The organism is Amycolatopsis sp. NBC_01480, from assembly GCF_036227205.1.
Lineage (GTDB): Bacteria > Actinomycetota > Actinomycetes > Mycobacteriales > Pseudonocardiaceae > Amycolatopsis.
Map to the genome: position 1 here is coordinate 3,054,876 of NZ_CP109442.1, position 460,400 is coordinate 3,515,275.

At 70.3% G+C, this 460,400-nt stretch carries 426 protein-coding genes, 5 tRNA genes and 2 pseudogenes (1 of these 433 only partly in view); 257 read left to right on the forward strand and 176 right to left on the reverse strand.

The window, feature by feature from the left end; genetic code table 11:
• Both OG371_RS14520 and OG371_RS14525 read right to left on the reverse strand, forming a co-directional pair.
• A protein-coding gene (locus tag OG371_RS14520) for a DUF7507 domain-containing protein (RefSeq protein WP_329069452.1) crosses the window boundary here: on the reverse strand, positions 1–4,665 show its 5' portion. It extends 942 nt beyond the left edge of the window; 4,665 of the gene's 5,607 nt are visible here — the first part of the coding sequence; it begins with the start codon at positions 4,663–4,665; its stop codon lies beyond the left edge, outside the window.
• 63 nt (positions 4,666–4,728) lie between these two features.
• On the reverse strand, positions 4,729–5,193 hold the full coding sequence (locus tag OG371_RS14525; RefSeq protein WP_329069454.1) for a MarR family winged helix-turn-helix transcriptional regulator: 465 nt from the start codon (positions 5,191–5,193) through the stop codon (positions 4,729–4,731).
• 73 nt (positions 5,194–5,266) lie between these two features.
• Between OG371_RS14525 and OG371_RS14530 the strand changes: the two genes are divergently transcribed.
• Positions 5,267–6,457: an FAD-dependent oxidoreductase gene (locus OG371_RS14530; protein WP_329069456.1), complete on the forward strand. Its 1,191-nt coding sequence runs from the start codon at positions 5,267–5,269 to the stop codon at positions 6,455–6,457.
• Here OG371_RS14530 and dcd read toward each other — a convergent pair.
• Positions 6,454–7,035 (reverse strand): dCTP deaminase, encoded by a 582-nt coding sequence (gene dcd, locus OG371_RS14535; RefSeq protein ID WP_091624924.1) that lies wholly within the window; start codon positions 7,033–7,035, stop codon positions 6,454–6,456. The two genes, OG371_RS14530 and dcd, sit on opposite strands and share 4 nt — an antisense overlap.
• Positions 7,036–7,059: 24 nt before the next feature.
• Complete coding sequence (locus OG371_RS14540; protein ID WP_329069459.1) at positions 7,060–8,310, reverse strand: oxygenase MpaB family protein; 1,251 nt, start codon at positions 8,308–8,310, stop codon at positions 7,060–7,062.
• A 106-nt stretch (positions 8,311–8,416) separates the two neighbouring features.
• On the opposite strand from OG371_RS14540, the gene OG371_RS14545 reads away from it, so the two are divergent.
• Positions 8,417–8,487, forward strand: a tRNA-Gly gene (locus OG371_RS14545).
• Between the two features lie 67 nt (positions 8,488–8,554).
• Here OG371_RS14545 and OG371_RS14550 read toward each other — a convergent pair.
• Entirely contained in the window at positions 8,555–8,734 is a 180-nt protein-coding gene (locus OG371_RS14550; protein ID WP_329069461.1) for a YegP family protein, read from the reverse strand.
• 196 nt (positions 8,735–8,930) lie between these two features.
• The gene (locus OG371_RS14555) at positions 8,931–9,581 is read right to left on the reverse strand and encodes a hypothetical protein (RefSeq protein ID WP_329069462.1); all 651 of its coding nucleotides are present in this window, start codon (positions 9,579–9,581) and stop codon (positions 8,931–8,933) included.
• A 147-nt stretch (positions 9,582–9,728) separates the two neighbouring features.
• On the opposite strand from OG371_RS14555, the gene OG371_RS14560 reads away from it, so the two are divergent.
• Complete coding sequence (locus OG371_RS14560; RefSeq protein WP_329069464.1) at positions 9,729–10,106, forward strand: nitroreductase family deazaflavin-dependent oxidoreductase; 378 nt, start codon at positions 9,729–9,731, stop codon at positions 10,104–10,106.
• Between the two features lie 10 nt (positions 10,107–10,116).
• Positions 10,117–10,644 (forward strand): GNAT family N-acetyltransferase, encoded by a 528-nt coding sequence (locus tag OG371_RS14565; RefSeq protein WP_329069466.1) that lies wholly within the window; start codon positions 10,117–10,119, stop codon positions 10,642–10,644.
• A gap of 33 nt (positions 10,645–10,677) precedes the next feature.
• On the opposite strand, the gene OG371_RS14570 is transcribed toward OG371_RS14565, so the two are convergent.
• The 3 genes from OG371_RS14570 to OG371_RS14580 all read right to left on the reverse strand — a co-directional run bounded on the left by OG371_RS14570 (position 10,678) and on the right by OG371_RS14580 (position 13,686).
• On the reverse strand, positions 10,678–11,004 hold the full coding sequence (locus tag OG371_RS14570) for an MmcQ/YjbR family DNA-binding protein (RefSeq protein ID WP_329069468.1): 327 nt from the start codon (positions 11,002–11,004) through the stop codon (positions 10,678–10,680).
• Between the two features lie 92 nt (positions 11,005–11,096).
• A complete protein-coding gene (locus OG371_RS14575) occupies positions 11,097–12,785 on the reverse strand; it encodes a bifunctional metallophosphatase/5'-nucleotidase (protein WP_329069469.1) in 1,689 nt (562 codons plus the stop codon).
• 109 nt (positions 12,786–12,894) lie between these two features.
• Positions 12,895–13,686 (reverse strand): alpha/beta fold hydrolase, encoded by a 792-nt coding sequence (locus tag OG371_RS14580; RefSeq protein WP_329069471.1) that lies wholly within the window; start codon positions 13,684–13,686, stop codon positions 12,895–12,897.
• A gap of 189 nt (positions 13,687–13,875) precedes the next feature.
• Between OG371_RS14580 and OG371_RS14585 the strand changes: the two genes are divergently transcribed.
• The gene (locus OG371_RS14585; protein WP_329069473.1) at positions 13,876–14,019 is read left to right on the forward strand and encodes a hypothetical protein; all 144 of its coding nucleotides are present in this window, start codon (positions 13,876–13,878) and stop codon (positions 14,017–14,019) included.
• A gap of 90 nt (positions 14,020–14,109) precedes the next feature.
• On the forward strand, positions 14,110–14,751 hold the full coding sequence (locus OG371_RS14590) for a VanZ family protein (protein WP_329069475.1): 642 nt from the start codon (positions 14,110–14,112) through the stop codon (positions 14,749–14,751).
• On the opposite strand, the gene OG371_RS14595 is transcribed toward OG371_RS14590, so the two are convergent.
• Positions 14,692–14,868 (reverse strand): hypothetical protein, encoded by a 177-nt coding sequence (locus tag OG371_RS14595; RefSeq protein ID WP_329069477.1) that lies wholly within the window; start codon positions 14,866–14,868, stop codon positions 14,692–14,694. The genes OG371_RS14590 and OG371_RS14595 overlap by 60 nt on opposite strands.
• A 46-nt stretch (positions 14,869–14,914) precedes the next feature.
• Positions 14,915–15,580, reverse strand: coding sequence for a class I SAM-dependent methyltransferase (locus OG371_RS14600; RefSeq protein WP_329069481.1), 666 nt, complete (start codon positions 15,578–15,580; stop codon positions 14,915–14,917).
• 29 nt (positions 15,581–15,609) lie between these two features.
• Between OG371_RS14600 and mug the strand changes: the two genes are divergently transcribed.
• The 4 genes from mug (at position 15,610) to OG371_RS14620 (ending at position 19,720) form a co-directional block, all read left to right on the forward strand.
• Entirely contained in the window at positions 15,610–16,188 is a 579-nt protein-coding gene (gene mug, locus OG371_RS14605) for a G/U mismatch-specific DNA glycosylase (protein WP_329069483.1), read from the forward strand.
• A 264-nt stretch (positions 16,189–16,452) separates the two neighbouring features.
• Positions 16,453–17,241 carry a response regulator transcription factor gene (locus OG371_RS14610; RefSeq protein ID WP_329069485.1) on the forward strand — a complete coding sequence of 263 codons (789 nt, stop codon included), beginning with the start codon at positions 16,453–16,455 and terminating at the stop codon, positions 17,239–17,241.
• A gap of 158 nt (positions 17,242–17,399) precedes the next feature.
• Entirely contained in the window at positions 17,400–19,244 is a 1,845-nt protein-coding gene (locus OG371_RS14615) for an acyl-CoA dehydrogenase (protein ID WP_329069487.1), read from the forward strand.
• A 200-nt stretch (positions 19,245–19,444) separates the two neighbouring features.
• Positions 19,445–19,720, forward strand: a complete 276-nt coding sequence (locus OG371_RS14620; protein ID WP_329069489.1) for a GlsB/YeaQ/YmgE family stress response membrane protein — start codon at positions 19,445–19,447, stop codon at positions 19,718–19,720.
• Between the two features lie 123 nt (positions 19,721–19,843).
• Here OG371_RS14620 and OG371_RS14625 read toward each other — a convergent pair whose 3' ends face one another.
• Genes OG371_RS14625 through OG371_RS14635 form a run of 3 tightly spaced genes read right to left on the reverse strand, consistent with a single transcriptional unit; the run spans position 19,844 to position 23,896 of the window.
• A complete protein-coding gene (locus OG371_RS14625) occupies positions 19,844–21,715 on the reverse strand; it encodes a VanW family protein (RefSeq protein WP_329069491.1) in 1,872 nt (623 codons plus the stop codon).
• A gap of 23 nt (positions 21,716–21,738) precedes the next feature.
• A complete protein-coding gene (locus OG371_RS14630; RefSeq protein ID WP_329069493.1) occupies positions 21,739–22,071 on the reverse strand; it encodes a GroES family chaperonin in 333 nt (110 codons plus the stop codon).
• 1 nt (position 22,072) lies between these two features.
• Positions 22,073–23,896 carry an NHL domain-containing thioredoxin family protein gene (locus OG371_RS14635; protein WP_329073059.1) on the reverse strand — a complete coding sequence of 608 codons (1,824 nt, stop codon included), beginning with the start codon at positions 23,894–23,896 and terminating at the stop codon, positions 22,073–22,075.
• Between the two features lie 178 nt (positions 23,897–24,074).
• Between OG371_RS14635 and OG371_RS14640 the strand changes: the two genes are divergently transcribed.
• Complete coding sequence (locus tag OG371_RS14640; RefSeq protein ID WP_329069495.1) at positions 24,075–24,650, forward strand: hypothetical protein; 576 nt, start codon at positions 24,075–24,077, stop codon at positions 24,648–24,650.
• A gap of 9 nt (positions 24,651–24,659) precedes the next feature.
• Here OG371_RS14640 and OG371_RS14645 read toward each other — a convergent pair whose 3' ends face one another.
• Both OG371_RS14645 and OG371_RS14650 read right to left on the reverse strand, forming a co-directional pair.
• A complete protein-coding gene (locus OG371_RS14645; protein WP_329069497.1) occupies positions 24,660–25,121 on the reverse strand; it encodes an SRPBCC family protein in 462 nt (153 codons plus the stop codon).
• A 17-nt stretch (positions 25,122–25,138) separates the two neighbouring features.
• Complete coding sequence (locus tag OG371_RS14650; protein ID WP_329069498.1) at positions 25,139–27,466, reverse strand: oxidoreductase; 2,328 nt, start codon at positions 27,464–27,466, stop codon at positions 25,139–25,141.
• Positions 27,467–27,827: 361 nt separating this feature from the next.
• On the opposite strand from OG371_RS14650, the gene OG371_RS14655 reads away from it, so the two are divergent.
• Genes OG371_RS14655 through OG371_RS14670 form a run of 4 tightly spaced genes read left to right on the forward strand, consistent with a single transcriptional unit; the run spans position 27,828 to position 30,883 of the window.
• Positions 27,828–28,250, forward strand: a complete 423-nt coding sequence (locus OG371_RS14655; RefSeq protein ID WP_329069500.1) for a PE domain-containing protein — start codon at positions 27,828–27,830, stop codon at positions 28,248–28,250.
• Positions 28,251–28,862 carry a DUF3558 domain-containing protein gene (locus OG371_RS14660; RefSeq protein ID WP_329069503.1) on the forward strand — a complete coding sequence of 204 codons (612 nt, stop codon included), beginning with the start codon at positions 28,251–28,253 and terminating at the stop codon, positions 28,860–28,862.
• 1 nt (position 28,863) lies between these two features.
• Complete coding sequence (locus OG371_RS14665; protein WP_329069505.1) at positions 28,864–30,114, forward strand: hypothetical protein; 1,251 nt, start codon at positions 28,864–28,866, stop codon at positions 30,112–30,114.
• 22 nt (positions 30,115–30,136) lie between these two features.
• Positions 30,137–30,883, forward strand: coding sequence for an ESX secretion-associated protein EspG (locus OG371_RS14670; protein ID WP_329069507.1), 747 nt, complete (start codon positions 30,137–30,139; stop codon positions 30,881–30,883).
• A gap of 63 nt (positions 30,884–30,946) precedes the next feature.
• Here the strand turns inward: OG371_RS14670 and OG371_RS14675 are convergent, their stop codons facing one another.
• The 3 genes from OG371_RS14675 to OG371_RS14685 are packed head-to-tail and all read right to left on the reverse strand — an operon-like array spanning position 30,947 to position 33,628.
• The gene (locus OG371_RS14675; RefSeq protein WP_329069509.1) at positions 30,947–31,720 is read right to left on the reverse strand and encodes an amino acid ABC transporter ATP-binding protein; all 774 of its coding nucleotides are present in this window, start codon (positions 31,718–31,720) and stop codon (positions 30,947–30,949) included.
• Positions 31,717–32,679: an amino acid ABC transporter permease gene (locus tag OG371_RS14680; protein ID WP_329069511.1), complete on the reverse strand. Its 963-nt coding sequence runs from the start codon at positions 32,677–32,679 to the stop codon at positions 31,717–31,719. Before OG371_RS14680 ends, OG371_RS14675 begins: the two co-directional genes overlap by 4 nt.
• Before the next feature lie 28 nt (positions 32,680–32,707).
• Positions 32,708–33,628 (reverse strand): ABC transporter substrate-binding protein, encoded by a 921-nt coding sequence (locus tag OG371_RS14685; RefSeq protein WP_329069513.1) that lies wholly within the window; start codon positions 33,626–33,628, stop codon positions 32,708–32,710.
• 166 nt (positions 33,629–33,794) lie between these two features.
• On the opposite strand from OG371_RS14685, the gene OG371_RS14690 reads away from it, so the two are divergent.
• From OG371_RS14690 to OG371_RS14700, 3 genes are read left to right on the forward strand one after another with little or no spacing between them, the layout of a single operon-like run.
• Positions 33,795–35,456 carry a circularly permuted type 2 ATP-grasp protein gene (locus OG371_RS14690; protein ID WP_329069515.1) on the forward strand — a complete coding sequence of 554 codons (1,662 nt, stop codon included), beginning with the start codon at positions 33,795–33,797 and terminating at the stop codon, positions 35,454–35,456.
• Between the two features lie 13 nt (positions 35,457–35,469).
• Complete coding sequence (locus tag OG371_RS14695) at positions 35,470–36,417, forward strand: alpha-E domain-containing protein (RefSeq protein WP_091624777.1); 948 nt, start codon at positions 35,470–35,472, stop codon at positions 36,415–36,417.
• The gene (locus tag OG371_RS14700) at positions 36,414–37,256 is read left to right on the forward strand and encodes a transglutaminase family protein (RefSeq protein ID WP_329069519.1); all 843 of its coding nucleotides are present in this window, start codon (positions 36,414–36,416) and stop codon (positions 37,254–37,256) included. Before OG371_RS14695 ends, OG371_RS14700 begins: the two co-directional genes overlap by 4 nt.
• A gap of 89 nt (positions 37,257–37,345) precedes the next feature.
• On the opposite strand, the gene OG371_RS14705 is transcribed toward OG371_RS14700, so the two are convergent.
• The gene (locus tag OG371_RS14705) at positions 37,346–38,482 is read right to left on the reverse strand and encodes an IS110 family transposase (protein ID WP_329069521.1); all 1,137 of its coding nucleotides are present in this window, start codon (positions 38,480–38,482) and stop codon (positions 37,346–37,348) included.
• A 312-nt stretch (positions 38,483–38,794) separates the two neighbouring features.
• Positions 38,795–40,216, reverse strand: a complete 1,422-nt coding sequence (locus OG371_RS14710) for a M20/M25/M40 family metallo-hydrolase (RefSeq protein ID WP_329073061.1) — start codon at positions 40,214–40,216, stop codon at positions 38,795–38,797.
• Between the two features lie 359 nt (positions 40,217–40,575).
• Here OG371_RS14710 and pdhA point away from each other — a divergent pair, with 359 nt between their 5' ends.
• From pdhA to OG371_RS14765, 11 genes are all read left to right on the forward strand, one after another.
• Positions 40,576–41,781 (forward strand): pyruvate dehydrogenase (acetyl-transferring) E1 component subunit alpha, encoded by a 1,206-nt coding sequence (gene pdhA / locus OG371_RS14715; RefSeq protein WP_329069523.1) that lies wholly within the window; start codon positions 40,576–40,578, stop codon positions 41,779–41,781.
• Entirely contained in the window at positions 41,778–42,770 is a 993-nt protein-coding gene (locus tag OG371_RS14720) for an alpha-ketoacid dehydrogenase subunit beta (RefSeq protein ID WP_329073063.1), read from the forward strand. Before pdhA ends, OG371_RS14720 begins: the two co-directional genes overlap by 4 nt.
• Positions 42,771–42,779: 9 nt before the next feature.
• Complete coding sequence (locus OG371_RS14725) at positions 42,780–44,141, forward strand: dihydrolipoamide acetyltransferase family protein (protein ID WP_329069526.1); 1,362 nt, start codon at positions 42,780–42,782, stop codon at positions 44,139–44,141.
• A gap of 190 nt (positions 44,142–44,331) precedes the next feature.
• Positions 44,332–48,138 carry a Pls/PosA family non-ribosomal peptide synthetase gene (locus OG371_RS14730; protein ID WP_329069529.1) on the forward strand — a complete coding sequence of 1,269 codons (3,807 nt, stop codon included), beginning with the start codon at positions 44,332–44,334 and terminating at the stop codon, positions 48,136–48,138.
• Positions 48,139–48,218: 80 nt separating this feature from the next.
• Complete coding sequence (locus OG371_RS14735; RefSeq protein WP_329073064.1) at positions 48,219–48,785, forward strand: TetR/AcrR family transcriptional regulator; 567 nt, start codon at positions 48,219–48,221, stop codon at positions 48,783–48,785.
• Positions 48,786–48,841: 56 nt separating this feature from the next.
• Entirely contained in the window at positions 48,842–50,740 is a 1,899-nt protein-coding gene (locus OG371_RS14740) for an ABC transporter ATP-binding protein (RefSeq protein WP_329073067.1), read from the forward strand.
• Positions 50,741–50,748: 8 nt separating this feature from the next.
• Positions 50,749–51,333 carry an ABC transporter ATP-binding protein gene (locus OG371_RS14745; RefSeq protein ID WP_329069532.1) on the forward strand — a complete coding sequence of 195 codons (585 nt, stop codon included), beginning with the start codon at positions 50,749–50,751 and terminating at the stop codon, positions 51,331–51,333.
• Between the two features lie 362 nt (positions 51,334–51,695).
• Positions 51,696–52,886, forward strand: a complete 1,191-nt coding sequence (locus OG371_RS14750; RefSeq protein WP_329069534.1) for a hypothetical protein — start codon at positions 51,696–51,698, stop codon at positions 52,884–52,886.
• A gap of 161 nt (positions 52,887–53,047) precedes the next feature.
• Complete coding sequence (locus tag OG371_RS14755) at positions 53,048–53,545, forward strand: DNA topology modulation protein FlaR (protein ID WP_329073069.1); 498 nt, start codon at positions 53,048–53,050, stop codon at positions 53,543–53,545.
• A 121-nt stretch (positions 53,546–53,666) separates the two neighbouring features.
• Positions 53,667–54,149 (forward strand): FxsA family protein, encoded by a 483-nt coding sequence (locus tag OG371_RS14760; RefSeq protein ID WP_329069536.1) that lies wholly within the window; start codon positions 53,667–53,669, stop codon positions 54,147–54,149.
• A gap of 13 nt (positions 54,150–54,162) precedes the next feature.
• A complete protein-coding gene (locus tag OG371_RS14765) occupies positions 54,163–54,585 on the forward strand; it encodes a very short patch repair endonuclease (RefSeq protein WP_329069538.1) in 423 nt (140 codons plus the stop codon).
• Positions 54,586–54,587: 2 nt separating this feature from the next.
• On the opposite strand, the gene OG371_RS14770 is transcribed toward OG371_RS14765, so the two are convergent.
• Positions 54,588–55,706 carry a DNA cytosine methyltransferase gene (locus OG371_RS14770; protein WP_329069540.1) on the reverse strand — a complete coding sequence of 373 codons (1,119 nt, stop codon included), beginning with the start codon at positions 55,704–55,706 and terminating at the stop codon, positions 54,588–54,590.
• Positions 55,707–56,001: 295 nt separating this feature from the next.
• Here OG371_RS14770 and OG371_RS14775 point away from each other — a divergent pair, with 295 nt between their 5' ends.
• Genes OG371_RS14775 through OG371_RS14795 form a run of 5 tightly spaced genes read left to right on the forward strand, consistent with a single transcriptional unit; the run spans position 56,002 to position 63,200 of the window.
• The gene (locus OG371_RS14775) at positions 56,002–58,584 is read left to right on the forward strand and encodes a Z1 domain-containing protein (RefSeq protein ID WP_329069542.1); all 2,583 of its coding nucleotides are present in this window, start codon (positions 56,002–56,004) and stop codon (positions 58,582–58,584) included.
• Complete coding sequence (locus OG371_RS14780) at positions 58,584–59,585, forward strand: PD-(D/E)XK motif protein (protein ID WP_329069544.1); 1,002 nt, start codon at positions 58,584–58,586, stop codon at positions 59,583–59,585. The genes OG371_RS14775 and OG371_RS14780 overlap by 1 nt, the downstream gene beginning before the upstream one ends.
• Positions 59,582–61,519: a hypothetical protein gene (locus OG371_RS14785; protein ID WP_329069546.1), complete on the forward strand. Its 1,938-nt coding sequence runs from the start codon at positions 59,582–59,584 to the stop codon at positions 61,517–61,519. The genes OG371_RS14780 and OG371_RS14785 overlap by 4 nt, the downstream gene beginning before the upstream one ends.
• Positions 61,516–62,415 (forward strand): hypothetical protein, encoded by a 900-nt coding sequence (locus tag OG371_RS14790; protein ID WP_329069548.1) that lies wholly within the window; start codon positions 61,516–61,518, stop codon positions 62,413–62,415. Before OG371_RS14785 ends, OG371_RS14790 begins: the two co-directional genes overlap by 4 nt.
• The gene (locus OG371_RS14795) at positions 62,412–63,200 is read left to right on the forward strand and encodes a DUF6339 family protein (RefSeq protein ID WP_329069550.1); all 789 of its coding nucleotides are present in this window, start codon (positions 62,412–62,414) and stop codon (positions 63,198–63,200) included. The genes OG371_RS14790 and OG371_RS14795 overlap by 4 nt, the downstream gene beginning before the upstream one ends.
• On the opposite strand, the pseudogene OG371_RS14800 reads toward OG371_RS14795, so the two are convergent.
• Positions 63,191–63,391 (reverse strand): annotated as a pseudogene (locus OG371_RS14800) (hypothetical protein); the annotation flags it as partial. The gene OG371_RS14795 and the pseudogene OG371_RS14800 sit on opposite strands and share 10 nt — an antisense overlap.
• A 115-nt stretch (positions 63,392–63,506) precedes the next feature.
• On the opposite strand from OG371_RS14800, the gene OG371_RS14805 reads away from it, so the two are divergent.
• The 4 genes from OG371_RS14805 to OG371_RS14820 are packed head-to-tail and all read left to right on the forward strand — an operon-like array spanning position 63,507 to position 71,690.
• The gene (locus OG371_RS14805; RefSeq protein WP_329069552.1) at positions 63,507–65,054 is read left to right on the forward strand and encodes a TIGR02677 family protein; all 1,548 of its coding nucleotides are present in this window, start codon (positions 63,507–63,509) and stop codon (positions 65,052–65,054) included.
• Positions 65,051–66,244: a TIGR02678 family protein gene (locus OG371_RS14810; protein WP_329069554.1), complete on the forward strand. Its 1,194-nt coding sequence runs from the start codon at positions 65,051–65,053 to the stop codon at positions 66,242–66,244. Before OG371_RS14805 ends, OG371_RS14810 begins: the two co-directional genes overlap by 4 nt.
• Positions 66,241–70,431, forward strand: coding sequence for a TIGR02680 family protein (locus OG371_RS14815; RefSeq protein WP_329069556.1), 4,191 nt, complete (start codon positions 66,241–66,243; stop codon positions 70,429–70,431). Before OG371_RS14810 ends, OG371_RS14815 begins: the two co-directional genes overlap by 4 nt.
• Positions 70,395–71,690 carry a TIGR02679 family protein gene (locus OG371_RS14820; RefSeq protein ID WP_329069557.1) on the forward strand — a complete coding sequence of 432 codons (1,296 nt, stop codon included), beginning with the start codon at positions 70,395–70,397 and terminating at the stop codon, positions 71,688–71,690. The genes OG371_RS14815 and OG371_RS14820 overlap by 37 nt, the downstream gene beginning before the upstream one ends.
• On the opposite strand, the gene OG371_RS14825 is transcribed toward OG371_RS14820, so the two are convergent.
• Together OG371_RS14825 and OG371_RS14830 are read right to left on the reverse strand one after the other, a co-directional pair.
• A complete protein-coding gene (locus OG371_RS14825) occupies positions 71,674–72,276 on the reverse strand; it encodes an SCP2 sterol-binding domain-containing protein (protein WP_329073071.1) in 603 nt (200 codons plus the stop codon). The genes OG371_RS14820 and OG371_RS14825 overlap by 17 nt on opposite strands.
• 28 nt (positions 72,277–72,304) lie before the next feature.
• On the reverse strand, positions 72,305–72,949 hold the full coding sequence (locus OG371_RS14830; protein WP_329069559.1) for an SCP2 sterol-binding domain-containing protein: 645 nt from the start codon (positions 72,947–72,949) through the stop codon (positions 72,305–72,307).
• Positions 72,950–73,065: 116 nt separating this feature from the next.
• Between OG371_RS14830 and OG371_RS14835 the strand changes: the two genes are divergently transcribed.
• Positions 73,066–73,743, forward strand: a complete 678-nt coding sequence (locus tag OG371_RS14835) for a TetR/AcrR family transcriptional regulator (RefSeq protein WP_329069561.1) — start codon at positions 73,066–73,068, stop codon at positions 73,741–73,743.
• Here the strand turns inward: OG371_RS14835 and OG371_RS14840 are convergent.
• A complete protein-coding gene (locus tag OG371_RS14840) occupies positions 73,732–74,568 on the reverse strand; it encodes a MaoC family dehydratase (RefSeq protein ID WP_329069563.1) in 837 nt (278 codons plus the stop codon). The two genes, OG371_RS14835 and OG371_RS14840, sit on opposite strands and share 12 nt — an antisense overlap.
• Positions 74,569–74,571: 3 nt before the next feature.
• The gene (locus OG371_RS14845; protein WP_329069565.1) at positions 74,572–75,906 is read right to left on the reverse strand and encodes a 3-oxoacyl-ACP reductase; all 1,335 of its coding nucleotides are present in this window, start codon (positions 75,904–75,906) and stop codon (positions 74,572–74,574) included.
• 95 nt (positions 75,907–76,001) lie between these two features.
• Between OG371_RS14845 and OG371_RS14850 the strand changes: the two genes are divergently transcribed.
• Entirely contained in the window at positions 76,002–77,291 is a 1,290-nt protein-coding gene (locus tag OG371_RS14850; protein WP_329069567.1) for an acetyl-CoA C-acetyltransferase, read from the forward strand.
• Positions 77,292–77,347: 56 nt separating this feature from the next.
• Here OG371_RS14850 and OG371_RS14855 read toward each other — a convergent pair whose 3' ends face one another.
• On the reverse strand, positions 77,348–77,887 hold the full coding sequence (locus OG371_RS14855) for a DoxX family membrane protein (RefSeq protein WP_329069569.1): 540 nt from the start codon (positions 77,885–77,887) through the stop codon (positions 77,348–77,350).
• A gap of 341 nt (positions 77,888–78,228) precedes the next feature.
• On the opposite strand from OG371_RS14855, the gene OG371_RS14860 reads away from it, so the two are divergent.
• The 4 genes from OG371_RS14860 (at position 78,229) to OG371_RS14875 (ending at position 81,327) form a co-directional block, all read left to right on the forward strand.
• Positions 78,229–79,419: an ATP-binding protein gene (locus OG371_RS14860; protein ID WP_329069571.1), complete on the forward strand. Its 1,191-nt coding sequence runs from the start codon at positions 78,229–78,231 to the stop codon at positions 79,417–79,419.
• A gap of 295 nt (positions 79,420–79,714) precedes the next feature.
• Positions 79,715–79,864: a hypothetical protein gene (locus tag OG371_RS14865; RefSeq protein WP_177231655.1), complete on the forward strand. Its 150-nt coding sequence runs from the start codon at positions 79,715–79,717 to the stop codon at positions 79,862–79,864.
• A gap of 245 nt (positions 79,865–80,109) precedes the next feature.
• Entirely contained in the window at positions 80,110–81,039 is a 930-nt protein-coding gene (locus OG371_RS14870) for a bifunctional helix-turn-helix transcriptional regulator/GNAT family N-acetyltransferase (protein WP_329069573.1), read from the forward strand.
• The gene (locus OG371_RS14875) at positions 81,040–81,327 is read left to right on the forward strand and encodes a hypothetical protein (protein ID WP_329069575.1); all 288 of its coding nucleotides are present in this window, start codon (positions 81,040–81,042) and stop codon (positions 81,325–81,327) included. It begins immediately after the preceding gene.
• A gap of 16 nt (positions 81,328–81,343) precedes the next feature.
• On the opposite strand, the gene OG371_RS14880 is transcribed toward OG371_RS14875, so the two are convergent.
• On the reverse strand, positions 81,344–81,919 hold the full coding sequence (locus OG371_RS14880; protein WP_329069577.1) for a peroxidase-related enzyme: 576 nt from the start codon (positions 81,917–81,919) through the stop codon (positions 81,344–81,346).
• 61 nt (positions 81,920–81,980) lie between these two features.
• On the opposite strand from OG371_RS14880, the gene OG371_RS14885 reads away from it, so the two are divergent.
• A complete protein-coding gene (locus OG371_RS14885) occupies positions 81,981–83,288 on the forward strand; it encodes a pentapeptide repeat-containing protein (protein WP_329069581.1) in 1,308 nt (435 codons plus the stop codon).
• 16 nt (positions 83,289–83,304) lie between these two features.
• On the forward strand, positions 83,305–83,931 hold the full coding sequence (locus OG371_RS14890; protein WP_329069583.1) for a hypothetical protein: 627 nt from the start codon (positions 83,305–83,307) through the stop codon (positions 83,929–83,931).
• A 23-nt stretch (positions 83,932–83,954) separates the two neighbouring features.
• Here the strand turns inward: OG371_RS14890 and mctP are convergent, their stop codons facing one another.
• Positions 83,955–85,607, reverse strand: coding sequence for a monocarboxylate uptake permease MctP (mctP, locus tag OG371_RS14895; RefSeq protein WP_329069585.1), 1,653 nt, complete (start codon positions 85,605–85,607; stop codon positions 83,955–83,957).
• Positions 85,604–85,885, reverse strand: a complete 282-nt coding sequence (locus OG371_RS14900; protein ID WP_329069587.1) for a DUF3311 domain-containing protein — start codon at positions 85,883–85,885, stop codon at positions 85,604–85,606. The genes mctP and OG371_RS14900 overlap by 4 nt, the downstream gene beginning before the upstream one ends.
• A 374-nt stretch (positions 85,886–86,259) precedes the next feature.
• Between OG371_RS14900 and OG371_RS14905 the strand changes: the two genes are divergently transcribed.
• On the forward strand, positions 86,260–86,535 hold the full coding sequence (locus OG371_RS14905) for a helix-turn-helix domain-containing protein (protein ID WP_329069589.1): 276 nt from the start codon (positions 86,260–86,262) through the stop codon (positions 86,533–86,535).
• A gap of 6 nt (positions 86,536–86,541) precedes the next feature.
• Here the strand turns inward: OG371_RS14905 and OG371_RS14910 are convergent, their stop codons facing one another.
• The 12 genes from OG371_RS14910 to OG371_RS14965 form a co-directional block, all read right to left on the reverse strand.
• Complete coding sequence (locus tag OG371_RS14910; protein WP_329069591.1) at positions 86,542–87,117, reverse strand: EndoU domain-containing protein; 576 nt, start codon at positions 87,115–87,117, stop codon at positions 86,542–86,544.
• A gap of 45 nt (positions 87,118–87,162) precedes the next feature.
• Positions 87,163–88,440, reverse strand: a complete 1,278-nt coding sequence (locus OG371_RS14915) for a DUF6297 family protein (protein ID WP_329069594.1) — start codon at positions 88,438–88,440, stop codon at positions 87,163–87,165.
• Complete coding sequence (locus OG371_RS14920; RefSeq protein ID WP_329069597.1) at positions 88,434–89,039, reverse strand: ABC transporter ATP-binding protein; 606 nt, start codon at positions 89,037–89,039, stop codon at positions 88,434–88,436. Before OG371_RS14920 ends, OG371_RS14915 begins: the two co-directional genes overlap by 7 nt.
• A complete protein-coding gene (locus tag OG371_RS14925) occupies positions 89,036–89,929 on the reverse strand; it encodes an LLM class F420-dependent oxidoreductase (RefSeq protein ID WP_329069599.1) in 894 nt (297 codons plus the stop codon). Before OG371_RS14925 ends, OG371_RS14920 begins: the two co-directional genes overlap by 4 nt.
• Positions 89,930–90,042: 113 nt before the next feature.
• On the reverse strand, positions 90,043–91,863 hold the full coding sequence (locus OG371_RS14930) for a phosphoenolpyruvate carboxykinase (GTP) (protein ID WP_329069600.1): 1,821 nt from the start codon (positions 91,861–91,863) through the stop codon (positions 90,043–90,045).
• 357 nt (positions 91,864–92,220) lie between these two features.
• The gene (locus tag OG371_RS14935) at positions 92,221–92,913 is read right to left on the reverse strand and encodes a hypothetical protein (protein WP_329069601.1); all 693 of its coding nucleotides are present in this window, start codon (positions 92,911–92,913) and stop codon (positions 92,221–92,223) included.
• Between the two features lie 100 nt (positions 92,914–93,013).
• A complete protein-coding gene (locus tag OG371_RS14940) occupies positions 93,014–94,852 on the reverse strand; it encodes a dynamin family protein (RefSeq protein ID WP_329069602.1) in 1,839 nt (612 codons plus the stop codon).
• On the reverse strand, positions 94,849–95,271 hold the full coding sequence (grpE, locus tag OG371_RS14945) for a nucleotide exchange factor GrpE (protein ID WP_442876112.1): 423 nt from the start codon (positions 95,269–95,271) through the stop codon (positions 94,849–94,851). Before grpE ends, OG371_RS14940 begins: the two co-directional genes overlap by 4 nt.
• Before the next feature lie 5 nt (positions 95,272–95,276).
• Complete coding sequence (locus tag OG371_RS14950; RefSeq protein WP_329069604.1) at positions 95,277–95,945, reverse strand: TetR/AcrR family transcriptional regulator; 669 nt, start codon at positions 95,943–95,945, stop codon at positions 95,277–95,279.
• On the reverse strand, positions 95,942–96,421 hold the full coding sequence (locus OG371_RS14955) for a YqeB family protein (protein ID WP_329069605.1): 480 nt from the start codon (positions 96,419–96,421) through the stop codon (positions 95,942–95,944). Before OG371_RS14955 ends, OG371_RS14950 begins: the two co-directional genes overlap by 4 nt.
• 79 nt (positions 96,422–96,500) lie before the next feature.
• A complete protein-coding gene (locus OG371_RS14960) occupies positions 96,501–97,142 on the reverse strand; it encodes a hypothetical protein (RefSeq protein WP_329069607.1) in 642 nt (213 codons plus the stop codon).
• Between the two features lie 45 nt (positions 97,143–97,187).
• Complete coding sequence (locus OG371_RS14965; RefSeq protein WP_329073075.1) at positions 97,188–98,693, reverse strand: dynamin family protein; 1,506 nt, start codon at positions 98,691–98,693, stop codon at positions 97,188–97,190.
• Between the two features lie 199 nt (positions 98,694–98,892).
• Between OG371_RS14965 and OG371_RS14970 the strand changes: the two genes are divergently transcribed.
• From OG371_RS14970 to trmB, 9 genes are all read left to right on the forward strand, one after another.
• Positions 98,893–100,095, forward strand: a complete 1,203-nt coding sequence (locus tag OG371_RS14970) for a sensor histidine kinase (protein WP_442876159.1) — start codon at positions 98,893–98,895, stop codon at positions 100,093–100,095.
• Complete coding sequence (locus tag OG371_RS14975) at positions 100,092–100,748, forward strand: response regulator transcription factor (protein ID WP_329069609.1); 657 nt, start codon at positions 100,092–100,094, stop codon at positions 100,746–100,748. The genes OG371_RS14970 and OG371_RS14975 overlap by 4 nt, the downstream gene beginning before the upstream one ends.
• A gap of 132 nt (positions 100,749–100,880) precedes the next feature.
• Positions 100,881–102,131, forward strand: a complete 1,251-nt coding sequence (locus OG371_RS14980) for an IS4 family transposase (protein ID WP_329069611.1) — start codon at positions 100,881–100,883, stop codon at positions 102,129–102,131.
• A 442-nt stretch (positions 102,132–102,573) separates the two neighbouring features.
• Positions 102,574–103,515 carry an ABC transporter ATP-binding protein gene (locus tag OG371_RS14985; protein WP_329069613.1) on the forward strand — a complete coding sequence of 314 codons (942 nt, stop codon included), beginning with the start codon at positions 102,574–102,576 and terminating at the stop codon, positions 103,513–103,515.
• A gap of 27 nt (positions 103,516–103,542) precedes the next feature.
• Positions 103,543–104,289: an ABC transporter permease gene (locus OG371_RS14990; RefSeq protein ID WP_329069617.1), complete on the forward strand. Its 747-nt coding sequence runs from the start codon at positions 103,543–103,545 to the stop codon at positions 104,287–104,289.
• Between the two features lie 139 nt (positions 104,290–104,428).
• Positions 104,429–105,376: an ABC transporter ATP-binding protein gene (locus tag OG371_RS14995; protein WP_442876113.1), complete on the forward strand. Its 948-nt coding sequence runs from the start codon at positions 104,429–104,431 to the stop codon at positions 105,374–105,376.
• Positions 105,373–106,116, forward strand: coding sequence for a hypothetical protein (locus OG371_RS15000; RefSeq protein WP_091624672.1), 744 nt, complete (start codon positions 105,373–105,375; stop codon positions 106,114–106,116). Before OG371_RS14995 ends, OG371_RS15000 begins: the two co-directional genes overlap by 4 nt.
• A 244-nt stretch (positions 106,117–106,360) precedes the next feature.
• Positions 106,361–106,855 carry a hypothetical protein gene (locus tag OG371_RS15005; RefSeq protein WP_329069621.1) on the forward strand — a complete coding sequence of 165 codons (495 nt, stop codon included), beginning with the start codon at positions 106,361–106,363 and terminating at the stop codon, positions 106,853–106,855.
• A gap of 20 nt (positions 106,856–106,875) precedes the next feature.
• Positions 106,876–107,583, forward strand: a complete 708-nt coding sequence (gene trmB / locus OG371_RS15010) for a tRNA (guanosine(46)-N7)-methyltransferase TrmB (protein WP_329069623.1) — start codon at positions 106,876–106,878, stop codon at positions 107,581–107,583.
• Positions 107,584–107,961: 378 nt separating this feature from the next.
• Here the strand turns inward: trmB and OG371_RS15015 are convergent, their stop codons facing one another.
• Positions 107,962–110,205 (reverse strand): ABC transporter permease, encoded by a 2,244-nt coding sequence (locus OG371_RS15015; RefSeq protein ID WP_329069624.1) that lies wholly within the window; start codon positions 110,203–110,205, stop codon positions 107,962–107,964.
• Positions 110,202–110,897, reverse strand: coding sequence for an ABC transporter ATP-binding protein (locus tag OG371_RS15020; protein ID WP_329069626.1), 696 nt, complete (start codon positions 110,895–110,897; stop codon positions 110,202–110,204). The genes OG371_RS15015 and OG371_RS15020 overlap by 4 nt, the downstream gene beginning before the upstream one ends.
• A gap of 186 nt (positions 110,898–111,083) precedes the next feature.
• On the opposite strand from OG371_RS15020, the gene OG371_RS15025 reads away from it, so the two are divergent.
• The 3 genes from OG371_RS15025 to OG371_RS15035 all read left to right on the forward strand — a co-directional run bounded on the left by OG371_RS15025 (position 111,084) and on the right by OG371_RS15035 (position 114,926).
• The gene (locus OG371_RS15025; protein ID WP_329069628.1) at positions 111,084–112,880 is read left to right on the forward strand and encodes a sensor histidine kinase; all 1,797 of its coding nucleotides are present in this window, start codon (positions 111,084–111,086) and stop codon (positions 112,878–112,880) included.
• Positions 112,877–113,527, forward strand: coding sequence for a response regulator transcription factor (locus OG371_RS15030; RefSeq protein WP_329069630.1), 651 nt, complete (start codon positions 112,877–112,879; stop codon positions 113,525–113,527). Before OG371_RS15025 ends, OG371_RS15030 begins: the two co-directional genes overlap by 4 nt.
• Before the next feature lie 91 nt (positions 113,528–113,618).
• Positions 113,619–114,926 (forward strand): amidohydrolase family protein, encoded by a 1,308-nt coding sequence (locus OG371_RS15035; RefSeq protein WP_329069632.1) that lies wholly within the window; start codon positions 113,619–113,621, stop codon positions 114,924–114,926.
• A 73-nt stretch (positions 114,927–114,999) separates the two neighbouring features.
• On the opposite strand, the gene OG371_RS15040 is transcribed toward OG371_RS15035, so the two are convergent.
• The 6 genes from OG371_RS15040 to OG371_RS15065 all read right to left on the reverse strand — a co-directional run bounded on the left by OG371_RS15040 (position 115,000) and on the right by OG371_RS15065 (position 122,944).
• A complete protein-coding gene (locus OG371_RS15040) occupies positions 115,000–115,683 on the reverse strand; it encodes an SDR family oxidoreductase (RefSeq protein WP_329069634.1) in 684 nt (227 codons plus the stop codon).
• Between the two features lie 106 nt (positions 115,684–115,789).
• Positions 115,790–117,463 carry a hypothetical protein gene (locus OG371_RS15045; protein ID WP_329069636.1) on the reverse strand — a complete coding sequence of 558 codons (1,674 nt, stop codon included), beginning with the start codon at positions 117,461–117,463 and terminating at the stop codon, positions 115,790–115,792.
• 64 nt (positions 117,464–117,527) lie between these two features.
• Positions 117,528–118,958 (reverse strand): DUF7850 domain-containing protein, encoded by a 1,431-nt coding sequence (locus OG371_RS15050; RefSeq protein WP_329069639.1) that lies wholly within the window; start codon positions 118,956–118,958, stop codon positions 117,528–117,530.
• A 65-nt stretch (positions 118,959–119,023) separates the two neighbouring features.
• Positions 119,024–121,111 (reverse strand): PhoX family protein, encoded by a 2,088-nt coding sequence (locus OG371_RS15055; protein ID WP_329069641.1) that lies wholly within the window; start codon positions 121,109–121,111, stop codon positions 119,024–119,026.
• A 155-nt stretch (positions 121,112–121,266) separates the two neighbouring features.
• Entirely contained in the window at positions 121,267–122,487 is a 1,221-nt protein-coding gene (locus tag OG371_RS15060) for an MFS transporter (protein ID WP_329069643.1), read from the reverse strand.
• The gene (locus OG371_RS15065; protein WP_329069645.1) at positions 122,477–122,944 is read right to left on the reverse strand and encodes a MarR family winged helix-turn-helix transcriptional regulator; all 468 of its coding nucleotides are present in this window, start codon (positions 122,942–122,944) and stop codon (positions 122,477–122,479) included. The genes OG371_RS15060 and OG371_RS15065 overlap by 11 nt, the downstream gene beginning before the upstream one ends.
• A 66-nt stretch (positions 122,945–123,010) precedes the next feature.
• On the opposite strand from OG371_RS15065, the gene OG371_RS15070 reads away from it, so the two are divergent.
• Positions 123,011–123,664, forward strand: a complete 654-nt coding sequence (locus OG371_RS15070) for an HAD family hydrolase (protein ID WP_329069647.1) — start codon at positions 123,011–123,013, stop codon at positions 123,662–123,664.
• Positions 123,665–123,673: 9 nt separating this feature from the next.
• Here OG371_RS15070 and OG371_RS15075 read toward each other — a convergent pair whose 3' ends face one another.
• The 3 genes from OG371_RS15075 to OG371_RS15085 all read right to left on the reverse strand — a co-directional run bounded on the left by OG371_RS15075 (position 123,674) and on the right by OG371_RS15085 (position 126,035).
• Positions 123,674–124,267: an LppA family lipoprotein gene (locus tag OG371_RS15075; RefSeq protein ID WP_329069649.1), complete on the reverse strand. Its 594-nt coding sequence runs from the start codon at positions 124,265–124,267 to the stop codon at positions 123,674–123,676.
• Positions 124,268–124,330: 63 nt separating this feature from the next.
• Positions 124,331–125,419, reverse strand: a complete 1,089-nt coding sequence (locus OG371_RS15080; RefSeq protein WP_329069651.1) for an inositol-3-phosphate synthase — start codon at positions 125,417–125,419, stop codon at positions 124,331–124,333.
• Between the two features lie 70 nt (positions 125,420–125,489).
• On the reverse strand, positions 125,490–126,035 hold the full coding sequence (locus OG371_RS15085) for a PadR family transcriptional regulator (protein WP_091624637.1): 546 nt from the start codon (positions 126,033–126,035) through the stop codon (positions 125,490–125,492).
• Positions 126,036–126,284: 249 nt separating this feature from the next.
• On the opposite strand from OG371_RS15085, the gene OG371_RS15090 reads away from it, so the two are divergent.
• The 3 genes from OG371_RS15090 to OG371_RS15100 all read left to right on the forward strand — a co-directional run bounded on the left by OG371_RS15090 (position 126,285) and on the right by OG371_RS15100 (position 132,428).
• A complete protein-coding gene (locus OG371_RS15090) occupies positions 126,285–126,686 on the forward strand; it encodes a DUF5318 domain-containing protein (protein WP_091624634.1) in 402 nt (133 codons plus the stop codon).
• 67 nt (positions 126,687–126,753) lie between these two features.
• Entirely contained in the window at positions 126,754–129,663 is a 2,910-nt protein-coding gene (locus OG371_RS15095) for a transglycosylase domain-containing protein (protein ID WP_329069655.1), read from the forward strand.
• Positions 129,664–129,872: 209 nt separating this feature from the next.
• Positions 129,873–132,428, forward strand: coding sequence for a transglycosylase domain-containing protein (locus OG371_RS15100; protein ID WP_329069657.1), 2,556 nt, complete (start codon positions 129,873–129,875; stop codon positions 132,426–132,428).
• A 106-nt stretch (positions 132,429–132,534) separates the two neighbouring features.
• Here the strand turns inward: OG371_RS15100 and OG371_RS15105 are convergent, their stop codons facing one another.
• The gene (locus OG371_RS15105; RefSeq protein ID WP_329069660.1) at positions 132,535–133,596 is read right to left on the reverse strand and encodes a Gfo/Idh/MocA family oxidoreductase; all 1,062 of its coding nucleotides are present in this window, start codon (positions 133,594–133,596) and stop codon (positions 132,535–132,537) included.
• A 55-nt stretch (positions 133,597–133,651) separates the two neighbouring features.
• Between OG371_RS15105 and OG371_RS15110 the strand changes: the two genes are divergently transcribed.
• Entirely contained in the window at positions 133,652–134,719 is a 1,068-nt protein-coding gene (locus tag OG371_RS15110) for an ROK family transcriptional regulator (RefSeq protein ID WP_329069662.1), read from the forward strand.
• Positions 134,720–134,755: 36 nt separating this feature from the next.
• Positions 134,756–136,336 carry a glycosyltransferase family 87 protein gene (locus OG371_RS15115; RefSeq protein ID WP_329069664.1) on the forward strand — a complete coding sequence of 527 codons (1,581 nt, stop codon included), beginning with the start codon at positions 134,756–134,758 and terminating at the stop codon, positions 136,334–136,336.
• Between the two features lie 53 nt (positions 136,337–136,389).
• On the opposite strand, the gene OG371_RS15120 is transcribed toward OG371_RS15115, so the two are convergent.
• Positions 136,390–137,163, reverse strand: coding sequence for a deoxyribonuclease IV (locus OG371_RS15120; RefSeq protein ID WP_329069666.1), 774 nt, complete (start codon positions 137,161–137,163; stop codon positions 136,390–136,392).
• A gap of 110 nt (positions 137,164–137,273) precedes the next feature.
• Between OG371_RS15120 and OG371_RS15125 the strand changes: the two genes are divergently transcribed.
• The 15 genes from OG371_RS15125 to dnaB all read left to right on the forward strand — a co-directional run bounded on the left by OG371_RS15125 (position 137,274) and on the right by dnaB (position 149,637).
• Positions 137,274–138,101, forward strand: coding sequence for a hypothetical protein (locus OG371_RS15125; protein ID WP_329069669.1), 828 nt, complete (start codon positions 137,274–137,276; stop codon positions 138,099–138,101).
• A 146-nt stretch (positions 138,102–138,247) separates the two neighbouring features.
• Positions 138,248–139,141, forward strand: a complete 894-nt coding sequence (locus OG371_RS15130; RefSeq protein WP_329069671.1) for a hypothetical protein — start codon at positions 138,248–138,250, stop codon at positions 139,139–139,141.
• 104 nt (positions 139,142–139,245) lie between these two features.
• Entirely contained in the window at positions 139,246–140,145 is a 900-nt protein-coding gene (locus tag OG371_RS15135) for a hypothetical protein (protein WP_329073079.1), read from the forward strand.
• 115 nt (positions 140,146–140,260) lie between these two features.
• On the forward strand, positions 140,261–140,608 hold the full coding sequence (rpsF, locus tag OG371_RS15140) for a 30S ribosomal protein S6 (RefSeq protein WP_329069673.1): 348 nt from the start codon (positions 140,261–140,263) through the stop codon (positions 140,606–140,608).
• An 18-nt stretch (positions 140,609–140,626) separates the two neighbouring features.
• The gene (locus OG371_RS15145; RefSeq protein ID WP_091624603.1) at positions 140,627–141,166 is read left to right on the forward strand and encodes a single-stranded DNA-binding protein; all 540 of its coding nucleotides are present in this window, start codon (positions 140,627–140,629) and stop codon (positions 141,164–141,166) included.
• Positions 141,167–141,209: 43 nt separating this feature from the next.
• Positions 141,210–141,458 (forward strand): 30S ribosomal protein S18, encoded by a 249-nt coding sequence (gene rpsR, locus OG371_RS15150; RefSeq protein WP_003098744.1) that lies wholly within the window; start codon positions 141,210–141,212, stop codon positions 141,456–141,458.
• A gap of 11 nt (positions 141,459–141,469) precedes the next feature.
• Positions 141,470–141,931: a 50S ribosomal protein L9 gene (rplI, locus tag OG371_RS15155; protein ID WP_091624600.1), complete on the forward strand. Its 462-nt coding sequence runs from the start codon at positions 141,470–141,472 to the stop codon at positions 141,929–141,931.
• A 173-nt stretch (positions 141,932–142,104) separates the two neighbouring features.
• The gene (locus OG371_RS15160; protein ID WP_329069676.1) at positions 142,105–142,686 is read left to right on the forward strand and encodes a DUF3558 domain-containing protein; all 582 of its coding nucleotides are present in this window, start codon (positions 142,105–142,107) and stop codon (positions 142,684–142,686) included.
• On the forward strand, positions 142,683–143,324 hold the full coding sequence (locus tag OG371_RS15165) for a DUF3558 domain-containing protein (protein ID WP_329069678.1): 642 nt from the start codon (positions 142,683–142,685) through the stop codon (positions 143,322–143,324). Before OG371_RS15160 ends, OG371_RS15165 begins: the two co-directional genes overlap by 4 nt.
• Positions 143,325–143,557: 233 nt before the next feature.
• The gene (locus OG371_RS15170) at positions 143,558–144,145 is read left to right on the forward strand and encodes a DUF3558 domain-containing protein (protein ID WP_329069680.1); all 588 of its coding nucleotides are present in this window, start codon (positions 143,558–143,560) and stop codon (positions 144,143–144,145) included.
• Between the two features lie 184 nt (positions 144,146–144,329).
• Positions 144,330–144,698 carry a hypothetical protein gene (locus OG371_RS15175; protein ID WP_329069682.1) on the forward strand — a complete coding sequence of 123 codons (369 nt, stop codon included), beginning with the start codon at positions 144,330–144,332 and terminating at the stop codon, positions 144,696–144,698.
• An 8-nt stretch (positions 144,699–144,706) separates the two neighbouring features.
• Positions 144,707–145,297, forward strand: a complete 591-nt coding sequence (locus OG371_RS15180) for a DUF3558 domain-containing protein (protein ID WP_329069684.1) — start codon at positions 144,707–144,709, stop codon at positions 145,295–145,297.
• 39 nt (positions 145,298–145,336) lie between these two features.
• Positions 145,337–146,695, forward strand: a complete 1,359-nt coding sequence (locus tag OG371_RS15185; RefSeq protein ID WP_329069686.1) for a hypothetical protein — start codon at positions 145,337–145,339, stop codon at positions 146,693–146,695.
• A gap of 11 nt (positions 146,696–146,706) precedes the next feature.
• Positions 146,707–147,510: an ESX secretion-associated protein EspG gene (locus OG371_RS15190; protein ID WP_329069688.1), complete on the forward strand. Its 804-nt coding sequence runs from the start codon at positions 146,707–146,709 to the stop codon at positions 147,508–147,510.
• Between the two features lie 723 nt (positions 147,511–148,233).
• Entirely contained in the window at positions 148,234–149,637 is a 1,404-nt protein-coding gene (dnaB, locus tag OG371_RS15195) for a replicative DNA helicase (RefSeq protein WP_091624876.1), read from the forward strand.
• Positions 149,638–149,663: 26 nt separating this feature from the next.
• Here dnaB and OG371_RS15200 read toward each other — a convergent pair whose 3' ends face one another.
• The gene (locus OG371_RS15200) at positions 149,664–150,116 is read right to left on the reverse strand and encodes an SRPBCC family protein (protein WP_329069690.1); all 453 of its coding nucleotides are present in this window, start codon (positions 150,114–150,116) and stop codon (positions 149,664–149,666) included.
• 154 nt (positions 150,117–150,270) lie between these two features.
• Between OG371_RS15200 and OG371_RS15205 the strand changes: the two genes are divergently transcribed.
• Complete coding sequence (locus tag OG371_RS15205) at positions 150,271–151,047, forward strand: dioxygenase family protein (protein WP_329069692.1); 777 nt, start codon at positions 150,271–150,273, stop codon at positions 151,045–151,047.
• 65 nt (positions 151,048–151,112) lie between these two features.
• On the opposite strand, the gene OG371_RS15210 is transcribed toward OG371_RS15205, so the two are convergent.
• Positions 151,113–154,349, reverse strand: coding sequence for a beta strand repeat-containing protein (locus OG371_RS15210; protein WP_329069694.1), 3,237 nt, complete (start codon positions 154,347–154,349; stop codon positions 151,113–151,115).
• Positions 154,350–154,566: 217 nt separating this feature from the next.
• Positions 154,567–155,628, reverse strand: a complete 1,062-nt coding sequence (locus tag OG371_RS15215; RefSeq protein ID WP_329069698.1) for a hypothetical protein — start codon at positions 155,626–155,628, stop codon at positions 154,567–154,569.
• Positions 155,629–155,904: 276 nt separating this feature from the next.
• Between OG371_RS15215 and OG371_RS15220 the strand changes: the two genes are divergently transcribed.
• The 3 genes from OG371_RS15220 to OG371_RS15230 are packed head-to-tail and all read left to right on the forward strand — an operon-like array spanning position 155,905 to position 158,923.
• Positions 155,905–157,128: an AI-2E family transporter gene (locus OG371_RS15220; RefSeq protein WP_329069699.1), complete on the forward strand. Its 1,224-nt coding sequence runs from the start codon at positions 155,905–155,907 to the stop codon at positions 157,126–157,128.
• Positions 157,125–158,270 carry a MacS family sensor histidine kinase gene (gene macS / locus OG371_RS15225; RefSeq protein WP_329069701.1) on the forward strand — a complete coding sequence of 382 codons (1,146 nt, stop codon included), beginning with the start codon at positions 157,125–157,127 and terminating at the stop codon, positions 158,268–158,270. The genes OG371_RS15220 and macS overlap by 4 nt, the downstream gene beginning before the upstream one ends.
• Positions 158,267–158,923, forward strand: coding sequence for a response regulator transcription factor (locus OG371_RS15230; RefSeq protein ID WP_329069702.1), 657 nt, complete (start codon positions 158,267–158,269; stop codon positions 158,921–158,923). Before macS ends, OG371_RS15230 begins: the two co-directional genes overlap by 4 nt.
• 4 nt (positions 158,924–158,927) lie before the next feature.
• On the opposite strand, the gene OG371_RS15235 is transcribed toward OG371_RS15230, so the two are convergent.
• The gene (locus OG371_RS15235; RefSeq protein WP_329069704.1) at positions 158,928–159,899 is read right to left on the reverse strand and encodes a hypothetical protein; all 972 of its coding nucleotides are present in this window, start codon (positions 159,897–159,899) and stop codon (positions 158,928–158,930) included.
• A 159-nt stretch (positions 159,900–160,058) separates the two neighbouring features.
• On the opposite strand from OG371_RS15235, the gene OG371_RS15240 reads away from it, so the two are divergent.
• Positions 160,059–160,721 carry a DUF1707 SHOCT-like domain-containing protein gene (locus OG371_RS15240; protein ID WP_329069707.1) on the forward strand — a complete coding sequence of 221 codons (663 nt, stop codon included), beginning with the start codon at positions 160,059–160,061 and terminating at the stop codon, positions 160,719–160,721.
• A gap of 58 nt (positions 160,722–160,779) precedes the next feature.
• On the opposite strand, the gene ptsP is transcribed toward OG371_RS15240, so the two are convergent.
• Genes ptsP through OG371_RS15255 form a run of 3 tightly spaced genes read right to left on the reverse strand, consistent with a single transcriptional unit; the run spans position 160,780 to position 164,135 of the window.
• A complete protein-coding gene (ptsP, locus tag OG371_RS15245) occupies positions 160,780–162,504 on the reverse strand; it encodes a phosphoenolpyruvate--protein phosphotransferase (RefSeq protein WP_329069709.1) in 1,725 nt (574 codons plus the stop codon).
• Entirely contained in the window at positions 162,497–163,234 is a 738-nt protein-coding gene (locus OG371_RS15250) for a hypothetical protein (protein WP_329069711.1), read from the reverse strand. Before OG371_RS15250 ends, ptsP begins: the two co-directional genes overlap by 8 nt.
• 28 nt (positions 163,235–163,262) lie before the next feature.
• Entirely contained in the window at positions 163,263–164,135 is an 873-nt protein-coding gene (locus OG371_RS15255) for a ribokinase (protein WP_329069713.1), read from the reverse strand.
• Positions 164,136–164,526: 391 nt separating this feature from the next.
• Between OG371_RS15255 and OG371_RS15260 the strand changes: the two genes are divergently transcribed.
• Both OG371_RS15260 and OG371_RS15265 read left to right on the forward strand, forming a co-directional pair.
• On the forward strand, positions 164,527–164,937 hold the full coding sequence (locus OG371_RS15260; RefSeq protein ID WP_329069715.1) for a hypothetical protein: 411 nt from the start codon (positions 164,527–164,529) through the stop codon (positions 164,935–164,937).
• Positions 164,938–164,946: 9 nt separating this feature from the next.
• On the forward strand, positions 164,947–165,684 hold the full coding sequence (locus tag OG371_RS15265) for a TetR/AcrR family transcriptional regulator (protein ID WP_329069717.1): 738 nt from the start codon (positions 164,947–164,949) through the stop codon (positions 165,682–165,684).
• On the opposite strand, the gene OG371_RS15270 is transcribed toward OG371_RS15265, so the two are convergent.
• The 3 genes from OG371_RS15270 to OG371_RS15280 all read right to left on the reverse strand — a co-directional run bounded on the left by OG371_RS15270 (position 165,681) and on the right by OG371_RS15280 (position 170,815).
• Positions 165,681–166,418 (reverse strand): SDR family oxidoreductase, encoded by a 738-nt coding sequence (locus tag OG371_RS15270; protein ID WP_329069719.1) that lies wholly within the window; start codon positions 166,416–166,418, stop codon positions 165,681–165,683. The two genes, OG371_RS15265 and OG371_RS15270, sit on opposite strands and share 4 nt — an antisense overlap.
• A gap of 151 nt (positions 166,419–166,569) precedes the next feature.
• Positions 166,570–169,470: a leucine--tRNA ligase gene (gene leuS / locus OG371_RS15275; protein WP_329069722.1), complete on the reverse strand. Its 2,901-nt coding sequence runs from the start codon at positions 169,468–169,470 to the stop codon at positions 166,570–166,572.
• A gap of 160 nt (positions 169,471–169,630) precedes the next feature.
• Positions 169,631–170,815, reverse strand: a complete 1,185-nt coding sequence (locus tag OG371_RS15280) for an esterase-like activity of phytase family protein (RefSeq protein ID WP_329069724.1) — start codon at positions 170,813–170,815, stop codon at positions 169,631–169,633.
• 65 nt (positions 170,816–170,880) lie between these two features.
• Between OG371_RS15280 and OG371_RS15285 the strand changes: the two genes are divergently transcribed.
• Positions 170,881–171,303 (forward strand): SdpI family protein, encoded by a 423-nt coding sequence (locus tag OG371_RS15285; RefSeq protein WP_091624545.1) that lies wholly within the window; start codon positions 170,881–170,883, stop codon positions 171,301–171,303.
• On the opposite strand, the gene OG371_RS15290 is transcribed toward OG371_RS15285, so the two are convergent.
• A complete protein-coding gene (locus OG371_RS15290) occupies positions 171,300–171,881 on the reverse strand; it encodes a YqgE/AlgH family protein (protein WP_329073082.1) in 582 nt (193 codons plus the stop codon). The genes OG371_RS15285 and OG371_RS15290 overlap by 4 nt on opposite strands.
• 377 nt (positions 171,882–172,258) lie before the next feature.
• On the opposite strand from OG371_RS15290, the gene OG371_RS15295 reads away from it, so the two are divergent.
• The 6 genes from OG371_RS15295 to OG371_RS15320 all read left to right on the forward strand — a co-directional run bounded on the left by OG371_RS15295 (position 172,259) and on the right by OG371_RS15320 (position 180,658).
• A complete protein-coding gene (locus OG371_RS15295; RefSeq protein WP_329073084.1) occupies positions 172,259–173,521 on the forward strand; it encodes an MFS transporter in 1,263 nt (420 codons plus the stop codon).
• 115 nt (positions 173,522–173,636) lie between these two features.
• Entirely contained in the window at positions 173,637–173,942 is a 306-nt protein-coding gene (locus OG371_RS15300; protein WP_329069727.1) for a hypothetical protein, read from the forward strand.
• 29 nt (positions 173,943–173,971) lie between these two features.
• Positions 173,972–175,351 carry a TNT domain-containing protein gene (locus OG371_RS15305; protein WP_329069729.1) on the forward strand — a complete coding sequence of 460 codons (1,380 nt, stop codon included), beginning with the start codon at positions 173,972–173,974 and terminating at the stop codon, positions 175,349–175,351.
• A complete protein-coding gene (locus tag OG371_RS15310; RefSeq protein WP_329069731.1) occupies positions 175,352–177,598 on the forward strand; it encodes an ADP-ribosylglycohydrolase family protein in 2,247 nt (748 codons plus the stop codon).
• Positions 177,599–177,647: 49 nt separating this feature from the next.
• Positions 177,648–178,721, forward strand: a complete 1,074-nt coding sequence (locus OG371_RS15315) for an ADP-ribosylglycohydrolase family protein (RefSeq protein WP_329069734.1) — start codon at positions 177,648–177,650, stop codon at positions 178,719–178,721.
• A 38-nt stretch (positions 178,722–178,759) separates the two neighbouring features.
• Positions 178,760–180,658 (forward strand): TNT domain-containing protein, encoded by a 1,899-nt coding sequence (locus OG371_RS15320; protein ID WP_329069736.1) that lies wholly within the window; start codon positions 178,760–178,762, stop codon positions 180,656–180,658.
• Here the strand turns inward: OG371_RS15320 and OG371_RS15325 are convergent.
• The 3 genes from OG371_RS15325 to OG371_RS15335 form a co-directional block, all read right to left on the reverse strand.
• On the reverse strand, positions 180,644–181,489 hold the full coding sequence (locus OG371_RS15325) for a class I SAM-dependent methyltransferase (RefSeq protein WP_329069738.1): 846 nt from the start codon (positions 181,487–181,489) through the stop codon (positions 180,644–180,646). The genes OG371_RS15320 and OG371_RS15325 overlap by 15 nt on opposite strands.
• 40 nt (positions 181,490–181,529) lie before the next feature.
• Positions 181,530–182,861: a sensor histidine kinase gene (locus OG371_RS15330; protein ID WP_329069740.1), complete on the reverse strand. Its 1,332-nt coding sequence runs from the start codon at positions 182,859–182,861 to the stop codon at positions 181,530–181,532.
• A 186-nt stretch (positions 182,862–183,047) separates the two neighbouring features.
• Complete coding sequence (locus tag OG371_RS15335; RefSeq protein WP_329069742.1) at positions 183,048–184,493, reverse strand: CCA tRNA nucleotidyltransferase; 1,446 nt, start codon at positions 184,491–184,493, stop codon at positions 183,048–183,050.
• A gap of 101 nt (positions 184,494–184,594) precedes the next feature.
• Here OG371_RS15335 and OG371_RS15340 point away from each other — a divergent pair, with 101 nt between their 5' ends.
• From OG371_RS15340 to OG371_RS15385, 10 genes are all read left to right on the forward strand, one after another.
• Complete coding sequence (locus OG371_RS15340) at positions 184,595–185,101, forward strand: NUDIX hydrolase (RefSeq protein ID WP_329069744.1); 507 nt, start codon at positions 184,595–184,597, stop codon at positions 185,099–185,101.
• A gap of 14 nt (positions 185,102–185,115) precedes the next feature.
• Positions 185,116–187,260 (forward strand): DUF6049 family protein, encoded by a 2,145-nt coding sequence (locus OG371_RS15345; RefSeq protein ID WP_329069746.1) that lies wholly within the window; start codon positions 185,116–185,118, stop codon positions 187,258–187,260.
• 516 nt (positions 187,261–187,776) lie between these two features.
• Positions 187,777–189,705 carry a murein biosynthesis integral membrane protein MurJ gene (gene murJ / locus OG371_RS15350; RefSeq protein ID WP_442876160.1) on the forward strand — a complete coding sequence of 643 codons (1,929 nt, stop codon included), beginning with the start codon at positions 187,777–187,779 and terminating at the stop codon, positions 189,703–189,705.
• Positions 189,706–189,787: 82 nt separating this feature from the next.
• Positions 189,788–191,386, forward strand: coding sequence for a protein kinase family protein (locus tag OG371_RS15355; RefSeq protein ID WP_329069747.1), 1,599 nt, complete (start codon positions 189,788–189,790; stop codon positions 191,384–191,386).
• Positions 191,387–191,417: 31 nt separating this feature from the next.
• Entirely contained in the window at positions 191,418–192,080 is a 663-nt protein-coding gene (gene sigM, locus OG371_RS15360; protein ID WP_329069749.1) for an RNA polymerase sigma factor SigM, read from the forward strand.
• Positions 192,077–192,883: a hypothetical protein gene (locus OG371_RS15365; RefSeq protein WP_329069751.1), complete on the forward strand. Its 807-nt coding sequence runs from the start codon at positions 192,077–192,079 to the stop codon at positions 192,881–192,883. Before sigM ends, OG371_RS15365 begins: the two co-directional genes overlap by 4 nt.
• Positions 192,884–192,998: 115 nt before the next feature.
• Positions 192,999–193,991: a thioredoxin-disulfide reductase gene (trxB, locus tag OG371_RS15370; protein ID WP_329069753.1), complete on the forward strand. Its 993-nt coding sequence runs from the start codon at positions 192,999–193,001 to the stop codon at positions 193,989–193,991.
• A gap of 29 nt (positions 193,992–194,020) precedes the next feature.
• Positions 194,021–194,344: a thioredoxin gene (trxA, locus tag OG371_RS15375; protein ID WP_091624505.1), complete on the forward strand. Its 324-nt coding sequence runs from the start codon at positions 194,021–194,023 to the stop codon at positions 194,342–194,344.
• Between the two features lie 279 nt (positions 194,345–194,623).
• Positions 194,624–195,772, forward strand: coding sequence for an N-acetylmuramoyl-L-alanine amidase (locus OG371_RS15380; protein WP_329069756.1), 1,149 nt, complete (start codon positions 194,624–194,626; stop codon positions 195,770–195,772).
• A gap of 1,192 nt (positions 195,773–196,964) precedes the next feature.
• Entirely contained in the window at positions 196,965–197,510 is a 546-nt protein-coding gene (locus tag OG371_RS15385) for an SRPBCC domain-containing protein (protein WP_329069759.1), read from the forward strand.
• A 3-nt stretch (positions 197,511–197,513) separates the two neighbouring features.
• Here OG371_RS15385 and OG371_RS15390 read toward each other — a convergent pair whose 3' ends face one another.
• Positions 197,514–198,158, reverse strand: a complete 645-nt coding sequence (locus OG371_RS15390; protein WP_329069761.1) for a GNAT family N-acetyltransferase — start codon at positions 198,156–198,158, stop codon at positions 197,514–197,516.
• A 196-nt stretch (positions 198,159–198,354) separates the two neighbouring features.
• On the opposite strand from OG371_RS15390, the gene OG371_RS15395 reads away from it, so the two are divergent.
• Both OG371_RS15395 and OG371_RS15400 read left to right on the forward strand, forming a co-directional pair.
• Entirely contained in the window at positions 198,355–199,674 is a 1,320-nt protein-coding gene (locus OG371_RS15395) for an aminotransferase-like domain-containing protein (RefSeq protein WP_329069763.1), read from the forward strand.
• 39 nt (positions 199,675–199,713) lie between these two features.
• Positions 199,714–200,664, forward strand: a complete 951-nt coding sequence (locus OG371_RS15400) for a D-alanine--D-alanine ligase family protein (RefSeq protein WP_329069765.1) — start codon at positions 199,714–199,716, stop codon at positions 200,662–200,664.
• Positions 200,665–200,778: 114 nt separating this feature from the next.
• On the opposite strand, the gene OG371_RS15405 is transcribed toward OG371_RS15400, so the two are convergent.
• From OG371_RS15405 to rpmH, 9 genes and pseudogenes are all read right to left on the reverse strand, one after another.
• Positions 200,779–201,798 (reverse strand): ParB/RepB/Spo0J family partition protein, encoded by a 1,020-nt coding sequence (locus tag OG371_RS15405; RefSeq protein WP_329069767.1) that lies wholly within the window; start codon positions 201,796–201,798, stop codon positions 200,779–200,781.
• Positions 201,795–202,721, reverse strand: a complete 927-nt coding sequence (locus OG371_RS15410) for a ParA family protein (RefSeq protein ID WP_091624484.1) — start codon at positions 202,719–202,721, stop codon at positions 201,795–201,797. The genes OG371_RS15405 and OG371_RS15410 overlap by 4 nt, the downstream gene beginning before the upstream one ends.
• An 88-nt stretch (positions 202,722–202,809) precedes the next feature.
• On the reverse strand, positions 202,810–203,490 hold the full coding sequence (gene rsmG, locus OG371_RS15415; protein WP_329069769.1) for a 16S rRNA (guanine(527)-N(7))-methyltransferase RsmG: 681 nt from the start codon (positions 203,488–203,490) through the stop codon (positions 202,810–202,812).
• 253 nt (positions 203,491–203,743) lie between these two features.
• Positions 203,744–204,156, reverse strand: a pseudogene (locus tag OG371_RS47410) (DUF6886 family protein).
• Between the two features lie 249 nt (positions 204,157–204,405).
• A complete protein-coding gene (locus OG371_RS15430) occupies positions 204,406–204,963 on the reverse strand; it encodes a Jag family protein (RefSeq protein WP_329073089.1) in 558 nt (185 codons plus the stop codon).
• A gap of 30 nt (positions 204,964–204,993) precedes the next feature.
• Entirely contained in the window at positions 204,994–206,142 is a 1,149-nt protein-coding gene (gene yidC, locus OG371_RS15435; protein WP_329069773.1) for a membrane protein insertase YidC, read from the reverse strand.
• 4 nt (positions 206,143–206,146) lie between these two features.
• Positions 206,147–206,479, reverse strand: coding sequence for a membrane protein insertion efficiency factor YidD (gene yidD, locus OG371_RS15440; protein WP_329069775.1), 333 nt, complete (start codon positions 206,477–206,479; stop codon positions 206,147–206,149).
• 6 nt (positions 206,480–206,485) lie between these two features.
• Positions 206,486–206,917 carry a ribonuclease P protein component gene (gene rnpA, locus OG371_RS15445; RefSeq protein WP_329069777.1) on the reverse strand — a complete coding sequence of 144 codons (432 nt, stop codon included), beginning with the start codon at positions 206,915–206,917 and terminating at the stop codon, positions 206,486–206,488.
• Positions 206,918–206,938: 21 nt separating this feature from the next.
• Positions 206,939–207,082 (reverse strand): 50S ribosomal protein L34, encoded by a 144-nt coding sequence (gene rpmH / locus OG371_RS15450; RefSeq protein ID WP_005154511.1) that lies wholly within the window; start codon positions 207,080–207,082, stop codon positions 206,939–206,941.
• A gap of 593 nt (positions 207,083–207,675) precedes the next feature.
• On the opposite strand from rpmH, the gene dnaA reads away from it, so the two are divergent.
• The 9 genes from dnaA to OG371_RS15495 all read left to right on the forward strand — a co-directional run bounded on the left by dnaA (position 207,676) and on the right by OG371_RS15495 (position 220,277).
• Positions 207,676–209,346: a chromosomal replication initiator protein DnaA gene (gene dnaA / locus OG371_RS15455; RefSeq protein WP_329069779.1), complete on the forward strand. Its 1,671-nt coding sequence runs from the start codon at positions 207,676–207,678 to the stop codon at positions 209,344–209,346.
• A gap of 1,006 nt (positions 209,347–210,352) precedes the next feature.
• Positions 210,353–211,486 (forward strand): DNA polymerase III subunit beta, encoded by a 1,134-nt coding sequence (gene dnaN, locus OG371_RS15460; RefSeq protein ID WP_091624464.1) that lies wholly within the window; start codon positions 210,353–210,355, stop codon positions 211,484–211,486.
• 46 nt (positions 211,487–211,532) lie between these two features.
• Positions 211,533–212,423 carry a phosphogluconate dehydrogenase (NAD(+)-dependent, decarboxylating) gene (gene gnd / locus OG371_RS15465; RefSeq protein ID WP_329069782.1) on the forward strand — a complete coding sequence of 297 codons (891 nt, stop codon included), beginning with the start codon at positions 211,533–211,535 and terminating at the stop codon, positions 212,421–212,423.
• 21 nt (positions 212,424–212,444) lie between these two features.
• On the forward strand, positions 212,445–213,599 hold the full coding sequence (gene recF, locus OG371_RS15470; RefSeq protein ID WP_329069784.1) for a DNA replication/repair protein RecF: 1,155 nt from the start codon (positions 212,445–212,447) through the stop codon (positions 213,597–213,599).
• 613 nt (positions 213,600–214,212) lie between these two features.
• Positions 214,213–214,644: a DciA family protein gene (locus OG371_RS15475; protein ID WP_329073091.1), complete on the forward strand. Its 432-nt coding sequence runs from the start codon at positions 214,213–214,215 to the stop codon at positions 214,642–214,644.
• A 197-nt stretch (positions 214,645–214,841) separates the two neighbouring features.
• Complete coding sequence (gene gyrB / locus OG371_RS15480) at positions 214,842–216,809, forward strand: DNA topoisomerase (ATP-hydrolyzing) subunit B (protein ID WP_329069786.1); 1,968 nt, start codon at positions 214,842–214,844, stop codon at positions 216,807–216,809.
• Positions 216,810–216,857: 48 nt separating this feature from the next.
• Positions 216,858–219,443: a DNA gyrase subunit A gene (gene gyrA / locus OG371_RS15485; RefSeq protein ID WP_329069788.1), complete on the forward strand. Its 2,586-nt coding sequence runs from the start codon at positions 216,858–216,860 to the stop codon at positions 219,441–219,443.
• 35 nt (positions 219,444–219,478) lie between these two features.
• Entirely contained in the window at positions 219,479–220,153 is a 675-nt protein-coding gene (locus tag OG371_RS15490; RefSeq protein ID WP_329069791.1) for a DUF3566 domain-containing protein, read from the forward strand.
• Positions 220,154–220,203: 50 nt separating this feature from the next.
• Positions 220,204–220,277 (forward strand) — tRNA-Ile (locus OG371_RS15495).
• Positions 220,278–220,354: 77 nt separating this feature from the next.
• Here OG371_RS15495 and OG371_RS15500 read toward each other — a convergent pair.
• The 3 genes from OG371_RS15500 to OG371_RS15510 all read right to left on the reverse strand — a co-directional run bounded on the left by OG371_RS15500 (position 220,355) and on the right by OG371_RS15510 (position 222,474).
• Positions 220,355–220,663: an EthD family reductase gene (locus tag OG371_RS15500; protein WP_329069793.1), complete on the reverse strand. Its 309-nt coding sequence runs from the start codon at positions 220,661–220,663 to the stop codon at positions 220,355–220,357.
• Between the two features lie 55 nt (positions 220,664–220,718).
• Positions 220,719–221,591 (reverse strand): MmyB family transcriptional regulator, encoded by an 873-nt coding sequence (locus OG371_RS15505; protein WP_329069795.1) that lies wholly within the window; start codon positions 221,589–221,591, stop codon positions 220,719–220,721.
• A gap of 79 nt (positions 221,592–221,670) precedes the next feature.
• Complete coding sequence (locus OG371_RS15510) at positions 221,671–222,474, reverse strand: SDR family oxidoreductase (RefSeq protein ID WP_329069797.1); 804 nt, start codon at positions 222,472–222,474, stop codon at positions 221,671–221,673.
• 455 nt (positions 222,475–222,929) lie between these two features.
• Between OG371_RS15510 and OG371_RS15515 the strand changes: the two genes are divergently transcribed.
• Both OG371_RS15515 and OG371_RS15520 read left to right on the forward strand, forming a co-directional pair.
• Positions 222,930–223,103 carry a DLW-39 family protein gene (locus tag OG371_RS15515; protein ID WP_329069799.1) on the forward strand — a complete coding sequence of 58 codons (174 nt, stop codon included), beginning with the start codon at positions 222,930–222,932 and terminating at the stop codon, positions 223,101–223,103.
• A gap of 37 nt (positions 223,104–223,140) precedes the next feature.
• Positions 223,141–223,213 (forward strand) — tRNA-Ala (locus OG371_RS15520).
• A gap of 97 nt (positions 223,214–223,310) precedes the next feature.
• On the opposite strand, the gene OG371_RS15525 is transcribed toward OG371_RS15520, so the two are convergent.
• Both OG371_RS15525 and OG371_RS15530 read right to left on the reverse strand, forming a co-directional pair.
• The gene (locus tag OG371_RS15525; protein ID WP_329069801.1) at positions 223,311–223,805 is read right to left on the reverse strand and encodes an SRPBCC family protein; all 495 of its coding nucleotides are present in this window, start codon (positions 223,803–223,805) and stop codon (positions 223,311–223,313) included.
• Positions 223,802–224,149 carry an ArsR/SmtB family transcription factor gene (locus tag OG371_RS15530; RefSeq protein ID WP_329069803.1) on the reverse strand — a complete coding sequence of 116 codons (348 nt, stop codon included), beginning with the start codon at positions 224,147–224,149 and terminating at the stop codon, positions 223,802–223,804. Before OG371_RS15530 ends, OG371_RS15525 begins: the two co-directional genes overlap by 4 nt.
• 146 nt (positions 224,150–224,295) lie before the next feature.
• Between OG371_RS15530 and OG371_RS15535 the strand changes: the two genes are divergently transcribed.
• From OG371_RS15535 to OG371_RS15545, 3 genes are read left to right on the forward strand one after another with little or no spacing between them, the layout of a single operon-like run.
• The gene (locus OG371_RS15535; protein ID WP_329069805.1) at positions 224,296–225,183 is read left to right on the forward strand and encodes a hypothetical protein; all 888 of its coding nucleotides are present in this window, start codon (positions 224,296–224,298) and stop codon (positions 225,181–225,183) included.
• Between the two features lie 20 nt (positions 225,184–225,203).
• The gene (lipB, locus tag OG371_RS15540; protein WP_329069807.1) at positions 225,204–225,839 is read left to right on the forward strand and encodes a lipoyl(octanoyl) transferase LipB; all 636 of its coding nucleotides are present in this window, start codon (positions 225,204–225,206) and stop codon (positions 225,837–225,839) included.
• Positions 225,833–226,681 (forward strand): PHP domain-containing protein, encoded by an 849-nt coding sequence (locus OG371_RS15545; protein WP_329069809.1) that lies wholly within the window; start codon positions 225,833–225,835, stop codon positions 226,679–226,681. Before lipB ends, OG371_RS15545 begins: the two co-directional genes overlap by 7 nt.
• A 4-nt stretch (positions 226,682–226,685) precedes the next feature.
• On the opposite strand, the gene OG371_RS15550 is transcribed toward OG371_RS15545, so the two are convergent.
• A complete protein-coding gene (locus OG371_RS15550; protein WP_329069811.1) occupies positions 226,686–227,324 on the reverse strand; it encodes a pyridoxine/pyridoxamine 5'-phosphate oxidase in 639 nt (212 codons plus the stop codon).
• 1 nt (position 227,325) lies between these two features.
• Entirely contained in the window at positions 227,326–228,117 is a 792-nt protein-coding gene (locus OG371_RS15555; protein WP_329069814.1) for a hypothetical protein, read from the reverse strand.
• 121 nt (positions 228,118–228,238) lie between these two features.
• Here OG371_RS15555 and OG371_RS15560 point away from each other — a divergent pair, with 121 nt between their 5' ends.
• Both OG371_RS15560 and OG371_RS15565 read left to right on the forward strand, forming a co-directional pair.
• Complete coding sequence (locus tag OG371_RS15560) at positions 228,239–228,769, forward strand: DUF2020 domain-containing protein (RefSeq protein ID WP_329069816.1); 531 nt, start codon at positions 228,239–228,241, stop codon at positions 228,767–228,769.
• 137 nt (positions 228,770–228,906) lie between these two features.
• Positions 228,907–229,359, forward strand: a complete 453-nt coding sequence (locus tag OG371_RS15565) for a DUF6918 family protein (protein WP_329069818.1) — start codon at positions 228,907–228,909, stop codon at positions 229,357–229,359.
• Between the two features lie 61 nt (positions 229,360–229,420).
• Here OG371_RS15565 and OG371_RS15570 read toward each other — a convergent pair whose 3' ends face one another.
• On the reverse strand, positions 229,421–230,041 hold the full coding sequence (locus OG371_RS15570; RefSeq protein WP_329069820.1) for a hypothetical protein: 621 nt from the start codon (positions 230,039–230,041) through the stop codon (positions 229,421–229,423).
• Positions 230,042–230,246: 205 nt separating this feature from the next.
• On the opposite strand from OG371_RS15570, the gene OG371_RS15575 reads away from it, so the two are divergent.
• Positions 230,247–230,771, forward strand: coding sequence for a peptidylprolyl isomerase (locus tag OG371_RS15575; protein WP_091624434.1), 525 nt, complete (start codon positions 230,247–230,249; stop codon positions 230,769–230,771).
• Between the two features lie 37 nt (positions 230,772–230,808).
• Positions 230,809–231,765, forward strand: a complete 957-nt coding sequence (locus tag OG371_RS15580) for a rhomboid family intramembrane serine protease (protein WP_329069822.1) — start codon at positions 230,809–230,811, stop codon at positions 231,763–231,765.
• Here the strand turns inward: OG371_RS15580 and OG371_RS15585 are convergent.
• Positions 231,762–232,181: a PH domain-containing protein gene (locus OG371_RS15585; protein ID WP_329069824.1), complete on the reverse strand. Its 420-nt coding sequence runs from the start codon at positions 232,179–232,181 to the stop codon at positions 231,762–231,764. The two genes, OG371_RS15580 and OG371_RS15585, sit on opposite strands and share 4 nt — an antisense overlap.
• A gap of 70 nt (positions 232,182–232,251) precedes the next feature.
• A complete protein-coding gene (gene crgA, locus OG371_RS15590; RefSeq protein ID WP_091624426.1) occupies positions 232,252–232,518 on the reverse strand; it encodes a cell division protein CrgA in 267 nt (88 codons plus the stop codon).
• A 625-nt stretch (positions 232,519–233,143) separates the two neighbouring features.
• On the opposite strand from crgA, the gene OG371_RS15595 reads away from it, so the two are divergent.
• Genes OG371_RS15595 through OG371_RS15605 form a run of 3 tightly spaced genes read left to right on the forward strand, consistent with a single transcriptional unit; the run spans position 233,144 to position 235,184 of the window.
• Entirely contained in the window at positions 233,144–234,034 is an 891-nt protein-coding gene (locus OG371_RS15595) for a class E sortase (RefSeq protein ID WP_442876161.1), read from the forward strand.
• The gene (locus tag OG371_RS15600; protein ID WP_091624423.1) at positions 234,034–234,192 is read left to right on the forward strand and encodes a hypothetical protein; all 159 of its coding nucleotides are present in this window, start codon (positions 234,034–234,036) and stop codon (positions 234,190–234,192) included. The genes OG371_RS15595 and OG371_RS15600 overlap by 1 nt, the downstream gene beginning before the upstream one ends.
• Positions 234,162–235,184: an LLM class flavin-dependent oxidoreductase gene (locus tag OG371_RS15605; RefSeq protein ID WP_329069827.1), complete on the forward strand. Its 1,023-nt coding sequence runs from the start codon at positions 234,162–234,164 to the stop codon at positions 235,182–235,184. The genes OG371_RS15600 and OG371_RS15605 overlap by 31 nt, the downstream gene beginning before the upstream one ends.
• On the opposite strand, the gene OG371_RS15610 is transcribed toward OG371_RS15605, so the two are convergent.
• The 3 genes from OG371_RS15610 to OG371_RS15620 all read right to left on the reverse strand — a co-directional run bounded on the left by OG371_RS15610 (position 235,157) and on the right by OG371_RS15620 (position 237,103).
• The gene (locus OG371_RS15610) at positions 235,157–235,549 is read right to left on the reverse strand and encodes an SCO5389 family protein (protein WP_329069829.1); all 393 of its coding nucleotides are present in this window, start codon (positions 235,547–235,549) and stop codon (positions 235,157–235,159) included. The two genes, OG371_RS15605 and OG371_RS15610, sit on opposite strands and share 28 nt — an antisense overlap.
• Before the next feature lie 92 nt (positions 235,550–235,641).
• Positions 235,642–236,376 carry an ABC transporter permease gene (locus tag OG371_RS15615; RefSeq protein WP_329069831.1) on the reverse strand — a complete coding sequence of 245 codons (735 nt, stop codon included), beginning with the start codon at positions 236,374–236,376 and terminating at the stop codon, positions 235,642–235,644.
• Positions 236,377–236,392: 16 nt separating this feature from the next.
• Positions 236,393–237,103 carry an ABC transporter ATP-binding protein gene (locus OG371_RS15620; protein WP_329069833.1) on the reverse strand — a complete coding sequence of 237 codons (711 nt, stop codon included), beginning with the start codon at positions 237,101–237,103 and terminating at the stop codon, positions 236,393–236,395.
• A 173-nt stretch (positions 237,104–237,276) separates the two neighbouring features.
• Between OG371_RS15620 and OG371_RS15625 the strand changes: the two genes are divergently transcribed.
• Together OG371_RS15625 and OG371_RS15630 are read left to right on the forward strand one after the other, a co-directional pair.
• Positions 237,277–239,112 (forward strand): sensor histidine kinase, encoded by a 1,836-nt coding sequence (locus OG371_RS15625; protein ID WP_329069835.1) that lies wholly within the window; start codon positions 237,277–237,279, stop codon positions 239,110–239,112.
• A complete protein-coding gene (locus tag OG371_RS15630; RefSeq protein WP_329069837.1) occupies positions 239,052–239,708 on the forward strand; it encodes a response regulator transcription factor in 657 nt (218 codons plus the stop codon). Before OG371_RS15625 ends, OG371_RS15630 begins: the two co-directional genes overlap by 61 nt.
• 52 nt (positions 239,709–239,760) lie before the next feature.
• On the opposite strand, the gene OG371_RS15635 is transcribed toward OG371_RS15630, so the two are convergent.
• Positions 239,761–241,080: an FAD-dependent oxidoreductase gene (locus OG371_RS15635; protein WP_329073095.1), complete on the reverse strand. Its 1,320-nt coding sequence runs from the start codon at positions 241,078–241,080 to the stop codon at positions 239,761–239,763.
• Between the two features lie 112 nt (positions 241,081–241,192).
• On the opposite strand from OG371_RS15635, the gene OG371_RS15640 reads away from it, so the two are divergent.
• From OG371_RS15640 to OG371_RS15655, 4 genes are all read left to right on the forward strand, one after another.
• Complete coding sequence (locus OG371_RS15640) at positions 241,193–241,837, forward strand: aminodeoxychorismate/anthranilate synthase component II (protein ID WP_329069839.1); 645 nt, start codon at positions 241,193–241,195, stop codon at positions 241,835–241,837.
• Entirely contained in the window at positions 241,837–242,646 is an 810-nt protein-coding gene (locus tag OG371_RS15645) for an ATP-binding cassette domain-containing protein (protein WP_329069841.1), read from the forward strand. The genes OG371_RS15640 and OG371_RS15645 overlap by 1 nt, the downstream gene beginning before the upstream one ends.
• On the forward strand, positions 242,634–243,278 hold the full coding sequence (locus OG371_RS15650) for a hypothetical protein (protein ID WP_329069843.1): 645 nt from the start codon (positions 242,634–242,636) through the stop codon (positions 243,276–243,278). The genes OG371_RS15645 and OG371_RS15650 overlap by 13 nt, the downstream gene beginning before the upstream one ends.
• A gap of 294 nt (positions 243,279–243,572) precedes the next feature.
• Positions 243,573–243,917: an effector-associated constant component EACC1 gene (locus OG371_RS15655; RefSeq protein ID WP_329069845.1), complete on the forward strand. Its 345-nt coding sequence runs from the start codon at positions 243,573–243,575 to the stop codon at positions 243,915–243,917.
• 93 nt (positions 243,918–244,010) lie between these two features.
• On the opposite strand, the gene pknB is transcribed toward OG371_RS15655, so the two are convergent.
• From pknB to OG371_RS15690, 7 genes are all read right to left on the reverse strand, one after another.
• The gene (gene pknB / locus OG371_RS15660; RefSeq protein WP_329069847.1) at positions 244,011–245,987 is read right to left on the reverse strand and encodes a Stk1 family PASTA domain-containing Ser/Thr kinase; all 1,977 of its coding nucleotides are present in this window, start codon (positions 245,985–245,987) and stop codon (positions 244,011–244,013) included.
• Positions 245,984–247,231 carry a serine/threonine-protein kinase gene (locus tag OG371_RS15665; protein ID WP_329069849.1) on the reverse strand — a complete coding sequence of 416 codons (1,248 nt, stop codon included), beginning with the start codon at positions 247,229–247,231 and terminating at the stop codon, positions 245,984–245,986. Before OG371_RS15665 ends, pknB begins: the two co-directional genes overlap by 4 nt.
• A 3-nt stretch (positions 247,232–247,234) precedes the next feature.
• Positions 247,235–248,698: a peptidoglycan D,D-transpeptidase FtsI family protein gene (locus tag OG371_RS15670; protein WP_329069851.1), complete on the reverse strand. Its 1,464-nt coding sequence runs from the start codon at positions 248,696–248,698 to the stop codon at positions 247,235–247,237.
• Positions 248,695–250,194, reverse strand: coding sequence for an FtsW/RodA/SpoVE family cell cycle protein (locus tag OG371_RS15675; protein WP_329069854.1), 1,500 nt, complete (start codon positions 250,192–250,194; stop codon positions 248,695–248,697). Before OG371_RS15675 ends, OG371_RS15670 begins: the two co-directional genes overlap by 4 nt.
• A complete protein-coding gene (locus OG371_RS15680; protein ID WP_329069855.1) occupies positions 250,194–251,597 on the reverse strand; it encodes a PP2C family protein-serine/threonine phosphatase in 1,404 nt (467 codons plus the stop codon). Before OG371_RS15680 ends, OG371_RS15675 begins: the two co-directional genes overlap by 1 nt.
• Positions 251,594–252,055 carry an FHA domain-containing protein FhaB/FipA gene (locus tag OG371_RS15685; RefSeq protein WP_329069857.1) on the reverse strand — a complete coding sequence of 154 codons (462 nt, stop codon included), beginning with the start codon at positions 252,053–252,055 and terminating at the stop codon, positions 251,594–251,596. Before OG371_RS15685 ends, OG371_RS15680 begins: the two co-directional genes overlap by 4 nt.
• Positions 252,056–252,156: 101 nt before the next feature.
• Entirely contained in the window at positions 252,157–253,422 is a 1,266-nt protein-coding gene (locus OG371_RS15690) for a DUF3662 and FHA domain-containing protein (RefSeq protein WP_329069859.1), read from the reverse strand.
• Between the two features lie 130 nt (positions 253,423–253,552).
• Between OG371_RS15690 and OG371_RS15695 the strand changes: the two genes are divergently transcribed.
• Positions 253,553–253,635 (forward strand) — tRNA-Leu (locus OG371_RS15695).
• A 363-nt stretch (positions 253,636–253,998) separates the two neighbouring features.
• The gene (locus OG371_RS15700) at positions 253,999–256,062 is read left to right on the forward strand and encodes a hypothetical protein (RefSeq protein WP_329069861.1); all 2,064 of its coding nucleotides are present in this window, start codon (positions 253,999–254,001) and stop codon (positions 256,060–256,062) included.
• Here OG371_RS15700 and OG371_RS15705 read toward each other — a convergent pair.
• Complete coding sequence (locus OG371_RS15705; protein ID WP_329069863.1) at positions 256,018–257,547, reverse strand: hypothetical protein; 1,530 nt, start codon at positions 257,545–257,547, stop codon at positions 256,018–256,020. The genes OG371_RS15700 and OG371_RS15705 overlap by 45 nt on opposite strands.
• Positions 257,548–257,799: 252 nt before the next feature.
• On the opposite strand from OG371_RS15705, the gene OG371_RS15710 reads away from it, so the two are divergent.
• Positions 257,800–259,827, forward strand: a complete 2,028-nt coding sequence (locus tag OG371_RS15710; protein ID WP_329069865.1) for a hypothetical protein — start codon at positions 257,800–257,802, stop codon at positions 259,825–259,827.
• Here the strand turns inward: OG371_RS15710 and OG371_RS15715 are convergent.
• The 5 genes from OG371_RS15715 to OG371_RS15735 form a co-directional block, all read right to left on the reverse strand.
• The gene (locus OG371_RS15715) at positions 259,796–261,421 is read right to left on the reverse strand and encodes a hypothetical protein (RefSeq protein WP_329069867.1); all 1,626 of its coding nucleotides are present in this window, start codon (positions 261,419–261,421) and stop codon (positions 259,796–259,798) included. The two genes, OG371_RS15710 and OG371_RS15715, sit on opposite strands and share 32 nt — an antisense overlap.
• 34 nt (positions 261,422–261,455) lie before the next feature.
• Positions 261,456–261,791: a hypothetical protein gene (locus tag OG371_RS15720; RefSeq protein ID WP_329069868.1), complete on the reverse strand. Its 336-nt coding sequence runs from the start codon at positions 261,789–261,791 to the stop codon at positions 261,456–261,458.
• A 46-nt stretch (positions 261,792–261,837) separates the two neighbouring features.
• Positions 261,838–262,584: a S1 family peptidase gene (locus OG371_RS15725; protein ID WP_329069870.1), complete on the reverse strand. Its 747-nt coding sequence runs from the start codon at positions 262,582–262,584 to the stop codon at positions 261,838–261,840.
• A gap of 144 nt (positions 262,585–262,728) precedes the next feature.
• Entirely contained in the window at positions 262,729–263,493 is a 765-nt protein-coding gene (locus OG371_RS15730; protein ID WP_329069872.1) for a S1 family peptidase, read from the reverse strand.
• A gap of 121 nt (positions 263,494–263,614) precedes the next feature.
• Positions 263,615–263,989, reverse strand: a complete 375-nt coding sequence (locus tag OG371_RS15735) for an FKBP-type peptidyl-prolyl cis-trans isomerase (protein ID WP_329069874.1) — start codon at positions 263,987–263,989, stop codon at positions 263,615–263,617.
• Positions 263,990–264,138: 149 nt separating this feature from the next.
• Between OG371_RS15735 and OG371_RS15740 the strand changes: the two genes are divergently transcribed.
• The gene (locus OG371_RS15740) at positions 264,139–267,360 is read left to right on the forward strand and encodes a penicillin acylase family protein (RefSeq protein ID WP_329069876.1); all 3,222 of its coding nucleotides are present in this window, start codon (positions 264,139–264,141) and stop codon (positions 267,358–267,360) included.
• Between the two features lie 68 nt (positions 267,361–267,428).
• On the opposite strand, the gene OG371_RS15745 is transcribed toward OG371_RS15740, so the two are convergent.
• The 3 genes from OG371_RS15745 to OG371_RS15755 are packed head-to-tail and all read right to left on the reverse strand — an operon-like array spanning position 267,429 to position 268,798.
• On the reverse strand, positions 267,429–268,001 hold the full coding sequence (locus OG371_RS15745) for a TIGR03086 family metal-binding protein (protein ID WP_329069878.1): 573 nt from the start codon (positions 267,999–268,001) through the stop codon (positions 267,429–267,431).
• Positions 267,988–268,470, reverse strand: a complete 483-nt coding sequence (locus OG371_RS15750) for an SRPBCC family protein (RefSeq protein WP_329069880.1) — start codon at positions 268,468–268,470, stop codon at positions 267,988–267,990. Before OG371_RS15750 ends, OG371_RS15745 begins: the two co-directional genes overlap by 14 nt.
• A complete protein-coding gene (locus OG371_RS15755) occupies positions 268,403–268,798 on the reverse strand; it encodes an ArsR/SmtB family transcription factor (protein ID WP_329069882.1) in 396 nt (131 codons plus the stop codon). Before OG371_RS15755 ends, OG371_RS15750 begins: the two co-directional genes overlap by 68 nt.
• A 90-nt stretch (positions 268,799–268,888) precedes the next feature.
• On the opposite strand from OG371_RS15755, the gene OG371_RS15760 reads away from it, so the two are divergent.
• The 3 genes from OG371_RS15760 (at position 268,889) to OG371_RS15770 (ending at position 271,449) form a co-directional block, all read left to right on the forward strand.
• Positions 268,889–269,920 (forward strand): trans-sulfuration enzyme family protein, encoded by a 1,032-nt coding sequence (locus OG371_RS15760; RefSeq protein ID WP_329069885.1) that lies wholly within the window; start codon positions 268,889–268,891, stop codon positions 269,918–269,920.
• Positions 269,921–270,154: 234 nt separating this feature from the next.
• Positions 270,155–270,862 (forward strand): hypothetical protein, encoded by a 708-nt coding sequence (locus OG371_RS15765; protein WP_329069888.1) that lies wholly within the window; start codon positions 270,155–270,157, stop codon positions 270,860–270,862.
• Positions 270,862–271,449 (forward strand): class F sortase, encoded by a 588-nt coding sequence (locus OG371_RS15770; RefSeq protein ID WP_329069890.1) that lies wholly within the window; start codon positions 270,862–270,864, stop codon positions 271,447–271,449. Before OG371_RS15765 ends, OG371_RS15770 begins: the two co-directional genes overlap by 1 nt.
• Positions 271,450–271,498: 49 nt before the next feature.
• Here the strand turns inward: OG371_RS15770 and OG371_RS15775 are convergent, their stop codons facing one another.
• Complete coding sequence (locus tag OG371_RS15775; RefSeq protein WP_329069892.1) at positions 271,499–272,233, reverse strand: FadR/GntR family transcriptional regulator; 735 nt, start codon at positions 272,231–272,233, stop codon at positions 271,499–271,501.
• A gap of 73 nt (positions 272,234–272,306) precedes the next feature.
• Between OG371_RS15775 and OG371_RS15780 the strand changes: the two genes are divergently transcribed.
• From OG371_RS15780 to OG371_RS15815, 8 genes are read left to right on the forward strand one after another with little or no spacing between them, the layout of a single operon-like run.
• Positions 272,307–273,797 (forward strand): ABC transporter substrate-binding protein, encoded by a 1,491-nt coding sequence (locus OG371_RS15780; protein ID WP_329069894.1) that lies wholly within the window; start codon positions 272,307–272,309, stop codon positions 273,795–273,797.
• A complete protein-coding gene (locus OG371_RS15785; RefSeq protein WP_329069896.1) occupies positions 273,794–274,738 on the forward strand; it encodes an ABC transporter permease in 945 nt (314 codons plus the stop codon). Before OG371_RS15780 ends, OG371_RS15785 begins: the two co-directional genes overlap by 4 nt.
• A complete protein-coding gene (locus OG371_RS15790) occupies positions 274,738–275,556 on the forward strand; it encodes an ABC transporter permease (protein WP_329069898.1) in 819 nt (272 codons plus the stop codon). The genes OG371_RS15785 and OG371_RS15790 overlap by 1 nt, the downstream gene beginning before the upstream one ends.
• Complete coding sequence (locus tag OG371_RS15795) at positions 275,553–276,353, forward strand: ABC transporter ATP-binding protein (protein WP_329069900.1); 801 nt, start codon at positions 275,553–275,555, stop codon at positions 276,351–276,353. Before OG371_RS15790 ends, OG371_RS15795 begins: the two co-directional genes overlap by 4 nt.
• On the forward strand, positions 276,350–277,189 hold the full coding sequence (locus OG371_RS15800; protein WP_329069902.1) for an ABC transporter ATP-binding protein: 840 nt from the start codon (positions 276,350–276,352) through the stop codon (positions 277,187–277,189). The genes OG371_RS15795 and OG371_RS15800 overlap by 4 nt, the downstream gene beginning before the upstream one ends.
• Positions 277,182–278,606 (forward strand): aldehyde dehydrogenase family protein, encoded by a 1,425-nt coding sequence (locus tag OG371_RS15805; protein WP_329069905.1) that lies wholly within the window; start codon positions 277,182–277,184, stop codon positions 278,604–278,606. Before OG371_RS15800 ends, OG371_RS15805 begins: the two co-directional genes overlap by 8 nt.
• Positions 278,603–279,364 carry an SDR family NAD(P)-dependent oxidoreductase gene (locus OG371_RS15810; protein ID WP_329069907.1) on the forward strand — a complete coding sequence of 254 codons (762 nt, stop codon included), beginning with the start codon at positions 278,603–278,605 and terminating at the stop codon, positions 279,362–279,364. The genes OG371_RS15805 and OG371_RS15810 overlap by 4 nt, the downstream gene beginning before the upstream one ends.
• 16 nt (positions 279,365–279,380) lie before the next feature.
• A complete protein-coding gene (locus tag OG371_RS15815; RefSeq protein ID WP_329069909.1) occupies positions 279,381–280,766 on the forward strand; it encodes an amidase in 1,386 nt (461 codons plus the stop codon).
• On the opposite strand, the gene OG371_RS15820 is transcribed toward OG371_RS15815, so the two are convergent.
• Genes OG371_RS15820 through OG371_RS15840 form a run of 5 tightly spaced genes read right to left on the reverse strand, consistent with a single transcriptional unit; the run spans position 280,759 to position 284,537 of the window.
• Positions 280,759–281,214 carry a DUF4276 family protein gene (locus OG371_RS15820; protein ID WP_329069911.1) on the reverse strand — a complete coding sequence of 152 codons (456 nt, stop codon included), beginning with the start codon at positions 281,212–281,214 and terminating at the stop codon, positions 280,759–280,761. The genes OG371_RS15815 and OG371_RS15820 overlap by 8 nt on opposite strands.
• Positions 281,208–281,441, reverse strand: a complete 234-nt coding sequence (locus OG371_RS15825) for a DUF4276 family protein (protein ID WP_329069913.1) — start codon at positions 281,439–281,441, stop codon at positions 281,208–281,210. The genes OG371_RS15820 and OG371_RS15825 overlap by 7 nt, the downstream gene beginning before the upstream one ends.
• A complete protein-coding gene (locus OG371_RS15830; protein ID WP_329069915.1) occupies positions 281,438–282,559 on the reverse strand; it encodes an AAA family ATPase in 1,122 nt (373 codons plus the stop codon). The genes OG371_RS15825 and OG371_RS15830 overlap by 4 nt, the downstream gene beginning before the upstream one ends.
• 44 nt (positions 282,560–282,603) lie before the next feature.
• On the reverse strand, positions 282,604–283,470 hold the full coding sequence (locus OG371_RS15835) for an HpcH/HpaI aldolase/citrate lyase family protein (protein ID WP_329069917.1): 867 nt from the start codon (positions 283,468–283,470) through the stop codon (positions 282,604–282,606).
• Entirely contained in the window at positions 283,467–284,537 is a 1,071-nt protein-coding gene (locus OG371_RS15840; protein ID WP_329069919.1) for an HpcH/HpaI aldolase/citrate lyase family protein, read from the reverse strand. The genes OG371_RS15835 and OG371_RS15840 overlap by 4 nt, the downstream gene beginning before the upstream one ends.
• 425 nt (positions 284,538–284,962) lie before the next feature.
• Between OG371_RS15840 and OG371_RS15845 the strand changes: the two genes are divergently transcribed.
• The 3 genes from OG371_RS15845 to OG371_RS15855 are packed head-to-tail and all read left to right on the forward strand — an operon-like array spanning position 284,963 to position 287,303.
• Positions 284,963–285,616: a hypothetical protein gene (locus OG371_RS15845; protein WP_329069921.1), complete on the forward strand. Its 654-nt coding sequence runs from the start codon at positions 284,963–284,965 to the stop codon at positions 285,614–285,616.
• A gap of 34 nt (positions 285,617–285,650) precedes the next feature.
• The gene (locus OG371_RS15850; protein ID WP_329069923.1) at positions 285,651–286,301 is read left to right on the forward strand and encodes an NAD(P)H-binding protein; all 651 of its coding nucleotides are present in this window, start codon (positions 285,651–285,653) and stop codon (positions 286,299–286,301) included.
• A gap of 15 nt (positions 286,302–286,316) precedes the next feature.
• Positions 286,317–287,303 (forward strand): ribose-phosphate diphosphokinase, encoded by a 987-nt coding sequence (locus OG371_RS15855; protein ID WP_329069925.1) that lies wholly within the window; start codon positions 286,317–286,319, stop codon positions 287,301–287,303.
• Here the strand turns inward: OG371_RS15855 and OG371_RS15860 are convergent, their stop codons facing one another.
• Positions 287,304–288,605 (reverse strand): D-arabinono-1,4-lactone oxidase, encoded by a 1,302-nt coding sequence (locus tag OG371_RS15860; RefSeq protein ID WP_329069927.1) that lies wholly within the window; start codon positions 288,603–288,605, stop codon positions 287,304–287,306. It abuts the gene before it with no gap.
• A gap of 104 nt (positions 288,606–288,709) precedes the next feature.
• Between OG371_RS15860 and OG371_RS15865 the strand changes: the two genes are divergently transcribed.
• Entirely contained in the window at positions 288,710–289,897 is a 1,188-nt protein-coding gene (locus OG371_RS15865; protein ID WP_329069929.1) for an amino acid deaminase/aldolase, read from the forward strand.
• Positions 289,898–290,011: 114 nt separating this feature from the next.
• The gene (locus OG371_RS15870) at positions 290,012–290,353 is read left to right on the forward strand and encodes a hypothetical protein (RefSeq protein ID WP_329069931.1); all 342 of its coding nucleotides are present in this window, start codon (positions 290,012–290,014) and stop codon (positions 290,351–290,353) included.
• 53 nt (positions 290,354–290,406) lie between these two features.
• Here OG371_RS15870 and OG371_RS15875 read toward each other — a convergent pair whose 3' ends face one another.
• Entirely contained in the window at positions 290,407–291,033 is a 627-nt protein-coding gene (locus OG371_RS15875; RefSeq protein ID WP_329069933.1) for a TetR/AcrR family transcriptional regulator, read from the reverse strand.
• Between the two features lie 182 nt (positions 291,034–291,215).
• Here OG371_RS15875 and OG371_RS15880 point away from each other — a divergent pair, with 182 nt between their 5' ends.
• On the forward strand, positions 291,216–292,547 hold the full coding sequence (locus OG371_RS15880) for a GH1 family beta-glucosidase (protein ID WP_329069935.1): 1,332 nt from the start codon (positions 291,216–291,218) through the stop codon (positions 292,545–292,547).
• The gene (locus tag OG371_RS15885) at positions 292,540–293,805 is read left to right on the forward strand and encodes an MFS transporter (RefSeq protein ID WP_329069937.1); all 1,266 of its coding nucleotides are present in this window, start codon (positions 292,540–292,542) and stop codon (positions 293,803–293,805) included. Before OG371_RS15880 ends, OG371_RS15885 begins: the two co-directional genes overlap by 8 nt.
• A 325-nt stretch (positions 293,806–294,130) precedes the next feature.
• Here the strand turns inward: OG371_RS15885 and OG371_RS15890 are convergent, their stop codons facing one another.
• Entirely contained in the window at positions 294,131–294,556 is a 426-nt protein-coding gene (locus tag OG371_RS15890) for a hypothetical protein (protein WP_329069940.1), read from the reverse strand.
• 13 nt (positions 294,557–294,569) lie between these two features.
• Entirely contained in the window at positions 294,570–294,917 is a 348-nt protein-coding gene (locus tag OG371_RS15895) for a hypothetical protein (protein WP_329069942.1), read from the reverse strand.
• A gap of 316 nt (positions 294,918–295,233) precedes the next feature.
• Between OG371_RS15895 and OG371_RS15900 the strand changes: the two genes are divergently transcribed.
• Together OG371_RS15900 and OG371_RS15905 are read left to right on the forward strand one after the other, a co-directional pair.
• On the forward strand, positions 295,234–296,616 hold the full coding sequence (locus tag OG371_RS15900) for a helix-turn-helix transcriptional regulator (RefSeq protein ID WP_329069944.1): 1,383 nt from the start codon (positions 295,234–295,236) through the stop codon (positions 296,614–296,616).
• Between the two features lie 26 nt (positions 296,617–296,642).
• Complete coding sequence (locus OG371_RS15905) at positions 296,643–297,530, forward strand: phosphotransferase family protein (RefSeq protein ID WP_329069947.1); 888 nt, start codon at positions 296,643–296,645, stop codon at positions 297,528–297,530.
• A gap of 271 nt (positions 297,531–297,801) precedes the next feature.
• Here OG371_RS15905 and OG371_RS15910 read toward each other — a convergent pair whose 3' ends face one another.
• The 4 genes from OG371_RS15910 to OG371_RS15925 all read right to left on the reverse strand — a co-directional run bounded on the left by OG371_RS15910 (position 297,802) and on the right by OG371_RS15925 (position 300,739).
• Entirely contained in the window at positions 297,802–298,830 is a 1,029-nt protein-coding gene (locus OG371_RS15910; RefSeq protein ID WP_329069949.1) for a copper resistance D family protein, read from the reverse strand.
• On the reverse strand, positions 298,827–299,390 hold the full coding sequence (locus OG371_RS15915) for a copper resistance CopC family protein (RefSeq protein ID WP_329069952.1): 564 nt from the start codon (positions 299,388–299,390) through the stop codon (positions 298,827–298,829). Before OG371_RS15915 ends, OG371_RS15910 begins: the two co-directional genes overlap by 4 nt.
• Positions 299,390–300,157 (reverse strand): YcnI family copper-binding membrane protein, encoded by a 768-nt coding sequence (locus tag OG371_RS15920; protein ID WP_329069954.1) that lies wholly within the window; start codon positions 300,155–300,157, stop codon positions 299,390–299,392. Before OG371_RS15920 ends, OG371_RS15915 begins: the two co-directional genes overlap by 1 nt.
• An 87-nt stretch (positions 300,158–300,244) precedes the next feature.
• On the reverse strand, positions 300,245–300,739 hold the full coding sequence (locus tag OG371_RS15925) for a hypothetical protein (protein WP_442876162.1): 495 nt from the start codon (positions 300,737–300,739) through the stop codon (positions 300,245–300,247).
• 489 nt (positions 300,740–301,228) lie between these two features.
• Between OG371_RS15925 and OG371_RS15930 the strand changes: the two genes are divergently transcribed.
• From OG371_RS15930 to OG371_RS15950, 5 genes are all read left to right on the forward strand, one after another.
• Complete coding sequence (locus OG371_RS15930; protein ID WP_329069958.1) at positions 301,229–301,876, forward strand: ABC transporter permease; 648 nt, start codon at positions 301,229–301,231, stop codon at positions 301,874–301,876.
• Positions 301,869–303,041 (forward strand): ABC transporter ATP-binding protein, encoded by a 1,173-nt coding sequence (locus tag OG371_RS15935; RefSeq protein ID WP_329069960.1) that lies wholly within the window; start codon positions 301,869–301,871, stop codon positions 303,039–303,041. The genes OG371_RS15930 and OG371_RS15935 overlap by 8 nt, the downstream gene beginning before the upstream one ends.
• Positions 303,038–303,817, forward strand: a complete 780-nt coding sequence (locus tag OG371_RS15940; protein ID WP_329069962.1) for an ABC transporter permease — start codon at positions 303,038–303,040, stop codon at positions 303,815–303,817. Before OG371_RS15935 ends, OG371_RS15940 begins: the two co-directional genes overlap by 4 nt.
• The gene (locus tag OG371_RS15945) at positions 303,817–304,788 is read left to right on the forward strand and encodes a glycine betaine ABC transporter substrate-binding protein (RefSeq protein WP_329069965.1); all 972 of its coding nucleotides are present in this window, start codon (positions 303,817–303,819) and stop codon (positions 304,786–304,788) included. The genes OG371_RS15940 and OG371_RS15945 overlap by 1 nt, the downstream gene beginning before the upstream one ends.
• 94 nt (positions 304,789–304,882) lie before the next feature.
• The gene (locus tag OG371_RS15950; protein WP_329069967.1) at positions 304,883–305,452 is read left to right on the forward strand and encodes an NADPH-dependent FMN reductase; all 570 of its coding nucleotides are present in this window, start codon (positions 304,883–304,885) and stop codon (positions 305,450–305,452) included.
• Positions 305,453–305,518: 66 nt separating this feature from the next.
• Here the strand turns inward: OG371_RS15950 and OG371_RS15955 are convergent, their stop codons facing one another.
• Positions 305,519–305,983: a DUF6474 family protein gene (locus tag OG371_RS15955; RefSeq protein WP_329069969.1), complete on the reverse strand. Its 465-nt coding sequence runs from the start codon at positions 305,981–305,983 to the stop codon at positions 305,519–305,521.
• A 96-nt stretch (positions 305,984–306,079) separates the two neighbouring features.
• On the opposite strand from OG371_RS15955, the gene OG371_RS15960 reads away from it, so the two are divergent.
• From OG371_RS15960 to OG371_RS15970, 3 genes are all read left to right on the forward strand, one after another.
• Positions 306,080–307,726 (forward strand): TM0106 family RecB-like putative nuclease, encoded by a 1,647-nt coding sequence (locus OG371_RS15960; RefSeq protein WP_329069971.1) that lies wholly within the window; start codon positions 306,080–306,082, stop codon positions 307,724–307,726.
• A 66-nt stretch (positions 307,727–307,792) separates the two neighbouring features.
• Positions 307,793–308,434, forward strand: coding sequence for a PadR family transcriptional regulator (locus OG371_RS15965; RefSeq protein WP_329069973.1), 642 nt, complete (start codon positions 307,793–307,795; stop codon positions 308,432–308,434).
• Positions 308,435–308,592: 158 nt separating this feature from the next.
• Entirely contained in the window at positions 308,593–309,273 is a 681-nt protein-coding gene (locus OG371_RS15970) for a class I SAM-dependent methyltransferase (protein ID WP_329069974.1), read from the forward strand.
• 46 nt (positions 309,274–309,319) lie between these two features.
• Here OG371_RS15970 and OG371_RS15975 read toward each other — a convergent pair whose 3' ends face one another.
• A complete protein-coding gene (locus OG371_RS15975) occupies positions 309,320–310,084 on the reverse strand; it encodes an SDR family NAD(P)-dependent oxidoreductase (protein ID WP_329069976.1) in 765 nt (254 codons plus the stop codon).
• Between the two features lie 185 nt (positions 310,085–310,269).
• Between OG371_RS15975 and OG371_RS15980 the strand changes: the two genes are divergently transcribed.
• The 3 genes from OG371_RS15980 (at position 310,270) to OG371_RS15990 (ending at position 312,709) form a co-directional block, all read left to right on the forward strand.
• Positions 310,270–311,589 carry a UDP-glucose dehydrogenase family protein gene (locus tag OG371_RS15980; protein WP_329069978.1) on the forward strand — a complete coding sequence of 440 codons (1,320 nt, stop codon included), beginning with the start codon at positions 310,270–310,272 and terminating at the stop codon, positions 311,587–311,589.
• Positions 311,590–311,637: 48 nt separating this feature from the next.
• Positions 311,638–312,084: a VOC family protein gene (locus OG371_RS15985; protein WP_329069980.1), complete on the forward strand. Its 447-nt coding sequence runs from the start codon at positions 311,638–311,640 to the stop codon at positions 312,082–312,084.
• Between the two features lie 238 nt (positions 312,085–312,322).
• Entirely contained in the window at positions 312,323–312,709 is a 387-nt protein-coding gene (locus OG371_RS15990) for a hypothetical protein (protein WP_329069982.1), read from the forward strand.
• 127 nt (positions 312,710–312,836) lie between these two features.
• On the opposite strand, the gene OG371_RS15995 is transcribed toward OG371_RS15990, so the two are convergent.
• Genes OG371_RS15995 through OG371_RS16010 form a run of 4 tightly spaced genes read right to left on the reverse strand, consistent with a single transcriptional unit; the run spans position 312,837 to position 316,181 of the window.
• Entirely contained in the window at positions 312,837–313,235 is a 399-nt protein-coding gene (locus OG371_RS15995; RefSeq protein ID WP_329069984.1) for a hypothetical protein, read from the reverse strand.
• A 53-nt stretch (positions 313,236–313,288) separates the two neighbouring features.
• Positions 313,289–314,176, reverse strand: a complete 888-nt coding sequence (locus tag OG371_RS16000) for a VOC family protein (protein ID WP_329069985.1) — start codon at positions 314,174–314,176, stop codon at positions 313,289–313,291.
• Positions 314,169–314,693 carry an RNA polymerase sigma factor gene (locus tag OG371_RS16005; RefSeq protein WP_329069987.1) on the reverse strand — a complete coding sequence of 175 codons (525 nt, stop codon included), beginning with the start codon at positions 314,691–314,693 and terminating at the stop codon, positions 314,169–314,171. Before OG371_RS16005 ends, OG371_RS16000 begins: the two co-directional genes overlap by 8 nt.
• 45 nt (positions 314,694–314,738) lie before the next feature.
• Positions 314,739–316,181, reverse strand: a complete 1,443-nt coding sequence (locus tag OG371_RS16010; RefSeq protein ID WP_329069989.1) for an MFS transporter — start codon at positions 316,179–316,181, stop codon at positions 314,739–314,741.
• 102 nt (positions 316,182–316,283) lie between these two features.
• On the opposite strand from OG371_RS16010, the gene OG371_RS16015 reads away from it, so the two are divergent.
• From OG371_RS16015 to OG371_RS16025, 3 genes are all read left to right on the forward strand, one after another.
• Positions 316,284–317,117, forward strand: a complete 834-nt coding sequence (locus OG371_RS16015) for a helix-turn-helix transcriptional regulator (RefSeq protein WP_329069991.1) — start codon at positions 316,284–316,286, stop codon at positions 317,115–317,117.
• Positions 317,118–317,196: 79 nt separating this feature from the next.
• The gene (locus tag OG371_RS16020) at positions 317,197–318,321 is read left to right on the forward strand and encodes a sensor histidine kinase (RefSeq protein WP_329069993.1); all 1,125 of its coding nucleotides are present in this window, start codon (positions 317,197–317,199) and stop codon (positions 318,319–318,321) included.
• Positions 318,318–318,986, forward strand: a complete 669-nt coding sequence (locus OG371_RS16025) for a response regulator transcription factor (protein ID WP_329069995.1) — start codon at positions 318,318–318,320, stop codon at positions 318,984–318,986. Before OG371_RS16020 ends, OG371_RS16025 begins: the two co-directional genes overlap by 4 nt.
• Before the next feature lie 76 nt (positions 318,987–319,062).
• Here OG371_RS16025 and OG371_RS16030 read toward each other — a convergent pair whose 3' ends face one another.
• Positions 319,063–320,613: an acyltransferase family protein gene (locus OG371_RS16030; RefSeq protein ID WP_329069997.1), complete on the reverse strand. Its 1,551-nt coding sequence runs from the start codon at positions 320,611–320,613 to the stop codon at positions 319,063–319,065.
• Between the two features lie 190 nt (positions 320,614–320,803).
• On the opposite strand from OG371_RS16030, the gene OG371_RS16035 reads away from it, so the two are divergent.
• A complete protein-coding gene (locus OG371_RS16035; protein WP_329069998.1) occupies positions 320,804–321,952 on the forward strand; it encodes a hypothetical protein in 1,149 nt (382 codons plus the stop codon).
• Between the two features lie 3 nt (positions 321,953–321,955).
• Here the strand turns inward: OG371_RS16035 and OG371_RS16040 are convergent, their stop codons facing one another.
• The 3 genes from OG371_RS16040 to OG371_RS16050 form a co-directional block, all read right to left on the reverse strand.
• Positions 321,956–325,648 carry an FkbM family methyltransferase gene (locus OG371_RS16040; RefSeq protein ID WP_329070000.1) on the reverse strand — a complete coding sequence of 1,231 codons (3,693 nt, stop codon included), beginning with the start codon at positions 325,646–325,648 and terminating at the stop codon, positions 321,956–321,958.
• The gene (locus OG371_RS16045; RefSeq protein WP_329070002.1) at positions 325,641–326,837 is read right to left on the reverse strand and encodes a hypothetical protein; all 1,197 of its coding nucleotides are present in this window, start codon (positions 326,835–326,837) and stop codon (positions 325,641–325,643) included. The genes OG371_RS16040 and OG371_RS16045 overlap by 8 nt, the downstream gene beginning before the upstream one ends.
• Positions 326,838–326,979: 142 nt before the next feature.
• Positions 326,980–328,872, reverse strand: coding sequence for a hypothetical protein (locus OG371_RS16050; protein ID WP_329070004.1), 1,893 nt, complete (start codon positions 328,870–328,872; stop codon positions 326,980–326,982).
• A 146-nt stretch (positions 328,873–329,018) separates the two neighbouring features.
• Between OG371_RS16050 and OG371_RS16055 the strand changes: the two genes are divergently transcribed.
• The 4 genes from OG371_RS16055 (at position 329,019) to OG371_RS16070 (ending at position 331,528) form a co-directional block, all read left to right on the forward strand.
• Positions 329,019–329,507, forward strand: coding sequence for a hypothetical protein (locus OG371_RS16055; RefSeq protein WP_329070006.1), 489 nt, complete (start codon positions 329,019–329,021; stop codon positions 329,505–329,507).
• Positions 329,508–329,607: 100 nt separating this feature from the next.
• A complete protein-coding gene (locus tag OG371_RS16060) occupies positions 329,608–330,228 on the forward strand; it encodes a hypothetical protein (RefSeq protein ID WP_329070008.1) in 621 nt (206 codons plus the stop codon).
• Positions 330,229–330,487: 259 nt separating this feature from the next.
• The gene (locus tag OG371_RS16065; RefSeq protein ID WP_329070010.1) at positions 330,488–331,030 is read left to right on the forward strand and encodes a DUF2716 domain-containing protein; all 543 of its coding nucleotides are present in this window, start codon (positions 330,488–330,490) and stop codon (positions 331,028–331,030) included.
• Between the two features lie 96 nt (positions 331,031–331,126).
• Complete coding sequence (locus OG371_RS16070) at positions 331,127–331,528, forward strand: immunity 7 family protein (protein ID WP_329070012.1); 402 nt, start codon at positions 331,127–331,129, stop codon at positions 331,526–331,528.
• Positions 331,529–331,622: 94 nt separating this feature from the next.
• Here OG371_RS16070 and OG371_RS16075 read toward each other — a convergent pair whose 3' ends face one another.
• The 3 genes from OG371_RS16075 to OG371_RS16085 all read right to left on the reverse strand — a co-directional run bounded on the left by OG371_RS16075 (position 331,623) and on the right by OG371_RS16085 (position 334,117).
• Positions 331,623–333,092 carry a phosphocholine-specific phospholipase C gene (locus tag OG371_RS16075; RefSeq protein ID WP_329070014.1) on the reverse strand — a complete coding sequence of 490 codons (1,470 nt, stop codon included), beginning with the start codon at positions 333,090–333,092 and terminating at the stop codon, positions 331,623–331,625.
• 123 nt (positions 333,093–333,215) lie between these two features.
• Complete coding sequence (locus OG371_RS16080; protein WP_329070016.1) at positions 333,216–333,803, reverse strand: lytic polysaccharide monooxygenase auxiliary activity family 9 protein; 588 nt, start codon at positions 333,801–333,803, stop codon at positions 333,216–333,218.
• A 241-nt stretch (positions 333,804–334,044) separates the two neighbouring features.
• Positions 334,045–334,117: transfer RNA gene (locus OG371_RS16085), tRNA-Gly, on the reverse strand.
• Between the two features lie 208 nt (positions 334,118–334,325).
• Here OG371_RS16085 and OG371_RS16090 point away from each other — a divergent pair.
• The 18 genes from OG371_RS16090 (at position 334,326) to OG371_RS16175 (ending at position 351,850) form a co-directional block, all read left to right on the forward strand.
• Positions 334,326–335,996 (forward strand): sigma-70 family RNA polymerase sigma factor, encoded by a 1,671-nt coding sequence (locus tag OG371_RS16090; protein ID WP_329070018.1) that lies wholly within the window; start codon positions 334,326–334,328, stop codon positions 335,994–335,996.
• 109 nt (positions 335,997–336,105) lie between these two features.
• Positions 336,106–336,546, forward strand: a complete 441-nt coding sequence (locus tag OG371_RS16095) for a DUF983 domain-containing protein (RefSeq protein WP_329070020.1) — start codon at positions 336,106–336,108, stop codon at positions 336,544–336,546.
• Positions 336,547–336,598: 52 nt separating this feature from the next.
• Entirely contained in the window at positions 336,599–337,459 is an 861-nt protein-coding gene (locus tag OG371_RS16100) for an Fpg/Nei family DNA glycosylase (RefSeq protein WP_329070022.1), read from the forward strand.
• Positions 337,460–337,517: 58 nt separating this feature from the next.
• Positions 337,518–338,033 carry a hypothetical protein gene (locus OG371_RS16105; protein WP_329070024.1) on the forward strand — a complete coding sequence of 172 codons (516 nt, stop codon included), beginning with the start codon at positions 337,518–337,520 and terminating at the stop codon, positions 338,031–338,033.
• A 134-nt stretch (positions 338,034–338,167) separates the two neighbouring features.
• Positions 338,168–339,472: a sensor histidine kinase gene (locus tag OG371_RS16110; protein WP_329070026.1), complete on the forward strand. Its 1,305-nt coding sequence runs from the start codon at positions 338,168–338,170 to the stop codon at positions 339,470–339,472.
• A 49-nt stretch (positions 339,473–339,521) separates the two neighbouring features.
• A complete protein-coding gene (locus OG371_RS16115) occupies positions 339,522–340,367 on the forward strand; it encodes a S49 family peptidase (RefSeq protein ID WP_329070028.1) in 846 nt (281 codons plus the stop codon).
• Between the two features lie 105 nt (positions 340,368–340,472).
• Entirely contained in the window at positions 340,473–341,663 is a 1,191-nt protein-coding gene (locus tag OG371_RS16120; protein WP_329070030.1) for a lipid-transfer protein, read from the forward strand.
• The gene (locus OG371_RS16125; protein ID WP_329070032.1) at positions 341,660–342,055 is read left to right on the forward strand and encodes an FAS1-like dehydratase domain-containing protein; all 396 of its coding nucleotides are present in this window, start codon (positions 341,660–341,662) and stop codon (positions 342,053–342,055) included. The genes OG371_RS16120 and OG371_RS16125 overlap by 4 nt, the downstream gene beginning before the upstream one ends.
• Positions 342,052–342,441 carry a MaoC/PaaZ C-terminal domain-containing protein gene (locus tag OG371_RS16130; protein ID WP_329070034.1) on the forward strand — a complete coding sequence of 130 codons (390 nt, stop codon included), beginning with the start codon at positions 342,052–342,054 and terminating at the stop codon, positions 342,439–342,441. Before OG371_RS16125 ends, OG371_RS16130 begins: the two co-directional genes overlap by 4 nt.
• Positions 342,441–343,265 carry an SDR family NAD(P)-dependent oxidoreductase gene (locus OG371_RS16135; RefSeq protein WP_329070036.1) on the forward strand — a complete coding sequence of 275 codons (825 nt, stop codon included), beginning with the start codon at positions 342,441–342,443 and terminating at the stop codon, positions 343,263–343,265. Before OG371_RS16130 ends, OG371_RS16135 begins: the two co-directional genes overlap by 1 nt.
• Positions 343,266–343,282: 17 nt before the next feature.
• The gene (locus OG371_RS16140; protein ID WP_329070037.1) at positions 343,283–344,827 is read left to right on the forward strand and encodes a long-chain-fatty-acid--CoA ligase; all 1,545 of its coding nucleotides are present in this window, start codon (positions 343,283–343,285) and stop codon (positions 344,825–344,827) included.
• Between the two features lie 79 nt (positions 344,828–344,906).
• Positions 344,907–346,058 carry a TetR/AcrR family transcriptional regulator gene (locus tag OG371_RS16145; protein WP_329070039.1) on the forward strand — a complete coding sequence of 384 codons (1,152 nt, stop codon included), beginning with the start codon at positions 344,907–344,909 and terminating at the stop codon, positions 346,056–346,058.
• Positions 346,059–346,163: 105 nt separating this feature from the next.
• On the forward strand, positions 346,164–346,997 hold the full coding sequence (locus tag OG371_RS16150) for a LytR/AlgR family response regulator transcription factor (protein WP_329070041.1): 834 nt from the start codon (positions 346,164–346,166) through the stop codon (positions 346,995–346,997).
• Between the two features lie 9 nt (positions 346,998–347,006).
• Entirely contained in the window at positions 347,007–347,513 is a 507-nt protein-coding gene (locus OG371_RS16155) for a hypothetical protein (RefSeq protein ID WP_329070043.1), read from the forward strand.
• Between the two features lie 67 nt (positions 347,514–347,580).
• On the forward strand, positions 347,581–349,368 hold the full coding sequence (locus tag OG371_RS16160) for a sodium/solute symporter (protein WP_329070045.1): 1,788 nt from the start codon (positions 347,581–347,583) through the stop codon (positions 349,366–349,368).
• Positions 349,369–349,427: 59 nt separating this feature from the next.
• On the forward strand, positions 349,428–349,748 hold the full coding sequence (locus tag OG371_RS16165; protein WP_329070048.1) for a DUF485 domain-containing protein: 321 nt from the start codon (positions 349,428–349,430) through the stop codon (positions 349,746–349,748).
• A gap of 50 nt (positions 349,749–349,798) precedes the next feature.
• Positions 349,799–350,149, forward strand: coding sequence for a rhodanese-like domain-containing protein (locus tag OG371_RS16170; protein WP_329070050.1), 351 nt, complete (start codon positions 349,799–349,801; stop codon positions 350,147–350,149).
• 792 nt (positions 350,150–350,941) lie between these two features.
• Positions 350,942–351,850 carry a DUF4328 domain-containing protein gene (locus OG371_RS16175; protein ID WP_329073097.1) on the forward strand — a complete coding sequence of 303 codons (909 nt, stop codon included), beginning with the start codon at positions 350,942–350,944 and terminating at the stop codon, positions 351,848–351,850.
• A 1-nt stretch (position 351,851) separates the two neighbouring features.
• On the opposite strand, the gene OG371_RS16180 is transcribed toward OG371_RS16175, so the two are convergent.
• On the reverse strand, positions 351,852–352,454 hold the full coding sequence (locus OG371_RS16180; protein ID WP_329070052.1) for a TetR/AcrR family transcriptional regulator: 603 nt from the start codon (positions 352,452–352,454) through the stop codon (positions 351,852–351,854).
• Positions 352,455–352,544: 90 nt separating this feature from the next.
• Here OG371_RS16180 and OG371_RS16185 point away from each other — a divergent pair, with 90 nt between their 5' ends.
• Both OG371_RS16185 and mca read left to right on the forward strand, forming a co-directional pair.
• On the forward strand, positions 352,545–354,119 hold the full coding sequence (locus OG371_RS16185; RefSeq protein WP_442876114.1) for an MFS transporter: 1,575 nt from the start codon (positions 352,545–352,547) through the stop codon (positions 354,117–354,119).
• Entirely contained in the window at positions 354,116–354,925 is an 810-nt protein-coding gene (mca, locus tag OG371_RS16190) for a mycothiol conjugate amidase Mca (RefSeq protein WP_329070056.1), read from the forward strand. Before OG371_RS16185 ends, mca begins: the two co-directional genes overlap by 4 nt.
• 82 nt (positions 354,926–355,007) lie before the next feature.
• Here the strand turns inward: mca and OG371_RS16195 are convergent, their stop codons facing one another.
• A complete protein-coding gene (locus tag OG371_RS16195; RefSeq protein ID WP_329070058.1) occupies positions 355,008–356,162 on the reverse strand; it encodes a cytochrome P450 in 1,155 nt (384 codons plus the stop codon).
• A gap of 76 nt (positions 356,163–356,238) precedes the next feature.
• Between OG371_RS16195 and OG371_RS16200 the strand changes: the two genes are divergently transcribed.
• The 4 genes from OG371_RS16200 to OG371_RS16215 all read left to right on the forward strand — a co-directional run bounded on the left by OG371_RS16200 (position 356,239) and on the right by OG371_RS16215 (position 359,343).
• On the forward strand, positions 356,239–357,114 hold the full coding sequence (locus tag OG371_RS16200; RefSeq protein ID WP_329070060.1) for a DUF5926 family protein: 876 nt from the start codon (positions 356,239–356,241) through the stop codon (positions 357,112–357,114).
• 356 nt (positions 357,115–357,470) lie between these two features.
• On the forward strand, positions 357,471–357,824 hold the full coding sequence (locus OG371_RS16205; RefSeq protein WP_329070062.1) for a DUF952 domain-containing protein: 354 nt from the start codon (positions 357,471–357,473) through the stop codon (positions 357,822–357,824).
• Between the two features lie 194 nt (positions 357,825–358,018).
• Positions 358,019–358,519 carry a SigE family RNA polymerase sigma factor gene (locus OG371_RS16210; protein ID WP_329073098.1) on the forward strand — a complete coding sequence of 167 codons (501 nt, stop codon included), beginning with the start codon at positions 358,019–358,021 and terminating at the stop codon, positions 358,517–358,519.
• The gene (locus OG371_RS16215; RefSeq protein WP_329070063.1) at positions 358,516–359,343 is read left to right on the forward strand and encodes a hypothetical protein; all 828 of its coding nucleotides are present in this window, start codon (positions 358,516–358,518) and stop codon (positions 359,341–359,343) included. Before OG371_RS16210 ends, OG371_RS16215 begins: the two co-directional genes overlap by 4 nt.
• 136 nt (positions 359,344–359,479) lie before the next feature.
• Here OG371_RS16215 and OG371_RS16220 read toward each other — a convergent pair whose 3' ends face one another.
• The 3 genes from OG371_RS16220 to OG371_RS16230 all read right to left on the reverse strand — a co-directional run bounded on the left by OG371_RS16220 (position 359,480) and on the right by OG371_RS16230 (position 362,242).
• On the reverse strand, positions 359,480–360,031 hold the full coding sequence (locus tag OG371_RS16220) for a ferritin (RefSeq protein ID WP_329070064.1): 552 nt from the start codon (positions 360,029–360,031) through the stop codon (positions 359,480–359,482).
• A 151-nt stretch (positions 360,032–360,182) separates the two neighbouring features.
• Positions 360,183–361,367 (reverse strand): arginine deiminase, encoded by a 1,185-nt coding sequence (locus OG371_RS16225; RefSeq protein WP_329073100.1) that lies wholly within the window; start codon positions 361,365–361,367, stop codon positions 360,183–360,185.
• A gap of 50 nt (positions 361,368–361,417) precedes the next feature.
• Complete coding sequence (locus tag OG371_RS16230; protein ID WP_329070066.1) at positions 361,418–362,242, reverse strand: CPBP family intramembrane glutamic endopeptidase; 825 nt, start codon at positions 362,240–362,242, stop codon at positions 361,418–361,420.
• A 99-nt stretch (positions 362,243–362,341) separates the two neighbouring features.
• Here OG371_RS16230 and OG371_RS16235 point away from each other — a divergent pair, with 99 nt between their 5' ends.
• Positions 362,342–362,809 carry a PPOX class F420-dependent oxidoreductase gene (locus OG371_RS16235; protein ID WP_329070068.1) on the forward strand — a complete coding sequence of 156 codons (468 nt, stop codon included), beginning with the start codon at positions 362,342–362,344 and terminating at the stop codon, positions 362,807–362,809.
• A gap of 90 nt (positions 362,810–362,899) precedes the next feature.
• Here OG371_RS16235 and OG371_RS16240 read toward each other — a convergent pair whose 3' ends face one another.
• Positions 362,900–363,700 (reverse strand): DUF2470 domain-containing protein, encoded by an 801-nt coding sequence (locus tag OG371_RS16240; protein ID WP_329070070.1) that lies wholly within the window; start codon positions 363,698–363,700, stop codon positions 362,900–362,902.
• A gap of 122 nt (positions 363,701–363,822) precedes the next feature.
• On the opposite strand from OG371_RS16240, the gene OG371_RS16245 reads away from it, so the two are divergent.
• The 3 genes from OG371_RS16245 to OG371_RS16255 all read left to right on the forward strand — a co-directional run bounded on the left by OG371_RS16245 (position 363,823) and on the right by OG371_RS16255 (position 366,652).
• A complete protein-coding gene (locus OG371_RS16245; RefSeq protein WP_329070072.1) occupies positions 363,823–364,896 on the forward strand; it encodes a hypothetical protein in 1,074 nt (357 codons plus the stop codon).
• A 248-nt stretch (positions 364,897–365,144) separates the two neighbouring features.
• Positions 365,145–365,999, forward strand: coding sequence for a hypothetical protein (locus OG371_RS16250; RefSeq protein WP_329073102.1), 855 nt, complete (start codon positions 365,145–365,147; stop codon positions 365,997–365,999).
• Positions 365,996–366,652, forward strand: a complete 657-nt coding sequence (locus OG371_RS16255; RefSeq protein ID WP_329070074.1) for an IclR family transcriptional regulator — start codon at positions 365,996–365,998, stop codon at positions 366,650–366,652. Before OG371_RS16250 ends, OG371_RS16255 begins: the two co-directional genes overlap by 4 nt.
• 37 nt (positions 366,653–366,689) lie before the next feature.
• On the opposite strand, the gene OG371_RS16260 is transcribed toward OG371_RS16255, so the two are convergent.
• Together OG371_RS16260 and OG371_RS16265 are read right to left on the reverse strand one after the other, a co-directional pair.
• Complete coding sequence (locus OG371_RS16260; protein WP_329070076.1) at positions 366,690–367,376, reverse strand: DUF998 domain-containing protein; 687 nt, start codon at positions 367,374–367,376, stop codon at positions 366,690–366,692.
• Between the two features lie 156 nt (positions 367,377–367,532).
• Positions 367,533–368,129, reverse strand: a complete 597-nt coding sequence (locus tag OG371_RS16265; protein ID WP_329070078.1) for a TMEM165/GDT1 family protein — start codon at positions 368,127–368,129, stop codon at positions 367,533–367,535.
• Positions 368,130–368,301: 172 nt separating this feature from the next.
• Between OG371_RS16265 and cutA the strand changes: the two genes are divergently transcribed.
• From cutA to OG371_RS16295, 6 genes are all read left to right on the forward strand, one after another.
• A complete protein-coding gene (cutA, locus tag OG371_RS16270) occupies positions 368,302–368,622 on the forward strand; it encodes a divalent-cation tolerance protein CutA (RefSeq protein ID WP_329070081.1) in 321 nt (106 codons plus the stop codon).
• Between the two features lie 201 nt (positions 368,623–368,823).
• Positions 368,824–370,320: a cytochrome ubiquinol oxidase subunit I gene (locus tag OG371_RS16275; protein WP_329070083.1), complete on the forward strand. Its 1,497-nt coding sequence runs from the start codon at positions 368,824–368,826 to the stop codon at positions 370,318–370,320.
• Positions 370,321–370,515: 195 nt separating this feature from the next.
• Positions 370,516–371,523 carry a cytochrome d ubiquinol oxidase subunit II gene (gene cydB, locus OG371_RS16280; protein WP_329070084.1) on the forward strand — a complete coding sequence of 336 codons (1,008 nt, stop codon included), beginning with the start codon at positions 370,516–370,518 and terminating at the stop codon, positions 371,521–371,523.
• A complete protein-coding gene (cydD, locus tag OG371_RS16285; RefSeq protein WP_442876115.1) occupies positions 371,520–375,278 on the forward strand; it encodes a thiol reductant ABC exporter subunit CydD in 3,759 nt (1,252 codons plus the stop codon). Before cydB ends, cydD begins: the two co-directional genes overlap by 4 nt.
• 53 nt (positions 375,279–375,331) lie before the next feature.
• Positions 375,332–376,474 carry a GAF domain-containing sensor histidine kinase gene (locus OG371_RS16290; protein ID WP_329070086.1) on the forward strand — a complete coding sequence of 381 codons (1,143 nt, stop codon included), beginning with the start codon at positions 375,332–375,334 and terminating at the stop codon, positions 376,472–376,474.
• A 350-nt stretch (positions 376,475–376,824) separates the two neighbouring features.
• Positions 376,825–378,993: a hypothetical protein gene (locus OG371_RS16295; RefSeq protein ID WP_329070088.1), complete on the forward strand. Its 2,169-nt coding sequence runs from the start codon at positions 376,825–376,827 to the stop codon at positions 378,991–378,993.
• 357 nt (positions 378,994–379,350) lie between these two features.
• Here OG371_RS16295 and OG371_RS16300 read toward each other — a convergent pair whose 3' ends face one another.
• Both OG371_RS16300 and OG371_RS16305 read right to left on the reverse strand, forming a co-directional pair.
• Positions 379,351–380,877 carry a hypothetical protein gene (locus OG371_RS16300; protein ID WP_329070090.1) on the reverse strand — a complete coding sequence of 509 codons (1,527 nt, stop codon included), beginning with the start codon at positions 380,875–380,877 and terminating at the stop codon, positions 379,351–379,353.
• 71 nt (positions 380,878–380,948) lie between these two features.
• On the reverse strand, positions 380,949–381,575 hold the full coding sequence (locus OG371_RS16305) for a response regulator transcription factor (RefSeq protein WP_329070092.1): 627 nt from the start codon (positions 381,573–381,575) through the stop codon (positions 380,949–380,951).
• A 240-nt stretch (positions 381,576–381,815) separates the two neighbouring features.
• Here OG371_RS16305 and OG371_RS16310 point away from each other — a divergent pair, with 240 nt between their 5' ends.
• Together OG371_RS16310 and OG371_RS16315 are read left to right on the forward strand one after the other, a co-directional pair.
• Positions 381,816–382,310, forward strand: coding sequence for an excalibur calcium-binding domain-containing protein (locus tag OG371_RS16310; protein WP_329070094.1), 495 nt, complete (start codon positions 381,816–381,818; stop codon positions 382,308–382,310).
• Positions 382,310–382,969: a class F sortase gene (locus OG371_RS16315; protein WP_329070096.1), complete on the forward strand. Its 660-nt coding sequence runs from the start codon at positions 382,310–382,312 to the stop codon at positions 382,967–382,969. The genes OG371_RS16310 and OG371_RS16315 overlap by 1 nt, the downstream gene beginning before the upstream one ends.
• A 26-nt stretch (positions 382,970–382,995) precedes the next feature.
• Here the strand turns inward: OG371_RS16315 and OG371_RS16320 are convergent, their stop codons facing one another.
• The gene (locus OG371_RS16320; RefSeq protein ID WP_329070098.1) at positions 382,996–383,808 is read right to left on the reverse strand and encodes a thermonuclease family protein; all 813 of its coding nucleotides are present in this window, start codon (positions 383,806–383,808) and stop codon (positions 382,996–382,998) included.
• 235 nt (positions 383,809–384,043) lie between these two features.
• On the opposite strand from OG371_RS16320, the gene OG371_RS16325 reads away from it, so the two are divergent.
• Entirely contained in the window at positions 384,044–385,888 is a 1,845-nt protein-coding gene (locus OG371_RS16325; protein ID WP_329070100.1) for an exonuclease domain-containing protein, read from the forward strand.
• Between the two features lie 7 nt (positions 385,889–385,895).
• Here OG371_RS16325 and OG371_RS16330 read toward each other — a convergent pair whose 3' ends face one another.
• Positions 385,896–386,216, reverse strand: coding sequence for a nucleotide pyrophosphohydrolase (locus OG371_RS16330; RefSeq protein ID WP_329070102.1), 321 nt, complete (start codon positions 386,214–386,216; stop codon positions 385,896–385,898).
• Positions 386,217–386,363: 147 nt separating this feature from the next.
• On the opposite strand from OG371_RS16330, the gene OG371_RS16335 reads away from it, so the two are divergent.
• Positions 386,364–387,701 (forward strand): DUF6880 family protein, encoded by a 1,338-nt coding sequence (locus tag OG371_RS16335; RefSeq protein WP_442876116.1) that lies wholly within the window; start codon positions 386,364–386,366, stop codon positions 387,699–387,701.
• Between the two features lie 104 nt (positions 387,702–387,805).
• Positions 387,806–389,350: a hypothetical protein gene (locus OG371_RS16340; protein WP_329070104.1), complete on the forward strand. Its 1,545-nt coding sequence runs from the start codon at positions 387,806–387,808 to the stop codon at positions 389,348–389,350.
• Positions 389,351–389,603: 253 nt separating this feature from the next.
• Here OG371_RS16340 and OG371_RS16345 read toward each other — a convergent pair whose 3' ends face one another.
• The 3 genes from OG371_RS16345 to OG371_RS16355 form a co-directional block, all read right to left on the reverse strand.
• Positions 389,604–389,765: a hypothetical protein gene (locus tag OG371_RS16345; RefSeq protein ID WP_329070106.1), complete on the reverse strand. Its 162-nt coding sequence runs from the start codon at positions 389,763–389,765 to the stop codon at positions 389,604–389,606.
• 163 nt (positions 389,766–389,928) lie between these two features.
• Positions 389,929–390,861, reverse strand: coding sequence for a type I pantothenate kinase (gene coaA / locus OG371_RS16350; protein ID WP_329070108.1), 933 nt, complete (start codon positions 390,859–390,861; stop codon positions 389,929–389,931).
• 135 nt (positions 390,862–390,996) lie between these two features.
• Positions 390,997–391,629, reverse strand: a complete 633-nt coding sequence (locus OG371_RS16355; protein WP_329070109.1) for a macro domain-containing protein — start codon at positions 391,627–391,629, stop codon at positions 390,997–390,999.
• A gap of 97 nt (positions 391,630–391,726) precedes the next feature.
• Here OG371_RS16355 and pheA point away from each other — a divergent pair, with 97 nt between their 5' ends.
• From pheA to OG371_RS16370, 3 genes are all read left to right on the forward strand, one after another.
• Complete coding sequence (pheA, locus tag OG371_RS16360) at positions 391,727–392,632, forward strand: prephenate dehydratase (protein WP_329070110.1); 906 nt, start codon at positions 391,727–391,729, stop codon at positions 392,630–392,632.
• Positions 392,629–393,243, forward strand: coding sequence for a histidine phosphatase family protein (locus tag OG371_RS16365; RefSeq protein WP_329070111.1), 615 nt, complete (start codon positions 392,629–392,631; stop codon positions 393,241–393,243). The genes pheA and OG371_RS16365 overlap by 4 nt, the downstream gene beginning before the upstream one ends.
• A 171-nt stretch (positions 393,244–393,414) precedes the next feature.
• Positions 393,415–394,071 (forward strand): DUF4232 domain-containing protein, encoded by a 657-nt coding sequence (locus OG371_RS16370; RefSeq protein WP_329070112.1) that lies wholly within the window; start codon positions 393,415–393,417, stop codon positions 394,069–394,071.
• A 3-nt stretch (positions 394,072–394,074) separates the two neighbouring features.
• On the opposite strand, the gene OG371_RS16375 is transcribed toward OG371_RS16370, so the two are convergent.
• From OG371_RS16375 to OG371_RS16390, 4 genes are all read right to left on the reverse strand, one after another.
• Positions 394,075–394,566, reverse strand: a complete 492-nt coding sequence (locus OG371_RS16375; protein WP_329070113.1) for a hypothetical protein — start codon at positions 394,564–394,566, stop codon at positions 394,075–394,077.
• A gap of 57 nt (positions 394,567–394,623) precedes the next feature.
• Entirely contained in the window at positions 394,624–395,865 is a 1,242-nt protein-coding gene (locus tag OG371_RS16380; RefSeq protein ID WP_329070114.1) for an MFS transporter, read from the reverse strand.
• A gap of 158 nt (positions 395,866–396,023) precedes the next feature.
• Positions 396,024–396,374: a metallopeptidase family protein gene (locus tag OG371_RS16385; RefSeq protein WP_329070116.1), complete on the reverse strand. Its 351-nt coding sequence runs from the start codon at positions 396,372–396,374 to the stop codon at positions 396,024–396,026.
• 3 nt (positions 396,375–396,377) lie between these two features.
• A complete protein-coding gene (locus OG371_RS16390; protein WP_329070118.1) occupies positions 396,378–397,346 on the reverse strand; it encodes a septum formation family protein in 969 nt (322 codons plus the stop codon).
• Between the two features lie 93 nt (positions 397,347–397,439).
• On the opposite strand from OG371_RS16390, the gene OG371_RS16395 reads away from it, so the two are divergent.
• The 4 genes from OG371_RS16395 (at position 397,440) to OG371_RS16410 (ending at position 400,691) form a co-directional block, all read left to right on the forward strand.
• Positions 397,440–398,060: a hypothetical protein gene (locus OG371_RS16395; RefSeq protein ID WP_329070119.1), complete on the forward strand. Its 621-nt coding sequence runs from the start codon at positions 397,440–397,442 to the stop codon at positions 398,058–398,060.
• A complete protein-coding gene (locus tag OG371_RS16400; RefSeq protein WP_329070121.1) occupies positions 398,061–399,227 on the forward strand; it encodes a glutathionylspermidine synthase family protein in 1,167 nt (388 codons plus the stop codon).
• Positions 399,228–399,294: 67 nt separating this feature from the next.
• Positions 399,295–399,747, forward strand: coding sequence for a DUF350 domain-containing protein (locus OG371_RS16405; RefSeq protein WP_329070123.1), 453 nt, complete (start codon positions 399,295–399,297; stop codon positions 399,745–399,747).
• A gap of 38 nt (positions 399,748–399,785) precedes the next feature.
• On the forward strand, positions 399,786–400,691 hold the full coding sequence (locus tag OG371_RS16410) for a haloalkane dehalogenase (RefSeq protein ID WP_329070126.1): 906 nt from the start codon (positions 399,786–399,788) through the stop codon (positions 400,689–400,691).
• 3 nt (positions 400,692–400,694) lie between these two features.
• On the opposite strand, the gene OG371_RS16415 is transcribed toward OG371_RS16410, so the two are convergent.
• Together OG371_RS16415 and OG371_RS16420 are read right to left on the reverse strand one after the other, a co-directional pair.
• Positions 400,695–401,189 carry a polyketide cyclase gene (locus tag OG371_RS16415; RefSeq protein WP_329070128.1) on the reverse strand — a complete coding sequence of 165 codons (495 nt, stop codon included), beginning with the start codon at positions 401,187–401,189 and terminating at the stop codon, positions 400,695–400,697.
• 196 nt (positions 401,190–401,385) lie between these two features.
• Positions 401,386–402,678, reverse strand: a complete 1,293-nt coding sequence (locus OG371_RS16420) for an aspartate aminotransferase family protein (protein WP_329070130.1) — start codon at positions 402,676–402,678, stop codon at positions 401,386–401,388.
• A gap of 153 nt (positions 402,679–402,831) precedes the next feature.
• Between OG371_RS16420 and serS the strand changes: the two genes are divergently transcribed.
• Positions 402,832–404,103: a serine--tRNA ligase gene (gene serS, locus OG371_RS16425; RefSeq protein ID WP_329070132.1), complete on the forward strand. Its 1,272-nt coding sequence runs from the start codon at positions 402,832–402,834 to the stop codon at positions 404,101–404,103.
• 24 nt (positions 404,104–404,127) lie between these two features.
• Here the strand turns inward: serS and OG371_RS16430 are convergent, their stop codons facing one another.
• Positions 404,128–404,928, reverse strand: coding sequence for a nucleotidyltransferase domain-containing protein (locus tag OG371_RS16430; protein WP_329070134.1), 801 nt, complete (start codon positions 404,926–404,928; stop codon positions 404,128–404,130).
• Between the two features lie 74 nt (positions 404,929–405,002).
• Here OG371_RS16430 and OG371_RS16435 point away from each other — a divergent pair, with 74 nt between their 5' ends.
• Positions 405,003–406,016 carry a DUF3558 family protein gene (locus OG371_RS16435; protein ID WP_329070135.1) on the forward strand — a complete coding sequence of 338 codons (1,014 nt, stop codon included), beginning with the start codon at positions 405,003–405,005 and terminating at the stop codon, positions 406,014–406,016.
• 16 nt (positions 406,017–406,032) lie between these two features.
• On the opposite strand, the gene OG371_RS16440 is transcribed toward OG371_RS16435, so the two are convergent.
• Entirely contained in the window at positions 406,033–407,880 is a 1,848-nt protein-coding gene (locus OG371_RS16440) for a hypothetical protein (RefSeq protein ID WP_329070137.1), read from the reverse strand.
• A gap of 116 nt (positions 407,881–407,996) precedes the next feature.
• On the reverse strand, positions 407,997–409,181 hold the full coding sequence (gene lhgO / locus OG371_RS16445; protein WP_329070139.1) for an L-2-hydroxyglutarate oxidase: 1,185 nt from the start codon (positions 409,179–409,181) through the stop codon (positions 407,997–407,999).
• Positions 409,182–409,260: 79 nt separating this feature from the next.
• Between lhgO and OG371_RS16450 the strand changes: the two genes are divergently transcribed.
• Positions 409,261–409,872, forward strand: coding sequence for a TetR/AcrR family transcriptional regulator (locus tag OG371_RS16450; RefSeq protein ID WP_329070140.1), 612 nt, complete (start codon positions 409,261–409,263; stop codon positions 409,870–409,872).
• Positions 409,869–410,351 carry a nuclear transport factor 2 family protein gene (locus OG371_RS16455; protein WP_329070143.1) on the forward strand — a complete coding sequence of 161 codons (483 nt, stop codon included), beginning with the start codon at positions 409,869–409,871 and terminating at the stop codon, positions 410,349–410,351. The genes OG371_RS16450 and OG371_RS16455 overlap by 4 nt, the downstream gene beginning before the upstream one ends.
• Here the strand turns inward: OG371_RS16455 and OG371_RS16460 are convergent.
• Both OG371_RS16460 and OG371_RS16465 read right to left on the reverse strand, forming a co-directional pair.
• A complete protein-coding gene (locus tag OG371_RS16460) occupies positions 410,348–411,427 on the reverse strand; it encodes an MFS transporter (RefSeq protein WP_329073109.1) in 1,080 nt (359 codons plus the stop codon). The two genes, OG371_RS16455 and OG371_RS16460, sit on opposite strands and share 4 nt — an antisense overlap.
• Positions 411,428–411,489: 62 nt before the next feature.
• Positions 411,490–414,609, reverse strand: a complete 3,120-nt coding sequence (locus OG371_RS16465; protein ID WP_329070144.1) for an ATP-binding protein — start codon at positions 414,607–414,609, stop codon at positions 411,490–411,492.
• Positions 414,610–414,926: 317 nt separating this feature from the next.
• Here OG371_RS16465 and OG371_RS16470 point away from each other — a divergent pair, with 317 nt between their 5' ends.
• The 8 genes from OG371_RS16470 (at position 414,927) to OG371_RS16505 (ending at position 422,800) form a co-directional block, all read left to right on the forward strand.
• A complete protein-coding gene (locus OG371_RS16470) occupies positions 414,927–416,063 on the forward strand; it encodes an IS110 family transposase (protein WP_329069521.1) in 1,137 nt (378 codons plus the stop codon).
• Positions 416,064–416,213: 150 nt separating this feature from the next.
• A complete protein-coding gene (locus OG371_RS16475) occupies positions 416,214–417,086 on the forward strand; it encodes a transposase family protein (protein WP_329070146.1) in 873 nt (290 codons plus the stop codon).
• A gap of 207 nt (positions 417,087–417,293) precedes the next feature.
• Entirely contained in the window at positions 417,294–418,433 is a 1,140-nt protein-coding gene (locus OG371_RS16480) for a DegT/DnrJ/EryC1/StrS family aminotransferase (protein ID WP_329070148.1), read from the forward strand.
• Positions 418,434–418,480: 47 nt separating this feature from the next.
• Positions 418,481–419,410, forward strand: a complete 930-nt coding sequence (locus OG371_RS16485) for an NAD-dependent epimerase/dehydratase family protein (protein ID WP_329070151.1) — start codon at positions 418,481–418,483, stop codon at positions 419,408–419,410.
• A 32-nt stretch (positions 419,411–419,442) separates the two neighbouring features.
• On the forward strand, positions 419,443–420,639 hold the full coding sequence (locus OG371_RS16490; protein ID WP_329070153.1) for a glycosyltransferase family 4 protein: 1,197 nt from the start codon (positions 419,443–419,445) through the stop codon (positions 420,637–420,639).
• Positions 420,626–421,240: an acyltransferase gene (locus OG371_RS16495; RefSeq protein WP_329070155.1), complete on the forward strand. Its 615-nt coding sequence runs from the start codon at positions 420,626–420,628 to the stop codon at positions 421,238–421,240. The genes OG371_RS16490 and OG371_RS16495 overlap by 14 nt, the downstream gene beginning before the upstream one ends.
• 313 nt (positions 421,241–421,553) lie before the next feature.
• Positions 421,554–422,063: a SigE family RNA polymerase sigma factor gene (locus OG371_RS16500; protein WP_329070157.1), complete on the forward strand. Its 510-nt coding sequence runs from the start codon at positions 421,554–421,556 to the stop codon at positions 422,061–422,063.
• On the forward strand, positions 422,060–422,800 hold the full coding sequence (locus OG371_RS16505) for a hypothetical protein (protein ID WP_329070159.1): 741 nt from the start codon (positions 422,060–422,062) through the stop codon (positions 422,798–422,800). The genes OG371_RS16500 and OG371_RS16505 overlap by 4 nt, the downstream gene beginning before the upstream one ends.
• Before the next feature lie 4 nt (positions 422,801–422,804).
• Here OG371_RS16505 and OG371_RS16510 read toward each other — a convergent pair whose 3' ends face one another.
• Positions 422,805–423,761: a Gfo/Idh/MocA family protein gene (locus tag OG371_RS16510; RefSeq protein ID WP_329070161.1), complete on the reverse strand. Its 957-nt coding sequence runs from the start codon at positions 423,759–423,761 to the stop codon at positions 422,805–422,807.
• Entirely contained in the window at positions 423,758–424,864 is a 1,107-nt protein-coding gene (locus tag OG371_RS16515; protein ID WP_329070163.1) for a DegT/DnrJ/EryC1/StrS family aminotransferase, read from the reverse strand. The genes OG371_RS16510 and OG371_RS16515 overlap by 4 nt, the downstream gene beginning before the upstream one ends.
• 151 nt (positions 424,865–425,015) lie before the next feature.
• Here OG371_RS16515 and OG371_RS16520 point away from each other — a divergent pair, with 151 nt between their 5' ends.
• From OG371_RS16520 to OG371_RS16550, 7 genes are all read left to right on the forward strand, one after another.
• Positions 425,016–425,747: a UDP-N-acetylglucosamine acyltransferase gene (locus OG371_RS16520; protein WP_329070165.1), complete on the forward strand. Its 732-nt coding sequence runs from the start codon at positions 425,016–425,018 to the stop codon at positions 425,745–425,747.
• Positions 425,748–425,755: 8 nt separating this feature from the next.
• Positions 425,756–426,001, forward strand: coding sequence for an acyl carrier protein (locus OG371_RS16525; RefSeq protein ID WP_329070167.1), 246 nt, complete (start codon positions 425,756–425,758; stop codon positions 425,999–426,001).
• Positions 425,994–426,725, forward strand: a complete 732-nt coding sequence (locus tag OG371_RS16530; RefSeq protein WP_329070169.1) for an SDR family NAD(P)-dependent oxidoreductase — start codon at positions 425,994–425,996, stop codon at positions 426,723–426,725. Before OG371_RS16525 ends, OG371_RS16530 begins: the two co-directional genes overlap by 8 nt.
• Positions 426,726–426,797: 72 nt before the next feature.
• On the forward strand, positions 426,798–428,207 hold the full coding sequence (locus OG371_RS16535; protein WP_329070171.1) for an AMP-binding protein: 1,410 nt from the start codon (positions 426,798–426,800) through the stop codon (positions 428,205–428,207).
• On the forward strand, positions 428,204–429,256 hold the full coding sequence (locus OG371_RS16540; RefSeq protein ID WP_329070173.1) for a LuxE/PaaK family acyltransferase: 1,053 nt from the start codon (positions 428,204–428,206) through the stop codon (positions 429,254–429,256). The genes OG371_RS16535 and OG371_RS16540 overlap by 4 nt, the downstream gene beginning before the upstream one ends.
• Positions 429,253–430,497 carry an acyl-CoA reductase gene (locus tag OG371_RS16545; protein ID WP_329070175.1) on the forward strand — a complete coding sequence of 415 codons (1,245 nt, stop codon included), beginning with the start codon at positions 429,253–429,255 and terminating at the stop codon, positions 430,495–430,497. The genes OG371_RS16540 and OG371_RS16545 overlap by 4 nt, the downstream gene beginning before the upstream one ends.
• A 28-nt stretch (positions 430,498–430,525) precedes the next feature.
• Positions 430,526–431,512, forward strand: a complete 987-nt coding sequence (locus OG371_RS16550) for a lysylphosphatidylglycerol synthase transmembrane domain-containing protein (protein ID WP_329070177.1) — start codon at positions 430,526–430,528, stop codon at positions 431,510–431,512.
• Between the two features lie 61 nt (positions 431,513–431,573).
• Here the strand turns inward: OG371_RS16550 and OG371_RS16555 are convergent, their stop codons facing one another.
• Complete coding sequence (locus OG371_RS16555) at positions 431,574–433,505, reverse strand: DUF6541 family protein (RefSeq protein WP_329070179.1); 1,932 nt, start codon at positions 433,503–433,505, stop codon at positions 431,574–431,576.
• Between the two features lie 261 nt (positions 433,506–433,766).
• On the opposite strand from OG371_RS16555, the gene OG371_RS16560 reads away from it, so the two are divergent.
• The 3 genes from OG371_RS16560 to OG371_RS16570 are packed head-to-tail and all read left to right on the forward strand — an operon-like array spanning position 433,767 to position 437,491.
• Positions 433,767–435,299 (forward strand): hypothetical protein, encoded by a 1,533-nt coding sequence (locus OG371_RS16560; RefSeq protein ID WP_329070181.1) that lies wholly within the window; start codon positions 433,767–433,769, stop codon positions 435,297–435,299.
• Complete coding sequence (gene wsfD / locus OG371_RS16565; protein WP_329070183.1) at positions 435,296–436,714, forward strand: glycan biosynthesis hexose transferase WsfD; 1,419 nt, start codon at positions 435,296–435,298, stop codon at positions 436,712–436,714. Before OG371_RS16560 ends, wsfD begins: the two co-directional genes overlap by 4 nt.
• Before the next feature lie 33 nt (positions 436,715–436,747).
• Positions 436,748–437,491 (forward strand): lysophospholipid acyltransferase family protein, encoded by a 744-nt coding sequence (locus tag OG371_RS16570; RefSeq protein ID WP_329070185.1) that lies wholly within the window; start codon positions 436,748–436,750, stop codon positions 437,489–437,491.
• An 8-nt stretch (positions 437,492–437,499) separates the two neighbouring features.
• On the opposite strand, the gene OG371_RS16575 is transcribed toward OG371_RS16570, so the two are convergent.
• Complete coding sequence (locus OG371_RS16575; protein ID WP_329073111.1) at positions 437,500–438,300, reverse strand: HAD family hydrolase; 801 nt, start codon at positions 438,298–438,300, stop codon at positions 437,500–437,502.
• Positions 438,301–438,392: 92 nt separating this feature from the next.
• On the opposite strand from OG371_RS16575, the gene OG371_RS16580 reads away from it, so the two are divergent.
• Complete coding sequence (locus tag OG371_RS16580) at positions 438,393–439,280, forward strand: LLM class flavin-dependent oxidoreductase (protein WP_329070187.1); 888 nt, start codon at positions 438,393–438,395, stop codon at positions 439,278–439,280.
• Between the two features lie 227 nt (positions 439,281–439,507).
• Here the strand turns inward: OG371_RS16580 and OG371_RS16585 are convergent, their stop codons facing one another.
• On the reverse strand, positions 439,508–441,520 hold the full coding sequence (locus tag OG371_RS16585; RefSeq protein WP_329070189.1) for a DUF6541 family protein: 2,013 nt from the start codon (positions 441,518–441,520) through the stop codon (positions 439,508–439,510).
• A gap of 87 nt (positions 441,521–441,607) precedes the next feature.
• On the opposite strand from OG371_RS16585, the gene glf reads away from it, so the two are divergent.
• The 4 genes from glf to OG371_RS16605 all read left to right on the forward strand — a co-directional run bounded on the left by glf (position 441,608) and on the right by OG371_RS16605 (position 445,350).
• Complete coding sequence (gene glf / locus OG371_RS16590) at positions 441,608–442,831, forward strand: UDP-galactopyranose mutase (RefSeq protein ID WP_329070191.1); 1,224 nt, start codon at positions 441,608–441,610, stop codon at positions 442,829–442,831.
• Complete coding sequence (locus tag OG371_RS16595) at positions 442,824–443,387, forward strand: phosphatase PAP2 family protein (protein WP_329070193.1); 564 nt, start codon at positions 442,824–442,826, stop codon at positions 443,385–443,387. The genes glf and OG371_RS16595 overlap by 8 nt, the downstream gene beginning before the upstream one ends.
• Complete coding sequence (locus OG371_RS16600; protein ID WP_329070195.1) at positions 443,384–444,424, forward strand: decaprenyl-phosphate phosphoribosyltransferase; 1,041 nt, start codon at positions 443,384–443,386, stop codon at positions 444,422–444,424. The genes OG371_RS16595 and OG371_RS16600 overlap by 4 nt, the downstream gene beginning before the upstream one ends.
• A 587-nt stretch (positions 444,425–445,011) precedes the next feature.
• Complete coding sequence (locus tag OG371_RS16605) at positions 445,012–445,350, forward strand: hypothetical protein (RefSeq protein WP_329070197.1); 339 nt, start codon at positions 445,012–445,014, stop codon at positions 445,348–445,350.
• Positions 445,351–445,629: 279 nt separating this feature from the next.
• Here the strand turns inward: OG371_RS16605 and OG371_RS16610 are convergent, their stop codons facing one another.
• Genes OG371_RS16610 through OG371_RS16625 form a run of 4 tightly spaced genes read right to left on the reverse strand, consistent with a single transcriptional unit; the run spans position 445,630 to position 448,728 of the window.
• A complete protein-coding gene (locus OG371_RS16610; protein WP_329070199.1) occupies positions 445,630–446,370 on the reverse strand; it encodes an ESX secretion-associated protein EspG in 741 nt (246 codons plus the stop codon).
• Positions 446,367–447,695, reverse strand: a complete 1,329-nt coding sequence (locus OG371_RS16615; RefSeq protein WP_329070202.1) for a hypothetical protein — start codon at positions 447,693–447,695, stop codon at positions 446,367–446,369. Before OG371_RS16615 ends, OG371_RS16610 begins: the two co-directional genes overlap by 4 nt.
• Positions 447,692–448,306: a DUF3558 domain-containing protein gene (locus tag OG371_RS16620; RefSeq protein WP_329070204.1), complete on the reverse strand. Its 615-nt coding sequence runs from the start codon at positions 448,304–448,306 to the stop codon at positions 447,692–447,694. Before OG371_RS16620 ends, OG371_RS16615 begins: the two co-directional genes overlap by 4 nt.
• A 20-nt stretch (positions 448,307–448,326) precedes the next feature.
• Positions 448,327–448,728: a hypothetical protein gene (locus tag OG371_RS16625; RefSeq protein ID WP_329070206.1), complete on the reverse strand. Its 402-nt coding sequence runs from the start codon at positions 448,726–448,728 to the stop codon at positions 448,327–448,329.
• A 181-nt stretch (positions 448,729–448,909) separates the two neighbouring features.
• Between OG371_RS16625 and OG371_RS16630 the strand changes: the two genes are divergently transcribed.
• Both OG371_RS16630 and OG371_RS16635 read left to right on the forward strand, forming a co-directional pair.
• Positions 448,910–449,164: a helix-turn-helix domain-containing protein gene (locus OG371_RS16630; protein WP_329070208.1), complete on the forward strand. Its 255-nt coding sequence runs from the start codon at positions 448,910–448,912 to the stop codon at positions 449,162–449,164.
• 141 nt (positions 449,165–449,305) lie between these two features.
• Positions 449,306–450,820, forward strand: a complete 1,515-nt coding sequence (locus tag OG371_RS16635) for a hypothetical protein (RefSeq protein WP_329070210.1) — start codon at positions 449,306–449,308, stop codon at positions 450,818–450,820.
• Here OG371_RS16635 and OG371_RS16640 read toward each other — a convergent pair.
• From OG371_RS16640 to OG371_RS16650, 3 genes are all read right to left on the reverse strand, one after another.
• The gene (locus OG371_RS16640; RefSeq protein WP_329070212.1) at positions 450,806–451,441 is read right to left on the reverse strand and encodes a VC0807 family protein; all 636 of its coding nucleotides are present in this window, start codon (positions 451,439–451,441) and stop codon (positions 450,806–450,808) included. The genes OG371_RS16635 and OG371_RS16640 overlap by 15 nt on opposite strands.
• A gap of 150 nt (positions 451,442–451,591) precedes the next feature.
• Complete coding sequence (locus OG371_RS16645; protein ID WP_329070214.1) at positions 451,592–452,347, reverse strand: decaprenylphospho-beta-D-erythro-pentofuranosid-2-ulose 2-reductase; 756 nt, start codon at positions 452,345–452,347, stop codon at positions 451,592–451,594.
• A complete protein-coding gene (locus OG371_RS16650; RefSeq protein WP_329070216.1) occupies positions 452,344–453,717 on the reverse strand; it encodes an FAD-binding oxidoreductase in 1,374 nt (457 codons plus the stop codon). The genes OG371_RS16645 and OG371_RS16650 overlap by 4 nt, the downstream gene beginning before the upstream one ends.
• Before the next feature lie 156 nt (positions 453,718–453,873).
• Here OG371_RS16650 and OG371_RS16655 point away from each other — a divergent pair, with 156 nt between their 5' ends.
• The 3 genes from OG371_RS16655 to OG371_RS16665 all read left to right on the forward strand — a co-directional run bounded on the left by OG371_RS16655 (position 453,874) and on the right by OG371_RS16665 (position 457,359).
• Complete coding sequence (locus tag OG371_RS16655) at positions 453,874–454,341, forward strand: GtrA family protein (RefSeq protein WP_328605730.1); 468 nt, start codon at positions 453,874–453,876, stop codon at positions 454,339–454,341.
• Between the two features lie 5 nt (positions 454,342–454,346).
• Positions 454,347–456,257 carry a glycosyltransferase gene (locus OG371_RS16660; protein WP_329070220.1) on the forward strand — a complete coding sequence of 637 codons (1,911 nt, stop codon included), beginning with the start codon at positions 454,347–454,349 and terminating at the stop codon, positions 456,255–456,257.
• 91 nt (positions 456,258–456,348) lie between these two features.
• Positions 456,349–457,359: an acyl-CoA dehydrogenase family protein gene (locus tag OG371_RS16665; protein ID WP_329070222.1), complete on the forward strand. Its 1,011-nt coding sequence runs from the start codon at positions 456,349–456,351 to the stop codon at positions 457,357–457,359.
• A 7-nt stretch (positions 457,360–457,366) separates the two neighbouring features.
• Here the strand turns inward: OG371_RS16665 and OG371_RS16670 are convergent, their stop codons facing one another.
• A complete protein-coding gene (locus OG371_RS16670) occupies positions 457,367–457,609 on the reverse strand; it encodes a hypothetical protein (RefSeq protein ID WP_091621542.1) in 243 nt (80 codons plus the stop codon).
• Between the two features lie 137 nt (positions 457,610–457,746).
• Between OG371_RS16670 and OG371_RS16675 the strand changes: the two genes are divergently transcribed.
• The 3 genes from OG371_RS16675 to OG371_RS16685 are packed head-to-tail and all read left to right on the forward strand — an operon-like array spanning position 457,747 to position 460,291.
• On the forward strand, positions 457,747–458,508 hold the full coding sequence (locus OG371_RS16675) for an ESX secretion-associated protein EspG (protein WP_329073113.1): 762 nt from the start codon (positions 457,747–457,749) through the stop codon (positions 458,506–458,508).
• 41 nt (positions 458,509–458,549) lie between these two features.
• Positions 458,550–458,984, forward strand: a complete 435-nt coding sequence (locus tag OG371_RS16680; protein WP_329070225.1) for a hypothetical protein — start codon at positions 458,550–458,552, stop codon at positions 458,982–458,984.
• Between the two features lie 44 nt (positions 458,985–459,028).
• Positions 459,029–460,291, forward strand: a complete 1,263-nt coding sequence (locus OG371_RS16685; protein WP_329070227.1) for a hypothetical protein — start codon at positions 459,029–459,031, stop codon at positions 460,289–460,291.
• Positions 460,292–460,400: the final 109 nt, after the last annotated feature.

Here is a 460,400-nt window from a genome sequence, read left to right on the forward strand (position 1 = left end):
AATCGGCTGCCGCAAGTAGTCCCGCTCAACCCGGACGGCCGGGTGGACGACGTCGATCGGAGTCTCCGCCGACGCTCTGACCGGTTGGGACGCCGAGCTACGCGGGCTCACGACTGGTACGGCCGTGCCCGTCACGGCGTCGGCCACCCCAGCCGCGGGAGCCGGGACCGTGCAGGGGAACCGCTGAATCCCGTTGACCGGCAGGTTCGCGAACGTCCGGGCGCACTCCGGTGCGCCCGGGTCGGTCACCACGACGTCACGCAACGCCGAATCGCCGGTGTTCATGACCGTCACCTCGAACGGAACCGAGTCGCCGGCACGGAACGGTCCGCCGTCAATGCGTCGGCTGATCGTGAAACCGGGCTGCTTCACCACAAACGACGCTTGCGTCGAGGCGTCCACCGGCCGCTCGGTCGGGTCGGTCCCGGTCACCTTCACCGTGTTCGTCAGCCCCGTGGCGCCCGCGACAGTGGTGCAGCTGTACGTCTCCTCCGCGTCCGGCGCCAGCAAAGGCACCTGGTGCGCACACGACGGCACCTGACCGTCCACAACGGACACCGACTTGAGCGGCACGTCACCGACGTTCTTCACCAGCACGGAGAACGTCACCGTGTCGCCCTGGCGCACCTCGTACGGCTCAGCGTCCGCCATGATCGCGAGCTCCGGGTGGATCACGTCGACCGCGGCGCTGCCCGAGGCCGTCACCACGCGGTTGGTCGGGTCAGTGCCGGTGACCGAAGCAGTGTTCGTGAAATCGTCCGGCGTCGCCTTGATCTTGCACTGGTAGGTCTCCGCGGCGCTGACATCTAACATGTCAATCGACTTGGCGCAGCCGGGATCCGTGACCGAAAGCTTCGTCAGCGGGACGTCGCCGGTGTTGGTGACGACCACGGTGAACGTGACGTCGTCGCCCGCGCGCACCACCGTCGGCCCGGCGTCCGGCTTGACTGTGACGGCCGGGTGGATCACGTCGATCTTCGCGTCGGCCGTCGCAGTGAGCGGCGGGCCGCTCGCGGCGGTGCCGGTGGCCGTCGCGGTGGTGATCGTGTCGTCCGCCGGCGCGGGCGCGGTGCAGTCGTACGTCTGCTTCGCGCCCGCCGCGAGCGTGTCGAACGTCTTCGTGCACGCCGGATCGGCGACCTTGACCGCGGTGACGGGTGAGTCGCCCGTGTTGGTGACGGTCAGGGTGAAGGTGACCGGGTCGCCGGCGCGAAAGGGACCACCGTGCACGGTCTTGGTGAGCGAGAGTCCCGGATGCACCACGGTGAACGTCGCGTCGGCGGAGGCTGTCACGGTGCCGCCGAGCGGATCGGCCGCGGTCACCACGGCGGTGTTCGTGTACCCGTCCGTGCCCGCTTTGGTGTCACAGCTGTACTTCTCCACCGCGCGCGGCGCCAACGCCGCGAAATCACGTCCACACGACGGCGTTCGAGAGTCCACAACGGACACATGAGTCAGCGGCACGTCGCCGGGGTTGCTCACCGTGATCGTAAAGGTAACGGAGTCCCCTTCGCGGACCGCAGCAGGAGCAACCACCGAAGCCACCGCTATCGCCGGGTGCACGACGTCCACGTGCGCATCAGCCGCCGCCGTGACCGGGCGGTTCGTCGCGTCCATGCCGGTGACCCGGGTGTTGCTGGTGAAGTCGTCCCCGGCGGCATGCGTGCACGAGTACGTCTGCTTCGCTTGTGCGGCAACAACTCCAAGCCGTTTGACGCACTCGGGCGCGGCCGGATCGTCCACGCTCACATCGTGCAGGTCACTGTCGCCGGTGTTGGTGACCACCACCGTGAACGTCACCGGCTGCCCCGCGCGGACGACCGCTGGCGCCGCGCTCTGCGTGATCGTGACGGCCGAGTGGATCACGTCCACCGCCGCCTCGTCACCCGCCGTGACCGGAGCGCCGACCGGTGGTGTGCCGGTGACCGTGGCCGAGTTCGTGAAATCGTCGGCGGGCGCGGTGCCGGCGCACGCGAAAGTCCAGGTCGCGCCGGCTGCGAGCGCGCCGTTGTTCGGCCGTGCGCAATCCGCGACCAGAGCGTCGGCCACGTGGACATCGGTGAGCGGCACGTCGCCGGTGTTCTTCACCGTGAGCTGGAACGGCACGCTGTCGTGCTCGCGGAACGGGCCGCCCTGCACGTCCGCGGCGAGCGTCAGCGCGGGATGCACCACAGAAAACGCCGCGCCAGCCGATCCCGTCACCGGCCGCGCCGTCGGGTCGGTCCCGGTCACCGCCACGGTGGTCGTGAGCCCACCCGACCCGGCGACCGTCGTGCAGCTGTAGACCTGCTCCCCTTGCGGTGCAATGGTTCCCAGTGAACGTACGCAATCCGGCAGCTGAGCGTCCGCGGTGGAAACGTCGTGCAACGGCACATCCCCGGTATTGCTCACCGTGACCGTGAAGGTCACCGAGTCCCCTTCGCGGACGACCGACGGCGCGGCCGCCACCGCAACGGCCACCGCGGGGTGGATGACGTCCACCGGCGCGTCCGCGGTCACCTTCAGTACCCGGCCGAGCTGATCCTTGCCGGTCGCGGCGGCGGTGTTGGTGAAGTCGTCCGCCGGCGCGAGCATCATGCAGCCGTACGTCTGCTTCCCTTGTGGCGCAAGGGTTCCGAATGTCCGCACACAGCCCGGCGTGCGATCGTCCGTCACGCCGACGTCGTCAAGCGGTACGTCGCCGACGTTCGCCACGGTGATCGTGAAGGTCACCTGGTCCCCGGCGCGGACGGCCGCAGGCGCGGCCGTTTTCGTGATCGTCAGCTGCGGGTGGATCACCGTCACGGTGGTCGTGGCCGTGCTGGTGACCGTCTGGCCGGACAGGTCGGTGCCGCTCGCGGTGACGGTGTTCGTGCTGGTCAACGACGGATTTGCGGTACACGTATAACGCTGTGAAGCGCCGGCGCCGAGCGCGCCGAACGTCCGTGAGCACGACGTGGTGGTGTCGTCGGCCACCGTCACCGGGTCCAGCGGGCTGTCGCCGGTGTTGGTGACCTCCACGGTGAACGTCACCGGCTCACCCGCGTGAACCACGGCCTGGTCCACGGTTTTCGTCACCTTGATGGCGGGCGCGATGACAGGGACTTTCGCGTCGGCCGTCGCGGTGACAACCTGGCCGAGCGGGTCGGTTCCGGCGACGTTTGCGGTGGTCACGCTGTCCGGCACCGGCGCCTTCGTCACGCAAGTGCCCGTGGTGGATTGACCCGGCGCGAGAGTCCCCACCGTCCTCGCGCACGCGCCGGTCACGGCGACGTCATGCAGCGCGACGTCACCGGTATTCGTCGCGGTGACCGTGGACGTCACCTGGTCGCCGGCGCGATAAGCCGCTTTGTCGACTACGTGCGTCAGGCCGATCGCGGGGTGGACGACGTCAACGCGACTGGTGCTGGAACCGTCCAGTACGTCACCGAGCGTGCTGGTTCCGGTCACGACCGCCGTGCTCGTGAAATCGTCGCCCGGCGCGGTCACGGTGCACTGGTAACCGGTGGTAGCGCCCGCGGCCAGGGTGCCGATCTTCTTGGCACAGGCCGGAAACCGGTCGTCGGCGACCGAAACATTGTCAGCGGGAGTGTCGTTCGGATTGGTGACGCCGACGGTGAACGTCACCTGGTCGCCCGCGTGCACCCGAGCGGACGAGGCATGGTTCACCACCCGCAAGTCGGGCACCGGCACCGAAAACACCAGCCCCTGCGCCAGGAATCCGCTGCCGCTGAAGCCGAGTTTCACACTCGTCGCGCCGCTGGGCACGGCGTCGCTGTTGAACGCCTTGGCATCCACGCCGAAGTTGTTCTTCGCGTTGGGGCGGGTGGAGTTGTCGGCCGCGGAGATGAAGAAGTTGTCCGTCGCGCCCGTGGCCGGCTCCGCGACGGGCTTGCCGTTGATCAGAAACCGGTCGCCCACCGTGCCCCAGTCGCCGCCGAACGCGGTCACGCCGATGTGCGCGTCGGCGGACGCGGCACGAAACCCGCTGATGGTGGCGGTGGTGTTCACAGTGCCGCGCGCGTGGCCGTCGTAGACGAACACCGCGCGCTTGTCCGGCGCGTACTGCGGATCGCGGTCCGGATAGGCGAACACCACCGCCACCGACCAGCCGCCACTGCACCCGCGTCCGACAGCGGTCCAGACATTTCCCGCGGTCAGCTCCACCGGCGCACCCGTGCGCGCCGACGCGAACTGCCCGGTGACGTCGGCGTACGCGGAGTAGGACTGCGGATCGTCGCTGTACGAACCGGGCCGGACGTCAGTGGCTTTCCCGCCGCCGACGGTGAATCGCACCGCCTGAGCGTTCGCGGTCCCCGGCGGCCGCGCGCAATCCGACCCCAGCGAGCCGCCCCAGCTCAGCCGCGCGAAGGTGACCTTCGCGCCGGGCGGAATGGTCACCGACGCGGCGGACGAGTCGAACGTCGCAGGGTCTTTGTCCACATCGGACCATCGCAGCGCGAACCCGGCGGCGGGCTTTTTATCCGTACGCGCGGCGGTTTTCGCACAAGCAGCGTCGTCCGGGGCGCATTCCACCACGCTGTTGCCGGCATAGAGGAAATCGCCGTACACCACTTGGTGGGAATTCTGGCGGAAATCCTTGACGTCGTCCGCGTGCGCGATCGGCACCAGCGTCGTGGCCATCAGGCCGAGCACCACGAGCAGACGTTTGCCGGCCGAGAACATGCCCGCGAGCTTTCCAGGAACCGGTGCGCGAAGGGCCCTTTCCTACCCGGCCGTGGCCGCAAGTCACTCCGCTGAGCGATCTCCCACGCGCACAGTTGACTCGTGGGTGATCGCCGCGGCCTCGCGCACAAACCCGACTACCGTACGAAGCTCCTCATCCGTGTACTGCTCGGTGAGCGCCTTGACCGCGCCGACGATGTAGTCCCACACCGAGGACCGGACCTTGCTCTGGTCCAGCTCGATCAGCACCCGGCGCCGGTCACCGGGGTGCGGGGTGCGGTTGACCATCCCCTTGCGCTCGAGCCGGTCGACCAGCGCGGTGATCGACGCGGGCGCCAGGCCGGAGTACTTGACCAGGTCCTTCGGGGTGAGCGGGCCGAGCCGCGCGAGGTAGTCCAGCATCTTGCTCTCGACCGCCGACAGCCCCCCTTGCTCGGCGAGCGCGGCATGGAACATCACCGTCTCCGTGGACAGCACCCGGGACTGCAGCAGCAGCTCGTCGACCAGCTTCTCGCGCTCGCTTGACACAACCCCAGTCTACCCGGAGTATTTAGTTCGACAGAACGAATTAGTTACAGAGATACTTTGCAGGGGAGTAGACATGGCACGGGTACTGATCGCCGGCGGGGGCATCGCGGGCACGATCACGGCGATCGCGCTGCACGAGGTGGGGCACGAGCCCGCGCTGTACGAGGCGTACGACAGGACCGCGGACGGCGTCGGGGCGTTCCTCACGCTCGCCGTGAACGGGCTCGACGCGCTGGCGCCGTTCGGGCTGAAACCGCTGGTCAAAGGCCTCGGTTTCAACACCCCGCGGATGTCGATGGGGCTCGGCAACGGCAAGCGGCTGGCGGAGTTCCCGCTCGGCGGAGCACTGCCGGACGGGACCGTGGGCCAGACCGTCTGGCGCGCCGACCTGTACGCAGCCCTTCGCGACGAAGCAGCCAGACGCGGCGTGCCGACCGCGTACAACAAGCGGCTGGTCGACGCGACTCAGACGTCTTCGCAGGTCACCGCGCAGTTCGAGGACGGCACCACGGCGTCCGGCGACCTGCTGATCGGCGCCGACGGCCTGCGCTCACGCGTGCGCCGGATCATCGACCCGTCGGCGCCGAAGCCGCGCTATGTGCCGCTGCTGAACACCGGCGGCCGCGTCACCTGCGTCGATCTCGGTGACGAGCCGGGCGTGATGCACATGGCGTTCGGCCGGAAGGCGTTCTTCGCGCACGTCGTGCACCCGGACGGCTCAGTGTGGTGGTTCGCGAACGTGCCGCACGCCGACGAGCCCGACCGCGCCGAGCTGGCCGCGCTCTCGGGCCCGGCCTGGCGGGCGGAGCTGCTGCGCCTGTTCGCGCGCGACCGGATCCCGGCCGCGCGGATCATCGAGGCGACCGAGGAGATCTACCAGCCGTGGGCGACGTACGACTTCCCGTCGGTCCCGGTCTGGCACCGCGGCCGGATCGGCATCATCGGCGACGCGGCGCACGCGACGTCACCGGCCGCCGGCCAAGGCGCGTCGATGGCGATCGAGGACGCCGCCACGCTGGCGCGGTGCCTGCGCGACGTGCCGGAAACCGCGCTGGCGACGTTCGAATCGCTACGCCGCGCCCGCGTCGAAGCGGTGGTCGCGCAGGGCAAGCGCAACGGTGACGCGAAGGGCGCGCCCGGGCTCGTCGGCCGCCTGGTGCGCGATTTCTTCATCACGCGCGCGATGAGCAAGCCGTCCGCCGATGACCCGAACGAATTCATGTGGAGCCACCGGATCGATTGGGCGGAGCCGGTTTCGGCCTAACGCCAGGTGTCGACGCGGTGGAAGTTCTTGTACGCGCGGCTGGGCGTCGGCCCGCGCTGGCCCTGGTAACGGGAGCCGGCCTGGGTCGAGCCGTACGGGAATTCCGCCGCGCTGGACAGCCGGAAAATGCACAGCTGGCCGATTTTCATGCCCGGCCAGAGCGTGATCGGCAGGTTCGCCACGTTCGACAGCTCCAGCGTGATGTGGCCGGAGAAACCGGGGTCGATGAAGCCCGCGGTCGAGTGCGTGAGCAGCCCGAGGCGGCCGAGCGAGGATTTGCCCTCGAGCCGGCCCGCGAGGTCGTCGGCCAGCGTGACCAGCTCGAACGTGGAGCCGAGCACGAACTCGCCGGGGTGCAGCACAAACGGCTCGTCACCCTCTTTTTCGACCAGCGACGTCAGCTCGTCCTGCTGCAGCTGGGGGTCGATGTGGGTGTACTTGCTGTTGTCGAACACGCGGAAGAACCGGTCCAGCCGGACGTCGATGCTGGACGGCTGGACCATGGCGGGGTCGAAGGGGTCGATGCCGAGCCGGCCGGCATCGAGCTCTTTGCGGAGGTCACGGTCACTGAGCAACACGGGGCGAAGCCTATCCGGGCCGGTTCAGGCCGCGCGCATGTGCCGCTGGTACGACGTGTCCAGCTTGAACGCTTCGCGCAGCCGCTTGAGGTAGCGGCGGCGCCCGGCCTCGCCGAGCAGCTCCTGCAACGCGGTCGCGCCCGGCACGCACAGCCGTACCGTCTCGGCCGCGAAGTTCAGCCCCGCCACCGCGAACACGGCCGCCTGCGCGACCGGATCGTTCGGCAGCTCCAGGAAGTCGGCGTTGTCCTTCCCGAGCACCAGCCGGCTGATCGCGGAGTGGACGCCGACGTTCACGTGCGCCAGCACCTTCCCGGCCGCACCCCGCCCGGCCCCGATCGACGCGTGGCTTTCGACCAGGGCTTTGGCCAGCCGTTTCGAGTCCTCGTCCGGGATGAACTCGGTCGCGGCGAGCACCCAGAGCAGCCGCCACGCGTCGTCCTCGTCGGCGGGCAGCAGCCCCTCGTCGACGCCCATCAGCCAGCCGATGTAGCGCCAGAGGTGCAGGATGTCGGCGCGCTCGCGGGCGGAGTAGCGCAGGCCCAGCAGCTGCGTGCCGAAGACGTAAACGAGGGAGAAGAGCAGGAGGGTGCCGGCGGTCTGGACCTGGTTGACGGGCCGGTCCCAGGCCTCGTAATCCCAGTCCTCCCGCTCGTTCATGGCCCGGCGGACATGCGCGTGCACCAGCCGGATCCGCACCGCGGCGGTGTAGCCGGTCTGGTGCTTGGCCATGGCGCCGGGCGTGGTGACGTCGATCCACCACGTCGCGGTCTCGACCAGCCGGCGCGTGGCCCGATACTCGATCTCCCTGGTCCCGACCAGCGATTTCGTCGCGCGTGAGGCCAGGTAGCCGCCCATCAGGGACATGTCGCCCAGCGGGAAGAGGCCGAGCAGGCCGGCGCGGGTGATCGCTTTGGCGCCGCGGTGGAGTCGTTCGGTGTCGACCCAGTACGGGGTGGCTTCGACTTGGCGGAAGAACGTTTCCAGTTGTGGGGCGGGGTTCGGTACGGCGTCGATGCCTTGAGTGAGGGCCAGCTCCAGCTGCTCCTGGTTGTCACGGCTCGCCTGGCTTCCCCTGCTGCCTCGGGTTCCCTGGTCTTCCTGGTTCTCGTCGGCCCCCCGGATCCACGCCACGAGTTCGTCCGCAGCCTGATCCTCCCGCTGCGCGAACTCCCGCAACCGCCTGACCTGGGCCTCATCCGCGCTGGCCCCGGCGCCGCGCACGCGGGCCGCCAGCCGGAACCCACCCTGCCGGAACAACACCGGGTCGTCCATCACCGCCACCTCCGCAGGAGTCGACAACAAGTGTTGTCACTTCCCCGACGCGCCGTCAACCCACTGGACAGCCGCTCCTCGGCCCCGTGTATGCTGGCGAGGCACTGCGGATGTAGTTCAATGGTAGAACATCAGCTTCCCAAGCTGAATACGCGGGTTCGATTCCCGTCATCCGCTCTGATAACGCCTTCGGCAAGAGAACCTCTCGCCGAAGGCGCTTTTCATTGCCAGAATCTCGACCAGCTCAGGTCAGGTCCACGATCTCCGCGTCCGCGGCGTTCCGCTTGACGGACTCGACACCCTTCTGGGCGGAGGCCTTCGCCGGGTACGATTCGCCCGTTGCGATGATCTCGCCGTTTCCGGCCTTGAGACGGAAACGGAACTCGCCCGACTTGTCCTTGTACAGCTCGAACTTCCCAGCCATGATCTTCTCCTCTTCGATTTATTACGGAACTTCACGTCGCGCCCGGCCGATTGATTGTTACGGAATACGGTCGAAGAGATTTCAGAAAGCGCTTTCCCGATTATCAGAGAAGAATATTACCAACCAACTATTTACACGGTAAAGGAAAACCGGCGCACGGGGCAACCGTGCGCCGGCTCTTCACCGGAGAGCGGCCTCAGCCCTCGACCAGCTCCCACTCCGCACCCGGAGCCTCGCGGTCGAAAACCTGACCCGGCGCCGCCTGCAGCACGTTCACGACGTCCGGGTAAAGCCGCACGACGTGTTCCAACTCCATGCCCTCGACCTCGAAATCCTCGGCTTCCGGGACCTCGAAGCCGACGAACAGCCAGGTGCCGTCGGTTTCCCGGACTACCTGGCGGACGGCGCGGGCCGGGGCGTCCGGGCCTGTTCCGACCTCGGCGAGGCCGGTGCTGAGCTGCACTTCCTCGACCGGGGAGCCGGGGTGTTGCCAGGCGGCGACGCGCGTTTCGCGGATCGCGACGTCCTCGGCCTCGTCGTCGGAGTCCGCGACGGAGCTGAGGAGCCAGGTGGCGCGGTCCGGGTCCCAGTCCGCGGCCATCCCCGGCGGCAGGTCGGCCAGCGCCTTGAGTTGCGGGATCCGCTCGACCGCCTCGCGCAGGCGCAGGGCGCCGAACTGCTCGCGGTTGACGTCCATGTCCTCGTCGAACTCGGCGCCATCGCTGATGAACCAGTCGTCGTCATCGTCGAGGACGACAAAAGCCAGCTGGTCGGGGTCCTCGATCAGCGCGTGCGCGAAGATCACCGGAGACTCCGGATCCTGTCGCAGCGGCCATTCGGTCGACATGCTCACTCCCCGCGTAGTTCCGGTGTGTGCGCACATCCCACCAGACCGGCGGCCCGGCCGCGCGCACCGCCTCACCGAACGGCGCGCGGCCCCGGATCACCGCACGTCAGGCAGTAATTCCACGCCAGTTGGATTATCGTCATGGGCATGGTGCTGCCAGAACGTCTCGCCCGCTTCAACCGCGTGGTGACAAACCGGATCTCGGGGCCGTTTGTCGGGTGGCTGCCCGGCTTCGGCCTGCTCGTGCACAAAGGGCGCCGCTCCGGCAAGGAGTTCCGGACGCCGCTGAACGTGTTCCGCACCGAAGACGGCTTCGCCGTGGCGCTGACCTACGGCCCCGGCGCCGACTGGGTCAAGAACGTGCTGGCCGCGGGTGGCGCGGAGATCATCACGCGGCACCGAAAATACCGCGTCACCGATCCGGAACTCGTGCATGATGAGTCCCGCCGGGCGATGCCGACACCGGTTCGGCAGTTCCTCGGCCTGCTCGACGTTCAGGATTTCCTGCTGGTCAAACGGGAGTGAGGGGGAGCGGATGCTCACCGGGGAACTGGTCCGGCTGCGGGCGCTGGAGTCGTCGGACGCCGAGTCGTTGTACCGCTGGGTCAACGACTGGGAGCTCGGCCAGTGGCTGACCAGCGGCCACCCGCGCTCACTCGACCAGATCCGCAAACGCTGCGAGGACCGCAAGGTCAACACGTACGAACTCGTGGTGCTGGGCATCGAGAAGATCGCCGACGGCAAGCTGCTCGGCGTCGTCGACCTGCGTGACGCCGAGCCCGAGCAGGGCCGCGCCGAGGTCGACATCTACATCGGCGACAAGGACCACTGGGACGGCGGCTACGGCACCGAAGCGCTGCGGCTGATGTGCAATTACGGCTTCACGATGATGCGCCTGCACCTGATCGCGCTGTGGGTGGTCGCGGAGAACGAGCGCGCCCGCCACGTCTACCGCAAGCTGGGCTTCGTCGAGGACGGCCGGCACCGCGAGTGTTTCCGCGGCCAGGACGGCAAGTACCACGACATGTACCTGATGAGCCTGCTCGAGGGGGAACTCAAGTGAGGGCCCGCTTTTCCGGTCCCGCCGCTCGACCGCTCAGCTGACCAGCCGGCGCGGGGCCTTCCGTCGCCAGGACTCCGTCAGCAGCTCCCGCAGCTGCTGCCCGTCCACCCGGTCCAGGTCGACCAGGATCGAGCCGTGCCCGTCGTAGTGCGGGGTGGTGAAAAACGCCGGATCGCCCGTGGCGAGCAGCGCCGCCTTCTCGTCGAGGCCGCAGAACAGGACGAGCCCGCCCTCGGCCTCGGTCCGCAGCCGCGCGAATCCCTTGCCCGCCACCTTCAACGCGGGGGTGCGGTACCAGGTGGACTCCTCGGTCTCCGGCAGCTCCGCCCCGAGCGCCACCACTTCTTCCCAGGTCGTCATGGCCCCATCGTCGCCGACCGCGCCGCGGTTGTCTTGGAGAAAACGGAACCCCGCCTCGAAGGTGCCGAGGCGGGGTTCCGTGAATCGGGAAACTACGGCGTGACCGTGATCCGGTCCGCCGGCGGCGGCGCGACGCCCGGGTGCGCGCCGAGGTAGGCGATCAGCGCGTCCAGGTCGACCGGCCCGCCCGCCAGGTCGGTGCCCTTCGTGAACTCGGTGAACCCGTCCCCGCCCGCGGCGAGGAAGTTGTTCACCGACACGCGGAACGTCGCGGCCGGGTCCACCGGCGTGCCGTTCACGGTGATGTTCGAGATGCGCGAGCCGACCGGCGCCGACGCCGAGTACGTGTAGTGCAGCGTGCTCGAGATCTGCAGGATCTTGGTGCCGCCCGACTGACCCCACTGCTGCTCCAGCACGTTCTTCAGGTTCGCGCCGGTGAGCGTGATCGTCTGCATGATGTTGGCGAACGGCTGCACGGTGAACGCTTCGCCGTACGTGACCACGCCGTCGCCCTCGCCGTTCGGCGACGAGGCGTAGTTCAGGTCGCCGCGGATGCCGCCGGGGTTGGTGATGGCGATCTGCGCGTTGTTGGCCTTGGTGCCTTCGAGCTGCGCGTCGGCGAGGACGTCGCCGAGCGTCGACTCGCCCGAAGCCGCGCCGGCCGCCTTGAGGTCCGCGGTGATGGTGCCGACCTGCTTGTTCGCGATCGGGGCGGACTTGGTCTTGGCCTCATCGACGAGCTTGGCCACGGCCGGGTCCGGCGTGACGTCGCGGGTGACGATCTCGTTGTGCGCCTTGGTCTGAGACCGCACGACGTCGCGCGTGCGCAGGTCGATCTTCAGGTCCAGGACGGAAAGCAGCCGCCCGAACGAAGCGCCCTGCATCACCGCGCGCGGCTGGCCGGCGGGGTCGTTGATCACGCAGTTGTACTGCTGGTGGCTGTGCCCGGTGAAGATGGCGTCGACCTTGGGGCTGACGTTCTTCGCGATGGTCGCCGCCGGGCCGTCCGCCTGCAGCTTGCAGTCGTTGGGGCCGGAGTTGACCTCGGTGCTGTCGCCCTGGTGCAGCAGCACGACCTGGGCCTTGATGCCGAGCGCGTCGAGCAGGTTCGCGGTGCGGTTGATGGCCTGCACCTCGTCGCCGAACTTCAGGCCCTTGATGGCTTCCGGCGTGACGACGGTGGGCAGGTCCTTCAGCGTGGCACCGATGACGCCGATCGGCACGCCGCCGGAGAACTGGACGGTGAACGGCAGCAGCGCGGGCAGGCCGTTGGTGAAGTACACATTGGACCCGAGGAACGGGAACTTCGCGCCGTCGAAGGAACTGCGGAACTGGCAGCCGTCGGTCTTGTTGCAGCCGCCGAACTGCATGCGCAGCAGTTCCTGGTAGCCCTCGTCGAATTCGTGGTTACCCACCACGGACGCCTTGACGCCGAGCATGTTGAGGAAGTCGATGGTCGGCTCGTCGTGGAAGAGCGCGGAGACCACCGGCGACGCGCCGATGTTGTCACCCGCGGACAGCACCATCGAGTTGCGGACCTGCGACTGCAGCTGCTTCACGTGCGTCGCCAGGTAAGCGGCGCCGCCCGCGTCCACAGTGGAGCCGTCCGACTGCGTCACGCGCCCGCTCGAACCGGCGGGCGGCTCGAGGTTCCCGTGCAGGTCGTTGAACGTGATGATCCGGACGTCCGTGGTCTGGGCCGCCGACGCGGGTGCGCTCGTGACGGCCACCGTCGCCAGTGCGGCCGCGGCGGTGACCGCGAGCCGGGTGAAGAGCCTCATGTTTCCTCCGGTTTCGCGCCCGATGTCCCCTAAACGGGCGCACGGCGTCGCAGTCTGCCCAAAGAGGAGGGTTCGTCACCAGAGGAAAAGGGAGGGCGATAGGGAAATGTCACCCGGCGTTGGCGCTGCCGTCGAGCAGCACGCGCGCGACGACGTCCGGCGCGTCGCTCATGGGCACGTGCCCGCAACCGCGCAGCGTGATCAGGCGAGCCTGCGGAGCGACGGCCTTGAGCGCTTCCGCCTTGGGGCGCGCGAGCACCCGGTCGCGCTCGGCCCACGCGATGGTGACCGGGACGTCGGCGCGGACCGGCCCGGTGAAGTGGAAACCGCCCTTGGCCTGGGCGAGTGTCGGGAGGAACCCTTCGGCGCGGCCGAGCGCGCGAACATCGTCGACGACCACTTGCGGGGTGAGCACCGAGGGGTTGGCGTAGATCAACCCGGTCAGCGCCTTCCGGCCGGCGGCCGTGGTGGCGAGTTGCCGGACGCGCCGCTCGGGCGTGTGCCGGGCGAGCGTGTGGAGGGTGCGCAGGACGGTCAGCGCGTACTGCTGCTGCCACGGCGTCCACAGCCCGGCGGGCGACAGCGCGGTGACGCTGCGGACCAGCCCGGCCTCCCCGAGCGCGAGGGACAGCAGTCCGCCAAGCGAGTTCCCCGCGACGTGCGGCTTTTCGATCCCGAGCCGCCGGAACAACCGCGCGAACGTCTCGAGCGCCGGCTCGATCCCGTAGGCCCCATCCCGATGCGGCGACTCCCCGAACCCGGGCAGGTCAACCGCGATCACGTCCCGGTGCGGCGCCAGCAACGGCACCACGGGATCCCACGCCTGCCGCCGATGCCCGACCCCGTGGATCAACACCAGCGGCGCGCCTTCCCCCACGCGTGTGTAGACGACGTCGTCCATGATCGAGAGCGTAAGCGCTGGTGGCGGGGATTTCTAGTACTTCGAGTAACAGTTACTCTCGCGTCCGCCTTTTGCTGGGGTGGCTGGCGGACAACTCGGGCCAACCCCCACGACGAGCACAGCCGTAACACCCGCCCCGGCCGCACCGATGACCCGGACGCCGCATTGCGACACGCACCCGGGGAGCGCATGGAACTGCAGATCGTCCTGACCGTGATCGTGGTCGTCGGGGTTTTGGTGGGCGGGACGATCTTCAGCGCCTGGCGGGCCGAGCGCGCCGAAGACCGGGAGCGGGAGCGCGACGCCGAGCAAGAGCCTGGCCAATCGGCTTGACACCACCTCGGCCAGATGGCCGACCCCCGGCCGGAGCACCTGGCTCTTCGACCGAAGTGGCCGGGGCCCAAGATCCATAACGTTCAAGCCATGACGAACGCACAGGTCACGGCCCTGCAGTACGGCCTCATCGGGTTCCTCGCGGTGTGGGCGACGATCCTCGTCCCCCAGCTGGTGCTGCAGTTCGCCCGCTATGGGCGGCCATGGGTGCGCGGGCTGGTGACCACGGCCGCCGTCGTGTTCTACGCGTGCATGACGCTTGCCGTTGTGTTTCTGCCGTTGCCCGGGCCGCACAGTCGGCGGCTCGAGCAGACCGTGCAGTTGCGGCCGTTCCAGTGGATCAGCGACATCCACACCGAACTGCTGAAGCACGGCCTGTCGACCTCGCACTGGTTCACCACTCAGACCTTCCAGCAGGTCGCGCTGAACGTGCTGCTGTTCGTGCCGCTGGGGGTGTTCGCCCGGATCCTGTGGCGCCGCGGGCTGGTCGGGACGCTGGCGATCGGCGCCGCCGCTTCACTGGCCATCGAGATCACGCAGCTCACCGCGAACTTCGGCACCGCGCCGTTCGTCTACCGCATCTTCGACGTCGACGACATCATGACCAACACGGTCGGCGCCGGCGTCGGCTGGCTCTTCGCGGCTTTGCTGCTCGCTCTGCGCGCCGTTCCTTCAGCGGTCCACGCGCAGACGTCCCGGCGCGAGCGGGTCGACCTCGCCCATACGCGCTAACCGGGCCTTGCGCCGCAGCGCCGCCCGCTTGGCGGCGCGCCGGTCCTCCAGGACCACGATCAGCGCGGCGACGGCGATGACCAGGGCCACCAGCCCGAGAACGAGCGAAACCGGCACGTGGCCTCCTCTCCGACGTCGTTGTGCGAGAGATCACACAGGCTACCTAGCCCGGTGGCGGCTTCGCTACCCCGTGTGCGGAGAACCAGTCCCGGTCAGCGGTCACCCAGCGGTCGAAAGCCAGATCGGCCGAGGTCAGGGCCTTGCTGAGGGCTTCGGGAGACAGCCGGCGGCAGGTGAATTCCTGCCGCCAAGCCTCGCCGCCGACGCTGTATCGGACGGCCGCGGACAGCAGGTCGCCATCGCGGGCGACGTCCTCCAGCGCGACGGCCACGTCGCCCAGCTGCCCGCCCGAACCGCTCGCCACGCGGTCGAACCACTCCGGCTGATGCCATTCGACCAGCACCACCCCGCCGGGAACGAGATGTCGCCGGGCTGCCGCCAGCAGCGCCCGCGCTTCCACCGGGTCAGGCGTGTTGAGCAGGTGGCTGCCGAGCAGCACGACGTCGAAGCACCGCCCCAGCCTCAGGTCGCCGATCCGCGAGCAGACCGTCTCGGCCTCGCGGACGTGCGCGAGCATCTCCGGCGAGTCATCCACCGCGACGACTCGGTGGCCGAGCGCCACGAGCGGATGCGTCACGCGGCCACACCCGCTGCCCAGCTCCAGGATCGAAGCGCCGGCAGGCACCGCGCCGTGCACGATCTCGGGTTCCCCCGACGTCGGCAGCCGGAGGTAGACGTCCACCGGGCAACCGACGGCCGTGACACCCATGGCGCCCAGCGTGCCGGAGACTGGGCGGCATGAGCACCCGGCCGACGAAGGAACAGCTCGCCGCCGCGTATGGCACCACCGTTCCGGACGTGGTGGCGCCCGGCCTCGATGTGCTGTTCTGCGGCATCAATCCGAGCCTCTACTCCGCCGTGCTCGGCGTGCATTTCGCGCGGCCCGGCAACCGGTTCTGGCCGGCCCTGCATCGCAGCGGTTTCACGCCGCGGCAGTTCGACCCGAGTGAGCAGCACGAGCTCCTCGCGTTGAAGCTCGGCGTCACCAACGTCGTGGACCGGGCCACCGCGCGGGCGGACGAGCTGGACGACGAAGAGCTGCGCGCGGGCGGCCAGGCGCTGGTCGCGAAGGTCGAGCAGGCGAAACCGCGCTGGCTGGCCGTACTGGGCATCACGGCTTATCGCCTCGCGTTCGGCGAGTCGAAGGCGCGTGTCGGGCGTCAAGCAGGCATGATCGGGGCCACGAACGTGTGGGCACTGCCCAACCCGAGCGGCCTCAACGCCCATTGGACGCCTGTCGGACTGGCTGAGGAGTTCGCCGCGCTCCGCACACAGCTTGTTACCGAGCGTCCATCTAACGGGTTACACCCTCAGTAGCAGACCGACGTACGAACTCGGCTGAAGCCCGTCGAATAGGCCCTGATCACAGCCACTTTTCTACGGAGAGTTTGCTGCGACCAACCGATACGGCCATGAGGGGGAAACTGCGTCACGAGGGGCCTCCCAGGGACTCGAATCAGAGACAAGGTGTCGTTCCCGTCCGGTCCCAGCAGGGGGGATCGGGTGGCGCCGGACGGCACGCCGGGGGGCGTGCCGAGTAGTCCGGAAGCCCGGGAACGACCTGGAGTACGGAGGCCCGAGATGCGCGGCATCGAGCCCCACCGACCGACCGTCACGCCGGGGCAGCCCGGCGCGAGCCGCAGCCTCGGGGTCGCAGTGGTCGATCCCATTCCGATCTTCCGCGAGGGCCTGGCCGCGATGGTGCACCGCAGCCCCGGCCTGCACTGGGCGGGCCAGGCGGCGAGCCACCACTCCGCGCTCCAGCTGTGCGAACAGGTGCGCCCCGACGTCGTCATCCTCGACTCGGCGCTGGACCCCAATGGCCACCTCACCAAGCTGCTGGCCTCGGGCGATCCGGCATTGCTGCTGGTCGTGCTGGTCCGCGACGCGAACCGGACGCAGCAGTACCTGGCCACCGCCATCGGCGCGGGCGCGCACGCGATCGTGCCGCGCTCGGTGGACCCGCGCCGGCTCGCGGAGGCCATCCGGCGCGCGCACTCCGACCGTCGTTACATCGACCCGGCGCTGGCCGCGCTCACCGCCAGACCAAAACGGCAGCCGTCCCCCAGAGCGGCGCCGGACGCGGACCACCTGGCGCAGCCGAAGGGCGCGATGCCGCTTTCGCGCCGTGAGTACCAGGTGTTGCAACTCGTGGCCGAAGGCTTGGAGAACTCGGCGATCGCGAAGCTGCTGTTCCTGTCCGTGGAAACGGTCCGGACGCACGTGAAGAGCATCCTGCGCAAGCTTTCCGCACGCGACCGGACACATGCCGTGACCATCGCGTTCCGCACCGGCATCCTGATCCCGCGCGCGGACGACGGCCACAACCCCGCGCCCGCCCAGCCCGCCGTGGCGCGCGGCACCCCCTGACCTCGTCGTCCAGGTGGATGTGGGTTTTTCGGCTGAATTCCACCCCTGGAAGCAGGGTTTCACTTGCTCGGAGTTACTCGTAGGTAATATCCTGAAGTTACCGGCGAGTAAGGGAACTGCGCCCGGCCGGAAAGCCGAACACAAAACGGAGTGACGACATGGGCCACTACAAGAGCAACGTCCGAGACCTGGAGTTCAACCTCTTCGAGGTGCTCGGCGTACAGGAACGCCTGGGCAAGGGCGTGCTCGCCGAATCGGACGAGGAGACCGCGCGCGGGGTGCTGACCGAGCTGAACAAGCTCGCCACCGGCCCGCTGGCCGAGTCCTACGCCGATGCGGACCGGAACCCGCCGGTGTACGACCCCAAGACGTTCAGCGTCAAGATCCCCGAGTCGTTCAAGAAGAGCTACCAGCAGCTGATGGACGGCGAGTGGTGGCGCCTCGGGCTGACCAACGACCTCGGCGGCTTCGGCCTGCCCCCGACGGTGCAGTGGGCCGCGGCCGAGCTGATCCTCGGCGCGAACGCCCCGCTGTTCATGTACATGGCGGGCCCGAACTTCGCGATGATCGTGAACAAGAACGGCACCGAAGAGCAGCAGCACTGGGCGCAGATCATGATCGACCGCGCCTGGGGCGCGACGATGGTGCTGACCGAGCCGGACGCCGGCTCCGACGTCGGCGCGGGCCGCACCAAGGCCGTCAAGCAGGAAGACGGCTCCTGGCACATCGACGGCGTGAAGCGGTTCATCACCTCCGCCGAGCACGACATGAGCGAAAACATCATGCACCTCGTGCTGGCGCGTCCCGAGGGCCCCGGCATCGAGACCAAGCCCGGCACGAAGGGCCTTTCGCTCTTCCTGGTGCCGAAGTACCACTTCGACTCGAAGACCGGCGAGCTGGGCGAGCGCAACGGCGCCTACGTCACCAACGTCGAGCACAAGATGGGCATCAAGGCGTCCACCACCTGCGAGCTGACCTTCGGCCAGCACGGCACCCCGGCCAAGGGCTGGCTGCTCGGCGAGGTGCACAACGGCATCGCGCAGATGTTCCAGGTCATCGAGTACGCCCGGATGATGGTCGGCACCAAGGCCATCGCCACGCTGTCCACCGGCTACCTGAACGCGCGCGACTACGCCAAGGAGCGCGTGCAGGGCGCCGACCTGCCGAACATGCTGAACAAGGCCGCGCCGCGCGTCACGATCACGCACCACCCGGACGTCCGCCGTTCGCTGATGCTGCAGAAGGCGTACGCGGAGGGCCTGCGCGCGGTGTACCTGTACACGGCTTCGTTCCAGGACCAGCTGTGGACCGGCGAAGGCGACGAGGCTTCGCTGAAGCTGGCGCACGGCGTCAACGACCTGCTGCTGCCGATCGTCAAGGGCGTCGGCTCCGAGCGCGCGACCGAGCAGCTCGTGCAGTCGCTGCAGACCCTTGGCGGGTCCGGCTTCCTGCAGGACTACCCCATCGAGCAGTACATCCGCGACGCGAAGATCGACTCGCTGTACGAGGGCACCACGGCGATCCAGTCGCTGGACTTCTTCTTCCGCAAGATCGTCCGCGACAAGGGCCAGTCGCTCGCGTACGTGGCCGGCGAGATCACGAAGTTCCTCGAAGCCGAGGCGGGCAACGGCCGGCTCAAGAACGAGCGCGCGCTGCTGAAGCAGGCCCTCGAGGACACGCAGGGCATGCTCGGCTCGCTGATCGGCTACCTGACCGCTTCGCAGGAGGACTCGCAGAGCATCAACAAGGTCGGCCAGCACACGGTGCGGCTGCTGATGTCGGTGGGCGACCTGCTGGTCGGCTGGCAGCTGCTCAAGGGCGCCGAGGTGGCCATCGCCAAGCTGGACGCCGGCGCATCGGCCAAGGACGTGCCGTTCTACGAGGGCAAGGTCGCCGTGGCCTCGTTCTTCGCCAAGTCCGTGCTGCCGGAGCTGACCGCGCGCCGCGCGATCGTCGAGACGGCCGACAACACGCTGATGGACCTGGACGAGGCGGCCTTCTGAGCCACTGAGCGAGAAAAACCCCCGGTGCCCGCGCACCGGGGGTTTTTCTTTCGGGTGACTTCGCCGGTTGTGACTGGCGGGGCGGTGGTGCCCGGTGGGTGTAATGCCCTGGAACCGAGGTTTCGACCGCCCCGGCGAGGGGAATTCCGACAGCGTCCGCGGCCGGTACCGCGGACTCCGTTTCAGGCAGAGGAGTTTCGATGACCGTCTCAGGCATCATCAGCGCCATCGTGATCGGCTTGATCCTCGGCCTGCTCGGCCGGTTGTTCGCGCCCGGCAAGCAGTCCATCCCGATCTGGCTGACGATCGTGGTCGGCATCGTGGCGGCCTTCGTCGGCACCTGGATCGCCCGCGGGATCGGCTACGCCGACACGAAGGGCATCGACTGGCTCGAGATCATCACGCAGGTGGTGATCGCCGCGATCGGCGTCAGCCTGGTGGCCGGGATCTACGGCAGGCGCAGCGTCAACAGGTAGCACCTTCGGTTCTCGTTCGCTCCCGATCCGGCCCGCTTTGCTTGACAGCGGGCCGGATCGGCCTTTTCCGGGCCGTTATTTTGTCCACATCGGACACTCAGACAACGGCAGCTCGATCTTCAGCTAGCACAACACGATCGGCTGCGGCGCATAAGTCGTGTTGCGGGTTTCCTCGCGGATTTCGTTGCCGGTAGCCAAATCGTAGAAGACCCGGGTGTCCGAAACGCTGAACCCGGTGGCACCGACCGAGGCCTGGCAGGTGCCGTCCGGGCCGGGGCCGAACTGGATGGGCGGCGAGACCTGGTTCGTCTCAGCGCCCGTGCGGCCTTCCACCCGGTACTGCTTGGTGCCCCAGATCCGCACCGTCACCGAGCCGCCGCCGGCGTAGGCCTGGATGGCGAAGCCGGTCGGCATGGTGTCCGCGATCTTCAGCTCCACCGGGTTTCCCGACGCGTCGACGGCCGCCGCGTCGCGGCCCGCCGGGTAGCGGTCCAGGTAGTGGTCGTGCGCGGCGTGGCCGCCGTCGCCGAGGCCGGCCAGGTACGCCGCGTTGTACAAAGTGGACGCGAGCTGCGAAACTCCGCCGCCCACCACCGAAGGGCCCGTGCCGTCCTCGTCGACGGGTGCGCTGACGTAGCCGTTCGCCGTGGTCCGGGCGCCCGAGCGCGCGCCGAGGCTGAACGTCTCGCCCGGCTTCACGATGGCGCCCGAGACGCGGTCGGCGAGCGTCTGGATGTTCGTGGCCGCCGGGCCGCTGAAGCCGCTGGTGGTGAACTCGCCGATCACCTCCTTGATGCCCAGCGCCGACGCCGCTTCCGTGGTCATGCTCGGCTTCGTCGCGTCGTACGCCACGCTCAGGTCCCGGCCGTCCGGCTTCGCCAGCACCTGCGTGATCGGCTTGAAAGTGTTGGCCCAGTTGATCTTCCGCGCGTCCTCGGACGGCTGCACGGCCGGCACGCCCGCGGTGAACACGATCTGCGCGTCGCGCCCGTCGGTCTCGGTCGACGCCAGGTCCGCCTGCACGGCCTGCTGCAGCTTGCCCTGGTCGATCCGCAGCTCCAGGCTGCCGCCGTCGCGCGGCGCGAACTGGAACGACGCCGCGATGGCGGCCGGCGTCAGCGTCGCGTCCTTGTCCTGGCCGTGCACCACGACGGGCTTCGCCACCGCGGGCGTCACCACCTGCTCCAGCAGCGCGTGCACTCCGGCCGACGTCGATTTCGGCGGCGTCACGTCCATCCGCAGCGGCACGCCGCCCGGCGCGAGCCAGTCCGCGATCACCGCCTGCACCGCCGCGGGAATGTCGGTCAGCGACTGGCCCTGTCGCGGCTCGACGGGGTACGGCGTCACGTCCGTCCCGGCCTTCGGCAGGAACCCGATGCTGCCCTCGACCAGCGGGTGGTTCAGCCGCACGTCGGCCAGCGACTGCACCGCCTGGCGGACCTCCTGCTGGTCCGAGCGCGTGACCACCCCGACCTCGCGGGTGCTGAAGAACGACATGATCCGCGTGATCGGGCTCAACGGCTGGTGCCCGGCCTGCGCGAGGGTCGCCGGCCAGTCCAGGCCGAGGCCGGACTCGGCGGGTAGCAACGTCGTCGTGACGTCGCCGCCGTGCACCTGCACCGGCTGCGTCAGCCGCGGCTGGAGCTCGGCGCGCAGCTTGGCCTCGGCGTCGGCGTGCGAGAGGCCGCCGACGTCGATGCCCGCCACGACCACCCCACGCGGCACGTCGCCCGCGCTGACGATCAGGTCGAGGCCGTACAGCAGCACGAACAACCCCATCAGACCGCCGACGACCATGAACGTGCGGCCGATCTTGCGGCGGACCCGCCGCGCCGGCGTATCGGGCGGCGGGGGCGAGCCGACGACGGCGAAGATCTCCGTGGCCAGGTCGTCCGGGAGAAGGTCTTCGGAGAGCGAGCCGGCGGCCCGGTCTTCCTCGGAACCGTGCAGCAGGTCGTCGAAGAAGAGGTCTTGCGAGGTCTCGTCTTCGCGCACGCCTGCCCTCCCCCTGTCCCGAGCTACAGGTACAGCCCCGTGCCGTGTTCGGTCCGCTCGGTGGCGACGGCGTGGATGTCCCGCTCGCGCATCACCAGGTGCCCCTCGCCCTTGATCTCGACCTCGAACTGGTCTTCAGGGTTGAAAAGCACCCGGTCGCCCGGCTTGACGTTGCGCACGCTGTTGCCCACGCCCAGTACATCACCCCAGGCGAGCCTGCGCGCCACTTGCGCGGTCGCCGGGATGACGATGCCGCCGCTGCTGCGTCGCTCGCCCTCCTCGGGGGACAGCCGCACGAGCACCCGGTCGTGCAGCATCTGGATCTCGAGCTGGGGGCCGTCGGACACGTCGCTCATGCTACTGACCGGGCGGGGTCCCCTTCGGCTCGCCCGCCATGACCAGGCTGAGCTGTCGCTGGCCGCCGGCCTCGAACCGCACCGGCACGCCCCAGTCCTGTCGCGTGATGCGGCACGCGGGGTGCTCGCCGCCCTCGTCGCAGCTCGCGGCCTGCGCGACAACCTGAAGCACGCCTTCGGTTACGCCCTCGGCGAACCGGACCCGGCGCACCAGGTCCGTGCCGACCCCGGCGCCGTCGGCGAGCAGTTCCGGAGGCGACGCGCTGATCTCCAGCCGCGTCGACGGCCCGTAGCGCTCGTCCAGCTTTTCGCCCGGCGGCGGGGCGAAAACGACGGAGAACTCGACGTTTCCGGGCGCCAGCACGGTCGGCGGCCGGCGCACGGCGTGCGCGGTGCCCGCGACGGTGGTCGCCTCGACGCCGACCGGCGCGACGCGGTTGCCCGCCGACTCGACGACCAGCAGCACGCCGTCGTGCAGAAGCAGGCCTTGCGGCTCCGCGAGCCCGTTGGCGAGCGTCGTGACTTCGCGCGTGAAGGGGTCGTAGCGGCGTACAGCGCCGTTGTACGTGTCGGCGATGGCGATGCGGTCGCCCGGCAGCACGGCGAGGCCCAGCGGGTGCTGCAACAGGGCCTGGTCGGCCGGGCCGTCGGAGTGGCCGAAGGAGAACAGGTCGACGCCGATCGCGGTGTGCACGGTGAACGACTCGCCCTCGGGCTCGATCCAGCGCAGCGCGGACGTTTCGGCGTCGGCGAGCCAGAGCTTGTCGCCGTCGGGCGCGAGGCCGGAGGTCTGCGCGAAGAACGCTTCGTGCACGTCGCCGTCTCGCAGGCCTTCGACGGTGGTGCCCGCGAAGCGCCGGATGTCGCCGGAAGCCGGGTCGAAGACGCTCAGCGTGTGGTTGCCCGCCATGGCGACCACCACGCCGCCCGCGGGGGCCCACCACGCGACGTCCCACGGGCTGGTGAGGTCGACGTCCACGGCCTTGCCGGTGTCGGAGCCGTCGCGCCACTGCCGGCCCGTGCCCGCGATGGTGCTGACCTCGCCGGTGTTGAGGTCGAGGCCGCGCAGCCGGTGGCCGGCTGTGTCGGCGACGACGGCGTGGTACCCGACGCGCTGGGCAACGTCGTTGGGCAGCAGCGCGATGCCGGACGGCTCGGTGAAGGTGGCGAGGTCGAACGGGCCGTCCTGCGCGCCGCGCTCGCCGCTGCCGAAGCGGCGGATCACGGTCTCGCCGTCGGAAGCGAATTCGACGACGGAGTGGTGGCCGGTGTCGGCGACCAGGATCCGGCCCTCTGCGGTGGCGACGGCCTTGCTCGGGAAGCGCAGCTCGCCGTCCTGCTCCTCGACCGGCACGTACGGGTTGCCGCCGCGGCGAAGCGTGCCTTTGGCCGCGTGTTTCACCACGAGGTCGGCGACGACGCGGCGAAGCGCCTCGCCATGGCCCTCACCCGCGGCGACGTGCACGACGTAGCCCTCGGGGTCGACGACCACCAGCGTCGGCCACGCGCGCACGGCGTACTGCGACCACAGCGCCATTTGCGGATCGTTGACGACGGGGTGGTGCACCTCGTAACGCCGGACGGCGGCCTCGATCGACGCGCGTTCGCCCTCGTGCAGGAACTTCGGCGAGTGCACACCCACGGTGACCATGACGTCGGAAAACTCCTCCTCGAGCGGCCGGAGCTCGTCGAGGACGTGCAGGCAGTTGACGCAGCCGCTGGTCCAGAAATCGAGCAGCACGATGCGTCCGCGCAGCTCGGCGAGGGTGAGCCGGTGGCCACCGGTGTTGAGCCAGACGTCGCCGGCGAGTTCGGGCGCGCGCACCCGCGCCTGCGGCTTTGCGGGCTGCGGTGAGGTAGTCACGGAACGAGTGAACTACATCCGCTCACGCTGTGTTCCCATATTCGCGGTCTGAGAGAAGAACCTCACCCCGCCGAGGGAGGCGTCAACGGAGCGGAAAAGGACGCGCGGCGCGATGCTTCCGCTACGTACGCTTCTTCGCATGTCGACAGTCCACCCGGCCGGCGCACTCAGCGTGGAGGAGGCCCGGAGCCTTCAGGAGAACCTCCGCGAACCCTTGCGGCCCGGCCTCACGGACGCCGAACTCGACGACGTCCAGCAGCAATTCGGCTTCCGCTTCGCCGAAGACCACCGCGTGTTCCTGCGCGCGGGCGTCCCGGTCGGCGACCGCTGGCCGGACTGGCGCTGCGGCAACCCGGACCAGCTGCGCAAACGCCTGGACTGGCCCGTCGACGGCGTCCTCTACGACGTCGAGCACAGCGCGCTGTGGTTACCCGATTGGGGGCCGCGCCCGCGTGTCCTGTCGAACGCGCTGGCGGCCGCGCGGCGGCACCTCGCCTCGGTGCCGCAGCTCGTGCCGGTGTGCGGGCACCGCTACCTGCCGGCCACGCCCGGCGAGTCGGGTTATCCGGTGTTGTCGGTTTATCAGACGGACATCGTGCCGTACGGCTGGAATCTGCGCGGTTACCTTCGCCACGAGTTCGGCGGGGAGCCGCTGGGGGAGCCGCCGTCCGAGGGCGTGCGGGAAGTGCCGTTCTGGTCGCGTTTCGTGGACTGAGGCTGGTTTTCAAGCTTCCACGGTGGCTTTGAGGCGGATGAGCGTCTCGGCGATGTTCAGCTCGTTGGCGGACTTGCGGTCCCGGACACCGGTGCCCAGCACGGAAAGCCGGCGAAACCACGCCGGGCGACGATCGTAGGTGCGCTCCGTGACCGTGCAGCCCGTCGGCGTCGGTTCGATCGCGTATTCCCAGCGGGCGACCGGAACCGGGCCGAACGCCACGTCGAAGGCGAAGCGGCGGGCCTCGTCCGCAGCGGTGACCGTGGACGTGGTGTTCCAGCGGAACAGGCCGTTTCGGTTGGTGCCGCGCCAGCGCGCGCCGACGGCCGACGCGCGGGCGCCGTCCAGCCAGCGGTGCCCCTGGTATTCCGCCGCGATGCCCGCGAGCTGCGCCGGGTCGCTGACCAGGGCGTACACCTGCGCGGGCGAAACGGCGACGTCGATGTGGCCGGTGGCGTCAGAGGAGTTCACATACCGAGGGTATGGGATCAGTTGTCGCGGCGCAGCATCCGGCTGACACCGGCCGCGACGGTCGTCGCCAGGATCCAGCCGGACGCCGTGATGCCCGCGGCCACCCAGTTGTCCGCGCCGTGCATATACCAGCGCGACTTGTTGCCGAAGTCCACGATCGGCACGAGCAGGTCGGCCGTGTAGATCACCGGATTCCACTGCAGGCCGGTGTCCTGCTGGTTGACCAGGCAGCGCTTGCCGTCGCTGATCGCGTACAGGCCGGGGTGCGTGACGCAGTCGTCGGTGCCGAGGCCGAACCACAGGCTGCCGACCACGAGCAACATCAGCAGCCAGCCCAGCGCGCGCACCGGCCGGTAGCCGTAGCCGACCATCGACCGCTGCAGCCAGCTCCACAACAGCACGCCGGGGCCGAAGATCTTGAAGCCCTTGGCCAGCGCTTCGTAGCGGAACTGCTGCTTGCGCAACCCCACCGTCGACGCGTGCTCTTCGTTTCCCGCCGCGCGCAGAGTGGAAGCGAGCTGGTCGTACGGGCCGGGCCGGTAACCGCGCATCGCCTTGCGCAGCAGGACGATCCGGTGGTCGAGGGACCGGTCGTCGTCGAGCGCGATGCCGACTTTCAGGGCGTCGTAACGGAAGTCGTCAAGCTCGATGCCGTCGGCGGAGGCCCAGAAGTGCTCGTTGTCGCCGAGGGTGCCGCAGTGCGCGCGGCGCAGGATGACCCGGCCGGCGGGCGGTTCGGCGGGCGTGAGCAGGAACTCGTCGGCGGCGACGTCGCTGGCGTCGAGGGCGATCCCGTGCGGGGCAAGGGATCCGAGCCGCGCGCCCCGCAGTTCGAGGCGCCGTGCGATCTGCGCGCCGTCGAGGTTGACGCCGCCCTCCGCGAGGAACGGGCGGTCCTTGTCCTCGGTGAGCACGACGTCACGGCCGATCCGCGCGGTGCGCACGTCGAGCGAGAAGCTGCTGGAGGTGCGCCGGCCGGGGTCGGTGATCTTGGTGCCGCACAGGTTCAGGCTGCCGCCGACCTCCACGCCCTGCAGGCGCAGCGTGCCCTGCACTGTGGCGTCCGTGAGCTGGAGATTTCCGGAGATCTTGGCGCGGCGCGCGGAAAACGCGTCGCGGCCGGGGTGCAGGAACATCGAGTTCCAGGCGAGGAAGTTGCCGCCGACGGTGACGTCCGCCAGCCGCAGCTGGCCGACCGGCACGCGCAGGCTGGTGGCCTCGACGTCGCCGCCGATGGTGGAGCCGTCGAGGTGCAGGGCGCGGTCGTAGAACGGCGCCTGGCGGCCGCGGGCCATCTTGATCTCGGCGCCGGCGAGCCGCAGGGAGCCGCCGATGCGCGCGTTGACCATGCGCAGCGTGCCGAACGCCTGGAGCCCGTCGGACAGCTCGAGGTTCCCGTCGACCTTCAGCCGATCGGCGACGAGCGCGGGCCGCGGGTCGAGGTACGGGTCGTTGGACTTCCACGCGTCCACGACGATGGGCCCGTTCTGGTCCACGGTCAGCTTGGCCTCGCGCAGCACGATGTCACTGTCCACAGTGGCGCTGGGTAGGTAGAGGATCCCGTTGGCGGAGAAGCGTTTGCGCTCACTGGCAGGCCCGTAGTTGTCCACCTCGCAGAGCAGGCTGCCGCCGATGTGGAGGCCGTTGCCGTTGAGCGCGAAGCCGTCCGGGTTGTCGAACGTGGCGCCGGAGAAGTTGACGTTGCCACCCGTGCGCATGCCGGGCAGGCGGACCTCGCCGTTCGCGACCATGCGGTACGCGAGCAGCGCGCCGGTGATCACGAGCCGGTCGCCCTGGATGGCTTTGCCGTGCCGGTGGCTGATGGTGGTGCGGGTGAGCACGACGGACCCGTCGATGACCGCGTCGGTGAGGTTGACGGCGGCGTTGGGCACGCCGCGCTCCCGATCGTCCCCACGCTGGACGGTCGTCTCCTCGATCTCGCGTTCCTCCGGCCCGACCTCCACCATGCTCCGGATCAACCGCAAGTCGTTGCGGCTGCGGAGGTTGCGCGCCTTGAGCCCCGGCAGCCAGCACTTGCGGAAGACCAGCCCCAGCAACGTCGCCTCACGCACGTCCGGCGGATGCTCGAACCGGCACCGCTCGAACCGGAACAGGTAGTTGAGGTCCGCGGCCCGCAGGTCGAGCGTCCCGGTGATGTAGGCGTCCTCGACCTGCACGATGGGCGCGTTGGTGGCCTGCCTGCGCCACCGCAGGATCCCGCCGCTCCCGGGCTTCAGCAGGTCCGCGGCCTTCACCTCGTACCGCTTGTCGGGCACCCCGTCGAACGGATCCAGCGGCGGCAACGTCGTGTCGGTCGGCACGTGCTCCCTTACTCCCCCGGGCATCGGCCCCCAGCGAATCGGATGAGCGACGGGGACGCAAGCGGCCTAATGGAGTAGCCCGGTCAGCGTGTCCAATGCCGGTAACTTGCCGCTCCGCGATGACTACTCATCGTGATATTCGGAGGTAACGCCCGAGCCGGGTGATCTTGCCTGAACCGGACTTGTGCGTGTTCCGTGCCTGCTAAGGTCACTAGCCGGAGCTGGAACAGAACAGAGGGTAGGCCGCACCCCAGGACCCGAGCGGCCCGTGCGGGGAGGCACGACCATGGGAGATCAAGGGACCGGCGGACAGCCGTTCGTGAATCAGTACCTGCAGTCGACCACGTCCGGCAGTTCGACGCAGCCACCTCGGGGGAGCCCGTCAATGCCGCTGCCCGTGGTCGGGCAGGTGGCAACCACGGGTGAGCCGCCGAACTACAAGACGCTCGGTGCCGGCCAGGCGCAAGCGGACTTCGCGTCCGCCGCCGCGAATGGTGGATGGAAATTCGAGCCTGCGGCCATGGCCAAGGTCATCAAAGAGATCGATCAGACCCTCCACACCGACCTCCGCACCGCCCGGAACGAAGCCGCCAACCTCGTGCAGGTCCGAGCGCCCGGCAGCGAAGTCGGCAGCCAGGGCTACGCGGCTACGGCCAAGAACTCCGGCGTCGCCTATCAGCAGTTCCTGGATAGCGCGGTCAACTACCTGACCGCCTACCGTGACAAACTGCAAGAGATCAGCGATGCGTACCAGCGGCAGGACCAAGCCGCGCTCGATGCACTTCGAGGAACCGGAAAGGCCGACTGAATGCACAACCGCCGGATCGCCGCGTCTGCACTCGCGCTTGCCGTTGTCACCATTACCTCCGGCTGTGACGGCACATCGTCGGGTACTGCCACGACGCCGCCTCCTTCGACCACTTCCGGCGGAGGACTTCCGTCCGACGGAGCGCCGAACGTCGCCGAACCTTTGACGAACGCCTCCGCTCTCGAGTCCGACCCTTGCAGCGCAGCAACCTCAGCTCAGATCGAATCACTCGGCGGAAAAGTCGAGAGTGCAACTCCTGAGGACTTGTCCACAGGGCGCCAGTGCGTTTGGACCTACACAGGCGAGTACGGCACGATCAGCGCCGGGCTCGTGGTGGCCAACAAACAGGGCCTGAGTAGCCTCTACGCCAGCAGCAAAGACGGCTCGCTGACAACTTTCAAACCCCAACCGCCGATCAACGGCTACCCGGCCGTTGTCTACGCGCAAGGCGGCGAGGGCGACGGGCGGTGCACACTGGCCGTAGGTATGCGCAACGATCTCACCTATACAATAGACGCTCTCCTCGACACTTCCAATCCGAACCGATCCGACCCATGTAGTATCGCAACAAAGGTAGCTCAATTCGCGATCCAACATTTGAAGGGTGCGTGAAATGACCTACAGCGGCTGGGAGATCTACCAGAAGATACACGAACCTGGCGACACATCCACGCTTACTGCCGCCCAAAATTCCTCCGGGAAACTCAAGGGTATTCACGAGCAGTTGGCGCAGACGATTACCGACACTCAAAGCTCGCTCAACTCCTTTTGGAAAGGCGAAGCCGCGGACGGCGCTGCCGCAGGATTGCGACCACTGATCCAGTCTTCGCAGATCGCAGCTGAGAATCTGGACCGGGCGCAGCGCTCGATGCAGGAACAGGTCACAGCCTTCGCTCACGTACGCGACACGGCACGGCCTGTAGACAAGGATCGGCCGGACGACAATTCGTTCGGAGACTGGATCTCGATCGGCGCGAGCGACGACGAAAAGAAGGCCGCACAGTTCGACTCGGATACCAGATTCAATGTCGATCTGTACGAGCCTTACTACCAGAGCACCCAGCCGCGCTCCTCAACGCTGGCACCCGATTATCCCGCTGCACATGATCCGAACGTGTCGGCCGGTGGGATCACGCCCGATCCGGTTGCCCCCGGGACCACCTCAGGCGGGCATCACAGTTCCGGCAGTGGCGGGCATTCCTCCAGCCATTCCGGTGGTTACAGCGGCGGTCCCAGCTCCTACAGCGCGCCGCCGGGGGCGGCTGGGTATCAGGCGCCTCCGCCGCCCGGGAGTCATGGGGGTGGGCCTGGCGGTGGGGTGAACGTGCCGTCGCCGGGGAGTCCTGGGGACGACCACACCAGTGCGGCCTGGGCGAATCCCTCACCGCCGCCTGCGCAGAGCGGGCCGGTGACCGGTGTGATCGGCAACGGGTTCGGGCCGGGAAGTGGCGGGCCCGGCGGAGGTTCCGGCGGGGGCGGGTTTTCCGGTGGGTTCGGGCCCGTTGGCGGGTTCGGCGGGAGCGGAAGCAGCGGCGGCGGGTTCGGGCCAGGCGCCGGAGCCAAGGCAGGCGGCTTCGGCAGCGGCGGGGCGTCCGGCGGTCGTGCCGGGATCGGGGGCGGGGCAGGCAGCGGAGCCGGCGCCGGCGGCGAAAGTGCCGGGGCCGCGCGGACCGGGATGGGGGCCGGCGCCGCCGGGGCCAAGGGGCAGCCCGGAATGGGCGGCATGGGCCAGGGGGCCAAGGGCGGCAAAGGTGCGGAAGACGAAGAGCACCAACGCAAAGTCCTACTGTCCGAAGAGGACCCGGACTCCATCTTCGGCGGTTACGACGGGGACAAGCCGACGCCACCGGTGATCGGGGCCTAGGCGTGCCGAAGGGGGGAATACTGTGCTGCGCAAGCCCGTGGAGCTGAGCCTGCAGACCTACGAGGTGCTGCTCGAACGCCAGAACCTCGGCGACATCCACCCGACACTCGTTCGCGGGGCGTTGTGGTATTCGCCGGACGAGCGGCGGCAGCTGGCGGCCGACACGGATGCCGAGTTGGCTCAGCGGGGTCTGGTGCGGGGTGGGCGGCTTGACGACGACTTCGTCGAGACACTCAATGTCCTGCAGCGGCCCGGCGTCGAGTACTACTCGTGGGTTAAGTCGGACCGGGGGGAGCGGACCGTTCGGGTCGCGGCGAGTGGGCGGGATGCGGTGTCGGTGGTCACGGTGAACCAGACGCTCTATTTGGCGCCGTGCACGCCGGACGCGCTGGCGCGCGAGTTCACCGCGATGCTGCCGGAAGCGCCCGCCGCGCACATCGCTTCTCTGAATTGCTCCGACACCGACCTGAACCTGATCAAGAGCGGCGAAATCCCCAGCACGAGCAACCCGAGCATCCGCGACGCCAAAAAGGTGCTGCAGTGGCTGAAAGCCCCGCACACCTACTTCGGACGGCTGTACGTCGCCGTGCGCGACAGCCGCGGAAAACGGCTGCGCAACGAGAATCCGCCCGGCTGGGTCGACACCGAGCAGGGCCGCATCCTGTTCGGCGTCGACAAGTCCGGCTGGGTCAGCCTGGCCGGCGCCGGGCCGCAGGACATCGCGAAGAAAGTCCAGCAGCTGGAAGGCGAACTGCGCAGCGGACGCTGAAAGACGCTGAAACCGGTGTGGCCGCCCCCAAATCAGGAGGCGGCCACACCGGTCAGGCAAAACTCAGGCGTTCGGGTTCAACACCCGGGCCAGGAATTCCTTCGTACGCTCGTGCTGAGGATTGCCGATCACCTGCGCCGGCGGACCTTCCTCGACCACGACGCCGCCGTCCATGAAGAGGACCTTGTCGGCCACCTCGCGGGCGAACTGCATTTCGTGGGTGACCACGACCATCGTCATGCCGTCCTTCGCCAGTTGGCGCATGACGCCGAGGACGTCGCCGACCAGTTCCGGGTCCAGGGCTGACGTGGGCTCGTCGAAGAGCATCAGCTTGGGCTGCATGGCCAACGCGCGCGCGATGGCCACGCGTTGCTGCTGCCCGCCCGAGAGCTGCGCCGGATAATTCGGCGCCTTGTCCCCGAGGCCGACGCGCTCCAACAACTCCAGCGCTCGCTCGCGGACTTGCGCCTTCGGCTCGCGGCGGACCTGGATCGGCGCCTCCATGACGTTCTCCAGCGCCGTCATGTGCGGGAAGAGGTTGAAGCGCTGGAACACCATGCCGATGTCCTTGCGCTGGAACGCGACCTCCTTCTCCCGCAGCTCGTGCAGCTTGTCGCCGCGCTGGCGGTAGCCCACCAGGACACCGTCGACGTACAGCCGGCCGGCGTCGATCTTCTCCAGGTGGTTGATGCAGCGCAGCAAGGTCGACTTGCCCGAGCCGGACGGGCCGATCAGGCAGAGCACCTCGCGATCGTGCACCTCCAGGTCGATGCCCTTCAGCACTTCGAGGTTGCCGAAGCTCTTACAGATCTTCTGCGCGGAAACGACCGGGGTCACGGCTGGCCACCGCCGCCCTGGCCACCGCCGCCGTTGCCGAACCGGAAGCCGAGCATTCGTGAACCCCACTTGTTCTTCTCGGCGACTGTCCGCGAACTACCACGCGCGAACCGCTTTTCGATCTGCACCTGGATGATCGTCAGGATCGACGTCATGAACAGGTACCAGATCACGGCCGTCAGCAGCAGGGGGATGGTCTTGAAGTTCTGCGCGTAAATGGTCTGGACCGCGACCATCAGCTCGAAGTACCCGATGGACACCACCAGCGACGTGGTCTTCAGCATCGCGATCGTCTCGTTGCCGGTCGGCGGGACGATCACGCGCATGGCCTGCGGCAGGATGATCCGGCGCAACGTGGTGGTGCGCTTCATGCCCAGCGCGGACGCAGCCTCCAGTTGGCCGCCGTCGATCGACTGGATGCCGCCGCGGACGATCTCGGCCATGTACGCCGCTTCGTTGAGCCCGAGGCCCAGCAGCGAGGCGGTGAACTGGTTGATCAGCGTGTTCGTGTCCCACGAGACGAACTCCGGGCCGAACGGGATGCCCAGGCCGAGCCGCGGGTACGCGAACGCCAGGAAGTTCCAGAACACCAGCTGGGTGAGCAGCGGGGTGCCGCGGAACAGCCAGATGTAGATGCCCGCCGCGCCCTTCATCAGCGGGTTCGGCGAAAGCCGCATGACGGCCAGCAGCACGCCGCCGACCACGCCGATGACCATGGAGATCACGGTCAGGATCAGGGTGTTCTGCAGGCCGCGCAGCACCCGGTCGTTGAACAGGTACTCCCAGACGACCGGCCAGCCCAGGTTGTCGTTCGTGATCAGGCTGCGGACGATGATGAACGCGAGGAAGAGGATGACCACCCCGGCCACCCAGCGCCCGTAGTGGCGCACCGGGACGGCCTTGATGGGTTCGGTGTCGACGGAGGCCTCGGGCGGAGGCGCGTCGAGTGAACTGGACACGGAAAACTACGTCCTATCTCCTACGACCTCAGGAAGCCGGGTTGATCTCGGACGTGGCGACCGCGCCGGCACTCGAAAGACCCCACTTCTCCAGGATCTTCTTGTACGTGCCGTCGGTGATCAGGGCCTGGACCGCGCCCTGCACCGCCTTGCCGTAGTCGCCGCTGCCCTTCTTCAGCACGATGCCGTAGGGCGCGGTGTCGTACGGCGCGCCGACGACCTCGAGCTGCCCGCCGGTCTGCTTGACCGCGTAGTCGACGACCGGGGAGTCGGCCAGCTCGCCCTGCACGCGCTTGGCCGTGAGGGCCAGGTTGACGTCGGTCTGGGCCTGCAGCTGGGTGACGTCGATGGCCGGCTTGCCCGCGGCTGTACAGGTGTCGGAGCGCTTCTGCAGGTCGTCGACCTGCGTGGTGCCCTTCTGGACGCCCATCTTCTTGCCGCAGAGGTCGTCGACGCTCAGCTTGTCGGGGTTGCCCTTGAGCACGGCCATCGAGGTGCCGGCCTTGTAGTAGCTGATCATGTCGACGGTCTGGAGCCGTTCGGCGTTGATGCTGAACGACGACATCGCCATCTCGTACTTGGCGGACTGGATGCCGGGGATGATGCCGTCGAAGGCGGCGTTCTGGAACTCCATCTTGAGGCCGAGCTTCTGCCCGACCGCGGTGCCCAGGTCGACGTCGAAGCCGCTGACCTTGCCGCTCTCGTCCTGGAACTCGTTCGGCGGGTAGCTCTGGTCCTGGCCGACCAGGATCTTGCCGTCGGCCGAGATCGCCGCCGGGACCATCGCCGCGAGCTTGTCGTCCTTGGCCGCCGCCGGGATGTCCGCCGAGCCGCCCGGGGCCGCCGCGGAGGAATTGCCCCCGGCGTCACCCGCGCCGCTTCCGCCCGCGCCGCAGGCCATGGTCAGGCCGACCAACGCGAAAGCAGGGAGAAGGGCGAGCGCCTTCATCTGGTGTCCTCGGGCCACTTCGTCACTCCTCGTAGTTCTCAACTGTCGAGAGCACGCATATTGCCACTCGTAAGCGGGTATGCCCAGCACCCGTACGTTACGGGGCCGTTTCGCACTGGACAGGTATCACAGTGAGTGTCGCGCCGAGGCCTCGCTGTAGGTCAGGATGTCGACCATGAACAGTTACCCGGGTCCCCGCCTGCCGCCTGCCGGGCGACGTGCGCGAACGGTGAAGGGGCGGCGCGCCGCGAAACCCGGAGCGCAGTTCGACGGGTACCTCGCGCCGGAGCGGCCGCACGCCGGCGCGTACGACGAGATGTTCGACGGCGACGGCACCGTTCGCGGGCCGTACCGCGCGCTGTACGAGTCCATCGCCTCGCTCGACGCGGCCGACCTCACCAACCGCTCCCAGGCGCTCGACCGCGCGATGGTCGACCAGGGCATCACGTTCTCGCTGTCCGGCCAGGAGCGGCCCTTCCCGCTGGACCTGGTGCCCCGCGTGATCCAGGCCGCCGAATGGGCCAAGCTGGAACGCGGGGTGGCGCAGCGGGTGCGCGCGCTCGAGGCGTTCCTGGCGGACATCTACGGCGACCGGCAAATCCTGCGCGACGGCGTGCTGCCGCGCCGGCTGATCACCTCGTGCGAGCACTTCCAGCGCGAGGCGTACGGCATCAACCCGCCCAACGGCGTCCGCATCCACGTGTCCGGTGTGGACCTGGTCCGTGACGAGGAGGGCACCTTCCGGGTGCTCGAGGACAACCTCCGGAACCCGTCCGGGGTCTCCTACGTGATGGAGAACCGCCGGACCATGGCGCGGGTGTTCCCGGACCTGTTCGCCCAGCACCGGGTACGGCCGGTCGGTGATTACGCGTCGCACCTGCTGCGGGCCCTGCGCGCGGCGGCCGCGCCGAACGTCGCCGACCCGACGGTCGTGGTGCTCACCCCCGGCGTCTACAACTCCGCCTACTTCGAGCATTCGCTGCTCGCCCGCCAGATGGGCGTCGAGCTGGTCGAGGGCCGCGACATGTTCTGCCGCGACAACGTCGTCTACCTGCGCACCACCGAGGGCGAGCGGCCGGTGGACGTGATCTACCGGCGGATCGACGACGAGTTCCTCGACCCCGTGCACTACCGGCCGGACTCCGTGCTCGGCATCGCCGGGGTGCTCAACGCGGCCCGCGCGGGCAACGTGGTGGTCGCGAACGCCATCGGCAACGGCGTCGGCGACGACAAGCTGATGTACACCTACGTGCCCGAGATGGTCCGCTACTACCTGGGCGAGAAGCCGCTGCTGCCCAATGTGGACACCTTCCGGTGCTGGCTGCCGGACGAGTTCGACCACGTCATGCAGCACACCGACGAGCTGGTGGTCAAGCCCGTGGAGGGCTCCGGTGGCTACGGCATCGTGTTCGGCCCGGAGGCGGACAAGAAGGAGCTGGACGCGCTGCGCCGCAAGGTGCGCGCGAACCGGCGCGGCTGGATCGCGCAGCCGGTGGTGCAGCTGTCCACCGTGCCGTCCAAGGTGGACGATCGGCTCGCTCCGCGGCACGTGGACCTGCGCCCGTTCGCGGTGAACGACGGCAAGGACATCTTCGTGCTGCCCGGCGGGCTGACCCGGGTGGCGCTGCCCGAGGGCAGCCTGGTGGTCAACTCATCGCAGGGCGGCGGCTCGAAGGACACCTGGGTGCTCGCCTCGCGCTCGTCCACAGTGGAACGCGAGCTGGACCGCCCGGCGCTCGGCGAAGTGTCCGCAGTGGACGGTCTGGCCGCCGAGCAGGGGCCGGAGCTGTCCGCGGCCCAGCAGCAACAGCAGCAGCAACAGAGCTGAGGGAGGTTCGCAAATGCTGGCACGCAACGCGGAGTCGCTGTACTGGATCGGCCGGTACGTCGAACGCGCCGATGACACCTCCCGCATCCTCAACGTCTCGGTCCACCAGCTGCTGGAGGACGCGAGCGTCGACCCGGACCACGCGAGCCGGCAGCTGCTCGCCGTCCTCGGCATCAAGACGGACGGGGCGGACTCGCTGGACGTCTGGAAGCTCACCGAGCTGGTGGCGTACGCGAAGGACAACCCGGCGTCCATCGTCGGCTCCATCAACTCCGCCCGGGAGAACACCCGCGGCGCGCGCGAGGTGGTGTCCACCGAGCTGTGGGAGTGCCTCAACGCGACCTGGAACGCGGTCCCGGACCGCCAGCGGTACGCGCGGCGCGCCGGGCCGCACGCGTTCCTGTCCTTTGTGGAGGAACGCGCGGCCATGTTCGCCGGGCTCGCCGACTCCACCATGAGCCGCGACGACGGCTGGCTGTTCATGGTGCTCGGCCGCTCGGTGGAGCGCGCGGACATGGTCGTGCGGCTGCTGCTCTCGCGGGTCTCGGACCGCGCTTCGTCGCCGGGCTGGATGACGGTGCTCAGCTCGGCCGGCGCGCAGGACACCTACCTGCGCACCAACCGCGGCGCGCTCGACGCCGGCCGGGTGGTGCAGTTCCTGTTGCGGGACACGCTGTTCCCGCGTTCGGTCTTCCACGCGCTGCGCCAGGCGGAGGACTGCCTGCGCCAGCTCGACCCGGGTGTGAACGCGCGTGGCAACGAGAAGTCCGAGGCGCTGCGGCTGGTCGGCCGGGCGCGCAGCGAGCTGGAGTTCCTGCACCCGTCGGCGCTGCTGGACGACCTGCCCCGCCGGCTCGGCGGGCTGCAGACCACGATCAAGGACCTCGGTGAGGCGGTTTCGGTGCAGTACTTCCACACGTCGCCGTGGGTGGCCTGGAGCGGGGCGGAGGTTTCGCTGTGACCTGGCAGCTCCGGGTGACGCACCGGACCGGATACCGGTACGCGACGCCGGCCACGCAGTCGTACAACGAGGCGCGCCTGACCCCGCGGTCCGACCGCCGGCAGACCGCGCTGGCGACGCGCATCGAGACCACCCCCGCCACGCGCGCCTACCGGTACACGGATTACTGGGGCACCGTCGTGACGTCCTTCGACCTGCACGCGCCGCACACCGAGTTCACCGTGCTGGCGACGTCGGTGGTCGAGACCGCGGACGAGGCCGAGCCGCTGCGTTCGGCGTCGTGGAAGGAATTGCACGGCGAGACCGTCATCGACCACCGCACCGAGTACCTGACGCCGACGGACTACACGCCGCGGGACCAGGAGCTGTCCAAACAGGCCCGTGAGCTGCGCAAGGGCCTCGACCCGGCGGACGCGGTGCTGGCGGTGTGCGAGTGGGTGAACCAACAGCTCAAGTACCAGCCGGGCACCACCGGCGTGCACAGCACGGCGACCGATTCGTGGCGGGCGCGCGAGGGCGTCTGCCAGGACTTCGCGCACGTCACGCTGGTGATGCTGCGCGCCATCGGCGTCCCGGCGCGGTACGTCTCGGGTTACCTGCACACGAAGTCCGACGCCAAGCTCGGCGAGACGGTGGAGGGCGAAAGCCACGCCTGGGTCGACGTATGGACCGGCGGCTGGTGGGCCTACGACCCGACGAACGGCATCCCGGTCGGCCCGCGGCACGTGTGGGTCGCGACCGGGCGGGACTACGCGGACGTGGCGCCGTTGAAGGGGATCTTCACCGGCGGTGGCCAGTCCACTTTGGACGTCTCGGTGCAGCTGACCCGGCTGGCCTGACTCAGGCGACGCGCTGAACCGCTTCGCCCGAAACGCCCCAATGTGGCGTTGGTTGCGTCCAACGCACCCAATGATGCTCCTATGGTTGGTCAAGGGGTGAGGTGTTGGAGGGCGGCGAGGTCTGCTGTGAGGTGTGGGTAGATGTTGCGGGCGATGTAGCGTTTGAGTTTGCGGATGATGTGTTTTCCGTTGCTGCGGTTGGGTGTTCGGTGTGTGGTGACGTAGTCGCGGGTGGGTTGGTGGGTGGCCATGCGGGTGATGGTGATGCGGTAGAGGGCGGCGTTGGCGTGGCGGTCGCCGCCGCGGTTGAGTCGGTGCCGGTCGGTGAGGCCTGAGCTGGCTTGGTGGGGTGCGGTGCCGGTGAGCATGGCGAAGGCGGGTTCGCTGCGGAGGCGGTCGGGGTTGTTGCCGGCGGTGATGAGCAGTTGGCCGGTGGTGTCGGGGCCGAGGCCGTGCTGGGCGAGGGTGCGGGGCGCGATGAGGGTGATCAGGGCGGTGAGCTGGGTGTTGAGCCGGGTGACGGCCTGGTCGTAGTGGCTGATCATGGTGGCGAGATCGTGCAGCGCGATGCGGGTGGCGGTGCCGGCGTCGAGCAGGGCGTGGGCGAGGCCGGTGCCGGTGTTGTCGGTGCCGGGCAGGGCCAGGCAGGCTGCCAGCAGCCGTGCCGGGGTGAGTCCGGTGAGCTGTTCGCGCAGATCGTCGGGTGCGGTGACGAGCAGGGCGCGCAGGGTGTTCCAGGCGGCGGTGCGGGCTTTGATCCAGGTGTCGCGGGTGCCGCGCAGCACCCGCACCGACTCGATCGGGCCGGTGCGGAGTTTAGGGGCGGCGGTGGCGTCGCCGGACTGCGTCGCCGCGGCGGCGCTGATCGCGTCCAGCGGGTCTGTCTTGCCTTGCCGGCGTCGTTTCTGCCGGTTCGGCCGGTTGACCTCCACCACCCGGACGTGCTCACCGGTCAGGTAGCGGGTCAGCCCGGCCCCGTAGGAGCCGGTGCCCTCCACCCCGACCGCGGTGACCGTGCCGAAGCCACGCAACCAGGCCAGCAGTGCCTGGTAGCCGGCACCGGTCGCGGCGAACCGGCGGGTGCCCAGCACCTGCCCGAGCGCGTTCTTCACCGCGGCCCAGTGGAAGTCACGATGGGTGTCCACCCCCGCCGTGATCACCTGCCCGGTGGCCGCGGCATCGGCGGTGACAGGGGCGGGCTGGGTTTTACCGGGGAGTTTTGCCATGCTGGTCGTGTCGTTCCTTCTCGGATGGTTCTGGGCGGGCAACGGCACCCCACCGAACCGCGGTGAGCGGACAACACTGTGATCAGCGGCCTGCGGCTACAGGCTCCTATCAGGTCACACACCCCGCACCCGGTGAGGCAAGCGGGACCACCGGGCCGGCCGACAGATCATTGGACAGACACCAACGGTCAGTGGCATACAGAGTCACACCGGCCCGGTGACCCCACCCCCACATCCTCACAGTGGCGTTCGGTGCGTCCAACGCACCGAACGCCACATTGGGGCGCAAGCCGGGAAGCCGGGACCGGCGGTTCAGCCCCGCGCGTGGGCGTCCAGGATGTGCGCCACTGCCTCGGTGACCTGGTGCGCGTAGTCCAGGTTCAGCCATTCGTCCGGGACGTGGATGTTCGAGTCGGCCCCGCAGGCGCCGGTGACCAGGAACTGCGCGTCCGGGTACTTCTCGCCGAGCAGGCCCATGAACGGGATGGACCCGCCCATGCCGGCGGCGCGGTGCGGGCGGCCGAAGACCTCGTCGCTGACGCGGCGCAGCGCGGCGGTCAGCCACGGCGCCTCCTCGGGGGCGTTCCAGCCGTCCTCGGCCTGGGCGTCGTCCGCGATGGTCACCTTCGCGCCGTACGGGACGTCCGTGGTCAGCGCCGTGCGGACGGCCGCGAGGGCCGCGTCCGAGTCAGCCGTCGGCGGGAGGCGGAAGGACAGCGTGAGCGTGGTGCTCTCGCGCAGCACGTTGCCGGCGTCGGCGGGCAGCGGGAAGCCGTCGGCGCCGATGATCGACAGCGTGGGCCGCCAGTAGTTGTTGAGCAGCAGCTCCAGCGCGTCCTCGCTGACCGTCTTGCCGCCGCTGACCAGCGGGAACACCGTGCGCAGGCCATCCGGGGCGACCTCGGCGACGGCCTCGATCTCGGCCAGCCGGCTGGCCGGGACCTCGACGTTCAGCTCGGCGAGCTTGATCTCGCCGGTCTCAGCGTCTTCCAGCCGCTCCAGCAGCTGGCGCAGGACGCGGAACGAGCTGGCGACCACGCCGCTGGCCAGGCCGGAGTGCTGCGCGGCGGCGAGCAGCTGCACGTTCACGGTCAGGTGCAGCATGCCGCGAAGGCTGGTGGTGAGCCAAAGCCGCTCGTAGTCCATGCCGCCCGCGTCGAGGCAGACGACCAGCGACACCTCGCCGAGCCGCTCGGCCAGGTGCGCCACGTACGCGGGCAGGTCCGGGCTGCCGGACTCCTCGCCCGTCTCGAGCAGCAGCACGGCGCGCGCGTGCTCACCGCCGGCGGCGTGCACGGCCTCGAGCGCCGACACCGCGGCGTACCCGGAATAACCGTCGTCCACCGAGCCGCGGCCGTAGAGCCGGCCGTCGCGGACCACCGGGGTCCACGGGTCGAGGCCCTCGGACCAGCCGCCGACCGGGGGCTGTTTGTCGAGGTGGCCGTACATCAGCACGGTGCCCTGGTCGACGGCGCCGGCGGTGGCGGGCACGTCGACGTAGAGCAGCGGGGTCCGGCCGTCGAGCTGGACGACCTCGATCTTCGCGCCCGGCAGCGACCGGCCTTCGATCCACGTCTTCACGTGCTCGACGGCGGCGGCCAGGTGCCCCGAGTTCACCCAGTCCGCGTCGAACGCCGGGGACAGCGCCGGGATCGCGACCAGACCGGACAAGCTCGCCACGACGTCGCTGATCCACGTCGAGACCACGGTTTCACGTACGGATTTCTGTTCCACACCAGCCATCCTGCCACGGTGACCGACGTCACGGACGGGCTCGAGCCGGTGAGGCGCGACACCCGTGCGCGCCCGGCGGCCACCCGGTGACGCCTGGTGAACGCCGGTCGGGAAGACCGACCATCGTCGGTCCCATACTCGGGCGTCCGAGCGTTTTCGCTGTTCAGGACCGGTTTCTCAGCAACAAATCAGCAACCACGGCTCACCATCGGCCTAATCTTCGTGCCAGGATGTCGGCGAGAACCGTCAACGCCGACGGTGGCCTGACGCCTCGGACCCGAGGCGCCGGTCCCGCCGGTGCAGTCGCTGTGGCCGCCACAAGCGGCCGCCAGAGGCACCGACACCGAGGAGAACAGCGCATGCCGTCCGAACAGTGGACGCACCCGGAACCTGGAGACGGACCGGCCGCGGTATCGGCCCAGCCATCCCCCGAACAGGTGATCGCCGGTTTGCGAGCAACAAGTGAAGGTGGCGCTGAGCTGACTCAGCTGCTCACCCCCGAGGGCGAGCGGATCCCGTCGCCGCAGTTCGACAAGTACATCGCCGACGTCGACGAAGAGATGCTCAAGAATCTCTACCGCGACATGGTGCTGGTGCGCCGCGCCGACCGCGAGGCCAACGCGATGCAGCGCCAGGGCCAGCTCGGCATCTGGGTCCCGCTGCTGGGCCAGGAGGCCGCGCAGATCGGCTCCGGCCGCGCGCTGGAACAGCGGGACATGGCCTTCCCGAGCTATCGCGAGCACGGCGTCGCGTACGCGCGCGGCGTGGACATGCGCGAGCTGCTGGGCATCTTCCGGTGCACGGACCACAGTGGCTGGGACTACAAGGCCCACGGCTTCCACCCGTACACGATCGTCATCGGCAACCAGGTCCTGAACGCGGCCGGTTATGCGATGGGCCAGAAGTTCGAGGGCAAGGTCGGTGACGACGACGGCGAAGCCACGATCTGCTACTTCGGTGACGGCGCGACTTCGCAGGGCGACGTGCACGAGGGCTTCGTCTGGGCCGCGGTCTACGACGCGCCGCTCGTGTTCTTCTGCCAGAACAACCAGTGGGCCATCTCGGAGCCGACCGAGCGCCAGTCGCGCCTGCCGCTGTACCAGCGCGCCCGCGGCTACGGCTTCCCCGGCATCCGGGTGGACGGCAACGACGTGCTCGCCTGCCTCGCCGTGACCCGGTGGGCGCTGGAGGAGTGCCGGCACGGCAACGGCCCGGTGCTGATCGAGGCCTTCACCTACCGCATGGACGCCCACACCACCACCGACGACCCCTCCCGCTACCGGCTCTCGGACGAGCTGGAGGAGTGGAAGCTGAAGGACCCGATCGAGCGCGTCCGGGCCTACCTGGCCCGCGGCGGCGGCGCCGACCACGGCTTCTTCGACCAGGTCCAGGCCGAGGCCGACCAGTTCGCGGCCGAGCTGCGCGAGTACACGTTCAACATGCCGGAGCCGCCGCCGGAGCGGATCTTCGAGAACGTCTACGCCGAGCCCTCCCCGGTGCTGGACGCCCAGCGCGAAGAGTTCCTGTCCTATTTGGACGGTTTTGCCACGGCGGGTGAGCACTGATGGACCTCCAGAAGCTGACCATCGGCAAGGCGCTCAACCTCGGCCTTCGCCGGGCGATGGAAGAGGACCCGAAGGTCCTGATGATGGGCGAGGACGTCGGCAAGCTCGGCGGCGTCTTCCGGATCACCGACGGGCTGCAGAAGGACTTCGGCGAGCAGCGCGTGCTGGACACGCCGCTGGCCGAGTCCGGCATTATCGGCACCGCGGTCGGCCTGGCCGTGCGCGGATTCCGGCCGGTGTGCGAGATCCAGTTCGAGGGCTTCATCTTCCCCGGGTTCGACCAGATCTCCTCGCAGCTGGCGAAGCTGCACTACCGCACGCAGGGCAAGATCAAGATGCCCGTGGTCATCCGGGTGCCGTTCGGCGGCGGGATCGGCGCGGTGGAGCACCACTCCGAGTCGCCGGAATCGCTGTTCTCGCACATCGCCGGGCTCAAGGTGGTCTCGATCTCCAACGCGGTGGACGCGTACTGGGGCATCCAGGAGGCCATCAAGTCCGACGACCCGGTGCTGTTCTTCGAGCCGAAGAAGCTGTACCACTCGGGCGCGCTGAAGATGGAGGTGGACACCGGCACGTCGCCGGGCCGCGTCTTCCGCTCGCAGGTGGTGCGCGAGGGGACCACGGCCACGGTCGTCGCGTACGGCCCGTCCGTGAAGGTGGCGCTCGACGCCGCCGCGGCCGCCGCCGACGAGGGCAAGTCGCTCGAGGTCATCGACCTGCGCACGCTCTCGCCGCTCGACCTCGGCCCGGTGTTCGAGTCGGTGCGCAAGACCGGACGGCTGATCGCGGTCAGCGAGGCGCCGTCGGAATCGTCGCTGACCTCGGAGATCGCCGCCCGCGTCCAGCAGGAGTGCTTCTACTCGCTGGAGGCCCCCGTGCTGCGCGTGGCCGGGTTCGACACGCCGTACCCGCCGGCCAAGCTCGAGGAGTACTACCTCCCCGACCTGGACCGGGTGCTGCACACCGTCGACCGATCACTGGCCTGGTGAGGGGGGTTCATGCCCGAGTACAAACAGTTCCCCCTGTCCGACACGGCCGAGGGGCTGACCGAGGCCGACATCCTCGCCTGGCACGTGAAGCCGGGCGACACGGTCACGGTCAACCAGATCGTGGTGGAGATCGAGACCGCGAAGGCGGCCGTCGAGCTGCCCATCCCGTGGGCCGGCGTGGTCACCGAGCTGCACGTGGAGCCGGGGCAGACGGTTGAGGTCGGCACGCCGATCCTGACCATGGACGTCGACCCCGGTGGCGCGGCTGCCCCGGTCGCCGCCCCCGTCACGGCTGCCGCTCCGGAGGCACCGGCCGAGGAGGAGATGAAGCCGCTGGTCGGCTACGGCTCCAAGGCCGTGGTCACGAAACGGCGGGAGCGCAAGGGTTCGGCGCCCGCTCCGGCGGCGGCCGTTGCCGCGCCGCCCCCTCCGTCGGTTCCGGCAGCTCCGGTGGCTCCGGTACCGGCTGTGGCGGAAAAGCCGCGCGGCGGTTACGTCCCGCTGGCCAAGCCGCCGGTCCGCAAGCTGGCCAAGGACCTGGGCGTCGACCTGCACGCCCTGTCCGGTACGGCCGGCGGCGTCATCACGCGTGAAGACGTCGAGCGCGCGGCCAACGGATCGACGCCGGCCGTTACTCAGCCGTCCACTGTGGACGCCGGATACGACCCGGCCACGCGTGAGCGCCGGGTGCCGATCAAGGGCGTCCGCAAGGCGACCGCGAACGCGATGGTGCAGAGCGCCTTCACGGCCCCGCACGTCACGGAGTTCCTGACCGTGGACGTCACGCCGATGATGGAGCTGCGCGAGAAGCTGAAGAAGTCGCGCGAGTTCGCCGGCACCAAGCTGACCCCGCTGGCGTTCGCGGCCAAGGCCGTGTGCCTGGCGGCGAGGCGCACGCCGGACGTCAACGCGGTGTGGGACGAGGCGGCGCAGGAGATCGTCTACAAGGACTACGTGCACCTCGGCATCGCGGCGGCGACCCCGCGCGGTCTGGTCGTGCCGAAGATCCGCGACGCCGATTCCCTGTCACTCAAGGAACTCGCGCTCGCGCTGACGGACCTGACCGACGTCGCGCGCGAGGGCAAGACCACCCCCGCGGCGATGGCGAACGGCACCATCACGATCACCAACGTCGGCGTCTTCGGCGTCGACACCGGCACACCCATCATCAACCCGGGCGAGTCGGCGATCCTGGCGGTCGGCGCCATCCGCGACACCCCGTGGGTGGTGGACGGCGAGATCGTGGTCCGCAAGGTGATGCAGCTGTCGCTGAGCTTCGACCATCGCGTGATCGACGGCCAGCAGGGCTCGGAGTTCCTGGCCGACGTCGGCGCGCTGCTCGCCGACCCGGCGGTGGCGATCACGTACTGACCGAGTAGCCGAAAAGGGGCCTTCCGTACCTGGGAGGCCCCTTTTTCGTGTGTTCGATTCCGGTGAAGTCCTTACCCTGCAACAGGTTCCTCCGCACAGCGCCAGCACAGCCAACTGACAGTACCGGCCCAGAAAACGATCTTACTGTGGGTTTGTAAGCAGTTACTCAAGCTGTGCAGGAGTTTCCGACATGAGCCGTTCCCTCTACTCCGCACCCGCGTCACCGGCAGTCCACATTCCCGAACCACCACCGCCACCTCGCACACTCGTAGACATCTTCGCCCGGACTGTGGACCGATATCCGCACGCGACCGCACTCGACGACGGCGCCACACGGTTCAGCTACCGCGCGCTCGCCGACCGCGTCGAACGGGCCGCCCGCAAACTGCGTGCCCACGGCATCGGCCCCGGCGACCGGGTGGGGATCGCGATCCCGTCCGGCACCGCCGATCTGTACGCGGGCATCCTGGCCGTGCTGGCCGCGGGCGCGGCGTACGTGCCGGCCGACTTCGACGAGCCCGCCGAACGCGCCGAGCTGGTCTTCTCCGAGGCGCGTGTCTGCGCCGTGCTCCGCCCGGACCTGCGGATGCGCCCGGACCTCGCGCTCGCCGAGGGCGCCCGTCGTCGGCTCGGCCCGTCCGACGACGCGTGGGTGATCTTCACGTCCGGCTCCAGCGGCACACCGAAGGGCGTCGCGGTGACCCACCGGTCGGCCGCGGCGTTTGTGGACGCGGAGGCGACGCTGTTCCTGCAGGAGCGCCCGATCAGCCCGGCCGACCGCGTGCTGGCCGGGCTCTCGGTCGGCTTCGACGCATCCTGCGAGGAGATGTGGCTGGCCTGGCGGCACGGCGCTTGCCTGGTGCCCGCGCCGAGGTCGGTGGTACGCGCGGGTCCGGACCTCGGGCCGTGGCTGGCGCGGCGCCGGATCACAGTGGTCTCGACCGTCCCGTCGCTGGCCATGCTCTGGCCGCCCGAGCTGCTGGACGGCGTGCGGCTGCTGGTCTTCGGCGGTGAGGGCTGCCCGGCGGAGCTGGTGGACCGGCTCGACGACGGCCGTCGCGAAGTGTGGAACACCTACGGCCCGACCGAGGCCACAGTCGTCTCCACGGCGACGCGCCTGCGCGCCGGGGAGCCGGTACGGATCGGGGTGCCGTTGCCGGGCTGGCGGGTCGCCGTGGTCGACCCCGAAGGCGCGCCGGTCCCGCAGGGGGCGACCGGCGAGCTGATGATCGGCGGCGTCGGCCTGGCGCGGTACCTCGATCCGGAGAAGGACGCCCGCGCGTACCCGCCGATGCCCCGGCTGGGCTGGGACCGCGGTTACCGCAGCGGTGACCTGGTCCGGGCCGATCCGGCGGGCCTGGTGTTCCTCGGCCGCGCGGACGACCAGGTGAAGATCGGCGGCCGTCGGATCGAGCTGGGCGAGGTGGAGGCGGCGCTGCTGGCGCTGCCTCGGGTGACCGCGGCCGCGGCGGCGGTCCGGGGCGGAATGGTGCTGGTCGGATACCTGCTGGTGGACGGCCCGTTCGACGCCGAAGCCGCGCGCGCCCAGCTGGCGAAACGGCTGCCCCACGGGCTGGTGCCGACGCTGGCCGTGCTCCCGGATTTCCCGCTCAGCGCGGCCGGCAAGGTGGACCGCAAGGCGCTGCCGTGGCCGTTGCCCGCCGAGCCCAAGCCGTCCGATGTCGCCGAGACGGCCGAAGTGCCGCAACGGCTGCGCGCGGACCTGGCGTGGATCGCGCAGCGCTGGGCCGAGTTGTTCGGCGTCACTCCCGCGCCGAGTTCGGACTTCTTCGGTGACGGCGGCACGAGCCTCGCCGCCGCCCGGCTGATCTCCGCGCTGCGCCCGCGTTTCCCGGACGCGTCGATCACCGACCTCTACCAGCACCCGGGCCTGCTGGACCTGACCGAGCACCTGGTCGGCGCGGGCAGTGCGGCGGTCGAGGTGCTCGAGCCGGTACGGCCGCTGTCCCGGCGCTCCGGTGCCCTGCAAACCCTGCTTTACGTGCTGCTGCAATGGATTCCCGGCATGCGGTGGACCCTTGCGGTGCTCGCCGGTGCCGCCGTTTTCGACTCGCTGACCGGCGACGCGACCGTCCCGCTCGCCGGCTGGATCGCCATCGCGGCCGGCCTCCTGCTGGCGTTCTCCTCGCCTGGCCGGGTGCTCGTCGCCGGACTCGGCGCCCGGCTGCTGCTCCACCGGCTGCGCCCCGGCGCGTATCGCAAGGGCGGGTCCGTCCACATGCGACTGTGGACGGCCGAGCGGCTCGCCGCCGTGGTCGATGTCGCCGGACTGCCGGGCACCACCTGGAACCTGCGTTACGCGCGGCTGCTGGGCAACCGCGTCGGCCGCGAGGTCGACCTGCACACGCTGCCGCCGGTCACCGGGCTCGGGCGTTTCGGCGACCGATGCGCGGTCGAGCCCGAGGCCGACGTCGCGGGCTGGTGGCTGGACGGGAACACGCTGCACGTCGGCACCGTCGAGGTCGGCGCGGACGCCTCCGTGGGCAGCCGCGCGACGCTGATGCCGGGCAGCGTGGTCGGCGACGGCGCCGTGGTACCGCCGGGCACTTTCGTCCGCGACACCGTGCCCAGTGCCTCCGTTTCGGACGAACGCCCGCCGGTCAAACGCCGCTGGCGACTCGCGTACGCGCTGACCCCGGTGCTGTCCGGCCTGATCATGCTGATCGCCGTGCTGCCCGCGGCCGCCGTGTACACCTGGCTCGGCCTCACTACCGGCGACACGCTGTCCAGCCTGGTCTGGCTGGTCCCGCCGCTCGGCGTGGTGACCTTGCTGCTCAACGCGGGCCTCACCGCGGTGCTGGTCCGGCTGGCCGGACGCGGGCTGCGGCCCGGCTCGCACCCGGTGCACAGCCGCGCCGGCTGGGCCGCCTGGCTGGTGCAGCGGCTGGTGACCAGCGCCCGGAACAGCGCTTTTCCGCTGTACGCGAGCCTCGTGACGGGCCTGTGGCTGCGGCTGCTGGGCGCGTCGATCGGACGCCGCACCGAAGCGTCCACTGTGGTCGGTCTGCCGCAGATGATGTCGGTGGGCGCCGGGAGTTTCCTCGCCGACGACTCGGTGCTCGCGCCGTACCGGCTACGCGGCGGCCGCGTCGAGATCGGCCGGGCCACGGTGGACGACCAGGCCTTCATCGGCAACTCCGCCGAGGTCGCGCCCGGGCGCACGGTCCACTCCGGCTCGCTGATCGGCGTCCTCTCGCACGCCCCGGCGACCGCCGAGCCCGGCACGTCGTGGCTGGGCCGTCCGGCGATGGCGATCCCGCGCCGCGCCACCGTGACCGACTCGGCCCGGACGTACGCGCCGTCTTGGCAGCTGGTGATGCGACGCGCACTCGTCGAGCTGACCCGACTGGTGCCGACCGCCCTCGGCGCGATGCTCGGTTACGCGGTGTTCGTGCTGATCGAAGCCGTCTCGACCGGGCTCGGGATCCCGCTGGCGTTCGCGCTTTCCGGCCCGATCCTGCTCGGCGCCGGGGTGGTCGCGACGCTGCTGGCGCTGGCCGCGAAATGGCTGTTCAACCGGCGGGTCCGCGCGTCCGAGCACCCACTGTGGAGCGGTTTCGTGTGGCGCAACGAGCTGGTGGCCGTCTACCACGAGGAGCTGGTGATGCGCTGGCTCGGCCCGGCGGTGCTCGGCACGCCGGTGTTCAGCGCGGTGCTGCGGGCGCACGGCGCGAAGATCGGCCGCGGCGTCAGCATCGAGACCAAGTGGCTGCCGGAGCCGGACCTGGTCAGCGCCGGCGACGGGGTGGTGGTCAACCGCGGCTGCGTGGTGCAGACCCACCTGTTCCAAGACCGGATCCTGCGGCTCGGCCCGGTGCGGCTGGACGCGGGCGCCACCCTCGGGCCGCACACCGTGGCCCTGTTCGACACCCACCTCGGGCACGACTGCTCGATCGGGGCTAACTCCCTGGTCATGCGCGGTGAGACGGTGCCGGCCCAGCGCCGGTTCGAGGGCAACCCGGTCGCGCCCGCCTAAAATCCAGTTGACGGAGTGAGCACTCACTCCGTACCTTGGACCGCATGACACCGACTGAAACGAGACGCCGCGCGCCCGGCATGGCGCCGCAGGACCGGCGGCAGATGATCGTGCGCGCGGTGCTGCCGCTGGTCGTCGAGCACGGGGCCGCCGTGACCACCAGCCAGATCGCGCGGGCGGCCGGGATCGGCGAGGGCACGATCTTCCGGGCCTTCAAGGACAAGGACGAGCTGATCGACGCGTGTGTGGTCGCCGCGCTCGACCCCGGGGAATCGCTGGAGATCATCGGCGAGATCCCCGGGGAGCTGCCGCTGGAGAAGCGGCTGCTGGAGGCCGTCGAGGCGCTCACCGCGCACCTGCAGCGGGTCGGCGCCGTGATGGCGTCAGTCCACAAGGGACGCGCACGGCCCGAGCACCTGCGCAACGAGGCGGCCAAGAGCGGGGACAGCCGGCGCGAGTCGGTGGACGCCATGCGGGTGGCCATCGAGGGCCTGTTCGAGCCCGACGCCGCGAAACTGCGGCTGCCGCTGAACAAGACCGCGTCGCTGTTCCTCTCCATGCTGTTCTCGATGTCCCGGCCGATGCCGGGCGGGCCGGCACCGGCCGAGACGATCGACCTCTTCCTGCACGGCGCGGTGTCCGAGTGATCCCAGGAGGGGGCGTGTTCGTCGGCCGCCGGGGCCGCGGGCGCCAGCCGTCAACGGTGCCCGACAGCGGCCTGACCGGCCCGGTCGACATCCCGGAGCCGAAACAGCCGGAGCAGCCGAAAGACCTGAAGTCGCGCTTGGCCCGGATGAAGACTTCGGTGGCCGGCACCGTGCGCGGGCTGCCGAAGGTTGCGCGGCTGACCTGGCAGGCCAGCCCGCCGTTGACGATCGTGCTGACGCTGGTCACGGTCGTCTCCGGCCTGCTGCCGACGGCCACCGCGTACATCGCGAAACTGCTGCTGGACTCGGTGGTCGCGGCGATCCAGCATCGCGGCGGCACCGGCGACATCGTGCGGATCACGCTGTTCCAGTTCGGCGTGCTGGCCGCGACGGCGATCAGCAGCGCGTTCACCACCATCGCGCAGTCGCTGCTGCAGGAGCGGATGGCGCTGACCATCCGCCACCGGGTGATGGCGCACTCCAGCGAACTGCACCTGGCGTATTTCGAGGGCTCGACGTCGTACGACATGCTGCGCCAGGCCACCCAGGAGGCGCCGACGCGGCCGTTGTCGATGATGAACTCCGCGCTGGGCCTGGGCCGCACGGCGATCACGTTCGGCAGCATGATCGCGCTGCTGGTCTCGATCAGCCCGCTGCTCGCGCTCGTCGCGCTGCTGGCGCCGGTGCCGGCGTTCATCTCGCAGTCGAAGTACGGCTCACGCGCGTTCTGGCTGACGTTCCTGATGTCGCCGATCAAACGCCGGATGGACTACCTGTCCTCGCTGGTCACCACGGACACCTACGCCAAGGAGACCAAGCTCTTCGGGCTGGGGCCGTATTTCGTGGACCGGTTCCGGCGGCTCGGGCTGGTGTCCTACGCGCGGCAGCGGAAGCTGACGATCAACCGCAACATCAGCTCCACGTCTTGGGGCCTGCTGAGCACCCTGGTGGGGTCGGCGATCGCGCTGTACATCGCACTGGAGGCCGTCGGCGGGCAGCTGACGCTCGGCGACCTGGCGCTGTACACGGCGGCCGCGACGTCCGTGCAGGCCTCGGTTTCCGGGCTGTTCACGGCGTTCTCCGGGATGTACGAGAACAACCTGTACCTGGACACGCTGTACCGGTTCCTGGACACCAAGCCGGAGATCGTGGCCCCGCCCTCGCCCCGGCCGATGCCGTCCACTGTGGAGGGACACATCCGGTTCGAGTCGGTGAGCTTCAGTTATCCGGGCGCCGACGAGGCCGCGCTGACCGGCGTGACGTTCGAGATCCGGCCGGGCGAGACGATCGCCGTGGTGGGCCGCAACGGCGCGGGCAAGTCCACCCTGTTCAAGCTGCTGTGCCGGCTCTACGACCCGACCGGCGGCCGCATCCTGCTCGACGGCGTCGACATCCGCGAGTACGACCCGGACGAGCTGCGCACCCGGATCAGCGCGATGTTCCAGGACTACGTGACGTATCAGGGCACCGCCGCGGAGAACATCGGCCTCGGCGACCTGACCCGGCTGGAGGACCGCCCGCACATCGAGGACTCCGCGCGCCGCGCCGGCGCCGACGAGCGCATCGAACGCCTGCCGTCCGGCTACGACAGCCCGCTCGGCCGCTGGTTCGACCAGGGCGTCTCACTCTCGGGCGGGGAGTGGCAGAAGATCGCGCTGGCCCGCGCGTTCCAGCGGGAGGCCCCGATCCTGATCCTGGACGAGCCGACCTCGGCACTGGACGCCCAGGCCGAGCACGACCTGTTCGCGCGCCTGCGTTCGCTGGCCGAGGGCCGCACCACGCTGTACATCTCGCACCGCTTCAGCACGGTCCGCCAGGCCGAGCGGATTCTGTTGCTGGACCACGGAAAGGTGGCCGAGTACGGCACGCACGAGGAGCTGATGGCCGCGGGCGCCGGCTACGCGGAGCTGTTCACCTTGCAGGCGCAGGCCTACCTCGACGAATTGCCGGGTTAGCATCGCTTGTGCTGATCGAAACGAGGGGGCTCGGCGTCAGCGTCGGGGAGACCGAGCTGTTCAGCGGCCTGGACCTGGCGGTGGATGCGGGCGAATGCGTGGTCGTCACGGGGGCGAACGGGGTCGGCAAGTCGACGTTGCTGCGGTGCCTTTATGGCACGCAACAGCCGACGTCGGGCACGGTGCTGGTGTGCGGGGCTCCGCCGGACGAGCGAACGGCGTCCTTTCGTCGCAGGGTCTCGGTCCTGCTGGACGACTCGGCGCTGTTCGACGAGCTGACCCCGCGCCAGCACCTGGACCTGCTGGCGCGCTCGTTCGGTGTCCCGCCGGTGCCTGGCCTGGACGACCGGGCGGACGTCCCGGCCGCCGACCTGTCCGCCGGTCAGCGCCGTCGGCTGCTGCTGCTCGCGGCTACGGCGCGGCCGTTCGAGGTCCTGCTCCTGGACGAACCGGAGCGTGCGCTGGACACCGAGGGGCGCGCTTGGCTGACCGAGCTGGTGGAGAAGGCCAAGGCGGCTGGGGCGGCGGTTGTTGCGGCCAGCCACCACGCTGCGCTGGTGGATGAGGTTGCGGATTACTTGGTGGAGTTGTGAAACGGGATGCGCTGGTCGTGCCTGGGTCGCTGTTCTGCAGCGTCGTGCTGGTCCACGACGTCGCGACCGACGAGGCGCAGCAGTGAGACGCGCACCTGATCGTCGCCCTGGCTGGGCCCGGATCGCCGCTCTACGACACCACGCTCGTCCACGACGTCGCGGACCACGAGGTGCGCCTGTGAAACGGGCTGGGCTGGTCGCGCTTGGGTCGCTGTTCTGCAGTGTCGTGCTGGTGGACGAGGCCGCGAACCACGAGGCGCGGCAATGAAACGAGCCGACCTGATCGTCACGCTTGCCGTCCTCGGATCGCCGCTCTACGGCACCGCGCCGGTCCACTACGTCGCGAAACACGAGGTGCGGCAGTGAAGCGGGCCGACCTGATCCTCGCGCTGGTCGTGCTCGGCGGGGTGCTCGGGTCGCCGTTCTACAACACCGCGCTAGTCCGCTCGCAGCTGATCGGCGAGGCTCCGGTCGGCGTGCAGGGCGGCGTCGCCGTGTTGTGCGTCGGGCTCGCGATGGCCTGGCGGGCGACCACGCGCCGTGGCCACCTGTGGGCCGATCCCGCCGCCCTGACCTGGTCGGACTTCGACGGCTCACGCCCGCGCACCCTCACCCGGCGGCTGCTGGCCGACTGGGCCGCCCGGTTCGCCGCGGCCGGTTATGCGTTCGCGATGGCCGGTGTGCTGATCGGTTTCCCGGCGGATCTCGGTGGTGCGCTGGGCTTGTTCGTCGGTGTCGCCGGGCTGGCCCTGGTCTTGGCGCGCCGTGCGCGGGTGTGGGGCGAGGCCGTGTGGCCGTTGCTGCCGGTGCTCGGCGTACTGCCGTTTGTTCCTTTGTGGACACTCGCTTTGGCGGCCGCCTTGGCCGCTGTCGCACTGGGGTTCTCGGCGCCACTGGCACGCACCGTCGGCCGCCGTTCGCTCGTGCACCACTTCGCCGAACGCATGGTGCGTCGCACGTCGGCAGCGTTTCTGGACGTCTGGGCCCTCCTGCCGGCCGGACGCCCAGTGCGCTGGCGAACCGCGCTCGACGGCCGGTTCGTCGTCACGCGTTACCTGGTCACGGGGGTGCTCGCGCGTCGGCACCAGCTCGGTCTGCCGTTGTTCCTGGCGCTGGGCGTGGCTGCCGCACACGTCACTTTCCCCGCGGTGACGTCGGTGTGGCTGGTCGGAATGGGCGGCTACCTGGCGCTGCTGCCGTTCGCCGCGCCGGTCGCGCAGGTCTACCGTGTGCCGGGCCTGCGCCGTTGGTTCGACGCGTCCGACCTGCGGCTGAAGGCCACCACCGTGCTAGTGCTGGCCGTGATCGCCGCGGTGTGGACGGCTTTCGTCGCCCTCCTCCACGTGCCGATGACCGTCGGAGCGGTGGTAGCCGCACTACTGGCGGCGGTGGCAATCGTCCGGACGGTCACGCGCGGCGCCCTGGACTTCGGCTCACTCGGTCTGGTGCTGTACGAGGGCGTGCTGGTCCCGATGGGCTTGGCGCGCCAACTGGTGCGCGGCCCGGACCTGCTGCTCATAGGCCTGATCGCGGCGAGTTTCCTGCCCGGCTGACTTGGTTCCCTCCCGGCCCTGCTCTCGACGCTTTCCTTCCCTGGCTGACCTCTCTTGCCTTTCCCCGCCCGACCGACACCCGGGCCTTCCAGCCGGTTGGCGCTGGCTGGCGACATCTCCCGATCCAGCTGACGCCGTTCGCCGACTACGCTCGGTCCGTGATGCGGCGGGTCCTGATCTTCGGCTGTTCGGGCAGCGGCAAGTCGACCCTCGCCCGGCGGCTGGCCGCGCGACTGAACGTCCCCGTCACCCACCTCGATCACCTTTACTGGCGTCCAGGCTGGGTGGAGGCGCCGCTGGCGGACTTCCGCGCAGCCCAAGCGGCGGCCGTGCAGACGGACGGCTGGGTAATCGACGGGAACTACAGCAAAACCCTCGACATCCGCTTCCCGCTGGCCGACACGGTGGTGTTCCTGGACGTCTCCCGGTGGACGAGCCTGCGCCGCGCACTGCTCCGCACCCTGCGAGAACGCGGCCGCGACACCCAGGCGCCGGGCTGCGTGTCGAAGGTGGACCTCGAGTTCGTCCGGTGGATCTGGGGCTGGCGGGCCTCGCACCGTTCACGGCTGCTCGGCCGCATCGCGGCGGAGGCGCCGACCACTCGGCAGGTGTTGCTGAGTTCGCCGCGCGAGGTGGAAGCGTTCCTGCGGTCGGTGTGACCTGGTGACGGTGGGTGTGACCTGGTCGTCTTTGCTGCCCGGTCCTGCGAGTTCGTGGGCCCCGAGACTGAGGCACCCCGGGCCCCGGGAGCAAATCGGGCACCTCGTTCGTTCACCAAATATGGCTGTCGTGTTCCTGCTCTACGTCATCGCCGAGTTCGCCGCGATCTGGGCGGTGGGCTCGGCCGTCGGTGTGCTCGGCACGATCGCCTTGCTGCTGGCGGGCGCCTTCGTGGGCTCCTGGCTCGCCCGCCGCGAGGGTGGCAAGGCGATGCGCGCGTTCGTCTCCACGGCCCAATCCGGCCGCAACCCGGAGAAAGAACTGACCGACGGCATGCTCGTCGCCCTGGGCGGCGTGTTGATCATGATCCCAGGCTTCGTCAGCGACGTGGTGGGTCTGCTCCTGATGCTGCCTCCGTCTCGCGCCGTGGCGCGCAAACTGTGGCTGCGCCGCGCCGAGAAGCGCGCCGTCCGCTACGCCAACCGCACCCGCGGCCCCGTCATGGTCGTGGACAGCGAGATCGTGGAGCCGGACCCGCGGCCTTCGTCATCCCCGTCGGAGAAGCCGCACCCGGTGATCGAGGGGCGAATCGTCGAAGGTTGAGTTAACCGCCACAATGACCAACGTGGAGCGTTTGACGACGACCGTTGCGGTTCGCACCCGCATGAGCAGGCAGAAGTCCCATGACACGGGGATCGAGGTCGCGTTGCGAAGGCTGCTACATGCGGCCGGCCTGCGGTACCGCATACACCGACGCCCGCTCAAAGGCGTGCGTCGAGAAGCAGATCTCGTCTTCGGCCCGTCGCGGGTCGCCGTCTTCGTCGACGGCTGTTTCTGGCACGGCTGTGCCGATCACGCGACCTGGCCCAAGAACAACGCCGGCTTCTGGCGGGCCAAGATCGAAACCAATCGCCGCCGAGACGCCGATACTGACGCACGTCTCGCGGAGGCGGGCTGGCTCAGCATCCGAGTGTGGGAACACGAGACCGTCGAAACCGCCGCCGAACGAGTGAGCGCAGCGGTTCGCGAACGGCGCTGATCTCACGCACCCACCGGGGCTTTGAACAAGTTCGCGACGCCATCCTTCGTCGTCGCCCATGGCCGCTTGACGCACCGATCAAGCACCCGCACGTCGACCTCGCCGCCCAACGCCGCTGCAAGCACATGGACTGCCAGTCGAGGCGGGATTGCGTTGCCGATCTGCTGCCCGATGTCCTTGCCGGACCAGGGGTACTTGGGCGGGAAGGTCTGCAGCCGCCCCGCCTCGTCGTCGGTGAACCGACCAAGAGATCGCATCGAGTCACCGGCTTGCAAACGGTTCCGCGACACCTTGCCGGTCACGGTGAATGACGGCTGGCCCGAGCCTCGCACTCCACGTGCCTTCGGGTCGCCGCCGGTTCCGTAGTTGGACACGACCCTGAACTCGTCCGACCGCCCCAGCGCCTGTCCCATCGACACCCACGGCCGCAGGCGAGAGTCACCCTGGTCTTGTGGCACGTCCCTGCGATAGCGGCGGTGCGTCGGCTCCGGAAGCCTCACGTCAACCGTACGGCTGGCGATGAGGATGGCTCGACGACGGGTCTGCGGGACACCGAACTCCTCGGTGTGCAGGATTCCGCAGGCGACCTTGTAACCGTACTTGCCATCACGCAGAACCTGGGCGTAAGCCTCCCACACAGGCAGCACGGAAGGCACCTGCTCGAGAACGATGGTGTCGTACGGTGCGCCATGGCAGGCGGCGCCGAGGATCCATTGCAGCGGCTGCAAGACGAGTCCGGTGCGCTCATCTCCGGTCAGCTCGTCGAGGTCGTGCGCGAGATCCGGGTCGCCACCTATCAGCTCGACGAACCGCAGGACTCGGTCAAGTGCCTGCCTCCCGGCACCCCTGCCCGCGACCGTGTAGGTCTGGCATGGGGGTCCGCCGGTGAGGATGCGGGCGTTCGGGTAGTTGGCAGGCTTGCTCTTGGTCACGTCGCCTTGTTCGGTGAGGAGCCCAGCTGCTCGCCGCGTCTTGCACGCTTGCTCGTCCCACTCGACGCCTGCCACGGAAATGCCCATCCACCGAGCCGCGACGTCCAGACCTCCCGGGCCGGCGAACAAGTCCACCATCTTCGCCTCCATGGGCGAATGTGGAGATGCCACCGGATGTCCTTCGGTCATGGAACGCAAGTCTATATATGAGCCGGCTGTCGCTCGGACCCCGAGCCACGACACGCCGGTAACCGATGTTCACCTGCCCCGTTGTCGAGCGTGACCGACTTGTGACCACAAGGAGTAACAGCCTGGGCCGTCCGAGCGACGTGATCGATTACGGAGGGTTCAAGAACCCGGGCGCGCAGCGTCCGGTTCGGGATCATCACAGTGAAGCCCTGACGAAGCGATGAGCAAGTCATACCGTGGACGTCGTCGACCGACCCAGCTCGTCGACGATCTTCGACCGGCGATGGGAGATTCGGTGACCGACAAGTTCGACCAGCAGTACGAGGTTTTCCTCAATCTGGTGGATTCGGGCACTCCCGAAGCCGCCATGAAGGAACTCGGACTCTTCGCCTCGGAGGAGACCCTCCAACGGATCGCCGAACGACACGAGCGGGAAACCATTCGGATCAGGGAACGCGAAGAGCCGCGCTCGGTGGTCCTCGGCAACCGCTTCACCTGGTACACCGGCCCACGCCCTAAAGACCGCTGCTGGCCGGCACTCGAGCAGATTCTCATGAAATCGGGCTGGTCGGAAAAAGGAATCTCGGACCTCGATGGAGCCTCGACCAAGGTCGTCTCGCTCTTGAGTCATCCACGAGAGCGGGCGTTCTCCACCAAAGGCCTCGTCGTGGGTTACGTCCAGTCAGGCAAGACGACCAACTTCACGGCCGTCACGGCAAAAGCGGCCGACCGCGGCTACAAGCTGTTCATCGTCCTCGCAGGCATCCACAACGGGCTGCGCAGGCAGACCCAGCATCGTCTCATCCAGCAGCTCGTCGAGCCCAACCCTTCCCGGTGGCTGCAGCTGACGGACCCGGACAAGGACTTCACCCCTCCGGCCAATGCGGCGGCATACTTCGCCAAGAACAACAAGCAGCACGTGTTGTGCGTGATCAAGAAGAACCCCCGCGTACTCGAGAAGTTCTCCGCGTGGCTCGCTTCGGCCGCGGACTACCTGGCGGACTGTCCCGCTCTCGTCATCGACGACGAAGCCGACCAGGCGACCGTGGCCACGGACACGATCAACCCGCTGATCTGCACGATCCTCGACAGACTGCCGAAATCCGCCTATGTCGGGTACACTGCAACCCCGTTTGCCAACTTGCTGATAGACCCATCGGCCAAGGATCTCTATCCCGAACACTTTATCGTGAATCTGCCCAAGCCCGAAGGCCACTTCGGCACCGAGGTGCTGTTCGGTCGAGACGTGATCGACGGCGAGGACCCCGAGGACGTGCTCGACGGCTACGACATGATCCGCGAGGTGCCGGAATCCGAAATCGACCTGGTCCGGCCCGCATCACGCGCCGACGCAGACGGGTTCCAACCGGTGATCGCCGCAAGTCTCGGCCGCGCGATTCGGTACTTCTGGATGTGCACGGCAGCACGCCGATTGCGGAACACCGGGAATCCCCACTCGACCATGCTGGTCCACACGAGCGTCAAAACCTTGGTGCACAACAGCTTCCGGCAACCACTCGAGGCCCTTCTGGACAAGTGCGGCGAACTCCTACAGTCGGCTGACTCAAGGTTCATGGCCGACCTTCGCGAGATCTGGGACCGCGAGACTTCACTGGTCCCTGCCGAGGACCTCAACGAACACAAGGTCCTCTTCGATGACCTGCTGCCGTTGCTGCCCGAGGTGCTGCGCGATTGCAGAATCATCATGGACAACTCAAGCAGCAAGGATCGCCTTGACTACGAGAACGGCCCAGTGGTCGCCATCGCGGTCGGCGGCAACACGCTCTCCCGGGGGCTGACGCTGGAGGGCTTGACAGTCAGCTACTTCGTGCGCTCGGTATCCGCCTACGACACGCTGCTCCAGATGGGCCGATGGTTCGGCTTCCGCAATGGTTACGCTGATCTGCCCAGGATTTGGATGACTGCGGAGCTTCGCAGGTGGTTCCGTCACGTCGCCACCGTCGAGAGCGAGATGCGGCGAGACATCGACATCTACATGGTCGAGGACAAGACGCCGATGACGTTCGCGGTCCGACTACGCACACATCCGTCCTTGCGCGTGACCGCGGCAGCCAAGATGACGAACGCCGTTCCTGCTGCTTCGGCGTACGGCGGAAAACGAGTGCAGACCCGGTACTTCCACGCGGACAAGGCATGGTTGTCGTCCAATGTGAAAGCAGCGAGGACTCTGGTAGGCGATGCCTCGCGGGCAGGCAAGCTCGACGACAAGGTCAAGACCGAGCAGAAACTCATCCGGGACGTCCCGTACGAACTCGTGACAGAGTTCCTACAGTCGTATCAATTCCACGAGAACTCTCAGGAATGTAACTCCGAACTACTCATTCGGTACATCGAAAAACGCGTAGCCAAGTCAGGATCACTACGTAGGTGGAACGTGGCAATCGTCGGCGGATCGGCCAGCAGCGGGAACGAGCCGAAGCGTTTCTCGTTCTCGGATGGGTTCGATGTCAGGATGGTTTCACGGTCGGCGGTGCCCGACTCCGACGGCCCGGACATCGTGGACATCAAAACGTTGATGAGCCGCCGAGACGCCGCGATCGACCTTCCAATACCCTCCTCGAAACAGGAGTTGACAGAGGAGCAGATCAAAAACTTGAGGACGACGGAGTGCCCCGAATGCGCGCTCCTCGTCCTCTACCCGATCGACAAGGATTCGAAGCCGAAACCCGGTCGGGAGAAGCAACGAAAGCCACTCGCCACCCCCGAAGACGTGATCGGTGTCGGGCTCGTTTTTCCGGAACCTTCGGCGGACGACTCTGCGGTCGAATGGCAGTACGTGAGCACCGACCTCGCAAACGTGGCCTCGGAGGAAATCGAGGAGGAAGACCTCAGCGACCTCGTCACGGAGGATCTCTGATGTCGGAGTCGCACCGGCCGACGCTGCAAGAACACTGGGCGCAGCTCGGCAAAGAACCTACCTCGGGGCCGGACCACATTCGCACCTCGGAACTGCCGATCGAGACGTCGCAGGGCAAGCTGCTCGCGGCCGTCGACCACGACGGCTGCCGGCACCTGCTGGTTCCGCTGAACGCCAACCAACATGTGCGGCGTGATCGCGGGAGCACCGCTCTGGAGATGCGCGAACGACCGCTCGAGACAGACGATCTCTACGAGCGTTACGCGGATCTGGGCTGTCTGCGCAAGGACCTCGATCCGGTATTCACCGGACTCTGCGCCGACGTGCTGGAGGCCGCGGAAAGCGACCCGGGTCGCCCGCTGAAGGCGCTGTACACCGTCGTGGACCGGTGGCGAGCACTATTCCTGCCCTCTCCGACTCGACTCCGGGACGATCAGCTGACCGGCCTCTTCGGTGAGATGGTGGTGCTGAACCAGCTGTTGCTTGAGGAGAGCACTGCAGTCGACTTCTGGACCGGGCCGTCCGGGCATCGTCACGACTTCACCGTTGGCAGGCACGACATCGAGGTAAAGGCGTCCATCACGGCCAAGGATCGGCGAATCCGCATCCACGGTGCCGAACAACTTCAGCCACCGGTACACGGAACGCTTGATCTGGTCTGGCTCCGCCTGGAGCAGGTATCGGCGGGCGGGCGCTCGTTGCCCGAACTCGTGAACTCGGCGACGCAGCACGGCGACGACGACAACGGCTTGCTGTTCAAGCTCGCGCAAGCAGGTTACAGCCCTGCGGACGCCCACTCCTATCGGAACACTCGATTCGCAGTGCTGGAGCACCGCTGGTACGAGGTGGACGACACCTTCCCGCGAATCGACCCCGCAGCGGCGCCATCCGGCGTGTCCGACGTCCATTACACGGTGGACCTGGACAAACAAAGCCCCGCCGCCACTGAGACATCCGGTGTCGCCACCCGGATCCGCCAGATCACGCAGGAGCGAGAGTGACCGACGCCGCTTGGCATTCGCAGGCATTCCCACCGGAGGGCGCGAGTGCCGCCGAGGGAATCCGCAACCAGCTCGGGCGCCCTGAGTTGGACCTGTTGACCATTCTCGTCCGCGAGTCGGCTCAGAACAGCTGGGACGCGCGGCTGGGTGACCGCCCGGTCGACTATCACCTCGACCTGAAAGGTGTCAGCCCCGCGCACGCCCCGGCATGGCGTGAACTGCTGTCCCGCGACATCCCCGATCGGAGTCAGCTGCCGCTCCGCAGCTCCCTGTCGGCTGCTGCGATTCGCATCCTGACCGTTTCCGATCGAGGAACCACGGGCCTGGGCGGGCCGACCCGGGCTGACAATGCGGTCGTGGCAAATCACGATTTCGTTTCGTTCATCAGAAACATCGGGGAGCCCAGGGACACGGATCTCGGCGGCGGCACCTACGGTTTCGGCAAAGGGATCTTCTACCTCCTCAGCCGTCCGGGAACCGTGCTCGTACACACGCGTTGCCGCGTCGAAGGAGGTTTCGAGACCCGCCTCATGGGCTGCGCGTTGTGGCGGAGCTACGCAGTAGGCAATGGCCTTTCCGGACGTCGCTTCACCGGACGGCATTGGTGGGGCACGCTCTCCTCCGACAACGTGGTGGAGCCGTTGGTGGGAGCCGAAGCGGATGCCGTCGCGGAACGACTTGGCCTTCGCCCTTACCTCGACGACGAGACCGGCACGACAGTGGTCGTCATCGATCCGGAGCTCGACGAACGAAGCGTGGTGGAAGCAGGCACCTACCTGGCGGATTCCATCGCGTGGAATCTCTGGCCGAAGATGCTGTCACGCACCCCCGGCGAGCCGCAGCCAATGCGATTTTCGGTCCACTGTGACGGTGTCGTCGTGCCGGTGCCTGATCCTCGGGAAACAAGCCCGCTGGACATGTTCGTCACAGCCTACGAGGAGCTGGGCTCCGAAACGGGCGGACGGGAACTCAGCTGCGGCAAGCCGGTCGCGAAGCTTGGCAACCTCGGGCTCGAAAGCAGCTACCTCGTGCCGTTCGAGAAGACCGCCGCAGGCTCCGCTGCCGGCATCGAGACCACAGTGCACCATGTGTGTCTGATGCGGACTGCCGAGTTGGTCGTGACCTACCACGAAGGCCTGAAGCCGCCAATCGAGAACTTCTCGTATGCCGGCGTATTCCGAGCCACTGCGGAATTGGACTCCACGTTCGCTTCGTCGGAACCTCCGACTCATGACGCCTGGAACTGGCATTCTCTCGACGGCCGTGACAAGACTTTTGTGAAAATGACGTTTGCGAGAATCAAAGATGCGATCGACACACTGCTCGACCGAGACGGGCAAGCGAGGAGCGGTTCGGCGGTCCCGCTCGGAGCCGCTAGTCGGGTTTTCTCGAATCTGGTGTCGGGCTCCTGGGGGACGGGAGGTGCTTCGGACTACCGGAGCGCACTGAAGCCGACAGCCCCGACCCACGAGAGCCCACCGAACCGGCTCAGCGGGGATCTGTTCGCGCCGAGTGACGACGCGGGCGCCGGCGCTCCAGATGCATCTGGAGCATCCGCCGCATCGCCGCGCCCAGGGCAGGATTCGTCGACTCGTCGACCGCGGGTGGAATATGTCGACGCACCGTATTACGACGTACGGGCGGGCCAGTTGGTGCTGATCCAGGCCTTCCAGCTGACGACCAGCGGAAATCACCGATGTGCCGCCGATCTCGGCGTCACCCTCGCCGGCACGAGTTCGCGCGAAACGGATCCACCGCGTAATGCCGCGAAACCTCATTTCTTCGGCTGGGAGTCCCCGGACGGGACGTTCCACACCGACGAATCACCGCTCATCGAAGGCGGCGACGGGGTATGGCGACTCCTCGTCCTCCCGGCTCCCGACACTATGACCGAGATCTCGGTCTCCGCGATGCGTGAGGTGCAACCGCGATGATCAGGCAAGCACCACCGTACCGCCTCGCCACGGCAGGCTCGGTCGTGGTCGAGCCTTGGCAGCTACTGCTCGACGACACGCCGGTGATGCTCGGTCCGTCCCTCGACGACTGGGACTACCGAACCGACCTCACGCTTCGGCAATCGGTCACCGTCGATGTGGATCTCGTGCGGCAGGGCACCGGGCTCCCCGAATCGGCGAAACTCACGTTGGCAATGGTGTGGACGGCTTCTGGCTCGGGCCTCAAGGCCGCCGGTTCACGGATCACCTTGCCGAAGTCGGGTACGACCCAGGTCGATCTCGGAGCTGTGCTGCCCGGCAGTCAGCTGGGGGGCTTGCTGGTGCTCGAGACCACGCTGGCCCTCGCCGAATACTGCGATACCGGCGCACTGGCTTCACCCCGCAGAGCGGGTTCCGTACTTTGGACAGATCGGTCTTCCACCAGGCTGCAGGGCGATGCACAACAGTTCCCCATCTCCGTGGTGGACTTCGCGAAGACCGAGTTCCCGGACGATGCCGGATGGCACGTCGAGATCGGCGGCGACCTGGACACAGCGACGATGGGCGCGCTGATCCTGCTGGTCAACGAACGCAAGAAGGTTCTCGTCGGCGCGATGCGCAATGCGGCGAGGCCCAGACCCGCGGACCGCATCGTCTTGTCGACAGTCTATGCGGACGTCACCCGGACTCTGGTCGAGCACGCGCTGCGTGACCGTGACTTCGATCTGGACACCACTTACCCGGACGACAGCATGGGGGTCACGCTGCAGGTATTGGTCGACCGGCTCTTTCCCGGCCGCAGCATCGATCACCTGCGCAGGCGTTACGAGCAAGCGCCCGCGGCGTTCGCAACCGAACTGCAGAGCGCCGTCCGCATTTTCGAGGAGACGACATGAGCGTGCTTTTCCCGCGTCTGCTGCCTGCACAGGCACAAGTGCTCTACTCGAGTCATCGCCTGCTGCCGGTCGAATCCCTGAAGGAGCAAGCGGCGCTGCATTACGACTCTGCGGTATACGTTGCGACCGGCGGGGATCGCGTTCGAGAGAGAGATCTGGACGACCTGCGCAAGGCTGTCGTGACGGCAGCTCGACAGCACGGGTTTCCCGGCGCGGCGACGCCGAAGAACCGGAACGACTTCGATCGTGAGGTCGCCGAGCTTCTGCACCGCACGATGGGAGTTGCGCCGGCGGAAGCGGCATCCCGGGACATCTGGGTCTTTCTCGCACTCGTGGTACTGCCCGACGTTGCCTTCTGGCGGTTCGATGGCAAGACCGACGAACGCTTCCTGGCGAAGGACCTCACTCGCCACGTGTTCGGCAGGCTGTGGTGGCGAGCCCATCTGGTGCACGACCCGGCAAGCGCCGAGCCTTACGCCGCCTTGTACATCCTCGGTGAAGGAGCGTTCGATCAGATCTATGCGCGCAGGCGAGCGCTCGGCGGTAGTCCTCAGCTCGTTCGCGCGATTTTGCACGTGTGGAACGGCATCGATACCACCGGGCTCAACGAGAGCGAATTACTGAAAGACTTTTTGAAGCGACTGCTCCGGCTCGGCGCGTTCATGTCGTTCGAGACGCTGCAGGACGAACAACTCCGCGCCGAACTCCAGCGCGCTGCCCACGATTCGGTGAGCGCCTTTGCGGAGGAGCGACACGCCAAGCACGCACTGACGGCTCATGACTGAGCCAGCTTCGGCTGGGCGTCCGTCGGCTTGGGGATGTCGAAGTAGCCGGACAACCGCACCTCTGGCGGATACTCACCCTTTACCTTCACGCGTCCGGTCACGAACATCGTCGCGGCGGTGACCGGGCGGATGAAGTCGTCAGAGAGGGTGATCGAGGTGTCCAGGGTACGAGCCAGGTCGACGCTGGAAACGGTCATAGCCGTCTTCTGAGATAGCACCGGAGACACAGCAGCGTCGGCAGCCATCCATCGAAGAATACTGTCGGTGCTCGCCTGTACCCTCGGTGGCGACCTGAGAGGAGGAGGGGTGACCGAAAACTTCCAGCCGTTTGCGCATCTGACCGCGCCGAACAGCGTGCTCTACCGGCAGGTAATGAGCACGTTCGTCGATGCCAAGCGCCGTTTCACGGTGCACCTCCGCCCGGAAGACGTGCATGAGACGCTGGCCGACATCGAGCCGAATTCGGTTGCCGACGCGCTCACGAGGCTCGTGGAGTGGGGCAACCTGCACGCCGACCCGGACACCAGCCGGGTCACCACAGTTGAAGACTTCCACCGCGCTCGCTTTCTCTATCAGCTCACTGAACGTGGCGAGGCGGTCGAGCTGGCGCTGGCCGCGTACGACGAGGCGCTCGGCAGGCGCGGCGCGTTGCAAGCCGTCGCGCTGTCGGACATCGCCACTCAGTTACAAGCTTTGCTCGAACTTGCCCGGCAGTCCGCGCCCGATCCGGCGAAGGTGCACCTGCTGCTGCGTGCGCTGGTCGATCGGTTCACCGATCTGGCGAGCAACGCACAGGCGTTCATGGGGTCTCTGCAACGCACGATCGACCTGCACGACGCCGATGCTGATGCCTTCCGCGCGTACAAGGATCGGCTGATCGACTACCTGGAGCGGTTTATCCGGGATCTGGTCGGCACCGGCGGGAAAATCGCCACTCTGATCGACGAGATCGAGCTGCTGGGTGTGGGGCCGCTGCTCGACATCACCGCCTGGCGGGAAGCCGAGGATGCCGCACCAGGACAAGCCGAAGGCTCGGACGACCCCCGGCGGCCTGAATTCGAACGCATTCGACCGCTGTGGCAAGACCGCTGGCAGGGCGTGCGCAGCTGGTTCGTCAGCGAACAGCACCACCCCAGCCAGGCGAAGCTGCTCCGTTCGCAAGCCAGGGCGGCGATTCCGCAGCTCCTGCAAATCGTCGCCGCGCTCAACGAGCGCCGGGCCGGCCGGTCCGATCGATCCGCGGACTTCCGCAGCCTGGCCAGATGGTTCGCCCAAGCACCGGACGACGACGCGGCGCACCGGCTCTGGCGCTCGGCATTCGGATTGTCCGCGGCCCGGCACCTGACAGTGGACGCGGACACGCTCCAGGCCCGCGAAGAGAACCCTGTCCCGGCGCATACGCCGTGGGCGCAGGCACCACCGTTGGAGATCAGCCCTCGCCTCCGCAAGACCGGTAGTTACGAGCGGCGCGGCAAGCCGAACCGGGTGCTCGACCGCACCACCCAACGTCGTCATCTCGCCGAACTCGCGGCCAGGGAAACCGCCGAGACCGTGGCCGCGCGAGCCGCGCTGGTGACCAGCAGGCCGACCCGGCTCACCGATCTCGGCCAGCTCGACCCGGCCGCGTTCCGGCTGTTCCTCACCCTGCTCGGCGACGCGCTGTCAGCCCGGACACCGGGGAAACGCGCGGTGGAAACCACCACGTCGGACGGCAGCATGCTCATTCGGCTGACCGCGCTGGACGGTGCCGGACGAGCCGCGATCCAGACTCCGAACGGGGTTTTCCGCGGCCCGGACCACCTCGTGGAGATCGTCGACCTCACGCCGGCCGAGATGGTGGAAGCGACCGCATGAGTGCGCTGGCCGATGCGCTGGCCGCATCCCGTGACGACGAGTTCCGCCGCGCCGCGCGGGCCTTGCTGCGTCGTCCGATCGTGCGTGCGGCCGGCCCGGGATCCGACGACTTCACGGTGATTCGACGGCACGCGAGCGAGCTGCGGACCTGGTTCGACCGCAACACCGGCTGGCGCCTGTTCGTCGACAGCGAAGTCGCCCGACTGGCCAAGACCGTGGCGACGACCACCGACCACAGCCACCCGGCCAGAGACGTCCGCTCGAAGCAGCCGTTCGGCCGCCGCCGCTACGTGCTGCTCTGTCTCGCCCTTGCGACGCTGGAACGCGCCGATGCGCAGATCACGCTCGGCCGTCTCGCCGAACAGGTGGTGCTGGGCGCGAGCGATCCGAACCTCGTCGGCGCCGGGATCGTGTTCACCCTGCAGGGCCGGGAGGAACGCGGCGATCTGGTCTCAGTGGTCCGGTTCCTGCTCGACATCGGTGTGCTCAGCCGCGTCGCCGGCGACGAGGACGCTTTTGTCAAGGACACCGGGGACGTGCTCTACGACGTCGAGCGCCGGGTGCTCGCGGCACTGCTCGCCACACCGCGTGGCCCTTCCACGATCCGGGCCGACAGCTTCGAGGAACGGCTCACCGCACTGGTCGCCGAGGTGCCACCCACCACCGATGACCTGCGCAACCAGCACATCCGGCACCAGCTGACCCGGCGGCTCCTCGATGAGCCCGTGCTCTACTTCGACGAGCTGACCGAAGCGGAACTCGCCTACCTGACCAGCCAGCGCGCCGCGATCACCTCGCGGATCACCGAGCTGACCGGTCTGATCGCGGAGGTTCGCGCCGAGGGCATCGCGATGGTCGATCCGGCCGACGACCTCACCGACGTCCGGATGCCGGAAAGCGGTACCGAAGGACACGTGACCCTGCTGCTCGCGGAGTACCTTGCCGGTACCGCGGGCCGTTGGGTGCCGCTGTCCGAACTGCACGGCAAGGTCCGCGAATTCGCCGCCGGGAACCGCTCCTACTGGCGCCGCAATTCCGCCGAGCCAGGCGCGGAGGTCGAGCTGACCTCGGTCGCGCTGACCCGGCTGGAAGCGTTACGGCTGACCACTTTGACCGCCGACGCAGTCACCGCTCGTCCCGCGCTGTCCCGATATTCGCTGGCCGAACCGACCATCCAGGAACGCCGATGACCCGCGAGCTGCCCGAACCGCTGCTCGAACGCTGGCAGCCGCTGCGCGCGGGGCTGGTCGACCTCTTTTACTACGACACCGAAGAATTCTGGTTCCGCGACGGGCGCCTGTTGCTGCGGGGCAACAACGGGACCGGCAAGTCCAAGGTGCTCGCGCTGATGCTGCCGTTTCTGCTCGACGGTGACCTCTCGCCGCACCGGGTCGAGCCGGACGCGGATCCGAAGAAGAAGATGGAGTGGAACCTCCTGCTCGGCGGCGCCCACCCGTATCCGGAACGCCTCGGTTACACCTGGCTCGAGTTCGGCCGGGTCGACGAGGCCGGCGTAGCCCATTTCCGCACTCTCGGTTGCGGTCTGAAAGCAGTGTCCGGCAAGGGCATTGCCCGACACTGGTACTTCGTCACCGAACAGCGGGTCGGCGCCGGGCCCGAACTCGGCGGACTCGAACTCGTCGATGCGACCGGCACGGCCTTGAGCAAGGACCGGTTGAACGACGCGCTGGGCGAACACGGCACGCTCTACGAACGGGCGCGGAACTACCGGCGGGCCGTCGACGAGGCCCTGTTCGGCTTCGGCGAGCAGCGTTACGGAGCACTGGTCGACCTGCTCGTCCAGCTGCGGCAACCGCAGTTGTCCAAGCGCCCCAGCGAAAAGGCGCTGTCCGCCGCGCTCACCGAGTCGCTGCCACCGCTGGACCAGGCAGTGGTCGCGGACGTCGCCGACGCGTTCCGCAGCCTCGAAGAGGACCGCAATTCCCTCGCCGCGATGACCGAAGCCCGCAACGCGGCGAAGTCGTTCCTCGGCCACTACCGCCGCTACGCGCGGATCGCCTCCCGGCGACGGGCGGCCCGTCCGCGTGAAGCCCAGGCCGTGTACCGGCGGGTCAGCGAGGAACTGAGCGCAGCCGAAACCGCCTATCAGCAGGCCGAAACCGCGCTGACCGCCGCGAAGACCAGGCTCGACGAGCTCGCCATCGCCCGCAAACGCTTGCAGGCCCGCGACAAAGCCCTCCGAGCCGGCCCCGAGATGCGCAGCGCAATCGAGCTGGAACGCGCCGCCACCGATGCCCGAAAGCTCGGCGAAGAGGCGCTTCGGCTCGGCGAGGTGCGCGACCGGGCCGCCAAGAAGCTCGGCACCCGCCGGCAGCAGCACAGCCTCGCCGCCGCCCGACTTGCCGAGGCCGGCACCAATCTTGACGCAGCCCGCCAGAGCGCGACAGCGGCCTCGGCGCTGGCGCGGATCGCCATTCCCCACGCCGAGCGCATCGACGCGGCACTCACCGCTGACCCGGAAGTGGCGCGCCTGCGCGAGAGCGCCGATCAGCTGGCCGTCCGGCAGGAGCGCGCGGTCGACCAGATGACCGCGCTGATCAAGGCCGCCGAAGAGGCCGGGAACAAGCTGGCCGAAGCCCGCCGCAAAGCCTCCGAGCTGGACACCGCGGTGGACGACCTGGCCGAACGCAGGGTCCAGGCCGAGGCGCGGATCGGCGAGCGCGGCCACGAACTGACGGCGGCGATCCGCGGCCACCTTGACGTGGCCACCGAGTTGCACCTCGACGACCCGGCCACCACCTTCGCCGAGTTGGAACTCTGGACCGAGACGTTGGACGGGCCGAACCCGGCAGCGGCCGCGGTGAGTGTCGCGGGACAGACAGCGATCGCGGGGCTGGCCCGTGCCGACGCCGCGCTCGAAGCCGAGGAGCACACGGCGCGCCAACGGGTCTCGGAGCTGGCTGTCGAGATCGAACGCCTTGAACGCGGCGAAGACAGCATCCCGCCCGTGCCGCACACCCGGCAGAACACCGAGCGCGCCGGCCGTCTCGGCGCTCCGCTCTGGCAGCTCGTCGACTTCGCCGCCGACGTGTCGCCGACCGAGCGCGCAGGCCTCGAGGCTGCATTGGAAGGGGCCGGCGTCCTCGACGCCTGGGTCACGCCGACCGGTGAGCTGCTCGCGCCGGACACCGAGGACGTCGTGCTCAGCCCGCGCGGCACAGTCGCGGGACCGAGCCTGGCCACCGCGCTGGTTCCCGCGGTGGACCGGGAAGATCCACTCGCCGACGCCATTTCCGACGAGGCGGTCGCCGGTCTGCTCGCCTCGATCGGCTTGGGTTCGATCGAGCAGGGCGACGGAAGCGAGACCTGGGTCAGCACGGCCGGCGAGTACCGGATCGGGGTACTGCGAGGCGCCTGGCACAAACCGGCCGCGGAGTACCTCGGTCGCGGTGCCCGTGAAGCCGCGCGGCGCTCCCGCCTGGTCACTTTGCGCACCGAACTAACTGGCCTGGAAGCGAAACTGGACGACCTGGTGCGGGCCCGCGGCGAGCTGAGCACCCGCCAGGTCACACTCACCGACGAAGTGTCCGGGCTGCCGTCCGACACGGCGCTACGCGACGCCCACTCCGAGGCCAAACGCCTGGCTGAAGACCTGCGTCAGCTGATGGTGAAGCAGTCGGACGCCCACGGGGCCGTGGGCACCGCGACCGAGTCCGCCGAGCTGGCAGGGGCCACGCTCGATGAGGCGGCCTCGGACACCGGCCTGCCCGCGGCCGCGGTCGAACTGGCTGAAGTAGCCCGAGGGCTGGCCGCGTACCGGATCGCGTTGGCCGGCCTCTGGCCGGTCGTCGCCGCGGTCATGGACGCCCGCCACACAGTCGAGCAGGCTGTTGATGAGCTGGCCGAGGCTGAAACAGACCTGACCGAAGCCGCGGAGCGTGCGGAAACAGCGGAACAAACCGCGGCCGCCGCGGCCGAGCATCACCAGACGCTGCGAGAAACAGTCGGCGCGGCCGTCGCCGAACTCGAAGCACACCTTGCTGAGGTCGCGGACGCCTTACGTACCAACGAAAACGATGCGACCACCGTCGGGCGTGAGCGGGACGCGGCGATCAATGCGCGAGGCAAAGCGGAAGGCCGCCGGGAAACGCTCGAAGACGAGTTACAGGTCGCGACCAACGAACGAACCGCGGCCGCCGAGTCGCTGCGACGATTCACGCTGACCGGCTTGCTCGCCGTGGCACTGCCCGAGCTGGTCGTTCCGGGTCCGGCCGAATCCTGGGCGCCCGATCCGACCGTGCGGCTCGCCCGGCGGATGAACGAGGAACTCGCCGACACCCAGGACGACGACGCCGCGTGGGATCGCGCGCAGAAACGGGTCAACGACGAACTCAAGAACCTCACCGACACCCTCTCGCGCCAGGGCAGCCGAGCGTCCGGTGATCTGCTCGAAGACGGTCTGGTGGTCGAAGTCGAGTTCCAGGGCAAGCCGTCGACGGTCCCGGAATTGACCACGGCGCTGGCCACCGAAGTCGAAGACCGGGAACGCCTGCTGAGCGAGCGCGAACGGGAGATCCTGGAGAACCACCTGGTCAACGAGGTGGCGAGCACTCTGCAGGAGCTGATCTCGGCCGCCGAGGCGCAGGTCGCGCGGATGAACGTCGAGCTGGACGAGCGCCCGACCAGCACCGGCATGCGGCTGCGGCTGGTCTGGCGGCCGCGGGAAGACGGCCCGACCGGACTGGCGGCGGCCCGCGAACGATTGCTGCGGCAGACGGCCGACGCCTGGTCCGAGGAAGACCGTGCGGCCGTCGGTGGGTTCTTGCAGGACAGGATCGCGGAAGTACGTTCTCGCGACGCGTCGGGCACCTGGCTTGAGCACTTGACCGAAGCACTGGATTACCGGAACTGGAACCGCTTCGTCATTCAACGGCACCAGAACGGCCAATGGAAACCGGCGACCGGACCAGCCTCAGGCGGCGAGCGAGTCCTGGCGGCGAGTGTGCCGCTGTTCGCTGCCGCATCGTCGCACTACGCCTCGGCCGGCAGCCCGTACGCCCCACGGCTGGTGACACTCGATGAAGCCTTCGCCGGGGTCGACGACAACGCGCGCGCGAAGTACCTCGGCCTGCTGGCGGCGTTCGATCTGGACGTGGTGATGACCAGCGAACGGGAATGGGGCTGCTACCCGGAGGTTCCCGGCTTGGCGATCTCCCAGCTGTCCCGGACCGATGACATCGCGGCAGTGCTGGTCACAAACTGGGAATGGGATGGGCACCGGCGGACCAGAGCCGAACGCGCCGAGCCTCGGCTCCTCGAAGCCGCATCCGCCATCGCCCCGGGCAGCCGCGTCCAAAGCAGCCCCGCGCAGAACGGTCTTTGGGAAGGATTCCAGGAGATCGGCTCAGTAGACTGACCCTGGTGGACCACCAGCCTTCGAGCGGGAAACCAGCTGACCTCGCCCGGCTTTCGCGGCTGCTCGGCGACGAGCTGACCTGGCTGGTCGATCGGGTCCGGCGGCGGCTCGAACGGGGAGAAACCCTGGACGCGTCCGTCACGCTCGCCGGAGCCACACCCGCTCAACGCGACGCGGCGCACCGGCTGCTCGGCCGTCGCCCGCGAGCCGGCAGCACCTTGACCGTGTCACTGCCGGCTGTCGACGACATCCTGCGTCATTCCGGCGCCAGCCCCGACGGGCTCGCTGCCGCAGTGATCGCGCTGGGCGGGCCGATCACCGACCTCGGCGCGCGCGGCGCCGCTGAAGAAGCCGCGTGGCGGAAAGCCTTCGCGCCGCTCGCCGCGGTCATCGAAATCCAGCCTGCGCTGGAAAACTGGTACGAACGCCTGCACGCGACCGGCCTGGTCCGCAGGCTGGCCGGCACGCCGGAGGTCGCGGCCCCGCTGCTGGCCGACCTCGCCAGGGTCGTCACCGAACTGCCCGCATCCGGCGAGCCATTGGGACAGCTGGCCGCGCGGACGACCCGCGATGCCCACGGACTCGATAGCGGCCGGCCCCTGACCACGCTCGCCCTCGGTGCCGCGCGCGTCCTGGCGGACGTGCCGGAGACTGCGTCGAACCGCGAAGCGTGGGCCGCCGTCGGCGTGCTGCGCGACGAAGTGTCCAGCACGGTCCTGACTCTCGGTCTTCCAGGCGATCCGGACACCGCCACCGGCCGGGCCCTTGCCGCGTTCCATTCGGCAGGCCAGCCCGTCGTGCTGACTCTTCGACAGTTGGTCCGCGACGCGCCCCGCTTGACCGACCGCATCGTGTCGATCTGCGAAAACCCAGTGGTCGTCACGACCGCGGCCGACCGCCTCGGCCAAGCCTGCCCACCGCTGGTCTGCACCTACGGTCAGCCCGGCGCGGCGGTGCTGCTCCTTCTTCGGGCGCTGGCCGACGCCGGTGCCGAGCTTCGTCACCACGGGGACTTCGACTGGGGCGGAATTCGCATCGCCAACGTCCTGTTCGACCGTCTGCCTGTCCGGCCTTGGCGGTTCGATGCCGCTGCCTACCGGGCCGCCGCCGCTGCGCACCCCGGCGCCACCCTGACTGGCACCCCCGTCGCCGCGAACTGGGATCGTGAGTTGACGACCACGATGATCGAACTGGGCCGGAAAGTGGAAGAAGAACTCGTCCTCGACCAGCTCGTCGAAGATCTCACTCGGTCGGCTTAGGGATGTCGAAGTAGCTGGACAACCGCACAGCCGGGGCGTACTCACCCTTCACCTTCACGCGGCCGGTCACGAACATCGTTGCGACAGCGGCGTTGCCCGTGGCCATGCGGATGAAGTCGTCGACAGACAGGGTGATTGTCGTGTCCGGTGTACGAGATAGGTCGGTGCTGGAAACGCACAGGCCGTCTTCGATCACTGTCTGGAAACGGTCGTAGCCGTCTTCTGATTCGGCGCCGGAAAAGCGCCAGGAAACGACAACGTTGACGTAGCGGGCGCGGGCCGGGAGGAAATGCTCGGACATTCTGCGGAAAATCTCGTCCAGGAACACCGAGCGTAGCTCCGCGTGGTCCGCGATCGCCTTCAATTGCTCTCGGGAGGAGTGGGCCACAATGTCGACCAAGACCTGGGTGGAGAGGGCGCTCAGTTCGATGCCGGCGCCCGCGTTTCCCAGCATGTGCAAGGTTTCCAGGACCTGCACGAACTGGTCCGGGGTCAGCTTCGACAGCTCCAGCTTCCGCGCGAAACCGTTGACCGCGTGGCCTGAGGCCGACGAAGCGGACGGGCGGGAGAATCGACGCCACCGGATACGGGACACGGAAAAGGAGTGTAACGGCTCAAGCCGGTTTGGGAAGGTCGAAATAGCCGACCAGGCCCGCCGCGAATGCGAGATCGCCTTTCACCTTGATCTTCCCGGTCACGAACAACACCGCGGGCGTGGCCTGGTGGGTGATGATGCGGAAGAAGTCCGTCGGGGCGACCGTGATCGTCACGCGCGGCTTCTCCTTCATCTCACGCGAAACCGTGCAGGCGCCCCGCGAGATCACCGTCTCGTAGCGGTCGTAACCGCCGTCGCCCGCTCCGCCGGACAGGCGCCAGTGCACCACCGCGTGCAACGACCGCGCACGGTCCACCCGGATGTGCGCCCCCATGCGCGCGAAGATCTCGTCCAGCACCCGCTCGCACAGCACGCGCTCGGCGACGACGGCCTCCAGCTGCGCACGCGACGCGCGCGCCACGAGGTTCGCGAAGCGCGTCGGGTCCACCTTCGTCAGGGAGAACGCCGGCGCCGTTTCCGCCAGGCGGATCAGCGTCGCCAGCAGCCGGCGGAAGTCGTCTTTGCCCAGTTCACGGGGGTCGACGGCGTCGGCCAGCTCGTTGACGTCCAGTGCGCCGACCTCCGGGCCCAGCCCGTCGACGCGGTCCAGCGCGTCGAGCAGCGCCGTACCACGCAGGTTCGCCAGATCGGTGTCCTCGGCCATGCGCCACCCCGTTCCCCTCGGCTACAGCGTAAGGCTACCCGCGAGTAGGTAAGCGGGCAAGAACGCGCCGACCACGGCGGCAGGTAGCGTCTCGTGCTGGCGAAAGGGAGGTCGGAGTGCCCGACGAAGAGCAGCGCCCGCCCGAGCGGGCCCGGCGGCTACCGCGCGCCGTGCGCGAGCGGCAGATCCTGGACGCCGCGGTGCAGGTGTTCTCGCGCCACGGCTACCACTCGGCGTCGATGGACGAGATCTCCGAGGTCGCCGGCGTCTCCAAGCCGATGATCTACACCTACCTCGGCTCCAAGGAAGACCTGTTCGGCAAGAGCATCCAGCGCGAGGCGACGCGGCTGCTCGAGGCCATCCAAGCCGGCGTCCAGCCCGACCTGCCACCGGACATGCAGCTCTGGCACGGGCTGCGGTCGTTCTACCGCTTCGTCGCCGAATACCGCGAATCGTGGACGGTGCTGCACCGGCAGGCGCTGACGGTCGGCGGCGCGTTCGCCGCCGAGATCACCGCCATGCGCACCCGCGCGATCGAGCTGGTCGCCGCGCTGGTCGTCTCCGCCGGCACCCGCAAGGGCCTGGCCCAGCAGGCCGAGTTCTCCGGCGCCGGGCTGTCCGCCGCGCTGGTCGGCGCCGCGGAATCACTCGCAGACTGGGCGCTCGACCACCCCGAGATCTCCGACGGCGTGCTCGCGTCCTGGCTGATGAACCTGGTCTGGCTCGGCTTCAACGACCTCGTCGAGGGCAAGGTCTGGAAGCCGCTGCCCGGCGAAACCGCGTCAGAGGGCTGAAATCGTCCCGTCCAGGTGCGGCTTGGGCTTGCGCGCATTCCACAGCTCGAACGCCCAGCCGTCGTCCGTCGGCCAAGTAGTGAAAGCCGCCTTCGCGGGCAGCAGCACGGGCTGCTTGAACCGCACGTCGATGGTGAACGCCGACGGCAGCCGCCCCTCGAACGCCGCCAGCGCGTGCGCCTTCGTCCACATGCCGTGGGCGATCGCCGCGGGGAAGCCGAACAGGCGCGCGCTCAGCGGGTGCAGGTGGATCGGGTTGCGGTCGCCGGAGACCTCGGCGTAACGACGGCCGATGTCACCCGGGATCGCCCAGATCGCGTTGGGCGTCGGCGGCGCGAGCTGCTCACGCGGCCCCGACGGGCCCGAGCCGCCGCCCCGGCGCAGATAAGTCGACACGTCCGTCCACACCGTCTCGGCGCCGACGGAAACCTCGCTGATCACGTCGAACTGGCGCCCCTTCTCGTGCGGACGCAGGTTTTCCGCGCGCACGCGCACGGCGAACACCTCGCCGAGCCGCAACGGCCGGCGCTGCGTGATCCGGTTGGCCACGTGCACCATGCCGAGCAACGGGAACGGGAACCCCGGCTCGGTCATCAGCGCCATCTGCAACGGGAACGCGAGCAGGTGCGGGTACGTCGCCGGCAGCTCGTCGCCGAAGCGGAAGCCGCAGACCTGGTTGTACGCGGCCACGTGCGCCGGGTCGACGACCACGCCGGAGCGCACCAGCTCGAGGTCCGGCAGCGTCGAGCCGCCGCCGCGGCGCAGCAGCGCCTTCGGGTACAGCGTCGCCAGGCTGGGCGAGCTGCTGAGTTCACGCACGGCCACGGTTCACGCCCCCAGCAGGGCCTGGCCGCAGACGCGGACCACGTTGCCGTTGACCGCCGCCGACGCCGGATTCGCATACCAGGCAATGGTTTCCGCGACGTCCACCGGCAGCCCGCCCTGGCCGAGGCTGGACAGCCGCCGCCCGGCCTCGCGGATGAACAGCGGCACGGCGGCCGTCATCTTGGTCTCGATGAACCCCGGCGCGACGGCGTTGATCGTGCCGCCGTACTCCGCGAGCTGCGGCGCGCCGACGTTCACCATGCCGATCACACCCGCCTTCGACGTCGCGTAGTTCGTCTGGCCGACGTTGCCGGCGATGCCCGCGATGGACGAGACGCCGATGATCCGGCCGTTGGCCTTCAACACCTTGTCCGCGAGCAGCTTGTCGTTGACCGCGAGCTGCGCGGCGAGGTTCACGGTGAGCACGGCGTCCCAGCCGGATTCGGCCATGTTGCCGAGCGTCTTGTCCCGCGTGATGCCCGCGTTGTGCACGACGACGTCGACGCCGTCGTGTCGGCTGGAGAGGTACTCGGCGAGCTTGGCCGGCGCGTCGGCCGCGGTGATGTCGAGCTGCAGGGCCGAGCCGCCGATCCGGTTGGCCACCTTGGACAGGTCCGCGCCCTGCGCCGGGATGTCGAGGGCGACGACGTGCGCGCCGTCGCGGGCCAGCGTCTCGGCGATCGCCTCGCCGATGCCGCGGGAGGCGCCCGTGACCAGCGCGACCTTGCCTTCGAGCGGCTTCTCCCAGTTCGACGGCGCCTCGGCGGCCACCGCGTGCGTGCCGACCCGGATTACCTGCGCGTCCACGAAGGCGGACTTCGCGGATAGCAGGAAGCGAAGCGTCGACTCGCTCGCTTCTTCGGCGCCTTCGGCGACGTACACGAGCTGCGCGGTCGCGCCGCGCTTCAGCTCCTTGCCGACCGAGCGCACGAAACCTTCCAACGCCCGCTGCGCGATCCGCTCCCGGCCCTCGGCCAGCTCCGGCGGCGTGCCGAGCACGACCACACGCCCGGACGCGCCGACCTTGCGGATCACCGGGTGGAAGAAGCGGTAGACCTCACGCAGCTCGGCCGGGTCCTTGACGCCGGTGGCATCGAAGACCAGCGCCGCGTGCCGCTCGACGGGCGCGGTGACCACCTCGATGCCGGCGCCGGCGAGTTGGCTCTTAAGGGTTTTCTCCAGCCGTCCGCCGGGCGCCGCGCCGACGAGTGCGGGACCCTCGAGGGCGAGCTGACCAGGCCAGTACCGGCGGAGGGTGGCCGGGCTGGGCAGGCCGAGCTTCGGCACCACGAACTTCCCCAGCGGGGTTTTCGTGAACTGCTGGTACCTGTCAGCCATCGAATGCCTCCCGTGCCGTCTGCGTCACGTCGCAGTCTAACCTACTGGCTAGTAGGTTACAGTGTGAGAGGGACGACTTGAGAGAGGTGGACGTCATGGCGACCAGAAAAACCGCCGCGGTGCGCAGGGTCGCGATCGTCGGCGGGAACCGGATTCCCTTCGCGAGGTCGAACGGCCCGTACGCGAAGGCGTCGAACCAGGACATGTTCACCGCCGCGCTCGACGGCCTGGTCAGCCGCTTCTCCCTGCAGGGCGAGCAGATCGGCGAGGTCGCCGCCGGCGCCGTGCTCAAGCACTCGAAGGATTTCAACCTGGCCCGCGAAAGCGTGCTGGGCAGCCGCCTCTCGCCCGCGACGCCCGCGTCCGACGTGCAGATGGCGTGCGGCACCGGGCTGCAGGCCGTGATCACCGTGGCGCACAAGATCGCGCTCGGCGAGATCGACTCGGCGATCGCGGGCGGCGTCGACACCACCAGCGACGCGCCGCTGGCCGTGAACGACGACCTGCGCAAGGTCCTCGTGCAGTTCAACGCCGCGAAGACGCTGGGCGACCGGCTCAAGCTCGTCGCGAAACTGCGGCCGGGCCACATCGTGCCGGAGATCCCGCGCAACGCCGAGCCGCGCACCGGCCTTTCGATGGGCGAGCACGCGGCGCTGACCGCGAAGGTCTGGGAGGTCACGCGCGAGGCGCAGGACGAGCTCGCGGCGGCCAGCCACCAGCACCTCGCGGCGGCTTACGACCGGGGCTTCTTCGACGACCTGGTCACGCCGTTCCTCAAGCTCTCGCGTGACCAGAACCTGCGGCCGGAGTCCAGCGTCGAGAAGCTGGCGAAGCTCAAGCCGGTGTACGGCGGCCCGGACGGCACCATGACGGCGGGCAACTCGACGCCGCTCACCGACGGCGCGTCGACCGTCCTGCTCGCGACCGACGAGTGGGCGAAGGCGCACAAGCTGCCGGTGCTGGCGTACCTGACGTTCACGCAGACCGCGGCCGTCGACTACGTGCACGGTGACGAGGGGCTGCTGATGGCGCCCGCGTACGCCGTGCCCCGAATGCTCGCGCGAGCGGGACTTTCGTTGCAGGACTTCGACTTCTACGAGATCCACGAGGCGTTCGCCTCACAGGTGCTCGCCACGCTCAAGGCGTGGGAGGACCCGGCGTTCGCCAAGGAGAAGCTCGGCCTGGACGAGCCGCTCGGCTCGATCGACCGGAGCAAGCTGAACGTCAACGGCTCGTCGCTGGCCGCGGGGCACCCGTTCGCCGCGACCGGCGGCCGGATCGTCGCCACACTGGCGAAGCTGCTGGACGAGAAGGGCTCGGGCCGCGGCCTGATCTCGATCTGCGCGGCCGGCGGCCAGGGCGTCACCGCGATCCTGGAAAAGTAAGCCACCGCACGAAAAACGGGCCGCACTCACGCTGGGGTGCGGCCCGTTTTCGCGGGTCAGTGGGTGAGCGCCTTCTCGGCCTTCTTGCTCAGCTTGTCGGCGCGCTTGCTCGCCTTCTTGCCCAGCTTGTCCGCGCCCTGGCCGGCCTTCTTGGCGGCCCGGCGGGCGCGCCAGCCCAGCGACGGCTTGCCCGCGGTGTCGCCGGCGGCGAGCAGCAGCCCGCCGGCCAGGCTCGCGTTCTTGAGGAACTGCACCTGCTGCGCCTGCTTCTCGGCGGGCTCCTTGCTCTCCCAGAACCGGTGCGCGGCCAGCGTGGTCGGCAGCAGCGTGCCCAGCAGCGCCAGCGACGCGAGCCGCGGCGCCTTGCCCGAAGCCAGCGCGAGGCCCGCGCCGATCTTCACCACCGCGTCGATGCGGACGAGCGTCGCCGGGTCGCGCGGCACCTGCTCCGGCACCAGGCCCTCGACCTTGTCGAACACGTCAGTGAGGAAGGGTTCAACCGCCTTCGCGTGCCCCTGCGTGTCACGGAGCATGCCGATACCGCCGTAGATGAAGATCGACGCGAGCAGTGGACGGGCCACCCGACGCAGTATCACGGTCGTCGCCTTTCCTGGGATGTCGGCTGTGTGCTGGTCAAACTTACGCCTGGGTTTCCCCGTGGGCCCGCCGCCGAACCGCGCTAGCGGCGCATACGTGAATATCGCGTTTTTCCTAGATTCCCTCAGATGACGGTAGGCGGGAACCCGGGCGGCCGCGCCTTCGTCGGAGAGGTCGCTGGGGGTAGGGATGGACGGGGCTGCAGACCCGGCCATCCCTCGTGACCAGCCACGGGAGCACCCTGCCCGGCGGAAGCCCTCGACCGGGTGGCCGGCGACACGCCCTAGCGATGTATGGCCGAATATCGGCCCCGTCCTAGATACGTCGATACGGTGGCAGAGTGGACCCCATCCGCAATCCCTTCGCCCCCGGCGCCGGACAGCGGCCGCCGGAGCTGGCGGGGCGGGAGCGCGAGCTCAAGGCCTTCGAGGTGGTGCTCGAGCGGGTGGCCCGCGGCCGTCCCGAGCGCAGCCTGGTGCTGACCGGGCTGCGGGGCGTCGGCAAGACGGTGCTGCTGGGGGAGCTGCGGTCGATGGCCGTCCGGCACGGGTGGGGCGCCGGGAAGATCGAGGCGCGGCCGGACGCCGAGCTGCGGCGGCCGCTGTCCGCCGCGCTGCACCGCGCCATCCGGGACCTCGCCGTGCGGCACCGCGCGCCGGACCGGGTCGAAGAGGTGCTGGGCGTGCTCAAGGCGTTCGCGCTGCGGGCCAACAAGTCGGACGCCAAGCTGCGCGACCGCTGGCAGCCCGGCATCGACGTGCCCGCCGCGCAGGGCCGCGCGGACTCCGGCGACATCGAGATCGACCTGGTCGAGCTGTTCACCGACGTCGCGGACCTGGCCGCGGACGTCGGGACCGGAGTGGCGCTGCTGATCGACGAGATCCAGGACCTGCAGCCGGACGACGTCTCGGCGCTGTGCGCGGCGTGCCACGAGCTGTCGCAGTCCGGGGCGCCGCTGGTGGTCGTCGGGGCGGGGCTGCCGCACGTGCCGGCGGTGCTGTCCGCGTCCAAGTCGTACTCCGAGCGGCTCTTCCGCTACGCCCGGATCGACCGGCTCGAGCGCGAGGACGCCGACCTCGCCGTGATGGCGCCGATCGAACGCGAAGACGCCGGGATCGAGCCGGAAGCCCTCGACGCGCTGTTCGACGCGTCGGGCGGTTACCCCTACTTCATCCAGGCCTACGGCAAGGCCGCCTGGGACGCCGCGCCCGCGGACCCGATCACGGTCAAGGACGTGCAGGTCGCCGCGCCGGAAGCGGAGGCCGAGCTGGCCGTGGGGTTCTTCGGCTCGCGGTACGAGCGCGCGACCCCGGCCGAACGCGAGTACCTGATCGCGATGGCCGAGCTGACCCAGGGCCGCGACGAGCCCGCCGGCACCGCCGACGTGGCCGTTTACCTGGGGCGCAAGCCTTCCTCGCTGTCGCCGGCTCGCGACAACCTGATGAAGAAGGGTCTGGTCTTCTCCGCGGAGCGCGGCCAGATCGCCTTCACCGTGCCGCACTTCGGCCACTACCTGCTCGGGCGCGACTGAGCGCTCCGCCGCCCCTCGATAGCACTCGCTACCGCGCACTGCCCTCTAGAACTCACTACCGTTCTATGACGCCGCCTAGATGTTTATAGCGATTTTGCTAGATAGCCCTAGGCAGTGCTAGCGCGTTAGCCGCGAGTGATCGGCGACACGGAATCTGTCCGGCCGTCACCCATTCGCCACCGTTGATTCATCGGCGAGTGCGCCGCATCACCGATGATTCGTTGGCGATCTTGTGAAAAAAGGTGCATACTTAAGGCACAACAACCGAAGACCTCCTAAGGGGATGCAGAAACCAATGAGCAACATCGCCGCCAAGCTCCGTGCCCGCCGCGCCGAGGTTCGTACTCGCCGGGCGCTGAACCGGGCGATCGACACCGCGGCCACCTCTACGGTGCGCCAGGAGCTCATCGCCCTCGCCCAGGCTCGTCAGCCGTTCATGCGCTGACCGAGCACACCCAGTTGGTGTGTCACCCACGTAGGTGACCTACACCACAGAGTGCTGTGGGTGTAACGCCGCGCTGAGTAGCGCCGATACCCACTACGACCCCGTGATGCTGGCGGACCCCCGACCTGGCAGCATCACGGGGTTTCCACATGTCCGGGCCCTGTTGCCCACTCCCCGAAAACCCTTGCGGCAAACGGCCTATCGCGCGATGCTTGACCGAGTCAACGAATCCGTTGAGGTGGTCAATGAACAACTCGCGCCTGACCGACCGCGTCGACACGGTGCGCGCGTTCAACCGGCTGTACACCGGCGTGATCGGCATCCTCGACGAGGGGCCGGCCGACGCCGAGTACTCGCTGAGTGAAGCCCGGGTGCTGTTCGAACTGGCCCAACAGGACCAGCTTCACGTCAGCGACCTGCGCAAACGCCTTGATCTCGACGCCGGTTACGCCAGCCGCCTGCTCGCCCGGCTCGAGGGCCGCGGCCTGCTCGTGCGCGAGCGGAGCGGCACCGACGCCCGTCGCCAGCTCGTTTTCCTCACCGACGAGGGCCGGACCGCGTTCGCCGATCTCAACGACCGGTCGACGCGGCAGATCGGCGGCCTGCTCGAGCGGTTCCCGGACGAGGACCAGCGCCGGCTGCTCGGCGCGATGAAGACCATCACGGCCCTGGTCGACGAGCGGGAGCCAGATCACACGATCGTGTTACGCGCCCTACGTCCGGGTGACCTTGGCTGGGTCGTGCACCGGCACGGCACCCTGTACGCGCGCGAGTACGGCTGGGACGAGCGCTTCGAGACCATCGTCGCCCGCGTCGTCGCCGATTTCGCCGAGGGCCGCGGCAATCCGCGGCAGGCCGGCTGGATCGCCGAGCTGGACGGCGAACGCGTCGGCAGCATCTTCTGCATGCCGGGCCCCGACGAGCGAACGGCCAAGCTGCGGCTCCTCCTGCTGGAGCCGGCCGCGCGCGGCCGCGGCGTCGGCAAGCGGCTGGTGCGCGAGTGCATCGAGTTCGCCCGCGCGCACGGTTACGCGGCCATGGAGCTGTGGACGGTGTCCGTGCTCGACGCCGCCCGCGGCATCTACCAGCGCGCGGGGTTCGAGCTGGTCGGCGAGGAGCCGACGGACGACTTCGGGCCGACCGTGACGAGTCAGACCTGGCGGCTGGAGTTGTAGATGTTCGTTGTGTACTGCGCCGTCTGCGAGCGCCGCACGCTGCTGGGCGTCGACGAGGTCGACTGGGTCGAGAACCTGACCCGCGGCATGATCTCCGTGTCCGGCCGGTGCCCGCGGGGCCACGACGTGGTCGTGCTGACCGGCGACGCGTTCACCCCGCACGAGGACCCGCGGTACTTCGGCCCGGCGCCGCGGGTGTGGACGAAACCGGTGGCCCGGCTGCGCGGCTGGCTGCGCGGCCGGTTCGAGCTGAGCCGCGACCTGCCCGGGCCGTTCTACCGCTTCTGAGCTACCGCGTGCTGGCCTACCGCTTCTGCCGGCCCATCAGGTAGAACTCGGCGTTCGGCTTGAGCGCGGTCAGGTGCGCGAGCCGGTTGGACATCGCGAACAGCGCGGTGATGGCGCCGACGTCCCAAATCTCCTCCTCGGTCAGCCCGGCGTCCCGCGCCGCCTCGAGGTCGGGCTCGCCGAACAGCGCGGAGTCCTGCGCGAGCGCCAGCGCGAGGTCGACGATCGCGCGGCCGCGCTCGTCCAGCTCGACCTGCCACGGGTTGCTCGACACCCGGTCGGCCAGCTCGGGGTCCTTCGCGCGGATCCGCAGGATCGCCCCGTGCGCCACCACGCAGTACGTGCAGTGGTTGGCCCCGGACGTCGCGACGACCACCAGCTCGCGCTCGGCCTTGGTGAGTCCGCCCTCGCGTTCCATCAGCGCGTCGTGGTAGTCGAGGAACGCCCTCAGCTCGGCCGGCCGGTGGCCCAGGGCGCGGAAGATGTTGGGCGTGAACCCGGACTTCTCCGCGACGGCGCCCACTCGCTCGCGCAGGTCTGCTGGCAGGTCTTCGAGTTCCGTCACCGGGAACCGGCTCACCGCGTCGCTCATGGCTCCACGCTAACCCGTGCGTTCCGGCCCCGAGCCCGCCCCGATGCGCCAAAGTGGGTTGGTGACCGCCGACGAGCCGCGCCCGACCCTGCGCCCCATCCCGCGCTGGGTGATCTCGGCCGGGCTGCCGGTGATGGTGCTGGTCGCGGTGGCGGTGACCTGGCTGCTGCTCGCGTTCGCCCTCGGCGGCGACCAGCTGGACGCCATCCGCACCGGCGGCACGCTCGGCGTCGGCCTCGGCGGCGCGGTCGCGTTGTGGCTGGCGGTGCGCAAACAGCGGTCGACGGAGCTGGACCTGCTGCAGAAGTACGAGGCGCACCAGCTCGCGGAGCGCGCCGCGGCCCACACGGAGAAGGTGGCCGCGGAGAACCACGCGCACCAGCTGCGCCTCGCCGCCGACGCCCACGAGGACGCGACGGCCCGGCGGATCACCGAGCTGTACGGCAAGGGCGTGGACCAGCTCGGTTCGGACAAGGCGCCGGTGCGGCTCGGCGGGCTGTATGCGTTGGAACGGCTTGGCCAGGACAGCGAGGATCCGCGGCTGCGGCAGACGATCGTGAACGTGATCTGCGCGTACCTGCGGATGCCGCCGGCGGGGGAGCCGCGGCAGGAGAGCGAGGTTCGCCTTACCGCGCAACGACTTCTCGAGCACCACACGCGCCCCGGCTCGGTCAGCACCTTCTGGCCGGACATCGACCTGGACCTCACCGGCGCGGAGCTGGCCGACGTCGATCTCAGCCAGTGCCGGCTCCGGACGATCCGGCTGCGCTCGGCGGACCTCAACGGCCCGGCCTCCTTCCAGAGCGCGCAGTTCACCGGCAAGGCGGACTTCACCGCCGCCGAGTTCGACCGGCCCGCCCGCTTCGACGGCGCGCGGTTCGAAGGACCGGCGACGTTCGGTTATGCGAGCTTCGCGGACGACGCCGAGTTCGAAGATGCCGTCTTCGCCGGCGAAACCTCGTTCTCGGCCGCCGAATTCGAACGGGGAGCGATCTTCCGGCGCGCCGAGTTCGGCGGCATCGGCAGCTTCGTGAGCACGAGGTTCGGGGACTACACGACGTTCAACCGCGTGGCCTTCGCGCAGCTCGCCGAGTTCGAGGCGGCTTCCTTCGCGGGGTACGCGGGGTTCCGCCGTACCCACTTCGCGGTCCACGCCAACTTCACGCGCGCCGAGTTCGGCGGAGACGTCGTCTTCGACGAAGCGACCTTCGCCGGACCGCCGGACCTCGGCCGGGCGAAGGTGCGAGCCGATCGGGAGGGTCCCGTGTCCTGCTCCTGGCCGCTGAGCTGGGCCGCGCCCGGGCTCGACGCCGCGGGACCGTGGGCCCGGTTGATCCAGGAGACCCCGGCGCCGGACGCGCACCCGTGAGGAGTTAGGTGTCCTCGTGGACTGGACCGCATACGTGGACGGTTACTGCGAGCGCCTCGCGCCCGGCCTGTGGGGCGAGCCGCTGAACGACGTCACCAACCTGGCGTTCCTGGTCGCGGCGGCCGCGGTCTGGTGGCGGGCCCGCGGCGCGCGGACGGGCCGCACGCTCGCGGTCCTGATCGGGCTGGTGTTCCTGGCCAGCACGGTGTTCCACCTGACGGCGACGCGCTGGGGCGGGGCCGCCGATTCCGGGTTCATCCTCGTGTTCGTCCTGTACTACGCGGCGATGTTCCCGCACGTCTTCCTACGGGTGCGGCTGAAGCTGTCCTGGCTCGCGGCGCCCGCGTTCGTGGCGCTCACCGTCGCCATGGCGGCCCTCGGCGGCGGGCTGTACCTGCCGGCGCTCGTCGGGCTGGCGGTGTTCGCCGGCGTGCTGCTGTACGCGCGAGACCCGTACTGGACGCACTTCGCGATCGCCGGCGCGCTTTTCGCGCTGTCGCTGGCGTTCCGCAGCATCGACGGCGTGGTCTGCGGCGACTTCCCGAGCGGCACGCATTTTCTGTGGCACCTGCTCAACGCGGTGGTGCTGTACGTGGTGTCGAACGCGATGATCAGCAAGGAAAAAGCCCCCTCGCCGACGTAGGCGAGGGGGCTCCTTGACTGTCCTCAGTGGACGCCGATGGGCCGCAGGTCCTTGTCGTGCTCGTCGGCGTGGTAGTCCGTCGGCTCGGTCTCGTCCGTGCCGGACTGCCACTTCAGCCGGCGCGCGATGACCGTGACGATCGCGGCGACCACGATGTTCGCGACCAGGGCCACGAAGCCCGGGTAGATCTGCACCGTCGAGCCGGCGAACGGGTGCCAGCCGAAGATCGACAGGTTGCCCATGGCCAGCGCCGAGCCGCCGAAGTGCTGCTTCCCGTTGGCCGGGTTGGGGATGCCGTACAGCATGATCAGGCCCCAGCCCATGCCCACGATCCAGCCGGCGATCAGGCCGGCCTTGTGGAACCAGCGCGTGTACAGCGCGATCGCGACCGCCGGCAGCGTCTGCAGGATCAGCACGCCGCCGATGAGCTGCAGGTCGATGGAGAACTGCGGGTCGATCAGGATGATCACCAGCACCGCGCCGAGCTTGACGACCAGCGAAGCGAGCTTGGCCTGCTTCGCCTCCTGCTTCGGCGTGGCGTCCTTGCGGATGTACTCCTTGTAGATGTTGCGCGTCCACAGGTTCGCCGCGGCGATCGACATGATCGCGGCCGGCACCAGCGCGCCGATGCCGATCGCGGCGAACGCGATGCCCGCGAACCAGTGCGCGAACTGCGAGTCGAACAGCAGCGGGACGATGGTGTTGCCGTCGGGCTTGCCGGTGGCGTTGTTCGTCAGCGGCTTGACGCCGGCGCTGATCGCCACGTAGCCGAGCAGCGCGAGCAGGCCCAGGACAAACGAGTAGGCCGGCAGCGCGACCATGTTGCGCTTGATCACGTTGCGGCCGCGCGAGGCGAGCACGCTGGTCAGCGAGTGCGGGTACAGGAACAGCGCCAGCGCCGACCCGAGCGCGAGGGTGGCGTACTGCAGCTGGTTGTTCGCGTTCAGCAGCAGCGAGCCCGCGGGCTTGCCGGTCGCCTTGCTCGGCTTGGCCAGCTGAGTCTGCGCCTGGTCGAAGATGTGCGACCAGCCGCCGAGCTTCGCGGGCAGGTAGATGATCGCCACGATGATCACGATGTAGATCAGGATGTCCTTGACGAACGCGATCAGCGCGGGCGCGCGCAGGCCCGACTGGTACGTGTACAGCGCCAGGATCAGGAACGCGACCAGCAGCGGCAGGTGCCCGACGATGCCGGAGCCGTTGATGCCCATCGTGCGCAGCACGGCCTCGAGGCCCACCAGCTGCAGCGCGATGTACGGCATGGTCGCGACGATGCCGGTGATCGCGATCAGCAGCGCGAGCGTCGGCGAGCCGAAGCGGCCGCGGACGAAGTCGGCCGGCGTCACGTAGCCACGAGACCGGCTGACCGACCACATGCGCAGCGCGGGCAGCAGGACGATCGGGTAGACGACGATCGTGTAAGGCAGCGCGTACATGCCCAGCGCGCCGGCGCTGAACACGAGCGCGGGCACGGCGACGAAGGTGTACGCCGTGTAGAGGTCACCGCCGAGCAGGAACCACGTGATCCACGAGCCGAACTTGCGGCCGCCGAGGCCCCATTCGTCGAGGTGGTCCAGGTTCGCCCCGGCCTTCCAGCGCGAGGCCACGAAGCCGAGCACGGTGACGATCAGGAAGAGGACGATGAAAACCGTCAGCTCGAGCCACTGGATGGTCATCGGGCCTCACCCTCGTCGAGGTCGTCCACGCGCAGCTCGTCCTTGCCGCCGGTGTTGCCCGGCTTCTGGCGCGTCGCCCAGTAGACGATGCCGGTGCAGAGCACACCGATCACGACGAACGCGAGCTGGAACCAGTAGAAGAACGGCATCCCGAACAAGCGCGGGCCGTCGAAGTTGAACAGCGGGGTGACCAGGATCAGCAGCGGGATGATCAACAGCAGGTTCCACGGGCTGAACTGGAACCCGCGCACCCGCCCATCCTGTTTGGCAGTGGACATCGAACCTCACCTAACACTCACGTAACACGCGACCGGGCTGACCCTAGAACTTCGGCCTCCCGGGCGTCACGCGTGTCCGATATCGATTTGATCAGCGCAGGTCACGGGCCTGACGAAGGTGGCTTTCACCGGCTTGCCGGGAAGCTGCGGGTTTCGGCGGGAGCTGTGGACAAGATCGTGGAGGACTGCCTTGTGGACGTCCTCGGGTCGGCTGGCGCGGACCTCACCGGTGCCCCACTGCCGGTAGCGGCCGGCGGGTGCGGCCCCAAGGTGTTGTGGCCCCGCCGGGTTTTCCCCAGCCGGGACCACTTTCCCACAGCTTGTGCACAGAGTTATCCACAGGCGGTGGACAACTTTCGGCTAGACTGCCGGGCATGGTTCGGGTGCCGCTGACGGAAGAGGAACGCTCACGGGGTGAGCGGCTCGGCGTGGCGCTGCGCGCGGCCCGCGGCGCACGCAGCATGGTCGACGTCGCCGCCGAGGCGGGGATCTCGGTGGAAACCCTGCGGAAGATCGAAACCGGCCGGATTCCGACCCCGGCGTTCTTCACGGTCGCCGCGATCGCGGACGCGGTGGCCATGCCGCTGGACGTCCTGCGCGAGGCCTGCTCCGAGGATGCCGGGACCGGGGAATTCTCCCAAGCCAGTTGAACGTCCTCAGCCGCGCAGGCGGTTCAGGATGTGGTCCCGATCGTTGATGTACAAGCAATCCTTCACCGGCAGGTCGAACGAATTCAGCAGCTTTTCGAAGTCCGAAAGCTCGTCCGGGGTCAGGGGCAGTTCGGCGACGGTGATGTGGGCGGCCATCGCGTCGGCCAGTTCTTCCCACTCGCCCGACCACTGGAGGCTTCGGTAGTGGGTCAGCTCGGCCGGGGTGAAGCGGTCGGCCAGCAGGCCCAGCAGGCTGTCGAGGAAGTAGCTGATGCGGTTCTCGGCCGCGTCGGCGACGGTGGGGTTCGCCGGGTCGCGCGCGGCGTCCGGGTTGCGGACCACGCCCAGACCGGTGACCGGGTATCCCGTGTGGACAAAGCCCTCGGCGTCGACCAGCACCACGACATGCACGCCGTAGCGCTCGCCGGCGCAGCGCCAGCGGCCGTTGTACTGGCGGGCCCGCGGCTCGCCCGGGTCGTTCGCGACGTCCTTGACGACCGCGATGATCTGCTCGTCGCTCCAGGCAGGCGGGAACTCGGTGGTCGCCCTGCGCCCGGTGCCCGGTGCGTGTCCGCCGCCCACCAGAACTCCTCTCGTCCGGGTGGAGCCTAACGCGCCGCGCCCGGCTCAGCCGATCAGCGAGAGCACCACGATCCCGGCCACCAGCAGGTCCGGGCCCCGGAACAGCTGCCGCGCGAGGTTCGCGGGCAGGGGACCGGCCGGGGTGTCCACAAAACCCGCGCTGCTGTAATCCACCGGTTTGCGCGTCACCGTCCGCAGCACCGCGAGCACGGCCACCGGCAACATCGTCCAGGCCAGGCCCGACACGGACGTGCCCAGCGCCAGCAGCCCCGCGCCGAGCAACACGGACCAAACGGCGGCGACCACCACCAGCGCGACGCCGTGCGTCAGCACCAGCTCGAAGTCCGACGAGCCCAGCCACCGCCGACGGCCCGGGTTGCGCCACAGCACGCCCAGCCCGGCGCCGAACGGCGTCAGCGCGACGTACGCGCCCAGCCCCACCAGCACCGCGCCCGGCAACGTCGGCACGGCGACATGCCCGACCGCCACGGCCAGCGCCACCAGCAGCAACGCGCCCAGATACCGCGACCGCCCGACGACGCCCGCCCAGGCCAGCCGCAGCGCCGACGGGTGACGCAGCGACCACGAGCCGGCCGGCGCCGACTCCGGCAGCATCATCATCGGGTCGAGGAAGGTGACCGCGACCGAGCGCAGCACCCGCGCGTTCCAGCCGTCGAGCAGCACCGCGCGGCCCGCCCGCGTCACCGCCCCGCCGCCGAACGCCAGCGCCACCGCGCACAACAGCACCGCGCCGCCGACGTACTGCACCGGCGACGGCCCGAGGCGCGCCGCCGCGATCGCGACCCCCGCGACCGCCAGCACCAGCGGCCCCGCCGGGTCGACGCGTAACGCGGTGCGCCGCGCCGTCGCGAAGGCCAGCACGGCGCTCCCCACGATCAACGCGAACCCCGCGCGCCACAGGTCCGGCCCACCGCCGCCGACGGCCAGCATCAGCGCGGCCACGTACGCGACCACCGCGACGAACCCGGTCAGCGCGCCCGCGAACCGCGCCGCCACCACGCGACGACGGTCGACGCGCGCGAAGTCCATCCACGTCAGCTCGGCCGGCTCGGCCCACACGAAGCCGCGGCGAAGGAGGCTGCGCCAGCCCACGGCACAGCACAGCAGCACCAGGCCCAGCACCGCCGGGAAGTCCACAGGGGACTGTCCGAACAGGACCCGATGCCAGGAGTCCGTGCGGAAGAACGCGGTGAACAGGAAGCCGCCGCCGAAGATCAGCACAAACGTGGCGCTGTCGCCGCTGAACACCCCGCCGAACCGTTTACGGCCGGGCACGCGCAGGCGGACGCCGAGGCTCACCACAGTTCGAGCACGCTGTCGGCCGCGTCCAGCAACGGCTGGTGGTGCGTGGCCACCACCACGGCCGCGCCCGCCGCCGTCGACCGGCCGATCAGGTCCACCAGCCACTCCTTGCCCGCCGTGTCCAGCGCGCGCTCCGGCTCGTCGAGCAGCAGCACCCGGTGCGGGCGCGCGGTGACGCCGAGCAGGAGCAGCCGCCGCCGCTGGCCCGCGGAGAAGTGCCCGGCCGTGACGCGGGCGCGCTCGGCCAGGCCCGCGTCGGCCAGCAGCGCGTCGAAGTCGCCGAGGTCCTCGCCGAACGAGCCGGCCAGCAGCTCGAGGTGCTGTACCGGGGTCAGCTCGGCGAAGAAGTCCGAGTCGTCGAACAGCACGGACACCTTGCGGCGGAAGTCGAGGCTGCGCTCGTCCGGCTTCCGGCCGTCGATCAGCACCCGTCCGCGCTGCGGCTGCTGCATGCCGTACAGGCACCTCATCAACGTCGACTTGCCGACGCCGTTCGGCCCGACCAGCACCGCGCACTCACCGGGGTCGACCGAGAAGTCGAGGCCGTCGAGCAGCCAGAGATCGCCCGCCTTCACCCCGATCCCGCGCGCGTCGATCATCGGCCGTGCAGCAGCTCGACGACGGGCGCGAACGCCTCCGAGTTGGGCTCCAGCACCGTGAAGTACGAGATCCCGAACCGCTCGCGGTGCGCCACGAGCTGCTCCGCGATCTCCTCGGGGGTGCCGATCAACGCAGTCGGCGCGGCGGCCAGCTCGTCGAGCGTGAGCGCGCCCCTGACCTGCTCGTGCAGCTGAGCCATGGCCCGCTGCCGGTCGTCGGTCACGATCACGAAGTGGGCGAGCAGGTTGAACTCGGCGGTGCGATCACCCAGCCGCTCGCTGACGAAACTGACGCGCTCGGAGATCCCGTCCGGCGCCGCGGGCACGAGCCCGGACCCGTCCGGCACCTTCGCGGTGCCGGTGAACGCGATGATGTCGGCATGCTCGGCGGCGAGGGTGAGCACCCGGTCGCCGCGGCCGCCGATCATCAGCGGCGGGCCGCCCGGACGCACCGGCGCGGGCTGGTGCTCGGGGTCGGCGTAGAGCCGCTTCAGCTCCTTGATCGTGTGCTCGAGGTGGTCGACGCGCTGCCCGGCGCGGGGGAAGTCCAGCCCGGCCGCCTCGAACTCCGCCTTGACGTATCCGGCGCCGAGCCCCAGCTCCATCCGCCCGCCGACGAACTGGTCGGTGCCGGTGACCTCGCGCGCCAGCACCGCCGGCCGGTGGAAGCCGACGTTGAGCACGAACGTGCCCAGCCGGACCCGCTCGGTCACCTCGCCGGCGAGCACCAGGCCCGGGAACGGCGGCGCCATGCCCAGGTGATCGGCCACCGTCAGCACGTCGTAGCCGATTTCCTCGACGCGGCGGCACTTCGCCACCCAAGCTTCGCGCGAGTCCGGAAGGATCAGGTTCACGCCGAACCGGAACGGTTTCACCCCAGAAGCGGTCATGGCCCCACGCTACCGACCGGTCCGCGCGGTTTCCCGCCCGGCGCAGCACAAAGGGGACGCTCGCCACCGGTTTGGCAGCGAACGTCCCCTTTGGACATTCAGGACGTGCGAGCTCAGCCCAGGCGCTGGGCCAGCGCGTCGAGCTCGTCCCGCAGCGAGGTCGGCACCTCGCCGATCTTCGCGAACCACTCCTCGATCAGCGGCAGCTCCTCGCGCCACTCGGCCGGGTCCACCTTCAGCGCGGCCTGGATGTCCTCGGCCGGCTCGGTCAGGCCCTCGGTGTCGAGGTCGGCGGCGCTCGGCACGAAGCCGATCGGCGTCTCGGTCGCGTTGCCGCGGCCCTCGACCCGCTCGATGACCCACTTGAGCACGCGCGAGTTCTCGCCGAAGCCCGGCCACAGGAAGCGGCCGTCGTCGCCGCGGCGGAACCAGTTGACGTAGAAGATCTTCGGCAGCTTGTCCGCGTCGGCGTTCTTGCCCAGCGTCAGCCAGTGCTTGAAGTAGTCACCGGCGTGGTAGCCGAGGAACGGCAGCATGGCCATCGGGTCGCGGCGCACGTTGCCGACGGCGCCGGCCGCGGCCGCGGTGGTCTCCGACGACATGGTGGCGCCCATGAACACGCCGTGCTGCCAGTCGCGGGCCTCGTTCACCAGCGGCACGGTGGTCTTGCGGCGGCCGCCGAACAGGATCGCCGAGATCGGCACGCCCTTGGGGTCGTCCCACTCCGGCGCCAGGATCGGGCACTGCGACATCGGCGTGCAGTAGCGCGAGTTCGGGTGCGCCGCCTTCTCGGTGGAGTCCGGCGTCCAGTCCTGGTGCTTCCACGAGATGGCGTGCTCGGGCTTGTTCTCCATACCCTCCCACCAGATGTCCCCGTCGTCGGTCAGGGCGACGTTGGTGAACACGGTGTTGCCCTGCTCGATGGTGCGCATGGCGTTCGGGTTGGTGTGCCAGTCGGTGCCCGGCGCGACGCCGAAGAAGCCGAACTCGGGGTTGACCGCGTACAGCCGGCCGTCCTCGCCGAAGCGCATCCACGCGATGTCGTCACCGAGGGTTTCGGCGCGCCAGCCGGGAATGGTCGGCTGCAGCATCGCGAGGTTGGTCTTGCCGCAGGCGCTCGGGAACGCCGCCGCGACGTAGTGGACCTTGTCCTCGGGCGAGATCAGCTTGAGGATCAGCATGTGCTCGGCGAGCCAGCCCTCGTCGCGCGCCATCACCGAGGCGATGCGCAGCGAGTAGCACTTCTTGCCCAGCAACGAGTTTCCGCCGTAACCCGAGCCGTAGCTCCAGATCGCGCGCTCTTCCGGGAAGTGCGAAATGTACTTCGTCTCGTTGCACGGCCAGGCGACGTCCTTCTCGCCCGGCTCGAGCGGCGCGCCGACCGAATGCAGCGCGGGCACGAAATCGCGCTCGCTGCCGTCCGGGTTGATGAACTTGTCGAGGGCCGCCTGGCCGGCGCGCGTCATCACGCGCATCGACGCCACGACGTACGCGAAGTCGGTGATTTCCAGACCCAGCTTCGGATTCTCATCGCTGAGCGGGCCCATGCAGAACGGGATCACGTACATCGTGCGGCCCCGCATCGAGCCGCGGTACAGCTCGGTCATGGTGGCCTTCATCTCGGCCGGGTCGGTCCAGTGGTTCGTCGGGCCGGCGTCCTCCGGCCGTGCCGAACAGATGAAGGTGCGGTCCTCGACCCGGGCGACGTCGCCGGGGTCGGAAGTGGCCCAGTAGGAGTTCGGCTTGGCCTTCAGCTGCACGAAGGTGCCGGCCTCGACCAGTTCGGCGTTGATCCGGGCGGCCTCTTCGTCGGACCCGTCGACCCACACCACACGGTCCGGGGTGGTCAGCTCGGCGACCTCCCGGACCCAGGACAGCACGCCACTGTGCGTCGTCGGCGCGGTGTCCAGTCCGGGGATGGCGACTGCGGTCATCTCTACTCCTGACTTCCGACGACAAAAGAGCCCACACCTCGAACGACTGTGTTCAGGTGCGGGCCTCATTGCCGGCGACCGAATGGCTTCGCACACCGGCGGCGGACCGGTGTGCGGGTTTTTGGGATTCCTCGACTGTAGCTGGATGACCGGCAGGTAACCGAGAGCTGACCTGTTGGTTCTCTCACAAGAACGATAAGGGAATCGATTCAGTTGTCACTGAATCGGACCATGACCGGAAATCTTTTCGAGTGGCCTGAGTCGCATTCGTGACCAAAGGGCGCCGCGCCGGAAACGCGAACGGGCCCGGCGACGCCTAAACGTGGCCGGGCCCGATGTGACGGGAGTTACAGGGGGTCAGTTCGGGCTGATCCACTGCCCGGTGCCGGAGTCGATCTTCGCGACGCCGTTGAGCAGCTGGGTGCCGTCGCCGCCCCAGAGGTGGTCGCCCGCGGGGTCGGCGGGCGCCGCCGCGCCGTTGCCGCTGCCCTCTTCGGTCCACTGGCCGGCGCCGGTGTGGTCGAACGTGGTGGTGGTGCCGTCGGCGTCGATCTGCACCGCGATGTCGGCCTCGCCGTCGCCGTTGGTGTCGGTGAACGCGATCGTGCCGCCGGACTTGGTGTCGACGATCGCGGTGTCGTTGTGCCCGTCGTGGTTGGTGTCGATGGTGGCGACGCCGGCGTCGACCTCGCCGTCGGGCAGGTCGGCGTGGATGTGCCCGGTGGTCGAGTCGTCCTGGCCGGGGGAGCCGGTGCCGCCGGGGTGCCCGTCGCCGGACTCGACCCAGGAGCCGCTCGCCTCGTCGTACACGGCCTGGTCCACGACGTGGCCGGACGAGTCGAGCACCGCGTAGTGATCCGCGGTGCCGTCGTGGTCAGTGTCGATGAACGCCTGCGCGCTGCCGTCGTCGTGCTCGACGATCGCGGTGTCGGACACCCCGTCGTGGTCGCTGTCGAAGTTGACCTCGGCCTGGTACTCCTGGCCGTCGACGTGGACCGTCATCGCGTCGGTGCCGCTGGTGTCGGTGCCGCCACTCTCGTCGACCCACATGGGAAAAGCCCCCTTTTACGACCGGGTCTCACCGGCTGTTTTCGGCTGTCGAACTCCTACGACTCACGTTAGGCCGGTTCGGTTCCCGACCACAACCTGATCACGCCGTGGCCGGGGCCGCGTCACGCAGCGCGCGGATGCGGGTGAGCAGGGATTCGGCCCGGTCACGGCCCTCGGTGGCGTCGCGGAGCCGCTTGGCGACGACAGCGATCTTCTTCGCCCGCTCCTGCGCGCCCATCTTGATCGTCTTGTCGACCTCTTTCAGCTCGGCCTCGATCGACTCGATGCGCCGGGTGAGCGCCTCGTCGAGTGCCATGGACAGCTGCTGCTCCGCCTCGATGAGCTGTTCGGCGACGAGCTGGTCGAGCGTCGAGCGGGCGTCCGCGATGGCTTCGACCAGCCATTGCTTCATGTGCTGCTTGTCCGACGCGTGCTTGCGGGTGCGGGCCATCCACCAGCCCGCGCCGAGCCCGATGATGATCGTCGCGGGCAGCACCACCGGGTTGAGGATGGCGACGCCGGCCAGCGGGAGCGCGGCGATCTTGGCCCCGCCGACGCCGCCGGAGATGCCCATGAAAACGAGCAGTTTGTCCTCGGCCGTCGGCGGTTTCTTGTCCGGCGGGCGCAGCACCACGGGCGGACCGCCGGCCCGCGCGAACTGCGCGCGGATCACGTCCAGCTCCTCGGCGGAGAACAGCTCCGACAGCGCCACGTTCGTGACGTGGTTGAGGCGCTGGGAAAGCAGCATCGAGATCCGTTGCGAAGTCGTCTGCAACGCGATGTCCACCTGCTGCGGCAACGCGGCCAGCTCGTCGCGTTTCGCGCCCTCGATGCGCTGGCGGAAGTGCGTCTGCGCGTCCCGCATCTCGCGGCTGCTCTCGTGGCCGACCTCGACGCGGGTGCGCTGGACCTCGCCGCGCAGCTTGAGCTGCCAGCCCCGGGTCGACGTGCGACGCTCGGCCTGCAGCTGGTCACGGCGTTCGCGCAGCTGCTCCGCCTCGGCCTCGCCCGCGGACAGCGCGCGGCTCTCCGCCTGCAATTTCGCCTTGATCTCGCCGAGCGCGCTGGACAGCGCCCGCAGCGTGTTGGCCTCGGCGAGCATGGCCGAACGGCCGACCAGCAGCTCCTGCAACGCGACCTGCACCGTCGCGACGCCGGACTTCTCCCGCAGCATCGCGGCCACCTGCTCGTTCGGCGCCTTCGCGGCCGTCTCGAACACGCGCGCCGAAACGGGGTGGAAGACGGCGTCGGCGAACCGCGGCGCGTGCTGGGCCAGCAGCTGCTTGTCGGCCTCCAGGATCTCCCGCCAGCCGCGGAACATGTCCACCTTGGCCAGCACGAACAGCACGGTCTCGACGCGCTCGCCGACGTCGCGGAGGAACTGCAGCTCGGTGGAGGTGAACGGCGCCGACGCGTCGACCACGAACACCAGCGCGGTCGCGCCCGCCGCGGCCTCCTTGGCCAGCTCGCCGTGCAGCGAGTCCAGCCCGCCGACGCCCGGCGTGTCCACGACCGTCACGCGTTCCAGCAGCGGCACCGGGCCGCTGACCTCGACGTACCGCGGCGGGAGCTGGCCGGCCGGCAGCTCGTGCGTCGCCGAAACCCAGTTCACCAGCTCACGCAGGTCGATCGGCACGGACGCGAACTGGCCGGGGTAACAGGCCTGCGCGCCCCACGCCTCGGCGTGCTCGAACACCAGGTACGTGGCGGTGGCCACGTCAGCGTCCACAGGGGACAGTCCGGGGCTCGCGAGCAGGGCGTTGACCAGTGAGCTCTTGCCCCGGTTGGTCTCGCCGACCACCACGACGGACGGCTTCTTCGGCCGCGCCCTGCGGACCTCTTCGACCCACTTGGCAGCCTGCGGGTCGGCCTCGCGGACGACGGTGGTCAGCTGCTCACGCGCGGCCTGGACCTGCGCGGGCAAGGCGGGCGCGGTCATGGGACCCGCTTCGCGTACACGGTGACGATCGGCGCGCGCAGCAGACGCTCGTGATCGGCGAACCCGGTCACCTCGGTCTCGGCGACCACGCCGTCGAGCGCCGGGTCGTCGGTCGTGACCGCGCCGCCCGCCTCGTGCCGGGCCGGGTCGAAGCGCTCGCCGTCCGGGCGCAGCGCGTGCACGCCGATGCCGGCCAGTCCGTGCTCCAGCCGCTCGACCACCCCGCCGCTGCGGGCGCGGTCCAGCGCGTACAGGCACAGCTGGATGAGGGCCTGGCGGTCGGCCAGCGCTCGCTCGAGTTCGTCACTGGGGGCAGCTACGACGTCCACACCGGTGTTCGACGCGGCCTCCCCGGCCGGGGTTCCCTCGGCGACGGGGTCACCGTCGGGATCAACGCCTTTACTGCGAAACCAAGCCAAAACCCTCACCCCTGGTCGTCGGCCGAGCCGCCCGGACGGATTCCACCAGTCTGGGGCAGCGGGCCGCCACCCGGGGGCGGAACGGGGCAAAGGACCCGTTCCAGCAGCAGCCGCAACACCGCCTGCTCGTGCTCGGCGTCGAGGCCGGGGTCGAGGCTGGCCCGCGAGAGCAACGCGTCGACGAGCGCGAAGACCCAGTTGCCCGCGTCCTCGGGCGCCAGTACCGGTTCGAGCCGGCCGGCCTCGACCCCGCGGGCCACGAGCCCGGCGAGCCCGACGCGCATCCGTTCGTCGTTGGCCCGGATGAGCGCGGCGAACTCGGGATCCCGCGCGGCTTGGGCCGCTGCCTCGAGCACCAGCCGGACGATGCCGGGCACGACCAGCGGCTCGGCCAGCCGGTCGACCACCGACAGCACGGCCGCCCACGCGTCGTCCAGCTCGGCCGCGGCGGCGAGCAGCTCCTCGTTGTCCCGCGTGTCCTCGGTGAAGATGCCGACGAACACCGCGCGTTTGCTGGGGAAGTAGTGGAACAGGCTGCCCGAGCTGATCCCGGCCGCGCGGCAGATGGCCGCGGTGGAGGTCTTCTCGAAGCCTTCGAGCGCGAAGCAGCCCGCCGCCGCGTCGAGGATCGCGCGGCGCTTCGCGGCGTGCTTCGCCGGGTCGACCGTCCTCATCGCTCGGGTGGGGGCTCGTCGAGCCACGGGTGGCCGTGGCCGAGGAACGCCGCCGCCAGCTCGCCGCGGTCGAGGTCGGTGCTCTCGCGGGCGATCTCGTGCTCGCCGGCGCCGAGCAGCACGAGCTTCTTGCCGTCGAGGAAAACGGCCGTCAGCTCCGCGTCGATCCGGCGGCGCCGCCCGGCGCGCTCCAGCGTGACGCGGGTGGGCGAGACCGTGACGACCAGCCGGTCGCGTGCCCAGACCACAGCGAACGCCGTGCCCAGCACCAGGCCGACGGCGAGCGCGCCGAGCAGTTTCCACGGCTGGTCCGCGGTCGCGAGCAGCCGGAACGGCCCCTGCACCGGGAACCAGGCGAGCGAGGCCACCCAGCCGGACAGCGCCTGCACCAGCCAGCCGAGCAGCGCGCCGACGGCGGGGCAGACGATCCAGGACCCGCGGCGCACCCAGGTCGGCTCGTCGAGCACGGTCTCCATGGCCACCATTATTAGACCGCGTACTCGGTTTATCAAAACGCGCCCAGGAAGTCCCCAGGTGCAAGCGTTTGCGGGAAGCTCAGGCGAGTTCGCGGATCACGGCGCGCATGGCCGCTTCCAGGGCCGGCGGGTCCTCGGCGAAGCGGGACGAAACGAGGATCTGGTCCTCGGCCGTGCGGGTCCAGATCCGGCCCGCGACGGAGATCTCGATGACCGACAGCCGGAACGGGTGGGCGCGGCGGCCGAGGTGCACCTCGGTCTCGCGGACGAGCTGGCCCAGCCGGTCGCCGGCCAGAATGTGGCGGCGGTAGAAGCCGGGGGCGGACAGCGGCGCGCCGTTCCGGCCGTCTCGCAGCCCGGAGCCGCGCGCGGCGGCGAAGTGCCGCGATGCCGCTGTCGCGAAGTGCTGCACGGCGAGGTCGATCGCCGAGCCGTCGCCCGGCACGGGACGGCGCAAGCGGGTTCGCGGCACGCGGGGGCCGGTCTCGCCCCGTCCGCGCAACGCCGTCAGGAGGTCGGTCCACCAGCCGGACCACTGCGCCTGCACCTCGGCACGGTTGATCGCGGGCGGGATGTGCACCGGCACCGCCGGCTCCACCGGAGGCAGCACCTGGTCGTCGTCGACCGAGAGGGCGAGGACATCACGGAGGTAGAGCGCGAGGTCGATCTGGTGCTCGCTCCCCCAGGACGCCCGCCACGAAGTGGTGTTCTCCAGTTGCACGAAATCCACCCTACGCCGAAAACTGCGGGCGCTTCGGCGCCTGCGTTACTCGCGGATCTGTTGCCAGATCAGGAAATACGCCCGGTGGACGACGTGCGCGACCCGGCTCTGCGCGGGCGTCGCGCCGAACGAGGCGAAGGACCGCCACCAGCCCGCGCGCTCCAGCGCGTGCGCGGCGAGCTGCTGCCGCGGCGCGCCCGGAAGGCCGAGCTGGGCGCCGATGTCGGCGTTGCTGCCAACGCGCAGCACCTCCTCCGACAGGTCCTCGGGCATGTCGACAGCGCCGGAAGCGACCAGCGTCAACGCCTCCAGCAGCCGTAGCGCGTGCGCCTCCGGCTTGGCGAGCAGGACCTCGATCGCGTCGTGCACCCGTTGCCGCTCGCCCGCGTCGCCGGACGCGTGGGCCAGCGCGGTCACGGACGCGAGCGCGGCCGCGGCCTTGATCCCGTCGGCGCGCGCGGCAAAGACAATGGAGAGCCGTTGGCGCACGGCATCAAGACCGGACGCGTCGAGCAGCGTCCGCCGCAGCGCGCCCGCGGTGATGGCCGGCTCGGCGCGGATCGCTTCGACCGCGCGCCGGACGCCGAACAGGTCCAGCTTCTCCAGCAGCCGCAGCCGGACGCCGGAGGGGACGTCGCACTCCCAGCTGGTGAAGATGTCGGCCGAGATCAGCATCGTTTCGAGGATGTCGTCGTCCAGCGCGGAAAGCCGGCGCAGCGCCTCGGCGTCGGCGGAGGTGAAGCCGCCGGACTCCGCGGATTCGGCCATCAGGCCGATCACCGGCAGCACGTCGGCCACGCGCGGCTTCAGCGTGCTCGCCTGCTTTTCCGCGAGCATCGTCGCGGCCTTCCAGACGTCGCCGTCCGAACCCGCCACGGACTCGGCGACGATCGTGTCCGCCTTGTTCAGCACGGCGATCGCGTTGACCGGGCCCGCTTCGCGGCTCGCGGTGGCGGCGGTGAACGCGGCGAGCGCCTGCTGATCGTCCGCGCGCACGCCCTGCGTGACGACGTACAGCACGGCTTCCGCGCCCGCGACCGCGTTTCGCGAGGTGTCGTCCAGCTCGTTGGAATCCTCGTCGGCGCCGCTCTGCTTGGCCGCGCCCAGCAACAGCTCGGTGCGCGAGACGGACGCGGCGTCGAGCGAGCCGAGGCCCGGGGTGTCGATCACCGTCATGCCCTGCAGCACGGCGTTGGTCAGGTACGCCTCGAGGTGCGAGACCTCGGTGATGTCCACGCCCAGCTCGGCCGGGATCGACCCGTCGGCGGCGAACGGCAGCACCTGCTTGCGGCCGTCGGTGAACACCACCTCGACGCGGTCCACCGTGCCGTACTGGAACCGGGTGACCAGCCGGGTGCACTCGCCGACGTCGGTGGGCGCGACCCGGCGCCCGATCAGCGCGTTGACCAGCGTCGACTTGCCCGACTTGATCCGCCCGGCGACCGCCACCTGCAACGGTGCGCCGAGCCGGCGCAGCACCTCGGCGAACCCCGCGGCCGTGCGCGGGGAGACCTGCGACTGGAGCCGGTGGCACAGATTGGCCACCGACATCGACAGCGGGCCCGCGAGGCGCCCCTGCTCCGCCGCTGCCGTCACGGCCCCGGCCCCCTCCCGACTCGTCTGCTCAGCCCGCCGACGAAATCGTGCCATGCCGGTCATCCTCGGGTCGCACCGAAGGTGCTACCGGCGGCCGACGCGCCGGGGCCCCGCGCCGACTTAGGGTTGAAGCGTGCGAAGGCTGAGCTTGTGGATGCGTGCCCACCCGATGGCGGGGGACACGCTGCTCGCCGTGATCTTGGGCCTGCTCGACATCCTGCTCTTCCTGAGCGGTGCCGTGTCCCAGGAGGGCACCCGGACGCATCCGTGGTTCGTCGCGATCCCGATCGACGTGCTGATGGTGGCGCCGCTGGCGTTCCGCCGGAAGAGCCCGCTGTGGTCGGCCTACGCCGTCTTGCTGATCAGCATCGTGCACACCTCGCTCCTGCTCGGCGTCTCGAGCGTCGTGGCGCTGGCGATGAGCCTGTACTCGATCGTGGTGTACGTCGGGCGCAAGCAGGGGCTGCTCTACCTCGGCGCGCTCGTCGCGCTGAACACCGTGCAGACGCTCACCGACCAGAGCACCTCGTGGTTCGGCGAGACGTTGTTCACGCTCTTCGGCCTTGCGCTGTGCTGGACGCTCGGCGAGTTCGTCGGCGCTCGGCGGGCGTACGACGAAGAGGTGGAGGCGCGCCTGCACCTGCTCGAGACCGAGCGCGACCAGGCCACGCGGATCGCCGTCGCCGAGGAGCGGAGCCGGATCGCGCGCGAGCTGCACGACGTCGTCGCGCACTCGGTGAGCGTGATGGTGGTGCAGGCCGACGGCGCCTCGCTCGCCCTGCCCACGAATCCCGACCTGGCCGGACGGGCGCTGCAGACGATCTCCGAGACCGGCCGCGGCGCGCTGGGCGAGCTGAGACGGCTGCTCGACGTGCTGCGCAACGACGACGGGGACAGCGAGCCCCGCGTCCCGCAGCCGGACGCGAGCGCGCTGGCCGACCTGACCGAGCGGATGCGCGCGGCCGGCGTGCCGGTGGACCTGGAAGTGGACGACGACCTGGCCGACCTGCCCGCCGGCGTCTCGCTCGGGCTGTACCGGATCGTGCAGGAATCGCTGACGAACACACTCAAGCACGCGGGCACGGGCGCGCGCGCCGAGGTGCGCGTGCGCCGCGACGGCGAGACGGTGGAGGTGCTCGTGCGCGACGACGGCGCCGGGCGGGCAAGACAACTGGAAGGCGCCTCGGTGAACACCGGGCCGTCGAAGAAGACCCCGCGGCTGTCCGTCGCGGGCGGGAACGGTCTGATCGGGATGCGGGAGCGCGCACACGTGTACGGCGGAACGCTGGAGGTGGGCCCCGCGCCCGCCGGTGGGTGGCAGGTGCGGGCGGTACTGCCGGTCAGGTTGACGCCGTGATCCGGGTAGTGGTCGTCGACGACCAGGAGCTGATGCGCGTCGGGTTCCGGATGGTGCTCGGCGCGCAGGCCGACATCGACGTGGTGGGCGAGGCCGGCGACGGCGCGCAGGCCATCCGGCTGGCCGCCGAGCTGCGCCCGGACGTGGTGCTGATGGACGTGCGCATGCCCGTGCTCGACGGGGTGGAGGCGACGAAGCAGATCGTCGCGGCCGGCACCGCGCGGGTGCTGGTGATGACCACCTTCGACCTGGACGAGTACGTGTACGCGGCGCTGCAGGGCGGGGCGTCCGGGTTCCTGCTCAAGGACACGCAGCCGGACCACCTGGTCTCGGCCCTGCGCTCGGTGGCGTCGGGCGAAGCCGTGGTCTCGCCTTCGGTCACGCGCCGTCTGCTGGACCGCTTCGTCGGCACCGGTGGCTCGCCGGTCCGCGACGTCCGCGAGCTGGACGTGCTGACCGACCGCGAGCGCGAGGTCCTCGTGTTGATCGCGAAGGGCTTGTCGAATCTGGAAATCGCCGAGTCCCTGTTCCTTTCGGAAGCCACGGTGAAAACGCACGTCGGCCGTATTCTGGCGAAGCTCGACCTGCGCGACCGGGTGCAGGCCGTGGTGCTGGCCTACGAGACCGGGCTGGCCCGGCCGGGGCTCGGCTGAGCACATCTGCTCGTGAGTGTTCCGGACGGTTCTAACCCAATGCCGCGTAGCTTAGGTTGATCTTGCTTGTGGTGTTGGGTTTTCGGCGTGGCGGCGTGGCTTGTCCGGGTCGGGCTGTTCTGATCGTCGGTTATGAGTGCAGGTGGGACGGCCAGCCCGGATCAGGTGTCGGTGGGTGTGTTGGTGTCGGCGGTGCGTCGGGATGTGATCGATGCCGCCGTCGCGGGTTGCGGGGTCGGGGCGAAGCGTTCGGATGGGAAGCTTCCGCCGCATGTGGTGGCGTATTTGACGATGGCGCTGTGCTTGTTCACCGATGATGACTATGAAGAGGTCGCGACGAAGGTCACGGGGTCGTTGTCGCGGTTCGGGTGCTGGGACGCGTCGTGGACGGTCCCGACGGCCAGCGGCATCACCCAGGCCCGTAAACGGCTGGGGCCGAAGGTGATGGTCGAGGTGTTCGAGGGTGTCGCCGCAGCGGTGGCGACGTCGGATACGCGTGGCGCGTGGCTGCGAGGGTGGCGGTTGCTGGCGATCGACGGGTTCGAGGTCGATCTTCCTGACACTCCCGGCAACGCCGCCGAGTTCGGGTATGCCGGATCAGGTAAACATCGGTCGGCATACCCGAAAGCGCGGGTGGTGGCGCTGGCCGAGTGCGGCACGCACGCGTTCCTCGCCGCGGAGGTCGGCTCCTATGAGACCGGGGAGAAGACGCTGGCCCAGAGGCTCTACCCACGCCTGCGTGACGATGAACTGCTCACCGCCGACCGCAATTTCTATAGCTGGGAAGCGTGGGACACCGCCGCCGCGACCGGTGCGGCCTTGTTGTGGCGGGCACCGACCCAGCTCACCCTGCCGGTGGTCGCGGTCCTGCCCGACGGGAGTTATCTGACGGTCCTGATCAACCCGAAAGTGAGGGGAGCCGGCCGCCGCCGGCAGATCCTCGCCGCCGCCGAAGCCGGCACCGAGGCTCACCCCGATGAGGCGCATCTGGTCCGGGCCGTGGAATACGACGTGCCCGATCGCGAGGGCAACGGCACCGGAGAGTTGATCGTGCTGCTGTCGAGCATCACCGACCCCGCCGACGCGGCCGCCGGCGACCTCGCCGACGCCTATCACGAGCGGTGGGAGCAGGAAACCGCCAACGACCAGCTCAAAACTCACCTCCGCGGACCAGGGCGGATCCTGCGATCGAGGCTGCCTGAGCTGGTGCACCAGGAAATCTGGGCTTGGCTGACCGTGCACTACGCGCTCAGCGTGCTCATCGCCCGCGCGGCCGAAGCCGCGGACCTTGACCCCGACGGGATCAGCTACAGCCACGTCCTGCGCACCACCCGCCGCACCGCCACCGGCACGGCGGGCTTTTCCCCCTCAGGACTGGACTGACGCACTACCCGACATCCTGACCGAGATCACCCGACGACCCCTCCCACCACGACGGCACCGAACCTGCCCACGCGCGGTGAAACGGCTACGCCACAACGCCTACCGCGCCAAGACACACACCGAACCCGCCAGCACCCACCACCCCGGCCCGCCCACGATCAGACTACGCGGACTCACCCGCGCAGCCTGACCGAAACTAAGCTACGTGGCATTGGGTTCTAACCGTCATAAGCACTCACGAGCCCTTGGGGCTCAGGGGGATTTCAGGGTCGCCTCAGGGGTTTCACCGATCGTATGTCCACCGTAGACCCGATTGGGTACTACTCAAGTCGGGTGACTGGTTAGACCCACAGGATGACGCCAAGACCGGCCGCGCTGCGTCACGATAGTCGAGGCAAAAGCACCAGGTGAACGGCAATCGGCCGTTACAGAGGGAGCAGGGATGATCGAGGCATCAGGTCTCACCAAGCGCTACGGCAACACGGTCGCGGTGAACAACCTGTCGTTCGCAGTGGCCGCGGGGAAGGTCACCGGCTTCCTGGGTCCGAACGGCGCCGGCAAGTCCACCACCATGCGCATGATCCTGGGCCTGGACAACCCGACCTCGGGCCAGGTCCGGATCGGCGGCAAGCGCTACCACGAGCTGAAGGACCCGTTGCGGACCGTCGGCGCGCTGCTGGACGCGAAGTGGGTGCACCCGAACCGCTCCGCCCGCGCGCACCTGGCCTGGATGGCGAAGTCCAACCGGATCCCGACCACGCGGGTGGAAGAAGTACTCGACATCGTCGGCCTCACCACGGTCGCGGACAAGCGCGCCGGCGGGTTCTCGCTCGGCATGTCGCAGCGCCTGGGCATCGCCGCCGCGCTGCTGGGCGACCCCGAGGTGCTGCTGTTCGACGAGCCGGTGAACGGCCTGGACCCCGAGGGCATCCTCTGGATCCGCAAGTTCATGCACCGCTTGGCCGAAGAAGGCCGCACAGTTTTCGTCTCCAGCCACCTGCTTTCGGAGATGGCGCTGACCGCGAGCGACCTGATCGTGATCGGCAAGGGGCAGCTGATCGCGCAGTCCACCACGGAGGAATTCGTGGCGCGGGCCGCGGAAAACACCGTGAAGGTGCGTTCGCCGCAGCTTCCGGCGCTGCGCGAGCAGCTCGTCCGCGCCAGCGCCCAGGTGGCCGACTCCGGCAACGCGCTCATCGTGTCCGGAATGGACAGTGACAAGATCGGCGAGATCGCGGCGTCCGCGAACCTCGTGCTCCACGAGCTGAGCCCGCAGACGGGCTCGCTGGAGCAGGCCTTCATGCAGATCACCGGCGACTCCGTCGAGTACCACACCGGGCTCGAGGCCGAAGCGCAGCAAGCCGTCCAGCCCGCCGCCCGCTGACCCCTCATTCTCTTTAGGAATCGGACCATGACTCTGCTCGCGGTTGAACGCATCAAGCTCTTCACCACCCGCTCGCCGTGGTGGTGCGCCGCCATCGCCATCGTCCTGACCGCCGGCTTCTCCGCGCTCATCGCGAGCGCCTCGCCGGCCGGCGAGGACATCCTCGTGTCCACCACTCAGGCCGGCTCCCAGTTCGGCACCGCCGTGATCATGGTGCTGGCCGCGCTGTCGGTGACCACGGAGTACCGCTTCGGCACCATCCGCACCACCTTCCAGGCCGTGCCGCACCGCGGTTCGGTGCTCACCGCCAAGGCCACCGTCGTCGGGCTGCTCGCACTGGTGATCGGCGAGGTCGGCGCGTTCGGCGCCTGGGCACTGGGCTACGCCATCCGCCCGTCGGCCACGCTCGTGCTCGACAGCTCGGCCAAGTGGATCAACGTGGCCGGGGTCGGCGTGCTGTTCGCGCTGGCCGCGGTGATCGCGGTGGCCGTCGGCATCCTGATCCGGCACAGCGCCGGCGCCATCGCCCTGCTGCTGATCTACGTGCTGGCGGTGGAGAACCTGATCCAGCTGATCCCGACCGTCGGCCCGAAGATCCACGAGTGGCTGCCGTTCAACGTCGCCGACAAGTTCCTCCACGGCGCGGCCTCGGGACAGCAGGACCGCGCCTCGGACGTGGTGCTCTCGCAGGGCTGGTCGCTCGCCTACTTCGCCGCCTTCGCGGTGGTGCTGATGGCGATCGCCGTCGGAGTCGCGAAGAAGCGCGACGCATAGGACCCACCACTCAGTAGACCCACACAGGGAGGTTCGCACCCGCGCCAAGGCGGGGGCCGGGTACCGGTGCGAACAGGGGAAAAAGGGGATAAAGGAAAATCCGGGTCGCCACATTCGGGGGGCGACCCGGATTTCCTTCATGCCGGTAGAGTTCGCGCGAAGCGGGAGGGGAGCGCGCGTGCTCGAAACGAGAGGGCTCACGAAGTCCTACGGCGACACCATGGCGGTGAACGATCTGACGTTCACCGCCGAGACCGGCCGGGTGACCGGGTTCCTCGGCCCGAACGGCGCCGGCAAGTCCACCACGATGCGGCTGCTGCTCGGCCTGGACACCCCGACGGCGGGCACCGCGCACATCGACGGCCGCCCGTACCGGGAGCTGCGTGATCCACTCCGGACGGTCGGCGCGCTGCTCGACGCGACCTGGCGCCACCCCGGCCGCAGCGCGCGCTCGCACCTGCGCTGGCTCGCGGCCACCAACGGCCTGCCCGAGCGCCGCGCGGACGAGGTGCTGCAGCTGGTCGGGCTCGACTCGGTGGCCAAGAAGCGCGCGGGGGAGTTCTCCCTCGGCATGCTCCAGCGGCTCGGCATCGCGACCACGCTGCTCGGCGACCCGAAGGTGCTGCTGTTCGACGAGCCGGTGAACGGCCTCGACCCCGAGGGCGTGCACTGGATCCGGCAGCTGATGCACGCGCTCGCCGCCGAGGGCCGCACCGTGTTCGTGTCCAGCCACCTGCTGCCCGAGATGGAGCAGACGGCGCAGGACCTCGTGGTGATCGGCCGCGGCCGGTTGATCTACCAGGGCACGATGAAGGACTTCGTGGAGCGCGCCGGCTCCCGCGGCGTGCGCGTGCGCACCCCGCACGCCGAGGCCATGCGGACCGCGCTGCGCGAGCGCGGCGCGGAGTTCACCGAGGAGGGCAACGCGTTCGTTGTGTCCACCTTGGACAGTGACGCGCTGGGCGAGCTGGCCTTCACCGCCGGCGCCACCCTGCACGAGCTGAGCCCGCTCCTCGGCTCGCTGGAGCAGGCGTACCTGGAGCTGACCGGCGAGGCCACCGAGTTCACCACCGGGGGAGCACGATGAACGTCCTGCGCGCCGAGCGCATCAAGCTCTTCAGCACCCGCGCGCCGTGGTGGTGCAGCCTGCTCGCGGTGGCCGCACCGCTGGGCTTCACCCTGCTGTTCTTCCTGCTGACCGGCGCGGAGATCAGCGCGAACGTCGGCAACACCCAGCTCGCCACCGGCGTCGGGCGCACAGTCGCGCTGGTGCTGGCGGTGCTCGCGGCGACCTCGGACGCCAGCTGGGGCACACTGCGGCTGACCTTCCAGGCCGTGCCGAAGCGCGTGCCGGCGCTGCTGGCCAAGGGCACGGTGGTCTTCCTGCTGTGCGCGCTGCTCGGGCTGCTGGCCGGCGTCGGCTCGTGGGGCCTGGCCTCGCTGGCGCGCCCGGACGCGAACCTCGGGCTGCACTCGGCGGAGGACTGGCGGCTGGTGCTCGGCCAGACCGTGACCTTCGCGCTCACCGGCCTGCTCGGCGTCGGCGTCGGGCTGCTGTTGCGCAGCACCGCGCTCGCGCTGACGCTCGTGCTCGTCTGGACCCAGCTCGTGGAAGGGCTGGTGCTGCTGATCCCGAAGGTCGGCGACGACATCTACCAGTGGCTGCCGTTCTACGCGGCTTCGCAGTTCGCCGGTGGGGATTTCACGAGATCCGCACTCAATCTGTCCCCGCCCCTCGGACCGTGGGGTTATCTCGCGTATTTCGCCGCGATCTGCGTGGTGTTCTTCGCGGCCGGGGTGATCACCACGGATCGTCGGGACGCCTGAACACGCGGCCTGCACGTGCAATCTGCTTGTACAGCGGGCAAACGGATTAAGACCACGTTAAGAGGCTGTGGCTTCTCTCACAGGAAGCAGACATAATGTCAAAGTCCCCAGGATATTCGAAGTAGAGCGCGCATCCGTCTCAGCTCCCCGGAGGTGAACCTTGACGGTGGACGCTGGTCAGGGATTGAAGAGTCCCATCCCGTCGGCCCGCAACGAAGCGGCACCCCAACCGCGGCTCGAGCCCATGCTGGACCTTGAGTGGTCGCAGGCCATCGAGCTGCCGCGATTCGCCCTGCCGGCCGACCGGCCCGGTGATCTTCGCCAGGCGTGGGTGCACCGTGCGGCCGAAGACGTCGTACTGGCGCTGTACCGCAGAGCGAGCGGCCTCGAAGGCCCGCTGCCCGCCCCGTGGTGGCTGCGCGCCGTCGCGAGCGGCCGGCTCGAATCGCGGGAGCTGGGCTTCCGCATCGAGGACCGCATCGCCCAGCTGCTGACCCGGCGGCCGGGCTGGGAGTTCGTCCCGTGGGCCGCCGACGGCGAGTCCGGGTACTGGGAGTTCATGCCGTCCGAACGCGGCAAGTCGGGCCATTCCATCCCGACCACGGTGGTGAACACCGACCGCCACGACGGCTGGATCGACGTGCTGCCCGCGCATTCCGGCACCACGCCGGAGCCGATCCCGGTGGCCGGCCTGGCCGGTCTGCGCTCGCGGCTCGGGGAGTTCGAAGCGGTCCGTTAGCCCGCCCGTATCTTGGGCGGGTGGAGAACCAAGACCAGCCACGACTGCGCAGCGTGGTCAGTTACGTCAAACGCGGCGGCCGGATGACCGTCGGCCAGCAGCGCGCCTGGGACGAGCTCTGGCCGCGGCTGGGCCGGACGGTCACCGACCTGCCGCCGGGGCCGGTGGACTTCGGCACGTGGTTCGGCCGCGAAGCGCCGGTGCTGCTGGAGATCGGCTCGGGCATGGGCGAGACCACGTCGCAGCTCGCCGCCGCCGCGCCGGAGCTGAACTACGTGGCCGCCGAGGTGTACGAGCCGGGCCTCGGCCAGCTGATGCTGCGCGCGGAAAAGCTCGGGCTGGAAAACCTGCGGCTGATGCACGGCGACGCGGTGATCCTGCTGACCGAGCACGTCGAGCCGGGCACGCTCGAGGGCGTCCGGCTGTTCTTCCCCGATCCGTGGCCGAAGAAGAAGCACCACAAACGACGGATCGCGCAGCCCTCGTTCGTCGCGCTCGTCGCGTCGCGGCTCAAGCCCGGCGGCACCTTCCACCTGGCGACGGACTGGGAGAACTACGCCGAGCAGATGCTCGAGGTGTGCTCCGCCGAGCCCGCGCTGCGCAACCGGTACGCCGACGAGCCGGGTGGCTGGGCCCCGCGCCCGGATTGGCGGCCGGTGACCAAATTCGAGCAGCGCGCCGACGTCGAGGGCCGCGAGTCCCACGACCTGATCTTCGAGAAGCGCTGAGGGTTCTTGCCGAACGCCCCAATGTGGCGTTCGGTGCGCTCAACGCACCCAATGGCGCGTTCGGTGCGTGGAATCGGGGCTGGGCGCGGAGCGCCTCCGTTGAGAGTGGTGGTGGGGCAGGGCTGGAGCAACCAACGCCACATTGGGGCGCAAGCGCACCTCGCCACCACCGGTCTTCCGGAACGAGAGGAGGGCCGTCGCCGGGTTCCCCAACCCGGCGACGGCCCTCTCCCCTTTACCCCGCCTGCCCTCGGCCCCGAACCGTGACAGACCCCTTCCCCCGTATCCGCCCCGGCCCCGAACCGGCGACGGCCCCTTTACCCCCGCGCCCGTTCCGGCCCCCGAGCCGGACGGACGACGTCACCTACTCGTCGTCTCCTACTCGTCGGCCAGCGGCTCCGCCTGCACCCGCTTGAGCGCGGGGGTGCAGACCGAGGCCCCGAGCAGGGCCACCCCGACCCCGAGCACCACTGGGGCGAGGATCCACGGGCTGATCACCACGCTGCCCGGGCTGGCCATGCTGAACAGGCCCACCCCGACGAGGATGCCGACCACCCCGGCGCCGATCGTGGCGACCAGCGCGGGCAGCGCGGCCTCCATCCGCAGCGCCCGCGACAGCACCCGCACCGGCGTGCCCGCGGCGATCAGCGCGCCGAACGTCCGGCGCCGGTCCATCACCGAGCCCGCCGTGGCGACCGCGGCACTGCAGCCCGCGAGCACGCCCGCGGCGATCAGGCCGATCACGGTGACCCGGCGCAGATCGTCCAGCTGGGTCTGCTGGCCGGACAGGTGCTGGTCCAGGCTGCCGATGTCCACCCCGACCGCGGCGGCCGTCAGCGCGGTGCGCACGATCTCGCGGTTCGCGTCCGTGGTCGGCGCGATCACCGAGGTGTAGCTGGGCGTCACGCCGGCCGGCACCGAAGACGGGTCCAGCACGTACGAGCCGTCGGACTTGCTGTTCTGGTTGTACGCCTTCATCGGCACGTCGCCGAGCGGCTTGCCGGGGTCGGACCCGCCCGGCTCGCCGACCACGGAATAGCCGGCCGTGCTCATCTGGTACGGCGCGTACAGGCCGGTGCCCTCGGCGCAGTCGGCCGCGGTGATCCCGAGCCGGGTGAGCCGCGCGGCGTCCGCGCACGACATGACCAGTGCCCGTTCGAAATTCTGGTACCGGCCCGAGCCCTGCGTGAGGTAAACGCTGTCGACGGCGAGCGCGCGCTCCTGCTGGCCGTACCGGGCCAGCGCGGCGTTTGCCTTGTCCACCACCGTTTTCGCCTGGTTCGAGTTGACGTCGGCGTACAGCACGGAGTCGTTGTACTGCCGCCCGCCGCCGGCCAGGGAGTCGAACGAGGGCAGCAGCGTGAGCGCCATCGAGCCGGTGAACACCGCGAGCACGATCCCGGCCGAGGCGCGGTAGGCGCCCTTCGGGTCGTTGCGCAGCCGTCGTCCGGCCAGCAGCGACGAGGGGCGGCGCCAGACCCGGACGAACGTGCCGCCGACCGCCGACGTCACCCACGGGCCGACCACCATCGCCGAGGCCACCAGCAGGAACAGCCCGAACAGCACCATGCTGGGGCCGCTGCTGTTGTCCTTCGCGGTCACCACCGCGTACAGGAAGAACGCGCCCGCGACGGGCAGGGCGAGCAGCCGCCACCACCGCAGCGGCTTGACGCTGTGGCCGCCGGTGGCGAACAGCGGGTTGCGCAGCACGCGGCGCAGGCCCATCACCCCGGCCAGCACCACCAGCGCGGGAATCGCGACGACGATCAGCACCAGCAGCCCGACCGGCAGGCTGAAGTCCGAGGCCAGCCAGGTGCCGCCGGCCCACGGGACGAAGGTCGCCAAACCGTGCAGCGCCGGGCTGATCCCCAGCCCGAGCAGCGAGCCGATGCCGGCCGAGAGCACGGTCTCGGCCGCGACCATCGACGTCACCTGCCCCGGCGTCGCCCCGGCCAGCCGGATCGCGGCGAGCCGTCGTTCGCGCCGGGCCGCGGTGAGCCGCGCCGAGGACGCGACGAGCACCAGGCTCGGCACGAGCAGCACGATGATGCCGACCCAGGACAGCAGCGTCAGCAGACCGTCCGGCTGCGCCTTTTTCGTGGGGAAGCCGCTGGCCGGCCGCAGGTGCTGCCCGGCCAGCTCGTCCGGGGTGTGCCCGACGTACGCGACGAGCTGCTCCGGGTACCGCAGGGCCTGGTCGCCGAGCGCGGCGACCGGATGGCCGAACCGGTCGCCGAGCTGGTCGGCCGGCGTGGTGTTCAGCATCCGGCCCAGCGCGGGCGAAACGATCGCCTCGCCCGGCGCCGGCAGCTTCGGGATCCCGGGCGGCAGCTGCAGGCCCGCCGTGTTCCCGGTGACCGCCACGTCGACGCGGTCGATCTCCTGGCCGTTGAAGTAGTCCTTGGCGTCGCCGACCAGCATGACCGGCTGGCCGTCGGCGTTGTAGCGGTAGCCGGTCTGCCACTCGGCGCGCTGCTCACGCGCCTGCGTCGCGAACGGCAGCGAGGCGAGCAGGAGCACAAGCCCCGTCGCGACCGCGACGCCGACCGCGGTGAGGATCGCCGAGGTGCGGGTCCGCCGGTCGACACGGAGCACGCGCAGGGCGAGCTGGAGCGAATTCATGCCGCCAGCCTCGAGGCGATCAGGCCGTCGCGGATGGCCACGGTCTTGGGCATCGACTCGGCCAGCTCACGGTCGTGGGTCACGACCAGCACGGCCGCGCCGGACTCACGGGCGGCGCCGAGCAGCGCGTCCATGGTCTCGCGGCCGGTGCGGGTGTCGAGGGCGCCGGTCGGCTCGTCGGCGAAGATCACCTTCGGCCGGTGCGTGAGCGCCCGGGCGATCGCGACGCGCTGGGCCTCGCCGCCGGACAGTTCGCCGGGACGGCGGGCCTCCTTGCCGGCCAGGCCGAGGCGGGCCAGCCACTCGCGGCCGGCCTGGACCGACTCGCGCCGGCCCTTGCCCGCGAGCAGCGACGGCAGCGCGACGTTCTCCTCCGCCGTCAGCTCCGAGACGAGCATGCCGGACTGGAACACGAAGCCGAACTCGGTGCGCCGCAGCTCGCTGCGCTTCTTCTCGCCGAGCTGGTCGACGCGCTGGCCGGCCAGGTGGATCTCGCCGCCGTCGGCGCGCAGGATGCCGGCCAGCACGTGCAGCAGCGAGGTCTTGCCGGAGCCGGACGGGCCCACGATGGCGACCGCGTCGCCGGCCTGGATGTCGATGTCGACCCCGGCCAGTGCGTACTGCCCGCCGTACCGCTTCACCAGGCCCCGCCCCGAAAGCACCGGGCCGTTCGTCCACTGTGGATTGCTCATCCGGGAGTATCTCCTCGTAGCTGAGTAGCTGACGCGACTTCGTTGCGAAGAGCTTCACGGATCGGCCCGGGTGTCCACTTCGGGCAGACGGCCAGTCCGGCGGGCACCGGCATCGGCCGATCGGCCGATGCGGCTCGAACCACCTGGCCAAGGTGCGGGCGGCCCCGGATCCTCTACCGTTTCGCTGTGCCCGAAGCTCCGCCCCGCAGCCAAGCCCTCTACGCGCGCGCCACCGACCTGGTGCGCCGGCTCGGCATGCCCACGGTCGTACTGCTCTGCGCACTGGTTTTCGACCTGCTGTTCCTGACCAACGCGGCGCTCGACAACTCCGGCCCGCGGTTCGTGGACTTCGAGCTGCTGCCGGGCATTTTCGCGATGGTGGCCTGCGCGATGTGGGCCCGGCGGCGCGCGGCCGTCGCGGCGGCGGTCGGCGCGGCCGTGCTGATCTTCTTCACCTTCTTCATCCACTACCTGCGCACGCCGGCGTACTCGAGCGTGCTGCCGAACCTGGCCGTCACCGAGGTGGTGGCCGGGGTCGAGATGGTCTACTACGCCGCCCGCCGCGCCCGCCCCGGCGTCGCGTTCGCCGTGATCGCCGCCCTGGTGGTGGGCGCGCTGACCGCCGTCTTCGGCCGCTACCCGTACGGCGAGATGTCCAGCTCGACGACCATCCAGGGACTGCTGTTCGGGTTGCTGCTGCTCGTCGCGGCCGTGGTCATCGGCACCGCTGGGCGCACCCGCACCGGCCCCCGCGAGCAGCGGCTGCGCCGGATCCGCCGGCTCAACGAGCTGGTCCGGGGCCAGTGGCCGCTGATGGCGCTGCTCTCGTTCACGCTGCTGGTCGAGTTCGCCTTCACCTACAGCAGCGCGGTCCGGGGCTTCCCGATCCTGCTCTGCTCGATCGCGGCCGCGGTGATCGCCGTGCTCTCGCCGCGCCGTCCGGCCGACGCGATCCTCGGCGTGGCCGGCGTGCTGATGCTCTCCACCATGGTCACGCCGTTCCTCCGGGTGGGCTCGAGCTACGAGCTGCTGGGCGGGGTGGCCCCGGCCCAGGTGGTGGCCGGCATCGGCGTGGTGATCAACCTGGTCCGCGCGGTCCCGCTGGCGCGGGCGTGGCCGCGGATCGCGACGCTGTCCGCGGTGGTCGCCGTCGCGACGGTGGTGAACTCCGTCCGCACCACCCGCTACCGGCTGATGACCGACCCGCAGGTGCTGCTCTCGTTCGCCATCGCCGCGGCGCTGCTGCTGGGCATCGCGATCGCGATCGGCCTGTTCCTGCGCTCGCGCGACTCCGAGCGCAAGCAGGTCATGAAGTCCGCCGTCACCGACGCGCAGACGGCCGAGCGGATGGCTCTCGCGCGCGAGTTGCACGACGTGGTCGCCCACCACGTGACCGGCATCGTGGTGCAGGCGCAGGCCGCGCGGATGGTCGGGGAGAAGAGCCCGCAGCTCGCGGTCGACGCGATGGGCCGGATCGAGGACGCCGGGGTCGAGGCGCTCGCGGCGATGCGGCGGCTGGTCCGCAGCATGCGCGGGGACTCCCCGTCCGGCTCGTCCGAGTTCAGCGAGCAGGCCACCACCGACCTGGCCGCCGACCTGCAGCGCCTGGTCGAGAGCGGGAGCCACGGCGTGCCGACGTCGCTGCGCCTCGACCTGCCGCCGGACCTGCCGCACGAGGTCGGCCGCTCGGCGCTGCGGCTGATCCAGGAATCGCTGACGAACGTGGGCAAACACGCCGCCGGCGTCACCGAAGCACTGGTACTGGCCGAGGTCGTCGGCAAGGAACTGCACATCCGGGTGCTGGACGACGGACGCGAGCAGGTGGACCGGCCGGCCGGGGGATCGGGCGGCTACGGTCTGGTCGGCATGCGCGAGCGCGTCGCCCTGTTGCACGGGCGGCTCACCACGGGACGCGGGCCGGACGGCGGCTGGCGCGTCGAAGCGTGGCTGCCACTCGAGGCGAACGGGGATGAGGACGAGTGATCCGGGTACTGATCGCGGACGACCAGGAGATGGTGCGGATGGGCTTCCGCATGATCCTGGACGCCCAGGAGGACATCGAGGTGGTGGCGGACGTCGCCGACGGGGTGTCGGCGGTGTCCCGGGCCCGCGAGCTCCGGCCCGACGTCTGCCTGCTCGACATCCGCATGCCCGGCCTCGACGGGCTGGAGGTGACGCGCCAGCTCGCCGGCCCGGACGTGACCGACCCGCTGAAGGTCGTGGTCGTCACGACGTTCGACCTCGACGAGTACGTGCACACCGCGCTGCGCAACGGCGCGAGCGGCTTCCTGCTCAAGGACGCGGGCCCGGCGCTGCTGATCGAGGCGATCCGCGCGGCCGAGCGCGGTGACGCGCTGGTGTCGCCGCAGATCACCGTCCGGCTGCTGAAGCACTTCGACGGCGGGACCAAACGACGTGACATCGCGCCGCCGTCGGAACCGCTGACCGCCCGGGAGCTGGACGTGGTCAAGGCCGCGGCGCGGGGCCTGACCAACACCGAGATCGGCGCCGAGCTGTACCTCTCGCTCTCGACGGTGAAAACCCACCTGGCCTCGGTGCAGGGCAAGGTCGGCGCGCGCAACCGGGTGGAGATCGCCGCCTGGGCCTGGCGCAGCGGTGTGGTCGACTGAAGGCTCGTGAGTGTTTATGACGGTTCTAACCGTCATAAACACTCACGAGCCTTCTTGCCGAGGGTGAGTAGCCCGTCCGTAGTATCTCCGCATGTCCAGTCGTTTCCTCGCCCCCGTGGTCCTGCCCGCCGACCCCGCCTGCTCCCTGCTGCGCGACGCCGTCGTGGACGTCGACGACACCGGCCGGATCACGCACGTAGGACCGGAGTCCTCGGCGCCGGAATTCACCGGCGAGGTGATCCGGCTGAGCGGGATCCTGTTGCCGGGCTTGGTGAACACCCACGCGCACAGCCCGATGACGCTGCTGCGCGGGATGGGCGGCGACCTGCCGCTGCTGCGCTGGCTGAACGAGATCATCTGGCCGGCCGAGGCCAAGCTGCGCCCGGAGAACGTGCGCACCGGGATGCTGCTCGGCTCGGTGGAGATGCTGCGCCACGGCGTCACGACCAGCGCGGAGATGTACTTCGAGGGCGAGCAGCTGGTCGACGCGGTGCTCACCACCGGCGGCCGGGTGCTCGTCGCGCCGCCGGTGATGGAGCTGCCGGGCATGGACTGGCGCACGTCGCTGGCGGCGATCGACCGCTGGATCGACGCCGACGGCCTGCGGTTCGGCCCGGGCGAGCGGATCGAGCTGGGCTACGGCCCGCACTCGGCCTACATGCTGAACCCCGAGGGGCTGCGCGCCACCGCGGAATCGGCTGCCGCCCGCGGCGCGCTCGTGCAGATCCACGTGGCCGAGGCCGCGGCGGAGGATTTGGCGCAGCGCAAGGAATACGGCTCGGTGCCGAAGCTGCTCGACTCGCTGGGCCTGCTGAACGGGCGGACGCTCGCCGCGCACGCCATCCACCTGTCCGACGAGGACATCGCGCTGTTCGCCGCCCGTGGCACCGGCATGGCGCACTGCCCCGGCTCGAACGCGAAGCTGGCGTCCGGCATCGCGCGGATCAAGGAGCTGCGCGATGCGGGCGTCGCCGTCGGCCTCGGCACCGACGGCCCGGCCTCCAACGACGACATCGACCTGTGGGAGGAGCTGCAGCTCAGCGCGATGCTCGCGCGCCTGGCCACCGGCGACTCCACCGTGCTGACCGCCGCCGACGCCTTCCTGCTGGCCACCCGCGGCGGCGCGGAAGCGTTGGGCCGCAACGACATCGGCGTGCTGGAGCCGGGCCGCTGGGCCGACCTGGTGCACGTCGACCTGGACGACCCGGCCTTCGCCGCCGGCCTCGACGTGCCGGACGAGCAGCTGCTGTCCAACCTGGTCTGGGCCGCGGGCTCACGCCGGGTCCGCGACGTCTGGGTCGGGGGCGAGCAGGTGGTCGCCGACGCCGAGCCGACTCGCGTCGACCGCGCCAAGGTCCAGGCCGACGTCGCCGAGACCGCCGCTCGCCTGCGCGTCTGAGCCGCACCTCCCGCCGGTTCCGTCAAGGACTCCTTACCCGCGTCCGACGCTGGTAAGGAGTCCTTGACGGCTTTCAGCGGGGGCGGAGGACCAGCTCGGTCAGGTGGGCGTCCGGGCTGGCCGAAACGGCAGTCAGCACGGCGGTCGCGACGGAGTCCGGGCGGAGGTACTTCGCCGGGTCGTACTCGCCGCCCAGGTGCGCGACGACGCTCTGCTGCATCTCCGTGTCGGTGCGCCCCGGGTAGATCGAGGTGACCCGCAGGCCGCTGGGACCCTCCTCCTCGCGCAAGGTGTCGGCGAAGGCGCGCGCGGCGAATTTGCTTGCGGAGTAAGGACCCCAGCCCGCGCGGGCGTTGCGGCCGGCGCCGGAGTTGAGCACCACGACGTGCCCGCGGGCGGCCCGCAGCGCCGGCAGCAGCAGCCGGGTCAGCTCGGCCACCGCGACGACGTTGACCTCGAAGTTGGCGCGCCAGACGTCGGCGGGCGAGTCCGCGACCGAGCCCAGCTGCGCGGCGCCGGCGGAGTGGACGAGCACGTCCAGCTCGACGATCCGGCTGGTCGCCTCGGCCAGCGCGGCGGGGTCGGTGAGGTCGACGGGCCACGGCCGTGCGCCCGGCAGCTCGTCGGCCACCTTCGCGAGCGCCGCCTCGTCACGGCCGCCGAGCAGCAGCCGGTGGGTGGGCGCGAGCTGGTGGGCGATGGCGGCGCCGATGCCACGGGAAGCACCCGTGACCAGGGCGAGCGGAAGATCGGTCATACCGCCACCGTACTGTGCCAGTAGATACCAAACCGGCCGGAAGTAAGCAGTTCACGGAGCCCGTCGCCGCTCCTGGTCGGCTTACTTCCGGCCTTTTTGGTATGTGTCAGCAGGCAGCGGCCGCATGAGGGTCACGGTCGAAGCGGATCTGCGTGCGCCCAGCCGCTCCAGTGAAATTGTCGACAAACCGACTGAACGTCAGCGGAGTGCGGGTCGAGGCAAGCACGTCCTGGATGCCCGGACAGCGCAAGGCCTGCCGCGCGGCATCGATGTCGGCCGGGGCGAACACGTGCGACAGCCCGTCGGTCGCGTAGTCGCCCTGGCCCGCGTCAGCGATCTCCCAGGCCGCGATCAGCCACTTCGAGTGCCCCGGCCGGCCGCCGGGAATGGAGACGGTGTGCGCGGCGAGGTCGCTGGCCAGGCCGTACCCGTCGTGGACGCGCACGTCGAGCGACACCAGATTGCTGATCGCGCCCATGCTGTCGGTCGCCATGGTCACGTACGGGCGGTCGGTCGGGAAGGTGTACCAGCGCTTTTCGTCGTAGCTGTACACGAGCACGGCCGGCTTGTGCGTGTTGTCGACGGCCTCCACTGCCGCGCGCGCGATCGGCTGGCCGAGGAAGTCCGACGCGAGCACGGGGTGCGCCTTGCCGGTGTCCCAGGACCAGTACGCGCGCTCGTCGGTGACGCCGGTGGAGAGGTGCTCGTTCGCGTAAGGCACCCGCAGCCAGCCCGCCGCGGCCACGGACCAGACGGCGACCGCGGCCAGCAGCGCCACCGTCCGCCGCGTGAACGGGACCGCCATTACCGGCAGCAGCAAGGAAAACAGGGCGGGCAGCAGCATGCGGGCGTGCATGAAGTCCCCGCCGACGCGCACGACGTAAACGGTCAGCAGCACCGCCGCGAGCACGGGCGCGAGCGTGAGAATCCGCGACCGGCGCGTCAGCGCGACCACCACAGCCAGCAGCAAGAGCGGCACCCACAGGTAGTACGGCCCGACGAGGTCGAGCAGGTAGGCGAACCCGCGCGCCCAGTTGGCGTCGCCGGCTTCCTTGGCGAGCGCGGTGTTCGGGACGAGCAGGCCGTAGAAGCCCATCCGGAAGACCTGGTACGCGAGCGGCAGCGCCACTCCGGCGCCGAACCAGGCCGCGCCGCGACGCACGCCCGGCCGCCGCAGCCACACCAGCGCGGCGAACGCGACGATGCCGAACAACGCCAGGTCCGGCCGCACCAGCGGGCCGAGCCCGAGCACCACCGCCGTCGCGAAGGGCGCCTTGCCCCGCACCAGCAGCCACCAGGACAGCCCGATCCACAGCAGCGCCAGCCCGGTTTCCAGGCCCGAAGTGGCGAAATCCCGGAACGGCGGCAGCGCGCAGACCACCAGGGCGCCGGCCGGCACCACGGTCGCACCGCCGTACAGCCGGCGCGCGCTGTCCAGCCCGAAGAACAATCCGCCGACCGCGCAGACCAGCCCGAGGACCACGGCCAGCCATTCGAGGGTGGCGCCGGTGATCCCGCCCGCCCCGGCCAGCAGCCATGTCCACAGTGGACTGGTACTGGCCTCGACCCGCTCGCCGACGTTGAACACCGGCCCGTGGCCGGCCAGGATCTGCCGCACGGTCCGCAGCACCAGCAGCCCGTCGTCGCTCATCCAGCGACGGCGCCAGGCCAGCACCGCGTATAGCGCGAGGGTGGCCGCGAGCGCGGCCCAGACCCAGGTCGACGGGCGGCGGTACCAGGCGACGGGCGGCTCCGCGACGGCCGGTGCAACCGCGGTCATCGCGTCCGCCGGCCCCTTCCTTCGCCCGTCCCGCCGCAGGTGGGCGGGGAGATCCAGGCTCAGTCTAGGGCGACGGCGCCGGTGACGGCACCGCCGTCGGCGAAGGCGGGGGCGGCGGCGCGGCGCTGGACGAAGAAGGCGGCGCCGGTGCCGGGGGCTCCGGCGGGGCCAGTCCCAGGTCGACGTCCGGGTTCTCGCGGTGGTCGCCGCCCAGGGTGAACGCCGTGGTGCAGCCGGTGGCCGGGTCGGCGTCGGAGTCCTTCGCCGGGTCGCCCGCGGCGCGAGTGGTGACCGTGAGCCCGTCCGGCAGCGCACTGACGTCGAAGCAGACCTGGTACGTGCCGTCCTTGAGCTTGTCGAACAGGTAACTGCCGTCGTCGGCGCTCTTGGCGGTGGCCACCGTGCCGCCGGCGCCGTCCTTGAGCGTGACCGGGATGCCGCCGACGCCCGGCTCGCCGTCGTCCTGCAGGCCGTTGCGGTTCAGGTCCCGCCAGACCCGGTCGCCGATCTTGTCGATCAGCGGCAGCGGGGTGACGGTGATGGTCGACGTGGCCTTCTGGTTGCCCAGCTGGCCGCTCGCCGACGTGACGCCCGAGACCGTGGCGGTGCTGACGTGGCCGTTGTCGTTCTCCGCCAGGTTCGGGTGATCGCAGGTCAGCGCCTTGGACGCGCCGGCGTCGAGGTCGAACGCGGCGGGCAGCCCGGTGCACCACGGGTCCTTCACCAGCAGGCCGGTGAGCGGCACGCTGCCGGTGTTCGCCACCGTGACGCGGTAGTGCGCGGTGGACCCGGCGGGCAAGGTCGCGGACGGGCCCCACTCGCCGGTCGCCGGGTTCTGCACCTCTTCCTTCACCGAGTAGGCCGCGAGCTGCACGTTCACGCAGTCCCACATCACCCAGTTGCGGTTCGTGGTGGCGAAGAAGGTGACCGAAGACGTGCCGTCCGGCGCCGCGGTGGCCGGGAAGTCCTGGCGCGCCAGCTTGTTGTCGGAAGCGACGTCGTGCGTGACGTCCTGCGCCTTCTCCAGCAGCGTGCGCCCGGCCGCGTCGCTGAAGCGCAGCCCGGTCGACTGCGCGTTGCCGCGCTCGGCCAGCGCGGTGGCGACGGTGCCGGTCCAGGCGGACAGCGAGTACAGCCCGCCCGGCGCGTACGGCACCGTCTGGCTGGCCGAGCTGACGCGTCCGTCCGGAGTCTGGATCTGCGCCTTCAGGTGCCCGTCGACCGCGAGTGCGGTGTCCGTGACGAGCTTCGGCAGCTTGTCCGGCGGCGTGCTGCGCGGGACCGGCGCGGCAGGGGTGAACAGGTAGCCCTGCGGGGCGCCGCCGGGCGCGGAAACCTGCTCCACGCTGGGGTTCGGCGCGATCCCGCCGCAGGCCGGGGCGTCGGCGGCCGGCGCCGAGCCGGGCAGGAACACGACGAGCGCCCCGGCCAGCACCACCGTGCCCGCCGAAGCGCCCGCCGACCGTCCGATCGAGATCTTCCGTGCCCGCCTCATGCCGCGAAGCTATTACCCGGCGCCGACCCCGGCCGAGCCGCGGCGCCGGGCTTCACTCCAAAGAGTCAGCGCACGCCGATCCGCCCGACCAGCCCGAAGTGCCCCTTCTTCCACACCGAGACGATCGCGGGCCGCGGCTGCGCGGTCCCGCCGTCGGGCCAGTGCGAGGTCGGGTTCGCCGAGTTGGCCGCGTTCTCACCCGGGTGCTGCACGGCGACCAGCACCAGGTGGTCGGTCACCACCGGGCCGCAGGTCTCCGCGCCGACCGGCACGGACAGGAACTGCTTGACGTGGCCGCGTTCCGGGCCCGAGACGGGCACCGAGAACAGCCCGTCGTTCGCGCCGAGGGTGTTGCCGTCGGTGGCGATCCACAGGTTGCCGTGCCGGTCGAACGCGACGTTGTCCGGGCACGAGATCGGGCTGACCTGGTCCTTCGGGAAGCCGCCGAAGTAGGTGTCGGCGGTCGCCGGGTCGCCGCAGACCAGCAGCAGCCGCCAGGAGAACCGGGTGGACGCCGCGTCGCCGCGCGCCTCCTCCCACTCCAGCACGTGGCCGTTTTTGTTGGCGTTGCGGGGATTCGGCTCGTCGGCGGCCGCCTTGCCCGCCGCGCCGCGGTCGGTGTTGTTGGTCAGCGCGGCGTAGATCCGGCCGTTGACCGGGTTGGGCTCGATGTCCTCGGGGCGGTCCATCTTCGTCGCGCCCGCCTTGTCCGCGGCCTGGCGGGTGAAGACGTACACCTCCTCGGCGGTGAATCCGTCCACAAAGGACTTGTCGCCCGCGGCGAGCGGGATCCACTCGCCGGTGCCGTCGAACTCGTCGTCGTCCGGGAGCTTGCCGCTGCCGTCGATCTGGCCCGGGCTGTCGCCGGTGAACTTGGCGACGTACAGCGTGCCGTCGTCCAGCAGCGCCGAGTTGTGCCGGCGGGCGAGCGCGCTCGAGCCCTTTTTGTACTTGCCCTTGGAGACGAACTTGTAGATGTACTCGAACCGCTCGTCGTCGCCCGAGTAGACGGCGACGCGGCCGTCGGCGGTGATCTTGACGTTCGCGGCCTCGTGCTTGAACCGCCCGAGCGCGGTGTGCTTGACCGGCGTCGAATGCGGGTCGTGCGGGTCGATTTCGACGACCCAGCCGAAGCGGTTGGGCTCGTTCGGCTCACGCGGGACGTCCCAGCGCTGGTCGAACCGCTCCCACTTGCGCGTGCTCTCGCCGGTGCCGATCAGGTAGCGCTTGAGCCGCGGGGCCTGCTCCGGATCGGTCACCTTGTCCGCGTTCGCGAAGTACTGGTGGAAGTTCTCCTCGCCGGAAAGCACGGTGCCCCAAGGAGTCACGCCGCCGGAGCAGTTGTTCTGCGTGCCGCGCACCTTCCGCCCCGACGGGTCCGCGGACGTCTTCAGGTACTTCGACCCGGCCGCCGGGCCGCGGACCTCGAACACGGTGTCGAGCGTGATGCGCCGGTTCAGCGGGCTCGGCGTGGTGCGCAGCGCGCCGCCGATCGGGTCGCGCTGGGTCTGCACCACCGAAAGCCCGTGCGCCGCCCAGGCGATCTTCACCTGCTCCTCGGTCGGGTTCGCCGGGTCGTACTGATCGGCCGGGAACAGGTGCACCTCGGTGGTGTACTCGTGGTTGACCACCAGCAGGTTCTGCAGGCCCAGCGGGTCCTGCGGGATCAGGCCGACGAAGTCGTTGTTGTAGCCGAACTGCTTCGCCTGCGCGGCCGCGGTCTGCTTGCGGAAGTCGAACTTCGGCGCGCCCGGCACGACGGCGTCGCCCCAGCGGATCACCACGTGCTGGTCGTAACCCTCGGGCACGCTCACCCGGTCCAGCTTGTTCGGCGGCACCGGGGTGAAGTCGGTGCCGGGCACCGTCCGCCCACCGCGTGCAGGCGAGAGCGGGGCCGGGGCCGAGGGCGCGGCGGCGGCCGTCCCGGACAGCGCGGCGAACCCGCCGGCCGCGGCCGCCATCACCGCGCCCGCCTTGAACACGCCGCGGCGCGAGACCACGTTCTTCGCGACGTCGCCGAAGTACTCGTTGCCCGTGGGGTTCGGCGCTTCGTGGGCGCAGGCGTTGCCACAGCGGTACTCGCAGGTGATGGGGGAACGGCCGCTGTCGTGCGCGGCGAAGAGGGGCAGCAGCCGCCCGGGCTCCAGGGACACAGGGCCTCCAGATCAGTGTGGTGGGAACGAAGCGACCGTAAACGCCAAAACCCGACCAAACCGGACCATAAAGTGAACAGGAGGTGTATTAACCGCAATTGAGACGAACAAGAAGAACGCCCCCGGACGGACAGTCCGGGGGCGATCGCCGAGCGTCAGAATTCCTCGTCGCCGACGAGCGCGGCCTCCTTCGGCACCACGTGCGGGTCGGCCTTCTTCTCCCGCAGCGAAAGCAGCACCGCGGCGATCACGCACAGCACCGCCGCGACGACAAACGGGCCCTGCTGCCAGCCGAGCCAGTCGGCGACGTGCCCGACGAGCGTGGCCGCGACCGCGCCGCCGAGCCAGCGGCAGAAGTTGTAGCCCGCGCTGGCGACCGGGCGCGGTGCGTCGCTGATGGACATCGCGGTGCCGGTGAACAGCGTGTTCAGCAGGCCGGAGACCAGCCCGGACAGGATGATGCCGATCACGGCCACGGTTTTGTTCGGGACGGCCAGCACCAGCATCAGCACGGTGTAGCCGGCCACCGCGAGCGCGGCCCCGTGCCGTTCTCCGAACCGAGCGGCGAGCTTCGGCGCCAGCGCGACCCCGGCGACCGCGACGCACAGGCCCCAGCCGCAGAAGATCAGCCCGACCGCGATCGCGCTCCAGCCCAGCACGAACGGCGACCAGGCCAGCACCGTGAAGAAAGCGGCGGTGTACAGCGCCGAAGCCAGCGACGTCCGGAGCAGGCCGGGGTGCTTCAGCGCGCGGATCGGGTCGAGGAGCTTGATCGGCGGCCGCTTCTCGTGCGAGTCGCTCTTCAGGAAGATCGAGCACAGCACCAGCGCGCCGGCCATCAGCACCGCGGTGCCGATGAACGGGCCGCGCCACGAGATCGTGCCGAGCAGCGCGCCCAGCAGCGGTCCGACGGAGAGGCCGACACCGAGCGCCGCCTCGTACAACAGGATCGCGCCGCCCTGGCCACCGGTCGCCGCGCCGACGATCACCGAAAGCGCGGTGGCGATGAAGAAAGCGTTGCCCAGCCCCCAAAACGCGCGCAGCCCGACGAGTTGCTCGATCGAGCCCGCGGCCGCGCACAGGGCGGTCGCCGCGACGATCAGCGTCAGCCCGACCAGCACGGTCCGCTTGGCGCCGAAGCGCGCGGACATCGAGCCGGTGAACAGCATGGCGATCACCTGCACGCCCAGATAGGACGTGAACAGCAGCGTGACCTGGGACGGCGTCGCGTCCAGCCCCTTGGCGATGGACAGCAGGATCGGGTCGACCAGGCCGATGCCCATGAACGCGATGACCGCGGCGAACGCGGTGATCCACACCTGCTTGGGCTGGCCTTTGACCGCGTCCAGCAGGCTCGAGTGGTGCTCAGCGCTCATCGCGGATCAGTTCCTCCTTCGGGTTTTCACGGTGGAAGTCGCGGATCAGCTTCGTGAGGGCGGGCAGGGCGGCGTCGATCGCGGCGCGGTCCGCGTCGTCCAGGCCGAGCAGGCGTTCCCGCAACTGCTCCTCACGAGCGGCGACCATCTCGGCGTAGAACCGCCGTCCCTCGCCGGTGGCTTCCACGAGCACGGCCCGCCCGTCGTCCGGGTCCGGCCGGCGGCTCACCATGCCGAGCCGCTCGAGCCGTCCGACGACGTCGGTCATCGACGGCATCCGCACGCCTTCGAGCTGCGCCAGGCGGCTCATCCGGCTGGATCCGCCGCCGACCAGCTCGGCCAGCACCGAGCCCTGGGTCAGGGTCAGCGCATGCGGCGTCTCGCGGCGGACCAGGTAGTACAGCCGCGAGACGACCGGCCGCAGCCGGCGCGCGAGGTCGGTGATCGAGGAAGTCACTTAGCCAGGCTAACAAATTTACTTAGCTATGCGAAGTAATTCCACTCACAGGCTAGGCTGCCGCCCATGGACGCGGTGATCTTCGACCTCGACGGCGTACTGGTGGACTCCGAGCGGACCTGGGACGAGGTGCGCCGCGCCGTCGTCGCCGAGCACGGCGGCACCTGGCTCCCCGAGGCGACGCGGGCGCAGCAGGGCATGAGCACGCCGGAATGGGCTTCGTACCTGGTGAACACACTCGGCGCGCGGCTGGCACCCAACGAGATCGCGCGCGTGGTGATCGACGAGATGGCCAAGCGCTACGCCTCGGGCCCGCCGGTCATCAACGGCGCGGCGGAAACCGTCCGAGCGGTCGCCGCCCACCGTCCGGTCGCGATCGCCAGCTCGTCGCCACCGGTGCTGATCCGGGCCTTCGTGACGGCTTGCGACCTCACGGAACTGGTCCCGGTCGCGGTTTCGAGCGAGGAAGTCGGCGCCGGCAAGCCCGCGCCGGACGTCTACCTGCGGGCCGCGTCGCTACTGGGCGTCGCCCCGGAAACCTGCGCCGCGGTGGAAGACACGACAAACGGCCTGCGCTCGGCCCTCGCGGCGGGCATGACCGTGTACGCGGTACCGAACCTACACTTCCCGCCAGACCCGGCAGTGCTCGCGAAAGCGACCGCGGTGCTGTCGAGCATCACCGAGCTTCCAGCGGCGCTGGACTCGCAGCCCGACGCCTGACGGGGCTTCTTACTTCCTGATGAGGTGACATCCCGTTGTCAAGGACATCACGGTGTTCTTTCCCGAGCCGACGGAAATCTGCGCGCCGAGCTGGTCTGAGAGATTGAGTTCGGCGTCACCGGCCTGGCTCGTGTCCCGAGTCACGGTGGTGAACCCGTACCCGCCGGCGACGTCGCGCACCACCTGCTTCGCTTGCCTCCATGGGGATAGCAGCGAAGTCGGCGCATACCACCGCGACAAGAACTTCTTGCCGGCCTCCTGCTCGGTCAGGTCCGGAAACTGCGGAGCGCACCCGCTGTATTCGGCCGAATTCGGCTCTTCCGTCCATTGCGCAACCCCGAACTGAGCGGTGAGGCGCTCGCGGAGCGCGGTGCGCAGTCTCTCGTAGCCGACGACCGCATCATTCAGCGTCGGCCGGGTCGCCAATTGCGCCTGCTGCTGTTGCTTCGACATCGAGGGTCCGGTGGATTGAGGATCAAGATACTCATGACCTCCGCTACATCCGCACAGCAGCAACGCACCGGTCAACGCCGCGACGATCGGCCGTGCTGGTGAAGCCAAGTGATCGACTTTCTCTTGGGCGGGAACCCTCGACTGCGGCAAAGGCCTCCTTACCCGCGTGCAACGCAGGTAAGGAGGCCTTCACGGACTTCGAAAAACGGAGGACTAGCGCTCCAGCTCGCCGCGGATGAACTTGTCCACGGCGTCACGCGCGGTGGAGTCGTCGTACTGCTCCGGCGGCGACTTCATGAAGTACGAGGACGCCGAGAGGATCGGGCCGCCGATGCCGCGGTCCAGGGCGATCTTCGCGGCGCGCACGGCGTCGATGATGATGCCCGCGGAGTTCGGCGAGTCCCAGACCTCGAGCTTGTACTCCAGATTGAGCGGCACGTCGCCGAAGGCGCGGCCCTCGAGGCGGACGTAGGCCCACTTGCGGTCGTCGAGCCACTGGACGTAGTCCGACGGTCCGATGTGGACGTTGCCCTTGCCGAGCTCGCGGTCGACCTGGGAGGTGACGGACTGGGTCTTCGAGATCTTCTTCGACTCGAGCCGCTCCAGCTCCTTCATGTTCAGGAAGTCCATGTTCCCGCCCACGTTGAGCTGCATCGTGCGGTCGAGCTGCACGCCGCGGTCCTCGAACAGCTTCGCCAGCACGCGGTGCGTGATCGTGGCGCCGACCTGGGACTTGATGTCGTCGCCGACGATCGGGACGCCCGCGTCGGTGAACTTCTTCGCCCACTCCGGGTCGGACGCGATGAACACCGGCAGCGCGTTCACGAACGCCACGCCGGCGTCGATCGCGGCCTGGGCGTAGAACTTGTCGGCCACTTCGGAGCCGACGGGCAGGTAGGAGACGAGGACGTCGGCCCGCGCCTCGCGCAGGGCCGCGACGAAGTCGACCGGTGACTCGTCGGACTCCTCGATCGTCTCGCGGTAGAAGCGGCCGAGGCCGTCGTGCGTGTGCCCGCGCTGCACGGTGACGCCCAGCGGCGGCACGTCGGCGATCTTGATCGTGTTGTTCTCGCTGGCGAAGATCGCCTCCGAGAGGTCCCGCCCGACCTTCTTGGCGTCCACGTCGAACGCGGCGACGAACTCGATGTCGCGCACGTGGTACTCGCCGAACTGGACGTGCATCAAACCGGGCACGCGCGTGCCGGGATCCGCTTCGCGGTAGTACTGGACACCCTGGACCAGCGAAGAGGCGCAGTTGCCGACGCCCACGATGGCCACCCGAACGCGGCGGTTCTCGCCCATGCCGGTTTCTCCTTAATCCGTTCCTTCAAATGCAGGTCTGCCGCCACGCTGCGGCCCGATCGGCGCGCCCCTACTCTTGTGGGCCGCGCTGCTCGGCTTGTTCGTGCGCGATCAGCTCGTTGAGCCAGCGCACCTCCCGCTCGCTGGTCTCCAGCCCCAGCCGGTGCAGCTCGCGGGTGTAGCGGTCGATCTTCTCCTCGGCCCGTCCCAGCGCGTCGCGCAAACCCTCGCGACGCTCCTCCACGCGGCGGCGCCGACCTTCCAGGATGCGCATCCTGACGTCAGCCGGTGTCCGCGAGAAGAACGCCAGGTGGACGCCGAACCCCTCGTCGTCCCAGGTCGTCGGACCCGCGTCGCCGAGCAGCTCCGCGAACCGCTCCTTGCCCTCGGCGGTGAGCTTGTAGACGCGGCGGCCGCGCCGGGACCAGGCCCGGTCGTCCGCCTCGTCCAGCTCCTCGACGAGGTAGCCGGCCCGCAGCAACCGACGCAGGGTCGGGTACAGCGAGCCGTACGAGAACGTCCGGAGTGTCCCGAGCGTCTCGTGCAAACGCTTGCGCAGCACGTACCCGTGCATGGGCGCCTCGTGCAGCAACCCGAGGATCGCGAGCTCGAGCACTCCGCACCCCCTCACGGGAACAAACCACGGCCGCCGACGTTGGCCACAACGTCGATCGGCTCGGTCAACCTACTGGCCGACTATATCGCGCCGATACATCGAAGTGGCGGAACTAACCCCCGTTCGAGGTCAGAGCGGGGCGAAAGTCATCAGACAGTTATGGAATCACCGGCGTGTCCGTCCGGTCGCCCACCGTGGCCCCGTGCAGGGGGCACCACGCACACAGCAAGAGCCCGTACTCTGTCCTTCGTGCGAAACCAGCGGCAGGTCGTGGACTACGCCTTACAGCGCAGAGCGCTGTTGGCCGGCGTCCGCTCCGGGCGCGTCGGCGACCATGAGGTGTGCGACGCGACCCCGTACCTGCTCCGGGCGGCGAAGTTCCACGGCAGACCGGAAGAGCGGGCCTGCCCGATGTGCCGCCGGACGCCGCTGACCCTCGTGTCCTGGGTCTACGGCGACGAACTCAAGCACGTCTCGGGATCGGCGAGGACACCCGACGAGCTGACCCGCATGGCGGGGATGTTCGGCGAGTTCACCGTCTACGACGTGGAAGTGTGCCGGACGTGCCACTGGAATCACCTGGTCCTGTCCTACGTCCTCGGCACGGGTGAGCCGCAGCCCACCCGGCCGCGAAGGACCGCGGGCCAGTGACGAGTACCACAACCGCTGCAGAGCGCAGGGCGGCGTGTCCCCGGACGCCGGCCTGGGAGGCCCATTCGTGACCGACGATCGCAACCGCTCCTGGCCCGGCCAGGAGCCAGATGCACCTCGCCGTGCCCAATGGCCGGGAGAAGACCCCGGTCCGGCCTGGCCGGGCGAAGAGGCCCCCCGCCGTCCCCAGCGCCCGAACCCGCCCCGCGGCAACGGCGCCCCCCGCCGTCCGGCGGCGAACGGCGCCGGTCCCGACTGGCCGAGCGGCGATGAGCCGCAGTGGCCCTCGTCGGACGAGGCCCCGCGCCGGCCGCCGCAGCGTCCCCAGGCCCCGGTGGACGGGCGGACGCAGTCCGGCATGCCGCCGCGCCGCCAGCCGCCGCCACCGCCTCCCGGCAACCGCCCGCCGGCCCCGAACGGCGCGACGCAGGGCTTCCGCCAGCCGCCACCGCCGGGTCAGGGCCCGAACGGCCAAGGCCCCAACGGCCAGGGCCCGGGCGGACCGTCCGGCCCGCACCGCCGCCCGCCGCAGGGCCGGCCCGTGCCGCCACCGCCCCCGCCGCCACACGCGGATCCGTCCTATCCGGACCGTGAGCCGGAGCTGATCACGCACGCGGTGCACAACGGCACCGACGACGGCTTCGGCTACGACCCGTACGACGATCGCTACGACGACCGGTTCGACGAGGACCACCAGTACGCGCAGTACGCCGACGACGAGGACTTCGAGGACGAGCCGGAGCTCGACGAAGACGGCAAACCGATCAAGCCGCCGCTGACGCCGAAGCAGCGCAAGAAACGCCGCTGGAAGATCATCCGGCGCGTCCTCTACGCGATGTTCGGCCTGTTCGTGGTGGTGCCGGCGATCGCGTTTGTCATCACGTACTTCGTGGTGAAGGTTCCTTCCCCGCAGGACGTCAAGGCGCTGCAGAGCCAGCCGATCACGTTCCTGTATTCCAACAACACGGTGATGGGCCGCAACATCCCCGAGGGCGGCGACCGCGAGCTGCTGCAGCCGAACCAGGTGCCGGACGTGGTGAAGCACGCCGTCTACTCGGCGGAGGACGCCACCTTCGAGACCAACTCCGGCTTCAACATCATGGCCATCGCGCGGTCGGCGTTCAACCAGGTCACCGGCGGCACCGGTGGTGGCTCGACGATCTCGCAGCAGTACATCAAGCAGGCCACGGCGAACGACGCGCCCACACTGACCCGTAAGTGGACCGAGCTGGCGAAATCGTTCAAGCTCAACAACACGACGTCCAAGTCGGACATCATCACCGGCTACCTCAACATCGTCTACTTCGGACGCGGCGCGAACGGCGTCGCCGCGGCGGCGAAGGCGTACTACGGCAAGGACGTCGCCCAGCTCAACCCGTCGGAGGCCGCGCTGCTGGCCGGCCTGATCCAGGGGCCGAGCCGCTCCGAGGACCAGACCTACGCCAAGAAGCGCTGGACCTACGTGCTCGACCAGATGGTGCAGAACCACTGGCTCTCGCAGGCCGACCGCGCCGCCGCGACCTTCCCGACGCTGATCCCGAAGGGCTCGCAGAAGCAGAAGGACAACGCCACGCTGGACTACCACATCCAGCAGCGGATCCTGTCCGAGCTGGCCGCCAAGGGCTACGACGAGGACAAGCTGTACGCCACCGGCGCGAAGATCTACACCACGATCGACCCGGCCGCGCAGAACATGGCGGTCCAGGCCGTGCAGGACAACATGCAGGGGCAAACCGACCCCGACATCCTGGGAGCTCTGGTCGCCGTCGACCCGAGAACGGGCGGGGTGATCGCCTACTACGGTGGCCCGTCCACGGTGAAGGACAGCAACGGCAAGGACCAGGTGGCCACGGACTGGGCGAACACGCCACAGAACCCGGGCTCGTCGATGAAGCCGTACGACCTCACCGCGTTCCTCAAGATGGGCAAGGGCCTCGGCGAGACGTTCGACGGGACGAACAACCGGCAGCTCGGCGGCCGCGTCGTCCGCAACGCGGGCGAGAGTTCCAGCTGCGGGCCGACGTGCACCGTCAAGAAGGCCATGGAGGTCTCGGCCAACACCGTGTTCTACGACATGGTGCTGAACGTGACCAAGCCCGCGCCGGTCGCGGAAGCCGCGAAGGAGGCCGGCGTCCAGGCGGCCCCGAACGGCAAGGCCCGGCTGGGCATCAACGACGCCAACATCGCGCTCGGCGGTGGCGAGACGGCGCTGACCCCGGAGGACCAGGCCGCGGGTTACTCGAGCTTCGCCTCCGGCGGCGTCCGGCACCAGCAGCACTTCGTCGCGAAGCTGACGAACTCCCAGGACGAGGTGGAGTTCGACAACACCACCGACCAGGGCAAGCCGGCGTTCGACCCCGACGCGCAGAAGAGCCAGCAGATCGCGGGCAACGTCACCGACGCGCTCGGCCCGGTGATCAAGGAAGCCAAGCTGAAGTGCCCGGCGAACCACGAGTGCGCGGGCAAGACCGGTACGCAGCAGTTCGACCCGACCGGGAAGAACGTGCCGAAGTCGTACCAGGACCGCAACGCCCAGACCTGGATGGTGGGGTACACACCGTCCATCTCGGTCGCGGTCTGGGTCGGCGGTGACGGCAACAAGCCGTTGCACGACAAGAACAACAAGCCGATCTTCGGTGCCACGATCGCCGGTCCGACGTGGCAGGACTTCATGACCACGTACCTCAAGGACAAGCCGGCGGAGAAGTTCGACAAGGTCCAGCCGATCGGCAAGGACGCCGACACGGTGGTCACGTCGACCTCGCAGAGCAGCCGGGTGGCGACGACCACCGACAGCCCGCCGCCGAGCCAGCCCTCGACGTCCAGCTCGGCGCCCCCGACGTCCGAGACGAAGAGCGTCTCCGAGTCCCCGACCCGGCCGACGCTGTTCGGCGGCGGCGGCAATCCGAGCCCACCAGGTGGCGGCGGCAACGGACTCGGGGCCGGCGGCAAGCCACCGAGAGGCCCGACCGGGTAGCGCCCGGGCCTGACCTGCGAAGGCTCCCCCTCATCTCGTCGAGGAGGAGCCTTCGTCTGTCCGGAGCCGGTGACGCCACAGTGTGTCCGGCCGGGCACACTTCAGAAGAGTCACGCGTGTGAGTGAACCTGCCCCCGGGCACGCGCGTCCTCTCCAGGAGAGGGGCACTGCGCCCGCAGCACGCCCGAATCCCGACGGAGGATCCGCACGTGAACGACGACCGCACCCGATCGTGGCCCGACCGGGATCCGGACCCGCGGCGTCAGCCCCCCGCCGGAGGCCAGGGAACACCGCCGTGGGCCCGTAATCCGGGCGGGCTGCCGCAGAGCCCCGGCCCCCGGCCGCCGCAGAATCCGGGCCCCCGCCCGCCGCGGGCCCAGCCCAACCGGCCCGGCACCCCGCCGCCCGGCTTCCGGCAGCCGCCGCAGGGCGGCCGCCGTCCCGGGCCGCCGCCGCAGGGGCCGTACCAAGAGCCCGAGCTGATGACCCACCACGTGCACAACGGCACGGTGAACGGGCAGCAGGACCCGCTCGGCCCCGACGACGTCTTCCCCGAGGAGCCGGAACTCGACGCCAAGGGCAGACCGGTCCTCACCGCCGCGCAGCGCAAGAAGCGCCGGTGGAAGATCATCCGACGTTCGCTGTACGCGTTTGTCGGCGTGTTCATCGTGATCCCGGCGATCGCGTTCGTGATCACCTACTTCAGCGTCGACGTGCCCTCCCCGCAGAGCGTCGCCTCGACGCAGAACCAGGCCGTCACCTACCTCTATGCCGACGGCAGCGCGATGGGCAAGGACGTGCCCTCGGGCGGAAACCGGCAGATCCTTACCTCGCAACAGATCCCCGACATCGTCAAGCACGCGGTGATCGCGACGGAGGACGCGTCGTTCGAGACCAACTCCGGCTTCGACGTCACGGGCATCCTGCGCGCGGTCTACAACCAGGTGACCGGCGGCAGCGGCGGTGGCTCCACGATCTCGCAGCAGTACATCAAGAAGGCCACCGACAACGACGCGCCCACGCTCACCCGCAAGTGGACCGAGCTGGCCAAGTCCTTCAAGATGAACCAGACCTACGAGAAGCAGGACATCATCACCGCGTACCTGAACATCATCTACTTCGGGCGCGGGGCGTACGGGATCGGCGCGGCCTCACAGGCCTTCTTCCACAAGGACGTCAGCCAGCTCGACTACTCCCAGGCGGCGCTGCTCGCGGGCCTGATCCAGCAGCCGGGCCGGTCGGAGAACACGAAGGTGGCCACCGGCCGCTGGAACACCGCGCTCGACCGCATGCTGCAGAACCACTACATCACCCAGCAGCAGCGGGCGAGCGCCCAGTTCCCGGCGCCGATCCCGCTGTCGGACTCGAAGAGCGACTCGGGTGCGCCGTACAGCTTCATCTCCGACCAGGTGAGGTTGGAGATGACTCAGCACGGCATCCCGGACGACAAGTACTACTCCGGCGGCTACACCGTGCAGACCACGATCGACAAGAAGGCGCAGGACGCGGCCCAGCAGGCGGCGACCGACGTGCTGAAGGACCAGGTGGACGACCGCCTGCTCGACGCGCTGGTGGCCATCGACCCGAAGACCGGCGGCGTGCTGGCCTACTACGGCGGCCCGGTGACCGTCGACGTGAACGGCCAGAAGCAGGCCGCGCGCGACTGGGCGGACACCCCGCAGAACCCGGGCTCGTCGATGAAGGCGTACGACCTCACCGCGTTCCTCAAGATGGGCAACGGGATCAACAAGACCTTCGACGGCACCAACAACCGGGTGTTCGACGGGCGCAAGGTCCGCAACGCCGGCCCGAGCAGCAGCTGCTCGACGCAGTGCACCGTCGCCGAGGCGATGATGCGCTCGGCGAACACGGTGTTCTACGACATGGTCCTGAACGTCACGCACCAGGTGCCGGTGGAGCAGGCCGCGCAGGAGGCGGGCGTGCGCACCACCAGTGACGGCGGCAAGTCCGAGATCTCCACCAAGGACAACAACATCTCCCTCGGCGGCGGTGACACCCGGATCACCCCGGCCGACATGGCGGCGGGCTATTCGACGTTCGCGGCGAACGGCGTCCAGCGCGACCGGCACTTCGTGCTGAAGGTGACGAACGCGCAGAACGAGATCGCGTACGAAGCCACGCCCAGCGCGGGCAAGCCGGCGTTCGCCCCCGACTCCGATCTGAGCAAGCAGATCGCGGGCAACGTGACCAAGGCGTTGAAGCCGGTCATCGACTTCTCGCACCTGAAGTGCCCGTCGGGTCACGAGTGCGCCGGCAAGACCGGCACGCAGCAGCACACCAAGCGGGCGAACGAGCCGGCCTGGTCCGCCGACGCGAACGCCCAGACCTGGATGGTCGGCTACACCCCGTCGGTCTCGGTCGCGGCCTGGGTCGGCGCGGACGGCGACCAGAACCTGCACGGCAAGAACAACTCGCCGATCTTCGGGTCCACCATCGCGGGCCCGTTGTGGCAGAAGTTCATGACCACCTACCTGGCGGGCAAGCCGAGCGAGAAGTTCGACGACGTGCCCCTCATCGGCGACGCCGCGCCGCCGTCCGACGGGCCGTCCGACACCAACACCCCGCCGCCGGACAACACGGGCGACCAGGGCGGGCTGCAGACCAACACGGGCGACCAGCCCACCGGGCACCCGGGCAACGGCAACGACCCGACCCAGGCCTCGCGCACCCCGAAGCCGCCGAAGCACAGCCAGACCAACAGCCCGACCGACACGGGCGGACCACCGAACCCCGGCAACCAATGACGTGAAAAGGGGCGCCCCCACCGAATTCCGGTGGGGGCGCCCTTTTTTCAGGGGAAGCCGTGGTCTCGACGCTGGGGGTCGCCAAGACCACGGCCGGTACTGGGGGTCAGCCTTCGGACAGGCTGACCACGCGGGCCTGCGCGCCCGATCGGTGCGCGGCCTCGATCACGCGCAGGGTCTCGACTGAGCTGGCCGGGTCGACCGGGAACGCCGCCTCGCCGCGCAGCGCGTCCCGGACCTGGGCGTAGAAGTCCTGGTAGCGGCCGACCTCGGTGGGCACGGTCTCGGTGGCGTCGTCGACGCCCAGCGTGCCCGCGTCGGCAGCCGGCTCGACGCCCCAGCCCTCGTCACCGGGGCGCAGGCCGTCCTTGATCTGGGGCTCCTGCACGTCGAGGCCGTACTTGGTGAACGTCGCGTGGTCGCCCAGCACGCGGAAGCGCGGGTTGCGCGTCGCGGCCAGCGCGGAGGCCCACAGGTGCGAGCGGACGCCGTTGGTGTGGTGCAGCGCGACGAACACGTCGTCGTCCACCGCCACACCGGGGCGACGGCGGTCGACCTCCGCGTACACCTCGGCGACCGGACCGAACAGCTGCAGCGCCTGGTCGACGATGTGCGCGCCCAGGTCGTAGAGCAGGCCGCCGGCCTCGGCGGGGTCGCCGAACTCGCGCCAGTTGTCCTTGACCTTCGGCACCCAGCGGTCGTACCGCGACTCGAAGCGGAAGACCTCGCCGAGCCGGCCGGACTCCAGCACCTTGCGCACGGTCAGGAAGTCCGAGTCCCAGCGGCGGTTCTGGAACACCGTCAGCCCGACGTCCTTGGCCTTGGCCGCGGCGACGACCCGCGACGCCTCGGCGGCGGTCGGCGCGAACGGCTTGTCCACGACCAGCGGCAGGCCCAGCTCGATCGCGCGGAGGGCGAGCGGCACGTGCGTCCGGTTCGGGGTGCTGACCACGACCAGGTCCAGCTCGCCCGCGCGGGCGAAGAACTCGTCCGGGCCGGGAATCACGTCGGCGTCCGGGTACTCGGCGCCGGCCTGCGCGGCCCGCTCGGGGTTCGAGGTGACGATCGCCGCGGGCGCCAGGCCCGGGGTCGCCGCCACCAGCGGCGCGTGGAAGACGCGGCCGCCGATCCCGTAGCCGAGGATCCCCACTCGCAAGTCATCAGCCATACGGCCTATTAAACAACACTGTTGCGAAACTAGCCAGCTCTGCGAAGATCACCGCATGACGGAATCCGGGGTCAACCTGCGCGGGCTGCGGCGGCACAACCGGGCGATGCTGCTCGGCCACATCCTGCGCTCCGGCGGCCTCAGCCGCGTCGAGCTCGCCGAGCGTAGCGGGCTGACCCAGCAAGCGGTGTCGAAAATCGTCACCGAGTTGCTGGAGACGGAGCTGCTGGACGTCGAACGCCAGCCGTCCACCCGCGTCGGCAAGCCGCGCACGCTGCTGCGCATCCGGCCCTCGGCGCGGTGCGCCCTCGGCGCCCAGCTGGACCGCGACGAGTTCCGCGTGCTGCGCACCGACCTGATCGGCGGCGCCGAGGACGTGGTGGAAGGCCCGCTGCCCGTCGGCTTCACCCCCGAGCAGGCCGTCACCGCGCTCGCCGACGCGTCGCGCAAGCTGCTCGCCGACGTCGACCCGGCGCGGGTGCTGGGCCTCGGCGTCGGCGCGGTGGGCCCCCTCGACCACCTCGAGGGCCGCGTCCGCGACGCGACGAACATGCCCGGCTGGCACGACGTTCCCCTGCGCGACCTGCTGGCCGAGCGCACCGGCCTGCCCGTCACGCTCGACAAGAACACCAACTCCGCGGCGTTCGCGCACGCCTGGCCGCAGGAGACCGAGCCGTCCGCGGCCGTGGTGCTCGTGGGCACCGGCATCGGCGTCGGGCTGCTGGTCGACGGGCGGGTCTACCGCGGGCCGCGCACGAACGCCGGTGAGTTCGGCCACACCACGATCGCGTACGAAGGCCCGCGCTGCGCGTGCGGCCGGCGCGGCTGCGTCGAGGTCATGCACAACTCCGCGGCCACCACGGAGGAGGCCGCGCGGCTGCTCGGCATCGGGCTCGCCGACCTGGTGCAGGTGCTCGACCTGGAGCGGATCGTGCTGTTCGGCCGGGCCGTGCGCGCCGCCCCGGAGGTCTACCGCGACACCGTCGCCGGTGAGCTGCGCGAGCTGCTGCCGGTGCCGCACTGGCAGCGGATCGACGTCGAGCTCAGCACCTTGAGCGAGGACGCGGTGGCCTTGGGCGGGGCATTCGAGGTGCTTGCCGGGTTCTACGAAACGCCGAAATGACAGGCTCCTGACCTGCATACCGATAACATCCGCGGCGTGCCCGACCAAGCCACCGACGAAGAGCCGGACGCGGCTCCCCGCACGCTGACCCCAGCCGAGCGGATAGTGCCCAGCTGGACCGACCCGCTGGCGGCCGCGGCGACGAGACCGCTGGGCGGCCCGCTGGGCGAGCACGCGGCGGTCGGCAGGCACTGGTTCTGGTCACCACAGCGCGTCGGCCTCGCGGTCGCGATGCTGGCACTGGTCGTGTGCTGGTTCGGCAAGGCCTCGTGCATCCAGCAGTACACCGACTCCAGCGGCGCCAACCAGCTGGACTGGCGGGCCGGGCGCCCGTTCGTCGCGATGTGCTATTCCGACATCGTCCCGCTCTACAGCTCCGAACGGCTGAACGACCCGCACACCTTCCCGTACGTCTCCTCGTGGAAAGAGGACACGCAGACCGCGGAGAACCAGACGCGGTACATGGAGTACCCGGTGGTCAGCGGGCTCTTCCAGTGGGTCAACGCGAAACTGGCGGCGGGCTGGCTCTCGCTCGCCGACGCCGGCTGGCTGCCCGGCGCGCTGCCGGTGGCGATCTACTTCGACATCTCCGCGTTCTGGCTCGCGCTCGCCTGGCTGGTCACGGTCTGGGCGACCGGGCGCACCATGAAACGCCGGCCGTGGGACGCGCTGCTGGTGGCGGCCTCGCCGCTGGTGCTGGTGCACGCGTTCACGAACTTCGACGCCATCGCCACGGCGTTCACCGCCGCCGCGCTGCTCGCCTGGTCACGCCGCCGGCCGGAGGTGGCGGGCGTGCTGCTCGGCCTCGGCGCGGCCACGAAGCTGTACCCGCTGTTCTTGCTCGGTGTGCTGTTCGTGCTCTGCCTGCGCGCGGGGAAACTGCGCGCGTGGGGGAGAACAGCGCTGTTCACCGCGCTCGCCTGGCTGGTCGTGAACGTCCCGTTCATCCTCGTCGCGACCCGCGGATGGTGGGAGTTCTTCCGGCTCAACACCCTGCGGCCGATGGACCCGGACTCGCTCTACAACGCCTTCTCCTACGCCACCGGCTGGACCGGCTTCGACGGCGTGCTCCAAAAAGGACAGACGCCGACCTGGCTCAACATCGTGGTCGCGGTGCTGTTCCTGTCCTGCTGCGCGGGGATCGCGTACATCGGGCTGACCGCCCCGCGGCGGCCGCGGCTCGGGCAGCTCGCCTTCCTGGTGGTGGCGGCGTTCCTGCTGACGAACAAGGTGTGGAGCCCGCAGTACTCGCTCTGGCTGGTGCCGCTGGCGGTGCTCGCGATCCCGCGCTGGCGGCTGCTGCTCGGCTGGATGGTGATCGACGCGCTGGTCTGGGCGCCGCGGATGTTCTACTACCTCGGCACCGACCACAAAGGACTGCCGGAGGGCTGGTTCCTCGGCACGGTGGTGGTGCGCGACCTGGCCGTGATCGGGCTGTGCGTGCTGGTGATCCGCGAGATCTACCGCCCCCGCACCGACCTCGTCCGGCTGTCCGGCGACGACGACCCAGCCGGCGGCGTCCTCGAGCGAACCCGCGATCGCGTACGGCTGCAAGGGTTTCGCAGCCGGCCGTCGAGGGCCGCGCACGCGGCGGCCCGGCATGCCGAAAGTCCGTGAAGGACTCCTTACCCGCGTCCCACGCCGGTAAGGAGTCCTTGACGGCTTTTGCCTCAGCCGACCTGCTTGCGCAGGTAGGCGATGTCCGCGGCCTGCCCGTCGCCCGGCGTCTCGACCACCACGGGGGCGCCGGCCTGGCGCACGACCTCGGCGAGCACCTCGGGGTCGATCGTGCCGTCGCCGTCCACCACGTTGGCGTGGCGGTCGCGGTTGGAGCCGAACTCGTCGCGGGAGTTGTTGAGGTGCACCAGGTCGATCCGGCCGGTGATGGCCTTGACCTTCTCGACGGCGTCGGCCAAGTCCCAGCCCGCGGCGTAAGCGTGGCAGGTGTCGAAGCAGAAGCCCGCGCCGAACTCGCCGACCTTGTCCCAGAGCCGCGCGATCACGTCCAGCTCGCGGGTCATCGCGTTCTCGCCGCCAGCGGTGTTCTCGATCAGGATCGGCACGGCGAAGCCGCCCTTTTCGGCCTCGCGCTCGAAGAGCTTGCGCCAGTTGGCCAAACCGTCCTCGACGTCGTCGCCGGCGGTGACGTGGCCGCCGTGCACGATGAGCCCCTTCGCGCCGATCTCGGCCGCGCCGGCCGCGTGCTGCGTGACGTTCTTACGGGATGGGATGCGAATGCGATTGTTCAGCGACGCCACGTTGATCAGATAAGGCGCGTGGATGAACACCTCGACCGGTGCCGCCTTGATCGCCTCGCCGTGCGGATGCGGCTTCGGCGCCTTCCATCCTTGCGGGTCAGACAGGAAAAACTGGACGACCTCGGCTTCTCGCTCGGCGACGGCGGCGAGCGGATCGTCGTCTCGGACATGGGCGCCAATCTTCATGCGAGCACGCTACCCCCGAGTGAATCCGCACCGGAGAGCCCAGTTCGTCACGCTCGTGGAGTACCGTGAGCGCGTTCCGTGATCCAGTCTGGGGCCGACGGAGGGCTTGTATGGGGAAGAACGCCGCCCGGATCACCGCGCTGGGGATCGCCGCCGCGGTACCGGTGCTGTCCGCCGCGATCGCGCTCCCGGCGACCGCCGCCGCGGATACCAGCCCCACCCTCAGCGGCAGCTGCCCGGCCACCCTCCAGAACGGCAAGGACGGCCAGGGCCTGACCGTCGACGCGGGCGCCCCGCTCAACGCGCCGAACCGGCTCACCGTCGGCCTCGACTCGAAGTCGAAGCAGGCCGACGGCCAGAACAACCTGCTGAACCTCCCGGTCGGCGACGTCGTGCGCACACTGGGCGTCGGCGAGGTGCCGGTGGTCGGCGACGCGGCGAGCAACACCGTCTGCCCGGTGGTGCAGGGCGCGGCCAACGGCGTCGGCAACACGACGCAGGCGCTGATCGGCGGCGTCCAAGGCGCGCTGCCCCAGCCTCCGGGCGGCCCCGGCGGCACACCCCCTGGTTCGCCTCCGGGTGGCACCCCGCCGCCGGGCGGTTCACCGGGCAGCCCGAACCCCGGCGGTGGCAGCAGTCTCGACCCGGTGGCCACCGGCCCCGGCGACGTGCTGGCCGGCCTCGACTCCATCTCGGGGGTGTTCACCAACGCCGCGATGCTGCCCGCCAGCTTCGTCCAGGCGCCGGTGATCACCCAGGTCATCCCGGGCAAGGTGCCGGAACAGCCGCCGACGGTCGACGAGAAGAAGTCCGGCAGCGCGCAGGCCCTGCCCGCCGTGGCGCCGCCGGCGAAGCTGCCGATGCTGATCGCGGTGCTGGCACTGGCGATCGTCGCCGCGGCGCTGGTGCGCGCGTGGCTGCGCCGCAGGCCCGCCTGACCCGTCTTTCCTTTACTCACCACGAGTGACGCCCGCTTCCACCCGAATGCCGGACATCGGTGGCTGAGCGGGCGTCACTCGTTTTCGTTACCGTCGTTGTCCTGGGGAGAGAAGCTCGACGGGATGCGGCGAAGGGGTCGGCGACCATGCAGCATCGGACACGGAGGGCCACCGCGGTGGGGGCCGCCGCCTTCGTTCTGGCGGGTTCGGCCGTTTTCGCCGCGCCCGGCACTGCCTCGGCGGACACCGTCACGGCGAAATGCGGGGACACCGTCACGGTCAAACCTGGTGACGTCATTTCCACGCCCTTCGGTTTGAAGACCGTGACGGACGGACTGACCAGCCTGGTCGGCGGGCTGCTCGGCGGGCTGTGCCAGGTCACCGTGAAGGTGGTCGACACCGTCGTCGCGCCGGTCCCGGTGCTCGGCGCCCCGGCCGCGAGCGCGGTCAACCAGGCGGTCCAGGGCACCACCAACGGGCTCAGCAAGACGACCGGCGACCTCGGCAATGCGCTCAGCGGCGGCAAGCCCGCGCCGCAGAACCCCGGCCCCGGCGGCAGTCCGCAGCAGCCGCCGAACAACGGTGCCCCGCAAGGTGGCACGCCCGCTGGTCAGAACCCGATTCCCGGGGCGAACAGCCCGCTGCTGCCGTCGTCCGGCGGTGGCGCCGGCCCGCTCTCGACGCTGTTCCCGAACTTCACCAGCCTGCCCTTCGGCTACAGCACCGGTTACGCGCCGATGCGCGACTACAGCGGCATCCCGATGGCGATGGCCGGCCTGTTCACCCCGTCGCCCGCGTTGCGGTACGGCAGCCAGATCCCGGGTTACCAGCCGCAGTACGGCCTCTCGAACCCGGCCGGACCGGCGTCGGGCAGCGCGGGCGTGCAGAACGCCGGGCAGGCCGAGGCGTTACCGACCGACGGCAGCTCTCACACGAACGGGTTGGACTGGCCCATGCTGGTTGCCGTTCTGGCACTCTCCGGAGTCAGCGCGGGCCTGGTGCGCACCTGGGTACTCCGCCGAATGGCCGCTTCTGCTTAGGCCGACTCGCCAGTATCTTTTGCAGGTCCCGGTCGTTATTCCTGTGACAATGGCCAGCGATAACACTGCCCCGGACCTTTTGGAGGACCAAGCTCGTGAGAACACTGCTCGTGCGGAAGACCCCCACCTGGCAGAGAACCCGTCGAGCACTCACTGTCACCGCACTGGCCGCCCTGGTGACGGGCGGCGCGTTCCTCGGCTCCGGCACCGCCTCGGCGGCGACCACGCTGGCCGGCACCTGCAAGGGCTCGGTGAGCGGCAGCATGGGCGACAGCGTCGCGCTGCCGGGCTCCTCGGTCAAGGACGTCGTCCGCCAGGCCGCACAGGAGCAGGTCGGCCTGTTCAACTTCCTCACCGTGTGGCCGGACGCGCTGGCGAACACCATTGCCGGCAAGGGAAACCTCGAGGTCGGCCAGATCCCGCAGTCCGCGGGCGGCACCATCGCCGGCGACGCGATCGGCACCGTCGTGTCCACCGCGCTGAAGGGCTCGAGCGGCCTCGGGCTCACCGCCGGCACCCAGAACCAGGTGCTGACCGCGATCAAGAACAAGGTCGCGTCGGCCTGCGCGCTGACCACGCTCGCCACGAACTACACCGCACCGTCGTCCTCGGCGCCGAGCAACGACCCGTCGAACGGCTCGTCCTCGAACCCGGGCACCGGCGGCTCGCCGCTCGCCAACCTGGTCCCGGGCAACAGCAACGGCGGCACCGCGCCGCAGCGCGACTACAACGGCATCCCCACCGCGACGCCGGGCACGGCGATCGCCCCCGGCATCCGCTACCCGGCCAACGGCGCCCTGCCGGGTGACGCCTCGGCCCCGCAGGTCGGCGGCCAGAACAGCGAGGGCCAGGGCCCGGACATCCGCAACGCCGGCAACGCCGAGTCGCTCGCGGCGCCGGGCAGCGCGAACGACGTCCAGCTGCCGATGCTGCTCGCGGTGATCGTGCTGGCCGGCGTGACCGCGGGGCTGGTCCGCACCTGGGTGCTGCGCCGGGCCTCCTGACCCGTCCTGCGCGACCCGCCGCGCGGGACTGTCGGTGCCCCCGAGTACGCTTACCTGGACAAACCCTCCTGCCACGGACAGTCCGTGGCCGCGAGCCCATAGGAGGTGAGTGGTTATGTCACGCCATTACGAGGTAATGGTCATCCTGGACCCCACGCTCGACGAGCGCACGGTGGCCCCGACACTGGACAACTTCCTCAACGTGATCCGCACTTCGGGCGGAAGCGTCGAGAAGGTTGACGTCTGGGGACGTCGTCGCCTTTCGTACGAGATCAAGAAGCACGCCGAGGGCATCTACGCGCTGCTGGACCTGAACTCCGACGCGGACGCCGTCAAGGAGCTCGACCGCCAGCTTTCGCTGCAGGAGACCGTGCTGCGCACGAAGGTCATGCGCCGCGAGGTCAAGCGCGCCGCGGCCAAGCCCGCTGCTGCCGCGGCTGCGCCCGCTGCCGCCAAGGCCTGATCCGAAGGGACGCCACCCGTGGCTGGAGACACCGTCATCACGGTGATCGGGAACCTGACTTCCGACCCGGAGCTGCGCTTCACCCCGTCCGGTGCGGCGGTCGCGAACTTCACCGTCGCGTCCACCCCGCGCACCCTCGACCGCCAGTCGGGCGAGTGGAAGGACGGCGAGGCGCTGTTCCTGCGCTGCAACATCTGGCGCCAGGCGGCGGAGAACGTCGCCGAGTCGCTGACCCGCGGTGCCCGCGTGGTCGTGCAGGGCCGGCTCAAGCAGCGGTCCTTCGAGACCAAGGAAGGCGAGAAGCGCACCGTCGTCGAGCTCGAAGTCGACGAAATCGGGCCCTCGCTGCGCTACGCCACGGCGAAGGTCAACAAGGTCAGCCGCGGTGGCGGTGGCGGCGGTGACTTCGGCGGCGGCGGTGGCGGCGGCTTCAACGGCGGTGGCGGCGGTGGCGGCAACCGCGGTGGCGGAGGCGGCGCGCCCGCCGACGACCCGTGGGGCTCCGCGCCCCCCGCAGGTGGCGGCGGCGGCGGTTTCGCCGACGAGCCCCCGTTCTGATCTCGTACTTTCATCACCCAAGATTTGATTCCAGGAGTAGACAGTGGCCAAGCCACCCATCCGTAAGCCCAAGAAGAAGGTCTGCGTTTTCTGCAAGGCCGAGAAGAAGGGCCGCCCGGAGCTGATCGACTACAAGGACACCAACCTGCTGCGGAAGTACATCTCCGACCGCGGCAAGATCCGTGCCCGTCGCGTCACCGGCAACTGCAGCCAGCACCAGCGGGACATCGCCATCGCGGTGAAGAACTCGCGCGAGATGGCCCTGCTTCCCTACACCTCGACTGCCCGCTGAGGAGGCTCGTCATGGCGAAGATCATTCTCACCACGGACGTGGCGAACCTCGGCGGCCCCGGCGACATCGTCGAGGTCAAGGACGGCTACGCCCGCAACTACCTGCTGCCCCGCGGTTACGCGATCGCGTCCAGCAAGGGTGCCGAGAAGAACGTGCGCACCATCAAGCGCGCACAGGAGTCCCGGCGCATCCGCGACCTCGACCACGCCAAGGAAATCAAGGCGACCCTCGAGGGCCTCGGCGCCATCCCGCTGACCGGCAAGGCGGCGGAGGGCTCGAAGAAGCTCTTCGGCTCCATCACGGCCGGCGAAATCGTCGACGCGATCAAGGCCGCTGGCGGCCCCCTGCTCGACAAGCGCGTCCTCGAGCTGCGCGACCACATCAAGACGGTCGGCAAGCACTCCGTCGGCGCCCGCCTCCACCCGGACGTCAAGGTCGACGTCCGCCTCGAGGTCAAGGCCGTCGCGAACTGACGCCCTGCTCCACCTGTTTCGCGAAAGCGGGGCGCTCCCATTTCCTGGGGGGGCGCCCCGCTTTTGTTGTTCTCGGGAGCGCGCCGCCTTTGTTGTTCTCCAGTACCTTCAACGGACCGGGCCACGCTGAGTTAGCATCCGAGTCGCTTCCGTACCGAAGAGGGGGACTCTCCGTGCGCCTTTCCCGCAACGCCCAGCTAGTCGGCGCCACCCTCGGCGCCCTGTGTCTGCTCACCGCCTGCGGCGGCGGCTCGTCGAGCGCTCCGCCATCCCCGAGCCCCACTTCGTCGGGCAACGGACCGAAGGTACCGGCCCCGCTGCCCACCCAAGCCCTGCTCACCGACCCGTGCAGCACCCTGACCGCCACGGAAGCGGACGGCGTCGGCTTGGCTTCGCCGGGCCGGAAGCGCACCTCGGGCCTGCAGGGCTGCGTCTGGAAGTCTTCGGCGACGGAACAGAACCAGATCGGGCTGACACCACTACCGCAGAACACCGGCGGCATCAGCGACATCTATGACAACAAACCGCATTCCGTGTATTTCGAACCCGTCGACATCAACGGCTACCCGGGTGTCTACACCGATATCCAGGACGCCCGCGCCGACGGCAGCTGCACCCTCTGGGTCGGCGTCACCGACCAACTCGCGGTCTCGGTCATCCCGCAAATCGGAGTCGGCGCGAACAAGAACGACCCGTGCGCCCTCGCGAAGAAGTTCGCAATCGCGATGGTGACGCACCTGAAGGCATCGTCATGAGCCCGACGCCGCGGACGGAGCGGCATCGTCCCCAAAGCGAGTTGAGGAGTTTGAGGTATCCCAGGCTGCCCCGCACCGTCCGGGCTGCCGCCGTCGCTGCCCTCGGGTTGCTCACCGCCTGCAGCGGCGGCTCTTCGAGCCCTCCGCCATCCCCGAGCCCCACTTCGTCGAGCGATGGACCGAAGGTACCGGCGCCGCTGCCCACCCAAGCCTTGCTCACCGACCCGTGCAGCATCCTGACCGCCGCGGAAGCGACCCAGGTCGGCCTGAACTCGCCCGGCAAAAACGACAGCACGAGCACATTGCCTGGCTGCATGTGGAAGTCCTCGGCAACGGAAGTGAGCCAAATCGGGCTGACGGCACTGCCACAGAACACCGGCGGCATCAGCGACATTTACACCAAGAAGCCGGGCTCTGCGTACTTCGAACCCGTCGACATCAACGGCTACCCGGGCGTCTACACCGACATCCAAGACGCCCGCGCCGACGGCAGCTGCACCCTCTGGGTCGGCGTCACAGACCAACTCGCCGTCTCCGTCATCCCGAACATCCAGAGCGGCCCGAACAAGAACGACCCATGCGGCATCGCGAAGAAGTTCGCGACCGCGATGATCGCGCACCTGAAGTCCTCGTCCTGAGCCCAAGAGCCTCGGGAGAGGCGAACGAGGCCAACACCATCCGGCGTCGCCGCCCGTCTCGATGCCCAGGTCGTTGCGAACCGGCTCCACCGTTGAAAGCGGGGCGCTCCCGACTCCAGGGAGCGCCCCGCTTTTGCCGTTCTCCGGAACCTTCAACGGGTCGGGCCACGCTGAGTTAGCATCCGAGTCGCTTCCGTACCGAAGAGGGGATTCCCGTGCGCATGTCCCGCACCGTGCAGCTCACCGGCGCCGCACTCGGCGCCCTCTGCCTGCTCACCGCCTGCGGCACCAAGACCGACAACACGCCGCCCACCGCGCCCGCCCCATCGAGCGCCGACGTGGCCGCGAACCTCAAGGTCCCAGCCCCACTACCCACCGGCGACCTGCTCTCGAACCCCTGCGCCGTCATCGCGCCCAGCCAGTTCGACGCCCTCAATTTCGCCGGCGCGGGGACGAAGTCGGACACCGCCGGCGACCCGAGCGTCGGACCGGACTGCCGTTGGGTGTCCAAGAAGGACGACGGCAACGTCATCTTCATCGGCTCGCTGCCGGGAAACAAAAACGGCATCAGCGACATCTACGCCGGCAAACCGCAAGCTGCGTACTTCGACCCCGTGACTGTCGACGGTTACCCAGGCGTCCTCAGCGATGTCCACGACGGCCGCCCTTCCGGGAACTGCACCGTCTGGGTCGGCGTCACCGACCAGCTCGCCGCATCGGTCAACGCCCAGATCTCCTCGGACGACTCCAAATCGAACACCTGCGCCATCGCGCAGAACGTCGCGGAAGCGATGATCCAACATCTGAAGGGCGCAGCCTGACCATGGCCCCGGGGGGAGCTGCCCCTGCTTCAACGTTCACCCATTCGGGCGCTTAAACCATGCGGCCGACCTTGCCTTTCCGTAGTTTCCGAACCGGCAGCGGGAACCAACCGCGTTGAGTTACCATCCAAGTTGCTGATCTCGCCAATTGGGGAGCGGGAAGTAGCTAAGGGGGTCTTGGACCATGGCCGAAGTGCCACCACCAGCACCGATCCAAGTCGGCGGTTACGGCCCGGCCGGTGGGTACAAGTTCAGCGCGGACGAGGTCGACTCCGTCATCACGAAGTGGCAGGCCCTCTCCGACGACCTGAGCAAAGACCTCGCGCACGCCCGGACGATCGCCGGAGTCAAACGACCGGCCGACGAGCCCGCCAGCAATGACTTCATCGACAAGGGTGCCAACCCGTCCGGGCAGACCCTGCTCGAACAGCACCAGCGGATGTCTGAGTACGTGAACAACTTCATCACGGCGCTCAAGGCGGCCAAGAACAAGATCACCGTGGCCGAACAAGAGGCCCGCGATTCCGCCAGCAAAACAGGTCAAGGAGTCTGAGCTACCCCATGCTGCCCCGTACCGTCCGGCTCGCCGCCGCGACCGTCGCCGCCCTCGGCCTTCTTACCGCCTGCAGCGGCGGCAATGGCGGCTCCGAGGACCCTTCGCCGTCTCAGAGCCCGAGCAGCAGCTCATCCGGCGACGGACCGAAGGTACCCGCCCCGTTGGCCACTCAGGCCCTGCTCAGCGACCCGTGCAGCGTCCTGACCGAGGCGGAAGCAACCCAGGTCGGCCTTCGCTCACCCGGCAAGAAAGACAGCACGAGCAACCTGGTCAGCTGCACCTGGAAGGCTACTCAGACGGAGCAGAACCAAGTCGCGCTGACACCGCTGCCGCAGAACACCGGTGGCATCAGCGACATCTACACCAAGAAGACCGGCGCTGCGTACTTCGAGCCCGTCGACATCAACGGCTACCCGGGTGTCTACACCGACATCCAGGACGCGCGTGCGGACGGCAGCTGCACGCTCTGGGTCGGCGTCACCGACCAACTGGCAGTCTCAGTGATCCCGAACATCGGTGTCGGCGCGAACAAAACTGACCCGTGCGGCGTCGCGAAAAGGTTCGCGACCGCGATGATCACGCACCTGAATTCGTGATCACCATGAGCCCAAGAGCCTCGGAAGGAGTGGCACATCATGGGGAATGATGCCAACACCGTCGGCAAGGAACTGAAGTACGCCGCGGCTGGCGCAGGGGTTGGTGCCGCCGTGGGGTCGGTCGTTCCGGTCCTCGGCACGGCGGTTGGCGCGGGCGTCGGTGCCCTCGCCGGCAGCCTGGTCGGTCTGTTCAGCGGCGGTCCGGAGGCGCAGAACGCCGAAGCGAACGTCGGCGGGCGGTCCATCGACGCCCGGACGATCTGGGAGAAGATCAACCCGGGCAACTCAGAGTCTCTCAACAACGGTGTGACCGCGGCCGGTGCGCTGCAGCAGGTCCATGCCGACCGTGTCACGCAGATCGACACGCTCAACAAGAGCATGGACGCCGCCTGGCAGGGCGGTGGCGCAACCGCCGCGCAGGCCGGCGCGCACCCGCTCGGTCTCTGGCTGCAGGACTCGGCCAGCAACCTCCAGAAGAGCCACACGTACCTGAACACTCAGGTCGAGAGCTTCGGCACCGTGCACAAGAGCGTGCAGGAGATCGCCAAGGACCCGCCGTCCGCGGGGTTCCTCGACGGGGTCAACCCGTTCAGTGACAAAGACGATCAGATCAACAAGTACAACGAGGTCGGCAAGGCCAACGTCCAGGCCTACACGAACTATTACAACGCCAGCAGCAGCAACGCCGGCGGGCTGCCGCAGTACAGCGCGTGGCAGGGGAACAACCTGTCGAACCCCCCGGGTGGCGGCGGGAAGTTCCCCGGCGGCCCCGGCAGCGGTGGCGGTGGCGGATTCAACGGAGCCGGCGGCGGCGGTGGCGGCGGGAGCTTCACTCCGCCCAACACCGGGAACATGCCGAAGTTCGACACCAAGGTGCCGACCGGAAGCCTGCCCCACGGGCCGGGCAACATCGGGGACCCGACCGCGAACCTGCCCGGCGGCAGTCATATCCCGGGGTCGGACACGACTTCGGCGTCGAGTTATGTGCCTCCGTCGCTTGATCCGAGCAGCTTCGGGCCCGGTGGTAGCGCGAGCTTCGGGCTGGGCGGCGGTGGCGGTGGCTTCGGTCCCGGTGGCGGCGGGGCCGGTTCGGGCTCGGGCGTCGGCGGAGTGGCCGGCTTCGGGCCGGGCGGCTTCGGCGGCGGTGGCGCGATGTCCGGGGCCGGCGGCGCCGGAGCTGGAGCTGGTGCGGGCGGAATCGGCGGCATGCGCGGCGGCGCCGCGGGTGGCGCGGCCGGCCGGGCCGGTGCGTCCGGCATGGGCGGCATGGGTGGCGCGGGCAAGGGCGGCAAGGGGCCCGGCGACGAGGAGCACGAGACCAAGTACCTCGTTGAGGAAGACCCCAACGAGCTGTTCGGCTCCGACGAGCTGACTGCTCCTCCTGTCATCGGTGAATGAGGCCTGGAAACGTGATCACTCTGGACCGTCCCACCAAGTTCACCATCCCGACGCTGCTCAACCTGATCAAGCGCCGGGGCGGTGAAGCGCACCAGACGTTCTCCGAGGTGCCGACCTTCTACGACGAGACCGCCGAGCGCACGCTCGACCAGCAGGTCAACGCCGTCCTCACCGAAAACGGCCTGATGGGCGCGCGCGGGATGGACCGGGACCTGCTGAGCCTCGTCGAGTCGATCTCGCACCCGCAGCTGGAGTACTACGGCTGGTTCGACGGGGAGTTCGAGGACGGCAGCCCGGCGAACTACTCCGTACTCGTCGGCAGTGGCAGCGGTGGTGGGTTCGGCCTGATCCGGGTCGCGGGCGAGGACACCGTGACGGTCCAGCGGCAGCGTTCCGACCTGCTGCTGCAGACCTTCCTCGACATGATCCCGCAGAGCCGAGGCGCCAACGGGCAGCCGCTGGTGACCAGCAAGAGCGAGTTCGAGAGCGGCCGGTCCGCGTCCGCGGAGGACGAGACCCAGCGCTCGATCATGCGGTCGGCGCCGGGGCGGAGCGAACAGCTCTCGCCGCTCAAGGAGATGCAGCGCATCCTCAAGGCGCCGCGGACCGGGGCCGGCAGCCTGTACGTCGCGGCGCGGCCGAACGGGGGCCGGCGGCGCCGGAGCCCGCGGCCGCTCAACTTCATCGACGTGAGCGAAGGCCGCTGGCTGATGGAGGAACGCCCGGGGCGGGACGACTCGCTCGTGGTGTTCACCCCGGGCACCCCGCAGGTGATCGGGGAGCGGATCCGGAACGCACAGAGCGCCTTGGGCTGACCTGACGCACTACGCCGGGTGGGGTTTCCGCCGTGCCAAGCCAACATGGCCGGACGGTGAACCTCACCCGGTTTTCGTGTCCGGCGCACCCCGCGGGGGTCCTACCTGCGGCTTCTCGCTCAGCGGTTACACAGCGCAGCGGGCGGGTCGGCAATGCCGCTCCTCGTCGTCCGTTCAGCCCACCGTGTCATGGCTCTACGCTCCGTAGCATTCATCCACAGGCGGCTGAACCGGGTCGGCCGCGACACGCCGAACGACGCGCCGGGCGCGACACGCCGGACGAGTTTCGACAAAGTTCTCCACAGTCTCTGCGCAGGGCTTGACCTGGGGGTTTATCCAAGCCGATCAGCCTTGTCCCCAACTTGTCCACAGCGTTACGGCTGCCTGTGACTGGTTGCCCCCAGTCATCCACAAGTTGTCCACAGGACGGTCAACACCCGGAATTGCATTGCTCCTAACGAGGGATCTAGCGTGCGCTGTCGCCCAGTACTCACGGTGGCGCTCGGCGCGTCGATCCACGGGCGAGAGGGACGCCGTACATCATCAGGAGGGGTTCGGCGGGCGACTGGGAAAGCCGGGGAGGATCCGGCATAATCGAACTGGTGTTCGCATGACTCGGGTTACGTGAAACGGGCCGGTGCCGGGCAGTTCGACACATGACCTGTTCGAGAAGTGAAGCGTGAGCCGGCCGGGGTGCGGTCGGCCGAGGAGGTGTCCGGGGCGGTGGCGCTGACCGACGACCGCGGTCCGACGTACGCGGAGTCCGACCCGGGTCCGAGCGACCCCGGGTCCGGCGGCTTCGACCGCCAGCCGCCGCAGGACCTCGCGGCCGAGCAGTCGGTGCTGGGCGGCATGCTGCTGTCGAAGGACGCGATCGCCGACGTCATCGAGGCGCTCGGCCCCGGCGACTTCTACCGGCCTGCGCACCAGGCGGTGTACGACTGCATCCTCGACCTCTACGGCCGCGGCGAGCCCGCCGACCCGATCACGGTCTCGGCCGAGCTGGAGCGGCGGGGCGAGCTCGGCCGCGTCGGCGGTGCGCCGTACCTGCACACGCTGATCGCGACCGTGCCCACCGCGGCCAACGCCGGCTACTACGCCGAGATCGTCTCCGAGAAGGCGGTGCTGCGCCGGCTCGTCGAGGCGGGCACGCGGATCGTGCAGTACGGCTACGGCGCGGCGGCCGCCGACGGCGCCAACATCGACGAGGTCGTCGACCGCGCGCAGGCCGCGATCTACGACGTCACCGAGCGGCGCACGAGCGAGGACTACGTCGCGCTCGAAGACCTGCTGCAGCCGACCATGGACGAGATCGACGCGATCGCCTCGCGCGGCGGCCAGTCGCAGGGCATCCCGACCGGGTTCGCCGACTTCGACGAGCTGACGAACGGCCTGCACCCCGGCCAGATGATCATCGTCGCGGCCCGCCCCGGTGTCGGCAAGTCGACCCTCGGCCTGGACTTCGTCCGCTCGGCGTCCATCAAGCACGGCCTGACCAGCGTCATCTTCTCGCTGGAAATGAGCCGCACCGAGATCGTCATGCGCATGCTCTCGGCCGAAGCCAAGATCCGGCTCGCCGACATGCGCGGTGGCAAGATGTCCGACGACGACTGGACCCGGCTGGCCCGGCGGATGAGCGAGGTCTCCGAGGCGCCGCTGTTCGTCGACGACTCGCCGAACATGACGATGATGGAGATCCGCGCGAAGGCCCGGCGGCTCAAGCAGCGGCACGACCTCAAGCTCGTGATCGTCGACTACCTGCAGCTGATGACGTCGGGCAAGCGCGTCGAGTCGCGGCAGCAGGAGGTCTCGGAGTTCTCGCGGCAGCTCAAGCTGCTGGCGAAGGAGATCGAGGTACCGGTGATCGCGATCTCCCAGCTGAACCGTGGCCCGGAACAGCGCACCGACAAGAAGCCGATGCTGTCCGACCTGCGTGAGTCCGGCTCGCTGGAGCAGGACGCGGACATCGTCATCCTGATCAACCGACCGGACGCCTGGGAGCGCGACGACCCCCGCGCCGGCGAGGCGGACCTGATCCTGGCGAAGCACCGTGCCGGCCCGACCAGCACGATCGTCGTCGCGCACCAGCTGCACTACAGCCGTTTCGTCGACCTCGCGCACGACTGACGCGGAAGGTCTCCATCCACTCGCCGCTACGCGACGGGGGAACCGTCGTCGAGGGTGTCCAGGACGGCGGGTAAGCCGGCTCGCAGCATCTTCCGGCGGACGGTGCCGAGCAGCCGGGCCATGAGAAATCCGCCGACCCCGGTGAAACCCGTGTGGTCGTAGGTGAAACGCGTGCCGCCGGCGTGGGGCTCGAGCCGGTACACGACCTCCGTCACGTCGCCGCCCGCGCTGTCGGTCCACGAGTAGCGAAACAGCGACGGCTCAATCACTTCGAGCACCTCGCAGTCCACTACCCCGTTCCAGCCGGGCTTGGGTTTCGCGTGGAACTGGAACTTCGCGCCCGGCACCAGGACCAGGCCCTCCGGACGGCCGCCCGCGCCGGTCGAGGTCCACCGCGGGATCAGCGCCGGGTCGGTGACGGCTCGCCAGACCTTCGCGGGGGAGTGCGGGTAGTCGCGGACGATGTGGATGGCGCTCATGGTGGCTTCCTCACTCAGTCGGACCGGGTCGAGCTTAGTTTACAGTCACAGAAAACTTTCTGTCGATGAAACTTCCGCTGATCCAGGAAATATCCCGGAACTCGCCGACGTCGCGTACTCTGGTAGTTGAAGTTTCAAATATTGGAGGCAAACGATGGCGCCAACACCGGTCCTGTACCTCAGCCACGGTGCGCCGCCGCTCGCCGACGACGCGACGTGGACCCGGCAGCTGGCGGGCTGGTCCGCGAACCTGCCGCGGCCGAAGGCGATCCTGATCGTCTCGGCGCACTGGGAAGAGGCGCCCTTGACGCTCGGGGCGACCACCACCGTCCCGCTGGTCTACGACTTCTGGGGCTTCGCCGACCGCTACTACCAGGTCGAGTACGCCGCGCCCGGCGCGCCCGAGCTGGCCCGCCAGGTCCGAAAACTGTTGCACTCCACCACGACGCCGGTGCACGACGCGCCGGAGCGCGGGCTGGACCACGGCGCGTACGTGCCACTCGTCGAGATGTACCCCGGCGCCGACATCCCGGTGCTGCAGATCTCGATGCCGTCCCTCGACCCGCAGGCGCTTTTCGACGTCGGCCGCAAGCTCGCACCGCTGCGCAACGAGGGCGTGCTGATCATCGGAAGCGGCTTCTTCACGCACAACCTGAGCGCCATGCGCCAGGTCGACGGCACGGCCGGCACGCCACCGCAGTGGTCCGCCGAGTTCGACCAGTGGGGCGACGAGGTGCTGCGCGCCGGCGACGTCGACGCGCTGCTCGACTTCCGGCGCAAGGCCCCGGCCGCCGCCCTCGCGCACCCGCGGATCGAGCACTTCGCGCCGCTGTTCGTGTCGCTCGGCGCCAGCTCCGCCGAGGGCTCGGGCCGCACCGTCATCGACGGGTTCTGGTACGGCCTCGCCAAGCGCTCACTCGAGTTTTCCTGAGCGGACAAGAAAACGGGCCCGGAAGCTGGCTGCTTCCGGGCCCGTTTCGTTTACTGGCTAGCTGTTCACTTCTTGAAGAAGCCGGTCACCTTGGCGGCCAGCTTCTGGATCGCACCCAGCGGGGACGAGTCCATCCCGGCCAGCGCCGGAACCTGCGCGGCCGGCAGCCCCGCGGTGGGCAGGCCGGCGGTCGGCAGGGCAGGCAGGCCCGCGACCGGCAGCGCCGAGACGACGGGCAGCGTCGGCAGACCGGCGGTCGGCAGCTGGGCCGGCATCGTGGTCGGCACACCCGGCAGGGCGGGCACGCCCGGCAGGGCCGGGAGCGCCGTCACGGCGGGCAGCTGGCTCAGCGTCGGCAGCGAAGCCTTCACCGGCAGCTGGGTCGGCAGCGCCGGCAGGGCCGAAGCGTCGGACCGGCCGGCGGTGCCGGGCAGCGCCGGAACGCCGGGCAGAGCCGGGACCGCGGGCAGGGCCGGAACCCCGGCCAGGCCCGGCAGCGCCGGCGCGTGCACGCCGCTGCCCAGACCGCTCAGCGACGGGAGCGCACCCGCGCCCTTGAGCTGCTGCAGCTGCCCCAGCGCCGACAGGCCGCTGACCTGCGGCAGGTCGGCACGCTCGGCACCCGGGACGGGCAGCATGGACATCGCCGGCAGCTGCGGCAGGGCCGGCAGCCCGGCACCGGTCGGCAGCGCCGGGAGGCCCTGCGACAGGTCCGGCAGCGCCGGCAGCTGGTCAGCGGCCATCTCGTTGCCGAGCGGCGCGTCGAGCGACGGCTCGGTCAGCTCGGTGGAGTCGGTCCCCTCCGAGGTCGCGGTGCCCAGCAGCGCCAGCGGCACGCCGAAGACCGGCACGTCGACCGGCAGGGCGTGGTAGAAGTCGTAGCCGGACAGCGCACTGCCGTCACCATCGGTGGTGGGGGTGCCCCCGTTGGTGGCGGTGATCATGTTGTCGCCGACCGAGTGCGACACGCCGGCCGCGCTGATCGCGTCGTCCGTCACGTACGGCACCGCGGTCACCGGCAGGTCGAGGATGTCGCCCGAAACCGAGCCCTCGACGCCCGACGTGGTGTCGTCACCGGCGTTGGTCACGGCAGTGCTGTTGGTGGCGTCGCCGGAGGCCACACCCGCGGCCGAGACCGAGTCACCGATGACCTGCGCCACCGGCTCCGCGTCCGCGCCGACGATGTCGCCGGCAACCGCGCCCGCGTCACCGTTGGTCAGGGAGCTGCCGCCCGCGGTCGAGGTGATGTCGTTGCTGCCGCCACCGTGGCCCAGGGCCGCGCCCGCGACACCGGTGCCCGAGGGAGTGAGCGCGCCGGCGATCGGCGCCTTCACGATGTTGCCGGCGATGCCGCCGCCCTTGCCGTCGGTGCTGGCGTCGCCGCCGGCCTTCGAGTCGGTCAGGTTGTCGGCCCAGCCGGTGCCGATGCCGCCGACCGCGCCGCCGATGCCGTGGCCCTGCACGGGAAGCGAGACCGGGGCCTCGACGATGTTGCCCGCGCCGGCGCCGTTCGGGCCGCTCGCGTGCACGTCGGAGCCGGCGCCCGAGGTGGTGTCGGTGGTGGCCTTGCCGTGGCCCTGGCCCACGAACGCGCCGCCGATGCCGAACAGCTGCACCGGGGTCGACACCGGGACGGTGCCCAGGTTCGAGCTCAGGAAGCCGTTGTCATCAGCGGTGTTGCCGCCGCCGCCGCCCTGGACGACCTTGGTCTCGTGCGCCTCGGCCGAGCCCTGGCCGATGAACGAGCCACCGACGCCGAACACCTCGGCGGGCACGCCGACCGGCACCTGGACGATGTTGCCCGACCCGGAGGAGTCGGTGCCCTGGCTGCCGTCGTAGCCACCTGCCGTGACGGTCTTGTCCTCGTTGGCGGTGCCCGACGCGTTGCCGATGTGGCTGGCGCCGATGCCGTAGACCTCGGGCGCGCCCGCGGCCTGGGTGTTCACGACGTTGGCGCCGAGCACGGAGCCGTTGCCGCGGGTGTAGCTGCCGTTGCCGGCGTTCGCGTCGACGGTGTTGTCGCACGCGGCGTGGGAGTTGCCGATGTAGGTCGCGCCGACGCCGCAGACGTCGACCGGGAGGGCGACGGCGGGGTCGACCACGTTGGCCGAGCCGGCCGCGTTGTCACCGGAGGTCTTGACGAAGCCGCCCGAGTCCACCGTGCTGGAGGTCGAGCCGGCCGTGCTGTCGCGGTCGACGGCGTGTCCGGTGGTGGCGTTGCCGATCCAGGTGGCGGCCACGTTGGCCACGTTGGCCACCGGGCTGAGCTGCGCCGCGGCGGCGGTGCCGGCCAGGAACGAGTTGTCCCCGTCGGTCTCGATGTAGGTCGGCGTGCCGGCCAGGCTGCCCGGGCGCTTGTCGCCGGCCTTCGCGTCGGCCGAGGAGTTCGACGCCGTGTCGGCGTCCGAGCCCCACACGCCACCGGCGTTGCCGTTGAACTTCACCGGCAGCGCGATGGGAGCGCCCACCACGTTGCCCGTGCCGGCGCCGCCCTTGCCGCTGCTGAGCATGGACCCGCCGGAGGTGGCGGAGGTGTCGGCGGCGTACGAGCTGTACGCGTTGCCGAGCAGGTACGAGATCGCGTTGCCGGTCACCTGGACCGGGGTGGCGAACTGGCCCGCGACGACGTTGCCGGACAGGCCGGAGCCCTTGCCGGAGGTGTCGATGTTGCCGGTCTCGGACGCGCTCTGGTAGGCCGAGCCGCCGTGCACCGCGCCGCTGCCGCCGGCCACGCCGACGCCGTTGCCGGCGAGCTGCACCGGCAGCGCCCAGTCGAGGGCCACGACGTTGCCCGCGAGCCCGGAGTCCTTGCCGGAGGTCGCGATGTCCTGGTTGTGCGAGTAGGTCTGCTCCTGCGAGCTGCCGTCGACCTTCGCGTCGCCGATGACGCCGACCGCGTTGTCCACGATCTGGATCGGGACGACCACGTCGCCCGAGACCTTGTTGCCCTTGAACGCGTCGTGGGTCGGCGTGAGGTCACGCGGCCCGTCGGCCTTCGGCAGGCTGTCCGTCAGGTCGCCCGCGCCCGCCGGCGACTTCGCCGAAGCGAGCACGCCCTTCGCGGCTTCGGTGACCGGCTTGGTGCTCAGCTCAGTCTTGAACGCCGGGACGTCGTACTGGCCGAGCGGCGTGCCGATGGCGTTGTTCGACGTGTCGATCGGGACGGTGACGTTCAGGTCGAGCGGGGAGGCCGGGGTGTCAGGGTTGACGTTTTCGTCGGCCGAGGCGATGCCGGTGCCCAGCATCAGCAACCCACCCGTGACCAACGCGGTCTGGAGTCCGCGCTTTGCCCAGGTCTGCATGGGGTTTTTCTCCTTCATTTCGGGTTCCCTTGCGGGCTTGTGGGGGTGCGCTCGTGCGAGCTCGCACAGTGAGGAGCGCACCGGAGGGGGTGGTGCGGCGGCGGGCGCGGAGAAGTGCGCACGCGAGAAACCCGCGGGTTCGGTCGGTGACGCCGAGCCGGTACGCGAAAAGGCGCTTGGCTTCAGGGCGCGTCAACGACCCCGCGGGTGAGGTGAATCAGTCGGGAGTGACGCCGGGCTGCTCGCCCGGGCTGAGCGGCGTGTGCCGCACGCCGGCGCGGGTCGAACCCGCCACGGCGTTGTCGACGGCCGCGGAGACCCACGAGGGGACCCCGAAGTTCAGCACGTCGAGGTGGCCACCGGGAGCGGTGGAGCCGCCGCCGGGGGCAGTCGGGATGCTCGGGGGAGCCATCGGGAGCTGACCCGGGCTGAACGGGGCCGGCGGCAGGTTGTGGTGGTCCTTGTGGTGCGAGGAGTCACCTAGGCCGTCGGCCGGGGCGCCGGTGTGCGCGAGGCCCGCGAGCGGGAACATCGCGCGCAGGGCGCCGGGGGTGGAAACCGCGGCTGCGCCGAGGTTCTGCGCCGGGTCACCGGTGGTCCCGGTGGCGGCGGAGTCAGGGGTGGGCTCGACCGGCGAGGCCGGGAGCGCGGGCAGGTCGATCAGCTTGCCGTGCCGGTTCGGGTCGAGCAGGCCCCAGACCTTGCTGCCGAGGTCCGGCGTCTCCGGCGACGGGGTGACGGTCTGCTCGATGACCTGGCGGGTGTCCTCCGGCTTGCGCGCGATGTGCTCGGCCGCGCCGAGGGTGCGCCGCACCGGCTGGAGGACGGCTTCCTGGCCGAGGTCGGCGACGGCGTCGCTGACCCGGCCGGACACCTCGTGGTCGGTGGTCCGGACCTGGTCGGTGTGCGGGCCGCCGATGTGGTCGCGCGGGTCGAGCGGGCAGATCGGCCGCGAGGTGCCGGGCTCGGACCACGTGGTGGCGTCCTGCTCGCAGGCGGTCACGCCGTTGACCGCGCCGACCGCGGCACCGGCGACGTCGCCGGTGAAGCTCGAAACGCCGTGGGTGACGTCGCCGAGGTTCGCGACCGTGGTGTCGGTGACCGGCGTGACGCTGACCCCGCCGGCTTCGACGGTGCCGGTGTCGGCGGAGGCGGTCGCGGAGGAGACGGCCCACGCGGCGGCGGTCGCTGCCACCGCGCCGCCGAGCACGAGGAGCGCACGCGAAGCGAGACGGCCGGCGCGCATCGCGCCCCGTCCCTCGTTCGCCGCGTCCTTCACTCGTGCTTCTCCTCAACTGGGTCCCGCCGGGTGGTTGCGGAACCGAGACAACCAGCCGCGACCGCCGCCGCGCACCCTTGACACGGCTTGATGCCACCATCGTGTGAACAACACAGTGTGTGTTCGATTCTCACGAAAAGTGATCGGAACTGGCGGGGCCCGGTTACTCCTGAGTCGGTCTGTCAAGCGGCCTATCAGGCGAAGCGTGGAACGCGCCGATGCCCGGACGACTCCGTTTCGCCCGGAATTGTCGGTGGGACCGATACGGTTGATCGTGTGAGCCAGTCTGGGCGCGAACAGCGCGAACAACCGTTTCTCACCGCCGAGTCCGACGTCACCGGCCTGATCCCGCGCGGCCTGCGCGTGGGGGCCGCGCTGGCCTGGCGGTTCATCGTGGTGATCGCCGCGCTGTACGCGGTCGTCTGGCTGATGGGCTACCTGTCCGCGGTGGTCATCCCGGTCTCGATCGCGCTGCTGCTCTCGGCGCTGATGGCGCCGGCCGTGGCGAAGCTGGTGGCCTGGCGGTTCCCGCGCGGGCTGGCGACGGGGATCGTGCTGATCGCCGGGCTGGCCGTGCTGGGCGGGCTGCTCACCTTTGTCATCACGCAGTTCTCCAGCGGCCTCCCGCAGCTGCAGCAACAGCTCAACAACAGCCTGAACCAGATCAAGGACTGGCTGATCAACGGGCCGCTGCACCTGCGCCAGGAGCAGATCCAGGACTTCATCAACCAGGCCATCGGCTTCATCCAGAACAACCAGTCGTCGCTCACCACCACGGCGCTGACCACGGCGGGCACGATCGGCGAGATCCTCACCGGGTTCGTGCTCACGCTGTTCGTCACGATCTTCTTCCTGGCTGGCGGCGACAACATCTACTCGTTCCTGGTGCGCGGCGTGCCGGCGCGGGTGCGGCGGCGGGTCGATGTCGCCGGGCGGCGCGGGTTCGCGTCGCTGGTCAGCTACATCCGCGCGACGGCCGCGGTGGCGGTGGTCGACGCGGTGGGCATCGGCATCGGCCTGTGGATCGTCGGCGTGCCGCTGGTGATCCCGCTGGCGACGCTGGTGTTCCTCGGCGCGTTCATCCCGATCATCGGCGCCGTGCTGGCCGGCGGGGTCGCGGTGCTGATCGCGCTGGTCACCAAGAGCTTCATCGGCGCGGTCATCGTGCTGGCCATCGTGATCGGCGTGATGCAGCTGGAGAGCCACATCCTGCAGCCGCTGCTGCTCGGGCGCGCCGTGCGGCTGCACCCGCTGGCCGTGGTGCTGGCGATCGCCGCCGGGCTGGTGGCCGCGGGGATCGCGGGCGCGCTGCTGGCCGTGCCGCTGCTCGCCGTGCTCAACGCCGGCATCCGCTCGCTGCTGCACGAGCACAACCCCGATCCGGCGACCGTCGACGCGCTGCACTCCCAAGCCACCCGGCCCAACGACGCCAACTCGGGCTCGGACAAGGACGAGTCGGACGACGGCGAGAAAAACAAGAAGGACAACGAGAAGAAGTGACCTCGCCGGCCACCCGCGACCCGGCGACCCCGCTGTGGCGCGGGGTCGTGCTGCTGCGTGTGCTCACCTGGTTCTTCGCGCTGGCCGTGGTCATCGGGCACCGCGCCGAGTTCGCCCGGCCGTGGCTCGCGTGGACGGTGGTCGGCGCGATGGGCGTGTGGTCGCTGGCCACGAGCGACGCGTACTCGCGCGCGTCGAGCCGGTGGAGCTGGCTGGTGGTGCTGGACGTCGTGGTCACCACGGCGCTGATGCTCACGTCGCCGCTGATCCTGTCCCCTGAGCAGTACGCGGCGGCGACCCCGCTGATCACCACGGTCTGGGCGGCCGCCGGACCGCTGGCGGCGGCGACGCGGTTCGGGGCTGGCGGCGGCGTGCTGGCCGGGCTCGTGGTCGCCGTCGGCACCGGCTTCGCGCGGGAGAAGCTTGACCTCGACGTCGCCCGCGACGGGGTGCTGCTGTGCGCGAGCGGGCTGCTGATCGGCATGGCGGCCACGACAGCGCGGCGTTCGGCGGAGGCGCTCGCGCGCGCGTTGCGCACCGAAGCCGCGACGGCGGAGCGAGAACGGCTCGCGCGCTCGATCCACGACAGCGTGCTTCAGGTCCTCGCGCGCGTACGGCATCGCGGTCTCGAGGTCGGCGGCGAAGCGGCGGAGCTGGCAAAGCTGGCCGGGGAGCAAGAGATCGCGTTGCGCGCGCTCGTCACGACGGAGCCGACGTGGGCGAGCGCGGGCGGCGACGGCTTCGCGGACCTGCGCTCGGCGTTGCAGCTGCTGGCCACGCCGTCGGTGCAGGTGTCGACGCCCGCGGGCACCGTCGACCTGGCGACGCACGTCACCGAAGAGCTGGTGGCCGTCACGCGCGAGGCACTGTCCAATGTAGAAAAACACGCGGGGCCGGACGCGCACGCGTGGGTCCTGCTGGAGGACCTCGGCACGGAGGTGGTCGTGAGCATCCGCGACGACGGCCCCGGAATCCCCGCCGGGCGATTGGAACGCGCGGCGCGGCTGGGGCATCTGGGTGTGGTGGAGTCCATCAGGGGGAGGGTGCGCGATCTCGGCGGGACCGCGACCCTGGAGACCGGTCCGGGCACCGGCACGGAGTGGGAAGTGCGGGTGCCGAGCGCGACGAGGGGCGAGAGATGACGGACGGCACGATCTCGGTGATGGTCGTCGACGACCATCCGATCTGGCGCGACGGCGTGGCGCGCGACCTGGCCGAAAACGGCTTCGACGTGCAGGCCACGGCGGCCGACGCGCCCGCGGCCGTCCGGATCGCGCGCACCGTGCGGCCCTCGGTGGTGCTGATGGACCTCAACCTCGGCGGGACGTCCGGGGTGGAGGCGACACGCGAGATCACCGCGGCGCTGCCGGAGACGAAGGTGCTGGTGCTCTCGGCCAGCGGTGAGCACAGCGACGTGCTGGAGGCGGTGAAGGCGGGCGCGTCCGGTTACCTGGTGAAGTCGGCGTCGGTGGCGGAGCTGGTGGACGCCGTCCATCGCACGGCCGCCGGCGACCCGGTGTTCACGGCCGGGCTGGCCGGCCTGGTGCTGGGCGAGTACCGGCGGATGGCAGACGCGCCGGACGGCGGAGCCGAGCCGCCGCGCCTGACCGAACGTGAGACGGACGTGCTGCGGCTTGTCGCGAAGGGCCTCACCGCGCGGCAGATCGCGGAGCGGCTGGTCCTCTCGCACCGGACCGTGGAGAACCACGTGCAGTCGACGCTGCGGAAGCTCCAGCTGCACAACCGCGTCGAGCTGGCGCGGTACGCGATCGAGCACGGGCTCGACGAGGACTGAGGTTTCAGGAGATCGAGACGCCCGGGAACTGCTGCGCGTCCGGGATCTTCGCCGAACCCAGCCGCCACGCGGGCTCGCCGGGATGCCAGGCCGCGACGACGCCGTCGTCCAGCAGGAGGTCGCCGTCCGGGGACCAGTCGAGGCCGGACTGCTTGAGGTGCTCGGTGGTGTAAGGCATCGATGGCGCCTCCTGCCAGGTGAGGTCATGGAGGTCGAGCAGCCACAGGTCGCGGGTCTGGATGTCGGTGCTGTGCCAGGCGGGCGTGCCGAAGTCGACGGCGGCGAGGCTGCCGTCGCGGTTCGGCAGCACGTACGGCGTCGAATCCACCACCGGCGGCGCGACCTTGGTGCGGGCGCCGCCCGGCAGGTCGACGACGGTGAGATCGGTCAGGCCGCCGAGGATGAGCCGGTCGCCGGTGGCCGCGAGGATCCGCGGGGCCTGCTGCACGGAACGGCCGGTGGCGGGGTCGATCAGCACGTCGACCGTCTCGGCGGTGCCGTTGTCCACGGTGATCAGCAGCCCGTGTGAAGTCTCCTGCCGGACGATCGTGCGGCAGCTGGCCACGGTGCCGGGGTCGAGCGCGGCGCCGGCCAGCGAAACGTGCTGGAGCCGGCAGTTGCCGGGGCTGTCCTGGCGGATCGCCCACACGCTGTCGCCGTCCGCGCCGGGGGCGATGCTGAACGCCTGGCCGAGCGGAACCGGCGCGGTGTCCGGGCCGGTGTAGGTGTAGACGTCGTCCGGCGCGCAGGTGGCGGACTGGCACTCGGGCGAGGTCAGGATGACGGGTGTGTGGCCGACGCGCTGGACGCTGACCAGCCTCTTCCCGCCGGGGAGGCCGGGCACACTGCCCTTCGCGCCGGTGTCCGCGTCGAACACGGTGGGCGGGGACGTGGCGAGCAGCAGCCGCACGCTGAGCTGGTTCGCAAGCCCGCCGTCGAGGCCCGTGCGCGGTGGTCCGACGGGCTGGTTCTGCACGGTCGACGGGCTCGGGGTGGTGACCGGTGCGGGGGTCCCGTTCGTGCAAGCGGCCAGCAGGAGGCTCGCCGCGGCGAGGGCGGCGCCGGCACGAAATACGGGTCTGTTCAGGGTTTTTCCCCGATCTGGCTGGCGGAATCGAGTTCTACCATCAACACCATGGGCGAGGAAGAGACAACGACCGCGGAGACCGCGACCGAGACCAAGCCGTTGACCGCGCGCGACATCCGGGTCTCCGACGACGAGCGCGAGCACGTCGTCGGCGTGCTCCAGAAGGCGATCGGGCTCGGCATGCTCAACCTCGACGAGTTCACCGAGCGCACCGACCGCGCGCTGGCGTCCCGGACCCGCGGCGAGCTGAACGCCGTGCTCGCGGACCTGCCGGGCCTCACGCACCCGGAGGCCGCGCCGGCTCCGTACGCGGCGCCGGACGCGCCTTCGTACACCCGCTCTTGGGCGCCGGGCCAGCGGATGGAGCTGAACGCGAAGTACTCGTCGCTGCACCGCAGCGGCCCGTGGCAGGTCCCGCCCGCGATGGTCGTGCGCAACAAGTACGGCAGCACGAAGCTGGACTTCACCGAGGCCCGCACGTCGACGCCGGTGATCGAGATCGAGCTGGACTCGAAGTGGGGCTCGGTCGAGATCGTCATCCCGCCGCAGGCCGCCGTCGACTACAACTCGATCACCGAGATCAAGTTCGGCTCCCTCGACGACAAAACCGGCAGCAACGGCCGGGCCGGCACACCGCGGTACGTCCTCACCGGCCGGGTCCACGGAGGCTCGCTGGTCATCCGGCACCCCAGGCGGGGCTTCTTCGGCTGACCAGCGTGAGTGCCGGGCCCGCTTCCATCCGTCGGGCGGGTCCGGCGCTTCTTTACGTTTACTTCAGCGCGGCGGCGACCACAGTCCGGGCGTCGGCGGGGGTGGCGGCGGCCAGCGCCGCGGCAGCCAGCGACCGGGCGTCGTCCAGGGTGACGGACGCCAGGCTCGCGCCCACGGACCGGATCGCCGGGGCGTTCATCGAAACGCTGGTCAGGCCGAGTCCGGCCAGCACCAGGGCCAGGCGCGGATCGCCGGCCGCCTCACCGCAGACGCCGGCCGGCTTGCCCGTCACCATCGCCGCGTCGCCGATCAGTTTCAGCAGGCGCAGCAGCGCCGGCTGCCAGGGGTCGTTCAGCTGGGCCACGGCGCCGAGCTGGCGGTCGGCCGCGAAGGTGTACTGGGCCAGGTCGTTGGTGCCGACCGAGACGAAGTCCACCGCGTCCAGGATCTCCCGCGCCGACAGGGCCGCGGCCGGGATCTCGATCATCACGCCCGCGCGGGCGAGGCCGGCGGCGCGGGCGCGCTCGGCGAACCAGGCCGCCTCGTCCGCCGTCGCGACCATCGGGGCCATCACGGAAACGACCGCGCCCGAGTCCTCGGCCGCGCCGGCGATGGCCGCCAGCTGGCGGTCCAGCACCTCCGGCCGGTCGAACGCCACGCGCAGGCCGCGGACGCCCAGCGCCGGGTTCGGCTCGGCCTCCGGCGAAAGGAAGGCGAGCGGCTTGTCGGCGCCAGCGTCCAGCGTGCGGACGATGACCGGCTTGCCGCGGAACGGCGAAAGCACCGCGGTGTAGGCCTGGCGCTGCTCGTCGACGGTCGGCTCGGCCGAGGCGTCGAGGTAACAGAATTCCGTGCGGAACAGGCCGACGCCCTCGGCTCCGGCGTCCGCGGCGGCCTGCGCGTCGGCCGGGGAGCCGACGTTGCCGTAGACCTTGACGACGTGGCCGTCGGCGGTCGCGCCCGTGCCGTTCCACTCCGCGGGGCCCGCGGCGACGGCGGTGACCACCGGCGCCTCCGGGTCGGCGACCTCGACGACGCCGGTGTCCCCGTCGACGGCGAGCGCCGGCGCGTCCAGCGCGAGCAGCCCACGGACCGCGACCACGGCCGGGATGCCGAGCGCGCGGGCCAGGATCGCGGTGTGGCTCGTCGGGCCGCCCTCTTCGGTGACCAGCGCGAGCACCTTCGCCGGGTTGAGGCCCGCGGTGTCGGCGGGCGCCAGGTCGCGGGCGACGAGCACGCTCGGCGACGTCAGCTCCGGCACGCCCGGCGGGGCGATGCCGAGCAGCTCGGCGACCAGGCGGTCACGCACGTCGCGGACGTCGCGCACCCGCTCGGCCATGTAGCCGCCCGCCGCGGCGAGTGCTTCGGCGAACCCTTCGGCGGCCTGGTAGACGGCGCGGGCCGCGGGCAGGTTCTGCGCCGTCACCAGCTGCTGGGCCTGCGTGGCGAGCGCCGGGTCGGCGGCCATCGCGGCGGTGGTGATGAGGATCGTGGCGGCTTCGCCCTCGGCGGTCTCGGCCTGCGCCTCCAGCCGGGCGGCGACGGCGGCGGCGGCGGGCTCGATCCGCGCGGCCTCCGCGGCCGGGTCGGCCGGCGCGGGGGTGCTCGCGGGCTCGCCGAGCGGCTCGGCGACGCGCACGACGGGACCACTCGCGCGCCCCGGGCTCACAGCGACCCCGGTCAACGACGAAACGGCGGGGTTGTTGGTCACGGTGACTCCGGCTGACTCGGTGGTCGCGGCGGGCTGGCCCGAGGCGGCTGTGCCCGTGAGGGTCTCAGACATGGTCTAGACCATAGCTCAGATACGTCTCGATATCTCGCGGTGCCGCCCACAATCCGCGGGACCGCACCCGCTCGAGCACCGGCCGCACCTCCTCGTGCCACCACGCCTCGGCCAGCTGTTCGCGGCTGGCCAGCGGGCGGCCGTGCAGAGTCTGCCGGAAACCCCAGGCCTCCGCCGAGTCCGCGAGCCGGAACCAGTCGGCCGGATCGTCGAGCCAGAGGTCGAGGCGGACGTCGTCGGCGAGCGGCACGCGCTCGAGGAACAGCCGCTCGGCGGTCTTCGACGGCAGGTCCGCCACCGTGAGACAGCGCAACGCCCAGGCCACGGTGCAGATCCGGCGCACCTGGGCGCGCACCGCCGACGACCCGCGGGCGCGAGCCAGCGCGACGCGATGGTGGCCATCCTCCACGAAGTACATGTCGCCCAGCCGCACGAGCCGCACCGGTGGCAGGTCCGCGGACGTGCGCGCCAGCGCCTCCCAGCGGTCCCGCAACGCGCGGTTGCGCGGCCGGAATTGACGGTCGAAGTCGCCGCCACGGGCGACGGTGCCGACCACGCCCTCGAGCGGGACGTCGCACACGCCCTCGTCGGACTCGGACTGCCGGCCCAGCGCCGCCAGCGTCTCCGACAAGGACATGATCGCCAGCGCGTCGGGACGCCGTGCGTCCGCGATCGCTTTCAGTTGGGCGGCGTACCCCCGCCACCAGGCCGAACCGAACGAATCGCCCACGTGAACGACAACACGGGGCCGCCGCCGGTCATTCCAGCTCGTCGGGAGTCGGGTACGACGGCTGCGCGCCGTGTCGCGTCACGCTCACAGCCGCGACCTTCACGGCCCGCTTCGCCGCGTCGACGAGCGTCGCGCCTTCGGCCAGCGAAGCAGCCAGCGCACCCGCGAAGGCGTCTCCGGCACCCGTGGTGTCGACGGCCTCGACCTTCGGCGACGCGACCTCCGTCGAGCCGTCCGCCTCGACGACCACCGCGCCCTTCGCGCCGAGGGTCACGACGGCCGCGCGCGGGCCCAGCTCAAGCAGCTTGCGCGGGTCGGCGTCCTCGGTACCGAGCAGGTACGCGGCCTCGTGCTCGTTGACGAGCAAAACGTCGAGCGCGCCCAGTGTTTCGCGTGAAACCTCAGCGGCGGGCGACAGGTTGAGCAGCACGCGGACGCCCTTCGCGCTCGCGCGCGCGACGGCGTGCTCGACCGTTGGCAACGGCACCTCGAGCGAGGTGACCAGGACGCGCACGCCGTCGAGGACGTCGTCGGTGAGGTCGCCGGGCTCCAGCGCGGAGTTGGCGCCGGGGGAGACGAGGATGGAGTTCTCGCCGTCCGGGGTCACGGTGATGTAGGCGATGCCGGTCGGCCGTCCGACGGTGCGGACGTGGCCGGTCGCGACGCCCGCGTCGGCGAGCGAATCGCGCAGCAGCCGGCCGTACGAGTCGTCGCCGACGGCGCCCAGCAGCGCGACGTCCGCGCCCAGGCGACCGGCCGCCGCGGCCGTGTTCGCGCCCTTGCCGCCGGGCGACAGCGTGGTGTCGCCGCCCAGCACCGTCTCGCCGCCTCCGGGGCGGCGCTCGACCGGCACGACCAGGTCGGCGTTGGCGGATCCCACGACCAGAACGGCAGCACTCATGGCGGTCACTCTGCCACGAGCGCCTGGTCACGCGGGTCAAGGACAGTACGGGCACAAAAGTGAAGGTTTTTGTAACTTATCTAGCGCCGGGTGCGACAATCAGGCGAGCAGCGGACAACCCGTCACTCGATCGGGGGATAGAACTCCCCCAGGCGTCACTTCTGACACGGGCTCCGCTCTTGTGGTGCGTCACTGTCCTCGAGACCAGTGGCGTTGCCCCGACCGGAAGCGCACCGGAGAGGGCATCGGGTCGCCGGCGCCGATCACGTAGCCCCCCGAGTGATCGGCGTCGGCGGCGCCCCGTCACCCGCGGGGCCGCCCCGGGTTTCCCCTACCCAGGACGGCGGCTTACCGCCTGTTCTGGCAGGTCAGAGCTTCCTACCGTCGAGGCATGACGATCTCCGACTGGAAGCGCTCGATCTACGCGCTGCTGGCGTTGCCCGCATTCGCCGCCGGCCCTCGGGCCCGGCGGCAGCTCGCCGCGCGGCTGGTGGGCACCACCGTGCGCGAAGGTCCCCCTCGCCGCCTCGCCTCGGCCGGTCTGGCCCTGCTGGCGTGGCCGTTCGCGGTGCTGATCTGGTTCCTGGTGTGGCGGATCGCGACTTACGGGCTGTTCTGGGACGAGGCCACGGCCGGCGCTTCGTGGGGCGGGCCGTCGCTGACCGGGGCGTGGATCGTGCACTTCTTCTGCGCGCTGGGCATGGTTGTCCCCGCGATGTGGCTGCTCCGGCCGCTGACCGCGGCGCAAGCCGGACTGCTCTCCGGCCGCGTTGGTACCGAAATGGGTGTCCCGAGCACCTAGAATGTCCGGATGAGCAGCCCCACGCGAAGGGGCCGCGCGCGAGCGGCTACCGAGCAGGACATCCGCCGCACCGCCCGTAAACTCCTGGTGGACGACGGTCCGGATGCGGTCACCCTGCGCGCGATCGCCCGCGAGCTGGGCATCACCGCGCCGGCTCTCTACCGCTACTACGAGTCCCGCGACGACCTGGTGGAGAACCTCCGCCTCGACGTCTGCGCCGATCTGGCGGCCGAGCTGGCCGTGGACATCGCCGAGCTGCCCGACGACGGCATGCTCCAGCTGTTCGCCATCTGCAAGGGCTTCCGGCGCTGGGCGCTGACGCACACCAAGGAGTTCACGCTGGTGTTCGCCTCGCCCACGGGCGGGGTCGGCACCACCGCGGGCAGCGCGCTGCACCGCCTCGACGAGCCGTTCGGCCGGATCTTCCTCGCCGCCGCCGGCCAGGTGCTGGCGATCCACGACCTGGTGATGCCGCCGAACGACGTGGTCCCGCCCGAGCTCCGCGACGACCTCACCGCGTTCCAGGGGGAGCTGCTCGCGGTGCTGGCGGAGTCCGGGCGGGCCATCGCGCCGGAGAAGCTGGACCTGGGCCTGACCTACCTGATGATCCAGTTCTGGGCCCGGCTCTACGGGCACGTCACGCTTGAGGTGTTCGGCAACTACCCGATCCCCGTGTCCAAGCCGGACGTGCTGTTCGAGGCCATGCTGGCCGACCTCGCCCGCGACGTCGGCCTCGACGCGCGTTAGGCCGCGTGCCCGCCGTCGACCGAAAGGATCGCGCCGGTGACGTACGCGCTGGCCGGGTCCGCGAGGTACGAAACGGCCGCGGCGACCTCCTCGGCTGAGCCATAACGGCCGACTGCGGTGGAGAACGCCTGATCAGCCGCGTACGGACCGTCGGCCGGGTTCATGTCGGTGTCGATCGGCCCGGGGTGCACGAGGTTGACCGTGACGCCGCGGGGCGACAGCTCGCGCGCGAGCGCCTTGGTCAGCCCGACCAGCGCCGACTTGCTCACCGCGTACAGGACCATCCCCGGCCCGAGCACGCGATCGGTGACGCAGCTGCCGATCGTGATCACTCGCCCGCCCTCACCGAGACGAGCGGCAGCGGCCTTCGACGCGGCGAACACCCCACGAACGTTCACCGCCAGCACCCGGTCGACGTCGTCCTGCGCGGTTTCCTCAAGGGGCGCGACGAAGCCCACCCCGGCGTTGTTGACCAGCACGTCCAGCCGCCCGAACTCGGCGACGGTGGCCGCCACCGCCGCCTCCACGGCCGCCGCGTCGGCGTTGTCCGCCTGCACGGCGAGCGCCCTCCGGCCCCGGCTCTTGATCCGGTCGACCACGTCGGCCGCGAGCCGCTCGTTGCTGGCGTACGTGAGCACCACATCGGCCCCGTCCTCAGCGAGCCGCACCGCCGTGGCCGCCCCGATGCCCCGGCTGCCGCCCGTCACCAGAGCCACCTTGCCGTCGAGGATCATCTGCCATTCTCCTTCGCTGAAGCCGTTTTCCTGATGGCTCCATCGAATCGGGCCGGGCTTGGTGACGCTGGCGCCTTTCCGTCTTGGCGTTGGCCGGAGACGACGAAGGCCGCCCCGGAACTTCCCGGGGCGGCCTTCGCCAGAAATCGGGTTACAGCACGATGTTCACCAGACGACCGGGCACGACGATCACCTTGCGCGGCGTCTTGTCGCCGACCAGGGCGGCGACTTTTTCGTCGGCCAGGGCGGCGGATTGGACGGCCTCGTTGGTGGCGTCGGCGGGGACGGTGATGCGGGAGCGGACCTTGCCGTTGACCTGGATCGGGTATTCGACCGAGTCTTCGACCAGGTACTTCTCGTCCACCACCGGGAACGGGCCGTGCACCAAGGAATCGACGTGGCCCAGGCGGTGCCACAGCTCCTCGGCGATGTGCGGGGCCATAGGGGCCAGCAGCAGCACCAGCGGCTCCGCCATCTCGATCGGGGTCGCCGCCGAGCCGTACACCTTGGTCAGGTGGTTGTTCAGCTCGATCAGCTTGGCGCCCGCGGTGTTGAAGCGCAGCTCCGCGTAGTCCTCGCGGACGCCGGCGATGGTGCGGTGCAACAGTTTCCGGTCGGCCTCCGACGGTTCGTCCGCGGTGACCCGCAGCTCGCCGGTCTGCTCGTCGACGACCAGGCGCCACAGCCGCTGCAGGAACCGCTGCGCGCCGACCACGTCCTTGGTCGCCCAGGGGCGGGACATGTCCATCGGGCCCATGGACATCTCGTACAGCCGGAAGGTGTCCGCGCCGTAGTTGTCCGAGATCTCGTCGGGCGTCACGGCGTTCTTCAGGCTCTTGCCCATTTTCCCGTATTCCTGCTTGACCTCTTCGTCGCCCAGGAAGAACTTGCCGTCGCGCTCCACGACCTCTTCGGCCGGCACGTACACACCGCGCGCGTCGGTGTAGGCGTACGCCTCGATGTAGCCCTGGTTGTACAGGCGGCGGTACGGCTCCTTCGACGAGACGTGGCCCAGGTCGTACAGCACCTTGTGCCAGAAGCGGGAGTACAGCAGGTGCAGCACCGCGTGCTCGACGCCGCCGATGTACAGATCGACGCCGCCCGGGTCGTCGACGCCGTGCTCGGCCGGGCGCGGGCCCATCCAGTAGGCCTCGTTCTCCGGCGCGCAGAACACGTCCTTGCTGTCCGGGTCGACGTAGCGCAGCTGGTACCAGCACGAGCCCGCCCACTGCGGCATCACGTTGGTGTCGCGGCGGTACTTCTTCGGGCCGTCGCCCAGGTCCAGCGTGACCTCGACCCAGTCGGTGGCGCGCGACAGCGGCGGCGACGGCTCGGAGTCGGCGTCGTCCGGGTCGAAGGTCTTCGGCGCGTAGTCGTCGACCTCCGGCAGCACCACGGGCAGCTGGTCCTCGGGCAGCGCGATCGGCAGGCCGGACTCGTCGTAGACGATCGGGAACGGCTCGCCCCAGTAGCGCTGGCGGGCGAACAGCCAGTCGCGCAGCTTGTACTGCACGGTGCCCTCGCCGTGGCCGTGCTCCTCCAGCCAGGCGATGATCGTCTTCTTGGCGTCGGCCACGCCCATGCCGTCCAGGCTGACCGAGTCGTTCGCCGAGTTGATCGCGGGGCCGTCGCCGGTGAAGGCCTCGCCCTCGAAGCCGGGGCCGGGGTCGACGGTGCGGACGATCTCCAGCTCGAACTTCTTCGCGAAGTCGTAGTCGCGCTGGTCCTGCGCGGGCACGGCCATGATCGCGCCGGTGCCGTAGCCCATCAGCACGTAGTCGCCGATGAAAACCGGGATTTCCTTGCCGTTGACCGGGTTCACCGCGTACGTGCCGGTGAACACGCCCGTCTTTTCCTTGTTCTCCTGACGGTCCAGGTCGGACTTGCGGGCGGTCGCGGCGCGGTATTCGGCGATCGCCGCCGCGGGGGTTTCGGCGCCGCCGGTCCAGCTCTCCGGGTGCTCGCCCGGCCACTCGGCGGCGGTCAGCTTCGGCACCAGCGGGTGCTCGGGCGCGATCACCATGTAGGTGGCGCCGAACAGCGTGTCCGGCCGCGTGGTGAAGACCTCGATCTTCTCCTCACCGGCAGCGAACGCGACGCGGGCGCCCTGCGAGCGGCCGACCCAGTTGCGCTGCATGGACTTGACCTTGTCCGGCCAGTCCAGCAGGTCCAGGTCGTCGACCAGGCGGTCGGCGTACGCGGTGATCCGCATCATCCACTGGCGCAGGCTCTTGCGGAACACCGGGAAGTTGCCGCGGTCGCTGCGGCCGTCCGCGGTCACCTCCTCGTTCGCGACGACGGTGCCCAGGCCGGGCGCCCAGTTCACCGGGGCCTCGGAGATGTAGACCAGCCGGTGCTCGTCGATCGCCTTGCGCCGCTCGACGTCGCTCAGTTCGGCCCACGGGCGGCCGTCCGGCGTCGGGCGCTCGCCGGCCGCGAACGCCTTCTCCAGCTCCTCGATCGGCCGCGCCTTGTGGGCCTCGGTGTCGTAGTAGGAGTTGAAGATCTGCAGGAAGATCCACTGGGTCCACTTGTAGTAGTCCGGGTCGATCGTCTCGATCGACCGGCGCTCGTCGTGGCCCAGCCCCAGCCGCTTCAGCTGGCGGCGCATCGTGACGATGTTCGCCTCGGTGGTGGTGCGCGGGTGCGTGCCGGTCTGCACCGCGTACTGCTCCGCGGGCAGGCCGAACGCGTCGTAGCCCAGCGTGTGCAGGACGTTGCGCCCGATCATCCGGTGGTAGCGCGCGTAGACGTCGGTGCCGATGTAGCCCAGCGGGTGCCCGACGTGCAGGCCCGAGCCGGACGGGTACGGGAACATGTCCTGCACGAACAGCTTGTCCGACGGCACCGGCTCGCCCTCGACCGCGAGCGGGCCGGTGGGGTTGGGCGCGTGGTAGGTGCCGTGGTCGGACCAGTAGTCCTGCCAGCGCTGCTCGATCTGCCCGGCCAGCTCCGCGGTGTAGCGGTGCGGCGGGGCCGCCTCAGCGCCAGGCGGCGTCGGTGTTTCCGCCGCGCCGGACGCCGGGACCGGAGCTTCCGTGGACCCTGTCATCGCCGTTTTCCTCCGTGTCGAGCCACTCCAGAAACAACTCGACCCCCCATGCCCGAAGGCGTGAGGGGTCGCCGCGCCGGCCGTGACCATGGTGGCCTGGTCAGCGCGGCAGGCTAAGGAGCAGCCGAGCCGTGTTCATACCGCTATCTTAACGTCCTGGTCAAAGCCGTTCTGACGGGACCGCCAAAGCGATCACCTGCGTCACCTGCGTGGCGGCGAAGTTGTTGTCGCTGACCAGCACCAGGCTCCGCTCGCCGCCGGGCAGCGCCGGGCCCCAGGTCATGCCCTCCACGTTGTCCACAGTGGACAACGGGTAGCCGGCCAGGTCGAGCAGCAGCTTCTTCTTCACCGGCCGGACGTCCTTGGACGAGGCCAGCGACTTGACGTTCAGGATGTTCGTCGCGCCCCGGGTGTCGATCTCGTAGATCCGGATCTTGTTGCCGACGCCGGTGACGAAGGATCGCTCCATCATCAGGTACTTCGTCGGGTCGGCCTGGTTCACCGCGAGCATCGAGGAGACGTCGGTGGTGGCGAACGCGGTGGGCGGCACCGGGCCGGCGAACAGCTTCTCCTGCGGGTACGCGTACTGCGCGAGCACCGGGCCGGCGCGGCCCTGCAGCGTGATCCGCGAAAGCGAGCCGGACGTGGTGGTCGCCTCCGGCCCGTCCTGCAGCAGCGGGCCCTCGACCTCGCTGGCGACGAGCGTGCCGAACGCGGCGTACGTGAGGCCCTCGAGCACCAGGTTCTGCCGCGGCCCGGCGCCCGGGGTCATCTTCTCGTTCGCGGGGATCGGCAGGTCGCGGACGTACGACCCGTCCCGGCGCGCCTGGCGGATCGACGGGTCGATCAGCGTCGGCGGGGTGGTCGCGGTGCGCTCGCCCTCCTGCGACCAGGTGTAGTCGCCGGTCCACGGGTCGACGCGCAGCTCTTCGGGGTCGATCGTCTGCTCGTTCTGCGGCGCCGCCGGGTCGTTCTGCGCGAGCGGCGGATACGGCGTGCCGTCCGGGCGCAGCAGCGGGCGGGTGCCGGTGAAGGTGACGGGCCCGAGGTGGTGGGCGTCGACGTCGAACTTCGCCGTGTAGAACCGCGCCGGGTCGATGGCCGAGCGGTCGTCGCAGATCAGGGCGTAGCCGCCGGTCCTCGGGTCGTAGTCGATCGAGGACAGGCCGCCGACCGTGGTGCCCTGGAAGGACAGCGCGTTCGGCACGATCTGCTCGCCGATCAGCCGGATCGGCCGGGCGTGACTCTCCGTGGCGCCGGCCGGTGGGGCGGCGGCCAGCAGGGAGAGCGGGAGTAGCCCGGTCAGAGCAAGGCCGAGTACCCGGTGTCGCGTAGGTGAAGACATGGGCTGTAGCACAGCGGACGAGGGTATCCGGCAGGTTGCCAGGACGTCACGCTTATCCTCGTGGGGTGTTCGCTATCGCGCTCGTCCCGATCGTGCTGGGTGTTGTCGTCGGCTGGGGTGGCTTCCTCGGCTTCCGCGAGCGGCTGACCCGGGAAAGCGGTACCGGGGTCCGCACCGCGGCCTCGCTGCGCAGTGAAGCCGCGTTCAAGCTGGCCAACCGCATCGCGGGCCTCCCGACGCTCGCCGGTGGCGCGGTGGCGGTGGTCGCCGGGCTCGCGGCGCTGGCCATGCCGACCACGGCCGGGCTGATCGCCGCCGCGTTCGTCGGCGTGCTGGGCCTGCTCGCGATGGTCGTCGGCGGCGGGGTGCTCGGCGCCCGCGCCGCGCTGACCGTGCCGGCCCCGGCGCCGGCCGCGCCCGCCGGATGCAGCGGCTGTGCCTGCGGCGCGGGCGGCTGCGGCGTGTTCCAGAAGGCCGACGGCAGCTAGTTCCGCTGCAGGTCGCCCGGGTGGGTGGCCAGCAACGCGATCGGCACGCCCTGGCGGCGCAGCACCTGGCCCCACAGGTCACGGCTCGGCGAGGCCAGGATGTCGCTCGGCAGCGCGGGCACGATCACCCAGTCCTCGCGCTCGATCTCGCCCGCGAGCTGCCCCGAGTCCCAGCCGGCGTAACCGGCGAAGACCCGCACCCCGCGCACCTTCGGCACCAGCACCTCGGGATCGGTGTCGAGGTCGACCAGCGCCACCGGGCCGCGCACGGCGATCACGCCGGGCACGCTCGCCGCCGTCTCGCCCGTGCGCAGCGCCGCCAGGCACAGCGCGGTCTTCTTCTCCACCGGCCCGCCGACGAACACCGACTGCGGCTCCGCGACGTGCCCGCCCCAGGTGGGCAGGACGTCGTGCACGGGCACGTCGCTCGGGCGGTTCAGCACCACCCCGAGCGTGCCTTCGTCGCGGTGGTCGATGACGAACACCACGGTCCGCTTGAAGTTCGGGTCGAACATCGTGGGGGCGGCGACCAGGAGCGTTCCCGGTTCAACCTCGGCGTCCGCTGGCACGCCCGTAATGATCCCACCTCCGGCTCGAAGAAAACCCGGCGGCCGGGGAACACCAGTCCCATCCGCCCCGTTGAACACGGTGGCCGGCGCACTCCGTGTCCCCCGGGCTCACTGAAGAACCGCCTTTGTGGAATACCAGTTCGGCTGGAGCCACACTGCGCCAAGCCGCCGAGAGGCGACCAAGTGCGCCGGCCGCCAACTTGTTCGCGGAGCACCGCTTCCCCGCAGTCGCGCCTGGTGTGTCAACCGGGGGCCGGGCCCCCGGACCCCACCGGTGCGCCGGCCGCTTACTTCTTTGCAGAATGCCCAAAAGCACCTTCTGACCAGCCACCTCCGATGGCTACGCTGACCGCGTGACGGTCAGCAGCGGGGCGGCAACAGTGCGGATGGGGCCGAGGCTCCTGCTCCGCGACCCCGAATTCCGCCGTCTGCTCTACACGCGCTTCGCCGCCCAGTGGGGCGACGGCGTCTACCGCGCCGGGCTGGCCGGGGCCGTCTTGTTCAACCCCGAGCGCGCCGCCGACCCGCTGGCCATCGCCGGGGGATTCGCGGCGCTGCTGCTGCCGTACTCGATCGTCGGGCCGTTCGCCGGCGCGCTGCTCGACCGCTGGGACCGGCGGAAAGTGCTGGTGTTCGCGAACGTCCTGCGCGCGGTCGCGATCGTGGCTTCGGCGGCCGCGGTCGGGACGGGCCTCGGTGGCACCGGGCTGTTTTCACTCGCTCTGCTGGCCGAAGGCACGTCCCGCTTCATCGGCTCCGGGCTGTCGGCCTCGCTGCCGCACGTCGTGCCCGCTTCCAGCGTGGTGACGGCGAACGCCTTCGCGACGACGCTGGGCTCCGGGCTGGCCGTGGTCGGCGGCGGCTGCGCCATCCTCTTGCGCGCCGTGTTCGGCGCGGGCGACGTCGGCTCGGCCGAGACGACGGCGTTCGCGGCGCTGGGCGCACTGGCGTCGGCGCTGGTCGCCTGGCGGTTCCGTCGCGGCGTGCTCGGGCCGACGGTGGTCGACGAGCCGCCGAACCCGTTCCTCGCCGTCGCGCGCGGCCTCGCCGACGGTGCCCGGCACGCCTGGCACGCACCGAGCGTGACGGCGGGCTTCATCGCGCTTTTCGCCCACCGCGCGGCGTACGGCATCTCGCTGCTGGTCACCGTTCTGTTGATGCGCAACTACTTCGTGGACGACGGGCTGTTCCGGGCCGGCCTGCCCGGGCTCGGCCAGATGGTGGCGCTGGCCGGGGTGGGCATCCTCGTCGCCGGGCTGTGCACGGCGCGGCTGATCCGCGGGTTCGGCCGGCTCCGCGCGATCCTCGGGGCTCTGGTGGTGGCGGCGCTCGCGCAGTCCGCGCTCGGCCTGCCGATGCTGCTGCCGCTCGCGCTCATCGCGTCGTTCCTGATCACGGGCGCGGGCCAGGTGCTCAAGCTCGGGGTCGACTCGTCGATCCAGCTCGACGTCGCCGACGAAGCCCGCGGCCGCGTCTTCGCCCTCTACGACACGCTTTTCAACATCACGCAGGTGGCGGCCGTGGCCGTCGGCGCGCTGTTTGTGCCGGAAAACGGGCACTCGCCGGGCCTGATGGTCGCGGCCACGGTTTGTTACGTGCTGGGCGGCGCCGGTTACGTGCTCGCGCGGCGGCGCGCCACGCCGAGCTGATTCGCTGCCGCAAACGTTGGGCCGAACGGCGACTGTGATCAGGCCATTGGCATTAGAGTGACGGATGACCCGGCCGGGTGAACCCCGGCGAGTTCAACCACCACGGGGGGCCACCGTGAGCACCACCGGCGACGATCGCGCGCGCCTTGAGGTCGGTCCTGCCGTGCTGACGTCGCCGGACGGGCTGGTCCAGGCCACCGTCGGCGCGGGCGGCACGCTCGGGAAGCTCGAGTTCGCCCCCGACACGTTCGAGCGCACCTCGCCGGCGCAGCTCGCGCACACCGTCCAGGCCTTGGTGCAGCAGCTCGCCGAGGCCCCGCTGACCGACGGGCTGGCGTTGCCGGCCACGGCCCCGCGCCCCACACCGCGGCGGGTGCGCCCGCGCGGCGCCGTGCCCCAGAACCGCCGCCGCGGCTTCTGAGCCCGCATGTCCCGGATGCGTTGATTCACGTGGAACAAATCCTCGCCGCGGACGAGCAGCGGGCCCTGCTCGTCGAGATCGGCAAACTCGTCCGCGCGCACCAGCCCGACCCCGCCAGTCCGGCCGGAGTCGGATTCGCCCAGGTCGGCGCCCACACCGAGACCCGCCTGCGCAACACGACCGCCGGGCCGGAGCTGACCGAACGGTTCAGCGTGCTGCGTGCCGGGATGTACCAGCAGGGCCGCGGCACCTGGTTGCAGTCGCGTTTTGTCCTCGCGCCCGATTCGACCTTCGATTTCGACTTCTTCGCTGACGAAGACCCGCAGTGGACGACCCCGCCCGACGCCGAGGCGTACGCCGACGAGCTGGCCACGTTCCCCCGCGACGACGCGCACATCCCCGACTGGTGGCGGCTGCGCACGGGACTCCCGCTCGGTGTCGTCTTCCGCCACGCTCGCCCTGCCGAAACGGGGGAGGAGCGCGAGCCGCTGCCGGACGACGAGCTGCCGCTGGTGTTGCAGTACCTCGAACGCGAGCCGCTGGTCGGCGAAGGGCACCGCACGGACGGCACGTGGCTCTGGCCCGAGACCGTCTCCCAGCAGCTTCGCGCCGGCGTCGCGCCCGAGCCCGCGCTGGTCGCGCACATCCGGTCGCTGGGCTTCCAGCCGCCGTACGTGGAGCACCTGGTCCGCCGTACCGCCGAGGCCGACCTGCTCGGCAAGGCGCGGCCCCGCCCCGGGCCGGCCGACGTCGAACGGACCGGTGGCGACGAAGCGGCCGAGCTGGAGACCGCCGCGGACCCCGAGCTGACCGACGACCAGCTGCTCGCCGTGCTGGAGCAGCGGCTCGAGTCGTCCGGCGTGTGGCCGCAGGCCTACCGGATCGGCTTCCGCGAGCCGGGGAAGTGGTGCCTCGAACCGGCCGGCCACGGCTGGACGGTGACGTCCACGACCGGCGGCGAACAGCGTTTCGCGCACCTGGCCAGCGCCGCCCAGCAGCTGCTCGGAGCCCTCTTGCTGCACCCCGCCCGCATGACCGCCGGGCGGGAGACGCCGCTCGAGACCGCCCGCGTGCTCGACGACTGGCCCATCCAGGCGGCCCCGGGTGACCCTCCCCTCACCCTGCTCCGCAACAAGAGACTCACCCGGTTGGCGGAGGGTACCGTCGTCCTGCGTTTCGGCGAGGAACCCGGCAACCTGGTACATCACGGCGAGGTACGGTTCGTTACGACGTCACTGCCACTCGAACGAGAGCGAGTGGCCCGCACTTATCGGCTCCGGCGATCACTACACGTGATCACCGGGGTCACTGTGCCCTGGGCGAACCTGCCGGGCGGGGCCGTGGCGTACGTGCTGCCGAAGCCGATCTCGGAGCACGAGTCCGACGGAAGCCTGGAGAGGATCGAGTAGGTGGAAGCGGCGGAAGCGATGGAGAAGGTCGGGAACTGGCTGCGCGCTGTGCACGGTCCCGAAGTCGTCGGCCCCGGCGGCCTCCGCGTGGACCACGACCAGGTCCTGCGTATCCCCGAAGGCTGGTCGATCCCCTACAACACCGTCGCGTTCCTCGACGACGGCCGCCCGGAGAAGGAGCTTTTCCCGCCGCCGTCGGTGGTCGTGCGCGAGCCGGACGGCGAGCTGCGCCAGGCGCACCCGCACCCGGGCGGGCTGAGCATCCCCGTCGCGTTCCCCGGCCAGGAGAGCTGGCGCGAGGTCGTCGACCCGGAGTACGTGAAGGCCGGGCTCGGTGAGCTGGGCGTGCCGCTGCAGGCCGTCGCGGGCTGGGTGAAGGTCGACAACGAGGGCCACCAGACCGGCGACGAGCGCGAGAACCCCGAGTACAAGGCCGGCCCGATCCGCCGTGGTTACCCGAAGCCGGAGAACACGCTGGAGACGCTGCTGGCGTTCGCGAGCGTCGGCTGGCTGACCCGTGAGCAGCTGCTGATCGGGCTGCTGCGCTGCGAGGTCTTCGTGCCGCTGGACCCCGAAAGCGGCTCCACTGACCGGTTCTACTTCTCCGAGGACCGCAACGAGCTCAAGGTGTTCAGCGCGACCCGGCACTTCCCGCCGCGCGAGCACGCCTGGTGGCGGGTGGACCTGGCCACGCTGGCCGAGTTCGAGCACCCGCCGAACCTGGTGATCAACGGCGGCCCGGCGACCTTCGAGGACGTCACCGGTGACGAGCTGGCCGCGATCGCGAAGCGGTTCCCCCGGCACGAGCCGCGGATCGACCGCAACGGCCGCTGCCCGGAGGCCGAGGAGGACCTGGAGCGGCTGGCCCGCGACACGGCGGCGCGGATGGGCCTCGAAGAGCCCGTGCCACCGCCGTTGGGCGCCGCGGAGCGGGCCCGGAGACACGGCTTCGAGCTGACCGCCGAAGAGTGCCAGAAAACCGTGCTCGGCCAGTCGTGGCTGCGGCGGCTGGCCCAGCCGGAAGGGCCCCGCAGCAAGCCGAACGACCTGCGCGCCAACGGCCTCGCGCCGTCCTGGGACAACGCCGGGCAGATGGTGCCGCGGCTCGACACGTTCGGCAAATACCACGAGCAGGAGCTGGAAAACTTCCGCTTCGGCTGGCAGCGCGTCACGGGCGCGTACGTCGGCTTCGCGCTCGGCGAGGCGCTGGGCATGGCCGTCGACCGGCTGCGGCTCGACGAGATCGTCACCCAGTTCGGCCCCGACGGCATCGACGACCTGCCGGTCGCCTTCGACAAGCCGGGCCGCGTCGGCTCGCTGACGCAGCGGCTGCTGTTCTACACCGAGGCCGTGATCCGCAGCCCGCACCGCGAGCAGCCGGAATCGCGTGACGTCGAGAAGCTCTTCCCCGGCGTGGTGCGCGGCGCGCTGATGCGCTGGCTGCACACGCAGGGCGCGCCCCACGAGGAAACCGACGGCTGGCTGGTGAAGGTGCCGGACCTGCACGTCCGCCGCACCGCCGAGGACAGCGAGCTGAACGCGTACCACGCGCTGGCCACCGGATCGCCGTCCGCGGTGCCGATGTCGGGCCCGGCGGCGCTGATCGCCGCGCTGCCCGCGGTGCTCACGGTGGCCGGCCCGGGAACCGGCTTCAGCGGCGGCGTCCGGCAGGCCGTGCGCGACCTCGCCGGCGTCACGCACCCGCACGAGGACGACCTCACCGTCGCGACGTATCTGGCCTGGCTGTTCGAGTCGGCGCTGACGAAAGAGGCGTTCAGCTACCCCGTCTGGAACCTCTCGCGCGAGATCCTGACCGACCACAACACCACGTTCGTCAACGGCCCGGAGTGGGCGCCGGTGAAGGCGATGGTCGCGGAATCGGTCCCGTTCTTCGGCGAGCACGGCCTCCCGGACCTGCGCATGCCCGAGCTGATCGGCGACGGCCAGGGCACGCTTTCGGTGCTCGGCCGCGCCTTCGCCGCGCTGTCCGGCTTCGAGAACTACCCGGAGCAGGCGCTGCTGCGCGCGGTCAACCACTCCGGCCGCAGCGCGCTGACCGGCGCGATCGCCGGCGCCCTGCTCGGCGCGCGCGCCGGTGTGCCCGGGCTGCCGCAGAAGTGGGTCGACCAGCTGGAGCTGCGGCACCTGATCGAGCAGATCTCGTCCGACGCGCTGTGGCACTTCGACCGCAATTCGGCGCTGAGCCGGCTCGGCGACCAATGGGTGCAGCGGTATCCGCGCCACTGATTCCCTGGTCCCCGAGACGTCGGCGGCGGCACTGAGCAAGATGGGCGGCATGGAGGCACACCGGCTGCGCGGCAGCCTGCTCGCCGGGGCGATCGGCGACGCACTCGGCGCGCGTACGGAATTCGACTCGATGGACCGGATCCGGGAGCTCGCCGGGCCGGCCGGGATCACCGGCTACCTCTCCGCGTACGGCGGCGAAGGTCGTTTCACCGACGACACGCAGATGACGCTGTTCACGCTCGAAGCCCTGATCCGCGCCCACTCGCAGCGTCGCCGGACCGGGTCCGCCGACGTCGTGCACTCGCTGCAGATGGCGTATCAGCGCTGGCTGCACACGCAGGGCGTGCCGTGGGAACGGGCGCGCGGACCGCACTCGGAGACCGCCGCGCCGGACGGCCGGCTGATCACGCACGGCGAGCTGTTCAGCCGGCGCGCGCCCGGGCTGACCTGCTTCGGCGAACTGGAGGCGTACGGCCGGTCCGGCATCCGCGGCAGCGTCGAGCGGCCGGTGAACAACTCCAAGGGCTGCGGCGGCGTCATGCGCGTCGCGCCCGTCGCGCTGTGGTCCGACGACCCGGCGGAGGTGTTCGGGCTCGCCGCCGAAGCCGCGGCGCTGACCCACGGTCACCCGAGCGGGTATTTGTCGGCCGGTGCTTTCGCGGTGGTGATGCGCGAGCTGCTGATCGGCAAGCCCTTGCCCGACGCCGTTTCTACGGCTCGCGCCGAGCTGGTGCGCCACCCCGGGCACGAGGAGACCGACGCCGCGCTGGAGCAGGCACTGGCGGCGCCCGGGCCGCCGACGCCCGAACGACTCGAGGCGCTCGGGGAGGGCAACGTCGGGGAGACGGCGCTCTCGACGTCCGTGTACGTGGCCCTGACCACCGAAGACGCCGAATCCGCGTTGCTGGCGGCGGTGAACCACGGCGGCGACAGCGATTCCACCGGCTCGATCTGCGGCAACCTCGTCGGCGCGATGTACGGCGAGGACGCGCTCCCGGCCCGCTGGCTGAACCGGCTGGAGCTGCGCGACGTGATCACAGAGCTGGCCGAGGACGCCGTGGCCGAGTTCGGGCCGGACGCGCCGTCCGGCGACCGATGGTCCAGGCTTTACCCGGTCGACTAAATTCTTCCGGGTCATCAAGGGGATGGGGAGGAACCGAGGTGCGCTACCGGGTCGAAGCGGCGGAACGCCCGGACGGGCTGTACGCGACGCTGGAGGGGCGGACGTTCGCGGCCGAGCGGTCGACCACTGACGGCACGCTGCTGCTTTCGCTGCTGCCGGACGACAACGACACACCCGAGGGCTTCGACCGGGAGCATGAAGGCCGTCCGGCCCGGGTGGTGCTGGCGAACGAGGTCCCGGCGACGTTCACGCTCAAGACCTACTGCGAGTACGACAACGAGCTGTTCGAGGTCGCCCCCGGTGATCAGCCCGACCTGACCCTGCGGTGGACGCAGCACGATCCGGTGCGCGCCGCGCAGCTCGGCCTCACCGACTTCTCGGTGACAGTGCCCGCGAAGCAGCTCACGGGGCTCTGGCAGACCCGCCGCGACTACGCCGCCGAGGCGCACCACGAGACCGATGGCGACCAGAGCAAGCTGTTGCGCGCAATCGGCCGCACGCTGCGCGCCGTGCCTGGCGGCTGGACGCGCGTCGGCGCCCAGTTCCGGCAGGTCGGGGACTACTCGGAGCTGGAAGTCCGCGCGATCGGCGACGAGAACGGGCCGGTGTCCGTGTCGCTGCCCGCGCCGCCGCAGCTGACCACGCTGTTCGCCCAGCTGCGCGCCGCGATGTACCAGCCGGAGACCGGCACCTGGTTCCAGGGCACGTTCACGCTGGACACCGAGGCGCAGTTCGACTTCGACTTCGACGCGGACGCCGAGCCCGTGTGGCGCCTCCCGCCGCACGACAACGGCCGTCCGACGTCGCTGCCGTACGCCATGGAGCTGGCGAATTTCGCGCGCTCGCCGAAGCAGCTTCCCGAGTGGCTGGCCGCGAAGGCCGAGACGCCGCTCGACGTCACCTTCCGCCAGGCCCGGGTGGTCGACGGCCACAACGAGGGCGAACGGCCCGTGGTCAACCGCCCGCCGGTGCCGCCGGACCAGGTCCGCGGGGTGCTCGACTACCTGTTCCGCGCGCCCGTCGCGATGCATCGCCCGACGCCGCAGCCGGACATCTTCGCGCCCGGCGGGCCGCCGGACGTGCCGCAGGCCTTCCACACCGACGGCGCCTGGATCTGGCCCGCCGCCGTGCCGCACTACCTGCGGAAGTACGGCGTGCCACCGGAGCCGGAGCTGGTGGAGCACATCCGCGCGGCCGGCTTCCGGCCGCCGATCGTGCGTGAGCTGGTGCGCGCCACGGCGGAGGCCGACGTGCTCGGCCAGCCGCGGCCGAAGCGCTCCGAAGCCGATCTGCCCGACGACACGGCGCTGGCCCACGTCGCGCGCGAAGGCGACCCGGGCCGTCCGCTGCGGGCCTCCGAGACGCTGACTCTGTTGCAGCAACGGCTGGTGGAGCAGGGCGTGCCCGCATCCGCGTATCGCATCGGCGCGAACGAGGTGCCCGTCGACGACGTCTGGACGCTGCGCCGCGCCGACAACGGCTGGGAGGTCTCGCGCCCGCCGTCCACGGAGCCGGTGGCCTTCCCGAACCTGGCCGACGCCGCGCGGTACCTGCTCGGCACGCTGCTGATGCTGCCGCCGCGCGCGCCCGACGAGTCCGACCAGCCGGCGGACTGGCCGATCCTCCCGCTGCGCGGCGAGCCGCCGTTGAGCTTCTACCGCGGCAAGCGGCTGATCGTGCTCCCGGCGGGCGTCACCGTGCACCGCTACGGCAACGAGACGGGCAACCTCGTGCACTCGGCGTCCACGCGGTTCGAGGAGACCTCGCTGACCCCGACGCGGGAGCGGGAGCACCAGCAGTACCGGGTGCAGCGGGCGCTGCGCGTGCTCACCGGCGTGACCGCGCCGTGGGGCCCGATGCCCGGCGGCGCCGTCGCGTACCTGCTGCCGCGCCCGATCGCGCAGCACGTGGAGGCCGGGGCGCTATCCCGCGTGTGAACCGCGCGCGGTGACCAGGACCGCGGGCGACCACCAGTAGTCGGCGAGCGGTTCGACGGTGACGTCGGTGAAGCCGGCCTCGGCGAGCTGCGCCGACCAGCTCGCGGCCGGCTGCTCCCAGTTCGTGCGCTGCGCACCGGCGGCGACACCGAGCAGTACGGGCATGAGAAAGCCTTGTGCGACAAGGGAAGCGTCCTCACCGTATTCCGCGACGCCGCGTTCGTACCGCGCGGCCAGCGACCGGAGGTGCTCTGGCGAGCCCTCGGCCAGCTCCGGGACGTCGAACTCCGCCAGCAACAGCGTCCCGGTGCGGGGGCGCAGCGTACGGAGGACTTCGGTGCGCTCGGCCGGCGGAATGGACTGCAACGCGAACGTCGACTGCACAAGGTTCCACGTGGAACCGTGCGCGGCCAGGAAGTCCTGCGCCGTCGCCTCGAACCGGTTGCCGCCGGGAACGTCCACAGCGGACAGCAGCCCGGCCGACGGCTCCACCAGGTCGACCCGCGACGGCCGGAACGACGCCTGCGCCAGCGCCGGAACCACGGCCAGCCCGTCGCCACAACCCAAGTCCAGCAAGGATTCCGGGCGCAGTTGGTCGTACCGCGCGGCCAGCTCGGCGCTCAGCCGTTGGTACAGCCCGACGTTGCCGCCGCCGCGGATGAACGTGGTGAAGGCGCGCGGCTGGTCGTACACCGGGCCGGAGCCGTCGGTGGCGAGATAGGCGGAAAGCTCGGCGCCCAGCGGGGAATCGGCGCGGGCGGCCAAGGTGGCAGCCTGGGCGGTGTCCCCGGCGCGGTAGGCGGACAGGGCGTCGGCTAGGAAGTCGGTCACCCTGCCGTGTTTACCAGGCCAGACTTGAGAACAGCCAGGTTCAGAACGGCACCCACAATGTCACTCGCGTGCCGTTGCCGGGGGTCGACTCCACCAGCGAGGTGCCGCCGACCTCGGCCAGCCGCGCGGTGATCGACTCGCTGATGCCGAACCCCGCGGGCCGCGTCTCGGTGCTGAAACCGGTGCCGTGGTCGCGCGTGATCACGGCGATGCCGCCGTCGCGCTCCTCGACCCGGACCACGACCTTGTCGGTCTCGGCGTGTTTCATCGTGTTGCGCAGTGCCTCGCGCACCGCGTCGCGGATCGCGATCTGCCGGACCTCCGACAGGGTGTCGTCGTCCAGCTCGGAGATCACCAGCTGGGCGCGCAGGCCGTCGCGCGCCATCTCGGCGGCCAGCGCGGCGAGCTTCTCGCCCAGCGGCCGCGAACCCTCCTCGGCGCGTTGTGCGGCAGCGGTTTCGATGGTCTGCCGCAGCTCCATCGCCTGCGCGCGGGCCAGCCGCTGCACCTCGACCAGCCGCTCCCGGGAATCCCCGGCGCCGCCGAGCGAGATCGCCTCCAGCGTCTGCAGCACGGTGTCGTGCAGCATCCGGTGCTGCTGCGCGCGCTCGGCCAGCCGCCCGTTGCGGATGCCGTACGCCAGCGCGAGCCGCGTGCCGAGGCCGACCAGGATCAGCCCGCCGATCCCTGTGAACAGCACGCCGAACATCGTCGGGTAAAGCGACCAGGCCTGCGCGAACTCGGCCGAGCCGCTGTTCAGCCAGTCCGACAGCAGCCGCACGGGCAGGCTCAGCACGGCCAGGCCGAGTCCCGCCGGGATGCCGACGGCGAGCGTCAGCAACGCGATCTCCCCGAGCAGGTGCTTCTCGGCGACCCCCAGCGCGTCGTGGAACACCGCCGACGGCACGCTCAGGCCGATGACCAGCTGGAACGCCACCGTGATGACCAGGTCGGCGATCAGCAGCCGCGCCGCCTGGCCGCTGCGGAACGGGGCCCGGCGCAGCATCCAGAACATGCCGAACGCGCTCATCGCCACCGAGCAGAGCGCCACCAGCCCCACCGGCAGCGCGCCCTGCGATCCGTGCGCCACCACGAACGCGCCGAACGCACCGGGCACCGCGACGATCCGGTAGGCCAGCGGCACCAGCACCACATACCGCGCCGACCGCAGCAGCAGGCCGTCGTTGTACCTCGCGTCGACCGGGCCGGCCATGCGCGAGATCCGCTTCAGCGCGCGGACCGGGGTGGGGTCGGCGATCTCGTCGGTGAGCCCGGTGGTCGCCGTCGCCAGCGCGGGCGTGCCGCGGCGCAGCAGGGTCACCAGGAAGCTCGCGGTGCGTTCCGACCGGCCTTCGGACGTCTGCGCCGCCATCGATCTCCCCGGATCGGGGCGCGCCCCCGACGGCACACCCGGGGCAGCGAGTATTCCCGCTCGCCGGGTATCCATCCAGGGGCTGAATGGGGAAACGGCCGAATTCGCGATCACGAATTCGACTCGTGTTCGCCGGGCGCCGGCTCCGGCCACCCCAGGGTGATCAACCGTGTCCGGAGCGCGAGGTCAGTCCCCGGCGGTGAGCCCCTCGGCGGCGGCCCAGCGCTTCAGCTCGGCCACGGCCTCGTCGTGGTCCAGGGGGCCGCGGTCGAGGCGCAGCTCCTTGAGGAACTTCCACGCGCGGCCGACGTCCGGGCCTGGCTTGAGGCCGAGCAGCCGCATGATCTCGTTGCCGTCGAGGTCGGGGCGGACCCGGTCCAGGTCCTCCTGCTCCTTCAGCCGCGCGATGCGCACCTCGAGGTCGTCGTACGTCGCCTGCAGCGCGGCCGCCTTCTTGCGGTTGCGCGTGGTCGAGTCGGCGCGCACGAGCTTGTGCAGCCGGGTCAGCAGCTCGCCCGCGTCGGTGACGTAGCGGCGCACGGCCGAATCGGTCCACTCGCCGTTCGCGTAGCCGTGGAACCGCAGGTGCAGGAACACGAGCTGGGAAACCGCCTCGACGATCTCCTTGGAGTACTTCAGCGCGCGCAAACGCTTGCGGGCCATCCGCGCGCCGACCACCTCGTGGTGGTGGAAGCTCACGCCGCCGCCCGGCTGGAACTCGCGGGTCTCCGGCTTGCCGGCGTCGTGCAGCAGCGCCGCGAGCCGCAAGACCAGGTCCGGCTCCGACTTCGGCTCGTGCGTCTGCTCGAGCTCGATCGCCTGCGCGAGCACGGTCAGGGAGTGCTGGTAGACGTCCTTGTGCTGATGGTGCTCGTCGATGGTCAGCCGCATGCCGGGCAGCTCGGGCAGCACGTGGTCGGCCAGCCCGGTGTCCACCAGCAGCTCCAGGCCGGGGCGCGGGTCGGGCGCGAGCATCAGCTTCGACAGCTCGGTCTGCACGCGCTCGGCCGTGATCCGGGTGATCTCGTCCGCCATCGACGTCATCGCGTCGACCACGCGCGGCGCGGGCACGAAGCCGAGCTGCGCGGCGAAGCGGGCCGCGCGCAGCATCCGCAGCGGGTCGTCGGCGAAGGACTCCTGCGGCGTCGCGGGGGTGTCCAGCACCTTCAGCCGCAACGCGTCGAGCCCGCCGTGCGGGTCGATGAACGTCTTGGCGGCCAGGTCGATCGCCATCGCGTTCACGGTGAAGTCGCGCCGGAGCAGGTCTCCTTCGATGCTGTCGCCGAAGGTGACCTGGGGATTGCGGCCAACCCGGTCGTAGCTGTCGGCGCGGAAGGTGGTGATCTCGAGCGTCATGCCCTTTTTCGTCACCCCGACAGTGCCGAAGGCGATGCCGACGTCCCACACCGCGTCGCCCCACTCGCTGACGATCTGCAGCACGCGGTCGGGCCGCGCGTCGGTGGTGAAGTCGAGGTCGGCCGAGAGCCGGCCGAGCATCGCGTCACGCACGCTGCCGCCGACCAGGTACAGCCGGTGGCCGGCGCGGGCGAACCGCTCCGCCAGCTCATCGGCCAAGGGGGACACACGCATCAGTTCCGTCACCGCGTTCTGCTGGGCGACCAGGTTGTTCACTTCGATCCCACCACGGACGTGGCGCCACTACTACGGGCACCGTCGGACACGGACACGGAGAGCCAGCGTACCTGGGCAACCGTTTGCTCTAGCATCGCAGCATGCCTGGATCAGCCGGCCGCGCCGGAGCGCCCAAGCCGCGACGGCGGCGCCGGCGCCAGCGCGGCAGGCGGCTGACCACCGTGGACGAGACCTCGGCCGGCGGGCTGGTGGTCGACCCGGACCGTCAGCATGCCGCGCTGATCGGGCGGCTCGACCGGCACGGCAAACTGCTCTGGTCGTTGCCGAAGGGCCACATCGAGGACGGTGAGACGGTGGAGCAGACCGCGATGCGCGAGGTGAAGGAAGAAACGGGCATCTCGGCGCGGGTGCTGCGGCCGCTGGGCACCATCGACTACTGGTTCGTGGCCGAACGACGACGGGTGCACAAGACCGTGCACCACTTCCTGCTCGAGTCGACGGGTGGCGAGCTCTCCGACGAGGACGTCGAAGTCACCGAGGTCGCCTGGGTCCCGCTGGCCGAGCTGGAGCACACTCTCGCCTATTCGGATGAGCGCAAGCTGGTCCGCAAGGCCAAAGAACTTTTCGCGCACGACGACCGCGCCTGAGAGGGAGCACCCGAGTGAAGCGGCCGGCCGCCTTCTTCCTGTCCCTGCTGTTCTTCGCAGTGGCCGCCCTGATCGGCGCGCCCGCGCAGGCCCAGGACGAGCCGAGCCCGGAGCCCCCGCGGCTGCGGATCGACCTCGCCCAGCTGAACCCCCGCGTCATCACCGGCGCTTCGACGACGCTTTCGGTGTCCGGCACCGTGACCAACATCGGCGACCGCCGGATCGCCCGCCCGCAGGCGCGGCTGCAGGTCGGCGAGCGGCTGACCAGCGACCGCGCGATGTCCGGCGTGCTGGCGGGCGAGCCGATCCAGGACACCCCGTTGACGGACTTCACCACGCTCACCGATTCGCTCGAGCCGGGTCGGAGCGCCCGCTTCGACATCCAGGTGCCGCTGACCGGCAGGAGCGCGCTGGGCAAGCCCGGGGTGTACCCGATGCTGGTGAACGTCAACGGCACGCCGGAGTTCGGCGGCACCGCGCGGCTGGCCGCGGTCAGCGTGCTGATGCCGGTGCTCTCGGCGCCGGGCGGGAAGTCGACGCCGCCGCCGTCCAAGCACGCGAACGTCAGCGTCCTCTGGCCGATCACCGACAGCTCGCCGCACGTGCTCTCCTCGCCCTACGGCGGCCGGCTGGCGCTGTCGGACGACACGCTGGAGAACGAGCTGAAGCCGAACGGGCGGCTGTACTCCCTCGTCTCCGCCGCGCGGGCGGCCGAGGAGAACAACCCCCACGTCCGCGATTCGCTGTGCTTCGCGCTCGACCCCGACCTGCTGCGGACCGTCGACGCGATGACCCGCGGCTACCTCGTCGGCGGCGCGCAGGGCCAGAACGCCGCCGCGGCGAGCGACTGGCTGGCCTCGCTGCGCGCGCTGGTCAAGGACCGCTGCGTGGTCACCATGCCGTTCGCCGACGCCGACCTCACCACGCTGGGCCAGGTGCACTCCGCCACCGGGACCGACCCGAACCTGCTGCAGTCCGCGCTCGGCGGCGCCGCGACGATCCGGCAGCTGCTCGGCGTCCAGCCGCAGGAGGGCGTGCTGTGGCCGGACGGGACGCCGGACGGGCAGGCGCTCACCGCGATCGCCGGCGCCGGCTTCGGCACGGTGCTCACGGACGGCTCGAAGCTCCAGTCCAAGACCCCGGTCACCGGCGCCGTCACGCTGTCCCCGGGCGGGCTGCGCGCCCAGCCGATCGACGGGCTGATCGCGAGCGCGATGACCGGCGCCCCGCCGAACCCGCAGGCCCCGACCACCGTCGGCGCGGCTTCCCAGCCCGCGATCTCCGGGCAGAACGGCCTGGCCGCCATCGCGTATGAAGCGGGTCTGGGCCGGGCGGACGCCAAGCAGAACGCGCGTCTGCTGGTCGCGCCGCCGCGCCGGTGGTCCGCGCCGATGTCCGAGCTGACCGCTTTCCTGGACCAGCTCGGCACCTTCTTCGGCGACGGGATGGCCTCCAGCCTGCCGCTGACCTCGCAGCTGCAGGTCGATCCGACGGGCACCGCCGCGCTGTCGGCCGGCAACCGGGACCAGCCCGCCGGGACCGGCGACCCGGACACGCTGTCGACCCTCGACACGCAGGCCTCCGGGCTGCTGTCGGCCATGCGGATGGACACCACCCGGCGGGTGCAGCCCGACGCCATCGTCGCGCCGGTGCGTGACGCGATCGTGCGCGGCGCGTCGACGGCGTGGCAGTCGGCCGCGCCCGGCGCCGCGGTGGCGAACGCCAACGCCGAGCTCGGCGCGATCCGCAACCAGGTGACCGTGGAGCAGCCGAAGCAGACGATCGCGCTGGCCTCGGGCTCGTCGCCGCTGCCGGTGTTCGTGAGCAACGACCTGCCGGTGGGCATCGACGCGCAGATCGCGCTGCAGAACAGCGTCGGCATCCGGCCGCTGGCCGCGCAGAACCTGTTCTTCCCGGCCGGCGGCAGCAAGAACGAGTACCTGCAGATCGAGGCCCTGCGCGCCGGCCTGCTCAGCGTCGATGTGTCGTTGACCACGCCCAGCGGCACCTCGCTCGGCACGCCCGCGCGGTTCGAGCTGACCTCGACCGAGTACGGCCCGATCACGATCATCTTCACCGTCGTCGCCGGCTGCGCGCTGCTCCTGCTGGCCTCGCGCCGCATCTACCGGCGGATCAAGGAGAGCCGCCAGGCGCGCTGAGTTTTCCGGCCTTGTCCTCGGGGGACCGAGTGTTCCAGCCCGTTCACGATTACCCTGGGTCGACCGCTGCCACAATGGCAGGGACCCCGAGTACCGAGGATTGGGCACGCGTTGGACAAAGAGCCGGGCTTACCACCCGAGCGTGCGGGCCGTCCTCGGCGCGAAGGGGCGCCACCGCGGCGCGACGAGCGGGGTGAACCGCCGCGCCGCCGTCGCCAGCCGCCGCCACAGGGCCAGCCGCCGCCGGAGCGCAGGCAGCCGCCACCCCCGAACGGCCGGACGCGGCGGATGCCCGTGCCCGAAGAGCGCCCGCAACGCCGGGTCCCGCCGCCGCCTCCGCCGCAGGGCCGCCAGGGCGCGCCGCCGCGCAAGCCGGCCGGACCGCCGCCCACCCGTCGTCAGCAAGTACCGCCGCCGCCCCCGCCTCCGCAGGGGCGGCCGCCGTTGCCGCAACCGTCCGGCCCGATGCCCTCGGGGCCGACGCCCTCGGGTCCGCTGCCGCAGCCGTCCGGGCCGATGTCCTCGGGCGCGATGCCGCAGCAGCCGCCGTCGTCGGGGCCGCCGTCCGGACCGCAGCAGATCCCGCCCGGCCCGCCGCACCGCGGCCGCGGCCCTCGCCCGGGCGCGCCGATCCGGCCGTGGCAGGAGGAGGCCCGGCGCGACCCGGAGGCCACGCGGTTCATCCCGCGCACCGCCGGCGTCCCGATGGCCGCCTCGCGCTGGCCGACCGCCGACCCGGACGTCCTGCGCCCGTACGACGCGCTGGCCACGCAGGTCATGCCGCGGATCCGGGACGCGCCGCTGGTGCGCCCGGCCGGGCCGACGTCGACCGGCGAACAACCGGTCACTCCGGCGAAGGCGCCTTCGCTCGCGAAGGCGAGCGGGCGGATGGCGATCGCTTCGCTGATCAGCCGCATCACCGGCTTCCTGTGGAAGCTGCTGCTGGTGGCGGCGATCGGCGCGGGCATCTCGAACGACTCGTTCAACGTCGCGAACACGATGCCGAACATCATCTTCGAGCTGCTGATGGGCGGCGTGCTCGCCAGCGTGGTGGTGCCGCTCCTGGTGCGCTCGCAGGACGACGAGGACGGCGGCCAGGCGTACACCCAGCGGCTGCTCACGGTCGCGATCACGCTGCTGCTGATCGGCACGGTGATCGCGGTGATCGCCGCGCCGGCGTTCACCTCGCTGTACGTCGACTCCTCCGGCCGGGCCAGCCCGCAGCTGACCACGGCGTTCGCGTACCTGCTGCTGCCCGAGATCTTCTTCTACGGGGTGTTCGCGCTGCTTTCGGCGATCCTGAACGCGAAGCAGATCTTCGGCCCCACCGCGTGGGCGCCGGTGGTCAACAACATGGTCGTCATCTTCACGATCCTGGTCGTGTGGATCATGCCGGGCTCGATCGACGAGGCGCACCCGTCGATCACCGACCCGAAGGTGCTCACGCTGGGCCTCGGCGTGACCGCCGGCATCGTCGCGCAGGCGTTCATGCTGATCCCGCCGCTGCTGCGGTCCGGCTTCCGGCCGAAGTGGCTGTGGGGCATCGACCGGCGGATGAAGGAGTTCGGCGGGCTGGCGCTGTGGATCGTCGGCTACGTCGCGGTGAGCCAGGTCGGCTACACCGTCACCACACGGGTGCTGACCAAGGGCACGCCCGGCGGTGTCACCGCGTACAGCAACGCGTGGCTGCTGTTCCAGCTGCCGTACGGCGTCATCGGCGTCTCGCTGCTCACGGCGATCATGCCGCGGATGAGCCGCGCGGCCGCGGACGGCGACACCAAGAAGCTGATCGGCGACCTGTCGTACGCGTCGAGGATCTCCACGGTGATGCTCGTGCCGATCTCGGCGGTGATGACCATCGTCGGCTCGTCGATCGGCGTCGCGCTGTTCACCTTCGGCAAGGGCTCGCTGGAGAGCGCGGAGCGGCTCGGCGAGGCGCTGGCCATTTCGGCGTTCGCGCTGCTGCCGTACGCGCTGGTGATGCTGCAGATGCGCGTGTTCTACGCGATGAAGGACGCCCGGACGCCGACGCTGATCATGATCGTGATGACGCTGGTCAAGGTGCCGCTGCTGTACCTGTGCCCGGTCGTGCTGTCGCCGGACAACATCGTGCTGGGCGTGATGATGGTGAACGCGCTGACGTTCGTCGTCGGCGCGGTCCTCGGCCAGGTGTGGCTGTGGGTGACGCTGGGCAACCTGCGGAGCAAGCGGGTGATCGGGGTGATCCTGTTCACGGTCGTCGCGAGTGTGCTCGGCGTGGCCGCGGCGTGGCTCGTGGGGCACATCGTGCCGGACTCGCTGGGCGTGACTTTGCACGCCTGGGTCAAGTTGCTGCTGCAGGGGATCGTCGGCATCGGCGTCTCGTTCGGCGTGCTCATGGCGCTGAAGGTCGAGGAGCTGGTGCCCGCCTCGTCCAGAATCACCCGTTTGATCAAGCGCGGGTAACGATTGATTCACGACTCACGACGCTTCCCCCGGAGCTGATCCGGGTACCCTCGACCCGGGAGCGCGACGCGGGAGAGAAGCGGTGGACACGAGACGGAGCGAACAGGCAGGGGAGGCCAGCCGTTCGGGCATACGTGCCCAGGGCGGCTCGCTGGCCCCGGGCCGGGTCGTCGGCGACGGCCGGTACCGCCTGCTCGCGCAGTTCGGGGTGGACGAACGGGCCGCCGCGCACCTGTGGCGGGCACGCGATGGGCAGCTCAAGCGCGACGTCGCGCTGACCCTGCTGGTCGGTGATCCGGCGGACCCGGAGGCCGCGAGGCTGGCCCGGCGGACACTGGAGCGCGCGGCGCACGCGTCGAAGTTCGGCCACGGCGGTGTCGCCAGGGTCCTCGACGTGCTGAGCCTCGGCAGCGGCGTGACCTCGAGCGAGGGGCTGCTCGGCGTCGTCGTCGCGGAGTGGACCAAGGGCAGTGACCTGGTCGACCTCGTCGCGCAGCGGCCGGTGGCGCCCGCGGCGGCCGCGCGGATGGTGCAGGCGCTCGCCGAAGCGGTGGAGCACGCGCACCAGAACGGCCTGGTCCTCGGCCTCGACCACCCCCAGCGCCTGCGGCTCACGCCGAACGGCGCGTTGAAGCTCGCGTTTCCCGGCCCGCTGCCGGAGGCGACGCTGCGTGACGACGTGAAAGCGCTCGGCGCGGTCCTTTACCTGCTGCTCACCGGCCGTTGGGCGTTGCCGGGCGGGCCGCCCGCGATCCCCGCGGCGCCGCTGACCCCGCAGGGCCTGGTCGTGCCGCCGCGCACGCTGGTGCCCGCGGTGCCGCCGGAGCTGTCCTCGCTGGCCGTCCGCACGATCGAGGACGGCGGCAACGGCGGCATCCGGACCAGCTCGGCGATCCTGCGCGTGCTCGGCCAGGTGGCCGACGAGGAGGAGCGCACCCAGCTGATCAAGGCGGTCGGCGACAGCGACGAGGCCCCGGCCGACGGCACGCTGTGGACCACCAAGAAGCCGGTGAAAGACGTGGCGCGGCGGCGGAAGCTGGCGTTCGGCGTCACCGTGCTGGTGGTCGCCACCGTGGTGATCCTGGCCTGGGGCGGGCTGATGCTGATCAACCTGTTCCAGGGCGATTCGAAGGCCAGCGGCCCGACGATCAACGTCGCGGCGCCGAGCAGCCAGAACGCGCCGCCGCCGGCGAACTCGGCCACGCCCCCGCCGTCCTCGCCGGCCCAGCCGAAGATCGGCGCGGCGGTCACCCCGACGTCGGCGAGCGTCTACAACCCGGAAGGCTCGGGCGACAACTCGGGACGCGCGAAGAACACCATCGACGGCGATCCCGGCACGACCTGGCGCACCGACCAGTACCAGCAGCAGCTGCCGGTGCTGAAGTCCGGCGTCGGCATCGTGGTCTCGTTCGACAACCCGGTGAACCTGGCCCAGGTGAAGATCACCGCCGACAGCCCGGGCACGAAGGTCGAAATCCGGTCCGCGGACAGCAAGAACCCGAAGCTGGCCGACACCAAGGTGGTCGGCTCCGGCGATCTGAACGCGGCCGACACCACCATCACCCTCCAGCAGCCGACGCAGAGCCAGTACTTCATCGTCTGGATCACCCAGCTGGGTGACGACGGCAACGGCGGCTTCATCAGCCAGATCGGCGAACTGAGCTTCCTGCCTGCGGGGTGACGCTCCTTACCCACTCAGTAGGCTCTCCCGGGTGACGGCTGCAGCTCCCACGGATGCTGATCTCATAGCGGCGCACGCCGCCGGGGATCCGCATGCGTTCAGTGAACTGGTCCGGCGACATCGGGACCGCCTCTGGGCGGTCGCGCTGCGGACCCTGCGGGATCCGGAGGAGGCCGCGGACGCGCTGCAGGAGGCGTTCATCTCGGCCTTCCGCGCGGCGGGCAACTTCCGCGCCGAGTCCCAGGTGACCACCTGGCTGCACCGGATCGTCGTCAACGCCTGCCTCGACCGGATCCGCCGCCGCCAGGCCCGGCCCACCGTCCCGCTGCCCGAAACCGGCTTCAACGAGCCGGCGTCGCCGCGCGACTCGATGGCGGAGAAGGAAACCAGCCTGCTCGTCCGCGCCGCCCTGGAGCAGCTGCCCGAGGACCAGCGCGCACCGATCCTGCTCGTCGACGTCGAGGGTTATTCGGTGGCCGAGACGGCGAAGATGCTCGGCATCGCCGAGGGCACCGTGAAGAGCCGATGTGCCAGGGGACGCGGGAAACTCGCGAAGGTTCTCGGGCATCTGCGGAACCCCGATGCGCACGGAGGCGTCCCAACTAACGAAAGCAAACGCAAGCGCGCCACTTCGGAGGGGTCCCGGAGTGCCGGGCGGGCCGACGGCTCGCCGGGGAACGGGGAGGGACGATGACGGACGAAAGTCGGGGGGTCGGCGGAGCCGCCGAGCCGCCCTGGTCTGTCGACCTGCTCGCCGACCTCCACGCGGGCGTCCTGGACGAACACGAGGCCGCCGAGCTGTGGCCCCGGGTCAACGACGACCCCGAAGCGCTCGCCGTGATCGAGGCGCTGGAGGCCACCACGGCCGACCTGGCGTCGCTCGCGCTGGAGCCCGCGCCGATGCCCGCCGAGTACGCGGCGCGGCTGGACGCGGCGCTGGCGGCGGAGGCCTCCACCCGGCAGGCCGCCTCGTTTCCCGGTCCCGCGCCGATCCCGGCCGCGGCACCGGCAGCTCCGGCGGCCGGCCGCGCGCCCGTGGTGGATCTCGCGGCCGCACGGCGGAAACGCAACCGGCGGCTCGGCTGGGGCGCCGGGGCGCTGACCGCGGCCGCCGCGGCGATCGTCGTCGTGGCCGTCGCGGTGCCCGGCACGTCGCAGGAGACCGGGACGCCCGGGGTGGCGGCACCCGCGCCGCCCGGACCGTCGGTCGGCGGCGACGGCAGCGGCGCTGAAGCCCTGCTGGGCGGCGCCATGGGCGTCCGCGATTTCGGCCCGCTGCAGGACGAGCAACGGCTCGACGAGTGCGTCACCGCGGCCGGGCTGGACGCGAACGTGCGCCCGGCGGGCATCCGGCCGGTGAACGTCGGCGGCAAGGCCGGCGTGCTCGTCATCTACACCACGGGAAAGCTCGCGCAGTACCGGATCGTGGCCTTCGGCGCCGACTGCGGCCCCGGTTACCCCGACAAGCTGTTCGACAAGGTCGTCGGGAAGAAATAGCCGCTGGTCGGGGCCGGTAATGCTTCGGTAAGTAGTGGGCGTCACCGTCGGGAACACCGCCACCTACGATCGTGTTGAGCCTGATGCACAGGTCACTACGAGCGGAGGTTCACGGGTGGCTGCCGAGGAAATCAGGAACCTGATCGTGGTCGGGTCTGGTCCTGCCGGTTACACCGCCGCGGTCTACGCGGCACGCGCACAGCTTGAGCCGCTGGTGTTCGAGGGCACCCAGTTCGGCGGTGCGCTGATGACCACCACGGAGGTCGAGAACTTCCCCGGCTTCCGCGACGGCATCCAAGGGCCGGACCTGATGGAGGAGATGCGCAAGCAGGCCGAGCGCTTCGGCGCCGAGCTGCGCGCGGAGGACGTCGAATCGCTGGAGCTGACGGGCGACGTGAAGTACGTCGTCGCGAACGGCAAGCGCTACGCGGCCCGCGCGGTCATCCTCGCCATGGGCGCGGCCGCGCGCTACCTGAACGTGCCGGGTGAGCAGGACCTGCTCGGCCGCGGTGTGTCGGCCTGTGCGACGTGTGACGGCTTCTTCTTCCGGGACCACGACATCGTCGTGGCCGGCGGCGGCGACTCCGCGATGGAGGAGGCGACCTTCCTGACCAAGTTCGCCAAGTCCGTCACGATCGTGCACCGCCGGGACGAGTTCCGGGCGTCGAAGATCATGCTCGAGCGCGCCCGCGCGAACGAGAAGATCAAGTGGCAGCTGAACTCCCAGATCACCGGCGTCGAGGGTGACGGGAAGGTCCAGGGCGTCAAGGTCAAGGACACCCGGACCGGCGACGAGCAGACGCTGGACGTCACCGGCTTCTTCGTCGCGATCGGCCACGACCCGCGCAGCGCGCTGGTCAAGGGCCAGGTCGACGTCGACGAGGACGGCTACGTCGTCACGCAGGGGCGCACGTCTTACACGAACGTGCCCGGCGTGTTCGCGGCCGGCGACCTGGTGGACCGCACCTACCGGCAGGCCATCACGGCGGCCGGCTCCGGCTGCAGCGCCGCGATCGACGCGGAACGATGGCTGGCGGAGCACGGCGACGCCGACGCCCACGAGGCCCCTGAACTGGTCGGCGGCGGCTACGGCCCCGGCGTCCACTGACTTTCCCACCCACTCGAAGGAGAAACCCGATGACCAACACCGTGAAGGTGACGGACAAGTCGTTCGTCGACGACGTGCTGACCAGCGACAAGCCCGTGCTGGTCGACTTCTGGGCCACCTGGTGCGGCCCGTGCAAGATGGTCGCCCCGGTGCTCGAGGAGATCGCGGCCGAGAACGGCGAGAAGATCACCGTCGCGAAGCTCGACATCGACGAGAACCCGAACACGGCGCGTGACTACCAGGTGATGTCGATCCCGACGCTGATCCTGTTCCAGGGCGGCAAACCGGTGAAGCAGATCGTCGGCGCCAAGCCGAAGGCCGCGCTGCTTTCGGACCTCTCGGACGTCCTCTGACGCAGCGCGCGCTGTCCAGTAGCTGAGAACCCGGGCCTGCGGTGATTCACCCGCGGGCCCGGGTTCTCGCACGTTCGGGCAAGCTCCTCGTGGCCATGATCACGCAGGTGCACGGCGTGTCCCCGGAGGTGGACCACGTTCGGCGGCTTGCCGCACAGACTGGGCCTGCGCGCTCACCGAGAGTTCACAGGGCACAATAGGTGCCTGGGCTTACCACCCACACAGGTTTCTGTTTCGCATCGAGCTGGTTTCGGTGCCCTAGTGAAGAGCGAGGAGTGCATGCGGGTACTCCGCCGCGGTGACACCGGTCCGGACGTCGCCGAGATCAGGGCGATCTTCGCCGGGATGGATCTGCTCCCTGCGGTCACCGAGACCGAGCAGTACGAGACCTTCGACGTGGCGGTCGAACAGGCGGTGCGGGCCTTCCAGCAGCGACGTGGGCTGATCACCGACGGCGTGGTGGGTCCCGCGACGTTCCAGGCGCTCAAGGGCGCCAGCTACCACTTGGGCAGCCGTCCGCTGGCGCACATGATCTCCTCGCCCGTGCAGGGTGACGACGTGTTCGCGCTGCAGGAGCGCCTCACCGAGCTGGGCTTCGACGCCGGCCGCCCGGACGGGCACTTCGGCCCGCAGACGGAGCGCGCGCTGAAGACCTTCCAGCGCGACATGCGCCTGAACGCCGACGGAATCTGCGGCCCGGCCACGATCCGCGAGCTGCACCGCCTCTCGTCCCCGCGCGCCCGCGGCGGCCGCCCGGTCTTCCTGCGCGAGCAGGAGCAGGTCCGCCGCGCCGGCCCGCGGCTGCGCGGCAAGCGCATCGTGATCGACCCCGGCCACGGCGGCGAGGACCTCGGCGTGGTCGCCGGCGGCCTGCGTGAAGCGGACATCGCCTGGGACCTCGCGCGCAGGCTTGAAGGACGCATGCAGGCGACGGGCATGGAGGCCCTGATCTCCCGCGGCCCGAACCACAGCCCGACGGACTTCGAGCGCGCCCGCTTCGCCAACGACGCCGGCGCGGACCTGTTCCTGTCCCTGCACAGCGACGGCAACCCGTCCCCCCGCGCCCAGGGCGTGGCCAGCTTCCACTTCGGCACGGGCAACGGCACCACCTCCACGGTGGGCGAACTGCTGGCCGGCTTCATCCAGCGCGAGGTCGCGGCCCGCACCGGCCTGCGCGACTGCCGCACGCACTACAAGACGTGGGAGATCTTCACCCGCACCCGCTGCCCGGCCGTCCGCGTGGAAATCGGCTACCTCACCAACCCGGACGACGCCCGCAACCTGGGCGACCCCGCCTTCCGCGACATCGTCGCCGAGGGCATCCTGATCGCGGTGAAACGCCTGTACCTCCTAGGCGAAGGCGACCAGCCCACGGGCACCTTCACCTTCGCCGACGTCCTGGCCCACGAACTCGCGAAGGCCGAGTAGGAACCTGCCGCTGCTCGGCTGGGTTGCGCTGGGTTGTCTTGCGCTGGCTCGGCTTCCGCTAGGCTGACTTGTGCCGGGTTGGCCTGGTTTCCACTCAGCTGATTTGCTCTGGCCTGGCTCGGGCCCGGCTGTCTTCTGCGCGATTGGCTCCCGGTCGGTTGGCTGAGGCGACCACTCCGCCCCGCAACCGTTCCGCTGTGCCGACCACCTCGCCACACAATCGCTTCGCCGTGCGACCCCACCTAGCCGCGCGCCCACTCCACCGCACGATCCGCTCCAACGTGCGATCCGCTCCGGCTCGCTCAAGTTCTTCCGTGCCACCCAGTTCTTCCGTGGCACCCGGGAATCTCCCGTCGCGCTCCATCAGCCCCGTGAACGTCCCGCGCACTCCCGAACTTCTCGCCACCCCGAGCTGCCCATCGCGCAGTTCCCCAACTCCCGCTGCCACCCCAGCTCCACTCCCCACCACCCGCACCACACTCACCTCACACCGCCACTCACCTCACACCGCCACTCGCCCCATACCGCCACTCGCCCGACATCACCAGTCACCAACCAGCACCAGCCGCTGGCCTCACCAAGTCACCAGCCACCGCGAGCCACCAACCATCACCAGTCACCCAGCGTCGCGAACCGTCGGCCTTTGCTGGTCACCCAGCGTCGCCACCCCAGCGGCCTCTCACCCCTCGATCCGCCACTGCCCGACCCGCCCGCCCACCATCCCCAGCCGTCCACAACGCCCCGCCAGTACCCCGCCGCCCGGCCCCCTAGCCCCTCACCAACATCCACGGCCGCGCCCCACCACTCAGCAATCCACTCACCCAAGCCCCACCAGTCACACCCACCACACAAAAACCGGAGTCCCCAACCCGCTTCCGCCGCCCCCCAGCGCCGCCACAACCCGTTGCGATCACTCCCCGCCGGACCCACCACACCTTGGGGCAGCCCCCGCCCTCCTCGGGGGGGCGTCCCCAGGTCCAGCCTAGTCATCCACAGGTTTTCCACGGCCTCTATCTGCAATCTGTGGATAACTCGGCGCTTCTTCCACAGTTGTGCACAGCGTCCGGAATCGGATCTTTCCGGCGTGGGGTGGAGGTGCTAGAGGTGCTGGTCGGGGAAGGTGGAGCGGCGGGTGTCGAAATGGGGGAGGGGTGTCGACGTCCTTGGTGTGCGGGAGACGGGAGGAAGCGTGATGGGTGAGACGAAGCTGACCTCGGGCGAAGCCGTGCGGAAGGCGGCCGGGCTGAGCTGGGACGAGTGGGGGCAGGAACTCGACGCCTGGGGCGCCCTCGAGCGGAGCCACGGCGAGATCGTGAAATGGCTCATGGCCGAGCGCGGTGTCGGGAGCTGGTGGGCGCAGACAGTGACCGTCGAGTACGAGCGGGCGCAAGGGCTGCGGACGGCCGGCAGTGGGCGCAACGGGCTCTACACCGTGAGCGCGAGCAAGACGATCGACGCGTCCGTGGAGGAGCTGTTCCGCGCCGTCACTGATCCCGGGCAACGCGAGCGTTGGCTGCCGGACGGGCTGCTCACCGAGCGGACCGCACAACCGCACCGTTCAGCCCGGTTCGATTGGGCCCACGGCACCACCAGGGTCAACTTCGGATTTGTCGATAAAGGGACACGGGCTCAGGTTGCGCTCGCGCACGAGCGCCTCCCCGATCAGGAGACGGCCGACAAGACCAAGCAGTACTGGCGGGACAGCCTCACCCGGCTCAAGCAGCTGCTCGAAGGCTGAGGCTCAAGCGCGCCCGAGGCTCGGCTCGGCGGTGGTGATCGTCACCTGGCCGAGCAGCCGCTCCAGCGCCGCTTCGACATCTTCCTTCCAGCTGATCGCCGAGCGCAGCTCGAGGCGCAGCCGCGGCCACTTCGAGTGGGGGCGGACCGTCTTGAAGCCCACGCTCTGCAGGAACGCCGCCGGCAGCACGCACGTGTGCTGCCCCATCGGGTCGCCTTCGTCCGGGTTCGCGTCGCCGAAGGCCTCGATGGCGCGGACGCCGCGCTTGGTCAGGTCCTTCGCGACCGCCTGGACCAGCATCCGGCCGAGGCCGCCGCCGCGGAATTCGGGGAGCACCTGGAACGCCGTGAGCAGCACGGCGTCGGCGCTCGGCGGCGACGTGGGGAAGGCCAGCGAGCGCGGGACGGCGTTCGGCGGCGCGTACAGCACGAACCCGACCGGCAGAGTGTCGCTGTAGACGATGCGGCCGCAGGAGCCCCACTCCAGCAGCACGCTGGAGACCCAGGCCTCCTTCTCGACCTCCGTGGAGCCGAACTCCTCGGCCTGCGCCTTCAGATGCGGCGCCAGCTCCCAGTACACGCACCGGCGGCAGCTCTTGGGCAGGTGCTCCAAGTTGTCCAGGGTGACGCCCACGACGCGACGCGACACCTGAAACCTCCTGAAAGCCTCACCCGACAACTCACCACCGGCCTCTTCGCCCGCGCGAGCGCAGGCAGTACCGGAAGAGCCTCCCCGAGGATAAGCCGATGTGACGAGCGCCGGAAGGGCGGGGACCGCGAAGAGGCCGCGGTTACACTCGATGGATCTACCAGCAGGTACCACCGAGCCCTCCAGGTTGCCGTCGATGACCGAGAACCGCCCCGTCAAGCCGCAAGCCGGCCGCCACAACCTCGACCCGCACCTCGACCGGTACGCCGCGCGCACCGCCGGGATGACCGCTTCGGAGATCCGAGCGCTCTTCGCGGTGGCCAGCCGTCCCGAGGTGGTCTCCCTGGCCGGCGGGATGCCGAACCTCGCGGCGCTTCCGCTGGACACGCTGTCGGCGCAGGTCGGCGAGATCATCGCCGAAGAGGGGCTCGTCGCGCTCCAGTACGGTTCCGCGCACGGCGTGCCGGCGCTGCGGGATCAGATCTGCGAAGTGATGGCGCTCGAGGGCATCAAGGCGCACCCGGACGACGTCGTCGTCACGGTCGGCTCCCAGATGGGCCTGGACATGGTGACGCGCCTGTTCTGCGATCCGGGTGACATCGTGATCGCGGAAGGCCCGTCGTACGTCGGCGCGCTCGGCTCGTTCTCCGCCTACCAGGCGAAGGTCGTGCACGTCGCGATGGACGACCAGGGGCTCGTGCCCGAGGGCCTGAGAGAGGCGCTGAAGCAGGCCGAGAAGGCCGGCCAGCGCGTCAAATTCCTTTACACCATCCCGAATTTCCACAATCCCGCCGGCGTCACGCTCGCGGTGGAGCGGCGCGCGGAGATCGTCGAAATCTGCCGCGAGTACGGCGTGCTGATCGTCGAGGACAACCCGTACGGCCTGCTCGGCTTCGACGGCCAGACCTACCCGGCGCTGCGCTCGATCGACCCCGACAACGTTGTTTACCTCGGCTCGTTCTCGAAGACGTTCGCCTCCGGCCTGCGCGTCGGCTGGGTGCTCGCGCCGCACGCGGTGCGCGAAAAGCTCGTGCTGGCAGCGGAATCCGCGACGCTGTGCCCGCCGACGTTCAACCAGATGATCGTCTCGCGCTACCTCGCGACGCACGATTGGAAGGGCCAGATCAAGAAGTTCCGGGAGAACTACCGCGATCGGCGCGACGCGATGCTGTCCGCGCTGCACCAGTACCTGCCGCCCGGCTGCTCCTGGACGAACCCCGACGGCGGCTTCTACGTGTGGGTCACCGTCCCGGAAGGCGTTGACACCAAAGCAATGTTGCCCCGCGCGGTCACCGCGCGCGTGGCGTACGCGTCGGGCACCGGCTTCTACGCGGACGGCTTCGGCTCGCGCCAGATGCGACTGTCCTACTGCTACCCGACGCCGGAGCGCATCCGCGAGGGCGTGCGGCGACTCGCCGCCGTGCTGGAGTCCGAAATGGACCTCGGCCGCACTTTCGGTAGCGTGAGGGCCCGCACCATCCCGGGGTCAGAAACCCCGTCTCCGGACACGGTCTGACCGACCGCTGGTCCACCCCACAGCTAAGGAGTTCCCACGGTGGTCGACCGTACCGTTGCCGTGCTCGCCGGCGGGCTTTCCCACGAACGCGACGTCTCCCTTCGCTCCGGCCGTCGGCTTTCGGCCGCGCTGCGCAGCGAGGGACTGACGGTCGAGGAGTGGGACACCGACGCCGGGCTGCTGGAGCGGCTGCGGACGCAGCGGCCCGACGCCGTGGTCGTCGCGCTGCACGGCGGCGAGGGGGAGAACGGCTCGGTGCAGACCGTGCTGGAGATGCTGGACGTGCCGTTCGTCGGCACCAGCTCCCAGGGCTGCCGCCGCGCGTGGGACAAGCCCACCGCCAAGGCGTTCGTGCAGCAGGCCGGTTTCTCGACGCCGGACTGGATCGTCCTGCCGCACAGCACTTTCCGCGAACTCGGGGCCCAGTCGGTGCTCGATGCGATGGTGGACCGGCTCGGCCTGCCCCTGATCCTCAAGCCGGACCAGGGCGGGTCGGCACTCGGCACCCAGGTGGTCCGCGAGGCGGCGGAACTGCCCGCGGCGATGGTCGGCTGCTTCGCGTACGGCGACACCGTGCTCGCCGAACGGTTGGTGGACGGCGTCGAGGTGGCCGTGACGGTCATCGAGGGGGAGAACGGGGCCGAGGCCCTGCCCGCGGTCGAGATCGTGCCGGAGAGCGGCGTCTACGACTACACCGCGCGCTACACGGCGGGGCTGACGGATTTCTTCACGCCGGCGCGGATCTCCGACGAGGCGTCGAAGGCGGTCAGCGAACTCGCGGTCGCCGCGCACCAGTGGCTCGGCCTCCGGGACATCTCGCGCACCGACGCCGTCGTCATGTCCGACGGCACGGTGCAGTTCCTCGAAGTGAACCTGTCGCCCGGGCTCACCGAGACCTCGACCGTGCCGATGGCCGTGGAGGCCGCGGGGAAATCGCTCGGCTCGGTGTTCGCCGAACTCATCACCCGCGCCGTCACCCGCGCCAGCTGACTCCGCCCGCCCCGAAAACGGCGGCGGGCCGACCGGATCTCGATGATCACCCAGGGTGCCGTCGGGTGTCCCGGTGCGCAATCATCACCGTGACGAAACGACCCTGGGTGATCCCTAGTCGGTTTCCTCTGTCCGATTCGCCGTTTTTTCGCCCGCTTCCGCATCGATCAGCGCAACGATGCGTTCGAGGTCGTCCACCGAGCCGAACTCGAGCACGATGCGCCCCTTGCGCCGGCCGAGGTCGACTTTCACGCGGGTGTCGAACCGGTCGGACAGCCGGTTGGCGAGTTCCTGCAACCCCGGCGCCTGGATCGGCTTGCGGGGAGCGGGCTTGGGCTTGGCCGGCTTCTCGCTCTTCTTCAGCGTGACGGCTTCCTCGGTCGCGCGGACCGACATGCCCTCCGCGATGATCCGCGCGGCCAGCTCTTCCTGGCTTTCGGGATCCTCGAGAGACAGCAGTGCCCGCGCGTGCCCGGCCGACAGCACGCCCGCGGCGACGCGACGCTGGACGGGCAGCGGCAGCTTGAGGAGCCGGATCGTGTTGGTGATGACGGGACGGCTCCGGCCGATGCGGCCGGCCAGCTCCTCGTGGGTCACCGCGAACTCGTCGAGCAGCTGCTGGTACGCGGCCGCCTCCTCGAGCGGGTTCAGCTGGACGCGGTGGATGTTCTCCAGCAACGCGTCGCGCAGCATGGACTCGTCGGCGGTCTGCCTGACGATCGCCGGGATCGCCTCCAGCTCGGCCTGCTGCGACGCGCGCAGGCGCCGCTCGCCCATGACGAGCTCGTACTCGTTCTCCCCGAGCTCGCGCACGACGATCGGCTGCATGAGCCCGAACTCGCGGATGGAGTGCTCGAGTTCGCTGAGCGCTTCTTCGTCGAAGACCTGACGGGGCTGCTTCGGGTTCGGCCTGACCGAGCCCACGGGGATCTCGCGGTACACCGCACCGGCGACCTCGCCGCCGACGGGCGTCACCGCTTCGTTCGCCGGGAACCAGCCCTTGTCCTCGCGCCCCGCCTTCTCGGCCGGGACGCCGTCTTCCCTGCCGGAAGGCGCCGGGCCGGCCGTGGTGGCCGGCCCGGTCGGGATCAGGGCCGCGAGCCCGCGCCCCAGCCCTCCTCTGCGCTCAGTCATGCGCTATTGCTCCTTCCTTCGCTCGCACCACGTTCCGCGATCTCCTTCGCCGCGTCGAGGTAGCTCATCGCGCCGCGTGAACCGGGGTCGTAGGAGAGCACGGTCTGGCCGTACCCGGGCGCCTCCGACACCTTCACGCTGCGGGGGATGACGGTCTTCAGCACAGTGTCGCCGAAGTGGTTCCGGACCTCGTTGGTCACCTGGTCGGCCAGCTTGGTGCGGCCGTCGTACATGGTGAGCAGGATCGTGGAGACCTGGAGCTCGCGGTTGAGGTGCTGCTGCACGAGCTCGATGTTGCTCAGCAGCTGCCCCAGACCTTCCAGCGCGTAGTACTCGCACTGGATCGGGATGAGCACCTCCTGCGCGGCGACCATCGCGTTGACGGTGAGGAGACCGAGCGACGGCGGGCAGTCGATGAACACGTAGTCGACGCCGATCTGGTCGAGCACCTCGCTCGAGAGCGCCTCCTTCAGCCGCGTCTCGCGGCTCGCCATGGAGACGAGCTCGATCTCCGCGCCGGCGAGGTCGATGGTCGCGGGGACGCAGAAGAGGTTGGGCGACTGCTCGCTGGTGGCCGCCGCCTCCGCGAGCGACACCTCGCCGATGAGCACCTCGTAGATCGACGGCGTGCCGGAACGGTGCTCGATGTCGAGCGCCGTGCTGGCGTTGCCCTGGGGGTCGAGGTCGATCACCAACGTCTTGAGTCCGTGCACGGCGAGCGCGGCGGCGAGGTTGACCGTGCTCGTGGTCTTGCCGACGCCGCCCTTCTGATTGGCGACCGTCAGCACGCGTCGCCGGGTGGGTCGGGGGAGAGCGCCTTCCTTCGGGTGCAGGACGCTGGCAGCTCGGACGGCTTCTTCGGCGATCGGCGTCCAGCCCAACTCGTGGCCGGTGCTCGCAGGGTCGGACGGTGGGGGATTCACCGGTCTCGACACCTCCTCTGTGTAGACGATTCGATGGCGTTCGAATCCGCGTTGTTTCACGTGGAACGCCGCGGCTGATTCTCGTGCGCTAGCTCCGCCTGCCTCGTGGCCGGGACGGCTTCGATGGCAGACGGCGGATCATCACGACCGTGCTGGGGACCTCGAGTACTGCTTTGCCGCACTCAGCGAGTTCCGGATCGGCACCGCCCGCCCTACGCACGGCGTCGCGGTCCCGTTCGATCTCCTCTCCCGCACTGGCGCCCTTGAGCGCGACCAGACGGCCCTCGGGGCGAACCAGCGGAAGACACCAGCCCGCAAGGCGAGCGAGAGGAGCAACAGCGCGAGCGGTGACAATGTCGGCGCCACCCAGCTGTTCGTGCACTGACCGCTCCTCCGCCCGTCCACGGACGATGGTGATCGGGAGTTCCAGCTTCTCGGCGACCTCGGCCAGCCAGTCAACCCGGCGGGCCATCGGTTCAAGGAGAACGATAGCGAGGTCCGGTCGGGCGATCGCCAGCGGCACGCCCGGAAGCCCGGCACCCGATCCGACGTCGACCACGCGGGCGCCCTGGGGGATCTGCTCGCCGATGACGGCCGAGTTCAGCACGTGCCGATCCCACAGTCGCTCGACCTCACGCGGTCCGATCAGTCCGCGCTCGACCCCATGGGTCGCCAGCAGCTCGACGTAGCCGGCGGCTTGGTCGACGCGATCTCCGAACACTGCCGCCGCCGCAGTCCGCACCGTCCCGGTGGCGCCGTCCAAGCTCACTACACCCACTCCTCGATCCGCGCGTTTCACGTGAAACGCGCTCGTTTGATTGTCCCCGATGCCGGGCCCAAATCGAGCCGACAGACCGCAACTGTGGACAACTCCACTCAGGTGCTCAGCCCTGTGGGCAACCAGGCGCCGGTTTCACGTGAAACGCGGCGGGCGCCAGTGAGCGTGAACGGCGCGCGTTTCACGTGAAACGCCACGCATGTAATTCACTCGGCGACGCCGACGCCGCGAACCGGGCGGGCAGCTACGCCCGGGGGACGGCATTGCGGAGACGGATCCCGCTGAAGCCGAGCGAGCAGGCAGTGGTCGCGTCCCAGAGCGGCCACAGGCTCGTCAGTGTGAACGCGTCGGCGGGCAGGCGGTAGGCGAACAGGTCGACCGTGCGCATCCGGTCGAGCCAGGCGTACTCGATCGCGTGCATCCGGGTCGCGCCACTCGGGCCGAGGATGCGAGCGCGGTCCTCGGGTGTAGTCGACGGGGTCGCCCACGCCATCGCGCGCGGGCAGGCGCGGGGAACCAGTAGCCCGGCGCTTGCTCGCCATCAACGGCCCAGACGAACGCATCCAGCTGACGAGCCGTCGCGGCGACGTGGGGAGCGAAACGAGTGATGGTCGGGTCCTCAGAGAACTGGAGGATCTCGCCGGGAGCCGGGCGCATGCCTCAGTTCTGGTCGCGCCTCTCCGGCCGGGTGGGATAGCCAGGGAACAACCGGTCCTCCGCATCGACCGCGACAGCGGGCACCGCAACATCGGGCACCCGGGCACCGGGCACTCGGGCGCACCCAGCCTGGACATCACAGCCGGGCCGACGGATCGACGTTCCGGCCCCGGGTACAAAACAAAGCGGCCCGCCGGACGGATGTCCAGCGGGCCGCTTCGGCTCAGTGCTCAGTGAAGCAGGAAGGCGTCAGCCCTCCGGGAAGATCACCACACGACGCTTCGGGTCTTCACCCTCGCTCTCGCTCGTGACGCCGTCCACGGTCGCGACCGCGTCGTGCACCACCTTGCGCTCGAACGGGCTCATGGGCTGCAACCGCACGCGCTCGCCGCTCGAGAGCACCGACTCGGCCGTGGAGCGGCCGAGCTCGCGGAGCTCCTCGCGACGGTCCGCGCGCCAGCCCGCGATGTCCAGCATGAGCCGGCTGCGCGAGCCGGTCTCCTGCTGGACGGCGAGGCGGGTCAGCTCCTGCAGCGACTCGAGCACGGTGCCGCGCGGACCGACCAGCTTCTCCAGGTCCTCACCGCCGTCGATGCTCACGATCGCGCGCCCGGCCTCAACGTCGAGGTCGATGTCGCCGTCGTAGTCGAGCAGGTCCAGCAGGCGCTCCAGGTAGTCGCCGGCGATGTCGCCCTCTTGCACGAGGGTGTCGTCGGCACCTCCCTGCTTCTCCGCGGGAGCGGCGGCGGTCTCGGCCACCTCCGCGTCTTCCTGATCGGCTTCGATCGTGTCGACCGTCTCCGACATCATTCGTCTCCTCTCCGAACCGGATCGGCGTCAGCGACGCTTCCGGCCCGACTTCCTGTTCGAGTCCTTGAGGAGCCCAGGCACCCCGGTGCCGTTCTCCTTCGATCCGTTCTGGGCCGGCTGCTTCGCCGGCTCGGACGGGGTGGTCTTGTTCTCCGCCGTGGCGGACGGCTTGCTCTCGACACCGCTGGAGGGCGAGGCCGTCTGCGCGAAACCGTGGGCAGAGCCCGCCTTGGTCACCTTGCCCTGCTGCCCGCTGCCGGACGACTGGTTCTTCTTCTGCTGGACCGGCTTCTGCCCGACCTTCGGCGCCGTCGGCTTCTGGCCCGGCTTCGGGCCGAGCGACGCGCGCTTCTCCGCGGCCTCCTCCTTGCGAGCCTTCTCTTCCTTGTCGATCTTCGTGTAGACGAGGCGCTGCTGCATCAGGGTCCAGCCGTTGTTCGCCAGCCAGTAGAAGAGCAGGCCGAGCGGGAACAGCGCACCGAACACGAGCACACCGAGCGGGAAGACGTACATGGTCAGCTTGTTCATGATCGCGGTCTGCGAGGTGGCCGACGCGGCGTTCTGCCGGGCCACCGAGTGTCGCGCGGTGAGGTGCGTGGCGATCGACGCGATGATCATCAGCGGCAGGGCGACCGGCAGCACGTTCCAGTGCCAGCCGCTGCCGCCGGCGCCGCCGCTCACCATGCCGACGCCGTTGTTCACGGCCTCGCCGAGGTTGACCCCGAACAGCTTCGCGCTGACGTACGAGTGGACGTCCGCCTGCTTGAAGAAGTAGTTCTCCGTCTTGGCGCCGCCGCCGGCGGGCAGGATGGTGAACGCGCGGAGCACGTGGTTCAGGCCGATGAACACCGGGATCTGCAGGAGCATCGGAAGGCAGCTGCCGAGCGGGTTGACGCCGTGCTCGCGCTGGAGCTTCTGCATCTCCTGCGCCTGGCGCTGCCGGTCGTTCGCGTACTTCTTCTGGACCTTCTTCATCTCCGGCGCGAAGTCCTGCATCTTCTTCATCGACCGGACCTGGTTCACGAACGGCTTGAACATGATGCCGCGGACGGTGAACGTCAGGAAGATGATGCCGAGGATCCAGGAGATGGCCGAGGCGTCGCCGAACGCGAAGCCGAAGACCTTGTGCCAACACCACAAGATGAAGGACACGGGGTAGTAGATGAAATCGAGCACTGAGCTACTCCTCGATCGGTGTTTCAGGCATGCGGTGTCGCCACGAGAACTTCTCGGGGACCGGGTCGCGGCCGGGTGGCGTCCACGGGCCGCAGCGGAGCAGCCGGCGCAGCGCGAGGTAGGAGCCGCGGCCGGCACCGTGCCGGGTCAGGGCTTCGACTGCGTACGCGCTGCAGCTCGGGTAGAAGCGGCAAGCCGGCGGCAAGAAGGGGGAGATCGCCTTGCGATAGAACTTGACGGGGAGGAGCAGCACCCAGGCGACCGGGCCGGGGCGGAGGGCCGCCGGGGCCTGTTCCTCGGGAGCCTCGCCGGTGCTGTGCTGGGGGCTGGCTTGCATAAGGCGTTACACCGCTGATCCGTGGTCGGGGGCCGTGTCCTGCTGACGCGGCTGCCGGGGAGCACCGTCCCCGGCCGGACGGCGGTGCGGCGCGAGACCGAGCCGTCGCAACGCCGCGTCGAGGTCGGCGCCGAGCTCCGCACTGGAAGCGGACGCCGCCGGAGGTAATGCCCTTACCACCAACGAGCTGCCGGCTGGCAGGGTTCCGAGCCGCGCGGAAACGAGATGCCGCAGCCGCCGGGAGACGCGGTGGCGGACCACCGAGTTCCCGACGGCCTTGCTCACCACAAAACCCGCCCTGGCCGCATCGGGTGCGGCCTCGGACGGGTCCGTGGTCAACGCGTGGACGACGAGATGACGCCTGCCTGCCCGGGACCCCCGGCGAAGGACGACCCTGAAGTCCTCACTCCGCCGCAGACGTGCGGCAACGGGCAGCACGGCGCGCCTCGACGAGCCGGATCAGGCGGACAGCGCGCCGCGGCCCTTGCGACGGCGAGCCGCCAGGATGGCCCGGCCCGCACGAGTCCGCATGCGGAGGCGGAAACCGTGGACCCGGGCGCGTCGTCGGTTGTTCGGCTGGAAGGTGCGCTTACCCTTGCTCACTGCTTCTCCTGTGTGTCGGCCGTCGGGCGACGGCTTTTCGGCCGTCTACCGGCATGTCGTGCGGTCGCACGGCAGTCTCTGGTGTCTCCTACCAACGTGTGGCCTCGTCACGACGAGCGACGACATACGTGGGCACGCGAAACGCGCCCGTCGCTTACGGGAGACCTTACGAGGGTACGCACCCCGGTCGGGAGCCGTGAAGGCACCCCTCCACCACGCACCGCGACCAGGCCCGGACCGGCGGGCCCCGGCACGCCGCGGCACCGAATGGCAACACGCCGTACAGCGTGAAATGCTTGCGCGCGACGACGCCTTGTGGCAATGAGCAGGGCTTGTTAGCGTGCCTCTCTCGGGTCACCGGACGAGGTGGCGGCGGGATCACTGCCAGGGTGTGGAGGCACCCGGGGCGAACGTCGAACCCGCACGTGGCGTGGCTGCGGGCCGCCGTACATTAGTGCACAGCTGTGGACAACTATGTGGATATTCGCTGTGCCCGCGCGCAGGTCGGTCCAAGATGACGTCCGAGGGAGAGTACCGGGCGTGTTGGGGGTGACTTCGCCGTCCACGCCGCCGAGGGGAGGGGAGCCAGACAGGTGTCCGAGCACCAGCACAATCTAGGTGTCATCTGGGAGCAGGTGGTGCGGGAGCTGTCCAACGGCACCCTGTCGCCGCAGCAGCGCGCCTGGATGCGCGTGACCCGGCCGATCGGCCTGCTCGACGGCACCGCGCTGCTGGCCGCCCCCAGCGATTTCGCGAAGGAAGCGATCGAGCGCGGCCTGCGCGGCGCGATCACCGACGCGTTGTCCCGCCGGCTCGGGCGCACCGTCTCGCTCGCGGTGAAGGTCGACAGCACCGAGGCCGTCGCGCCGGCGCCCGCGCCCCGGTACGCGCCGTCACCCGCGCGGGTGGAAAACGGGCGGCCCGAAAACGGCAACGGCCACCTCGAGAACGGACGGCACGACAACCGCGCCGGGCAGCTGGCCGAACCGTCGCGCCCGGCCTTCGACGGCAACAGCCTGATGCCCGCGGGCGGTCCCGCGCGGCCCGCGCCGCCGCAGCAGATGCCCGTCGGCCAGCAGCAGATGTCCGCCGAGGACTCCGACGACACGGAAGAAGAAGTCGACGAAGAGGGCGACGCGCTCGCCGCCGTGCACGAGATCTGGCCGTCCTTCTCCGGGCAGCCGACCGCCGGGCAGCCGTACACCGCGCCCGCGCAGCCGCAGACCTCGAAGACGAAGCTGAACGAGAAGTACACCTTCGACACCTTTGTCATCGGCGCCTCGAACCGCTTCGCGCACGCGGCCGCGTTCGCCGTCGCCGAAGCGCCGGCCCGCGCGTACAACCCGCTGTTCATCTGGGGCGAGTCCGGGCTCGGCAAGACGCACCTGCTGCACGCCGTCGGGCACTACGCGCAACGGCTGTTCCCGGGCATGCGCGTGCGGTACGTGTCGACTGAAGAGTTCACGAACGACTTCATCAACTCACTGCGAGACGACCGCAAGGTCGCCTTCCAGCGCCGCTACCGCGACATCGACATCCTGCTCGTGGACGACATCCAGTTCCTGGAGGGCAAGGAAGGCACCCAGGAGGAGTTCTTCCACACCTTCAACACGCTGCACAACGCGAACAAGCAGATCGTCGTCTCCTCCGACCGGCCGCCCAAGCGGCTCGAGACGCTGGAAGACCGGCTGCGGACGCGGTTCGAGTGGGGCCTGATCACCGACATCCAGCCGCCGGAGCTCGAGACCCGCATCGCCATCCTGCGCAAGAAGGCCGCGCAGGACCGGCTCGCGGTGCCGGGCGAGGTGCTGGAGTTCATCGCGTCACGGGTCGAGGCGAACATCCGCGAGCTGGAGGGCGCGCTGATCCGCGTCACGGCGTTCGCTTCGCTGAACCAGCAGGCGGTCGACGTCAGCCTGGCCGAGATCGTGCTGCGCGACCTGATCCCCGACTCCCACGCCCCGGAGATCACGGCGCCGACGATCATGGGCGTCACGTCCGAGTTCTTCGACGTCACGCTCGACGACCTCTGCGGCCCGGGCAAGACGAAGGCCCTCGCGACGGCCCGCCAGATCGCGATGTACCTCTGCCGCGAGCTGACCGACATGTCGCTGCCGAAGATCGGCCAGACCTTCGGCGGCCGCGACCACACCACCGTGATGCACGCGGACAAGAAGATCCGCAAGGAGATGGCCGAACGTCGGCGCATCTACGACCAGGTGCAGGAGCTGACGTCGCGCATCAAGCAGCGCGCCCGCCAGTAGCCGCTTTTCCGAATACCCGCTGAGCCGCGCGCGAGGCGTCACTGCCCACAGGGGCAGGTGACACCGGCGCGCGGCTTTGTCGTTTCGCCCCGGCCCCAGCTCGGCCCGCCCGCAGCCCGGCCCGGCCCGGCCCGGAGCACTGTCCAATCGCGTCGCGAAGCGCTTTCCCTTACCACGCAACGCTTCGCCGCGTACCCGGGTCCCACGTGGACGAAGCGACCCGAAGCAGCGAAGCGAGACGCTGTGCCTTCGGCCACGTGCGCCCGCGTACGCAGGAGTCCTCAAACTCATTGATACACAAGGGCTTTTCCCCACCCTGTGTGCAGTTTACCCACAGCCCCAACAAGTTCTCAGCCTGCGACGACGCTGAAACCACCCACACCCCGCCCACACGGAATCCACAGAGTGTCCACAGGGTTGTCCACGCTGATTCCACAGGTTGCCCACATCTGATCCACATGCGCCGCCCGTCACTCACCAGGGCGAACCGGAGGCCCGCCGAGACCCACAGAGCCTGGGTACAACTGGGCTCACAACTGGGGATAACCATGGGGACAACTGGGCCCGATTGTGGACAGATCGGCCATGGCCCGAAACCATCCACGGGTGGCCCGAGCTGTCCACGGATCCGCCACCAGGGCTCTCCACACCCCCGCGCCCGCTCCGACCTGCGCGAACGAGCTCTATCCACACAACCCACAGCCCCTATTACTGTTACTGCCCTTAGATCTTTTTTAGAAGAGAACAGAACAAAAACAGGCGATGGACGAAGTTGGGGACAACCGGCAAACGCTGTCGTCTTGTCGACAAACTCAAGGGGAGGCCGAGGTGACGGCGACCCCGGCGACGGCCTAACGTGGATGTCTGCACCTGGTCCGAACCCCGAGCCGACCCCGGTCCGGGATCCGGGCCAGCACGGTGGGGACCCGGTCGCGCGGTACTCATGGGCCGGTAACCCGTCGACCCTTCACGAGCCGAGGGGCTCGGCTGTCGAAAGGATGCGCGCATGAAGATCCGCGTCGAGCGCGACGGGCTCGCCGACGCCGTCGCCTGGGTGGCCAGAAGCCTCCCGTCCCGGCCTCCGGTGCCGGTACTGGGCGGTGTGCTGCTCGACGCAGGCGCGGACGGCGAAAGCGACGCGCTCACGGTGTCCGGCTTCGACTACGAGGTGTCCGCCACCGTGGGCGTCCCGGCGACGATCGCCGACGGCGGTCGCCTGCTGGTGTCCGGCCGGCTGCTGGCCGACATCACCAAGGCGCTGCCCGCGCAGCCGGTGGAGATCTCCGTCGACGGCGCCCGCGCGACGATCACCTGTGGCAGCGCCCGGTTCAGCCTGCCGACCATGCCGGTCGAGGACTACCCGCAGCTGCCGGCCCAGCCCGCGTTCGCCGGAGAGCTGACCGGCGACGTCTTCGGCCAGGCCGTGACGCAGGTCGTCACTGCGGCGGGCAAGGACGACACGCTCCCGATGCTGACCGGCATGCGGCTGGAGATCTCCGGCAGCACGCTGACGCTGGTGGCCACCGACCGCTTCCGGCTGGCCATGCGCGAGTTCACCTGGAAGCCCACCGAGGGCCTGGCCGACGCCGCGGTGCTCGTCCCGGCGCGCACGCTGGCCGAAGCCGCGAAGACGCTCGGTGGCGCCGGCAGCACGGTCAAGCTCGCGCTGGCCAGTGGCGAGGGCCTGCTCGGCCTGTCCGGCAACGGCCGGTACACCACCACCCGCCTGCTCGACGCGGAGTTCCCGCCGTACCGGCAGCTGCTGCCGGCCAGCCACACCTCCCGCGCCGTCATCGACGTCTCCGCGCTCGCCGAGTCGATCAAGCGCGTGTCGCTGGTCGCCGAGCGCGGCACGCAGGTGCGCCTCGAATTCGCCGACGGCTCGCTGCGGCTTTCCGCCGGCGGCGACGACGAGGGCAGCGCCGAAGAGGAGCTGCAGGTCGACTACGAGGGCGAGCCGGTGACGATCGCCTTCAACCCGGGTTACCTCGTCGACGGCCTCGGTGCGCTGCACACCGACCGCGCCGAGCTGACCTTCACCACCCCGAACCGGCCGGCGCTGATCAAGCCCGCCGACGCCGAGGGCAACGTCGTCCCCGGTTACCTGTACCTGCTGATGCCGGTCCGGCTGCCCGGCTGACGCGTCGTTCACACCGCGGATTTTCGTTACTAGCTAAGGGGATCTCATGGTTCAGCTCGGTCTCGTCGGCCTGGGCAAGATGGGCTTCAACATGCGCGAGCGGCTGCGTGCCGCCGGGCACGAAGTGGTCGGCTACGACCGCAACCCGGACGTCAGCGACTCCGACTCACTCGCCGATCTGGTGTCCAAACTGGACGGACCGCGGATCGTCTGGATCATGGTCCCCGCGGGCGACCCGACCCGGCAGACCATTGTCGAGCTCGGCTCGCTGCTGGCCGAGGGCGACATGGTGATCGACGGTGGCAACTCGAAGTTCACCGACGACAAGCTGAACGCCGACCTGCTGGCGGCCAAGAACATCGGCTACCTCGACTGCGGCGTCTCCGGCGGCGTCTGGGGCAAGGACAACGGGTACGGCCTGATGGTCGGCGGCGCGGCGACCGAGGTCACCCGCGCGATGCCGATCTTCGACGCCCTGCGCCCGGAGGGCCCGCGCGAGGAAGGCTTCTCGCACGCCGGCTCCGTCGGCGCCGGCCACTACGCGAAGATGATCCACAACGGCATCGAGTACGGCATCATGCAGGCCTACGCCGAGGGCTTCGAGCTGCTCGAGGCCTCGAACGTCGTCGAGGACGTGCCGGCCGTGATCAAGGGCTGGCAGCGCGGCACCGTGGTCCGCTCCTGGCTGCTCGACCTGCTGGTCCGCGCGCTGGACGAGGACCCGGACCTGGACGACCTCGAGGGTTACGTCGAGGACTCCGGCGAGGGCCGGTGGACGCTGGAGGAGGCCGTGAACCACGCGGTGCCGGCGCCGGTGCTCTCGGCCGCGCTGTTCGCCCGGTTCTCCTCGCGGCAGAAGGACTCCGCGGCCATGCGCGCGGTGGCCGCGCTGCGCAACCAGTTCGGCGGCCACGCCGTGAAGAAGGCCGGGAGCTAGCTCCCGCCCCGGTCCCCGCCCGTGTATCTGCGACATCTCCAGGTCACCGACTTCCGGTCCTGGCCGCAGGCCGACCTCGCCCTCGAACCGGGGCCGGTTGTGCTCGTCGGCCAGAACGGCCGGGGGAAGACGAACCTGCTCGAGGCGATCGGCTACGTCGCGACCCTGGGCTCGCACCGGGTCGCGACGGACGCGCCGCTGATCCGGCACGGCTGTGAGCGCGCGCTCGTCCGGGTGGCCGTGGTCAACGAAGACCGCGAGCTGACGGTCGAGCTCGAGATCACGGCGGGCCGGGCCAACCGCGCGCGCGTGAATCGCGGTGCCGTCGGCAGGCCGCGTGACGTGCTCGGGATCCTGCGCACGGTGCTGTTCTCCCCGGAGGACCTGGCGCTCGTGCGCGGCGACCCGAGCGAGCGGCGGCGGTTCATGGACGAGCTGCTGGTGCTTCGCGCGCCGCGGTACGCCGGCGTCCGCGCCGACTACGAGAAGGTGCTGAAGCAGCGCAACGCCCTGCTCAAGACCGCTGGCAAACGCCGGACCGGTCGCGAGGACCCGTACGCGCTGTCGACGCTCGACGTCTGGGACGACCACCTCTCGGTGGCCGGAGCGGCGCTGCTCGCGGCGCGGCTGAACCTGATCGCCGACCTCGGGCCGTACGCGGCCGAGGCGTACATGGGCGTGGCGCCGGACTCTCGGCCCGCGAAGATCGCGTACAAGTCTTCGCTCGGCGAAGCGCTGCCGCCGTCGTACGGCGTCGCCGGCGGCGAGCGGGCCGACGCGGAGGTGCTGCGCGAGCTGCTGCTCAAGGCGCTGTCCGACGTGCGGAAGAACGAGCTGGAACGCGGGATCAGCCTGGTCGGGCCGCACCGCGACGAGCTGGACCTGATCCTCGGCGACCTGCCGGCGAAGGGCTACGCGAGCCACGGCGAGTCCTGGTCGTTCGCGCTGGCGCTGCGGCTCGGGAGCTACGAACTCCTGCGTGGCGAAGCCGGCGAACCGGTGCTTCTGCTGGATGATGTGTTCGCGGAGCTGGACCGCAAGCGGCGGGCCCGGCTCGCGGAGGTCGCGGCGGGTGCCGAGCAGGTGCTCATCACCGCGGCGGTCGACGAGGACGTGCCCACTGAACTGGCCGGATGCCGGTTCCTCGTGGCTGATGGCGAGGTCACCCGTGCCTGAAGAACCGTCGGCAAGATCAAACTGGCGACGCGGAGTGACCGCGGCCACAGCAGTTACCCACCAATCTGGGGACAAACCTGTGGACAGTGTGGATAAACCCGTGAACGGGTTATCGCCGCGCGTGACCAACCGGCCGGATGGGGGCCTTGACATCCCCCACGCGGGCAATCACCCACGTGAGGAGCCGTCGTCCGCCACTCAGCGTGACAACGAGGCTGGGCCGAACGGGCGGGGGCTCGCGAGCGGGCCGTCGGCGACGGGGGAACAGTCCACTGACCCGGCGGCCGGTGCCGCCGCGTGGCCGCGTTCGATCGGCCGCGCCCGCGGTGGTTCGGCCCAGGGCGAGCGGGGTCAGGCCGAGCGCGGCCAGAAGTGGAACGGCCGGTCCTCCGGCACCCGGTCACGGGCCGGCGGCCAGTCCTCCAACGGCCGGTCGAGTTACGGCCGGGCCGCGGCCAACCGCGGTGCGGCCGACCAGCCCACCAGCCAACGCCAGCCCACCGACCAGCCTGCCGAGCAACCGCCCACCGGCCCGACTTCCGGCCGGGACCTCGCGCACGCCGCGCTCGAGGCGGCCAAGGCGAAGGCCAAGGAACGGGGCGCCCCGCCGAACCTGCGTCGCGGGCGGATCACCGGCGGCGGTGGCCAGAACCCGCGCCGTCGCCGCTGGTCCGGCTCCGGCGCGGACGCGCGCGACCCGCAGCCGCTCGGCCGGCTCGTCTCCCGGCTGATCTCCGACAGCGGCTGGCAGGACACCATGACGAACGCGCGCGTGTTCGGCCAGTGGGCCCGGCTGGTCGGGGAGGACGTCGCGGAACACGCCGAGCCGGTGGCGCTGAAGGACGGCGAGCTGACCGTCCGTGCGAGCTCCACGGCGTGGGCCACGCAGCTGCGTTTGCTGCAGGGGAAGCTGCTGGCGAAGATCGCCGCGGGCGTCGGACACGGTGTCGTCAAGCGCATGCGGATCCAGGGCCCGACCGCCCCGAGCTGGCGGAAAGGGCCCCGCCACGTGCCGGGGCGCGGGCCGCGTGACACGTACGGCTGACCCGGGTTGCGAGTCGGCGGGTGAGTTCCCCGAGAACCGCGTCAAGCTGGTCCGGATACGAGATGACTCGCCTTCGGGCAATTTCGCGCCTCTGTGACGCACTGAGGGGTGTCCTTGCCGCATGTCAGCGTACGCGGGCAAGTACACTGGACGGGTAGCGAGCGTCCGCTCGGGCGAGACGAGGAGAAACAACGCCGGTGACCGAGAACAAGAGCGAGTACAACGCGTCGTCCATCACCGTGCTCGAAGGCCTCGAAGCGGTCCGCAAACGCCCTGGCATGTACATCGGTTCCACCGGTGAACGCGGTCTCCACCACCTGGTCCAGGAGGTGGTGGACAACTCCGTGGACGAGGCGATGGCGGGTTACGCCACCAAGGTCGAGGTTACCCTCCTGGCCGACGGCGGGGTGCGGGTAGTCGACGACGGCCGCGGCATCCCGGTGGACATGCACCCCAAGGAGAAGAAGCCGACCCTCGAGGTCGTGCTCACCATCCTGCACGCGGGCGGCAAGTTCGACAGCGACTCCTACGCGGTGTCCGGCGGCCTGCACGGCGTCGGCGTCTCGGTGGTGAACGCGCTGTCGACGAGGCTGCTCGCGGAGATCAAGGTCGGCGGCCGCAGCTGGCGCCAGCTCTACACCAACCAGATCGCCGGCGAGCTGGAGGACCTCGGCCCCGCCGAGGACACCGGCACCACGATCACCTTCTGGGCCGACTCGGGCATCTTCGAGACGACCACGTACAACTTCGAGACGATCTCGCGCCGGCTGCAGGAGATGGCGTTCCTGAACAAGGGCCTCACCCTGTCGCTGCGCGACGAGCGCGTCGCCGACGAGGAGACCGAGCAGGACGCCCAGGGCAAGCAGGCCCGCGTCAAGGAGAAGGTCTACTGCTACCCCGGCGGGCTCGAGGACTTCGTCCGGCACATCAACGCCAGCAAGGACCCGATCCACGAGAGCGTGATCTCCTTCGACGCCAAGGGTCCCGGCCTCGAGGTCGAGGTCGCGATGCAGTGGAACAACGGCTTCACGCCGTCGGTGTACACGTTCGCCAACACGATCAACACGATCGAGGGCGGCACCCACGAGGAGGGTTTCCGCGCGGCGCTCACGCGCGTGGTGAACTCGTACGCGCGCGAGAAGAAGCTGCTCAAGGAGAAGGACGCGAACCTCACCGGTGACGACGTCCGCGAGGGCCTCGCCGCCATCGTCTCCATCAAGCTGGCCGAGCCGCAGTTCGAGGGCCAGACCAAGACGAAGCTGGGCAACAGCGAGGCCAAGACGTTCGTGCAGCAGCAGTCGAACGAGTGGCTCGCCGACTGGTTCGAGCGCAACCCGTCCGAGGCCAAGACGATCATCACCAAGTCGATCTCCTCGGCTCAGGCGCGGATGGCCGCGCGCAAGGCCCGTGACCTGGTCCGCCGCAAGGGCGCGCTGGAGATCGGCGGCCTGCCCGGCAAGCTGAAGGACTGCCGCTCCACCAACCCGGGCGAGTGCGAGCTCTACATCGTGGAGGGCGACTCGGCCGGCGGCTCCGCCAAGGAGGGCCGCGACTCGATGTACCAGGCGATCCTGCCGATCCGCGGCAAGATCATCAACGTCGAGAAGGCCCGCATCGACCGCGTCCTGAAGAACACCGAGGTCCAGTCGCTGATCACCGCGCTGGGCACCGGCATCCACGACGACTTCGACCTCGAGAAGCTGCGGTACCACAAGATCGTGCTGATGGCCGACGCCGACGTCGACGGCCAGCACATCACCACGCTGCTGCTCACCCTGCTGTTCCGCTTCATGACGCCGCTGATCGAGCACGGCCACGTGTTCCTTTCGCGGCCGCCGCTGTACAAGATCAAATGGCCGCGGCAGGACCCGGAGTACGCCTACTCCGACAAGGAGCGCGACGCCGTCATCCAGGCCGGGGTCGAGGCCGGCCGCCGGCTGCCGAAGGACGACGCGATCCAGCGGTACAAGGGTCTCGGCGAAATGAACGCCGAGGAGCTGTGGGAGACCACGATGGATCCGGCCAACCGGCTGCTGGGCCAGGTCACCCTCGACGACGCCGCCCAGGCCGACGAGCTGTTCTCCGTGCTGATGGGCGAGGACGTCGAGGCCCGCCGCTCGTTCATCACCCGCAACGCCAAGGACGTCCGCTTCCTGGACGTGTAGCCGTCCGCCTGATCTGCCACCCCAGGACTTTCCACCGAGAAGGAACCCATGACGGAAACCTTGCCGCCGGCGCCGGACCACGACCGGATCGAGCCGGTCGACATCCAGCACGAGATGCAGCGGTCCTACATCGACTACGCGATGAGCGTGATCGTGTCGCGGGCCCTGCCGGACGTGCGAGACGGCCTCAAGCCGGTGCACCGCCGGGTGCTCTACTCCATGTTCGACTCCGGCTTCCGCCCGGACCGCGGGTACAACAAGTGCTCGCGCGTGGTCGGCGACGTCATGGGCAACTACCACCCGCACGGCGACTCGGCGATCTACGACGCGCTGGTTCGCCTGGCCCAGCCGTGGTCGATGCGTTACCCGCTGATCGACGGGCAGGGCAACTTCGGTTCGCCGGGCAACGACCCCGCCGCCGCCATGCGGTACACGGAGTCGCGCCTCGCGCCGCTGGCGATGCAGATGCTGGCGGACATCGAAGAGGACACCGTCGACTTCTCCGACAACTACGACGGCCGCACGCAGGAGCCGGACGTGCTGCCGGCGCGGTTCCCGAACCTGCTGGTCAACGGCGGTTCCGGGATCGCGGTCGGGATGGCGACCAACATCCCGCCGCACAACCTGCGCGAGGTCGCGTCCGGCGTCGTGTGGGCGCTGGAGAACTACGAGTCGACCGACGACGAGCTGCTGGCCGCGCTGCTGGTGCGGATCAAGGGCCCGGACTTCCCGACCAAGGCGATGATCCTGGGCACCTCCGGCATCGAGGACGCCTACCGCACCGGCCGCGGCTCCGTGCGCATGCGCGCCGTGGTCGAGGTCGAGGAGGACGCGAAGGGCCGCACCACGCTCGTCGTGTCCGAGCTGCCGTACCAGGTGAACCCGGACAACCTCGTCGAGAACATCGCGCACCTGGTGCGCGACGGCAAGCTCACCGGCATCGCCGACATCGCGGACGAGTCCAACAGCCGGTCCGGCATGCGGATCGTGGTCACGCTCAAGCGCGACGCGGTGGCGAAGGTGGTGCTGAACAACCTGTTCAAGCACACCCAGCTGCAGCAGAACTTCGGCGTGAACATGCTGGCGCTGGTCGACGGCGTGCCGCGCACGCTGCGGCTGGACCAGATGATCCGGCACTACGTGAAGCACCAGGTCGAGGTCATCGTCCGGCGGACCCGGTTCCGCCTGCGCAAGGCCGAGGAACGGGCCCACATCCTGCGCGGCCTGGTCAAGGCGCTGGACCTGCTCGACGAGGTGATCGCCCTGATCCGGCGCTCGCCCTCGGCCGACGAGGCCCGGCCGGCCCTGATGGAGCTGCTGGACGTCGACGAGATCCAGGCCACCGCGATCCTCGACATGCAGCTGCGCCGCCTGGCCGCCCTCGAGCGCCAGCGCATCATCGACCAGCTGGCCGAGATCGAGCTGGAGATCGCGGACCTCAAGGACATCCTGGAGAAGCCGGAGCGCCAGCGCTCGATCATCCGCGACGAGCTGATGGAGATCGTCGACAAGTACGGCGACGACCGGCGCACGAAGATCATCCCGTTCGACGGCGAGGTTTCGGTCGAGGACCTGATCGCGGTCGAGGACGTGGTGGTCACCATCACCCGCACCGGCTACGCCAAGCGCACCAAGACCGACCTCTACCGCTCGCAGAAGCGCGGCGGCAAGGGCGTGCAGGGCGCCACGCTGAAGCAGGACGACATCGTCCAGCACTTCTTCGTCTGCTCGACGCACGACTGGATCCTGTTCTTCACCAACAAGGGCCGGGTCTACCGCACCAAGGCGTACGACCTGCCCGAGGCGAACCGGAACGCGCGCGGCCAGCACGTGGCCAACCTCATGGCGTTCCAGCCGGACGAGCAGATCGCCCAGGTCATCGAGATCCCGAACTACGAGGTGGCGCCGTACCTGGTGCTCGCCACGAAGCGCGGACTGGTGAAGAAGACCAAGCTCACCGACTTCGACTCCAACCGCGCCGGCGGCCTCATCGCCGTCAACCTGCGCGAGGGCGACGAGCTGATGGGCGCGGTGCTGGCGGCGGCGGAGGACGACCTGCTGCTGGTCTCGGCCGAGGGCCAGTCGATCCGCTTCCACGCCACCGACGAGGCGCTGCGGCCGATGGGCCGGGCGACGTCCGGTGTGCTCGGCATGCGCTTCAACGACGGTGACGAGCTGCTCGGCATCAGCGTCGTCAAGCCGGACAAGTTCCTGCTCGTCGCGACCGACGGCGGGTACGCCAAGCGCACGCCGATCGAGGACTACCCGGTGCAGGGCCGCGGCGGCAAGGGTGTGCTCACCATTCAGCACGACCGCAAACGTGGCAGGCTGGTGGGGGCACTCATCGTCGACTTCGACGACGAGCTGTTCGCCATCACCTCGAGCGGTGGGGTCATCCGCACCCCGGCGCGCGACGTTCGCAAGGCCGGTCGGCAGACCAAGGGAGTGCGCCTGATGAATCTGGGCGACGGAACCACTCTTCTCGCGGTCGCACGCAACGCCGACGAGGGTTCGGACGTCGCCAGTGATGGCGAGGAATCCGCGGAAGTGGAAACCCCCGACGTCATCGACGGCGAGGTGGCCACCGCGCCCGAGGAGACCGAGGCAGAAGACGGCACGGCGCCGGAGCAGTGAGCGGCGCCCCACGCACGGGTAAGGACTGACTCTTCGTGACACCATCCGAGAAGGCCGACGGCGCGTCGGCAACCCCTCCATGGCAGCGGACCGCCAAGGACGGCGGCGGTGACTCCGAGGCCACGGTCTCGACCGGAATCGCCACCGAGGGTGTGGTCTACTCGGATCATGAGCAGGACGGACCGCGCGTGAGCGAGAGCGAATACCCCGTGGTGACCGGCACGGCGGCGCCCCGCCTGTTCGGCGGCGCTTCGGGTCCGGTGCAGCCCGAGCCGGCGGAGGACATCCCGTCGGCCGGGCGCACCCGCCCCACCCCCAGCGCCCTGCGCCGCCCGGGCCGCGGCCCCCGGCGCGCGAGCCTGCAGATCAAGCGCTTCGACCCGTGGTCGGTGCTGAAGCTGGCCCTGGTGCTCGGCGTCGCGATGTTCTTCGTGTGGCTGGTCGCCGTCGGCGTGCTCTACACGGTCCTCGACGGCATGGGCGTGTGGGACAAGCTGAACGGCACGTACTCGTCCCTGGTCGGCGGCGAGGGCGCGAACGCTTCGTCGGAACCGCTGATCAGCGCGGGCCGCGTGTTCGGCATCGCGGCCATCCTCGGCGCGATCAACATCGTGCTGGTGTCCGCGCTGGCCACCGTGAGCGCCTTCATCTACAACGTGTCGGCGGACCTCGCGGGCGGCCTCGAGGTCACCCTGTCGGAACGGGAGTAACCCGGTTACCGGCCCCGAAAACGGGTCCGGTAAAGTTCTCTCCGTTCGACGGGCCCATAGCTCAGGTGGTTAGAGCGCTTCGCTGATAACGAAGAGGTCCCAGGTTCAAGTCCTGGTGGGCCCACCGATACGAACAACCCCCGCTACCAGCAGGTAGGCGGGGGTTGTGTCGTCTCAGGGCAGTTTGGCCGCCGGCCGGGCTCAGACGGCGCCTTCCTGCACCGGGTAGTCGATGACGATCGCACCGCCGGTGGCGTAGTTGGCGACGTCGGCGGCTACTTCCCGGCCTTGCGGAGACGCCCTCGACGCGGTCAGCGCCGTGGCGTCAGCGAACTCGGCTTCGAAGATCGCGAAGTACGGCTGTCCCTGCGCCGTTGTCACGTCGAAGCTGTAGCGCCACGCGAGCAGGCCGGGCATGCGCGCGACCAGCGGGAGGTGGGTGGTCATGTAGTAGTCGCGGAAATGGTCGGGATCGGCGGGCTGGGGATACAGGACCACCATCTTGTGCATGAGAACCTCCGTTCAGCGGTGAGCGACCGTAACACCGTTGTCGGCCATGCTCGCTTCATCGCACCAGCTTGTCCTGGCTGGCCGCCCACGACGTCAACAGGGCCAGGCCGTCCGCGGTCGCCGTGCCGGTGGGGGCGGTGTAGACGGTCAGGTGCAAGCCGGAGTCGGCAGGCAGCTCCATCGATTCGACGTCCAGGTCGAGCCGGCCCACTACCGGATGGTGCAGGCGCTTGCGCCCGGACCGGTGGAGCCGGACGTCCTGAGACGCCCACCGCTGCCGGAACAGCTCACTGCGTGTCGACAGCTCACCGACCAGGGCGATCAGCTGCTCGTCGTGCGGATAACGGCCGGCTTCCATGCGCAGCTTCGCGGCCACATCGCCGGCGATTCGGTCGTAGTCCACGAAGAACGTGCTCGCCGCTTCGGGATCCAGATAGACGAAACGCGCGGTGTTCGCCGGCCGTCGCGGGTCGGCCAGCACCGGGGAAAACAGCGCGTCGGCCAGGTGATTCATGGCCAGCACGTCGTAACGGCCGTTGCAGATCCACGCCGGCGCGTCGGTGATGGCGGCGAGCACCTGCTGGAGCGCCGGACGCACCGTCACGGCGGGTCGCCGGCGGCGTGGACCGCCGGGCGACCTGGACTGCCGCGCGAGGTGGAACAGGTGATCGCGCTCGGCCTCGTCAAGCTGCAAGGCCGCGGCCAACGCGTCGAGCACCCCGTCGGAGGCGCCGGCGAGGCTGCCGCGCTCCATCCGCACGTAGTAGTCGACCGACACCCCGGCCAGGAGCGCGACCTCTTCGCGGCGCAGGCCTTTGACCCGGCGGTTGCCGCCGTACGCAGGCAGTCCGGCCCGCTCGGGCGTGATCCGCGCGCGACGGGAGCTCAGGAATTCCTTGATCTCAGTGCGCGGATCGATCATGGCCACCTCACCACCGTAGGCCAGGTCCGCAGGCGAAGGGAGGTTCTGCCGGTGCCCCCGAACGCCTGCGTTGTGACCTCGCGGCCTAGGTGCCTGTTGCGGTCGTGGCGATGCCGCCGTCGCTCGGGATGACGGTGCCCGTGAGGTAGGACCCGGCCCGGCTGGCGAGGAACACGGCGATACCGGCCATGTCGTCGTCGCGGCCGAGCCGGCGCAGCGGGGCCTTCGCCGTGATCTTGTCGCCGATGACTTCGAGCGTGGCCGTCATCATCTCCGACGGGAACGGCCCTGGGGCCACCGCGTTCACCGTGACGTGCTGTGGGCCCAGTTCCCTGGCCAGCACCCGGGTGAGTTGATGGAGTCCCGCTTTGCTGCTGGCGTACGAGTAATTGGGCGATTCGGCGACGTGGATGGCGGCGATGCTGCCGATGTTGATGACCCGCGCGGGATCATCGGCGGTGCCCGCCCGGCGAAGCGCGGGGAGCAGCGCCTGCACCAGCCAGAACGGCGCCTTGAGGTTGAGGTCGAGCACGGTGTCCCAGGCCTCGTCCGGGAACGTCCCCAGCGGCTCGCGCCACATCGCGCCCGCGTTGTTGACGAGGATGTCCAGGCGCTCCGAGCCGCCGGTGACCAGATCAGCGAGGCGCCGGCACTCGTCGTGCGTGGACAGGTCGGCGGGGATTGCTTGAACGTCGCCGAATTCCGACAGCTGCTGCTGGGCCTCCGCGCACGCGTCCGCCTTGCGTGAGCTGACAATGACGCGGGCGCCCGCCTGCAGCAGGCCGCGCGCGATCATCATTCCGATGCCCCTGGTGCCGCCAGTGACAAGTGCGTATTTCCCACTCAGATCAAAAAGGTCTGGGTGAGCGGTGAACTGATTGTCCGCCATGGGTTTGTGTTCCTTTGGTCATGGGAGCCGACCCAGCCAGGTAAACAGGCGTCCTGAACGTCGGGGAGACCCTGATGACGCAGGTACCGCGAGAGCCCCCTTGCCCGGTGGGGTTCGGGGTGCGGAAATGGGTCAGCCCTGCCGGGAAGAGAAGTGCCGGCAGGGCTGAGTTGTGCGATGGTCGGCGCGCGCACGGTCGCCTCTCGGCGGTGGGCGCGACGCGGTTCCAGCCGGACGGAATTCCGCGAAGGCAAGGGGGTGAGCCCGGGGGACACGGTGGGCGCACCGACCAGTGACTTCAACTGTGTGACTGGGGTAGGTATTCCGGTGCGGGAGTGACGTGGGTCGCCCGTGTTCCACGTGGAACCACGAGGGCTGGGAACCGGCGGGCTCGGTGCTCGGCGGGTGCAGTAGCATCGTGGGGTAACTAGGCAAGTCGAAGAAGGGGGCTTCAGGTGAAGAAGCTGTTGGCACTCGCGGTCGTCGCGGGCGGCGTTCTGTTCGTCGTCAAGCGCAACAAGGCGGCCAAGGCCGAGGCTGACCTGTGGCGTGAAGCCACGGCTCCCACGGGCCCGGTCTCGACGAACGGCACCACGCCGGCCAAGGCCTCGGACGCCTCGCGCAACTGATCTTCGGACGGGCGGCGGTTGCTCGCCGCCCGTACCCGGGGCTGTAGCTCAATTGGTAGAGCACCGCCTTTGCAAGGCGGGGGTCAGGGGTTCGATTCCCCTCAGCTCCACTCGCTCATGGGCGAGGAAGGTCCGCAGAAAATGCGGATCTTCCTCGCCCGTAGTGCTTTCTAGGGTTCAATCCGGATCGTGAGTCCTATGTGGACGCTAGCTGCCCGAGGCCGGTCGTTGCGTAGCCGCGCGGAACCGTTCCAGGTAGAGGGGCCAGCCCTCGCCGGTGTCGAGGGTAAGGAAGCCCTGCCAGCCCTCGCCGTGCCGATCGAGGTGCCGGTGCTCGATCACCACCCGGGTGCGTTCGGGAGCCTCGGCCGCGAATCGGATCTCCACCTCGCTGGTGTGGTCCGGGTCGGTCTCCAGCTGCCATCGCGGGCTGATGTCCCAGCTGATGACCAGCCGGTGCGGTGGCTCGTACGCGAGGACGCGGGCCCAGGTGCACCGGCTGCCGTCCGTGCCGAGGTCGTACACGGTGCCGCCGAGCCGGGGCTCCAGCACGGTGCGTTCGACCGGCGCCGCGAGCAGGCTGTGGTCACGGGGCTTGACCTCGTCGAACCGTTCGGTGAACACGCGGAAGGCGTGCTCCACGGGCACGTCGACGACGATGTCGACCTGCAAGGCGGTCTGGTCCTGTGGAGTGGTGCTCATTGCGGTGGAGTCCCTTCCGCTGTGGTCGCGGCCGGCTGGTAGGTCCGCTCGGCCACGTCCTTGAACCTGGTCAAAGTCTTGCGCCAGTAGGAGTCGAGTTCTCGACGCAGCTGGTCCAGGCCGTCCGCTCGCATCTCGTACATGCGCAAGCGGCCCTGCTGGTGCACGTCGACCAGCCGCGCTTCCAGCAGCACTCGCAAGTGCTGCGACACCGCCGGGCGGCTGACCGGCAGGTCCCGTGCGATCTCGGTGACCGAGCACGCCCCGTCGGCGACCCGGGCGAACACGCGGCGCCGGGTGGGGTCGGCGAGGGCCTGCCACGGATCAGCGGTCGAGATCGCCATGATGCGTAAGCTACTACTTACGCGTCAGGTTGTCGAACACCGGCTCCGAGGTGGGTCATTCGGAATCCGCGCTCGCGCGGGTGAAGCTCCCCGGATGACCGAACTGTTCAAGACACCCGCCGCGCCTGCGTGTCACCGTGAACAACGTGACTGTGAACCTGAACGCCGCCGCTTCCTTCCTCGCCACGCACGCCCGGGTGCTCGACCGGCGGCGGTTCGAAATGCTCACCGGGAAGACCGAACCGCAGGCCGTGCTCGCGGCCGTCGAGGGGTACCGGAATGCCGATGGCGGGTACGGCTGGGGGCTTGAGCCCGATCTGCGCGCGCCGGAGAGCCAGCCGGGTGGGGCGCTGCACGCCTTTGAGGTCTTCGAAGAGGTCGCGCCGACGGCCACGCCGCTGGCGGCCGAGCTGTGTGACTGGCTGGAGTCCGTTTCGCTGCCGGGCGGCGGGCTGCCGTTCGCGTTCCCGGTGGCCGACCCGGCTGGGTGTGCTCCGTTCTGGACCCAGTCGGCGCCGACCTTCTCCTTGCAGAGCACGGCTTTTGTCGCCGGCACGGCGCTGCGGGTCGCCGCGCACGATGAGGCCGTCGCGAAACACCCGTGGCTGACGGCGGCGACCGACACCTGCGTCGAAGCCATCCGGCGGGTCGAAAGCGCGCCGCACGCCATCGAGCTTTCGTTCGCGATCCGGTTCCTCGACGCGGCGCACGCCACCCGCCCGGAAGCGGACGAGCTGCTCGACCACCTCGGGAAGTTCCTGCCCGGCAACGGAATCCTCCACGTCGCGGGCGGGGCGGACGACGAGTTCATGCGCCCGCTCGACTTCTCCCCGGCCCCCGGGCCGGCACGGAAACTCTTCGACCGCAAGTCCGTCGAAACCGAGTTGGACGACCTCGAAGCCAAGCAGCAGGACGACGGCGGCTGGCCCGTCGTGTTCGCCAGCTACTCACCCGCGGCCACGCTCGAATGGCGCGGTTACGCCACCGTCGCCGCGATTTCGGTGCTGAAGGCCAACTCCCGCGTCAGCTGGTGAGCCTGGCCTAGGGTGGTGGCATGGGCTGGCCGATAAAGCGGGTCGACCTGGGCGTCGTCGAGTACGAGCGGGCCGCCCGGGACATGCGGGAGTGGGTTGTGCAGCGGCAGGAGGGCCGGGTGGACGACCGGCTGTTCCTGCTCAGCCATCCGTCGGTGGTGACGTACGGGCCGCAGACCCGGCCCGACGAGCTGCCGCCGGAGACCGCCGGGCTGCCGGCCATTCCCGTCGACCGCGGCGGGTACGCCACCTACCACGGACCCGGCCAGCTCGTCGGCTACCTGGTGCTCGACGTGCGCGAGCGCGGGCCCGTCGACATCGTGCGCTGGCTGGAGAACGGCCTCGTCGAGGCGCTCGCGGACCTCGGGTTCGCGACCGTCCGCCGGGACACGCCGAAGGGCGGAGCGAGCCTCGTCGGCGTGTGGACGCCGGACGGGCGCAAGCTCGTGTCCATCGGCATGCGCATCCGCGGCGGCGTGACGAGCCACGGGTTCGCGCTGAACGTGGACCCGGACATGGCGGCGTTCCACGCGTTCACCGCCTGCCGGCTCGCCGACGTCACCATGGTGTCGCTGCGGGAAATCGCGCTGGAGCAAGGAAAAGCGGTGCCCAGCGACGCCGAGGTGCGTGACGCCGTGGCGGCCGCGCTGTGCTGAGGCCGCTGCCGCCGGACGGGCACGTGCACACGGAGTGGTCCTGGGACACCGTCACCGGCTCGATGGTCCGCTCGTGCGAGCGGGCGCTGGAACTCGGGCTGCCGTCGCTGGCCTTCACCGAGCACGCCGACCTCACGCCGTGGTTGATCCCCGAGCCGATCCGGCCGCACCTGCCCGAGCACTTCCGCGTGCGGCTGCGGCCCGACGGCGTGCTGGAGCCACCCGACCTCGACGTCGACGGGTACCTGGCGGGTGTGCAGGAATGCCGCGAACGATTCCCTGATCTGCGAATCCTGTCCGGCGTCGAGCTGAGCGAGCCGCATTGGCACCGCGATCGCGCCGACGCGCTCCTGGCGGCGCACGACTTCGAGCGGGTGCTCGGCTCCGTGCATTCGCTGCCGGACGGCGAGCACCACCACGAGCTGAGCGTGATCTCCCAGCGCCCGGCCGCCGACGTGATGCGCGCGTACCTCGCCGAGGCGCTGGAGCTCGTCGAGTCCACAGCGGACTTCGCCGTGCTGGCGCACATCGACTACGGCGTGCGGTCGTGGCCCGCCGAGCAGCCGCCGTTCGCCGCCGGGGACTTCGAGGAGGAGTTCCGCACGGTGCTGCGCGCCCTCGCCGACAGCGGGCGGGTGCTCGAGGTCAACACCAAAGTCCCGCTGGCCAGGGAAATCGTGCGCTGGTGGTTCGAAGTCGGCGGCGAGGCGGTGGCGTTCGGCAGCGACGCGCACGAGCCGGGCCTGGTGGGCCACGCCTTCGCGGACGCGGCCGCCCTCGTCGAGTCGTGCGGATTTCATCCGGGACGCACGCCGCACGACTTCTGGAGCCGGCGCGGCTGAGGCGTCACGGCCAGAGGCGTTCGCGCGTCCAGCCTTCGTCCTCGCGCCGGTAGCGGAGACGGACGTGGCGGCGGTCGTGGCTCGCCTGCCAGAACTCGACGACCGTGGGCACGATGAGGTAGCGCGTCCACGTTTCCGGTGCGGCGTCAGGGTTTTCCTCGACCCAGCGCTCGGCCGCGGCGGACGCCTCGGTGAGCTTCTCCGGGTCGGTGAGGACCTCCGACTGGTGGCCGATGAAAGCCTCGACGCGCGAAGCGGGCGGGCGCGCGAGGAAGTCTTCGTCGGAGGCTTCGCGCGGAGCCGGGGTGACGGTGCCGCGCACCCGGACCTGACGGCCGCGCCCCGGCCAGAAGAACGTCAACGCGGCGCGGGGGTTTTCCGTGAGCTGCCGGCCCTTCGGGCTTTCCGCGCTGGTCGCGACGGCCCAGCCGGCCGGGCCGACGTCCTTGAGGATCACCACCCGCGCATCGGGGGCGCCGTCTTCATCCACTGTGGACAGTGTGACGGCGTGCGGGGCGAGCACGTGCTCGCCGGCCTCGGTGAGCCAGGTCAGGAAGAGGTCTTCCGGGGCGTCCGAGGCCAGATCGGGGTCGAAGCCGGGGAGTTCGGCCGGGAAGGACGCCCAGCCGCGCAGCGAAACCATGTCACTGACCGTACGGGGGACGGCCCGGCGGCGGGTAGTGCGGAGGCTGCGGCCCCGGTGGCCCGGCCGCGGGCGGCGGCGCGGTCGGCGGCTGCTCGCCGGGCGGGATCTGCTGACCGGGGAAACCACCGGGGCCGGGGCCTCCGGGCTGCTCGGGCGGAACCTGTTGCTGCTGCGGGTAACCGGGCTGTCCCGGGTAACCGCCTTGCCCACCGGGCGGAACCTGCGGCTGTCCCGGATAACCCCCAGGCGCACCAGCCTGTTGCGGATACCCACCGGGCATCTGCCCCGCCTGCCACTGCAACTGCTGGTAAGCCTCCATCGGCTCCGGGAAGCAGAACTGCAGCTTCGCGTTCACCGCGCCGTGCATGGCGGCGCCCCACATTTTGCCGCCGATCCAGGCGTAGCGGGGGCCGGTGGGGTCGACCGCGACCATGCGGGTCTCGCCGCCGAACTGGTTGGTCGTCTTGGCCGCGGCGAGCTGGGCGGCGTCCGGGTACACGCGGCCGACGAGGCCGGCGATGACCACCGAGGCGGCCGTCCAGCCGACGGTGCCCTGCACGTTCGCCCGGGCGTGCTGGGTGGCCAGCCCGGTGAACTGGGACAGCGTCTGCGCGGTGATGTCCGGGTACGCGGCGGCCACCACGCAGTAGTTCATCGTGGACAACATGATCGACTCGGCGAAGAGCCCGACCACGGCCGTTGCCGGGCCGATCTGGACGCTGCTGAGCCAGCCGCCGCTGCGCTGCACGCGCTCGGCCACCACCTGCAGGTACTGCTCCGGTGTGAGCAACTCTCCCGACCTCCCAGAAATGGCGTCGCCGCCTGGATATCGTCGCACGCCGGGTCGTGACGCCCCGGTCAGCTTCGGCCTTCACCCCCGTGTGAGGCGGACATGATTGACTGTGCCCGCCATGCGACGAATCCTCGTTCTCGCGCCCGCCCTGGTGCTCCTCGCCGGCTGCGGAGCGTCGACCCAGATTTCGGGCACGCCCGCGCCCGCCCCCACCACGGCGGCCGGCTCCGCGGCGGCGGGCCTGCCGCCCGACCCGAAGCCCGCGAAGACGGCCGACTGCCCGTACCTGGACAGCCTGGCGGTGGAGGACGCGAACGGCCAGCACGTGTCGAAGGTGCAGGTGTCGGACGACCAGCCGCACCCCGCCTGCTTCTTCTACCGGCCCGACGGGAACTTGCAGCTCACCGTGCAGGTGTACGTCGGCAAGCCGGATGTCGCGACGGCACTGGTCAACAAGGTCGCGCCGATCGAGACGTCCAACCCGGCTTCGGATCCGCCGGGGTGGAAGGGCGGCTACCAGCCCTCCGGTGACGGTGTGGTGTACGCCGTCTCGAAAGGGGAGGCTGCCGTCATCGTGACGAGTAACCAGAAGCAGAGCATCAAGGCACGCAAAGTGGCGAAAAATGCTATCGCTGCCCTGAAGCTCTGAGTAGTGGCCTCCACACGGGTGAGTGAAGTTGATCTTGTATTACCCTGTGCGTCACGCGCAGGCCTGGAGCACTCGCGCGGGCGGGTGCCCGTCCGGCACCACATGCACTTCGCCATTCGACGACAAGGACAAGATTCGTGGCTGACACCCTCAAGGAAATCCTGCTCGACTCCAGCCGTCGCCCGACGGTCGTGACCGACCTCGAAGGCCTCGTGGACGCCGAGGTGTCCGACAAGGGCGGGGTCTCCGGCGCCGTTGTGAAGACCGGCTTCGCCGCGGTCAAGAAGATCAAGCCGGGCATCATCCCGTCCGCGGTCGACACGCTGCTGGACGACTTCGCCGGTGCGCTCGAGCCCTTCTACGGCGACTACAAGGCCAAGGGCGGCAACGACTTCGGTGCCTACCTGACCAGCCGCTCGGACGAGGCCTCCGACGCGCTGCTGACCGTCACGGACAGCCGCGCGGACCGCAGCAGCCGCGACAGCATCAAGAAGGTCTACTCGAAGCTGCGCCCGAACGGCAAGAAGAACGTCGAGGAGGCGCTGCCCCGCCTCGGCCAGCTGATCGACAAGCACGCCGCCACGGCCTGATCGGTCTGAGCGAACGCAAGAGGGCCCCGGGAGCGATCCCGGGGCCCTCTTCGCGTGCGGGTCAGTTCTTCTTCTCGGCCGGCGTGCTCGGCGCCTTGCCGTTCGCCGTCGGGGACGGCTTGGCCTCGGCAGCCGGCTTGGCGGCCGGCTTGGCCGGGGGAGCCGGCGGCGTCGCCTTCGGCGGGGCCGGGGCGACCGGCGGCTCCTGCTGACGCGACTTCAGCACCACCGCCGTGCCGACGGCGACCGCGCCGAGGCCCAGCAGCCACGGCCAGCGACGACGCTTGCGGGTGCCCTTGGCCGCGGACTTCGCCTCGACCAACGCGGCCCGGAAGTCCTTCTTCGCGCTCTTGAAGTCCTTCTTGCCGCGGCGCTTCGACTCACCGGCGGACTTGGCCGCCTTGATGGCCGCCTTCTTCGCCTTGCGACCGGGCTTCTTCAGCTCGGCGACGCGGGCCAGCGCCTCCTTGCGTGCCGCGGCCGAGCTCTTCTTGAGCTCCTTGCGGGTCAGCTCGGTCTTCTTCGCCAGCTTCTTGCGCGCCCGGCGGCTCTGCTTCGCGAACTCCTCGGCGCCGGCTTCCGCAGCCTTCGCGGCTGCCTCAGCCCCCGCCCTGCCCGCTTCGGTGGCTCGCTTGCGCAGGCCGAGCGTGCCGGACTCCACCGAATCTGCGGCCCGGGTCATGGCCTTCACCTCATCAATCGTTGTGGTACTGCTCTGTTGCCTGCAACCTATCGTGCCCTTTTTCCCGCCGTAACGCTGTGGCTTCCCCGTTCGGGAATCGCCGAAACCTCGGAAATGGGCCTCTTCCTGCAGTCTGACGGGTCACATCCGCCGGGCGCGGCCCCCTGAACCCCCCAAATGTGCGAAGGGATGGCACGATGGCGGCGTGACTGAAAGCGCCCGTAAGGCCACCCTGCACACCAATCAGGGTGACATCCACGTGAACCTGTTCCCCGACCACGCGCCGAAGACGGTCGCGAACTTCGTGGGGCTGGCCGACGGCTCCAAGGAGTACACGCAGCCGAACGCGCAGGGGACGAACTCCGGCCCCTTCTACGACGGCTCGATCTTCCACCGGGTGATCGACGGCTTCATGCTCCAGGGCGGCGACCCGACCGGCACCGGCCGCGGCGGCCCCGGCTACAAGTTCGGCGACGAGTTCCACCCCGAGCTGCAGTTCAACAAGCCGTACCTGCTGGCGATGGCGAACGCCGGGCCCGGCACCAACGGCTCGCAGTTCTTCATCACCGTCGCGCCGACGACGCACCTGAACTTCAAGCACACGATCTTCGGCGAGGTGGCGGACCAGGAGTCCCGCACCGTCGTCGACGCGATCGGGCGTGCGGCGACCGGCCCGGCCGACCGTCCGCTGTCCGACATCGTCATCGAGAAGGTCACCGTCGAGGCCTGAGGCCGGTCCGGAGGGATTTCGGTAGGTTGGTGGCATCGTGAACCAACCGCCGAATCCCTCCGCCTACCCCCAGGCCCCGCAGCCCGGTTGCTGGTGGCACCCGAACCGCCCGACCGGCCTGAGCTGCGCGCGCTGCGGGCGTCCGGCCTGCCCGGACTGCCTGCGCGAAGCCGCCGTCGGCTTCCAGTGCACCGACTGCGTGCACGCTGGCACCCAGCAACAGCGTCAGCAGCACCGCTCGTACCAGGACTCCGGCATGGGCGCCCGCACGATCGCGGGCGCGCGCCCGTCGAACTCCGTGGTGGTCACCACCACGCTGCTCGCGGTGAACGTGCTGATCTTCCTGATCACCGTGCTCCAGGCGAAAAGCCTGTTCGACAACGGCAATTCACAGTTGTCCCAGCTGGGTGAGCTGTGGACGTACCCCACGCTCGGCGGCGGCGAATGGTGGCGGATCTTCACCAACGGCTTCCTGCACTACGGGCCCATCCACATCGCGGCGAACATGTTCTCGCTGTGGATGATGGGCCGGGCGCTGGAGCAGGTCTTCGGCCGCACGCGTTATATCGCGCTGTACTTCATTTCGATGCTCGGCGCGTCCACGTCGGTGCTGCTGTTCGACGCGCCCAACCGGCCGTCCGCGGGCGCTTCGGGCGCGTTGTTCGGGCTGATGGGCTGCTACGCGGTCATCGTGCTGAAGCTCAAGCTGAACCCGTCCGGCCTGCTGATCACGCTGGCGATCAACGCCTACATCACGTTCTCGATCCCGAACATCTCGATCCTCGCGCACGTGGGAGGGCTGGTCACGGGCGCGCTGGTCGCTGTGGCGTTCCTGTACGCGCCGGACCGCAACCGCGTGCGGTGGCAGACGGCCGGGGCGGTAATCCTGGTGGTCGCGTTCATCGGCTTGCTGGTCTACCGCGGCGCGCAGATCCCGTCGCTCGACTGCCAGCTTTCGCTGGTCCGCGGGACCGAGTCGTACGTCTGCGGTTAGCGCGTGCCACGCAGGGCGCTGAGGACGTCCATCACGTCACGGGGGTCCTCGCCGAGCTCAAGGCGCCCGAAGACGTAGAGCTGGTCGCCGTGCTCCAGTTCCAGCGTCACGCCGTCGCGGCCCATCCGGCGGGTGGTGCGCAGCTTGGTCGAGGTCTCGGCCCAGGGCAGCCGGTGCGTGCCGCTGAGCGTGCGGGCCACCAGGCCCTCGGCGTCGACCGCCAGGCGCGGCCGCACGAGGCTCCAGTGGACGGCGAACCCGCCGACGGCCAGCATCGCGACGCCCAGGAGCACCGCGCCCTTGCCGTCGCCGAAGACCAGGTCGGTCACCGCGCCGACCAGCAGGAGTGCGGCGACGGCCCAGGCCAGTACCACAAGCGACCGGCGCGGTGCCCACGAGGTGGGGTAGTTATCCACAGAGGTTATCCACAGTGGGGATGACTCACACCGGTGTAATTCGGTGTCAAGCCGCCGTCCGGAGTAATGGTCAGCGCCAGCGCATCGTCATCAGCAGGCCGACGATCATCGCGGCGAAGCCGATCGCGAAGTTCCAGTTGCCCAGGTCGTTGAGAAACGGAATCTTGGGACCGGCGATGTAGTTCACGATGAGCCAGAGCAGCCCGATCACCATGAGACCGAACATGACGATCTTGTAGAACAGGTTCGACGGGCCCGCGGCCTTGACCTTCACCGGCGTACGGCGATCGGCAGGCGGGGTGTACGCGGTCTTCTTGCGGACCTTGGACTTCGGCATCGTGTTCCTCGCGTGCTGTTCGGGCTCTCCTGGTGGCGGTGCCTGATCCGCGGGGTTCCCCGCTGTCGGGTTGCGCAACCAGCGCCACGTGGACACGTTAACGTAAACGACGGCTCCAGAGCACTGGGCGGGAGCGGTCGGATTTCCGGACTGTGACAACAGCGCCACCTAGCGTTCCTCACGGGGTGCGACGCCGGGCGCGAGAGGAGCTTGCGTGGGAACGCAGGATTGGCCGGGCGAAGACCGCCCGCGGCGCTCCGGGCCTGGGCCGGACGGCCAGGGACGACGTCGCCCGCCCGGCCCCGACGGAGCCGGCAGACCCCGCAGGCAGCCCCCCGGTGAACCACCGCCGAGAACCCCGCCGTCCGGCTCGCCGCAGCCGAGGGCCCAGCGCCCCGGCGTGCCCGGCGAGCCCCCGCGACGGCAGCCCGATCCGCGGAGATCACCCGAACAGAGCAGGGGCGGACGGCCCGTGGACCCGAACCGGGCCCAGCCGAGCCGGCCGCGGCGTGCCGATGACCCGAACCAGGCGCGGTCCGAAGACCCGGCCCGGGCGCGGCCGACCGAGCAGCTGCGCCGTCCCGGCACCGGCCCGGACCCGCGGCGCCGTCCGCCGCGGCCCGGCCTGGCGAACCAGGAGACCGAGGTCTTCGAGGCGGTCAAGGCCGGCGGCGGCACGGCGCTGAAGGAGAAGCCGGAGCCCGCGCCGCTCGGCAAGGGCGGCGTCGCGATCCGGACCGCCGGCGAGGTGCTGATCACCCTCGGCCTGATCGTCCTGTTGTTCATGGTTTACGAGGTCTACGTGACCGACCTGTTCTCGGCCGAGAAGCAGTCCGTGGCCAGCGACCAGCTGCAGGGCGACTGGGCCAAGGACCGCACGCTGCACCCCGAGCTGGTGGACGGCAAGGCGTTCGCCCGGATCCACATCCCCAGCTTCGGCGCGGACTTCAACTTCACCATCCAGGAGGGCACCGGCGAGGACTCGCTCGCCGTCGGCCCCGGCCACTACAAGGGCACGGCGCTGCCCGGCGAGCCCGGCAACTTCGGCATCGCGGGCCACCGCGTCGGCAAGGGCGCGCCGTTCAACGACCTGGACAACCTGAGCTCCTGCGACCAGATCGTGATCGAGACGGCGACCGACTTCTTCATCTACAAGGTGCTGCCCTACGACGACGAGATGAGCGGCTGGGCCAGCGGCAAGGGCGCGCAGCCCGCGTGCAAGGGCGTGCCGACGCTGCGCGACCCGAGCATCGCGGGCGGCGGCGCCTACGACCAGACGTTCGGCCGCAAGGTGGTGCTGCCCAGCCAGGGCGACGCCGTGAACCCGGTGCCGTACAAGCCGTCCGACGTGCTGCCCAAGGCTCAGGAGGCCTCGCTGCTCACGCTCACCACCTGCCACCCGCAGTTCTCCGCGAAGCAGCGGCTGATCATCACCTCCGTGCTCACGCAGCAGGTGCCGAAGTCGCAGGTCTCCGACTACACGAAGCTGCTCCAACAGATCGGCGGTGCCGCCTGATGTACGGCTGGATCTGGCGGCACCTGCCCGGCCCGTTCGCGGCGAAGCTGACCCTCGCCGTAGTGCTGGTGCTGGGCGTGGTCGCGTTGCTGATGTTCGTGATCTTCCCGTGGATCGACCCGCTGCTGTGGTTCAACGACGTCGCGGTCAACAACTGAGGTTCGGCGTTTTCCTCGTCTCCGGGCGGTTTCCGGGGCAGGCGGACGCCGACGTACTGCGCCGGACCGTCCGCGCCGCGGAGGCCGCCGAGGCGGCGGGGTTCGACGACGTGTGGCTCGCGGAGCACCACTTCATGCCGTACGGCGTCTGCCCCTCGGCCGTCACGCTCGCCGGGCACGTGCTGGGCCGGACCTCGCGCGTTGACGTCGGCACGGCGGTGAGCGTTCTGTCCACGGCGCACCCGGTGGCGCTGGCGGAGCAGTGGTCGATGCTCGACGCCGTGTCCGGCGGGCGGCTGCGGGTCGGCGTCGGGCGCGGTGGGCCGTGGCGGGATCTGGAGGTGTTCGGCACCGGGCTGGCACGGTACGAGAACGGTTTCGCCGAGTCGCTGGACCTGCTGCTGTCGGCGATGGCCGGCGGTGGCGTGCGTGCGGACGGCGAGCATTTCGCGTTCCGGGAGGTGCCGTTCGTGCCCCGGCCGGAGCGTCGGCCGCGGCTGGTGGTCGCCTGCGGCGGACCGGATTCCGGCGCCGTGCGGCTGGCTGCCGAGCGCGGATTGCCGATGCTGCTGGGCCTACACGCGGACGACGCGGAGAAGGCCGCCACAGTCGAGGCTTACGGCGCGCCCGCGGAGCACGTTTCGACGGTGCTGTGCCAGGTCGGTGCGGACGCGGCCGGCGTGGTGCGGCGAGCGCTGCCCGGCTGGCTGGCCGACGGCCTCGGCGCGCACGTGACGGTGGACGGCAGGCCCGGCCCGTCGCGCGATCCGGTCGAGTACACCGAGCGGCTGTGCGCGATCCACCCCGTCGGCGACCCGGCCCACTGCGTGGCGACGCTGGAAACGAGCCTCCGGCGTACCGGCGTCGCCCACGTGGGGATGTTCGTGGAGGCGTCCGGCACGCCGGAGGGCACGTGCGAAAACATCGCGCGGATCGGCGCCGAGGTGCTGCCCGCGCTACGGGGTCAGCAGTCCCTGAGTTCCGGGCTCTGATTCAGCAGCTGGCCGCGCGGCGAGACGAACGCGCGGTAGCGGTCGCCGTCCAGCTCGGACGAGCGGAAAACGGCCACCCGGTGGCAGTTCTGGAAGGCCAGCTTCACGCCGAAGTGCCGCTCCAGGCCGCCGCGGATGGCGTCGGAGGCAAGTGCCCGCAGCAGCTGCCCGCGGGCGGTCTCGTCCGGGGGCGGGGTCTCGTTGTCGGCGAACCCGTCCGTGGCGCCGTCGGCCTCGGCGATCACGCCGGTGATCACCTCCCACGCGTAGGGCAGGGACTCCCGCACGCAGGCCACGAACTCCGCGTCGGAGACCTCCCCGCGCTCGGCCTTTTCCAGCAGCGCGGGCGATACGTCCAGAGACAAGAGAACCTCCATGGTCAGTGGGTCCTTTCCTGGCTACCGTCCGGGCCGTCCGCGCCACAAGAGAAAACGATGTTCATCACCACTTCGGTGGACTACTCCCACCGGAACAGCCGTACCGCCAGCGCCGTTCCGCCGAGCGCGAACAGGGCCAGCACGACGAACTGCAGCGGCTGAACGCCGTTGCCCACCCAGGCGTCCTGCAGCGGTTGTGTGCCCGGCGGGATGTACGCGCCGATCCGCTGGACCACGGCGGGCAGCAGCGGCCGCGGCAGGTAGACGCCGCCGAGGAACATGATCGGGAAATACGCGACCATCGCGAGCCCGCCCGCGCCTTTGCCGGTCCGCGCGAGGGACGCGGCGATCAGGCCGATCGCGAACACCGAAACCAGCCCGAGCGCCAGCGTGAGCAGGAACGTCAGCGGGTGGCGCGGCATCGGCACATCGAACGCGACGTGGCCGACCACCAGCAGGACCGCGATGCCCGCGAGCGCCACCACGGCGTGGATCACGAGCTGGGCCAGCAGCAGGTACGAGGGCGGCACGGGTGTGGTGGCGAGGCGGCGGAGCACGCCCTGCTCGCGGTACGTGGCGATGGCGCCGGGGGCGACCTGGAGGCCGAGCATCGCGATCGCGATGACCACCAGCGAGGGCACGAACAGGTCGACGAAGCGGTAGCCGCCGGTGATGTCGCTCGGCTTGGTGAAGCCTGGGATCAGGCCGACGGCGAGCAGCACCGTGGCGGGCAGCAGGATGCCGAGCACCGCCCACATCGGCGTGCGGAGGAACAGTTTCGTCTCGGTGGCGACGAGCTTGGTGAACGTGGGCACGGGTTTCTCCTGGTTCTCAGTCGCGGCCGGTGAGGGTGACGAACGCGTCGTCCAAAGTGGACTTTCCAGTGGTGCCGAGCAGCTCGGCGGGCGCGCCGGTGGCGACCACCCGGCCGGCGTCGAAGACCGCGACGCGGTCGCAGAGCCGCTCGGCCTCGTCCATGAAGTGGGTGACGAGCAGGACGGTCACACCGCTTTCGCGCACGCCTTCGACGAGCTTCCAGGTGTCACGGCGGGCGTGCGGGTCGAGGCCCGTGGTGAGCTCGTCGAGGATGGCGACCTCGGGCCGGCCGATCAGCGCGAGCGCGATGGACACGCGCTGCTTCAGCCCGCCGGACAGCCGGCCGAAGTACGTGCGCTGGTGCTCCTCGAGCGAGAGCCGCCGCAGCAAGCTGTCGACGTCCGCGGGATCCCGGTAGAACGACGCGAACAGCTCGAGCGCCTCGCGCACCCGCAGCTTTTCCGGCAGCCGGCTTTCCTGCAGCTGGACGCCGACGCGCCGGCGCAGCTCGTCGCGATCGCGCACCGGGTCGAGGCCCAGCACGGAAATCGTGCCGGCGTCGGCGGTGCGCAGACCCTGGAGGCATTCGACGGTGGTGGTCTTCCCAGCGCCGTTGGTGCCGAGGATCCCGAAGATCTCGCCGCGCTCGACGGTGAACGAAACCCCGTCGACCGCGACCCGGTTCCCGTACCGCTTGGTCAGCTCGGTGACTTCGATGAGTGGCATGCGGAAAACGCTAGAAGCCCGCGGCGCCCGGCAGAATGATGGTAAAACACCAGCTCGGGTGGGGTTTTGCTGACGCGGGGGTGGGTCCAGCACCACCCTCGTCGGGAGGCTCGGGCCACTGCGCTTCGCCGCCTCGAACGGTCAGACTGAGCACGGTGGGAGGAGGGATCTTGATGGCGTATCCGACGGCGGTGCGGCGGGCGTTCGCCTTGGCCGGGCTCGCGTTGCTGAGCTGGCTCGACGTGCTGGTGGAGCTGGTCACGTTCGTGCTGCTGTGCGTCGGGCTGGTCTTCTTCCTGCCGTCGGCCATCCTCTGGGCGCGCGGGCGGTCCCGGCGGACCCGGGCGCTGGCCGGATCGTGGTGCGGCGTCGAGGTCCCGAGCCCGTACCGGCCGGAGCCGCCGGCGCCGGAACGGGAGCGCGACGGCTGGTACCGCGACGGGAACCAGCTGTTCCGGCGGTCGTGGTGGATCCGGGTCAACCGGCGGATCAACTGGGTGCTGGAGGATCCCGCGGTCGGGCGGGAACTGGTGTGGCAGCTGGTCAATCCGCTCGCCGGGCTGGTGCTCGTGCCGGCCGCGGTGCTGTGCGGCCCCCGCGCGCTGCGGGCTTACGGCCGGTGGACGCGACGGTGGCTGGGATCCCGGACGGCGCGGCCGCGGGGACGGTGGCTCCACCGGCACTCCGAGTCGCTCGGCCACCAGATCGGGATCCTCGTGCTGGGCCTGATCCACCTCGTGCTGGCGTTCGCGCAGCTGGTGGCCCTGCCGTTCTTCCCGTCGGTGGTGGTGGCGGGCCGGGCGGTGCCCGACACCGCCCGCCGCGAGATCCACAACTGGACGGGCATCCGGATCCCCCGGCCGTACCTGCCGCCCCCGCCGCTGCCCGTCCCGCGGGCCGACGGGCTGTTCCAGGTGGGCAAGCAGCTGTACGAGGAGCCGTGGTGGCCGGTGCGGCGGGCGCGGTTCCGCTGGATCCTGCGCGACCCCGCGACCTGGCGCGACCTCCTCGCCGCGGTGCTCGTGCCGTTCGTTTCGGCGGTGCTGCTGATTCCCACGGTGGTGCTGACGTTCTGGGGGATCGGCGGGTTGGCGGCGTTGTGGGCGGGCCGGTTCATCAGCGGCTGGCCGGCCGCGCAGCAGGCCTCGACGCGCTACTTCGAGGTGATCGGCCTTCCCACGATCACGAGTACGGGGACGGCGCTCGCGATCACGCCGGTGGCGCTCGCGGCGTTGGTGCTCGGCCTGGCGCCGACGACTTGGCTCGCGCGGCAGCAGGCGAGGTTCGCCCGGCTGGTGCTCGGCCCGACCGAGGCGATCCGGCTGGCGCAGCGGGTACGCCGGCTGGACCAGACCCGCTCCGACGTCACCGTGGCGCAGGCCGCCGAGCTGCGGCGGATCGAGCGCGACCTGCACGACGGGATCCAATCGCGGCTCGTGGCGATGGGCATGAAGCTGGGCGCGGTGGAAGCGCTGATCGACAGCGATCCGGCGGCGGCGAAGAAGCTGGCGGCCGACCTGCGGACCGCGTCGGCGGAGGCGTTGACGGAGCTGCGGGTGCTGGTGCGCGGGATTCACCCGCCGGTGCTTTCGGAGCGGGGCCTGCTGGACGCCGTGCGCGCGGTGGCGCTGGACAGCCCGTTGAAAACCGAGGTCACGGGCTCGCTGGCCGGCCGCGTCGAGGAGCCGGTGGAGGCGTGCGCGTACTTCGCGGTGTGCGAACTCCTTGGCAACGCGGCAAAACACGGGGCGGCCCGGCGGGTCACGATCTCGCTGGAGCACAGCGACGGGCTGCTGCGCGTGGAGGTCGCCGACGACGGCAAGGGCGGCGCGGACGCGGCGCGCGGCTCGGGACTGCGGGGAATCGAGCGCCGGCTGGGCGGCTTCGACGGTAGGTTGACGCTCACCAGCCCGCTGGGCGGCCCGACCGTGGCGATCGTGGAGGTTCCGTGTCAGCTCGACCCCGAACCGTCGTCGCCGAAGACCAGTACCTCCTCCGAGACGGCCTGACGCACCTGCTCACCGCGCACGGCTTCGACGTCGTCGCCGCGGTCGGCTCGGGCCCCGAGCTGGCGGCCGCGCTCCGGGAGCACCGGCCGGACGTGTCCATTGTGGACGTCCGAATGCCGCCGACGAACACCGACGAGGGCCTCCAGGTGGCGCTGGCGGCCCGGCGCGAGAGCCCTGGCCTGCCGATCCTGGTGCTGTCGCAGCACGTCGAGCAGCTGTACGCGCGCGAACTGCTGGCCGACGGCACCGGCGCCGTCGGCTACCTGCTGAAAGACCGCGTGTTCAACGCCGCCGACTTCATCGACGCGGTCCGCCGCGTCGCCTCCGGGGGCACCGCCATGGACCCCGAGGTGATCGCGAAACTGGTGGCGGGCAACGCTTCCGACCCGTTGGCCGCGCTGACCCCGCGTGAACGCGAGGTGCTCGCGCTGATGGCGGAGGGCTGCTCCAACGCCGCCGTCGCCGCGCGCCTGCACTTCAGCGAGGGCGCGGTCGGCAAGCACACGGCCAACATCTTCGCGAAGCTCGGCATCGCCGCCTCGGACGACACCAACCGCCGGGTGCTGGCCGTGCTCGCGTACCTCTCGGCCGGCTGAGGCTCGTGAGTGTTCATGCCGGTTAGAACCGTCATGAACACTCACGAGCAGGTCAGCCGCGCGAGACCCGGATCATCTCCTCGCGCTCCACGACCTTGACGCGCTCGCGCCCGTGCGGCTCGCCGAGCGACTTCTCGTGCGCGTCCAGCTTCGCCCAGCCGTCCCAGGTGGTGAACGGGATGCCGCGGGCGGCGAGGAAGTCGAGGATCGCGTCGGGGGAGCTGTACTTCGGGGCGGCCAGGGTGTCGGCGTCGGCCAGCAGGCTGGCGACGGTCTCGGCGGCGTCGCCCTTCGTGTGGCCGATCAGGCCGATCGGGCCGCGCTTGATCCAGCCGGTCACGTAAACGCCCGGCAGCTGGTTCTCGTCCAGGTCCAGCACCCGGCCGGCCTGGTTCGGCACCACGCCGGCGACGTGGTCGAACGGGACTTCCGGCAGGTGCGTCGAGAGGTAGCCGACCGCGCGGTACACAGCCTGCACGTCCCAGTCGTGGAATTCGCCGGTGCCGCGGACGCTGCCGTCGCCGGTGTACTCCGTGCGCTCGGTGCGCAGGCCGCTCACGCGGCCGTCCTCGCCGAGCACCTCGGCCGGCGAGTGGAAGAAGTGCAGGTGCAGCCGCTTCGGCCGGCTGCCCTCGTCGCGGATTGCCCACTCCTGCAAGGTTTTCACGACCATGTCGACCTGCTTCGACGCCCGCAGTGCCGCGACGCTGCCCTCGTCGAACTCGATGTCCTCGGGGTGGACGATCACCTCGACGTTCGGCGAGTGGTCCAGCTCGCGCAGCTCCAGCGGGGTGAACTTCGCCTGCGCCGGGCCGCGGCGGCCGAACACGTGCACGTCGGTGACCGGGCTGGCCTTGAGTCCCTCGTAGACGTTCGCCGGGATGTCGGTGGTCAGCAGCTCGTCGGCGGTCTTCGCGAGGATGCGGGCGACGTCCAGCGCCACGTTGCCGACGCCGAGCACCGCGACCGAAGTCGCCTCCAGCGGCCAGGTGCGCGGCACGTCCGGATGGCCGTCGTACCAGGAGACGAAGTCGGCGGCGCCGTGGCTGCCGTCGAGGTCGACGCCGGGGATGTCCAGCGGCCGGTCGGCCATCGCGCCGGTGGAGAAGACCACCGCGTCGTAGAACTCGCGCAGCTCGTCGAGCTTGATGTCGGTGCCGTAGTCGATGTTGCCGAGCAGGCGGATGTTCGGGCGGTCCAGCACCTTGTGCAGCGCGGTCACGATGCCCTTGATCTGCGGGTGGTCGGGGGCGACGCCGTAGCGGATCAGGCCGAACGGCGCTGGCATCCGTTCGAACAGGTCGATCGTCACGTCGGTGTCGGACTTGTCCAGGATGTCGGCGGCGTAGATGCCGGCGGGGCCAGCGCCCACCACGGCCACGCGAAGAGATCGGCTCACGGTAGCCACGGTAAGTTAGGTTGTCCTAACTTTCACTGTGATCTGGCGTACGGTCCAGCAGGTGGGAGCCGCTAAGCTGGGGCGCATGCGTGTACTCGTCGTCGACAACTACGACAGCTTCGTCTACAACCTCGTCCAGTACCTGGCGCAGCTCGGCGCCGACTGCACGGTGTGGCGCAACGACGTGGTCGACCTCGAGCGCGTCCCCGAGTTCGACGCGGTGCTCGTCTCGCCCGGCCCCGGCACACCCGAGCGCGCCGGCCAGAGCATCGACGTGATCGCGAAGTGCGCCGAGACGCGCACGCCCATGCTCGGGGTTTGCCTTGGCCACCAAGCACTCGGCGTGCACTTCGGCGCCACTGTGGACCGGGCGCCGGAGCTGCTGCACGGCAAGACCAGCCAGGTCCGCCACACCGGCGCCGGCGTGCTCGCCGGGCTGCCGGACGACTTCACCGCCACCCGCTACCACTCGCTCACCGTGCTGCCGGAGACGATCCCCGAGGACGTCTTCGAGATCACCGGCCGCACCGAGTCCGGCGTGGTGATGGGCATGCGCCACCGCTCGCTGCCGCTGGAGGGGGTGCAGTTCCACCCCGAGTCCGTGCTGACCGAGGGCGGGCACCGGCTGCTCGCCACCTGGCTGGCTTCGGCCGGGCACCCGGTCGATCCCCAGCTGGTCGACGAGCTGGAGCGTGCCACCCAGGTGTTGCAGAAGGCCGCCGCTGCGTGATGACGGCCCCGCTGCTCCGGCTCGCAGGAGTCGGCAAGCGGTACGGCGGCGGCGAGCTGGTGCTCGACGGCGTCGACCTGGCCGTGCCCGCGGGCCGGGTGATCGGGATCCTCGGCGCGAACGGCTCGGGCAAGTCCACCCTGCTGCGGATCATGGCGGGGATCTCGCGCGCGAGCGTCGGCGTCGTCGAGGGCAGCCCGTCCATCGGCTACCTGCCGGACCGGTTCCCGGGCGGCCAGCGGCTCGGCGCGCGGGCGTACCTGCGGCATATGGCGCGGATTCGCGGTCTGGTCGATTTATCGACAATCGACCCGCTGCTGGAACGGTTGTCGCTGGTCGGCGGCTCGGACGCGCAGCTGCGCACGCTGTCGAAAGGCAACGCGCAGAAGGTCGGCCTCGCGCAGGCGGTGCTGCCACGGCCGGACCTGCTGATCCTCGACGAGCCGTGGTCCGGGCTCGACGTCAGCACCCACGCGGTGCTGGGCGAGCTGGTGGGCCAGGCGCGGGCGCGCGGCGCGAGCGTGGTGTTCACCGATCACCGGCCGGACGTGGTGCGCGAGTACGCCGACGACGTGCACCGGATCGAGCGCGGCCGGCTCACCCCGGTGGCGCTGACTGCCTCGCCGGCGACGCGGATCGTGCTGTCCGGGCCGAGCGGTGACTGGGCCGTCGAGCCCGGGGTGCGCCACGTCGTCGCGGACGGGGCGCAGGTCGTGCTGACCGTGGACGCGACCAGCGCCGACGCCCTGCTGCTGCGGGCGTTGTCGGGCGGCTGGTCGGTGCGGGAGGTGGCGCCGTGCTCGCCGTGAGCCGGTACTACTTGGCTCTGCTGGGCCATTCGCAGCGGTACCTGCCGGCCCTGCTCATGTACCTCGCGCTGTGCGTGATCCTCTACTCCGACCCGAGTTCGCCGCCGTTGCCGCTGTACGGCGTGAGCGGCGGCGCGCTGATGGTGGTGGCCTGCTGGCTGACGATCGCGCTGCTCGACATCGAGGATCCGGTCCAGGTTCTCGTCACGCTGAGCAACGCCGGCAGCCGTCGGAGGACCATTGGTGGTGCCGTGCTGACGGTGTCCGGCTGCTCGACGGTGCTCACGCTGGTCACCCTCGGCTGGTCGGCGGTCAAGCCGTGGCAGCTGCACTGGGGCGCGCTGGGCGCCGGCCTGCTGACCCACCTGGCCTGCGCGTTGCTGGGCATCGCGATCGGGCTGCCGTGCTCGCGGCTGCTGGTTTCGCGGATCGGCTGGACGGTGCTCGCGGCCGTGCTCGTGCTCGGGCTGGTGCTGCTCGGCAAGTGGGTTCCGCTGGCCCACCCCCTGATCCAGGCGCTCACCAACGGTGACGCCTACGGTGGCCCGCTCGTGCTGGCCGTGGTCACGTCGGTGGTCGCGGTGCTGGTCAGCGCTGCGGCGGTCGGGCGGATCGCGGCCCGCCGGTCCTGAGCCGGGCGCCCCTCGTTCTAGTGAATCTGCAAATTGCATCTCGCAATGTCCAGTTTGAATCTTTCCTTTGAGTGGAGGCTCGGGTTACTCTCTCTGGCCTCATGCCCCCGCCGCCCCCCGAACCACCAGCCCCCACCATCTCCGTGACGCGCCCACGGTCCGGTGGGGGCTGGTGCCTGGTCCGTTGTGGGTAATCTGCAATTTGCATCCAGCAAACGGGTGGTCAAGTCTTCCTCGCAGGCGGGCGGGTCGGTTACCCTCGCGCCGTCTGTTCGGGCCCGTGAGGGGAGAGCCGTGACGGCTGGGATCGCCGCGATCACCGTGGGCGGAACAGGGGACGAGCTGCAACAGCTGGCGTCCTGGCTGCGGACCGAGGACGAGCTGAAGGATCGCGTGAGGCTGTCCGAACGGTCCGTCGCGGCCGACGGTGACGTCGTGGTGGTGCTGCTGAGCAGCCGTTCCGTGTCGACGCTCTGCCGGTCCCTGTTCGGTTGGGTGCGCCGGCGGCGCGGAGACCAGCGGGTCTGGCTCAAGGTGAAACGCTCCGGCGCCGTCGAGGAGCTCGACCTCGACTGCGGCACCGGCAGCGACGCCGACGCGGTGCTCGCCAGCGTCCGCGGATTCCTCGATCAGCCTTAGCCGCCGACAACAGCGCTGACAAAGAAGGGGCCCGCACGGCGAACCGTGCGGGCCCCTTCAGGTCCTGACCTTCCCGGCGGGAATCCCGGGCCTTCAGTTACCGGCAGGCGGGAAGATCCCGCCGCCGCCGGTACTCGGGCCGGTGCTCGGGCTGCCGCTGTCCTCCTGGACGAACAGCACGATCGTCTGGTCGGCGGCGATCGTCGTCCCGGTCGTCGGGGTCGTCTTGACCACCGTGTTCGGGTCGGCGGTGCCGGAGTGGACCGACTGGGTCTGGATGCTGCCGTGCCAGCCCAGGTTCTGCAGCGTCTGCGTGGCCTGGTCCTCGGTCTGGCCCTTCAGGTTCGGCATCTGGATCTGCTGCACGCCCTTCGACACCATCAGGGTGACCGTGGCGCCCGGCGGCAGGTTGCCGCCGTTGGGCTGCTGGTTGACGACCTGGTCCTTCGGCGCGGTCGAGTCCTGGTCCTGCCGCGTGACCTTGAAGCCGGCGTTCTGCAGCGTGGCCTTCGCAGAGTCGAAGGACTGGCCGACCACGTTCGGCACCGCCTTCTGCGGCTGTTGCGTGCCGATCGTGATCGAGACCGCGGTGCCGATCGCGGTCGACGAGTTCGCGGTCGGCGTCTGCAGCACCACCTTGTCGACGTCGTTCGGGTCGGTGACGGCCTGCGTGTTGGTGCTCCCCAGCGTCAGCTGGGCCTTCTCGAGCGCCGCCTTGGCCTGGTCCGCGGTCAGGCCCTTCAGATCCGGCACCTGCGTGTTCCCGGGCTTGACGCCGATCGTCAGCTTGATCTCCGTGCTGGTCGCCACGTTGGCGCCGGCCGTCGGGTCGATCGCGAGGACGTGGTCGACCTGTTCGTCGGTGCAGCTGAGCTGGCCGGGCTGCGCCGCGACCCCGCACTGGACCTGGACCGCCGCCGCGTACGTCGTGAAGCCCAGGTCGCTGAGCTGGGCCTTCGCCGCGCTCACCGTCTGGCCCACCACCGGCGGGATGGTGGCCGTTTTGGCGGTGCTCTTGAACAGGTCGGTGGACAGCCAGAGGATCAGCAGGATCACGCCCACCACGAGCAGCGTCGCGACCACCGCGAAGATCGTGCGGCGACGGCGCTTGGCGCGCGGGTCCTCGTCCGGCTCCTCGGCGTACTCGTCGTAGCGCTGGGGCTGGCGCCGGTCGGTGTTCATCACCTGGGTGCGCTCGTCCTCGGACATCACCATCGGCGCGGACGGGCGCTGGCCCGAGAGCGTGCGCACGAGGTCGGAGCGCATCTCGGCGGCCGACTGGTACCGGTTGGCCGGGCCCTTGGCCAGCGCCTTCAGCACCACGGCGTCCAGCTCGGGCGTCACCGCCGGGTTGACCGACGACGGCGGCTTCGGGTCTTCCCGCACGTGCTGGTACGCCACCGCGACCGGGGAGTCGCCGGTGAACGGCGGCTCGCCGGTGATCAGCTCGTACAGCACGCAGCCGGCCGCGTACACGTCCGAACGCGCGTCCACCGCTTCGCCGCGCGCCTGCTCCGGGGAGAGGTACTGCGCGGTGCCGATCACGGCCGCCGTCTGCGTCATGGCCGACTGGCCGTCGTGCATGGCGCGCGCGATGCCGAAGTCCATCACCTTGACGGCGCCGTTCTTCGTGATCATCACGTTCGCCGGCTTGACGTCGCGGTGGACGATGCCGTGGCGGTGGGAGAAGTCCAGCGCGGCGCAGACGTCGGCCATGACCTCCATCGCCCGCTTCTGCGACATCGGGCCCTCGGTCTTGACGATGTCGCGCAGCGTCCGGCCCTCGACGTACTCCATCACGATGTAGGGCAGGGCCCCGACATCGGTGCTGGCCTCGCCGGTGTCGTACACGGCGACGATCGCCGGGTGGTTCAGCGCGGCCGCGTTCTGCGCCTCGCGGCGGAACCGTTCCTGGAACTGCGGGTCGCGAGCCAGGTCCGCGCGCAGGACCTTGATCGCCACTTCCCGGCCCAGACGCACGTCGTGTCCGTGATGGACCTCGGACATACCTCCGTAGCCGAGCGTGTCGCCCAGCTCGTACCTATTGGAGAGCAGTCTGGGTGTGCTCATCTCTGTGTGCCGTTCCATTCCGTCCAAGGTGTGGTCATGATGCCTTGTTGGCCTTGCTTCCCGCTCGCTGCGAGCGAGGCCGGCGCCGGTCTGCCTGGCGGTTCACCTGTGTCCACGCTTCCCGCTGATGGACCGTTGCCCCGGCTCACCACTCTCGCGATGAAGAACGCCCCGGCCACCAGCACCGCGATGAGCAGCACCGCGAGCAGGACCCACCAGCCCCACTGGCTTCGCCGTCGCGGCGCGGGCCTCGGTGGCGCGGCGGCGGAGCCGGTGGGGAGTGCGGGATGGGAACCAGGACCGATGGGGTTCATGGGCGCCGCCAGGTGGACCGGGTTCGGCCCGGACCCTGCGGTACCCGGCACCTGGCCGGCCGCGTACGCCGCGTTCACCAGCCCCAGCGGCGTCGGCAGCGGGTGCCCGGCGCGGATCGCGGCGACGGCGTTCGCGAACTCGCCGCCGCTGGCGTACCGCTGCCTCGGGTCCTTCACCAGGGTCGCCTCGATGACCGCCCGCGCGCCCGGCGGGACGTCCGGCGGCAGCGGCGGCGCGAGGTCGCGGATGTGCATCATCGCGACGGTCACCGCGTTCTCGGACAGGAACGGCCGGTGCCCGGAAAGGCATTCGTACCCGCAGACGGCGAGGGAGTAGACGTCGCTGGCCGGCTCGGCGTCGTGGCCGAGCGCCTGCTCCGGGGCGATGTAGTGGGCGGTGCCCATCACCATGCCGGACCGCGTGACCGGGGCCGCGTCGGCCGCCTTGGCCACGCCGAAGTCGGTGATCTTCACCTGCCCGGCCGGGGTGACCAGGATGTTGCCCGGCTTGACGTCGCGGTGCACCAAGCCCTGTTCGTGCGCGGCCTGCAACGCGTTGCCGGCCTGCTCGAGCAGGTCGAGGGTGTAGTCGGCGGAGAGCCGGCCGTGCTTGGCCAGGATGCCCGCGAGCGGGTCGCCCTCCACGAACTCCATCACCAGGTACGCGATGGAGAGGTCTTCGTCGACCGTCTCGCCGTAGTCGTGCACCGCCGCGATGCCGGAGTGGTTGAGCGAAGCCGTCATCCGCGCTTCGGTGCGGAAACGGTGCAGGAATTCGGCGTCTCCGGAGAGCTCGGCCTTCAGCACCTTCACCGCGACGACCCGGTCGAGCCGGGTGTCGCTGGCCTGCCAGACCTCGCCCATCCCGCCGACGGCGATCCGGTTCGTCAGCTTGTAGCGCTCGGCCAGCAGCTGACCCGAGGACAGCATCCGCTATCCACCCCCGAGGTGCGCGGCGATCGCGGCCCGGCCGATTTCGGCGGCCACGGAGCCACCGGTGGCGGCGAGGCCGCGGTTGCCGCCGCTCTCGACGATGACGGAGACGGCGATCTGCGGGTTGTCCGAGGGCGCGAACGCGGTGTACCAGGCGTGCGGCGGGGTGTTCTTCGAGTCGGTGCCGTGCTCGGCGGTGCCGGTCTTCGACGCGATCTTCAGCGCCGGGTTCTTGCCGCCGCCCGCGGTGAAGCTCTCCGACGCGATCATCATGTCGGTCATGATCGCCGCGTTCGCCGAGGTCAGGGCCGGCGTGCCGGTCAGCTGCTCGGGCTCGGTGTCCTCGATCGTCGACAGGTCCGGCGCCAGGATGGACTGGACCAGCTGCGGCTTCATCGCCATGCCGCCGTTGGCCACGGTGGCGGAGAGGATGCAGTCCTGCAGCGGGGTGATCCGGACGTCGCGCTGGCCGATGCCGCTCTGGTACAGCGCGCCCTGCGAGTCGAGCGCGCCGACGGTGGAGGTCGCCACCTTCATCGGCACGGTCAGGTTGTTCTGGCCGATGCCGAAGTTGGCCGCGGTCGCCTTCATCTTGTCCGCGCCCAGCTGGCCGGCGAACGTCGCGAACGGCACGTTGCACGAGTGCGCCAGCGCCTCCTTGAACGTGTTGCCGGGGCAGGTCTCGCCGGCGTAGTTCTCCAGCGTGGTGTTGGTGCCGGGCAGCGTCACGTTCGGCGCGTTGGACACCGGGGTGTCCGGGCCGATCCCGGCGGCCAGCGCGGCCGAGCCGGTGACCAGCTTGAACGTCGACCCCGGCGGGTAGGTCTCCGAGATCGCCCGGTTCAGCATCGGGTTCTTCGGGTCCTTGGAGTACTGCGTGTACGCCGTGGTCTGGTCCTGCGTGTGCACCGCGAGCTTGTTCGGGTCGTACGAGGGCGTGGACACCATGGCCAGGATGCGGCCGGTCTTGGGCTCCATCGCGACGACGGCACCGGTGTAGTTGTGCTGCGTCATCAGGTCGTACGCGGCCTTCTGCACCTTCGGGTCGATCGTCAGCTTCACGTTGCCGCCACGCGGGTCGCGGCCGGTGATCATGTCCGACAGCCGGCGCACGAACAGCCGCGGGTCGGAGCCGTTGAGCACGTCGTCCTCGGTGCGCTCCAGGCCGCCCGCGCCGTAGTTGATCGAGTAGAAACCGGTGACCGGCGCGTACATCGGGCCGTCGGTGTAGGTGCGGGTGAACTTGAACTTGTCGTTCGAGGCCTGCACGCCGGCGAGCACGGTGCCGTCCGGGGCCACGATCTGGCCGCGCTGGCGCGAGTACTCGTCGTAGAGCACCCGCTGGTTGCGGGAGTCGGTGCGGTAGGCGTCCGCCTTGACCACCTGGATGTAGGTGTCGTTGGCCAGCAGCAGGACGATCATCACGAGCATCGCCATCCCGACCTTGCGCAGCGGGGTGTTCACGACGTGCTCCCGTCACCGTTGTTGGGGCCGCCGGCCGGCGGGCGCTGCACCAGCACGGTGTGCGCCTCCGCGAGCGGGGCCTGGGGCTGCGGTTGCGGCTTCGGGCGCGCGGCAGGCCGGCGCGCCGCGTCCGATATTCGCAGCAGCAGTGCGACGAGGATGTAGTTCGCCAGCAGCGAAGAACCGCCCTGGGACAGGAAGGGCGCGGTGATGCCGGTCTCCGGGATCAGCGCGGTGACGCCGCCGACGACCACGAAGATCTGCATGACCATGGTGAAGGCGAGGCCGCCGCCGAGCAGCTTGCCGAACGTGTCGCGCACGGCCAGCGCGCTGCGCATGCCCCGCATCGCGAGCAGCAAGTACAGCATCAGCACGGCGGCGAGGCCGATGAAGCCCAGCTCCTCGCCGATCGACGCGGTGATGAAGTCGCTGCTCGCCTCCGGCACGATGTCCGGCCGGCCGGCGCCGAGGCCGGTGCCGCCGACCCCGCCGGTGCCGAGGCCGAACAGGCCCTGCGCGAGCTGGTACGAGCCGCCCTTGGCGTCGTACCGCGGGCCTAGCGGGTCCAGGAAGTTCTCCACCCGCTGCTGCACGTGGGTGAAGAGGTTGTAGGCGATCACGCAGCCCGCGGCGAAGAAGCTCAGGCCGACCACGACCCAGATCACGCGCTCGGTCGCGACGTAGAGCATGACCAGGATGACGCAGAAGTACAGCAGCGAGGTGCCGAGGTCCTTTTCGAACACCAGGATGCCGACGCTGGCCACCGCGGCGATCAGGATCGGGCCGAGGTCACGCGCGCGCGGCAGCTCCACCCCGAGGAACTTCTTGCCCGCCACCATGAACAGGTCGCGCTTCGACACCAGGAACGAGGCGAAGAAGATCATCAGCAGGATCTTCGCGAACTCGCCGGGCTGGATCGAGAACAGCCCCGGGAGCAGGATCCACACCTTCGCGCCGTTGACCTCGGAGAGGCTGGAGGGCAGCAGCGCGGGCAGGGCCAGCGCGACGATGCCGAGCAGGCCCGCGGTGTAGCCGTACCGGGTCAGCGTGCGGTGGTCCCGGACCACGATCAGCACGACCACGAACAGCACCAGCGAGATGACCGTGTACAGCACCTGGTTGCTGACCGCCGGGTTGAAGGGCTTGCCCGCCTGCAGCGCCTTCTCGGCCTGGGCCAGGTCGATGCGGTGGATCATCACCAGCCCGATGCCGTTCAGCAGCGCGACGCACGGCAACAGCACCGGGTCGGCGTACGGCGCCCAGCGGCGCACAGCGAGGTGCGCGACGGTCAGGATGGCCAGGTAGGACAGGCCGAGCCACAGGATCGAGAGCGTCAGCTCCTGCTCCTGATTGGCCTCCACGATCACCAGCGCGAGGGTGACGATGAAGGCCGCGAAGGCCAGCAGCAGCAACTCGGTGCCCCGCCGCGTGGGAAGTTCGCGCGGCGGATTCGTCGCGAACTGGGCGGACACCGGGTCGGCCAACGGCTGGCCCATCAGTTACCGCCTCCTGTCGGCGCCGTACTCGACGTCGAGCAGTCCCTCCCCGCAGGCTGGTTCGCCGACGCCGACACACTGCCGGCCGGGGCCGACGGGGAAGTACTCGGCGAGGGCGGGCCGCCGGGCGCCGTCGGCACCCCCGAAGCGCTGCCCGGAGGCGCGACCGGCTTGCAGTCGCTCAGCTGTTTGTTCAGGCGCAGGAAGTCGTCGATGTACTTCCGCGCGTCGTCCAGGCTGTCGCGCTTGACGCCGTTGCGCACCGCGATGCGCGCGTCCTCCTGCAGGGCCGGGACGCGCAGCTTGTCCGTGCACAGCTGGCCCGGCGGGCACGAGCCCTGCTCGAAGCTGTGCAGCTGGATGCCGAGGATGCTGCCGGGGACGCCGCGGTAGATCACGACCTCCTCGTCCGGCCCCTCGCCGACGTAATACTGGCTGAGCACGAAATACCGGGTCGCGATCGCGGCCGCGGCCAGCACGACCAGCACCACCACGATGCCGACCAGCCAGCGGAACCGCTTGCGGCGCTTGGCCTTCGGGTCCTCTTCGAGCTGCTGCGGCTCGGTCCGCTGCGGAGGCGGCGGCTGGGTCAGCGCCCGGGCGCGCGCGGCGGGCGAATCACCCTGGTGCCGCTCGTCGCTGCCGTCCCCCGCGGCGCCGCCCACGATCGGGGCGTCCTCGCCGAAGTCGACGTCGACCACGTCGGCGATGATCACGGTGACGTTGTCCGTGCCACCGCCCTTGAGCGCCAGCTCGATCATCCGGTCCGCGCAGTCCTGCGGGTCCTTGATCAGCACGGCCTCGGCCATGGTCTCGTCGGAGACCATGCCGGACAGGCCGTCGGAGCAGATGAGGTACCGGTCGCCGGCGCGCGCCTCGCGCACGGTCAGGCTCGGCTCGACCTCGTGGCCGGTCAGCGCCTTGAGCAGCAGCGACCGCTGGGGGTGCACCGCCGCCTCCTCGGGCGTGATGCGGCCCTGCTCCAGCAGCTCGTTCACAAAGCTGTCGTCACGGGTTATCTGCGCGAATTGCCCCCCGCGCAGCAGATACGCCCGGGAGTCGCCGACGTGCACCAGCCCGAGGCGGGTGCCGGCGAACAGGACGGCGGTGAGCGTGGTGCCCATGCCGTCCAGGTCCGGGTCCTGGGAGACGAGTTCGGCGATCGCGCCGTTGCCGTTAGACACCGCCTCCCGGAGCTGGGCGAGCAGGTCGTCGCCCGGCTCGTCGTCGTCGAGGGGGGCGAGCGAGGCGATGACGACCTTGCTGGCCACCTCACCGGCCGCGTGGCCGCCCATTCCATCGGCGAGCGCGAGCAGGCGGGGGCCGGCGTACACGGAGTCCTGGTTGTTCGAACGAACCAGGCCACGGTCGCTGCGGGCTGCGTAGCGGAGGACGAGAGTCATGGGCGAAGCTCGATCACCGTCTTGCCGATCCGGATGGGGACTCCGAGCGGGACCCGGAGGGGTGCAGTGACCTTAGCCCGGTCGAGGTAGGTCCCGTTCGTCGAGCCCAGATCTTCCACGTACCAATCCTCACCGCGCAGGGCGATCCGGGCATGCCGGGTCGACGCGTAGTCGTCGTCGAGCACCAGCGTCGAGTCGTCCGCGCGGCCGATCAGGATCGGCCGCCCGTCGAGCGCGATGCGGGTGCCCGTCAGCGCCCCGTGGGTCACGAGCAGCTGTTGCGGGGACTTGCTGCCCCGCGGCTTCTTCTCTTTGTTACGACGGAAAGTCGGCACCTGGACCCGCAGGCCCGAAGCGGCGTACAGGTCCGAGCGCACCACCCGCAGTGCGGCGAACACGAAGAGCCAGAGCAGCACGAGAAAGCCCACTCTGGTGAGTTGAACGACCAGCTCTGGCACTTGTTGTGTCCGCTCCCGACTCTGCCTGCAAGCCGCGGTGCGCGCGCACCGCGGTTCCCCCCGCAAGACAATTCTGCGGGAACCCCGTCACCGTCGGTCGGTCAGCCCTGGGTTCGGAAGACCAGTGAGGAATGCCCCACCCGGATCACGTCGCCGTCGGCGAGCTGCCAGGTCTGTACCGGAGTGCCGTTCACCGTGGTCCCGTTGGTGGAACCGATGTCGGCGAGCGTCGCGCTCTGGCCGTCCCAGGTGATCTCCAGGTGCCGGCGCGAGACGCCGGTGTCGGGCAGCCGGAAGTCGGCGTCCTGGCCCCGGCCCACCACGTTCCCGCCCTGCTTGAGCGAGTAGGTGCGGTTGGAGCCGTCGTCGAGCTGAAGGCTCGCCGCCAGCGCGCGCCCCGCCGCGGGAGCACCCGGCTGGCCGTAGCCGCCCTGGGCGTACGGGTCCGCCGCCGGCTGGCCGTACGCCGCCTGCTGGCCGTACTGGTCGTAGCCGCCGCCCTGCTGGGGCTGGCCGTACTGGTCGTAACCGGGCTGCTGCTGGCCGTAACCCTGCTGGTCGTAGCCGCCCTGCTGGGGCTGGCCGTAACCCTGGTCATAGCCGCCGCCCTGGGGCTGCTGGCCGTAACCCTGGTCGTAACCGCCGCCTTGCGGCTGCTGGCCATAGCCCTGGTCGTAACCGCCGCCCTGGGGCTGCTGGCCGTAACCCTGGTCGTAGCCGGGCTGCTGCTGACCGCCCGTCTGAGGCTGGCCGTACTGGTCGTAGCCGGGTTGCTGCTGGCCGTAACCCTGCTGGTCATAGCCGCCCTGCTGGCCGTAACCCTGGTCGTACCCGGGCTGCTGGCCACCCTGCTGTCCGTAGCCGTACTGGCCCTGCTGGCCGTACGGGTCACCCTGGTCGTATTGGCCGTAGCCGGGGGGCTGGCTCATTGCTGGGTCTCCTGCGTTGCTGGGTCGTGCCGACCGTGACGAGCCACCGGCCCCACTCGCGCGGGCGTCGGGATCGACGGACGAACGGGTCTTGAACTGTCCAGTATGCAGCGCCTCGTTGCGCTCGAGTGATACGACGACGTCACCATAGGTGTCCCAGCCGTGCTCGGCGAGGTGTTCCGCCACGGCTTTCGCGAGAACCCCGGTGACCCGCTGCTCGTCGCCGGCCATGCGTTCGTGGTCAGCTTGCCCCAAGGACACGATGTAGTGATTCGGGGCGAGCTGCCGGCCGCCTGCCAGCTCACGAACGTTCTCCTCGCCTTCCCTCTCGAGCGCCACCGCCACTTCCTGCGTGACGACGTTGCCACCGAACATGCGCGCGAAGGTATTCCCCACGAGGTTCTCGAGTCGCCTGTCGAAGCGCTCTACGCGACCCACCGGGGACTACCTCCTCACACGTGTGCTTCCGCCCCGATCCTATCCGGGGGAGGAAGCCTCGACACGGCCCCCGCTGAAACCCGTGAAAACCGGCTGCTAAGCTTTGCTGGCTGTCAGAGAGAAGCAACTCGGGCGAGTGGCGGAATGGCAGACGCGCACGGTTCAGGTCCGTGTGTCCGAAAGGACGTGAGGGTTCAACTCCCTCCTCGCCCACCGGTGTTCAGAGGCCCCTCCCGCTAGAGCGGAAGGGGCCTCTTCCCGTTGGGGAGGGAGTTCCTCGCCCCGGGGGCCGAGCCCCCGGACCCCCACGGTGCGGCAGGTGGCGGAACCAGCGTGGCCGGCGTAGGGCGCGGAGCGCCCGTGCGTGAGGTGAGGGCATGAGGCGCGGAGCGCCTGCGCCCGAGGTGAAGCAGGTGAGCGGGGCTGGGTCCGGCATTGGGCGCGGGGCGCCCTTGCCTGGTGAGGGCATGAGGCGCGGAGCGCCTGCGCCCGAGGGGGTTTGTGGGGTTCTTGCTGGGTGTTTTTGTGACGGGGGTCTCGGTAGAGTGGTGGTCACTTAGTGTGAGGGGTGGCTGCGTGGAGGGGCGCAACGAGATCGGTCAGGTGTCTGGCGGGTCGGTGGTGCAGGCCGGGAGCATCGGGTCGGTGACGGTGAATGCCGGGCCGGTGGCGGTGGTTCCGCGGGAGTTGCCTCGGGCGGTGGGGCGGCTGGTGGGGCGGGATCGGGAGATTCGGGCTTGCGTGGAGGGGTCGGCGCCGCTGGTTGTGCTTGACGGGTTGAGTGGGGTCGGGCGGCGGGCGGTGGCTCGGTATGTGGGCCGGGAGCTGGCGCCTGGGTTTGCTGGTGGGCAGTTATATGTGGATTTGTCGACTGGGCTGGGTGACGGGGAGCAGGTGGTTTCGTCCGCCTTGCGGGGGTTGCTGCGGTCGGTAGGGGTCGACGAGCAGGTCATGCCGCCGGATTCGGAGCTGCCGGCGTGGTGGCGTAGCCGGTCGGCGGAGCGGGATTGTCTTCTGCTGATAGAGAACGTGACTGAGGCGGAGCAGGTTCTGGCGCTGTTGCCTGGCGGCGAGGGCAGTGTGGTGCTGGCCGCCGGACGGGTGGAGGCGCAGGTACGGGTTCGGGCCGTCGGCGGCGAGACGATCAAGCTGGAGCCACTCATCACCCCGGAGCAGGCTGCCGAGTTGTTCGGGTGGTTCAGCGGCGTGGAAATCGACGCCGGCGACGAGGTGCTCGCGCACTGCGGCGGGTTGCCGCAGGCGCTGGAGCAGGCGGCGAACCTCCTTCTGGCCAGGCACAGCCCGACGCTGGAGTCGTTGCGCGAGCGGCTCCGGAAATCGCGGGACGAGCTGACCCGGGTGTGGCAGGGCAGTAAGAAGGGGGAGTCGGTGTTCGAAGCCACCTACCAGGCGGCCGGCCCCGAGGCGCAGCGGATGTACCGGCTCCTCGGCGCGTACCCGGCGGTCGGGATTTCGGTCGAGACGGCCGGGGTGCTGGCCGCGCGCGATTCGGTTGAAGTCTCCGATGCGCTGGCCGAGCTGGTTTCTCTCCGGATCCTCGACGAACAGGACGGCCAGTACGTCCTGCATCCGCTGGTGCGCGATCACGCTCGAGCGTGCGCGGCGCGGGCCGACGTCGAGGAACAGCAGGAAGCCTTGCGACGGGTGGTCCGGGATTTCCGTGACGTGGCCTACCACGCGGATGTCGCGGTGATGGGGGAGCGGTTCCGGGTGGCGGCGGCGCCGCCGGAGACCGTGGACCCGTTCACCGGGACGAAGAAAGAACGGAACGCCCAGGGGCTGGCCTGGTTCGAGCTACACCGGCGGACGCTGCACGAGATGCAGGCGATCGCGATGGAGATCGGGCTGCCGGACCCGGCCTGGCAGCTCGCGGAATCGCTCACGGCGTACTACTTCAACCGCAAGCGGCACGCCGATTCGCTGCAGGTCGCCCTCCACGGGGCCGAGGCGGCGCGCGCGGCGGGCAACGTCGCGGCCGAGGCGAGGCTTTCGAGTGTCGCGTCCGGGCCGTTGTCGGACCTGGAGCGGTTCGCGGAGGCCGAAGAGCTGGTGAACCGGTCGATCGAGCTGGCCGATCGCGAGGGACCGTTGGTGCTGCGGGCTTCCGTGCGTGAGTTCCAGGGTCGTTACCTGGACAAGTCCGGGCACCCGGAAGCGGCGCAGGCGGCGTACCGGCGCTCGGTCGAGCTGAACGAGCAGGCCGGTGAGCTGCGAGGAGTCGCGCTGGCCCGGATGTTCCTCGGCGATTCGCTCGCCGACGAGGCCGGGCTGGCCGAACTCGAGACGGCGCACGAATGGTTCGCCGCCAACGGCGATCCGCGGATGGCGGCGCGCGCGTTGCTGGCCATCGGGAAGCTGCGGCTGAAGCTTTCGCGGCCGCAGGGGCTCGAAGCGGTGGAGGAAGCCGCGAAGTTCCTGGGCGACAGCGAGCTGTATTCCTATGAAGCCGAGGCTCGGGAGCTGTTGTACCGGGAGCTGGCCGAACGCGAACCGGACCGGGCCCGGGTGCATCTCGAGCGGGCGATCGAGCTGTACCGGCGGCTCGGCAGCCTCCGGGCCGGTCAGCTGGCGCGGTCAGTGCCGGATGACAACCGTGGTGACGGTGCTGCCCAGGCGTAGTGAAACGGTGCGGTCCGCGGTGTCCCGGCAGGCGTAGAGCGTCGAGGCCAATGCGGCGGTGTCGGCTGTTCCGGTCACCGTGACGGTTTCGCCATTGGGGGCCATGGCGATACAGCCGTCAGGAGCCGCGGCCGCAGCCAGCTCGCAGTGCGGGTAACGGCGCAGCGTCGCCTGGCACCACTGTTCCGGATCGTTGTCCACTGTGGATCGGACCAGCACGGTGGCGTTGCCGATCCGGCCGAGGTTGGTCTCGCGTTCGTCGACGACCGTGTGCCGCAGGTCGCCGGGCGCGCGGTCGGTTTCGGGCTGCCACTGCTCGACCGAACGGGGAAAACGGTGGAGGGTGACGGCGTCGGTGCCGGTGAAATCCGGGTAGGTGACGAACGCCAGCACTGGTGACGGGCGGACCTCCGGGTCGGCGGCGCGCAGTTTCGGGGCCGGCAGTGGGGGCAATCCGAGCGTTTCGTGGACCAGCGCGTGTAGCCGTGCGAGCGAGCCCTGGGTGTGCGCGAAAGTCCCCTCGGCGAGGAGTTCCTGCCACGGCTCCGATCCGGCTTCTTCCAACTGGGGACGCAGCGGCTCATCGCGGCGCAGCCGGGTGGCGCGTTCGCAGAGCAGCTCGGCGCTGGTGCCGGGCACGACCTCGGCGCCGGAGGCCGCGAGCAGCACCGGTTTTCCGGCGGCCGCGGCCAGCAGGCTCACCGAACCGTGGTCGCCGACCACCAGGTCCGCCGCGACGAGCGCCGCCTGCCAGCCCAGCTCCGGCGGGAAGACGAGCAGCCCGGCCTCCTCGGCCGCGGCGAACCAGGCGTGCACCTGGAACGGCCGGTAGCGGGACCAGATGTTGGGGTGCAGCACCAGCCCGACGGCGGTTTCGTCGTGTGGCATGGCCGCGAGGATCTCCGCGGGCAGCCGAGGCCGGGTCCCGATCAGCGAGCCCTGTCCCCACGTCGAGCTCAGCAGCACAAAACGTCGATCGCCGACGCCGAGGAGCCGCCGGTAGTGCTCGCGGTGGCCGGCGCTGTCCAGCAGCTGCTCGAACTGGGGATCGCCGATCAGCGCTGTCGTCCCGGCGGTGGCCGGATTGGCGGCCAGAAGCTGTTCTTCCTGGGCCGGGTGGGAAATGATCATCCGCACCTGGCCGGATTTCACTGCCGTTTCGGGAACCAGGCCGGACAGCCGATCGTCGTCGGTTTCGGAATCGGGCACGTACTTGTGGAAACCGACTCCGTGCGGGAGGACCAGGACCGGTCCGCGCAGCCGGGCGAAATCGATGCTCTCGCTCGCGGTCAGGGTCAGGGCGTAGTCCAGGTCCGCGATCTCGTCCCAGGAGTGCCGCCGGACTCCGGTGCCGGACAGCAGCTCCTCGACCCCGCTACTGAATTCGGATCCGTTGTCGACGGTGAAAACAAAGCGGATTCGCAGATCGTCTCGAAAAGTCCGGCAGATTTCGAACAGCTTGATCGCCGAGGTCCAGGTCCGCACGACGCAGAGGACCACGATCGGTTCGAACGTCTGCCACCTGCTTTGCTGCTTTGCTGCTTTGCTGCTTTGCTGCTTTGCTGCTTTGCTGCTTTGCTGCTTTGCTGCTTTGCTGCTTTGCTGCTCCATTTAATTCTACCAAACCCGTTCTCGAAACGACCGGCCGAATACTACCTCCCGTCAGTCGGTGAAGAGATCAACACGGATTGTGACAGCTCGGGTAGCCTGGGCGGACGAGTTCGGAGTTGGGGAGCGATGAGCGAGGGAAACTTCTTCGACGGGTCGGCCGGCAGTGTGTTCCAGGGCCGTGACGTCTACGGCGGCGTCCACTTCAACGCGCCGGCCGCGCAGGTGGTGCCGCCGGTGCAGGTGCTGGAGCCGCCGCGGCATTACCGGAACAACGAGCGGCAGCTGGCCGAGTTGAGCCGGGTGCGGGCCGAGGCCGGGGGCGGGGTGGGGATCGCGATCGTGCGGGGGGCGCCGGGCAGCGGGCGCAGCACGTTGTGCGAATGCTGGGCGTTCCGCAACCAGGAGTTGTTCGACGACGGGGTTTTCCCGGTGCGGCTGGGGCGTCGTCCGGTGACGGATGTGCTCGCCGATCTCCTGGCGCTCGCCGGGTATACGCCGGAGCAGTGGCCGCAGAGTCTGGAGGGGCGGTCCGCGATGTGGCGGGCCTGGACCGGGAAGCATCGGCTCGCGCTGCTGGTCGACGACGCGATGAGCGCCGCGGAAGTGCAGGCGCTCCTGCCGGCCGGGGCGGGGTCGATGGTGCTTGTGGTCGAGGCGGGTCGGTTGACCGAGCTGAAGACCCGGCATTCCGCGCAGGAAGTGGAGCTGGACCCGCTGAGCGACGAAGCGGCCCACGGCGTGCTCGCCGAGCTGGTGGGGATCGAGCGGCTTGACGCCGAGCCGGAGCAGCGCGAGGCCCTGCTGCGGATCTGCGCCGGGTCCGCGGCCGAGCTGACGGTCGCGGGCGCGATGCTGGCCGAATCGCCGAACTGGACGCTGGAACGGCTGATCGGCCGGATCCGCCGCAAGGGCAGCCTCGCGAGCCCGGTGTTCGACGTCGCGTACGACCGGCTGCCCGAGGACGCGCAGGCCTGCTACCGGGTTTTCGGCGCGCACCCCGGCGACGGTGACGCGGCCCTGGAAACCCTGATGGCCCTGCTGGACCTGGACATCGACGACGCCGAAGACGCGCTCGGCCACCTCGTGCGCGCCAAACTCGTCGAGTCGATGGGCGCCGACCGGTACCGCATGGCCGAGCTGGCCCGGCTGCACGCCGCCACCCTGGCGGAGGACCTGTCGGCGAAGGTGGTGGCGCACTACGCGCAGACTGCCCTCGCCATCGCCGAGAGCGCGCTGAAACGGGGCTGGGCCGAGCAGCTCTGGCCCGGGTTCGAGCCAGACGGGCGTAACCAGGACGACGCGCTGAAGTGGCTCCGGACCGAACGGCTGAACCTCGTGGCCGCGGCGGAAACCGCGTACCAGGAGGGAGCGCTCGAGGACGTCTGCCGGCTGGCGCTCGCATTGTGGGCGGTGCACAAGGACGGCGGTCACCCGGCCGAGATGGTCGCGGTCAACCGGGACGCCGCGTCCGCCGCGCGGGCCTGGAACTCCCCGCTCGCCGAGGCGCTGATGCTGACGCAGCTGGGGTTCGCCGCGGTGCAGCGCCGGGATTGGGCGAGTGCGTACGAGCACCATGGCCGCGCCGCGGAGCTGGCCGAGCTGGCGCAGTCGGCGGACGCCCGGGCGACGGCGGTGGAATCGTTGGGGCTGGCGTACTTCGAGGCGTCCACTCATGCGCAGCCGGAAGAGGCAGGGCAGCTCCTCATCGCGGCGGAAGAGCAGTTGCGGCTCAACCTTGACCTTGCGGAGCAGCTGGGCAAGAAGCGTCGGCTGGCGTTGGCCCGGATGCATCTGGCGAAGGTCAGGCGTCCCGAGGAGGCGGCCGGTCTGCTGGATCAGGCCGCGAGCGTCCTGGACAGCGAGCCCGGCAACCGGGTGAAGATCCTTTTGTGGCGTGGGCGGAAAGCCGTTGAGGACGGCGCCCTCGACGACGGGATTTTCCGGTTGCTGGAGGTTGTCGACCTCGCCGTGGACGGCGGATGGCACCGCGAGCGCATCATGGCCGGGCGCACGCTCGCGGAGGCAAAGCTCGCTCAGGGCGACGAGAAAACGGCACGGGCACACGCCGAGGACGCGCTGAACGTGGCCCGGTTGCAGGGATACACCGCCGACGCGCTCGACATCATGGAGTGGCTGGACGAGCCCCGTCCTTGACCACGCTCAGCTGTACCTCGTGCCGGACGCCGGCGGCGACAAAACTGAGTTCCGCGGGGATTTCGCCGTCGCGGAGGTACAGGAGTGACGGGACCACCTCGGGTAGCTCCGGGGTGGTGAACCGCACCAGCCGCCCGTCGCGGTTACCCGTGAGCCAGCCTGTTTCGGCTGGGCAGGCGACCCATTGGCAACCGGGCAGCGAGGTCAGGGTCTGCACGATCCAGCGGACTGGGTCCGGCACGCGGTCGCCGAGGACCACGCTCGCCTGTTCCAGCAGCCGTGGGTCCGGCGCGTCGGTGGTGACTACCAGGTGTGTCTGTGGAGGGATCGCGGCGCTGTTCGCCGCATGGCGGACGACCTGATCTTCGACGACGCTCACCCAGTGTGCGCAGGCCTGGCTGTCCGGGATCTGCGGCAGCGGGAACGTGGTGAGTACGGGTGTGCGTTCCGTCGGGGACAGGCGAAGCGCCTGGTAGCCGAGTTCGGTGAGGCGGGCCGCGGATTCGCCTGGGGCGCTCGTGGCCAGTGCGGTCACCGCGTCTAGTGGGGGTGGGTGGGCGATGACCTCGGTGAGCTGGTCGGCGAGGTGGTCGGCCTTCAGCTCGGGCGCGGCTCGCAGCAGCGCGGCGATCGGGGAGGCGGGATCGACAGTCTCCTGCGGAGCAGTGGCCAGCAGGATCGGGGTGCCGAGGCAGGCGGAGTAGAAGGTCACCGATCCTTGATCCCCGATGGTCACGTCCGCCGCGACGGCTGCCGGTTGCCACAGTTCTTCGCGCGGCAGGACTACTACCCCGCTACGGCGGCAATCCTCCAGCCACATTCGTAGCTGCCAGGGGAAATGTCCCTGGCTGATGTTCGGGTGCAAGGCGAGCACGGTCTTGAATTCGTCGACCGGTAACTCCCGGGCGATTTTCGCCGGGAGGTCAGGGGCTTGGCCGAACAGGGATTCGGCGCCCCAGGTGGACGAGACGAGGACCAGTTTCTGGCCACGTCGGACGCCGAGCATTTGCCGGTAGGTTTCCCGCAGTGGCTTGCTGGCTCGCAACCGGTCCAGGCAGGGATCGCCTGCGACGACTGCTCGTTCCGCCGCTGGTGGACAGCTTTGCCGGAGCCGGTCCAGCTGCTCCCGGTGGGAGAGCACGATGTGCCGGGGGACGACCTCGCCCCGATGCATCAGCCAAGGCTCGGAAAGCCCGAAGACCGGTTTCCGGTTTCCGGTTTCCGGTTTCCGGTTTCCGGTTTCCAAGAATTTATTGTAACCCATTCCGTGCGGCACCACCGTCAACGGCGCGCGCAATTCATGCAGGTCGCCACCATAACTCGCCGCCAGAGCCCAGTCGAACTCCCCGCGGATCGCCTCCGGCCACGGCAGGAGCGGGATACCGCGAGCGGCCAGGAATTCCTCGGTGCCACGGGTGAACGCGCTCGATCCCGAGCAGGTGAACACCGTCTGGATCCGTGGGTCCCCGGCGAAGAGCGTCAGGACGTCCAGCAAACGAGTGGCGGCGGTGACGTTGTGGACTACCGCCAGCAGGGTCCGTTCCGTGGCCACGGTGCGCCAGCGCGGCGGCACGGGGATCGACGGAGAGGGCACGGAGAGCAATCCTAGCGATTGCTCTCCGTGCGGCTCACAAACTGATGTTGCCGTGTACGTCACGTAGCTGGACGACCTTGGCCCCTTCGGCCACGGTGCCCACGTGGTTGTTCACGCTGCCGCCGCGAGCGTCCTGGTGGACTTCGAACTCGGCGTGCAGGGCGGCCTTGAACGCCGGGTCCGCCTGGCTTTCCCGGTCCAGGCGCTCGGCGAGGGCCGCGATCGTCGCCGGGTCCTCGGGCTTGGCCGCCTCCAGCTCCGCGACCGCTTTCCTGTCGCCGGAGAACTTGCGCTTGACCAGTTCGTACAGGCCGGTGGCGGCCTTGGTCGCGAGCGTGGTGGCGACGGCGGTCAGGATCGGCTCGGGCATCTGCGCTCCTCGGGTCGACGATTCCCGTCAGTGTCCTCCACGGTACTCACTTCGTGTGGTCGGCGACCCAGTCCGCGATGACGTCGACGCGGGCGGTGAGTTCCGCGCTGGCGTGCGGGCAGTCCGGGCCGGTGATCTCGACCGCGATGAGCTGGCCGCCCGAGCCCGACGGGACGAAGTACGGCGCGCCGGCGTCGTAGGTGCACGCGCTGGTCGTGGTGGCCGGGCTGACCCCGCGAACGCCGATGGTGGTCGGGGCGACGTTCGCCACCTCGACGGTGCCCTGCTGCAGCTTGGCCGATGGCGCCGGGTTCTTCGCCGTGGTGCTGCCCCAGCCGGCCAGGGTGAGGCTCTGCCCGGTGCCCGGGACCAAGCGGTTCAGGGTCAACGGGGTGACGCCGGTGGCCGGGCTGTCGAGGTGTGCCAGCGCGGTGTCGTTGACGCTGGACTGCAGCACGTCGGTCACCTTGCGCGTGAGGCCCTTCTCCTTCGCCTCGTCGACCAGGCCGAGCGTGACGGTGGTCGGGTACGGCACCGGGCCGGACACGCGGTTGCGGTTCACGTCGTGGAAGCAGTGGCCGTTGGTGAGGATCCACTGCGGGGCGACGAGCGAGCCGGAGCAGTAGCTCGAATACGTGCTGCCGTCCGGGCGCGGAATGCTCGCCATGGCCAGCTTCGCGGTGAAGCCGAATTGGCCGGCCGGGACGTCGGAGCCGTTCGCGACGGCCAGCGCCGGCGCGGCGGTGAGAATGGGCAGGAGGGCAACTGCGGTGACTGCGGCGCGAACGCGCATTAGGTCCCTTCCTCCGGGCCACCGGCGGGGCGCCGATGATCGGCCCTCCACGCTAACCAGGTTCGGCGGACTGAGGAATTCCCTTGTCGGGCGAAAGAAAACGGGCCCGGCGCAAGACGCGAGGCCCGTTCGTGTACTTGACTTTCACACTGCGTTCGCGGCGATCCAATCGGCGATCACGTCGGCGCGGGCGGTCGTCTCCGGCGTCGAGTGGGGGCAGTCCGGGCCGTCCGACTCGACCGACACGAGCTGGCCGCTGGTCTCGTTCGGCACGAAGTACGGCGCGCCCGAGTCGTACAGGCAGGCGCTGGTCGTGTTCGACGGCTGGACGCCGATCACGCCGGCCGTGGTGGCGGCGACCTGGCTGACCGCCATCGAGCCCTGCTGCATCTTCGTGGACGGCTTGGCGTCCGTGGAGCTGAGGCTGCCCCAGCCCGCGAGCGTCACGTTCTGCCCGACCGTCGGCGCGTCACGCTGGACGGTCAGCGGCGCGATCCCGGTGACCGGGCTGTCGAGCTTGGCGAGCGAAATGTCGTTGGTGCCAGCCTGAAGCACGTCGGTCACCTTGCGCGTGACGCCGAGCCCGTCGCTCTGCACGGTGGTGCCGAGCAGCACCGAGGTGTCGTACGGCACCGGCCCGGAGATCGGCTTGCGGTTGACGTCGTGGAAGCAGTGCCCGGCCGTGATGATCCACTGAGGAGCGATCAGGGCGCCGGAACACGCGCTGTCGTAATGACTTCCGTCCGGCTTCGGGATGTTCGTCATCGTCAGCTTCGCCGCGAATTGGAACTGTCCCTGCGGGACGTCGGACCCGTTGGCCACGGCCGAGGCCGGCAGTGCGGTGGCGAGGGCGCCCGCGGTGCACGCGAGCGTCAGAACGGCAGCGGAAAGCACCGCACGAACACGCATTTATTTCCCCTACAAGTGGTCTGAGCCGGTGATTACCAAACCATAGCGGGGAGGTGCGTTCACCTGAAAGTGTTCGGCTGCCGGGTTGCCCGATAGGCCATCCCGGCAGCCGGTGAAGCGGTCAGTTGACGTCGACGAGGTCGACCACGAACACGAGGGTCTCGTTGGGCTTGATCACGCCGCCCGCGCCGCGTTCGCCATAGGCGAGGTGCGGCGGGATCACGAGCTTGCGGCGGCCACCGATCTTCATGCCGGCCACCCCCTGGTCCCAGCCGGGGATGACCTGGCCGGCGCCGAGCGCGAAGCGCAGCGGCTCGCCGCGGTTCCACGAAGCGTCGAACTCCGCGCCAGTGGAGTGGGAGACGCCGACGTAGTGGACGCTCACCGCACTGCCGGGCTGGGCTTCGGTGCCGTCGCCGACGGTGAGGTCGGTGATCTCGAGTTCGGCCGGCGCGGGGCCGTCCGGGCGGTCGATTTCGGGCTTTTCCAAGGTCATGGCGACACCGTACCTACGGCCTGTGAGCTGCGCCGATCGGACTACGCCCAAAGGTGGGTTAAACGCGAAAAGTCTTCACAAATGTCTCTACCCGCCGGTAGCGTGCGCCACGTCACCCCTGGGGGATCTTCGTGGACGGGAGTTCGGGCATGCGACGACGCATCCGCATCCTGACCGTGGCGGCGCTGGCCGTGCTCACGGCGGGCCTGACCCAGGCGGTGGCGGGTGTCCCGCCCGCCACCGCGGCGCTGCCGGGCAACGACTACTGCGCCGGCCAGTGCAACGACATCCTGCCGCCCGGTGAGAACGGCAGCGCGACGCTCGCGGAGATCCTCGCCAACAAGGCCCTGGGCACCCAGCCCGGCCACGCCGACGACCAGCTCGGCAAGTACGCCGACCTCGCCGGCGGCTACAAGACCCTGACCACGGACACGATCGGCAAGTTCTTCAACGACTCGTCGTTCGGCGTCCCGGCCGACCAGGTGGCCAGCACGCTCCAGCCGCGCTCCGACGTGACCATCACGCGCGACAAGGCCACCGGCGTCCCGCACATCCAGGGCACCACGCGCTCCGGCACCGAGTTCGGCGCCGGGTACGCGGCCGGGCAGGACCGCCTGTGGCTGATGGACATCATGCGCCGCGTCGGCCGCGGGCAGCTGACCTCGTACGCCGGGGGCGCGCCCGCGAACCGCGAGCTCGAGCAGTCCTTCTTCTCTGCCGCGCCGTACACCGAGGCGGAGCTGCAGGCGCAGATCGACGCCGCGGCTAACAGCGGCCCGCGCGGCAAGCAGGGGCTGGCCGACGCGCAGTCCTACATCGACGGGATCAACAAGTACATCACCGATTCCCACAACGGCCGCTACTTCCCGGGCGAGTACGTGCTCACCGGGCACGTCGACGCGATCACCAACGCCGGCACCATCGAGCCGTTCAAGCTGACCGACCTGGTCGTGCTCGCGTCCGTGGTCGGCGCCCAGTTCGGCGCCGGCGGCGGCGGCGAGGTGCAGAACGCGGTCGCGAAGCTCGCGCTGCAGGAGAAGTACGGCGTCGCGCAGGGTGAGAAGGTGTGGCAGAGCCTGCGTGCCGCGGACGACCCCGAGGCCGTGAAGACGCTGCACGACGGGCAGACCTTCGACTACGGCATGACGCCCGCGAACCCGCAGGGCGAAGCGTTGCCGGACAAGGGCTCGGTGACGAACCAGCAGCTCGTGTACGACCCCACCGGCTCGGCCTCCTCGGCGACGCCGGCGAAGGTGAACGTCCCCGCGCCCAAGGACCAGGAAGCCGCGCGCGGCATGTTCGACAACGGCGTGCTGCCGGGCGACATGATGACCGACAAGCACGGCATGTCCAACGCGCTCGTGGTGTCGGGCTCGAAGACAGCGAGTGGGCACCCGGTGGCCGTGTTCGGCCCGCAGACCGGGTATTTCGCGCCGCAGCTGCTCATGCTGCAGGAACTGCAGGGCCCGGGGATCAGCGCGCGCGGCGCCTCGTTCGCCGGCATCAGCATGTACGTGCTGCTGGGCCGCGGCCAGGACTACTCGTGGAGCGCGACCACCTCGGCGCAGGACATCATCGACACGTTCGCGCTGCCGTTGTGCGACCCGAGCGGCAAACCGGCCACAAAGGACTCGAACTACTACGTCTACCAGGGCCAGTGCCTGCCGATGGACACCGTGGAGCGCAAGAACTCCTGGACGCCGACGCTGGCCGACGGCACCGCGGCCGGCTCGTACACGCTGCGCAGTTATCGCACCAAGTACGGCCCGGTGACCAGCCGCGCGACGGTCGGCGGCAAACCGGTGGCGTACACCTCGCTGCGGTCCTCGTACTTCCACGAGGTGGACTCGCTGATCGGCTTCCAGGAGTTCAACGACCCGGACTTCATCCACTCCGCGTCGGACTTCGAAAAGGCCGCGAACGACGTCAACTTCACCTTCAACTGGTTCTACGCCGACTCGAAGGACGTCGCGTACTTCAACTCGGGCGCGAACCCGGTGCGCAACCCGACCGTCGACCCGATGATGCCGGTGTGGGGCGACAAGGGTTACGACTGGCAGGGCTGGAAGCCGGACGGCAACGTCGCGGCGTACACGCCGATGGCGCAGCACCCGCAGTCGATCAACCAGGACTACTACATCAGCTGGAACAACGCGCAGGCCAAGGGTTACGCGTCCGGCGGCGCCGACAAGTCCGCCGTGTACCGCGCGGACCTGCTCGACTCGCGGGTGAAGGCGCTGATCTCCAGCGGCACCAAGGTGACCCGGGTCAACCTGACCCAGGCCATGGAGGACGCGGCGCTGGCCGACCTGCGGGCGGAGAAGGTGCTGCCGTTGCTGCTCCAGGTGCTCGACAAGGCGCCGCTCACCGGCGCCGCGGCCGACGCCGAGGCGAAGCTGAAAGCCTGGATGGCCAACGGGCACCAGCGCGTCGAGTCCTCGGCGGGCAGCAAGACCTACAACGACGCCGACGCGATCCGGATCATGGACGCCTGGTGGCCGCTGCTGGTCACGAACGAGTTCAAGCCCGCGATGGGCGACGACGCGTTCACCGCGATGACCAACGTGCTGCAGATCAACGAAAGCCCGTCCGGGTTCCAGAACGAGACGCCGGGCAAGCACGTCGGGCAGCCGCACCAGGGCTCTTCGTTCCAGCACGGCTGGTGGGGCTACGTCAGCAAGGACATCCGCACGGTCCTCGGCCAGCCGGTCGCGGGCCCGCTGGGCGCGACGTTCTGCGGCGGCGGCAACCTGGACGCCTGCCGCACCGCGCTCGTCGACTCGCTGACGGCGGCCGCGGCGCAGCCCGCGAACACCGTCTACCCGGGTGACGCGGACTGCTCGGCCGGCGACCAGTGGTGCGCCGACAGCGTGATCCAGCGTCCGCTGGGCGGCATCACGCACGGCAAGATCAGCACCCAGAACCGCCCGACGTTCCAGCAGGTCGTCGAGTACGCGGCGCACCGCGGCGACAACGTTTCGAACCTCGCCGCGGGCAAGCCGGTCTCCGCGACCAGCGCCGAGACGGGCTTCTACCCCTCGCCCGCTTCGAACGCCGTCGACGGCAACCCGGCCACCCGATGGGCCAGCGACTGGAGCGACAACCAGTCGATCACCGTCGACCTCGGCTCGGTGCAGCAGGTGTCACGGGTGGTGCTGTCGTGGGAATCGGCGTACGCGAAGGGCTACAAGGTGCAGCTCTCCGCGGACGGCGAGTCCTGGCGTGACGCCGCGACGGTGACGGACGGCAACGGCGGCGTGGACAACGTGTCGTTCGCACCGTCGGACGCCCGCTTCGTGCGCGTCACGGGTGAGCAGCGCGGGACCAAGTACGGGTACTCGCTGTACGAGTTCGAGGTTTACGCGCACTGAACTGCCATTAAGGACTCCTTACCTACCTTCAGGGTAGGCAAGGAGTCCTTGACGGCGTCACGGGGAACCTAAGCGGCGGACCAGAAGGGATCGCGGCCGATGAAGGCGATCATCCTGGTCTGGACGTCGCTGTCCGCCGGCACCTCGACTCGGGGGCCGTACTGGCCCGACGAGCGCAACACGTCCTCCATCCCGGCCATCCCGCCGAGCAGGCCGGCGCAGAAGTCCGGGTCGAGCCGGTCGTCCTGGCCGGTCGCGCGGGCCAGGTCCCAGGTGTGCATGAAGACGTCGGCGGTATAGAACTGGTCGATCGCGCCGGGCAGCGGCAGGGTGCCGATGTGCGGGTTGCTGAGTTTCCGGTCGGCCGTCTCGGGATCGTCCAGCAACGCCTGCACGCCTTCGCTGTGCACTCGCCACGCGGCGACCGGGTCTTCGTCGGCCGAAGGCCCTTTGGGCAGCTCGATTCCCGCGCCCGCCGCGAGGAACGAGGGGAACCACTCGACCAGGTGCCGCACGACGTCGCGCGCCGCCCAGCCGTCGACCGGCGACGGGGCGTCCCAGTCCTGCGTGTCACGGACTCGTTCGGTGAACCGGCCGGCCACCTCGCGATGCCGCTCGGCCGGCTTTTCAGGCAGTGCCATCGCTCAACATCCCATCCAGTTTGGCGTAACCATCGTTGATGCCGACCTCCATGCCGGAGCGCAGGATCCCGTCCCGGGACTCGATGCTGTCCACAAGGGACTGTGTGCGCAGGCGCGTGCGGCCGTCGCCGAGGTCCTCGAACCACATCGTCTCCAGCGCGACGCCCTCGGGCTCGCCCTCGAACGTGAAGGTCTGCACGACCCGGTCCGGCCGCACCTCGTGGAAGCAGCCGTGGAAGCCGTACTCCACCCCGCGGACGACCGAGACGTAACGCCAGCTGCCGCCGGTGCGCGCGTCCCAGCGGTCGATCCGCGTGGTGGTGTTGTCGGGGCCGACCCACTTCGCGAACAGCTCGGGGTCGGTGTGGGCGCGGAAGAGGCGCTCGGGCGTCGTCGCGAAGTCACGCGTCATCCGGATCACCGGCAGGCTCGGATCGGCCTCGATCCTGGCCTCGACCATCTTGTCCATCTCGGTTTCCTTCCATTTCCGCCAGCACGGCGTCGAGCCGGCGGTAGCGCTGTTCGAACCGGCGGCGGTAGCGCTCGATCCAGCCGTCCATCAGGTCGAACACCTGGGCTTCGAGGCGCACCGGCCGGGGCTGCGGGCCCGGTGGCCTGCTGACGAGCCCGGCGTCCTCGAGCACCCGCAGGTGTTTGTAGACCGCCTGCAGCGAAATCCGGTACGGCTCGGCCAGCTGGCTCACGGTCGCGTCGCCGTCGGCCAGCCGGGCCACCATGTCGCGCCGGGTCGGGTCCGCCAGTGCGGCGAAGGTCTGGGACAGCGCGTCCGCGGTCATCTTCGCTCTCTTTCAACTTTGTGGTTGAAAGGACCATAGACCGACGGCGGCCGGTTTTCAATCTTTTGGTTGAAAGTTACGGTGAGCTGCATGGATGACTGGACTCCGCGCACCCGGGCGATCGCGGCCGGGCGGCCGCACGGCCCCGGCGAGCCGCTGAACACGCCGATCGTCGCGACGAGCACGTTCGAGGCCGGCGGGGACTCCGTGTACGCGCGGTCGGATGGGACCGCGACGTGGGCGGCGCTCGAGGAAGCCGTCGGCGCGCTGGAGGGCGGGCGCGCGTTCGCGTTCGCCTCCGGGGTGGCGACGTTGTCCGCGGTCCTGGACTCCTTGCCGGTCGGGTCGACCGTGGCGGTGCCGACCTTCAGTTACGCCGTCACCCGCGGGGCCTTGCAGCACGCGCAGAAACTCGGGCGGCTCACCGTCACCGAGCTGGAGCCCACCGACACGCAAGCGTGGATCGACTGCGGCGCCGACCTGTTGTGGCTCGAATCGCCGACGAACCCGACGCTCGACGTGATGGACATCGAGACCATTGCGAAGGCCGCGCGCGGACGGGTTGTCGTCGACAACACCTTCGCGACGCCGTTGCACCAGCAGCCGTTGAAGCTGGGCGCCGACGTCGTGGTGCACAGCGCGACGAAGCTGATCGGCGGCCACAGCGACCTGCTTCTCGGCATCGCCGTGGCGAAGGACGACGCTGTCGCCGAAGAACTGCGTGGGGCGCGTACGCGCATCGGCACCACACCGGGCGCGCTGGAGGCGTGGCTCGCGTTGCGCGGTCTGCGGACGCTGCCCGTGCGGCTCGCCGAGCAGGAGAAAACCGCCGCGCTGCTGGTATCCCGGCTTGCGGAGCACTCCGCCGTCACCAAGGTCCGGTACCCCGGTTTCGGGATGATGGTCGCGTTCGAACTGCCGGACGCCGAGGCTGCCGACCGCGTGTGCGCGTCGGTCCGGCTGATCCGCTCCGCGACGAGTCTGGGCGGCGTGGAAAGCCTGGTGGAACGGCGCGCGTGGCTGCCGGGCGAGGAACGCGTGCCCGCCGGGCTGATCCGGTTCAGCGTCGGCCTGGAAGACCCGGAAGACCTCTGGCGCGATCTACTGGCGGCGCTGGGCTGAATTCCGTCAACAATTCACCACCATTCGCTGACGGTCCGGAAACTGTTACAGTACAGGTACGAACCCCGGAGTTCCCCAGTTCCGACCCCCTTCATCGCCAGGTCGGCGGCGTTCGTTACGTTCTTTTACGGTGCTTTTAATCACTGGTCTAAACGTTTCCTTTAAGGACTGCTCCTCCGGCAGGATCAGCGGGCGCGGTGGGGGTCATCGCGCTTTCTTCTAGGGGAGACCAATTTGAAGAAGACGCTGGGCAGACTCGCGGGCGCCGTGCTCGCGGGCGCCCTGATCAGCCTTGCTGTCACGCCTTCGGCGCTGGCGCAGGACAACTCGGCGCCTGTGGCGACGACTTCGGAGGCCGCGCCGCCGACGTCGGACGCACCGGCCTCGGACGTGCCGGCACCCGGGCCGTCCACGGGCCAGTCCACTTCGGACACCCCGACCAGCTCGGGGCAGCCGTCGGACACCGGCACGCCGACGGGCAAGCCGACCGGCACCGGCGGGCCCACCAGCACCGGTGAGCCCACGAAGCCGACCAGCTCCCAGCCGGAGACCACCACCCCGGAGGAGCCGTACCAGGACGACATCGCGTACGGCGTCGACCTCGACGGCGGCCAGGGCATCTTCGTGATCGCCTGCGCCGCGGGCGAGCCGACCGGCGTTTCGTCGAACGACTTCGACGTCGTCGAGGGCCCGCACCAGGACGAGACCGACGGCCGTTACTGGGCCTGGCTCGTGAAGCGCCACGACGGTGCTTCGTTCGACGCCGGCAACGTCACCGCGTTCTGGACCTGCGGTGGCGACAAGGGCGGCGAGCAGCCGGTCCCGCCGGCGGGCGGCGCGGGCGCGGGTTCCGCGGGCACCACCGGTGGCCACGGCGACTCGCAGGTCAAGTACGCCCCCAAGGGCGGCGTCGAGACCGGCTTCGGCGGCATGGCCGCCTGATGACCAGGAAGTACGGGCAGGGCGCCGCGCTCGCGGGCGCCCTGCTCCTTTCCCTCACGCTGAGCGCTTGCGGCTCGGACGCCCCGGCGCCCGCCGCGAAGCCCCCGGCGTCGGTGCCGGTGACCAAGCCGTTTGTCGGGCTGCGGCCGACGTCGGTGGAGATCCCGAAGATCGGCGCGAAGTCCTCGCTGATCACCGTGCTGCCCAACAAGGACGGGCAGATCTCGGTGCCGTCGGTGAAAACGCCGATGCAGGCCGCCTGGTACCGCCTCTCGCCCGTGCCGGGTGACGTCGGGCCGGCGATCGTGCTCGGGCACGTCGACGGCAACCACCAGCCGGGCATCTTCTACAAGCTCAAGGACGTCAGCCCCGGCGACGAGGTCGACATCGAGCGCAGTGACGGCAAGAAGCTGAAGTTCGTGGTCGACCACAAGGACGAGGTCCCCAAGGACACGTTCCCGACGCAGGCGGTGTTCGGCAACTCCGACAAGCCGCAGCTGCGGCTGATCACCTGCGGCGGGGTGTTCGACCACGCCGAGCACAGTTACAAGGACAACATCGTGGTGTACGCCAACCTCGTCTCCTGAGTGCTCGTGAGTGTTCATGACGGTTAGAACCGGCATGAACACTCACGAGTCAGAGCAGGGGAGTGAGCAGGGCGCGCCGGTCTTCCGGCACGTACTCCACGTAGTTGTCGTACAGAGCCTGACGCGCGAGCCGCGCCGCCGACGCACCGTCGGCGGCGCGGACCGCTTCCAGCACCTCCGCGTGGTGCCGCAGCCAGGTCTCCATCAGCGACGTCCGGTCGGGCGCGTGGGAGAGCTTGTCCTCGATCAGCTCCAGGACCACCCCGCGCACCACCTCGCCGCTCACCACCAGCAGCGGGTTGCGTGACGTGCGCGCGATGGCGTCGTGGAACGCGACGTCCGCGCGGCTGAACTCCGCGTAGCCGTCGGCCGCGGCCATCGCCGCCAGCGCCGCATCCAAAGTGGACAGGTCGGCGTCCGTGCGCAGCTGGGCCGCGAGCAGGTGCGAGGAACCGTCCAGCACCATCCGGAACTGCAGCAGCTCCGCCAGCCCGACGTGTTCGGCGCGCGCGAGCCGGTGCATCGAACGCTGCAGCGCACCCGGCGAGGCCGCCAGCACCTCCGGCCCACGCGGATCCCCGGGGCGCGACCGGATCAGCTCGGCCGCCTGCAACACCCGCAGTGCCTCCCGCACCGTCGAACGGCCGACGCCGAACTGCGTCATCAGCTCGCGCTCACCGGGCAGCCGCTCACCGGGCTTGAGGCGCCCGCTGTACACGGCCTCCTCGATCTGCGCCACGATCCGCGCGTACGCGTGCACGGGCGCCACCGGCTCGAACTGCATCCCTTGACCTCGACGTCGTCTGGTGCGAACCTCTGGGCTACTGGTCAGACCAGTGTACCGAGCAGGAGGCGGAATGAAAGGCCGGATTCATGCCGCAGCACTGGCACTGCTGCTTGTCGTGTCCGGCTGCTCGGCGGGGTCCAGCGCGAGTGTGGCGAGCGGCCCGGACACGCTGTCGGTCGGCTTCACGGCCGAGCCCGCGAGCTTCGACTTCACCCACGCCGACGGCGCCGCCATCCCGCAAGCCTTGCTGTACAACGTCTACGAAGGCCTGGTGAAGCTCGACGCGAGCGGGCACGTCGTGCCGCTGCTCGCCAAGTCGTGGACCATCAGCCCGGACCGGAAGACCTACGACTTCCAGCTCCAGCCCGGCGTGAAGTTCAGCAACGGCGCGCCGTTCACCGCCGCCGACGTCAAGTTCTCGCTGCTGCGCGTGAAGACCGACTGGACGATCTCGGTCAAGTCCGCGATGGACGTGGTCGACCACGTGGACGTCGTCTCGCCCGAGCACGCGCGGGTGGTGCTGGCCAAGCCCAGCAACGGCTGGCTGTTCAGCCTGACCAGCCGGATCGGCGCGATGTTCAGCCCCACCGGCGTCGCCGACCTGGCGAACAAGCCGGTCGGCACCGGACCGTACGAGGTGGCGAGCCGGCGGCGCGGCGACTCCATCGTGCTGCAGGAGAACCCGGCGTACTGGGGCCGCAAACCCGCGTACCGCACCGTGGTGCTCAAGTACATCGCCGACCCGACCGCGCTCAACAACGCGCTGCTCAGCAACGGCATCGACGTGATCTCGTCGCTCACCTCGGCCGATTCGATCCTGCAGTTCCAGGGCGACACCCGGTTCACGGTGGTGCAGGGCACCACGAACAGCGAGGTCACGCTCGCGTTCAACAACAAGCGCGCGCCGTTGAACGACACCCGCGTGCGCCAGGCGCTGACCTACGCGATCGACCGGAAAGCCGTGCTGGACCTGGTCTTCAACGGTCGAGGCACGCTGATCGGCAGCATGGTCCCGCCGACCGACCCGTGGTACGAGGACCTGTCGAAGGTCTACCCGTACGACCCGGGGAAGGCGAAGCAGCTGCTCGCGCAGGCCAGCGTGAAGAACCTCAACCTGCGGCTGCGGATCCCGAACCTGCCGTACGCGGTGTCGGCCGCGCAGGTCGTGCAGTCGCAGCTGGCCGAGGTCGGGGTGGGGACCACGATCGAGACGCTCGACTTCCCGGCCGTGTGGCTCAAGCAGGTGTTCACCGACCACGACTACGACCTGTCGATCGTCCAGCACGTCGAGGCGCGCGACATCACCACGTTCGGCAAGCCGAGCTACTACTGGGGCTACGACAGCAAACGCGTCCAGCAGCTGCTCGCCGAGGCGGACAGCGGCACCACGGAACAGCAGGTCGCCGACATGAAGCTGGTCGCGCGCCAGCTCAACACCGACGCGGCCGCGGACTGGCTCTTCCTCTTCCCCAACGTGATCGTCGCGAAGACCAAGGTGACGGGCTTCGCGCCGAACCAGGTCAGCGAATCCTTCGACCTCACCGGATTGAGGCCGCGATGACCGTGAAGGTGCTGCGGCGAGTGCTGATCCTGGTGGTCAGCCTGCTCGTCGCGTCGATCGTGGTGTTCCTGTTCATGGCCGTGCTGCCCGGCGACCCGGCGCAGGTGGCGCTCGGCGTCAACGCGACGCCGGCGCTGCTCGCGAAGACGCGCGCGGAGTTCGGCATCGACCAGCCGCTGGTCACGCAGTACCTGCGCTGGATCGGCGGCGTGCTGCACGGCGACTTCGGCCGTTCGTACGTGACGCGCGACGCCATCGGGCCGCAGCTGCTCGACCGGCTCGGCGTGACGCTGTGGCTGGTCGGCGCGGGCATGGTCGTGGCGCTGGTGATCGCGGTCCCGGTGGGGACCTTCGCGGCCGTCCGGCATCGGAAACCCAGCGGTGTCACGGTTTCCGGGCTCTCGCAGATCGGCGTCGCGATCCCCGCGTTCCTCGCCGGGATCATCCTGGTGCAGATCTTCGCCGTGCAGCTGCGCTGGCTGCCCAGCGGCGGGTGGACGCCGCCGGACCAGAATCTGGGCGAGTTCCTGCGCGGGCTCGTGCTGCCCGCGCTGTCGCTCGGCCTGGTGCAGGGCGCGGTGCTCACGCGGTACGTCCGCTCGGCCGTGCTCGACACGCTCGGCCAGGACTACCTGCGCACCGCGCGGTCCAAGGGCCTGCTGCCGGGGCAGGCGCTGTTCCGGCACGGGCTGCGCAACGCGTCGGTCCCGGTGGTCACCGTGCTCGGCCTGCAACTGGCGACGCTGCTGATCGGCGCGGTGGTGGTGGAGCGCGTGTTCGTGCTGCCGGGCCTGGGCAGCCTGCTGCTGGACGCCGTCTCCTCGCGCGATCTGCTCACCGTGCAAGGGATCGTGCTGGTGCTCGTGGCCGGGGTGCTGCTGGTGAACTTCGTGGTGGACGTCCTCTACACGGTGCTCGACCCGAGGCTGCGGGGTTCGTGATGAAAACACGCAACGGGAACCTCGTGGTGGGCGGCGTGCTGGTCGCGCTGGTGGTGCTGGCCGCGCTGGTGTCGTTCGCCTGGACGCCGTACGACCCGGTGCAGGTCGACGCGCCGGACCGGCTGCTCGGCTTCAGCGGCTCGCACCTGTTCGGCACCGACAAGTTCGGCCGCGACGTGTTCAGCCAGGTCATGGTCGGCGCGCGCACCACGCTGTACGTCGGGGTGGTGGCGGTCGGCATCGCCGCGGTGATCGGGACGCCGCTGGGCGTGCTGGCGGGGCTGGCGCCGCGCTGGCTCGGCGAGTTCGTGATGCGGGTGAACGACCTGGTGCTCGCGTTTCCCGCACTGCTGTTGGCGATCATGTTCGGCGCGGTGTTCGGCGCCGACACGCTCACGGCCATGGTGGCGATCGGCATCGCGACCATCCCGTCGTTCGCCCGGATCGCGCGGTCCGGCACGTTGCAGATCAGCAGCAGCGAGTACGTGCTGGCGGCGCGTTCGGCCGGCCGGTCGCGGCTGAGCATCGCCGCGCGCCACGTGCTGCCGAACATCTCCGGCCTGCTGATCGTGCAGGCGTCGGTGTCGTTCGCGATCGCCGTGCTGGCCGAGGCGGCGCTGTCGTTCCTCGGCTTCGGCACCCGGCCGCCGACGCCGTCGTGGGGGCGGATGCTGCAGGAGTCGCAGGAATTGCTCACGGCGCACCCGCGGCTGGCGCTGGTGCCCGGCATCGCGATCGCCGTGGCCGTGCTCGGGTTCAACCTCCTGGGCGACGGCCTGCGCGACCGCCTCGACCCGCGATTGGCGGTCCGCGCATGACGCTGGCGGTGGAGCACCTGCGGGTCGCGGACCTGGTGCGCGACGTGTCGTTCGAGATCGGCGCCGGCGAGCGCGTCGGGCTGATCGGCGAGTCCGGCTCCGGGAAGTCGCTCACCGCGTTGTCGGTGATGGGGCTGCTGCCGGACGAGCTGTCCGCGTCCGGTTCCGTGCGGCTGAACGGGAAAGAGCTGCTGGGAGCGTCCGAAAAGGATCTTTCACGGCTGCGCGGCAACGGATTGTCGATGGTCTTCCAGGAGCCGATGACGGCGCTGAACCCGGTGATGCGCGTCGGACGGCAGGTCACCGAGCCGTTCCGGGTGCACGGCCGCCGCGGCCGGTCCGCCGAGGAGCTGCTGGCCGCCGTCGGGCTGCCCGGCACGGCACGCGCGTATCCGCATCAGCTTTCCGGCGGTCAGCGGCAGCGGGTGGTGCTCGCGATGGCGCTGGCCACCGACCCGTCGCTGCTGATCTGCGACGAGCCGACCACGGCGCTCGACGTCACCGTGCAGGCCCAGATCCTCGCCCTGATCCGGAGTTCGCTGCCCGCCGAGAGCGCCCTGCTGTTCATCACGCACGACCTCGCGGTGGTCGCGTCGGTCTGCGAGCGGGTGCTGGTGATGCTGGACGGCGAGATCGTCGAGCACGGTTCCACCCGCTCGGTGCTGACGGCGCCAAAGCATGAGTACACGCGGCGGCTGCTGGACGCTTCGGATCTCGAGGCAGTTGGGGGGTCCAGGGGGGCTCGTCCCCCGGCCGGGGCCTGGGGCTCGGCCCCAGAGGACGGAGCACGGCGATGAGCGCGTTGATCGAGGTCCGCGACCTGGAACGGCGCTATGCCCGGCGTGACGTGCACGCGTTGCGCGGGGTGAGCTTCGACGTCGAGGCCGGGCAACGGTTCGGCGTGGTCGGCGAGTCCGGCTCGGGCAAGTCCACCCTGGTCCGGCTGCTGGCCGCGCTGGACCGGCCGACCGCGGGCACGGTGTCGTTCCAGGGCCGGCGGATCGACGACCAGCCCGAGCGTCGGCTGGGGTTTCTGCGGTCGGAGCTGCAGATCGTCTTCCAGGACCCGATGGGCTCGCTGGACCCGCGGATGCGTGTCCGCGACATCGTCTCCGAGCCGCTGGGCCATCGTGACCCCGCGCGCGTCGCGGAATTGCTCGACGCCGTCGGGCTGCCCGCCGAGGCGGCCATGCGGTACCCGCACCAGTTTTCCGGCGGCCAGCGGCAGCGGATCTCGATCGCCCGGGCGCTCGCGCCGAGCCCGCGCGTGCTGCTCGCGGACGAGCCGGTGAGCGCGCTGGACGTCTCCGTGCGCGCGCAGATCCTCGACCTGCTGGCGCGGCTGGTCGCGGAGTATTCGCTGACGCTGGTGTTCGTGTCCCACGACCTCGGCGTGGTGCGCCACGTGTGTGACCGCGTCGCGGTGATGCGGCGCGGAGAGATCGTCGAGATCGGCGACGTGGAGGAGGTCTACGACGCGCCGAAGCACGAGTACACCCGCGAGCTGCTGGCGGCCGCGCCGAACCTGCGCGCCGAGCTGGCTGCGCTTTCCGGGGTCGAACCCCGGACCCCAGCCGGGGGACAAGCCCCCCTGGACCCCCCAAAGGCTGGAGGAGGAGACAGCGATGCCTGACTACCCCGAAGGCCTGCCGATCGGCTCCGGCTGGGTGTCCACTATGGATCATTCGGACGTCGTTTTCCCTTATGACGGCAGTGTGATCGGCTCCGCGCCGGTCGGCACGGTTTCGCTGGCCGCGCAGGCGATCGACGAGGCGGTGGCCGTGAAACGGGAGGTGGGGGCGCTGCCGTCGCGGACTCGGCGGACGTTGCTGAACGACGTCGCCGCCGCATTGCGCTCCCGTCGTGAGGAATTCGAACAGCTGCTGGTCCTGGAGACCGGGAAGCCGCTGGTGGACTGCCGGGTCGAGGTCGCGCGCACGATCGTCACGTGGGAGGCGGCGGCCGAAGAGGTGTCGCGGCTGCACGGCGAGACGGTGCCGCTGGACCTCCTGCCGAGCGGTGACGGCCTGGTCGGGTTCTGGAAACGCAAGCCGATCGGCGTGGTCGTCGGGATCGCCGGCTTCAACTACCCGCTGCTGCTGGCTTCGCACAAGATCGCGCCGGCCATCGCGGCCGGCTGCCCGGTGGTCGTCAAGCCGGCGCCGCAGACGCCGCTGGCCACGCTCTGGCTGGTGCACCTGGTCCGCAGTGCGACCTCGGTGCCGTCGATGGTCCAGCTGGTGACCGGTGACGCGGCGGTCGGCTCCGCGCTGGTGACCGATCGGCGCGTCGGCGCGGTGTCGTTCACCGGCTCGGCGGCCGTGGGACACCGGATCGCGCGCGACGCGGCACCCACGAAAACGTTGCTGGAGCTGGGTTCCAACGCGGCCTTGGTGGTGGCCGAGGACGCAGACCTCGAAGCGGCGGCGGACGCCGTGCTGCGCGGCGGGTTCTACGCGTCCGGCCAGGCCTGCATCTCGGTGCAACGGGTGCTGGTGGTGGCGTCGGTCGCCGAGGAGTTCACCGCGAAGGTGCTCGCGCGGCTCGGCGAGGTGCTCACGGGCGATCCTCGGCTGTCCGAGACGCGGGTGTCGGCGCTGATCGACCGGCGCTCGACCGAGCGGGTGCGGGAGTGGGTCGACAAAGCGACGGCCGCGGGCGCTCGTGTGCTGGCCGGCGGGTCGCTGCGTGAGGGCGTGCTGGAGCCGACCGTGCTCGCGGACGTGCCCGACGGCGTCGAGTGCTGGGACGAGGAGGTCTTCGCCCCGGTCGTCTGCCTGCGCACGGTGTCCGATGTGGACGAAGCGTTCGCCGCCGTCAACGCGTCGCGCTACGGGCTGCACGCCGCGGTGTTCAGCCGGTCGCTGCGCACGGCTTTCCGGGCCCTGGACGAGCTGGAGGTGGGTGGGGTGATCGTGAACGAGGTGCCGGGGTTCCGGTCCGACACGATGCCGTACGGCGGGGTCAAGGACTCCGGCATCGGCCGTGAGGGGCCGCGGTTCGCCGTGGAGGAGCTGACCGTGACGCGGATGGCGGTGCTTCGGCCGTGACGGACTACGCGAACCTGTTCCGGCTGGACGGCCGCCGGGCCGTGGTGCTGGGCGGCGGCAGCGGGATCGGCCGCGAGGCCGCGCGGGCGCTCGCGGCGCAAGGTGCCCAGGTGATCTGTGCGGACCGTGATGTCGAGGCCGCCCGCGAGACCGGCGTCGACGAGGCGTACGAGATCGACCTGCTGGACCCCGGCGCAGTGGCGCGGGCGGCGTCGGAGCTGGGCGAGCTGGACATCGTGGTGCTGACGGCCGCGATGAACGTGCGCAAGCGGCTGCTGGACTACACCCGCGAGGAGTTCGACCGGGTGCTGGCGCTGAACCTCGGGGCGACGTTCGAGGTGGTGCGCGCGTTCGGCGCGGGCATGGTGGAGCGAGGACGGGGAAGCATCATCGGCTTTTCGTCGATCCGCGGCACGACCGTCGAGCCCGGCCAGGGACCGTACGCGGCGACGAAAGCCGGGCTGGTGCAGCTGTTCCGGACGGCCGCGGCGGAGTTCGGACCGTCCGGCGTGCGGGTGAACGCGATCGCGCCGGGTGTCGTCGAGACGCCGTTGACCTCGCAGATCAAGGCGAACCCGGACTGGTACGACGCGTACGCGACGAAGGGCGCGCTCGGCCGCTGGGCGCGCGCGGACGAGTTGGCCGGCGCCGTCGTGTACCTCGCTTCGGACGCTTCGACGTTCGTCACGGGCTCCGTGCTGGCTGTCGACGGAGGCTGGACCGCGGTTGACGGCCGCTTCGAACCGCCTGCTTCATGAATCGGAGGCTTTGCTGATGACCGAGTTGGCTGATCTGACCGCTGTTGAGCTGGTGACGGGCTACCGCGCCGGGACGCTGTCGCCGGTCGAGGTAACCGAAGCCGTCCTCACGCGTGTCGAGGCGCGAGAGCCGGAGCTGCGCGCGTTGTACGCGTACGACGCTTCGTCGGCGCGCGAAGCCGCGAAGGCGTCCGAGGCGCGTTGGCAGGCCGGCTCGCCGCTCGGGCCGATCGACGGCGTTCCGTTGACCCTGAAGGAAAACATCGCGACGCGGGGTACCGCCGTGCCGTTGGGGACCGCCGCGACCACGTTGACCCCGGCAGTTGCCGACGCCCCGGCCGCGGCGCGCGTGCGTGAGTCCGGCGGGGTCCTGCTGGCCAAGACGACCATGCCGGACTACGGGATGCTGACGTCCGGCCTGTCGAGCTTCCATCCGGCGTCGCGGAACCCGTGGGACCTCTCGCGCACGCCGGGAGGCTCCAGCGCCGGTGCCGCCGCCGCGGCCGCGGCGGGCTACGGGCCCCTGCACGTCGGCACCGACATCGGCGGCTCGATCCGCCTGCCCGCCGGTTGGTGCGGCCTGGTCGGGCTGAAGCCGAGCTTCGGCCGGGTGCCGGTGGACCCGCCGTTCCTCGGCCGGGTGGCCGGGCCGCTGACCAGGACCGTCGCGGACACGGCGCTGCTGATGGGCGTGCTGTCGGCGCCGGACCCGCGCGATCACCTGAGCCTGCCGTTCGAACCGCTCGACTGGTCGCTTTCGGACGCGCGGCTCGACGGCCTGCGCGTCGGCCTGCACCTGGACGCGGGCGTCGGCCTGCCGGTGGAGCCGGACATCCTCGAGGCGGTGACGGCCGCCGCGCGCGTGTTCGAGGCCGCGGGCGCCGTCGTGGAGCCGGTGGCGCCGTTCCTGCGCCGCGAACTGCTGGACGGCCTGGACACGTTCTGGCGCGTGCGGGCCTGGTCGGACCTGTCGGCCCTGCCGGAGTCCCGACGCGCCCAGGTCTTGCCCTACATCGCCCAGTGGGCGGCCGGCGGCGCGGACGAGTCCGGAGTGGACACTTACCGCGGCTTCGCCTGCATCGACACGATCAGCGTCGAAACCCTGCGCGCCACCGCCCCGTACGACCTCGTGCTGTCCCCGACCTGCGCCGTCTCGGCCCCACCGTACGACTGGGCCTCGCCGACGAACGACCCGGCGCGGCCGTTCGAGCACATCGCGTTCACCGTGCCGTACAACATGTCCGGCCAACCGGCGGTCGCCCTGAACTGCGGTTATACCGGGGAGGGGCAGCCGATCGGGCTTCAGATCGCGGGGCCCCGCTTCGCCGACGTGGCGGTCCTGCGGGCGGCTGCGGCGTATGAAGAGCTGCGGCCGGAGCAGCGGGAGTGGCCGGTCAGCTGATTTGCCCCGCTCTCACGTTGAGGTGGGCGAGCCACTGGTCCAGGTGCGGGCATTCGGCGCGGAGCGCTTCGATGCCGAGATCGGCGAGGGCGAGCGGGCCGTCGTTCGTCTTCGAGTAGACGTCGCAGTACCTCAACAGCCGCTTCGACGGTGCGGTGTCCGGGCCGTCGTTCACCAGCTCGGGTCCGCCCGCAGCGTGGACGTCGCTCCGCAGGCGCTCGGTCAGGCCGGGCACCGGCAGGATCCAGCCGAGCTGGTCGGCCGCCGCGAAGACCCAGGTTTCGAGTTCGTGCAGGATGAGATGGGGAACGAACCGGGGGTCGTCGATCGTGGCCGACAACGCGGCCTCGACGTGTTCCACGCGCCGGCGCGCACTTCCTTCGGGCCGGGAGGACATGCCCGGGCTGTCGGCCGGGAACGCGTAGTAGTCGAAGAGAGTCGTCAGCAAGTGCAGTCGGTGTTGCCCAGCAAGAGCTTGATATCGCGCTCGAGCTTCGCCCAGCTGCTCACGCCGCCTTTGTGGCTGGCGCCGGAGGCCGGCCGTTTGGTGGCGACGATCGACTGCGTCACCGTCCAGCCGCGATCCCGTAAGTGCGGCTCCAGCACATTGTTGACGACGATCTCCTCAGTCTGCCCTTCGACGAGGAGGTGCAGCCGGCGGTACCCGGTGTTCATGCCCGGCCGGAGTCCTCTCGAGCCGGACGGCCGCCGAGCACGTTCTTCTCCCACAGCTCCCCGAGCGAGTACTCGGACAGCCAGGTCTGCAAGGTGCCGGGGTCCGGACGGCTGAACTCCGACGCCCCGTCCTTGCGTTCGACGACGATCAGCTGGTCCACATCGAACTGGTTCATCAGCGTCACGGACTGGGTCGCGATCAGGACCTGACTCCGCGCGGCCGCCTGCGTGAGCAGCCCGGCCAGCTGCACGATCGCGAACGGGTGGAGCCCGAGCTCCGGCTCGTCGAGCACGACCAGCGCGGGAAGGTCCGGCTGCAGCAGCAGAGTCGCCAGGCAGATGAACCGGAGTGTGCCGTCGGACAGCTGGTTGGCGGAGAACACGGCATCGGAGTCCTGCTGGCGCCAACGGAGCCGGACCCGATCCGATTTCTCGGGCTGCAGCACGAATTTCCGGAAGAACGGGGCCACCAGTCCGACGGCGCCCACGATGCGCCGGTAGGCGGCCTGCTCACTGGGCTCGTCGCTGTCCTGGAGCCGGAGCAGGTACGCGGCCAGATTGCCCGCGTCCTTGCCGAGGGCGAGGTTGTCCGCCGTCGGGACCAGCCGCTTGACCGGGGCGTCGGCGCTGGTGTCGTGGAAGTGGAAGACCTTGCAGCCCTTGAGCAGCTCGATGACGTGGGAAGCGATGCGTCCTGGTTGCTCCGTCGCCTCGCCGGAGAGCTTCGATTCCCGGTGTCCTTGCCCGAGCACGTGGTTGTAGGGCCGGTCGTAGCCGTCTGCCTGGAAGTAGGTCACTTCCCGTTCGAAGATGAGCTCGTCGTTGGCCGCGGGAACGAGACTGGCCTCGTACGCGTTCGGATCCGCGTCCAGCTGAAGATGGATCCGAGCCGTGGCGTCGCCGTTGTTCAGCAGCGCGGAGGCGCCGCCGTTGAGTCCGACGAACAGGCCCAGCTCGCTGTCCACGATCCGGCCCAGCAGTTCGAGCGCCTGCACGAAGTTGCTCTTGCCGGCGCCGTTCGCGCCGACCAGGATGTTGAGCCGGCCGAGATCGACGGTCGCCGAACGGATCGAGGTGAATCCCTCGATCCGGATCTGCTTGAGCGGCTGTCTGGCCATGGCCCCACCTTACGGCGGACCACCGACATCCGCGCCGAGCCGACTCAGTCCCCGACTGCCTCAGCCAACGCGAGCACCCGCCGAGCCTCCTCCACGTGAAGGTTCTCGATCATCCGCCCATCCACCGTCACCACACCCCGACCGGCCACCCGCGCTTCGTCAAACGCCGCGATGATGCGCCGCGACCGATCAATCTCCTCCGCGGACGGCGCGAACACCCGATTGCAAGGTTCGACCTGTGACGGGTGGATCAGAGTCTTCCCGTCGAAGCCGTACTCGCGGCCCTGGCGGCATTCGGCCTCGAAGCCTTCGAGGTCTTTCACGTTGTTGTAAACGCCGTCGAGGATCACCTTGTCCGTGGCGCGCGCGGCGAGCAGGCACAGCGAAAGTCCCGCCAGCAGCGGGCCGCGGCCGGGGACGAACTCGGCGTGCAGTTCCTTCGCCAGGTCGTTCGTGCCCATCACCAGCACGGTCAAGCGCTCGGACGCCGCGGCGATTTCCGCGGCGTGCAGCATCGCGACGGGGGTTTCGAGCATCGCCCAGATCTTCGTGTGGTCCGGGGCTCCGCCGAGTTCCAGCGCGCGCTCGATGTTGTGCACCTCGCTCGCCGAGTTCACCTTCGGGACCACCACGGCGGCCGGGCCGGCGGCAGCGGCGGCGCGCAGGTCCGCGTCGTGCCACTCCGTCTCCAGCCCGTTGACGCGAATGGTCACCTCGCGCTTGCCGTACGAGCCCGAAGCGGCGGCTTCGCAGACGCGAGTACGCGCCGCCTCCTTGGCGTCCGGGGCGACGGCGTCCTCGAGATCCAGGATCAGCGCGTCGGCCGGCAGGGTCTTGGCCTTTTCCAGCGCACGCTCGTTCGCGCCCGGCATGTAGAGCACGGAGCGCCGCGGCTGCAGGGACGAGGTCATGACTGGGACTCCTTGGTTGCGGCGTCGTAGGCGGCGGCCAGCTCGGGGTCGTCGGCGGCCAGTTCTTCGGCCAGCTCCGCGACCACGCGGCACTGCTTCACCGAGGCGTCGTCCTGCATCTTGCCGTCGATCATCACCGCGCCGGTGCCGTCGCCCATCTCGGCGATCACGCGCCGGGCCCAGGCCACATCGGACGGAGACGGCGAGAACACCCGCTTCGCGATGTCGATCTGCACCGGGTGCAGGCTCCACGCGCCGACGCAGCCGAGCAGGAACGCGTTGCGGAACTGGTCCTCGCAGGCCACCACGTCGCGGATGTCCCCGAACGGCCCGTAGTACGGCAGGATCCCGTGCATCGCGCAGGCGTCGACCATCCGCGCGACCGTGTAGTGCCACAGGTCCTGCTGGTACGTCGTGCGGCCCTCGGTCAGGTCGTCGCCCACCGGGTCGGTGCGCACGAGATAGCCGGGGTGGCCGCCGCCGACGCGCGTGGTCTTCATCCGGCGGCTCGCCGCCAGGTCCGCCGGGCCCAGCGAAATGCCCTGCATGCGCGGCGACGCGCCGGCGATCTCCTCGACATTCGCCACCCCGCTCGCGGTCTCCAGGATCGCGTGCACCAGCAGCGGTTTCGTCAGCCCGGCGCGCGCCTCCAGCTGGGCCAGCAGCCGGTCGGCGTAGTGGATGTCCTGCGCGCCCTCGACCTTCGGCACCATGATCACGTCGAGCTTGTCGCCGATCTCGGTGACCAGCGTGACCAGGTCGTCGAGCACCCACGGCGAGTCGAGGCTGTTCACGCGCGTCCACAGCTGCGTGCGGCCGAAGTCGGTGGCCTTCGCGATCGAGACGAGCCCGGCGCGCGCGGCCTCCTTGCGGTCGGCGCGCACGGCGTCCTCGAGGTTGCCGAGCAGGACGTCGGTCTTCTTCGCCAGGTCCGGCACCTTCGCGGCCATCTTCTCGTTGCCCGGGTCGAAGAAGTGGATCATGCGCGACGGGCGGAACGGGATCTGCCGCGGCGGTTCGGGCGCCCCGAGGGCGAGCGGGGCGAAGAAGTCCTTCGGCGAGCGCATCGTGGGGTCCTCCCGGGCGTGACTTGACCGACGAGTAACCCTAAACCCCGGGGGCCCGGGGACCGCTGCGGCGAAGCTCACCGTCGCCCAGGCGGCAGCCGTGCTACCTGCGGCGTCCACTGTGGAACCGTCTTCGGTTGAGCCGAACGGTCTAACCCGCTGGACCCTTTGCCACGCTGGGGAACCCCACCACTGGTAGCCACGCGAGGGCGGTCCGTAACGCCACTCACCTCCGTCTCACTCGGTTGGCCGCACGGTCGGGCTGAAGTCGGACGACCGCCCGCCGACCGGTCACCGACCGCTGAGCGCCGCCGATCGCAGTCACCATCGCTACCCGAAGACCCCGCGCTGCCGCACTGGTAGTCAGGTCATGTGCCGGTTTCACCAGGCACGCAGGGGTACAGGTTGTTGAAGGAGGCGGACTCGTGGCGGCTACACCTCAGAACACCGAGAGCTCGACGGTCGCCGGTGGCGCGAAGCGCAGCCGGTCGATGCCGAGCCGGGTGGTGCCGCCGATCGAGCTCCCCGCGAGCGTCGAGGAGCTGGCGCACAAGGCCGCGGCCCTGCTGGGCTGGAACGGCATCGTGCTGCCGGCGACGACACTGCTCGGCCGCAAGGTCAGCATCGTCGCCAAGCTCCGGACCGACGTGCACGCGGAGCGGATCGCGATGGGTGTCGGTCCCGTCTCGGACCGCGCCACCGTCGACACCTGGACTTGGCCAGAGCTGGCCGCGACCGCACCCGCGCCGGCCGCCGAGATCATCGGTGTCCTCGCGGTCGCCCGGCACTGGCGGACCGCGATGGCCTCAGCGGTTCCGTTCGCACGTTACGGCGAGGCCGCGATGGTTCTGCCATCGCCCGCCGTGCTGACGGAGGACTACGTCGCGAACTGCCTGCCGCGTTCGCGCGCGTACGGCCTCGCGATCGTGACCGCCGATCCCAACGCGATGATCGACCTCGACCTCGAGGGCCACAACGAGCGCATGCTGCTCGACGAGGACCCGGTGTCGCGCTGGGTCAACGAGATGGCCTACGACCAGCTGCTGCGCGCGTCGGAGACGCCGGCCGCCGTCGACTGAGCCGTCCGGTCCCGATCGGACTAGCCTCGGGCTCATGCGAGTCGTCATTGCCGGTGGACACGGTCAGATCGCCCTTCGCCTCGAGAAGCTCCTGTCCGAACGGGGTGATCAGGCGGCGGGCATCGTCCGCAACCCGGATCACGAAGCGGACCTGATCGCGGTCGGCGCCGAGACCGTGGTGCTGGACCTGGAGAAGTCCGATGTGGACGCCGTCGCCGCGGTGCTCGAGGGTGCCGACGCGGCGGTGTTCGCCGCCGGCGCCGGCCCGGGCAGCGGCGACGCCCGCAAGGACACCGTGGACCGTGGTGCCGCGGCGCTGTTCGCGGACGCGGCCGAGCGCGCGGACGTCCGCCGGTTCATCCAGGTCGGCTCCATGGGCGCGGACAACGCCGACGCCCCGGGCCTCGACCCCACTTTCGCCGTCTACCTCCGGGCCAAGAAGGCCGCCGAGGACGACCTGCGCGGCCGTGATCTCGACTGGACCATCCTGCGTCCCGGCGGGCTCACCAACGAATCGGGCACCGGGCTGGTCAAGCTCGCGGACCACACGGGACGCGGCAGCGTGCCGCGAGAGGACGTCGCGGCCACGCTCGTCGGACTGCTCGACGCACCCGCCACCGCACGCCGCACGTTGGAGCTGATCTCCGGCGAGACGCCCGTCAACGAGGCGATCTCGGCGGTCTGAGCTGGTCCTCCTAGGATGAGCTCGGCATCGGCGGACAACGCGAAACGGGGAACGTCCTTGCGGGACATCGCGGTTTTCAGTGGCAGTGCCCATCCCGAGCTCGCGGCGGAGATCTGCACCCACCTCGGCGTGCCGCTGCACCCCGTCCAGGTCGACCGGTTCGCCAACGACTGCCTCCAGGTCCAGCTCCAGGCGAACTGCCGCGAGCGGGACGTGTTCCTGATCCAGCCGTTGGTCAAGCCGGTGCAGGAGAACCTCGTCGAGCTGCTGCTGATGCTCGACGCCGCGCGGGGCGCTTCGGCCGCGCGCACCACCGTCGTCATGCCGCACTACGCGTACGCGCGTTCCGACAAGAAGGACGCTTCGCGGATCTCCATCGGCGGCCGGCTCGTCGCCGACCTGATGGTCACCGCGGGGGCGAACCGCGTGCTGGCGATGACCCTGCACTCGCCGCAGGTCCACGGCTTCTTCAGCGTGCCCGTCGACCACCTGCACGCGCTGAGCGAGCTGGCGCGGCACTTCCGCCAGTACGACCTCTCCCACACCACCGTGGTCTCGCCCGACCTGGGCAACGCCAAGGAGGCGGCGCATTTCGCGCGGCTGCTCGGCGTTCAGGTCGCGGCCGGGGCGAAGCAGCGTTACGCCGACGACCGCGTCGAGATCACGTCGGTGATCGGCGAGATCACCGGCCGGGACGTGATCGTGCTCGACGACGAGATCGCGCGCGGCAGCACCGTGCTGGAGCTGCTCGACCGGCTGCGGGAGCTGAAGCCGCGCTCGATCCGCGTCGCCTGCACCCACGGGCTGTTCGCGGACAAGGCGCTGGACCGGATCGGCGGCCAGGAGGACGTGCTCGAGATCGTCTGCACCAACACGGTGCCGGTGCCGGTCGAGGAGCGCACCGACAAGCTGCGGATCCTCTCGATCGCGCCGGCCATGGCCGAGGCGATGCGCCGGATCCACAATGGCGAGTCGGTCAGCTCGCTCTTCGAGCCGGTCTGATCAGCGGCCTAGCACCCGGTCCAGGTAGGTGTTGGTGAACGTCCCGGTCGGGTCGTTTTCCTTGCGCACAGCCAAGAAGTCGTCAAAACGCGGGTAACGCGTGCGCAGCGTCGCGGCGTCCAGGTCGTGCATCTTGCCCCAATGCGGGCGTCCGCCGACCTCGGCGACGATCGCCGCGAAGCCGTCGAAGTACTCGCGATACGGCATGCCGACGAACTGGTGGATGGCGATGTAGGCGGAGTCGCGGCCGTGCGCGGTCGAGAGCCAGATGTCGTCGGCGGCGGCGACCCGCACCTCCACCGGGAACATCACCGGGTTCTCCAGCCGCGGCACCAGCGCGCGCAACTCGGCGAGCACGTCGTGCAGTGACTCGCGGGGGATCGCGTACTCGGACTCCACGAACCGCACGCCGCGGTGCGTCACGAAAACACGGTGCGAGAGGTCGGCGTACTCGCGCGCCGAAAGCACCTGCGCCGCGAACCCGCCGAGCGGCTGCACGAGCTTGGGCACGGCGCGGCCCAGCCGGCAGATGCCGCCGAACGCGATGTTCTCCGTCAGCTCGTAGTCCACGAACTGCTTGAGCCTCGACAACGGCTTGCGCTCGGCGTCCAGCGGCAGCCGGTTGTTGCGCTTGACCAGCGCGTTTTTGCCGTACGGGAACCAATAGAACTCGAAGTGGTCGTTCGCCGCCGCGAACTCGTCGAAGCCCTCGAGCACCTGCTCCAGCGGCTCCGGCCGCTCCTGCGCGGACAACACGAACGAGGGTTCACACTGCAGGGTGACGCTGGTGATCACGCCGAGGGCGCCGAGGCCGACGCGGGCGGCGTTGAACAGGTCCGGCCGCTCGTCCGCGGAGCAGGTGGCCACGGTGCCGTCGGCGAGCACCAGCTGGAGCGCGGTGATCTGCGTGGAGATGCCGCCGAAGCGCGCGCCGGTGCCGTGGGTGCCGGTCGAGATCGCGCCGGCCACGGTCTGCGCGTCGATGTCGCCGAGGTTCGTCATGGCCAGGCCGAGCGCGTCGAGTTCGGCGTTGACCTGCTTGAGTGTCGTGCCGGCGCGGACCGTGACCTGGTGCGTGGTCAGGTCGGCCTGCTCGATGCCGGTCAGGTTCCGGAGGTCGAGCGCGTCGGATTCGGCGACGGCGATCGCGGTGAAGGAGTGGCCGCTGCCGCGGGGGCGGACGCGGCGGCCCGCCTCGGTGACGCCGCGAACGACGTCGGCGACCTCGGCTGTGCTGCGGGGCTGGTGCACCCGCAGCGGAGTCGCCTTCGCCGTGCCGGCCCAGTTGCTCCACGGAGTCATGCGCGCACCTGTTCGTCCTTCAGGAGTGTGCCCCTACGGTAGTTGCCGAAACAGTAAGTGAATAGGATTCGCGTTTCAAGCGTCATTGTCGTACCGTAAGCCTGGTGACCACCTCTCCGAACGGGTACGACCTCGCGACGAAGGACCTCGATCCGCCGTTCGCCATCGTCGACCTGGACGCGTTCGACGCGAACGCCGACGACCTGCTGCGCCGTGCGGCGGGCAAGCCGATCCGGGTGGTCAGCAAGTCGGTGCGCTGCCGGGCCCTGCTCGACCGGGTACTCGCGCGCGACGGCTTCGAGGGCCTGATGTGCTACTCGCTCGCCGAAGCGGTCTGGCACGTGGAGCAGGGCACGACGGACGACATCGTCGTCGCGTACCCGACGGCGGACCACGGTGCGCTGCGCCGCCTCGCCGAGAACGACGCGGCCCGCGCGGCGATCACGATCATGGTCGACTCGGCCGCGCACCTGGACCTGGTCGACGCGGCGCTCGGCCACGGGCACCCGGACATCCGCGTCTGCCTGGAGCTGGACGCGTCGTGGCGGCCCCTGCCCGGCGTGCACGTCGGCACCCGGCGCTCGCCGTTGTTCACCGTGAAACAAGCGGTCGCGTTCGCGCGTGAAGTGGTGAAGCGGCCGGGTTTTGTCCTCGCGGGCCTGATGGCGTACGAGGGTCAGATCGCCGGCCTCGGCGACAACGCGGGCAACAGCTTGAACAACGCGGTGATCGCGTGGATGCACCGTCGCTCGGCGGCCGAGCTGGCGCGTCGCCGGGGCGCGGTGGTGCGCGCCGTGCGTGAGGTCGCGGACCTCGAATTCGTCAACGGCGGCGGCACGGGCAGCATCGAGACGACGGGCGCGGAGGACGTCGTCACGGAGATCGCCGCGGGCTCGGGCCTGGTGGCCCCCACGCTGTTCGACGGGTACTCCCGCTTCCACCCGCGTCCCGCGGCGCTGTTCGCGCTGCCGGTGGTCCGCCGCCCCGCTCGTGACGTCGCGACGCTGTTTTCGGGCGGCTACATAGCTTCCGGCCCGACCGGCCCTTCGCGTGTGCCTTCGCCGTACCTGCCGGCCGGGTTGAAGCTGCTGGGCTTCGAAGGCGCCGGCGAGGTCCAGACGCCGGTCTCGGGGGCGGCCGCGCGCACGCTGCGGCTGGGCGACCGGGTGTGGCTCCGCCACGCCAAGGCAGGCGAGCTGGCCGAGCGCTTCACCGACTACCACCTGGTGCGGGGCAACGAGGTCGACCAGACTGTGCCGACCTACCGGGGCGAGCGGCAGAACTTCGGCTGAACATATCGTCTGGATAAGGAGATCTGTTTATCCAGACGGAAAGACCGATCCGGCTTACTGATCATGACCGCGGACAGCGGTTGGCGAACTCAGTCAGACGGAAAGGAATTTCTCATGTCTTCGGTTCTTCGCAGGATGGCCCTCGTCGTCGCCGGCACGGCCGTGATGGTCGGCATCGGCAGCTCCGCGGCCTTCGCCGCCACCGGTGGCCAGCCCGTCGGCGGTCCCGCCGGCAGCCACCCCACCGCCGGGCATCCGCCGGTGGCCTGCTCGATCACCCTGCCGGTCCTGCCGGGCACCCCGAGCGTGCCGGCCCAGCCGGTCCACACCGGGCCGGCCAAGCCGGTTCCCCCGGGCACGCCGGGCGTCCCGGCCCAGCCGGTCGGCTGCTGGATCCTCCCGTCGGTGCCCGGCGCCCCGGGCGCGCCGGCCACGCCGATCGGTCAGCAGAAGTAGCCGAACGCGGACGGCTCAAGGGGTACCGGAATCCTTCCGGTGCCCCTCGCGCCTCATTCCCCGAACTTGCTCGCCAGGTAGCCCTTCACCACGTCTTTCGCCTCCGCCACGATCCGCTCGTCGCCCTGCGGGTCCCGGCGGAAGGCCAGTTTCAGCAGCGCGTCCGCGGTCTCGTTGGCGATCGCGATGGCGAACCGCAGCTCCTCGGCCGGGCGGTCGACCTGCGCGCTCAGGATCTCCACCAGCGAGTCGACGATCACGGAGTTGTTGTCCCGCTCCTCGTCCAGCAGCTGCAGGTCGATCACGTCACCGAAGTGGACCTTCGAGAAACCCGGGATCTCCCGGTGCATCCGCAGGTAGATGTCCAGCACGGAGTCGACGATGTTCCACCAGTGCTCCGGGCTCAGCTCCTGCAGCCGCTCGTTCACCGCGGCCACGAAACGCTCCAGGTTCCGCTGGGTCAGCGCCTGGACGACGGCCCGTTTGTCCGGGAAGAACTGGTACAGCGAGCCGACCGCGACGCTGGCCCGCTTCGCGATGAGGGTGGTCGTGAGCGCGTCGTAGCCGAGCTCGTCGATCAGCTCGGCGCTGGCGTCCAGCATCTGCTCCACCCGCTTGGCGCTGCGCTGCTGCACGGGCTTGCGCCGGAGGGGAGTGGGCTCCGCCTGGGTCTCGGACACTTTCGTTCCTCGGTCTTTCTCGCTCTGCTGACGCTCCCCGTCCCGCCTGCCGCGGCGGAACTCGTCTGATCTGGGACTTTAGCGCCCCTGTGGGCTTCCCTCCGGACGAGTGACGACCTAACATATGAGAACTTTTCATGTTCACCCGGCCAGGTGGCCGGACGAGAAAGGTGCGTGTGCCGGTGGACTACCCGACCTTCCCGCCCGACTTCCTCTGGGGTGTCTCGACCTCGGCGTTCCAGATCGAGGGGGCCACGGCCGAAGGCGGCCGCGGACCGTCCATCTGGGACACCTTCACCGCGACCGACGGCAAGATCGCGCGCGGTGAGGACGCCAAGGTAGCGGCGGACCACTATCACCGCTACTCCGAGGACATCGCGCTGATGGGCGAACTCGGCGTCGGCGCGTACCGGATGTCCATCGCGTGGCCCCGGATCCAGCCCACCGGCACCGGAAAGCCGAACGCGGAAGGCCTCGCGTTCTACGACAAGCTCCTCGACGAGATCTGCGCGGCCGGCGTCGCCCCCGTCGTCACGCTGTACCACTGGGACACCCCGCAGCCGATCGAGGACGCCGGCGGCTGGCTCGCGCGCGACACGGCCGAGCGCTTCGGCGAGTACGCCGCCATCGTGGGCGAGCGCTTCGCCGACCGCGTGAAGCTGTGGATCCCGCTCAACGAGCCGATGGTCATGTCGATCTACGGCTACGGCATCGGCGAGTACGCGCCCGGCCAGTTTCTGCTGCTCGACGCGCTGCCCACCGCGCACCACCAGAACCTCGCCCACGGCCGTGCCGTGCAGGCGCTCCGGGCCGCCGGCGCCACGGGCATCGGCACGGCCAACAACCACTCGCCCATCTGGACCGTCACCGAAACCGCCGAGACCGAGGCCGACCGCGAAGCCGCCGTCTGGCTCGACGCGCTGCTGAACCGCACGTACGCCGACCCCGTGCTGCTCGGCAGCTACCCCGGGCAGGTCCACCCGCACCTGCCCGCGAACTTCGCCGACGACCTGGCCGACATCGCCCAGCCGCTCGACTTCTACGGCGTCAACTACTACGAGCCCCAGGGCGTCGCGGCACCCGGCGAGGGGAATCCCCTTCCCTTCGAACTCCGCGCGGTCGAGGGTTACCCGATGACCACCAACGACTCGCCGATCGTCCCGCAGGGGCTGCGCGAGCTGCTGGTGTCCTTCCAGGACCGGTACTCCGAGCGGCTCCCGCCGATCCACATCACGGAGAACGGCTGCAGCTTCGCCGACGAGCCCGGCGCGGACGGCGCCGTCCACGACCCCGAGCGGATCGACTTCCTGGACGGCCACCTGCGCGCGGTCCGCGAGGCGATGGACGCCGGCGTCGACGTCCGCGGCTACTTCGTCTGGTCCCTGCTCGACAACTTCGAGTGGTCCAAGGGTTACGCGCCCCGCTTCGGCCTGGTGCACGTGGACTACGAGACTCAGCGCCGCACCCCGAAGGACTCCTTCACCTGGTACCGAAAGCTGGTCCGACATGAGTGACACGACTGCCGCCACCGGGGTCCCCGAAGCGCTGGCCGAACCGGTCACGCGCGTCCGGCCCGGGTGGATGAGCCTGCTGTTCTTCGCGAACATCGCGCTGTGGCTCGGGATCTACGCGCCGATCCAGGTCTTGCTGCCGCAGCAGGCGGAAATGCTCGACGCGGCGAACAAGGAGACCGTGTTCGGCATCGTCACCGGCATCGGCGCGCTGATGGCGCTGATCGCGAACCCGGCCATCGGGCTGCTGTCCGACCGGACCTGCTCGCGTTTCGGCCGCCGTCACCCGTGGACCGTGGCCGGCGCCGTGATCGGCGCGGCCGGGCTGCTCGTGCTCGCGGTGGCGCCGAACATCGTGCTGATGACCGTCGGCTGGTGCCTGGTGCAGGCGGGGCTCAACGGCATGCTCGCGACGCTCATGTCCGGCATCGCCGACCGCGTGCCGGTGAGCCAGCGCGCGCAGGTGGGCGGGCTGGTCGGCATCGCGCAGATGCTCGGCACGGTGCTGGGCGCCGTGGTCGTCGTCGTGATGCTGGGCCTCGCCGGGCTGCCGCTCGGGTACTCGGCCTGCGCCGTGATCGTGCTCGGCGGCGCCGCGGCCTTCGTGCTCCGGACGCCGGACGCGCGGCTGCCCGTCGCGTACCGGCCCAGCGGCAACGTCAAGGAGATCCTGGCGAACCTCTGGGTCTCGCCGCGCCGGCACCCGGACTTCGCCTGGGCGTGGGCCTGCCACTTCATGATCAACCTCGGCAACGCGTTCGGGACGCTGTACCTGCTGTTCTTCCTGAAGGACGCGGTGCACTACCCGAACCCGGACAGCGGGCTGCTGATCATGATGGGCCTCTACGGCGCCGCGCTCGTGGTCGGCGCGGTGCTGGCCGGGCACTTCTCCGACAAGTCCGGGCGCCGCAAGCCGTACGTGCTGGTGTCGTCCGGCGTGATGGCGCTCGCCGCGCTGCTGCTGGTGGTGTGGCAGACCTGGCCGGTGGCGCTCATCGCGTCGCCGCTGCTCGGCGTCGGGTTCGGCATCTACATGGCCGTGGCGCTGGCGATGCTGACGCAGGTGCTGCCGACCGCGCAGGACCGCGCGAAGGACCTCGGCGTGGTGAACATCGCGAACGCGCTGCCGCAGGTGGTGGCCCCGCTGCTGACCACGCTGATCCTGGAGTGGCTCGGCGGGTATCCGGCGCTGTTCGCGGCCGCGGCGATCGCGACCCTGCTGGCGGGAGCGCTCGTTACCCGGGTCCGCGCGGTTCAGTAATCACCGACCGGGGAAATGACGGAAGTGGAACCGCGGACCGGTGCCGGTCGGGGGAGGGGAGTGCAACGGCACCGGTCCGCGGAGTCATGGGTCGCAGCCAGCAACTTCGCCAGGCCTCGATGATCTTCAACCTAGCGGCGGATTTCGTGGTTCGCTAGGCCTTCCGATGATAATTTTCGATTAATCGCGCAGAGATTTGGGTACCGCGGGCTGGTTCGTCGCGCTCGGGGGGACGGACGAACCAGCCCGCGGCTCAGGCGAGGGTGCCGCGGCGGCCGGCCCGAAGGGGCAATCGGCCCGGGCCGCGCGCTCGCCGGTCTGCGGGTCAGGCCGTGACGGCCCGGGGGGTGACCAGCGCGTGCCGGCCGGTGGTCTCGGCGGGGCTCGGCGGCCCGGCCCGGCGGGTCTGGCCGGGCACCGGGCTCGTGCGCCGGGCGGCGCGCCGGTCCTCCGCCGACATCGGGGCCTGCTGCGGGGCGAGCCCGCCGGCCACCAGGTGCTCGTGCGCGACCTGCCAGACCGAGCACGGCGCCTTGCAGCGGTGCCAGCGGGTGGAGCAGGTCGGGCAGTCGCCGCGCTCGTCCGGGTCGTGCGCCTGCAGCATCGAGCGCCAGGCCTCGGTCAGGCGGGGGAGTTCGGAGCGGGCCACCGAGACGAGCGACTGGGCGTCGGCGCGGGTGGCCAGGTCGGACAGCATGTCGAGGCGTTCCCAGACCGCATTGCGGAGGACCTGCCCGAGTACCTGATCCATGGAGAGCTCACCGTTACCTTTCCGCCATTTTGGCGGCTTCGTTGAGTGCGGCCCTGAGCTGGCCGAGCTGACCGGACGTGAGGCGGGCCGTCTCGCCGGGGGGCGAGACCACCACAACCTGGTTGTCCTCGACGAACACCGTCACCGCGCGCTCGCGGCTGATGAGGTCGCCGCACTGCACGCGCCACACCAGCTGGCCGCCCTCGTAGTGACGGACGCCTGCGGTGCGGGGGTCGGCCGCGGCGGACGGGGTGACCGGACGGGTCACCGTGGCGACTCCCTGGCCTCCCGCGGGGCCGGGCCGCACGGGGCGCATCGCGGTCCCGGCATGTCCTCCTGCGAGCGAGTCCACGAACTCCACTGGCCCTCCACCGCTCTCTCGTCCGCGTGCACCTTGCGGGATGCACATCCACGTCGTGCCTGTAGCTCGGTTTTCGTAGCTCTCCGTGATCGCGGCCGGTGTCCGGCCGGTGACGGAGATCTGACAACTACAGTGAGGTGAAAGCGAGTGCGATAGAAGGTCGAAACCGCGTCATAGCGGTGACCGGGCAGGGTTCCACGGTAAGCGGTCAGTGGACTTCGGCCGGGCCGATCAGACCCGCTGACCGCTCGTTTCCCATGGTTCTCACGGTGTGCTTAGGCTGTTTTCGACGCCCGACGGATGGTGAGGGGTCGCAATGGACGCCAGTACTGGCGGCAACGGATCCGGTGCCGGCAACCCGGTGCCCCCGGACGCCTGGGAGCAGGCCGATATGCGCGCGGCGCTGGCCTCCCGGGAGGTCAGCGCGGTCTATCGCCTGTTGCGCAAGCACGGTGTTTCGCAGCGGCAGATCGCCGCGATGACCGGCCAATCGCAGTCCGAGGTGTCGGAGATCCTCAAGGGTCGGCAGGTCATGGCCTACGACGTGCTCACGAGAATCGCCGACGGCCTGGGTGTCCCCCGTGGATACATGGGTCTCGCGTACGACGAGACCACGGCGATACGGGTCGTCGGTTCGTCCGGCGGCCGGCAGGCTGAGGAGGACGAGTCCGTGAAGCGACGGAGGTTCCTCGCGCACGCCGCCCAGGTCACGATGGGTGCGGCGGTGTTCGGTCCGGAATCAGGGACGTGGTCGTCGGGCCCGGCGCGGACGCCGGCCCCCGGGCGCATCGGGATGACCGACGTGCGCCAGGTGGAGGCGGCGACCAGAGCGCTGCGCTCCCTCGACTACCAGTACGGCGGCGGTTTCTGCCGCGACGCCGTGGTGGCGCAGCTGTCCTGGGGACAGCAGATGCTGGAGTCGAACTCGACCGAGCTGGTGAAGTCGCGCCTGTTCGTCGCGCTCGCGGACCTGCACAGCCTGGCCGGCTGGACCTCGTTCGACACCGGCCTGATGGACTCCGCCCGCGGGCACTTCGCGAACGCGCTCGACCTGGCGAAACAGGGCGACAGCCACCCGCTGGTGGCCAACGTGCTGTACCGGATGGGCCGCGTCTACCTGCACCAGGACGCGGCGAACGACGCGCTGAAGCTGTTCCAGCTGGGCCAGATCGCGGCACAGGAATCGGGCTCCGAGCTGGCCGTCGCCGTGCTCTGCGCCAACGAGGCCTGGGCGTACGCGCTGATGGGCAACGAGGACCAGGCGATGAAGCTGCTCGGCCGGAGCAAGGACGAGTTCGCCCGCGCCGACCTGGCGAACGCCGAGTCCTGGGTCAAGTTCTTCAACGAGACCGACGTCTACGCGATGACCGGCACCGTGCACACGGTGCTCGCGCAGAAGAACGTCGAGCACACGAAGTACGCGATCCCGGCGCTGACCAGGGCGGTCGAGTCGTACACCGACGACATGGCCCGCAGCAAGGCGTTCATGCTGAGCGCGCTGGCCACGAACCACCTGCTGGACGGCGACATCGACCACGGCGTGAAGGTCGGCGGCAAGGCCATCGACTGCGCGGAGAGCATCAAGTCCGAGCGGGTCAAGGACCGGATGCGCCCGCTGCAGGCCGAGGCCGAGCGGCGGCGCAACAACGTCGACGCCCGTGACCTGGCCGACCGGCTCAAGATCTTCTACGCCGCCTGAGGTCGCCGAGTCCCGCTGAGGCCTTTGTGGACGGCCGGTTCACCTCAGTCAAGCTGCGCGAGGCGCTGGCCGAGACGTGTGCCCAGCTCGGGCTCGACCCGGTCGGCGCGCGGTTGCTGCGGTTCACCAACAACGCGGTGTACGCGCTGGTCACGGCCCCGGTGGTGGTCCGGATCGTGGGCTCGACGCGGCTGCGGCACCGGGTGCACACGGTGGTCCGCGTGGCCGAGCACTTCGCCCGCCACGGCATCCCCGCGATCCGGCTGCTGGACGGCGTCGAGCAGCCCATGCACGTCGGCGAGCACCTGGTCACGGTGTGGCGGGAGGTGCCGTCGGTCGGCCGCCCGCCCTCTCCCGCGGACCTCGCCGGCCTGCTGCGCCAGGTCCACGCGCTGCCGCCGCCCGAGGGCCTGGCCGAGTGGGCGCCGTTCGACGCGGTGCGGGCGCGGGTTTCCGAGGCGGAGGAGCTGGCCGACGGCGACCGGCGGTTCCTGCTGGAGCGCTGCGCCGAGGCCGAGGCGGCCCTCGGCGACCTGGATTTCCCGCTGGCCAGGGGTTTTGTCCACGGCGACGCGTACCCGGGCAACGTCATCCCCGGCCCGGACGGCCCGGTGCTGTGCGACTTCGACTCCTCGTGCGTCGGCCCGCCGGAGTGGGACCTGACGCCGCTGGCCGTCGGCCGCGAGCGGTTCGGGGACCCGCCGAGCGGTTACCAGGAGTTTTCCCGGGCCTATGGCTTCGACGTCACGGCCTGGCCCGGGTTCTCCGTGCTGCGGGCCGTGCGGGAGCTGAAACTGACCACCAGCGTGCTGCCGATCCTGCGCAGTCACCCGCAGGTCGCCGCCGAGCTGCACCGGCGGCTGGACGACCTCCGGCACGGCCGCACCGACGTCCGGTGGTCTCGCTACCGGTGAGCGTTACCCGCCCTCGACCAGGGCGCCGGTGCTGTTCCGATGATCGGGATCGAGTGACCTGGGACACATGCCAGGGATTTTGCACGTGCATTCGCCGCCTGCAGATGACCGCTTGTCGCTTGCCCGGTACCCCCTGACCAGGTGCGTCTCCGAGTAGAGAATTCGGTCCAACGGGTCGCCTCGGATGGCTTACTGCTAATCCCACAGTGCAAATTGCAGCTACTCGACGTCACTGCCAGCCGTTTTGTCACCCGGCGGATCGCCGCGGGACTCAGGAGACGGTGACGGGCGCGCGCGTCAGTACGACGGCGAAGCCGAACGCCAGGCCCATCACCGTCACCTCGAGCGTCGCCCAGGAGGCGATCGCCGTGCGGTTGTGGCGGAGGATCTGCGGCATCAGCCGCCAGCGCAGGTGCGCGCCGAGCAGCGCGATCACGCCGGTGCAGAGCAGTTTCAGCAGCATCAGCCGGCCGTACGGCGTGGTGAAGACGCCGGCCCAGAAGCCGATGGTGGGGTTCGCGAGGATCTCGACGCCGCCGTTGAACAGGCCGGTGACCGCCGAGATGATCAGGCAGAGCGTGGCCAGTTTCGAGAACCGCGGGAGCGCGTACGCGAGCAGCGTGCGATTCGAGGCGAGCAGCACGGTCATCGCGCCGAGGCCGCCGCACCAGGCGACCGCGCTCATCACGTGCAGCTCCATCGAGATCATCGTGTAGTCGTGGTAGCTCCAGTTCGACGCGTGGCCGGTCACCGGCAGCGGCAGCAGCGCGAACAGGCCGACGCCGACGCGTACCTCGGCCGGCACCTTCTCGCCCTGGCGCAGCGCGACGAACCCGAGCACGGCGTGCAGCAACGCCAGCACCGCGACGATCACCAGCGCCTTCCCGGCGCCGACTTCGGCGATGTACGTGCCGATGTCGGACGCCGTCAGCGTCGGCGAGCCGGGCTTGTACTCGGCGGTCTGGAGGATGAGCGCCACCACCGCGCTGGCCGACCAGACCAGCGCGGCGGCGACCGCGGCGGGGCGCGCCCGCCGCAGCACCGGCTCGGTGAGGTTCGGCCGGTCGTAGCCGACCAGCACGGAAAGCAGTGCCAGCCCGATCGTCGCGACGGCCGAAAGATCCAGCAGCACGCGCACGATCGGGATGGCGGTCGAGACCACCGCGCTGGGCTCCACCACACCCGGGATGGGTGCCGACGCGCTCAGCGCGACGCCGATCAGGGCGCCCAGCAGCCCGGCCGTGACCACGCACAGCAGCGTGATCCAGCGGACGTTCGCGGTGGTCTCGGCCTGGGTCACTGCTTCGTCTTCTCCTGCCCCGGCTCACGCCCGCCCGTGCGGAGCGCGACGGTGAGGCCGATCGCCAGCAGGACCACCGCGCCGGCGATCCAGACCCAGATCGGGATCCCGGTCGAGGACGACGTGGACGAAGACGCGGCCGCGGGCGCACCGGCGGCCTTCGCCGCGTCGACGCTCGCCGGCGTGCCGGTGCCGGCCGTGGTGAGCGTGAACGGGATCTCGCCCGAGACCGGGTGCCCGTCGGCCGACAGGATCCGGTAGCCGACGGTGTACTTGCCGGCCGGGCCGAGCGGCCGAAGCGGCGCGCTGATCACGTTGTTCTGCACCGTCACCGGGCCCTCGGCCCACTGGCCGCCGCTGGGCCCGGTCACCGCGATCTGGTTGACGTCGGCATTCTGCACGTACTGGTCGAAGGTCAGGGTGATCTTCGACGGCCCGGTGGCGACGGACGCGCCGTTCGCCGGGTCCGAGCTGATCAGCACGTTGTGCGCCAGCGCCGGGGTGGCCGTGGCCAGCAGGGCCACCCCGGTGATCGCCAGCGCGAGGAGCGCTTTCCGCATTACTCGTTTCCTTCGGTCTTTCCGGGCGTCGCGGCGGCGGGCCGGCGCGAGCGCAGGACCGCGCCCGCCCCGACGCCGAGCCCGAGCGCGCCGACGATGAGCCCGGCGCCGCCGAGCCAGCGGGCCGTGGTGTCCGAAGTGGACGGTGCCGCTTCGGCGTCACTGGTGGTGGCGGTCATGGCGGCGTGGTCACCGTCGCCGCTCGCCGCCGCGGCGAGCTTGACGACCGGCGCCGGGTGCTCGGGCTCCTCGCCGTTCGCGGGCGTCGGCTGGTTCCACTGGACCACCTTGCCATCCTCGTAGGTCTGGATGGCGGGGAACTCGAGCTGGTCGACGTTCGAGGGCAGCGGCCCGGCGCTGATCTCGAACTCCTGGAACTCCGTGGAGCCGGCGGCGATCTTGCTGCCGGGCTGCGCGGTCCAGACCACCTTGGTGACGGCCTTGGTGATCTTCGTGCCGGACGCCGTGGTCACCGGCTGCGCCAGCGGCGAGGTGGTGACCTCCGCGGTCCAGCCGGGGATCGGCTTGGTGCGCAGGCTGCCGATGCCGTACTCCGGCTTGAGGTCGACCTCGACCTTGATGGTGCCGGCGTTGGCTTCTTCGTTGGGCACGCGGAAGAAGATCGCGCCGTAGCCGCCCTTGGTGGGCTGGGCGCCGTAGACGTTCGCGGTGACGTGGGCCGACGCGATGCCCGCGCCGAGCAGGCCGGCGGCGCCGACGGTGGCGGCGAGCACTCCGGCGCGCTGGAGAACGTGATGACGGGACACAACTGCTCCTGAACAGGATCATCCGGCGGAGGACAAGGCTCCGCTGGAAAAGGATTGGGCCGTTACAAGGCTTGGGGGATCTGGGGTTCAGGAGAGAACAGGCGGCCCGCGACGGCCGTGGACGCGCCTGAGCTCCAGGCGCAGCAACGCGACGGCCCGGGCGGGCGGCGGCGGAATCGGGGCCGGCGCCGCGGCGGGCACCGGCAGCGCCCGGGTGAGCAGCGGCAGGAACGCGCGCACCACGTGCAGCACGGCGAGCAGCATCCGGTCGGCCCGTGCCAGCAGCAGCGCGGTGAGCAGCGTGGCGACGGCGTGCGACGCGGTCATCGCCCAGCCGCCGGACCAGCCGGTGGCCGGGGGCATCTCGTGCGCGGCCAGCACGGTGAGCACGAGGTGCATCACCAATTGCCCGGCGCCGAGGACGACCAGGGTGGCGACCGGGCCGCGGGCCTTGCCGGCCAGCGCGGTGGCCGTCCAGCCGAGCAGGCCGGTCAGCAACAGGGTCAGCGCGGCGTCCGGGACGCCCCCGTCGGCGACCGCGTGCGCGGTCACGGCGAGGGTGCCCGAGCTGACGGCGAGCAGCCCGCCACGGACAGCGGCGAGCGCGCCACGGTGCCGGGTCGGGGAACTCACCGGGGCAGCTTATCGACACGACCCCAGGTGATCGAGCGCTCTCGCCTGGTGAGCACGGACCCGGGCAAAAGGTGACAGTGTGTGCGCGAATGCCTTCGCAGCATTACGAAATTCGGCGAGATGGCCGGTCGTCTCAAATCGTTGCCCTTTTTGCGCGAAAACACTTCACGATCGGGAGAAACCCGTGGAAAACGGTGGTGGCGGCAAGGGAAAACCGGGTCCACGAACGCGTGGAAACCGATTTCGATCAGGTAAAACAGCCCGGCCAGGGCCCTGGCGCCGGTTGCCGATAGTCCCGGGATGCGGAACGGTGGTCGGACCAACAGCACCAGGGAGGTTTCAACCGCATTCGTTCCGGGTAGTCACCCAGCCGGTTGATGAGCTACTCCGAACGGGTGATTTCGGGGGTCCTCACATGCGGCAGGAGAACGAATACGGATGAACCTCTTCGAGTACATCTCGGACCGGGCGAGCAAGCTGTGGCTGGAGGCCTACCTCCACACCAGCATGGTGGTGCAGTGCACGATCCTCGCCGCGGTCCTCGGCGTGCTGATCGGCATCGTCGTGTACCGCAGCCCGATCGGCTCAGCGCTGGCCACGGCGCTGGCCAGCACGATCCTCACGGTCCCTTCTTTCGCCCTGCTGGGGCTGCTGATCCCGCTTTCGGGACTCGGCTCCACCACCGCCGTCATCGCGCTGGTGCTCTACGGCCTGCTGCCGATCGTGCGGAACACGATCGTCGGGCTCGACGGCGTGGACCCGGCGATCACCGACGCCGCCCGCGGCATCGGCATGGGTCGGCTCAGCGTGCTCACGCGCGTGGAGCTGCGCCTGGCCTGGCCCGCGATCCTCACCGGCATGCGGGTGTCCACCCAGATGCTGATGGGCATCGCGGTGATCGCGGCCTACGCGAAGGGCCCCGGCCTCGGTGCCGAGGTCTTCTCCGGGCTGACCAACGCGGGCAGCGCGAACTCTCTGAACCAGGCCCTCACGGGCACCGTCGGCGTTGTGATCCTCGCGCTCATCCTCGACGGCATCTATGTCCTGATCAAGCGATTGACCATCTCGAGGGGTGTCCGTGGCTGAGCACGATGAGGTTTCCGGCGTCGAGATCGAACTCGAGCACGTGACCAAGAAGTACCCGGGCACCCGCGAGGCCGCCGTCGACGACTTCTCGATGGTCGTGCCCGCGGGCAAGATCGTGGTCTTCGTCGGCCCGTCCGGGTGCGGCAAGACCACCACGATGCGGATGATCAACCGGCTGATCGAGCCGACGTCCGGGCGGATCACCATCGGCGGGGACGACGCGCTGAAGCTCGACGTCGACACGCTGCGCCGCCGGATCGGCTACGCGATCCAGCAGGCCGGGCTGTTCCCGCACTTCACCGTCGCGCAGAACATCGGCGTGGTGCCGGGGCTGCTGGGCTGGGACAAGAAGAAGGTGACCAACCGGGTCGAGGAGATGATGGACCTGGTCGGGCTCGACCCGGCCGACTTCCGCGACCGCTTCCCGCGCCAGCTCTCCGGCGGGCAGCAGCAGCGGGTCGGGGTCGCCCGCGCGCTCGCGGCCGACCCGCCGGTGCTGCTGATGGACGAGCCGTTCGGTGCCGTCGACCCGATCACCCGTGGCAACCTGCAGGACGAGCTGCTGCGCCTGCAGACCGAGCTGAAGAAGACGATCGTGTTCGTCACGCACGACTTCGACGAGGCCGTGAAGCTCGGCGACAAGATCGCGGTGCTCGGCAACCAGTCGTCGATCCTGCAGTACGACACCCCGGACGCGATCCTGGCCAACCCGGCGGACGACACCGTGGCCGGCTTCGTCGGCGCGGGCGCCTCGCTCAAGCAGCTCACCCTGCTGCGGGTCCGCGACGTCGAGCTCAAGCAGGACGCGCTGACCGCGGGCCTGGACGAGTCGCCGGCCGAGGTCGCGAAGCAGCTCGACGCGCAGCGCCGGCACTTCGTGCTGGTCCTCGACGCGCGCCGTCGCCCGACCCGCTGGGTGCACCGTCGTCAGCTGGCGTCGGCCACCTCGCTCGCTACTGCGGGCAAGCCCCTGCGCGACATCGTCAGCCTCCAGTCGACACTGCAGGACGCGCTCGAGGCGATGCTCGCCGAGGGCGGCTCGGTGCCGGTCACCGGCGCGCGGGGCGAGTTCGCGGGCACGATCGAGCTGGACACCGTCATCTCGACGATCCAGCAGCTGCGCGACGAGCACGCCGACGATCACACCGAGGAGGCTTCGGTATGACGGCAGTCGTCGAGACGGGCTTCAGCACCGAATCCGGCTCGCGCCGCGCCGAGCGGGTCCGGCTGCTCGCCCAGCCGATCGCCGTGCTCGTGATCGTCGCGGTGACGCTGATCTGGGTGTTCGGCAGCGGGCTGACCGCCACCGAGAAAGAGACGCTGAACGCGTCTTCGCTGCTCACCGCGCTGCGTGACCACCTGCTGATGACGGTCGTGGTCACGGCGATCGTGGTGCTGGTGGCGGTTCCGCTCGGGGTCATGGTGACGCGGCCGTGGGCGAAGTGGCTGGCGCCGTTCTTCCTGGCCATCGCGAACATCGGCCAGGCCGCGCCCGCGCTGGGCGTGCTGGTGCTGTGGTTCATCTTCACCGGCGCGGTCGGCGGGCTGTGGGTCGCGGCGCTGCCGCTGGCCTTCTACTCGCTGCTGCCGGTGCTGCGGAACACCATGGTGGGCCTGCAGCAGGTGGACCCGTCGCTGGTCGACGCCGGCCGCGGCATCGGCATGTCGGCCTCGAAAGTGCTGTGGCGCGTGGAATTCCCGCTGGCGATCCCGCTGATCCTGGCCGGCCTGCGCACCGCGCTCGTGCTGGCGGTGGGCACCGCGACGTTCGGCATGTTCGTCAACGCCGGCGGCTTCGGCCTGCTGATCGACACCGGCTACAAGCTGAACCTCACCAAGGTGCTGGTCACCGGTTCGGTGCTGGCCGTCGCGCTGGCCCTGCTGGTCGACTGGCTGGGCGCGGTGGCGGAACAGTACTTCGGACCGAAGGGACTCCGCTGATGCACGTCCTCAAGAAGGCGGGCGCGCTGGCCGGGGCCGCCCTGCTCGCCGGGACGCTTTCGGCGTGCGGCCTCGACATCAACACGTCGGTGCCGTACTCGATCCAGCCCGGCTCGATCCAGCCCATCCCGGCGCTGGCCGGACAGCGGGTGGTGGTGGGGTCCAAGGACTTCACCGAGAACATCATCCTCGGCTACATGGCGGAGATGGCGCTCACCGCGGCCGGGGCCGACATCGTCGACCTGACCGACATCAAGGGCTCGAACTCCTCGCGGCAGGCGCTGCTCAACGGGCAGACCGACGTGACCTGGGAGTACACCGGCACCGGCTGGATCAACTACCAGGGCAATGAGCTGCCGGTGCCCGGCGGGGAGAAGGCGCAGTACGAGGCGACCGCGAAGGCGGACGCGGAGAAGAACGGCGTCACCTGGCTGAACTACTCCCCGCTGAACGACCAGTACGCCTTCGCCACCACCGCGGCGTATGCCCAGAAGAACAACCTGAAGACCACCACCGACCTGGCGAACTTCCTGAAGCAGAAGCCGGATCAGGCGCGGTTCTGCCTGGAGACGGAGTTCACCAGCCGGCAGGACGGCTTCCCGGCGGCGGTCAAGGCGTACGGCTTCCAGAACCCGAAGATCGAGAACTTCGGCATCGGCACGATCTACTCCGCCGTGGCCAACGGGACCTGCCCGGTCGGCGAGGTGTTCACCACCGACGGCCGGATCTCCGGGCTCAACCTGAAGGTGCTGGAGGACGACAAGAAGGCGTTCCCGCAGTACAACGCCGCCGTGACGATGCGGACCGACTTCCTCAACGCGCACCCGGAGATCCGGGGCCCGCTGGAGAAGGTGACCGCGGCGATCGACAACACGCAGATGGTCGAGCTGTGCAAGCAGGTGGACGTGGACGGCAAGGACGCCGGCACGGTCGCGCACGACTGGATGCTCAAGAAGGGCTTCATCAAATAGCCCCCGCGCCCGCCCCCCGGCGCCCGGACGGCCGAACTCCTGAGCAATGCTAAGTTTGCCGGGAGATCAATCCGGGACGCTGGGAGGCGCGGGCGTGAGCAAGCTGGAGATCATCGTGGCGAGCACTCGCCCGGGCCGGGTCGGCCTGCCCGTGGCGAAGTGGCTCGAGGGCGAGGCGAAGGCCCAGGGCGGGTTCGACGAGGTCGAGATCGTCGACCTGGCCGAGGTGAACCTGCCGTTCTTCAACGAGCCCAAGCACCCGCGGCTGGGCGACTACCAGCACCAGCACACCAAGGACTGGAGCGCGAAGGTCGCCGAGGCGGACGCGTTCGTCCTGGTGATGCCGGAGTACAACCACGGCTTCAACGCGGTGCTGAAGAACGCGCTCGACTACTTGTCCCGTGAATGGCAGTACAAGGCCGTCGGGCTGGCCAGCTACGGCGGCGTCGCGGCGGGCACGCGGGCCGCGCAGATGATCAAGCCGGTGCTCGGCGCGCTGCGGATGACCACGGTCACCGACGCCGTGTCGATCCCGATGGTGCAGCAGTTCTTGAAGGACGGCGAAATCGTGCCGAACGACGTGCTGAGCGCTTCGGCCAAGGCGATGCTGGACGAGCTGGCGCAGGTGGCGGAAGCGCTGAAGCCGCTGCGCAAGGACTCCTGAGACGGTGCGAGAAGACGGGCCGCTCACCGCGAAGGTGGGCGGCCCGTCTGCATCCGGTGGCGCGGCTCAGACGCCGAGCCGGTGCAGCAGCTGTTCCTCCAGCCGGTCCAGCTCGCCGGCGACCGCGCGGTGCGCCGCCTTGCGCCGGGCCGCAGGCATGCGCTCGGCCGCGCGGACGGTGGCGGACAGCTGTTCCAGCGTGCCCTGGGTTTCGTCGGCGAACTTCGTGTCCGCCGCCGTGGCCTTCGACGACTTGCGCAGCTCCGCCAGCCCCTGCACGAGCCCGGCGATCCGGGCGTGCAGCGCGGCGCCCCGGCCGGTGTACTCGCCGAGCTGGTCGATGGCGACGCCGAGCTTGCGCGCCTGGTACCGGTCGTACAGCTCCCGGGCCGCGCCCGCCGCGCGAACGGCATACGGCGCCACCACCGGCAGCACCGCCGGGCCCAGCACCTTGGCCACCGCGACCGCGTTCTTCGCCTTCTTCGGGGTGACTCGAGCTTCACCCGTGTCCTGCTTGGCCTTGCGCGCCATGGCCCACCTCCCGCAACGTGTCGGGCTTGAACTTACTGGTCCCGGTGGTGGCGGGCATGTCGGCTCGCGACACCCGACGGAACTATGGTGATCAGTATGGGTAATGAGGTGCTGCTCGACGCGGGCGCCGTCAGCCGGTGCCGGCGCCGCGTGCACCTGGAGCACGACCCGGCCATGCGGGACGTGCCGCTGCCGCCGCCGGATCCGACCGCGCAGCAGCGGATCGACGACGCCACGGCGCACCGCGAGGAGATCCTGCGCCGGCTCGTCGAGGCGACCGGGCCTGAGGCGACGTGGGCCCGGATCGGCCGGGACCGGCCGGCGCCCGAGCGGGTGCGGCTCACCGAGCAGGCGTTCGCCGAAGGCGTGCAGTACATCTGGGGCGGGCTGCTGCCTGCCGATTCGATCGAGCACCGGCGCGGCGGCGTCGACCTGCTGGTGCGCGCCAGCACCGGGTACGTGCCGGTGCTGGTGGTGCGGCACCGGATCACCGACCGCGGCTCCGGCGCGCCGACCACCGTGATGACCGACCTCGACCCGGCGCACCGCCGGCCGGACGAGGCGCGCAAGGTCCGCTCGCAGCCGCGCGATCAGCTGCGGCTCGCGCACCTGCGCCGGATGCTGCAGACGCACGGCCGCGCCGAGCCCGGCCGCGCGATGGGCGGGGTGATCGGGCTGGACGCCGACGTGGTCGTCTGGCACGACCTCACCGCGGGCACCTGGCCGGGCGGGCGCAGCGCGATGAACGAGTACGACGCCCGCTTCGCCGACCGCCTCGCCGTCGCCACCGCGGCCGCGACCGGCGACGAGCCGCTGGCCATGCCGTCGCGGGTGCTGGAGTGCCGCCGCTGCCCGTTCTGGCCGACCTGCGAGGTGCTGCTCACCGAGACCCGCGACGTCAGCCTGGTCGTGCGCGGCGAGGACGCCACCGAGCTGCGCAAGGCTGGCGTGTCCACTGTGGACAGCCTGGCCGCGCTGGACCCGCTCGACGACGCGCCGCCGATGAACTGGACCGGCGGCACCTTCGCCGACGCCATCATGCTGGCGCGCGCCTGGCTCGCCGACCTCACCATGGTCCGCCGCACGCCCGAGGTCGAGGTCCCGCGCGCGGACGTCGAGGTGGACGTCGACATGGAGAGCTTCGGCGACGCGGGCGCGTACCTGTGGGGCACGCTGCTGTCCGGCGCCGACATCGGCTTGCCGCGCGGCTACCTCGCTTTCGCGACCTGGGACCCGCTGCCGACCGACGACGAGGCGCGCTCGTTCGCGGAGTTCTGGGCGTGGTTCACCGACGTGCGCGAGCGCACGCTGGCGGCCGGGCTGACCTTCCGCGCCTACTGCTACAACGCGCTGGCGGAGAACCGCTGGCTGTTCGGCTCGGTGGAGCGGTTCGGGGACCACCCCGGGATCCCGTCGCGCCAGGCAGTGCAGTCCTTTGTGGACTCCGAGGAGTGGGTGGACCTGTTCCGCAGCGTCACCGACCAGTTCCTGTGCTCACGCGGCAAGGGCCTCAAGGTGGTCGCGCCGGTCGCGGGCTTCACCTGGCGCGACCCGGAGGCCGGCGGCGAGGCGTCGATGCGCTGGTACCGCGACGCCGTCGGCATGGACGGCGAGGTGCCCGACGACGCCCAGCGTGCGCGGCTGCTGCGCTACAACGAGGACGACGTGCTGGCCACGAAGGCGCTGCGCGAGTGGATGTCGGACCGCGCGCAGGCCGAAGTGCCGTACATGCTCGACCTCTAGCTTCCGGCGTGCATATACTCGTAGGCGAGTACTCGTCCGCGGGTATAGGTGACCGAGGAGTCAGTGATGGCCAAGCGTCGCAAGGTCGGCAACATGCTGGGCCTCGCCGTGCTGTCCGCCCTGCTCGAACGGCCGATGCACCCGTACGAAATGGCCACCGTGCTGCGGGAACGCGGCAAGGACGACGACATGAAGATCAAGTGGGGCTCGCTCTACACGGTGGTCGCGAACCTGGGGAAACACGGGTTCGTCGAGGCCGTGGAGAGCGTGCGCGAAGGCGCGCGCCCCGAACGCACCATCTACCGGCTCACCGACGCCGGCCGCGCCGAAGTCGAGGACTGGGTTCGCGAGCTGCTGGGCGAGCCCGACTTCGAGCCGCCGAAGTTCCGGGCCGGGCTGTCGATGATGCTCGCGCTCGGGCCGGAGACGGTGGTGGAGCAGCTGGGCAACCGGCTGGACGCGCTCGGAGAGCGGCTGCGCACGCGCACCGAGGCGCTCGAGGGCTACCGCGCCGAAGTGCCCCGGCTGATGCTGGTCGAGGGCGAGTACGAGCTGACGCTGCTGCGCGCGGAGATCGACTGGGTCCGCGCGCTGCGGCACGACCTGACCACCGGCGCGCTGCCGGGTGTCGCCGAGTGGCGGCACTTCCGGGAAACCGGGCAGCTGCCGGAAGACCTGTCCGCCTTCGCCGAAGGGGGACAGGAGTAAAGGCCGGCCCCGGCCGTGATGCTGGCACATCACCACCGGGACCGGGAAACCCTCGAACCGTTCCGCGCGAGCGAACCCGGCCCTGGGGCTGCACACACAGGATACGGGGGCACCTCGCGAAGGACCGGTTCGGCCGATCATCGAACGGGGAGTCCGTCATGGGGAACACCGAAGTCCGGCACCACCGCACCAAGCTGCTGCCGGAGATGGAAGGGCCGGTCGCGCGGGCGTACGCACGCGGCCGCGGCACGGCCCCGCAGCTCGCGTTCTACCGGCGGCAGGCCGCCGAGCTCACCGAAGGGCTGCCGGAAGGCGCCGCCGTGCTCGAAGTGGCACCGGGACCGGGTTATTTCACCGTCGAGGTGGCGCGGCTGGGCTTCGCCGTCACGGCGCTCGACGTGAGCCGCACGTTCGTGGGGCTGGCGCAGGAGTACGCGCGGAGCGAAGGGGTGGCCGCCGAGTTCCGTCAGGGCGACGTGGCCGCGATGCCGTTCGCCGACCGCTCGTTCGACTTCCTGATCTGCCAGGCCGCGTTCAAGAACTTCGCGCGGCCCGTGGTGGCGCTCGACGAAATGCACCGCGTGCTGCGCCCCGGCGGCGTGGCGGTGGTGCAGGACATGAGCAAGGAATCGACCCACGCGCAGATCGACGCCGAGGTCGGGAACATGGCGCTGGGCAAGGTGGCCGCGTTCACCACCCGGCAGGCACTGGCCGGGCTGCGGCGGCGGGCCTACACGCCGGCGCAGTTCACCGCGACGGTGGCCGAAAGCGCGTTCCGGACGTGCACCGTGACCACCGAGGGCATCAGCCTCCAGGTCCGGCTGGTCCGGGCGGCCTGATTCCGCGAGGGGACCGCGGCTGCCGCGGTCCCCTCGGCGGGCGGGGTCAGCGCGGGGCCATGCGCAGCGCGCCGTCCATGCGGATGACCTCGCCGTTCAGGTAGTCGTGGTCGATCAGCGACAGGGCGAGCTGGGCGTACTCGTCCGGGCGGGCGAGGCGCTTCGGGAAGGGCACGCCCGCGGACAGCGCCGCGCGGAACTCGTCGTTCACCGTCGCCAGCATGGGGGTGTCGACGATGCCCGGCGCGATCGTCAGCACGCGGATGCCGGACGTCGACAGGTCGCGCGCCGCCGGGAGGGTCAGGCCGACCACGCCGCCTTTGGACGAGGAGTACGCGGCCTGGCCGATCTGGCCGTCGAAGGCCGCGACGGAGGCGGTGTTGATGATGACGCCGCGCGCGTCGTCGTCCAGCGGCTCGGTCGCGGCGATGGCCTCGGCGCCGATGGTCAGCACGTTGAACGTGCCGATCAGGTTGATCTGGATGACCTTCGCGTACAGCGCCAGGTCGTGGCGGCCCTTCTTCGACAGGATCCGCGCCGACGGCCCGATCCCGGCGCAGTTGACCACGGTCCGCAGCGGCACGCCCGAGCCCGCCGCGGTGTCCACCGCGGCCTGGACCTGCTCGGGGTCGGTCACGTCGGCCTCGACATACGTGATGCCCTCGACCGGCTCGGTCTTCGCCTTCTCGATCGAGCCCGCGAGGTCCAGCGCGAACACCCGCGCGCCCTTCGCGGCGAGGGCCTTGGCGGTCGCGCCGCCCAGGCCGGAGGCACCACCCGTGACGAGCGCTGCGGTGTCGGTGATCTGCATCTTCTGCCCTTCTCCTGACTCACGGGCGCGGCCGGCGCACCGTCCGGGCCCAGGTTAACGGCCGTTCGCATGCCGGGCGCGTGTGCTGCCTCACCCCGGGCTGCTTCTGCACTGTCGCGCGGAGTATTCGGCGGCGCCCACTTCCGTTAGCGCGGTAGTCAACTCCGGCTGTCACCTTCGGCAGCATGAGCGCAGCTCGGATCGTGGTGGTGGGGACGGGGTACGTGGGATTGACCACGGGGGCATGTCTCGCGAGCCTGGGGCATCGCGTCACCTGCGTGGACGTGGACGAGGCGAAGATCGCGCGCCTGTCCGCCGGCAGAGTGGACATTCTCGAACCGGGGCTGGCCGACCTGGTCGTGCGGGGCCTCGGCACCGGACGGCTTTCGTTCGTGGTCGGCGCCCGCGCCGCGGTGGCCGACGCCGACGGGGTTTTCCTTTGTGTGCCGACGCCGATGGGCGCGGGCGGCTCGGCCGACCTGCGCGCGGTGGAGGCGGTGACCAACGAGATCGGCGACGTGCTGCCGCCCGGCTGCGCGCTGATCACCAAGTCGACCGTGCCGGTGGGCACCTCGAAGCGGATCCGCGCCATGCTGGGCCGCGCGGACGTGCCCGTGGTGTCGAACCCGGAGTTCCTGCGCGAGGGCACGGCGGTGGCCGACTTCCTCGGCCCGGACCGGATCGTCGTCGGCTCCGACGACCGCGCCGCCGCGCGCTGGGTCGGTGACCTGTACGGCGACCTCGCCGCGCCCGTGGTCGTCTCCGACGCGGCGAGCGCCGAGCTGGTGAAGTACGCGGCGAACTGCTTCCTCGCGCTGAAACTGTCCTATGTGAACTCGATCGCCGAGCTGTGCGAACGGCTCGGCGCGGACATCGACCTGGTCACCGAGGGCATGGGCTACGACCGGCGCATCGGCCGCTCGTTCCTCAAGCCCGGCCCCGGCTGGGGCGGCTCCTGCCTGCCGAAGGACACCAGCGCGCTGGTGAAGGTCGCGGAGTCGGTGAAGTACGACTTCCGGATGCTCACCTCGGCCATCGACGAGAACATCGCCCAGCGCGACCGGATCGTCGCGAAGATCGCCGGCGCCTGCGGCGGCAGCCTGGCCGGCGCCCGGATCGGCCTGCTGGGCCTGGCGTTCAAGGCCGGCACCAACGATCTGCGCGACTCGCCCGCGCTGGCCGTCGCGTCCGTGCTCGGCGCGGTCGGCGCGGAGCTGACGGCGTACGACCCGGCCGTGGACACCGCCATCGACGGGATGACCGTGGTGGACGATCCGTACCAGGTCGCGAAGGATGCCGACGTGATCGTGGTCCTCACCGAATGGGACGAGTTCCGCAGCCTCGACTGGGGCCTGATGGCCGACGCGATGGAAGGCGACGACGTCGTCGACACCCGCAATCTCCTTGACCCGCAACGGATCCTGGACGCCGGGCTGTCCTGGCAGGGCGTCGGCCGCCCGCGGGCGACGCGGCCGAAGTCACTGGCGAAATCGGGGCGCCGCTGAGTACGATCCCGGGGCGGCATCGCGTGTCGGTCACCGGCTGGGTGAGACATGGAGGTGCCGGGATGCCTGCTGGAGGCATTTCTCTTGTCAGTTTCCGTCGAATTGAATCATCTGATCGTGCCGTCCCGGGACAACCGGGAGTCCGCCGAATTCCTGGCCCGCCTGCTGGGTCTTGAAGTCGGTGAAGAATGGGGGCCGTTCATCCCCGTCCACCTCGGCAACGGCGTACGGCTGGACTTCGCGACCACCCCGCCCGAGGACCTGCGGCTGCAGCACTACTGCTTCCTCATCCCGGAAGCCGATTTCGACGCGTTTTTCGCGCGGCTGAAGGAAACCGGAGTGACCTACCACGCCGATCCGATGGGTAAGCAGGTCGGCGAGATCAACCACAACCACGGTGGCCGCGGCGTCTACTTCCTGGACCCGGGCGGCAATGGCGTGGAAGTGCTCACGCAGCCGTACGAGCCCGAGCTGGCCCGTCCCGAGCGCTGGTAATTCTTTCGTGAGTGGTGAGTTCGGTAAGAGCCTCTTCGTCCTTAATAGGCGAATCGAGGGTGGTCGGGTCGCCACCGGGGTCGACTGGAGTGGAAGGGGCTGACTCCCGTGTTGATTAGGGCAATCTGCATGCTGTGTGATCGTCGCTCGGACACTGTTCTGGTCAGCTGTGTAGCGAAAGACCTCTGCGAATCCGAGAATGGCGTCGCTGGTAAGGCGATCCCGAGAAGGAGAAACTGTGTACCTGACGAAGAATGTCAAGCGAATGGCCGCCACTGTCGGTGCGGCCGGGATGGCGATGGCGGCGGCTGCGGTGCTTGTCGCCCCCACTGCATCGGCTGCGAGTGGTGCACTCACCCTGTGCTCAAAGGGAAGTTACGACTCCTTCATCTTGATCGACGGCAAAGAGCGAGCCAAGTCGCCCGTTGGTCAGTGCAAGACCTTCGGCGGCTTCGGGGGCTTCAACGGCATTCAGCACTTCGATATCAAGGGAGGTCAGAGCCGTCCGGGCGGCTACACTCTTTTCACCGTCAAGTCGGGGGCAGAGTTCAATCCGAGCAAGGGTGGAACTGTGACCACCTACGGCACCATGAACGAGGCCTGGGCGTCGACTCCGTTTCTGTAACCGCGAATACGGCGAACTACACTTACTCGCCTAAATGGTGCTCCTGAACATACGGATGACGCGGCCCTCGCAAGCCGCATCGTCGCAGCTCAAGGCCCGGCTGCCCGAGCTGAATCGGCTTCGCTGCTCACGATTCCTGCAATGAAGCCCATCCGCCGCCGGCGGCGAGCAGGGCCCGGACTCCGGTCACGTGGTCGGCGAAGCCCGCCAGGTCGGCGTGCAGCAGGGCGGCCCGCTCGGCGTCCAGCGGCGCGGTGTCCTCGCGCCACAGCTCCAGCGTCCAGTTCGACGCCAGGAAGATCGAGCGGACCAGACCGGCGACGCCGGAGTCGAGCGGGCCGCCTTCGCGCTGGTACGCCGAGAGGATTTCGTCGCAGGTGGTGAACAACCGGTCCAGGCCGCGCACCGCGTCGGCGGGGGTGCCGTCCCAGTCGAGGCCCGGCCAGCTGCCCGTGCCGAGTTCCAGCCACAGCCGCCAAGCGGCCGTGAGTTCCGCGTCGTCGTGTGGCGTCCAATGCCCGGCCATGGACCGAGTGTGCGCCCCGGCGGCGCGGAACACCCCCCGCGGCGAGGCCCATCTCACTCGCGCGGCTGCTCCCAGAGCCAGAATTCGATGCCCTGGTTGTCCACGCACTCCGCGCTCAACCCGTACGGCTGCCGTTCCGCCTCGCCCGCGGTCCCGCCGTGCTCGCGCACGCGGGTGAGCGCGGCCGCCAGGTCGTCCACGGCGTACATCACCTTCCAGCCTGTCTGGCGTCCCGGACCGCCCCAGAGCCCGCCCATCAGGCCGGCGCCTTGCACACCCCAGCCGCCTTCGACCCGGCCCGGCGAGAACTGCCACCCGAGCACGGCGCCGTAGAACTCCTTCGCGGGCTCGGCGGCCGGGACCTGGAAGGTGAAGTAGCCGACTTCACCGTGGTGTACCGGCGGCGCCTCGGCGCGGGCGGCCGGAGCGGCCTGGCTGAGCAGCCACCCTTGGCCGTACGGGTCCTTGATCGACCCGGCGAGGCCGTGGCCGCGGTCCTCGACCGGGCGCAGCAGCTCCGCGCCCCGCTCGACGGCCAGCCGCGCGGACTCCCGCGCGTCCGCCACCTCGACGCGGATCAGCGGCCCGCCGACGGGTGCGACGACGTTGCCCAATTCCGGGAACTCCTCGGCCAGCATCAGGACGCTGTCGCCGATGGCCAGCTCGGCGTGCCCGACCCGGCCGTCGTCCATCAGGATCGGGTCGGACCGCCTGCGCGCGCCGAGGACCTCGACGTAGAAGTTGAGCGCGGCCCGGGCGTCGGTCACGATGAGGTACGGCGTGAGGGCGTGGACCTGGGCGTCGGCAGGGGTTTCGGTGGTGGTCATCTCGGCTCCGTTCAGGATCAGGCGACTGAGGCGGTCGCGCAGTTCCGCGGCGAACGCCGGATCGGGGTCGACCGGCGCCGAGGGCCGGCGAAGCGCGTCGAACGGCTCAGGCATCGCGACCCTCCTTCTCCTGGTAGCCGCGCCGGAACGCGGCCTTGGCCCGGGTCAGCAGCCCCTCCGTGGCGTGGACGGTGCGGCCGAGGTGCTCGGCGACGCCCGCGACCGGCAGGCCGTCGACGTACCGCAGGGTCAACGCGGCCCGGTGCGGCACGGCGAGCGACTCGAGCACCTGCCGCGCGCGCAGGGCGTCGAGCCGCTCGTCCCACGGATCACTGACGTCGGGCTCGGAGTCGTGCACCAGTCGCAGCCCCCGGTCCTCGCGCTCCCGGCGCCGCCAGTGGTCGGCGAGCTTGTGCCGGGCCACGCCGATCAGCCACGGGACGTTCACCGCGGGCGCGTGTTCCTTGCGGCAGGCGGCGACCGCGCCGAGGAACGTTTCGGAGGTCAGTTCCTCGGCCAGCGTGCGGTCGCCGCACCTCGAGAGCAGGTACCCGTAGACCTCCGGCAGCGCGGTCTCGTAAAGCCCGAGCAGCGCGAAGGCCGGGTCCGGTCGCACCCGAGGTTCCGTCACACCCTCATCGTCGTCCGGCGGCCGGGTTTTCCGCCGGGTGAATTTTCAGCGCGGGTCGGGCAGCTTGCGCGACAGCGCCGTGACCACCACGGCCAGCACCGCCAGCAGGCCGACGACCAGCACAAACGCGCCTTCGAAGCCGAACGGGCCGGACGTGCTCAGCCCCGCGAACAGGCTGCCGAACACTGCCACGCCCAAGGCCAGCGAGGTCTGCTGCGTTGTGGTCAGCACGCCGCCGCCGACGCCCGCCAGATCGGTCGGCACGCGCGAAAGCACGATGCGAAACAGCGTGCTCATCGCCATGCCGTTGCCCATCCCGATCAGGATCATCGCGGGCGCCAGGTCCCAGACCGACAGGTCCGGCCAGGCCAGCAGCGCCGAGCCGGCCAGCGCCAGCAGGCCGAGCGTGAGCAGCGTGCCGCCGATGGCCACCACCTTCTGCCCGAACCGGGTCACCAGGCGGGTGGTGACCAGCGACGTGGTGAAGTACGCGACGGCCATCGGCGTCAGCGCCAGCCCGGAGCCGAGCGGGCCGAGGTGCAGGCCGTCCTGCAGCGTCATCGCGTAGATGAACATGAACGAGCCGAAGCCGCAGAAGAACGGCACCGCGACCATCAGCCCGTGGCGCACCGTCGACGTCTTCACCAGCGAAGGCGGCAGCAACGGCATCCCGCCGCGCCGTTGGAGCCGCGTCTCGACGCGTACGAACGCGAAGGCGGCGAAGGGGAACAGCACCAGCAGCGCGATAGTCCACCACGGCCAGCCGAGCGAGCGGCCCTCCATGATCGGGACCAGCAGCGAAAGCAGCGAGACGGCCAGCAGCGCGGTGCCCCAGCGGTCGATGCCCAGCGGGTTCGCCGCGCGGCTGTCCGGCACCGTGCGCCGCGCGATGATCAGCCCGACCAGGCCGATCGGCACGTTCACCAGGAAGATCGGCCGCCAGCTGGTGCCCCACAGGTCCGCGGCCACGAGCGCGCCGCCGGCCAGCTGGCCGACCACGGTGCCGATGCCGCCCGTCGCGCCGTACATGCCGAGCGCGCGCGAGCGGTGTTCGCCCTTCGTGCCCGCCTGGATGATCGACAGGACCTGCGGCAGCAGCAGCGCCGAAGCCGCTCCCTGCGCGGCGCGGGCGAGCACCAGCGTCGTCGCGTTCGGCGCGAGGCCGCAGACCAGAGACGTGATGGTGAACAGCGTGAGGCCGAGCAGGAAGAGCCGGCGCCGGCCGAACGTGTCGCCCAGCCGTCCGCCGAGGACCAGTAGCACGGCGTACGCGATGCCGTACGCCGCCACCACCAGCTCCAGCGTGGAGGCCGACGTGTGCAGGTCTTCGTTGATGGTCGGCAGGGCGACATTGACGATGAAGAAGTCGATGATCGGGAGTGCTGCCCCCAGCAGCACGGTGACCAGGCCGGCAGGGGTGAGGCCCGGCCTGGCAGGGGCGCCGGCGACGACGGTGGTCGTCGCCGGAGCGGTGGTTGTCGCGGTCATGAGTACTACGATCCGACCGTTCTCAACCTGGTACCAGGTGCGCTCTTATCCTGGTAGTGCGAGTACCTGGTAATAGGCTGAAGGCTGTGTTTACCTAGGAGCATGACCAGCGCCGTAGAAGAACGCCTGCGCCGGGACGAGCTCGGCGCGTTCCTGCGCAGCCGTCGCGCGCGCATCACCCCCGAGCAGGTCGGGCTGCCCCTCGGCGGCCGGCGGCGGACGCCGGGCCTGCGCCGCGAGGAGGTCGCGCAGCTCGCCGGGGTCGGGGTCACCTGGTACACGTGGCTGGAGCAGGGCCGCGACATCAACGCGTCCGAGCAGGTGCTCGCCGCCATCTCCCGCACGCTGCGCCTCGACCCGCACGAGCACCTGCACCTGTTCACGCTGGCCGGCGCGCCCGAGCCGCCGTCGGAGAAGCACTGCAACGCCGTCACCCCGTCGATGCGGATGATGATGGCGAAGCTGGAGCCGTACCCGGTGGTGGTGCGCAACGCGCGCTGCGACCTGCTGGGCTACAACCGCGGCTACACCTGGCTGATGGGCGAGGTCGACGAGATCCCGTTCGAGGACCGCAACACGCTGGTCCAGTGCCTGCTCAACCCGGTGTGGCGCGAGCGGATGCTCGACTGGGAGACGAACGTGCCGCGGGTGATCGCGTCATTCCGCGCCGCGATGGCCGAGCACGTGGCCGACAGCTCGTGGAAGTGCCTGGTCAAACGGCTGAAGGTGGAGTCGCCGCTGTTCGCCCGGCTGTGGGACCAGCACGACGTGAACCCGGACCCCATCCGCACCAAGCGGTACCTGCACCCCGAGGCCGGCCTGCTGAAGTTCAACTTCACCTACCTCTACCTCGGCCGCCGCTCGGAGATCACCATGTCGAGCTACACCCCGGCCGACGAGGAGACCGCGGCGAAGCTCCCGCTGTTCTTCGACTGAAGTACCGCGTACGACGGCTCCCCGGAAGCCGCCTCCGGACGGACGCGCCCGGCGCCCGGGACCGGTAGCTTTCTGCAGCATGCGGCAGGACCGGTGGCGGGGACGGAACCCGTGGTTCGGACGGGTGTTCCGGACCGTGGTGGTGCTCGTCATCGTGCTGGGCGCCACCAGCGCCGCCAGCCACTGGCGGCCGGACGCCCATCCGCTGGGCCCGCCCGGCGTGGCCTGGCTGGCCGCGACGGTGCTGACTTTGCTGCTGGTGCACGAATTCCCGTTGGCCATCTTCGTGGCCACCGCCGCGTCGTCGTACGTGTACTACGCGGTGGGCGAGCCCGGCGGGCCGGTGCTCCTGGTGCCGGCGGTGGCGTTGTTCATGCTCACGCGCAAGCGCGGGCCGATGACCGCCGGGATCACCGCGGCGGCCGTGCTGTTCGCCGCGTACGTCGCGTATGTGGTCACCACGCGGTCGTTCGCCATCAACGCCGGTGCCGGGGTCGCGGTGCTGTGGTCGGCCGCGGTGATCGGCGTCGGCACGGCCGTGCGGTACCAGTTCGCGGCGATCACGGCGCGGCGCGCGCAGGCCGACGAGCACCGGCACCGGATGGCCGAGCAGGAGCGGCTGCGGATCGCGCGCGAGGTGCACGACGTCGTCGCGCACAGCCTGGCGATGATCAACGTGCAGGCCGGCGTCGCCGCGCACGTCGCGGATCGGCGTCCGGAGCAGGCGAAAGAGGCGCTGCTCAACATCAAGGCCGCCAGCGCTTCGGCGCTCAACGACCTGCGGGCGACGCTGGCCGTGCTGCGCTCGGGGGAGGACAAGGCGCCCGCGCCCAGCCTCGCGCAGATCGACGAGCTGCTGGACCACGCGCGCGCCGCGGGCCTGCAGGTCGAGCTGCACGGCGAGGCCGGTGAGCTGCCCGCGCCGGTCGACGGCGCCGCGTACCGGATCCTGCAGGAGTCCCTGACCAACGTCGTCCGGCACGCCGAGAGCGCCCGGCGCGTGGACGTCCGCCTGGAGCGGCGGCCCGGCGCGCTGGCGCTGACCGTCCGGGACGACGGCCGTGGCACCGTGGAGCCGACGCCCGGCCACGGGCTGCGCGGGATGCGTGAGCGCGCGGCGGCGCTCGGCGGACAGGTGGAGGCCGGGATCACCGGCGACGGGTTCGAGGTGCGGGCCGAGCTGCCCGTCGAGGGGGACGGATGACGATCCGCGTGCTGCTGGCCGACGACCAGGCCCTGGTCCGGGCCGGGTTCCGGGTGCTGCTGGAGACCGAGGACGGGTTCGAGGTGGTCGGCGAGGCCGGCGACGGCGAGCAGGCCGTCGCGCTCGCCGCCGAGCACCGGCCCGACGTCGTGGTGATGGACGTGCGGATGCCCGGCACCGACGGCCTCGCCGCCACCCGCCGGATCACCGCCGACCCGGAGCTGGCCGAGGTGAAAGTGCTGGTGCTGACCACTTTCGACGTCGACGAGTACGTCTACGAGGCCCTGCGCTCCGGCGCCAGCGGGTTCCTGCTGAAGGACACCGAGCCGGTCGAGCTGCTGCGCGCGTTGCAGGTGGTCGCCGCGGGCGAGGCGCTGCTGGCGCCGACCGTCACGCGCCGGCTGATCGCCGAATTCGTCGGCCGGCCGGAGCACCGGCGCGTCGACCCGTCCGCCGTGCGCGAGGTGACCGACCGCGAACGCGAGGTGCTGGCGCTGGTCGCGGGCGGCCTTTCGAACGACGAAATCGCCGCTCACCTGGTGATCTCCACCGCGACCGCGCGCACCCACGTCAGCCGGATCATGACGAAGATCGGCGCGCGGGACCGGGCCCAATTGGTCGTGCTGGCGTACGAATCGGGCTTGGTCACACCGGGCGGGCACTAGCCCGAAGGTGTGAGTTACGCCGTGTCAGTGAACGCCATCCCACCTTCGGACGCCTTAACGGCAGAGCATCGGTTACTCACCGAGGCGTTCGGCGGAAGGAGCTCCCATGGCGTGGGAGATCGTCGTGGTCGCCGCGCTGGCCGTGATCTTCCTGGTCAGAGTGGTGCTGCAGCTCAAGCGGGGCTGAGGAGCGGCGTCGTGGCGCGGGACGCCGGACGCGCGGTTCCGCGATGCGGTCCTGCTCCTGCTCACGAGGTTCCCGCGGCTCCCGGGTTTCCCGAGGCGGCCGCGGCACGGTCACCGGCTTGATGATCGCCGTGTGCTGCTCGTCGTTGCGCGGCTGCGGCCTGGGCTTCGGGGCCGGACGGCTTCCGGTGCCCGGGGCGTCCAGCAGACTGCCCTGGACCGAGCCGTCGGTCGCCGAGCCATCGGGCCGCGGCGGCGGTGACACGGGCCGCCGGGCCGGCGCGAGCGGGCGCTCGTCCACGCGCGGGATCTCGATGGTGATCTCACCGCTCACCTTGATCGGCGCGGGCTTCGACCGGTGCGAGAGCTTGCGCGCCAGCGTGTGGCTCGGCCGCTCGACGAACCGGTAGCTCAGCTCGACCACGCCGAACACCGCCGGGATCACGATCAGCAGCGCGAGCGGCAGCGGCATCAGCGGCCGCAGCAACTGCAGCAGCACGAACGAAACGAGCATGTGCAGCAGGTAGATCGAGTAGCTGCGCTCCGAGACCAGCGTCCAGAACTTCCGCTGCTTCAGCTTCGGCTCGGCGAACATGCCCATCAGGAAGCAGAGCACGGCGAAGGCCATCGAGAGGTTGTACGAGTCGTCGATCCGCCCGACGTTGATGATGTCCGCCAGCACGTACAGCGACCACGCGACGGCGCCGTACAGCGCGCCGGTCCACAGCGGGATCTTCTTCGACGTGGTGGCCCAGATGATCTGGCCGATCACCATCACCGGCAGGTAGGAGACGTTCACCCCGAACAGCGAGTACGACGGGCCGAGCTGTGAGCGGCTCATCATCACCACGAAGATGAACGTCAGCTCCACCGCGATCGCCAGCCACACCCACCGGCGCAGCAGCGGCAGCATGGCCATCAGCAGCAGGTAGAAGATGACCTCGACGATCATCGTCCACGCCACCGGCACCAGCACGATCTGCGGGTAGATGAGGTAGTTGATCAACGTGGTGTTGGTCAGGATGGTGAGCGGGGTCAGCTCCTGCGACTGGCCGGTGGACGGCGGGTGCAGGTTCACCACCAGCAGCAGCGCGGTCAGCAGCACCACGAACAGCATGGGCGCGTACACGCGGATGAACCGGTTCAAGGCGAACCGCGCCTGGCCCTGGCGCAGGGCGATCGGCGTCACGACGAAACCGCTGACGAGGAAGAAGAACGGCACCGCGATCTGGCCGATGCCCTGCTTCGACATGTGCATCGGGTCGCTGGTCAGCGCCTCGATGAAGCTGACGTACGGTGCGTTCTCACCCTTGGCGATCACCCAGGGGTGCGCGATGTGGCTGTAGAACACGAGCAGGGCGCCGAGGCCACGGCCGATGTCGATGAAGACGATGCGGGTCTTCTTCTGCACAGCAGGTGGCTGCTCCACCAGCGCGACCACCCCCGTCTGCTCGCCCGACTACCCCGACAAGGGTAGCGCCCTGCTCCGGTCGCGGTGGCCGGTCCCCGAAATATGCCGGAATGCGCGAAAGGCCCATGCAGGTGTTCTGGCCTCGGGTTATGCGCTGTCCGGGTACGATCGCACGGAGTTTCGTCCGCTTTCACCCGAGCAGTTCAGGAGTCCGGCGCGCGTGCAGCCGTCCACCCCCGACGTCACCGTCGAGCGCCCCACGATCGCCGCCGTTGTCCGGCCGGCCCTGCCCGCCATCGGTCTGTACGTGCTTTTCCAATTGCTCGCCTTCGGTGTGCTGTGGCTGCTGAGCTGGAAGGCGGGGGTCTCGCCCGGCCGTTTCGTCGGCGCGTTCGACGGCAGCTGGTTCCAGGCCGTGGCCGAGCACGGCTACAGCCAGCCGATCACGCCGGGCCCGGATGGGACGCCGGCGGAGAACAGCCTGGCGTTCTTCCCGCTGTACCCGGCCCTGACCGCGATGCTGGGCCTGGTCGGGATTCCGACGCTGCCCGCGGCACTGACCGTGACGTTCCTGGCCGGGTGCGCCGCGGCCTGGGGCCTGTTCGTCCTGGGCCGCGATTTCGCGGGCCCACGCGTGGGAATCCTGCTGGCGGTGCTCTGGTCGATCGGGCCGGGCGGGCCGGTGCTGCACATGGCCTACTCCGAGTCGCTGCTGGTGGCGCTGGTCGCGTGGACCCTGGTTGCGCTGGCTCGGCGCCAGTGGCTGCTGGTGGGCGTGCTGACGATCTTCACCGGGCTCACCCGCGCGGGCGGCGGAGCACTGATCGCCGCCGTCGGCATCGCGGCGATCGTCGCCCTGTTCCGCCGCGAGGACGGCTGGCGTCCGCTGGCCTGCGGACTGCTGGCACCGCTGGGATTGCTCGGCTACCTGGCCTACGTCGCGGTCCGGACCGACCGGGTCGACGGGTGGTTCTGGCTCCAGAACGCCTGGCACATGAGCTTGGACTTCGGAAGTTTCACGTGGATCCAAGCCCGGGAAGGCTTGACCTCCAACGCATCGAGCTGGATCACCGTCACCGCGCTCATCGTGCTGGGTGCGGTCGCCCTCCAGCTGTGGACCTGGTGCACCCGGATGCCCCTGCCGTGGCAGATCTACGGCACGATCACGGTGCTCATCGCGCTCTGCTCGTCCAACTTCTTCCAGACCCGGGCCCGGTACCTGCTGCCCGCGTTTGTGCTCACGGTCCCGCTCGCGTTGCTGCTCGCGAAGCTGCCGAACCGCGCGCTGGCGATCCTGCTGCCCGCCGGAGCACTGGTCAGCGCCTGGTACGGCGCCTTCCTGATGGCGATCGTGCACCTGAACCCGTAGGGCTCAGGCCTCCGGCGAGAGCCACAGCGTGGCAAAGGCCTTCTCGTCCGCCCGGGCCGCCGCGATCAGGTCCACATCGGACAGTCCTTCGCCGGAAACGCCGTTGTCGCCGACGATCTTCGGCGTGTAGCCCAGCTTGCGGTAACCGGCCAGCACGGCCATCGGGTCGTCGCCGAGCTCGGTGATGGCCGACGGGTCGAACTCGCACACCACGTGCGGGCGGTCGCGGCGCAGCACCGAGTCCAGGCCGGCCAGCGCCCGGTGGTCGCGGCCCTGCAGGTCGACCTTGACCAGGCCGATCCGCTGGGCCGTCACCTCGGGCAGCGAGTCCAGCCGCACGGCCGGGACCGCGATGCCGGGGCCGTCCGCGCTGACCCGGTTGTCGCCGCTGTTGCCGGCGGTCGCCTGCGTCAGGTGCACCGTGCCCGGCGTGTCCCAGGCCGCCGACTCGACGACGGTGACCAGCTTGGCCGCTCTGCTCGGCAGGTTGACGGCGACGTTGCGGCGCAGGTACTCGGCGTTCACCGGGTCCGCCTCGACGGCGACCACCCTGGTCAGCTCCGGCGTGGCACGCAGCAGGCGCAGCGTGTGGTAGCCGACGTGCGCGCCGACGTCCAGGAACGCGCCCGAGGCCAGCGACGCCATCAGCTGCGCCTCGCTGTCCTCCCAGGACCGGTGGAAGACGATCCACGGCAGCATGACCTCGTCGACCGGCATGAGCAGCGCGCCGACGTCGCACGGGACCACGTCGGCGCCGCGCGGCACCGGGGCGTGCGCGAGCCGGGCGGCGTCACGCATCGCGCCGACGTCGAGGGTCACCCGCTGGATGGCCTTCTCGTCGGCGTCCAGGCGCTCGTCGCGCGAGCTGAACATCTGGTGCACCGACGCCGTGGTCGCCTCGAGGTCGTCGCCGAAACCGCCGTAGCCCTCGGAAAGCTTCACCACGTCGGCTTCGAGATTGCGCAGCGCCAGGTTGATTTCGGGGCTGCGGCGGCTCAGGTCTTCGACGGTGTCGTGCAAGGCCTCGAACCGCTCGCCGAGCTTTTCGCCCGCGCCGCGCGAGGCGTCGGCCGTGCGGCGGGAATCGGCGAGGCCGCCTTCCAGCGCCTCGATCCGTTCCAGCAGCTGCCGGTTGCTCGCCTCGACGCCGGCCAGCAGCGCGCCCATCACCTTGCGCTGGTGCACGTCGTAGTGGTCGATCGCGCGCAGCACGGCCTTGCGCAGCGCGGGGGCCAGCGGCAGTCGCGACGGCGCGGCCGCCTCGGGCCGCCAGTGCAGGGCCTGCGCGGCCTCGTGCAGCGGGGTGATCGGGTGCGGCGGCGCGGGCTGGCCGGCGTGCTTGCCCGCCTGCCACACGCGGTGCGCGTTCTCCAGCTCGGCCCGCATCCACTCGGCGGCGGTCGCCATCGAGCGCTCGCGCAGGATGTACTCGCGCGCCTGCTTGCCGCGCTTCGTGGCCTCGGCCGGGTTGTCCGCGACCTCGCGCATCGCGGCGGCGGCCGCGTCGAGGTCGGGCTCGGCCCACATCGCGGTTTCGTGGTACGGGTAGTTGCCCTTGCCCACCGGCACCAGCCGGTACGGCACGGGCCAGCCCGTGGTGGCGTCGAGGAACTCGCGGGTGCTCGAGTAGTCCGTGGAGATCACCGGCATCGCGCGGGCCATCGCCTCGGCGACGGTCAGGCCGAAGCCCTCGCTGCGGTGCAGGGACACGTAACAGGTGCCGCGCTCGTAGAGGTCGTGCAGCTCGGCCACGGTCAGGTAGGTCTCGATCAGCTCCACCCGGTCGTCGCCCACCACCGCGGCGCGCAGCCGCTCGGCGGCCTGCGGGTGCATCTTCGCGTTGATCGCCTTGACCGTCAGCCGCACGTCGTCGCGGCCGGGGAACGCGCGTTGGAACGCTTCGACTGCGCCCCAAGGGTTCTTGCGCTCCGCGACGCTGTTGAAGTCGAACGCGAACAGGAACCGCACCGGCTCGCCCTGCTCCCGCGCGGGCGGCGATGGCTCGCCCGGATCGCGCACCGGCACCGGGATGGTCTTCACCGGGATCGGCGAGTGCTCGGCGATGGCGCGGCGGCAGAAGTCGCTGACCGTCCAGACCTCGTCGAGCATGCCGAACGCCTCGTGCTGCCACTGCGGGAAGTCCTCGAGCTCCCAGGCCCACAGCCCGATCCGGTAGCGCCCGGCGCCGACCTCGGGGTGGTTGGTCAGGATCACGCGGGTCTGGTCGGCGTTCACGGCCAGGATGCTGAGCGGGAACCGCGGGTCGCCGACGGTCGCGGGCCGCTCGATCCCGGTGCGGTTCGACACCGCCTTCTCCTCGAGCACCGATGCCACCGGCACGCCGCCGTCCTCGATCGCCTCGAGCACGATCCGGCCCATCTCGCCGAGGCCCAGCTCCGCGGTCAGGTAGCCGAGCAGGTTCACCCCGAACTCGTCGGACGGCGGGCGGGTGGCCGCGCGCTCGCCGGGCAGCGCCCACACGGGCAGCCCGGCCTCCTTGACGCCGGAGCCCGCGCACCAGAAGCGGAAGTTCTCCGCGTCGGCGCCGTACGGGTGCGGGAACGCCATCTGCAGGTCGATCCGCGACGCCCAGATCGCGTGCGTCAGCCGGTTCAGCCCCGCGGCGGCCTGCGCCTGGTCGTCGGGCGTGGCCAGCCACTCGCGCAGGGCCAGGCCGCCGTCTTCGCCGTACGCGTGCGGCGGGACCGGCTTGTCCTTGCGTTCGGCCTTGATCCAGCCCTCGCGGAACACGCGGCGGGCGAGCTTCGGCACCTCGGTGCCGTCGCGGAAGTTCTTGAAGCCATAGGGAATCGAGTCCAGAGACTCGGCGTAGCCCGCTTCGCGCAGCTTCGCGCCGTACGAGTCGCAGACAGCGCGAAGGTCGGCGTTGTGCGAGAGCATCACTCGCGGCTTGCGCGCGCAGTGGAAGCTGAGCAGCCACGGCTTCTCCGGCCGGTAACCGCTGAAGTGGAAGAAGCGCAGCTTCGCCCCGCCCGCGGTGAGCGTGCCGTCGGCCTCGCGGGCGATCGGGCGCTCGTGCAGGTTCCAGTAGGCGACGTCGTAACCCGGGTCGGTGAGCACGTGGTTGCGGAACAGCGCCGGCACCTGGTCCACCCAGCGCTGGTCGGTGAACAGCTGCAGCTCGGGCGCCACGATCGCGTCGTGGCGCAGCCGGCCGGCCCAGAAGTCCAGGAACGGCCCGGCGCCCGGGCCCACCCCGAGGAAGCCGAGGTTGAAGATGCCGGTGCCCATGATCACCGCGTCGTCGGGCTCCAGCCCGTCCTGCGGCAACGGGTTCAGGAAGTGCGGCGCCAGCACGATGTCGTGCGCCAGCGCCAGCTCCGAGACCTCGGTGATCGGCGCGAACAGCTCGATGTCCGGGTCGAGGTAGATCGCGACCTCGGTCTGCGTGAGCAGCTCGCGCAGCAGGTACGGCTTGACCGAGGTGGCCAGCTCGGTGACCGAGTAGGCCGTGGCCATGCGCAGGTAGTCGGCCTCGTCGATGCCGAACGCGGCCGGCCCGACCACCCGCGTGCCGTCGTCGAGCACGGTGACCTCGTCGCGCGGCGCGTCGATCACCGCGATCACGAACCGGCCGTCCGGGTGCTGGCGCAGGTAGGACTTGGCCAGCACGCGCGCCGCGGGAAGGTAGTTCCGCGCGACGATCGTGCAGGCGGTGGTACCCGGCTCAGCCATTGGCGGGCAGGGCGGTGAGCTGCGCGTTCAGTGCCGAGGTGAAGTCCGTCTCGGTCTGGCTCAGGCTGCCGGGACCGGACGCCTCGACGCGGACGATCACCTTGCCGTGCGCGTAGTGCCCACGGGCCTGGGCCGACTGGCCGTCCTTCTGGTCGATCGTGGTGGCGTACACGCCGTCCGGCGCGGTGGAGTCGCGCTTCGCGCCGTTGGTCACCTGGATCTGCTCCAGCTTCTCGGCCGCGGTCTTCGCCGCGTTCGCGCTGCTGGCCTGGGCCAGGAACAGTGTGATGCGGTCGCCGTTGTCCAGGTGGTAGACGACGAACTTGACCTTGGTCGCGCCCGCCGACTGGTAGGCCGCCAGCTCCTGCGGGTTCAGGTACTTCAGGCCGTCGACCTGGCCGAACGACGTGATGTCGTCGTGCGTTTCGGCCTTGCCGGGCATGGCGCCGAGCGCCATCGGGTCCGGCGGCTTCGGCGCGCTGGAGGACGCCTGCTGCGTCGGGGCGGCGGTCTGCTGCCCGTTGCCGCTGCTGCTGGGGCCACGGCCCCAGAGCCAGTAGGCGCCGAACGCGATCGCGGCCAGCACCACCACGGCGCCGACGATCGCGCCGATCTTCTTGCCGTTGCCCGACTTGGGCTTCTCGCTGAAGAACTCCGGGCCCTGGCTGGTGCCCCAGTTGGACTCGCTGACGTTGTGGCCCAGGTCGTTGCCGCCACCCCACGGCGGGCTCTGGTCGCCCTCGGGCGCGTTCCACGGCGCCTGCTGCGCCTGCGGGAACCCGGCGGGCGGCGACTGCGGCGTGGCCTGCGGGAAGCCGCCGGCCGGCGAGTACTGCGGCTGGGGCGGCTGCTGCTGGGGCTGCACGTACTCGGTGCGGTTGACGTCGGCGTGCGGCGTCTGTTGCTGCTGCTGTTGCCACGAGACGGCCTGCGTCCGCTCCGCGCCTTGGTCGGCCGGCGGCTGCGGGGGCTGCTGGGCGGGCGGCTGCGGAACCCCGTGCGGCGGGCTGACCGGCGCGATCACCTGCGTCGAGTCCGCGCTCGTGTTCGCCTGCTGCGGCGCCGGTGGGTCCTGCTGGCCGACGGCCGAGGACAGTACCTGATCACGCCGGATGCGGTAATCGTCCGCGGACAGCCGCCCTGACGCGAGCTCCTCGTCCAGCCGGCGCAGCTCCTCCTGCCAGGACACCAGGGCCCCCCTTATCTGTCGGCAAGGCGACGTCAGTGCGTCACCGCGACCCGATGTGTGTGACGACGTGGACATTGTGCACGGCAGTGGCCTCGTGCGACCCCGCGGGTCGCCTTCCGCGCCCCGCCGGAGCTGCGGTTCGTCAGCCGGCGGGCAGGGCCGCGGCCACCTTGGCGCGGATCTGCTCGATCCGTGACCGCAGGGCCGCCGCGTCACCGGCCAGCGGCTGGGACGCGCCGATGCCGATCGCGACCGGACCGGAGGTGTACCAGAACGCCAGCACCCGTCCGGCCGGGCTGCTGCCGGAGTAGAGGAGGTCGGTGGGCGCGGGCCCGAGCGCGGCACTCTCGAAACCGCCGCCGACCAGGTTTCCCTGCAGGCTCTTCACCAGTACTTCGGCCTGCGCCGAAGACCCCGTGGGAACGGCGAGCAGCACCGTTCCGTTGTCGGCCTGATCGGCGTCGGCGTACGACCGGTAGACGAGTTCGTCGGCGCCCGCGGTTTTCATCAGGTCGGCGTCGGCCTGCGAGATCGCCTTCAGCTCGACGGCCTTGTCCAGCGACATCGTGGAGTTGTCCTGGCTCGGCTTCCCGGCCAGCGCCGGCAGCTTGTCCTCCAGCGTGGCCGACGGGTTGGCCGAGCCCGAAGGCGAGGGCACGGGCGGCGCCGAGACGGAGTCCGCGGTGCCCTGCTGGTCCGGCTTGCTGCCGATGTACCAGGTGAGGCCGACGATCAGCGCCAGCGCGAGCAGCACCCCGAGCGAGAGGAACAGCCACGTCGGCCGCTTCCGCCGCGGCGGCCCTTCTTCCCACAGCTGCCGGAGTTCGGGCGTCGGCGGCTTGTCCTGCTGGTCGAAGTTCGCGCCGGAGACGTCGAACAGGTCGGTGGGATTCAGGTCGGCCGGGCTGGGCGCCGTGGTCCGCCGGTTGGTGTGGAAGTCGCCCACCGCCTTGGGCTCCCAGCTCGGCGTCTGGGCGATCGACCCTTTCGACGCCCGGAACCCCTTGGCCGGCTTGGGCGCCTTCGGCTGCTTCGGTGCCTTCGCCGGTTTTCCCGGCTTCGCGTCCTCCGCCGGCTGCTCCCCGACGCCCGGCTGCACGGGATGCCAGGTCGGCTGCGGCACAGTTTGCTGCTGTTCGGCGGTCGGCAGCTGCACGGTCGACTGCTGGAAAGTCAGCTGCTGCACGGTTTGCTGCTGGGCGGCCGGTTGGGTGGCGGGGTTGGCGCTGGACCAGGTTCCGTGGCTGGTCGCGCCTGCTGGTGCACCCGCCGCATCTGCCGATGCGCCCGCCGTGCCAGCCGTGTCGGCGGTGCCCGACGCACCTGCCGCCGTGCCCGCTGCAACTGCCGCACCCGTTCCACCTGCCGCGCCCGCCGTGCCTGCCGAGTCGGCGGTGCCCGACCCACCTGCTGCCGTGTCCGCTGCACCTGCCACATTCGCCGCACCCGCCGCGGTTGCTGCGCTGGCGGTGCCGTTCGCGCTTGCGGTGGTGGAGCCGTTGTTCGCGCCTGTGGTGCTTTCCGGTCCGGTCATCTGGTTGGCCTCGTTTCGGCCCGGTGATGGCATCGAGTCGGTGGTGTCGGAGCCGTTGGCCCACTGGCCCGGCTCGGCCGAATCGCCCTGGCCACCGGGATTGCTCGGGCCACTCTGCCTACCGGAACTGCTCGGGTCACCGAGGCCACTTTGCTCGCCGAAACTGCTCGGGCCACCCTGCCCACCGAGGCCGCTTTGCTCGCCGAAGCCGCCCTGCCCACTCTGCCCACCGGAACCGCCTTGCCCACCGGAACTGCTCGGCCCACTGGCCCACCGCACGGGCGGCTCGCCTTTCCACCGGCCCGCGGCCGGTTCGGCGACGGGCCAGACGCCGGCGTTGGCGGAGCCCGCGGGCCGCAGCGGGGAGGCGACCGGGGAGGCCGCGCCGCCGCCGGAGGCCTCCGCCAGCAGCTCTTCCCGCTTGCGCCGGTGCTCGGCGTGGCCGATCCGGCCGGCCGACAGATCGGCGTCCAGTCGGCGGAGCTCTTCCTGCCAGCTCATCAAGCAACCCCCTGCCACCGGTTCGGGCGATAGTGTTCCATGCCCCCGGGCCTGCGGAGGTTCCGGTTTGATCGACTTCTCGGGCGAGATCATGGCGCGCGAATCGCGCCAAGTCCAGGGTGGGGTCCGCTCCGTAGGATCGGTGTATGTCGTCCGCTCGCGGCGAGCTCGCCGCCCTGGCCGTTGACCGGCTCGCCGGCCGGGCCGTGTACTCCGGTGACCTGGTCGACGCCGGGCACCGCGCGCTGGTCGAGGGAGTGGACTCGCCTTCGCTGCCGGAGCTGGCCGGGCTCGGCCGGGACGACGCCGATGCGCCGGATGTGTTCGCCCGGGTCGTCCACGAGCTGGGCATCGAGTTGCCGGCCGACGCCACCGCCGCGCGTTGGCAGCTGCTCGGCGAAAGCCTCGGCGCGATGGTGCGCGGCGAGGCGACGCCGGCGAAGACCAGCCGGCCCTTCTCGGAGTTCGACCGCCTGCTGGGCCGTCCGGGTGTACTTCGCGAGCTCGTCCGCTGGTTCGCGATGCTCGACTCCTGGATCCCCACCGACCTCACGCCGGTCAGCTTCTGTGAGCAGCAGATCCTCGAACAGGCCCGGCTCGTGCTGGCCGGACCGTGGCCGCCCGTCACCCGTTGAGACGCAAAAACTGTCGTACATATGTTCTAAAATGGGCAGTGTCCAGGGGAGATGCCGTCCGAGCCACGGGCGGCGTCCAGGAGTTCGGAAGGCGGCTGCCATGCCCGTTGCAGGATCGGCCTACATCACGCTGCCCACGTTCGTCGGGTACAGCGCGAGTTCGGGGCCCTCGCGCTCGTCGTTCGTGCGCCGCCAGCGGAAGTTGTACGAGGACCCGGCGCGGGCCGCGTTCAACTACTACCGCCGGGCGGCCAACGCGGTCCGCGCCGGCCGCGCCGCGAGACAGGACGAGGTGGCGATGCGCTCCCTGGTCCACAACGCCGACGACCGCACGCGCCCGCACTACTCCGCCATCGCCGAGGGCTGGCTGCGCTACCTCGGCCGCCGCGACCCGAGGCTGGTCGAGGTCGGGCGGGCGCGGATCCCGCTCGGCGAGCTGGAGGTGGGCGTCAGCCCGCAGCTCGGCCTGCGCAAGAGCAACGGCCGCCGGTACGCCACCTGGCTCTACTTCAAGGAGGAGCCGCTGAGCCGTGACGCCGCGCAGCTCGCGCTGTGGCTGCTTGACCAGGGCATGCCGGACCTGCTGCCGGGCGGGGAGCCGCTGGTCGTGGATGTCCGCCGGGCCAAGGAGTTCACGCTCACCGCGCGCGATCGCGAGCGGCTGCGGCCGTGGGCGCGCAGTGAGGCGTCGGCGTTCATGACGTTGTGGGAGGCCGCGTGAGCTGAGCTCCGCCCGGGGCGTGCGGGGCCGTTCACCCGTACGCTCTGGGCGCCCGCCGGGTCGCTCACGGAGAGCCACCACGTACCGTCACTGTTCGAACGCGCCGTGGCGAAGATCGGCTGCACACGGCCACTGCGAAAGAACGCACCCGGTCGGGTGACGGATTCGCGGTAGGCCTGGCTGGACTGGACATTCGGGGCGTCGGACACGAAGCTTTCCCGCAGTCTTCATCCCGGCCGATAACCCCGAGGTCGAATAAGTGAACGCAGCAGCCTGGGAGCCGCTCTCGCGAGTGGCCGACGAGCCCGCCTGGTACTGGGTCTACAACAAGCTCGGCTTCTGGCCGAGCACCTTCGCGCACGACTGGCCCGGCTTCCGCGAGCCCGCGCCGTCGCGGACCTGGGACCTTTCTGCGGGTGACTACGACCGCGGGTCGGCCGAGTTCCGGCTCGGCCCGTACACGGTCGACGAGCCGGAGATCGCCAGGATCGTGCTGGCGGCGCTGAAGGACTCCGTCGGCCCGGACGACTGGCTGTGGGTCCTGCACTGGCAGCACCAGTCGTTCAAGTTCTGGCCGCACCGCATGGCCGAGGGCGCCGCCTGGCCGGTCCCGGTCTTCCCGCGCGGCGACTACCACCTCTTCCTCGCCGAGGACTTCAGTTACGGCACGCTCGGCCACCCGTGGGAGCGCACGCTCTGCGCGTTCGGCGAAAAGCTCCTCCCCGCCGTGGAGCGGCATGGCGAGGGCGTGCTGACCAAAGTCCTGCGCCGCGACGGCTCGCCCAGCGCACTGGCGCGCTGAGCACCCGCGCCGGCTCGAAGATCAAGTGCGCCGGCGCGGCCGGACCCCGGCGCACCGGAGCATTGGCGCAGCTAGCGGCGCTGCTACCTTCTGCGGGTGTTCGAATACCACGGCTGGGTGACCATCGCCGCCACCACGAGCGGCGACGACGACGCGGCGCTGCTCGAGCGCCTCATCGAGCGGGTCCACCGCGCCATCCGCGACAGCGACGCGCTCGACCTGGTCGACCTGCGCTGGAGCGCCGGCCTGCCGATGCTCCACCTCGGCGGCTTCGACAAACACGGCGGCGGGATCGCCCCCGAACTGCTGAAGACCTTCTCCCGCGTGGGCGAACTCGCGCCCGGCTCGTACGGCCTCCTGCACGTCTGGGACGACCAGGATCCCGAGCACGACAACGAGTTCCGCGTTTTCCGCATGGCCCGCGGCCAGGTCACCGAGCACCCCGACACCCACCTCACCCCGGTCGCGCCGACGGTCCTGGACGTCTACGAACTCTGAACCCCGCGAACGCACGAACGGTCCCCTCGCGACGAAACGCGAGGGGACCGTTCGCTTTCACGGTCCGCGCCGAGGTGCGGACAAGTACTTCCGCCTAATGGTGCTTCGGCGTCTGCGGCCGGTGGCCGGGCTCCTGGTGCGGCGGCTGCTGGTTCGTGCCGGGGAAGGTCGGGGCCGGCAGGTTCGCCGCCTCGTAGCGGGAAAGTGTGAGCGGGCCGCTCGTGTCCGGCAGGGTCGGCGGCTGGGCCTTGTGGTCGTCGAAGCGGAAGGCCGAGGTGAGGTCGCCGAAGGTCTGGCGGCGCCAGTCCGAGATGTTGGGCTCGGCCACACCGGTCACCTTCTCCAGGAACTGCAGGGTCGAGGTGTGGTCGAAGGTTTCGCTGCACACCCAGCCGCCCGCGGTCCACGGCGAGATCACGATCGCCGGCACGCGGTAGCCGCCGCCGACCGAAAGGCCGTTGCCCTTCGTGCCGCCCGGCGAGGTCTTGGTGACGAACTCGTGCGGCGTGCCCGGCGCCGGCACCGGCGGGATGACGTGGTCGAACAGGCCGTCGTTCTCGTCGTAGTTGAGAATGAACACGGTCTTCGCCCACACGTCCGGGTTGGACGCGATCGCGTCGATCTTCGACGCCACGAACGCCGCGCCCTCGGCGGGCGTGTAGTCCGGGTGCTCCGAGGCGGTCGAGGTGCAGATGATCCACGAGACCGTCGGCAGCTTGTCGTTGCGCGCGTCGTACTCGAACTGGCCCTCGGGACGGTGGGTCAGCCCGTTCACCGCGAGCGGCGAACCGGCCGGCGCGTTCTTGAAGTTCGCGAAGTTCTCCAGCATGTTGCAGCCGTAGGTGTCGCTCTGCTCGTACACCTTCCAGCTCACGCCGGCCGCCTGCAGCCGCTCCGCGTAGGTGGTCCAGGTGTAGCCGCCGGCCGGGGCGTTGTTGTCCAGGATCGGGCCGCCGTGCTCGCCGTCCGGGTCGACCGTGCCGGTCATCCACATCATCCGGTTCGGCCAGGTCGGGCCGAGCACCGAGCAGTGGTAGGCGTCGCAGATCGTGAACGCCTCGGCCAGCGCGAACTGGAACGGCAGGTCGGCGCGGGTGTGGTAGCCCATCACGTACGGGCCGTTCTTGCCGTCGGCCTTGCGGTGCGCGGGCAGCCAGCTGTCCATCTTGCCGCCGTTGAGCGCGTCGTGCTGCACCTGCCAGGCGTGGGAGGTGGACGGGATCTTCTGCGCGTTGGTGGCGTGCGTGTCGAGGTGGAACGGCAGCGCGTAGCCGGCCGGGTTCTGGCTGTCCGGCTGGTAGAAGACCGGCTTGCCGTTCGGCAGCTTGGCGGCGTTGGGGTCGTTGAAGCCGCGGACGCCGGACAGCGTCCCGAAGTAGTGGTCGAACGACCGGTTCTCCTGCATCAGCAGCACGACGTGCTCGATGTCCTTGAGCGATCCGTGCTGGGGCGCGCCCTGGGCCAGCGCCTTCTGGACGCTGGGCGGGAGGAGGGTGGCCGCGGCGGCGGTGGCGGCGGCCCCGGCGGCAGAGCCGAGGAGACGACGGCGAGTCAGTTCGGTCATGGCAGTCACCCTCGTTGCGCTGCGGTCACGGGAAAAGGGTCCGCGAAGAACGAACAGGGAACACCGGGTGAAAACATCCGCCGAACCGGCCGATCCCGGAGGAACCGGCCGGTCCGCGCGCGGTCAGAACGTGACGTCCGCGCATTGGTAGAAGGCGTTGCCGGTGTCCGCGATGTCCCAGACGCCGACGATCATGTGCCGTCCCGACTTGCCGGACGGCAGCGTGCCGGTGTGCGACACGCTGGTCGGCGGCTGCTGCCCGTTGTAGGGCACGGTGAGGAACGGCGTGAGGTCGAGCTGCGCCCGGGTGAGCGGCGCGGTCGGGTCCCAGCCGTCCTTGGTGACGAAGTAGCGGAACGACGTCGTGGCATGGGCCGCGGTCAGCGTCCACTTGAAGGTGTAGGTCCCGCCGCTGGTCAGCTGGACGGTCGGCCAGGTCCCGCCGCGCATGTCGTCGAGCTGCGCGAATCTGCTGATGCCGGCCGAGCAGATCTGGCCGTCCGCGGGCCCGGCCCCGGGAAACCCTTTGGGCCCCTCTGTGCTCTGTGGCTCGTACTGGATGTCGCCGCAATCGCTGACGGCCCCGATCGAGCAGTTGTACGCCCGGCTCGGCGGCGCCGTCGTGTACCCGTGCCCCCATGCGACGCCGGTCCACACCAGCGGAAGCGCGAGCGCTCCGGCCAAAGCCACCAAAACCTTCTTCGTGCGCATGTGACTCCTCTCACAGAGTGTGTCACAGAGTGTGAACCAATCAGTCAATGGTTCAGACCACTAAACGCCGCAACTCGGCCATCAGCGCTCGGCGCAGCAAGTTGGGCCGCCTGGCGGCTGCGACACCCACCCGTGCTGGTTCAGCACCGTCCGCACCGTGGGGGTCCGGGGGCTCGGCCCCCGGGAGATATGGCGAGGGGTCCGTGTTCGCGCTTTCTGCGAACACGGACCCCTGACCGCGAGCGGATGACGGGATTCGAACCCGCGACCCTCACCTTGGCAAGGTGATGCGCTACCAGCTGCGCTACATCCGCGTGCACCAAGCTTCCTTGGTGTTGGGAACACTCTATACGGCCGGTCTGCTGCCACTTTCGGGGGGCCCGGCCTGCGGATCGGCATGACTCGACCCGGTGCTTCGGTGTCACATCGGGCGTACAAGGGGTGACGACGGGCTTTTCCCTCCGTATGGTGTCCCCATTCGACCGAACGGTGAATCCTTCGGGGGAGGAGGTGCCTTGCCGGATGACCGAGCTGGGCACGGCGCCGCCACCAGCGGCCTCGGAATCCGACGAACAGGCACTGTTGCAGCGGCTCCGCAGCGGCGAGGACGCCGCGTTCGGAGAGCTGTTCGAGCTTCACGCGGCCGCGGTGCGCAGACTCGCGCAGAGCCTCGCGGCGGACCGCTCCGAGGCCGAAGACATCACGGCCGAGACCTTCTTCCGCGTGCTGCAGGCGTTGCGCCGCGGCGCGGGCCCGCGCGACTACGTGCGGGCGTACCTGTTGACCGTCGCCCGGCGGGTGTCGTGGGAGTGGCACGGCGCGCGCCGCGACGTCCCGGTCACTGACGACGAGCTGACGTTCCGCGCCGGCGCCGGTGCCGATACGCACGCGCGCACCGCGGAGCACAGCCTGATCACCACGGCGTTCACCAGCCTGCCCGAGCGCTGGCGGACGGTGCTGTGGCAGACCGAGGTCGAGGGCGAGCAGCCCGCCATGGTCGCCCCGCACTTCGGGCTGAGCGCGAACGCGACGGCGGCGCTGGCCCGCCGCGCCCGGCAAGGGCTGCGCGCGGCGTACTTGCAGGCGCACCTCTCGGTGAACCAGGGGCCGGACTCGTGCCGCGCCGTGGTGGAGAAGCTGGGCGGGTTCACCGCCGGCAGCGTCACCGGTGCCGAGGCCGAGCGGATCAAGGCCCACCTGCTGGGTTGCCCGTCCTGCCGCGCGACGCAGGACGAGTTGCGTGACGTCTGCTCCTCGCTCCGTGCGCACGCCGGGGTTCTGGTCCTGGCGCTGCCCGCGCTGGCCGGCGGGGCCGGCGGCACGGCCGGGCTGGCCGCGACCGTGAAGAGCGTGTTGTTCGGTTCCAAGGTGAAGGTCGGCCTCGCGCTGGTCTCGGCGGCCGCCGCCGGGGTGGTCGGGGTGACCGCCGGCCCGGTGGTCTTCGGCACGCACCCGATGCAGAACGTCGGGCTGGGCGGGGGTGCGCCGGAGTTGGCGCTGCAGCCGCCCGCGTCGCGCGTCCAGCCGCCGCCGCAGGTACAGCAGGGTCCGCGGATCGTCACCGGTGAGCTGCAGGGCGCGGCCCGGCCGCAGCGCCAGCACTCGGCCGGCTATCACGGCGCGACCGGGGCCGAGCTGGGCGCCAACGCCGTGCCGGCCATTCCCGGCGCGATCGGGTCTTCGTCAGCGGCCGGCCAGTCGTCCAACGGCTCGCCTCGGGACGACCTGCCCGGCAACTCGAACTCGACCGTCAACTCGACGCTGAGCACCGAGAGCTCAACCGACCCGCGGGTGGACACCCAGCCGGGGATGTCCTCCACCTCGACCGATTCGGGCTGCAACCCGACGCTGGACAGCACGTACGCGCCGCCGCCGTCGGACTACCTGCCGCCGACCTACGAGCCGCCATCGGTGACGACCACGCCGACGCCCACCGGCACGTCGACTTCTTCGACGGAGGACTCGACGCCGGCGAAGTCCGCGCAGTCTTCGGGATCTTCGGACTCCTCGGGGACTTCAGGTTCTTCGGGGACTTCAGGGACTTCGGGGACTGACACGACGTCGGACTCCTCGGGCACCGCGAAGACGTCGTCCTGGCGCTCGGAGCGGGTCGCGAGTTCTCAGACCTCGGGAAGCAGTACCTCGGACGATGTCACCGATTCGGCCGATTCCGATTCGTCCGCAACTCCCTGAGCAGCGAAAACCGGGCAAACCTCTCGCCACGCTACGTGACCACCTCGCGCCGCAAGGCCTCGTCACGGTAGCGTTGCCTGAGTTCGAGCGTCGCCCGGGAGGCAACAGGATGAACCGGCTGGTGCGCGGCGAGGACGGTCGCGACTGGGTGGTCCGTGCCCAGATGGAATGGCGTGCGCCGGTCACGGCGGACGATTTCGAACACGACGTCGCGGGCACCTACGGCCCGGGGATCGCGATGATCGTGGTGACCGCGTTCCTCGCCGTGGTGCTGGTGGTGTGGACGCCCGAACAGGTCCGGGTCCCGGCCTGGGTGTTCCTGGCCCTGGTGCTGATCCTGCTGTTCTTCCCGCTGCGCTGGATCCTGCGCCGGCCGTGGACGGTGGTCGCCGAGACCGAGGGCGACATGACCGGTGACCGGCCCTCGGAGCGCTGGGTCGGCACGATCCGGGGCATGTTCACGGTGACCGGCGAGGTCAAGCGGATCTCGAAGACGATCCAGAAGCACTCGCTGCCGGACTTCGAAGGGCCGCTGCACCCGGTTGAATAGCACCGTCGAATAGCGCCTGGCTCGAACGGCCGCCGCGGGAGAGACTGGTGCCATGCCCGAGTTGCCCGAGGTCGAAGCCCTGGCTCACCACCTGCGCGAGAACGCCGTGGGCGCCACGGTGTTCCGGCTCGACGTCGCCTCGCTCAGCGTGCTGAAGACGGCGACACCGCCGTACACCGACCTGCACGGCCGGGAGATCACCGGCGCGACGCGGCACGGCAAGCACCTCGACGTGGTCGCCGGCGACCTGCACCTGATCGTCCACCTGGCGCGCGCGGGCTGGCTGCGCTGGTCGGACCAGCTGGCGCCGGCGCCGCTGAAGCCGGGCAAGGGGCCGATCTCGCTGCGCGTGCACCTGGAGTCCGCGACCGGCCCGGGGTTCGACCTCACCGAGGCCGGCACGAAAAAGGGCCTCGCGGTGTGGGTGGTCAAGGACCCGGCCGAGGTGGCGAGCGTCGCGCGGCTCGGCCCGGACGCGCTGGCGCTCGACGCGTCCCAGCTGCGCGAGCTGTTCGCGGGCAAGGGCACGCGGCTGAAGTGGGCGCTCACCGACCAGTCGCTCATCGCGGGCATCGGCAACGCCTACTCCGACGAGATCATGCACAAGGCCAAGCTTTCGCCGTACGCCACGGTCGGCAAGCTCGACGAGGGCGCGCTGGAGACGCTGGCCGCCGCCATCCACGACATCGAGAGCGACGCCGTCGAACGCTCGGTGGGCCAGAAAGCGGCCCGGCTCAAGGGGGAGAAGCGCTCGGGCCTGCGGGTGCACGCCCGCACGGGCCTGCCGTGCCCGGTCTGCGGCGACACCATCCGCGAGATCTCCTTCGCGGACAAGTCCTTCCAGTACTGCCCGACCTGCCAGACCGGCGGGAAGCCGCTCGCGGACCGCCGGATGTCGCGGCTGCTCAAGTAACGCCGGGCCGCCCGCCGCCGAAATGCCGCACGAGAGCACCGGCCGCGAGGAACCCGTCATGCCCGAAACGATCACCTGTTACTGCTGCGGCAAGACGCTGCCCGCCGACAACCTGGTCTGGAACTTCGTCTGGCCCGACGAGATCGCGGCGCTGTCGGCGCTCGGGCGCAAGCGCACGCTGAAGTTCAGCTCCGACTCGTTCCTGTTCAGCCGGAACCACGGCGCGGCCATCCGCGTGATCCTGCCGATAGAGCTGGAGAACGGCCGCACGTCGACCCTTGGGGTCTGGCTCGGCCTCGCGCCGGAGGACGGCCAGCGCGTGAACGACGCCGCGCGCGCCGGCGGCGACGCCTGGGTCGGCTTCACCTTCGGCGGCTACCTGCTGAACGAGGTGCGCCCGTGGGACACCTACTTCGCGGAGCTGACCGTCGTCGCGTTCGAGGACTGGGGCGTTCCGCGCGTCACCGAGAGCACCAGCCCGGTCGTGCAGCGCCTGCTCACCGAGCCGCAGCCGGTGGACCCGTTCCTGCGTGAACGCATCCACGACTCGACGCCGAAGCCGAAGCCGCCGTGATGGAAACGGGCCCACCGCTCGGGCTGAGCCCGCGTCACCCGGTCGGGGATCGGTACGATTTGCCCACCCTCGGTCGTCAGATCCGGACAGAAAGTGGGGAGCAGGCCTTGCACCCGGTCGGTCGAGCGCAGAGCATGGACGTCGTGTCCGCCTTCCCGTACGAGCAGGTTGTCCCGTGGGTCCTCGTCGGCGTGCTGGCGGTCGTGGCCCTGGTGCTGCTGTTCCGCGTGCGCCGGCCCAAGGGCGAGATCCAGGACGCCGTGCTGCAGGCCGTGCACCGCATGTCGAAGGCGACGCCGAACCTGCGCGCCGGGCTCGACGAAGAGGCCGCGAACCGGATGACCGCCGAGCTGCTCGAGGTGCTCGACTGCCTCGCCGTGGGCATCACCGACAGCGAGGGCACGCTGCTCTCCTGGGCGGGCGAGGCCACCGAGCACTACTTCGACCTGGTCGAGGACATCGGCACCGCGCTGCGCAAGCACCGCCGCGCCGTCGCCGACCACAACAAGATGCCGTGCAACCACCGCGGCACCTGCAAGATGAAAACCGCCGCGATCGTGCCGATACTGGTCGAGGGCGAGGCCGAGGCGACGCTGATCGTGGTCGGGCGCACGCGGGGCAAGCTGGTGCAGATGGCCGAGGCCGTCGGCCAGTTCGTCTGCACGCAGTTCGAGCTGGCGCGGCTGGAGGAGTCCCGGAACCAGCTGCAGCAGGCCGAGATCAAGGCCCTGCGCGCGCAGATCTCGCCGCACTTCGTCTACAACGCGCTGAACACGATTTCCGCGCTGATCCGCACCGACCCCGAAGAGGCGCGGGAGCTGCTGCAGGACTTCGCGGACTTCACCCGCTACTCGTTCCGCACCTCCGGCATGTACACCACGCTGGCCGAGGAGCTGCGCAACATCGACCGCTACCTGACCATCGAGAACGCCCGCTTCGGCGGCCGGCTCGAGGTCCGGATGAAGATCGCGCCCGAGGTGCTGAGCGTGGTCGTGCCGTTCCTGATCATCCAGCCGCTGGTGGAGAACGCCGTGAAGCACGGCCTGGCGAGCAAGCCGAGCGGCGGCTGCGTCACCGTGATCGCGCAGGACTACGGCATGGAGGCGCTGATCAGCGTCGAGGACGACGGCATCGGCATGGACCCGCGCCAGCTCACCGACCTGAAGAACGCGCACCGCACCGGCGCCCACGTCGGCCTCGGCAACATCAACCAGCGCATGCGCCAGGTGTTCGGCGAGGACTACGCGCTCACCGTCGACACCGCGCCCGGCGCGGGCATGAAGGTGACGCTGCGGGTGCCCAAGTTCAAGCTCGGCGTCCGCCCGAACATGCCGGACTACTCGGCCGACGTGCCGTCGCAGGGCGGGCCCGAGGAGGACGACCCCGCCGAGCACAACGGCGTGAACGGCTCGCGCTCGGGCATGCTGCCCGCGCTCTGACCCCGGTCGTGAGCGGCGCGAATCCGTCCGGGCTGGCTAGCCTGGTGGGATGAGCGTTACCGACAAGCTGACCTCCCGCCTGCCCGTGCTCGGTGACCGGGGTGAGCGCAAGGACGTCGTCGCCGTGGTGAAGCTGCACGGCGTGATCACGCCTTCGCCCTCGCCGCTGGCGCGGGGCTCGATCAACCTCGCCACCGTCGAGACGGCGCTGACCAGGGCGTTCGGCTACGACCGGCTGAAGGCCGTGGCGCTGCTGATCAATTCGCCGGGCGGCGCGCCGACGCAGTCCGGGCTGGTCGCGGAGCGGATCCGCCAGCTCGCGGACGAGAAGAACGTGCCCGTGCTGGCCTTCGCCGAGGACGTCGCGGCGTCCGGCGGCTATTGGCTGGCCTGCGCGGCCGACGAGATTTTCGCGCACCGCACGTCGATGGTCGGCTCCATCGGCGTGATCAGCGGCGGGTTCGGCTTCACCGGGCTGCTCGAGCGCTTCGGCATCGAGCGGCGGCTGCACACGGCGGGCGCGAACAAGTCGCGGCTCGACCCGTTCAGCCCGGAGAAGCCTGAGGACGTCGAGTGGCTGAAGAAGATGCACGGCCAGCTCCACGAGCTGTTCGTCGACTGGGTCACCGAGCGCCGCGGCGATCGGCTGGACAGCGCCGAGGACCTGTTCACCGGTGACGTCTGGCTCGGCCAGCGGGCGCTGGACCTCGGCCTGATCGACGGCCTCGGCTCACTGCGCCAGATCATCGGCGAGCGGTACCCGGATGCCGAGATCTCCGTGGCAGAGCCGAAAAAGCCGCTGCTCGCGCGGCTCGGCATCGGCGCGCCCGCGGCGGCGTCCGCGCTGCTGGACGCCGTGACCACCAAGGCCGCCTGGTCCCGTTTCGGGCTCTGAGGCCACTCCGGCTTCCCCGGCTCTGACGAGACCGGGGAGCCGTGGGGCCTTGCCGTCTTAAGTGAATTGGCGCTAGCCTATGTGAATCAACGCTAGGGAGGCGCCGTGAACCAGCAGGCACGCGTCGTCGGGGCCGGGATGGTCCCCTTCACCACGCCGCGCCACACCGAGCCGTACGACGTCCTGGGCGAGCGGGCCGTTCGCGCCGCCCTCGAAGACGCCGGCCTGGAGTACGAGCAGCTGCAACAGGCTTATGCCGGTTACGTCTACGGCGATTCGACGTCCGGGCAGGCCGCGCTCTACCGCGTCGGCCAGACCGGGCTGCCCGTGGTGAACGTGAACAACAACTGCTCCACCGGCTCGACCGCGCTGTGGCTCGCGCGCCAGGCGATCGAGTCCGGCGCCGCGGATTGTGTGCTGGCACTGGGTTTCGAGCAGATGCAGCGCGGCGCGCTCACCGCCCAGTACACCGACCGCCCGACGCTTTTCGACCGTTTCGACGCGCTCGCCGCCCGCGTCCGCCCGCTGGAGCCGGACGCGCCGAAGGCCGCGCAGTACTTCGGCGCCGCGGGCGCGGAGTACGCCGAGCGGTACGGCACCGAGCCGGAGACGTTCGCGAAGATCACCGTGAAGTCCCGCGCGCACGCCGCCGCGAACCCGTACGCCGTGTTCCGCGAGCCGCTGACCGTCGAGGAAGTGCTGGCGTCGCCGCACATCGCCGGGCCGCTGACCCGTCTCCAGTGCTGCCCGCCGACCTGCGGGGCCGCCGCCGTGGTCCTGACCAGCGCGGACTTCGCGCTCCGCAACGGGCTCGACGCGTCGGTCGCCATTCGCGCGCAGGCGATGGCCACTGATCTGCCGTCGACGAACGCGGCGGAGAGCATGGCCGCGCTCGTCGGCTACGAGATGACGAAGGCGGCCGCGGCGCAGGTGTACGAGGACGCGGGCGTCGACCCGGGCGACCTGCGCGTGGTGGAGCTGCACGACTGCTTCACCGCCAACGAACTGCTGTCGTACGAGGCGCTTGGCCTCACTCCCGAAGGCACGGCGGAGAAGTTCGTGCTCGACGGCGACAACACGTACGGCGGACGCGTGGTGACGAACCCGTCCGGCGGCCTGCTGTCGAAGGGCCACCCGCTCGGCGCAACCGGCCTCGCGCAGGCCGTCGAGCTGGTCTGGCAGCTGCGCGGGCAGGCCGGCGCGCGTCAGGTGGCCGGGGTGAAGCTCGCGCTGCAGCACAACATCGGCCTCGGCGGCGCGGCCGTCGTTACGCTCTACGAAAAGGCCGGCCGGTGATCGACGCCGCGGCCGTGGGCCGCGAGCTGCCGCCGGTCACCGTCACAGTCGACGCCGGGCGGCTGCGGTTTTTTGCCGAGGCGACCGGCGGCGAGGCGACCGACCTCGTGCCGCCGACGTTCCTCTTCGGCCTCGAACTCGACCGGCCCGACCCGTTCGGCTGGCTCGCCGACCTCGGTATCGACCTGCGCACCGTGCTGCACGGCGAGCAGAAGTTCGTTTACCACTCGCCGGCCCGCGCGGGGGACACACTCGTGCTGAGCCCGCGGATCACCGACGTCTACGCCAAAAAAGCCCTCCAGTTCGTCGTCAAGGAGACGGCCGTGACGCGGGCGGACGGCGCCGCCGTCGCGGACCTGACCAGCGTGATCGTGGTGCGGGAGGCGCGGTGAACGTCGGCACGCAGCTCCCGCCGTTGCAGGTCCCGCCGATCTCCCGGACCACGCTCGCGCTGTTCGCGGGCGCTTCCGGGGACCACAACCCGATCCACGTCGACCTCGACGTCGCGCGCTCGGCCGGCCTCGAAGACGTCTTCGCGCACGGCATGCTCTCCATGGCCTACCTCGGCCGGCTGCTCACGGGCTGGGTGCAGCAGGAGCGGATCCGGTCGTTCGCCGTGCGGTTCTCCGCGATCACGCCGGTGCACGGCGAGCCCACCTGTACCGGCGTCGTCACCGCGGTGCGAGACGGCGAGGCCACGGTCGAGCTGACCGTCCGGCTCGCGGACGGCACCACCACGTTGACCGGCGAAGCAGTGATCGCGACGGAGGGACTCTGATGGGCAAGCTGGACGGGAAGGTCGCGCTGGTCTCCGGCTCGGGCCGCGGCATCGGCCGGGAGATCGCGCTCAAGCTGGCCGGCGACGGCGCGGCCGTGGTGGTCAACGACCTCGACGACGGCCCGGCGAAGGAAACCGTTGCCGCCATTGAGGAATCCGGCGGCCGCGCGATAACCTGCACCGGCAGCGTCACCGAGGCGGGCTTTGCCGAGCGCTTCGTGCAAACGGCCGTGGACGGCTTCGGCGGCCTCGACGTGATCGTCAACAACGCCGGCTACACCTGGGATTCGGTGATCCAGAAGCTGACCGACGAGCAGTGGGACGCGATCCTCGACGTGCACCTCAAGGCGCCGTTCCGCATCCTGCGCGCGGCCCAGCCGGTGATCTCGGCGGCGGTGAAGCGCGCGCAGGCCGCCGGCGAGCCCGTGCCGTGCCGCAAGGTCGTGAACATCTCCTCGATCGCCGGGCTCGACGGCAACGCCGGCCAGGCGAACTACGCGGCCGCGAAGGCGGGCGTCACCGGGCTGACGAAAACGCTGGCCAAGGAGTGGGGCCGCTACAACGTCACCGTGAACACCGTCGCGTTCGGGCTGATCCGCACGCGGCTCACCGAAACCAGCGCGGACACCGGCGGCACGATCGATGTGCAGGGCCGGGAGATCCGCGTCGGCGTGAACCCGGACCTGCTGGCGCAGCTGGAGCGGTCCGTCCCGCTCGGCCGCGCCGGCACGCCCGCCGAGGCCGCCGGCGCGGTCTACCTGTTGTGCCAGCCCGAATCCGACTACGTCAGCGGCCAGACACTCGTCTGCGCCGGAGGGTTCTGAACCGCGAAGGAGCGGCCGTGTACCTCACGCAGACGCTGCACCAGGCCCTGCAGCAGGGCCCGGACCGGCCGATGACGGTGTTCGGCGACCGGGTGCGCACGGTCGCGGAGTCGGCGGACCGCGTGGCCCGCCTGGCCGGCGCGTTGCGCGGGCTGGGCGTGGGCTCCGGCGACCGCGTCGGCATGCTCGCCCTCAACTCGGACCGCTACCACGAATACCTGCTGGCCACGCCGTGGGCGGACGCGGTGCTGAACCCGGTGAACGTCCGGTGGAGCGCCGCGGAGATCGCCTACGCGCTGGCGGAGTCCGACACCCGGACCCTGCTCGTGGACGACACCTTCGTCCCGATGGTCGCGGCGCTGCGGGAGAAGTTCCCCGGACTGTCCACAGTGGTCCATCTCGGCGACGGCGCCGCGCCCGGGGGGACGCTCTCGTACGAGGAGCTGATCGCCTCCGCCGAGCCCATCGAGGACGCCCGGCGCGGCGGCGACGAGCTGCTCGGCGTCTACTACACCGGCGGCACCACGGGCACGCCCAAGGGCGTGATGCTCAGCCACCGCAACCTGTTCACGTCCGCGATCGGCAGCCTGGCCACCGGCACGTTCCACACGCCGGGCGGACGCCTGCTGCACTCCGCGCCGATGTTCCACCTGGCCGACGGCGCGTCGTGGGCCTCGGGCCAGCTGGTCGGCGCGACGCAGGTGATGGTCCCGTCGTTCACCCCGGCTGGCGTGCTCGAGGCGATCAGCCGCGAGCGGATCACCGACGCGCTGCTGGTGCCCACCATGGTCCAGCTGCTGGTGGACCATCCCGACGTGCCGAAGTACGACCTGTCCTCGATGAAACACGTGGTCTACGGCGCGTCGCCGATCTCCGAGGCGGTGCTGGAACGCGCGCGCAAGACGTTCCCGGGCGCGGAGTTCACCCAGGCGTACGGGATGACGGAGCTTTCGCCCGTCGCCACGCTGCTGCTGCCCGCCGACCACGACAACCCGTCGCTGCGCCGGTCCGCCGGCCGCGCCGCGCCGCACTCCGAGGTGCGGATCGTCGACCCGGACGACAACGAGGTGCCGCGCCACACCGTCGGCGAGGTGGTCAGCCGCGGCGACCACGTGATGCTCGGCTACTGGAACCGCCCCGAGGAGACCGCGACCGCGTTGCGCGGCGGCTGGATGCACACCGGCGACGGCGGCTACATGGACGAGAACGGCTACGTCTTCGTGGTCGACCGGATCAAGGACATGATCGTCTCCGGCGGCGAGAACGTGTACTCCGCCGAGGTGGAGAACGCGCTGGCCAAGCACCCGTCGGTGGCTTCGTGCGCGGTGATCGGCGTGCCCGACGACCAGTGGGGCGAGCGGGTGCACGCCGTGGTCGTGCTGCTCGACGGGCAGCAGGCCGGCGAGGACGAGCTGCGCGACTTCTGCCGGGAGGCGATCGCCGGGTACAAGGTGCCGCGTAGTTTCGAGTTCGCCGAGGCACTGCCCATGTCGGGCGCGGGCAAGATCCTCAAGCGGGAGCTGCGCCGGCGGCACTGGGGCGAGCGCAAGCAGGTGAACTGAGGACTCGTGAGTGCCTATGCCGGTTCTAACCGTCATGAACACTCACGAGCCCGGAGTGCAGGAGTGCTGGAGGAGGACAATGGTCGCGCCGACCTCGCCCCTGAGGGGCACCCGGCCGCCGAACCGCCGTGAGCTGATCATCGCGGCGGCCGGGGACCTGTTCGTGCGCGACGGCTACTCGCGGGTGGCGATGAGCGACATCGCCGAGGCCGTCGCGATCGGGCCGTCCGCGCTGTACCGGCACTTCCGCGGCAAGCAGGAGCTGCTCGGGGCCGTGGTGCTGGACGCGTTCACCACCATCGGCGCGGCGGTCGACGGCTCGGCCGACGTCTCCGGCACGCTCGCCGAAGCCGTCCTCGACCACCGCGGCCTCGGCGTGCTGTGGCAGCGCGAATGCCGGCACCTGGACCCGGAAGAACGGGAAAAGCTGGTCGCCCCACTCGTCGGCCTCGCCGCGTTGCTCGCGGGCATGCTGCGCGACCGGCGGCGCGAGCTGACGGCCGAGCACGCGGACCTGCTGGCGTGGACCGTGCTCGGCGCGCTGATGAGCGTCTCGTTCCAGCGCGTGGAGCTGCCGCGCGAGGAGTACGTCGGCCTGCTGCGAGACGTCGTGACGGCCGTGGCCGACGTGGACCTGGCCGCGGCGCCGGCCGTGGTCACCCCGGCCGAGTCCGGCCCGGACCCGGACTCCCGCCGCGAGCTGCTGCTCGACGTCGCGATCCGGCTGTTCGCCGAGCGCGGCTTCGACGGCGTCGCGATCGAGGAGATCGGCGCCGCCGCGGGCATTGCCGGCCCGAGCATCTACCACCACTTCGCGAGCAAGCGCGAGCTGCTGCTCACCGCGATGCTCGACGGCGCCGAGCAGCTCGGCCTCGGGCTCACGAAGGCGCTCGAGGAGCCTTCGCCGGACGCCGCGCTCCGGGAGTTGCTCGGCTCGTACGCCGGCTACTCACTGACACACCACGCTGTCGTAGAGGTGCTCGTCGCGGAGGTCGCGCACGCGCCCGAACCCGAGCGGCACCGGATGCGGCAGGCGCAGCACGACTACATCGCCGCGTGGGTGCGGCTGCTGCGCGAAACGCGCCCCGGCATGGAGCCGCAGGAAGCGCGCGTACGCGTGCAGGCCGTGCTGACCGTGGTCAACGACGTGAGCCGGACCCCGCACCTGCGCGCACTGCCCGGAATCGCCGGGCACCTGTGCGCACTCGGGGTAACCCTGTTGGCCCTGTGACCGTGCCGGGCGCGTGACGACACTTCCGGCAAAGGGGTCGTCCGCCGGCCACTTCAGGGCAGAAGCCCGAGGCGGGACTGGACATTGCACTCGGCAATGGGCAGGATGCGATTCACTGTGAGTGCTCACGACGACACCCGGAAGCTCATCGTCCTGGCGGTGGACGACGAGCCAAACGGCCTGGCCATGCTGACCGAACGTCTCGAGAACAACCAGCACGTCGCCCGGGTCTTCAAGGCGCTGGACGCCTCCGACGCGCTGCGCCTGTTCTCGCACGACGACCCGGAGCTGGTGGCCCGGCGCGCAATGGGCCGCCCGACCGTCGACGCCGTGTTCGCCGACATCGACATGCCCGGGCTGTCCGGGATGGAGATGTCCCGGGTGATCACGGCGATGACCCCGTCCCCGGTGCTGGTGTTCGTCACCGGCCACGCCGAGGAGGCGGTGAACGCGTTCGACCTCGGCGCCGTCGACTACGTGCTCAAGCCGTTCCAGCAGGACCGGCTCGACCGCGCGGTCGCCCGCGTGCGCGAGAAGCTGACCGCGGCCGCCGCCCCGCCGCCGGGGCAGGGCCAGGGCGAGCCGGTGAAGAACGACGACGAGGTGATCCCGGTCGAGCTCGCGGGCACCACCAAGCTGATCCCGCGCTCGTCGGTGCGCTGGGTGGAGGCGCAGGGCGACTACGCCCGGCTGTTCACCACCGAGGGCAGCCACCTGGTCCGCATCCCGCTCGCCCAGCTCGAGGAACGCTGGGAGAAAGCCGGGTTCGTCCGCATCCACCGGTCGTTCCTGGTCGCGCTGCCGCTGATCACGGAGCTGCGCATGGGGCAAGGCGGCTACCAGGTCGTGATCGGCAACGAGGAGAAGGTGCTGCCGGTCAGCCGGCGGCACACCCGCGCGCTGAAGGACCGGCTGGTCGGCTCCGGCCGGGGCGGCTAGCCCCCGACCGTGACCTCGTCCGAAGACCCCTACCACCGGCTGGCGAACGGCGTCCGCAAACCGGACCCGACGCTCGGCCGCAAACCCGACGACCGCGCGGTCGTCGAGTCGGTGCCGCCCGCGCCCGAGCCGTTGCGCCCGGCCGAGCCCGCCCACGAACGGCCGAAACGCCAGCGCGTGGTCCTCGCGGACTCCCGCGCGTCGTCCGGCCGGATGCAGGCGCGGATGGAGCTGGAGGAGCAGACCAGCTGGGGCAAGCTGCTGGTCCGCGACCTGGTGAAGGTGCAGCTGCGGACCTCGGTGCTGTTCTCGCTGTTCGTGCTCGTGGTGCTCGGCTCGCTGCCGGTGCTGTTCTACGCGCTGCCGTCGTTCGCTCGGTTCACCGTGATCGGCATCCCGATCCCGTGGCTGCTGCTGGGAGTGCTGCCGTTCCCGTTCCTGTTCGCCGTCGGCCTCTGGTACAACCGGTTGGCCGAACGGCACGAACGCGACTTCGTCGACATGATCGAAAACTGAGCGCAGGGACCGGAAAGCCCCGGTAGCGGGCATGACCGGACCACGCGCACGTGCGAGGATTCGAGCCGTGCTGCTGAACCCGTGGGCCTTGACCGGCGTCGTGCTGGTCGCTTTGGCGACCTACTACCTCGGGCACCGCTCCTCGCGTTCGGCCACCACCACCCACGACTTCCTCGTTGCCCGCCGCACGGTGCGCTCGCGACGCAACGCCGCGGCCGTCTCGGGTGAGTACCTGTCCGCGGCGTCGTTCCTCGGCGTCGCCGGGATCGTGCTCAAGGAGGGCGCCGACGCGACCTGGTACCCGATCGGCTTCACCGCCGGGTACCTCGCGCTGATGCTGTTCGTCGCCGCGCCGCTGCGCCGCTCGGGCGCGTACACGCTGCCGGACTTCGTCGAGGCGCGGCTGGGCTCGAAGGGGCTTCGCCGGTTCTCGACCGCGTTCGTGATGTTCATCGGGATCCTTTACATGGTCCCGCAGCTGCAGGGCGCCGGGCTGACCCTCGCCTCGATCCTGCCCGTGCCGATGTGGGCGGGCGCGGTGCTGGTGACCGTGCTGGTCGCGGTCAACGTGATGGCGGGCGGGATGCGCGCGATCACCGTGGTGCAGGCGTTCCAGTACTGGCTCAAGCTGTTCGCCATCGCGGTGCCGACGTTCGTGCTGTGCATGGTCTTCTTCTCCGGCGGCGGCCCCGGCGGCGTGCGCTCGCTGGGCGCGCCCGCGCCGCCGGTGTTCACCTCGGACACCAAGGTCTCGGTGCAGACCGACGTCACCGTGAAGGTCACCACGGAGACGTACTTCCACGCGTACGGCCGCATCGACGACGGCCCGGCCGGCGGCGTGGCGCGCTGGTCGCCGCTGGTGCCGCACAAGGTCGCCGAGGGCACCACGCTGGAGTTCGCTGCGGGCACCCCGGTGCCAGTGGTCAGCGACGCGCCCGCGTCGAACGACGCCTGGCTGCACCCGGCGTCCGGCAACCTCACCGACCTGCTGCAGACGTACTCGCTGATCTTCGCGCTGTTCCTCGGCACTATGGGCCTGCCGCACGTGCTGGTCCGCTTCTACACCAACCCGGACGGCAAGGCCGCGCGCCGCACCACCGTGCACGTGCTGCTGTTGCTGGGCTTGTTCTACCTGTTCCCGACGATGCTGGGCGCGCTGTCGCGGATGTACGTGCCGCAGCTGCTCGTCACCGGCAACGCCGACGCGGCGGTGCTGATGCTGCCCACGGCGATGCTGCCCGGAGTGCCGGGCCAGATCCTCGCGGCGGTGGTGGCGGCGGGCGCGTTCGCGGCGTTCCTGTCCAGCTCCTCGGGGCTGCTGGTTAGCGTGTCCGGTGTGGTGTCGACGGACCTGTTCCCAGGGCGGGTCAAGGACTTCCGGCTCGGCACGGCGCTGGTCGCGGTGTGCCCGCTGGCGCTGGTGTTCGTGCTGCGCACGGAGGACATCTCGCTGTCGATCGGGATGACGTTCGCGCTCGCCGCGTCGACGTTCAGCCCGCTGCTGCTGCTCGGCGTCTGGTGGCGCAAGCTCAGCTGGCCGGGCGCGCTCGCCGGCATGGTGGTCGGCGGCGGCCTGGTGCTGGCGGCGCTGGGCATCAGCATCGCGAGCGAGTACACCGGGAACTGGGCGCCCTGGTACACGGTCCAGCCGGCGCTGATCACCGTGCCTGCGGCGTTCCTGACCACGTACCTGGTGAGCCGGCTGACCCGGTACGGGCGCCCGGAGCTGGTCAACGACATCATGCTGCGGCTGCACGCGCCGGACCCGCTCGGCCTGATGCAGGACCGCGCCGTCGCCCGGTTCGGCCAGGCGGAGGACAAGGCCAGGGCCGCGCGGGGGCGTCACCGCAAGTAGCGGCGGTTTCACCTGATGCGAGCAGGCGGGCTCGGCCTTGCGGGGCGGAAAATCTTCTCATGCCGGATGAGGACACCGAGCCGGACTGGGAGCAGATCCAGGCGAGCCCCGAGTTCACCCTGCTCCGCCGCCAGGTGCGGGCGTTCGTGTTCCCGATGGCGGCGCTGTTCCTGGGCTGGTACCTGCTGTATGTGCTGCTGGCGGCGTACGCGCACGGGTTCATGAGCATCCGGCTGTGGGGCGAGGTGACGGTCGGGCTGGTGCTGGGGCTGCTGCAGTTAGTGTCGACGTTCCTGATCACCTGGCTGTACGTCCGCTACGCCGCCCGCCGCCTGGACCCACTGGCCGGCCGCATCCGCGCCGACGCCGAGCTGCACTGATTTCCGGCTCCTCACACGCGCGCAACGCCTGGACGTGGCAGCATGGAACCGTGGTGAGCCCTGCTGAACTGCCGACCGCCGAGGTCCGCGACCTGCCCAAGGACGGCGTGACCCTCCTGGACGTCCGCGAGGACGACGAATGGGCCGCCGGCCACGCCCCCGGCGCCAAACACATCCCGCTCGGCGAGTTGACCACGCGAGTCGACGAGCTCGCCGAACTCCCCGACGACCAGCCGCTCTACGTGATCTGCCGCAGCGGCGGCCGCTCCGCCCGCGCGACCGCCTGGCTGAACGCCACGGGCTGGGACGCGGTAAACGTCGCGGGCGGCATGGGCTCCTGGGCCACCGAAGGCCGCCCCATGACCACCGACCTCCCCGACACGACACCCGAAGTCCTCTGACGTATGCAGCCAGGCCAGCCATCCGACCCGGACTCCACCGACCCCACGACGGCGCGGGACTCTGCCGTTGAGGGGCTCGGGGCTGGGTCGTTTGGGGCTGGTGGTTCGGCTGTTGGTGCTGGTTCTGGTGGAGCTGCTGCTGACGGTGCTGTCTCTGGGCATGCTGCCGGTTCACCGGGCCAGCCCACCCCGGTGACTGGCGGCACTGCGGCCGCTGCCGACTCTGCTGTTGGTGCCGCCGCCGGTTCGCCGGGCGAGTCTGCTTTGACTGCTGGTGGCCCTGCTGCTGGGGACCTCGGTGCCGCTGCCGGTCCTCCCGGCCGGCCTGCCCCGGCTTCCGACCTGCTCGGGCAACAGCCGGCCGGCCCGTTCGGCGATCCAGCCCTCGCGCCGAGCTGGTCGGGTTCGCCAAACCAGCCGAGTTCGCCAGGTCAGCCAGGCCGGCATCCGGGCACTTCCCCGGCGATGCACCCAGCGCAGGTCGCCGCTTCCGGCTACGCCCCCGCGCAAAATGCTGCCACATCCGGCTATACCCCCGCGTCCGGTTATCCCGGCAACGCAGCTGCGCCCGGCTACGCCGCCGCGTCCGGTTACCCCGGCGCCCCCGCTTACCCGGCCGCATCTGGTGACCCCGCGGCACCCGGTTACCCAGCCGTGCCTGGCTACCCCGCACAACCCGCGTATGCCGGTGCCCCCGTCGCGCGTCCGGTCCCGTTCACCTCAGCACCGCACCAGCCCGTCTACCGCCAGCAGGCCGCGCGGCCGCGGACCGATCCGTTTGCCCCCGGCCACCTGCCGGGAAGGCCGCAGCGGGCGCGCTTGCGCTGGGTGGCTTCGCCGCCGCCCGGGGCTTGGCCGCGGCGGCGGGCGGTGGCCGTCGAGCCGTACAGCGGGCCGCCGTCGTATCCCGTGCCCCCGCGCTGGGGGTTCCCGAACCTCGTGTGGCGCCGCCCGACCGCTGTGCCCGGCACGGCGTCCGACGAGGTGCGGCCCATCGACCGGGTCCCGGTCCTCGCGCGCAGCCTCGGCACGATTCTGTGGACGTTCGCGATACTGGCCGTCGTGGCCGCGGGCGCGGAGATCTGGCGTTACGTCCTGCTGGTCCAGAGCCGTGATTCCGCGCTGAACACGTCCGTCGTCGCGTACTCGGACGCCGTCGTCGTCACCGCGGGGCTGCTCACCACGATCCTGTCGCTGCTGCCGGCGGGCCTTTCGGTGTGGTGGCTGCTCGTCGCGCGCCGCGCGGCCGCCGAGGAATCCGGCGACGACCCGCCACGGCCCGTCTGGCAGGTGCTCGTGGGCGTGCTGGTGCCGGTGGCGAACCTGCCGCTCGCGCTGTCGGTGGTCGGCGAGCTGGAGCACGCCGTGCTGCGCCGCCCGCGGGACAGCCGCCCGAAACCGTCGCGGCTTGTGCTCGCCTGGTGGGGTGCCTGGCTGGTGAACTGGATCCTGCTCGCCGTGACGATCATCTGGCGGCTCCGCCCGGGCGTCCAGGCGATGGCCGACAGCGTTGTGCTCGTCGCGATCACCGACCTCACCGCGGCCGGGCTGGCGATCGTCACCTGGCTGCTGATCCGCCGCTTCTCCGACCTCCTGATGCCCATCGCGCCCGACCGCCTCCGCAACCTGCGCGTCCTCAAGATCGACGGCGCCCCGGAGCCCGAACTGCACACCAGCCGCCCGGTCGGCGCAGCTCGCTAGGTCAGACCTCCGCCAACGCCGGCTCCAGCTGGTCGAACGCCTTCCTCGCCGACCTCCGCACCTTCGGCACGAGGTCCGCGGCACCCGCGAACGTCAGATCCCAGACGTCGTCGAAAAGCAGCCGCAGCACCGACGTCAGGTGCGCCGCCGCCGCGCGCGGCAGGATGCCGCCACGAGGGTCGCGGTCCAGCAGGGCGCCGGCGAGTTCCCGCTCGCGGTCGAGGTGCATCTCCGTGAGCGCCGACACCAGCCGCTCGCTGTCCCGGATCATCCGCACGAACGGGACCTCCGCGAAACCCAGCAACGCGCTTCGCTCGTCGAGCGCCGCGAAAAACCCGTCGCGGATCGCCTCGAACGCCGTGTCAGAGGGCCGCTGCCGCACCAACTCGGCCGGCCACACCACGAACTCCGTGCGGACGTCGAAAACCAGGTCCTCCTTCCGCGCGAAGTGATTGGTCACGGTCATCTTGGCGACGCGCGCCGCCTCGGCGACCTCGGCGATCGTCACCACGTCGAACCCGCGATCGATGAACAGCCGCGTGGCCACGTGCGAGATGTTCTGCCTGGTCTCCTGCTTCTTCTGCGCTCTGAGTCCGGTGCTCATGCCTCCCATCTTACTAGGTCCAACCTAATTTTGGGCTTGACCTAGTAACTAGGTTCGACCTAATCTCAGGTCCGACCTAACGAACTGGGGGTGCAGATGACCACTCGCCACGCCGACGCCCACCTGTGGCGCCTGGGCGGTGTGCTGATCATGGGCGCGGTGCTGTCGATCCTCGACGCGACGATCGTCTCCGTCGGGATCGGCTCGATCGCCCACGACCTGGGCAGCTCGATCACCGCGGTGCAGTGGGTTTCGAGCGCGTACCTGCTGGCCGCGTCGCTGACGATCCCGCTGTCCGGCTGGCTCACGGACCGCTTCGGCGGCAAGAACGTCTGGGTCGGCGCGGTCGTGTTGTTCACCGCGGGCACGTTGCTGTGCGGTTTCGCGTGGTCGGCGCCGGCGCTGATCCTGTTCCGCGTCCTGCACGGCCTGGGCGGCGGGCTGATGCAGCCGGTCGGCCAGGCGTTGTTCGCACAGGCCGCGGGCCCGAAACTGGGCCGGATGATCGGCGTGATCACCTTGCCGGCCACGGTGGCGCCCGTCCTCGGACCACTGCTCGGCGGCCTGCTGGTGCAGGGCCTCGGCTGGCGGTGGCTGTTCTTCGGCATTGTGCCGCTCGGCGTCGCCACGCTTGTCCTCGCGCTCCGTCTCCTGCCCACGGCCGAGCCTCCCGAAACCGACGAGCCGGCTCGCGCCGACGCTCGTGATCCGGCTGCGTCGACGGGATCGGCTGTGGATGAGCAGTCGGATCTGGCGGTGCCCGCGGAATCGGCTGCCCGGACGGGGTCGGCGGCTCGGACGGGATCGGCTGTTCAGGCGAGACCGGCCGAATCGGCAGGACTGGCCGTGGCGGCAAAACCCACCGTCCGGACGGGATCGGCGAAGTTGGGCCCGACCCAACGAACGCCGCGGCGCGACCCGCTCGACGTCCGCGGCCTGCTCCTGCTCCCACCCGGCCTCGGCGCGCTCGGCTACGGCCTGGGCGACGGCAGCGGCGTTTTCGCGATCGTCGGCGTGGTCCTCCTCGTCGCGTACGGTCTGCACGCGCGGACCGCCCGCGCCCCACTGCTTGACCTGAAGTTGTTTTCCCACAAGGAATTCGCCGTCGCGAGTGCGAGCACGTTCCTGCTCGGCGCGTCGCTGTACAGCTCGATGCTGCTGCTTCCGCTCTACTACGAGCAGGTCGAGCACACGAGCGCCCTCACCGCCGGTCTGCTGCTCGCGCCGCAGGCGCTGGGTTCAGCGGTGGTACTGCTCTTGGGCGGCAAGCTGCTCGTCAGGTTCGGCCCACGCACGATGATGCTGGCCGGTATCGGGCTGTCGCTGCTGGGGACAATCGCGTTCACCCAGCTCGGAGATGGGCCGAGCCCACTGTTGCTCACAGCGTCACTGCTGATCCGTGGGCTGGGCCTCGGCGCGACGACCACACCCGGCATGACGATGCTCTACGGCTCCCTCGACCGCAGCCGCATCCCGCGGGCGGCGAGCGCGGTCAACGTCGTCAACCGCATCGGCGGGTCGTTGGGGACTGCGCTCCTCGTCGCGGTCCTGCACTCCGAGCCGGGCGGCGCCGGCGCGTTCGGCGCCACGTTCACCTGGGCGCTCGGGCTTTCTGTACTGAGCCTCGTGCCCGCCGTCTTCTTCCCGAAGGGAGCGCGGAAATGACCCTCCGCCTGTTGTCCGTCCACGCCCATCCGGATGACGAGTCCAGCAAGGGCGCGGCCACCCTGGCCCGCTACGCCGCCGAGGGGGTCGACGTCCTGGTCGCCACCTGCACCGGCGGTGAGCGGGGAGATGTGCTCAACCCAGCGTTGGACCGGCCCGAGGTGTGGGCGGATCTGCCCGCCGTCCGCCGCCGCGAGATGGCCGCGGCGGCGGAGATTCTCGGTGTGCGCCAACGGTTCCTCGGCCACGTCGACTCCGGCCTCCGCGAGCCGCTCCCGGACGGCTGTTTCGCGCGACTGTCCATTGAGGACTCGATGCGGCCGTTGGCGGAGCTGATGCGCGAATTCCGTCCACAGGTGGTGATCACCTATGACGAAACGGGAGGTTATCCACATCCTGATCACATTCGGACCCACGAGGTCACTCGCGCGGCCTTCGAGGCTGTGGACAACGGCGAGCCGCGCAAGCTGTACTACCAGGCCGCCCTCAGCCGCGCGTGGTTCCAGGCAATGCACGACGCCACGCTGGCGGCAGGCCAAGAATCCCTGATGGGCCCGGTCCTCGAGGAACTACCGCCGACCGACGGACTGACCGTCACGACGAAGATCCGCTGCGAGCAGTACTTCGACGCCCGTGACCGGGCCCTGCGCGCGCATGCCAGCCAGGCCGACCCGGCGCACCCCTTCTTCGCCCACTCCCGGGACGTCGAACGCGCCGCCTGGCCCTTCGAGGACTACCACCTGGCCGCCACGAATGTCCCCACCACACCGGGCATCGAGGACGACCTGTTCGCCGGAATCCGCTGACCCGCCCCTGACTGCCGGGGACGTCCAACCGCGGCCTGTCCAGCAACCCGTCGGCCCAGCAGGTCGCGAAAGGACCTTCGGCTCAGAGGGCTACCGGCAGGGTTCGCAGGCCGCGGATGACGAATTCCGGGCGGCGTTCCGGGGTGGACGCCAGGCGCAGGCCCGGGAGTCGCGAGGTCAGGGCTGTCAGCGCGGCCGCGATCTCGACCCGGGCCAGTGGCGCGCCGATGCAGTAGTGGATGCCCATGCCGAAGCCGAGGTGGGCGTTGGGCGTGCGGCCGATGTCCAGGACGTCCGGCTCGTCGAACACCTTCGGGTCGCGCGCGGCCGCGCCCAGGAGCGCGCCGATCTTCCGGCCGCGCGGCACGGGGAAGCCGGCGATCTCGACGTCGTCGGTCGCGGTGCGCTCGAAGAGCTGAAGTGGCGCGTCGAAGCGGATCAGCTCCTCGACGCAGGTGTCCAGCAGTGTCGGGTCGGCCAGGAGGCGTTCCCATTGCGCGCGGTGGGTGAGGAGGGCGGTGACGCCGTTGCCGATCACGTTGACCGTCGCCTCGTGGCCCGCCATGAGCAGCAGGACGGCGGTGGCCACGACCTCGTCCGGGCTCAGCTCGCTGGCCCGCAGGTCGGCGACGATGCCGCGCGGAGTGCCGCGGACCACGTCGCGCAGGTACTCGACGAAGTCGGCGGCGGCCTGCTCGGCGGCGTCGCGGCCGGGCTCGGGCTGGCCGTACTCGTACATCTTGACGATGGCGTTGCTCCACGCCACCAGCCGCGGCCCGTCGTCGGCGGGGATGCCGAGCAGCTCCGCGATCACCGCGACCGGCAGCGGCTGGGCGAGGTGCTCGAGCAGGTCGGCCTGGCCGTCCGCGGCGATTTTGCCTGCCAGCTCCGCCACCATCGCCTCCGCGACGCGTGCCACCATCGGCTGCAGACGCTGCACGTGGCCGCGGCCGAACTCGCCGGCGATCACGCGCCGCAGCCGCGTGTGGGCGGGCGGCTCGTTCTCCAGCAGGGAGTTGCGGTGAAGGAGGTTGAAGGACGCGAAGCGCTCCAGCGGCTGCGCGTCCGTCCAGATCCGGCCCAACCCGCGGTGCCGAAGCACAGCGGCGGACGCGACATGCGACACCGTGATCGCTATGTCGAGCCCATCGTGCCGATGCACCCCGCCTTCGGCGCGCAACGCGGCGAACGCGGGGTACGGGTCGGCGAGGAACGCGGGATCACGAGGGTCGAACACCAGCCGACTCTAACCCGGGCGCCCCGCCGGGCCGCCGCTTCGATAGCGTCTGGCACCGAGCTTTGAGGAGGCTGAAGTGGGCAAGGGCGCGCGTAAAAAGGGTCCGAAGCAGGACCGCGTTCCGAAGGTGCGCGACGTCTTCGTCGGGCAGCCCTTCGAGGGACTGGCGGCGGAACCGGAGCTGATCGCGCTGCGCGAGTTCGTCCCGTCGGCCACGGCGAAGCTGACGCTCGTCGACGGCAGCGACGTCACGCTCGGCACGGTGCTCCCGATGGCGGCCGCCGCGTTCGTCCGTTCCGACGGCGAGCGCTTCCTCGGCCTCCAGGTGCAGACCCGCTCGTCGGACATCAGCCGGGACCTCGGCCGTTCGCTGCGCTGGCTGCTGTCGGCCGAGCCGGGTGACGTGCTGTCGGTCCCCGACACGACGACGCCTGCCGACCCGGACGAGCACAACCGCCTCCAGAACATCCTCACCCCCAGCGCCGAACTCGAGGTGACCATCCACAGCGACTTCGCGTGGTGGCTGCCGGAGGACGCGGACGCCACCGGTGACGTCGCGGTGTCGCTGGAGCGCGCGAACGCCGCCATCATGCCCACGGACCGCCTCGGCGCCGGCGCCTACTGGGTGCTCGCCGGCGAGAAGGCGCACCTGCGCTGGGTCCGTCCCGAGCCGGAGAACCTGCTGCTGCAAGCGCTTGCGCGCCTCTCGGCCGCGGGCACGCTGGGCCTTGGCGAGGGTACCCGGTACGCCGGTTCGTTCCGCGCCCACGGCCTGCTCGTCCCGGTCTGGGACCTCGACCCGGAAGCGCACGCCCGCGAGTGGGACGAGCCCAAGGACCAGCTCGGCGCCCGCCTGGAGGAGTCCCTCAAGTCGCTCGACGCCGAGCCACTGAACGCCGCCGAGCGCCGTGCTCGTGACGGGCTCATCGGCCGGCAGCTCACCATTCGCTGATCCGGCCGCCGCACCGCTGCACGCTGCGTTGCCGAGCCGCTGCACCACTGAATCGCCGAACTACCGAACCGCCGCCCGCTGACCAAGCGGGCGGCGGTTCGGCGTTTCAGCTGGCTGGGTGTCGGCCTGCTGGCTATGGGCTGGCTGGCTAGGTCCGGCCTACCGATTGGCTTGGCCTACTGACTGAGCTGGACCGACTGGTTAGGTCGAACCCACTGATTGAGCCGGCCAGGCCGGCTGGGTCGAGCCGATAAATAGGTCCAACCCAACAACCCCCGTCCCCGCTCGGGCGAAGGCGATCAACCGGGCGGGAATCACGTTCCGCCGCAGGACCAGGCGATGGCACGATCGGTGACGTGATCCTGCACATCTGCCCCCGCGACGAGTGGGCCGCCGTCCCGGAAGGCGGCCTGTACACCGCGCCCTCGCTCGACGAAGTGGGCTTCATCCACTGCTCCGACCTCGGCACCGTCGGCCTGCCCGCCAACGCCATCTACCGCGGCCGCACCGACCTCCTCCTGCTGGAGGTCGACCCGGCGAAGGTCGGGGCGCCCGTCCGGTGGGAGGACGGGGTCCCGCCGCACCCCGAGGGGATCTTGTTCCCGCACGTCTACGGGCCCATCCCGAGAAACGCTGTGGTCTCGGTACACGATTACCCACCCGACGGGGACGGAACGCTCAAGCTGCCCGAGTCCCTCGCTGCTCGCTGATCCGGCCGTCTCCCGGTGAAGCGGTGACGACGGCCGGACAACCTGTTGGGGGAGCCATGCGTGTTGGGGAAGACGAGGACTCGACGCGCGGCGAGGTTTTGCCTGGAGGTGGCGATACGGTGACGGCAGCGGCACCCGCCATCCCGGGGGCGGAGACGACGTGGGCGGCCGGCAGTCGAGGGAGGCCTGTGGCCGTGCCTGCGGAGTTCACCGACTTCGGTGAGTTCGTGCAGGCCACGCTCCCCGGGTTGCTCCGCTACGGCCACGCGCTCACCGGAAACCCGCACGACGCGGCGGACCTGGTGCAGACGGTGCTGGAGAAGATCGGCGCGCGCTGGTCGTACGTCCAGCAGAAGACCGGCGACCCGCTCGCGTACGTCCGGCGTTCGATGGCGAACGCGCACGTCAGCCGGTGGCGGCGGACGCGGCGCGAGAACCTCGTCGCCGACCTGCCGGAGACCGCGCCGCACCCGGCGGCGGACCCGTTCGAGCACGAGCCGCTCTGGCAGGCGTTGCGAAATCTGCCGCCGAGGCAACGCGCGGTGATGGTGCTGCGTTACTACGAAGGACTCTCCGAAGCGGAAATTGCCGAGGCACTGGGCGTCAGCCAGGGCACGGTCAAGAGCCAGGCCAGCAAGGCCATCGCGTCACTGCGAGTGAAACTCAAGCACGGGGAAGGGAGTGAAGCGGGTTGAACGAGTCCGAGGACGAGCTGGAGCAGCAGCTTCGCGCCCTGTTCGCCGACGAGCGGCTGGGCGTCGAGCCCACGGCCGGCGCCGGCCCGGCCATCGTCGCGGGCGCCCGTCGGCGCCGGCAGCGACAGCGCGTGATGATGGCGTCGACCGGCGCCGTCTGCGCACTCGGGATCGTGGCGGGCGGGCTGACCGCGTTCCGCCTCCACACCCAGAACGGCACGACCCAGATCACCGCGTCGCAGCTGACGGCCAGCGAAACGCCGGTGTTGACGCCGGCGCCGGAGCCCCCGTCAAGCGTGCCGACCGTTGCCGCCCCGCCGCCGGCCGCGCCGCCGTCGGCGGAGATGCACGCCTCGACCGAGCTGCGGCCGCCGCCGCGGCACGGGGCGTCGACCCCCACCGACGCGCCGGCGAAAATCACCAGCGGCTCGCTGCTGACCGCCGACGGGCTCGGCGGCCTCAAGCTCGGGATGACCGAGACCCAGCTCGCCGACCAGGGCATCAAGCTCACCAACGCGAAGCACACCGCCAACTGCACCTACTACGACGTCCAGGGCGCGGGGGTCCCCGCGGCCACCGCGCTGGTCTCGCCGTCCAGCGGCGTGGTCCTGGTCAAGCCCGACGGCGCCGCGCACACGCCCGAGGGGGTCGGCTCCGGCTCGTCCAAGGACGACGTCCTCGCCAGCTACCCGGGAACATCCGTGGAGTCCGGCGGGTTGGTAGCACCGGTGGGCGGCGACGGCTCGTACCTGTTCACGTTGAGCGATGACGGCGCCGTGGCGAGCGTCGACCTCCGCAGCACCAACCAGGACTGCGCCGGCTGATCCCGGCGCTGAAGACGAACCCGGGCTATCCACAGGGGGAGAGCCCGGGTTCGTTTTGTCCACAGGTGGACAACAAGAAGCCCGGGTTGTCCACACATGGGGACAACCCGGGCTGCTCGGGTCTGGCCAGGCCTGGTTACAGCGCGCCGCCGGCGACCGGGGGCATGCCCGAGTCCGCTCCGGTGTCGCCGACGGACTCGCGGTGCAGGAACTTCTCGATCTCGTACACGTTGTCACCCGCGCGCCGCGCGACGGTGAGCAGCGTGGACATCTGCGAGATCTCCTCGACCTGCTCCTTGAGGAACCACTGCGTGAACTGCTCGCTGATGTAGTCCTCTTCGGCTCGCGCGGCCTTCGCCAGCGCGGAGATGTCGGCCGCGACCTCCTTCTCCTGCGCCAGTGCGAGCTCGATCAGCTCGATCGGCGAGGAGAAATCGTTGCGGACGTCGCCGGTCCCGGGGATCTCCAGGTGATGGTCGCGGTCCAGCATGAACTGGGCGAGCGCCATCGCGTGGTTCCGCTCTTCGACCGACTGCTTGTAGAAGTGCTTCGCGAGCTGCGGCAGGTCCTCGTTGTCGAACCAGACCGCGAGCGCGATGTACTGCTGGGAGGCGTTGAACTCGTTGTGGATTTGCGCCTGCAGCAGTTCGTAGAACTTCGAGCGCGGTTCTTTCTTCGTGAGGGCCATGGCCACGACGGTACGACAGATCACTAATTATTTCCACTTTTCCCTGGTGATCTCCACCCTATTAGGGTTACCATTCCTAAAGAAAGCGGGACTTATCTTGGTTAGCCTTCCCTTAATAAGTTTCCATCATTAAGGGAAGGCTAACTTCGCTTTAAATGGTGTCGCGCAGGACCGGGCAGGACATGCATCGCGGCCCGCCGCGACCGGAGCCCAGCTCGGACCCGGCGATCGGCAGTACTTCGATTCCCGCCGCCATGAGGCGTTCGTTCGTCTCGGCGTTGCGCTCGTATCCGACGACCACGCCGGGCGCCAGTGCGAGCGTGTTGTTGCCGTCGTCCCACTGCTCGCGCTCGGCGGTCACTGGGTCGAGCCCAGTGTCGATGACGCGCAGCCGGTCGATGCCCATCGCCTCGGCGGCCGCGGTGAGGAACGGAGCGGGGCCGGCCACCTTCACGCCGCCGTCGCCGGTCGGGCGGAGGGTGAACGCCTTGAGCGAGTCACGCGCCAGCGGGTACATCACCACGGCGTCGGCGGCGACCATCGTGCACACCGTGTCCAGGTGCATCGTCGCGCGCGACTGCTCGATCGGCACCGCCAGCACGGTGTGCGCGATGCCGTCCGCGAACACCGACCGGGCGAGCGACTCCGCCCCCGCGGCCGTCGTCCGCTCGCCGACGCCGATGGCGAGCACGCCGGGGGCCAGCAGCATCACGTCGCCGCCCTCGATGGGCGCCGAGTGCGCGCCGTACGCGCGGGCCGCGTGCCGGAAGCGCGGGTGATAGGCGTAGACGAGGTCGAGCACAGCCGTTTCGCGGCGCCGCGCCGGCATGGTCAGCGACGAGATGGCCACGCGATCGCCGATCCAGGCCGACGAGTCGCGCGTGAACAGCAGGTTCGGCAACGGGTCGACGGCGAAGTCGCGCGGGTCGTGCATCATCCGCACCAGCGACGAACCCTCGGCGAACGGCAGTTCCTCGAACGTCATGCCGGCCATCAGCACCTCGGCGAGGGTGCCCGCGTCGACGCTCGTTAGGTGCGACCTAACGGAATCGGCGAGGTCGCCGCCCAGCCGCCGCTCATCCACAGCCGCGTGCACACCCGCCGTGTGCGCGCGCTGGTCCTCCAGGGCCGTGCGCAGCGAGTCGGCGAGAAGCAGCACTTCGACGCCGCGGCCGCGCAGCACCTCCGCGAACGCGTCGTGCTCCTGCTGGGCGCGGTCCACCCACGGGATGGAGTCGAAGAGGAGCTGGTCGTTGTTGCGGGGCGTCAGCCTTTTGAGCTCGTTTCCCGGCCGGTGCAGCAGAACCGCACGCAGAGGTCCGACTTCGCTGTCCACCCTGGGTGGTGCCGTTTCGTCGATCACGGCCCGAGCCTAATGAGCGCGGGTCAGGGGAGCCAGGAAATGTGGCCTTTCAACAGCGAATACCCGACGAACGACACCACGTCGAAAAGCGTGTGCGCGGCGACCAGGGGCCACAGCCGGTTCGTCTTCTGCCACACGCGGCCGAACACCAGTCCCATGACGAGGTTCCCGACGAACCCGCCGAAGCCCTGGTACAGGTGGTACGAACCACGCAGCACGGCGGCGCCGAACAGGGACGCGTTCTCCCGGACGCCGAGCTGGCGCAGCCGCGTCAGAAGGTAGCCGATCACCAGCACCTCCTCGGCGAAGGCATTGCCGAACGCCGAAAGCGTCAGCGCGATCGGGCGCCACCAGGTATCGCCCAAAGTGGACGGTTGGACCGCGAGGCTGAACCCCAGGTGGTACGAGAGGAAGTACAGGCCCAGCCCGGGAATCCCGATCACCGCGGCGATGCCGAGCGTCACGAGCGCGTCGAATCCGGGCCGGCGCCGGTCGAGGCCGAGGTCGCGGACCTTCAGCCCGGCGCGCCACAAGAGGTACAGCCCGAGGCCGCCCCAGCCGACCAGCTGCAGGGCGTTCAGCAGCTGCTGGAGCAGGTCCAGCAGGCTCGCGGCGGCCTGTGGAACATTGAGCTGCGCCTGCTGCTGCGCGAGCGGCACCGGCCGCAGCAGGGAGTCCACAAGGGACAGCAGGCTGCGCGCGCCGGAGAGGCCGAGCGTGATGCCGAAGACCAGCACCAGCTCTAACTTGACCGCGCGGCGCTCTTTCGCGTCCGTGATCGGCTCCGGGAACGCCGGCGCCACGGGCAGCAGCCAGGATCGCAGGCCCGATCGCTCCGTGGTGCTCATGCGCCCGCTTCGCCGACGACCGGTGCGGCCTGAGCAGAAGGCGCAATGGCGCGTGATTCACTCCCGAGCTCGCTCATGTCCGCACGCTACCGTCGGGGTATGCCGAGGACTATCGCCACCAACACGAAAGTCGACCGCGAAGCGCTGGTCGAGTTCCTGAAGACCCGCCACCACGCGATCCTGAGCACCCGGCGCGCCGACGGGAGCCCCCAGCTATCGCCGCTGACCTGCGGGGTCGACGACCAGGGCCGGCTCGTGGTCGCGACCTACCCGAAGCGGGCCAAGGTGGTCAACATCCGCCGCTCGCCGCAGGTCTCGGTCTGCGTGCTCTCCGACGAGTGGAACGGCCCGTGGGTCCAGCTCGACGGCACCGCCGAGGTGATCGACCTGCCCGACGCCGTCGAACCGCTGGTGGACTACTTCCGCAGCATCTCGGGCGAGCACCCGAACTGGGACGAGTACCGCGAAGCCATGCGCAAACAGGGCAAGAGCCTCATCCGCGTGACGATCGACCGCTGGGGCCCCATCGCGACGGGCGGCTTCCCGCCCGAGCTGGCGGACGACTGATCCGGTGACGGCCAACCATCAACAGGTGGACAACTCCGAGTTGTCCACCTGTTGATTCCACCTGTTGATGATTGGTGAAGCGCTGGCCCGTCAGTCGCCCCGTTGCTGCTGCCGCAGGAACGGGCAGCCGACCAGCCGGCGAAGCTCGGCCGCCAGCTGGGGCGGGCTGTCGACGGACTTGGAGAACGCCAGCCGGACGTCGTGGTCACCGCTGTCGGCCTCGATGCGCAAGCGCAGACCGAAACGGTCAAGGCCGAGCGGCCGGATGCGCCCGCCGCGCAGCCCGGCAGGCAGGTGCTGGGCGAGCTGCTCGACGACGTCGGAATGGTCGCTTTCCAGGTGGCGCAGCCATTCGGCCTCGTAATCGTGGAACGGGTCCGGCGGGGCGGCGCTGAACATGTGCGGCCGCAGCGAGTGCGTGCCCTCCGCGTCGGCCAGCACCAGGGAGGCCGGCGTGAGCCGCAGCAACGTCATGCCGTGGCCGACGTCGAGCAGCCGGTGGTCCGGCCGCTGCTCGGCGATCGAGACGGCGCGGGCGCGCGCCGAGACCGCCGTGAGCGGACGGAGCCACCCGGTTATCCACAGCAGCCCGCGGATCGGCTCCCTCAGGTCCACCGGGGCGTGGTCGGCGAGCTCGACCATGACGCCGAGCTCGCCGCGCTGAGCCTGCCGGGACGTGCGCACCATCGGGTGCTCGTCCGGCAGGAGAATGCTGACGCTGCCGCTGTGGTGCACGTGGTGCAGCACGGGGACGACGCGTTCGGCTTCGCAGTCGGCGCGCTGCTGGGTCGGCATGATCGTCGCCGGCCCGTTCCGTGTCGCGATCGTCTTGGCCCGTTCCGCGGGGTTGGGCGCGGGCGGGCGGCGGACGGATGTCGGGGCCTCGGTCACGGCTCACCTCCTACTTAGGTGAGCCTAACCTGAATTCTGCCGTGTTGGGAAGGGCTGCGCGGTAACGCCACCCTGACGACGGCCGAATACAGGGTGACCTGCGTCGACGTCGAGGGGGAGCCGTGACCGCCAGGCCGGAATCGGAACGTGTCCACGCTTGGGAGCCCGACCCGGAGGTGCCGGCCGGGGCGCTGCCGTTGTTCGGCCAGTTCATGGTGAAGTTCCGTCGGCGCGCGGCCGGAGAGACGGTCATCGCGGCGCTGATCACGCTTGACGGGGTCGCCCAGTTCTTCGCAGGCCGCGACCTCGTCATGCCGATTCTCCTGGTCGCCATCTTCGGCGCTTACCTGGGGCCCAGCGTGTACAACCTCGCGGTCTCCCTGTGGATGAAGCCGCTCCTCGAAGCTAGGTTCGACCTAATCGAATGCGCGCCGGATGCCGCGTTCGCCGCCGGAAGCAAAATCGGGGTACGCCTGTCTGACGGCCGCTGGCTCCGCGCCAAGCTCCCCAAGGGGATGCGGCTCCAACTCGCCGGACGGCGCCGGTTGTGGCTGCTGCGCCTGGGAGACCGTGCAGTGGTGACCGTGCCGGGTGTGCTGCTCGTCCGATCGGCGCGGATTCAGGACGAGCCCATCTCCGGTGCGCAGCCCCTGCCCGTTGCCTCGGTGGAGCCGACTTCGCCTCGGCTCGACCCAGTGCTGACCGCACACCGGCGGGACACGGCTCGCGGGTGGACGGGGTTCGTCGTGGCGTTCCTCGCCCTCTTCGCCTGGGTGAGCTGGTTCAGTGTGGACTTCGCTCGTGCCACGCCCTGGGCCGTCATCCCGGTCGCGATCGTCCTGCTCCTCAGCGGTCTGACCACGCTGATGATGGTCGGCTCCATCATCCTGATGCTCCGGCCGGTGCCGCATGACACCTGGACGGAGCTGAGGGTGGTCCTCGACGGGCCGATCCAGTTCAACGGCCGTGGCATGGCGCGTTTCCGCGGCCGCGCCACACTGCCCGACGGCCGGCCGATCACCTTCCGGGGAGCCTTGGTTCCCGTGTCGGTGGCTGCGAACATCGCCGCCACGGGGCGGCTGTGGACAGCCGGGTTGCCTCGGCCCAGGAAGAGCGCGCCGGTCGGTGTGCCCGGGCATGCGGTGTTCGGCGCCGTCCGCTTCGGCTCACCGCACCGGCCGCACCGAACCGGCTGACTGGACCGAACCGGCTGTCCACAGGCTCGCCGACGTGCGCCGAGCCTGTGGACAGCTCGCTGGGTCCGACCTAACGAACCGTGGAAGCCCGAGCGCTTCCGATGAGCCGGTGGATCTCGCCGACCTGCCGTTAACGCGGCATCCCCGCGTCCCAGGGAAGAGATCAACAAGCATCGAAAGGCGTCCGCAGAGCGAACGATTTTGTCCTGTTGTCGTACGCTACTAGCGTGTCAGTCGTGTCAAGCGCTGTGGAACTCACGCCCCCCGGCCCCCGTGGAATTCCTCCCCTGTTCGCGCGGCTAGTCGACGACTCGGCGCTCTTCCCGCCCGCCGACGCCGCCATGCCCGAAGCCCTCCGTGCGCACTTCGCGTCGCGGACCGGTGAACACGCTGGTGTACTGGGGGTTTTCCTCTGTCAGGCCTCGCGGCTGCCGGAGCTGATCACCGAGCTGATCAAGATCAAGCCGAAGGAGCCGCTGCCGCTGTCACTGATCATCGACACCGGCCTCGGCGGCGTCCCGAAGGCCATCTCGATCGTCGAATCCCGCGACGAGCTGCTGTCCCTGCGGATGGTGGAGATGCCGGCGCCGTCGGACGTCGACGAGGTATGGCTGGAGCGGGTCTCCGAGTTCGTGCCCGAGGACGTGATCCGCGTCGTCGAGCCGCGGCGCGGGGTCGGCTGGCTCGACGGCGTGCGCAAGGTGATCGAGCACGGCAGCTGGCCGAAGATCCGCTGCGGCGGCCAGGCGGGGGAGAACTTCCCGAGCGTCGACGAGGTCGCGGACTTCCTGGCCGTGGTCAGCGGCGCGCCCGGCGCGTCGTTCAAGGCCACGAACAGCCTGCACCGCGCCGTCCGGCACACGGACCCGGACAGCGGCTTCACGCATCACGGCTTCCTGAACCTGATCGTCGCGTCCGCGCGCTGCCTCTCGGGCGGCGACGTGCGCGAGGCGCTGGAGTCGACGGACGGGCAGGCGCTGGCCGACGAGGCCCGCGGGCTTTCCGAGCCGGCCGCGAAGGCCGTGCGAGAGCTCTTCGCGTCCTACGCGGCGGCTTCGTTCGACGAGCCGGTCGCCGACCTGGGCGAGCTAGAGCTGTTGTGACGAGGGAGGGGTCGCTGACCCTCGACCGCGGGCTGGCGCTGCTGCAGGCGGTGGCCGACGCGGGCGAGGAGGCGGCGACCATCTCCGAGCTGGCCGTCTCGATCGGCGCCAGCCGCGCGGCCGTCTACCGGCTGCTGGTGCCGTTGTCCGAGCGCGGCCTGATCTGGCGTGACGGCACGAAGGTGCGGCTCGGCGTCGGCGTGCTGCGGCTGGCCGGGCAGGTGCTGCCGCAGCTGCGCGAGGCGGCCCGGCCCGTGCTGCGCGAGCTGGCGGAGAAGGTGGGCGCCACCGCGCACCTGACCGTGGCGCAGGGCGATCTGGCGCAGGCCGTGGCCGTGGTGGAGCCGTCGTGGACCAGCTACCACGTCGCGTACCGCGTGGGCAGCAGACACGCGCTCAACGCGGGCGCGGCGGGCCGGGCGATCGGGCTGCGGCCGGGCGGCGACGGCTGGGTGAGTTCGACGAGTGAGCCGGAGGCCGGCGCGTCCGGCCTCGCGGCGCCGGTGCGTGGCGTGCCTGCGCTGCGGGCGAGCGTCGGCGTGGTGTCGCTGGAGCCGTTGGCCGGCGCCGAAGTGGGCCCGCAGGTGCTCGCGGCGGCCGCAAGCCTGGCCGAAGTGCTTCGGACGGACGCTTACCAAAAAGGCCGGAAGTAAGCCGACGGACCAGCGCGAACTGCTTTGGGTCGGACGCTCAGCCGGCGGACTGGCGCCGCGACGCCACCAGCAGCGGCCGCACCATCGTGACCAGCAGCGCGAGGTCCACGGTGAACAGCAGCCGCTCGAACAGCCCGAGCGTCACCTCCTGCTTCGCCGGGCCCGTGATCAGCGTGAACACGAAGCCGCCGAGCACGATCAGCACGCTGGCGAAGCTCGCGACGGCGAGGCGCCGGATCGTCGTGCGCCGCGGCTCCCACGGGCAGGTTTCGCGCGCGGGCCGCGTGAGCAGCCACGCGGCCGCGGGCAGCGCGAGGAACGCGATGATCGCGGCGACGTTGTGCAGCTGGCCGTCGAACGAGCGCGCCTGTCCGTCGGGATCGACGGGGACGGTCGCGCAGATCGTCAGGCCCGCGCACCACACGCCGAGCAGCGCGACGACGGCCGGGGACCGGCGGGCTTTCACCAGGCCGACCAGCAGCGCCAGTGAACCCAGCGCGAGCGCGAGGCACATCGCGCTGAACAACGGCGCGGCCGAGCGTCCGCCGAGGTGGCCGTAGACGTACTCCGAAAGCGTCTGCCAAACCGGGCTGACCTGCGCGGACAGCCTCAGGTGCAGATCGGTCGCGATGGCCACGGCGACGGCGATGCCGGCGACCGCGAGCCGGCCGGGCACGGGGGACACGACGGCGCGGGCGGTCGTGGCGAGCGCGGGTTTCGGCATCGGGCTGGCTCCGGGTCCTCATGGCGGAGCCAGAGGCCGTTAACCTCGTGCTCGCTTGCTGGTTCCCGGCAGGCTACCTGGACGCCCTGTGAAGTGGCTGTGGCCGCGCGTCGGCGAGTGTCTGGCTCAGGCCGGCTCGGGTCGGGCCAGGCCGGCTCAGAAGGCCAGCTGCGCCACGGCGAACAGCGCGAACCCGGCGAACACGAACCCGGCGACGCGCTGGATCAGCTTGGGCCGGATGCGGTCGCGGATCTTCGCGCCGATGAACACGGCGAGCCCGGCCACGGAGACCAGCGCGACGAACGCGCCCACGCCCACGGCGACCGGGTTGCCCAGCCGCGCGGCGAGGCCCGCGGTGGCCAGCTGCGACGCGTCGCCCCACTCGGCGGCGAAGAGCACGCCGAACGACGTCAGCGCCGAGCGTAGGAAGGACAGCTGCGGCCCTTTGCGCGAAGCGTCGCTGCCTGCTTCGTCGGCTTCGCTGAATCCCTCACGCAGGAGCATGACCGCGCCGATGCCGAACATTCCGGCCACCAGCAACGAAACCACGAGGTCCGGGAGAAGTGTCAGAACACTGCCGAACGCGACAGCGATCACGCATTGCAGCGCGAAGGCCACGCAGACTCCGGCGAACACCGGCCAGGCCCGGAAACGGGTGGTGAGCACCAGCGTCGCGACCAGGGTCTTGTCGGGCAGTTCCACCGCCAGGACCAGGCCGAACGCGCTGAGCAGGGCTACAAGAGCGGGAGACATGGTTGGTGCGCACCCCTTTCACTGCAACGATAAAGGAGTGTTCAGGAAAGACGCAATCTTATGGGTTTCGCGAATTGCCCGGTAAGGGTTGGTGAATAGTGTTTGCCGGGCGTCCTGATTATTTTCTTCGGCACGCCGAATTCTGGTTTCCGACTGCGGTACCGTGCGGGGCATGTCTGTGGACCACGTGGTCGTCATGACCACTGTCGACTCCGAAGCCGCTGCCCGGACGCTCGCCGCGAGCGCCGTCGAAGCCCGCCTCGCCGCCTGCGCCCAGATCGTGGGCCCCATCACGAGCGTCTTCCGATGGGAGGGCGAGGTCCGCACGGACGCGGAGTGGCGAGTCGAGTGCAAGACCGCCGGCGACCGCGCCGGCGCGCTGGAGGAATTCCTCAACGTGCGGCACACCTACGACCTCCCGGAGATCGTCGTGACGCCCATCGTCGGCGGCAGCCCGGCCTACCTGTCCTGGCTGGTCGAAGAGACCCGGTGACCCGTTCGTGTACTAAGTGGACACTTCCGCCGATGGTCCGGTCCGGCCGGTCGTCCCGGCCGGGAACCGCTGGTACTGCGGGAATCCGGCGGGCGCGAGGCGGACGTCACGTCGCCGGTGGCTGGTTCGGGACGTAGGTCCCGCATAGTTCGGGACGTGGTGAACTGGCCGCCGCCGGGGCGCCGGAGTTAGCTCGGGTACGTGGATGTCCTTGAGCTCGCGCGGTGGCAGTTCGGCATCACCACCGTCTACCACTTCCTGATGGTCCCGCTGACCATCGGCCTCTCGGTGCTCGTCGCGGCGATGCAGACCGCCTGGGTCCGTACCGGCGAACCGCGGCACCTGAAGATGACGAAGTTCTGGGGGAAGCTGCTGCTGGTCAACTTCGCCATGGGCGTGGTGACCGGTATCGTGCAGGAGTTCCAGTTCGGGATGAGCTGGAGCGCCTACTCCCGCTTCGTCGGCGACGTGTTCGGCGCGCCGCTGGCGATGGAGGGGCTGGTCGCGTTCTTCGTGGAGTCGACCTTCCTCGGCCTGTGGATATTCGGGTGGGACCGGCTGCCGAAGAAGGTCCACCTGGCGTGCGCGTGGGCGTTCTCGCTCGCGACGATGGCCTCGGCCTACTTCATCCTGGCCGCCAACTCGTGGATGCAGCACCCCGTCGGCGTCGAGTTCGTCAACGGCAAGCCGACGATGAACTCCATCGGCGCGGTGCTGACGAACAACACGGCGCTGGCCGCGATCCCGCACACGCTGGCGGGCGCGTTCTCAGTGGTGGCGGCGTTCCTGGTGGGCGTCGCGGGCTGGCACCTGTGGCGGCGTCGCTCGTCGTCGGACGAGCACCGCGAGGTCTGGCGCTCGTCGCTGCGGCTCGGCGGCTGGGTCGGCGTGGTCGCGTTCGCGGTGCTGGCCATCACCGGTGACACGCAGGGCAAGCTGATGTTCGAGCAGCAGCCGATGAAGATGGCCTCGGCCGAGGCGTTGTGCCACACCGAGGCGCCGGCGAGCTTCTCGATCCTGGCGATCGGCGACGTCGCGAACGCGAACTGCGAGGACGTCAAGACGTTCACCGTGCCGGCGCTGCTGTCCTTCCTCGCCCACAACGACTTCTCCACCGAGGTCAAGGGTGTGGAAAACCTGGTGGGCGAGTACCAGGCGAAGTACGGGTCGAACTACCCGAACGACCCGGACCTGGGCCCGCTGGCCGGCAAGCCGATCGACTACGTGCCCAACCTGCCCGTCACGTACTGGGGTTTCCGCGCCATGATCGGCTTCGGCGCGATCTCCGCGGGCATCGGCGTGCTGGCCCTGTGGCTCACCCGGCGCGGCCGGATCCCGCGCGGGCGCTGGTTCCCGCTCATGGTGCTCGGCGGCATCGCGACGCCGTTCATCGGCAACAGCGCGGGCTGGATCTTCACCGAAATGGGTCGCCAGCCGTTTGTGGTGGCGCCCAACCCGACCGGCGTCGACGGCATGTGGATGTTCACGGCGGAGGCGGTGTCGAAGCTTTCGGTGGGCGAGGTGTGGACGTCGCTGATCTCGCTGAGCTTGCTCTACCTGGTGCTGGGGGTGGTCGAGCTGTACCTGATGCGCAAGTACGTCCGGGGCGGCGTCGACGCCGTGATGCCCCCGCCCCGGCCGCCCGATCAGGACTCCGGCTCGGACTCCGATGACGACACCCTTTCGTTCGCGTACTGAGGCGGTGAACCGGATGTGGACGACCGATCGTGGCGACGGGCCGGCGGGCTCCGCGCAAGCCGCCAAATGGTCAACCCAGCGTGTTCGGACAGTCACCTTCCTGAGTTACCCACAGTCGGTCTGTGGACAACTCGGCCAGGTGTGGATAACTCAGGGCCACCGTCCTGGGTCCGTGCTAACGGGAGGTGAACAGCGATGACACTCGAGACGGTCTGGTTCGTGGTCATCGCCGCGTTCTGGCTGGGGTACCTGTTCCTCGAAGGGTTCGACTTCGGCGTCGGGATGCTGCTGCCCGTGCTCGGCCGGGACAACACCGAGCGCCGGGTCATGGTCAACACCATCGGGCCGGTGTGGGACGGCAACGAGGTCTGGCTGATCGTCGCGGCGGGAGCGACCTTCGCGGCGTTCCCCGGGTGGTACGCGTCGCTGTTCTCGGGCGCGTACCTGCCCCTGCTCCTCGTGCTGCTCGCGCTCATCGGGCGCGGCGTGGCGTTCGAGTACCGCGGCAAGGTCGACTCCGAGCGCTGGCGCCGCACCTGGGACCGGGTGATCATGATCGGCTCGTGGGTCCCGCCGCTCGGCGTCGGGCTGCTGCTCTCGACGACTGTGCTCGGCCTGCCGCTCGACGCGGCCGGCAACCGCGTCGGGACGCCGTTCGAGTCGGTTCGCTGGGACACGCTGCTGGGCGCGCTCGCCGTCGCCGGGTTCTCGCTGGTGCACGGGGCCGCGTTCCTCGCCCTCAAGACGTCCGGCGACCTGCGCGAACGCGCCCGGCTGCTGGCGATGAAGATGCTGCCGGTCGCGTTGCTGCCGATGGTCGCCTTCCTGGTGGTCGTGCAGTCGCGCGAGGGCTCGCTGTGGACGTTGCTGACGCTTGTGGTCAGTGTCCTTGCCGCAATCGTCGCGTGGCTGCGGCTGCGCGCCGACCGTGACGGGCAGGCGTTCGCCGCGCTCGGCGTGGTCATCGCGGCGGCCGCGGTGACGTTCTTCGGCGCGCTCTACCCGGACGTCCTGCCGTCCACCCTCGACCCGGCGCACTCGCTGACCGTCGCCAACGCGTCGGCCAGCCCGTACGCGCTGACGGTGATCACCTGGGTCGCCGCCTTCGGCGCGCCGGCCGTGCTGATCTACCAAGGCTGGACCTACTGGGTCTTCCGCAAGCGCATCGGCGTCGAGCACATCCCGGCGGTGCACGCACCATGACCAGGCTTCCCGGCCGCGCACCCCTTTCCGCCACGCGGTCCACAATGGACCCGGTGCGGCCGGGCAAGGGTCCGCTCGGCGCGCTCCCGGCTCTCGGGCCGGCCGCGCGCCGAGCACTGATCCTGGTCGCCGTCCTGTCTCTGGTCAACGCCGCTTTCCTGGTGGCACAAGCGTTCCTGCTGGCGGACGTGCTCGCGTCCGTGGTCTCTACAGGGATCGGGGGCCGCACCGCCCAGCTGGCCGCCCTGTTCGCGCTGGTCGCGGGCCGGGCGCTCACCGGCTGGGCGGTGCGGGTGGTCTCCGCGCGGGCGGCCGCCACCGCGCAGCAGGACCTGCGCGCCCGGGTCGTCGACCACGCGCTGCGGCTCGGCCCGGAATGGCTCGCCCGCAGCGGCCACGGCGAACTCACCACCCTCGTCACCCGCGGCCTGGACGCGCTCGACGCGTACTTCCGCGAGTACCTGCCGGCCCTGGTCACCGCCGCGGTGGTCCCGCTCGCGGCGGGCGCGGCGATCCTGTGGACAGACTGGCCGTCGGCGCTGATCGTCGCTGGGACCGTCCCACTTTTGCCGATGTTCGCGATCCTGGTGGGCAAGTACACGGCCGATCGGGTGGCGGGCGCGACCGACGCGGTCCACCGGATGTCCGGGCGGCTGCTCGAACTCGTGCGCGCGCTGCCAGTGCTGGCCGCGTTTCGCCGGGCGGAGGCGCAGGCCGAGACCGTGCGCAAACTGTCCGAACGGCACCGCCGCGCCACGCTGAAGACGCTGCGGGTCGCGTTCTCCTCGGCGTTTGTGCTGGAACTGGCCGCGACGCTCTCGGTCGCGCTCGTCGCGGTGGTGATCGGCGTCCGGCTGGTGTCGGGCTCGCTGCCGCTCGCCATCGGGCTGGGTGTGCTGATCCTCGTGCCCGAGTGCTACCAGCCGTTGCGGGCCGTCGGCGCGGCGTTCCACTCCAGCGAGGACGGGGTGGAGGCGGTGCGCCGGGTCACGGCCGTGCTCGCCGAGCCTGTCCACAGGGTGGGGACCCAGGTTGCCCCCTGTGGATCACTCGTTGTGTCGGACCTAAGCGTCGCGCGCCGGGGTGGGTTCGCCCCCGACGGCGAGACCTTCTCGGTTCGCCGTGGCGAGACGGTCTGGCTGCGCGCGCCGAGCGGTGGTGGCAAGTCGACGACGTTGGCCACGCTGCTGGGTTTTGTGCCCGCGTATGACGGATCCGTGGCGATCGGCGGTGGTGAGCCGGGCGCTGTCGAGCTGGCGGACGTCGATCTGGAGCGCTGGCGTCGTGACGTCGCGTGGGTGCCGCAGTCGCCGGTTTTCAGCGGTGGCACGGTGCGTGAGGAGCTGGCGGGGCCGGAGATCGACGAGGTGCTCGGCGAGCTGGGGCTCGACGGGCTCGCGGACCGGCCCGTCGACCGGCTTTCCCTGGGGCAGCGGCAGCGGGTGGCGGTCGCGCGGGCGTTGCTGAAGGTCCGTTCGGGAGCGTGGCTGCTCCTGCTTGACGAGCCAACGGCGCACCTCGATGAGGCGAACGCCGCGCGGGTCCTGGACGCCGTCCAGCGGGCGGTGGACGGCGGGGCCGCGGCGGTCATCGCGGCGCACGAGCGGACGGCGGCGCTGGACGTCGTCGAAGAATCCTTGCCGCATAACGAATCTCCGGCTGTTCGGACGTCTTCGGGCCGGCCGCTGGCGTGGCGCCTCCTGCTGGATCGTCGGTTGTTCGGCGGCGCGGTGCTCGGCGCGGTCGCGTTGCTGGCGGGGGTCGCGCTGACGGCGACGTCCGGCTGGCTGATCGCGACGGCGTCGCTGCGGCCGCCGATCCTCACGTTGACCGTGGCCGTGGTCGGGGTGCGCGCGTTCGGGCTCGGCCGCGCCGGGCTGCGGTACGCCGAGCGGCTGGTCACGCACGACGCGGCGTTCCGGATCGCCGGACGGCTGCGGGTGCGGCTGTGGGATTCGCTGGTCCGGTTGGGTCCGGCGCGTGGCCTCGGCGCGGGCGAGGGCCAGCGGCGGCTGGTGACGGACGTCGACACGGTCCGCGACTTGCTGCCGCGGGTGGTGTCGCCGCCGATTGTCGTCGGGCTGGTGGCGGTGGGCGCGATCGTGGTGCAGACGTGGGTGCTGCCGTCGGCGGGCTTGGTGTTGGCGGGGGCCGTGGCACTGGGGCTGCTGGCGCCGGCCGTCGCGCTGCGCGTGGAGCGCCGTGCAACTTCGGCGCTCGCAGCCGGCCGTCGTGACGTGGCTGCGCGTGTTTTGGTGCTGTTCTCGTCGTCGGCGGAATTGCTGGCTTACGGCACCGCATCCGCGCGCCGCCGAGACCTGGCTTCCCTAGACGAGCGCCTCGCCGCCGACACCCGTCGCCAGGCTTTCGGCGCCGGCGCGGGCGACGCTGTGATCGTCCTAGCCACCGGCGTCGCGACGGTGGTGAGCACAATGCTGGCCGGCCAAGCCGTCGCGGCGGGGCAGTTGGCGGGGGTGTTGGCGCCGCTGCTGGCGTTGGTGCCGCTGGCGCTGGCGGAGGTCCTCGCGCTCCTGCCCCCGGCCGCTGCCCATGTGGATACCTTGCGCCAGGCGCGTGCGCGTCTTGCGGAGGTCATGACCGATGACTCGCCGGGCGTGGCTTCGCTTCGGAGTGGGGCTGTGGATGGTGGGTCGGGCGCCGATGGCGCTTCGCCGGTTGGGGTCGCGCCCGCGGGTTTACCGGGCACGGCTTCGCTGCGGGGTGGGGGCTCGGGGGCTGTGGATGGTGGGGAGCGCGCCGAGGGTTCGGGGCCAGTGGGCTGTGGGTTGTGCGCTGAGGCGGGCGGGGTCGTTGTGCGGGGGGCGGCGTTCGGGTGGCCTGGTGGGGATGTGGTGCTTCGCGGGGTCGATCTGGAGGTCGCGGCGGGGAGTTACGTGGCGGTGGTCGGGGCCAGTGGCGCGGGGAAGTCGACGTTGGTGGCGGCTTTGCTCGGGTTTCTGGCGCCGCGTGAGGGAGAGATTGTGGTGCCGGAGCGGGTGGCGTGGGCGCCGCAGGAGCCGATGCTCGTTTCGACGACCGTCGCGGAGAATTTGCGGCTCGCGGATCCCACTGCGACGGAGCCGGAACTGCGTCGGGTGCTGGAGCTGGCCGAGCTGGCTGACCTCGACCCGTCGACGATGCTCGACAGTGCCGGCGCCGGGCTTTCCGGCGGGCAGGCGCAGCGGGTCGCGCTCGCGCGGGCGTTGCTGGCGGCTCCCAACGCGGACCTCGTCCTGCTCGACGAGCCCACCGCGCACCTCGACGAGCCGACCGCCCACGCGCTGCGCACCACCCTGCGCACGGAGCTCGCCGGCCGCACCGTCGTGCACGTCACGCACACCGCGGAGGAGGCTCGAGCTGCCGACGTCGCGTACGAAGTCCGCGACGGCCGGGTCATCCGCACAGACATGACCGGTGCTGCCGATCCGGGCCGACGCGCCCCGAATGGCGAAAGTGATCCGGCAGTTCCTGCCAAGGCTGCGGTCCACGGCAGCTGGCGAGGCACCACTGGGGAGCGCGGCATGGGAGGAGATGGGGCTGGGGCGCTCGACGGACGGGGCGGCGTCGATGAGGGACGTGTCGTCGGGCGAGATGCCTCTGAGGTGCGCGACAGTCGGCGCGGAGCCGATGGGGAACGTGGCATCGGGCGGGATGGCGATGGGGTGCACGACACCCGTGGCGTCGATGAAGGACACAGCGTCGGGCGGGACGGGGTAGGGACCCAGGTGGCCGAGGATGCCGGGGTGGGTTGGTGACCGTCACGATTCCGGGGCAGGGGGCGGGGGTCACGCTAGGGTCGGTACTGCTTATGGACCCGACTCTTGCCGCGCGCGCACTGTCCGCCGCTACCGAGATCACCAGCACCGCGCTTTCCGGGGACGACCCCGAGGCGGTGCTGGACACCGTTGTGGCGCGAGCCGCCGAGCTGGCCGACGCCGATCTCGGTCTGGCCATGGTCAGTGCGGACGACGGGCGCGTAGTGGTTGAGGCCGCGCATGACGTCAGTGGTGCCGAAGACACGCTGCGCGGACTGACCCTGCCGGCCGACTCCGCCGCCGGGCGGGTCGCGCGCGGGGGCGAGCCGGTGGCCAGCGAGAACTTCCTCGTGGACCCGCGCACCGCGCCGTACGTGCCCGACGAACTCCGCGGTTACGGCCCGTTCGCCGCCGCGCCCTTCGGCTCTGGGGGACGGGTGCTGGGCGCGCTCACCGTCTACCGGAGGCAGGGGAGCGAACCGTTTTCCGCGGGCACCGTCGAGATGCTCGCGGCGTTCGCGGCGCAGGCGGGTGTGGTGCTCGCGCTCGCGGAGGGCGCCAACGCCCGCCACCGCGTGACGCTCTACCAGGAGCGAGAGCGCATCGCCCGCGAGCTGCACGACGTGATCGTGCAACGGCTCTACGGCGCCGGCATGCAGCTCGACCGCGTCCGCCGGAACATGCGCAAGCGCTTCGCCCAGGCGGACGGCGCGCGGCTTTCGGACGCCATCGACCAGCTCGACCAGACCATCGAGGAGATCCGCGGCACCGTCCGCGCGCTCCGCTCACCCGAGCCGCGCCACGACACCGGCACCCCCGCCGACCTCGCCGAATCAGCGCGCGGCGAAGTCCGGATCGCCGGTGAACTGCTCGGCTACCCGCCGACCCTCGAACTCTCCGGCGAGTTCGCCGACGTACCCGCCGTTCCGGCCGACCACATCCGCGCGGCCCTGCGCGAGGCACTGTCCAATGTGGTCAGACACTCGGGCGCCAGCGAGACGCGCGTCTCCCTCACTCGGGACGCCGAGGGCGTGAAACTCCGCGTGCGCGACAACGGTTCCGGCGTGCCCCAGGGTGTCGCCACCCGGGGTCTGCGGCACCTCGCCGAGCGCGCCGACGCGGCCGGCGGGAAGTTCTTCATCAACTCCTCGCCGAGCCTGGGCACGCTCGTCGCCTTTGATCTTCCCTTGGACTAGCCGTGCCCCGGGCACGACCACAGCTCACGACGTTCCGGCTTGCGCTCTCCGACGGCTCTAGCCTTCCCGCGTCATGTGCGGCGCTCCTTCCTTTCCGGCGAACCGATCCCCAGTGCGGCGAGCGGAGGCCCGCCGTTCATCTGGTGAAGATGGTATCGGGAAATCGAACATGTATTCGACTCTCGAAAGAGTGAAGTTGAGGTGGCTGGTTTACCCGAACCGTGGCGTTCGGTGACCGAGGACGGTCGTCGATCGGCCAGTCGGTCGGTTTCGGGGCAGGTTTTCACGGTCCGTGACGCCCCTCACCTTCGCTGCTAGCGTGGGCGGCACGACTCGGGAGGGGGCCGTCGGTGGCCGACGACGCGCTGCAGACAGAAGTGATCAAGCAGAGTGTCGCGCTGGCATTCACCGTCGGCGGCAAGGTGGCCGAGTACCTGTGGGGCAAGGTGACCAAGCGCTTCGGTGACGACCCGGTGGCGCTGGAGAAGGCCGTCGAACGGCTGTTGGAGAAGAACCCTGAAGCCGCCCGTGAGCTGCGGGAACTGATTGACGCCGAGCTGTCGAACGACCGCGCCAAGCCGCAGATCCCGGTGTCCTCGCCGCACTTCGTCGACCGGGTCGCGACGTGGCAGCAGATGCGCGGCGCCACCGGAACCGCCGTCCTCTCCGGCCCGTCCGGGATCGGGAAAACCGCGCTGGCGCAGCACTTCGCGCAACACACCGCCAGCTCGTACCCGGACGGGGCGATGCTCCTCGACCTCGCCGACTTCCGCGACGGACCCGGAATGCCGTTGGGGCGCAACCGGATCAAGGCCGCGGTGCTGGCGCGGCTGGGCGTCGAATTGATCAGCGCGTCCGACGAGAGCCTGGCCGCCCAGTACGTGACGGTGCTCGCCCCGAAGCGGCTGCTGCTCGTGTTCGACAACGCCGAGGGCGTCGAGGATCTCCACGGGCTCGTGCCGCCGGCGCCGATGAGCCTGGTGCTGGCACTGACCGCGGGCCCGGTCGACGACTTCGTGTTCGAGTTCGCGCAGCAGGTTCCGCTCGGGCAGCTGGAGCCCGGCAGCGACCGCCAGCTGCTCGAGGCTCTCTGCGGGATCGACCTTGTGCAGCGGGATCCCCAAGGCGCGCAAGACCTTCTGGCGCACTGTGATCGCTTCCCGGCCGTGCTGGTCGCGGCGGCTCACCTGGTTCGCAGTCGGGAAGGGCTCGTCGCGTTGCCCCTCGGGGCCGTCGCCGAGGAACTGCGCGGAGGCGGGTCGCTCGGCAAGGTGAGCCGTGGTTTCGACGAGGTGCTCGCCGGGCTTCCCGCGGATTCGGCGGAACTCTGCCGCTTGCTGACGGTCTTTCCCGGCCCGAGTTTCACCCTCGAGGCGGCCACGGCGATCGCCGGACGGCCGGAAGTCCTGTCCAGGCTCGCCGACCTGCGGGCGCAGGTTCTCGTGACTGTCGATCCGGACAATCGGCTGCGGCTGGGGAACCAGGCGCGCGAAGCTGTGCGACGGGCCGGGGACACCAGCGGCACCGACGACGCGTTCGTACGGCTCGTCAACTTCTACCGTGACTGGTCGGTGCGCGCCGACGTGGAGCCGCGGTTATGGCTGTACGAGCGGAATTTGCCACCGGAAGCGGCGGAGCCGGCCTTCCCCGGACGACCCGTGGACTGGCTCGCGGCGGAGCTGCCGGCGTTGCGGGCGCTGGCCCGGCCGGCGTTCGAACGAGGGCTGCACGTTCAGCTCACGCAGATCTGCGGGGCGCTGGAGATTGTCGGGCTGCACCGCGGGTTTCATCGTGAGCTGCTCGAAATCGAGGAGCAGGGCGCCCGGGCGGCGAAAGAGATGGAGGACCACGCGCTGCTGGCGCGGATTCTCAGCCAGCGGGCGCGGCTGTTCTCGCTGATGGGCGAGTTCGACCGGGCCGCACCCGAGTTTGCCCGCACTGAGGCGGCGCTCGCGAACGTCGCCGATCCGGGGACGGCGGTCAACCAGCAGCTGCGGGCGTCGGTATCCGAGTTTCACGGGCTGTTCCACCGTGAGCAGGGACAGTTCGATGAGTCGGCGCGGTGGTTCGGCGCGGCGCTCGAGATCAGCCGCGGCCTCGACGCGATTGGCCGGCGAGGTCGCGGGCTGCACGCGCGGATGCTGGCGAACGTGCTGCTGCTGCGCGGCGGGGACGGATCCGAGATCAGGCGCTTGCTGACCGAGGCCGACGAATGTGTGGAGGAGGGTCGGAACCGCGACCGCGCGCAGGTCCGGCTCGTCGAGGCGAAGTTGCTGATCAGTGAGGGTCGGCCGCAGGTGGCAGTCGACCGTCTCCACGAGGCTTGGCGGCTCGCCAACGCCGCTGGCAGCAACCAGTACGACCTCGAGATCGCCGAGACCCTCGGCGACGCCGAATGGCGCACGGCACGGCCGGAGACGGCGCGGCAGCACTGGCTCGGGGTGTGGCAGCGGTACTCGGCGGCTGGGCATCCGGCGCGGGCGCGGCTTTACGGGAAGCTGCTTTACGGGCTTCGGTGAGGCTGCGCGGGCGGGTGTGGAGCCTTGCGGGCTTTGGTCAGGTTGCGTGGGCGGGCGTGGGGCGTGCTGATTTCGTTGCTGGGCGGGAGTGTGGCGACGCGACTGCGGCTGGTTGCACGTTCCGCGGGCAGGCGGCTGGGGGTCAGCGGGGGCGGGTCTGCCAGGGGAAGCAGGGCTGACAGGGGAGGCGCCGGTCTGCGGGGAGACATGAGTTCGCGTGGAGGCGCCGGTCTGCGGGGAGGCACCGGGCCATGGGGGAGCGCTGGTCCACGTGAAGCACAGGGTCTGTGGGGAAGAGCGGAAACGCAGGTCGGCGAGGAAGCGTGCGTCGCGGGGAAGCGCGGGTCACACGGTGCGTTAGGTGGCTTCGGCGGTCATCAGGCGGTTGCCCAGGCGGAAGCGCAGGGTCGTCAAGGGAAGGTTTCGCACCACGTGCCAGTAAGCGGCTGAGGCGACGGCCAGTGGGTCGACGTCGGGGGGAGCTGTGAGGGTTGTTGTGGTGCCGTCGTCGGTGCGGATCAGGCAGTGGCCCGGGGCGGTGGCGGCGATCAGACGGGCGGTTGGGCGGCGGCGGGCGGTTTCGGCGGACCAAGCCGGGAAGTCGTCCGTTCGGTCCCTGTGGATGATTGCGGCGCCTTCCAGGTCGGCGAGTGTGGACAACTCGGCGTGCGCGACCACGTGAGCACTGGGCAGGGGCTCACCGGTGTGGGGGACCGCGGCCGGAAAGCGGGTGATGGCCAGCGTGGAGCCCTCGTTGTGGACACTCACACGCAACGTCGTCGGCGGGCGGACCTGTGGAGCGGGGTCTTCCACAGGTGGAAAAACGGCCGGCCGGGGCGGTTCCGTCAGGTCGAGCATGTCGTACAGCAGCGGGCGGAGGATTTCCGCGCACTTGCCCGGGTACTCCACAGCCTGTTCGGCGATACCGGGGACCGGGCCGGCCTCGATCGTGGCGGTGATCTGAACTGCTAGGTCGGACCTAACGAGTCTGGGGGCCTTGGTGAGCAGTTCCGCGAGCGGGGAGCCGTTCACCACGGTGTCCGAGACCGGGCTGCCGATGATCACGGGGACGCCGGCCGCCGTTGCGTAGAGGGGCATCGAGCCGCAATCGGAGACCACGCAGTCGGCGGAGAGCAGCGTCGCCTGCCAGCCGTGTTGGGGCGGGATGACGGTGAGTCCGCCGCGGATCGCTGTGGCCAGGGCGGCCCGGACCTGGAACGGGCTGTGCGCCGACCAGACCGCGGGGTGCAGCACCAGGCTCACGCGGTACTCGTCCAGGGGCAGCTCAGCCAGAAACCGTTGGGGCACAAGGTGATCGGCGCCGAGCAGGGAGTCTGGGCCCCACGTCGACGCGAGCACGACGTGGGTCCGCGAGTCCGCGCCGAGCAGCCGCCGGAAGTGCGGCACCCGGTGGGCGCTGGCCAGCATGCGGTCGTGGCACGGGTCGCCGATGACGACGGTGGGCGGGGCGGCCCCGTCGAGGTGGCGCAGCTGGTTGCCGTGCGAGAGCCCGAGCCGCAGGCGCTCGCCGCGTAACCGCGACGGGTTCAGGCCGGACACGACCTCGGTGCGTGGGTAGTACTTCTGGTGCCCGATCCCGTGCGGGATCAGCAGCACCGGCGACGGCAGCTCGGCCAGGTCGTCGTTCTCACTCGCCGCGATCGCCAGGTCGAACCCAGGTTTGACGGCCTGTGCCCACGGCACCACGTGTGTCCCCAGGCTGTGGAGGAATTCCGGCAGCCCGGCACTGAAGATCGCTGGGTTCAACCCATCGAAAGTGAAGACGACCTGGACCCGGGGGTCGTCCTCGAACAGCGACAGCACGTCGAGCAGACGCGTCACGGTGGTGACCGTCCGCGCGACCACCAGCACGCGTCGTTCCACGCCGAAGGTCAGCCAGTGTCCGTACGCCGGATCAGTCGGAAACGACGGGGGGGGGGTGCGCTTTTCCGGCATCACTTGCCGCGGCGGGCGATCCAGGCGGCGGCCTGGGTGCGGCGTTGCATGCCGAGCTTGGCGAGGACCGAGGTGACGTAGTTCTTGACCGTTTTCTCGGCCAGGAAGAGGCGTTCGGCGATCTCGCGGTTGGACATGCCCTGGCCGATGAGCTCCAGCACGTCGCGCTCGCGGTCGGTGAGGGCGGCGAGGTCGTCCGTGGGCGGGTGGCGGAGCTTGTCCAGCACCCGCGCGGTGCTGAGCGGGTCGAGCAGGGAACGGCCGGCGGCCACCTCGCGCACGGCGTTGACCACGTCCTGGCCCCGCACCTGCTTGAGCAGATAACCCGACGCGCCCGCCATGATCGCGCCGACCATGGCCTCCTCGTCGTCGAACGCGGTGAGCATCAGGCAGGCCGGCGGGCTGGGCTTGGACCGCAGCTCGCGGCAGAGGGTGATGCCGTCGCCGTCGCCGAGGCGGACGTCCACCACGGCCACGTCCGGCTCGACGTGCATCGCCACCGCCAGCGCCTCCTCGACGCTGCCGGCCTCGGCGACGACCTCGATGTCGGCCTCGTCGCCGAGAAGGTCGCGCAGGCCGCGGCGGACCAGTTCGTGGTCGTCGACGAGCAGCACCTGGATCGGCATACCCCCAGGTTACGGGGTGTGCGAGCGGCGTGGCCGCCCTCGTGCCCGACGCCACGGACGCGCCGCGGCGGGAAGCCCGTCCGGTGCGGGCGAAAAAATCACCGGATAGACCCGATCGAGTGGACGGATCGCCATTTCCGGAACGGTGGACGTTTACCGGGAAATCGCCCGTAACAGTCCTCGGGGAATTCCGATACTTACCACGCATCAACCCCGTTTTCCCTCGGAAGGACCACTCCGTTGTCCTCATTTCGTCGTGTCTTCGGCCTGGTCGGCGTCGTCGCCGGGCTGACCTTGATCGCGCCGGTCCAGCTGGCCTTCGCGCAGGTCGGAGACAAGAACTGCAGCGACTTCACCTACCAGGAAGACGCGCAGGCCGTGCTCGACCAAGACAAGTCAGACCCGAACGGACTGGATGGCAACAACAACGGAGTGGCGTGTGAATCGCTGCCGCACCGGCTCACTCAGAGCAGCGCTCCGACGTCGTCGCAAAATCCGTCTCAGGGTGGCTCCGGCACTTCCGTGACAATTCCGGAAACGTCCACGACCACTTCCACCCGCGTTCCGGTGAAGACCGCGCCGCAGGTGAAGGTGAAGCCCGTCGGCGGCGTCGCGACCGGCGGCGGCGAGCCGGACCAGGGTGGTGACGGCGGCTTCCTCATCGGCGCCGGGGTCCTGCTCGCGGCCGGCGCGTCCGGCGGGATGGTGCTCTACCTGCGCCGTCGTCCGAGCTGATGCGGGTCCGCGCGCTGCTGGTCGGCGCCCTTCTCGCCGTGGCGGTGGCGGTGCTGCTGATCGCCGCGTTCCTCCGGGCGCCGTCCCCGACCGACGGCGTGCAGCCGGTCCTCGCGACGGGCGGGCCGCCGACGTCGGTGAGCGCGCCGCCGGTGCCGTCGGCCACGCGGCTACCGGTCGCGAAGGTGCAGACGCCGTCGAAGCCCGCGGCGCTCGAGATCCCGGCCATCGGTGTGCACGTCGACCACCTCGTCGAGCTGGGCCTCACCACTGACGGCGCTCTCGAGGTGCCGAAGGACGCGCTGACCGCCGGCTGGTTCACCGGCGGCCCCGCGCCCGGCCAGGTCGGCCCCGCGGTGGTCGCGGCGCACGTCGACTACCGCAAGGTGCCCGGGGTTTTCTTCCGCCTCAAGGACATGCGCCCCGGCGAGCAGGTCGTGGTCAACCGCGCGGACCGCACCAGCGCCGTGTTCACCGTGTACCGCGTCGACCGTTATCCGAAGTCGCAGTTCCCGACCGACCGCGTTTACGGCGACACCCCGACCCCGGAACTGCGCCTCATCACCTGCGGCGGCGACTTCGATCACTCGACCGGGAACTACCGGGACAATGTCGTGGTTTACGCGCGGCTCGCGCAGGCCTATCTCACTACCCCGTGAGTCGGAAAATGATTCCCGGGCGGAATTCACTCGCAGGCCACGCCGTCGCCGTCGCGGTCCAGCGCTTTTCGGTAGCCGGGCTCGCCGACGTACAGCGGCGCGGCACCGGCGGCCTTCGCGGCGGTGCAGTTTTTGTAGTAGACGGACGAGGAATTGTCGGGTGCCGGGACCTGCTTTTCGGTCGTCGGCGCGGGCGCCGGTTTCTCCGCGACGGGTGCGGGCGCGGGGACGGCCGGGGGTGCGGGCGGTGCGGGCGTCGGCGCGTCGATGTTGCCGTTGCAGGGGGCGGCCCAGAGGCCGACGGCCGTCTGGCTGGCCGTGTTCTGCAGCGACTGAAGTGACGTCGAGACGGCGTCGGCGGCGTACTTGGCGAAGCCGCCGGAGATCGCGGCGGTTGCGTAGTCGGTGCCGTCGGCCAGGGCCAGCGCCACACCGGTGGTGGTGTCGGTGGTGAGCTGGACCGTGGCGCCGGCGAGTTTCGCGGTCGCCCAGCTCAGCGTTTCCGCTGCGTAACAGTTGTTCCCGGTCGGGACGGTGACGCCGAGGACGTGCACGGTGCGATGGGTCCCGTCGCTGCCGGCGAGTTCGACGGTGGCGCCGTCGGTCACTTTGCCGACAGTGAACGTGGCTGGTGGCGGCGGAGTGGTCGACGAGGGCGTCGCCGAGGTCGTGGCCGGCACAGGAGCCGGCGGGGCCGCGAGGGGCTGCGTCGGCGTTTCGGGGGCCTTGCCGAAGATCGCGCCCAGGACGAACAGGACCACGAAAACGCCGAGCGTGGCCATCAGCCACTTCGGAAATCGCCGCCCGGGGCGCGCCGCGGAGGCAGGAGTGGAATGCATTCGGGAATTCCTCGTTCCTCAAGGGCGAGCTGGTGAGGATATTTTCGCGGGAAAACCCGGCCGCGTTACGGGGATGACGTGCAGTTGGCGTGAAAATGTCCAGTGTCACTCGAACGGTCCTGGTTTATCGTCACAGGGGAGTCACGGATTCGGTGAACCGGTGGAAATGATGTCACATTCGACGGGCCGTGGACGATCTTCATCCGAACCTCCCCCGGCAGAAAGTACGTTGGCCATGGCCGAGTTGATCGAATTCTTGCCGCTTACGCGAGACGGACGGGTTTCCGCGCGCGAAGCCGACTTCACCGCGATCGACGTGAAGACCACGGGCCTGCGCACGGGCCGCGTCGTCGAACTCGGGGTCGTGCGCGTTCGCGCGGACGGGACGGTGCGCGGCGAGTTGGCGACACTCGTCTCGCCGGGGTACCCGCTGCCGCCCGGGCCGCATCGGATCAGCGGGGACGAGCTGGCCGGGGCGCCGTCGTTCGGCGACGTGCTCGGGCCGTTGCTCGATTTGTGCCGTGGCGCTGTGCTCGTGGCGCACGATCTGCCGTTGACGTCGGGATTCCTGGCCGCGGAAATCGCGCGGCTGGGCGGCCGGCTGCCGGTGCTGCCCGGGGTTTCGACGATGCGCGCGGCGCAGGAGGTGGTGCGCCTGCCGAACTACCGGCTGGGCACGATCGCGCGGGCGCTCGGCATCGGCGACTACCCGCCGTACCTCGCGTCGGCTTCGGCGCAGGTGTGCGCGCGGGTGGTGACCACGCTCATCGGCGTGCACGGCCTCGGTTTCACGGCACTGCCGAGGTTCCCGGAGCTGCCTCGGTTCGCGCCCGGCGGCCGGATCGTCCGGCGACCGGACGTGCCCGTCGTCGAGAACGGCTGGATGTCGGGCGTGGTCGACCGGGTCGTCGCCGAGCCTTCCGATCCGACGGTGGCGCAGGCGTATCTGGACCTGCTCGCGGAGTCCGTCGGCGACCAGCACCTGTCGGAAGCAGAGGTGTGGGCGCTGGCCGGTCTCGCGGCCGACGCCGGGATGACCGAGCTGGATGTTCGGCGCATCCACGAGAGTTTTGTGTCCGCCCTGCGCTCGGTCGCGGCGGCGGATGGCGTGGTGACGGCGGCGGAGCACGGCGAACTTCGCCAGGTCGCGGCGGCTCTGGGCGTCCCCGAGGTTGTCGCGGGGCTTCGTCCCACGGCTAACGGGAGGGCGACGCGCGTGCTGGTTCTCGGGACCACGGCGGCGGCGGATCGGCTGCGCGCCCGCGTGCTCGACGAGGGCGTGCAGCTGGCGAAGAAGTTGACGGCTTCGGTTACCCATCTCGCGTACGACGACGGTGTGCCGACGGGTGAGCCGCGGCTGGCGCGGGCTGCCGAGTTGGGGGCTGAGGTGGTGCCGGTCGGGGAGGCGACGGTCGCGCTGGGGTTTGAGACGGGTGTGTCCGTGGCGGCGCGAGGTTCGGCGGGGGAGCCGGTGTGGCCGGTCGCGGAGCCGGCCGAGATGGCGCGGCCGCGGGAGGAAATGCGGTGGCAGAACGAAACGGGGCCACCGGAGTCGACGCCGTGGCAGGGCCCGACACAACCGGAGGAGTCGACGCCGCGGCAGGAGCAAACACGGCCGCAGAAGCCGACATGGTGGCAGGAGGAAACGCGACCGGAAGAGCCAGCACGGCCGGAGGAGTCGCCGCGGTCGCGGGAGGAAGCGCAGCGGCAGGAGGAAACGCGACCGGAAGTGCCGACGCGGCGGCAAGAGGAAACGCGGCAATTCGCGCCGGTGGCGGTCCCCGCGCCGCGTGTCGAGCCGGTTATCAGCGACGTTGCCATGACCGCAGCGCAGCCCGTTGATCCTCCGCCCGCCGGTCTCGCGGCCGCGCCGAGCCGGGACGCGGCGAAGGTGGCGTCCACGGTGGCGGCACGGTTCATGATCGGGATCGGGCTGATGCTGATGTTCGTCACGGTCCTCGCGATGTTCGGCGGAGCGGGGGTGGGCGCGGGGATCCCGCTCGCCGTCATCGGGGTCGGCCTGGTGATCGGGGGCTGGCTGGTCGGGGAGAAGAGCCAACGGCCGCCCGAAGGTGCTTGAGCGAAGGTCACCGCTCCACTGGCGGGAAACGGGTTTCGTTGCGGTCGATCTTCGCGTTGGCGGCGGCGAGCAGGTCGATGCCCAGCGAGTCGGCGAGGCTGAGCAGGTAGAGGGTGACGTCGGCGATCTCGTCCTGGACGTTGAACTCCATGGCCGGGTCGGTGCGCCAGGCGGCGGCCTCTTCGGGCGTCAGCCATTGGAACAGCGAGATCAGCTCGCCCATTTCGCCGGACAGCGCCATGACGAGATTCTTCGGGGTGTGGAACGGTTCCCAGTCGCGGGCGGCGGCGAAGTCGCGGAGGCGCTGGATGAGGTCCTCAAGGTTCACCGGGACTGACTACCACGCCGGTCACGGCGGGCCGAAAGCCGCATATCCGCAGGCCGCGGGGCGGTGACCCGCGGTGCGCGACTGCTCCGGAAAGAGCACGCAGTTGGCCCACACGCACGACAGAGGCCATGCGGCAGACTGATGCGCGTGACTGGTCCCCCGGATCTGCGGCCTTACCTGCGTACGTTGGACGCGGAAACGCTGGCGGAGCTGCTCTACGCCCAGGCTCAGCGTGACCCTGAGTTACGACATTCACTCGAATTGCGCGCCGCCACCCAATCCGGTGACGTCACGGAGGCGCACCGGCTGCTCGACACCGCGGTGTCCGACGGCAACATGGAGTACACCGCGAAGGTCGGCGCGGTGCTGGACACGCTGCAGCGGCTGCTGGACGCGGACAGCCGCGCGGACCTCGCCCCGTTGGCGCGCCGCACGGTCGACGACATCGGCGAGATGCTGGAGCAGTCCGGGGACCCGTCGGGTGACCTCAGTGACCGGCTGGAGCGTGCCGTCGAGCTGTACGCGCGGGCGTGCGTCGCGCGGCCGCCGGATCCCGACCAGCTGGCCGACTGGATCCTCGAGGTCGAGTTCGAGGGGCTCGGACGGCCCGTGATCGAGCTGGCCGAGTTCGCGAAAGCGTTGGGGGACCGTGGACTCGACCGGATCAAGTCCACTGTGGACGATATTGTCGCGGCCGGCGCCACCGGGTACCGGCGGGACGTCGCGGAGCGGCTGCTGGAGGAGCTGGCCGAGGTTCGCGGGGACGTCGACGGGCTTGTTGCGATCTTGTCCGCGAAGCCGCCGCGGGTGGACGTCAGCCTGAAGATCGTGCGGGTGCTTCGCGCGGCCGGACGGCACAGCGAGGCCATCGCTCACGCCGCGCGAGCGCTCACGCCGCACAAGGCGCCCGCGCCGCCGGAGCCCGAGGACGAGACGGTTGCCTTGCGCCGCAAGGAGTTCGACGCCGAGCCGGGGCAGGTCACCTACCTCGCGTTGCGGGAGGCGTCGGTCGAAGCCGGTGTCTGGTCCGTACAGCGTGTCGGCGCTTTGAAGCAGCTTCGCGAGTGCGCGGGCGAAACTGAGGAAGGCGCCGAGGAGTTGGCGCGCGCCCTGCTCGCCGAAGGACGGCCGGACGAGGCGTGGCGCGCGTGCGTGCGCTTCGGCGGCTCGCTGGACCTGCGCGTCGAGCTGGCCGCGCTGCGCGAAGCCGAACACCCGGCCGAGACGATCCCCGTTTACCGCACCCAGGTCGAGCGGCTGATCGAGCAGAAGGACCCGCAGTCCTACCGCGAAGCGGCGAAGCACCTGAAGAAGCTGCGGACGCTGCACAAGCGCGCGGGGACGGCGGAGGAGTTCACCGGCTATCTGGCCGATCTGGTGACCGTGCACCGGCGCAAGACGCGGCTGATCGCCGAGGTGCGCGCGGCCCGGATCGCGCTGCCCAAACCCCGTGATCAGCCTGCCACGGACTCGTTGACCAGCTGAAACGTGGCCGCTCCCCCGACTGGAGAGCCGGAACTACGAGCGGGCCCGTCGCGACCAAGCTCCCGCGAGTCCGCGCCGGTGCCCTCGATGCAACGATGTTCGGCATGAGCCCGGTGAGTCGCGCCCGCAAGAAGAACCCGCAGCCCGCAGCGCACAGCGTGAACGGTCTGTTCAAGGACGTCCTCCGGGACTTCTCCGGATTGGCGGCCGAGCCCGGCCCGTTCGACGTCGAGCTGCTCGCGTCCGAGGTGCTCGGCCAGTGGTGGGACCTGGTGATCGAGGGTGACGCCGAGGGCGGCGAGCAGCTCGGGCTGGAGCTGATCGCGTTCGCGCAGCGCAAGATCACGCCCGGGGCGGCGGCGCTGCTGGCCGCGTTGAAGGTCGTCGCGGAGACCGACGAGGAGCGCACGGCGGCGGCCGACGCGCTCGGCGTGGTGCTGGGCCGCGGCATTCCGGAGCCGGAGTGGGCGGCTTCGGTCGGCCAGGTGACGGTCGGCGAGTGCTGGCGCACCGGCGACGTCTACGGCGACGAGTCCTCGCTGCTGTGTGTGTTCTCGCGCGGCGACGCGACGTTGGGGCTGTTGGCGCTGCTGGACTTCACCGAGCGCGGCCGGGTGCGCGACCTCGTGGTCATCGACGCGCCGATCGAGGTGCTGACCGAGATGCGCGCGCAGGCCGCGGAGGACGCGGAGCTGGTGGTGCTGGACAAGATCGAGCCCGCGGACGCGCACCGGCTGCTCGTCGACGGCATCGCGGAGACTGACGGGATGGAGGAGCCCGAGGTCGGCGCGGACTACGCGCGGTTCCACGCGATCGCGCTGACCTGGTGCCGGGCGCTGCCTGAGCCGTCGGCATCGGTCGAGGTCCAGGAGTGGACGGCCGCGCAGCGTGAGGCGGCGGCGGACGAGTTCGTCGCGGCGTCCGGGCTGCAGGAGCGGGAGATCGCGCGCTTGCTCGTGGACGACGGGTGTGAGACCGAGCCGGCGAACCCGCTGCGCGTCGGGCCCGAGAAGCTGGCGCGGTTCCTCGAAGCGCTGCTCGGCGGCGAGTACGAGCTGGAGGACGAGGACGCGTTGGCGCCGGTGGTGCTGGCGTGGGCCGCGTGGGCGGGTGCGCGCGACGGGCTTTCGGAGGTCGCGGTGGCGGCGCTGGTCGCGGACGTCACCGAGTACCTGGAGGAGTACCTCGCCGAGGAGCCGGACGAGGACGAGCCGAACGACTACCTCGACGGCACCGAAGCGCCGGAGGAGGTGCTGGCCGTGGTCGAGCGTCGCCGCTTCGCGGTGCCTTCGCTGAACACGGTGATCGGCGACGAGGAGCTGACCGACCTCGACCCGGGCGACCCGGAGCAGCGCCGCCTGCTGGTGATCGGCGAGCACCCGGAATACCACGAATCCCTGGCGGACGACTCCTTCGACGGCGAGCCGCGCCTGCACCTGGCCCTGAAGACGACCCTGGTCGACCAGCTCTGGGACGACTCCCCCGAGGAGGTCTGGCCGGCGGCCCTGCGGCTGGCCGAGCGCGGCCTCTCGCGCGACGAGGTGCTGGGGGAACTGGTCGCGGTGCTGGAGGGCCAGCTGGAGGAAACCGGGGAAGACCGGCTCGACTACGACTTGGACGGGTATCGAGAGGCGTTGGACCGGGTCTGACTCGGGACTGAGCCTCTCGGCACTGAGCTCCCGGCGCTGCGCCCCCGGCCCTCACCCCCGCAACGAAACCCCCGCCCACCTCGGGGGGCGTCCCACGTCCAGTCTATCGGGCGGGGGTGCTGGGGCCGGGGTTTCGATGGGGCTGGGGGGTGAGTTGTCCACATCCGGGGGTGGCTGTGGATAGAGGGGCGGCGGCCTAGGCGGTCGGCCCGGTCGGGCCCGGAAATCAGCCCGGTGGTCTTGCCGAGGCGGCCTACGCGGTCGGCCCGGTCGGGCCCGGAATGGCGTCGGCGGTCTTCGCGCGGCGTTCTCGCAGGGCCTCGTCGAAGTCGACGACGAAGGTGCCGGCGGCCATGGCCACCAGCAGGGTCAGGCCTAGTACTGCGCCGATCCAGGTCAGGACGATGGTGAGCATTGTGGCCTCCTCCCCAGGTCAGACGGTTTTTCCTGGTGAGTTCAGGGTCGCTTTCACACGGGCGGCCCGGTATCGGCCAACCGGTTAGGAAAGCCACTCGCCGATCGGCCGATCGGCCAGCCCAGGGTGACCCGGCGGGGCCGTGTGAGTGAACCGGGCGGCCTCAGAGCTTGCGGAGCCGGACGCGGTTGATCGTGTGGTCCGCGTCCTTGCGCAGCACCAGGGTCGCCCGGGGGCGGGTCGGCTTGATGTTCTCCATCAGGTTCGGCTCGTTGATCGTGGACCACAGGTGACGGGCCTCTTCGCGGGCCTCGTCGTCGGGCAGGCCGGCGAAATGGTGGAAGTGCGACGCCGGGTCCGAGAACGCCGTGTGGCGCAGCTTCAGGAAGCGCTCCACGTACCAGCGCTCGATGTCGTCGGTGTGGGCGTCGACGTAGATGGAGAAGTCGAACAGGTCCGAGACGGTCAGCCGCGGGCCGGGCTGCAGGACGTTCAGGCCCTCGATGATCAGGATGTCCGGACGCTCCACCACCTGCTCCTGACCAGGCAGGATGTCGTACGCGAGGTGCGAGTACACCGGCGCCGACACGTGCTCGGCGCCCGACTTCACCTCGGTGACGAACCGCAGCAGCGCGCGCCGGTCGTAGCTCTCCGGGAAACCCTTGCGGTGCATGATGCCGCGGCGGGTCAGCTCGGTGCGCGGGTACAGGAAGCCGTCCGTGGTCACCAGGTCGACGCGCGGGTGGTCCGGCCAGCGGGCGAGCAGCGTGCGCAGGATGCGGGCCGTGGTCGACTTGCCGACCGCCACGCTGCCCGCGATGCCGATCACGAACGGGACCTTCGTGCCGCGGCAGTCCTCGCCGAGGAACGTGGTGGTGGCTTCGTACAGCTGCTGGCGCGCCTTCACCTGCAGGTTGATCAGGCGCGAGAGCGGCAGGTAGACCTCCGCGACCTCGGCCAGGTCGACCTGCTCGCCGAGCCCGCGCAGCCGCACGAGCTCGTCGGCGGTCAGCGGCAGTGGCGTCGAACTGCGCAGCTCACGCCACTGCTCCCGGTGAAGCTCGACGTAAGGGCTGAGTTCACGGACCCGTGGCATCGCACACTCCTCGGCCGTCGCCTGCGCTGGCTCCGTCGTCAAATGCGGTTTTACTGCGCCTCTAACGGTAGGGCCAACCCGACGTGAACGCGCTGTGATGTGATGCACGCGCCCCTATCCTGCGGCCAGCGAAGATCACCGAGCGTGACGACGGTGGCCGAAGGCTTCCTCCCACGCCGCGGCCACCTGGCGCGCGCAGACGGCCGGCGGCACGCCGCCGAAGCCGGTGCCCAGTCCCGGCATCGCGATGGTGGTGACGTGGTCGCGGACCGGCCCGTGATCGAGCTGCCCGTGCTGCCACTGCAGGAACACCGCGCGCGCCGCCAGGTAGGGGTGGACGGTGTCGGCTGGCAGCACCTCGCCGGGCTCGCGCATGGTCGGCGCGCTGATCAGCCAGGCCGGCTCGGCCTCACCGGTCGGCACGATCACGGACTCGCCGATCGGCAGTTCCCCGCCGTACGAAGCCAGAACCGCGCTGCGGACGCTCTGCTCGACCCCCGGGAAAGCGCGCGCGTAAACCGCGTCGATCCCGCCGCGCATCCAGCCGTACGAGTTGGCCGGGCTGACCACCGCCTGCGCCGCGACGTCGAGCACCGAGCCGCGGTGCACCCGGACCCGGCCACCAGGATCGGCGAGGGTGGAGAGGGCAGTGGTCCAGGCGGCGGCAAGCGGTTCATCGACGGCGCACAACACCAGTTCCGGCGCCCGCGGTGAGGCCGGCGCACCGGCGTCTTCACGCCCGGTGTGTGTGCCCGATTCGGCGGTCACGCTTCTAGCATGGCAAAAAACGCCACCCGGCGTAACCGGTTGGCGTACCGGCTGTCCGAGTGAAAGTCGCCACGTGCGGGGTAAGTAGCCTGACGAGGTGTTGCGGATCGCGTACTTCGGCCCCCAGGGAACATTCACCGAACAGGCCGCCCGGGCGCTCGCGCCCGGCGAGGACCTGACCCCCTACGAGACGGTCCGGCTCGCGCTCGCGGCCGTGCGCGAAGGCGCCGCGGACGCCGCGTGCGTGCCGATCGAGAACTCCGTCGAGGGCGTGGTGCCGACGACGCTCGACGGGCTCAGCGACGGCGATCCGCTGGTCGCGGTGGCCGAGACGATCCTGCCCATCCACTTCAGCGTGCTGAAGCGCCCGGGCGGCGGCGAGATCCGGACCGTCGCCAGCCACCCGCACGCGCTCGCGCAGGTCCGCGAGTGGGTGGAGGCGAACCTGCCGGGCGCGACTCCGGTGGCGTCCTCCTCCACCGCGGGCGCGGCCGTCGGCGTGGTCAACGGCGATTTCGACGCGGCCGTCTGCGCGCCCGTCGCCGCCGAGCACTACCCGCTGGAGGTGCTGGCCACGGGCGTCGCCGACGTCCGGGACGCGCAGACGCGCTTCCTCATGGTCCGCCGCCCCGGCGAGCTGCCCGCCCCGACCGGCGCGGACCGGACGTCGATCGTCGCGGCGGCCGTGAACCGCACCGGCACGCTGGCCGAGCTGCTCGCGGAGCTGGCCGGACGCAGCATCAACCTCACCCGCCTCGACGCGCGCCCCACGCGCAACAACTTCGGCGAGTACCGCTTCTTCATCGACTTCGAGGGCCATGTCGCCGAGCCCCGGATCGTCGACGCGATGGCCGCGCTGCGCCGTCGCTGCCACGTGCGGTTCCTCGGTTCACATCCGCGCGCCGACGGGGTCGTGGCGACCATCGAGCCGGGCGCGGGCAACCAGGATTTCCTCGACGCGCAGGCCTGGGCCGACGCCGTGGTGAAGGGAGAGGGCGCGTGAGGCTGCTGCTGGTCCGCCACGGTCAGACGTCCGGGAACCTGCGGGGCGCGCTGGACACGGCGCTGCCCGGGCCGCCGCTCACCGAGCTGGGGCAGGAGCAGGCGCGGGCGCTCGCCGAACGGCTGGGCGGCGAGCCGATCGTCGCCGTGTACGCCTCGCAGGCCACGCGCGCGCAGCAGACCGCCGCGCCGCTGGCCGAGGCGCTGGGCTTCGAGGTGCAGGTGATCGAGGGCGTCAAAGAGGTGGCCGCCGGCGACCTCGAGGACCACACCAGCCGCGAGTCGATCGAGCTGTACATGAAAACCGTCCGACGCTGGACGCTCGGCGAGCTGGACGCGCGGATCCCCGGCGGCGAATCGGGCGCGGAGGTCCGGGCCCGCATGCTGCACGCGGCCGCCGAGCTGCGCGCGAAGCACGAGGACGACGGCCCGGACGCCACCGTCGTCCTGGTCAGCCACGGTGGGGCGATCCGGCTGGGCGCGGAGTGGCTCGCCTCGAACGTGCCGCCCGACCTGGCGAACAGCGCGCTGATCCCGAACACCGCGTTTGTCGAGCTGCTCGCCGAGCCGGATGGCTGGCGCTGCCTGACCTGGGTGGACACGCCGCTGTAAGGGCTCGTGAGTGGCTATGACGGTTCTAACCGGCGTAGCCACTCACGAGTCCTCGAACGGGTGGGCCACCGTCAGCCGTTTGGTGGGGAATTCACGGTCCCCGCGCAACCCGGTGCCGTGACCGCACGTCCACTGAACAGTGGTTCACCCCAGCACAGGGAGGCGAGTGAGATGGTCAGTTTCAAGAAACCACGGATTTCCCTGGTTGTCCTTTCCGCGGCAGGCGCGTCCGCCGCGCTACTGCTTTCCGCCTGCGGTGGCGGCACGACAACCGCGTCCAGTGACACTTCGAGCTCAGCCCCGTCGTCGAGCGCTTCGCCCGCGGCCACGGCCAGTTCCAGCCCGTCCACTCCGGGCAGTTCGTCCGCCACGGGGGCGCCGGCCCCGGGCCCGGCACCGGACAACGGCCTGTGCAAGGCCGGTGACGTCGCGCTTTCGCTCGGCCAGGGCGACGCGGGCGCCGGCTCCGCGTACCGGCCGCTGAACATCAAGAACACCAGCGGCAAGCCGTGCACCATCCAGGGTTTCCCGGGCGTCTCGTACGTCGGCGGGGACAACGGGCAGCAGATCGGCCCGCCGGCGTTCCGCAGTGGTGAGAAGGGCGCGGCGGTCAAGCTGAACCCCGGCCAGTCCGCGGCCGCCGACATCCAGTTCGTCCAGGTGCGGAACTTCGACCCGGCGGTGTGCAAGCCGACCCCGGTCAAGGGCCTGCGGGTCTACCTGCCGCAGGAGACCGCGTCGAACTTCCTGGCCGACCCGGGCACCGGCTGCGCGGGCGGCAACCTGCCCGGCAACCAGCTCAGCGTGAAGACGGTCCACCGCGCCTGAGGCTCAGCCGCGCGCGCAGAGCTGCTGCACGGTGACGATGGCGGCCTGCCCGGCGACACTGTCGAACCGGCTGGTCACCACCATCTGGTTCACGGCGCCGAGGCCCTGCGCCAGCGGCTGGTACCGGCCGTCGGAATCGGCGGCCGCCTGCGCGAGATCGTAGGCGGCCGCGACCCGGTGGACGGCGTCGTCGGAGAGCCGGGTGAAGGCGGCGGCGTCGTAACCGCCGGTGGTGTCGGGCAGGTGGCCTGCCCGGTACAGGCTCTGGCAGGCCGCCAGCGCGTCGTCGTTCGCGCCGCCGCGCTGGCCGGACAGCGCCCAGAGCAGGCCGAGCACACAGCAGCCGAGGACGAAGCCGGCGACGGCGGCCAGCACCAGCGGCCGACGCTCCCGCGGGGCCTTCTCGTCGGGGTCGTCGAGGGCGGGATCGTCGGCGTCGGGGTCACCGGTCTGTCTGTCGTCGTCCGGCAGCGACGGGGTGTCGATTGTGGTCATCGCGTACCTCCGCACCGGCCGGGTGATGTGCTATTCCAGCACCAAAGCCGGGCGAATTCACTGCTCGAGCGGTAGTGCGGGCCGCGATGAGGCCGTTTTGTCATCGATCGGGAACCGGCGCAGCGAAGCCGCGGCGAAAACCGTGACGGCCAGCAGCGCGACGCCGGACGCGGTGAACGTCCGGCCCGCCGAGCCCAGTGCCTCCGTGAGCAGGCCGCCGAGCAGGGCGCCGACCGGGATCACGCCCCAGACGACCGTCCGCCAGACCCCGAGCACGCGGCCCAGCAGCTCGCCGGGGACCAGCGTGTGGCGGACCGTCGCGAGCACGACGTTCACCGCCACCATCGCGGCCGCGAACAGCCCGAACAGCAGCGCGGAGGTGACCGGCTGCCGCGTCAGCCCCATCCCGCCGAAGCCCGCGGCGCAGCACAGGACCCCGCCGACCAGCACGGCCCGCCGGCTGAAGCGGTGGACCAGCTTGGGGGCGAGGCCGGCCCCGGCCAGCCCGCCGATGCCGCCGACGAAGGCGAACAGGCCGAACGTCGCGTCGGACAGCTTGAGGTCGTCGAGCGCATAAAGAACGAGCTGGGCCTGCGCCAGCTCGCTGAGCAGGCTGAGCAGCCCGGCGATCGCGAGCAGTCGCAGCATCAACGGGCTCCGGCGTAACCAGCGGATGCCGTCCGCGAGGTCGCTGCGGAAGCGCGTCGGCTCAGCCTGCTTCGGCCGGTACGTGCCGCCGAGGCCGAGCAGCACGGCGGCGGCGATCGCGAAGCCGGCCGAGTTGAGCAGGAACGGGAAGGTGGCGAAAAGCGCGAAGGCGGTGCTGCCGACCGGCCCGCCGAGGAACGTCTGGCCGACGATCTCGCAGGCCTGGAGCTTGCTGTTGGCGCCCTCCAGATCGTGCTCGCCGACGACGGCGGGGATGAGCGCGTTCGCCGCGCTGTCGGCGACCGTCTCGGCCGTCCCGATCAGCAGGGCCGCGACGTAGACCAGCCAGATGCTCACCGTGCCCGCCGCGACGAGCACCGCGACCGAGCCGCCGACCGCCGCGCGCGCGACGTTCGCGAGCACCATCGCCCGCCGCCGGTCCACGCGGTCCACCAGCGCCCCCGCGACCACAGCGAACAGCAGCCACGGCAGGAACTGCACCGCCGACAGCCCGGCGATCAGCACCGGGTCGTGCGTCAGCGTGGTGGCGAGCAGGGGGAACGCGACCTTGCCGACGCCGTCGCCGAGGTTGGACACCGCGCTCGACGACAGCAGCCACCTCAGCCGGTTGTCAGCGCGCGCTCGGCCCACGGCGGTACCTCACTGGAGTCGGGTCATGACTGCTAGTGAGAGTGTAGGTCGACTGTCACCATTCAGTGATCGATAGTCGCGATTGGTGACAAATCTTGCGCTCGGATGGCCGCGAGCCGCCGGAAACGGGAAATCCCACGTTCCGATATGCGGTTTTCTCAGCCCCAGCCGAGGTCGTGCAGGCGCTCGTCGTTGATGCCGAAGTGGTGGCCCAGCTCGTGCATCACGGTGATCAGGACCTCGGTGACGACCTGGGACTCCGTGTCGCACATGCCGAGGATCGGCCGGCGGTAGATGGAGATGCGGTCCGGCAGGACGCCGCCGTAGTCGGAGGTGCGCTCGGTGAGCGCGATGCCGTGGTAGAGCCCGAGGATGCCCGGGGACTCGTCGTTGTCCTCCTCGACCAGCACGACCACGTTGTCCATCGCGTCGGCGAACTGGGCCGGCACCTGGTCCAGCGCCTCCGAGACCAGCTCCTCGAAGCGGGCCCGGGTCATCTCGACGGGCACGGGTCAGCCGCCCCCGGTGGAGCTGGGCGGCGTCGACGAGGGCGGCGCCTTCGAGGTGTCCTTGACGCTGCCGGTCACGGCCTGGAACCCGCTGTTGTCGGGCAGGGTGGCCGCGGCCTTGCAGTTCACCTTCGTGGACCCGGCGTCCCAGCTCTCCTGCTCACGCAGGTCCCAGCCCAGGATCAGCTTCTTCTGGCTGAGGTCGGCGCCGCCGGTGTAGTCCTTCGCGGCGTCGGCGCACGCGGTGTCGAGCCAGGCGCTCTGGTCCTTCTGGCTCGGGTAGCCGTCCTTGAACTTCGAGGCCAGGTCCAGCGTCGCGATGATCTCGTACGAGTGCGGCCGGCCGCAGTCGATCGGGTCGCCGACGCCCTTGCCGGCCAGCGCCAGGCAGGTGCCCGGCGCCCAGACCAGCGACTGGTCCTGGTCCTTGGCCGCCCCGGTGGTCGGCTGGAGGCCGCCGCCCGGGCCCGCCCACTGCAGGCCGCAGCGCAGCTGGCGGTCGCCCGCGCCCCACTGGTCCGAGGTCGGGCGCAGCAGGTTCGTGGTGAGCTTGCCGTACGGGTCGAGCGCGTGGCCGAGGTACGGGCGGACGTCGGCGTTGCACTTGTCCTGCGCGATCTGCTGCCACTGGTCGAGGTTCGGGAACGGCGCCTGGGCGTTGAACTGCGCGCCGATGTCGACCGAGCTCGTCACCTCGAACAGGTGCGGCTGGGTGCAGGGCACCTTGTGGGCGTCCGACGCGTCGGACGCGGCCCAGGTCAGGCAGCTGCCGGGCGCCGCGTGGAAGGCCTCCTGGGCGGCGGCGTTGAGCTTGCCCTCGCCGCCGCCGGACCCCCCGGCGAGCGAGTCGCTCCAGGAGAACGTGACACTGAGGGCGAGCGCGATGATGGCGCCCAGGAACACCCCGGCCATGACCACGCGGGTGCTCAGGGTCTGGAGGGGCGGACGGAACCGCTGGGCGTCGGGAGGCATCGATACCCATGATGCCCGCGCCGCACGAGCCGTGCGCGATCCGGGTCGATAGTCTGGACAGGTTTTCGCGGTGCGGGGGATTACGGAGCGCAGATGACGCAGGACGACAACGTGGGGCAGCAGCCGCCCGAAGAGCCGGCCCAGCGCGGTTCGATGAGGTTCCAGGACGAGAGCACGCAGCCGCGTGAGCCGTCGCTGGCCGAGCAGCGCGCCCGCCGCCAGGCCATCGCCGACCAGGAACGCGAGGCGCAGGAAGCGCAGGCCGCGACCCTCGTCGCCGACCGCAAGGCCGCGACCAAGCGCAAGATCCTGATCGGCAGCGGCGTCGTCGTCGGCCTGGCCGGGCTCGTCGGCACCTTCTACACGGTCGCGAGGCCGGCCGAAACCACGGCGGTCTGCACCGACGCCAGCGGAGTCGTCCAGCCCGACCAGAACTGCGACGAGACCTACGTCAGCAGCCACCACGGCTACTCCAGCGGCGGGTTCTGGTTCATCCCGCTGCCCGGCGGCGGTTTCTCCCAGTACCGCTACAACTACGGCGGCACCGGCAACGTCGGCCAGCGCGTCTCCGGCGGCTCGTTCACCGCGCCGTCCGGCAACACCAACGTCACCACCAAGTCGGGCACGTCCGTGCAGCGCGGCGGCTTCGGCATCAGCGGCAAGAGCGGGACCTCCGGCGGTACGGGCGGAACCGGCAAGAGCGGGGGCTCGTAGGTGTACCGGGATCGCAGCGAACCGCGCCGGGACTGGCAGCGGACCGTCGAGGACCAGGGACTGGTCTACGGCACCCCGGCCAGGGACGGCGCCGGCAAGGCGCGCCCGTACTGGGACGAGTCCGTGCACTACGTGTTCAGCATGGACGAGGTCCTCTCGCTCGAGGCCGACGTCGAGCTGCTGCACTCCATGTGCCTGGAGGCCGTGGACAACGTCGTGACCACCGAGGGCTACCGGCGGTTCGGCATCCCGGAGTGGGTCTGGCCGCACATCGCCGAATCGTGGAAGCGGCAGGACCCGCACGTGTACGGCCGCTTCGACCTGCGTTACGACGGCAAGTCGCCGGCCAAGATGCTGGAGTACAACGCGGACACGCCGACCACGCTGCTCGAGGCCTCGGTGCTCCAGTGGCACTGGAAGACCGAGGTGTTCGAGAAGGACGACCAGTGGAACTCCATCCACGAGAAGCTGGTCGAGCGCTGGCGTGTGATCGGCGACAAGCTGCCGTCGAACGAGCTGCACTTCACCTGGTCCTCGGCCGACCCGAGCGGCGAGGACCACGTGACCACCGCGTACCTCCAGGAGACCGCCGCCGAGGCCGGGCTCGACACCGTGGGGCTGTCGATCGAGGAGATCGGCTGGGACCCGGTGCTCAAGCGCTTCGTGGACCTCGCCGAGGCGCCGATGTCCACAGTGGTGAAGCTCTACCCGTGGGAATGGGTGGTCGACGAGGAGTTCGGCCGCTTCGCCGTGGAGACGATGCCGCGCACGCTGTGGGTCGAGCCGCTGTGGAAGATGCTGCTGTCGAACAAGGCGCTGCTGGCGGTCCTGTGGGAGAACTACCCCGGGCACCCGAACCTGCTGCCCGCGTTCACCGACGACCCCGGCCTGCTCACCGAGTACGTGCGCAAGCCGAAGCTGGGCCGTGAGGGCGCGAACGTGCAGATCGTCGCCACCGGCTACGAGACCCAGACCGACGGCGTCTACGGCGCCGAGGGCTACGTCTACCAGGCGTTCGACCCGCTGCCGGAGTTCGACGGGTACCGGCCGGCGCTGGGCGCGTGGATCGTCGGGGACGAATCGGCCGGGCTGGGCATCCGCGAGACCAGTGGGCTGGTGACCGACGACGGTGCGGCATTTGTCCCGCACCGCATCCCCGAGACGTGATAGAACCCTCCCTGATCCGCTTTCGCCTGGTCCGTACGAATCGTTCTGATCGTTTCTGGGAGACGTTGTGACCTCGACCCTTGCGCTGTCCGACACGTTCGGCTCCGACCTCGTGCGGGGGATCGGCGCGATCCTGTTGTACGGCGTCGTCGGCCTGCTGCTGATGTTCGCCGGCTTCTACGCGATCGACTGGACCACCCCGGGCAAGCTGTCGCAGCTGGTCACGCGCGGCCTGCCGAACGCGGTGATCGTGACCGCGTCCGGGCTGCTGTCGATGGCGTTCATCGTGGTGGTGGCGATCTTCAACTCCGCCAGCGACCTCACCGAGGGCCTGATCACCTCGCTGGTCTACGGGCTGATCGGCATCGTCGTCCAGGTGGTCGCCGTGCGGCTGCTGGAGTGGGCGACGCGGATCGACGTGGGCTCGACCATCGAGAGCGAGAAGTTCGCCCCGGCGAGCATCGTGGTGGCGGCCGCGCACATCGGCCTCGGTCTTGTGGTCGCCGTCGGTATCTCCTGAGCGTGGCCGGGCGGTCCCGTTCCCACTAGCTTGGACATGTGCGACTGCTCAGGACACCGGAAGACCGGTTCACGGACCTGCCCGAGTTCCCCTACGAGCCGCAGTACACGGAGCTGGCCGATCCGCACGGCGGGCTGATCAGAGTGGGCTATGTCGAGGCGGGACCCGCCGACGGCCCGCCGGTGCTCCTCCTGCACGGCGAGCCGAGCTGGTCGTACCTGTACCGGAAGATGCTGCCGGTGCTGGCCGACGCGGGGCTGCGCGCGATCGCGCCGGACCTGGTCGGCTTCGGCCGGTCGGACAAGCCCGGTGACATCGTTGACCACAGCTACGCGCGGCACGTCGGCTGGATGCGCGCGTTCGCGTTCGACGCGCTGGACCTGCGCGGCGTCACGCTCGTCGGGCAGGACTGGGGCGGGCTGATCGGGCTGCGGCTGCTGGCCGAGCACCCGGACCGGTTCGCCGGGTTCGTCGCCGCCAACACCGGCCTGCCCACGGGCGACACGGACATGCCGCAGGTGTGGCACTCGTTCCGGCAGGCCGTGGAGAACGCGCAGATCTTCGACACGGGCCGGTTCATCCAGTCCGGTGCCCGCACGAAGCTGACTGACGAGGTGAAGGCCGCCTACGACGCGCCGTTCCCGAACGAGATGTACAAGGCCGGCCCGCGCGCGATGCCCGGGCTGGTGCCGACACGCCCGGACGACCCGGCTTCGGCGGCCAACCGCGCGGCTTGGCAGAAGCTGACCGAGCTGGATGTGCCGTTCCTGTGCGCGTTTTCCGACTCGGACCCGATTACGGGGGCGATGGCGCCGATCTTGCAGCGCGCCATGCCGGGTGCGGCGGGGCTGTCGCATCCGACGATCGTTGGGGCTGGGCACTTTCTGCAGGAGGACGCGGGGGAGGAGCTGGCTTCACACGTGGCTCGGTTCGTGCGGCGGTAGAGGTTATCGCTGCTCGGCTAGGTGCTTCAGGTTCAGCAGCTGTCGCCGGGCCATGACCAGATCGCCGACCGACAGGACGAGTGCGGCCGCGCGGCTGATGTGTGCGGCGATCTTGAGCAGCAGCCGGGTGGTGCCGTGATCCTGGGGCACGAGGACGTACGACATGAAGACGCCGGTGATCCGGCCCGTCAGCTGTTCTCCCGGCTCGACCGAGACGATGCGGCCGAGCCGCCGGCCGCCGGCGGTGGTGAACCGTTCTCCGGTTTTTGGCTCGGGAAGGCCTAACAGCTGGCGGGGTGAGCGTCGGCCCAGGTTGTCGATCCAGTCGTAGGAGTACGGGGCGAGCCGGACTTGGGTGACCCATGGCCAGACTGCTTCGGCGGGTGCCCGGACGTCGACGCCGCGCCAGGCCTGCAGAGTGGGTGAGGGGACGAAGCTGTCGCAGGGGTAGGAGCGCTCGACTTCGCTGTCGGTCACGCCCCAGCGGTCACCGATCATCGCTCCTCCGCCCACGGCTCGGTTGCCAGGTGGGCGGTGCCCGGGTGCTGAGCAGCCCCCGTTTTCCACGTTACCGGGGTGGGGCGACAGATTTCGGGCCTCGGCTCCGGGGAAGTGCCGTCAAGGACTCCTTACCTGCGTTGGACGCGGGTAAGGAGTCCTTGACGGCGTTCGGGCCGGGCCGGGGCGGGGCGCGTCAGGTGAGGGCGGCGTGGGTGGCGGCCAATGCGTCGACCAGGATGTCGAGGCCTTCTTGGGCTTCGGCTTCGGTCAGGGTCATCGGGGGGCCGATGCGCAGGACGTTGCCGTGGAGGCCGCCCTTGCCGATGAGGAGGCCGCGTTTGCGGGTTTCCTCCAGCATTCGCGCCGCGGCGCGAATGCTCGGCGTGGTCGTGCCCGGCTCGACCAGTTCGACGCCGATCATCAGGCCCTTGCCGCGGACCTCGCCGATCACCGGGTTCGCCACGGCGCGCAGGCCGGACAGGAGCTGGTTGCCGCGGGCGGTGCAGTTGGCCTGGAGGTCGTGGTCGCTGATGTAGTCGAGCACGGCGGTGGCGCCGACCATCGAGACCGGGTTGCCGCCGAAGGTCGAGAACGACTGGGCCTGGAAGCAGTCCAGCACGTCACCCCGGCCGACCACGCCGCCGATCGCGAGGCCGTTGCCGAGGCCCTTGGCGAAGGTCATCATGTCCGGCACCACGTCGTGCGCCTGGATGCCCCAGAAGTGCTCGCCGGTGCGGCCCCAGCCGGCCTGGACCTCGTCGGAGATGAACAGGATTCCGTACTCGTCCAGTACTTCCTTCATCGCCTTGAACAGCCCGTCCGGCGGCAGGCTGAACCCGCCGACGCCCTGGATCGGCTCGGCGATCAGGCACGCGACGTCACCCGAGGTGGCGATCTGCAGGATGTCGACGAGATCGGCCACGCAGGCGTCGATGTAGGCGGAGTCCGACAGGTCCTTGAACGGGCTGCGGTAGCGGTAGCCGCCGTGCACGTAGTTCACCTTCACCGGGCTTAGCGCCGAAGCCGACCAGCCGCGGTTGCCGGTGATCGCGACGGTGCCGAACGAGCGCCCGTGGTACGAGTTGCGCAGCGCCAGCACCTGGCTGCTGCGGCGGAACTGCGTGGCCAGCATCAGCGCGGTGTCGTTGGCCTCGCTGCCGGTGCTGGTGAAGAAAACCTTGGCGTCGGGGATGCCCGAGAGCTTCGCGATCCGCTCGGCCAGCTCGACCTGCGAGCGGATCAGGTACAGCGTGGACGTGTGCAGCACGCCGGTGTCAAGCTGCTTGCGTACGGCGTCACCGATTTCGGCGACGTCGTAGCCGATCGAGTTGGTCAGCACGCCGGCGAAGAAGTCGAGGTAGGTGCGGCCGTTGGAGTCGGTCATCCGGCGGTCCTGCGCGTGCACGATCTCGAGCGGCTCTTTGTAGAACAGCGACATCCACGACGGCAGTACCGCCTGGTGGCGCGCGAGCAGGTCGTCGGTCATGTCGTTCTCCGTCCGTTTCGGCCTGTGGCGAGTATGGGGAGCCGGGGAAACGGGCGACAACGATCAGACTGTCGGCTTGTGCGGAAGCGCCCGCACAGTGTGTACGGGAAACTGCGTCGAAGGCGTAGCTGGCCTGCGACTACCCTCATCCCCGTGATTGATCCCAGGACTCTGCGTGAAGACCCGGAAGGCGTGCGCGCGTCGCAGCGTGCCCGTGGTGAGGACGAAGGGGTGGTCGACAAGCTGCTCGGCTTCGACTCCCGGCGCCGCTCCGCGATCGCGAGCGCCGACAAGCTGCGGGCCGAGCAGAAGTCCGTGAGCAAGCTCGTGCCGAAGGCGCCGCCGGAGGAGAAGGCCGAGCTGCTGACGCGGGCGAAGGACCTTTCGGCCCAGGTGAAGGCCGCCGAGGTCGAGCAGAACGAGGCGTCGGAGGAGTTCGACCAGCTCTTCCGCACCGTGCCGAACCTGGTGCACCCGGACGCGCCGGTCGGCGGCGAGGACGACTTCACCGTGCTCAAGACCGTCGGCGAGCCGCGGAAGTTCGACTTCACCCCGCTCGATCACCTCGAGCTGATGGAGGGCCTCGGCGCGGTCGACATGGAGCGCGGCGCGAAGGTTTCGGGCTCGCGGTTCTACTTCCTCTCGGGCGTCGGCGCGCAGCTGCAGCTCGGGCTGCTGAACATGGCCATCGCGCAGGCGCTGGAAAACGGCTTCACGCCGATGATCACGCCCTCGCTGGTGCGCCCGGAGATCATGGCCGGCACCGGTTTCCTCGGCGCGCACGCGTCGGAGGTGTACCGCCTGCGCGACGACGACCTGTACCTCGTGGGCACCTCGGAGGTGCCGCTCGCGGGCTTCCACTCCGACGAGATCCTCGACCTCGCCGACGGCGCGCGCCGCTACGCCGGCTGGTCGTCCTGCTACCGGCGCGAGGCCGGCTCGTACGGCAAGGACACCCGCGGCATCATCCGCGTGCACCAGTTCGACAAGGTGGAGATGTTCGTCTACACCAAGCCGGAGGACGCGGAGGCCGAGCACGCCCGGCTGCTCGGCTGGGAAGAGCAGATGCTGGCCAAGATCGACGTCCCGTACCGGGTGATCGACACGGCCACCGGCGACCTCGGCACGTCCGCCCACCGCAAGTTCGACTGCGAGGCCTGGGTCCCGACGCAGGAGACCTACCGCGAGCTGACGTCCACCTCGAACTGCACCACGTTCCAGGCCCGCCGGCTGTCGGTCCGCTACCGCGGCGAGAACGGCAAGCCCCTGATCGCGGCCACGCTGAACGGCACCCTCGCGACCACCCGCTGGATTGTCGCGATCATGGAGAACCACCAGCAGCCCGACGGCTCGGTGCTGGTGCCCGAGGCGCTGCGCCCGTTCGTCGGCGGCCGTGAGGTGCTGGAGCCGGTGAAGAAGCGCTGACTCGCTTTTGATTGTGGGCAGGGCCTAGCCGAGCGCGCGGCGAAGGGCGGCCGCGCGCTCGGCATCGTGGTGATCGACGACGGTCAGGTAGTGCCGGAGCAGGATCTGCCGAGACCGTTCGAGCTCCGTCAAGCTGACCGAACTCGCCCGGCCTTCGCTCAACGCCTCCAGCGCCTGCCTGGGCAAGCGGTCGACTTCACGGCCGTGCCAAGGGTTCAAACCGTGCCACAGGCACAACAACGTGATGATCTGGTCGCGAAGCTCGTCGAGCATCATGACCGCTTGCCACGTCCGCCCGCGGGCGATGGCCGAACGGGCGTGCACCGCGTAGAGCCAGGCCATGCCGATCACCTGCGCGCTGCCGGGTTCCGGTGGGCTCGTCGGCTCGTTGGCCCGACCGAAGACGAGCCGGAAGCCGTCCTCGGTGGCGCGGAACAGATCGCGGGGCCAGAACGACAGATCGACCTGCAGTGACGAGTCGAGCAGGAAGACCCGATAGCGGACTCCCTCGCGCGAAATCACGTCGAGGGTGTCGGCGACTCCGAACTTGTCGTTGAGCGAGCGGGTCCAACGCGCGACGACCGAGGCCTCGTCCGCGTCTTCGGCGAGCTGGAGGACGAGGTCGATGTCCGACCACCGGTCCTCGACGCCGCGAGCGGCCGATCCGACCAGAGCGGCACCGACGATGCCGGCGTCACGGCGGGCCGCGGCGATCAGCTCGTCACGGACCTGGGCGCGTTCGGCGACCTCGAACATCTTGTTCCTCCGGGCAGCGGAAACCTGAGGTATTACTATACCGGTATTGCTATTGGGTGTGATCGACAACGGCGGTTTCCGCAGATGAGCCGGTGCGCCGCCGTCCGGCCCAGTAGGGTGCGGGCCGAACGGGAGGAACATCGATGGGGTTCAGGGGAGTCCGCGCGGGCCTGACGGTCACGGCCGCGGCCGTGCTGCTCGCGGGGTGCACGGTGACGGTCGGGGGCACGGCCTCGCCGTTGCCGGGGCAGGGGCCGGTGAAACAGGTCGTCGACCCGTGCAAGCTGCTGAACGCCCAGCAGCTCGACGCGCTCGGCTACCGGGCGTCCGGCCACGGCGTCCCGGCCAGCGAGGCGCAGCGCGCGCCCGCGATGTGCTTGTGGCACACCAAGGACGACGTCTCGCCCTCGGTGATCCTGAACGTCGGCTGGGCCGTGGACCAGACCCTCGACAACTACCTGCAGGGCGCCGTGGTCAAGGCCCCGCCGGTGAAGCTGGGCGGGCTCGACTGGACGCGGTACGGCGCGTTCATCCCCGGCAGCTGCGATCTGTACACCACGCTCGGCGCGAAGTCGTTCGCCTTCGTGAGCGTCTCTTTCCAGGACGAGGACAAGGCCTGCGAACTGGCGAAGCAGGTGGTCCCCCAGGTGGCCGCGGGCCTGCCGGGCGGGCAGCCGGCGCCGCCGATCAGCGCGGCCTCGCCGTCGACCTCGGCTCTGCCGAGCGGGCCGGTCGCGGCGCTCGACCCGTGCGCACTGCTCAAGCCCGAGCAGGCCGCGCAGCTGAAAATGGAGACGACGGGCGCGAAGAACATCTCCGACAGCCCCTCGCCGAACGTCACGTACTGCCTCTGGAAGGACACCGACGGGGACCGCGGCCAGAAGGCGTTCGAGGTCTGGCTCGGCCCGGACGTGCCGGTGACGAAGTGGATCGGCATGGACGTGCCGCCGGTCGAGCAGGTCGACGGCGGCGGTGGCCGCAAGTGGTCGGTCTTCGCCAACTTCAACGACTCCGGCGGCGTGAACTGCGCTGCCGGGCTGGCGCTGTCGGACACCTCGTCGGTCGAGATCGTCAGCGGGTACCTGGACGATCCGAGCAAGTCCTGCGACGCCGTCAAGGCGGGCATTCCGCTGGTCACCGCGAACCTGCCCACCTGACGCACCACGCCGGGGCTCAGCCGGCGAGCGCCACGCTCCGCTGCGGTGCCGCCGGACGGGCCGGGCCCCAGGACGGGGCGACGGTGCGCGGCGGCGCGACCGGCACGTTGCGCGCGGCGGGGATGTTCGGCGGCGCGGTCCGGACCGGCTGCGGCGCGGCCGAAGCCGCGACCAGCGCCCGAGCCGGAACCGGGACCGACGGCCGAACCGGGGCCGCGACCCGAGCCACGGCCGGAACCGGCGCCGCACACCGAGCCGGAACCGGGACCGGCGCCGGAGCGGGGGCCGCGGGCCGCTTGAGGTCGAGGTCCACCGCGACCTCTTCGCCGCCGATCTCCCGGGTGATCCAGGAGCCGGATTCCACCATCACGGCCAGGGTTTTCGTGTCCAGGCCGTTGATCCGGGCGCGGTACCAGCCGTCGTCGGGCAGGTTCCCCATCCGGCCCGCCATCCGGTCCTTGATGGACTTGAGCCGCTGGAACAGCGTCTCGGTGAGGGCCTGGCGGTCGTGCCCGCCGGCCAGCCCGGCGCGGATGCGGTCCTCGATGCCGCGCGGCGCGCCGTTCTCGTCGGGCATCAGCATGGTGGTCCAGGCGCGGGACTTCTCGCGGTACTGCAGCTGCTGCATCAGGCCCTCGTGCGCGGCGAAGTCCGCGGCGCGGAACGAGCGGCCGGACCAGCGGGCCTTCAGGTTCGCGGCCAGCGACTGCACGCTCTTGACCCCGGTGTTGAGGCCGCGGCCGGGCCAGAAGTGCAGCGAGTTGGCGGCGTCGCCGAGCAGGAAGCCGAACGTGGCGGGCGCGAGCTGCGCGGTGAACTTCGGGTTCTGCGTCATGCCGAGCTTGAACGTGGTGATGCCGACGACGTCCTCCAGTCCGACGCCGAAGAACTTGATGCCGTCGGCGATCCGCGGCCACAGGAACGAGAGCGCGTCCACCGACGGCTTGAACACGGACTTGTGCCGGTCGCAGACGAACTTGTCGCCGTCCGGGCGCATGGTGCAGCCGAACTTGCCGATGCACTCGACCGGGCCGTTTTCGCCGTAGGCCACGAGTTCGGAGGCCTCCTCGGCGGTGAGGCGCATGTTGATGAAGCCGCCGCCGAGGGAGTTGAACAGGAAGCGGTTCTGGCACACCGTGAGCGGCACGGTGAACTCGTCCGGCAGCTTGCCCTTCACGCGGATGCCGAGCACGGTCTCGTCCAGCGGCGCGCCGTTCACCGAGTAGAGGTCGCGGCTGGAGGTGCCGAACGCGTCCTTGAGGTCGTCACGGGTCTTGGAGCGGGCGCCGTCGCAGATCGCGAGCACGTCGACCTCGCTCCAGGCGTCGGGCTGGGCGTAGGGCTCGGGGACCAGCTCGATGCCGTAGACGTCCTGCGCCATCTCGAGCAGGCAGTCCTCGATCCAGCGGATCTTGATGTTGCGCGGGCGGCCGCGCTCGGCGGGGGAGTCCGGGCCCAGCGGCCACATCTCGGAGTGCTTGCCGGCGACGAACAGGCGCTGCTGCATCAGCTGCGGCATCTGGCCCCAGACGTTGCTCTGCAGCGTGACGACCTGCTCGCGGCGGTTGTTGCCCTCTTCCTTGCCGCGCCAGACGATGCGGTTGCCGCGCCGGGTCCAGCGCCGGTCGTACACGCGGATCTTGGCCTGCTCGCCCATCATCGAACGCAGCGTGCAGGCGAAGATCAGCCCGACCGGCCCGCCGCCGGCCACGTCGACGCGCAGCGGCTTCGTCTCGCCGGCCCGCTGGACCAGCTTCACCACGCGGCCGAGGTCCTGTCCGGGCAACGACTTCACCGACTGCCGGTTCTGCTGCGGCAGAACGAGCTTCATCGTCGCGTCGAAGTGTGAGCCGTTGTGGTTCATGTCCCCGGACCCTCCCGTGTGCTTCCTCGGTCGGCCATCACACGGGGCTGGGGGCTCGGGCGGTTCACCGATTTCCGGAAAAAACTTCAGAAGATCTTTTTGCGCTGGTAGCAGGCCTAAGCCGAGACCTGGTCCGCGATGTGCCGGGCGATTTCGAGCGCGCTCGTGGCCGCCGGGGACGGGGCGTTGAGGACGTGCACCTGGTCCCGCGCGGTCTCGATGAGGAAGTCGTCGACGAGCGAGCCGTCGGGCCGCAGGGCCTGCGCGCGCACGCCCGAGCCGTGGCGGACGATGTCGTGCTCCGTGACCGCGGGGACGAGGCGCGCGAGGCTGGCGGCGAAGCGCTTCTTCGAGAACGAGCGCCGCACTTCCTCCAGCCCGGTCGGGAACGCGTACTTCTTCGCGAGCCGCCAGGCGCCGGGGAAACGGGCGACGTCGGCGAGGTCCTTCGGGGACACGTCGGCCCATCGGTAGCCCTCGCGCCGCAACGCGAGCACGGCGTTCGGTCCCGCGTGGACGCTGCCGTCGAGCATCCGCGTGAGGTGGACGCCGAGGAACGGCAGCGTCGGGTCCGGCACTGGGTAGATCAGGCCGCGCACGAGGTGGCGGCGTTCGGGCTTGAGCTCGTAGTACTCGCCGCGGAACGGCACGATGCGGGCGCTCGGCGTCAGGCCGGCCAGCTCGGCGACGCGGTCGGACTGCAGGCCCGCGCAGTTCACCAGCGCGTCGGCCTGCAGCACCTCGGTGCCGGTGGCGACCTCGACCCCGCCGTGGCGGCCGGGGCGGATGCCGAGCGCCGCGGTGTTCAGCCGCAGGTCGGCGTCGGCCTCGTCGAGCAGACGGACGAGCGTGGCGCAGACGGCTTCGTAGTCGATGATGCCCGTCGACTCCACCCGCAGTGCGCCGACGCACGCCACCTCGGGCTCGTACTCGCGGGCTTCGGCGGGCGACACCTGCTTGGCCGGGACGCCGTTGGCCTCCGCGCGTTCGGCGAGCGTGGCCAGCGCCGGCAGCTCGGCGGGCTCGGTGGCCACCACGAGCTTCCCGCAGACCTCGACCGGCACGCCGTACTGCCGGGCGAAGTCCACAATGGACCGGTTGCCGGCCACGGACATCCGCGCCTTGAACGAGCCGGGCTTGTAGTACAGGCCGGCGTGCACGACGTTCGAGTTGTGCCCGGTCTGGTGCGCCGCCCAGCGGCCCTCCTTCTCGAGCACCGTGACGTCCTGCCCGCGCTTCGACAGCTCCCAGGCCACCGCCAGGCCGACGATTCCCCCACCGATCACCACGACGTTCCGCACGGTCGGAAAGGCTACGCGCCGGGGTCCGCGAGCGCCTAACCTAACAATCGTCAGGTTATTCTGGTAACGTACCTGACCGATGTCAGGCAAGCGGTTGACCAGGGCGGAACGCCGGGCGCGCATCCTCACGGCGGCCGCCGGGGTGTTCGCCTCAACGGGGTACGCGGCGGCGGGGATGCGTGAGGTCGCGGCCGCCGCCGGAATCAGCACACCGGTGCTGTACGACCATTTTCCGGCCAAAGCCGACCTCTACGCGAGCCTGCTGGAGTCCGAAGTGGACAGCCTGCTGGCCGGCTGGGCCGAGCTGCCGCCCGCCGCCGGTGCGGAGGAACTGCTGCACAGTCGCGTCGCCGCGATCTTCGCGTGGATCGAGGCGCACGAGCAGGGCTGGCGGATGATCTTCGCGGAGACGCCGGCCGACCCGGCCGTCGCGGAGATGCACCGCCTCGGCCAGCAGCGGGCGACCGAGCAGCTGACCACGGTGTTCCGCCTGGTCCCGCGCCTGGACCTGACCGCGCGCCTGTCACGCGAGCGCGCCGACGCCGTGCTGGCCGAGGCGTGCAAGAGCGCACTGAACGCCATCGCGCGCTGGTGGTGGTCGAACCGCGACGTGCCCCGTGAGGACGTGGTGGCCCTGACCGTCGACCTCCTCTGGCGCGGCCTGCGAGACCTGATCCGGGAGGACGTATGAAGGTCACCGAGCGCTACCGCAAGGCCGCCGAAACCGGCGACGTGGACCTGGCCATGACCGCCTTCGCCGACGGCGCCGTGCTGCATTCCCCGCTGACCGGCCGAGTCCGCTTCACCGGCCACGAGGAACTGCGGCCGTTGATCGAAGTCGCGTACAGCCACCTGGAAAACGTGCGGTTCCACACCGATCTGGGCGATGAACAGGCCCGGGTGGTCATCTACACCGCCCAGATCGGCGACGAACCGGTGGAGGAATCGGCCTTGCTCCGCATCGAGGACGACCTGATCGTCGAGGCGACCCTGTACGTCCGCCCGTTGCCCGGCCTGGTGACCCTGATGGCCGCCTTCGGCCCCGACATCGCCCGCCGCAACCGACGCCCGGCCGCGGCCCGCTTCCTGTCCCTGGCGACAAAACCGTTGCGTGCCATGGTTCGCTCCGGGGACAAGCACGCCGTGCCGCTGGCCGCACCCCGCCGTTAAACGAGCACGGGCTCTTCGACCTCGGCGTGGTCGTCGAGCACCTTCGGCACGCCCTTCAACGCCACCCAGGCCACCACCGTCACCACGACCATCAGGCCGGCGGCCGCCAGCATCGTCACCTGCAGCCCGCCGACGAACGCTTCCCGCGCGCTGGCCAGCAAGGCCTGTCCGCCGGGGACCTGGGCCGCGACCTGGACCGCGCCGCCGAGGGTGCCCCGGGCCGAATCCGCGGCCGCGGCCGAAAGCCCGCCCGGCAGCACCAGCCCGTCCCGGTACAGCGAACCCAGCACACTCCCCAGCACCGCGATCCCCAGCGCGCCACCGAGTTCCGTGGCCGTCTCGGAGATCGCCGAAGCCGCGCCGGCCCGCTCTTTCGGCACCACGCCGAGCACGGTGTCCGTGGCGACGGTCAGCACCAGCGCGAGCCCGATCCCGAACACCGCCATGGTCACGAGCAGGTACGGGTAGCCGGTGGTGACGCCGAGCCGGCTGTACGGCGCGAAGCCGAGCGCGGAGGCGGCACAGCCGAGGGTGACCGTGCCGGCGCGGCTGAGCGACTTGATCAGCACCGCGCCGAGCGTCCCGCCGATCATCGCGCCGCCCATCCCGGGCAGCCCGGCGAGCCCGGACTTCAGCGGCGACCAGCCGAGTACGAGCTGGAAGTACTGCGCGGCCATCAGCGAAACGGCCAGCTGCGCGAACATCGCCAGCACCGTCACCCCGATCGTCGCGGAGAACGCGCGGTTGCCGAACAGCTTCAGGTCCATCAGCGGCTCGCGCAGCCGCGGCTGCCGCAGCACGAACGTCAGGAGGCAGCCGACGCCGACGATCGCGGCGGCGTAGATGTCCCAGTGATCCAGGCCCTTGTACGCGATTTCCTTGATCGTGTAGACCACGCCGAGGATCCCGACGAGCGACAGCCCGACGCTGACCAGGTCGATCCGCCCCGGCCGTGGGTTGCGCGATTCCGGCAGCACCGCCAGTCCGACCAGGATCAGCACGGCGACCACCGGCACGTTGACCAGGAACACCGAGCCCCACCAGAAGTGGTCGAGCAGCGCGCCGCCGATCAGCACGCGCAACAGGGCTCGTGAGTGTTTATGACGGTTAGAACCGTCATAAACACTCACGAGCCTGATCAGGGAGCCGGTTCGATCCCGGCCGCGGTCAGGGCTTTCGGCGTGGTCAGCGCCCGTCCGGCCGCGTACTTCGTCGCGAAGTCCGGTCCCAGCCGAGCCTGCGCCGAGGCGGTCACCTGCGTGACGTCGGGCTGGCCGACCAGCTCCGTTCCCCGGACGGCGACCGCCGCGCCCAGCAGCAACGCGGCTTCCTCGGGCCGGTCCTCCAGGTTCGCCGCGCCGGCAACGCCCTCCAGCGCCGCGGCCAGCACCATGCTGTCCCGCCACTGGCCGGCCGATGCCACGGCTTCGCTCATCCGGACCCTCGCCTGGGCCGGATGGCCGTCCGCCAGCGCGATCCAGCCGAGTTCGATCGTCGCCGACGCGCGGACCGCGGCGACCGAGTACGAGCTACTGGTGCACTCCGCCAGCGCGCGGTCCGCCAGCGAGCGCGCGGTCGCCAGGTCGCCGGTGCGGCGGGCGAGGCCGGCCAGCCCGACGTACGCCGATGCGCGCGTTTCGGGCATGCCGGAGCGGCGCGCGAGCGAGATCGTCAGCTCGTAGTCCGCGCGGGCGCCCGCGAAGTCACCGCGCAGCGACCGGCTGTCGGCGCGGCGGCAGAGCAGGTCGGCGTAGTCGTCGGCGGCGCCGAGCTGTTGCATCAGGCCCATGGACTCGGTCATCGCGGTCAGCGCCTCGTCGTGCCGGCCGCTCCAGGTGAGCATCTGCGAGAGGTGGTCGAGCGTCATCGAAAGTCCCCATCGCTCGCCCAGCTCGCGGTACCGCGCCTCGCCCTCGCGCAGGCTCCGCTCGGCCGTGTCGAGGTCGCCCATGAGCATCGAGCGCAGGCCGAGGCCCATCGGCACCAGCGCGCTGGTCCACGGGTCGCCGTGCGCCATCAGCCGGCTGCGCACGTACAGCTCCGAGTCGTCGGCGGGCGGGCCGATCACCACGCCCATCAGCATGCTCAGCATCGGATGCCTTGGCGCCCAAGACATATCCGCCGCGTAACCCTCCACAAGGGACTTGAAGTGTGCGGTCGCGTCCTGGCCGGGGCCGGCGGACATCGCGTTCAGCACGCACATGAGGAACTCCTCGGCGTACTCGCGCGGCGGTTCCGGCCCGCAGCGCTTCACGATCTCCAGCGAAAGCATCGCGCCCTCGTAACGCCGTCCGCGCATCCACCAGTACGCCGCGAGCGCAGCCGTCAGCCGGAACGCCGTGGGCAGGTCTTCCTCGGTCGCCCAGCGCAGGGCGGCGACGAGGTTGTCGTACTCGGCGTCGAGCCGCTCCAGCCATTCCAGCTGCTCGGCGGTGCGCAGCTTGGGGTCCGCCTCCTCGGCCAGCCGCAGGAAGACCAGCGCGTGGGCCCGGTGCAGCTGCTCGGTTTCGCCCGCGCCGGTGAGCTTTTCGGCGCAGAAGGCGCGGATGGTCTCCAGCATCCGGTACCGATCGCCGGACGCCTCCACCAGCGACTTGTCCGCCAGCCCCGGCAACAGGTCGACGGCATCGGGCACCCCGCAGACCTCCTCGGCCGCGGCCAGCGTCGCGCCGCCGGGGAACACGGTGAGCCGGCGCGCGAGGCGGCGCTCGTCGTCGTCCAGCAGCTCCCAGCTCCACTCGACGACGCCGCGCAGCGAACGGTGCCGCGCCTCCGCCGTCCGGCTGCCGCGAGCCAGCAGGCGGAACCGGTCGTCGAGGCGGGCGGCGATCTCGCCGACGGGCAGCGTCCGGACCCGCGCGGCGGCCAGCTCCAGCGCCAGCGGCAGGCCGTCGAGCGCGGCGCAGATGTGCTGGACGTCGCCGATCGTGCCGTCGTCCACCCGGAACGCCGGATCGCTCGCCGCGGCCCGGTCCGCGAACAGCCGCGCGGCCGGGAAGCCAAGTGCCTGCTCGGCCGGGGTGCCCGGCGGCGGCACGGCGAGCCGGGGCACGGGCGCCAGCTGCTCACCGGTGATGCCCAGCGGCTCCCGGCTCGTCGCGAGCACCCGCAAGCCCGGGCACGCGGGCAGCAGGCGCGCGAGCAGCCGGGCGGCGGCGTCGACGACGTGTTCGCAGTTGTCGAGGACCAGCAACGGGGCGCGGTCGCGCAGGGCCGCAACCAGCCGGTCCACCGGATCCGGCCCGACGGTGCCACGCCGCGGCGAAGCGTTTTCACGCAGGCCGAGCGCGCTGAGCACGGCCTGCACCACGTCACCCGCGACGTGCGGCGCCAGCGCCACGAAGGTCACCGGCTCCGCGCCGGTCGCCGCGACCTCCACGGCCAGCCGCGTTTTGCCGGTGCCGCCGGGACCCAACAGCGTGACGAGCCGGGCGTGCCGCAACAGCTCGGCGACCTGCTGCAGCTCGCCGTCACGGCCGACGAAGCTGGTCAGCTGCGCGGGAAGCGCCGAAGCGGGTTTCACCGGCTCGCTCCGCAGCGCGGCCAGGTGCGCCTCGGCCAGCTCGGGCCCGGGGTCGGCGCCGAGTTCGTCGGCCAGCGTCCGGCGGGCGTCCTCGAACGCGGCCAGCGCTTCCGCGGACCGGCCCGCCGCCTGCAAAGCCCGTACGAGCTGGGCGCGCGATCGTTCCCGCAACGGCTGTTCGGCGACGGTGGCGCGCAGCTCGTCGAGCACGCCCGCAGCACGGCCGAGCGAGATCTCGGCGTCCACCCGGTCGGCGGCGACGTCCGCGCGCAGCTCTTCGAGCCGCGTCGACTGCGTCGCCGCGAAGGGCGCTTCGGTGACGTCGGCGAACGCGGGACCGCGCCACAACGCCAGCGCTTCGCCTAGCAGCTCGCTCGCGCGGGCGGCGTCACCCGCGGCCAGCTCGCGCCGCCCGTCACCGGCCAGCCGCTCGAAGCGGTGCACGTCGACGTCCTCGGGATCCACCACGAGCCGGTAGCCGGCGGCGGTGAACTCGACCGGCGCGACGGCCTTCAGCGCGCCCCGCAGCCGCGAGACCTGCGATTGCAGCGCGTTCGCCGCGCCGTCCGGCGGGTCCTCGCCGTACATGCCGTCGATCAGCCGCTCGGCGGCCACGAACCGGCCCGCGTCCACGGCGAGCAGCGCCAGCAGCGCCCGCACCCGCGGCCCGCCCACGGAGACCGCGCCACCCGACGGCTCCCAGGCCGTGACCGCCCCCAGCGCCCCGATCCGCATGCGCTCAGCCTAGGCGGGCCCCTGCCGCATGCGCCCCAATGTGGCGTTCGGTGCGTTGAGCGCACCCAACGCCACTGTGAGGATGTGGGGGTGGGGTCACCGGGCCGGTGTGACTCTGTATGCCACTGACCGTTGGTGTCTGTCCAATGATCTGTCGGCCGGCCCGGTGGTCCCGCTTGCCTCACCGGGTGCGGGGTGTGTGACCTGATAGGAGCCTGTAGCCGCAGGCCGCTGATCACAGTGTTGTCCGCTCACCGCGGTTCGGTGGGGTGCCGTTGCCCGCCCAGAACCATCCGAGAAGGAACGACACGACCAGCATGGCAAAACTCCCCGGTAAAACCCAGCCCGCCCCTGTCACCGCCGATGCCGCGGCCACCGGGCAGGTGATCACGGCGGGGGTGGACACCCATCGTGACTTCCACTGGGCCGCGGTGAAGAACGCGCTCGGGCAGGTGCTGGGCACCCGCCGGTTCGCCGCGACCGGTGCCGGCTACCAGGCACTGCTGGCCTGGTTGCGTGGCTTCGGCACGGTCACCGCGGTCGGGGTGGAGGGCACCGGCTCCTACGGGGCCGGGCTGACCCGCTACCTGACCGGTGAGCACGTCCGGGTGGTGGAGGTCAACCGGCCGAACCGGCAGAAACGACGCCGGCAAGGCAAGACAGACCCGCTGGACGCGATCAGCGCCGCCGCGGCGACGCAGTCCGGCGACGCCACCGCCGCCCCTAAACTCCGCACCGGCCCGATCGAGTCGGTGCGGGTGCTGCGCGGCACCCGCGACACCTGGATCAAAGCCCGCACCGCCGCCTGGAACACCCTGCGCGCCCTGCTCGTCACCGCACCCGACGATCTGCGCGAACAGCTCACCGGACTCACCCCGGCACGGCTGCTGGCAGCCTGCCTGGCCCTGCCCGGCACCGACAACACCGGCACCGGCCTCGCCCACGCCCTGCTCGACGCCGGCACCGCCACCCGCATCGCGCTGCACGATCTCGCCACCATGATCAGCCACTACGACCAGGCCGTCACCCGGCTCAACACCCAGCTCACCGCCCTGATCACCCTCATCGCGCCCCGCACCCTCGCCCAGCACGGCCTCGGCCCCGACACCACCGGCCAACTGCTCATCACCGCCGGCAACAACCCCGACCGCCTCCGCAGCGAACCCGCCTTCGCCATGCTCACCGGCACCGCACCCCACCAAGCCAGCTCAGGCCTCACCGACCGGCACCGACTCAACCGCGGCGGCGACCGCCACGCCAACGCCGCCCTCTACCGCATCACCATCACCCGCATGGCCACCCACCAACCCACCCGCGACTACGTCACCACACACCGAACACCCAACCGCAGCAACGGAAAACACATCATCCGCAAACTCAAACGCTACATCGCCCGCAACATCTACCCACACCTCACAGCAGACCTCGCCGCCCTCCAACACCTCACCCCTTGACCAACCATAGGAGCATCATTGGGGACTTTTCATCCTGTTGGTGCTGGTCAGTGTGGTTGACAGTGTCGGTTGTTGTTGTGTGGCACCAGGGCGGGGAGTGTCAGCGGGAGATGCTGGAACGAGACGGAGCCCCCGGATGTTGATCAAGATGTGACCCAAGATCTGCACCACGGGGGCTCCGAGCCCATTGTCTATCAGACGGCGCTGCCCGTCTCGGCCAGCCAGCTGCGCATGCTCACCGAGCTGATCCGGGAGCATCGCCGGAATATCGGATCACGGTGGCGCACCGCGGTTCCCGGCCGGCAAGCCATCCTGGCGCTCGCATGGCTCCGGCATGACCAGCGACTCCTGGACCTGGCCCGCGCCAACAGCACCTCCGCCTCCACGATCCGCCGGTGGGGCCTGGAGGCCATCGGGCTGCTGGCCGCCCGAGCGCCCCGCCTGGACCGGGTCCTGGCCCGTCTGGCCGCCCGCGGGCACACGGTCGTACTGGTCGATGGCACCCTGATCCCGACCCGCCGACGCACCGGCACCGCCAACCGCCCGAACTACAGCGGCAAACACAAACACCACGGCCTCAACGTCCAAGCCCTCACCGACACCCACGGCCGGCTCCTCTGGCTATCCCCACCCCTGCCCGGGAAAACCGCGGACATCACCGCCGCCCGCCGCCACCGGCTGCTGGACCGCCTGCACCACCACGGACTGGCCGCCATCGCCGACAAGGGCTACCAAGGCTGGCACAAAGACCTCCGCCACCAAACCGGACGCGACCAGATCGTGCTCACCCCCTACAAAGCCGAAACCAACCGGCCCGTGACCAGCGCACAACAGACCACCAACACCATCCTCAACGGAGTCCGCCGCGCCGTCGAAACCGGATTCGCCACCCTCAAAACCTGGCGCATCCTGAACAAACTCCGACTCCACACCCGCCACGCCAGCACCTTGCTACGCGCCCTGCTCACCCTCATCCAACACGAACAACACCCCCTGACAACCCCCACCCAACCCCACCACTAACACACCCAGCCAACCCCACCCCACCAGCACAAACCAAGATGAAAAGTCCCCATTGGGGCGTTCGTTACCGGCAGGTTTCGTCCCCCGGCCATCGCCGGGCAGGCGCCTATATACACTTCGGCGCGACCCGACGCAACGGAGGGAACGGGGACAAACCTCGTTCACGCTCCCCACCGGGCGCGGCGGCCCGCAAGGCTCAGGAGAGGTATGTCTGACGTCCAGGAACCCGTGCTGCTCGGCAAGCCCACGGTCGGCGAAGAGGAGCTGGCCGCGGTCGCCGAGGTCTTCCGGTCGGGCTGGCTCGCCGGCGCCGGGCCCGCCTGCCGCCGGTTCGAGGAGCGCTTCGCCCAGCTCACCGGCACCGAGCACGCGCTGAGCACGAGCAACTGCGGCTCGGCCCTGTTCCTCGGCCTCAAGGTGCTCGGCGTCCAGCCCGGCGACGAGGTGATCGTCGGCGACTACACCTTCCCCGCGACCGGCCACGCCGTGCTGCAGGCCGGCGCGAAGCCGGTGTTCGCCGACGTCCGCCCGGACGTCTGGAGCGCCGACCCGGCCGCGATCGAAGCGCTGATCACCCCGCGCACGGTCGGCATCCTCGCGGTCGACGTGGCCGGCCAGCCCGGTGACTTCGACGAGTACCGGGCGATCGCCGGCAAACACGGCCTCTGGCTGTTCGAAGACGCCGCCTGCGCCGCGGGCGCCACCTACCGCACGCGCCCGGCCGGCAGCCTCGCCGACCTCGCCGCGTTCTCCTTCCACGGCCGCAAGGGCATCACCGCGGGCGAGGGCGGCGCGCTCGTCTCGAACCGCGAAGACCTGATCGCGCACGCCCGCAAGCTGCACACGTACGGCATCGAGCCAGCCATCACCCGCGAGGGCTCCGGCGCGCTGCCGATCCCGGAGTTCCACGAACTCGGCTACAACTTCCGGCTCTCGGACATCCAGGCCGCGATCATGGGCGTCCAGCTCGACCGGCTGCCCGACCTGCTGGCCGCCCGCAGCTCGGTGGCCAAGCGCTACCACGAGGCCTTCGCCGACGTCGCCGCGCTGACCGTGCCCGTCGAGCTGCCCGACCGCGAGCACCCGTGGCAGGCGTACTTGCTCACGGTCGCGCCGGAGGTCAGCCGCGACGCATTGGCGCTGCGCATCCGTTCGCAGGGCGTGCAGTGCAACTTCGGCACCTACGCCTCGCACCTGCAGCCGGTGTACGGCGAGCAGGCGCCGTTGCCCGTGTCCGCGGACGCCTTCCGGCGCCAGCTGGCCGTCCCGATGCACGCCGAGCTGACCGACGCCGAGGTCGAGCGCGTCGTGACGACCGTCCGCGAAGCCACGCTGGCGCTGTCGTGAACAAGGCCGCCGTCGAAGACACCGCCGAACGAGGAGAGAGCGCGACCATGTCCGAGAAAAAGGTGTTCTTCACCGGTGGCGGTGGGTTCATCGCCGCGCACGTGATCCCGCTGCTGCTGGACGGCGGCTACACCGTGCGGATCTTCGACAACATGACCCGCGGCGACCGCACCCGCGTCAACGAGTTCGTCGCCACCGGCAAGGTCGAGCTGGTCGAGAAGGACGTGCGTTACGGCGGCGCGGTGCGCGAGGCCATCCGCGGCTGCACCCACGTGGTCCACTTCGCCACGGTGTCGATCAACAAGTCGATCGCCGACCCGCACGAGTCGATCGACATCAACATGACCGGCAACCACAACGTGTTCGCCGCGGCCGCCGACGAGGGCGTCGAGCGCCTGGTGTTCGCGTCCACTGCTTCGGTGTACGGGGAGCCGAAGCGGCTGCCGATGCACGAGGACGACGAGCTTCGCCCGCTCACGCCGTACTGCATCACCAAGCGCGCGGGCGAGGACCTGCTCGGCTTCTACGAGCGCACCAAGGGCCTGTCCTGGAACGCGTTGCGGTTCTTCAACGTGTACGGCCCCGGCCAGAAGATCGAGGCCTACTACACCTCGGTGATCAACCACTTCATCCAGCGCTTGCGCGCCGGTCAGCCGCCGGTCATCGACGGCCGCGGCGACCAGTCGATGGACTTCGTGCACGTCTCGGACCTGGCGCGCTCGGTCGTCGCCGCGCTCGAGTCGGAGCAGGCCAACCTGCCGATCAACATCGGCACGGGCATCGACACCTCCGTCGCCACGCTCGCGAAGATCCTGATCGAGGCCGTGGGCGTCGACGTGGAGCCCCAGTTCAACGACCGCGACGTGCTGGTTTCCCGCCGGGCCGCGGACATCACCCGGGCCCGCGAGGTGCTGGGCTGGGCGCCGGAGATCACCGTCGAAGAGGGCATGCGTGCTTTGGTGAGGGACTCGGCGTGAATGCCACCGCGGGCCCAGCCCAAGGACGTGCGATGCGCATCGCGGTGGTCAACAACTTCTTCCCGCCGAGGGTGGGCGGGAGCGCGCACATGTCGGCCTCGCTGGCCGGCGAGTTCGCGGCGGCCGGGCACGAGGTGCTGGCCATCACCGCGGCGTATGGCGAAGCGCCGGCCGACGAGCAGCGCGACGGCTACCGCGTGGTCCGGCTGCCGGCGGTCAAGATGCCGCAGCTGGGCCTTTCGATCGACTTCGACATGAGCTTCGCGTCGCTGCGGCCGGGCAACTGGCGGCGGCTGTTCCGGCTGCTCGACGAGTTCAAGCCGGACGTGCTGCACCTGCACGGCCAGTTCTTCGACCTGTCCTGGCTGGCCGGGGTTTACGCGCGCCGCCGCGGGCTGCCCGTGCTGCTGACCATCCACACGCTGCTGATCAGCGACAACAAGGTGTACGGCAGCGTTTTCCGGGCCCTGGACGCGATGCTGGTCAAGCCGGTGCTGCGGTACATCCGGCCGCGTTACGTCATCCTCGACAAGCTGGGCGTCGACTACTGCGTGGAGCGCTACGGGACCAGCGACGAGAACTCCGAGTACTTCCCGATCGCCGTCGACACCGGGCACTTCGCCAAGCCGGTGACCAAGGACGTGCGCGCGGAGCTGGAGGTCGGGGAAGCGCCGCTGATCGTCTCGCTCGGGCACGTGATCCCGCTGCGCAACCGGCTGCCGCTGGTCGAGGCGCTGCCGGCGGTCGTGGCCAAGCACCCGGACGTGCGGGTGGTCGTGGTGGGGCGGGTGTACCACGACGCGTTCCTGAAGCGGGCGGAAGAGCTGGGCGTGGCCGACCGGCTGATCGTCACCGGCGCCGTGCCGAAGGAAGACGTGCCGGCCTACTTCGCGGCCGCGGACATCGTGACGCACGACCTCAACGGCGGCTGCGGCACGGCGTCGCTGGAGGCGATGCTGTCCGGCACCGCCACGATCGCGTCGGTCACCGAGGACAACTACCCGGGCATCGAGCTGCGCAACGGCGAGAACATCCTGCTCGTGCGCCCGGACGACGCCGAGGCCGTGGCCGAAACCGTGCTCGGCCTGCTGGACGACCCGGCGGCCCGTGCGACGATCGCGGCGCGCGAGAGCGCGATGGTGCGGGCCAACTTCGGCCTGGACGTGGTGGCCGAGGAGCACCTGCGGGTGTTCACGAAACTGGTGGCGGACAACGATGTTCTTCGATGACGAGCGCAGCGCCCGGCTGCGCCCGCAGATCCTCACCGAGGTCGTTTCGCAGTACCTGAACGACTCGGAGCGGGCGGCGTTCTACGGCCTGCCGCCCTCGACGCGGATCCGCGAGCGGGCGAAGATCATCAGCCAGGAGAACTTGCGGATCGGCGAGCACTGCTGGATCGGCGAGGGCGCGGTCCTCGACGCCAGCGGCGGCCTGGAGATCGGCGAGCACACCAGCATCGGGCTGAACACGCTGATCTTCACGCATTCCAGCTGGCTGGCGAACATGACGCTGCAGAACCATTCGGGCAGCGACCTGATCGAGCGCAAGCCGGTGAAGATCGGCAAGGGCTGCTTCATCGGCGGCCTGGTGGTCATCATGGCCGGCGTGACGATCGGCGACTTCGCGACCGTGCAGCCGAACTCGGTGGTCGCGAAGGACGTCCCGCCCCGCACCCTGGTCGCCGGCAACCCGGCCCGCGTGTTCCAGCGCTACGACGAGGAGTACATCCAGTCCGAAGTGGAGCGTGTCCGCGCGGAGAACACCCGCCGCCGCGCCCTTTCCGACGACCCGTCCGGGTGGGGCTCACCGTCGGGAGACTTCTCGGACTAGCTTGTCGCGTCTGAAACTCCGAGCCTTGACGCCCTGAAGGCCACCTTGAGGGACGTAGATGCCCTGAAGGTGGCCTTCAGAGCACGCTTAAGGTAGGCAAGGAGGCCTTCACCGCGTCTGAGAACCGGGCGGCGCCCCTCGCGCCTCCGTCGTCACACCAGTCACGCCCAGGAATCGACGCACGAAATTTGTGGAGCAGGACACTCACGGTTGCGGACGGCGACCCCGCCGCTCCGCCTGATCACCTATCGTCTTGTCGAAGGCGGTTACAAGCTCTGTTCCGGGCCGGACGTCGAGATCGAGGGGTAAGCGGGTGGCGCGCAGCGACGACGAGTTCGTCGAGTTCGTGCAGGCTGCTTCGGCGCGGTTGACGCAGGCCGCGTACTTGATCACCGGGGATCGGCATCAGGCGGAGGACGCGGCGCAGACCGCGTTTGCCCGGACGTATGCCGCGTGGGGGCGGGTGCGGCGCAAGGATGCGTACGCGTATGCGCGCACTGTGTTGGTCAACCACATCATCGACGGGTGGCGGCGGCCGCTGAAGGAGTACGCCACCGAGGAGGTGCCCGAGCGGCCCGGCGCGCAGGACGTCGCGCAGACCGTCACCCAGCGGGCCTGGCTCACGGCCGCGCTGGGCCGGCTCACTGCTCGCGAGCGCGCGGTGGTGGTGCTCCGGCACTTCTTCGACCTGTCGGAGGCGGACGTCGCCTCGGAGCTGGGCGTTTCGGTGGGTACCGTCAAGAGCACGAACTCGCGGGCGCTCGCCAAACTGCGCGTCGACGATGGGCCGGAGGACGCGCTGATCGGAGGGAACGGACGGTGAACGAGCTCGAGCGGCTGAAGTCGGCACTGAACGAGGCCCCGCCGGAGCCGTTCGCCGCGCCGGACCTGGCCCGGATCATGGCCGACGGCACGCGCATCCGGCGGCGACGGCGGCTGCTCACCGGCGCCGGGGCGGCCGCCGCGGTGGTGGCCGTGGTCGCGGTGGTCTTCGGGGCCGTCCAGGTGCGACCGCAACCCCAACAGGCGCCGGTGGCCGCGGCGCCCAGCACCGTCGGCCCGGCCAGCACCGTTCCGTCCACCGCCGCGCCCGCGACCGGACGGGCCACGCCGCTCGGCGACGTCGTCTCCCTCGGCATCAAGAACCCCGCCGGCGAGCTGGTCCTGTACGCCTACAAGATGGACGAGCCGCAGGCGCTGCCCGGCGTCAGCTTCGGGCTGATGCTCGCGGTCCGCGACGGCAGCGGCCTGCACCCGGTGTACGCCGCCAACGAGGTCAACGGCTCCGACCGCTCGTTCGGCTTCCACGCCACGTCCGGCGGAATCCTCGCCGGAATCGGCACCGACACCACGCAGGTGCCGGTGCTCGGTTACTTCGCCGGCCCCGCCGCGCGCATCACCAGCACCGTGCACGGCAAGCCGGTGGAGGCCCGCCTGGCGAAGTGGAGCGAGGACCCGGGCGTGGTGTTCTTCTGGTTCGACCCGGTGCAGGTGCCCTCGGCCGGCGCGCTGACCCCGCTGGCCGCCTACAGTTCCGGCGGCACCCGCCTCACCAAGTGAGCGCTCAGGCCGCGGCCTGCGTGAGCACCTGCGCCACCACGTGGTGCGAAGGCAGGATCAGCTCCCGCTCGACCTCGGCGTCGATCTTGCCCTCGAGCAGGTCGACGAAGCGGTCCAGCTGGGTGGCCAGCGGCTCGCGCGCGGTGACCAGCTCGGGGATCTCGATCACGGTCTGCTGCCGGTAGCCGAGGCCGTCCGGCGTCACGGAGTCGTGCGAGATGTGCCGGTAGATCGTCACGTCGCGGCGAAGCAGGTCTACCTCGATCAGCCGGTCCAATTCGGACACCACGATCGAGCGCACCTTCCGCTGCCCCAGCCGCGAGGCCGACACGGTGGCCAGGCCGGTGGGGAAGGACAGCACCGTTTCGATGGTGTCCTCCGCGCCTTCCACCGACTGCGGGTGGAAGTAGCCCGCGCCCGAGGTGACGCGTGAAGGCGTTGCGCCGCCGAAGAACTGGATGGCCAGGTCGACGTCGTGCACCAGCAGGTCCCACGCCACGCCGGTCTTGATGCGCGGGGCGTACGGGCCGTGCCGGCGCGCCATCAGGTGGATCGGCTCGTTCACCAGCGCCCGCGCGGTCATCACCGCGGGGTTGTAGCGCTCCAGCAGCCCGCACATCAGCGGGACGTCCTGCTTCGCCGACAGCGCCACGATCTCGCGCGAAAGCTCCAGGCTGTTGCACACCGGCTTCTCGACCAGCAGCGGCTTGCCCTGGCCCAGGATCTCCTGCGCCAGCTCGTAATGCGCCTCGGTGGCCGAGGCCAGCACCACAGCGTCCACATCGGACAGTGAGCCGATCTCGGGCGTCCACTGCGTCTCGTACCGCTCGGCGACGGCGCGGCCCGCTTCCTCACGCGGGTCGATCACGCGGACCAGCTCCACGCGCTCGTTCGCGGAGAGCACCCGCGCGTGCAGCGAGCCCATGTTGCCCGTGCCGATCAGGGCGATGCGGTGGGTCATGCGCCGAGTACCTCGCGAACCGTTTCGATGACCTGGTCCACGTCGGACTCGGTCAGGTGGGGGTGGACCGGCAGGGAGAGCGCCTGGGCGGCGACCGCGCCGGCCACCGGGAAGTCCTCGACGCGCGCGTCCGGGATCAGCGGGTGGCCCTGGTAGCACTCGTAGTCGAAGACGATCTTCGGGTAGTACACGCCGTTGCCGATGCCGCGCGCGGTGAGTGCGTTCGAGAGTTCCTCACGCGAGAGCATCGCGTGCGGGCCGACCAGCACGGTGTACTGGTGCCACACGTGCTCGCGGCCCGGCAGCACCTGCGGGAGGTCGAGGCCCGGCGTGCCGGCCAGGCCCTCGGTGAGGCGCTTGGCGTTGGCCTGGCGCGCGGCGGTGAGCTGGTCGAGCTTCGCCAGCTGCGGGATGCCGACGGCGGCGTGCAGGTCCGTCATCCGGTAGTTGTGGCCGGCCACCTCGTACTGGTAGCGGGCGCGCATGCCCTGGTTGCGCAGCACGCGCAGCCGGTCGGCCAGCTCGTCGTCGTCGGTGGTGATCACGCCGCCCTCGGCGGTGGTCACGTTCTTCGTGGCGTACAGCGAGAAGCAGCCGATGCCGTACGAGCCGGCGGCGCGGCCCTGGAACGAGGCGCCGACGGCCTGGGCCGAGTCCTCGATCACCTTCAGGTTCCGCTCGGCCGCGAGCGGGGCGAGCTTGCCCATGTCGGCGGTCTGCCCGTAGAGGTGCACCGGCATGAGCACCTTGGTCCGGTCCGTGACGGCGGCCGTGACCGCGTCCGGGTCCAGCGCGAAGTCGTCACGGCGGATGTCGGCGAACCGGACGGTGGCGCCGGCTTCCAGAATGGCGTTCAGCGTCGCGACGAACGTGAACGGCGAGGTGATCACCTCGTCCCCCGGCTCCAGGTCCAGCGCCTGCAGCGACGCGACCAGAGCGGTGGTGCCGTTGTTCACGGCGATGGCGTGCTTCGTGCCCGCGACGTGCGCGAAAGCGTCTTCGAAGCGCTTGACCATCGGCCCCTGTGCGATGGCGCCGGATCGCAGCACCTCGACGACGAGGTCCTCCGCGTCGCGGACGTCGACCACGGTAATGGGGATCATCGGCAGTCTCTCCCGGCAGGTGATTTCGGTGCGTCCGGTACAGTGAGCCGCCGGTTCTGCGTCCGGCCGCCCTGCATGAACGCGGGCCACACGTTACCGGGCGCCGTAGCACGCCCAATACCCAGCCGTCGACGAATGGATACTGCAACTCGTGGCCAACCGCATCCACCCGACCGCAGTAGTCGGCGAAGGCGTCGAAATCGGCGAGGACAACGTCATCGGGCCGTACACGGTGATCGTCGGGCCGGCCCGGATCGGCGACGGCAACTGGATCGGCCCGCACGTCACGATCGGCACTCCCGGCGAGGACCGCGGGCGCGAGCACCCGGCCGCCTGGGAGCAGGCGCCGGTCGGCGACCCGGAGCGCGACGGCCACGGCGTCGTGATCGGCAGCCGCAACCGGATCCGCGAATACTCCAGCGTCCACCAGGGCACCTGGCGCACCACCAGGCTCGGCGACGACGGTTATTACTTGCGCGGCAGCCACATCGCGCACGACTGCCTCGTCGGCGACGGCGTGACGATCGCGTCCAACGTGGTCACCGGTGGGCACTGTCACATCTGGGACGGCGCGAACCTCGGCATGGGCGCGGTGCTGCACCAGCGCGTGGTGATCGGCCCCGGCGCGATGGTCGGCATGGGCTCGGCGGTGCGGCGCGAGGTGGGCGCGTTCACGATCGCCGTCGGCAACCCGGCGCGCGTCACCGGCGTCAACGTCGTGGGGCTGTCCCGCCGCGGCCTGGACGAGGCCGCCATCGAGGCGCTCGGGCCGTGGCTCAAGGGTAAGGCGGGTCTCCCGGAGGACGGGCTGGCCGACCGGCTGCCCGGCGACCTCTCTACCTTGGTCAAGGCGTGGGACGCCCGCCCACGCGACGAGCACTAGGAGCTGTTATGTCTGATGTGGCCCCCAAGCTGCGCGCGGTCTTTGTCGAAGCCCTCGATCTCGACGGCGACGTGGATGTCGAGAACCTCAAGTACCGCGACATCGAAGCGTGGGACTCCGTCGGCCACATGGCGCTGATCGCGGCCGTCGAGGACGAGTTCGACGTCGAATTCGACACCGACCAGGTGATCGACATGTCGAGTTTCAAGGTCGCCGTCGACATGGTGACCGAGCTGCAGTCGAAGAATGACTGATCTGGCCGGACGCGTCGCGCTCGTCACCGGCGGCACGCGCGGGATCGGCCTGGCCACCGTGCGCGCGCTGGCCGAAGCGGGCGCGACGGTGGTGCTGACCGGCCGCGACGAGGCCCGCGCGAAGGAGGCCGCCACCGCGGCCGGCGCGGCGGCCGGGCTGGCGCTCGACGTCACGGACGCGAAGGCCGTCTCCACGGTCGTCCGCGGAGTCGCCAAGGAACACGGCCGGCTCGACATCGTGGTGGCGAACGCCGGGATCATGGACGACGCGCTGCTCGGCATGATCCGCGAGGACGCCGTCTCGGCGACCCTGGACACCAACGTCGCCGGCACGCTGCACACCGTCCAGGCCGCGGCCCGGGCCATGATGCGCAAGAAAACCGGCGCCATCGTGGTCCTCGCCTCCATCGTCGGCGAGTACGGAAGCGCCGGTCAGACCCTGTACGCGGCGTCGAAGGCGGCGGTGGCGAACATCGCGCGCTCGGCCGCGAAGGAACTCGGCCGCTCGGGGATCCGCGTGAACGCGGTGGCGCCCGGCGTGATCGAGACCGACCTGACGGCGGGCCTGTCCGAGGACGCCGTCGCCGAGAACGTGAAGAAGACCCCGCTCGGGCGGCTCGGCCGGCCCGAGGACGTGGCGAAGGCGATCCGGTTCCTGGTGAGCGACGAGGCGTCGTTCGTCACCGGCCAGGTGCTGGGCATCGACGGAGGCTTGGTGCTGTGAAGGACTCGTGAGTGTTTATGACGGTTCTAACCGTCATAAACACTCACGAGTCCTGAGGCGAGGAGAGATGGTGTGACGTTGTTGGGAGAGGGAGCCCGGCTGGTCGAGGCGGCCGGGGGCCGCACGCTGGCGGGCCCGGAGCTGGACGCGGAGGTCTCGAAGGCGGGCGCGGCGCTGGCCGGCCTGCCCACCGGGGTGCTGTTCGCGCGGATGTCGGTGGACGTCGGCAGCGTGCTGACCTACCTCGGCGCGTTCGAGGCGGGCCGCGCGATCGCGCTGATCGACCCGGCGCTCGACGCCGACGTGCTGGCCGGGCTGATCACCCGCTTCCGGCCCGGCGCCGTGCTGGCCGCGCCCGAGACGCCCGCGCCGTCCGGCTACACCGCGGCCGACGGGCACTGGGTGCGAGACTCCGCCGTGGGCGTCGAGCCGCACCCCGACCTCGCCGTGCTGCTCCCGACCAGCGGCTCGACCGGCAACCCGAAGCTCGTCCGGCTCTCCCGCGGCGCGATCCAGTCCAACGCCGAGGCCATCGCCGAGGTGCTGGGCCTGACCGCCGACGAGGTCGCGCCGACCTGCCTGCCGCTGCACTACAGCTACGGCCTTTCGGTGCTGAACTCGCACCTGGTGCGCGGCGCGACCATCGTGGTCGAGCCGTCCGGCGTCCTCGGCCGCGGGTTCTGGGACGCGGTGACCAAGTACGGCGTCACGTCGCTTTCCGGCGTGCCCTACCACTACGAGATGTTGCGGCGCTTGAAGTTCGACCCCGCGAAGTACCCGACGCTGCGCACGCTGACGCAGGCCGGCGGCAAGCTGCGCGACGAGCTGGTGGCCGAGTTCAACGACAAGATGCGCGCCGTCGGCGGCCGGATGTACGTGATGTACGGCCAGACCGAGGCCGCCCCGCGGATGACCACGGTGCCCGCCGAGCGGCTCGCCGAGAAGCTCGGCTCCGCCGGTCCGGCCCTGCCCGGCGGCGCGTTCTCCGTGCGCCGCGACGACGGCGTGGAGACCCGGCACCCGAAGATCGTCGGCGAGGTCGTCTACCGCGGGCCGAACGTGATGATGGGGTACGCCGACGACGAGTCCGGCCTGGCCGCGGGCGACGAGTACAGCGGCGTGCTGGCCACCGGCGACCTCGGTTACCTCGACGCGGACGGCTACCTGTTCATCACCGGCCGGCTCAAGCGCATCGGCAAGGTGTTCGGCAACCGGGTCAGCCTGGACGACCTCGAGCAGGCCGTGCGCTCGGCCTCGGTGGGCATCGACGTGGTCGCCGCCGTGCCCGGGGGCGACAAGGTGGTGCTGTTCGCCGAACTGCCCGAGGGCGACGGCGCGAAGGCGATCTGCAAGGACGCGTCGCGCGCGCTTTCCGAGCGGCTGCACCTGCACACGAGCGGGTTCGACGTGCGGCCGATCGACACCGTGCCGCTGCTGGCCAGCGGCAAGATCGACTACCGGTCGCTGGAAGGACGGATATGAGTGTGTTCACGCGCTCGCAGGCGGAGCGGGAAGCGCTGCTGCTGCCCGAGCTGGCCGAGCTGACCGCGCACCACCGGGCCGGTTCGGCGGGCTACGACCGGATCCTGTCCTCGCTCGGCATCGCGCCGGACGCGCGGTTCGACAGCATCGCCGACCTGCCGTGGCTGCCCGTGCGGATGTTCAAGACCCACGACCTCAAGTCCGTCGCGGACGACGAGGTGTTCAAGACCCTCACCTCCTCGGGCACCACCGGCGCCGGCGCGTCGCGGATCTACCTGGACAAGGCCGCGGCGGCGGCGCAGACCCGCCAGCTCGGCACCACGCTGCAGGAGGTGCTGGGCGGCGAGCGGCTGCCGATGCTGATGGTCGACACCATCGGCATCATCAAGAACCGCCGCTCCTTCTCCGCCCGCGGCGCGGGCGTGCTCGGCATGGCCAACTTCGGCCGCAAGCACACCTACGTGCTCGACGAGAACGACCAGCCGGACGTCGAGGCGGTCAAGAAGTTCCTGGCGGAGTACGGGGACAAGCCGTTCCTGATCTTCGGGTTCACCTTCATGGTCTGGCTCTACCTGTACGAGGTGGCGCGGGACAACGGGCTCGACCTGTCCAACGGCATCCTGATCCACTCCGGCGGCTGGAAGAAGCTGATCGACCGCGCGGTGGACAACACCGAGTTCCGCCGCCGGTTCAAAGAGGACACCGGGCTCACCCGGATCCACAACTACTACGGCATGATCGAGCAGATCGGCACGGTGTTCCTCGAGGGGCCGTCCGGGAACTCCTTGTACTGCCCCGATTTCGCCGATGTGGTGATCCGGAACCCGGACACCTGGGCGGAGCAGCCGGTGGGCGAGCCGGGCGTGATCGAGGTGGTCAGCACGCTGCCGCGCTCGTACCCGGGGCACGTCCTGCTCACCGAAGACCTCGGTGTGTACAACGGGATCGACGACGGCGACTGGCCCGGCAAGCACTTCTCGGTGCTCGGCCGGCTGCCCAAGGCCGAGGCCCGTGGCTGCTCGGACACCTTCTCTGGAGCGGCCGCATGAGCGCGTTGACGCAGCGGTTCCCGGTTTCGGCGCCTATCGCGGCTGGTGACCTGGTCGACCAGCTGCGCGTCGAGCCGCCGGGCGGACGGCTGACGGTGGGCGACCCGCGCGTGGTCGAGTTCGTCACGAAGTTCGCGCGCAAGCTGCTCGCGCCCGCGCTCGCGCGCCGGTTCCCGGAGCTGGCCTCGCTGGGCTTCTTCCTGCGCAAGGGCGAAATCGCCAAGGCACTGTCCACTTTGGAGACTTCCGGCGACGCGCTGCGGTTCCCGCGCGGGCTGGTGTTCCACGTGCCGCCGGCCAACGTCGACACGATTTTCGTGTACTCGTGGGCGCTGTCCGCGCTGGCGGGCAACCACAACGTGGTACGGGTGTCCTCGCGCTCGGCCGGTGCCGCGGAGGCGGTGCTGGACGCGCTGAACGCGGCACTGTCCGATGTGGACCCAGCCACGGCGGCTGCGATCACCGCGACCCAGCGCATGGTCACGTACGACCGCAGCGACGAGATCAGCGGCGCCCTGTCGCTGGCCGCCGACCTGCGCGTGATCTGGGGCGGCGACACCTCCGTGGCCGCGCTGCGGAAGTACCCGCTGGCGCCGCACGCCCGTGACCTGACCTTCCCGGACCGCTCCTCGTTCGCCATCGCTTCGGTGCGCGGCTGGCAGGCGGCCTCGGCGGCCGAACGCCGTACCGCGGCCGAGGGCTTTTACAACGACTCGTACTGGTTCGACCAGGCCGCCTGCTCGTCGCCGCGCGCGGTGTTCTGGGTCGGCGACGCCACGGGCGCGACCGAAGCCGGGCGTGAGTTCCGTGAGCTGCTGGCCGCGGTGATCGAGGCGAAACAGCACGTCACGGAACCGGCGATGGCCGTGCAGAAGCGTGTTTCGGCGTACGGCGCGGCGGTGGACGGCCTGGTGTCGTCGATCGATTTCCAGGGCAACGGGCTGGCCACCCTGGAGCTGACCGACGCGGCCGTGTTGCCGCGCGAGTGGCTCGGCGCGGGCACGTTCGCGAACGCGCGGGTGGACTCGCTCACCGAGCTGGTGCCGACCGTGCTGCGCAAGGACCAGACCGTCAGCCAGTTCGGGTTCACCCGGGAGGAGCTGACCGAGTTCGTCACCGCGCTCGCCGGCCGGGGCGTCGACCGGGTCGTGCCGTTCGGCTCGGCCCTCACGTTCGCGGGCGTCTGGGACGGTTACGATCTGCTGGCCGAGTTCAGCCGTCTGGTCACGGTGCAGGCCTGACCAGCGGTTGTCGTGAGGAGAATGGTCAGTGACGACCGTGCGGACGTCTGAGGAGGACGTGCCGGCTTCCCAGCCGAAGCCGGCGAAGTCCACCAAGGCCAAGATCCTCGACGTCGTGCGCTGGGTCGCGATCCTGCTCGTCATCGGCTTCGCCGCGAAGCAGCTCGCGGCCAACTGGGGCGAGTTCTGGCGCACGCTGTCCGACGTCGCGTGGCAGTCCTCGGTGCTCAGCCTGCTCGCGCTGGTCGCGTCCATCATGGTCTCCACCTGGGGCTGGCAGAAGATGGTCGACGACCTCGGCGAGCCGGTCGGTTACGCGCGCGGCGCGCAGATCTGCCTGGTCGGCTCGCTCGGCAAGTACGTGCCGGGCTCGGTGTGGGCGTACCTGCTGCAGATGGAGCTGGGCCGCAAGGCCGGCGTCGCCCGCGCCCGGATCTTCACCGGCTCGCTGATCCAGCTGGGCGTCGGCGTGGTGTCGGCCCTGGTGGTTTCGCTGCTCGCGGCGCCGGCGGTGTTCAGCAACAGCCCGCGCGCGATGTGGCTGTTCGTGCTCATCCCGGTCGGCCTCGCGCTGCTGCACCCGCGCGTCCTGACCTGGGGCACCTCGCTGGTGCTGCGGATCCTGCGCCGCCCGCCGCTGGAGCACCCGCTGGGCTGGGCGGTTGTCGGCAAGGTCTTCGGCGCGTCGACGGTGGCCTGGGCTTTGCAGGGAGTGCACCTGTGGCTGCTGGCCAACTCGGTCGGCGCCCCGGGCTTCAGCGGTTTCGTGCTGTGCGTCGGCGCCATGGCGGTGGCGATGACGGTGGGGACTTTCGCGTTCATCCTGCCCAGCGGGGTGGGCGTGCGCGAGGTCGCCCAGGTCGCGGTCCTGACGGCCAGCGGCCTGACCGTCGGCCAGGCCGCCGCGTTCGCCGTGGCCTCCCGCGTGATGTTCACCGTGGCGGACCTCCTGACGGCGGGCTTCGCGGCCGGCGCGGCCCGCGTCGCTTCGCGCCCCGCCTCGGCCGCCGCTTGAAGCGCCCCAATGTGGCGTTGGTTGCGTTGAGCGCACCGAACGCCACATTGGGGCGCAGCGGTCACGGCGCGCCCTTCAACCGGTAAATCACCGCGTCCTCGTTTCGGTACACCGCCTGCAGGAACGGCAGCCCGTCCAGCCCGATCAGCCCCGATTGGTACGCCGGGGACGGCGGCGCGGCCGGGCGGCCGAGGATCACCCAGCGCACGTTCAGCCTGGTCACGGCCGCGCGCACGGCCGGGTTCGCCGGGTACTCGTTGAAGTGGGCGGCCAGCAGTACGGCGTCGGACGGGGGCGCGGTGCCGTCGTCGTGGGCGGCGACCGTGCGGGTGCCGGTGAGGGCGTAGGTCCAGACCGTGCCGTCGTAGCGGTCGTTCATGGCCCATTCGCCCGGCTTGGCGAGCTTGCCCAGCTCGACCATCGCGCGTTCCTCGTCCGGGGTGATGTTCAGGGTGCGCGGGTCGGCGGCGCGGTAGCCGGGGGCCAGGCGCTCGCCGTTGAACTGCGCGTACAGGCCGTTCGTGACCGCCACGAACGCGAGCAGCACCACCGCGGCGACGGCGAACGCGGGCACCCGCGCCGGCAGCCGTTCGGCGATCCAGGCCTGGAGCGACGCGAGACCGTGGCCCGCGATGAACGCCAGCGGCACGATCGCCATCGAGATGAACCGGTACGGGTCGTCCCACCACGGCCGGGAAAGCGCCATCACCAGCGAGGAATTCGAAGACGCGACGGCGATGTACGCGAGCCCGCTCAGCAGCGCGCTCAGCCCGATCCACCGCAGCCGGCCCAGCCGCCCGAAGAAGATGAAGCCCAGCAGCAGCGCGGCCGAAAGCCACAGCTGCGGGTGCGGCTCCCAGTGCTGGAACCCGAGCAGCGCGCCGAGCGCCGTCGTCGCGCGGTATTCGATCGGCCAGCCCAGGTACGGCAGGGTGCTGCCGGCCAGGCCCAGCGCGCCGAACAGCTGCAGCCACGCCACGAGCACCGAAACCACCGCGATCGGCAGCAGCGCCAGCAGGTCGCGGCCGATCCGCTTCAGCCGCGCGCCCGGCTCGGCCCACCGCTGCACCAGCAGCGGCCCGGCGAACAGGACCGCGCCGAACAGCGTCGACGAGTGCACACAAAGCAGCCCGACGGCCGACAGCACCAGCACCAACGCCGTGTCCGGCGCCGTCCGGTCCAGGTACCGGCGCAGCGCCACCGCGGCCAGCGGCGTCAGCGCGAGCCCCAGCAGGAACGGGTACAGCGGCCCGCGGCTCATCGACTCGTACATGCTCATCACGGGCGCCACCGAGACGACCGCGACCGCGCCGGCCAGCACCGCGCGGCCGCGGAACTCCCGCACCAGCACCGCCAGCGAAAGGGCCAGGAGGCCCGGCAGCAGCATGGTGTTCACGTCGAGCGTGAGCGGGATCGACGCCCCGCTCAGCTGGTACTGCACGGCGGCCAGCAGGTGGTAGGCGTTGGGGTAGAACGGCGGCGTGGCGCTGCCGTACCAGTTCAGCGTGCCCATGCCGGTGAGGCTGCCGTCGCCGGTCGAAGCGATGTAGCGGACGCCGTTCGCCGCGTACGGCGCGTCGCCGCCTTGCGCGATGGCGCCGAGGTGGCCCATGCCGTACACCGCCGCGTAACTGCCGATCACCGCCGCGAGGACCACACACCCGATCACCCCGAGGTGCCCGCGCCGCGCCCACAGCCCGGGTTCCGGCTCGGCCGGCCACCGGCGCCGCGTCAGCCGTCGCAGTCCAAACACGACGGCGGCGAACACCAGCGTGGTCAGCCCGTACGTGAGCGCGTTGTACGGCAGGCCCAGCGCGTGCGTCCACGGTCCGGCAAGGCCGCCGATCGCGTAGCTCAGCAACGGGGCCAGCCCGGCGAGCGCCCAGCCGCGCAAGCCTGCCGCGAGTCCTGTGAGCAGGCCGGGCAGCCCGAGCACGAGCAGCGTCACGGCTACGCCGGCCACATCGGACAGCAGCGTGGGTTCACTCGGCAACAGACATCCTCGGCTGGTGACGGATCCGCTCGACGCCCCAGGGAGCGCGGGAGAAGGAGGGAGCACAGATTAGCGGGACCCCACATACACCCGAACGGCTTATGTCCGCGGAGCGTAATACCGCGATTGACTGGACTTGGTGAGGGAAGCGTCGAGGGGCGTGTTTTCCGGCGAATCACTCACGGGGTAGTCGCCGTGGTGGTCCACGGCGAACGGCGGCCGGCGGGGACGGCCGCGGCGGGGTGAGGCGAGGGGGATCGGGTGGGTTACGCGGTCGTGGCGTGCTGGCTGCTGCTGGCCGCGCTGGTCGTCGTGACCTGGGGCCGGATCGCCGCGGACCGCCGCTGGCGCGGGTTCGTGCTGCTGCTCACCCTGGGTTTCTCCTTGGTGCACCAGCTGTTGTTCGCCACCGTGACCGACGCCGCGCTCGTCACCTTCAAGTACGCCCAGAACATCGCGGACGGCAATGGGCCGGTGTTCAATCCCGGTGACCGGTCCGAGGGCTACGCGAATTTCCTCTGGCTTGTCGTGGTGGCCCTGCCGAAAGCCGCATTCGGCGCGGATATCAAGACGTCCGCGGTTGTCCTCGGGGCCGCTTCGACGTTCGGCTGTGTTCTCATCGCGTACTTCCTGGTGAATCGCGTCACCAAGCTCGCGCTGCCCGAGGGCGGCGAAGCGCGCCCAGCCGTCGGCGTCGCCGCCGCGGTGCTGACGGCGGGCGCGAGCGGCCTCGCGGTGTACGGCCCTTCCGGCACCGAGACGCCGTTCTTCGTGTTGGCGCTCCTCTCTGTCGCGTACGCGCTCGTCGCGTCCCGGCCGGTGGTCGCGGGCGTGCTCGTGGCGGGCGCGGTGATGACCCGGCCCGACGGCGTGGTGCCGGTGGTCGTGGCCGGGATCTGGCTCGTCGTGGCCGCCGCGCGCGGCCGGCACACCTGGTGGGCGCCGGCCGGCTACGGGCTGGGCGCGCTGGTGTTCCTGGTGCCGTGGACGGCGTGGCGCGCCACCTACTACCACCATTTCCTGCCCAGCCGGGCCCTACGCCCGCATGTGCCGGACTGGTCGTATCTGGCCGGTTTTTCCTTGGCGCACCTGGGTTTCCTGGCGATCGGCCTGATCGCGATCGTGGCGCTGGCCGCGCGCCGCACCCACGGCCGTGCGGCGGCCGCGCGGTCTTCGCTGTGGCTGTTGTTCATCCTCGCGGCCGGGCTGACGCTGTTCGTGGCCATTCTGGACGAAGACCCCGGGCCGGCCTGGCAGCTGCTCGCGCCGGTGCCGCCGCTGCTGGCCGTCGCGGCCGTCGGGACGTACGCCGCGCTCACGGCCGCGAACCCGTCGCCGCGGCCGCGGACCGTTTCCCGGCTGGTGCCGGTGGCGGCGGCCGCGCTGACCGGCTTGGCGGTGCTGGCGTCGTTGCTCAGCCCGGACCTGCTGGCCGGGGTGCGCGACGAGCGCACGCAGACCGCGCAGCTCGCCGAGGCCGGCCAGTGGCTGGGTGCCTACCTGCCGGCGGGCGCCGTGGTGAGCGCGGCGGAGCCGGGCGCGATCGCCAGCCGCACCGGTTCACAGCTGTTCGTGGTCGGCCTGAGCGCGAACCGCGCGACCGTCGCCGTGACCGGCGGCTTCACCGAGCGGCAGAACTGCGCCGCCGGCCCGGACTCGACGCCGGCCGCGACGTTCCGCCGCATCGGCACGCCGTACTGGATCACCGTGTACCCGCGCGCCGACGAGGCGAGCCGCCTGATCGACGGCCTCGAGCAGGCCCCGGGCTTCCAGTACGTATCCTGCCCTGGATGAAAACCGTGGCCGAGCGGGTCCGGACGCGTCCGTCCCCAGCCCTCGGGTACGGCGTCTTCGGCGTGTCCCTGGCCGCGCTGCTGGTCCGGTTCCTGGTGCCGCGGCCGGTGTCCATGTCCGACAACGGCGACGGCTTCCGCGTGCTGTGCGGCGCCGGGATCACCTGGAAGAGCCTGCCGCAGCCGTACATCCGGCTCGAGTACGCGGCGACGCCCGGTGGCTGCGACCCGAGCTACCAGCTGAGCCAGAGCTGGCTCGCGCGCCTGGCCGTCGACGTCGGGGACCTGTTCGGGCTGCACTCCGCGCTGAGCCTGGTGGTCCTGGGAGTGCTGGGCTGCGTGGTCGCGGCGGCGGCCGTGACGGCGGTGGTGCTGGGCCTCCCGTACGGTCCGCGCGTCCGGCTGCTGGTCGCGCTCGGGCTGCTGCTGGTGGTCGCGGACTCGGCGTTTTTCGGCTATTTCTCCTCGATCCTCGGCGAGGGCACGGCGTTCCTCGGGCTGCTGCTGGCCGTCGGCGGGCTGCTGCTCACCGCGCGTCCCGGCCGGTGGAGCCAGGTGGGACTGGCCGTGACCGCCGTCGGCGGACTGGTCGCGGTGAACGCCAAGGTGCAGACGCTGATGATCCTGCCGCTGCTGGCCGTCGCCGTGCTGCTGGTCCGGCCCGGAACCCGGCGACGGTGGCTGCCGGGGCTGCTCGTCGTCGCCGTGCTGATGGGCGGGACGTGGTGGGCGCAGAGCAGTGTCGCCCCGGCCCGCGCGCCGGACGGCACCTGGTCGTCGGTGCCGGGCTCGGACTCCAGCGAGATCAACGTGGTCAACACCATCTTCCTGAACATCGTGGACGGACGGCACGACGCGGCCGCCGACCTCGCGGCGCTGGGGCTGCCGCCGTCGTTCGCGCAGTACGCCGGCAACGGCTGGTGGCACCCGCACCCGGTGATCATCGACCCGCTGTACCCGCGGTATCGGGACCGGATGACGCGCGGGAACGTCGCCGCCTTCTTCGCCACCCACCCGTCCCGCACGCTGGCGGTGCTGAACCGCGCGGCGGGCGACCTGCTGGCCGCGCGGCCGGACTATCTCGGCAGCTTCACGGCGTCGGCGGGCTTCGCGCCGCACGCGCAGGAGTACCGCGTGCCGGTCGTCTCGGGCCTCACGGGACTGCTCGCGCCGCTGGGCCTGTTCGCCCTCGTCCCGCTGTGGTTGTTCGTCGCCTGGCGTGGCTGGCGGCACCGCCGAACCGCGCTGGGCGTGGTGCTGGGGCTGCTGCTGACCGTCGCGTTCGGACAGTTCGTCCTCGCGGCGCTGGGCGACGGCATCGAAAACGTCAAGCACCAGGCGGTCGCCCTGTTCGCCACGCTGGTCGCGCTGGTGCTCGCCGGAGTGGTGTGGCACCCAAAACCTACGCGAGCGTAGGTTCCGCCGCTCCGGCTCCCGTAGCCTGGATTCATGGCTGACCTCGTGTACCCGCCCGTGCTCGTCGCGGCCCGGTTGATGTTCCGGCTCCTGGACAACCGGATCCGGATCGAGGGCGCGGAACACGTGCCGGCCAGCGGGGGCGCGGTGATCGCCTGCACCCACGTCAGCTACCTGGACTTCATCTACTGCGGCCTGGGCGCGCGCCCGTCGAAGCGGCTCGTGCGGTTCATGGCCAAGCAGGAGATCTTCTCGCACAGCGTCGGCGGGCCGCTGATGCGCGGGATGCACCACATTCCCGTCGACCGTGCCGCCGGCCAGGCCTCGTACGACGAGGCGGTGAAACGGCTGCGCGCGGGCGAGGTCGTCGGCGTCTTCCCGGAGGCGACGATCAGCCGCTCGTTCACCGTGAAGGACATCAAAACCGGCGCGGCGCGGATGGCCGCCGAGGCCGGCGTGCCGGTGATCCCGATGGCGCTGTGGGGCACGCAGCGGCTGTGGACCAAAGGCCACCCGAAGGACCTGACCCACCGCCACGTGCCGATTTCGATCGTCCTGGGCGCGCCGATGCACCCGTCCGCCGAGGACGACTGCGAGGTGCTGACCAAGGACCTGCGCGCCCGGATGTCCGAGCTGCTCGACCAGGCCCAATCGTCCTATCCGGACAGTCCGGCGGGCGAGGACGACCGCTGGTGGCTGCCCGCCCACCTCGGCGGCACCGCCCCGACCCCGGAGGCCGCCGCGGCTCTGGACCGCCGCCCCGGCGAGCGCGACTGAGGGCCGGGTCAGAACCAGCGTTCGAGGACTTCGGCCACGCCGTCCTCACCGGCCGGCCCGGTCACCTCGTCCGCGACCTCCAGCACGGCCGGGTGGCCGTTGGCCATCGCGACGCCGTGGCCCGCCCACTTGAGCATCTCGACGTCGTTCGGCATGTCCCCGAAGGCGATCACGTGCTCCGCGGTCACCGAGAAGCGCTCGGCCACCTCCGCGAGCCCGGTGGCCTTCGTGATGCCGTGCGCGGAGACCTCGATCAGGCCGCCGGACGAGGAGTACGTCACATCCACCGCGCCGTCGAAGATCGCGCGCGCCGCCTGGGCCATCTCCTCCGAGCGCATCTCGCGGTGGCTGATCAGGAGCTTGATCGCGGGGTGGCCGAGCACCTCGGCGCGCATCGCCGTGCGGCCTTCGTCACTGCCCCACGGATTGTGGTACTCGGGCTCGATCACGAAGTTGCGCATGTCGTGGTCGACCTCGCCGGTGCCGATGCGCTCGGCCGCCAGCCGGCAGCCGGGCACGGCCTTCTCGATCGCGCTCGCGAGGTTGTGCAGCAGGTCCGGGGCCAGTTCGCCGTGCACGGCGGTCACTTCGTCGGCGCCGATGTCCAGCAGCACGGCGCCGTTCGCGCACACCGCGTAGCCGGTCAGGCCCAGCGGTTTGGCGATCGGCGCGATCCAGCGCGGCGGGCGGCCGGTGCACAGCACAAACGGCACGTCGTCGTCCCGCACGCGCTGAACCACCGCGACGGTGCGGTCGGAAACGATCTCTGAGGGGCCGAGCAGGGTGCCGTCGACGTCGGAAGCGACCAGGCGGGGTTTGTCCACCGGGCCATTGTCCCCGAACGGGCGCGGCCGCCGCCCGTTCGAGCGAATGTCGGTGCTGGGCGCTACCGTCCACCCTCGTGCGAGCAGGCATTGTGATCCTTCCGGAAGATCGTTGGTGGGCGGCCGAGCCGAAGTGGCGGGCGGCCGAGGAGTACGGCTTCGACCACGCGTGGACGTACGACCACCTGGGCTGGCGGTCGCTGGTCGACGGGCCGTGGTTCTCCGCGGTGCCCACGCTGACCGCGGCGGCGATGGTCACGTCGCGCATCCGCCTGGGCACCTTCGTGGCGTCCCCGGTCGCGCGGCACCCGGTGCCGTTCGCGCGGGAGCTGATCACCCTCGACGACGTCTCCGACGGCCGTTTCGTGCTCGGCGTCGGCGCGGGCGTGGACAGCTCCAATTACGACACCCAGGTCCTCGACGCCCCCGACCTCACACCGCGCCAGCGCGCCGACCGCTTCACGGAGTTCGTCGAATCGCTCGACGGCCTGCTGATGACCGACCGGTTCGACTTCGAGGGCGAGTACTACCGAGCCAGGGGCGCGCGGAACCTGCCCGGCACGGTGCAGCGGCCGCGGCTGCCGTTTGTGGTCGCCGCGAACGGCCCACGCACCATGACGCTGGCCGCCCGTTTCGGCGCCGGCTGGGCCACCACCGGCCGCGGCGGCGCCACCGTGGACGAGTGGTGGCAGGGCATCGCCGAGCTGAGCCGCGTCTTCGACGAGCGCCTCGACGCCTCCGGCCGCGAGCGCGCCGGCATCCAGCGGTACCTGAGCCTCGACGCCGCGCCGGTGTTCTCGCTGAGCAGCCTCGACGCGTTCCGCGACGCCGTGGACCGCGCGTCCGCGCTGGGTTTCACCGACGTGATCGTGCACTGGCCCCGCTCCGGCGGCCCGTACGAAGGCCGGGAATCCGTGCTGGAGAAGGTCGTCGAGGACGTGTTGCCGACCCTGCACGAGGCCTGAGCCCGACGGCCGGACTGGGCCGATCGGGTGATATCCGTCTGTTCGGGAAACCGGGTTCCGGCATGAGGCGTCTCGATTTTCGAGAAGCAGAGGGGGAGCCGGCCGGGGGACGGTCTTCTCGCCCGGAGGGCCCCGGGGGGTTCGGGGGACGGGAGATCCTCGTGGTCGCAGTCGGGGAGCTGCGGCCACGAGGCTCCGGGTCTTAAAGGCTCCGGGCCTTTCAGTCCTTATTTGATGATCGTGTAGATCGAGGCGCCCGGGTTGCGGTAGTCGAGTTTCAGGAAGTCCAGCCCGTCGAGCCCGCGCAGGCCGGGGGCGATGGGCGTGTCCTTGCGGATCGTGCCGCTGCCGATCAGGACGTGGTGCACGTCGAGCCGTTTCACGGCGTCGCGCACGCGTGGATCGCTGTCATAGTCCCGAAAATGCAGGGCCAGGTACACGGCGTCGGGGTCGACGTGGCCGCCGCCGTCGTAGTGGCCGGCGACCGGGTGGACGCCGGCGATGGCGTACATCCAGGCGGTGCCGTCCATCCGGTCGTTGAGCACCTTCTCCTGCGCCGGGATCGCCATGGTGCCCAGCCGTTCCATGGCGGTGATCTCGTTCGCGCTGACCGGCGGCGTGACCTCGCCCTCGGGCCCGTTGTAGTAGAGGTACGAGACGGCCGTCGCGTTCGCCGTGCGGTAGAAGCCGCCGGTCAGCACGGCCATCGCGACGACCACCAGCACCGCCGTGCCCACGCCGATGCGTGCCAGCACCCGAGGTTGCGACCGCGCCCACGAGCCGCTGCCGGCCAGCCGCGCGAACCAGCGTTGCAGCTCCGCCATGCCGTGCCCGGCGAGCAGGCACAGCGGGATCGCGGCCAGCGCCATCAGCCGGTAGCGGTCGTTCCACCACGGCCGGGACAGCGAGATCACCCACGGCAGGTAGCCGTAGCAGGTCACCAGCACGAAAAACGCCGAGAGCCCGAGCGCCGAGAGCAGCGCCCAGCGCATCCGGCCGAGCGTGTAGAAGCTCAGCGCGCCCACCGCGAGCAGCACCGTCAGCCAGATCTGCGGACGGCTCAGCACCTGCTGGAACGTCACGAGCAGCTTCAGCGCGAGCGGGACCGACAGGTCCGAATTCCAGGCCTGGTACGGGTACGAGCCCGCCGTGAAGCTGATCGCGCCGAGGATCATCGGCGCCGCCAGCAGGCCGCTGCCGAGCATCACCGGGATCATCCGCAGCACGTCGCCGCCGAGCACCCGCCACGCCGCCCGCCCGTCCGGGACGCCGTCCACGGGCTTGCGCCGCAGCGACCGGTACCAGCGCTGGACGACCACCGGCAGCGCGAACAGCACGGCGCCGAACAGCGCGCTCGAGTGCGCCGCGAGCAGCCCCACCGCGGCCAGCGCCACGATCAGCCCGGTGTCGATGCCCGGCCGCACCAGGAACCGTTGCAGCGCGACCACCGCCAGCGGCGTCAGCACGATGCCCAGCGCGTACGGCAGCAGGCCGCTCGACACCGACTCGTACGCGCCCGTGGTGGCGCCCGCCGCGACCAGCGCCGTGCAGCCCGCGTACACCGCGCGCCCGCCGAGCTGGCGGATCAACGCGACCATCGCCAGCGCGAAGATGCCCGCGACCGGCATCGTGATGGCGTTGAGCGTGACCGGGACGCTGGTGCCTGAGATCTCGTACACCAGCGCGCCGACCAGGTGGTAGCCGTTGGGGTAGAAGGAGCCGTCGGGGTACCAGTTGATCTTGCCCATGCCGATCAGCGAGCCGTCGCCGGTGTCGGCGATGTAGCGGATGCCGTTCGCGTGGAAGACCGTGTCCCAGCGCTGGAACACCGCCGTCGTCCCGCCGCGCGCCGACAGCACCACGGCGATCGACAGCCCCACCGCGACGACCACGCACGCCGCCACCGCCCAATGCGCCCGCCGGGACCACGGCACCGGCGGCTCCTCCGCGCCGGGCTTCAGCCAGCCGCGGGCGATGCACAGCCGCCGCGAGCCGTACGCGAAACCGGCGAACAGCAGCGTGCAGGCGGCCGCCGTCGCCACGTTGTACGGCAGGCCGACGATGCCGAGCCACGGCCCGGCCAGCCCGGTGACCGCGTAGCTGAGCAGCGGCGCCAGCCCCGCCAGCGCCCAGCCCCGGACACCGGCGGCCCGGCCGATCAGGCCGCCCGGCACCGCCAGCACGGCCAGGTAGGTCAGTACCGCGCTGAAATAGCTCCAGAAGGTGTCCGGTGCAGGCATGCTTCCCAGGTCTGTCGGAGGTGAACTGCCGGTGAAGGCTGAGGTCGGTGCGGGCCACGGCTCGGGGGCTGCGTACCCTGGGCGCCCGTGAGCGAGCACACGAACCCCGCCAAGATTACTGAAGACGACTTCGCCGGTTACGACCTCGTCGTCGTCGGGTCCGGTTTCTTCGGGCTGACCGTCGCGGAGAGGGCCGCTGCCGAGCTCGGCAAGAAGGTCCTCGTGATCGAGCGCCGCAGCCACCTCGGCGGCAACGCCTACTCCGAGGCCGACCCCGAGACCGGCATCGAGGTGCACAAGTACGGCGCGCACCTGTTCCACACCTCGAACAAGCGCGTGTGGGAGTACGTCAACCGCTTCACCGAGTTCACCGGCTACCAGCACCGGGTGTTCGCCCGGGTGAAGGACCAGGTCTACTCGTTCCCGATGAACCTGGCGCTGATCAACCAGTTCTTCGGCAAGTCGCACACGCCGGACGAGGCGCGCGAGCTGATCGCGAAGCAGTCCTCGGAGTTCGAGACCGCGAGCGCGCAGAACCTCGAGGAGAAGGCGATCTCGCTGGTCGGCCGCCCGCTCTACGAGGCGTTCATCCGCGGGTACACCGCGAAGCAGTGGGAGAACGACCCCAAGAACCTGGGCGAGAACATCATCACGCGCCTGCCGGTCCGGTACAACTTCGACAACCGGTACTTCAACGACTCCTACGAGGGCCTGCCCGTCAACGGGTACACCGCGTGGCTCGAGAAGATGGCCGACCACGAGAACATCGAGATCCGGCTGAACACCGACTACTTCGACGTGCGGGAGCACATCCCGGCCGGCACGCCGACCGTCTACACCGGTCCGCTGGACCGCTACTTCGAGTACTCCGCGGGCCGGTTCACCTGGCGCACCGTGGACTTCGAGTCCGAGGTCGCCGAGACCGGCGACTTCCAGGGCACCTCGGTCGTCAACTACAACGACCAGGAAGTCCCGTACACCCGGATCATCGAGTTCCGCCACTTCCATCCGGAGCGGGACTACCCGAAGGACAAGACGGTCATCTTCCGCGAGTTCTCCCGCTTCGCCGGGGAGGACGACGAGCCGTACTACCCAATCAACACGCCGGAGAACCGCGAGAAGCTCGAGGCCTACCGCGAGCTGGCCAAGAACGAGGCCCGCGAGAAGAACGTGCTGTTCGGCGGCCGCCTCGGCACGTACAAGTACCTCGACATGCACATGGCGATCGGCTCGGCGCTCTCGGCGTTCGACAACAAGATCGCCCCGCACCTGACCGACGGCACCCCGATCGACGGGTCGATCGATGCTTGAGACCGCGGAAACCCTCGTGAGTGGCAATGCCGGTTCTAACCGGTCTGAACACTCACGAGCCGGTGGTGAGGTCGCGGTCCTGTCGAAGGCCCAGGCGTTCCTGAAGAAGCCCGGCGCGGTGAAGGCCGCGCGCGGCATGTCGCACTTCGGCGAGCACGCCATCGGCTGGTTCGCACTGGGCCTGGTCGGCGCGGTCGCCGACAAGGAGCGGCGCAAGGACTGGCTGATCGCGTCGGCCGGGGTGGTGGGCGCGCACGCCGCGTCCATCGCGGTCAAGCGGGTGGTCCGCCGCCCGCGTCCGGACCACCCGAGCGTCGAGGTGCTGGTGGGCACGCCGAGCAAGCTGAGCTTCCCGTCTTCGCACGCGACGTCCACGACGGCGGCGGCGGTGCTCTACTCCGGATTGACCGGGCGTAACCTGGTGCCCGCCCTCGTACCGCCGATGCTGGCCTCGCGGCTGGTCCTCGGCGTCCACTATCCGACCGACGTACTGGCCGGTGCGGCCCTGGGAGGCCTCGTCGGTGGTCTGATCCGACGGAAGCTGAAGAGACGATGAGCGAAACGACCGACGAGCGGACCCCGGACTCAGGGGAGCCCGAGTCCGTGGCCACCACCCCGGCCGAAACTGCTGCCGACGCTTCGGCCAAGGCCGAGGACACCTCAGCCACGGCCCCGGCCGACGCCGTTGCCGAGCCCGCCGCGCCGAAGAAGGGCTCGATGGGCCTGGTCGGCGGCGTCATCAAAACGGCCCGGCCGCGGCAGTGGGTGAAGAACGTCCTGGTGTTCGCGGCGCCGTTCTTCGCCTTCTCGAAGGCGACCAACCGCACCGAGCTGGTCATCGACGCGCTGATCGCGTTCGTGGCCTTCTCGCTCACGGCCTCGTCGGTCTACCTCATCAACGACGCCATCGACGTCGAGGCCGACCGCGCCCACCCGACCAAGCGCAACCGGCCGATCGCGGCCGGCATCGTGCCGGTGCCGGTGGCCTACGGCGCGGCGGTGGTGTTCTTCCTGGCCGGCCTGGCGGTGTCGTTCGCGGCGAGCTGGCAGCTGGCCGTGGTGCTGGCGGTGTACGAGGCCGTGCAGCTCGCGTACTGCTTCGGGCTCAAGCACCAGCCGGTGGTGGACCTGGCGATCGTCGGCTCGGGCTTCCTGATGCGCTCGATCGCCGGCGGTGTGGCCGGCGGCATCGCGATGTCGCAGTGGTTCCTGCTGGTCACCGCGTTCGGCTCGCTGTTCATGGTGTCGGGCAAGCGGTACGCGGAGATCATGCTGTTCGAGCGGACGGGCGCGAAGATCCGCTCGTCGCTGAAGAAGTACTCGGCGAGCTACCTGCGCTTCGTGTGGGCCACGTCCGCGGCGATCCTGATCATGTCGTACTGCCTCTGGGCGTTCGAAATCCGCCAGGTCGAGCACGACTCGGTGTGGGCCGTGGTCTCGATGGTCCCGTTCGTGGTCGCCGTGCTCCGCTACGCCGTCGACGTCGACGGCGGCAAGGCCGGCGAGCCGGAGGAGATCGCCCTGAACGACCGGGTCCTGCAGGTGCTCGGCGCGTCCTGGGTCGTGACCCTGTTCCTGTCGTTCTACCTGTGAAAAGCGCGCGGATTTAAACAGCTGGCCTTCAGGCGCAGCACAGATTCGGCGGTCATCCTCGGAGGTGGGGGCGGGCAGTACGCCCGTTCCCATCTCAGTTCTTCAAGAGGAGCCCGAAGATGACCGACCAGGACCCCCACCCCGCCGCCCCCACCCCCGACGACGGCCGCCCGGCCCCTGGTGACCAGCCGACCACCCCGAACCCGGTGGAGCCGGGTGCTGAGACTGCTGAGCTGGGTGCGGGTGGGTCGCCCGCTGCTGGTGGTGGTGCTGGTGCTGGTGTTGGGCAGCCGGGTGCCGGTGAGCAACCGGGTGTCGGGCCGAACGCGGGTGAACAGCCGCAGGTCACGGCCCAGAATCAGCAGCAAGGCGCGGTACCTCCGCAGCCCGTTCCCGGTGCGGTTCCTCCGCAGGGCCAGGCCGTTCCAGATGCGGCGCCGCCCCAGGGTGGGGCTGGCGCGGTGCCTCCTCAGGGTGCAGTGCCAGGCGCAGCGGGTGCGGTTCCTCCGCAGGGCCAGGCCGTCCCGGGTGCGGTGCCGCCGCAAGGTCAGCAGCCGGGAGCCGTGCCGTGGGGTGCGGCGCAACCGGTGGGTCCCCGTCAGCCGGGTGGTTTCCGCAGGTTCGTCAGCCACCGGGCGACGCAACTGGTCGCGGTGGGCATCCTCGGTTTGGTGATCGGCGGTGGCGTCGTCGGCGGCGTCATGGCCGCCACGGGCCACGACACGAGGCCCGGCATGTCCCGCCTCCGCGACGGCGGCTCCGGCGGCTACCACCAATTCCGCGGCGGCCAGGGCTTCGGCAGCCAAGCCCCGAACGGCCAAGGCTTCGGCAGCCAGGGCCAAAACGGCCAGAACACCCCCAACAGCCAGAACGGCACCACCGGCTTCGGCACCACTGGCACCGACGGCACCGGCGACGGCATCTGACCGCCCCCGACAACAGCTCCGGCCCTGCCGCCGGTTCCGGCACCGATGGCAGTTGCGGCGCTTGGCGACAGTTCCGGAAGCGCCGACGACACCTGAGCGGCACAGGTTTCCTGCGCGACCGGGAATCCGGGCTGGCGTCGGCGAGTCCGGTTCGCTGCGTTCAATTGCCGAGCAAACCGGCGGCATCGCTTTCCTCGGCAATGCCGAAGCCCGTGCGCGGTGGCGGCCTCAGAACCGTTGCGGCGCAAGGGTTTGCGACGAGCGGAGGCGGCGCGCCCGTCAGAGCAAGCCGGTGTGGGTGTCGTTCAGGGTTTTGATCATGGTGCGGGGGGTGCCGGACGTCAGGGTGATGCGGTCGTCCTCGGTGAGGTAGGTCAGGATGCGGCCTTCGTTCGTCAGGTCTAGGGCGGTGATGGGGAGGCTGCGGGAACGCCGTCCGGACTCGTCGCGGCGGGCGGTGTACAGCTGGTGGACCGCGTCCTGCGGACGGGACATGATCTCGGCCAGGTAGTCGCGGTCGTTTGACGGCTCGGCGAGGGCGAGCGGGTCCGGAGGCTCGTCGTCGGGGGTGCGGGGGACGGTGACCGTCCGGATCGACGCGCCCGCGACCGTCGGCAGCGTGTCGTACAGGCTGGTTGCCGGCCACTTCACGCGCACCGGCCGCACCTCGACCGTCTCGTCGCGGGACAGCAGGCAGACGCCCTCGTCATCACGGAGCGCGATCAGCGACGCGCGCTGGGCCCCGTCGCGCAGGCCGGACCAGGCGTAGAACTCGCGGTCCGGGGCGCTGATCACCCGGAGCGTCGCGCGCCACAACGGATTGAGCCGGTCGTGCCGGGCCAGGCCGTGCTCGGCGAGCAGCGCGATCGTCTCCTCGTGCAGCTTGCGGCGGACGTCATCGCTCATCCAGTGGTGCAGATCCGTGCCGAGGACCGGATGTGGATCACCCAGGTCGAGCATCGCCCACGCCGTGGTGAACGCCAGCTTCGGCAGCACGACCGCGCGGTCGAGCACGGTCACCCGCCGATGGTCGGCGGCACGACCGGCAGCCCCGTCACGGGATCGACGGTCCGGCCTTCCTCGCCGAAGAGGGTGTCGGTGTCGAGCACGAACTTGCGCTGGTGCTCCTCGTCTTCCTCTTTTTTGCCACGACCGCCCGGCGCCATCCCGCCGGCCGCGCCGCTGCCCCGCGCGGCGGCCGTCCGCTCCGCCTCGGTGAACGCGCCCCCGGAACGGCCCGGTCCAAGCGCCCCGCCGGTCTGCTTTCCCGGCGCGCCACCGCGTCCCTCGCCGCCCGCGCCGTTGCCCAGACGCCCGACGCCGCCCGCACCCTCACCGACGGGGTTGCCCAACCGGCCGCCGGCGTACGGACCGCTGCCGTACGGGCCGACGACGTCACCCGCGCTGTTCCCGAGGCCGCCCAACCCGCCCGGACCGCCGAAGCCGCTCCCGGGATTGGCGCCGACGTTCCCCGCCCCACTCGCCCCGGGCAACGGCAGCGAACTCCACGGCGGCGGAGTGGCGCCCGCCGTGGTGGTTCCGTCTTCACCAGCACCAGCACCAGCACCAGCACCAGCACCAGCACCAGCACCAGCACCAGCACCAGCACCAGCACCAGCACCAGCACCAGCACCAGCACCAGCACCAGCACCAGCACCAGCACCAGGCGCGAGGGGACCGTTCGTGCCGCCCGCAGGACCGTTGTGCGGCTGAGCCCCAGCGCCCACGGACGCGGGACCGTGCGGACTCCCCGACGGTCGCCCAGCAGGCCCGCCGGCGTCCGGGGTGGGTGCCAGGGTGACGTCGCCGCCGTCGTAGGTGCCGATCTGGCCGTAGTCGTACTGGAGGCGGCTGGTGTTGGCCTGGGTCTGGCCGACGTAGCCGTTGTAGATGTCGAGGTTGCGCTTCGCGGTGTCGTTGTACGCCGTGACCGAGGACTCCATGTCCTGGTCCCACCAGGCCGCGCTATGCCCGGGCGCGAGATTCGGCCGTGACGGCATGGGGGTGAGCTGGTTTTTCATGCCCTCGTACAGCGAGGCGGCGTTGCCGATCTCGTTGCCGTTGTGCACAAACGTCTGGTTGGCCGCGATCGCCGACGTCCGGATCCGCTGGATCCGCGCGGCCGCCCCGTCCGCGCCCGCCCCGGTCCACGCGGACTCGAGCCGGCCGAGGATCTGCGTGAGGTCCTGCCCCACGGCGTCCTGGTCCGCGGCGATCTTGTTCGCCGTCCCGACGCCCTCGTGCCAGCTCCCCGAATTCCCGGCCAGCACGGCGCTCACGACATCCGGCACGGGCACGAGCTGCTGCCCCTGCTTGAGCACCGCGTCGATCTGCTCGAAGCTCACGAGCCGGCCTTCTGCTTCAACGTCGTGACCACATCATTGGCGGTCTCGGGGGCGATTGCGCAGGCATCCACCTTGCCTGCCTTCTGATCGCTGAGATTGGCGTGCACGTCGATCGACAGAGTGTCGGTGATGCCGACGCTCACTGCGCAGTAGCTCGGGTTCGGCTTGCCGTCGTCGGAGTAGGCCACGGCCGGGAAGCCCTGGATAGGTGGAAGTTCCTTCCAGACAGCCATCTGTGGCCGGGTGTTGGCGTAGTTGCCGCTGAGCCCGGTCTTGGGTTCGGTCACGTAGAACACGCCGATCTGGCCGCCGGTCTGCGAATTCGCCCAGTTGCACTCGGCGCCGATGCCGGGCAGGTGATCGGGTTTGCCCGCCACTGTGACGCCGATATTGACCTTGACCTGGTCTGGGGTGAGCGCGTCGCAGGCGCTGCCCGAGAGAACCGTGCTGGGCAACGGCGAGGCGACCTTGGGCGCACCTGCGTAGGGAGGTGTTTGGCTCGCCGGCGCTGCGGAGCTTGAGGGAGGTTGTGATGCCGGAGAAGGAGTTCCGGGCGTGTTCGGGCCCGAGCAACCTGCGGCCACGAAGGCCGCCGAGACGATGACAGTCATGGTGACAGTTCGCCGGCCCATCAGTATCTCCCCGCGGCTTTCTGGTCGACTTCGCTCACTGCGCCGGCTTGCGATTCATCGCTCGCTTCGGTCATGCCCAGGGCGGTTTTCAGTCGGCTGATCAATTCTGTCACATAGTGCAGCTGAAGATCGATGTGACCGCCACCGTAGGAGAGGGCTGCGGGTTGCCCAGTGGCATTGACCGTAAGCGCTTGTTGGTAGGTCATTGTGCCGGGATCGCGCGACGGTGGCGTGATGGCGCAGAGTGTCACGGCTTCGTTGTGCATGGCTGCCAAGCGTTCCCGCACGTTCTGCAGCCGCTCGACCAGCTGAGTCGCCTCGTCGCGTTGTAAGGCGAAGCCGCCTGAAGGAGGGGCGCCCGAGTCCATGACCGTGAACGCGATGGAGTCCCAAAGGCCCATTTAACCCGTTCTCCCCTTGGCGTTCACAACGGCCGACAGTTAGCACGGTAGCTGATCAGTCACGCTCCGCGGGACCATTCGCGGGAAATGCCCGAAACTAGATACAAAGGCTATAGACACAAATAACCTAGACATTCATTCTCTGGCGTTGAATGACCTGGACACCTTTAATCAATCCACCATGGCGAAAGATCCCCTTTCCGAGGCGACGCGGCTGCTCGGCGTGCGCGTGCGGTCGCGGCGGCAGGAGCTGGGGGTCAGCCAGGAGAAGCTCGCGGACGCGGCCGGGGTGCACTGGACGTTCGTCAGCCAGGTGGAGCGCGGGCTGCGGAACGTGAACCTGCACAACCTGCTCAAGTTCGCCGCCGGGCTCGACATCGATGCCGGTGAACTGGTCACCGGGTTGAAGGCGCCGGTCTCGGAGGCGGCCGAGTAGGTCTCGATGCAGCGGATGACGCCTTCCCTGCACTCAGCGAGGCGAAAGCGTCATCCGCTGCGTGCCGGCCCGTGGCCGGAGAGGCCGCCGCAAGGGGGTTAGGTCACGGGAAGATCACGAACGTTGTGTACGGTGTCCGTGATGCGAGGCGCCTCCGCAGAACTTCCGCTCGCCACCGGTGCGCTGCCGGTGGTGCTCGAGCGTGTCCGTCCGTGGCTGGCGCCGGCGGCGGCCGCGGTGGCGTCGGCGCTGGTGTTTTCGCTGGCCAGCAGCCATTTGATCGACGACACGTACATCACGCTTTCGTACGCGAAGAACCTCGCCTTCCACGGTCACTGGGGCCTGATCGAGCAGAGCACCGCCAACACCGCGACGTCGCCGCTGAACGTGCTCCTGCTCGCGGCCGTCACGGTTCTCGTGCGCGACCCCGTCACCGCGGCCGGGGTGGTCTTCGTGGCCGCGCAGGTGGTGCTGGTGCTCGGCCTGCGACGGCTGGCCACGCGCGCCGGGCTGCCCGCCGCCTTCACGCCGCTCGCGTTCGGGCTGCTGCTGGTGAACCCGCTGCTGATCTCGTCCGTCGGGCTCGAGGTGGTGCTGGGCGCGGCCGGATCGGTCTGGGTGATGGCCTACGCAGCCGAACGCCGCCCGGTCGCGCTCGGCCTCGCCGCCGGGCTGCTCACGCTGGTGCGGGTCGACCTGCTGCTCGTGGCGCTGGTGGTGTTCGCCGCGCGCCGGACGTTCTGGGAGGGGATCTGGCGCACCGCCTTCGCCGCGCTCGCGGTGACGCTGCCGTGGTTCGCGTTCAGCTGGTACGCGCTGGGCTCGGCGCTGCCGGACACATTGGTCATCAAGGTGGCACAAAGCCCGTGGGGGCCGTTCTCATTTGCCAACGGCCCCCTTCTCTATTGGCGTAATTTCCCCGCGGCCACAGCGATTTCCTTCCTGCCGCTGCTGCTCGCCCTCGCCGCGGGTCTGATGTGGACGGTCCAGTTCCGCCGCGGTTCCGCGGTCGCGAAGAAGATCGCGCCGTTCGCCGCGCTGGCCGTGGCGGGCGCGCTGCACTACGCGGCGTACTCCTGGCTCGGCGTCCCGCCCTACCACTGGTATTACGCGCCGAGCATCATCAGCGCGACGATCTTCCTGGCGGCCTGCGCGTGTGTGGTTCCGCCGCGGGTCCGCGTCGGCGCCGGCGTGGCCGCGGGGCTGGTCATCGCCGCCGCCGTCGCGCTGTACGTGCAGCCCGGCCTGCCCCGCCGGTTCGCGCCGATCACCAGCAACCACGCGGCATCCGACGAGTACCGCCGGATCGGCAGCCAGCTCGCGGGCCTGGTCAAGGGCCACACCGTGGAGAGCCCGGGGGAGGCCGGCGCGCTCGCGTACGCGTGCGGCTGCCGCCTGGTCGACCAGTTCTCCGACCGCGGCGCCGTCGACCCGGCGATCACCGAGACCAAGCGCCGCAGCGGGGAGCTGGGCCGCGCCCTGCTGGAGGCCAACTTCCACAACTTCGACCACAGCGTCGCGCCGACCAGCCCCGACCTCGTGCTGGCCACCACCCGCCAGGCGCCGCCGCCGTCCGCGCTGGCGAGCTGGACGATCGACTCGCCGTGGGTCGGCACCCAGCTGCTCTACCTGATCCCCGCCTCACAGGCGAGCTGACGCGGGCCGGGCGATCCGGTTGAGCGTTCCTTCGCGGAACAGCACGATCTGCGTGATCACCTGCAGCAGCACGAAGAAGACGATCCCCAGCACGGTGTCCAGCGCCGGCACGTCGTCCACCGGCAGCGAGTACGCCATGGTCACGCTGATGCCGCTGTGCACCAGCCCGCCGACGCCCCAGACCACGGCGAGCACCCGCCACGCGCGGCGGAACGACGGCCGCGAATCCCACGCCTCGTCCAGCCGCTCGCCCCGGCCGGGCAGCAGGGCGCGGGCCATCTCGTACGTCACCGGTCGGCGGCCGACGAACAGGCTCGCCAGCACCCACACCCCGCCCAGCGTGCTGAACCACGCGTTGCGAACCAGCAGCAGCCGGGCGTCGCCGGTCATCAGCGTGGTGACCAGCCCGACGGCGACGATCGCCAGCACGAACAGCCCCATGCCGTCCACCTTCCGGCGCACGACGGCGGTGTACAGCACCCGCAGCGCCGGCGGCAGGCCGCTCAGCACCAGCGCCCAGACGGACGGCACGCCGAACGCCCGCAGCAGGTAGTACCCGCCGAGCGGCGCCCCGATGTCGACGAGCAGCGCGAACAGTGATGACCGGAATTCCTTGCCCATGCGCCCAGTCTTCGATCGACGGCGCCCCGGAACCATCCGCAGCCCGGTCAACCGGCATCCACCGATCGGTTGACTACCAGCACAAAAAGACTCGTGAGTGTTTATGCCGGTTAGAACCGGCATAAACACTCACGAGTCAGTGGGGTGAGCTCAGATCGGCAGCTTCCGGAAGATCGGCCGCGGCACGTGCCGCAGCGCCGACATCACGAGCCGGAACTGCGCCGGGGCCCAGACCAGGTCCTTGCTGCGGCGGGCGGCGTCCACGGCGATGTCGGCCACCTGCTCGGCGGTCTGCGCCAGGGGGGCGTCCTTCAGCCCGGCCGTCATCTTGGTCTTCACGTGGCCCGGCCGGACCACGGTGACCTGCACGCCGTGCGGCGCGAGCGCCTCGCCGAGGCCCAGGTAGAACCCGTCGAAGCCGGCCTTGGTGGAGCCGTAGACGAAGTTCGAGCGGCGGACGCGCTCGCCGGCCACCGAGGACAGCGCCACGATCGTGCCGTGGCCCTGCGCCTTGAGCTTCGCGGCCAGCGCCACGCCCACCGACACGGCGGCCGCGTAGTTCACCGTCGCCGCCTCGACGGCCTTGGCGTGGTCCTGCCAAAGCTCCTCGGGGTCGCCGAGCAGGCCGAACGCGACCACGGCCACGTCGATGTCGCCACCGGCGAAGGCCTTCTCCAGCACGTCGGGGTGCGAAGCGGTGTCCTTGGCGTCGAACTCGACGGTCGACACCTCGGCGCCGCGGTCCTTGAGCCGCTGGGCCGCCGCGTCGAGCCGCGGCGAGGGCCGCGCGGCCAGCACGACCCGCAGCGGCTTCTCCGCGAGGTACTTCTCCGCGATCGCCAACGCGATGTCGGAGGTGCCGCCGAGCAGCAGCAGGGACTGGGGGTTGCCAACGGCGTCGATCACAGTGCGAGCCTCCGGCTCATGTCAGAGGCGAAAACGCCTTCAGGGTCAACGGCGGCGCGCGTCTTGCGCCATTCCTCGAGCCGCGGATACATCTTCTCGAAGGTCTCCGCCGAGGTCCGCGAGTCCTTCGCGGTGTAGAGCCGGCCGCCCGCGGCGAGCACGTCCTCGTCCAGCTCCAGGCAGAACCGGCTCAGGTCACCCTTGATCGGGAAGTCCACGCTGAGCATCCAGCCCGGCGTGGGCCACGACATGGGGGCCGGGTTGGCGTCGCCCATGCGCTTGAACACGTTGAGGAACGAGTAGTGCCCCGACCGCGAGATCTTCCGGCAGATGGCCTTGAACTGGTCCTCCGCGCCGAACGGCACCGAGAACTGGTACTGCAGGAAGCCCTTGGCCCCGTAGCCCCGGTTCCACTCACTGAGCATGTCCAGCGGGTGGTAGAACTGCGTCAGGTTCTGGATCTTGCCGCGCGCGCCGTTCTTGGGCACGGTCTGCTGCCACAGGTTGTTCATCATGGTCGAGGTCAGCTTGTTGACCAGCCCGCTGGGGAACACGTCGGGCAGCGTGAGCAGCTGCGGCGCGTCGAACTTCAACGGCTGGCTGCGCAGCTTCGGCGGCAGCTCGTCCAGCTTGGCGAGCGAGCCGCGGGAGAACGTGGCGCGGCCGAGGCGGCTGTCCGACGAGATCAGGTCCGGCACCGACATCGAGTAGTCGTAGTTCAGGTCCGAGCCGTCGGTGAACAGCGCGATCGTCTCGTCCAGGTTCGCCGTGCGGTCGGCGTCCACCAGGAAGTACGCGGACTCGGTCTTCTTCATCCGCACTGTGGCGCGGGTGATGATGCCGGTCAGCCCGATGCCCGCCACGGTCGCCCAGAACAGCTCGGCCTCGGGGCCCTCCGGGGTCAGCGTGCGCACCGTGCCGTCGGCGGTCAGCAGGTCCATCGACACCACGTGGTTGCCGAAGCTGCCCGCGGAGTGGTGGTTCTTGCCGTGGATGTCGTTGGCGATCGCGCCGCCGATGGTCACCTGGCGCGTGCCCGGCAGGACCGGGACCCACAGGCCGTGCGGCAGCGCCTCGCGCATCAGCTTGTCGAGGCTGACGCCGGCGTCGAGGTCGACCAGGCCGGAGTCGGGGTCGATCGAGTGGATGCGGTCCAGCGCGGTCATGTCGACGACCAGGCCGCCGGCGTTCTGCGCGGGGTCGCCGTACGAGCGGCCGAGGCCGCGCGCGATGACGCCGCGGGGGCCGGCCGAGGCGACCGCCTTGGCGATGGCGTCGACGTCGCGCGTGGTCAGGACGTCGGCGACGGTCCCGGCGGTGCGGCCCCAACCGGTGAGCGTGCGACGCTGTGTCTCGGGTGTATGGGTCACGCGACCAGCGTAGCCACGCCGAAGACCGCCCGGAACGTGGCCCTGAAGTGACCGCTTCTACACTTTGCGAATCAAGGCACAAGCGTCCGAGCGTCAAAGTCGACACGGACTTGGACATCCAAAGACAACGACGCCCCAAGCCGACGAGGTATTCCAGTGGTGGCTACAGAACCGCAGAGTGAGACGACGGTGCCGGCACCGTCGGGCCCCGGTCTGCTCGGGCAGCTCATCCGCTTCGGCCTGATCGGCGGGTTCTGCGCCCTCCTGGACCTGGGCACGTACTCGCTGCTCAGGGCCGTCGGGATGGATGCCGTCCCCTGGGTCACCGTGGCCCGCGCGATCAGCTTCATCGTGGGCACGACCACGGCGTTCTTCCTCAACCGCCGGTTCACCTTCTCCGGCGGCCGCCGCGAGGGCGGCACGCAGGTCGGCAGCTTCGTGCTGCTGTACGCGGTGACCTTCTTCGTCGCGGTCGGGATGAACCAGTGGATGCTGCACCTGCTTCCGGAGTCGGCGTGGAAGGCCACGCTCGGCTGGGTCGTGTCACAGGCGACGGCGACCGTGATCAATTTCGTCATGCTCAAGTGGGTCGTGTTTCGTGAGCGGCCGGTAAAGGAGAACTGAGTTCTATGCCCGGTAAAGCAGCCCCGGTCGCCGAGGCGGCCCCCGCAGGCGAGACCCGGTTCGCGGAGCACGCACCCGAAGGCCGGCTGACGGCCCAGCGCGGCCTGTACGCGGGCCCGGCGCCGATCGTCAGCAAGGACCTCTACGCCGAGCTCGAGTGGGGCTCCGCGGTGCGGGACCGCGGAGGGATCAGCGTCGAGCCGTCGTCCAAGGTCTCCGGCAACACCTACTTCGGCCGCTTCCCGGCCAGCTACTGGCAGCGCTGGACCACGGTGACCGAGGTCTCCGTCGAGGCCGTGGTTTCCGGCGACGGCATGCTGAAGGTCGGCGCGTCCGACCTCGAGGGTGACGCCCGCGTGGTGGCCGCCGAGGCCGTCGCCGGCGCCAAGGCCAAGAAGGTGACGCTGAGCGCGAAGCTGGACAAGTTCCACGACGGTGGCGCGCTGTGGCTCGACCTGGAGACCGAGGGCGGCCAGTCGCTGCGCGTCGAGCAGGTCCGCTGGACCGTCGACGCCCCGGCGAAGATCCGCCCGACCGCCGTCACCATCTGCACCATGAACCGCGCCGACGACTGCCTGAAGAACCTGCAGGCGCTCGCCGCGGACGTGTCCTCGCTGGACACGCTCGACGCCATCTACGTCGCCGACCAGGGCACCGACCTGGTCGAGTCGCGGGACGGCTTCGCGCAGGTCGCGAAGGACCTCGGCGACAAGCTGCACTACATCAAGCAGCCGAACCTCGGCGGCGCCGGCGGCTTCACCCGCGGCCTGTTCGAGGTGGCCGGCCACACCGCCACCGAGCACGCGAACGTCCTGTTCATGGACGACGACGTGCTGCTCGAGCCGGACCTGGTCGTCCGGATGACCGCGTTCTCCAACCGCGTGGCCAACCCGGTCATCGTCGGCGGCCAGATGCTGAACCTGCTGCACCCGAACCAGCTGCACGTCGGCGCCGAGTACGCCCGGCTGAACACGCTGGAGCCGGGCCAGCCGGTGCAGCACTCGCTGTCCACGGCCGACCTGCTGGGCGTCGACGAGGACAGCCTCAAGCCCAACCGCCAGGAGCGCCGCCTCGACGCCGGGTACAACGGCTGGTGGTCGTGCCTGATCCCGTACGAGGTGGTCAAGGCCATCGGCTACCCGCTGCCGTTCTTCTTCCAGTGGGACGACGCCGAGTACTCCTACCGGGCCCGCGAGTACGGCTTCCCGACCGTCACGCTGCCGGGCGCCGGCGTGTGGCACGCGGACTTCCACTGGAAGGACTGGGACGAGTGGCACCGGTACTTCAACCTGCGCAACTCGATCATCACCGCCGCGCTGCACTCGCCGTTCAACCTGAACCTGCTCTCGCGGGTGCTGCTCGCGCAGCTGGTCCGGTACCTGCTGGGCATGCAGTACGGCCTGTCGGCCACGCTGATCAAGGCCGTCGAGGACTTCCTCGAGGGGCCGGAGGTCCTGCGTGACGGTGGCGTCGCGGCGATGAAGGAGATCCGCCGGATCCGCGAGCAGTACCCGGAGACCAAGCGGCACAAGGCGACCGACGTCCCGGGCATCGCGTCCAACGACATCGGCATCATCAACAGCGCGCCGCGGCCCAGCATGCAGCGGCTGGTGCTGATCAAGCGCGTGCTCGACCGCGTGCTCGGCCGCAGCCGCTTCGGGCTCGGCGCGGTGCCGATCGACGAGGCGCACTGGTGGCACATCGCGCTGTTCGACACGGCCGTGGTCACGGACGCTTCGCAGGAGGGCGTGCGCGTGCGCACGTACGACAAGGTGAAGATGTTCGAACTCGCCAAGCGCGGCGCGAAGACGATCCAGCGGCTGCGCAAGGAAGGCGCGGGGGTGCAGGAGCAGTACAAGCGCGCCATGCCCGAGCTGACCTCGCGGGACAACTGGAAGCGGCTCTACGAGCTGTAACCAAAGCTTTTCGCTGAAGGCCACCCGCCCTCGTGGGTGGCCTTCAGTGCGTTCCGGCCCGGTTCGCGAGAGTTTGGGTAGCTTGATTCTTGTGACGGATCTGGTGGCCCGAGCCCGCGCCCTCGCCGACGACCTGCTGTTCCCGGCCGCGACCGAAGTGGACCGGACGGGGGTCGTGCCGCGATCGCATTTCGACGCACTCGCCGCGGCGGGCCTCTACGGAGTGGCCGCTCCCGCCGCGGCCGGCGGCCCCGGCCTGGCTCTGTCCGAACTGGTCGCGGTGATCGAGGCGCTCGCCGGTGGCTGCCTGAGCACGACGTTCACCTGGATCCAGCACCACGCCCTCGTCGTCGGCCTGGCCGGGACCTCGAACGCCGGGCTGCGCGCGAAGTACCTGTCCGGCCTGATCGCGGGCGACCTGCGCGCGGGCGTCGCGTACACCGGGGTGATCCCGACGCCGCCGCGCGTGCGCGTCAAGCCCGTCGACGGCGGCTATCGCTTCGACGGCGAAGCCCCCTTCGTCAGCGGTTGGGGCGGCATCGACCTGTTGCAGCTCTCCGGCCGTGACGGCGACACGGTGGTCAGCGTGGTGGTCGAACCGGTCGCCGAGCCGAGCCTCATCGCGCGTCCGCTGGAACTGACGGCCGCCCAGGGAACGGCGACCGTCCAGCTCGACCTGGACGGCTACTTCGTTCCCGCCGAGCGCGTGTTCGCCCAGCAGTCGTACGCCGATTTCGTCGGGAGCAAGACCTTCGCCTCCCGCCTCAGCGGCTGCGTGGCCCTGGGCCTGGCCGAACGCTGCGCCCGCCTGCTCGTGGACGCGGGCGAGGACCAGGCCGCGGAGACGCTGCGCGCCGAGCAGGACCTGGTCCGCACCCGGCTCGACGCCGCCCTGACCGACCCGCCGACCCTCCCGGCGGCCCGCGCCGCGGCGAGCGACCTGGCCTACCGCAGCGCCGGCGCGCTGGCCGCCGCCACCGGCAGCCGCGCCATCCTCAGCGGCTCCCACGCCGCCCGGCTCGTCCGGGAAGCGACCTTCGTGCTGGTGGCCGCCAGCCGTCCGGACATCCGGGCGGAGCTGATCGGGCTCGCGCTCCGGTAGCGACGCGTCACCCGGTCAGGCCGAACCGGCTCTTGCGGCTGAGGTCGTCGATGTAGGCGGCGGCGACGTGGGCGAAGTTCACCGACACGGTGTTGCCGTCCTTCGTCTGTACAGAGTGGACGCCGCCGTGCTTGAGCAGGTCTGGGATCTTTTCTTGCACGGCAACGGATTCCTCGGCCGCCAGGGGGAACAGCAGCGGCTCTCCGCCGGCGGCGAGGTGGAGGACGAGCGCGGACTTGGGATCTGCCATCTCCCCATGGCACCAGCGTGTGATCACGGCGGCAAGCGGGTTCGCTGAGGGCAGAGCAGTTGACCGTCGGCCTGCAGCGCGGCGCGGGCGTCGGATACGGTTCCCTCGCCAACCGGACCAAGGGCAAGGGATGGGCGATGCCGTATTCGTTCTCGCTGTCGCTGGCGGCGGTGGACCTCCTGCTCGAACAGCTTTCGCTCGGCCGGGCGCCGGTGCCGTTCGTGGTCCCGCACGTGGGCACCACCACCGAGCAACGGCTGCAGGTCCGCGAGGCCGTGCACCGCGACCTCGACGGCCGGGGCCTGATCCGCCGCGGCCGCCTGGACGACGACGTGGAGCTGGCGCTGGCTACGTTCGCCCGCTCCGACCTCGCCGTGACCGCGGCCGCCAAGCTGGACGGTGAGCAGCTCTTCGCGCGCGTGGCGACCAACGGTGCGTACGCGGTGCTCGTCAAGCGAGACGGCAACCTGCTCGTCTTCGAAGAGACCCGGCCGACCGGCATCGTCCCGGCGATCGTCGACCTGCTCCCGCTGACGCCCGCCGCGCCCGGCCAGTCCGTGACCATCGCGCGGCCGGTGAAGCAGGCTCGTCGCAGCAGCGAGGGATACAACCCGTTCGCGGGCGTCGAGGCGCCGCGCGCGCACAACCCGCAGCTGCGCGCCGTCGAGCGGATCTTCGAGAAGCCGCGGACGAGCGTCGGCGAGTTCACCGTGCACGTGCGGGGCGGCAACGGCCGGGAATCGACCCTGCCGCCGCTCGCCTGGTTCGACACCGAGGCCGGCCGCTACCTGCTCAGCACCCGCGACGCGAACGACGGCCAGCGCTGGCTCACCTACGCCCCGGCCGACAACGCGCGCCTCGCCCAGCAGCTGTACACGCAGCTCGAGGGCTATTCCTGAAACGGCTGACCGGGGCGTCGAAGGTCAGTAGACTGCCGGGCATGAGCTCTGTGGCGGACCCTGGACAGGCGACCAGCGCACTCGAGGCCGGCGGGCTGAACTCGCAGGCGATCACGGCCGTCACGGCCGAGACCAGGAAGCTGGTCGACGCCGCGAAGTCCGGTGGTTTCACCATCTCCGGCGAGGCGCTCGGCGACCTGCGCAAGGCGCTGACCGACATGGCCACCCGGCTGGACCACATGAAGGCGGAGACGCAGCTGCTCGCTTCGGCGCCGCAGCTGGGCAGCCACCCGTACGGCCAGACCGTCGCCGCGCACGACCGCAAGGGCGGCGCCGACGCCACCGGCTCGGCCACCGTGGTGCTGGAGCAGTTCGGCCAGGTGCTCAAGGACGCCGACGAGGCGCTCGCCCGCGCCGCCGGCGTCTACACCGAGAACGAGGGCCAGGCCTTCGACGCCTCGAAGGCCCGGCACTGACGGATGCCGAAGCCCGCCACTCACGCTGCCCGGAGGGGATCCGCATGACCACGAACACCGAGGGCCAGACCGGCGCCCCGAGCGTCCACCCGACCGCTGTCCACAGCGGCGAGAGCGGGCACGTCCAGGGCCTGAACCCGTCCGACGCCGACTACCTCGGCCACGACCACGAGCAGCTGAAGAGCTTCGTCGAGACGAACCTCGACGCCCGCCAGGTCGCCGACGTCTCCACCGCGTACCTCGACCTGCACAAGGCCTTCGAGGACTTCGCCACGCAGCTGAACGAGGCCGTCGCCAAGTCGAAGGGCTCCTGGGAGGGCGAGGCGGCGACGAACGCGCAGGCCTACTTCACCAGCCTCGGCAAGTGGGCCGACGTCAACTCGCAGAACGCGAAGCTCGCGTCGGAGACCATCGGCGACCAGGGCACCGCGGCGCAGGACGCCAAGAACGCGATGACCGAGCCCGTCCCGTTCAACTGGGACGAGGAGTTCGACTCCTGGGCCACGGCGAACCCGCTCACCATGGGCGACACCATCGACAAGTCGCTGCAGAAGCAGCAGGACAGCCGGTCCGCCCACGAGCAGGCGGCCGAGACGATGTCCGGCTACGACAAGTCGCTGTACGCGGCGGCGTCCAAGCAGCCGGTGTTCGCCGAGCCGCCGAAGTTCGGCGTCAGCGGCTCCGCGAAGCCGGACGTCGTGCTGCCTTCCAGCAACGTTTCGGTCGACCAGCACCACGGCACCGGCGGCGACACGGGCAGCAGCGTGAGCATCCCGGGCGGCGGCGGTGCCGCGGTCGCCGGCCACGCCGCCGCGACGGTCAACGGGCCCGGCCAGATGACCGGCTCCGGCCACCTGCCGGTCACCGACAACGGCACCACCACGGCCAGCGCAGTCCCCGCGGCCGGCCAGCAGCAGGGCGGCAACCAGGGCGGGTCCTCGGCCGCCGGCATGGGCATGGGCGCGATGCCGATGGGCGGCATGGGCGGCGGCGGCTTCGGCGGCGAGTCGGAGCACGAGACCAAGGTCGGCCGCGGCGGCGGCTCCTTCGGCCCCGGCCAGGGCGTCCCGGAGGCCAACCCGGGCGCCGGCTCGGGCGGCGCGGCGCGACCGGGCGGCATGGGTGCCGCTGAAGCGGCTGCGGGCCGGGGCATGGGCGGCGCGCCCGGCCGTCCCGGCATGGGCGCGGCGGACTGGCGCAGCGAGGGCGACGACGGCCGGGACGGCTCCGGCTTCCTCGAGGAAAGCGACCCGGACGACCTCTTCGGCTCCGGCCTGCGCAGCGCGCCGCCGGTCATCGGCGAGTAGCCGCCGGGCCGCCGGTCTTCGGCGGGTAGCGCCCCAATGTGGCGTTGGTTGCTCCAGCCCTGCCCCACCACCACCCTCAACGGAGGCGCTCCGCGCCCAGCCCCGATTC

Bases quoted from the DNA above. Each gene is read 5' to 3' on its own strand.
- OG371_RS14925 (WP_329069599.1), bottom strand. From the start codon at position 89,929: ATGACCGCTTCTGGGGTGAAACCGTTCCGGTTCGGCGTGAACCTGATC.
- OG371_RS15240 (WP_329069707.1), top strand. From the start codon at position 160,059: ATGGGCGAGGAAGAGACAACGACCGCGGAGACCGCGACCGAGACCAAG.
- OG371_RS14905 (WP_329069589.1), top strand. From the start codon at position 86,260: ATGGTTCGGGTGCCGCTGACGGAAGAGGAACGCTCACGGGGTGAGCGG.
- OG371_RS15975 (WP_329069976.1), bottom strand. From the start codon at position 310,084: ATGCAGATCACCGACACCGCAGCGCTCGTCACGGGTGGTGCCTCCGGC.
- OG371_RS15675 (WP_329069854.1), bottom strand. From the start codon at position 250,194: ATGGGCCAGCCGTTGGCCGACCCGGTGTCCGCCCAGTTCGCGACGAAT.
- OG371_RS15050 (WP_329069639.1), bottom strand. From the start codon at position 118,958: ATGAGGCGGGCACGGAAGATCTCGATCGGACGGTCGGCGGGCGCTTCG.
- OG371_RS14870 (WP_329069573.1), top strand. From the start codon at position 80,110: ATGAACAACTCGCGCCTGACCGACCGCGTCGACACGGTGCGCGCGTTC.
- OG371_RS15825 (WP_329069913.1), bottom strand. From the start codon at position 281,441: ATGAACACCGGGTACCGCCGGCTGCACCTCCTCGTCGAAGGGCAGACT.
- OG371_RS15280 (WP_329069724.1), bottom strand. From the start codon at position 170,815: ATGTCTTCACCTACGCGACACCGGGTACTCGGCCTTGCTCTGACCGGG.
- OG371_RS16395 (WP_329070119.1), top strand. From the start codon at position 397,440: ATGACGCAGGACGACAACGTGGGGCAGCAGCCGCCCGAAGAGCCGGCC.
- OG371_RS15640 (WP_329069839.1), top strand. From the start codon at position 241,193: ATGCGTGTACTCGTCGTCGACAACTACGACAGCTTCGTCTACAACCTC.
- OG371_RS15870 (WP_329069931.1), top strand. From the start codon at position 290,012: ATGTCTTCGGTTCTTCGCAGGATGGCCCTCGTCGTCGCCGGCACGGCC.
- OG371_RS15850 (WP_329069923.1), top strand. From the start codon at position 285,651: ATGCGAGTCGTCATTGCCGGTGGACACGGTCAGATCGCCCTTCGCCTC.
- lipB (WP_329069807.1), top strand. From the start codon at position 225,204: ATGGGCTGGCCGATAAAGCGGGTCGACCTGGGCGTCGTCGAGTACGAG.
- OG371_RS14965 (WP_329073075.1), bottom strand. From the start codon at position 98,693: ATGTCGGTGGCCAATCTGTGCCACCGGCTCCAGTCGCAGGTCTCCCCG.
- OG371_RS16115 (WP_329070028.1), top strand. From the start codon at position 339,522: ATGAGCGTTACCGACAAGCTGACCTCCCGCCTGCCCGTGCTCGGTGAC.
- OG371_RS15330 (WP_329069740.1), bottom strand. From the start codon at position 182,861: ATGGCGGCGCAGACGTCCGAAGGCCGGTCGGAACGCACCGCGAGCTTC.
- OG371_RS15760 (WP_329069885.1), top strand. From the start codon at position 268,889: ATGGATGACTGGACTCCGCGCACCCGGGCGATCGCGGCCGGGCGGCCG.
- OG371_RS15185 (WP_329069686.1), top strand. From the start codon at position 145,337: ATGGGGAATGATGCCAACACCGTCGGCAAGGAACTGAAGTACGCCGCG.
- OG371_RS15105 (WP_329069660.1), bottom strand. From the start codon at position 133,596: ATGGCTGATGACTTGCGAGTGGGGATCCTCGGCTACGGGATCGGCGGC.
- OG371_RS14810 (WP_329069554.1), top strand. From the start codon at position 65,051: ATGAGTGCGCTGGCCGATGCGCTGGCCGCATCCCGTGACGACGAGTTC.
- OG371_RS14690 (WP_329069515.1), top strand. From the start codon at position 33,795: ATGTCGACCATGAACAGTTACCCGGGTCCCCGCCTGCCGCCTGCCGGG.
- OG371_RS16100 (WP_329070022.1), top strand. From the start codon at position 336,599: ATGCCCGAGTTGCCCGAGGTCGAAGCCCTGGCTCACCACCTGCGCGAG.
- crgA (WP_091624426.1), bottom strand. From the start codon at position 232,518: ATGCCGAAGTCCAAGGTCCGCAAGAAGACCGCGTACACCCCGCCTGCC.
- OG371_RS15750 (WP_329069880.1), bottom strand. From the start codon at position 268,470: ATGGACAAGATGGTCGAGGCCAGGATCGAGGCCGATCCGAGCCTGCCG.
- OG371_RS15295 (WP_329073084.1), top strand. From the start codon at position 172,259: ATGGGGCCGAGGCTCCTGCTCCGCGACCCCGAATTCCGCCGTCTGCTC.
- OG371_RS15130 (WP_329069671.1), top strand. From the start codon at position 138,248: ATGCAGCATCGGACACGGAGGGCCACCGCGGTGGGGGCCGCCGCCTTC.
- OG371_RS16530 (WP_329070169.1), top strand. From the start codon at position 425,994: ATGACTGATCTGGCCGGACGCGTCGCGCTCGTCACCGGCGGCACGCGC.
- OG371_RS14900 (WP_329069587.1), bottom strand. From the start codon at position 85,885: ATGTCCACTGCCAAACAGGATGGGCGGGTGCGCGGGTTCCAGTTCAGC.
- gyrA (WP_329069788.1), top strand. From the start codon at position 216,858: ATGACGGAAACCTTGCCGCCGGCGCCGGACCACGACCGGATCGAGCCG.
- OG371_RS14665 (WP_329069505.1), top strand. From the start codon at position 28,864: ATGACCTACAGCGGCTGGGAGATCTACCAGAAGATACACGAACCTGGC.
- OG371_RS16375 (WP_329070113.1), bottom strand. From the start codon at position 394,566: ATGACCACAATCGACACCCCGTCGCTGCCGGACGACGACAGACAGACC.
- ptsP (WP_329069709.1), bottom strand. From the start codon at position 162,504: ATGTCTGAGACCCTCACGGGCACAGCCGCCTCGGGCCAGCCCGCCGCG.
- cutA (WP_329070081.1), top strand. From the start codon at position 368,302: ATGTCTGTGGACCACGTGGTCGTCATGACCACTGTCGACTCCGAAGCC.
- OG371_RS15045 (WP_329069636.1), bottom strand. From the start codon at position 117,463: ATGACCGCGGTTGCACCGGCCGTCGCGGAGCCGCCCGTCGCCTGGTAC.
- OG371_RS16485 (WP_329070151.1), top strand. From the start codon at position 418,481: ATGTCCGAGAAAAAGGTGTTCTTCACCGGTGGCGGTGGGTTCATCGCC.
- OG371_RS14630 (WP_329069493.1), bottom strand. From the start codon at position 22,071: ATGAGCGACGTGTCCGACGGCCCCCAGCTCGAGATCCAGATGCTGCAC.
- OG371_RS16075 (WP_329070014.1), bottom strand. From the start codon at position 333,092: ATGACCGAACTGACTCGCCGTCGTCTCCTCGGCTCTGCCGCCGGGGCC.
- OG371_RS15735 (WP_329069874.1), bottom strand. From the start codon at position 263,989: ATGACCTTGGAAAAGCCCGAAATCGACCGCCCGGACGGCCCCGCGCCG.
- OG371_RS15205 (WP_329069692.1), top strand. From the start codon at position 150,271: ATGGCGCCAACACCGGTCCTGTACCTCAGCCACGGTGCGCCGCCGCTC.
- OG371_RS15955 (WP_329069969.1), bottom strand. From the start codon at position 305,983: ATGGCGCGCAAGGCCAAGCAGGACACGGGTGAAGCTCGAGTCACCCCG.
- OG371_RS16235 (WP_329070068.1), top strand. From the start codon at position 362,342: ATGCCGAGGACTATCGCCACCAACACGAAAGTCGACCGCGAAGCGCTG.
- OG371_RS14615 (WP_329069487.1), top strand. From the start codon at position 17,400: ATGGGCCACTACAAGAGCAACGTCCGAGACCTGGAGTTCAACCTCTTC.
- OG371_RS16090 (WP_329070018.1), top strand. From the start codon at position 334,326: ATGACCGAGCTGGGCACGGCGCCGCCACCAGCGGCCTCGGAATCCGAC.
- OG371_RS14815 (WP_329069556.1), top strand. From the start codon at position 66,241: ATGACCCGCGAGCTGCCCGAACCGCTGCTCGAACGCTGGCAGCCGCTG.
- OG371_RS14640 (WP_329069495.1), top strand. From the start codon at position 24,075: ATGTCGACAGTCCACCCGGCCGGCGCACTCAGCGTGGAGGAGGCCCGG.
- OG371_RS16670 (WP_091621542.1), bottom strand. From the start codon at position 457,609: ATGGCAGATCCCAAGTCCGCGCTCGTCCTCCACCTCGCCGCCGGCGGA.
- OG371_RS15780 (WP_329069894.1), top strand. From the start codon at position 272,307: ATGAAAGGCCGGATTCATGCCGCAGCACTGGCACTGCTGCTTGTCGTG.
- OG371_RS15270 (WP_329069719.1), bottom strand. From the start codon at position 166,418: ATGATCCTCGACGGCAAGGTGGCTCTGGTGACGGGCGGCAGCCGGGGC.
- OG371_RS15790 (WP_329069898.1), top strand. From the start codon at position 274,738: ATGAAAACACGCAACGGGAACCTCGTGGTGGGCGGCGTGCTGGTCGCG.
- OG371_RS16465 (WP_329070144.1), bottom strand. From the start codon at position 414,609: ATGCGGATCGGGGCGCTGGGGGCGGTCACGGCCTGGGAGCCGTCGGGT.
- OG371_RS16595 (WP_329070193.1), top strand. From the start codon at position 442,824: ATGCTTGAGACCGCGGAAACCCTCGTGAGTGGCAATGCCGGTTCTAAC.
- OG371_RS15890 (WP_329069940.1), bottom strand. From the start codon at position 294,556: ATGGATCAGGTACTCGGGCAGGTCCTCCGCAATGCGGTCTGGGAACGC.
- OG371_RS15800 (WP_329069902.1), top strand. From the start codon at position 276,350: ATGAGCGCGTTGATCGAGGTCCGCGACCTGGAACGGCGCTATGCCCGG.
- gnd (WP_329069782.1), top strand. From the start codon at position 211,533: ATGGTTCAGCTCGGTCTCGTCGGCCTGGGCAAGATGGGCTTCAACATG.
- OG371_RS15005 (WP_329069621.1), top strand. From the start codon at position 106,361: ATGCTGGACCTTGAGTGGTCGCAGGCCATCGAGCTGCCGCGATTCGCC.
- OG371_RS14830 (WP_329069559.1), bottom strand. From the start codon at position 72,949: ATGGCCGAGGACACCGATCTGGCGAACCTGCGTGGTACGGCGCTGCTC.
- OG371_RS16150 (WP_329070041.1), top strand. From the start codon at position 346,164: ATGCGATTCACTGTGAGTGCTCACGACGACACCCGGAAGCTCATCGTC.
- OG371_RS16095 (WP_329070020.1), top strand. From the start codon at position 336,106: ATGAACCGGCTGGTGCGCGGCGAGGACGGTCGCGACTGGGTGGTCCGT.
- OG371_RS14600 (WP_329069481.1), bottom strand. From the start codon at position 15,580: ATGGGTGTCACGGCCGTCGGTTGCCCGGTGGACGTCTACCTCCGGCTG.
- OG371_RS15645 (WP_329069841.1), top strand. From the start codon at position 241,837: ATGACGGCCCCGCTGCTCCGGCTCGCAGGAGTCGGCAAGCGGTACGGC.
- OG371_RS15805 (WP_329069905.1), top strand. From the start codon at position 277,182: ATGCCTGACTACCCCGAAGGCCTGCCGATCGGCTCCGGCTGGGTGTCC.
- OG371_RS14875 (WP_329069575.1), top strand. From the start codon at position 81,040: ATGTTCGTTGTGTACTGCGCCGTCTGCGAGCGCCGCACGCTGCTGGGC.
- OG371_RS14845 (WP_329069565.1), bottom strand. From the start codon at position 75,906: ATGGCTGACAGGTACCAGCAGTTCACGAAAACCCCGCTGGGGAAGTTC.
- OG371_RS14555 (WP_329069462.1), bottom strand. From the start codon at position 9,581: ATGTCGACCGAATGGCCGCTGCGACAGGATCCGGAGTCTCCGGTGATC.
- OG371_RS15860 (WP_329069927.1), bottom strand. From the start codon at position 288,605: ATGACTCCGTGGAGCAACTGGGCCGGCACGGCGAAGGCGACTCCGCTG.
- mug (WP_329069483.1), top strand. From the start codon at position 15,610: ATGAGCACCCGGCCGACGAAGGAACAGCTCGCCGCCGCGTATGGCACC.
- OG371_RS16020 (WP_329069993.1), top strand. From the start codon at position 317,197: ATGCGGCAGGACCGGTGGCGGGGACGGAACCCGTGGTTCGGACGGGTG.
- OG371_RS16325 (WP_329070100.1), top strand. From the start codon at position 384,044: ATGGCCGAGTTGATCGAATTCTTGCCGCTTACGCGAGACGGACGGGTT.
- OG371_RS14685 (WP_329069513.1), bottom strand. From the start codon at position 33,628: ATGAAGGCGCTCGCCCTTCTCCCTGCTTTCGCGTTGGTCGGCCTGACC.
- OG371_RS14865 (WP_177231655.1), top strand. From the start codon at position 79,715: ATGAGCAACATCGCCGCCAAGCTCCGTGCCCGCCGCGCCGAGGTTCGT.
- rpsF (WP_329069673.1), top strand. From the start codon at position 140,261: ATGTCACGCCATTACGAGGTAATGGTCATCCTGGACCCCACGCTCGAC.
- OG371_RS16480 (WP_329070148.1), top strand. From the start codon at position 417,294: ATGTCTGACGTCCAGGAACCCGTGCTGCTCGGCAAGCCCACGGTCGGC.
- OG371_RS16440 (WP_329070137.1), bottom strand. From the start codon at position 407,880: ATGAACCACAACGGCTCACACTTCGACGCGACGATGAAGCTCGTTCTG.
- OG371_RS15970 (WP_329069974.1), top strand. From the start codon at position 308,593: ATGGGGAACACCGAAGTCCGGCACCACCGCACCAAGCTGCTGCCGGAG.
- OG371_RS16435 (WP_329070135.1), top strand. From the start codon at position 405,003: ATGGGGTTCAGGGGAGTCCGCGCGGGCCTGACGGTCACGGCCGCGGCC.
- OG371_RS14580 (WP_329069471.1), bottom strand. From the start codon at position 13,686: ATGGACGACGTCGTCTACACACGCGTGGGGGAAGGCGCGCCGCTGGTG.
- OG371_RS15200 (WP_329069690.1), bottom strand. From the start codon at position 150,116: ATGAGCGCCATCCACATCGTCCGCGACTACCCGCACTCCCCCGCGAAG.
- OG371_RS16025 (WP_329069995.1), top strand. From the start codon at position 318,318: ATGACGATCCGCGTGCTGCTGGCCGACGACCAGGCCCTGGTCCGGGCC.
- OG371_RS16345 (WP_329070106.1), bottom strand. From the start codon at position 389,765: ATGCTCACCATCGTCCTGACCTGGATCGGCGCAGTACTAGGCCTGACC.
- OG371_RS14765 (WP_329069538.1), top strand. From the start codon at position 54,163: ATGACCAACGTGGAGCGTTTGACGACGACCGTTGCGGTTCGCACCCGC.
- cydD (WP_442876115.1), top strand. From the start codon at position 371,520: ATGACCAGGCTTCCCGGCCGCGCACCCCTTTCCGCCACGCGGTCCACA.
- OG371_RS14585 (WP_329069473.1), top strand. From the start codon at position 13,876: ATGGAACTGCAGATCGTCCTGACCGTGATCGTGGTCGTCGGGGTTTTG.
- OG371_RS16060 (WP_329070008.1), top strand. From the start codon at position 329,608: ATGCCCGTTGCAGGATCGGCCTACATCACGCTGCCCACGTTCGTCGGG.
- OG371_RS15745 (WP_329069878.1), bottom strand. From the start codon at position 268,001: ATGGCACTGCCTGAAAAGCCGGCCGAGCGGCATCGCGAGGTGGCCGGC.
- OG371_RS16220 (WP_329070064.1), bottom strand. From the start codon at position 360,031: ATGGCCCTCACGAAGAAAGAACCGCGCTCGAAGTTCTACGAACTGCTG.
- OG371_RS14655 (WP_329069500.1), top strand. From the start codon at position 27,828: ATGCCGCTGCCCGTGGTCGGGCAGGTGGCAACCACGGGTGAGCCGCCG.
- OG371_RS16570 (WP_329070185.1), top strand. From the start codon at position 436,748: ATGGCTGACCTCGTGTACCCGCCCGTGCTCGTCGCGGCCCGGTTGATG.
- OG371_RS15855 (WP_329069925.1), top strand. From the start codon at position 286,317: ATGAGCTCGGCATCGGCGGACAACGCGAAACGGGGAACGTCCTTGCGG.
- OG371_RS16320 (WP_329070098.1), bottom strand. From the start codon at position 383,808: ATGCATTCCACTCCTGCCTCCGCGGCGCGCCCCGGGCGGCGATTTCCG.
- OG371_RS14970 (WP_442876159.1), top strand. From the start codon at position 98,893: ATGCGTGCCCACCCGATGGCGGGGGACACGCTGCTCGCCGTGATCTTG.
- OG371_RS15070 (WP_329069647.1), top strand. From the start codon at position 123,011: ATGGACGCGGTGATCTTCGACCTCGACGGCGTACTGGTGGACTCCGAG.
- OG371_RS16420 (WP_329070130.1), bottom strand. From the start codon at position 402,678: ATGACCGACGACCTGCTCGCGCGCCACCAGGCGGTACTGCCGTCGTGG.
- OG371_RS15775 (WP_329069892.1), bottom strand. From the start codon at position 272,233: ATGCAGTTCGAGCCGGTGGCGCCCGTGCACGCGTACGCGCGGATCGTG.
- OG371_RS15405 (WP_329069767.1), bottom strand. From the start codon at position 201,798: ATGACTGAGCGCAGAGGAGGGCTGGGGCGCGGGCTCGCGGCCCTGATC.
- mca (WP_329070056.1), top strand. From the start codon at position 354,116: ATGACCCTCCGCCTGTTGTCCGTCCACGCCCATCCGGATGACGAGTCC.
- OG371_RS15230 (WP_329069702.1), top strand. From the start codon at position 158,267: ATGACGGACGGCACGATCTCGGTGATGGTCGTCGACGACCATCCGATC.
- OG371_RS15430 (WP_329073089.1), bottom strand. From the start codon at position 204,963: ATGTCGGAGACGGTCGACACGATCGAAGCCGATCAGGAAGACGCGGAG.
- OG371_RS15395 (WP_329069763.1), top strand. From the start codon at position 198,355: ATGACCGAGAACCGCCCCGTCAAGCCGCAAGCCGGCCGCCACAACCTC.
- OG371_RS15835 (WP_329069917.1), bottom strand. From the start codon at position 283,470: ATGACCTCGTCCCTGCAGCCGCGGCGCTCCGTGCTCTACATGCCGGGC.
- OG371_RS16050 (WP_329070004.1), bottom strand. From the start codon at position 328,872: ATGAGCTGGCAGGAAGAGCTCCGCCGACTGGACGCCGATCTGTCGGCC.
- OG371_RS15725 (WP_329069870.1), bottom strand. From the start codon at position 262,584: ATGCGCGTTCGCGCCGCAGTCACCGCAGTTGCCCTCCTGCCCATTCTC.
- OG371_RS14980 (WP_329069611.1), top strand. From the start codon at position 100,881: ATGAGTGCAGGTGGGACGGCCAGCCCGGATCAGGTGTCGGTGGGTGTG.
- OG371_RS15915 (WP_329069952.1), bottom strand. From the start codon at position 299,390: ATGCGGAAAGCGCTCCTCGCGCTGGCGATCACCGGGGTGGCCCTGCTG.
- OG371_RS16260 (WP_329070076.1), bottom strand. From the start codon at position 367,376: ATGCCGAAACCCGCGCTCGCCACGACCGCCCGCGCCGTCGTGTCCCCC.
- OG371_RS14990 (WP_329069617.1), top strand. From the start codon at position 103,543: ATGACTCTGCTCGCGGTTGAACGCATCAAGCTCTTCACCACCCGCTCG.
- OG371_RS15730 (WP_329069872.1), bottom strand. From the start codon at position 263,493: ATGCGTGTTCGTGCGGTGCTTTCCGCTGCCGTTCTGACGCTCGCGTGC.
- OG371_RS15365 (WP_329069751.1), top strand. From the start codon at position 192,077: ATGACGGACGAAAGTCGGGGGGTCGGCGGAGCCGCCGAGCCGCCCTGG.
- OG371_RS16680 (WP_329070225.1), top strand. From the start codon at position 458,550: ATGAGCTCTGTGGCGGACCCTGGACAGGCGACCAGCGCACTCGAGGCC.
- OG371_RS15980 (WP_329069978.1), top strand. From the start codon at position 310,270: ATGAGCGCAGCTCGGATCGTGGTGGTGGGGACGGGGTACGTGGGATTG.
- OG371_RS15600 (WP_091624423.1), top strand. From the start codon at position 234,034: ATGTACGGCTGGATCTGGCGGCACCTGCCCGGCCCGTTCGCGGCGAAG.
- OG371_RS14735 (WP_329073064.1), top strand. From the start codon at position 48,219: ATGGCGCCGCAGGACCGGCGGCAGATGATCGTGCGCGCGGTGCTGCCG.
- OG371_RS15830 (WP_329069915.1), bottom strand. From the start codon at position 282,559: ATGGCCAGACAGCCGCTCAAGCAGATCCGGATCGAGGGATTCACCTCG.
- OG371_RS15175 (WP_329069682.1), top strand. From the start codon at position 144,330: ATGGCCGAAGTGCCACCACCAGCACCGATCCAAGTCGGCGGTTACGGC.
- OG371_RS16660 (WP_329070220.1), top strand. From the start codon at position 454,347: ATGCCCGGTAAAGCAGCCCCGGTCGCCGAGGCGGCCCCCGCAGGCGAG.
- OG371_RS14530 (WP_329069456.1), top strand. From the start codon at position 5,267: ATGGCACGGGTACTGATCGCCGGCGGGGGCATCGCGGGCACGATCACG.
- OG371_RS15380 (WP_329069756.1), top strand. From the start codon at position 194,624: ATGCGGGTACTCCGCCGCGGTGACACCGGTCCGGACGTCGCCGAGATC.
- OG371_RS16415 (WP_329070128.1), bottom strand. From the start codon at position 401,189: ATGATCGGTGACCGCTGGGGCGTGACCGACAGCGAAGTCGAGCGCTCC.
- OG371_RS15035 (WP_329069632.1), top strand. From the start codon at position 113,619: ATGTCCAGTCGTTTCCTCGCCCCCGTGGTCCTGCCCGCCGACCCCGCC.
- OG371_RS15260 (WP_329069715.1), top strand. From the start codon at position 164,527: ATGACGATCTCCGACTGGAAGCGCTCGATCTACGCGCTGCTGGCGTTG.
- OG371_RS15180 (WP_329069684.1), top strand. From the start codon at position 144,707: ATGCTGCCCCGTACCGTCCGGCTCGCCGCCGCGACCGTCGCCGCCCTC.
- OG371_RS16630 (WP_329070208.1), top strand. From the start codon at position 448,910: ATGGCGAAAGATCCCCTTTCCGAGGCGACGCGGCTGCTCGGCGTGCGC.
- OG371_RS16490 (WP_329070153.1), top strand. From the start codon at position 419,443: ATGCGCATCGCGGTGGTCAACAACTTCTTCCCGCCGAGGGTGGGCGGG.
- OG371_RS16110 (WP_329070026.1), top strand. From the start codon at position 338,168: ATGGACGTCGTGTCCGCCTTCCCGTACGAGCAGGTTGTCCCGTGGGTC.
- trxA (WP_091624505.1), top strand. From the start codon at position 194,021: ATGACCAACACCGTGAAGGTGACGGACAAGTCGTTCGTCGACGACGTG.
- OG371_RS15720 (WP_329069868.1), bottom strand. From the start codon at position 261,791: ATGCCCGAGCCGATCCTGACCGCCGTCGCCACCACGCTCGCGACCAAG.
- OG371_RS15885 (WP_329069937.1), top strand. From the start codon at position 292,540: ATGAGTGACACGACTGCCGCCACCGGGGTCCCCGAAGCGCTGGCCGAA.
- OG371_RS15710 (WP_329069865.1), top strand. From the start codon at position 257,800: ATGAGCGAGGGAAACTTCTTCGACGGGTCGGCCGGCAGTGTGTTCCAG.
- OG371_RS15110 (WP_329069662.1), top strand. From the start codon at position 133,652: ATGACGGAATCCGGGGTCAACCTGCGCGGGCTGCGGCGGCACAACCGG.
- OG371_RS14725 (WP_329069526.1), top strand. From the start codon at position 42,780: ATGCCCGAGTACAAACAGTTCCCCCTGTCCGACACGGCCGAGGGGCTG.
- OG371_RS16640 (WP_329070212.1), bottom strand. From the start codon at position 451,441: ATGGGCAAGGAATTCCGGTCATCACTGTTCGCGCTGCTCGTCGACATC.
- OG371_RS15620 (WP_329069833.1), bottom strand. From the start codon at position 237,103: ATGCCACTCATCGAAGTCACCGAGCTGACCAAGCGGTACGGGAACCGG.
- OG371_RS15000 (WP_091624672.1), top strand. From the start codon at position 105,373: ATGAACGTCCTGCGCGCCGAGCGCATCAAGCTCTTCAGCACCCGCGCG.
- OG371_RS15015 (WP_329069624.1), bottom strand. From the start codon at position 110,205: ATGAATTCGCTCCAGCTCGCCCTGCGCGTGCTCCGTGTCGACCGGCGG.
- OG371_RS15020 (WP_329069626.1), bottom strand. From the start codon at position 110,897: ATGAGCAATCCACAGTGGACGAACGGCCCGGTGCTTTCGGGGCGGGGC.
- OG371_RS14985 (WP_329069613.1), top strand. From the start codon at position 102,574: ATGATCGAGGCATCAGGTCTCACCAAGCGCTACGGCAACACGGTCGCG.
- OG371_RS15770 (WP_329069890.1), top strand. From the start codon at position 270,862: ATGACCAGGAAGTACGGGCAGGGCGCCGCGCTCGCGGGCGCCCTGCTC.
- pknB (WP_329069847.1), bottom strand. From the start codon at position 245,987: ATGAGCACACCCAGACTGCTCTCCAATAGGTACGAGCTGGGCGACACG.
- leuS (WP_329069722.1), bottom strand. From the start codon at position 169,470: ATGACAGGGTCCACGGAAGCTCCGGTCCCGGCGTCCGGCGCGGCGGAA.
- OG371_RS16585 (WP_329070189.1), bottom strand. From the start codon at position 441,520: ATGCCTGCACCGGACACCTTCTGGAGCTATTTCAGCGCGGTACTGACC.
- OG371_RS14620 (WP_329069489.1), top strand. From the start codon at position 19,445: ATGACCGTCTCAGGCATCATCAGCGCCATCGTGATCGGCTTGATCCTC.
- OG371_RS16540 (WP_329070173.1), top strand. From the start codon at position 428,204: ATGAGTGTGTTCACGCGCTCGCAGGCGGAGCGGGAAGCGCTGCTGCTG.
- OG371_RS16265 (WP_329070078.1), bottom strand. From the start codon at position 368,129: ATGTCTCCCGCTCTTGTAGCCCTGCTCAGCGCGTTCGGCCTGGTCCTG.
- OG371_RS14940 (WP_329069602.1), bottom strand. From the start codon at position 94,852: ATGACCGCGCCCGCCTTGCCCGCGCAGGTCCAGGCCGCGCGTGAGCAG.
- wsfD (WP_329070183.1), top strand. From the start codon at position 435,296: ATGAAAACCGTGGCCGAGCGGGTCCGGACGCGTCCGTCCCCAGCCCTC.
- OG371_RS15265 (WP_329069717.1), top strand. From the start codon at position 164,947: ATGAGCAGCCCCACGCGAAGGGGCCGCGCGCGAGCGGCTACCGAGCAG.
- OG371_RS16675 (WP_329073113.1), top strand. From the start codon at position 457,747: ATGCCGTATTCGTTCTCGCTGTCGCTGGCGGCGGTGGACCTCCTGCTC.
- OG371_RS16290 (WP_329070086.1), top strand. From the start codon at position 375,332: ATGGACCCGACTCTTGCCGCGCGCGCACTGTCCGCCGCTACCGAGATC.
- OG371_RS14695 (WP_091624777.1), top strand. From the start codon at position 35,470: ATGCTGGCACGCAACGCGGAGTCGCTGTACTGGATCGGCCGGTACGTC.
- OG371_RS16635 (WP_329070210.1), top strand. From the start codon at position 449,306: ATGCGAGGCGCCTCCGCAGAACTTCCGCTCGCCACCGGTGCGCTGCCG.
- OG371_RS16135 (WP_329070036.1), top strand. From the start codon at position 342,441: ATGGGCAAGCTGGACGGGAAGGTCGCGCTGGTCTCCGGCTCGGGCCGC.
- OG371_RS15530 (WP_329069803.1), bottom strand. From the start codon at position 224,149: ATGGCGATCTCGACCGCTGATCCGTGGCAGGCCCTCGCCGACCCCACC.
- pdhA (WP_329069523.1), top strand. From the start codon at position 40,576: ATGCCGTCCGAACAGTGGACGCACCCGGAACCTGGAGACGGACCGGCC.
- OG371_RS16040 (WP_329070000.1), bottom strand. From the start codon at position 325,648: ATGGCTGAGCCGGGTACCACCGCCTGCACGATCGTCGCGCGGAACTAC.
- OG371_RS15080 (WP_329069651.1), bottom strand. From the start codon at position 125,419: ATGGGCGAGAACCGCCGCGTTCGGGTGGCCATCGTGGGCGTCGGCAAC.
- OG371_RS14760 (WP_329069536.1), top strand. From the start codon at position 53,667: ATGGCTGTCGTGTTCCTGCTCTACGTCATCGCCGAGTTCGCCGCGATC.
- yidD (WP_329069775.1), bottom strand. From the start codon at position 206,479: ATGCAAGCCAGCCCCCAGCACAGCACCGGCGAGGCTCCCGAGGAACAG.
- cydB (WP_329070084.1), top strand. From the start codon at position 370,516: ATGACACTCGAGACGGTCTGGTTCGTGGTCATCGCCGCGTTCTGGCTG.
- OG371_RS16080 (WP_329070016.1), bottom strand. From the start codon at position 333,803: ATGCGCACGAAGAAGGTTTTGGTGGCTTTGGCCGGAGCGCTCGCGCTT.
- OG371_RS15385 (WP_329069759.1), top strand. From the start codon at position 196,965: ATGGGTGAGACGAAGCTGACCTCGGGCGAAGCCGTGCGGAAGGCGGCC.
- OG371_RS16495 (WP_329070155.1), top strand. From the start codon at position 420,626: ATGTTCTTCGATGACGAGCGCAGCGCCCGGCTGCGCCCGCAGATCCTC.
- coaA (WP_329070108.1), bottom strand. From the start codon at position 390,861: ATGCCACGGGTCCGTGAACTCAGCCCTTACGTCGAGCTTCACCGGGAG.
- OG371_RS15570 (WP_329069820.1), bottom strand. From the start codon at position 230,041: ATGACCCGGGCCGCAGATTCGGTGGAGTCCGGCACGCTCGGCCTGCGC.
- OG371_RS15665 (WP_329069849.1), bottom strand. From the start codon at position 247,231: ATGCTGTCCTCGGGTCAGCTGCTGGCCGAGCGCTACAAGCTGACGAAC.
- OG371_RS15550 (WP_329069811.1), bottom strand. From the start codon at position 227,324: ATGGTTTCGCTGCGCGGCTGGGCGTCCTTCCCGGCCGAACTCCCCGGC.
- OG371_RS15315 (WP_329069734.1), top strand. From the start codon at position 177,648: ATGGAGGCACACCGGCTGCGCGGCAGCCTGCTCGCCGGGGCGATCGGC.
- OG371_RS15995 (WP_329069984.1), bottom strand. From the start codon at position 313,235: ATGGCCGGGCATTGGACGCCACACGACGACGCGGAACTCACGGCCGCT.
- OG371_RS14930 (WP_329069600.1), bottom strand. From the start codon at position 91,863: ATGACCGCAGTCGCCATCCCCGGACTGGACACCGCGCCGACGACGCAC.
- OG371_RS16685 (WP_329070227.1), top strand. From the start codon at position 459,029: ATGACCACGAACACCGAGGGCCAGACCGGCGCCCCGAGCGTCCACCCG.
- OG371_RS16450 (WP_329070140.1), top strand. From the start codon at position 409,261: ATGTCAGGCAAGCGGTTGACCAGGGCGGAACGCCGGGCGCGCATCCTC.
- OG371_RS14570 (WP_329069468.1), bottom strand. From the start codon at position 11,004: ATGACGACCTGGGAAGAAGTGGTGGCGCTCGGGGCGGAGCTGCCGGAG.
- OG371_RS15965 (WP_329069973.1), top strand. From the start codon at position 307,793: ATGGCCAAGCGTCGCAAGGTCGGCAACATGCTGGGCCTCGCCGTGCTG.
- OG371_RS15945 (WP_329069965.1), top strand. From the start codon at position 303,817: ATGCACGTCCTCAAGAAGGCGGGCGCGCTGGCCGGGGCCGCCCTGCTC.
- OG371_RS14920 (WP_329069597.1), bottom strand. From the start codon at position 89,039: ATGATCGACGCGCGCGGGATCGGGGTGAAGGCGGGCGATCTCTGGCTG.
- OG371_RS14650 (WP_329069498.1), bottom strand. From the start codon at position 27,466: ATGCCCGGGGGAGTAAGGGAGCACGTGCCGACCGACACGACGTTGCCG.
- OG371_RS16145 (WP_329070039.1), top strand. From the start codon at position 344,907: ATGGTCGCGCCGACCTCGCCCCTGAGGGGCACCCGGCCGCCGAACCGC.
- OG371_RS15340 (WP_329069744.1), top strand. From the start codon at position 184,595: ATGCCTGGATCAGCCGGCCGCGCCGGAGCGCCCAAGCCGCGACGGCGG.
- OG371_RS14850 (WP_329069567.1), top strand. From the start codon at position 76,002: ATGGCGACCAGAAAAACCGCCGCGGTGCGCAGGGTCGCGATCGTCGGC.
- OG371_RS15740 (WP_329069876.1), top strand. From the start codon at position 264,139: ATGCGACGACGCATCCGCATCCTGACCGTGGCGGCGCTGGCCGTGCTC.
- OG371_RS14575 (WP_329069469.1), bottom strand. From the start codon at position 12,785: ATGAGGCTCTTCACCCGGCTCGCGGTCACCGCCGCGGCCGCACTGGCG.
- OG371_RS16000 (WP_329069985.1), bottom strand. From the start codon at position 314,176: ATGCCTGAGCCGTTCGACGCGCTTCGCCGGCCCTCGGCGCCGGTCGAC.
- OG371_RS14795 (WP_329069550.1), top strand. From the start codon at position 62,412: ATGAGCGTGCTTTTCCCGCGTCTGCTGCCTGCACAGGCACAAGTGCTC.
- OG371_RS14880 (WP_329069577.1), bottom strand. From the start codon at position 81,919: ATGAGCGACGCGGTGAGCCGGTTCCCGGTGACGGAACTCGAAGACCTG.
- OG371_RS14995 (WP_442876113.1), top strand. From the start codon at position 104,429: ATGCCGGTAGAGTTCGCGCGAAGCGGGAGGGGAGCGCGCGTGCTCGAA.
- OG371_RS16015 (WP_329069991.1), top strand. From the start codon at position 316,284: ATGACCAGCGCCGTAGAAGAACGCCTGCGCCGGGACGAGCTCGGCGCG.
- OG371_RS15785 (WP_329069896.1), top strand. From the start codon at position 273,794: ATGACCGTGAAGGTGCTGCGGCGAGTGCTGATCCTGGTGGTCAGCCTG.
- OG371_RS15625 (WP_329069835.1), top strand. From the start codon at position 237,277: ATGGCGTATCCGACGGCGGTGCGGCGGGCGTTCGCCTTGGCCGGGCTC.
- OG371_RS15680 (WP_329069855.1), bottom strand. From the start codon at position 251,597: ATGACTCTCGTCCTCCGCTACGCAGCCCGCAGCGACCGTGGCCTGGTT.
- OG371_RS15165 (WP_329069678.1), top strand. From the start codon at position 142,683: ATGAGCCCGACGCCGCGGACGGAGCGGCATCGTCCCCAAAGCGAGTTG.
- OG371_RS14705 (WP_329069521.1), bottom strand. From the start codon at position 38,482: ATGGCAAAACTCCCCGGTAAAACCCAGCCCGCCCCTGTCACCGCCGAT.
- OG371_RS15060 (WP_329069643.1), bottom strand. From the start codon at position 122,487: ATGAGCGCTGAGCACCACTCGAGCCTGCTGGACGCGGTCAAAGGCCAG.
- OG371_RS14950 (WP_329069604.1), bottom strand. From the start codon at position 95,945: ATGAGGACGGTCGACCCGGCGAAGCACGCCGCGAAGCGCCGCGCGATC.
- OG371_RS15500 (WP_329069793.1), bottom strand. From the start codon at position 220,663: ATGCACAAGATGGTGGTCCTGTATCCCCAGCCCGCCGATCCCGACCAT.
- OG371_RS14755 (WP_329073069.1), top strand. From the start codon at position 53,048: ATGCGGCGGGTCCTGATCTTCGGCTGTTCGGGCAGCGGCAAGTCGACC.
- OG371_RS15940 (WP_329069962.1), top strand. From the start codon at position 303,038: ATGACGGCAGTCGTCGAGACGGGCTTCAGCACCGAATCCGGCTCGCGC.
- OG371_RS15560 (WP_329069816.1), top strand. From the start codon at position 228,239: ATGCGACGAATCCTCGTTCTCGCGCCCGCCCTGGTGCTCCTCGCCGGC.
- OG371_RS16305 (WP_329070092.1), bottom strand. From the start codon at position 381,575: ATGCCGATCCAGGTGCTGCTCGTCGACGACCACGAACTGGTCCGCCGC.
- OG371_RS15040 (WP_329069634.1), bottom strand. From the start codon at position 115,683: ATGACCGATCTTCCGCTCGCCCTGGTCACGGGTGCTTCCCGTGGCATC.
- OG371_RS15755 (WP_329069882.1), bottom strand. From the start codon at position 268,798: ATGACCGCGGACGCGCTGTCCCAGACCTTCGCCGCACTGGCGGACCCG.
- OG371_RS14550 (WP_329069461.1), bottom strand. From the start codon at position 8,734: ATGGCTGGGAAGTTCGAGCTGTACAAGGACAAGTCGGGCGAGTTCCGT.
- OG371_RS15985 (WP_329069980.1), top strand. From the start codon at position 311,638: ATGGAGGTGCCGGGATGCCTGCTGGAGGCATTTCTCTTGTCAGTTTCC.
- OG371_RS16165 (WP_329070048.1), top strand. From the start codon at position 349,428: ATGCCGGATGAGGACACCGAGCCGGACTGGGAGCAGATCCAGGCGAGC.
- OG371_RS14790 (WP_329069548.1), top strand. From the start codon at position 61,516: ATGATCAGGCAAGCACCACCGTACCGCCTCGCCACGGCAGGCTCGGTC.
- rplI (WP_091624600.1), top strand. From the start codon at position 141,470: ATGGCGAAGATCATTCTCACCACGGACGTGGCGAACCTCGGCGGCCCC.
- OG371_RS16315 (WP_329070096.1), top strand. From the start codon at position 382,310: ATGCGGGTCCGCGCGCTGCTGGTCGGCGCCCTTCTCGCCGTGGCGGTG.
- OG371_RS16600 (WP_329070195.1), top strand. From the start codon at position 443,384: ATGAGCGAAACGACCGACGAGCGGACCCCGGACTCAGGGGAGCCCGAG.
- OG371_RS16515 (WP_329070163.1), bottom strand. From the start codon at position 424,864: ATGATCCCCATTACCGTGGTCGACGTCCGCGACGCGGAGGACCTCGTC.
- OG371_RS16545 (WP_329070175.1), top strand. From the start codon at position 429,253: ATGAGCGCGTTGACGCAGCGGTTCCCGGTTTCGGCGCCTATCGCGGCT.
- OG371_RS16340 (WP_329070104.1), top strand. From the start codon at position 387,806: ATGAGCCCGGTGAGTCGCGCCCGCAAGAAGAACCCGCAGCCCGCAGCG.
- OG371_RS15525 (WP_329069801.1), bottom strand. From the start codon at position 223,805: ATGAGCACCACTCCACAGGACCAGACCGCCTTGCAGGTCGACATCGTC.
- OG371_RS16230 (WP_329070066.1), bottom strand. From the start codon at position 362,242: ATGAGCACCACGGAGCGATCGGGCCTGCGATCCTGGCTGCTGCCCGTG.
- OG371_RS16105 (WP_329070024.1), top strand. From the start codon at position 337,518: ATGCCCGAAACGATCACCTGTTACTGCTGCGGCAAGACGCTGCCCGCC.
- OG371_RS16470 (WP_329069521.1), top strand. From the start codon at position 414,927: ATGGCAAAACTCCCCGGTAAAACCCAGCCCGCCCCTGTCACCGCCGAT.
- OG371_RS14565 (WP_329069466.1), top strand. From the start codon at position 10,117: ATGCTCACCGGGGAACTGGTCCGGCTGCGGGCGCTGGAGTCGTCGGAC.
- OG371_RS15210 (WP_329069694.1), bottom strand. From the start codon at position 154,349: ATGCAGACCTGGGCAAAGCGCGGACTCCAGACCGCGTTGGTCACGGGT.
- OG371_RS15795 (WP_329069900.1), top strand. From the start codon at position 275,553: ATGACGCTGGCGGTGGAGCACCTGCGGGTCGCGGACCTGGTGCGCGAC.
- OG371_RS15255 (WP_329069713.1), bottom strand. From the start codon at position 164,135: ATGAGTGCTGCCGTTCTGGTCGTGGGATCCGCCAACGCCGACCTGGTC.
- OG371_RS14560 (WP_329069464.1), top strand. From the start codon at position 9,729: ATGGTGCTGCCAGAACGTCTCGCCCGCTTCAACCGCGTGGTGACAAAC.
- OG371_RS16510 (WP_329070161.1), bottom strand. From the start codon at position 423,761: ATGACCCACCGCATCGCCCTGATCGGCACGGGCAACATGGGCTCGCTG.
- OG371_RS16055 (WP_329070006.1), top strand. From the start codon at position 329,019: ATGTCGTCCGCTCGCGGCGAGCTCGCCGCCCTGGCCGTTGACCGGCTC.
- OG371_RS14780 (WP_329069544.1), top strand. From the start codon at position 58,584: ATGTCGGAGTCGCACCGGCCGACGCTGCAAGAACACTGGGCGCAGCTC.
- mctP (WP_329069585.1), bottom strand. From the start codon at position 85,607: ATGACCATCCAGTGGCTCGAGCTGACGGTTTTCATCGTCCTCTTCCTG.
- OG371_RS14610 (WP_329069485.1), top strand. From the start codon at position 16,453: ATGCGCGGCATCGAGCCCCACCGACCGACCGTCACGCCGGGGCAGCCC.
- OG371_RS15125 (WP_329069669.1), top strand. From the start codon at position 137,274: ATGGGGAAGAACGCCGCCCGGATCACCGCGCTGGGGATCGCCGCCGCG.
- OG371_RS15960 (WP_329069971.1), top strand. From the start codon at position 306,080: ATGGGTAATGAGGTGCTGCTCGACGCGGGCGCCGTCAGCCGGTGCCGG.
- dnaN (WP_091624464.1), top strand. From the start codon at position 210,353: ATGAAGATCCGCGTCGAGCGCGACGGGCTCGCCGACGCCGTCGCCTGG.
- OG371_RS16525 (WP_329070167.1), top strand. From the start codon at position 425,756: ATGTCTGATGTGGCCCCCAAGCTGCGCGCGGTCTTTGTCGAAGCCCTC.
- OG371_RS16010 (WP_329069989.1), bottom strand. From the start codon at position 316,181: ATGACCGCGACAACCACCGCTCCGGCGACGACCACCGTCGTCGCCGGC.
- OG371_RS15900 (WP_329069944.1), top strand. From the start codon at position 295,234: ATGGACGCCAGTACTGGCGGCAACGGATCCGGTGCCGGCAACCCGGTG.
- OG371_RS16620 (WP_329070204.1), bottom strand. From the start codon at position 448,306: ATGACTGTCATCGTCTCGGCGGCCTTCGTGGCCGCAGGTTGCTCGGGC.
- OG371_RS14660 (WP_329069503.1), top strand. From the start codon at position 28,251: ATGCACAACCGCCGGATCGCCGCGTCTGCACTCGCGCTTGCCGTTGTC.
- OG371_RS16625 (WP_329070206.1), bottom strand. From the start codon at position 448,728: ATGGGCCTTTGGGACTCCATCGCGTTCACGGTCATGGACTCGGGCGCC.
- OG371_RS15930 (WP_329069958.1), top strand. From the start codon at position 301,229: ATGAACCTCTTCGAGTACATCTCGGACCGGGCGAGCAAGCTGTGGCTG.
- OG371_RS16180 (WP_329070052.1), bottom strand. From the start codon at position 352,454: ATGAGCACCGGACTCAGAGCGCAGAAGAAGCAGGAGACCAGGCAGAAC.
- OG371_RS15120 (WP_329069666.1), bottom strand. From the start codon at position 137,163: ATGAAGATTGGCGCCCATGTCCGAGACGACGATCCGCTCGCCGCCGTC.
- OG371_RS14540 (WP_329069459.1), bottom strand. From the start codon at position 8,310: ATGGACGACCCGGTGTTGTTCCGGCAGGGTGGGTTCCGGCTGGCGGCC.
- OG371_RS16455 (WP_329070143.1), top strand. From the start codon at position 409,869: ATGAAGGTCACCGAGCGCTACCGCAAGGCCGCCGAAACCGGCGACGTG.
- OG371_RS15815 (WP_329069909.1), top strand. From the start codon at position 279,381: ATGACCGAGTTGGCTGATCTGACCGCTGTTGAGCTGGTGACGGGCTAC.
- OG371_RS15840 (WP_329069919.1), bottom strand. From the start codon at position 284,537: ATGCGCTCGCCGAAGGACTTCTTCGCCCCGCTCGCCCTCGGGGCGCCC.
- OG371_RS16390 (WP_329070118.1), bottom strand. From the start codon at position 397,346: ATGCCTCCCGACGCCCAGCGGTTCCGTCCGCCCCTCCAGACCCTGAGC.
- OG371_RS16370 (WP_329070112.1), top strand. From the start codon at position 393,415: ATGGTCAGTTTCAAGAAACCACGGATTTCCCTGGTTGTCCTTTCCGCG.
- OG371_RS15510 (WP_329069797.1), bottom strand. From the start codon at position 222,474: ATGGCGGACAATCAGTTCACCGCTCACCCAGACCTTTTTGATCTGAGT.
- OG371_RS14935 (WP_329069601.1), bottom strand. From the start codon at position 92,913: ATGTGGGTCGACGAGAGTGGCGGCACCGACACCAGCGGCACCGACGCG.
- OG371_RS14590 (WP_329069475.1), top strand. From the start codon at position 14,110: ATGACGAACGCACAGGTCACGGCCCTGCAGTACGGCCTCATCGGGTTC.
- OG371_RS14730 (WP_329069529.1), top strand. From the start codon at position 44,332: ATGAGCCGTTCCCTCTACTCCGCACCCGCGTCACCGGCAGTCCACATT.
- OG371_RS14770 (WP_329069540.1), bottom strand. From the start codon at position 55,706: ATGACCGAAGGACATCCGGTGGCATCTCCACATTCGCCCATGGAGGCG.
- OG371_RS14955 (WP_329069605.1), bottom strand. From the start codon at position 96,421: ATGGAGACCGTGCTCGACGAGCCGACCTGGGTGCGCCGCGGGTCCTGG.
- murJ (WP_442876160.1), top strand. From the start codon at position 187,777: ATGTCCTCGGGCGCGATGCCGCAGCAGCCGCCGTCGTCGGGGCCGCCG.